Source organism: Pseudomonas sp. MT92, from assembly GCF_058792515.1.
The window spans coordinates 55,980-389,321 of sequence record NZ_JBXAFA010000003.1; the positions used below are offsets into that span (position 1 = coordinate 55,980).

294 protein-coding genes, 1 tRNA gene and 6 pseudogenes (1 of these 301 cut by a window edge) are annotated in these 333,342 nt (G+C 61.2%); 142 read left to right on the top strand and 159 right to left on the bottom strand.

Going from position 1 to position 333,342, the window contains the following annotated elements:
* The 7 genes from tssC to AC1Q6D_RS06150 form a co-directional block, all read left to right on the top strand.
* Nucleotides 1–482: the 3' end of a type VI secretion system contractile sheath large subunit gene (tssC, locus tag AC1Q6D_RS06120; protein WP_103404864.1), read on the top strand. 1,057 nt of this gene lie to the left of the window's left edge; only the last 482 of its 1,539 coding nucleotides appear in the window; the start codon falls outside the window, past its left edge; its stop codon occupies nt 480–482.
* A 40-nt stretch (nt 483–522) separates the two neighbouring features.
* The gene (tssK, locus tag AC1Q6D_RS06125; RefSeq protein WP_103404863.1) at nt 523–1,878 is read left to right on the top strand and encodes a type VI secretion system baseplate subunit TssK; all 1,356 of its coding nucleotides are present in this window, start codon (nt 523–525) and stop codon (nt 1,876–1,878) included.
* The gene (tssL, locus tag AC1Q6D_RS06130; protein ID WP_103404862.1) at nt 1,875–2,564 is read left to right on the top strand and encodes a type VI secretion system protein TssL, short form; all 690 of its coding nucleotides are present in this window, start codon (nt 1,875–1,877) and stop codon (nt 2,562–2,564) included. The genes tssK and tssL overlap by 4 nt, the downstream gene beginning before the upstream one ends.
* Before the next feature lie 10 nt (nt 2,565–2,574).
* The gene (locus AC1Q6D_RS06135) at nt 2,575–4,284 is read left to right on the top strand and encodes an OmpA family protein (RefSeq protein ID WP_103404861.1); all 1,710 of its coding nucleotides are present in this window, start codon (nt 2,575–2,577) and stop codon (nt 4,282–4,284) included.
* Nucleotides 4,285–4,317: 33 nt separating this feature from the next.
* Entirely contained in the window at nt 4,318–4,809 is a 492-nt protein-coding gene (locus AC1Q6D_RS06140) for an Hcp family type VI secretion system effector (protein WP_103404860.1), read from the top strand.
* 151 nt (nt 4,810–4,960) lie between these two features.
* Nucleotides 4,961–7,450 (top strand): type VI secretion system ATPase TssH, encoded by a 2,490-nt coding sequence (gene tssH, locus AC1Q6D_RS06145; protein WP_103404859.1) that lies wholly within the window; start codon nt 4,961–4,963, stop codon nt 7,448–7,450.
* A 17-nt stretch (nt 7,451–7,467) separates the two neighbouring features.
* Nucleotides 7,468–8,529 (top strand): OmpA family protein, encoded by a 1,062-nt coding sequence (locus tag AC1Q6D_RS06150; protein ID WP_310650595.1) that lies wholly within the window; start codon nt 7,468–7,470, stop codon nt 8,527–8,529.
* A 66-nt stretch (nt 8,530–8,595) separates the two neighbouring features.
* Here AC1Q6D_RS06150 and ppk2 read toward each other — a convergent pair whose 3' ends face one another.
* On the bottom strand, nt 8,596–9,513 hold the full coding sequence (gene ppk2 / locus AC1Q6D_RS06155) for a polyphosphate kinase 2 (RefSeq protein ID WP_103404857.1): 918 nt from the start codon (nt 9,511–9,513) through the stop codon (nt 8,596–8,598).
* Between the two features lie 185 nt (nt 9,514–9,698).
* On the opposite strand from ppk2, the gene AC1Q6D_RS06160 reads away from it, so the two are divergent.
* Entirely contained in the window at nt 9,699–10,634 is a 936-nt protein-coding gene (locus tag AC1Q6D_RS06160) for a Ppx/GppA family phosphatase (protein WP_103404856.1), read from the top strand.
* A 141-nt stretch (nt 10,635–10,775) separates the two neighbouring features.
* Here AC1Q6D_RS06160 and AC1Q6D_RS06165 read toward each other — a convergent pair whose 3' ends face one another.
* Together AC1Q6D_RS06165 and AC1Q6D_RS06170 are read right to left on the bottom strand one after the other, a co-directional pair.
* Nucleotides 10,776–11,834, bottom strand: coding sequence for an alpha/beta fold hydrolase (locus tag AC1Q6D_RS06165; RefSeq protein ID WP_103404855.1), 1,059 nt, complete (start codon nt 11,832–11,834; stop codon nt 10,776–10,778).
* A 157-nt stretch (nt 11,835–11,991) separates the two neighbouring features.
* The gene (locus AC1Q6D_RS06170; protein WP_103404854.1) at nt 11,992–12,402 is read right to left on the bottom strand and encodes a (R)-mandelonitrile lyase; all 411 of its coding nucleotides are present in this window, start codon (nt 12,400–12,402) and stop codon (nt 11,992–11,994) included.
* 325 nt (nt 12,403–12,727) lie between these two features.
* Here AC1Q6D_RS06170 and AC1Q6D_RS06175 point away from each other — a divergent pair.
* Nucleotides 12,728–12,802 (top strand) — tRNA-Gln (locus tag AC1Q6D_RS06175).
* 351 nt (nt 12,803–13,153) lie between these two features.
* Nucleotides 13,154–14,254 carry a polyamine ABC transporter substrate-binding protein gene (locus tag AC1Q6D_RS06180; protein WP_103404852.1) on the top strand — a complete coding sequence of 367 codons (1,101 nt, stop codon included), beginning with the start codon at nt 13,154–13,156 and terminating at the stop codon, nt 14,252–14,254.
* A gap of 86 nt (nt 14,255–14,340) precedes the next feature.
* On the opposite strand, the gene AC1Q6D_RS06185 is transcribed toward AC1Q6D_RS06180, so the two are convergent.
* Together AC1Q6D_RS06185 and AC1Q6D_RS06190 are read right to left on the bottom strand one after the other, a co-directional pair.
* Entirely contained in the window at nt 14,341–15,159 is an 819-nt protein-coding gene (locus tag AC1Q6D_RS06185; protein ID WP_103404851.1) for a hypothetical protein, read from the bottom strand.
* Nucleotides 15,160–15,243: 84 nt separating this feature from the next.
* Nucleotides 15,244–15,522, bottom strand: coding sequence for a Rho-binding antiterminator (locus AC1Q6D_RS06190; RefSeq protein ID WP_103404850.1), 279 nt, complete (start codon nt 15,520–15,522; stop codon nt 15,244–15,246).
* A 246-nt stretch (nt 15,523–15,768) separates the two neighbouring features.
* Here AC1Q6D_RS06190 and AC1Q6D_RS06195 point away from each other — a divergent pair, with 246 nt between their 5' ends.
* From AC1Q6D_RS06195 to AC1Q6D_RS06210, 4 genes are all read left to right on the top strand, one after another.
* On the top strand, nt 15,769–16,989 hold the full coding sequence (locus AC1Q6D_RS06195) for a helix-turn-helix domain-containing protein (protein WP_103404849.1): 1,221 nt from the start codon (nt 15,769–15,771) through the stop codon (nt 16,987–16,989).
* A gap of 35 nt (nt 16,990–17,024) precedes the next feature.
* Nucleotides 17,025–17,657 (top strand): Vgb family protein, encoded by a 633-nt coding sequence (locus AC1Q6D_RS06200; RefSeq protein ID WP_103404848.1) that lies wholly within the window; start codon nt 17,025–17,027, stop codon nt 17,655–17,657.
* Between the two features lie 178 nt (nt 17,658–17,835).
* On the top strand, nt 17,836–18,543 hold the full coding sequence (locus AC1Q6D_RS06205) for a TetR/AcrR family transcriptional regulator (protein WP_103404847.1): 708 nt from the start codon (nt 17,836–17,838) through the stop codon (nt 18,541–18,543).
* On the top strand, nt 18,533–19,309 hold the full coding sequence (locus tag AC1Q6D_RS06210) for a pyrroline-5-carboxylate reductase family protein (protein ID WP_103404846.1): 777 nt from the start codon (nt 18,533–18,535) through the stop codon (nt 19,307–19,309). Before AC1Q6D_RS06205 ends, AC1Q6D_RS06210 begins: the two co-directional genes overlap by 11 nt.
* A gap of 63 nt (nt 19,310–19,372) precedes the next feature.
* On the opposite strand, the gene AC1Q6D_RS06215 is transcribed toward AC1Q6D_RS06210, so the two are convergent.
* A complete protein-coding gene (locus AC1Q6D_RS06215; RefSeq protein ID WP_103404845.1) occupies nt 19,373–21,409 on the bottom strand; it encodes an NADH:flavin oxidoreductase in 2,037 nt (678 codons plus the stop codon).
* Between the two features lie 252 nt (nt 21,410–21,661).
* Between AC1Q6D_RS06215 and AC1Q6D_RS06220 the strand changes: the two genes are divergently transcribed.
* Nucleotides 21,662–22,570 (top strand): glycine betaine ABC transporter substrate-binding protein, encoded by a 909-nt coding sequence (locus tag AC1Q6D_RS06220; RefSeq protein WP_103404844.1) that lies wholly within the window; start codon nt 21,662–21,664, stop codon nt 22,568–22,570.
* 36 nt (nt 22,571–22,606) lie between these two features.
* On the opposite strand, the gene AC1Q6D_RS06225 is transcribed toward AC1Q6D_RS06220, so the two are convergent.
* The 4 genes from AC1Q6D_RS06225 to AC1Q6D_RS06240 all read right to left on the bottom strand — a co-directional run bounded on the left by AC1Q6D_RS06225 (nt 22,607) and on the right by AC1Q6D_RS06240 (nt 25,822).
* Entirely contained in the window at nt 22,607–23,467 is an 861-nt protein-coding gene (locus AC1Q6D_RS06225; RefSeq protein WP_103404843.1) for a CAP domain-containing protein, read from the bottom strand.
* A gap of 163 nt (nt 23,468–23,630) precedes the next feature.
* Nucleotides 23,631–24,275: a helix-turn-helix transcriptional regulator gene (locus AC1Q6D_RS06230; RefSeq protein ID WP_103404842.1), complete on the bottom strand. Its 645-nt coding sequence runs from the start codon at nt 24,273–24,275 to the stop codon at nt 23,631–23,633.
* 19 nt (nt 24,276–24,294) lie between these two features.
* Nucleotides 24,295–24,924 carry a hypothetical protein gene (locus AC1Q6D_RS06235; protein WP_103404841.1) on the bottom strand — a complete coding sequence of 210 codons (630 nt, stop codon included), beginning with the start codon at nt 24,922–24,924 and terminating at the stop codon, nt 24,295–24,297.
* A 109-nt stretch (nt 24,925–25,033) separates the two neighbouring features.
* Nucleotides 25,034–25,822: an alpha/beta hydrolase gene (locus tag AC1Q6D_RS06240; RefSeq protein ID WP_103404840.1), complete on the bottom strand. Its 789-nt coding sequence runs from the start codon at nt 25,820–25,822 to the stop codon at nt 25,034–25,036.
* 95 nt (nt 25,823–25,917) lie between these two features.
* Between AC1Q6D_RS06240 and AC1Q6D_RS06245 the strand changes: the two genes are divergently transcribed.
* The 3 genes from AC1Q6D_RS06245 to AC1Q6D_RS06255 all read left to right on the top strand — a co-directional run bounded on the left by AC1Q6D_RS06245 (nt 25,918) and on the right by AC1Q6D_RS06255 (nt 28,147).
* A complete protein-coding gene (locus AC1Q6D_RS06245; RefSeq protein ID WP_103404839.1) occupies nt 25,918–26,862 on the top strand; it encodes an aldo/keto reductase in 945 nt (314 codons plus the stop codon).
* Between the two features lie 122 nt (nt 26,863–26,984).
* Nucleotides 26,985–27,638, top strand: coding sequence for a peroxiredoxin (locus tag AC1Q6D_RS06250; protein ID WP_103404838.1), 654 nt, complete (start codon nt 26,985–26,987; stop codon nt 27,636–27,638).
* Nucleotides 27,639–27,781: 143 nt separating this feature from the next.
* Complete coding sequence (locus AC1Q6D_RS06255) at nt 27,782–28,147, top strand: hypothetical protein (protein ID WP_103404837.1); 366 nt, start codon at nt 27,782–27,784, stop codon at nt 28,145–28,147.
* Between the two features lie 48 nt (nt 28,148–28,195).
* Here the strand turns inward: AC1Q6D_RS06255 and AC1Q6D_RS06260 are convergent.
* From AC1Q6D_RS06260 to AC1Q6D_RS06285, 6 genes and pseudogenes are all read right to left on the bottom strand, one after another.
* Nucleotides 28,196–28,309: pseudogene (locus AC1Q6D_RS06260) on the bottom strand (YghX family hydrolase); the annotation flags it as partial.
* Between the two features lie 219 nt (nt 28,310–28,528).
* Nucleotides 28,529–28,930, bottom strand: a complete 402-nt coding sequence (locus AC1Q6D_RS06265; RefSeq protein WP_103404836.1) for a heme-binding protein — start codon at nt 28,928–28,930, stop codon at nt 28,529–28,531.
* Between the two features lie 18 nt (nt 28,931–28,948).
* Nucleotides 28,949–30,166, bottom strand: coding sequence for a glycolate oxidase subunit GlcF (gene glcF / locus AC1Q6D_RS06270; RefSeq protein WP_103404835.1), 1,218 nt, complete (start codon nt 30,164–30,166; stop codon nt 28,949–28,951).
* A 3-nt stretch (nt 30,167–30,169) separates the two neighbouring features.
* Nucleotides 30,170–31,234 carry a glycolate oxidase subunit GlcE gene (glcE, locus tag AC1Q6D_RS06275; RefSeq protein ID WP_103404834.1) on the bottom strand — a complete coding sequence of 355 codons (1,065 nt, stop codon included), beginning with the start codon at nt 31,232–31,234 and terminating at the stop codon, nt 30,170–30,172.
* On the bottom strand, nt 31,234–32,733 hold the full coding sequence (gene glcD, locus AC1Q6D_RS06280) for a glycolate oxidase subunit GlcD (protein ID WP_103404833.1): 1,500 nt from the start codon (nt 32,731–32,733) through the stop codon (nt 31,234–31,236). Before glcD ends, glcE begins: the two co-directional genes overlap by 1 nt.
* 78 nt (nt 32,734–32,811) lie before the next feature.
* The gene (locus AC1Q6D_RS06285) at nt 32,812–34,575 is read right to left on the bottom strand and encodes an L-lactate permease (protein ID WP_103404832.1); all 1,764 of its coding nucleotides are present in this window, start codon (nt 34,573–34,575) and stop codon (nt 32,812–32,814) included.
* 179 nt (nt 34,576–34,754) lie between these two features.
* Here AC1Q6D_RS06285 and AC1Q6D_RS06290 point away from each other — a divergent pair, with 179 nt between their 5' ends.
* Nucleotides 34,755–34,991: a hypothetical protein gene (locus tag AC1Q6D_RS06290; RefSeq protein ID WP_047527965.1), complete on the top strand. Its 237-nt coding sequence runs from the start codon at nt 34,755–34,757 to the stop codon at nt 34,989–34,991.
* Nucleotides 34,992–35,087: 96 nt separating this feature from the next.
* On the opposite strand, the gene AC1Q6D_RS06295 is transcribed toward AC1Q6D_RS06290, so the two are convergent.
* From AC1Q6D_RS06295 to AC1Q6D_RS06320, 6 genes are all read right to left on the bottom strand, one after another.
* Nucleotides 35,088–36,620 (bottom strand): APC family permease, encoded by a 1,533-nt coding sequence (locus AC1Q6D_RS06295; RefSeq protein WP_103404831.1) that lies wholly within the window; start codon nt 36,618–36,620, stop codon nt 35,088–35,090.
* A 107-nt stretch (nt 36,621–36,727) separates the two neighbouring features.
* Complete coding sequence (locus tag AC1Q6D_RS06300; protein ID WP_047527969.1) at nt 36,728–37,768, bottom strand: heme-dependent oxidative N-demethylase family protein; 1,041 nt, start codon at nt 37,766–37,768, stop codon at nt 36,728–36,730.
* A gap of 19 nt (nt 37,769–37,787) precedes the next feature.
* Nucleotides 37,788–38,756, bottom strand: coding sequence for a PDR/VanB family oxidoreductase (locus AC1Q6D_RS06305; RefSeq protein WP_103404830.1), 969 nt, complete (start codon nt 38,754–38,756; stop codon nt 37,788–37,790).
* On the bottom strand, nt 38,753–39,355 hold the full coding sequence (locus AC1Q6D_RS06310; RefSeq protein WP_047527973.1) for a dimethylamine monooxygenase subunit DmmA family protein: 603 nt from the start codon (nt 39,353–39,355) through the stop codon (nt 38,753–38,755). The genes AC1Q6D_RS06305 and AC1Q6D_RS06310 overlap by 4 nt, the downstream gene beginning before the upstream one ends.
* A 270-nt stretch (nt 39,356–39,625) precedes the next feature.
* Nucleotides 39,626–41,050, bottom strand: coding sequence for a sigma-54 interaction domain-containing protein (locus AC1Q6D_RS06315; RefSeq protein ID WP_103404829.1), 1,425 nt, complete (start codon nt 41,048–41,050; stop codon nt 39,626–39,628).
* A complete protein-coding gene (locus AC1Q6D_RS06320) occupies nt 41,047–42,174 on the bottom strand; it encodes a PAS domain-containing protein (RefSeq protein WP_047527975.1) in 1,128 nt (375 codons plus the stop codon). Before AC1Q6D_RS06320 ends, AC1Q6D_RS06315 begins: the two co-directional genes overlap by 4 nt.
* Before the next feature lie 661 nt (nt 42,175–42,835).
* Here AC1Q6D_RS06320 and AC1Q6D_RS06325 point away from each other — a divergent pair.
* The 5 genes from AC1Q6D_RS06325 (at nt 42,836) to AC1Q6D_RS06345 (ending at nt 52,086) form a co-directional block, all read left to right on the top strand.
* Nucleotides 42,836–43,708 carry a mechanosensitive ion channel family protein gene (locus AC1Q6D_RS06325; protein WP_103404828.1) on the top strand — a complete coding sequence of 291 codons (873 nt, stop codon included), beginning with the start codon at nt 42,836–42,838 and terminating at the stop codon, nt 43,706–43,708.
* 68 nt (nt 43,709–43,776) lie between these two features.
* Nucleotides 43,777–46,602: an amino acid adenylation domain-containing protein gene (locus AC1Q6D_RS06330; RefSeq protein ID WP_103404827.1), complete on the top strand. Its 2,826-nt coding sequence runs from the start codon at nt 43,777–43,779 to the stop codon at nt 46,600–46,602.
* A 190-nt stretch (nt 46,603–46,792) separates the two neighbouring features.
* Nucleotides 46,793–49,411, top strand: coding sequence for an EAL domain-containing protein (locus AC1Q6D_RS06335; protein WP_103404826.1), 2,619 nt, complete (start codon nt 46,793–46,795; stop codon nt 49,409–49,411).
* An 82-nt stretch (nt 49,412–49,493) separates the two neighbouring features.
* Nucleotides 49,494–49,874, top strand: coding sequence for a RidA family protein (locus tag AC1Q6D_RS06340; RefSeq protein WP_103404825.1), 381 nt, complete (start codon nt 49,494–49,496; stop codon nt 49,872–49,874).
* Between the two features lie 214 nt (nt 49,875–50,088).
* The gene (locus AC1Q6D_RS06345; protein WP_103404824.1) at nt 50,089–52,086 is read left to right on the top strand and encodes a peptidase U32 family protein; all 1,998 of its coding nucleotides are present in this window, start codon (nt 50,089–50,091) and stop codon (nt 52,084–52,086) included.
* 44 nt (nt 52,087–52,130) lie between these two features.
* Here AC1Q6D_RS06345 and AC1Q6D_RS06350 read toward each other — a convergent pair whose 3' ends face one another.
* Entirely contained in the window at nt 52,131–53,549 is a 1,419-nt protein-coding gene (locus tag AC1Q6D_RS06350) for an MFS transporter (RefSeq protein ID WP_103404823.1), read from the bottom strand.
* Between the two features lie 132 nt (nt 53,550–53,681).
* Here AC1Q6D_RS06350 and AC1Q6D_RS06355 point away from each other — a divergent pair, with 132 nt between their 5' ends.
* The 5 genes from AC1Q6D_RS06355 (at nt 53,682) to AC1Q6D_RS06375 (ending at nt 59,765) form a co-directional block, all read left to right on the top strand.
* Nucleotides 53,682–54,572, top strand: coding sequence for a LysR family transcriptional regulator (locus AC1Q6D_RS06355; protein WP_103404822.1), 891 nt, complete (start codon nt 53,682–53,684; stop codon nt 54,570–54,572).
* 516 nt (nt 54,573–55,088) lie between these two features.
* The gene (locus tag AC1Q6D_RS06360; RefSeq protein ID WP_103404821.1) at nt 55,089–56,477 is read left to right on the top strand and encodes a TackOD1 domain-containing metal-binding protein; all 1,389 of its coding nucleotides are present in this window, start codon (nt 55,089–55,091) and stop codon (nt 56,475–56,477) included.
* A 5-nt stretch (nt 56,478–56,482) separates the two neighbouring features.
* Complete coding sequence (locus AC1Q6D_RS06365; RefSeq protein WP_103404820.1) at nt 56,483–57,811, top strand: glycosyltransferase family 2 protein; 1,329 nt, start codon at nt 56,483–56,485, stop codon at nt 57,809–57,811.
* A 1-nt stretch (nt 57,812) separates the two neighbouring features.
* On the top strand, nt 57,813–58,643 hold the full coding sequence (locus AC1Q6D_RS06370) for a hypothetical protein (RefSeq protein ID WP_103404819.1): 831 nt from the start codon (nt 57,813–57,815) through the stop codon (nt 58,641–58,643).
* 6 nt (nt 58,644–58,649) lie between these two features.
* Entirely contained in the window at nt 58,650–59,765 is a 1,116-nt protein-coding gene (locus AC1Q6D_RS06375) for an HlyD family secretion protein (protein WP_103404818.1), read from the top strand.
* A 57-nt stretch (nt 59,766–59,822) separates the two neighbouring features.
* Here the strand turns inward: AC1Q6D_RS06375 and AC1Q6D_RS06380 are convergent, their stop codons facing one another.
* Nucleotides 59,823–60,083: a hypothetical protein gene (locus AC1Q6D_RS06380; protein ID WP_103404817.1), complete on the bottom strand. Its 261-nt coding sequence runs from the start codon at nt 60,081–60,083 to the stop codon at nt 59,823–59,825.
* Between the two features lie 332 nt (nt 60,084–60,415).
* On the opposite strand from AC1Q6D_RS06380, the gene AC1Q6D_RS06385 reads away from it, so the two are divergent.
* Both AC1Q6D_RS06385 and AC1Q6D_RS06390 read left to right on the top strand, forming a co-directional pair.
* The gene (locus AC1Q6D_RS06385) at nt 60,416–61,474 is read left to right on the top strand and encodes a hypothetical protein (RefSeq protein ID WP_492618452.1); all 1,059 of its coding nucleotides are present in this window, start codon (nt 60,416–60,418) and stop codon (nt 61,472–61,474) included.
* A gap of 17 nt (nt 61,475–61,491) precedes the next feature.
* Nucleotides 61,492–61,845, top strand: coding sequence for a DUF1428 domain-containing protein (locus AC1Q6D_RS06390; RefSeq protein ID WP_103404193.1), 354 nt, complete (start codon nt 61,492–61,494; stop codon nt 61,843–61,845).
* Between the two features lie 14 nt (nt 61,846–61,859).
* Here AC1Q6D_RS06390 and AC1Q6D_RS06395 read toward each other — a convergent pair whose 3' ends face one another.
* Nucleotides 61,860–62,054 (bottom strand): hypothetical protein, encoded by a 195-nt coding sequence (locus tag AC1Q6D_RS06395; RefSeq protein WP_047528004.1) that lies wholly within the window; start codon nt 62,052–62,054, stop codon nt 61,860–61,862.
* Between the two features lie 107 nt (nt 62,055–62,161).
* Between AC1Q6D_RS06395 and thpR the strand changes: the two genes are divergently transcribed.
* Nucleotides 62,162–62,701 carry an RNA 2',3'-cyclic phosphodiesterase gene (thpR, locus tag AC1Q6D_RS06400; RefSeq protein ID WP_103404194.1) on the top strand — a complete coding sequence of 180 codons (540 nt, stop codon included), beginning with the start codon at nt 62,162–62,164 and terminating at the stop codon, nt 62,699–62,701.
* A gap of 171 nt (nt 62,702–62,872) precedes the next feature.
* Here the strand turns inward: thpR and AC1Q6D_RS06405 are convergent, their stop codons facing one another.
* The 5 genes from AC1Q6D_RS06405 to AC1Q6D_RS06425 form a co-directional block, all read right to left on the bottom strand.
* A complete protein-coding gene (locus AC1Q6D_RS06405; RefSeq protein ID WP_103404195.1) occupies nt 62,873–63,970 on the bottom strand; it encodes a polyamine ABC transporter substrate-binding protein in 1,098 nt (365 codons plus the stop codon).
* Between the two features lie 178 nt (nt 63,971–64,148).
* The gene (locus AC1Q6D_RS06410) at nt 64,149–65,033 is read right to left on the bottom strand and encodes an ABC transporter permease subunit (RefSeq protein ID WP_103404196.1); all 885 of its coding nucleotides are present in this window, start codon (nt 65,031–65,033) and stop codon (nt 64,149–64,151) included.
* Nucleotides 65,030–65,911, bottom strand: coding sequence for an ABC transporter permease subunit (locus tag AC1Q6D_RS06415; RefSeq protein ID WP_167361848.1), 882 nt, complete (start codon nt 65,909–65,911; stop codon nt 65,030–65,032). The genes AC1Q6D_RS06410 and AC1Q6D_RS06415 overlap by 4 nt, the downstream gene beginning before the upstream one ends.
* A 29-nt stretch (nt 65,912–65,940) precedes the next feature.
* Nucleotides 65,941–67,083 carry a polyamine ABC transporter ATP-binding protein gene (gene potA, locus AC1Q6D_RS06420; RefSeq protein ID WP_103404197.1) on the bottom strand — a complete coding sequence of 381 codons (1,143 nt, stop codon included), beginning with the start codon at nt 67,081–67,083 and terminating at the stop codon, nt 65,941–65,943.
* 311 nt (nt 67,084–67,394) lie between these two features.
* Nucleotides 67,395–68,156, bottom strand: a complete 762-nt coding sequence (locus AC1Q6D_RS06425; protein WP_103404198.1) for a gamma-glutamyl-gamma-aminobutyrate hydrolase family protein — start codon at nt 68,154–68,156, stop codon at nt 67,395–67,397.
* A 283-nt stretch (nt 68,157–68,439) separates the two neighbouring features.
* On the opposite strand from AC1Q6D_RS06425, the gene AC1Q6D_RS06430 reads away from it, so the two are divergent.
* The 4 genes from AC1Q6D_RS06430 (at nt 68,440) to AC1Q6D_RS06445 (ending at nt 73,699) form a co-directional block, all read left to right on the top strand.
* Nucleotides 68,440–69,816, top strand: a complete 1,377-nt coding sequence (locus AC1Q6D_RS06430; RefSeq protein WP_103404199.1) for a glutamine synthetase family protein — start codon at nt 68,440–68,442, stop codon at nt 69,814–69,816.
* Nucleotides 69,817–70,005: 189 nt separating this feature from the next.
* Complete coding sequence (locus AC1Q6D_RS06435) at nt 70,006–71,496, top strand: aldehyde dehydrogenase (protein ID WP_103404200.1); 1,491 nt, start codon at nt 70,006–70,008, stop codon at nt 71,494–71,496.
* 53 nt (nt 71,497–71,549) lie between these two features.
* Nucleotides 71,550–72,833 (top strand): NAD(P)/FAD-dependent oxidoreductase, encoded by a 1,284-nt coding sequence (locus AC1Q6D_RS06440; RefSeq protein WP_103404201.1) that lies wholly within the window; start codon nt 71,550–71,552, stop codon nt 72,831–72,833.
* A 317-nt stretch (nt 72,834–73,150) separates the two neighbouring features.
* On the top strand, nt 73,151–73,699 hold the full coding sequence (locus AC1Q6D_RS06445; protein WP_103404202.1) for a cupin domain-containing protein: 549 nt from the start codon (nt 73,151–73,153) through the stop codon (nt 73,697–73,699).
* 307 nt (nt 73,700–74,006) lie between these two features.
* On the opposite strand, the gene AC1Q6D_RS06450 is transcribed toward AC1Q6D_RS06445, so the two are convergent.
* From AC1Q6D_RS06450 to AC1Q6D_RS06475, 6 genes are all read right to left on the bottom strand, one after another.
* Nucleotides 74,007–74,297 (bottom strand): fructose-bisphosphate aldolase, encoded by a 291-nt coding sequence (locus AC1Q6D_RS06450; RefSeq protein WP_103404203.1) that lies wholly within the window; start codon nt 74,295–74,297, stop codon nt 74,007–74,009.
* A 647-nt stretch (nt 74,298–74,944) separates the two neighbouring features.
* Nucleotides 74,945–75,334 carry a VOC family protein gene (locus AC1Q6D_RS06455; RefSeq protein WP_103404204.1) on the bottom strand — a complete coding sequence of 130 codons (390 nt, stop codon included), beginning with the start codon at nt 75,332–75,334 and terminating at the stop codon, nt 74,945–74,947.
* 158 nt (nt 75,335–75,492) lie between these two features.
* Nucleotides 75,493–76,641, bottom strand: coding sequence for an acetylornithine deacetylase (gene argE / locus AC1Q6D_RS06460; protein ID WP_103404205.1), 1,149 nt, complete (start codon nt 76,639–76,641; stop codon nt 75,493–75,495).
* On the bottom strand, nt 76,638–77,315 hold the full coding sequence (locus tag AC1Q6D_RS06465) for a DUF1028 domain-containing protein (protein ID WP_103404206.1): 678 nt from the start codon (nt 77,313–77,315) through the stop codon (nt 76,638–76,640). The genes argE and AC1Q6D_RS06465 overlap by 4 nt, the downstream gene beginning before the upstream one ends.
* Nucleotides 77,316–77,461: 146 nt before the next feature.
* Nucleotides 77,462–77,878 (bottom strand): RidA family protein, encoded by a 417-nt coding sequence (locus AC1Q6D_RS06470; RefSeq protein ID WP_047528033.1) that lies wholly within the window; start codon nt 77,876–77,878, stop codon nt 77,462–77,464.
* A gap of 24 nt (nt 77,879–77,902) precedes the next feature.
* Nucleotides 77,903–79,213, bottom strand: coding sequence for a flavin-containing monooxygenase (locus tag AC1Q6D_RS06475; RefSeq protein ID WP_047528034.1), 1,311 nt, complete (start codon nt 79,211–79,213; stop codon nt 77,903–77,905).
* A 297-nt stretch (nt 79,214–79,510) separates the two neighbouring features.
* Between AC1Q6D_RS06475 and AC1Q6D_RS06480 the strand changes: the two genes are divergently transcribed.
* Nucleotides 79,511–79,984 carry a hypothetical protein gene (locus tag AC1Q6D_RS06480; RefSeq protein ID WP_103404207.1) on the top strand — a complete coding sequence of 158 codons (474 nt, stop codon included), beginning with the start codon at nt 79,511–79,513 and terminating at the stop codon, nt 79,982–79,984.
* Nucleotides 79,985–80,115: 131 nt separating this feature from the next.
* Here AC1Q6D_RS06480 and AC1Q6D_RS06485 read toward each other — a convergent pair whose 3' ends face one another.
* The 5 genes and pseudogenes from AC1Q6D_RS06485 to AC1Q6D_RS06505 all read right to left on the bottom strand — a co-directional run bounded on the left by AC1Q6D_RS06485 (nt 80,116) and on the right by AC1Q6D_RS06505 (nt 83,559).
* Nucleotides 80,116–80,886 carry an EAL domain-containing protein gene (locus tag AC1Q6D_RS06485; protein WP_207291564.1) on the bottom strand — a complete coding sequence of 257 codons (771 nt, stop codon included), beginning with the start codon at nt 80,884–80,886 and terminating at the stop codon, nt 80,116–80,118.
* A gap of 69 nt (nt 80,887–80,955) precedes the next feature.
* Complete coding sequence (locus AC1Q6D_RS06490; RefSeq protein ID WP_256590236.1) at nt 80,956–81,465, bottom strand: methyl-accepting chemotaxis protein; 510 nt, start codon at nt 81,463–81,465, stop codon at nt 80,956–80,958.
* 33 nt (nt 81,466–81,498) lie between these two features.
* Nucleotides 81,499–82,272: pseudogene (locus AC1Q6D_RS06495) on the bottom strand (PAS domain-containing protein); the annotation flags it as partial.
* A 362-nt stretch (nt 82,273–82,634) separates the two neighbouring features.
* Nucleotides 82,635–83,045 (bottom strand): hydroxyisourate hydrolase, encoded by a 411-nt coding sequence (gene uraH / locus AC1Q6D_RS06500; protein WP_047528039.1) that lies wholly within the window; start codon nt 83,043–83,045, stop codon nt 82,635–82,637.
* 10 nt (nt 83,046–83,055) lie between these two features.
* On the bottom strand, nt 83,056–83,559 hold the full coding sequence (locus tag AC1Q6D_RS06505; RefSeq protein ID WP_103404210.1) for a GlcG/HbpS family heme-binding protein: 504 nt from the start codon (nt 83,557–83,559) through the stop codon (nt 83,056–83,058).
* Nucleotides 83,560–83,706: 147 nt separating this feature from the next.
* Here AC1Q6D_RS06505 and AC1Q6D_RS06510 point away from each other — a divergent pair, with 147 nt between their 5' ends.
* Genes AC1Q6D_RS06510 through AC1Q6D_RS06520 form a run of 3 tightly spaced genes read left to right on the top strand, consistent with a single transcriptional unit; the run spans nt 83,707 to nt 86,938 of the window.
* The gene (locus AC1Q6D_RS06510; RefSeq protein ID WP_090468709.1) at nt 83,707–84,378 is read left to right on the top strand and encodes a heavy metal response regulator transcription factor; all 672 of its coding nucleotides are present in this window, start codon (nt 83,707–83,709) and stop codon (nt 84,376–84,378) included.
* Complete coding sequence (locus tag AC1Q6D_RS06515) at nt 84,375–85,745, top strand: heavy metal sensor histidine kinase (protein ID WP_103404211.1); 1,371 nt, start codon at nt 84,375–84,377, stop codon at nt 85,743–85,745. The genes AC1Q6D_RS06510 and AC1Q6D_RS06515 overlap by 4 nt, the downstream gene beginning before the upstream one ends.
* A gap of 2 nt (nt 85,746–85,747) precedes the next feature.
* Nucleotides 85,748–86,938, top strand: a complete 1,191-nt coding sequence (locus AC1Q6D_RS06520; RefSeq protein ID WP_103404212.1) for an MFS transporter — start codon at nt 85,748–85,750, stop codon at nt 86,936–86,938.
* A gap of 44 nt (nt 86,939–86,982) precedes the next feature.
* Here AC1Q6D_RS06520 and AC1Q6D_RS06525 read toward each other — a convergent pair whose 3' ends face one another.
* Complete coding sequence (locus AC1Q6D_RS06525; RefSeq protein WP_256590223.1) at nt 86,983–89,046, bottom strand: bifunctional DedA family/phosphatase PAP2 family protein; 2,064 nt, start codon at nt 89,044–89,046, stop codon at nt 86,983–86,985.
* A 204-nt stretch (nt 89,047–89,250) separates the two neighbouring features.
* On the opposite strand from AC1Q6D_RS06525, the gene AC1Q6D_RS06530 reads away from it, so the two are divergent.
* From AC1Q6D_RS06530 to AC1Q6D_RS06545, 4 genes and pseudogenes are all read left to right on the top strand, one after another.
* Nucleotides 89,251–89,622 (top strand): hypothetical protein, encoded by a 372-nt coding sequence (locus AC1Q6D_RS06530; protein WP_103404312.1) that lies wholly within the window; start codon nt 89,251–89,253, stop codon nt 89,620–89,622.
* Between the two features lie 3 nt (nt 89,623–89,625).
* On the top strand, nt 89,626–89,808 hold the full coding sequence (locus tag AC1Q6D_RS06535) for a DUF1289 domain-containing protein (protein WP_047528048.1): 183 nt from the start codon (nt 89,626–89,628) through the stop codon (nt 89,806–89,808).
* A 341-nt stretch (nt 89,809–90,149) separates the two neighbouring features.
* Nucleotides 90,150–90,329, top strand: a pseudogene (locus AC1Q6D_RS06540) (helix-turn-helix domain-containing protein); the annotation flags it as partial.
* A 173-nt stretch (nt 90,330–90,502) separates the two neighbouring features.
* Entirely contained in the window at nt 90,503–91,174 is a 672-nt protein-coding gene (locus tag AC1Q6D_RS06545; protein WP_103404213.1) for an ATPase, read from the top strand.
* 29 nt (nt 91,175–91,203) lie between these two features.
* Here AC1Q6D_RS06545 and AC1Q6D_RS06550 read toward each other — a convergent pair whose 3' ends face one another.
* The 4 genes from AC1Q6D_RS06550 to AC1Q6D_RS06565 all read right to left on the bottom strand — a co-directional run bounded on the left by AC1Q6D_RS06550 (nt 91,204) and on the right by AC1Q6D_RS06565 (nt 94,530).
* Entirely contained in the window at nt 91,204–92,550 is a 1,347-nt protein-coding gene (locus tag AC1Q6D_RS06550; RefSeq protein ID WP_103404214.1) for an ATP-binding protein, read from the bottom strand.
* Entirely contained in the window at nt 92,526–93,191 is a 666-nt protein-coding gene (locus AC1Q6D_RS06555; RefSeq protein ID WP_103404215.1) for a response regulator, read from the bottom strand. The genes AC1Q6D_RS06550 and AC1Q6D_RS06555 overlap by 25 nt, the downstream gene beginning before the upstream one ends.
* Before the next feature lie 108 nt (nt 93,192–93,299).
* A complete protein-coding gene (locus tag AC1Q6D_RS06560; RefSeq protein WP_103404216.1) occupies nt 93,300–93,737 on the bottom strand; it encodes a hypothetical protein in 438 nt (145 codons plus the stop codon).
* A gap of 28 nt (nt 93,738–93,765) precedes the next feature.
* The gene (locus AC1Q6D_RS06565) at nt 93,766–94,530 is read right to left on the bottom strand and encodes a COG4705 family protein (RefSeq protein ID WP_103404217.1); all 765 of its coding nucleotides are present in this window, start codon (nt 94,528–94,530) and stop codon (nt 93,766–93,768) included.
* A 365-nt stretch (nt 94,531–94,895) separates the two neighbouring features.
* Between AC1Q6D_RS06565 and AC1Q6D_RS06570 the strand changes: the two genes are divergently transcribed.
* On the top strand, nt 94,896–95,684 hold the full coding sequence (locus AC1Q6D_RS06570) for a DeoR/GlpR family DNA-binding transcription regulator (protein WP_103404218.1): 789 nt from the start codon (nt 94,896–94,898) through the stop codon (nt 95,682–95,684).
* Between the two features lie 58 nt (nt 95,685–95,742).
* On the opposite strand, the gene AC1Q6D_RS06575 is transcribed toward AC1Q6D_RS06570, so the two are convergent.
* The 6 genes from AC1Q6D_RS06575 to AC1Q6D_RS06600 form a co-directional block, all read right to left on the bottom strand.
* Nucleotides 95,743–97,041 (bottom strand): NAD(P)/FAD-dependent oxidoreductase, encoded by a 1,299-nt coding sequence (locus AC1Q6D_RS06575; RefSeq protein WP_103404219.1) that lies wholly within the window; start codon nt 97,039–97,041, stop codon nt 95,743–95,745.
* A gap of 62 nt (nt 97,042–97,103) precedes the next feature.
* Nucleotides 97,104–98,468, bottom strand: a complete 1,365-nt coding sequence (locus AC1Q6D_RS06580; protein ID WP_047528069.1) for a glutamine synthetase family protein — start codon at nt 98,466–98,468, stop codon at nt 97,104–97,106.
* A gap of 399 nt (nt 98,469–98,867) precedes the next feature.
* Nucleotides 98,868–100,226, bottom strand: coding sequence for a chromate efflux transporter (chrA, locus tag AC1Q6D_RS06585; RefSeq protein ID WP_103404220.1), 1,359 nt, complete (start codon nt 100,224–100,226; stop codon nt 98,868–98,870).
* Between the two features lie 121 nt (nt 100,227–100,347).
* Nucleotides 100,348–101,247, bottom strand: coding sequence for a bestrophin family protein (locus AC1Q6D_RS06590; RefSeq protein WP_103404221.1), 900 nt, complete (start codon nt 101,245–101,247; stop codon nt 100,348–100,350).
* A 6-nt stretch (nt 101,248–101,253) separates the two neighbouring features.
* A complete protein-coding gene (gene moaA / locus AC1Q6D_RS06595; RefSeq protein ID WP_103404222.1) occupies nt 101,254–102,252 on the bottom strand; it encodes a GTP 3',8-cyclase MoaA in 999 nt (332 codons plus the stop codon).
* 438 nt (nt 102,253–102,690) lie between these two features.
* Entirely contained in the window at nt 102,691–103,542 is an 852-nt protein-coding gene (locus AC1Q6D_RS06600; RefSeq protein ID WP_047528075.1) for a CAP domain-containing protein, read from the bottom strand.
* 143 nt (nt 103,543–103,685) lie between these two features.
* Here AC1Q6D_RS06600 and AC1Q6D_RS06605 point away from each other — a divergent pair, with 143 nt between their 5' ends.
* Nucleotides 103,686–104,306, top strand: a complete 621-nt coding sequence (locus AC1Q6D_RS06605) for a cell wall hydrolase (protein ID WP_103404224.1) — start codon at nt 103,686–103,688, stop codon at nt 104,304–104,306.
* 150 nt (nt 104,307–104,456) lie between these two features.
* Here AC1Q6D_RS06605 and AC1Q6D_RS06610 read toward each other — a convergent pair whose 3' ends face one another.
* Nucleotides 104,457–107,948: a hypothetical protein gene (locus AC1Q6D_RS06610; protein ID WP_103404225.1), complete on the bottom strand. Its 3,492-nt coding sequence runs from the start codon at nt 107,946–107,948 to the stop codon at nt 104,457–104,459.
* Nucleotides 107,949–108,075: 127 nt separating this feature from the next.
* Nucleotides 108,076–108,591, bottom strand: coding sequence for an HvfX family Cu-binding RiPP maturation protein (locus AC1Q6D_RS06615; RefSeq protein WP_103404226.1), 516 nt, complete (start codon nt 108,589–108,591; stop codon nt 108,076–108,078).
* 531 nt (nt 108,592–109,122) lie between these two features.
* Between AC1Q6D_RS06615 and AC1Q6D_RS06620 the strand changes: the two are divergent.
* Together AC1Q6D_RS06620 and AC1Q6D_RS06625 are read left to right on the top strand one after the other, a co-directional pair.
* A pseudogene (locus tag AC1Q6D_RS06620) lies at nt 109,123–109,569 on the top strand (methyl-accepting chemotaxis protein); the annotation flags it as partial.
* Between the two features lie 39 nt (nt 109,570–109,608).
* Nucleotides 109,609–109,992, top strand: coding sequence for a CZB domain-containing protein (locus AC1Q6D_RS06625; RefSeq protein WP_244159994.1), 384 nt, complete (start codon nt 109,609–109,611; stop codon nt 109,990–109,992).
* Nucleotides 109,993–110,040: 48 nt separating this feature from the next.
* On the opposite strand, the gene AC1Q6D_RS06630 is transcribed toward AC1Q6D_RS06625, so the two are convergent.
* Nucleotides 110,041–110,832: an N-acetylmuramidase domain-containing protein gene (locus AC1Q6D_RS06630; protein ID WP_103404228.1), complete on the bottom strand. Its 792-nt coding sequence runs from the start codon at nt 110,830–110,832 to the stop codon at nt 110,041–110,043.
* Between the two features lie 165 nt (nt 110,833–110,997).
* On the opposite strand from AC1Q6D_RS06630, the gene AC1Q6D_RS06635 reads away from it, so the two are divergent.
* Nucleotides 110,998–112,500 (top strand): aldehyde dehydrogenase family protein, encoded by a 1,503-nt coding sequence (locus AC1Q6D_RS06635; protein WP_103404229.1) that lies wholly within the window; start codon nt 110,998–111,000, stop codon nt 112,498–112,500.
* A 109-nt stretch (nt 112,501–112,609) separates the two neighbouring features.
* Here AC1Q6D_RS06635 and AC1Q6D_RS06640 read toward each other — a convergent pair whose 3' ends face one another.
* The 8 genes from AC1Q6D_RS06640 to AC1Q6D_RS06675 form a co-directional block, all read right to left on the bottom strand.
* Nucleotides 112,610–112,939 carry a hypothetical protein gene (locus AC1Q6D_RS06640; RefSeq protein ID WP_047528094.1) on the bottom strand — a complete coding sequence of 110 codons (330 nt, stop codon included), beginning with the start codon at nt 112,937–112,939 and terminating at the stop codon, nt 112,610–112,612.
* A gap of 561 nt (nt 112,940–113,500) precedes the next feature.
* On the bottom strand, nt 113,501–114,022 hold the full coding sequence (locus tag AC1Q6D_RS06645; RefSeq protein ID WP_103404231.1) for a GNAT family N-acetyltransferase: 522 nt from the start codon (nt 114,020–114,022) through the stop codon (nt 113,501–113,503).
* Between the two features lie 144 nt (nt 114,023–114,166).
* The gene (locus tag AC1Q6D_RS06650; RefSeq protein ID WP_103404232.1) at nt 114,167–115,468 is read right to left on the bottom strand and encodes an OprD family porin; all 1,302 of its coding nucleotides are present in this window, start codon (nt 115,466–115,468) and stop codon (nt 114,167–114,169) included.
* Between the two features lie 118 nt (nt 115,469–115,586).
* Entirely contained in the window at nt 115,587–116,066 is a 480-nt protein-coding gene (locus tag AC1Q6D_RS06655) for a MarR family winged helix-turn-helix transcriptional regulator (protein WP_103404233.1), read from the bottom strand.
* 73 nt (nt 116,067–116,139) lie between these two features.
* Complete coding sequence (gene aliB / locus AC1Q6D_RS06660) at nt 116,140–117,279, bottom strand: cyclohexanecarboxyl-CoA dehydrogenase (protein ID WP_103404313.1); 1,140 nt, start codon at nt 117,277–117,279, stop codon at nt 116,140–116,142.
* 59 nt (nt 117,280–117,338) lie between these two features.
* Nucleotides 117,339–118,121 (bottom strand): 2-ketocyclohexanecarboxyl-CoA hydrolase, encoded by a 783-nt coding sequence (badI, locus tag AC1Q6D_RS06665; protein WP_103404234.1) that lies wholly within the window; start codon nt 118,119–118,121, stop codon nt 117,339–117,341.
* Nucleotides 118,122–118,152: 31 nt separating this feature from the next.
* Nucleotides 118,153–118,920 carry an SDR family NAD(P)-dependent oxidoreductase gene (locus tag AC1Q6D_RS06670; protein WP_047528102.1) on the bottom strand — a complete coding sequence of 256 codons (768 nt, stop codon included), beginning with the start codon at nt 118,918–118,920 and terminating at the stop codon, nt 118,153–118,155.
* 46 nt (nt 118,921–118,966) lie between these two features.
* Entirely contained in the window at nt 118,967–120,631 is a 1,665-nt protein-coding gene (locus AC1Q6D_RS06675; protein ID WP_103404235.1) for an AMP-binding protein, read from the bottom strand.
* Between the two features lie 169 nt (nt 120,632–120,800).
* Between AC1Q6D_RS06675 and AC1Q6D_RS06680 the strand changes: the two genes are divergently transcribed.
* Genes AC1Q6D_RS06680 through AC1Q6D_RS06720 form a run of 9 tightly spaced genes read left to right on the top strand, consistent with a single transcriptional unit; the run spans nt 120,801 to nt 130,558 of the window.
* The gene (locus AC1Q6D_RS06680; RefSeq protein WP_103404236.1) at nt 120,801–121,577 is read left to right on the top strand and encodes an enoyl-CoA hydratase; all 777 of its coding nucleotides are present in this window, start codon (nt 120,801–120,803) and stop codon (nt 121,575–121,577) included.
* A 51-nt stretch (nt 121,578–121,628) separates the two neighbouring features.
* Nucleotides 121,629–122,489 (top strand): enoyl-CoA hydratase/isomerase family protein, encoded by an 861-nt coding sequence (locus AC1Q6D_RS06685; protein WP_103404237.1) that lies wholly within the window; start codon nt 121,629–121,631, stop codon nt 122,487–122,489.
* Between the two features lie 48 nt (nt 122,490–122,537).
* The gene (locus tag AC1Q6D_RS06690; protein ID WP_047528111.1) at nt 122,538–123,734 is read left to right on the top strand and encodes an acyl-CoA dehydrogenase family protein; all 1,197 of its coding nucleotides are present in this window, start codon (nt 122,538–122,540) and stop codon (nt 123,732–123,734) included.
* Nucleotides 123,735–123,745: 11 nt separating this feature from the next.
* Nucleotides 123,746–124,888: an acyl-CoA dehydrogenase family protein gene (locus AC1Q6D_RS06695; protein ID WP_103404238.1), complete on the top strand. Its 1,143-nt coding sequence runs from the start codon at nt 123,746–123,748 to the stop codon at nt 124,886–124,888.
* A 30-nt stretch (nt 124,889–124,918) separates the two neighbouring features.
* The gene (locus AC1Q6D_RS06700; RefSeq protein WP_103404239.1) at nt 124,919–125,668 is read left to right on the top strand and encodes an electron transfer flavoprotein subunit beta/FixA family protein; all 750 of its coding nucleotides are present in this window, start codon (nt 124,919–124,921) and stop codon (nt 125,666–125,668) included.
* Nucleotides 125,668–126,612, top strand: a complete 945-nt coding sequence (locus tag AC1Q6D_RS06705; RefSeq protein ID WP_103404240.1) for an electron transfer flavoprotein subunit alpha/FixB family protein — start codon at nt 125,668–125,670, stop codon at nt 126,610–126,612. The genes AC1Q6D_RS06700 and AC1Q6D_RS06705 overlap by 1 nt, the downstream gene beginning before the upstream one ends.
* Before the next feature lie 10 nt (nt 126,613–126,622).
* On the top strand, nt 126,623–128,143 hold the full coding sequence (locus tag AC1Q6D_RS06710) for a 3-hydroxyacyl-CoA dehydrogenase (RefSeq protein WP_103404241.1): 1,521 nt from the start codon (nt 126,623–126,625) through the stop codon (nt 128,141–128,143).
* Nucleotides 128,140–129,342, top strand: a complete 1,203-nt coding sequence (locus AC1Q6D_RS06715; protein WP_103404242.1) for a 3-oxoadipyl-CoA thiolase — start codon at nt 128,140–128,142, stop codon at nt 129,340–129,342. The genes AC1Q6D_RS06710 and AC1Q6D_RS06715 overlap by 4 nt, the downstream gene beginning before the upstream one ends.
* 34 nt (nt 129,343–129,376) lie before the next feature.
* Nucleotides 129,377–130,558 carry an acyl-CoA dehydrogenase gene (locus AC1Q6D_RS06720; protein ID WP_103404243.1) on the top strand — a complete coding sequence of 394 codons (1,182 nt, stop codon included), beginning with the start codon at nt 129,377–129,379 and terminating at the stop codon, nt 130,556–130,558.
* Nucleotides 130,559–130,808: 250 nt separating this feature from the next.
* Here the strand turns inward: AC1Q6D_RS06720 and AC1Q6D_RS06725 are convergent, their stop codons facing one another.
* A complete protein-coding gene (locus tag AC1Q6D_RS06725; RefSeq protein WP_158249386.1) occupies nt 130,809–131,729 on the bottom strand; it encodes a LysR substrate-binding domain-containing protein in 921 nt (306 codons plus the stop codon).
* 179 nt (nt 131,730–131,908) lie between these two features.
* On the opposite strand from AC1Q6D_RS06725, the gene choX reads away from it, so the two are divergent.
* The 3 genes from choX to AC1Q6D_RS06740 all read left to right on the top strand — a co-directional run bounded on the left by choX (nt 131,909) and on the right by AC1Q6D_RS06740 (nt 134,672).
* Nucleotides 131,909–132,853 carry a choline ABC transporter substrate-binding protein gene (choX, locus tag AC1Q6D_RS06730; RefSeq protein ID WP_103404245.1) on the top strand — a complete coding sequence of 315 codons (945 nt, stop codon included), beginning with the start codon at nt 131,909–131,911 and terminating at the stop codon, nt 132,851–132,853.
* A 105-nt stretch (nt 132,854–132,958) separates the two neighbouring features.
* Nucleotides 132,959–134,086: a TauD/TfdA family dioxygenase gene (locus AC1Q6D_RS06735; RefSeq protein WP_158249387.1), complete on the top strand. Its 1,128-nt coding sequence runs from the start codon at nt 132,959–132,961 to the stop codon at nt 134,084–134,086.
* Nucleotide 134,087: 1 nt separating this feature from the next.
* Nucleotides 134,088–134,672 carry an HD domain-containing protein gene (locus tag AC1Q6D_RS06740; RefSeq protein ID WP_103404247.1) on the top strand — a complete coding sequence of 195 codons (585 nt, stop codon included), beginning with the start codon at nt 134,088–134,090 and terminating at the stop codon, nt 134,670–134,672.
* 204 nt (nt 134,673–134,876) lie between these two features.
* Here AC1Q6D_RS06740 and AC1Q6D_RS06745 read toward each other — a convergent pair whose 3' ends face one another.
* Genes AC1Q6D_RS06745 through AC1Q6D_RS06760 form a run of 4 tightly spaced genes read right to left on the bottom strand, consistent with a single transcriptional unit; the run spans nt 134,877 to nt 139,562 of the window.
* Nucleotides 134,877–136,583, bottom strand: a complete 1,707-nt coding sequence (locus AC1Q6D_RS06745; protein ID WP_103404248.1) for an FAD-dependent oxidoreductase — start codon at nt 136,581–136,583, stop codon at nt 134,877–134,879.
* Between the two features lie 59 nt (nt 136,584–136,642).
* Nucleotides 136,643–136,963 (bottom strand): NIPSNAP family protein, encoded by a 321-nt coding sequence (locus AC1Q6D_RS06750; RefSeq protein ID WP_103404249.1) that lies wholly within the window; start codon nt 136,961–136,963, stop codon nt 136,643–136,645.
* Nucleotides 136,932–138,710, bottom strand: a complete 1,779-nt coding sequence (locus tag AC1Q6D_RS06755) for an FAD-dependent oxidoreductase (protein ID WP_103404250.1) — start codon at nt 138,708–138,710, stop codon at nt 136,932–136,934. Before AC1Q6D_RS06755 ends, AC1Q6D_RS06750 begins: the two co-directional genes overlap by 32 nt.
* Nucleotides 138,711–138,743: 33 nt before the next feature.
* Nucleotides 138,744–139,562 carry a shikimate dehydrogenase family protein gene (locus AC1Q6D_RS06760; protein WP_103404251.1) on the bottom strand — a complete coding sequence of 273 codons (819 nt, stop codon included), beginning with the start codon at nt 139,560–139,562 and terminating at the stop codon, nt 138,744–138,746.
* Between the two features lie 146 nt (nt 139,563–139,708).
* Between AC1Q6D_RS06760 and AC1Q6D_RS06765 the strand changes: the two genes are divergently transcribed.
* Complete coding sequence (locus AC1Q6D_RS06765; protein ID WP_103404252.1) at nt 139,709–140,482, top strand: IclR family transcriptional regulator domain-containing protein; 774 nt, start codon at nt 139,709–139,711, stop codon at nt 140,480–140,482.
* An 80-nt stretch (nt 140,483–140,562) separates the two neighbouring features.
* On the opposite strand, the gene AC1Q6D_RS06770 is transcribed toward AC1Q6D_RS06765, so the two are convergent.
* On the bottom strand, nt 140,563–142,503 hold the full coding sequence (locus AC1Q6D_RS06770) for a DNA topoisomerase III (RefSeq protein WP_103404314.1): 1,941 nt from the start codon (nt 142,501–142,503) through the stop codon (nt 140,563–140,565).
* 258 nt (nt 142,504–142,761) lie between these two features.
* Between AC1Q6D_RS06770 and AC1Q6D_RS06775 the strand changes: the two genes are divergently transcribed.
* Entirely contained in the window at nt 142,762–143,130 is a 369-nt protein-coding gene (locus AC1Q6D_RS06775) for a DUF427 domain-containing protein (RefSeq protein WP_090468789.1), read from the top strand.
* A 59-nt stretch (nt 143,131–143,189) separates the two neighbouring features.
* On the opposite strand, the gene AC1Q6D_RS06780 is transcribed toward AC1Q6D_RS06775, so the two are convergent.
* Complete coding sequence (locus tag AC1Q6D_RS06780; RefSeq protein WP_103404253.1) at nt 143,190–144,812, bottom strand: MFS transporter; 1,623 nt, start codon at nt 144,810–144,812, stop codon at nt 143,190–143,192.
* Between the two features lie 106 nt (nt 144,813–144,918).
* On the bottom strand, nt 144,919–146,565 hold the full coding sequence (locus AC1Q6D_RS06785) for a GMC family oxidoreductase (protein ID WP_103404254.1): 1,647 nt from the start codon (nt 146,563–146,565) through the stop codon (nt 144,919–144,921).
* Nucleotides 146,566–146,683: 118 nt separating this feature from the next.
* On the opposite strand from AC1Q6D_RS06785, the gene AC1Q6D_RS06790 reads away from it, so the two are divergent.
* Nucleotides 146,684–147,580: a LysR family transcriptional regulator gene (locus AC1Q6D_RS06790; protein WP_103404255.1), complete on the top strand. Its 897-nt coding sequence runs from the start codon at nt 146,684–146,686 to the stop codon at nt 147,578–147,580.
* A gap of 20 nt (nt 147,581–147,600) precedes the next feature.
* Here AC1Q6D_RS06790 and AC1Q6D_RS06795 read toward each other — a convergent pair whose 3' ends face one another.
* The 7 genes from AC1Q6D_RS06795 to AC1Q6D_RS06825 are packed head-to-tail and all read right to left on the bottom strand — an operon-like array spanning nt 147,601 to nt 153,913.
* Nucleotides 147,601–148,986: an ATP-binding protein gene (locus AC1Q6D_RS06795; protein ID WP_103404256.1), complete on the bottom strand. Its 1,386-nt coding sequence runs from the start codon at nt 148,984–148,986 to the stop codon at nt 147,601–147,603.
* Entirely contained in the window at nt 148,983–149,645 is a 663-nt protein-coding gene (locus tag AC1Q6D_RS06800) for a response regulator (protein ID WP_103404257.1), read from the bottom strand. Before AC1Q6D_RS06800 ends, AC1Q6D_RS06795 begins: the two co-directional genes overlap by 4 nt.
* A gap of 11 nt (nt 149,646–149,656) precedes the next feature.
* Nucleotides 149,657–150,301: a tetratricopeptide repeat protein gene (locus tag AC1Q6D_RS06805; RefSeq protein ID WP_047528138.1), complete on the bottom strand. Its 645-nt coding sequence runs from the start codon at nt 150,299–150,301 to the stop codon at nt 149,657–149,659.
* Nucleotides 150,298–151,107 carry an SDR family oxidoreductase gene (locus AC1Q6D_RS06810; RefSeq protein WP_047528140.1) on the bottom strand — a complete coding sequence of 270 codons (810 nt, stop codon included), beginning with the start codon at nt 151,105–151,107 and terminating at the stop codon, nt 150,298–150,300. Before AC1Q6D_RS06810 ends, AC1Q6D_RS06805 begins: the two co-directional genes overlap by 4 nt.
* Nucleotides 151,094–151,768: an iron-containing redox enzyme family protein gene (locus tag AC1Q6D_RS06815; RefSeq protein ID WP_103404258.1), complete on the bottom strand. Its 675-nt coding sequence runs from the start codon at nt 151,766–151,768 to the stop codon at nt 151,094–151,096. Before AC1Q6D_RS06815 ends, AC1Q6D_RS06810 begins: the two co-directional genes overlap by 14 nt.
* On the bottom strand, nt 151,765–153,246 hold the full coding sequence (locus AC1Q6D_RS06820; RefSeq protein WP_103404259.1) for an AMP-binding protein: 1,482 nt from the start codon (nt 153,244–153,246) through the stop codon (nt 151,765–151,767). The genes AC1Q6D_RS06815 and AC1Q6D_RS06820 overlap by 4 nt, the downstream gene beginning before the upstream one ends.
* On the bottom strand, nt 153,236–153,913 hold the full coding sequence (locus AC1Q6D_RS06825; RefSeq protein WP_047528145.1) for a thermostable hemolysin: 678 nt from the start codon (nt 153,911–153,913) through the stop codon (nt 153,236–153,238). The genes AC1Q6D_RS06820 and AC1Q6D_RS06825 overlap by 11 nt, the downstream gene beginning before the upstream one ends.
* 184 nt (nt 153,914–154,097) lie before the next feature.
* On the opposite strand from AC1Q6D_RS06825, the gene AC1Q6D_RS06830 reads away from it, so the two are divergent.
* The gene (locus tag AC1Q6D_RS06830; RefSeq protein WP_103404260.1) at nt 154,098–154,670 is read left to right on the top strand and encodes a cytochrome b; all 573 of its coding nucleotides are present in this window, start codon (nt 154,098–154,100) and stop codon (nt 154,668–154,670) included.
* On the opposite strand, the gene AC1Q6D_RS06835 is transcribed toward AC1Q6D_RS06830, so the two are convergent.
* The 3 genes from AC1Q6D_RS06835 to AC1Q6D_RS06845 all read right to left on the bottom strand — a co-directional run bounded on the left by AC1Q6D_RS06835 (nt 154,651) and on the right by AC1Q6D_RS06845 (nt 158,888).
* On the bottom strand, nt 154,651–155,760 hold the full coding sequence (locus AC1Q6D_RS06835) for a DNA alkylation repair protein (protein WP_103404261.1): 1,110 nt from the start codon (nt 155,758–155,760) through the stop codon (nt 154,651–154,653). The genes AC1Q6D_RS06830 and AC1Q6D_RS06835 overlap by 20 nt on opposite strands.
* Before the next feature lie 83 nt (nt 155,761–155,843).
* Nucleotides 155,844–157,652: a monovalent cation:proton antiporter-2 (CPA2) family protein gene (locus AC1Q6D_RS06840; protein ID WP_103404262.1), complete on the bottom strand. Its 1,809-nt coding sequence runs from the start codon at nt 157,650–157,652 to the stop codon at nt 155,844–155,846.
* Nucleotides 157,653–157,814: 162 nt separating this feature from the next.
* Entirely contained in the window at nt 157,815–158,888 is a 1,074-nt protein-coding gene (locus AC1Q6D_RS06845; RefSeq protein WP_103404263.1) for a sensor domain-containing diguanylate cyclase, read from the bottom strand.
* Nucleotides 158,889–159,073: 185 nt separating this feature from the next.
* On the opposite strand from AC1Q6D_RS06845, the gene AC1Q6D_RS06850 reads away from it, so the two are divergent.
* From AC1Q6D_RS06850 to dmeF, 3 genes are all read left to right on the top strand, one after another.
* A complete protein-coding gene (locus AC1Q6D_RS06850) occupies nt 159,074–159,412 on the top strand; it encodes an FKBP-type peptidyl-prolyl cis-trans isomerase (RefSeq protein WP_103404264.1) in 339 nt (112 codons plus the stop codon).
* Nucleotides 159,413–159,543: 131 nt separating this feature from the next.
* Nucleotides 159,544–159,819, top strand: coding sequence for a metal/formaldehyde-sensitive transcriptional repressor (locus AC1Q6D_RS06855; RefSeq protein WP_047528162.1), 276 nt, complete (start codon nt 159,544–159,546; stop codon nt 159,817–159,819).
* Between the two features lie 12 nt (nt 159,820–159,831).
* Nucleotides 159,832–160,761, top strand: a complete 930-nt coding sequence (dmeF, locus tag AC1Q6D_RS06860) for a CDF family Co(II)/Ni(II) efflux transporter DmeF (protein WP_103404265.1) — start codon at nt 159,832–159,834, stop codon at nt 160,759–160,761.
* A gap of 143 nt (nt 160,762–160,904) precedes the next feature.
* On the opposite strand, the gene AC1Q6D_RS06865 is transcribed toward dmeF, so the two are convergent.
* The 5 genes from AC1Q6D_RS06865 to AC1Q6D_RS06885 all read right to left on the bottom strand — a co-directional run bounded on the left by AC1Q6D_RS06865 (nt 160,905) and on the right by AC1Q6D_RS06885 (nt 167,041).
* Nucleotides 160,905–161,924 carry a branched-chain amino acid aminotransferase gene (locus AC1Q6D_RS06865; RefSeq protein ID WP_047528166.1) on the bottom strand — a complete coding sequence of 340 codons (1,020 nt, stop codon included), beginning with the start codon at nt 161,922–161,924 and terminating at the stop codon, nt 160,905–160,907.
* A 146-nt stretch (nt 161,925–162,070) separates the two neighbouring features.
* Nucleotides 162,071–163,453, bottom strand: coding sequence for a dihydrolipoyl dehydrogenase (gene lpdA / locus AC1Q6D_RS06870; RefSeq protein WP_103404266.1), 1,383 nt, complete (start codon nt 163,451–163,453; stop codon nt 162,071–162,073).
* Between the two features lie 17 nt (nt 163,454–163,470).
* Nucleotides 163,471–164,745: a dihydrolipoamide acetyltransferase family protein gene (locus tag AC1Q6D_RS06875; protein ID WP_103404267.1), complete on the bottom strand. Its 1,275-nt coding sequence runs from the start codon at nt 164,743–164,745 to the stop codon at nt 163,471–163,473.
* Complete coding sequence (locus tag AC1Q6D_RS06880) at nt 164,746–165,804, bottom strand: alpha-ketoacid dehydrogenase subunit beta (protein WP_103404268.1); 1,059 nt, start codon at nt 165,802–165,804, stop codon at nt 164,746–164,748.
* Between the two features lies 1 nt (nt 165,805).
* Nucleotides 165,806–167,041, bottom strand: coding sequence for a 3-methyl-2-oxobutanoate dehydrogenase (2-methylpropanoyl-transferring) subunit alpha (locus tag AC1Q6D_RS06885; RefSeq protein ID WP_103404269.1), 1,236 nt, complete (start codon nt 167,039–167,041; stop codon nt 165,806–165,808).
* A 185-nt stretch (nt 167,042–167,226) separates the two neighbouring features.
* On the opposite strand from AC1Q6D_RS06885, the gene bkdR reads away from it, so the two are divergent.
* Together bkdR and AC1Q6D_RS06895 are read left to right on the top strand one after the other, a co-directional pair.
* Entirely contained in the window at nt 167,227–167,715 is a 489-nt protein-coding gene (gene bkdR / locus AC1Q6D_RS06890; protein WP_047528178.1) for a Bkd operon transcriptional regulator BkdR, read from the top strand.
* A 139-nt stretch (nt 167,716–167,854) separates the two neighbouring features.
* Nucleotides 167,855–169,558 carry a hypothetical protein gene (locus tag AC1Q6D_RS06895; RefSeq protein WP_103404270.1) on the top strand — a complete coding sequence of 568 codons (1,704 nt, stop codon included), beginning with the start codon at nt 167,855–167,857 and terminating at the stop codon, nt 169,556–169,558.
* Here the strand turns inward: AC1Q6D_RS06895 and AC1Q6D_RS06900 are convergent.
* A complete protein-coding gene (locus AC1Q6D_RS06900; protein ID WP_103404271.1) occupies nt 169,545–170,408 on the bottom strand; it encodes an MBL fold metallo-hydrolase in 864 nt (287 codons plus the stop codon). The genes AC1Q6D_RS06895 and AC1Q6D_RS06900 overlap by 14 nt on opposite strands.
* A gap of 300 nt (nt 170,409–170,708) precedes the next feature.
* Here AC1Q6D_RS06900 and AC1Q6D_RS06905 point away from each other — a divergent pair, with 300 nt between their 5' ends.
* From AC1Q6D_RS06905 to nahK, 3 genes are all read left to right on the top strand, one after another.
* Complete coding sequence (locus AC1Q6D_RS06905; RefSeq protein ID WP_103404272.1) at nt 170,709–171,893, top strand: porin; 1,185 nt, start codon at nt 170,709–170,711, stop codon at nt 171,891–171,893.
* Nucleotides 171,894–172,161: 268 nt separating this feature from the next.
* Complete coding sequence (gene nosP / locus AC1Q6D_RS06910) at nt 172,162–173,325, top strand: nitric oxide-sensing protein NosP (RefSeq protein WP_103404273.1); 1,164 nt, start codon at nt 172,162–172,164, stop codon at nt 173,323–173,325.
* Complete coding sequence (gene nahK / locus AC1Q6D_RS06915) at nt 173,294–175,888, top strand: hybrid sensor histidine kinase/response regulator NahK/ErcS' (RefSeq protein ID WP_103404274.1); 2,595 nt, start codon at nt 173,294–173,296, stop codon at nt 175,886–175,888. Before nosP ends, nahK begins: the two co-directional genes overlap by 32 nt.
* 241 nt (nt 175,889–176,129) lie before the next feature.
* Here the strand turns inward: nahK and AC1Q6D_RS06920 are convergent, their stop codons facing one another.
* From AC1Q6D_RS06920 to AC1Q6D_RS06945, 6 genes are all read right to left on the bottom strand, one after another.
* A complete protein-coding gene (locus AC1Q6D_RS06920) occupies nt 176,130–176,795 on the bottom strand; it encodes a response regulator transcription factor (RefSeq protein WP_047528184.1) in 666 nt (221 codons plus the stop codon).
* A 56-nt stretch (nt 176,796–176,851) separates the two neighbouring features.
* The gene (locus AC1Q6D_RS06925; RefSeq protein WP_103404275.1) at nt 176,852–177,409 is read right to left on the bottom strand and encodes a PQQ-dependent catabolism-associated CXXCW motif protein; all 558 of its coding nucleotides are present in this window, start codon (nt 177,407–177,409) and stop codon (nt 176,852–176,854) included.
* A 116-nt stretch (nt 177,410–177,525) separates the two neighbouring features.
* Nucleotides 177,526–178,317, bottom strand: coding sequence for an ABC transporter permease (locus tag AC1Q6D_RS06930; protein ID WP_047528186.1), 792 nt, complete (start codon nt 178,315–178,317; stop codon nt 177,526–177,528).
* Nucleotides 178,314–179,045 (bottom strand): ABC transporter ATP-binding protein, encoded by a 732-nt coding sequence (locus AC1Q6D_RS06935; RefSeq protein WP_103404276.1) that lies wholly within the window; start codon nt 179,043–179,045, stop codon nt 178,314–178,316. The genes AC1Q6D_RS06930 and AC1Q6D_RS06935 overlap by 4 nt, the downstream gene beginning before the upstream one ends.
* The gene (locus AC1Q6D_RS06940; protein WP_047528189.1) at nt 179,042–180,001 is read right to left on the bottom strand and encodes a YVTN family beta-propeller repeat protein; all 960 of its coding nucleotides are present in this window, start codon (nt 179,999–180,001) and stop codon (nt 179,042–179,044) included. Before AC1Q6D_RS06940 ends, AC1Q6D_RS06935 begins: the two co-directional genes overlap by 4 nt.
* 39 nt (nt 180,002–180,040) lie before the next feature.
* Nucleotides 180,041–181,225 carry an ABC transporter substrate-binding protein gene (locus AC1Q6D_RS06945; RefSeq protein ID WP_103404277.1) on the bottom strand — a complete coding sequence of 395 codons (1,185 nt, stop codon included), beginning with the start codon at nt 181,223–181,225 and terminating at the stop codon, nt 180,041–180,043.
* A 157-nt stretch (nt 181,226–181,382) separates the two neighbouring features.
* Here AC1Q6D_RS06945 and AC1Q6D_RS06950 point away from each other — a divergent pair, with 157 nt between their 5' ends.
* Genes AC1Q6D_RS06950 through AC1Q6D_RS06960 form a run of 3 tightly spaced genes read left to right on the top strand, consistent with a single transcriptional unit; the run spans nt 181,383 to nt 183,405 of the window.
* Nucleotides 181,383–181,505 carry a hypothetical protein gene (locus AC1Q6D_RS06950; RefSeq protein ID WP_256590233.1) on the top strand — a complete coding sequence of 41 codons (123 nt, stop codon included), beginning with the start codon at nt 181,383–181,385 and terminating at the stop codon, nt 181,503–181,505.
* A gap of 2 nt (nt 181,506–181,507) precedes the next feature.
* Complete coding sequence (locus AC1Q6D_RS06955; RefSeq protein ID WP_103404278.1) at nt 181,508–182,770, top strand: sensor histidine kinase; 1,263 nt, start codon at nt 181,508–181,510, stop codon at nt 182,768–182,770.
* The gene (locus AC1Q6D_RS06960) at nt 182,767–183,405 is read left to right on the top strand and encodes a response regulator (protein WP_047528192.1); all 639 of its coding nucleotides are present in this window, start codon (nt 182,767–182,769) and stop codon (nt 183,403–183,405) included. The genes AC1Q6D_RS06955 and AC1Q6D_RS06960 overlap by 4 nt, the downstream gene beginning before the upstream one ends.
* Nucleotides 183,406–183,535: 130 nt before the next feature.
* Here the strand turns inward: AC1Q6D_RS06960 and AC1Q6D_RS06965 are convergent, their stop codons facing one another.
* Both AC1Q6D_RS06965 and exaA read right to left on the bottom strand, forming a co-directional pair.
* Entirely contained in the window at nt 183,536–184,183 is a 648-nt protein-coding gene (locus AC1Q6D_RS06965; RefSeq protein ID WP_103404279.1) for a pentapeptide repeat-containing protein, read from the bottom strand.
* Nucleotides 184,184–184,357: 174 nt separating this feature from the next.
* Nucleotides 184,358–186,250 carry a quinoprotein ethanol dehydrogenase gene (exaA, locus tag AC1Q6D_RS06970; RefSeq protein ID WP_103404280.1) on the bottom strand — a complete coding sequence of 631 codons (1,893 nt, stop codon included), beginning with the start codon at nt 186,248–186,250 and terminating at the stop codon, nt 184,358–184,360.
* A 253-nt stretch (nt 186,251–186,503) separates the two neighbouring features.
* On the opposite strand from exaA, the gene pedF reads away from it, so the two are divergent.
* The 13 genes from pedF to AC1Q6D_RS07035 all read left to right on the top strand — a co-directional run bounded on the left by pedF (nt 186,504) and on the right by AC1Q6D_RS07035 (nt 199,991).
* On the top strand, nt 186,504–186,965 hold the full coding sequence (gene pedF, locus AC1Q6D_RS06975) for a cytochrome c-550 PedF (RefSeq protein ID WP_103404281.1): 462 nt from the start codon (nt 186,504–186,506) through the stop codon (nt 186,963–186,965).
* A gap of 3 nt (nt 186,966–186,968) precedes the next feature.
* Nucleotides 186,969–187,844 (top strand): substrate-binding periplasmic protein, encoded by an 876-nt coding sequence (locus tag AC1Q6D_RS06980; protein WP_047528197.1) that lies wholly within the window; start codon nt 186,969–186,971, stop codon nt 187,842–187,844.
* Nucleotides 187,845–187,853: 9 nt separating this feature from the next.
* On the top strand, nt 187,854–188,621 hold the full coding sequence (locus AC1Q6D_RS06985; RefSeq protein WP_090468833.1) for a quinoprotein dehydrogenase-associated SoxYZ-like carrier: 768 nt from the start codon (nt 187,854–187,856) through the stop codon (nt 188,619–188,621).
* 16 nt (nt 188,622–188,637) lie between these two features.
* On the top strand, nt 188,638–189,576 hold the full coding sequence (locus tag AC1Q6D_RS06990) for a quinoprotein relay system zinc metallohydrolase 1 (RefSeq protein ID WP_103404282.1): 939 nt from the start codon (nt 188,638–188,640) through the stop codon (nt 189,574–189,576).
* A gap of 264 nt (nt 189,577–189,840) precedes the next feature.
* On the top strand, nt 189,841–191,616 hold the full coding sequence (locus tag AC1Q6D_RS06995) for a PQQ-dependent methanol/ethanol family dehydrogenase (protein ID WP_103404284.1): 1,776 nt from the start codon (nt 189,841–189,843) through the stop codon (nt 191,614–191,616).
* A gap of 238 nt (nt 191,617–191,854) precedes the next feature.
* Nucleotides 191,855–193,375, top strand: a complete 1,521-nt coding sequence (exaC, locus tag AC1Q6D_RS07000; RefSeq protein ID WP_103404285.1) for an acetaldehyde dehydrogenase ExaC — start codon at nt 191,855–191,857, stop codon at nt 193,373–193,375.
* Nucleotides 193,376–193,633: 258 nt separating this feature from the next.
* Nucleotides 193,634–193,705 (top strand): pyrroloquinoline quinone precursor peptide PqqA, encoded by a 72-nt coding sequence (gene pqqA / locus AC1Q6D_RS07005; RefSeq protein WP_003253598.1) that lies wholly within the window; start codon nt 193,634–193,636, stop codon nt 193,703–193,705.
* Between the two features lie 56 nt (nt 193,706–193,761).
* A complete protein-coding gene (gene pqqB / locus AC1Q6D_RS07010; RefSeq protein WP_103404286.1) occupies nt 193,762–194,676 on the top strand; it encodes a pyrroloquinoline quinone biosynthesis protein PqqB in 915 nt (304 codons plus the stop codon).
* A 50-nt stretch (nt 194,677–194,726) separates the two neighbouring features.
* Nucleotides 194,727–195,479, top strand: coding sequence for a pyrroloquinoline-quinone synthase PqqC (gene pqqC / locus AC1Q6D_RS07015; protein ID WP_103404287.1), 753 nt, complete (start codon nt 194,727–194,729; stop codon nt 195,477–195,479).
* Nucleotides 195,476–195,748 carry a pyrroloquinoline quinone biosynthesis peptide chaperone PqqD gene (pqqD, locus tag AC1Q6D_RS07020; protein ID WP_047528205.1) on the top strand — a complete coding sequence of 91 codons (273 nt, stop codon included), beginning with the start codon at nt 195,476–195,478 and terminating at the stop codon, nt 195,746–195,748. The genes pqqC and pqqD overlap by 4 nt, the downstream gene beginning before the upstream one ends.
* On the top strand, nt 195,726–196,868 hold the full coding sequence (pqqE, locus tag AC1Q6D_RS07025) for a pyrroloquinoline quinone biosynthesis protein PqqE (RefSeq protein ID WP_047528206.1): 1,143 nt from the start codon (nt 195,726–195,728) through the stop codon (nt 196,866–196,868). Before pqqD ends, pqqE begins: the two co-directional genes overlap by 23 nt.
* Nucleotides 196,869–197,116: 248 nt before the next feature.
* Complete coding sequence (ercA, locus tag AC1Q6D_RS07030; protein ID WP_103404289.1) at nt 197,117–198,280, top strand: alcohol dehydrogenase-like regulatory protein ErcA; 1,164 nt, start codon at nt 197,117–197,119, stop codon at nt 198,278–198,280.
* Nucleotides 198,264–199,991: a PAS domain-containing hybrid sensor histidine kinase/response regulator gene (locus tag AC1Q6D_RS07035; RefSeq protein ID WP_103404290.1), complete on the top strand. Its 1,728-nt coding sequence runs from the start codon at nt 198,264–198,266 to the stop codon at nt 199,989–199,991. Before ercA ends, AC1Q6D_RS07035 begins: the two co-directional genes overlap by 17 nt.
* Here AC1Q6D_RS07035 and AC1Q6D_RS07040 read toward each other — a convergent pair.
* The 9 genes from AC1Q6D_RS07040 to copC form a co-directional block, all read right to left on the bottom strand.
* Complete coding sequence (locus AC1Q6D_RS07040) at nt 199,988–200,857, bottom strand: aldose 1-epimerase (protein WP_103404291.1); 870 nt, start codon at nt 200,855–200,857, stop codon at nt 199,988–199,990. The genes AC1Q6D_RS07035 and AC1Q6D_RS07040 overlap by 4 nt on opposite strands.
* Before the next feature lie 77 nt (nt 200,858–200,934).
* Nucleotides 200,935–202,215, bottom strand: a complete 1,281-nt coding sequence (locus tag AC1Q6D_RS07045; protein ID WP_103404292.1) for a TRAP transporter large permease — start codon at nt 202,213–202,215, stop codon at nt 200,935–200,937.
* Nucleotides 202,216–202,743, bottom strand: coding sequence for a TRAP transporter small permease (locus AC1Q6D_RS07050; RefSeq protein WP_103404293.1), 528 nt, complete (start codon nt 202,741–202,743; stop codon nt 202,216–202,218). It lies immediately after the preceding gene.
* Nucleotides 202,744–202,822: 79 nt separating this feature from the next.
* Nucleotides 202,823–203,806 (bottom strand): TRAP transporter substrate-binding protein, encoded by a 984-nt coding sequence (locus AC1Q6D_RS07055; protein ID WP_103404294.1) that lies wholly within the window; start codon nt 203,804–203,806, stop codon nt 202,823–202,825.
* A 66-nt stretch (nt 203,807–203,872) separates the two neighbouring features.
* Nucleotides 203,873–204,760: an SMP-30/gluconolactonase/LRE family protein gene (locus AC1Q6D_RS07060; protein ID WP_103404295.1), complete on the bottom strand. Its 888-nt coding sequence runs from the start codon at nt 204,758–204,760 to the stop codon at nt 203,873–203,875.
* Between the two features lie 55 nt (nt 204,761–204,815).
* Nucleotides 204,816–205,640, bottom strand: coding sequence for an NAD-dependent epimerase/dehydratase family protein (locus AC1Q6D_RS07065; RefSeq protein WP_103404296.1), 825 nt, complete (start codon nt 205,638–205,640; stop codon nt 204,816–204,818).
* Between the two features lie 205 nt (nt 205,641–205,845).
* Nucleotides 205,846–207,132: an OprD family porin gene (locus AC1Q6D_RS07070; protein ID WP_371919908.1), complete on the bottom strand. Its 1,287-nt coding sequence runs from the start codon at nt 207,130–207,132 to the stop codon at nt 205,846–205,848.
* A 255-nt stretch (nt 207,133–207,387) separates the two neighbouring features.
* Nucleotides 207,388–208,245, bottom strand: a complete 858-nt coding sequence (copD, locus tag AC1Q6D_RS07075; protein WP_103404297.1) for a copper homeostasis membrane protein CopD — start codon at nt 208,243–208,245, stop codon at nt 207,388–207,390.
* A 3-nt stretch (nt 208,246–208,248) separates the two neighbouring features.
* A complete protein-coding gene (copC, locus tag AC1Q6D_RS07080; protein ID WP_103404298.1) occupies nt 208,249–208,614 on the bottom strand; it encodes a copper homeostasis periplasmic binding protein CopC in 366 nt (121 codons plus the stop codon).
* 140 nt (nt 208,615–208,754) lie between these two features.
* Here copC and AC1Q6D_RS07085 point away from each other — a divergent pair, with 140 nt between their 5' ends.
* Nucleotides 208,755–209,375, top strand: coding sequence for a TetR/AcrR family transcriptional regulator (locus AC1Q6D_RS07085; RefSeq protein WP_047528232.1), 621 nt, complete (start codon nt 208,755–208,757; stop codon nt 209,373–209,375).
* Nucleotides 209,376–209,517: 142 nt separating this feature from the next.
* Here AC1Q6D_RS07085 and preA read toward each other — a convergent pair whose 3' ends face one another.
* The 3 genes from preA to hydA all read right to left on the bottom strand — a co-directional run bounded on the left by preA (nt 209,518) and on the right by hydA (nt 213,759).
* Entirely contained in the window at nt 209,518–210,792 is a 1,275-nt protein-coding gene (gene preA, locus AC1Q6D_RS07090) for an NAD-dependent dihydropyrimidine dehydrogenase subunit PreA (protein WP_103404299.1), read from the bottom strand.
* Nucleotides 210,793–212,160, bottom strand: coding sequence for an NAD(P)-dependent oxidoreductase (locus tag AC1Q6D_RS07095; RefSeq protein ID WP_103404300.1), 1,368 nt, complete (start codon nt 212,158–212,160; stop codon nt 210,793–210,795).
* Between the two features lie 159 nt (nt 212,161–212,319).
* Nucleotides 212,320–213,759, bottom strand: a complete 1,440-nt coding sequence (gene hydA / locus AC1Q6D_RS07100) for a dihydropyrimidinase (RefSeq protein ID WP_103404301.1) — start codon at nt 213,757–213,759, stop codon at nt 212,320–212,322.
* Nucleotides 213,760–214,304: 545 nt separating this feature from the next.
* On the opposite strand from hydA, the gene AC1Q6D_RS07105 reads away from it, so the two are divergent.
* From AC1Q6D_RS07105 to AC1Q6D_RS07120, 4 genes are all read left to right on the top strand, one after another.
* Nucleotides 214,305–215,789: an NCS1 family nucleobase:cation symporter-1 gene (locus AC1Q6D_RS07105; RefSeq protein ID WP_103404302.1), complete on the top strand. Its 1,485-nt coding sequence runs from the start codon at nt 214,305–214,307 to the stop codon at nt 215,787–215,789.
* A gap of 126 nt (nt 215,790–215,915) precedes the next feature.
* Nucleotides 215,916–217,199, top strand: coding sequence for a Zn-dependent hydrolase (locus AC1Q6D_RS07110; RefSeq protein ID WP_103404303.1), 1,284 nt, complete (start codon nt 215,916–215,918; stop codon nt 217,197–217,199).
* Between the two features lie 139 nt (nt 217,200–217,338).
* Nucleotides 217,339–218,835: a helix-turn-helix transcriptional regulator gene (locus AC1Q6D_RS07115; RefSeq protein WP_103404304.1), complete on the top strand. Its 1,497-nt coding sequence runs from the start codon at nt 217,339–217,341 to the stop codon at nt 218,833–218,835.
* Nucleotides 218,836–219,017: 182 nt separating this feature from the next.
* Nucleotides 219,018–219,269, top strand: a complete 252-nt coding sequence (locus AC1Q6D_RS07120; RefSeq protein ID WP_103404305.1) for a DUF1652 domain-containing protein — start codon at nt 219,018–219,020, stop codon at nt 219,267–219,269.
* Between the two features lie 423 nt (nt 219,270–219,692).
* Here AC1Q6D_RS07120 and AC1Q6D_RS07125 read toward each other — a convergent pair whose 3' ends face one another.
* From AC1Q6D_RS07125 to AC1Q6D_RS07145, 5 genes and pseudogenes are all read right to left on the bottom strand, one after another.
* Nucleotides 219,693–220,460 (bottom strand): SDR family oxidoreductase, encoded by a 768-nt coding sequence (locus tag AC1Q6D_RS07125; RefSeq protein ID WP_103404306.1) that lies wholly within the window; start codon nt 220,458–220,460, stop codon nt 219,693–219,695.
* 135 nt (nt 220,461–220,595) lie between these two features.
* A complete protein-coding gene (locus AC1Q6D_RS07130; protein ID WP_103404307.1) occupies nt 220,596–221,663 on the bottom strand; it encodes a phosphotransferase family protein in 1,068 nt (355 codons plus the stop codon).
* Nucleotides 221,664–221,806: 143 nt separating this feature from the next.
* Nucleotides 221,807–222,772 carry a 2-hydroxyacid dehydrogenase gene (locus tag AC1Q6D_RS07135; RefSeq protein WP_047528244.1) on the bottom strand — a complete coding sequence of 322 codons (966 nt, stop codon included), beginning with the start codon at nt 222,770–222,772 and terminating at the stop codon, nt 221,807–221,809.
* 154 nt (nt 222,773–222,926) lie between these two features.
* On the bottom strand, nt 222,927–223,532 hold the full coding sequence (locus tag AC1Q6D_RS07140; protein WP_103404308.1) for a TetR/AcrR family transcriptional regulator: 606 nt from the start codon (nt 223,530–223,532) through the stop codon (nt 222,927–222,929).
* 30 nt (nt 223,533–223,562) lie between these two features.
* A pseudogene (locus AC1Q6D_RS07145) lies at nt 223,563–223,667 on the bottom strand (tautomerase family protein); the annotation flags it as partial.
* A gap of 234 nt (nt 223,668–223,901) precedes the next feature.
* Here AC1Q6D_RS07145 and AC1Q6D_RS07150 point away from each other — a divergent pair.
* Complete coding sequence (locus tag AC1Q6D_RS07150; RefSeq protein ID WP_103404309.1) at nt 223,902–225,182, top strand: serine/threonine transporter; 1,281 nt, start codon at nt 223,902–223,904, stop codon at nt 225,180–225,182.
* Nucleotides 225,183–225,353: 171 nt separating this feature from the next.
* On the opposite strand, the gene AC1Q6D_RS07155 is transcribed toward AC1Q6D_RS07150, so the two are convergent.
* From AC1Q6D_RS07155 to AC1Q6D_RS07180, 6 genes are all read right to left on the bottom strand, one after another.
* The gene (locus AC1Q6D_RS07155; RefSeq protein WP_256590234.1) at nt 225,354–226,082 is read right to left on the bottom strand and encodes a hypothetical protein; all 729 of its coding nucleotides are present in this window, start codon (nt 226,080–226,082) and stop codon (nt 225,354–225,356) included.
* Between the two features lie 483 nt (nt 226,083–226,565).
* Nucleotides 226,566–227,216 carry a hypothetical protein gene (locus AC1Q6D_RS07160; RefSeq protein WP_259334680.1) on the bottom strand — a complete coding sequence of 217 codons (651 nt, stop codon included), beginning with the start codon at nt 227,214–227,216 and terminating at the stop codon, nt 226,566–226,568.
* A gap of 582 nt (nt 227,217–227,798) precedes the next feature.
* Nucleotides 227,799–228,929: a hypothetical protein gene (locus AC1Q6D_RS07165; protein ID WP_207291493.1), complete on the bottom strand. Its 1,131-nt coding sequence runs from the start codon at nt 228,927–228,929 to the stop codon at nt 227,799–227,801.
* A complete protein-coding gene (locus AC1Q6D_RS07170; protein WP_103405603.1) occupies nt 228,919–232,518 on the bottom strand; it encodes a toxin VasX in 3,600 nt (1,199 codons plus the stop codon). The genes AC1Q6D_RS07165 and AC1Q6D_RS07170 overlap by 11 nt, the downstream gene beginning before the upstream one ends.
* Nucleotides 232,515–233,381 (bottom strand): DUF4123 domain-containing protein, encoded by an 867-nt coding sequence (locus AC1Q6D_RS07175; protein ID WP_103405604.1) that lies wholly within the window; start codon nt 233,379–233,381, stop codon nt 232,515–232,517. Before AC1Q6D_RS07175 ends, AC1Q6D_RS07170 begins: the two co-directional genes overlap by 4 nt.
* Entirely contained in the window at nt 233,378–235,381 is a 2,004-nt protein-coding gene (locus AC1Q6D_RS07180; RefSeq protein WP_103405605.1) for a type VI secretion system Vgr family protein, read from the bottom strand. The genes AC1Q6D_RS07175 and AC1Q6D_RS07180 overlap by 4 nt, the downstream gene beginning before the upstream one ends.
* 254 nt (nt 235,382–235,635) lie before the next feature.
* Here AC1Q6D_RS07180 and AC1Q6D_RS07185 point away from each other — a divergent pair, with 254 nt between their 5' ends.
* A complete protein-coding gene (locus AC1Q6D_RS07185; protein WP_103405606.1) occupies nt 235,636–237,276 on the top strand; it encodes a SulP family inorganic anion transporter in 1,641 nt (546 codons plus the stop codon).
* 112 nt (nt 237,277–237,388) lie between these two features.
* On the opposite strand, the gene acnB is transcribed toward AC1Q6D_RS07185, so the two are convergent.
* Nucleotides 237,389–239,989 carry a bifunctional aconitate hydratase 2/2-methylisocitrate dehydratase gene (acnB, locus tag AC1Q6D_RS07190; protein ID WP_103405607.1) on the bottom strand — a complete coding sequence of 867 codons (2,601 nt, stop codon included), beginning with the start codon at nt 239,987–239,989 and terminating at the stop codon, nt 237,389–237,391.
* 456 nt (nt 239,990–240,445) lie between these two features.
* Here acnB and AC1Q6D_RS07195 point away from each other — a divergent pair, with 456 nt between their 5' ends.
* Nucleotides 240,446–240,916, top strand: a complete 471-nt coding sequence (locus AC1Q6D_RS07195; RefSeq protein WP_103405608.1) for a DUF1289 domain-containing protein — start codon at nt 240,446–240,448, stop codon at nt 240,914–240,916.
* A 93-nt stretch (nt 240,917–241,009) separates the two neighbouring features.
* On the opposite strand, the gene AC1Q6D_RS07200 is transcribed toward AC1Q6D_RS07195, so the two are convergent.
* Nucleotides 241,010–241,873, bottom strand: coding sequence for a universal stress protein (locus AC1Q6D_RS07200; RefSeq protein WP_103405609.1), 864 nt, complete (start codon nt 241,871–241,873; stop codon nt 241,010–241,012).
* Nucleotides 241,874–242,029: 156 nt separating this feature from the next.
* Here AC1Q6D_RS07200 and AC1Q6D_RS07205 point away from each other — a divergent pair, with 156 nt between their 5' ends.
* Entirely contained in the window at nt 242,030–242,638 is a 609-nt protein-coding gene (locus AC1Q6D_RS07205; protein ID WP_047528259.1) for a MiaE family protein, read from the top strand.
* Nucleotides 242,639–242,794: 156 nt separating this feature from the next.
* Here AC1Q6D_RS07205 and AC1Q6D_RS07210 read toward each other — a convergent pair whose 3' ends face one another.
* The gene (locus tag AC1Q6D_RS07210; RefSeq protein WP_103405610.1) at nt 242,795–243,319 is read right to left on the bottom strand and encodes a GFA family protein; all 525 of its coding nucleotides are present in this window, start codon (nt 243,317–243,319) and stop codon (nt 242,795–242,797) included.
* A gap of 165 nt (nt 243,320–243,484) precedes the next feature.
* Between AC1Q6D_RS07210 and AC1Q6D_RS07215 the strand changes: the two genes are divergently transcribed.
* From AC1Q6D_RS07215 to AC1Q6D_RS07225, 3 genes are all read left to right on the top strand, one after another.
* Nucleotides 243,485–244,369, top strand: coding sequence for a LysR substrate-binding domain-containing protein (locus tag AC1Q6D_RS07215; RefSeq protein WP_047528263.1), 885 nt, complete (start codon nt 243,485–243,487; stop codon nt 244,367–244,369).
* A gap of 101 nt (nt 244,370–244,470) precedes the next feature.
* Nucleotides 244,471–245,595 (top strand): agmatine deiminase, encoded by a 1,125-nt coding sequence (gene aguA, locus AC1Q6D_RS07220; protein ID WP_103405611.1) that lies wholly within the window; start codon nt 244,471–244,473, stop codon nt 245,593–245,595.
* Nucleotides 245,596–245,597: 2 nt separating this feature from the next.
* On the top strand, nt 245,598–246,695 hold the full coding sequence (locus AC1Q6D_RS07225) for an extracellular solute-binding protein (RefSeq protein WP_103405612.1): 1,098 nt from the start codon (nt 245,598–245,600) through the stop codon (nt 246,693–246,695).
* A gap of 84 nt (nt 246,696–246,779) precedes the next feature.
* On the opposite strand, the gene AC1Q6D_RS07230 is transcribed toward AC1Q6D_RS07225, so the two are convergent.
* The 5 genes from AC1Q6D_RS07230 to AC1Q6D_RS07250 all read right to left on the bottom strand — a co-directional run bounded on the left by AC1Q6D_RS07230 (nt 246,780) and on the right by AC1Q6D_RS07250 (nt 251,446).
* A complete protein-coding gene (locus tag AC1Q6D_RS07230) occupies nt 246,780–247,409 on the bottom strand; it encodes a DNA-3-methyladenine glycosylase family protein (RefSeq protein ID WP_219738991.1) in 630 nt (209 codons plus the stop codon).
* Nucleotides 247,410–247,515: 106 nt separating this feature from the next.
* Entirely contained in the window at nt 247,516–248,598 is a 1,083-nt protein-coding gene (locus AC1Q6D_RS07235) for a bifunctional transcriptional activator/DNA repair enzyme AdaA (RefSeq protein ID WP_103405613.1), read from the bottom strand.
* A 101-nt stretch (nt 248,599–248,699) separates the two neighbouring features.
* Nucleotides 248,700–249,740 carry a DMT family transporter gene (locus tag AC1Q6D_RS07240; RefSeq protein WP_103405614.1) on the bottom strand — a complete coding sequence of 347 codons (1,041 nt, stop codon included), beginning with the start codon at nt 249,738–249,740 and terminating at the stop codon, nt 248,700–248,702.
* Between the two features lie 98 nt (nt 249,741–249,838).
* A complete protein-coding gene (locus tag AC1Q6D_RS07245) occupies nt 249,839–250,459 on the bottom strand; it encodes a LysE family translocator (RefSeq protein ID WP_103405615.1) in 621 nt (206 codons plus the stop codon).
* Between the two features lie 90 nt (nt 250,460–250,549).
* Nucleotides 250,550–251,446 (bottom strand): DMT family transporter, encoded by an 897-nt coding sequence (locus AC1Q6D_RS07250; protein ID WP_103405616.1) that lies wholly within the window; start codon nt 251,444–251,446, stop codon nt 250,550–250,552.
* 89 nt (nt 251,447–251,535) lie between these two features.
* Between AC1Q6D_RS07250 and AC1Q6D_RS07255 the strand changes: the two genes are divergently transcribed.
* Entirely contained in the window at nt 251,536–252,867 is a 1,332-nt protein-coding gene (locus tag AC1Q6D_RS07255) for an aminotransferase-like domain-containing protein (protein WP_103405617.1), read from the top strand.
* 76 nt (nt 252,868–252,943) lie between these two features.
* Entirely contained in the window at nt 252,944–253,531 is a 588-nt protein-coding gene (locus AC1Q6D_RS07260) for a LysE family translocator (protein WP_103405618.1), read from the top strand.
* 41 nt (nt 253,532–253,572) lie between these two features.
* On the opposite strand, the gene AC1Q6D_RS07265 is transcribed toward AC1Q6D_RS07260, so the two are convergent.
* Both AC1Q6D_RS07265 and AC1Q6D_RS07270 read right to left on the bottom strand, forming a co-directional pair.
* Nucleotides 253,573–254,406, bottom strand: coding sequence for an AraC family transcriptional regulator (locus AC1Q6D_RS07265; RefSeq protein WP_103405619.1), 834 nt, complete (start codon nt 254,404–254,406; stop codon nt 253,573–253,575).
* A 33-nt stretch (nt 254,407–254,439) separates the two neighbouring features.
* Nucleotides 254,440–254,943 (bottom strand): VOC family protein, encoded by a 504-nt coding sequence (locus tag AC1Q6D_RS07270; RefSeq protein WP_103405620.1) that lies wholly within the window; start codon nt 254,941–254,943, stop codon nt 254,440–254,442.
* Between the two features lie 264 nt (nt 254,944–255,207).
* On the opposite strand from AC1Q6D_RS07270, the gene AC1Q6D_RS07275 reads away from it, so the two are divergent.
* From AC1Q6D_RS07275 to AC1Q6D_RS07300, 6 genes are all read left to right on the top strand, one after another.
* Nucleotides 255,208–255,456 (top strand): transmembrane sensor/regulator PpyR, encoded by a 249-nt coding sequence (locus AC1Q6D_RS07275; protein ID WP_103405621.1) that lies wholly within the window; start codon nt 255,208–255,210, stop codon nt 255,454–255,456.
* On the top strand, nt 255,456–256,610 hold the full coding sequence (locus AC1Q6D_RS07280) for an NnrS family protein (protein WP_103405622.1): 1,155 nt from the start codon (nt 255,456–255,458) through the stop codon (nt 256,608–256,610). Before AC1Q6D_RS07275 ends, AC1Q6D_RS07280 begins: the two co-directional genes overlap by 1 nt.
* A gap of 246 nt (nt 256,611–256,856) precedes the next feature.
* Nucleotides 256,857–257,312 carry a (2Fe-2S)-binding protein gene (locus tag AC1Q6D_RS07285; protein ID WP_103405623.1) on the top strand — a complete coding sequence of 152 codons (456 nt, stop codon included), beginning with the start codon at nt 256,857–256,859 and terminating at the stop codon, nt 257,310–257,312.
* A 7-nt stretch (nt 257,313–257,319) separates the two neighbouring features.
* Nucleotides 257,320–259,488 (top strand): xanthine dehydrogenase family protein molybdopterin-binding subunit, encoded by a 2,169-nt coding sequence (locus tag AC1Q6D_RS07290; RefSeq protein ID WP_103405624.1) that lies wholly within the window; start codon nt 257,320–257,322, stop codon nt 259,486–259,488.
* Between the two features lies 1 nt (nt 259,489).
* Nucleotides 259,490–260,068, top strand: coding sequence for a hypothetical protein (locus AC1Q6D_RS07295; protein WP_103405625.1), 579 nt, complete (start codon nt 259,490–259,492; stop codon nt 260,066–260,068).
* A gap of 74 nt (nt 260,069–260,142) precedes the next feature.
* Entirely contained in the window at nt 260,143–260,724 is a 582-nt protein-coding gene (locus AC1Q6D_RS07300; RefSeq protein WP_103405626.1) for a GGDEF domain-containing protein, read from the top strand.
* Between the two features lie 133 nt (nt 260,725–260,857).
* Here AC1Q6D_RS07300 and AC1Q6D_RS07305 read toward each other — a convergent pair whose 3' ends face one another.
* Nucleotides 260,858–261,283, bottom strand: a complete 426-nt coding sequence (locus tag AC1Q6D_RS07305; protein ID WP_103405627.1) for a VOC family protein — start codon at nt 261,281–261,283, stop codon at nt 260,858–260,860.
* Nucleotides 261,284–261,395: 112 nt separating this feature from the next.
* On the opposite strand from AC1Q6D_RS07305, the gene AC1Q6D_RS07310 reads away from it, so the two are divergent.
* Complete coding sequence (locus tag AC1Q6D_RS07310) at nt 261,396–262,328, top strand: LysR family transcriptional regulator (protein WP_103405628.1); 933 nt, start codon at nt 261,396–261,398, stop codon at nt 262,326–262,328.
* Between the two features lie 105 nt (nt 262,329–262,433).
* Here the strand turns inward: AC1Q6D_RS07310 and fabI are convergent, their stop codons facing one another.
* The 8 genes from fabI to gloB form a co-directional block, all read right to left on the bottom strand.
* Entirely contained in the window at nt 262,434–263,228 is a 795-nt protein-coding gene (gene fabI, locus AC1Q6D_RS07315; protein WP_020799278.1) for an enoyl-ACP reductase FabI, read from the bottom strand.
* 21 nt (nt 263,229–263,249) lie between these two features.
* The gene (locus AC1Q6D_RS07320; protein WP_103405629.1) at nt 263,250–264,860 is read right to left on the bottom strand and encodes an ABC transporter ATP-binding protein; all 1,611 of its coding nucleotides are present in this window, start codon (nt 264,858–264,860) and stop codon (nt 263,250–263,252) included.
* A 1-nt stretch (nt 264,861) separates the two neighbouring features.
* The gene (locus tag AC1Q6D_RS07325) at nt 264,862–265,881 is read right to left on the bottom strand and encodes an ABC transporter permease (protein WP_047528312.1); all 1,020 of its coding nucleotides are present in this window, start codon (nt 265,879–265,881) and stop codon (nt 264,862–264,864) included.
* A 1-nt stretch (nt 265,882) separates the two neighbouring features.
* Nucleotides 265,883–266,956, bottom strand: a complete 1,074-nt coding sequence (locus tag AC1Q6D_RS07330) for a microcin C ABC transporter permease YejB (RefSeq protein ID WP_047528314.1) — start codon at nt 266,954–266,956, stop codon at nt 265,883–265,885.
* Nucleotides 266,957–266,960: 4 nt separating this feature from the next.
* Entirely contained in the window at nt 266,961–268,802 is a 1,842-nt protein-coding gene (locus AC1Q6D_RS07335) for an extracellular solute-binding protein (RefSeq protein WP_103405630.1), read from the bottom strand.
* Nucleotides 268,799–270,631 (bottom strand): extracellular solute-binding protein, encoded by a 1,833-nt coding sequence (locus AC1Q6D_RS07340; protein WP_103405631.1) that lies wholly within the window; start codon nt 270,629–270,631, stop codon nt 268,799–268,801. The genes AC1Q6D_RS07335 and AC1Q6D_RS07340 overlap by 4 nt, the downstream gene beginning before the upstream one ends.
* Before the next feature lie 249 nt (nt 270,632–270,880).
* Entirely contained in the window at nt 270,881–272,329 is a 1,449-nt protein-coding gene (locus AC1Q6D_RS07345; protein WP_103405632.1) for a transglycosylase SLT domain-containing protein, read from the bottom strand.
* 99 nt (nt 272,330–272,428) lie between these two features.
* Entirely contained in the window at nt 272,429–273,196 is a 768-nt protein-coding gene (gloB, locus tag AC1Q6D_RS07350; protein ID WP_103405633.1) for a hydroxyacylglutathione hydrolase, read from the bottom strand.
* Between the two features lie 65 nt (nt 273,197–273,261).
* Here gloB and AC1Q6D_RS07355 point away from each other — a divergent pair, with 65 nt between their 5' ends.
* From AC1Q6D_RS07355 to AC1Q6D_RS07375, 5 genes are all read left to right on the top strand, one after another.
* Nucleotides 273,262–274,020, top strand: coding sequence for a class I SAM-dependent methyltransferase (locus tag AC1Q6D_RS07355; RefSeq protein WP_047528323.1), 759 nt, complete (start codon nt 273,262–273,264; stop codon nt 274,018–274,020).
* A 92-nt stretch (nt 274,021–274,112) separates the two neighbouring features.
* Nucleotides 274,113–274,565 (top strand): ribonuclease HI, encoded by a 453-nt coding sequence (gene rnhA, locus AC1Q6D_RS07360; RefSeq protein WP_047528325.1) that lies wholly within the window; start codon nt 274,113–274,115, stop codon nt 274,563–274,565.
* 126 nt (nt 274,566–274,691) lie between these two features.
* Nucleotides 274,692–275,450 (top strand): DNA polymerase III subunit epsilon, encoded by a 759-nt coding sequence (gene dnaQ / locus AC1Q6D_RS07365; RefSeq protein ID WP_103405634.1) that lies wholly within the window; start codon nt 274,692–274,694, stop codon nt 275,448–275,450.
* A gap of 117 nt (nt 275,451–275,567) precedes the next feature.
* On the top strand, nt 275,568–277,823 hold the full coding sequence (locus AC1Q6D_RS07370; protein ID WP_103405635.1) for an Orn/Lys/Arg family decarboxylase: 2,256 nt from the start codon (nt 275,568–275,570) through the stop codon (nt 277,821–277,823).
* A gap of 14 nt (nt 277,824–277,837) precedes the next feature.
* Nucleotides 277,838–278,452: a GNAT family N-acetyltransferase gene (locus tag AC1Q6D_RS07375; protein ID WP_103405636.1), complete on the top strand. Its 615-nt coding sequence runs from the start codon at nt 277,838–277,840 to the stop codon at nt 278,450–278,452.
* On the opposite strand, the gene AC1Q6D_RS07380 is transcribed toward AC1Q6D_RS07375, so the two are convergent.
* Together AC1Q6D_RS07380 and AC1Q6D_RS07385 are read right to left on the bottom strand one after the other, a co-directional pair.
* On the bottom strand, nt 278,418–279,311 hold the full coding sequence (locus AC1Q6D_RS07380; RefSeq protein WP_103405637.1) for a LysR substrate-binding domain-containing protein: 894 nt from the start codon (nt 279,309–279,311) through the stop codon (nt 278,418–278,420). The genes AC1Q6D_RS07375 and AC1Q6D_RS07380 overlap by 35 nt on opposite strands.
* Nucleotides 279,312–279,400: 89 nt before the next feature.
* Nucleotides 279,401–279,637 (bottom strand): hypothetical protein, encoded by a 237-nt coding sequence (locus tag AC1Q6D_RS07385; RefSeq protein ID WP_103405638.1) that lies wholly within the window; start codon nt 279,635–279,637, stop codon nt 279,401–279,403.
* A gap of 182 nt (nt 279,638–279,819) precedes the next feature.
* Between AC1Q6D_RS07385 and AC1Q6D_RS07390 the strand changes: the two genes are divergently transcribed.
* Nucleotides 279,820–280,380 carry an NADPH-dependent FMN reductase gene (locus tag AC1Q6D_RS07390; protein ID WP_047528337.1) on the top strand — a complete coding sequence of 187 codons (561 nt, stop codon included), beginning with the start codon at nt 279,820–279,822 and terminating at the stop codon, nt 280,378–280,380.
* Between the two features lie 175 nt (nt 280,381–280,555).
* Nucleotides 280,556–281,839, top strand: a complete 1,284-nt coding sequence (locus tag AC1Q6D_RS07395) for an arsenic transporter (RefSeq protein WP_047528339.1) — start codon at nt 280,556–280,558, stop codon at nt 281,837–281,839.
* A 108-nt stretch (nt 281,840–281,947) separates the two neighbouring features.
* On the opposite strand, the gene AC1Q6D_RS07400 is transcribed toward AC1Q6D_RS07395, so the two are convergent.
* Nucleotides 281,948–282,898 carry a DUF1853 family protein gene (locus AC1Q6D_RS07400; RefSeq protein ID WP_103405639.1) on the bottom strand — a complete coding sequence of 317 codons (951 nt, stop codon included), beginning with the start codon at nt 282,896–282,898 and terminating at the stop codon, nt 281,948–281,950.
* Nucleotides 282,899–283,013: 115 nt separating this feature from the next.
* Here AC1Q6D_RS07400 and AC1Q6D_RS07405 point away from each other — a divergent pair, with 115 nt between their 5' ends.
* From AC1Q6D_RS07405 to AC1Q6D_RS07440, 8 genes are all read left to right on the top strand, one after another.
* Entirely contained in the window at nt 283,014–283,904 is an 891-nt protein-coding gene (locus AC1Q6D_RS07405; protein WP_047528343.1) for an NAD(+) kinase, read from the top strand.
* Nucleotides 283,904–284,875 (top strand): metallophosphoesterase, encoded by a 972-nt coding sequence (locus AC1Q6D_RS07410; RefSeq protein ID WP_103405640.1) that lies wholly within the window; start codon nt 283,904–283,906, stop codon nt 284,873–284,875. Before AC1Q6D_RS07405 ends, AC1Q6D_RS07410 begins: the two co-directional genes overlap by 1 nt.
* Complete coding sequence (locus tag AC1Q6D_RS07415; RefSeq protein ID WP_103405641.1) at nt 284,872–285,741, top strand: rhomboid family intramembrane serine protease; 870 nt, start codon at nt 284,872–284,874, stop codon at nt 285,739–285,741. The genes AC1Q6D_RS07410 and AC1Q6D_RS07415 overlap by 4 nt, the downstream gene beginning before the upstream one ends.
* A 33-nt stretch (nt 285,742–285,774) precedes the next feature.
* Nucleotides 285,775–286,035, top strand: a complete 261-nt coding sequence (locus tag AC1Q6D_RS07420) for a YeaC family protein (protein WP_103405642.1) — start codon at nt 285,775–285,777, stop codon at nt 286,033–286,035.
* Nucleotides 286,032–286,862 (top strand): DUF2797 domain-containing protein, encoded by an 831-nt coding sequence (locus AC1Q6D_RS07425; protein ID WP_090469259.1) that lies wholly within the window; start codon nt 286,032–286,034, stop codon nt 286,860–286,862. Before AC1Q6D_RS07420 ends, AC1Q6D_RS07425 begins: the two co-directional genes overlap by 4 nt.
* A 10-nt stretch (nt 286,863–286,872) precedes the next feature.
* Nucleotides 286,873–289,530 (top strand): aminopeptidase N, encoded by a 2,658-nt coding sequence (gene pepN, locus AC1Q6D_RS07430; protein ID WP_103405643.1) that lies wholly within the window; start codon nt 286,873–286,875, stop codon nt 289,528–289,530.
* A gap of 446 nt (nt 289,531–289,976) precedes the next feature.
* Nucleotides 289,977–291,029, top strand: coding sequence for a WD40/YVTN/BNR-like repeat-containing protein (locus tag AC1Q6D_RS07435; protein ID WP_103405644.1), 1,053 nt, complete (start codon nt 289,977–289,979; stop codon nt 291,027–291,029).
* 28 nt (nt 291,030–291,057) lie between these two features.
* Nucleotides 291,058–293,442 carry an efflux RND transporter permease subunit gene (locus AC1Q6D_RS07440; protein ID WP_103405645.1) on the top strand — a complete coding sequence of 795 codons (2,385 nt, stop codon included), beginning with the start codon at nt 291,058–291,060 and terminating at the stop codon, nt 293,440–293,442.
* Nucleotides 293,443–293,533: 91 nt separating this feature from the next.
* Here the strand turns inward: AC1Q6D_RS07440 and AC1Q6D_RS07445 are convergent, their stop codons facing one another.
* Both AC1Q6D_RS07445 and AC1Q6D_RS07450 read right to left on the bottom strand, forming a co-directional pair.
* Nucleotides 293,534–294,253: a FadR/GntR family transcriptional regulator gene (locus tag AC1Q6D_RS07445; protein ID WP_047528355.1), complete on the bottom strand. Its 720-nt coding sequence runs from the start codon at nt 294,251–294,253 to the stop codon at nt 293,534–293,536.
* 209 nt (nt 294,254–294,462) lie between these two features.
* Nucleotides 294,463–296,199, bottom strand: a complete 1,737-nt coding sequence (locus AC1Q6D_RS07450; RefSeq protein ID WP_103405646.1) for an IlvD/Edd family dehydratase — start codon at nt 296,197–296,199, stop codon at nt 294,463–294,465.
* Between the two features lie 193 nt (nt 296,200–296,392).
* Here AC1Q6D_RS07450 and AC1Q6D_RS07455 point away from each other — a divergent pair, with 193 nt between their 5' ends.
* From AC1Q6D_RS07455 to AC1Q6D_RS07500, 10 genes and pseudogenes are all read left to right on the top strand, one after another.
* The gene (locus AC1Q6D_RS07455; protein ID WP_103405647.1) at nt 296,393–297,715 is read left to right on the top strand and encodes an MFS transporter; all 1,323 of its coding nucleotides are present in this window, start codon (nt 296,393–296,395) and stop codon (nt 297,713–297,715) included.
* Nucleotides 297,716–297,875: 160 nt separating this feature from the next.
* Entirely contained in the window at nt 297,876–298,868 is a 993-nt protein-coding gene (gene araD1, locus AC1Q6D_RS07460) for an AraD1 family protein (RefSeq protein ID WP_103405648.1), read from the top strand.
* Nucleotides 298,869–298,878: 10 nt separating this feature from the next.
* Complete coding sequence (locus AC1Q6D_RS07465; protein ID WP_103405649.1) at nt 298,879–300,459, top strand: aldehyde dehydrogenase (NADP(+)); 1,581 nt, start codon at nt 298,879–298,881, stop codon at nt 300,457–300,459.
* A gap of 112 nt (nt 300,460–300,571) precedes the next feature.
* A complete protein-coding gene (locus AC1Q6D_RS07470; RefSeq protein ID WP_103405650.1) occupies nt 300,572–300,880 on the top strand; it encodes a DUF5629 family protein in 309 nt (102 codons plus the stop codon).
* The gene (locus AC1Q6D_RS07475; protein ID WP_103405651.1) at nt 300,873–302,042 is read left to right on the top strand and encodes a lactonase family protein; all 1,170 of its coding nucleotides are present in this window, start codon (nt 300,873–300,875) and stop codon (nt 302,040–302,042) included. The genes AC1Q6D_RS07470 and AC1Q6D_RS07475 overlap by 8 nt, the downstream gene beginning before the upstream one ends.
* A 156-nt stretch (nt 302,043–302,198) precedes the next feature.
* Nucleotides 302,199–302,378, top strand: a complete 180-nt coding sequence (locus AC1Q6D_RS07480) for a hypothetical protein (protein ID WP_090320901.1) — start codon at nt 302,199–302,201, stop codon at nt 302,376–302,378.
* A gap of 208 nt (nt 302,379–302,586) precedes the next feature.
* Nucleotides 302,587–302,712 (top strand): hypothetical protein, encoded by a 126-nt coding sequence (locus tag AC1Q6D_RS07485; protein WP_256590348.1) that lies wholly within the window; start codon nt 302,587–302,589, stop codon nt 302,710–302,712.
* A gap of 115 nt (nt 302,713–302,827) precedes the next feature.
* Nucleotides 302,828–303,040, top strand: a complete 213-nt coding sequence (locus AC1Q6D_RS07490) for a hypothetical protein (RefSeq protein ID WP_103405652.1) — start codon at nt 302,828–302,830, stop codon at nt 303,038–303,040.
* Nucleotides 303,037–303,294: a hypothetical protein gene (locus AC1Q6D_RS07495; protein ID WP_103405653.1), complete on the top strand. Its 258-nt coding sequence runs from the start codon at nt 303,037–303,039 to the stop codon at nt 303,292–303,294. The genes AC1Q6D_RS07490 and AC1Q6D_RS07495 overlap by 4 nt, the downstream gene beginning before the upstream one ends.
* A gap of 44 nt (nt 303,295–303,338) precedes the next feature.
* Nucleotides 303,339–303,416 (top strand): annotated as a pseudogene (locus AC1Q6D_RS07500) (outer membrane lipoprotein carrier protein LolA); the annotation flags it as partial.
* A gap of 11 nt (nt 303,417–303,427) precedes the next feature.
* On the opposite strand, the gene AC1Q6D_RS07505 reads toward AC1Q6D_RS07500, so the two are convergent.
* The 10 genes from AC1Q6D_RS07505 to AC1Q6D_RS07550 all read right to left on the bottom strand — a co-directional run bounded on the left by AC1Q6D_RS07505 (nt 303,428) and on the right by AC1Q6D_RS07550 (nt 316,532).
* Nucleotides 303,428–304,024, bottom strand: a complete 597-nt coding sequence (locus AC1Q6D_RS07505; protein ID WP_103405654.1) for a glutathione S-transferase — start codon at nt 304,022–304,024, stop codon at nt 303,428–303,430.
* Nucleotides 304,021–307,662: an AAA family ATPase gene (locus tag AC1Q6D_RS07510; RefSeq protein WP_103405655.1), complete on the bottom strand. Its 3,642-nt coding sequence runs from the start codon at nt 307,660–307,662 to the stop codon at nt 304,021–304,023. Before AC1Q6D_RS07510 ends, AC1Q6D_RS07505 begins: the two co-directional genes overlap by 4 nt.
* Nucleotides 307,659–308,903, bottom strand: coding sequence for an exonuclease SbcCD subunit D C-terminal domain-containing protein (locus tag AC1Q6D_RS07515; protein WP_103405656.1), 1,245 nt, complete (start codon nt 308,901–308,903; stop codon nt 307,659–307,661). Before AC1Q6D_RS07515 ends, AC1Q6D_RS07510 begins: the two co-directional genes overlap by 4 nt.
* Nucleotides 308,904–309,030: 127 nt before the next feature.
* Complete coding sequence (locus AC1Q6D_RS07520) at nt 309,031–310,683, bottom strand: BatD family protein (protein ID WP_103405657.1); 1,653 nt, start codon at nt 310,681–310,683, stop codon at nt 309,031–309,033.
* Nucleotides 310,680–312,419, bottom strand: coding sequence for a tetratricopeptide repeat protein (locus tag AC1Q6D_RS07525; RefSeq protein WP_492618453.1), 1,740 nt, complete (start codon nt 312,417–312,419; stop codon nt 310,680–310,682). The genes AC1Q6D_RS07520 and AC1Q6D_RS07525 overlap by 4 nt, the downstream gene beginning before the upstream one ends.
* Nucleotides 312,416–313,495: a vWA domain-containing protein gene (locus AC1Q6D_RS07530; RefSeq protein WP_047528399.1), complete on the bottom strand. Its 1,080-nt coding sequence runs from the start codon at nt 313,493–313,495 to the stop codon at nt 312,416–312,418. The genes AC1Q6D_RS07525 and AC1Q6D_RS07530 overlap by 4 nt, the downstream gene beginning before the upstream one ends.
* Nucleotides 313,488–313,982 carry a DUF4381 domain-containing protein gene (locus AC1Q6D_RS07535; RefSeq protein WP_047528405.1) on the bottom strand — a complete coding sequence of 165 codons (495 nt, stop codon included), beginning with the start codon at nt 313,980–313,982 and terminating at the stop codon, nt 313,488–313,490. The genes AC1Q6D_RS07530 and AC1Q6D_RS07535 overlap by 8 nt, the downstream gene beginning before the upstream one ends.
* Nucleotides 313,979–314,923 carry a DUF58 domain-containing protein gene (locus tag AC1Q6D_RS07540; RefSeq protein WP_103406665.1) on the bottom strand — a complete coding sequence of 315 codons (945 nt, stop codon included), beginning with the start codon at nt 314,921–314,923 and terminating at the stop codon, nt 313,979–313,981. The genes AC1Q6D_RS07535 and AC1Q6D_RS07540 overlap by 4 nt, the downstream gene beginning before the upstream one ends.
* 5 nt (nt 314,924–314,928) lie before the next feature.
* Nucleotides 314,929–315,888 (bottom strand): AAA family ATPase, encoded by a 960-nt coding sequence (locus AC1Q6D_RS07545; RefSeq protein ID WP_003218556.1) that lies wholly within the window; start codon nt 315,886–315,888, stop codon nt 314,929–314,931.
* A 290-nt stretch (nt 315,889–316,178) separates the two neighbouring features.
* Entirely contained in the window at nt 316,179–316,532 is a 354-nt protein-coding gene (locus AC1Q6D_RS07550) for a hypothetical protein (RefSeq protein ID WP_103406664.1), read from the bottom strand.
* Between the two features lie 505 nt (nt 316,533–317,037).
* Between AC1Q6D_RS07550 and AC1Q6D_RS07555 the strand changes: the two genes are divergently transcribed.
* Nucleotides 317,038–321,933 (top strand): NAD-glutamate dehydrogenase, encoded by a 4,896-nt coding sequence (locus tag AC1Q6D_RS07555; protein WP_103406663.1) that lies wholly within the window; start codon nt 317,038–317,040, stop codon nt 321,931–321,933.
* Between the two features lie 89 nt (nt 321,934–322,022).
* On the opposite strand, the gene AC1Q6D_RS07560 is transcribed toward AC1Q6D_RS07555, so the two are convergent.
* From AC1Q6D_RS07560 to pdxR, 5 genes are all read right to left on the bottom strand, one after another.
* Nucleotides 322,023–322,598 carry a hypothetical protein gene (locus tag AC1Q6D_RS07560; RefSeq protein ID WP_146041541.1) on the bottom strand — a complete coding sequence of 192 codons (576 nt, stop codon included), beginning with the start codon at nt 322,596–322,598 and terminating at the stop codon, nt 322,023–322,025.
* A gap of 144 nt (nt 322,599–322,742) precedes the next feature.
* Nucleotides 322,743–323,453, bottom strand: a complete 711-nt coding sequence (locus AC1Q6D_RS07565; RefSeq protein WP_103406661.1) for an ATPase — start codon at nt 323,451–323,453, stop codon at nt 322,743–322,745.
* Between the two features lie 227 nt (nt 323,454–323,680).
* Nucleotides 323,681–324,100, bottom strand: a complete 420-nt coding sequence (locus AC1Q6D_RS07570; RefSeq protein WP_047528432.1) for a cupin domain-containing protein — start codon at nt 324,098–324,100, stop codon at nt 323,681–323,683.
* Between the two features lie 199 nt (nt 324,101–324,299).
* Nucleotides 324,300–324,593, bottom strand: a complete 294-nt coding sequence (locus tag AC1Q6D_RS07575) for an antibiotic biosynthesis monooxygenase family protein (protein WP_103406660.1) — start codon at nt 324,591–324,593, stop codon at nt 324,300–324,302.
* Nucleotides 324,594–324,716: 123 nt separating this feature from the next.
* Nucleotides 324,717–326,150 carry a MocR-like pyridoxine biosynthesis transcription factor PdxR gene (gene pdxR / locus AC1Q6D_RS07580; RefSeq protein WP_103406659.1) on the bottom strand — a complete coding sequence of 478 codons (1,434 nt, stop codon included), beginning with the start codon at nt 326,148–326,150 and terminating at the stop codon, nt 324,717–324,719.
* Between the two features lie 205 nt (nt 326,151–326,355).
* On the opposite strand from pdxR, the gene AC1Q6D_RS07585 reads away from it, so the two are divergent.
* From AC1Q6D_RS07585 to AC1Q6D_RS07600, 4 genes are all read left to right on the top strand, one after another.
* Nucleotides 326,356–326,796, top strand: a complete 441-nt coding sequence (locus AC1Q6D_RS07585; protein WP_103406658.1) for a carboxymuconolactone decarboxylase family protein — start codon at nt 326,356–326,358, stop codon at nt 326,794–326,796.
* Between the two features lie 72 nt (nt 326,797–326,868).
* A complete protein-coding gene (locus AC1Q6D_RS07590) occupies nt 326,869–327,849 on the top strand; it encodes a LysR family transcriptional regulator (RefSeq protein WP_103406657.1) in 981 nt (326 codons plus the stop codon).
* Between the two features lie 106 nt (nt 327,850–327,955).
* Entirely contained in the window at nt 327,956–328,477 is a 522-nt protein-coding gene (locus tag AC1Q6D_RS07595; protein ID WP_103406656.1) for a GNAT family N-acetyltransferase, read from the top strand.
* Nucleotides 328,478–328,590: 113 nt separating this feature from the next.
* The gene (locus tag AC1Q6D_RS07600) at nt 328,591–329,085 is read left to right on the top strand and encodes a hypothetical protein (protein ID WP_047528442.1); all 495 of its coding nucleotides are present in this window, start codon (nt 328,591–328,593) and stop codon (nt 329,083–329,085) included.
* Between the two features lie 69 nt (nt 329,086–329,154).
* Here AC1Q6D_RS07600 and AC1Q6D_RS07605 read toward each other — a convergent pair whose 3' ends face one another.
* Together AC1Q6D_RS07605 and ccoN are read right to left on the bottom strand one after the other, a co-directional pair.
* Entirely contained in the window at nt 329,155–329,376 is a 222-nt protein-coding gene (locus AC1Q6D_RS07605; RefSeq protein ID WP_047528444.1) for a hypothetical protein, read from the bottom strand.
* Nucleotides 329,376–330,803, bottom strand: coding sequence for a cytochrome-c oxidase, cbb3-type subunit I (gene ccoN / locus AC1Q6D_RS07610; protein WP_103406655.1), 1,428 nt, complete (start codon nt 330,801–330,803; stop codon nt 329,376–329,378). The genes AC1Q6D_RS07605 and ccoN overlap by 1 nt, the downstream gene beginning before the upstream one ends.
* A gap of 326 nt (nt 330,804–331,129) precedes the next feature.
* Between ccoN and AC1Q6D_RS07615 the strand changes: the two genes are divergently transcribed.
* Nucleotides 331,130–332,803: a nitrite/sulfite reductase gene (locus AC1Q6D_RS07615; RefSeq protein WP_103406654.1), complete on the top strand. Its 1,674-nt coding sequence runs from the start codon at nt 331,130–331,132 to the stop codon at nt 332,801–332,803.
* Complete coding sequence (locus AC1Q6D_RS07620) at nt 332,800–333,279, top strand: DUF934 domain-containing protein (protein ID WP_103406653.1); 480 nt, start codon at nt 332,800–332,802, stop codon at nt 333,277–333,279. The genes AC1Q6D_RS07615 and AC1Q6D_RS07620 overlap by 4 nt, the downstream gene beginning before the upstream one ends.
* The last annotated feature ends 63 nt before the right edge of the window (nt 333,280–333,342 follow it).

A 333,342-nucleotide genomic window follows, 5' to 3' on the forward strand; every position in this document is an offset into this window, starting at 1 on the left:
TCCCAGAGACTCGCGAATTCGAGTTCGCCAACCTCGGCTTCATCCCGCTCTCGTATTACAAGAATCGTGACTACGCGTGCTTCTTCTCGGCCAACTCCGCTCAGAAGCCGGCGTTGTATGACACGGCTGACGCCACCGCCAACAGCCGGATCAATGCGCGCCTGCCTTATATCTTCCTGCTGTCGCGCATTGCGCATTACCTGAAGCTGATTCAGCGCGAGAACATCGGTACGACCAAGGACCGTCGTGTGCTGGAGCTGGAGCTGAACAAGTGGATCAGTGGATTGGTCACCGAAATGACCGATCCAGGGGACGACCTGCAGGCTTCGCATCCACTGCGAGAGGCGAAGGTGACAGTCGAGGACATCGAGGACAACCCCGGCTTTTTCCGCGTCAAGTTGTACGCCGTGCCGCATTTCCAGGTGGAAGGCATGGACGTCAATTTGTCGCTCGTTTCGCAGATGCCCAAGGCGAAAGCCTGAGTCTGTTCAAAACCAAGCCATTTCGTAGGGAAACGTCCTCATGAAAATCGACCGCCCCTTGTGGGCCGCGGGGGCTCTCTTGTCTCCGCAGCAGTTCCAGCAGCAGGCGCGCTGGGAATCCTGGGCCAATGAGCGATTGGCTCATTTGTCTCTGGTGCACCCTTGGGGCATCCAGGCCGTGGGCTTTGATATGGAAGCCCTGCGCCTGGGCAAACTCAAGGTGACCTTGCTGCGTTTGCGTATGCCTGACGGCACCCTGATCGATTCCGATCATGTAGATCGGTTGCCTGACGGGCTGGAGCTGGGTCGATTACTGCCCGATGAGGTTCAGGTCGCAACGTTGGTCCTGGCCTTGCCGCTGGAGCAGGCCAACGGTAACAACTGCCTGTTCGACGCAGCCAGCGCTGATCGACCGACCCGCTATCGCCAGGATTGGCGACAGGTCCAGGACATCTACGCCGATGAGGTGCAATCGATCGGCGTGCTGGAACATGTCCTGAGCCTGCGTTTTGATCACGACGAGAACGGCGATTACCTGACTTGCCCGATCGCGCGCCTGGTGCGCGACGGGCAGGGCGCCTGGAGCGTTGATAGCAGCTACGTGCCGCCTCTGCTGCATTTCGCGGCGCATCCGGGTCTGCTGACGCAACTGGATAATCTGTTGACCCAGTTGTCTGCCAAACGCCAGCGATTGATGGGCATGCGGCGTGAGAGCAACCAGCGGATGGCCGATTTCGCCGTGGCCGACGTTTCGTTGTTCTGGCTACTCAATGCCTTGAACACCTACCAACCGGTGCTGGCTGACCTCAAGGCCTGGCCTGCACGGCATCCCGAGCAGGTCTATCAGGAACTGACAAAGCTGGCCGGCAGCCTGCTGACGTTCTCGCTCGAACACGATATCGAACAGATCCCGCCTTACAGCCACGAACAGCTGGAAAGCGTATTCCCACCGCTCTTACGATTGATTTCGACGTTGCTGGAAGCCAGCCTGCCATCGCGGGTCATTGCCTTGCAGCTGGAAGAAATGGGTGTGAACCGTTGGCAGGTCACCCTCAACGATGCGCGTCTGCGCGAGCGGGGTGGTGCCGATTTTTACCTGTCGGTGCGCAGTCGTTTGCCAGCCGTGCAGTTGCAGGATCAGTTCCCGCGCCTGTGCAAGATCGGTACGCCGGATGAGGTCAATCGTTTGGTCAATGCCGCGCTTAACGGCGTGCCTTTGCAGTCGCTCAGTCATGTGCCGGCTGCTATTCCCCTGCGCCTGGAAAACCAGTATTTCGCCCTTGATCTCAACGATGCCAAAGGGCAGGCCGTGCTGGCCGAAGGTGTCTGTGCTTTCTACGTTCCGAGCACGCTGACCGAAGTCAAACTTGAACTATTCGCGGTGTTACGCGCATGAACCTGAATACTTCCAAAAAACGCACGGCAGCGGCGGTGGATATCGACGCGCTGTTGCAGGACAGCTTCCTGCTGGTGGTCCAGTTGCGCCAAGGGGCGTCGGCGCACAACGGCGAGCAACTGAAAGCGCTTTGCGTGAAACAGGTCGAGTACGTCAGTCACTCGCTCAAGGAGGCTGGCCTGAATCAGCGCAGCATCGACCACATCAGTCACGCACAGTGCGCGTTGCTGGACGAAACCATGCTCAATTGTGTCAAGGACGATGCGGGTGCCCATGCCCAATGGGCCAGCGAGCCGTTGCAAGCGAAGTTTTTCAATCGTCACCAGGCCGGTGAGTTTCTGTACGAGGACATGCGTGAGGTACTACGAGAACCCGCGCCGGACCTGCAGGTGCTGACCGCATTCCAGCGAGTATTGATGCTGGGTTTCCAGGGCCGCTATCGCAACGCCAATGACCCTGAGCGGTTGCAGCTGTTGGCTGAGCTGAATACCCGGGTCACCCCTCTGAAACTGCGTCACACATTAACCGGGCAGGTCAGCGGCGGTCAGGCGGTGATGGGACTCGATTGGTTGCACTCACCGTTGTTCCAATTATTGGCGGTCAGCTTGCTGCTGGTCGGCGTGTGGTGGGGGCTGGATCATCTCTTGGGTGGTCTGGTCGCTACGTTGTTGCCCGCAGGCGACTGAGGTGGGGCCTATGACGCTCAATCTCAAACAAGGCCTCTGGCTATGGGCCGCCACTCTGGCGCTGGTATTGTTGGCCATTGTCCCGCTGGCAGGATGGCTGCGCGCTGTCATGGCGTTGATCGTGGCGTACGGCGTCGCGGTGGCCTGTATCCGGACAGCGCGCCGGGCTGCGTATCAGCGTGAGCAATTGAATCTGGCCGACCAGATGGCCTGGCCTCCAGTAGCCTACCGGCAACCGGTGGTACTGGTGTGCGGCGACGGCCTGGCAGGGCTGTTTGGTGAAATTCCTGCTGATCAGCCTGCGCTGCGGGTGACCGACCACGGCTGCTATCTGCGGGTATCGCGTGTGGATCAGTTGCCGGGTTTGATCGAACGCGTCATGTCCTTGCGTCCGCAGTGGTGCGGCCAGCTCAGCGTGATGTTCGTCGTCAACCCGGGTGAGCATGCCGATGCCGCGGTGCTCGCCGGACAGATTCGTTCCCTTGACTATCAGATCGCGTTGATTCGCAAGCGGGGCATGGCGCTGCCGTTGATCCTGGTGAGCTACCAGCAGGCGTCGCGGGGCGAAGGTCCCTGGTTCAGTTGGGAAACGGGCCAGGACCACTGCAACGTTCGCGAAAATGGCGCCTGCTTCAGCATCGATGATTGGCAACGGCTGAGCACCGACAATGCCATGCACGCCGGGCGGATGCAGGCCAGCGTCCAACTCAATAGTGCAGCGGCCTGGCTGGCCGAAAACATCGTGCCGCACTTCACAGCCCGTGGAACCCGTCATGCCATAGGCATGCCGGTGATCTGCGCCGTTACCTTCGTTCCGCAACTTCACGGGGTCGCGTCCAGCCTTTGGCAACGATGGTTGCGCGACAAGACCGGGTTACTGGAGGCCAACAGAGTCGAGCAAGCGGCGGATGCGCCCTTGCCATTCCCTGATCCGTTGCTGCACCTGCTGCCAATCCAGGTTCAGCGCTCCCCGATGCGGCGCGCGAGCGTGGTCGCCCTGTGGCTGTTCGCGGTCGCCGGCGTCGTCGCTCTGGGCAATTCGGCCTGGCAGAACAGGCTGCTGTTGCGCGAGGTCAGTGATGACCTGCGCCGTTATACGGCCATTGCCGCTCACAAGCGCATCGACCAGTCCCGGTTCGCTGAGCGGGAAGAGGCGTTGAGTGTGCTGCGTCAGGACGCCGAACGTCTGGACCGCTACTACCGAAAGGGTGAACCCCTGGCGCTGGGCCTGGGCCTGTATCGCGGCGAAGTATTGCGCGCGCAGTTGCTGTCGACGATCGCCGGCCACAGCCAACCGTCGACGGGGCCGAAGGTGGCCAGGACAGTGCGCTTGGACAGCCTGTCGTTGTTTGGCAGCGGAAGCGCCGAGCTCAAGCCAGAGTCAACCAAAGTGCTGATCGAGGCCCTTGTTGGCATCAAGGCCCAGCCCGGCTGGCTGATTGTGATTGCCGGGCATACCGATGCCGTTGGCAGTGACGAACACAACATCCAATTGTCCCGTGCCCGCGCTGCGGCAGTGCGCGAATGGATGCAACGCATGGGCGACATTCCCGACAGCTGTTTCGCGGTGCAGGGCTTTGGCAAAAGCCAGCCGATCGCCAGCAATGACACCGAGGCGGGGCGCAAAGCCAACCGTCGCGTCGATATCCGTCTGGTGCCGGAAGCGGGGGCGTGCGCGTTCCCGCTGGCCGGAGCAGACGTACAACCCCCTGTCGCGTAAGCGGCACATGTGTTTTGAGAAAAGGAGATTCAAATGGCAAATCCCATTCACCTTTGGCTGAAAGATGATGGCGGCGCGGACATCAAGGGTTCGGTGACCGTGGAAGGGCGTGAAGGCAGCATTGAGGTGATCGCCCAGGATCACAGCGTGCACATCCCCACAGACAATAACACCGGCAAGTTGACCGGTGCGCGGGTGCACGCTCCGTTTACGTTCGTCAAGGAAATCGATTCCGCCAGTCCGTACCTTTACAAGGCGGTGACCACCGGTCAGTCCTTCCAAAGCGCCGAGTTCAAGTATTACCGCATCGACGAGTCCGGTCATGAAGTCGTGTACTTCGTCACCACGCTTGAGGGCGTCAAGGTTGTGAAAGTCGCGCCAAAAATGCATGACATTAAAGACTCGTCCAAGGAGAAGTACTCCCATCTAGAGCAGATCGAGTTGCGCTACGAAAAGGTCAGCTGGTCCTACGTGGACGGCAACATCAAACATGACGACTCCTGGGATAAGCGCCCGACCGCATAACGCTGAATAACCAGCAGGCAGGCTTCTGCCTGCTGGTTCCGGTGCGCTGGGTTGAGCGTCTGTTCGCGGACTTTCAACCCAGCACATCGCCACGCTTCTCTAATGACCCACCCGACCACCCGCTGAACTTCCCGCTCAAGGACGTCACCGCATGACACACAATTCCACGCGTTTGCTGCGTCGCCTCAACCCTTATTGCGCCCAGGCGCTGAGTGCGGCGGCGTCGCTGTGTCAAAGCCGCGCCCATGCCCGGATCAGTATCGAGCACTGGTTACTCAAGTTGCTGGAGCAGGGTGAGGGCGACCTGACGCTCATCGCACGCCGCTACGAATGGGACATGGACGCACTCTGGCGAGGGCTGCTCGACCACCTCGACACGCTGCCGCGCACTGTGCAAGGCAAACCGCAGTTGTGCGGCAAGTTGCAGAAACTGATCGAGCACGCCTGGCTGCGTGCGTCGCTGGACGGTGATGAAAACCTGCGTTCGGCGCACCTGCTCGGTGCCTTGCTGGCAAGCCCGAACCTTCTGGCTTGCGAAGCGGCCTGGCCGCTGCTGAGCCTCGGCGAAAGCCAGTTGCAGGCATTGATGGCGATGCTCGATCAACATTCCGAAGAACGACCTCAGGTGCAGCAAGAAGCGGCCCTTGACTCAACCACTCCAGCCTCCGGCACCGGTCCCCGCGATGCCCTGCAAGCGGTGCTGGATAAGTTCACCCAGGACGTGACCGCCAAGGCGAGGGCAGGGCAGATCGACCCCGTGTTCGGCCGTGATGATGAAATCCGCCAGGTCATCGACATCCTCAGTCGCCGGCGCAAGAACAACCCGATTCTGGTTGGCGAACCCGGGGTGGGCAAGACCGCGCTGGTCGAAGGCCTGGCCTTGCGCATCGCTGAAGGCAATGTTCCGGACAGCCTCAAGTCGGTCAGCGTACGCAACCTCGACCTGGGCCTGTTGCAAGCGGGCGCCGGGGTCAAGGGTGAATTCGAGCAACGTCTGAAAAATGTCATCGACGCCGTGCAGCAATCCACCGATCCGGTGCTGCTGTTCATTGACGAAGCCCATACCCTGATCGGCGCCGGCAATCAGGCGGGCGGGGCGGACGCCGCCAATTTGCTCAAGCCGGCCCTGGCCCGTGGTGAGTTGCGCACCATCGCCGCGACCACCTGGAGCGAGTACAAGCAGTACTTTGAGCGCGATGCCGCGTTGGAGCGTCGCTTCCAGATGGTCAAGGTCGACGAGCCGGACGATGCCAGCGCCTGCCTCATGCTGCGAGGACTCAAGGCGCGCTATGCCAGCCATCATGGCGTGCACATTCAGGATGCGGCGGTGCAGGCCGCGGTCAGCCTGTCGCGACGCTACCTGACCGGTCGACAATTGCCGGACAAGGCCGTCGACCTGCTCGACACCGCCAGCGCACGCGTGCGCATGAGCCTCGATTGCGAGCCCCAGGCACTGGTCCGGCTCAAGGCCCGGCAAGCGGCGCTGGATATGGAGCGTCAGGCCTTGCAAACCGATCAGCAACTCATCGGCCGTCGTGCTGAAGAACGTCTGGCGACGATCGCCGCGCAACATGCCGAACTGGAACGCCAGCAAATTGAACTTGCGCGGCAATACCGCCTTGAGCTGGACCTGACCCGGCAACTGCTCGACGAACGTCAAGCCGAACCACCCAGGCTGGACAATTGCGCGCTGCTGCAACAACGCTTGTGCGAAGTCCAGAGCGACCAGCCATTGCTTTCCCTCGACGTCTGCGCGCGCAGTGTGGCCGAAGTGATCGCCGACTGGACCGGTGTGCCCCTCGGCAGTCTGCTCAAGGACGAACAAGCCAGCCTGCTGGCGCTCGAACAGCAATTGGCTGAACGGGTGATTGGCCAGGAGCATGCCCTGACTGCGCTGGCCCAGCGCCTGCGCGCGGCCAAGACCGGTCTGACTGAAGAGCAAGCACCGCTGGGTGTGTTCCTGTTGGTGGGCACCAGCGGCGTTGGCAAAACCGAAACGGCCTTGGCGTTGGCGGACTGTCTGTTCGGTGGCGAAAAGTCGCTGATCACGCTCAACCTGTCCGAGTATCAGGAAGCCCATACCGTCAGCCAACTCAAGGGTTCGCCGCCTGGCTATGTCGGTTACGGCCAGGGTGGCGTGCTTACTGAAGCGGTGCGTCAGCGACCTTATAGCGTGGTGCTGCTCGATGAGGTGGAGAAAGCCCATCGCGATGTGCTCAACCCGTTTTATCAGGTATTCGATCGTGGCTTCATGCGCGATGGTGAAGGGCGCGAAATCGATTTTCGCAACACCGTCATTCTGATGACCTCCAACCTCGGCAGCGATGAACTGCAAACCGGGCTGCAGCAGCAACCCGAAGCGGCCGACAGTGCCCTGCACGAATGGCTGCGACCGATCCTGCGCGAGCATTTCCAGCCTGCCTTGCTGGCCCGTTTTCAAACCCTGATCTATCGCCCGCTGCAAGCTGACGCCCTCAAGCGCATCGTTGTGCTCAAACTGGCCCGGGTCGCCCAGCGCCTGCAGCGTCACTACGGCCTGTCCTGCCAGATCGACGACGCGCTCAGCGATGCCGTGGTTGCAGCCTGCCTGCTATTCGAGTGGGCGGTGATCCGCGTGGGTTCGCCGAGTTTGTGGCGTTGAATGAGGAGCTGACCAAGTTGAGTCACCCGGCCTGTCCAGACGTGGACTGGGCCAGGGTCGAACAGTGGTGTCAGGGATTGTTCGAGCAGAACGGCGCGGATCTGCAAACGGCGGCCGCGTTTGCCCTGGCACGCAGCCAGCGCCGTGGCCTGGAGGGCATGGCCCAGGGGGTGGCGCTGATCGATGCGCTGGGCGGGCAATGGACAAGCCTGTGGCCCGCCTTGTCATCCGTTCGTTTGGACATCCTCGCCTGGTTGTTCATGCAGTGGCAGCCGTTACTGCGCGGCATGGCGCTGAATGTGCAGCACGTACCGGCCCTCGCCCAATTGGATGCCGCCCTGTTGCGCTTGCAACGGCGTCTGGACGATCAGGTGCAAATACCACTGGTCCCGTTACAGGTCCTGCGCCAGCAGCTGCAAAACCTGATACTGCGTCTGCAGCACACCACCACAATGGTCGAACCGCTGCAGCTGTCGCATAGGGAGCCGGCGTCACCGCTCGCGATGCCGATGATCATTTGGCCAGCGAGCACGCCGCTTGAAACGCAGCGAAGCAAGCCGCGTACCGTCAAATGGGCGTGCGCAGCGGCGGCCACGATCATGCTGGCCGGTGGGGTCTGGTGGGGTGTCGGGGAGAACATCGAGGGCATGCAGCGCGTTGCCAGCGTTTTCCAGCAGGCGCAGCCGGTGCCCGCGCCTGTGCGTCTGGACAGCCTGTTACTGTTCGGTCCGGGCAGTGCCGAGCTCAGGCCTGAATCGACCAAGGTGCTGATCAACGCCTTGATCGATATCAAAGCCCGGCCAGGCTGGCTGATCGTCATCAGCGCGCATACCGATAACTCCGGCGACGCCGAGCGAAACCTTCAGTTGTCCCACGCCCGTGCTTCCGCCGTGCGTGACTGGATGCAGCGCATGGGCGACATCCCCACCAGCTGCTTTGCCGTCCAGGGCTTTGGCGCCAACCAGCCGGTCGCGAACAATGACACCGAGACCGGGCGCATCGAGAATCGTCGGGTGGATATTCGCCTCGTTCCCGAGTCAAATGCCTGCCCGGTTTCGACGTTGGCTCCGGTCGCGTAACGCCCTCCATGGCTGATCGATTCCCTGCCTTTACGCGTGGGTATAGCGCTGCTGCAAACCTCGATCTCAATACACCTGAGGCACGATGATTTCCGAAGGCGTGGGATTGCGCGAGTAGTCTTCCTGGCGCACGCGTTCAGGCAGTTCGATGGCCGGCATTTCCACTTCTTCATAGGGCATTTGCCCGAGCAGGTGGTGGATGCAGTTGAGTCGGGCCTTTTTCTTGTCGTCGGCTTGCACCACCCACCAGGGCGCTTCGGCGATGTGGGTGCGTTCGAGCATGATTTCCTTGGCCTTGGTGTAGGCCTCCCAGCGCCGGCGGGACTCCAGGTCCATGGGACTGAGTTTCCATTGCTTGAGCGGGTCGTGAATGCGGCTGAGAAAGCGCAGGTGCTGTTCCTGATCGGAGATCGAGAACCAGTATTTGATCAGCTGGATCCCGGAGCGGGCGAGCATGCGTTCGAACTCCGGCACGGTGCGGAAGAACTCTTCGTACTGGTCGGCGTTGCAAAAGCCCATGACCTGTTCTACCCCGGCGCGGTTGTACCAGCTGCGGTCGAACAGGACGATTTCACCCGCGGCCGGCAGGTGTGAGACGTAACGCTGAAAGTACCACTGGGTGCGTTCGCGGTCGTTGGGGGCGGGCAGGGCGGCCACCCGGCACACGCGAGGGTTGAGCCGCTGGGTAATGCGCTTGATCACGCCCCCTTTGCCGGCGGCGTCGCGGCCTTCGAACAGGATCACCACCTTGTGGCCGGTTTTCACGACCCAGCTCTGCAACTTCACCAGTTCGCCCTGCAGGCGGAACAGCTCGCTGAAATAGCGTCGCCGCTCTTGCTTTTCGGGGGTGTCGCTGAGGTGATCGTCAAACAGCGCATTAAGGTCGTGTCCGTCCTCCATCAGTTCCAGTTCCAGTTCTTCGTCACTGTGATCGAGCAGCTCGCGATGAATGCGTTGCATCAAGGTGTCGTTGGTCAAAAGCATGATGGGAACTCCCGACGAAGGTGGAAGTGCCGATGCTAGCCCTGGGGATGTGACGGCCTGGTGACGATGGGATTCAGCAGAAAATGATCCCGGTGTCATCTGACTGTCACCGAGCCCATGGCAACATCTTCGCACTCCGCGTTGAGCGGCCCACGGGCTGTCGAATTTGCCAGGGAACCCCCACCATGAAAGGCGATGCCTCACTCTTTGCCGCTATTGATCTGGGCTCCAATGCGTTTCGCCTGATGATCGGCCAGTCGGTCAAGCGCAATCAGCAATTGATGATCCAGGAAGTGAAAACCCTGCGCGAGCCTGTTCGTTTGGCCGAGGGTTTCCAGGGCGGCGCGCTGGACGAACTGGCGCTGGACCGAGGCTGGCAGGCGCTCGCGCGCTTCGGCAAAAAACTGCGGGGTTTCGAGGCCGGGCGAGTGCGGGCGGTGGCGACCAGCGCGGTTCGCCAAGCCGATAACGCCCCCTTGTTTCTGGCCAGCGCAGAGCGGCACCTCGGGTTTCGCATTGATGTCATTTCCGGGCACGAAGAGGCCCAACTGGTGTACGCCGGCGTTGCCCATACCCTTCCTGATACCCAGCGCATGCGCCTGGTGGTGGATATCGGCGGCGGTTCGACCGAACTGATCCTGGGCCAGGGCGCACAGCCATTACTCACCGAGAGCGTTGCCGTTGGCAGCGGCACCGTGGGCGCGCGTTACTTTCCGGGAGGCGCGATCAGCGCACGGGCGTTGCTGGAAGCCGAGCGTGTCGCCACCCTGCAATTCGAAAGGGTGGCGCGCCGTTACCGTGCCAAGGGTTGGCAGCAGGTCATCGGCTCTTCAGGCACGGCACGGATGCTGGCCAAAGTGCTCAAGGCCAACGGGCTGAACGACGACGGTCAAAGCGGCGTGACCTATGGCGGTCTCTTGCGCCTGTCGTTGCGCCTGCTGGAAGTCGGACATGTCAAGCAGCTCAAGCTGGCAGGTTTACAGGCTCATCGCTTGAGCATTCTGCCGGGTGGTCTGGTGGTCATGCTGGCGGCGTTCAAGGTGTTTGGCGTCTCACACATGACGCCGTCCGAGCCAGGGTTGAGGTTGGGTGTGCTGCATGGGCTGATGTCGAAACACTGATCCCCTCGGTCCCCCTGTAGGGGCTGGCTTGTCGGGTCGCCGCATCGCAGCGATGGTCGTCAACGATGACGCGTATGGCCTGGATGAATGCGGCGTCCTGGAGTCCATCGCCAGCAGGCGGGCCCCTACAGGTCTCGATCATCAAAGATGATCGGCATCGATCACGGCCTTGGCGAACGCTTGCGGATCCTCCTGCGGCAGGTTGTGGCCGATGCCGCCGTTGATCAGGCGAAATTCGTACTTGCCGGTAAAGCGCTTGGCGTAATCCTCGGGGGCAGGGTGGGGCGCGCCGTTGGCATCGCCTTCCAGGGTGATGGTCGGCACTCCGATGGACGGCGCGGTGGCCAGTTTTTGCTCCAGGGCTTCGTAACGGGATTCACCCTTTAGCAGCCCCAGGCGCCAGCGGTAGTTGAACACGGTGATGTCGACATGGTCCGGGTTTTCCAGCGCCTTGGCGCTGCGGTCGAACGTGGCGTCATCGAACGCCCATTTCGGCGAAGCCGTTTGCCAGATCAACCTGGCGAAATCGTGGGTGTTTTTCTCATAACCGGCACGGCCGCGATCAGTGGCGAAGTAAAACTGGTACCACCACTGCAATTCAGCCTTGGGCGGTAGCGGGTTCTTGCCGGCCGCCTGGTTACCGATCAGATAACCACTGACCGACACCAATGCCTTGACCCGTTCCGGCCACAGCGCCGAGACGATGTCGGCCGAGCGCGCGCCCCAATCATAGCCACCGAGCACGGCTTGCTTGATCTTCAGCGCATCCATGAAGTCGATGACGTCGCTGGCCAGCGCGGCCGGTTGACCATTGCGCAGGGTTTTATCGGAGAGGAAATGCGTATCGCCATAACCCCGCGCATAGGGCATCAACACGCGATAGCCCTTGGCGGCCAGCAAAGGGGCGACCTCGTCATAGCTGTGAATGTCGTATGGCCAGCCGTGCAGGAGAATCACCACCGGTCCGTTGGCCGGGCCCGTTTCGGCATACGCGACATTCAGCAGCCCGGCGGTGACATGCTTGAGCGGGCCGAACGGAGAGGGCGTCGTATAAGTCGCACCGGCTTCGGTCTGAGCGGCGACGGTCGATTGCGCGTGGGCCGTACCGAGCGTGCCGAACAGGCTGAGGGCGAGGAGCGACGCGCCGACCAGGTGACGGCGGGTTTTCCCGTTTTCGTGGTTCCGCAGTGCCATCGTCATGTGGATGTCTCCGTTGCAAGCCATTGGTCAGGGGTTCTGGATGATCCCCTTCAAACCTTGCCTGCATTTGAGCGCGGCGATGTATCTGGCCTGTGTCGGTGGGCAGGCCAGATGCAAGCGGATGTATCGCGATGTCACCCGGATACACTGTGATACATCATTGCGCAGGCGGGCCGACGTTGTATTCCTCGTCCGTGACTTTTTCCATCCAGACCACACTCACACCGTCCAGCGCTTCCTGGACGCCGATGTGGGTCATTGCGGTGGTGGCGCTGGCACCGTGCCAGTGCTTGTGGTCAGGCGGGCACCAGATGACATCGCCGGCGCGGATTTCCACGATCGGTTCACCTTCACACTGGGTCCAGCCGCAACCGGCGGTGACAATCAGGGTCTGCCCCAGGGGATGGGTATGCCAGGCGCTGCGAGCGCCGGGTTCAAAGGTGACGCTGACGACGGAAACCCGGGCGGGTGCCGGTGGAGCGTTGAGCGGGTCCATGCGCACGCTGCCGGTGAAGCAGGCTTCAGGGGCTTTTATCGAGGGCTGCGAACCTACGCGCTTGAGGATCATGATCGGGTCCTATTGATAAATGAACAGGTGCGCCCGGGTTCAGTCATCCGCAGGGGTGATCGACGCTTTGATGACGACCCGAGGGGGCATTCAGCACAGCCGTATCAATCTGCGCCTGCCTGCGCGCGAGCGCAACGTGCGCACCCGGTCATTCTGTCTGGAATGGCAAAAAAAACCGTCGAGGGTGTTGCGTTTAACCTTGTTTAATAATAACTGGCTGTTTTCAAACAAATATTTTCTGTTTGGGCTTCACAGCTGCAAAGAAAGTTGATAAATTTCCGCCCACTCTCGCACAGGGCCTCACGGGCCTTTAAGTTGCAGATACAGGGGCGTCGCCAAGCGGTAAGGCAGCAGGTTTTGATCCTGCCATGCGTTGGTTCGAATCCAGCCGCCCCTGCCATATTCCTTGCTCATCCAGGTTCAACTCAGTCGGCAGCCAAGACGCGGGTTGAGGATGATCATGAAAAAACGCCAGTCCGAATCGGTCTGGCGTTTTTTTTGCCCGCGACAAAAGCCTCCTCTGACGATCCTTCGTTTCCCCGCGGCCACCGATAATGGCCATTACGATCCCCTTTTGGCCAATGCCACGCTATGAAGCGTCCAGCCTGTCAGCAAGAATCGGAGCCAGGCTACCGACCCGGCGCCCCTCGAATCCATAACCAGAATCTTTGATCTTCCTTGCCCTTGGCTATTTGCGGGCCACTGCCGTCTCAAAACACAAAAACCAGAGCTGACATTGGGGAACTGATCCATGGACACTATGAAACGCATTTTGGGCGCCACGGTTTGTGGGCTGACGTTGCTGGCCAGCGCCGTGCACGCCGAACAGCGCGAGTTGAGGGTGTACAACTGGGCGGACTACATCCTGCCTTCCGTGCCCAAGGACTTTGCCGCGCAAAGCGGCATCAAAGTCACCTGGGACACCTTCGACACCAACGAGTCCCTGGAAGCCAAGCTGCTGACCGGCAACTCCGGGTACGACCTGGTGGTGCCGTCGAACCAGTTCATCGAAACCCAGATCAAGGCCGGGGTGTTCCAGAAGCTGGACAAGTCCAAGCTGCCCAATTGGAGCCATCAGGACCCGGCATTGCTCAAGCTGTTGGACAAGAACGACCCCGGCAACCAGTACGGCGTGCCCTACATGTACGGCACCGTGCTGATTGGTTTCAACCCGGCCAAGGTCAAGGCCGCGTTGGGCGAGAACGCGCCGGTGGACAGCTGGGATCTGGTGTTCAAGCCCGAGAACATGAAAAAACTCAAATCCTGCGGCGTGGCGATGCTCGACTCGCCGTCGGAAATCCTGCCCCTGGCCCTGCATTACCTGGGGCTGGACCCGAACAGCCAGAACCCGGATGACTACGAAAAAGCCAAGGCCCTCATGTTGAAGATCCGGCCTTACGTCACCTACTTCAACTCCGCCAAGTACATGACCGACATCGCCAACGGCGACATTTGCGTGGCCATCGGATACTCCGGCAGCTTCTATCAGTTCGGTAATCGTGCCAAGGAGGCGGGCAACGGCGTGGTCGTCGATTGGCGCTTGCCGAAGGAGGGCGCGCCGATCTGGTTCGATACCTTCGCCATTCCTAAAAGCGCGAAGAACGTCGAGGAAGCCCACGAATTTCTAAACACCTTGCTGGACCCGAAAGTCATCGCCCCGATCAGCGACTTCCTCGGCTATCCAAATGCCAACAAAGATTCGATTGCCCTGATCAACAAGGACATCACCGGCAACCCCAACCTGACGCCCACCTCCGAAGCCCTGAAAACCTTGTATGTCGTGCAACCACTGCCGCAAAAGCTTGAGCGGGTGCGCACTCGGGTCTGGACCAGCATCAAGTCGGACAAGTAGCCGAGCCACGGTGGGAGCGAGCCGGCGCGCTCCCACATTTACCTGCCGGCGTGGGGCGTTCGAGTCAGGTGACGTGTGGTGTGTGTTCAGCGCGGAAACAGCAAGGTCACCGCCGCGCGAAAGCCCCAGCCTTGAGCCCCGTCTTCCGGACTGTCGAGCCAATAACGTGGCCCGGCCTGGATCGTCAGTGGCTGGCCGCCGATTCTCAGCAGTTGAGTGACGGTCAAGTTGATCGGTACCGACCACTGCCGGGTTTGCCAGTCGTAGGTCGATTCGGTGTTCACCCCGAACGTGGTGTAGGTGTGGGTGGTGTAAGAAAGGAAGGGCTGGAGGAAGGTCTGGTTGACCTTGTCCTTGTTATCCGGCGGACTGTCTTCCAGGCCCCAGATATGGTTGGCGAGAATGCCACGGGTCCAGCCATTCGACTGTTTGAGCGCGACGGCTGTCGGCCCGAGGCCCCATTGCTTGCTGCTCAGCAGCTTGTCGCTGCCGGTGGGAATCAGCAGTGCAGGCCCCACGCCCAGTATCCAGCCGCTGTCGGTGGGTTTCTTCGGCGAAAAGAAAAAACTCTGGGTCACATCACCGACACCCGACTGGTCTGCCGCGCCGTTGGGTGCCAGGCCATGCTGGTCGATGACGGGCAGGATCGTGCGCGAGATCAGGTTCCAGTCATCATTCAGACTGAAGGGCAGCACCGGCTGAATATTGGTGACACTGTGCATGCCATCGCCCGTCGGGCCCAGCTTCTGATCCCAGTTGTATTGCACGGGAAGGCTGTACATCGCCGCGACCGGGTTGAGTGCCTTTTTGGCCAGCTCTGCCGAATCGTCGGCCAGGCTCAAGCCGCTGTGCGTCGAGGCCACCAAGGTCCAGAACAGCGTGAGTTGTACTCGTGACATGTTCATTCCTTGTTGGCAATTTTCCGGGAGCCTGGCTCAAGCCTTTTTGGCCGCCTGAAGCCAGCGCTTGTCGCTTGCAGCGATTCAACTCTAGAACGTGCAGACGGCTTCGGAAAACACCACTCGTCCGAACTGCGCATTGGCATCGAGGGGGGTGACGGCCAGCAGTTGATCCAGGCGAATCTCCTGTTGACCGTCATCCGTCTCGAGGAGGATGAACTCTTCCTTCTCGCTCGAGGTGCGCGTGGTCAGCGCCCTGGCCACCAGGCGTGCGCCGTCCTTCAACTCGATATCCAGTCGATAACCGCGCATGCAGGCGATTTCCAGATAGTCATAGAGGTCGCAACTCATGGGCTGGTATTTGTTCATGTGGGTTCTCCTGAGAGCGCTGCGGTTCGATTGAGCATAGACAGGCTGCGTCCGTCTTGTCTCGGCCGGCGTCATCGTCGGTACAAGTACCAAAAAGCCTGCCTGTTAAAAAGTGCCCGGCAAGACAAACCGACACCGGCTCAAGGTTTTCCCGGTGCCTGATCGGGGGCGCTGTGGTGAGCGATCGTGAGATAGACTCAACGCGGGTCTTCTGAGCGCAGGAGTGACACGCGTGGCAGGATTGCAATGGATTCGCTGATCACCGCCGCGGCGCAGGCGCTGGCGGCAGGCGACCCGCTTGGCGCGCTGGACCGGGTGGCGTTGCGCGACGATGCACCGGCGCTTGCACTGCGGGGTATCGCCATGGCGCAACTGGGCGATCTGCTGCGGGCCAAGGCACTGGTACGCAGGGCGGCGCGGGCCTTCGGGCCGAAAGAGGCCGTAGCGCGGGCGCGTTGCGTGGTCGCTGAAGCCGAAATTGCACTGGCCTCGCGGGAGCTTGGCTGGCCGGTGAAGGCGCTCGACGCCGCGCGGGTCACGCTGATGTCCCACGGAGACGCCATCAACGCCGCCCATGCGCGCTATCTGCAGATCCGCCGCTTGCTGTTGATCGGGCAGCTCGATGAGGCGCAGGCGCTGCTCGCCGATCTCGATCCGGCGACCCTGCCTCCAGCGTTGCGGGCCACCCATGAACTGGTGGTGGCGGGGATTGCGATGCGGTGCCTGCAATCCCAAGTGGCACGGGCGGCGCTCGTCAGGGCCGAACTCGCCGCGCGCCAGTCCGGCATTGCGGCGCTGTGCGCTGAAGTCGACAGTGCGGCACGGATGCTCGACAGCCCGGCCGCACGCCTGATCTGCCAGGGCGAAGCACGACCCCTGTTGCTTGACGACGTGCAAGTGCTGCTCGCCTCCGCATCGCTGGTGGTCGACGGCTGCCGCTCTGTCGTGCGCGGTGCGGGCATGTCGGTGTCCCTGGCCACGCGCCCGATCCTCTTCACCCTGGTGCGAACCCTCGCGGAAGCCTGGCCGACAGACGTGTCGCGGGAAACGCTGATCGCCAAGGCCTTTCGCCTGAAGCTCAGCGATGAATCCCACCGCGCCCGTTTGCGCGTGGAAATCGGGCGCCTGCGCGCGGCACTCAAACCCCTGGCCAGCGTGAGCGCCAGCAAACGGGGATTTGCCCTGGTCACCCGGGTTTCTACCGATGTGGTGCTGCTGATGCCACCGGTCGAAGCGCGCCATGCCGCGGTGTTCGCCTTGCTCGCCGACGGTGAGTCCTGGTCGAGCTCGGCCCTGGCCCTGGCGCTGGGCAACAGTCAGCGCAGCGTGCAAAGGGCACTCGACACCCTGGCAACGGCGGGCAAGGTGCAGTCGTTTGGTCACGGCCGGGCACGGCGCTGGGTGACTGCGCCGGTGCCCGGTTTCGCGACGACCTTGTTACTCCCCGGTCCGCTGCCCGGTGGCTAGGATGAACGCCACAACCCCTAGCGAGGAACACCCTCATGAAACAGTCAGCCGCCGAAATTCTCCGTGAATATGGTCCTTTTGCCGATGTCGACAAGGTGCACGGCCTGACCTGGGACGGTCAGCGGGTATGGTTTGCCAGCGGAGAAAAAATCAACGCCCTGGACCCCGACACCGGCAAGACCCTGCGCTCGATCGACGTCGCCGCCCATGCCGGCACCGCCTTCGATGGTCAGCACCTGTTCCAGATTGCCGAGGACCGTATCCAGAAAATCGACCCGCGTACCGGTCGGATACTCGGCACCATCCCGGCCCCCGGTGGCGGCAACGATTCAGGCCTGACCTGGGCCGAAGGCACGTTGTGGGTGGGGCAGTATCAGGCGAGGAAAATCCATCAGATCGACCCTGAGACCGGGGCGATTCTGCGCACCATCGAATCCAACCGGTTTGTCACCGGCGTGACCTGGGTTGAAGGCGACCTGTGGCACGGCACCTGGGAAGCCGAAGAGAGTGAACTGCGCCGCGTCGATCCACACTCGGGCGAAGTCCTCGAAAGCCTGAAGATGCCGGCCGGTATCGGCGTGTCGGGGCTGGAGTCCGATGGTGGCGCGCGGTTTTTCTGCGGCGGTGGCACGAGCGGGAAGGTGAGGGTGGTGCGACGGCCTTCATGAGGGTCGAGTCTGCGATTCGGGCTTGATGATCCTGGGAAAAGATCATCAAGCCGAATCCGTCCACCCAGCACTCAACGCCCCACTGTCCTGAAAATGTACGCCTGTGTACGGACCGTGTACGCCATGGATCCCGAGGTGTACAGTTGAATGGAATTCTCAGGTAAAGGCGCCAGCCAAGATGTCGCAGACAGGAAAGGTGAAAACCAAGGCTCAGGACGCAGGATGGCGGGGCTCCGTCGATGGCTGGCTGGACGCTGCCTACGATGCGTTGAAGGAGTCCGGTGTCGACGCGGTGCGGGTGATGCCGCTGGCCAAGCGCCTGAATTTGTCGCGCACCAGCTTTTATTGGTTCTACGAAGATCGCGAGCAGTTGCTCGCGGCGCTGCTGGCCCGTTGGCGGGACAAGAACAGTGGCGGCCTGATCGCTCAGTGCGAGGGTTATGCCGAGAGCATTTGCGAGGCGATCCTCAACGTCTTCGAGTGCTGGTTGAACCCCGAACTGTTTGACTCGCAGTTCGAATTCGCCGTGCGCAGCTGGGCGCTGCAATCGGCTGAAGTCGCTGCGGAAATTGCCTTGGCCGATGAGGCGCGCATCAATGCCCTGGCCGCGATGTTCCGTCGTTTTGGCTACGAAACCGAGGCCGCCGACGCGAGGGCCCGGACGATCTACCTGACGCAGATCGGCTACATCTCGATGAAAACCAATGAGGACATCGTGGTGCGTTTTCGCCGCATCCCGCAGTACGTCACCGTGTTTACCGGCAAGGCACCGAAGCGGCGTGAACTGGATCGTTTCTTTGGCAAGTTCGGTTACGCGGAAAAAGAGCCCGGTGTGTTCGGTCCGCTGGTTGAAACTTTCGAGGAGCCGGCGGCCGATGAACAATAGAACCCTGGGCATCATTGGCGGCACTGGCTGGCTGGGCCGCGCAATTGCCGAGGCGCTGCTCGACAGCGGCTTCATCGAGCCTGCCAGGTTGCTTGTTTCCAACCGCTCGGGCCGCAGCACGTTGCGACCGGACGTGCGGGTGCTGGCCGACAACCAACCGTTGGTGGCGCTCAGCGATGTGCTGGTGCTGTCGATTCGTCCGGAGCAGTTTCGTGATCTGCGGATAGACGCCAGCGGCAAACAGGTGATTTCCCTGATGGCCGGGATCCCGGCCGCCGTCATCAGCGCCGCTACCGGTGCGCAGATGGTGGTGCGGGCCATGCCGAATGCGGCGGTGGAGATCAGGCAGTCGTATACCCCGTGGTACAGCAGCGGCAAGCTTGGCGACAGGGATCGTCAGTGGCTGCAGCAGTTGTTCGAATGCGTCGGCGCGGCGGATGAAGTGCCGAACGAAGACTGTATCGATTACCTCAGTGCGCTGTCCGGTACCGGGCCAGCGTTCCCCGCGATGCTGCACCAGGCGCTGGCGAGTCAGGCGGTGGCGGCGGGTATTCCCCATGACATTGCCCAACGTGCTGCCCAAGGGGTGGTGGTCGGAGGCGGACAGATGCTTGCCAGTCGTGATCCGGGGCAAATGATCGAGGCACTGATGGCTTACCGGGGTGTGACGGCGGCGGCTTTGCAGTCGATGACCGAGCAGGGCATCGATGCCATCGTCGGGCGCGCATTGCAGGCCGGTGCGGAGGTTGCGCGGCGGGGGATGTAGCGAATTCCGATATCGGTTCTGTGGCGAGAAAGCAAGCTCTCTCGCCACAAGTGAATCGCAGGGTCAGAGATCCTTCACCAGTCGCAACGCATCGTAGATCGCCGCGTGGGTGTTGCGCGCGGCGACGGCATCACCAATCCGGAACAGCTGGAATTGCCCCTGGGGGTGGGTGACGATGTTTTGCGCCTTGCCGGCGATGAGGTCGTGCTGTTCCACCGCGCCGCCGTTGCTCGAATGCGGGCGAAGTTCGAAGTACAGATCGTCCAGGGGTAGGGTGCCGTGGTTGATCACCACCTGATCGACGATCCGCTGCTTGTGCACCTGGCCGTAATCGCTGCCAAAGGTCGCGAGCAGGCGGCCGTCGCGTTTCTCAACCGTCTCGACGCGGTAAGTCACGGTGAAGGTGACGTCCAGGTCCTGCAGGCTGCGCATGTACGGCACCAGGTTCATGGCCATGACTTCCGGCGCGAACGAACGGTCAGGCGTCACGATCTCCACGGTCGCGCCGCTTTTGGCGATGACTTCGGCCGCCTGCAACGCGGCATGGTCACCGGCATCGTCGAAGATCAACACGTGGCGGCCGGGCTTGATGTCACCGGAAATGATGTCCCAGGTCGACACCACCAACTCGTTGCCCTGGGTCAGCACCTCGGTGTGGGGCAGGCCGCCGGTGGCGACAATCACCACGTCCGGCTCGTGGGCCAATACCGTGTCGGCTTCGGCCCAGGTGTTGAAGTGGAACTTGACCCCCAGACGCTCGCACTGGGTCATGCGCCAATCGATGATGCCGATCATTTCCCGGCGTCGCTCATTGAGAGCCGTCAGGCGGATTTGCCCACCGGGTTGGTCGGCGGCCTCCAGCACTGTCACTTCATGCCCGCGCTCGCCCGCGACCCGCGCCGCTTCCAGGCCCGCAGGGCCGCTGCCGATCACCAGGACTTTGCGCTTGACCGCCGCCTTGGGAATCTCGTGGGGCATGGTGGTTTCCCGGCCGGTCGCCGGGTTGTGGATGCAATAGGCCGCGCCGCCCTGATAGATGCGATCCAGGCAGTAGTTGGCGCCGACGCAGGGGCGAATGTCTTCCTCACGTTTTTCGATGATCTTGCGCACGATGTGCGGGTCGGTCATGTGCGCCCGGGTCATGCCCACCATGTCGACCTTGCCCGAGGCAATCGCATAGCGCGCAGTGGCCACGTCCGGAATCTTCGCCGCATGGAAGGTCGGAAACCCGGTGGCCGAGCGAATTTCCCCGGCGAAGTCCAGGTGCGGTGAATTGCGCATGCCCTGGATCGGGATGACATCGGTCAAACCGGCGTCGGTGTCGATATGGCCGCGCACCACATTGAGGAAGTCCACCAGTCCGCTGTCCTTGAGCAGGTGCGAAACCTGCAAGCCTTCGCTGGCATTGAAGCCTCCCGGCAGTTGCTCGTCGCCGGTGTAACGCACGCCGAGCAGGAAGTCTTCGCCCACCCGCTGGCGAATGCCCCGCAGGATGTCGAAGGTAAAACGCATGCGGTTTTCCAGCGAACCGCCGTAGGGGCCGTCGAGTTCGTTGGTCAGCGGTGACCAGAACTGGTCCATCAAATGCCCGTAGGCCTGCAGCTCCAGGCCATCCATACCGGCCGCTTTCATACGTTCGGCCGCGTCCACGTAGTCCTTGATGATTCGCTCGATGTCCCAGTCTTCCATTTTTTTCGGGAAGGAGCGGTGCGCCGCCTCGCGGTGGTGGGAAGGCGACACCACGGGCAGCCAGTCGGCCTTGTCCCAGCGGGTGCGCCGGCCCAGGTGGGTCAACTGGATCATCACCGCCGCGCCGTGTTCATGGCACTCGTCGGTCAGGTCCTTGAGCCATCCGACCACTTCGTCCTTGTAGGCCAGCACATTGTTGAACACCGGCGGGCTGTCGCGCGAGACCGCTGCGGAGCCGGCGGTCATGGTCAAGGCAACACCGGCCTTGGCACGTTCGACGTGATAGGCGCGATACAAGTCCTTGGGCATGCCGTCCACCGGATAGGCCGGTTCGTGGGAGGTGGTGATGATGCGGTTTCTGAGGGTCAGGTGCTTGATCGTGTACGGCTGCAGCAAGGGATCGCTGGACATGGTGGTGCGCTCCAAAGTGGGCTTCATCAGGCTCGGCGACTTGAAATTAGGATAACTGTACAGGTGTGTCAATGCTTCATGACACTGGTGTACATTTTACTTGCGCGGGGTAAAAGTCGTGGCTAAGATCGGCCCACAAGGAGAAGGGATCGATTGAACCGACCTGCCGCGCAAGGCTGCATTTTTCACGACCGTAAGGCCGTTCTGATTAAGACAAACCTGCCAATGACAACCAAAACAGGAAGACGCTTGATGAACGCTCATTCGCCGTATCGAAAAACACTCTGTGCCGGATTGATCAGTGTTGCGCTCGCCGCCGGCGCTGCGCTGGCGCAAGCCGCGGAACCTGCACCGGTGCGTATTGGCTGGGTCAACTGGTCGGACACCGAGATCACCGTGAAGCTGGCCACCACGGCCCTGGAGGACCATCTCAAGCAACCGGTGAAACTGGTCATGGCCGACATCGGCATCCAGTTCCAGGCGTTGGCCAACGGCAATATCGACATGATCCCGATGGTCTGGCTGCCGAGCACCCACAAGGCGTTCTACGACAAGTACAAGGACAGGCTCGAAGACCTCGGTGTGCTTTACGAAGGGCGAATCGGCATGGCCGTGCCCACCTCGATACCGGTCAGCGAGGTGGCAAGCGTCGAGGACTTGAACAAGCCCGAGGTCAGGGCGAAATTCGACGGCAAGATCCTCACTTCAGAGGTGGGCAATGGCCAATACAAGCTCACGGTCAAGGCCATCGACGAATACAAGCTCGACGGCTACAAGCTGGTGGCGTCCTCGGAAACCGGCATGCTTAACGAGCTGGACCGCAACCTCAAGCGAGACAAATGGTCGTTGGTCAATGCCTGGAGCCCGCACTGGATGTTCTCCAAGTGGTCGCTGCGTTACCTGGATGACCCCAAGCAGATCTTTGGTGGCGCCGAACAGATCCACGCCATGGCCCGCAAGGGTTTCAGCCAGGAATATCCCGAGGTGGCGTACTTCTTCGCCCACTACTCGATTCCCCGGGCCGACCTGGAAGCACTCATGATGCAGTCGCGGCAGAGTTCTCCCGACAAGGTCGTTGCCGACTACTACGCCGCCAACAAACCGCGCTTCGAAGCGATGTTCGAGAGCAGCGAGCAGCGGGTTAGCAGTCGGCAGCCTTGATGGCGCTTTCGTCGCCACGCCGGCTCCGGCACTCCTTTACGGCGCCCCGAACATCATCGTCCAGTAAACCCCTTCGTCACTGCGCGCGTCCGTGGCGTAGGCCGCGCCGACCTGGGTGAACATCGGGTTCATCAGGTTGGCGCAATGGCCGGGACTGGCCAGCCAGCCGGCCATGGCTTTGCCCGGTGAGCCCTGGCCGGCGGCGATGTTTTCGCCGATCTGCCGGCCACGGTAACCGGCGGCTCTTGCCCGGTCGGCGGGCATGTCGCCATCGGGGTCCTTGTGCGCGAAGTAGTTACCGTAGGCCATGGCCTTGCTGTGGCCTTGCGCCGCCGCGCCAAGGCTGGCATTCCACGACAGTGGCCGTACGGCGGCAAAGCGCTGGCGCCCGCAGAGGCGTGGTTTTGCGCGGGCGGCATTGACCTGCGCGAGCAAGGCTTTGCTGACCGATCGCGTATCGTTCAACTGACGGTCCAGCACGGGTTGCGCCATCACCACTTGCCATTCGCTGCGGCTGCGACTCACACCGATGTCGGCGTACTGGCTGTCCAGCAGCGCCGAGCAATGCTCGCTCTGAAACAGATCGAACGCCTCTTCGGCATCCTGCGCACCGACCACACGGATGGAGCGCACGGCCACCGCTTGATAGCCATTGGATTTCAACCGGTCGCGCAAGCCACCACCATAGCCCACGGGCAGGGCCAGGCTGGATTTCAGCGCCAGTGGCGACAGGCGTTGAGCGGGACGTCGCTCACAGCGCTGGGGGTGGGCTCGATAATCGTTGATCGCTTCCACCAATTCTCGCTCGGCACTGGCGTGGGCGGGACTGGCGATCAGGGGAAGCAAGGTAAACAGGCACAGCGAAGAAAAGCGCAAGACAAGGGCGGTTTGGCGCATGGTGCGGACAGCTCTGATGAGATGACAACGATGAGAGGAGGATTTGGCGCCGCTCTAAGACTGGCGCCCCGGGACTTGGTTCACGGGGCGGGCGGGCATTTTGGCGGATGGGGAGGAGCATCCGACGGACGTAGCGGATGATGTTTTTTTGCCTGTACGGGGTTCAGACGGCCTGGGGATCGGCGTTCTGCGCAGCCCCGGTCGGCCGAAGCTTGAAGCGGCAGACATGACCGCCCCGGACCATGCATTCGCTGTGTTCGACTTCACCACCGCCCAGTGCCCCGATCAAGGCCAGGTCCAGCTCGCAAACCACAGGATGTGCGGCGGCCAAACGGTGGAACACGCAGTTATGCGCGACGATTTCCGGTTCGCCGGATGAGCGAAAAAACACCTCGGCTTCATAACCCGCCTGGTTCATGTGCTGCACGATCGTTGATTCTTCAACCACGTGCTGTTCACGGTCCCGGGCCAGTTTGTGGCCCAGGCTGCGCATCAACGCAGCCAGAGCCTCGGGGCCGATGAGGTCGGCCACTTCATCGATCAGTACGCTGGCCAGCATCTGATACTGGCGGGGGAATTGCTCCCTGGCATAGTCGGTGAGTCGATACAGCTGCTCGGGGCGCCGTCCCGTCGGGCGGGTGGCGCCGCGCAGCACCAGGCCGTCACGTTCCAGCGCCGCCAGGTGTTGGCGAATCGCCGTGCGGGTGACCGCCAGATGCTCGGCCAACTCGTCAATGCTCATGCCGCCCCCATGGTGCAGCAGCGCATTGAGCAGGTCCTGCTGTGTTCGGCCCAGTCCTTCCAGCATGGTGTGTCCTCGCGCGGTGTCAGAACTTGTCGGGGAATTGCTTGACCAGTGCGGCGGTCAACGCGTCGGCCAACGCCAGGATATGGCTGCGCATCATCTGCCAGGTACGCGCTTCGCCGGCGTAATCGTGAGCGGCGAACTCATCGATCTGGGCGATGTGGTGCCCGCCATGGGCAGACAGCATATTCACCAGCGTGGCCTCGGGCAGATTGGGGTTGGCCGACGCCAGGAACGCTGCGATGGCCTTGGCATTGCTGGTCAACTCGGCAACGGCGGCCTGCTTGCCCTTGGTGTCTTTGCCCACCGTGGCGTCGCTGTAGTGTTTCACCGCGCCCCAATGACCGGCAAGCAGCTTGAGCAGTTGATCGGCTGCTGGCTGGCCATAGAGCGGGGCGATGCTGTTGGCGATTTTGCTCGCGTTATCGACGACCTGGTCAGCCGCGATTTTGGCTTGTGCGTGGTCGGCGGCCTGATTGGCGAGCGCGTAGTTCCTGATCCAGAAAACATGCTCGACCCAGAGGTCGCGCAGGGCCAGGCGCGTGGTCAGCGCGGGGCTGTCGGCAGTAGCGGCAGAGGCGACAGGCGTTTGGCTCCAGGCCGGTTGCGCGCAGAAAGCCAGCAGGATCAGAGCCAGGATTTTGATATTCATGACGGCACCCTCGTGTGGTGGGAACGTTCGACAATATCAATATAGGCATAAAAATATGTTTTTATTGGGCGGTGACGAAATCTCGGATCAACGGTCGCGCTGCCTGTCGCTACAAACCATCCCCCAACGCCTTCAGATACGCCGGGCTGTCGCTGATCGAGTTATGTCCCGTGCCTGCAATTACCTGCAGCGAAGCCACGCCCCGGGCGAAATGGCTGCATAGCAGCCGCGTGCTTGAGCCTGGTACCACTTCGTCATGCTCGGCCGCGATCAGCCGCGTCGGCACCGTGATGCGTGCGGCATAGCGCCAGGACTCGAATTTGTCCTTGAGCAGCCACTTCACCGGAAACCAGCGGAACTGCCGGGCGGCGAGGCCCTCAAGGCTGTTGTAAGGCGTGATCAACACCAAACGTGCCGCCGGGCGTTGGCTGGCCAGACGCACGGCCACCCCCGAACCGAGGCTGCGACCGACCACCGCGACATGCCCATGGCTGGCCTGCACTTTGTCGAACAAGGCCAGGGCGTCGCGGGCAATGGCCTCTTCCGAGGGCGAGCCAGTGCTGCCGCCGTAGCCTCGGTAGTGCAGCAAATACAGGGCATAGTCGGGGAAGGCCTGGCTGAACTCTGGCAGGTTGCGCGAGACGTCCTCGGCGTTTCCACCAAAATAGATCATTGCGTTAGGGCCGTCGTGGGCCCGGACGGAGACCTGCAACTGCGCGTCGCCCACGGGCAGGGTGAGCACTGAGGCGGCAGTCCCGACGGCACGGGGTTGCGGGTAGTAGATCAGCGCGCGTTGAAACACATACAGCGCCCCGCAGAGCATCAGGTACAACGCGGCCAGGGCGACGATAAGCAGCATCAGGTTGCGTGACATTCGGCTAACGTTAGTGGACGACATTGATGGCTCGGGGGTGAACACGGCTACGCTGGATCGCTGCCAGAGTGTAGTCAATCGCCAGCGGGGCACGCCGACCGTCTGCCGAGGTCATGCTCATGCAGCATCCAGAGGGGTTCACCCGCAGAACCATACTCACGCTGGCTGCCGGTGCCTCGGCGGTCTTCACGTTCGGTCCGGCCGCCGCGCCATCAACGCCGTCGACCGCAACAGGAGGCAAGACCATGCAGACCCGCGCCATTCCGTCCAGCGCCGAACCATTGCCTATCGTTGGGTTGGGCACTTATCGCGGCTTTGACGTGGCCCCCGCCGATGCCGCCTACAAGCAATTGCCCGCGGTGCTGCGCGCGCTGTTCGAGAAGGGCGGGACGCTGATCGACAGCTCGCCGATGTACGGTCGTGCGGAGCAGACGACCGGCGAGTTGCTGTCGATCCATGAGCCGCGCTCGCCGGCATTTCTGGCGACCAAGGTGTGGACCCGTGGCCGCGAAGAGGGCATTGCGCAGATGGAGCGGTCGTTTGCGTTATTGCAGACCGATTGCATCGACCTGATGCAGATTCACAACCTGCTGGATTGGCAAATCCACTTGCCGACCTTGCGGCACTGGAAGGAACAAGGGCGTATTCGTTACATCGGTATCACCCATTACACCCCGTCGGCGTATGACGAAGTGGAGGCCGTACTGAAAAACGAGCCACTGGATTTCTTGCAGATTAATTACACGCTGGGCGATCGCGGCGTCGAGAAGCGCATCCTGCCGTTGTGTCGCGAACGGGGCGTGGCGGTGATCTGCAATCGGCCGTTCGGTGGCGGGGGCCTGCTCGAGCGTCTCAAAGGCAGACCGTTGCCTGGCTGGGCCGCCCAAGTCGGGGCCAAGAGCTGGCCGCAACTGGCGCTGAAGTTTCTGTTGTCCCATTCGGCGGTGACCTGCGTCATCCCCGGTACCGGCAATCCGCGCTACATGGCGGAAAATGCCGGAGCCGGTTTTGGTCCGACGCTCACCGATGCGCAGCGTCATCAGTTGATAGCATTGGTGGAGTAGCGGCGGGCGGCACGCTCTGGAAGCTCTCCTATACTGTTCGCGTCAACCGTCTTCCCCGTGCCGTTGGAACCGCAGTTGGCCCTCTGACGGCTTCTCCATCCAACACTGCAAGGAGTTCGAAAATGTCCATCCGCATTGGCGACGAAGCACCGGATTTCACCGCCGAAACCACTGAAGGCACGATCAACTTCCACCAATGGATTGGCAATGGCTGGGCCATCCTGTTTTCCCATCCGAAGGATTTCACCCCGGTCTGCACCACCGAACTGGGCTACCTGGCCAAGCTCAAGCCGGAATTCGACAAGCGCAATACCAAAGTCCTCGGACTGAGCATCGACCCGGTCAGCGACCACAACAAGTGGGTCGGTGACATCGAGGAAACCCAGGGCACTGCCGTCAACTATCCGCTGATCGGTGACGAAAACCTGGTGGTGGCCAAGCTCTACGACATGATCCACCCGAACGCCAGCGGCGGTTCGCGCACGGCGGTGGACAACGCCACGGTGCGGTCAGTGTTCATTGTCGGCCCGGACAAGAAGGTCAAGGCCATGCTGATCTACCCGATGAGCGCCGGGCGCAATTTCGACGAAGTGCTGCGCCTGCTCGACTCGCTGCAACTCAATGCCAAACACACCGTGGCCACCCCGGTGAACTGGCGTCCGGGTGAAGACGTGATCATCCCGACATCGGTCTCCGACGAGGATGCGAAGAAGAAATACCCCGACGGCTTCAAGACCCTGAAGCCTTATTTGCGCACCGTGGCGCAACCGAAGTAACCACTTCGGCAGCACGGTCATCCCGAAGCGGGTCTTCGGGGTGACCGATGGTCGGTACGACCTTCCTCCCCACGTTCTTCAGAAATCCGCTATCCGGTCGATACAGCGTCAAGGACATGAGCTTTTTCGAAGGGAGCGTGAAGATGAGTCGTCTGCGTATTTCTATCGCAATGGGGCTGCTGGTCAGCCTGAGTGGAACCTGTTTCGCCTCGCCAGGCGTTATCGCTTTGCGTGGGGCCATTGTGGAATCGCCTTGCCCGGTTTCGACGTCGGCTGAAGGGTTCGCCCTGCATGGCTGTCCTGCCAAGACTGCCGGCCAGGACAGCAGTGCCCACAAAGTGCAGCCACTGCAATCAGTGCGCTCAATCGACGGTTCGACCGCCCAGGTCAAGCTGATCGGCGAAAACAGGGAAGAGGGGGGTGTGCTCCGTCAGCAGTACGCCTTGGTGGACGGCAATGGACGGGCGCTGACCTCGGGCAATTACGTGGTGACCCTGACTTACCCGTAATGCTGTTCATTCAAGAGATAGAGCGAGCAATCAGTAACCTGTGGCGAGGGTGAACAACGCGGCGCGGTCGAGAAACTCGCGGTGATTGATCAGGCCGTGGGCGTAGTCGTCATAGAGCTCCAGCAATGGCGGGGCAAAGTCTTTCGCGCTGAGGCGGGTCATCGATGCGCTTCCTTTTCGTCTAATTGAACACGATCCCGGTGGGGCCTGCTGGTGGGAACGAACTTAATGAGGCGGAAAACATGGCCATGGCAGGAGACGCGAACCCTGTGGGAGCGGGCTTGCCCGCGATAGCGGTATGTCTGATACGTGGATGTCGGATTTGCCGCCATCATCGCGGGCAAGCCCGCTCCCACAATGTGCGCGGCGAAGGTAGCGTGTTCATTTCAGGCACCGCGCCCCGACCTTCGCTACCTGCGCATCCTGCTCGGCCTTGACCCCGGACACCCCGACCGCGCCAATCACCTGGTCGTCGACGATGATCGGCACGCCGCCTTCCAGGGACGTCAGTAAGGGGGCCGACAGGAAGGCATGGCGCCCGCCGTTGACCATGTCTTCATAGCCCTTGGACTCGCGCCGGCCCAAGGCCGAGGTGCGGGCCTTTTCGGTGGCGATGTAGGCGCTGATGGGCGAGGCGCCATCAAGGCGTTCGAGGGCCAGTGGATGGCCGCCGTCATCGACCACGGCAATGGTCACTGGCCATTGGTTGTTTTGCGCCTCCTGCCGGGCGGCAGCGAGGATCTGGCCGACTTCGGCCTGACTCAGCATGGCTTTGCTTTTCATGGGGTTCTCCTGGGCTCGTTAAGGCAGGGCGGCTTCGACCAGTTCGATCCAGTGCCGGACCGGGGTTCGACCGGCGCCATCAAGGTGCGACTGACAGCCGATATTGGCAGTGACGATCACCTCGGGATAGCCGCTTTCCAATGCATTCATCTTGTTGTCGCGCAGTTGCCGCGCCAGCTCCGGTTGGGTCAGCGAGTACGTGCCCGCCGAGCCGCAGCACAAGTGGCCGTCGGGCACGGTCGTCAAATTGAAACCCAGGCGTGTCAGCAGCGCTTCCACCGCACCGCCGAGTTTTTGCGCGTGCTGCAACGTGCACGGGCAATGGAACGCCAGGCGTTGGACACTGTGTATGCCGAGTTGCTCAAGGGGTTCGTCACGCAACACTTCGATCAGGTCCTTGGCCAGCGCGCTGACGGTTCTGGCCTTCTCGGCATAGGCCGGGTCGCTGCGCAGCAGATGGCCATAGTCCTTGATGAAGGCACCGCAGCCGCTGGCGGTTTGCACGATGGCCTCGGCGCCTTTTTCGATGCTCGGCCACCAGGCGTCGATGTTGTGGCGGGCGCGATCCAAGCCAGCGGCCTGGGCGTCCAGGTGATAGTCCACGGCGCCGCAGCACCCGGCCTCGCGGCTCGGCGTGACGCTGATCCCCAATCGATCCAGAACCCGCGCGGCGGCCGCGTTGGTGTTGGGCGCAAGACCCGGCTGTACGCAGCCTTCGAGCATCAGCACCTGCCGGGCATGGCAGGTGGTGGGGCGCGCTTTGCCTGGCGGCGCGCTGCGCGGCAGCTTGCTTTGCAGTGTGCCGGGCAGCAGCGCGCGAAACACCTGGCCGCCGCTGACCAGTCCCTTGAACAGCTCCGCATGCGGCACCAGCGTGCGCAAACCTTCGCGCAGCAAGCGCTGGCCGACCGGGCGCGGCACCGCCGCGTCGACCACGGCGCGGCCGATGTCCAGCAGGTTGTGGTAGTCGACCCCGGACGGGCAGGTGGTTTCGCAGTTGCGGCATGACAGGCAACGGTCCAGGTGTTGCTGGGTCTTTTGCGTGACCTCGTTGCCCTCCAGCACCTGTTTGATCAGGTAGATGCGCCCCCGTGGACCATCCAGTTCATCGCCAAGCAGTTGATAGGTCGGGCAGGTGGCATTGCAGAAGCCGCAGTGCACGCAGGTGCGCAGGATACTGTCGGCTTCCTCGGCACGGGGCAGTTGGCGGGCGCTGTCGCTCAATGTGGTCTGCATGGCTCAAAGCTCCGCATACAGGCGACCGGGGTTGAAGATGCCCCGGGGATCGAGTTGCTGCTTGAGGCTCTGATGCAGGCGCATCAGCGCAGAGGGCAGCGGCTGGAACGGGCTGTCGGTGAGCCCGTGGCTGTAGCAGGTGACATGGCCGTCGACCTCATCGACGACCTGGCGAATGAACGCCGCCTCGGCGTCGGACTTGAGCCAGCGCTGTGCGCCGCCCCAGTCGATCAACTGGCGGCCGGGCAACGACAGTTTCGGCGTGTTGTTCGGCAGCGACAGGCGCCACAGGGGCTGGTCTTCGTCGAAGAAACTCAAGCGCTGCTCATTGAGTTCGGCCCAGTAAGAGGCGTCCAGCAACTCGCCGCCCAAGCGGTCGTGGGCCGCCGCCACCGATCCTTCACCGCCCTCGAGCCGCAGGTGCAGGCACTGGCCGTCATGGCACGCAGCACTGATCGGCAAGGGTTGCTGGCCCCATTCAGCCAGGCGCAACAGGGCGCGTTCGCTGTCCATTTCCAGGCTGATGCTCAAGGCCTTTCGGGGTTTGGGCAGGACCTTGAGCGAGACTTCGGTGATCACCCCCAGGGTGCCGTAGCTGCCGGCCATCAGGCGTGACAGGTCGTAGCCGGCGACGTTTTTCATGACTTCGCCGCCAAAGCGCAAATGCTTGCCGTGGCCGGTGATCACCCGGGTGCCGAGCACGAAATCCCTCACCGATCCCGACCAGGGGCGACGCGGTCCCGACAGGCCACAGGCAATCATGCCGCCTACGGTGGCGCCATCGCCAAAGGCGGGCGGTTCGCACGCCAGCATCTGCTGCGCGGCGTCCAGTGCTTGCGACAGCTCGGCCAACGGCGTGCCGCAACGAGCGGTGATCACCAGTTCGGTCGGGTCATAGCTGACGATGCCCCGGTGCGAACGGGTGTCGAGTATTTCACCCGCGGTCACCCGTCCCAGGAATCCCTTGCTGTTGGAGCCCTGGATGCGCAGGGGCGTGGCGTTTTGCAGCGCCTGATTGACCTGTTCGAGCAGCAGGCTGCTGTCGTCGCAATCGCCGATGCCGTGCATCAGAAACGCTCCAGGTCTGGGAAGGGCACCTGTCCGGCGTGCACGTGCATGGCGCCGAACTCGGCGCAGCGGTGCAGGGTCGGAATATTCTTGCCGGGGTTGAGTAGGCCGCTGGGGTCGAACGCCGCCTTGATTGCGTGAAACAGGGTCAGTTCATCACTGTTGAATTGCGCGCACATCTGATTGATTTTCTCGCGGCCGACACCGTGTTCCCCGGTGATGCTGCCGCCGACCTTCACGCACAGTTCCAGAATCCTGCCACCCAGTGCCTCGGCGCGGTCGAGTTCGCCCGGTTGATTGGCGTCGAACAGGATCAGCGGATGCATGTTGCCGTCGCCTGCATGAAACACGTTGGCCACCCGCAGGCCGTATTCCGCCGACAGTGCGGCGATGGCGTGCAATACGCCGGGCAACGCGCGGCGCGGAATCGTGCCGTCCATGCAGTAGTAATCCGGAGACAGACGGCCCACCGCCGGGAAGGCGTTCTTGCGCCCGGCCCAGAAACGCACGCGCTCGGCCTCGTCCCTGGCCTGGCGTACTTCGGTGGCGCCGGCTTGTTCCAGCACTTGGCGTACGCGCAGGCAGTCGTCATGGACATCGGCCTCAACGCCGTCGAGTTCGCACAGCAGAATGGCCTGGGCGTCGACCGGGTAGCCGGCGTGGATAAAATCCTCGGCGGCGCGGATGGCCAGGTTGTCCATCATTTCCAGGCCACCGGGAATGATGCCGGCGGCAATGATGTCGCCGACGGCGTGGCCGGCTTTCTCAACGGAATCGAAGGCCGCCAGCAGCACTTTCGCGGTTTGGGGTTTGGGCAGCAGTTTGACCGTGACTTCGGTGATCACCCCGAGCATGCCTTCGGAGCCGGTGAACAACGCCAGCAGATCAAGACCGGGGGAGTCCAGGGCGTTCGAGCCCAGGCTCAGGTATTCGCCGTCGACGGTAAGGATGTCGACCTTCAGCACGTTGTGCACGGTCAGGCCGTACTTCAGGCAATGCACGCCGCCTGCGTTTTCGGCAACGTTACCGCCAATGGAACAGGCGATTTGCGAGGAAGGGTCGGGCGCGTAGTACAGGCCGTAGGGGGCGGCGGCCTGGGAAATGGCCAGGTTGCGCACGCCGGGCTGGACCCGCGCGGTGCGCGCGGCGGGGTCGATGTGCAGGATCTGATTGAAGCGCGCCATCACCAGCAGCACCCCTTTTTCCAGCGGCAGCGCGCCACCGGACAAACCGGTGCCGGCACCGCGGGCGACCACCGGCACCTGACGCTCATGACACAGGCGCAGCACGCCCTGGACCTGCGCGATGTCACGGGGCAACACCACCAGCATCGGCGTCGTACGGTAGGCCGAGAGCCCGTCGCACTCGTACGGCTTGAGTTCTTCCTGCTGATGCAGCACTTCCAGGCCCGGCCACTGCGTGTGCAGCGCCTGCAACAACCCGGCCTTGTCCACGTCCGGCAGCACGCCATCGACGCGTTCATCGTAGAGAATGTTCATGGTCGCTTTACGATACTCCCTTCATGAAAAGCCCGGACGATGCCCGGGCATTTCGAGGCTGGCCAGGGCCTTGGGCGATCAATGGCCGCCCACCACCATATGGCTGAACGGCGCCACATAAGCCTGCAATGTCACCAGCCCGCCGACCAGGATCGCCAGGACGATCGAGTGGAAGAACACGTAGCGCAGGATTTCCCCTTCATGGCCGTACCAGCGGGTGGCGGTGGAGGCGACCACGATCGACTGGGCATCGACCATCTTGCCCATGACCCCGCCGGAGCTGTTGGCGGCGGCCATCAATACCGGGCTGAGCCCCAGTTGCTCGGACGTGACCCGTTGCAAGCCGCCGAACAGCACGTTGGAGGCGGTGTCCGAGCCGGTCAGGGCGACGCCGAGCCAGCCGAGCAGGGTGCCGAACATCGGGTAGAAAATCCCCGTCGCGGCGAACGCCAGGCCCATGGTGGCGTCCAGGCCCGAATAGCGCGTGAGAAAGCCCAGGGCGAGCATGGCGGTGATGGTGATCAGCGAATAGCGCACCACCCACAGCGTTCGCAGGTACTGGCTGATCAGCTGCGGGATGCTGTAACCCATCAGCAATCCGCCGAGAATCGCCGAGAGCAGGATGCCGCTGCCGGTGGCGGTGAACCAGGTGAACTTGTACACCGCGTCCTCGGTTTTCGGTGCCGGCACCACCGGCGGCACCTTCTCGATCTGCTGGTGGATGGTGGTAAAGGTCAGGACCGGCGCGAATATCGGATTGGCTTCAGACAACGGTTTGCCCTGTGGGTCGAGCTTGGCCGAATGGGTGGCCGGATCGATCGCCGGGCGCGTGTCGAACAGGTTCTTGAAGCCCTGGGTGCCCCAGGCGAAGACGAAGAGGGTCAGGATGATCCACGGCATCCACGCGCGCATCACCGCTGGCTTGGCATCGCTGGCAAAGGTCGCGGTCGGCTCGGGTTTGGTCTCGTGTTCGGTATCGATTTTCGAGTTGTCGACCCGTCCGGACAGGGCAGCAGAGGTGTGCACCGTGGCCGGTTTCCAGACCTTGAGGAAAGCGGTCAGGCAGGCCATGGAAATCAGCGCGGCGATCACATCCACCAGCATGGGCCCGTGATAGTTGGACACCAGGAACTGCGGCACGGCAAAGGTGACCCCGGCCACCAGGATCGCCGGCCAGATTTCCAGCATCTTGCGCCAACCGGCGAAGGCCCAGATCAGCCAGAACGGCACGATCACCGAGAAGAACGGCAGTTGCCGGCCGACCATCATCGACAGCTCCATTTCATCCAGCCCGGTGACCTTGGCCAGGGTGATGATCGGCGTGCCGAGGGCACCGAAGGCCACCGGCGCGGTGTTGGCGATCAACGCCAGGCCAGAGGCCGCCAGCGGTGAGAAGCCCAGGCCGATCAGAATCGCCCCGGTCACCGCCACCGGCGTGCCGAAACCGGCCGCCCCCTCGAAGAACGCGCCGAAGCAGAAGGCGATCAGCAACAGTTGCAGGCGGCGGTCGTCGGTGATTCTCGCCAGGGAATCCTGCAGCACTTTGAACGAGCCGTTTTCGGTGGTCAGCCGGTGCAGGAAGATGATGTTCAGCACGATCCAGCCAATCGGCAGCAGACCATTGGCGGCACCGTACAACGCGGCCGACCCGGCCATGTTGGCGGGCATGCCAAATGCGAAGATCGCGATCAGCAAGGCGGAGGTGAGGGCAAGCAGCGCCGCCAGGTGCGCCTTGACGTGAAAAAACGCCAGGGAGGCCAACATCACCACCACCGGCACGGCCGCCATGAGGGTTGAAAGCACCGGGTTATTGAACGGATCGTAGACTTGCTGCCAGACCATGTTCCACCTCTGCTTTTTATTGTTGGAAGAGCAGACCCCTGAGGGGAGGTGGCTTTCAGTATAGGAGGCATTACGCCGCTGTCAGGGGGAGCCTCCGGTCCTGTGGATCAGCGCTATTTGTCGTGGCTGAGCTAGCATGGCGGATAGGGTCCACATCCAGTACGGAGAGGAATGCCGCAATGACTGAGCGCCATCTGATTCACAAGGAAACGCTGTCGAATGGATGCAGCATCGAGGTCAAGGCCGAAATCCTCAGGGACGGCTCGCTGGGGATGTTCATCGGTGTTTACCGGCCGGACGGCACGGTCATTGAAGAGAACCCTGATCCCAAGCCGCACATGCTGGACATGGAAGCGGCGATGGATTGGGGCATCGATATTGCCAAGGGCATCGGCAACAGTCAGAGGACGTTGTAGAGGTGGGTGCCGCACCATTGCGCAGGGCACAAAACCCGTAGGAGCGGGCAAGCCAGCTCCTACGGGTCGGTTACAGGTCGTAGAGGGTCGGTGGCCTCAAGGCTGTTGCAGCGTTGCGCCGGTCACTCCCGTCGCTTTGGCCTTGGGTTTGGAGAACTTCCACGCGTCACCCGCCGGCGCCGTGCCCTTGTCATAAGGTTTGCCCAGCAGCATGTAGACCAGCCCGGCGCCCATCACCACCAGCGTGGTCAGGATCATCGAGTAGTTGATGTACCACGCGGCATCTGGCGAGCGCGGCCAGACCATGTTGACGATGGCGCACACGCCGTAGACCAGCGCAGCCAGGTTCACCCACAAGCCCCAGGCGCCGAGGGTGAATTGACCGTTCGGACGCCAGCCCTTGGCCCGGGCGATCAACGCAGCGACCACGATCAACTGGAAGGCCACGTAGATACCAATCGCGGCGAAGCCGACGATGGTGGCCACGGCATCGGCCATGAACATGCCCAGGCAGACAATCGCTGCCGGCACCAGGCCACTGACCAGCAGGGCGAACGACGGCACATGGTTGGCCGACAGGCGCTTGAACAGCGAACTGCCGACGATCATTTCGTCGCGGGCATAGGCGAACAGCAACCGGCTGGCCGCCGCTTGCAGGCTCAACACGCAGGAGATGAACGACACCATGACCACGGCCATGACCAGGCGGGAACCGACCGGGCCGAAGGCATTGGCCAGGATGGTGGCGACCGGGTCGGTGTCTTCACCGGCCAGGACCTTGGCCATGTCCGGCACCGAGAGAATCAGCGCCAGGCAGGCAAACATCGCCGCCGCACCACCGATATAGATGGTCATGCGCATGGCTTTGGGAATGCGCTTGCCCGGGTTCGGCGTTTCTTCGGCGACATCGCCGCAGGCCTCGAAACCGTAGTACTGGAACAGACCGGCCAGGGACGCCGCGAGGAATGCCGGCAGGTATGAACCATTCACCTCAAGGTTGAAGGTGTTGAACAGCACGCTGAGCGGCTGGTGACGTTCGAAGATCAGCAGGTAGCCGCCGACCAGAATCGCGCCGACCAACTCGCACAGAAAGCCGAACATCGCCACCCGCGCCAACAGTTTGGTGCCCACCAGATTCAGCGCCGTGGAGAGCAGGATGATCGCCAGGGCGATGAGGATGTTGGACTCGGGACCGGGCTTGAAGCCGAGCATGATCGCCAGATAAGGCCCGGCACCCACCGCGACCCCGGCGATGGTCGCGCACAAGGCCCAGGCATACACCCAGCCGACCATCCACGCCCAGCGCTTGCCCACCAGCCGGCGGGCCCAAGGGTACACGCCGCCGGAAATCGGGAATTGCGATACCACTTCACCGAAGATCAGGCACACCAGCATCTGCCCGGCGCCGATCAACAAGTAAGACCAGAACATCGGCGGGCCGCCGGCGGCCAGGCACAAACCGAACAGGGTATAGACGCCGACGACCGGCGACAGGTAGGTAAAGCCCAGGGAGAAGTTCTCCCACAGGCTCATGCTGCGATTGAAATCCGAACTGTAGCCGAGGGCGCGGAGCTGTTCCGCATCCTGGTCGTCGCTGACGCTTGCACGCGCGTTAGGTGAGCCACTCATGTTATTTCCTCATTATCAATGGCAGTGATTGGGTTCTGACCTTTGTTTCGCCACGGCTCCCTTGCAGGAGCGAGCTCGCTCCTGCAGGGATAAAGGCGTTATTTTTCTTAAGCCTGCTTTGTCACTTCGCTGTCGCGCCCGTCGTCGTATTGCGACAACCACTGCACCGCCGCATCGCGATAACGGCTGAAGCCCTTGTAGTCGACCAGTTGCTGATCCAGGTCGCGCAGCACCCGGTGCATGCGCCGGGCCCAGGCCGGGTTGGTGGCGATGTCTTCGAGGCTGAGCAGGTAGGTGCGGATCGGGAAGACGATGGCGTTGCTGCGCGGCAGGCGATGCAGCGGTTGCAACTCAATGCGCAGGTAAACCAGTTTGCCGGCATTTTCCGCGGTCACGATGGTCCGGTCCGGTGCCCATTCCGGCAGGCTTTCGGCCGAGACCTCGAGGCGCGGGTTGACCGTCAGCGACCAGTTCAGACGCCGCACCGGATGCCCGGTGCGCAGGCGCAGCAGGAACTTCAGCGCACGGTCGAGCATGCCGATTTCTTTCACCAGCGGCACCGGGCCGTGGAATTCTTCCCAGCTCATGCCGAGGTTGAATCGCAGCGAATAGTCGGCGCGCTGGGTGGCGATGCCCGCCCCCCAGTACAGTGTGCCGTCGCGCTCCTCTTGCAACACCCAGTCGCCCTGGGCCTGGCGGGTCACGTACTCCATCGGCTCGTAGGGCAGGGTGGCCGGGTCACCGAAGGTGAAGCGGTCGTCAATGTCCAGCAAGCGGTTGGTCCAGTGCCACTGGCGGCCTTCACGCTCCAGGCTGAAGTACTGCGGGTAGTCCCGGGCGTAGGATTCCATGATCAGCTCGAGCAAATCCCATTGCGCCTCCATCATGTGCGGCGCCGAGACATAGTGCATGCCCGGGTCTTTCTCCAGGGTGATCGCCCGGTCGCGGCATTCGCTGATGTAATGCTCGTCGATATCGAACGCGGCGCGGAAGGCACCGTCTCCCACCGAGACATGGGGCTCGAGGTTCATCGAGTACATGTAATTGTCATCGGGAAACGGGAAGGGCGCGCGGGCGATGCATTCCGGGCTGTTGGCGAAGGTGTAGTCGTCGCGGTAGGTTTCGTCGGGATTGAATGGGATGTTCATTGTTTTTTTTCTCCGTCGATCAGAGGTCGATGACCAGGCGATTGCATTTGGCGCGGGACACGCAGGGCATGATTTTCTTGCCGCTGGTTTTGTCCTCGTCGGACAGCCAGTCATCGGTGTGCAGCAGCTCGCCGTCGAGCTCCAGCACTTCGGTTTCGCAGTGGCCACAGGCGCCGCCACGGCACAGGTAAGGCATGCTGTAACCGGCGGCTTCCACGGCTTCGAGCATGGTCTGGTCGGGCGAGACCTCGATGGTCGCGCCACTGCGGCCGAGGGTGAAACTGAAGGCTTCGCCGCCGCTGCTTTGCTCCAGGAAACGTTCGAAGTGCACGTGGCTGTCGGTCCAGCCCAATTCGCGGGCGCAGGCCAGGGTGGCATCGATCATGCTGTCCGGGCCGCAGGCGTACACGTGACTGCCGAGCGGGCGATCGGCCAGGACCCGGCCGATGTCCATGCGCGCTTCGATGCCCTTGCGATACAGGTGAACCTTGTCGCCGTAGGTCGCCTGCAGCTCTTTGCCAAGTTGCGCATGTTCTTCGCCGCGCACCGCGTAGTGCAGCTCGAACGGCACCTTGCTCAGGCGCAACTCCTCCAGTTGGGAAATCACCGGGGTGATGCCGACGCCGCCAGCAATGAACAGATGCAGGCGTGCCTGTTTGATCAGCGGAAACAGATTGACCGGCGGCGTGACTTCGATCAGATCGCCTTCATTGACGCTGTCGTGCAGGGCCACCGAGCCGCCGCGACCGCTTTGCACGCGACGTACGGCAATCTGGTAGCTGCTGGTGTCGTAGGGCGAGCTCAGCAGCGAGTAAGGGTTGCGCAAGGTGTTGCGGTCGTTGGCGATCAGCACCACCACATGGCTGCCACCGGAGAACGCCGGCAAGTGCTCGCCGGTCGGTGAGACCAGGGTGAAGCGCTTGATTTCCGGGGTCACCGATTCGATTCGGGCCACGCGCAGATTTAAAGTCCCAGTGTTCTGGCTCATGTGTCGAGCTCCTCGGCGGGCGGCAGTTCGCCCGGTACTTCGGCATCGGCCTTGACCGCCTGAAACGCTGCCAGCCGCCGGGAATAGTGATCGCGCACCACCAGCGTCAGGCCGCAACCGGGGCAGTCGTAGACACGTTGGGTGACGTTTTCGGTATAGGTGTCGCAGTGCACGCACCAGACCCGGCGCACCAGCGTGCCGGAATGTTCGCGCAGCACTTCATCGCGATTGAGGTCGTAGCGGGTGGCCACTTGCATGGCGCTGCCCAGGAAGCTTTCCGACCCGGCGAGGTACAGACGGGTGCCCATGCGCGCATCGAAGAGCAGGTCGTTCAGGTCATCGATCAACGCCTGGTTGCTGGCGTACAGCTTCAATTGATGGCCTGGATGCTCCTGCAATTGAGCGACAAAGTCCTGCCCGGAAAAGGATTCGCGGGAATACAGCAAGGTGATGGGCCGGTCCAGGCCGGCCATTTCGTCGAGCAGGCGCAACATGGCGCGCCCGCCACTGCCTTGCCCCGCAATGATGTGCCGCGTACCGCCCGGCAGCGGTTGCAACTGGTCATAGACCGGTCGGCTTTTGATCCCGGTGATCAGCATTCTTGTTTTTTCTCCTGACTATCGGCTCGGCTGATGAAAGCCGGCTGTGATGCAACGCCCAACGACGGTGGGTTGCGATAGCAGGAGCACAGGGCGTGCCAGTTATTCAAGTTATTGAAATTAAAGGGTTTTATTGTTTGTCGAGGATGGCTTTGGGGTAAAAATAACGATGGGTGTAGGCATTTTTGCAGCATTCAGGCGGGAAGCCACATCACCCCCTGCAGGCGTGAGCGTGCACCCACAGGGTTGTGTGTTGCGGGAATCAAGGCATCAGTCACGCTGCAATTTGCGAATCAACGTACCGATATCGATGCCCAGATACTGCGCCGCCTTGCGTTTGCTGCCGCACAGTTCCACCGCCTCGAGGATGACCTGGCGTTCGAACTGCTGGACCTGAAGTTTGAGGTTCTGCTCGGCGCTCTGATCGGTGGCGCCCTGAACGACGGAGGGCTTCAGTCGTTGCGCTTGCAGCAGCTCCGCGGGCAAATGATGCTCTTGCGCCTCGTCGTCGGCGAGAACCGCCAGGCGTTCGAAGATGTTGACCAGTTCGCGAATATTGCCCGGGAAGTCATAGCTCATCAGACGCTTGCGGCAACCGGCCGACAGGCTCAGGGAAGGCTCGCGATCACCGTTGATGCGGCTGAGCAGGATGTCGATGAGAAACGGCAGGTCATCGCGATGCTGGCGCAGTGGCGGGATTTCCACCGGCAGCACGGCCAGGCGATAGTAAAGATCGGCACGAAATTCACCGGTGCTCACCAAGTGGCGCAGATCCTTGTTGGTGGCCGCAATCACTTGCACTTGCACGGTTTTGCTCAGGGGCGAGCCGACCGATTGAATGGTGCTGTCTTCGAGAAACTTCAGCAACTTGGCCTGTACATGCAAGGGGATCTCGCCGATCTCGTCGAGGAACAGCGTCCCCCCGGAGGCCGCCTCGATGTAGCCTTGCTTGCCGCCCTGCAGCGCACCGGTAAAAGCGCCGCGCTCGTAGCCGAACATCTCCGACTCGAACAGGCTCTCGGGAATGCTCCCGCAGTTGACATGAATGAACGGTCGATCACCCCAGCCGGCCGCACGGTGAATGTGTCGGGCAATGGCCGTCTTGCCGACGCCGGGCTCACCCAGGAGCAACAGTCGCGCGCGCCGGCGGAACGCGCGCACGCCGGTGTCGGCGATGCTCGACAGTTGAGGCGAGAGGTGCAGGGCGTTGTCCTGCGGGTCGCGCAGGCCTTGCGGTTCCGCCGGTCGATTGCCGAGTGATGCCCGCCGTTGCGGCTGGCTGCCGTCGAAGTCTTTCTGGGTCAGCATCCGGAACGGTTTTTCGTAGGCCCCGGTGGGGATGGCATGGGTGCTGCTGAGCAGCACGCGGCCTTCCCGGGAACGGGTCAGGGCGCTGTTGCCTCCGCGATTGAGCGCAGCCAGCAAGTCGTCGTAATTCAGGGCCGAGCGCTGGAAGAAATCGCGCTCGGACAACCCGATGGCTTGCTGTTTCGACAAGCGGTTGACCCGCTCGGCGGCGAGGTTGAGAAAGCGCACCCGACCTTCGCCGTCAGTGACGATCAGTGCTTCGCTGAAGCTGTCGAGCAAAGCGTGCAGTGCCGGGGTTTCCAGCAAGGCACCCAGCACTTCACTGCTGGCATTGACCGAAGAGCGCATGCCCATCTGCAACGAGGGCGGCAGGTTCGAGTCCTTCATGGATGCAAATCCTGGACGCGACGCCCCTGGCATTCGCGAAACACCGCCACCCGCCACGCCACGCCCTCACGGACCAGGATGCGCGAGCAGTGCACATTGAAATTCCGGTCGCGCCCATGCAAATCAGGTAGCGGCAGGCTGTGCCAGGTGCGTTCGGGCAAGGCCATGTCCAGCAGCAACTGTGCGATCCCGGCGCCATGGGTGATGCCGAACGTGTCTTCGAACGCCGCATTGCGCCACTGCGGCTGCAGGTGTTCATCGATCACCAACACGGCGTCGGGCACGGCATCGAACACCCGGCGCAACGCTTCGATGCGCTGCTCGGCGTCGTGCTGCATGCGCAATTCCTGGCTGACGTCGCGAATGCTGCCCCACATCCGCAGCAGTTGCCCGTTGATGATGGTTGCCCGCACATCGTTTTCAACGTAGGCCGGCGAGCCATCGTGGCGACGGTCCACCGAGAGGGCGCAGTCGACGCTGAACCCGGCCTCGATCAAGCGCCGCACGAATGCTTCGTTGGCCGGGCTGCGAGGCCAGTACAGGCGGACGGGCTGCTGATTGAAATCGACATCCGACGGCATCTCGTAGACATCGGCCATGGCGCGGTTGCACAGGCGCCAGTGGGAGTCGTTTTCAAAGACCTGGCGGACAATTTCGTCCGGGGTATTGTTGATGTTCACCGCTTCGGCGAATTCGATGCACCAGTACGCCACCTTTGCGCTCTGCAGCATCTGGCTCATCACTTCGTTGGCGTTGTGCATTTCCCGCAGCCGGTGGCCCAGCGATCCGAGGGGGATTTTCACCAGGTGCAGGCGCGCCGGTTGCACGGTCCGCCATTCCAGCAGGCCACTGGCGATCACGTGCAGCAGGCCGCCATTGTGGCGAATCAAGGTGAGCTCCAGGCTCGGGATGAGTTCGTCGGCAGGCGGGTTGGCGAACAGCGACTGCAAGGCACGCACCGACTCGACGCTGAAAATGCGTTCGATCGGTTGCGCCAGCAGTTCCTCCAGTGCATAGCCCAATTGATCGCTCAGGCTGGCGGACAGGTTGAGCAGTTGCCCGTCGGCGCTGACGGTGCTTGCGAGGGGCTGGGCTTTCTTGGCCAGCAAATTCAGGATATCCATGGATGGATCGGCTCGATATTGGCGTTTGAGTATTTGGATAGGGCACATTGCATGCCAATCGAAACGCTTATAAACATTGATGTTTACGAAGGCCTGTCTGGCTGAGTGCTGTGATAATGCAGCAGTTCATGTATATTTACAGCACTTTGCCGGGCCGGACACGCTACCCGATGAATGACCCTGTCGCGGCTGATCGCTGGAGCGGTGAGGGCGATAGCATTTTTCCATCCAGCCACGTGTTTCCCAGGATGAAATCGGTCTAAAAACGGCCACCCATTGCCTGAGTGCTTTGCTAATCTGAAGTTGTAGGTGAAAACGCAGACTGATGCGCAAGCGGTTAGCGAGGAGGCGTGGGGCGCGCTCCGAAGGGTACACGGTTAGAAAGATCTCCGCGCTGAGATCCAGCCCTTATGCCGTGTGAAGCAGGACAGTGTTTAGTTGCATCATGGTTACATGACTGTTCTGTGGGAGGCCTGATAAACCTTGTAAGCCAGAGACCAGCGCTGGCCACCTACTTAACCTTCGAAGCCCGCCTTGAGCGGGCTTTTTAATGCCGTTCGCGCATTCCTGCAGGAGCCAGGCATAGGTAACGCAATTCGACTGGCAGGGCTCGCCGGCTGTGCTAGCGTCTTGAGGTCAACCCTCATTTGCGAGCTCCCCCATGGACGAGACTATCGTTAATGTCACCACTGCCAAGTTCAACGCCCTCATCGCCATCGTTCAGGCCTACGGCGCTGCTTTCGCGGTCAAGATTCTCACCGCTATCGCGTTCTGGATCGTCGGGCGCTGGCTGATCGGCTTTGCCGTCCATATGGTGCAAAAGGCCCTGGGCAAGCAGAAGGTCGACCCGACTGTGTTGCGCTATGTGGGCTCGGCGATCACGGTGACGCTGAACATCATCCTGGTGATCGGCATCCTCGGTTACCTCGGCATGCAGACCACCACCTTCGCCGCGCTGCTCGCCGCGGTCGGCCTGGCGATCGGCATGGCCTGGTCGGGGTTGTTGGCCAACCTGGCGGCTGGTGCCTTCATCATTGTCCTGCGCCCGTTCAAGGTGGGCGATTTCATCTGCGCTGGTGGGGTAACAGGCACGGTCACCGAGATCGGCCTGTTCGCCACGGCGATCAATACCCCGGACAACGTGCTGACCCTGGTGGGCAACAACAAGATCTTCAGCGACAACATCCAGAATTTCACCCACAATCCGTTCCGCCGTGTTGAACTCAAGGCACAGCTGTCCGGCGCCGCCGACTGGAAGGCGGCGGCGGCCTTGCTCAAGGAGAAAATCGCGACCCTCCCCAACGTGCTCGCCGAGCCGGCGGTGGATGTGGAGATCCTGGAGTTCAATTTGGTAGGGCCCGTGTTGGCGGTGCGTCCTTATTGCCACAATGAGTACTATTGGCAGGTGTATTTCGACACCAATCGCACCATCAAGGATGCCCTCGGCGAGGCGGGCTTCCCGGCACCGATGCCGGCGCAAACGGTGATTTTCCAGCAGGGCGCTACCTTGCCCGGAGCACTGACCAAGGAATGACGGCGTCAGTTCGATTGCGGTCATGGGTACCGGGTCGCAATCGACTTCATGCGGAGCAGGATCAATAAATGCAGGATGTTCGCCCCAACCCAACGCTGACCCTGGAATATTGTGTCGAACGTCCGATATTCATGGATTTCTTGCAACACGCGAACCGTACACCCGATGCTACCGCTGTCATCTCCCACGATGCATCGTGCAGTTATCATCAACTTGAGCGCATAAGCCGGGGCATTGCCGGCTTTCTGATCGAAAAGGGCGCCCGCGAGTCAGACCGGGTGGTCATCGTTTCCAATCGCTGCGCGGGCCTGGTCTACGCCATGCTCGGCGCCTCGCGGGCCGGGTTGACGTTCAGTGTCGCCGACATGGCCTATCCCGCTGCGCGCATCGACCAGATCATTCGCATCCTGCAACCCTCGTTTGTGCTGCTTTGCGGCGGGGCGACCTTCGATCCAGGGCCTGAACAACCGGGGCAGGGGACTGCTCATCCGCAAGTGCTGCAGATTCCCGAATCGCCGGACGAATCCCTGCAAGCGTTTGCCATCGCTCCCGTGGATTTGCCTGAAGTCGACCCGGCTCATCCGGCCTACATCACCTTCACATCGGGCAGTACCGGTGAACCGAAGGGGATTGTCACCCACCATGCGCCGCTGGTTCATTTCATCGAGTGGCATACCCGGCATCATTCGCTATCCGAAAATGATTGCTTTTCCCTGTTGTCCGGACTGGGTCATGACCCCGTCTACAGGGACGTCTTCACGCCGCTGTCCATCGGCGCGAAAGTGGTCATTCCGGCACAGTCGCTGGTTATCGATCCATCGGCCCTGGCCACATGGCTGCATGAACATGCCATTTCGGTCATTCACCTGACGCCGCCCCTGGGCAAGCTCATTGAAGCAGGCGCAAAGATCAATGGAACCCGATTCAACGATTTGCGCTACCTGTTTTGGGGTGGCGACGCCCTGAGCGATACCTTGTACGAACAGATGCGCGTCATTGCGCCCGATGCAAAGAGCGTGAACTTCTACGGTACGACGGAAACGCCACAGGCCATGGCGTTTCACCCGCTCGATCCCGCCGCCGACAATTCGCGGATACCGCTGGGCAAAGGCATAGACGGGGCACAACTGCTGGTCGTGAATGACGCCAGTCAGTTGGCCGGCATTGGAGAAGTGGGGGAAATCCTGATTCGCAGCCCCTATCTGTCATTGGGTTACTGGGGCGACGCGGCGAAGACCCGGGATAGTTTTGTGGTCAATCCCTTTACCCGTCTCCCGGATGACATTTGCTACAAGACCGGCGACCTCGGCACCTACCTTCCGGATGGCAGTGTCATGTTTCTGGGGCGGGGTGACAGTCAGGTCAAGATTCGCGGGCACCGAATCGAACTGACTGAAATCGAGGGCGCCATTTCGCGCCATCCTCGAATCAAGCAGTGCGTTGTGCTGGCGGCGAATGACCGTTCCAGCGTGAGGCTGGTGGCCTATTGCGTTTCAACCCAGCCTGTTTCGTCGGTTCAATTGCGCGAGCATGTCAGCAAGGCACTTCCCGACTACATGGTGCCGGCGTTGTTCGTGTTTCTGGACGCCATTCCACTGACGCCCAATGGCAAGATCGATAAGCGGGCGCTGACTGCAGCGGGCGCTTCGACGCAAGCGGCGTCCCCGGGCTCGGACCAGAATCTGTCGCCGATCGGGCTCAAGCTGGCGGACGCCTGGTCTGCAATCCTCGACGTCCCGCATATCGACGCCAACCTGTCGTTCGTGGAGCTGGGCGGCGATTCGCTGTCGTTCGTCCAGGCGTCAATGGTCCTTGAGCGGTTGATCGGGCATCTGCCCGAGCGATGGGAAATGCTGCCGGTCCGTGATCTGGGTGAGTTGGCCAATACCGCCAGACCGTCGAGGCTGGCCGTTCGGGCAATGGAAGTTCCCGTGTTGCTGCGGGTCATGTCCATCGTGATGATCGTTGTCGGGCATTTTCAACTGTTTAAGGATTGGGCGTTCTTCGGCGAAACGGCGGTGTTGTTCGTCGTGTCCGGTCTCAGCCTGGCGAGGTTTCAATTTCAAGCCATCAATGAACGCGGTAACGCCAGTACGCTCGTCAAGTCCGTGGCCACTATCGCAGTGCCCACCGTCCTGTATACGTTGTTGACCCAGCTGCTTTTCGACAGGTTTCACTGGCAGTCCGTGTTGATGATTTCCAACTGGTTTGCCCCCAATGACATCGGCTACTTCACCTATTGGTACGTTGAAGTGCTGTTGCAGATGATTGTGATTATCGGGCTAGTGTTGTCGTTCGAGCGCGTCAGGCAAATCATCCTTTCCAATCCGTTCCGTTATTTGCTCATGGCGTCCTGCCTGTTGGCGGTGGCTGATCTGTTGATCAGTCTGTATGTGTTTGATGCTTCAGCGCTCGATAACCGGGTGCCGCAGCATTTCCTGGCGATCATGGTGCTCGGCATGGCCATTCACTATGCCGACTCCACCCGGCGCAAATGGATGGCCAGCGCGGTGGCGGTCATTGTGGTGGGCGGGCGAGATTTACTGGAGTTCTACGGGCATGGCTTGCCTGCGGTTGGCATGAGCGAATACATCGATGTGGCGGTGCCGGCGGTGCTCGCGGTGATCTGGATCCGCTCGGTGCCCGTGCCAGGACTCATCGCGCGTGGGCTCGCCGCCATCGCGGCGTCAACGCTGTACATCTATCTGACGCACTTCCAGTTCCAGTCCGTGGCCCGTCGCCTCAATGACAGCCCTGCACTGGCCGTGGTAATCGCCATCGTCGGCGGGATCGTGGTCGGTTACGCCTGGAACAAGTTCGTGCGAATCGTGTTGATGCGCTTCAACGGCGCCGAGAAGAAGCGCCGTGCGCAAAAGATTGAGCGGGTGGCCTGACGCCGATGTTTTCGTCAGGTCGCCACTTCACGGCTATCCTGATTTCCATGTTCTTGATGCCGTTGCGCTTCGTTAACCGGAGTCAACTGTTGCCTGGATGATGGGTACCTTCTGGCAGGGAAGGGTCTTTCGGCGTTCCACAGGCTTTTCTGGATGAAAAGCGGTGGTTGCACGGATAAATGTGGCAGCGATGAACACAAGGGTCGAACTGGCAAGAGACGAAGCGGCTCCAGGCGTCTTGGTGCAAACACTGGAGCAGGCTATCGACGCCGTGGTGGTCGTGGATGCGCAGGGCCTCGTGGTGTTTTTCAATGCCGCTGCCGAACGCTTTTGGGGCTGTTCGCGCATTGAGGCGCTGGGCGGTAACGTCAGTGCCCTGATTCCCCGGGGGCTTGACCCCAACCCTGACGATTCTGCCAGCGAGCACCCGGACGGCGGCGTCCATCACCTGGCAGGCGGCAGTCTGGATACGCGGATCGTGCGCCAGGATGGTCAGGAGCGCTGGGGCGTGATGTCCGTCTCGACAATCGTCATGCATGACCAGTCCCTGCGTGCGGTCTTTCTCAAGGATGTCACGCACCTGCGCGTGCAAGACCTCGAGCATCGGTTGCTATCGATGTCGATCAATGCCACGCATTCGGCGACGTGCATCGTCGACGCCCATCGACAGCTTATCTACGTGAATGACGGACTGATCCGCTTGCTGGGGTATTCCCGTGAGGAGGTGATCGGGCAATCACCCTTGCTGTTCTTCGTGCCCGACGCTCGGGCCGAGACGCAAGCGGAGCCGGAGCTGGAAGCCATTCTCTGTGGCCAGCCTCACGAGTTCAGCGCCCTGATCAGCAAACGCAGCGGACAGCGCCTGTGGGTGCATGTGTCCTCGACACCCGTCTTCGACGCTCAAGACCAGCTCGAACACGTCGTGATCGTGCTGACGGACATTACCCAGTCGAAGTTGCATGAAGTGCTGCAGAACAAAGTCATTGGCGCATTGCTCAAGGAGGAGTCTCTGGAGAGCGTGCTGACATTGTTGTGCCATGAAATTGAACGCATCGCCCCCGAAGTCATCGTGTCGATCCTCAGTGTTGATCCGCAAGGAATTCTGCATCCCCTGGCCAGCCCCGGCTTGCCGGTCGAATACTCCAGGGCCATCGAGGGCTTGGCCATCGGCCCGACGACGGGGTCCTGCGGTACGGCCGCCTACCGGGGCGAACCGGTGCTGGTGACCGACATCAACAACGACCCGCTGTGGGCGGACTACAAGCAGCTGGCACAACAGTCCGGTTTGCAGGCCTGTTGGTCGATGCCGGTGCGCAACGGTGCCGGGCGCATCGCCGCGACCTTTGCCCTGTATTTCCGGGAAAGCCGTGGGCCGGACCCCTTGCATGGCCACTTGGTCAAAGCGGGCACGCATCTGTGCATGTTGGCCCTCGAACGCGAGCAAGCCCGCCAATCCATTCGAAAAATGGCCTTTTACGATGGATTGACCGGCCTGCCCAATCGCAGTTACCTGCTCGCCCAGGCACAACGCACCCTGGGCGAAATGGCGCGAGAGCAGGCGGAGCTGGCCGTGCTGTTTGTCGATCTGGACCGTTTCAAGCAAATCAACGATGCGTTGGGCCATGCCTCGGGTGACGAGTTATTGCGCGTCACGGCGCACCGGCTGCGCAGCCTGTTGCGAGAGTCCGACCTGGTCGGGCGTTTGTCCGGCGACGAATTCGTCCTGGTGCTGCCACGCATGAACGCGACACAGGTCGCGACTTTTCTGGAGCGGATGATGATGCTCCTGAGTCGCCCGATGACGATCGCGGGCATGTCGGTGGTCGTTTCGGCCAGCATTGGCATCAGCCTGTTCCCCGGCGATGGGCGTGACATGGAGACCCTGCTGCACCGTGCCGACATTGCGATGTATCAGGCCAAGCGCATCGAACGCGGCAGCTTCAGCTTTTTTGTCGAAAAGATGAACCGGATCGCTCAAGACCGATTGGTGCTGGAAACGGCGCTGCGCAACGCCATGGCCACCGGCAACCTCGAGTTGTTCTACCAGCCGCAGATCGACCTCAACAGCGGCAGGCTGGTGGGTGTCGAGGCGTTGGCACGCTGGGCGCATCCAGCCCTGGGCGACATCTCGCCAAGGCAATTCATACCGCTGGCCGAGGAGTGCGGGCTGATCAATGAACTGAGTCAATGGGTGCTGCAAGCGGCTTGCGAACAACTGGCCGGCTGGCGTCGACAGGGATTGGCGATTGCGTCGCTTTCGATCAACCTGTCGCCGATCAACTTTCATAACCTCGATCTGGCCGAACTGATTGCCGGCCAATTGCAGCGATACGGTTTGCAACCCGCCGACTTGTGCGTGGAAGTGACCGAGGGCGTGGTGCTTTCCAACAGTCCTGGCACCTGTAAAACCATCCGCGATCTGCACGCGTTGGGGGTGCGGTTGGCCATCGATGATTTCGGCACGGGCTATTCCAGTCTGGGGTATTTGCGGCATCTGCCGATCAGCGAGCTGAAACTGGACAAGAGTTTTGTCGACGACCTGGAGCACGATACGTCTTGCCGGGCACTGAGCGAGTCGGTCATCGGCATCGGCAAGAGTCTGTCGTTGACCGTGGTGGCCGAAGGCATCGAGTCCGCCGTCCAGCGTGACATCCTCAAGGCCCAAGGGTATGAGGTCGGCCAGGGCAATTTCTTCTCGGAGCCACTGCCTGGCCAGGCGTTCGTGCAATTCATTGATTCGGTGAATGCGGGCGCGATGGCGTGGAACGGGGCAGGGTCACTCTGCATGGGGGCGGGGTTTTCGAGCTGATTCAGGGACGGCCTGACGATGGCACTGTAAACTGGCCGCCCGGTTTCGACCGACCCTTTACCCCCTCGAGCAAGAGTTTCCCATGGCCAATCAAGACATCACCTTCGTTCCTGACCCCGATGCCGATTCCATCTCCTCCGACGTTACCGGTTTTGGCGGCCTGCTGGTCTCCACCCAGATCCCGACCCGTGCCGACGGCAGCCTGGAGCTGGGCGACATCACCCTCCAGAGCGAATGCACCCTGCAGGCGCTGAAGGTTGCGCTGGAGCGTGCCGGCAGCTCCATGGACCGGGTTCTGCACCTGACCATCTACCTCACCGACATGGCCGACCGGGCTGCCTTCAACGAGGTTTACCAGCGCTTTTTCGCCAAGCCATGGCCGGTGCGCGCCGCCGTGGGCGTAGCCGCTTTGGCGGTCGAAGGCATGCGCGTGGAAGTCACCGCGATGGCGGCCAAGGGCTGAAAACACCCCATGTGGGAGCGAGCCTGCTCGCGATAGCGGTGTGACAGTCAACACCGTTGACGGCTGATAAGCAGCCATCGCGAGCAGGCTCGCTCCCACAAAGAACTCAGGCCAATCCGTTCAGGCATGCGCCATCGGGCAGCCTGTGGATGCCGCTCAAGGGTTTCGCCGCTACAATGCGTGCCTTGATCGTGACAAGCCAGACTAAAAACACATGTCCCTACCCAAGCATCACCTCGAATTGCTCAGTCCCGCCCGCGACGTCGCCATCGCCCGCGAGGCCATTTTGCATGGCGCCGACGCCGTGTACCTGGGGGGGCCAAGCTTCGGCGCCCGCCACAATGCCTGCAACGAGGTGAGCGATATCGCCCGGCTGGTGGAGTTTGCCCATCGCTACCACGCCCGGGTGTTCACCACCATCAACACCATCCTGCACGACAACGAGCTGGAGCCGGCGCGCAAGCTGATCCACGAACTCTACGATGCCGGTGTCGACGCGCTGATCGTCCAGGACCTGGGCGTGATGGAACTGGATATCCCGCCGATCGAACTGCACGCCAGTACCCAGACTGACATCCGCACCCTGGCGCGGGCGAAGTTCCTCGATCAGGCCGGTTTTTCGCAACTGGTGCTGGCCCGCGAGCTGAACCTGCAGGAAATCCGCGCCATCGCCGACGAGACCGACGCGGCGATCGAGTTCTTCATCCACGGCGCGCTGTGCGTGGCTTTCTCCGGCCAGTGCAACATTTCCCACGCGCAGACCGGCCGCAGCGCCAACCGGGGCGACTGCTCCCAGGCCTGCCGTCTGCCGTATACCCTCAAAGACGAAAAGGGCGGGGTGATCGCCTACGAGAAGCACCTGCTGTCGATGAAGGACAACAACCAGAGCGCCAACATCCGCGCCCTGGTCGAAGCCGGCGTGCGCTCGTTCAAGATCGAAGGGCGCTACAAGGACATGGGTTATGTGAAGAACATCACCGCCTACTACCGCCAGCGCCTGGACGACGTGCTTGAAGACCGCCCGGACCTGGCCCGCGCCTCCAGCGGCCGCACCGCGCACTTCTTCCTGCCCGATCCGGACAAGACCTTCCACCGCGGCAGCACCGACTACTTCGTCAGCGAACGCAAGATCGACATCGGCGCCTTCGATTCGCCGACCTTCACCGGCCTGCCGGTGGGCGTGGTGGAAAAAGTCGGCAAGCGCGATCTGCTGGTGGTCACCCACGAGCCGCTGTCCAACGGCGACGGCCTCAATGTGCTGGTCAAGCGTGAAGTGGTGGGTTGGCGCACCAACATCGCCGAGCCCAAGGGCGAGTTCGAAGAGGACGGCGAGAAGCGCTACCGCTACCGCGTCGAGCCAAACGAGATGCCCAAAGGCTTGCACCAGTTGCGCCCCAATCACCCGCTCAGCCGCAACCTGGATCACAACTGGGCCCAGGCGCTGCAAAAGACCTCCGCCGAGCGCCGCATCGGCCTCTCGTGGGTCGCGCGCTTGCGTGAAGATCGCCTGGAACTGACGGCTACCAGTGAGGAGGGTGTCAGCGCCAGTGTTGCCCTGGACGGACCGTTCGGGGTGGCCAACAAACCGGAGCAGGCCCTGGAGCAACTGCACGATCTGCTGGGCCAACTGGGCACCACCGAGTACCACGCCACGGACATCAAGCTGGACGCACCCCAGGCCTGGTTCATCCCCAACTCGCAGCTCAAGGCCTTGCGCCGCGAAGTGATCGAAGCGCTGACCGTGGCGCGCATTGCCGCACACCCACGGGGCGCTCGCAAAGCCGAGACCACTCCACCGCCGGTGTACCCGGAATCGCACCTGTCGTTCCTGGCCAACGTCTACAACCAGAAGGCTCGTGATTTCTATCACCGTCACGGCGTGAAGCTGATCGACGCGGCCTACGAGGCCCACGAAGAGACGGGCGAAGTGCCGGTGATGATCACCAAGCACTGCCTGCGTTTTTCCTTCAACCTCTGCCCGAAACAGGCCAAGGGCGTCACCGGCGTTCGCACCAAGGTCGCGCCGATGCAACTGGTGCACGGCGATGAAGTGCTGACGCTGAAGTTCGACTGCAAACCGTGCGAAATGCACGTGATCGGCAAGATGAAGGGCCACATCCTGGATCTGCCGCAACCGGGCAGTGTTCAGTCAGTGGTCGGCCACATCAGCCCTGAAGACCTGCTCAAAACCATCCCGCGCGCGCCTCACTGAGTGACGGGCGAGCACGACGCCGTGGCGTCCTGCTCGCCGCCGACTCAGGCCGGTTCGCCGCGTCGGCTGGCCAGGGCGATCAAACACGCAGTCCCGATCAGTCCCCATGCCACCATGAACGTCACGCGCATGCCGCTGGCAACCGCCTCGGGAGGCGCGGCATTGATGTCGATCGAATTCGATGCCAGCGCAAACACCGCGCCCAGCACCGAGGCGCCGGTGATCAGCCCGAGATTGCGCGACAGGTTGAGCAACGCGGAGACCAGACCCCGTCGGTCCGGCGCCACATTGCTCATGACAACGGTATTGTTGGCGGTCTGGAACACCGCGTAACCCAGGGTGATGATGACCATGGGTGCGAGGTAGCCGGCGATACCGAATGTCCTGGGCAGCGCCGACAGCGTGAAGCAACCCAGCCCCAGGGCGATGAGCCCGGCCAGGGTCATGCGCCGCGCGCCGAAGCGGTCGGCCATGCGCCCGGCGGGCACGCCGGCCAGTGCCGCCACCAGTGGCCCGACCGACAACACCAACCCGACCCCGACCGCATCCAGCCCGAGCGCCCGAGCCAGGTAGAACGGCCCGACCACCAGCGTTGCCATCATCACCGTCGTCACCAGCAGGCTCATGGCCAGGCTGGCGCTCAACTGCGGATCGCGGAACATCCCCAGGCGAATCAGCGGCGCAGCGACCCGGGCCTCCACCCGAATGAACAGGCCGACGCCCACGCACGTGACCAGCAACAGGGCGATGTTCAACGGACCAAAGTGGCCGCGGCCGAGGGTCATGGCCAATGCATAAGCGCCCAGTGTCAGGCCCAGCAACAGGCTACCCAGCGGATCGAAACCGCTGCCCACGGTGTCCGCCTTGCGCTGATCGGCTGGCAAGTAGCGATAAGCAAGCAGCAGCGTCACCAGGCCCAGCGGCAGCATCATCAGAAACATCGCCCGCCAGCCGAATCCGCCGATCAGCAGGCCGCCGAGTGAAGGGCCCATTGCGGTGCCAATCGCCGACATTGTCCCGAGCAAGCCCATGGCGCTGCCGGTCCTCTCCTTGGGCACGGTCTCGCTGACGAAGGCCATGGTCAGGGCCATCATGATCGCCGCGCCCAGGCCTTGCAGGACCCTCGCGCCGATCAGCAGGCCGAGGGTCGGTGCCAGGCCGCACAAGGCCGAAGCCAGGGTAAAAACGGCGATCCCGCCCAGGAGCAGGCGCCGCCGTCCGGTCAGATCGCCGAGCCGCCCGACACTGACGATCAGCGTGGTGATGGCCAGCAGATACGCGAGGACGATCCACTGCACCTGTTGAAAGGAGGCCTCGAACACCTGGGCCAGCGTCGGCAAACCCACGTTGGCGATGCTGGTGCCGAGGGCGGACAGCAGCATCGACAATGACAGGCTGGCCAGCGCCCACCTGACGGATCCTGTTCGTTGCGCGCCCTCTGTCATGGTCGTTGTGGAATTCATGGGGTCCCCTCTCGTGGCCACTCCCGATTGGAGCTATCGGAAATCTACGCCCGCGACTAACATGGCGGAAGACGCACCTTTTGCACTTAATACATGCGTTCAACGCCCTATAAGCTCGCCACGAGGCATTGCATGTCCAGCGCCGATTTCAACTTGCTGATTACCCTTGATGTGCTGCTGGCAGAAGGCAGCGTGGCCCGCGCCGCCAAGCGCTTGCGCCTCAGTCCGTCAGCGATGAGCCGGGCGCTGGCGCGATTGCGCGAAACCACTGGCGATCCGCTGCTGGTCAGGGCCGGACGCGGTCTGGTGCCCACGCCTCGGGCACTGGCCTTGCGAGAGCAGGTCAGCCAACTGGTGCAGGAGGTCGAAGCGGTGCTGCGTCCGGCCGAGCAACCGGACCTCACGCAATTGGTTCGCACGTTCACCCTGCGCACCAGTGAAGGCTTTGTCGAAAATTTCGGCGCCAGGCTGATTGCGCGCATCGCCGAACAAGCGCCCGGTGTGCGCCTGCGCTTCGTGCACAAACCGGACAAGGACAGCACGTCACTGCGCGACGGCACGGTGGATCTGGAAACCGGGGTGGTGGGGAAGGGGGCCGGTCCGGAATTGCGCACCCAGGGTCTGTTCCGTGACCGTTTCATCGGCGTGGTGCGTTCGGGGCATCCGTTGAGTCAGGGCCCGATCAGCGCTGCGCGTTTCGCTACGGGCCGTCACATTGGCGTGTCCCGGCGCGGTCTGGACAAGGGGCCAATCGATGACGCGCTGGAACGGCTCGGATTGGAGCGCGAGGTCGCCACCATCGTCGCCGGCTTTTCGACGGCACTCTCGCTCGCCCGGACCAGTGATTTGATCGTCAGCGTGCCGGAGCGCCACACGGCCGACCTGCGCGAAGGCATGCACAGTTTCGAACTTCCGGTGTCATTGCCTTCTTTCACCGTGGCCATGCTCTGGCACCCTCGACTGGATGCCGATCCGGTGCATCGCTGGTTACGTGAATGTCTTCGAGTGGTTTGTTCGGAATAGAAAGTAAGCGGAGAAACAATAAGTTTAAAGTGTTGGTCGAACGCACGTTGTATTGAGGGGCGGTGTTAAGCTGCTGTTACTGATTTTTGTAGTTATTAATTTTTTGTCATATCGACGGGTGGATTTGTTATAAATCCCGTTTGAACTTTTGGCTTGAAGTGCGGTATGCGCAAATATCATTTGTTGCAGGCGCTGATACGGAAATCTTCGCCAATACATTGAATGGCGCAACGCTATCAAGGTGGCGATTCACTAGTATCGTCGATGTATTCAATAATTTATTTTATGAACACAATTAAGTTGCTGATTTAAAAAATAAAATTATTGATTTTAATGCGGCTTCAGAGTGTCGCGTCGTTGGCTTAATGTAGCGGGACTGCAATGAAAGTTTGGCGACGAAGTGCTGTTGTCGCCTATCTGGAAAAAAATCAAAATAAATCGAGCGCTTTTCTTCAGCGGTGCTAGTGTTGGTCACTTCAATAAACCGCACTTGTCGTTCTGTAGAGGACGTGCGTCATGTCGATTCCAAATATTCGAATCGCGATACTCGGTAATAGAGTGCCAAGTCTGAACCTTCCGGAACTTGAACACTTTTCCGACTTGGGCAGCTTGTTGGCGGCCCGCGCGTTTGATGTGGTACTGCTGGACATGCCCGCCGCTTATGCGGGGAAAGTGCTGCGCAAGCTGCGCTCGATCCCGCCTTATCGCTACACCCTGATTTACTGTTGCCGCGACCAGGATGGCTGGTGTGAAGCCTTGGGCGATGGTGCGTGCCCTGTCGAATCCAGTGAAATCAGGCAGCTTTGGGTAGCCTGGAAGGAGCGCTTCAGGCTGTTCGAACAGGGGGCCACCCCCGAGCGATTCGAAAGCCGGGTATTGTCCTGGTTGTGGTTACGCGACAACGCCCATGTGTACGCGTTGCGCGACCCGGAGGTGCCCCAGCATTACCGTTACCCGCTACTCGAAGCCCTGGCTGACAACGAGCAGATCAACGCATTCGTCTGGCTTGGCTTGATGGTGCAGCAGGACTGGCTGGAAGAGGGGGTGCTGGTCGATCGTGTTCGCCTCTGTTCAGACTGTGGTTCAGGACGGCTCAATTACATCGACGTGTGCGCCGAATGCCAGGCCCTGGATATTTCGCGGCAACCCTCATTGCACTGCTTTACCTGCGGGCATGTGGGGCCGCAGGAATCCTTTCTCAAAGACGGGGTGCTGCTGTGCCCCAACTGCTTGAGCCGGCTGCGTCACATCGGCACGGACTACGACCGGCCGATGGAGAACTATCGCTGCCGGTCATGCCAGGCGTTCTTTGTCGATGCCGAAGTGCAGGCGCGCTGTCTGGACTGCGGCTTGTCCCATACGCCGGACAAACTGCGAGTCCGCGAGGTCAGGGATTTCCGCCTGAGCGAGGCCGGGCGGTTTCGCTGCCGCCAGGAGTTCAGTGATCGTTCGGTGCAGAACTTCGGTCGACTCAACCTGCTGGGCGGCAAGGATTTCTATGATCTGCTGAGCTGGCAGATCCAGGTCGTGCGCCGATACCCGTCGCCGACCTTTTCGGTGATCGGTCTGCGCTTCGTCAACCTGGCCGGCACGTTGTCGCACCTGGGGGAACAGCGCGGCCATGCCTTCATCGACAGCGTGGCCGATCGCTTGAAGGAAACCGTGCGGGAAACAGACCGCTGCTCGCGAAGTACCGAAGAGTTCTTCTGGATCATGCTGCCCCATACCGATGGCAAAGGCCTGGAGTGCGTCAAACAACGCCTGAGCCGGATCGCCGAGCTGTTTTCCGCGCCAGAGGTCAGCGACCTTTCCCTGCGTGTCGTCAGCATCACGGCGCCCGATGATCTGCTCGATCAGGAAAACGGTGAACTGCTGCTGGCCCGTTTGGCCGGTGAGTTGGTGTGACACCCATGAACCCCTTGATGGAACAACTCTACAACGCACTGGGTGGGCTAGCCGGGGCGGATGGTCTGAGCCGGTTGTTCTACATGCTCTTTCCATCGTTTCTGATTTTTGAATTGCCGATGATGATCCTGGTAATGCTGGGGGTGTTGCGCTGGTTCGCCCGTCGACGTTCCCGCGTGCCGAAGATCAGCCTTTATCAGCCCAGGGTCTCGTGCATCATCACCTGCTACAGCGAAGGAATGGACGTGCAGACCACGCTCTTGAGTCTGTGCGAGCAGACCTACGGTGGCCACATCGAGATGATTCCCGTGGTGGACGGCGCCACTGTGAACCAGCCGACGCTGGCCGCCGTGCGCAGTTTCAACGTCGACCCGCAGTTGTACCCTCGGCGCCATTTACGCCCGATCGCCAAATGGCAGCGGGGCGGGCGGGTGTCGTCATTGAACGCCGGCCTGTCGCTGGCCAGCGGCGAAATCGTGATGGCCCTCGATGGCGATACGTCCTTCGACAACAACATGGTCAGCGCCATCGTGCGGCATTTCGAAGACCCCGCGGTGCCTGCGGTGGCCGGCAGCCTGCGGGTACGCAACGTCTGGGGCTCCTGGGTCACGGCGATGCAGTCGCTGGAATACCTGCTGTCGATCCACATGTCGAAGATCGGCCTGGCCGAATGGAATCTGGTCAACAACGTGTCCGGGGCCTTTGGTGCTTTCCGCCGCAGCTTCCTGGTGAAAATCGGCGGCTGGAACACCCACACCGCCGAAGACCTGGACCTGACGCTGCGTATCAAGAGCTACTTCAAGCGCCATGACCTGAAAATCCCTTTCGAGCCTGAAGCGATTGGTCACACCGACGCGCCGGCGACACTCGGGCAATTCCTGATGCAGCGATTGCGCTGGGACGGTGACCTGTTCTTCCTGTACATCAGGAAGCACAACCGCAACATCAGCCCGAAGTTATTAGGCTGGAAAACCTTTCTGATGATCCTGTTGACGGGCTTCTTTTTCCAGTTGGTGTTGCCATTCATCATCTTCATCTACACCTTGCTGGCCATCTTCATCCTGCCGGGCATGACCCTGTTGTTTCTGTTTTCGCTGATCTATCTGTTGTACCTGACGATCACCCTGCTGATGTTCGGCGCCATGTTGTTGATGGTCTCCGACCGCCCTCGACAGGACATGACCCTTGGCCTGCTGGTGCCGTTCTTCCCGCTGTTCATGTTGCTCCTGCGCTGCTGGAGCGTGGTCGCCATGCTCAACGAAATGTTCCGCCGCGGGCATGAAGAAAGCTCGATGGCGCCCTGGTGGGTGCTGAAACGAGCCACGAGGTTTTGATATGCGTTCAATCCTTCCGGCCCTGTGTTTGCCCCTGCTGGTGGCCCTGTCGTTGACCGCGCAGGCGGCGCAAGCGGAGAAATGGTCCCAGGCCAGTTATGTCTGGGACAGCGAAGCGTTGCTCGAACCCGGTCAGCGGCCGGCTGAACTGGATGCGCTGCGCAACGCCGGGATGGACAAGATTTACCTGGGCCTCAAGGCCGCGCAGATCAAAGACCTGGGCACCACCCGCCATCGCCTGGAGCTGTTGCTGCGGGACGCGGCGGGCAAGGGGGTACAGGTCAGCCTGCTGCTGGGCGACCCGAGCTGGATCGAACCGCCGGAACGCCATCAGCTCACCGATCTGCTGGCGAAACTCAAGGGGCTGGCCTTCAGCAGCCTGCACCTGGACCTGGAAGTCGAGCAACTGGGCATGCCCGTTCCGGATCAGCGCCTCAAAGACTGGCTCGAAACCTTGCGCGTAGCTTCTTCGGTGAGCCCATGGCCGGTCGAGATTTCCAGTCACCATCGCTGGTTCGCTGACCCCAAACCCGGACAAACCTGCGTGCCCTGTGCGCTTCCCGATGCGGGAGTGCGGCAGGTCAGCCTGATGATTTACACCCGCAACCCCAACAACAGCGCACGAATGGCAGAGCAAATCGCCAGGCGCTGGCCCGACCTGCAATTTCGCCTGGCACAAAGCACGGAGCCGCAACTGGATGCCACGGAATCCTGGGCCGGCGCTTCGACCGAACAGTTGCAGCACCAGAGCAGCGCCTGGCGTGAACAACTGCAACCTCTCGGGATTGCCGGCATTGACTGGCAAGCCTGGCGAGACTTTCCAAAACGGTGAACCCTCATGAAGATTCGTTTTGATAGTCGTAAGGAGCTGAGCCCGACTCAGGAGCAGGGATTGAACGTGCTCTATGCACCGGGCAAGCGCACGGCGTTTCGCGTGCGCTGGTATTTGATCCTGTTTCTGGTCGCCAGCCCGTTGATCTGGCTGGGTGGCAAGCTGGCCTACGGCATGCTGATGATCGACGCGCCGGCTCAGCTGCGCTTGCCGATCATTGAAGTGCGCGCGCGGGACAGCGGTCGGGTCGAGCAACTGTTGGTCAAGGCCGGCGACCAGATTGGCGTCGATCAGCCACTGGTCAATCTCGACAACCCCGAATGGCGCGCCCGGTTATCGCAACTGGCGGCCCTGCCGACCAACACCACACCGGTACGCAATACCAAATTGGGCGGCAGCGAGCGTCAGTTGCTCAATACCCGTATTGGTCGGGCGCAGGCGCGCGTGAAGGTGCTGGAAGATCTGGTGTCGCGTGGCGCCGTTTCGCCGGGGGAAGTGTTGACGGCCAAATCCGAACTCGATGGTTTCAGGGCCGATCTGTTGGCGTTCGAGCGCCGCGAGCAACTGGCCAATCAGGCGCCGTTGAGCGTCGAGCGAGATGTCATTCAACAGAACGCCGAGCAGCAGTGGCTGAAGACGCGCCTGGCTGCGCTGCCGATCAAGGCCCCGCAGGGCGGACGCGTGGCGGAAGTCATGGTCAATCCCGGTGAAAACGTCGGTGCCGGGACCTTGCTGATGCGCATCGAACGACAGGAAGACCCGCTGCTGTGGATTTACCTGGAGCCGCAGAACATCAGCTACGCCGCGATTGGCCAGGCGTTGCGCGTTCGCATGCCCAATGGTGACTGGCTGCAGGCCCATGTTGTCCAGGCAGTGGACAGCGCCGGGCGCACGCCGACAGTGTTGCGCGGACCGTTTACGGCCAGCGAAATGGGTTTGCAGGTCGCCGCCCGGTTTGATCACCCGCTGCCGGCGAAGTGGCGAATCGATCAACTGCCGTTGAATGTAAGGTTTCCCACCGACTGGCAACAGATGTTCGCCGACAGCCGTGAACTCATCGAGCAAGTGGGGGACCTGATTGCCATGGGTCGGGCATCGGCCGTCGCCCAGGAAAGTCGGTGAAAGGCCACGGCGATCAGGCATCGCCGACCTGACGGGCACTTGGCCTGGGGCGGCCTCTCAGACGTACTGATGACGGCGTGCAGTGGCGGCGATTTCGGTCGCCTGCAGATGCTCGGCCAGCACATCGTTCAAGAACCGGAACTGATCGTTGAGCCCGACCACTTCGTTGTTGAAGTGATTGGCGGCGGCCGGAATCAGCAGCGCTTCGAATTTTTTGTCGAATACCAGGGTCAACACTTTACGAGACTCGAAAGGTTGCGAGTAATAGTTGTTGCCAAACACCGGGAAGCTCACGGACAGGGTGACTTCGTTGATCATGACGTGCGCTCCTCGGAGAGGACGAACCAGCCGAATGCACTCAACGTGAAGGCCGTCAGGGCCAGACAGGTCAGGAGATGGATCAGCATGGTACGGCCCTCCGCTACAGGGTTTCGTGTTGGGTTGGATTTGATCCTACGCTGACGGTGGTGGGGTGGAAGGCATTCGTGGCGATGATGAATATCGATGCAAGTGATGGTCGGAGCCGGCGGGCGAAGCCGGCCTTGGGAACAAGATCCGTGCCGAGCCGACCATGGCTGACACCTATACTCAATTAAGGGGCTCTTGAACACTGAACATCCCGTTGAGAGCCGACTTTGGGAACTGCGATCTTGAACCTGCGCTGGTTGATCGTCGTCATACTGATGCTACTGGCGGGGTGCGCCACGCCACCGCGTGCGCCGGTGGCACCGCCCATCATTATTTCTCCCAGCACCTGGCAACAAGTGGATCGGGAGATCGTCCAGGCGTCGCAATCGGCGACCGAGCAGACAAAAATCTACGCCCACGGTGCCATGGATTACTGGCGCACGCGGGTCTATGAGTTGACCGAGCAGAACTTCATTCCCTGGTTCAGCAGTTACTGGACCCAGGAATGGCTGTCGATGAAGGTCAGCTGGTACACCATCAACGCCAAGGGCGAGCAGGACGCCACGGAAAAGCGTCTGGCCGCTTATCTGCTGGAGCAGTATCAGGAAAAGGTCCTGGCGCCGGTGGCGGTGGAGATCGACCCTAATGCGATTCTCAGCCTGGCGGCGGCCTTTTACGTGGACATTCTCAAGGAAGAACTGCAGAAAATTTCCCAGCGCCATGGCGTGCCGATCGCGCAACTCAATGGCCGTATCCAGAAAATCCCGGCCATTGCCCTTGGGCCACCACCGGCCCGGGACGCCTCGCTTTATCAGGTCGTTTACACCGATTTGAACACGTTGCCGGCGTACTCCGCGCTGGTCGACAAGATCCACAAGGCGGGCGGTAATAAAGGCGTTGGCTCGACCGACACCGCCATGGCGCCGGTAGCCAGGCGCGCAAGCCAACGGATGGAAGCCGAAATGGCCCCGCGCGGGGCGGCCAGTGCAGTGGCGGCGGCCGCCGGCAAACTCGCCGGGGGATTGATTACCGTGGGGGTGGCGGGGGTTCGCGCATTGATTCAGGCCGCCGACCGGCCGGACAGCGAAGCATTGATCCGCAGCAGTCTGGGCAACACCTTCGACAAAGCCTGGATCAAGCTGGTGCAGGACCCGAACACCGGTGTCATGGCCGGGACCCTGTACATGGCGGCGCAAATCGAAGGCAGCCTGGCACAGAGCGCTCAACCGCCGGTCGGTTCAAGCGTGGGGTCTGTCGATTGGAGCCCGACTGAATCGACTACTCAGCAGCTCAACCCATGACCCAAGGAGAACAACCCATGTCTTATGTCGATGGTTTTATCGCGGCAGTGCCCACCGCCAATCGTGAGAAATTCAAGAAACACGCCGAAATCGCCGCCATGATTTTCAAGGAAAACGGCGCGTTGAGCCTGGCCGAGTGCTGGGGAGAGGACGTGCCGGAGGGCAAGGTCACCTCGTTCCCGATGGCGGTAAAACTCAAGGAAGACGAGACCGTGGTGTTTGGCTGGATCATCTGGCCGGACAAGGCCACCCGCAATGCCGGGATGGAAAAAATGATGAAAGACCCGCGCACGCAGGCGGACGTCAATCCGATTCCGTTCGATGGCCAGCGCATGGTGTTCGGCGGCTTCGAGCTGCTCGTCCAGGCCTGAGGCGGGCTCCGGGGTCACTCCGCCGTCGGGGTGATCCTGCAGCTCTTGCGATGGCGGATCTCGTCATCGGTCGGCCGTACCCTGATGAATTCGAAACGCGGTTCGCCTTCGCTGTAGTGCACCAGCCAGCCCCATTCCAGTTCGAACTCATCCTGGCCGGGCCTGGGCGGCTCGGCCCACCATGGTTCCTTGCTGATGATCTGTCGCATGACCCCTCCGGTTGAATCGCTCGCCTCAACTATAGACCCGTGGCGAGGGCGCTTGCCGACGCGTCACAGGTTGTACACTCATGCGGTCTCCCGCCGAGGTGTCCTGCATGAATGACGAATCCCGCGAACCGTTCAAACGACTGTTTTTTGCCCTGGATTGCGCCCCCGCGCAACGCAAGGCCATCGCCCAGTGGCGTGGCGCGCTGCAATTGCGCAGCGGGCGGCCGGTGCCGGTGGAGAACTTCCATCTGACCCTGAAGTTTCTGGGTGCGGTGGCGGTGGGGCAGATTGCGGACATTTGCACGGCGGTCGCGTCTGTACGCATACCCGACGCGCGTTTGACCGTGGCGCTGGATCGACTGGATGTCTGGCGCAGGGCAGGGGCGTTGGTATTGGCGCCGGAACAGGCACCGCCGGCGCTGTTGCGCCTGGTGTATGACCTGGAACAGGCCTTGTTGCCGTTTGGACTGGAGGATGCGCCACGGGAGTTTCGTCCGCACCTGACCCTGGCCCGCGACTATCGGGCGCCGGTGCCGGAGTCCCCCTCGTCACCTGAGTTTTTCCTGCGCGCCGACCGCTTCACCCTGTTCGAATCCCATAAGGGCCGCTACCGGGCGCTGGCGGATTGGCCGCTGGGGGCTGCGTAGGCACTGCTACAAAAAAAGGCGCCCGAGGGCGCCAACATTCACCTTAACCGAGGAGCCAGGTGAGTGATGCAGCGGTGGTAAGGCGCTGCATGAATGTCAATCGGAAAATCAGATTTCAACCTGCGCGCCCGACCTGTAGGCGCGAGCGATAGCGGCATCAGGTGCACTGAATCAGTTACCCAGCTTCACCTTGGTCCAGCCCCGGGTCATCACCCGCTGCACACCGATCGGCATGTCGGGAATGGCATACAGGGTCGCCATCACTTCCTGGGACGGATACGAACCCGGATCGTTGCGAATCGCTTCATCCACCAATGGCGTAGCAGCCGCGTTGGCGTTGCTGTAGCCGACGTTGTTGGTGATCTCGGCGATGATGTCCGGGCGCATCAGGAAATTCATGAACAGGTAGGCGTTCTCGACGTTGGCGGCATCACGCGGGATGGCGACCATGTCGTAGAAACTGCCGGCCCCTTCTTTGGGGATGCTGTAGTCGATCTTCACCTTGTCGCCGGCTTCCAGGGCGCGGGCCTTGGCTTGAAGCACGTCGCCGGAGTAGCCGACCGCCACGCAGATGTTGCCGTTGGCCAGGTCCGAGATGTATTTCGACGAATGGAAATACGCCACCGACGGACGAATCTTCATGAACAGCGCTTCGGCTTCGGCGATGTGTTGCTTGTCCTGATCGTTCACCGGGTAGCCCAGGTAGTGCAGGGCAGCCGGGAGCATCTCGGTCGGTGAATCGAGGAAACTGATGCCGCAGGCTTTGAGCTTTGCGGCGTTCTCCGGTTTGAACAGCAGGTCCCAGGAATTGGTCGGGGCATTGGCGCCGAGCACTTCCTTGACCTTGGCCGCATTGAAACCGATACCGATCGAGCCCCACATGTACGGGAACGCGTGGCTGTTGCCAGGGTCACTGGCGGAGGCGTTCTTCAGCAGGACCGGATTGAGGTTTTTCCAGTTCGACAGTTTGGATTTATCCAGTTCCTGATAGACCCCGGCCTTGATCTGCTTGGCCAGGAAACTGTTGGACGGCACGACGATGTCGTAACCGGATTTACCCGCCAGCAGACGTGCCTCAAGGGTTTCGTTACTGTCGAACACATCGTAGGTCACCTGGATGCCGGTCTCGTCTTCGAACTTCTTGACGGTGTCCGGGGCAATGTAATCCGACCAGTTGTAGACGCGCAGTACCTTGTCATTGGCCTGGGCGCCGGTGGTCATCGCGCCCAATAAGGACAGTGTCAGCAGAGTCCTGCCAAGCATTTTCATCGGTACAACTCCATTTCTTTTCTTATTCAAATACATAAAACAAAAATGCAGTGGTGCTTGTGTGCCCTGTAGGAGCGAGCGTGCTCGCGATGGACGTCAACGATGACGTGGGCTGCCTGAATTAACGCGGCGTCCTTGGGTCCATCGCGAGCAAGCTCGCTCCTACAGGTCGGCGGCACTAGGCCGTCGCTTCTACCATTTGCTTTTTAGGTTGTTGCCACGATTCGCTGGCAGTCTGGTCCATCGCTTCCTGGATTGCCCGCTTGCGGGTGGCTTCGGCACGGCGGCTGAAGTACCAGACCATGAAGGTCACGATCGAGACCGCCAACAGGATCAGGCTGGCCACGGCGTTGATCTCGGGCTTCACGCCCAGACGCACCGCCGAGAACACTTCCATCGGCAAGGTCGTGGAACCCGGGCCGGAGACGAAGCTTGCCAGTACCAGGTCATCCAGTGACAGGGCGAACGACATCATGCCGCCGGCCGCCAGGGATGGCGCGATCATCGGAATGGTGATCAGGAAGAACACCTTGAACGGCTTCGCACCCAGGTCCATGGCCGCTTCTTCGATGGACAGGTCCAGCTCGCGAAGGCGCGCGGAGACTACCACTGCCACGTAGGCGGCACAAAAGGTGGTGTGGGCGATCCAGATGGTCACGATGCCGCGTTCCATCGGCCAACCGATCAGTTGCGCCATGGCCACGAACAGCAGCAACAGCGACAGACCGGTGATCACTTCCGGCATCACCAGCGGTGCGGTGACCAGGCCGCCGAACAGCGTGCGACCCTTGAAGCGGGTGACGCGGGTCAGGACGAACGCCGCCAGTGTTCCCAAAGCCACGGCCGCCAGCGCGGTGTAGCAGGCGATCTCAAGCGAACGCACCACCGAACCCATCAACTGGGTGTTGTCGAGCAGGCCGGCGTACCACTTGAACGACCAGCCACCCCATACCGTCACCAGTTTCGAGGCGTTGAACGAGTAGATCACCAGAATCAGCATCGGCAGGTAGATAAACGACAGGCCGAGCACCAGCATCAATTTTGAGAAGCCGAAACGTTTCATCCCCGTGCCTCCATTTCTTTGGCCTGACTGCGGTTGAACAGCAGGATCGGCACAATCAGGATCAACAGCATCACCACCGCCAGGGCGGACGCCACCGGCCAGTCGCGGTTATTGAAGAACTCTTGCCACAGCACGCGGCCGATCATCAGGGTCTCGGGACCGCCAAGCAGTTCCGGGATCACGAACTCGCCCACCACAGGAATGAACACCAGCATGCAACCGGCGATGATGCCGTTCTTGGCCAGCGGCACGGTGATTTTCCAGAAGCTGTTGAAGGTGCTCGAACCCAGGTCCGACGCCGCTTCCAGCAAGCTCTGGTCGTGTTTGACCAGGTTGGCGTACAGCGGCAGGATCATGAACGGCAGATACGCATACACCACGCCGATATAGACGGCGGTATTGGTGTTGAGGATCTCGATCGGGTGCGACGTCAGCCCGGTCCACATCAGGAACGCGTTGAGCAGACCGTTGTTGCTGAGGATGCCCATCCAGGCGTAGACGCGGATCAGGATCGCGGTCCAGGTCGGCATCATGATCAGCAGCATCAGGACGTTTTGCGCTTCCTTGCTCGCCTTGGTAATGGCGTAGGCCATCGGGAAACCGATCACCAGGCACATCAGTGTGCTGAACAGCGCGACCTTCAACGAACCCAGGTAGGCGGAGAGGTACAGCTCATCTTCGCCCAGCAAGGTGTAGTTGCCGATGTTGAGCAACAGCTGGAATTTCTGCTCGGCGTAGGTGTAGATCTCCGAGTAGGGCGGAATGGCCAGGGCCGCTTCCGAGAAGCTGATCTTCATGACCAGGAAGAACGGCAACAGGAAGAACAGGCACAGCCACAGGAAAGGAATCCCGATGACGAGTTTTCGTCCACTGGGCACCAGGCGCAGGAATTGCTGATTGAAGGTTCTCATGCGCGCAGTACCACGCCGCTGTCGTCTTCCCACCACACGTAGACCTGATCGTCCCAGGTCGGACGTGCGCCACGGCGTTCGGCGTTGGCCATGAACGACTGCACAATCTTGCCGCCAGGCAGCTCCACGTAGAACACCGAGTGGCCGCCGAGGTAGGCGATGTCATGCACCTTGCCGCTGGACCAGTTGTAGCGGGCCTCTGGCTTGGTGGTGCTGACCAGCAGTTTTTCCGGGCGGATGGCGTAGGTGATCGACTTGTCCTGCACCGAAGTGCTGACACCGTGACCCACGTAGATCTTCTGTTCCAGGTCCGGGCTGTGAATGATCGCGTAACCTTCCAGGTCTTCGACGACGGTGCCTTCGAAGGCGTTCACGTTGCCGATGAACTCGCAGACCATGCGGCTGACCGGCGCTTCATAGATGTCCACCGGGCTGCCGATCTGGGCGATCCAGCCCAGGTGCATGATGGCGATGCGCTGGGCCATGGTCATGGCCTCTTCCTGGTCGTGGGTCACCATCACGCAGGTCACGCCCACGCGCTCGATGATTTCCACCAGCTCCAGCTGCATCTGCGAACGCAGCTTTTTATCCAGTGCGCCCATCGGTTCGTCGAGCAGCAGCAGCTTCGGACGTTTGGCCAGGGAACGGGCCAGGGCCACGCGCTGGCGCTGACCGCCGGACAACTGATGAGGTTTGCGCCTGGCGTATTGGGTCATGTGCACCAGGCGCAGCATTTCTTCCACGCGGGCGTCGATTTCCGCGGCTGGCAAACGGTCCTGCTTAAGGCCGAAGGCAATGTTCTGCGCCACGGTCATGTGCGGGAAGAGTGCGTAGGACTGGAACATCATGTTGATCGGCCGCTCGTAGGGCGGCATGTCGGTGATGTCGACACCGTCGAGCAGGATCCGGCCTTCGGTCGGGCGCTCGAAGCCGGCGAGCATGCGCAGCAGCGTCGATTTACCGGAGCCGGAGCCACCGAGCAGGGCAAAGATTTCGCCCTGATGGATTTCCAGGGACACATCGTCCACAGCGGTGGTTTCGTCGAATTTCTTGGTGACGCGGTCGACTTTTACCAACACCTTTTTCGGTGCCTGGTGACCTTCAAGAGCCTTCCTGTAGATGCTGGAGGCGTTTGCCATTTGAAACTCCCAACAGGTTTCAGTCGTCGGGCCAACGCGGCCTGACTTAATAGTTGATTGCAAACCCTTGCCGGACGGTGCCAGTCAGTCGAAACGCTGGTCCCCTGTGGGAGCGATCTTGCTCCCACAGGGTCTTGCGTTTGACTCACTGGCCCGCACCGCTCGGGTTTATTCGGCGCCGCCGTCCTGGCTGCCTGGTAGTACTTGTTGTTATTGCAGTGTGTTGTTGTCGTGAGGGACCGGCGCGCACAAGCGCGCCCGCCGGGCTCACGGGGGCAGTGAAATCGTTGAATCGTGTTTGAGTTCGTCAGTCAGCGCCCATGACGCAGCGCCGCCCGTTGCCGGCACGCTTCGCCAAACGCCTGGAAAATTCTCAAGTAGGGCGGATTCGACAGGACCTGCCATTCCGGGTGCCACTGCACGCCGAGGGCAAAGGCCTTGCTGTGCTCGACCGAGATCGCCTCGATCAAGCCGTCCGGCGCGAGCGCTTCGGCGCGCAGGCCGGGGGCGAGTCGGTCGATGCCCTGGCTATGAATCGAATTGACCTGGAATTGCGTGGGCAGGTCCAGTGCCTGGAACACGCCGCCCGGTTGCACGTCGACGGTGTGCGCCGGTGCGTATTGCACCGCCAGGTCAGGGTGGTTGGCTTCGCGATGATCGAGGAAGCCGGGCAACTCATGGACCTTCTGATGCAGGCTGCCACCGAACGCCACGTTCATCTCCTGAAAGCCACGGCAGATGCCGAGCACCGGGACGCCAGCCGCAATGGCCGCACGAATCAGGGGAAGGGTGGTGCGATCCCGCTGGGGATCGTGTTCCGTGCCGGGAGCGCTGTCCGGGCCTTGATAGTGGAAGGGTTCCACGTTCGAAGGCGAGCCGGTCAACAACAGACCGTCGAGCTGCGGCAGCAGATCATCGATTTCGGTCAGTTCAGCCAGGGAAGGAATGACGACGGGCAGCCCCAGTGCCGCAACGCTGACAGCACGCAAGTACTTGTCGCCGCTGACATGGTAGGGGTGCAGGCCAATCTGTTTGACGCATGCAGTAACGCCGATCAATGGCTTGAATGCCATTTTTATCACCTCGAAGTTTCACACTTGAACGAGCTTTTCCGGAGCTTAGCCTTGTTGATTTTAATTAACAACTCTCATGTAAAAAATTCTAAACGCCGTACGTCTGAAGATCAGGATTTACCTGCGTTTGAGCGATGATATGGCACTCTCGTGCCGCTGAGAGGCCCTAAAATAAACGCTGAAAGGCTGAGTGTTCGCTATTGACTTCACTTTGCCTTTCGGATTGACTGGGCTCGTGAAAGGGTGGTGAACATAATAATTAACAGTAAAAAATAGGTGCATCATGTCGGTCCCTCTGCGTACCGTTCAACTCAACGAAGCAAACGCATTCCTTAAGAAATATCCTGAGGTTTTGTACGTCGACCTTCTGATTGCGGATATGAACGGTGTGGTGCGCGGCAAGCGCATCGAACGCACCAGTCTTCATAAGGTTTACGAGAAAGGCATCAACCTGCCGGCGTCGCTGTTCGCGCTGGACATCAATGGCTCGACGGTGGAAAGCACCGGCCTGGGCCTGGACATCGGCGACTCTGACCGAATCTGCTACCCGATCCCCGGCACCCTGAGCATCGAGCCATGGCAGAAGCGCCCGACCGCGCAACTGTTGATGACCATGCACGAGCTGGAAGGCGAACCGTTCTTCGCTGACCCGCGTGAAGTGTTGGCCAATGTAGTGCGCAAGTTCGACGACCTCGGCCTGACCATTTGCGCCGCGTTCGAACTGGAGTTCTACCTGATCGACCAGGACAACGTGAACGGTCGTCCGCAGTCGCCACGTTCGCCGGTATCCGGCAAGCGTCCGATGTCGACCCAGGTGTACCTGATCGACGACCTCGACGAATACGTCGACTGCCTGCAGGACATCCTCGAAGGCGCGAAAGAGCAGGGCATCCCGGCCGACGCCATCGTCAAGGAAAGTGCCCCGGCGCAGTTCGAAGTGAACCTGCACCACGTGTCCGACCCGATCAAGGCGTGCGACTACGCGGTCCTGCTCAAGCGTCTGGTGAAGAACATCGCCTACGACCACGAGATGGACACCACCTTCATGGCCAAGCCTTATCCGGGCCAGGCAGGTAACGGTCTGCATGTCCACATCTCGATTCTCGACAAAGAAGGCAAGAACATCTTTGCCAGCGAGGATCCCGAGCAGAACGCCGCACTGCGTCACGCGATCGGCGGTGTGCTCGAGACCCTGCCGGCGCAGATGGCCTTCCTCTGCCCGAACGTCAACTCCTACCGTCGTTTCGGCGCACAGTTCTACGTGCCGAACTCGCCGAGCTGGGGCATCGACAACCGTACCGTGGCAGTGCGCGTACCGACCGGTTCGGCGGACGCCGTGCGCATCGAACACCGCGTGGCCGGTGCCGATGCCAACCCGTACCTGCTGATGGCCTCGGTCCTGGCGGGCGTGCACCACGGTCTGACCAATCAGATCGAGCCGGGCGCCCCGGTGGAAGGCAACAGCTACGAGCAGAACGAACAGAGCCTGCCGAACAACCTGCGCGACGCACTGCGCGAGCTGGACGACAGCGAAGTCATGGCCAGATACATCGACCCGATGTACATCGACGTGTTCGTGGCGTGCAAGGAAAGCGAGCTGGCCGAGTTCGAGAACTCCATCTCCGACCTTGAGTACAACTGGTACCTGCATACCGTCTGACGGGCAGAACCCAATGCAACACCTGTGGGAGCGAGCCTGCTCGCGATAGCGGAGTGTCAGACGATACTAATGCTGACTGATCCACCCCTATCGCGAGCAGGCTCGCTCCCACAGGGGACTGCATTTCAATGCCTTGATTGGCTGGCATTCAGCCCGAGACCACCTATTCCCCTGCGTCGAGTCACAACAATGACAATTACTCGCAGCGACTGGGAGCAACGCTTCCAGTCCCTAACCATCGAAAGCCGTGCCTTCATCGACGGTCAGTACTGCGCGGCCGCCACTGGTGCCACGTTCGAATGCATCAGCCCGGTTGACGGTCGTTTTCTGGCGAACGTCGCCAGCACCGACGAAGCCGATGCCAACGCAGCCGTCGCCGTTGCCCGGCGTACCTTCGAGTCCGGCGTCTGGTCCAGGCTGGCCCCGGTCGAGCGCAAGCGCATCCTGATCCGTTTCGCCGATCTGATCCTGGCCAACCAGGAAGAACTGGCGCTGCTCGAAACCCTCGACATGGGCAAGCCGATCAGCGACTCCATGAGCATCGACATTCCGGCGACCGCCAACGCGATCCGCTGGACCGCCGAAGCCATCGACAAGATCTACGACGAAGTCGCCGCCACGCCCCACGATCAACTCGGCCTGGTCACCCGTGAACCGGCGGGTGTGGTCGCGGCCATCGTGCCGTGGAACTTCCCGCTGATCATGGCCAGCTGGAAGTTCGCCCCGGCCCTGGCGGCGGGCAACTCGTTCATCCTCAAGCCTTCGGAAAAGTCGCCATTGACGGCGATCCGCATCGCGCAGCTGGCGCTGGATGCGGGCATCCCCAAAGGCGTGTTCAACGTTCTGCCGGGCTTCGGCCACACCGTCGGCAAGGCGCTGGCGCTGCACATGGACGTCGACGTGCTGGCCTTCACCGGTTCCACGGCGATCGCCAAGCAACTGATGATCTACGCCGGGCAGAGCAACATGAAGCGCGTCTGGCTGGAAGCCGGCGGCAAGAGCCCGAACGTGGTCTTTGCCGACGCACCGGACCTGCGCGCAGCCGCCCAGGCGGCAGCCAGCGGCATCGCCTTCAACCAGGGCGAAGTCTGCACCGCCGGCTCGCGCCTGTTGGTGGAGCGTTCGATCCGCGATCAGTTCATCCCGCTGCTGGTCGAAGCCCTGCAAGCCTGGAAACCGGGTCATGCGCTCGATCCTTCGACCACCGTCGGCGCCGTGGTCGATCAGCGTCAGTTGGAGAACGTGCTGCGTTACATCGGCATCGGCAAGGAGCAGGGCGCTCAACTGATCGCCGGCGGCAGCCGCACCCTCGAAGAGACCGGTGGCCTGTACGTGGAACCGGCGATTTTCGACGGCGTGACCAACGCCATGACCATCGCCCGTGAAGAAATCTTCGGCCCGGTGCTGTCGCTGATCACCTTCGACACCGCCGAGGAAGCCCTGGCGATTGCCAACGACAGCATCTTCGGCCTGGCGGCCGGGGTCTGGACCAGCAACCTGAGCAAGGCCCACACCTTCGCCCGTGGCCTGCGCGCCGGCAGCGTCTGGGTCAACCAGTACGACGGCGGCGACATGACCGCGCCGTTCGGCGGGTTCAAGCAGTCGGGTAACGGTCGGGACAAATCGCTGCATGCGTTCGACAAGTACACCGAGCTCAAAGCGACCTGGATCAAGCTCTAAGCCCTTTTAAGCGGCGGTCGCTTGCACGTTGCCGGCGACCCTCGGAGAAACCTATGAAACAAACACATGTAAACAGCTACTACGCCGCCACCCGCAACTTCACCGGCGATTTCCCGGTGCTCGAAGAACTGGTGGAATGCGACGTCTGCGTGATCGGCGCCGGCTACACTGGCCTGTCCTCGGCACTGTTCCTCGCCGAAGCGGGCTACAGCGTCACCGTGCTGGAAGCCGCCAAGGTCGGTTTCGGCGCCAGCGGGCGCAACGGCGGTCAACTGGTCAACTCCTACAGCCGCGACGTCGATGTCATCGAAGAGCGCTATGGCGACAAGACGGCCGAAGTCCTGGGCAGCATGATTTTCGAAGGCGCCGACATCATCCGTCAGCGAATACAGCACTACGACATCCAGTGCGACTACCGCCCGGGCGGCATCTTCGCCGCGATGAACAAGAAGCAACTCAAAGGCCTGGCCGAGCAGAAAAAAAGCTGGGAGCGCTACGGCAACAAGAACCTGAAAATGCTCGACGCGGCCGATATCAAGCGCGAAGTGGGTTCCGAGGCCTACGTCGGCGGCTTGCTGGACATGCAGGGCGGCCATATTCACCCGCTGAACCTGGCCCTCGGTGAAGCTTCGGCAATCATTGGCCTGGGCGGCAAGATCTTCGAGCAATCGGCGGCGGTGGAAATCACCTACGGCGAACCGATCACCGTGCGCACCGCCAAGGGCGTGGTCCGTGCCAAGTACCTGCTGATCGCCGGTAACGCGTACCTGCCGCAAGGCCTGGATAACCGCGTGACCAGCAAGAGCATGCCGTGCGGTTCGCAGATCGTCGTGACCGAGCCGTTGACGGAGCAACAGGCGCGCAGCCTGATCAAAAACAACTACTGCGTCGAAGACTGCAACTACCTGCTCGACTACTACCGCCTGACCGCCGACAACCGCTTGCTCTACGGCGGTGGCGTGGTTTACGGCGCGCGCGAGCCGGACGACATCGAACAACTGATCCGCCCGAAAATCCTCAAGACCTTCCCGCAATTGAAGGACGTGAAGATCGACTACCGCTGGACCGGCAACTTCCTGCTGACCATGTCGCGCATGCCGCAATTCGGCCGTATCGAGAAAAACGCCTACTACATGCAGGGCTACAGTGGCCACGGCGTCACCTGTTCGCACCTGGCCGGCAAACTGATCTCGGAAATGATCCGTGGCGACGCCGAGCGTTTCAACGCGTTCGCCTCGCTGCCGCACATGCCAATGCTCGGCGGGCGCACTTTTTCGGCGCCGCTCACCGCCATGGGCGCCGCGTATTACTCGCTGCGCGACCGGTTAGGGATTTAAGTTTTACCTCGCCGGCGGTCGCCCTAAAAGGTGTCGCCGGCTTTTTAACCTGTGGGAGCGAGCCTGCTCGCGATGGCGTCAGCTCAGCCAACATCGAAGTCGCCTGACACACCGCAATCGCGAGCAGGCTCGCTCCCACAGTTTGTACTGCATCAAGGCATAGGCCATTTTCGACCACCGTTTATCGAACCTGCTGAGCAACACCAACAAACGTGATTTAATAGCCGCCTTTCACGGTTCAGGGACAGGGAAAACGGCAGGATCCGCGCCTGTTTTCCACCCCCATTACCCTTAAGTCGTTCTTGCATAAGGCTGTCATGGATACGGGTTCTCGACTCAAATTAGTACGCGAAAGCTACAAACTGTCCCAGCGCGAGCTGGCCCGGCGTAGCGGCGTCACCAATGCCACCATCTCCCTGATCGAACAGAATCGCGTCAGTCCTTCCGTCAGCTCCCTGAAAAAGCTGCTCGAAGGCATTCCCATGTCCCTGGCGGACTTCTTCACCTTCGATCAACCCCCGCGCGAGCATCAATACGTGTTCCGCGCCAACGAACAGCCAGACCTGGGCCGCAACGGCCTGCGCCTGCTGCTGATCGGCGCTTCCGTACCGAGCCGGCAGATGCGCTTGCTGCGCGAGCAATACGCGCCGGGCGCCAGCTCCGGGGAAGAACCGATCGTGCACACCGAAGGCGAGGAGTGCGGGCTCGTCACGCGTGGCACGGTTGAATTGACGGTGGATGGGCAGATCAGCGTATTGAATGCCGGGGATGGCTATTACTTCCCGACGACCTTGCCCCATCGGTTCCGCAATATCGGGGCGGATGAGGCGGAGATCATCAGTGCGAACACGCCGGCGAACTTCTGACAGCGGCGGGATGGTTTAGCTACGTATTCCCTTCAGAGCCGGCTTGCTGGCGATGGCGGCCTCACGGCTGGCGTGGTTTTTTCGCGTCGGCACTGTCCCTGTGGGAGCTGGCTTGCCAGCGAACGCGGTCTGACAGCCGACCATTTTCTTTCTCGTGTACATATCCATTGCTGCTGTAACGGCCACCTAGGGTTCCGCCCTGACGGCGGGTCACTTGGAAAAAAGGAACGCCGCGCGAGGCGAGCTAACGCTCGACCTCGTTGTTGGGTATACGCATGCGTTGAATAACACACGTGTAGCTTGCTCACTATCCCTTCGGCACATCAAACCCTCGCTGCTCAATCACCCGAAACACATCACTCACATCCTGGACCATGATCCGGGCGATGTTGGTGATGGTGTTGATGTCGTTTTCGGCACAGTCGGGGAGGCTGGTGCAGGCCATGAGGTGCAGGTATTGGAGGACGGCGTTGAGGCGTTCGCTGACGCAGTTGTGCAGTTCGCGCAGCGGGGCGTCGCTGTCGATGAGTAGGACGGGGTAGTGGGTGGCGAATTGGGACATGGGGGTGAAGCGACGGGGCGGGTGTTGATTCGACATGGTGATAATCCTGATAAAAGAAGAATTGCCACCTTTCTGCTGCGAAACAAATGGGTGGCAGCTGTGCGCGGGTTCGCAGACCGGGGACCCACACCAAAAACCCGGCAGACCCGAAGGTCTCCCACGCACAACCGCCATAAAACTAATACAACCAAAAGCGGCCGAATCATGCCTGACGGTTCTTAGGTGTCAATCCAGAGGGCTGCGAAACCCATCGCTATTTGTGTCAGCGGCGAGGCGAATATAGGCGTCCATTTTCATGCTCGCAACCGGGCTGTAGGACGCTTTGGCGAGCGTTTTGGCAAGGCTGATAGCCAATGTTTACGGGCTTTTGCGGTATTTCGGACAGTGCGCAGGGTCTTGGGAATTCGGGGGCAGGGTTTGGGGCCGCTTCGCTGCCCAACGGGGGTAAGCCCCTTCGCCACAAGAGGTAATTTCCTACAGGGTTTTCGGAAGTCCAAAATCAAAGGTACGTCCGACTGGGGCCGTCGTCTTCGACGGCTTCCATGTGGATTCGGTTGTGGGAAAAGACAAAGCTCCGATTGATCGGCAAAGCTGTTTGGTTGTGTAAGAACACAGTATGTGTGTGCGAGCTTGCCCCTACAGGTATTGCATTAGCTTTGCATCCCGGGATCGCGTGAAGAACCTCATTTTATTGGGGTGCAAAGTTCCACCAGCGTTCCGTCCGGGCAGCGCACGTAGGAGACGGTCTGGCCCCAGGGTTTGGTCAGCGGGGCGGCCACCTCGCGGGCCCCTGCGTTCAGGGCTTTGGCGTGGGCGGCGGGGACATCGTCGGTGACGAGGCCGACTTCCATGCCCAGCGGTTTCACGCTGGTGTGGGCGCTGATGTGACCGCCGTTGAAGTTCATGGCGGCCAGTTCGTCGGCGGCGAAAGCCAGGGCGGTTTCACCGGTTTCGAGTTCGCCGTAGGTGTTGGATTCGTGGAGGAATCGCGTGGTGAGGCCGAACGCGGTTTCGAAGAATTGCAATGAGGCGGGGACGTTGGCGACGTAGACGATCAGGTAGCCGAATTTCATGGGTGAACATTCCTTGTTTTGATAGGGCGGGGCTAATGTAGCAGAGTCGCAGCGCTTGCTCGCAATGGGCTGGACAGTCGACATGGAGGTTGAATGTCAGGTCCTCATCGCGGGCAAGCCCGATCCCACAGGCTTCTTTGGAGGGGGATGCTTGTGATTCAACTGATCGACAGCAGCATCCTTTGCAGCATTTCATCGCAGCCGTTCAATTGCTCCAGGCTGACGAATTCGTCCGGTTTATGCCCCTGATCCATGCTGCCCGGCCCGCAGACCACGGTGGGTATTCCTGCGGCGTCAAATAGCCCGCCCTCGGTGCCGAAGGCTACGGTGCCGAACGCTCGGGAACCGGAAAACCCGGCGATCAGCTCCGCGGCTTCGCTGTGGGCTTCGGTTGCCAGGCCGGGATACGCCGATAACTCGCTGAAGCGAATCTCGCTCTGTTCGCTCACGGCGCGCATGCGCGGCAATACCTGCTGCTCGGCGTAGGTCTTCAGTGCCTGCGCCACCTCGCTCGGATCGTGTGAGGGCAGGGCGCGGATTTCAAAATCGAAGCGGCAATCGGCAGGGACGATGTTCAAGGCCTTGCCGCCGGCAATGACGCCGGTTTGAACGGTACTGAACGGTGGGTCGAAGTGCGCGTCGTGATGCTCGGGGGCTTTGAGCCGGTGGCCGATGCGTCCCAGTTCGCCGATCAGTTCGGCGGCGTATTCGATGGCATTGACCCCCTGCGGCGCATAGGCGGAATGGCAGGCCTGGCCGTGAATGTCGCAACGCATCGCCAGTTTGCCCTTGTGGCCAAGCACCGGTTTGAGCTCGGTGGGCTCGCCAATGATGCAGAGCATCGGTTTGATGGGGCGCCGTTCCAGGGCTTTGAGCAAGGACCGCACGCCGAGGCAGCCGACTTCTTCATCGTATGACAGCGCGATGTGAACCGGCCGCTGCAGGTTGGCCGTTACCAGCGCCGGAACCAGCGCCAGCACGCAGGCGATGTAGCCTTTCATGTCCGCCGTGCCGCGACCGTAGAGCTTGCCGTCGCGCTCGCTGAGTTCGAACGGCGCGACGGTCCACGGCTGGCCGTCCACGGGCACCACGTCGGTATGCCCCGACAGCACGATGCCCGGACGATCCGCCGGGCCGAGGGTCGCGAACAGATTGGCCTTGCTGCGCTGCTCGTTGTAGATCAGTTCGCAAGGCACATCGAAGCGCGCGAGGTAATCGCGGACAAACTCGATCAGCTGCAGGTTGGATTCGCGACTGGTGGTGTCGAAAGCCACCAGGGTTTTCAGCAAATCGCGGCTGCTGTTCATCGGTCGTCTCCGGCGACGCCGTAGCCAGGGGATTTGTCGGGAGCGAGGGCGCGGTCGATGTAGTCCTGAACCTGTGGGCGATAGGCGTCCCAGAGCTTTTCCAACTGACCGATCGGGTTTTCGTCGGCCCAATCGACTCGCAGGTTGATGATCGGCCAGGTCAGTTCACCCACCACCACCATCGCCGCCGAATGCACCGGCCCGGCTTCGCCACCTGCGGCAATGGCCGCTTTCATCGCGGCGAGCAGGCGGTCGGCGAGTTGACCTTCGCCGTGCTCGAACGCCTGGACCATGGCCTCGATCACCGAACGATCGGCCAGCATGTTGCCCGCCGCCACGCATTGTTCGCCCGATACGGCATTGTGGTTGCCCAGGGTTTGCGCGCCGCTGAAGTACGCGGTGCGGCCGAGGTGGTCGATGGCGGTGACCTGCCGATACTGGCTGTAACCGTTGCGGGTCAGCACCTTGTCCAGCGCCTCGGCCGGCGCGAGGCCCTGTTCCATGAGGGCGAGGACTTCCGGGCCGAGGGACGGCAGGGTGATGTTTTGCGTGGACACCGCGCCGACACCGGGCAACAGCCAGGGGCAGCGGGCGCCGACGGCGATGCTCGAGGAACTGATCGCGATGCCGAATTGACCGGTTTCGGGGCAGCGTGCGGCGATGGAAAAGGTCATAGGTGTGTTCCTTGGTGTGCCTTGTCGAATGGGGTGTCTGGGCGGACGCCATCGCTGGCAAGCCCGCTCCCACAGATGATTGTGTGGATGCGACGATCCCTGTGGGAGCTGGCTTGCCAGCGATGGCAGCCACTCGGTAAGCCTGCTTACTCGGGAATCACCGCAATCACATCAATCTCCATCAGCCACTGTGGCTGCCCCAGGGCCGACACCACCAGCCCGGTGGAAATCGGGAACACGCCTTTGAGCCACTTGCCCACTTCCTGGTAGACCGGTTCGCGGTAACGCGGGTCGATCAGGTAGGTGGTGGTTTTCACGATGTGGCTCAGGTCGCTGCCGGCCTCTTCCAGTAACTGTTTGACGTTGCGCATGGCTTGCTCGGCTTGCGCACGCGGGTCACCCAGGCCCACCAGGTTGCCTTCGAAGTCAGTACCGACCTGGCCGCGCACATAGACAGTGTTGCCGGCCCGGACCGCTTGGCACAGGTCGTTGTCCAGGCTCTGGTTCGGGTAGGTTTGTTTGGTGTTGAACATGCGAATGCGGGTATGGGTTGGCGTGGACATTTGACGCTCCTGACAGAAAAAGGCTTAGGCACTGACCGTGGTTTCAAGGGCAACCGGGGCCGCTTCGGCCTGCCGTTGCGCCGCATCGTGGTAGTCGAGGTATGAGCGCTGGATGGCGATCTGGTCAGCCACGTATTTGGCGTCGTGCCAGACGCCCCAGATAAACGACGAACCGCGTCGCGACTGCCACGGCAGACCGAGGAAATACACCCCGGGCTCGCTCGATACGCCGCGCTGGTGCTGCGGCTTGCCGTTGGCGTCGAAGGCGTTGACCTTCAGCCAGCTGTAATCAGTGGCAAAACCGGTGGCCCAGATGATCGAGGTCACGCCGGCCTTGGCCAGGTCCAGCTGCAGGATCGGATGGGTCACGCACTCGGGATCGGGGAAGGTTATCCGCGCTTCCGGTTCTTGCGGCAGGTCCAGGCCGTTGCGCTCGATGTAGGCATCGGCGGCATCGAGCAGCGCCAGATAGTTCTCATCGCCCCGGGCCAGGTTCTCGGCCAGGTTCGGCTGGAAAGTCGCCACGCTGCCGTCGAACGACTGGGTCAGGCCGACCAGGGTCATGCCGCGATGGGCAAGCCCGCGAAAGTCCACGGTCCGCCCGCCATGGGCGCCACTGACGGCAATGGTCACGTGTTCCCGACCGGGCTTCATCGCCGCTTGATCCCATTCGCCCAGCACCCCCAGCCACCAGCAGAAATCACGGTTGCGGTAGGCGCGGGGAGGGCGATCGTGGGCGCCTACCGAGAGGTAGACCTGCTTGCCCGCACGCTGCAACTCGTCGGCAATCTGCACCCCCGACGAGCCGGCGCCGACGACCAGAACGGCGCCTTCCGGCAGTTGCCCAGGGTTGCGGTAATCAGCCGAGTGGATCTGTAGCAATGGCTGGTCTTTCGGCGCGATCGGCGGGATGACCGGATTTTGGAAAGGACCGGTGGCGGCGACCACGCGGGCGGCTTCGATCACGCCTTCGGAGGTTTCGATGGTGAACCCGGGGCGACCGACATTGCGCTCGACCTTCAACACATCGACGCCGGTGCGGATCGGGGCGTTGAATTTTTTCGCGTAGGCTTCGAAGTAATCGGCCACCCGCTCTTTCGGGGCAAAGCTGTCAGGGCTCAGGTCGTCGAATGCCAGGCCGGGAAAGCGGTCGTGCCAGGCCGGGCCATTGGCCACCAGCGAATCCCAGCGGCCGGTGCGCCAGCGTTCGGCGATGCGGTTACGCTCCAGCACCAGATGCGGCACACCCAGTTTGCTCAGGTGCTCGCTCATGGCCACACCCGCCTGACCGGCGCCCACAATCAGCGTATCTGTTTTTATTTTTACAGTGGTCATCTCAATACCCTTTGAAGTTGGATTCAAACCGCATGTGGCCTGCCATCTCTTGGGGTCAAGACTAGGGATCACCCTGATATCGGTAAAATATTATTAAGCTGGCATTTGAGCATAAATAACTGATGCAGCGCCTTTGGCCCCGCAGCTTGGGGCGCGTGATTCCGCCCAGGGCAAACCGCTTCCACCCGGCGTCCCGAGTGGGCGATCAGGCAATGGGTCCGTCTGTCGCCAAGCTTGAACTGTCAGGGGGATATCGCGTCATAAAGGTCGCGATATCAACCCCCTACGGAAGCAATCATGCTTTTAAAAAACAAGAGTCTTGTAGCCGTCATGTCCTGCGCCTTGATGTTGGCGGCCGCCCCTTTACTCCCGAATGATCTGTCGGTCATCAACACCGCTTCCGCCAGGGAAGGGGGTGGACACGGCGGTGGCAATGGCGGTGGCAACGGTGGCGGTCATGGCGGTGGAGCGGGCGGTGGTGCAGGTGGCAGCCACGCCGGCTCAGACCACGCCGACAGCAATGGCCGTGCTAACGGGCTGGACAGCGACCACGCCGGCAAAGCCGTTCGCGACCATGGCATCAGCGGCAAGCACAATGGCAGTGAGCGAAATGATGATCGCGGTCATGGCAGCACGACCTCAGGCGTCGCTCATTCCAAAGACACCCGCGGCGTAACCAAGGCCACCGCGATCTCGGCTACCACGCCCGGTGATCACAACACCAAAGGGCTGAGTCATGCCGGGCCATCGGGAACAAAAAAATCCCATTGATCGGCAGTTGAAGCGATCAGCTTCAGCCCCAGAGAAAGCCCGCAGTCATGCGGGTTTTTTTTCGTCTCAACGTTGCTCGTTGCCCCAGGGCGCTTCAGTTTTAGGGCCAGGACTCAACGTGAGTAAACCTTTCAGCCAATGGTCGGGGTTGGCCAAGCCACGTTTGGCAGTGTTTCGTATTCGGGCTTTGCGAACAGATAGCCTTGATAGAAGTTAATGCCCAGGGCCAGTAACTGCTGTAGTTCGGCATTGGTCTCTACGCCCTCTGCGATCACTTCAATGTTGAGCGCTTTGCATACACCGAGGATGCCTTGGACGATTGCCTGTCGCACCGGGTCAGTGCAGATGCTACGTACCAGGGCCATGTCCAGTTTGATGATGTCGGGTTGAAACTCTGCCAGCAAATTGAGCCCTGAGTACCCGGCACCGAAATCATCTATCGCCGTCTTGAAGCCTTTAAGACGATATTCTCGAATGATGCTTTTCAGATGTTCCTTGTCCACCAGTTCTTCGTTTTCGGTGATCTCGAAGATCAGTCTTTCTGTGGGAAAACCAAATCTGCGTGCAGCTTCAAGCGTCGCACGAATGCATGTGGCTGCTTGATATACCGCGTTGGGCAAGAAGTTGATGCTGACAAAACAGGGGATTTTCAGGCGTGAAGCAAGCTCGACAGCCTTGACGCGGCATGCTTGGTCAAAGGCATAACGGTTCTGTTCGTTCACCTTTCCAAGAATGGTGGCGGCACCACTGCCATCGCAACCACGTACCAAAGCCTCGTAGGCAAAAATACTGTTGTCGCGCAGGTCTACGATTGGCTGGAACGCCATACTGAACTCAAAATCCAGTGCGTCGCCGTCTCTACAGGCACTACAAGGAGGGACTATGGGTGATTTCGTGTTCATTCGAGACCTGTTTTACTAACGATTAGTGGGTCGACCGAGCCAGGGTTTTGTACAAGCCGCAAGGCTGACTCAACGTGCCAATGTCGACGAGAAATTGCTGATTGCCTGTACGACTTGGCGAGCACTGTCCTGAATATCCAGTATCACTTGACCAGCCTCACCGGCTAATTTGACTCCTTGTTCCGCCTTGTCTTTACTCGCCTCCATCCTGGCCACTGCCCCTTGGGCCAATTCACGATTGTGCTGCACCACCTCGACAATCTTGAGGGTGGCCTGACTTGTGCGCGAAGCCAGATTGCGCACTTCGTCAGCGACCACCGCAAAACCCCGACCCTGTTCTCCGGCACGAGCCGCTTCGATGGCGGCGTTTAGCGCTAGAAGATTTGTTTGTTCGGCGATACCACGGATGGTCTGGACGATGCTGCTGATGACTTCCGACTGTTGACTGACATCGTTGATACCTTCGGCTGCGTGATTCAATTCGCCGGCCAGGCTTTGCATGACATCCACGGTCTCCTGCACCACTCGGGCACCTTCGAGTGCTGTATCGTCGGTTTTCAATGAGGTCTCATAGGCCATGCGGGCTGCTCGTGATTCAGCTTCCTGCTGGAGAACCTGAGTCGTGATATCGCTCGCAAACTTGACGACTTTGTAAAGGCTGCCGTTGGCGTCGAACACTGGGTTGTAAGTCGCACGTAACCAGACGGTGTGTCCCCGGTTGTTGAGGCGCTTGAAGTTACCGGAGAAAAACTCGCCTTGATTCAGGCGCTCCCAGAACTGGCGATACTCATTGGATTCACTTTCGCTTCGCTCACAGAACAAACGATGGTGCTTGCCAACAATCTCATCGAGGCGGTAACCCATCACGGCAAGGAAGTTTTCGTTGGCGCTGATGACCTCTCCCAGCCGGTTGAACTCAATGGTTGCCATGGAACGGTTAATCGCCTTGATCAGGCTCTCCTGCTCTTGTTCCTTCTGCACCCGGGCAGTGACATCAGCAGCAATCTTGACGACCTTGATCACCTGTCCAGAGGCGTCGCGAACAGGGTTGTAACTGGCCTCCAGCCAGATCTCACGTCCCTGTTTGTCCAGGCGCAGGAAGCGGTCGTTTATGAATTCACCCTTACTCAGGCGTGACCAGAAACCTTGATAAGCGACGCTGTTGGTGCATTGCGGTGTACAGAACAAGCGGTGATGCCTGGAGCGAATTTCCTCAAGGCGATAGCCCATTATTCTCAGGAAATTGTTGTTCGCGCCGAGGACCGTGCCATCAGGCTGGAACTCAATCAGCGCCATGGAGCCACCTAATGCGGCGAGGGTGGCTTCGCAGTCAGCCAAGCGCTGCTGGCTGAGGGCCAGCTTTTTTTTGATTTGCGAGTTGAACATACGTACCTCAGTGGATATGGACTGCTTGGCACTTTCATCAAGCTAACGCAAAAGTTATACACTGCTGTATTAATTGTACAAGAAAATTCGAGATTGAACACGAAGGATGGATGTTGATCGCGGGTCATGCATTAATCGGGCAGGGGGGATCGAGCGTCGGCAATTGATGGTGGGTCTGCGCAGCTGGGGCATAATCGACAGCGCATTCGATGCCTGAGCATTCTTGTGCGTAGGACGTTGTCTTGTATAGGTTTGTATCGAGCGGGCCCCGGAACAGACTGAGGATGGGCGCTGTTCTTTCTGTGACAGTGCCGCCCTTTCGAGTCGGGGCGGCTGTCTATCCATTGGGTATCGCCTGACGATCAATTTCCTCGGTAGGTGGAGAAGCCATAAGGGCTGAGAAGCAACGGGATGTGGTAGTGAGGAACGGTACCGTCCACTTCAAAAATGACGGGTACCTCCGGAAAGAAGCTGGACGTCTTGTGCGCTTTGAACCACTCACCGGTCTTGAAGGTGACACGGTAGGTACCTTTTTCCAGACCCCGACCTTCCGGATACAGCCCGGTGATACGACCTTGCTCGTTGGTTGCCGCGCTGTTGAGCATGTCCCAGTTTTTTCCATCCTGTTTTTCCAGCGTGACATTGACGCCAGGGGAGGGCAGGCCATCCTGCAAGTTGAGTACATGCACGCTCAATGGATTTGCCGCTGCTGATGCAAGGGCTGAAAGGGCACTCAATACAGCGCCAGCGAAGAAGCTTTTCAATACAGTCATGGGGATGTCCTTAGTTTTTAACGGCAGGTAAAACTTTGTTAATAGCAACCTCTGCACAACCTTCATCGTTTGCAGCCCCGCCCGCACCGGCCACGCCGATGGCGCCGATGACCTGACCCTCAAATTTCAATGGCACGCCTCCACCGAGCAGTAACAATTCATCAAGGGTGTTGAGGTTTTCAGCATCCGGATTCGCGCGAGCGCGTTCAGCCAGCAACCGCGTCGAAGTCTTGGTCGACAGGGCGGTAAAGGCTTTGCGTTGCGCGGCTAACGTATTGTGCGGGCCGACATTGTCATCGCGTTGCACGGCAACCAGATTGCCGCCACGGTCGACCACTGCGGCAACGGCTGTGCGGCCATCGGCGTGACAGGCCGTCAGCGCGGCATTTAGCAAATCGTTAGCCATTGCCAGTGATACGTCCTTGCGCTGCACAACTTGATCCGGGGCTGCAACGGCGAATGCAGAGCTCATGGCGAGTGTGATCAGCAATGAAGTCGATAGGCTTGTACGCATGCTGTTTCCTTGGGTTGAGGCTGTCTGAGTCATTGCCAGACATCATGACCTGCGCACCCCGTCAGAATGATTGCCTGCGGATTACCAAGATGTAATGTGAGAAATCAGCGAAGCGGGCTAGCCTGTGCTCCAGTACTGGAGGAAAAAATGCGTATCCTGGTGGTTGAAGATGAAACGAAAATGGCGGATTACCTGCGCAAAGCCCTGACTGAATCGGGCTATGCGGTAGAGATCGCCCTTGACGGGCTGGATGGCCAGCATTTGGCACAGGAGAGTGAGTTCGATCTGATCATTCTGGATGTCATGCTGCCGGGGTTGGATGGCTGGCAATTGCTGCAAATCATCCGGCGTAAGTGGCAGACCCCGGTACTGTTTCTCACCGCACGTGATTCGGTGGATGATCGGGTCAAAGGGCTGGAGTTGGGGGCCGATGATTATCTGGTCAAACCCTTTTCCTATGCCGAGCTGTTGGCCCGCGTACGCACCTTGCTACGCCGTGGCCCGCCTCGCGAGGTTGAGCATTTTGTGGCTGGCGACCTGAGCCTGGACTTGTTGCGACGCAAGGTCACGCGCAATGGAGAACGCCTCACCCTGACCAACAAAGAGTTCGCCCTGCTGCATCTGCTGCTCAGTCGTGAAGGGGAGGTGTTATCGCGTTCGCTGATTGCCTCACAGATCTGGCAGATGAACTTCGACAGTGACACCAATGTGGTTGATGTTGCCATCCGTCGACTGCGGGCCAAGGTTGACGATCCTTACGCGGTGAAGTTGATACACACGGTGCGAGGCATCGGTTACATGCTTGAGGTGCAATCCTGAAACTGTTTCCGCGCACCCTGAGCCTGCGCCTGGCGATCATGTTCGCCCTGGTCAGCACGCTGTTACTGGGCTCCATTGGTTTTTATCTTTATCAATCGTTGCAGCGAGAGATTGCCTGGCGCGATGATCAGGCCCTGCTGGGGCGCCTGGAGCGAATGCAAGCCTTGATCAGCGATAGCGACAGCATCGAGCAGTTGCGAGGTCGGCCCAAGCTCTACGAAAACATGTTGGGCAATCGCGACAGTCTGCTATGGATCGTCGATGACACTGGCAAGGTGTTAATCGAAATCAATCCAGTGCGAATGACGTTGCCGAAGTTACCCGCTGCACCCCACGCTCGCCTCGTTGACGATCACTCCTCCGAGCCCGTGCGACTTGCCTGGCAGGATGTCACCCAGGGTGGTCGCGGTTTGACCCTGATTGCTGGCAAGTTGCTGGGGGAGCGCGACCAGATGCTGGGGGCTTACAGGCTCAAGCTCTGGCTGGCCATGTCAGTCGGTGCGCTTCTGGCTTTTGCACTCGGCTGGTGGGTCAGTCAACGAGGCTTGCACCCCGTGCGCCTGCTGGCCAAGCGCGCAGCCGGAATCGATGTGCAGCATCTGCATCTGCGGCTGGATCAGTTCAATGAACTGAATGAGCTCAAGCAGCTCTGTAGCGCCCTCAATCAGATGCTTGCACGCCTTGAGGACGGATTCGCCCAGCTTTCACGCTTCTCGGAAGATCTCGCCCATGAGATGCGAACCCCGCTTGGCAACCTGATGGGACATACCCAGCAAGCCCTGAGGCGCAGTCGCTCTATCGAGGACTATCAGAACCTGCTGGTTTCCAATCAGGAAGAGTATGAAAGGCTGGCCCGAATGATCGACAGCATGTTGTTTCTCGCTCGCACCGAGCAGCCAAACGCTTGCGTAAAATTCGAGCAAATCAACCTGCACGATTTGATCGAGCAGCTATGTGAGTATTTCGAAGGCGTGGCGCAGGAGCGAGATGTACAACTGATAAACCGGACTCAGGATCAGTTGCCGGGTGATCCAGGCTTGATCCGTCGAGCATTGGCTAACTTGCTGGCCAATGCGCTGCGCTACGCCACTCCCGCCTCGGCAGTGACGGTCAGCAGCGAGGTTTCGCAGGACATGCTCAAAATCACGGTGCACAACCACGGCGAGCCGATTGCGGCAGAGCATCTGCCGCGATTGTTTGAGCGCTTTTACCGGTGTGACCCCTCACGCAATCAACCCGACGATTCCGGGGGGCTGGGATTGGCCATTGTTCGCTCAATCATGCAACTGCATGGCGGTCGCGTATCGGTTGATAGCACTGAAGCCGGTACGCGCTTTCACTTGGAGTTTCCCCTTGGAAACGCTTGAATATGAGTAGCGAAAGGCCAACCACCAAAGCCGAGCGTCTTCGCATTCCGGGGACGATCTGGGCGTTGGGCTTTGTCAGCCTGTTCATGGATCTGTCTTCTGAGCTGGTACATAGCTTGCTGCCTGTATTTTTGGTTACGACATTGGGTGCGAGTGCATTGACCGTCGGGGTCATCGAGGGGATTGCCGAGTCGACCGCAATGCTCGTCAAGATATTCTCGGGTGCTATCAGCGACTTTATGGGGCGGCGCAAAGGATTGCTGTTGCTGGGGTATGGTTTGGCTGCGCTAAGCAAACCCCTTTTTCCTCTGGCACACTCGGTTGAAGTCGTCTTTACCGCGCGCTTTCTGGATCGCATCGGAAAGGGCATTCGTGGAGCACCGCGAGATGCCTTGGTCGCAGATGTTTCACCGCCCGGGATCCGGGGGGCCTGTTTTGGCTTGCGCCAATCGATGGATACCCTGGGGGCTGTTCTTGGCCCCGCTCTGGCCATCTTGCTGATGCTATGGCTTGCCGATATCCAGATCGTGCTCTGGTTTGCAGTGATTCCCGCAACAATAGCGGTGGCTCTGATTGTCGCAGGCGTCAAAGAACCCACACTCGCCTCCAGCGAACACGAATTCCGCTCTCCCATTCATTGGCGATTTCTTCACGACTTCTGCGCCGGGTATTGGTGGGTCGTCGTGGTGGGAGGGGTATTGACGCTTGCCCGGTTCAGCGAGGCGTTTCTGGTATTGCGTGCGCAGCAGGCAGGCCTGTCGGTCACCTGGATTCCGCTGGTGATGGTGGTGATGGCACTTTTCTATGCATTGTCTGCTTATCCTGCCGGCTGGTTATCTGATCGTATGAGCCGTACGAAACTGCTCTGCATTGGCATGGGGTTACTCGTCCTGGCGGATCTGGTGCTTGCTCAGTCCGGTTCTGTCATCACTATGATGCTGGGCGTTGCATTGTGGGGACTTCATATGGGGTTCAGCCAAGGCATCCTTGCCTCACTGGTCGCTGATAACGCACCCGGGCAACTCAAGGGTACGGCTTTCGGCATTTTCAATCTGGTCAGTGGTGTATGCATGCTGATCGCCAGTGTTTTAGCGGGCTGGCTGTGGCACAGCTTTGGCTCAGGCAGCACATTCCTCGCGGGGGCAATGATTGCCGCAACAGCGCTGCTCTTGCTGTTACTCAAGAAACAATAATAGTTCCGGCAGGGTGCAGAAGAATGGCGATCGGGTTGAGCAACTCACCAATGGCACAGCGCTCTTTGGCCACGGGTGGGGGTGGTGTGGCGAGCTAACAGGACTTTGCCATCCCAACCCCCGTCTGCCGTACCTGGAGGGCGAGGCGCAAGTCGTGCATCGCCAAAAGCAACAGCCAGCGTGCTGCGTGGCGCATTCACATCAGGCTGTGTAGACGTCAAGGTAATGAGGGACATGAGGTGATAAATGCGCTCCTCGACCACCGAGCCCATCCACAGCGATGAAGTCCGTTCGTTTGTAAGCTCGAATTCGACGACCCATAGACGAAGTACGAGGCGCGAACGGCTCAACGTGTCATCACTATTCGCTCGAACGAGGGTGAGACAAGGGAGGCGACCGCTGGCGAAAAATGGAATGACCGGGAGAGCTGCCGGGCCAGTCTGGACGTTAAACCAATTCAGTGCGTTCATTGGTGTCCAGTCCGCCGAGTCGTTCCAACCTTGTTTTTGCAGGCTATCTCGCAAGTCGTTCAGATCACCGGCCCACTGGAACGACATGGGCTCATTGGTGTCGCCCGTGAGGTCAATACGTCGCACCGGCACTTGCTGCCAGCCCGACGCCCACCAATCGGTGGCGGTCATGTTTGGAGTCGTTGCTTTGACAGCATAGCGGTCGATATCGGTGGCATGGCTGCGATAGATATTGAGTCCCCCCACCAGTATCAGTGCTGAACATCCGGCGGCAAGCAGGCCCTTTGGTTCCACGCGTCCAACCTGGCGTCGCAGGTAGGACAGTCCGAGCAGCGCCAGCCAGGCCGACCCGAATGCCAATCCCCCGATAACGTCGGAAAACCAATGCGCACCGAGGTAGAGGCGCGAGGAGGCGATCAGAAATATCAGGATTGCTGCGCCGAGAGCGACGACGAGGCGCCAGGCCGGGTGCAAATCACGCGCGATGAGAAAGGCGAGGAAACCGTAGAGCACGACGTTGACCGTGCTATGACCGCTAGGGAAGGAAAATGCACTCCAGCCGGAGTAGAGAAGCTCGCCGGGGCGAACTCGATGCAGCGCCACTTTGATGACCGAGTTGAGTGCTGAGGCGCCGGCAATCGCAATCAGCCAATAGGCCGCCGTACGCCAGGCGCGTTTCCACATGAGCCATGACAAGACAACCAGTGTTACCGCAGCCACGACTGTAGTGTCGCCGAGCTCTGTAATGGCGATCATCACCGCATCGCCTGGCACTGTTCGAAGATCCTGGAGCACGTGGTATATCGCACTGTCGACGAGCAGCAACGGGTCGCCGGTGATGACATCTTCAAGGATGCCAAAGAAGAGCCAGGCTGCACCGACGAGAAGCACGGCTGACACTGCGAGAGTTCGTGCTTCGGGCCGCGAAGGATCGAGTAAATGGCTGAGACGGCGGCTCAACCAGGTGTCGTGAGCCCCGACCCGGCACTGCAGGCGGCCCAATGCGTCGATGGCACAGGGGATGCCGCGACGCAACATCCAGCGCACGATATACAGGAGTGCCCAGCCCACAGCGAGTAGCACGACCAGCAGGATCGCCAGCGGCCTGGCAGCCGCTCCAAGAATGCTGAATGTTGCGCCAACGAGTACACCGGACAGGATATGCGACGAAGCCCAAGCGAGCGCCGAGACAATATTGACGGCATAGAATCGACTGGCCTTCATCCCCAGCATGCCGGCGAGGAGGGGTATGACGGCGCGGACCCCCGGTACGAAGCGCGCGAAAAACACACTCTTGGCGCCGTGACGCTCAAAGAAGGCCTCGCTTCTCTGAATCAGTTCAGGGTGGCGGTTCAGGGGCCAGAAACCAAGAATCTCGCGGTTGTATCGATGCCCGAGCCAGAACGAAAGTCCATCACTGGCGATGGCACCTGACGTGGCGGCGACCAACAACGGCCAGAGCAGCAATACGCCGCTCGGGACCAAGGCACTGAGCGTGAGGATCACGGCAGTGCCGGGAACGACAGCGCCGATAATCGGGATTGACTCGCAAAGTGCCAGAAGAAACACCGCCAGGTAGGCAACATGTGGATTTGCCGTGAGGAACTCGATGATTGATGAGACCATGTACGTCATCATTCGCGGGCAACCTATGCAATGTCGGCCCTAAGGCGATCAAGGCGCGTGTCTTCCCGTCAGGGCGACTTCCGCGTGTTTGAACTCAACGCAGCCTTCGGCTGGTTTCTCGTGGTATTTGACGTTGCCAAACAGTTGATAATGGTCGGGAAACACTCCTCCCGGCAACATACGCATCACCGCCGAGATGAAAGTAAGGATCGATATATGCTTTTGAGCAAGCGCGAACAGGCACAACTTGAGCGTCGCCTGATTACCGCCCTTACCGAGGCCTGCGAAACGGCCAAGGCGGAGATAGTGGGATTCTCCTGGTTGACCCACGAGGTGGATTACGCGCTGTTCCCATCCAGTCTGATGGTTGTTTGGGTTTTCGACACCCACGCCAGCAGGAATCAAGCGCTCGCCTGCGGACAAGACAAACGCATGCTTGAGCTGACCACTCAGGCGCTACTCGCGGTGGGTATTCAAATCAGCCAAGTGATGGCTCACCTGCACTTCGACAGTGAAGAGCAATGTCGGCGGATGAACGCGGGTGACTGGCAGCAGCGCTTGGCGCGCAAACGCTTTATGAAGGGTTGAAGCATGGCCAAGGATATCGAGAACCCCTGTATTTCTGTTTGCCAACTGAACAGCGAGCTTTGCCTGAGCTGCGGTCGCACCAAGGAGGACATCAAAAAATGGAAGCGCATGAAGCGCCCGGAAAAGATGGCTGCCGTGCAGCGTGCGACGCTGCGTCTGAAAAGCCTGCAAAAAAAGAACGCTTGAATCTTTATACGCATCAATACCGAGCAACATCGATTGGGCTGGTTGTCGGAAAGTCAGCGTCCGGCGAAGACACCTGCCCTGGTGTCACATTCAGGGCATTGGCGTGCTCTGCGGCATTAGCTCAACACTATTCCTGACGCTGAAACCGGGCAGCGGGGAGCCCTGGCGGGTATCTTCAGGCTGCATCCGGGGCATTGTGGAGAGGCGCCCAACCACGGCTGGGCGCCATTTGACTCAGCCAGTGTGGTGGCTTCCACATGTTGCGCAGTTCGCCCTCGTACGGGCCAGGATCATTCGTGGTTCCAGAACCCAAGCCCCAGCAGCGGCCGACCTTGTCCATGGCAGCACCCGCGACAGCCGCGCTGGCCGAAAATCCGCTGGGAGTATCCGAACGGCAGACGTTGCTAACGTTGATTGAGGCGGAACACTGGCATATCGCCCGTGTCGCCGCCCGCCTGGGAATCAGCCGCAATACGCTCTATCGCAAACTGCGTCATCACGGTATTTCACGACCCGGTTGAATGCGGCGCGCAACTTCGCTGTAGCAGGGAGGGCGCGATTGTCAGCCTCAGTCGCTCACCGCCCACCACCATTCGTTCAGTCGATAGTTATCATCAAGGAATGCAAGTTTTGTTTTGCCGGAAAAAGAGGAGACTGGCGATACACCGAAGCGGTTTCTGAAGGAGCAAACGCGATGAGAACTTCCACCCTGCTGACGCTTGTCGCCTTTTTGAGCTGTGGTGTAGCAGCCATGACGCCTGCCTTCGGCGCGGGTCAGGAGTCTTGCCACTTTTTGCCGATGGCCGATAGCGCTGCCGGCCTGAAGCACGCGCAATCGGTGGCGGTGCTTTACAGCGAAAACACCGTCAACACCCAACAATACCTTGAGAGCTACCACGCCGTGGCGGTCAATGGCGCGAAGAACCCGCAGATGAATCCGCAAATCGCCAAGGCGTTCGTCGACAGTTCCGATCCGCAACGTGCGCTCAACGGGTTGATGGGGTCGCTGCAGAAACAGTTCGCCTCGGTGACGGTCTACGACAACCTTGACGCCGCCGTACAGGCGCATCCCGATGTGGTGGTGATGCTCGACACCTTCAGCCGCCTGGTGTCCAAGCGCAACGATCAGGTCGAAGCGCGGTTTGTCGCCAGGTTCTACGATGCGAACCTGCAATACATCGGTCAGGCTGAAGGTTCACGCGCCAAGCAAATGCCCTCGGTGTGGGTGCATGGCAAAGCCGCTCCGCAGATCGCCGCACAAATCAACGAGCAAACCGAGTTGCAGGTGAATGCGCTGAAACAGTTCGATGCGTCGCTCAAGGCGCTGGTGATGACGGGCAACGTGGATCACGTTGCCAGCAACTGACGGCCGGTTGATCGGCCGTCAAGGCGTGCTCAGTGGCTGACGCGCAACCACAACGACACACACAAGCCGCTTCTGGCCCGTTCATCCGTGAAACCCAATTTCACCCGCGCCCCGGTACGGTCCACGATCGCCTTGACGATCGACAGCCCCAGCCCCGAGCCGGATTCATCGGTGCCCAGGCAGCGATAGAACGGATCGAACACCCGTTCCTGTTCCTCCACGACAATACCTGGCCCCGAGTCCCTGATCTGCAACAGGGCCTGGCCGTTATCCATTTTTAGCGTCAGGTCTACGCGGCCGTGCGCCGGCGTGTAGCGGATAGCGTTGTCCACCAGGTTTTTCACCACGGCCGTCAGGTCGATTTCGTTGATGCACACCCGCGCGTCTTGTTCGATCTCGACTCCAATGTCGAGGTGCTTGCGTTCGGCCAGCGGCAATAGATCTTCCAGCACGCGGCGATAGACCTCATGCACGGAGGTCGTTGATGCCCCGCAGGTCGCAGTGGACTGCGCCTTGGCCAGTGTCAGCAACTGGTCAATCAATTGTCTGCCGCGCTCGATGCCCCGTCGCAAGGGCACCAGCCGCTCTCGCGCCGGCTCCGGCATGTCGACGGCGGCCAGTCGCTCGGCTTGCAGGGACAGGGCCGTCAGCGGCGAGCGCAGTTCGTGGGCGGCGTCGGCGACGAAGCGGCGCTGGCTTTCCATGGACTGCGCGACACGGTTGAGCAATCGATTGATCGCCACCACGAAGGGGCGGATTTCGAGGGGCAGGTGGTGTTCGTCGATCGGATGCAGTTCCTGCTCGTCGCGGCGGTCGATTTCGGACGAAAGCATGGCAATGGGGCGGAACAGTTTGCGCACCAGGTCGCTGACCACCAACAGCAGGATGGGCAGCAGAACCAGGAACGGCAGGACACTGCGCCAGGCACTGGCGCGGGCGTCCTTGTCGCGGGCGCCGGTTTCCTGGGCGACGGCGATGCGCTCGCCCTGGGCGGTGGTCTTGACCAGGACGCGAAAGGCTTCGCCGGCAATGGGCACGGTCGACAGACCGTCGGGCAAGGTCGTGGGGAAGGGCAGCGGGGTGCCGGCATCATCGTCTCCCGAGGCTTTGCTGCCGTCGGCCAGGTATTGAAGAACGATGCGCGCCTCGTCGTCGTCCGCCGCGCCATTTTCCGGGTACTGGAGTGTCATGTGCTGGCGGTCGAAGAGCTTGGCCATCTGGCGCAAGGTGTCGTCCTGCATGTCGTGGGCTTCATCGAAGGCCGAAACGTAGGCGAAGACCCCGGCCACGATGGCGACCGTCAGGATGGCCAGCGACAGGGCCACGCTCAACCTGAGCTGGACCGACTCGCCTAAACGTTTTTTGAAACCATCCATCCCATACCCCTGACATTTTTGATGACGTGGCTTCCCAGTTTGCGACGCAGCGCATGAATCAGGAATTCCACCGCATTGCTTTCCACTTCATTGCCCCAGCCGTAGAGACGGTCTTCGAGTTCGCTGCGCGACAGGATGGCCCCTGGCCGGATCAACAGCGCCTGGAGCAAGGCGAACTCGCGACTGGAGAGCAAAACCCCGGGATTTTCTTCCGTGCTGGCTTCCTTGGAAATCAGGTCCAGGGCCACGACGCCGTTGTCGAGTCGCGACAGGGCGCTGCCACCGTGACGGCGCAGCACCGCACGCATGCGCGCCAGCAGTTCGGCCATCTCGAAGGGTTTGAGCAGGTAATCGTCGGCGCCGCCATCGAGCCCGCGCAAGCGATCATCGAGGTTGTCCCGGGCGGTGATGATGAGCAGCGGCACGGGGTTGTTCTGGCCACGAATACTGTCGAGTACATCGAGCCCGTCCTTGCCGGGCAGGCCGAGGTCCAGCAACACCAGATCGTAGTGCTGGGTCTGCAACGCAGTCAGGGCCAACAGGCCGTTCTTGACCCAGTCGGCGGCGTAACTGGCATCCGTGAGGGCGCTCTGGATCACGTCGCCGATCATCGGGTCGTCTTCGACCAGCAGTATCCGCATGTTCGGCTCCGGTAAGAAAAGACGCGACGGTGATGGCCGTCGCGCCTGTATTGAAGCACCTGTGTCCGGGTTTGTCCGCTATCGCCTCACGGAGGTAGCGGCCATCGGTCAGGGGGTGGCTTTCATGGCGTCGAAGGCCTTGAGCAGGTCATCCATGGCGATTTTGCAGTCGCTCTGGACCGGGCTGCTCTTGCGCAGCGCAGACAGTGCGCGGTCGATGGCCTTGTCCACCACATGCCAGTCGCTGGCGGCACGGGGCTTGATGCCGGCTTCGGCTTCATCCCAAGAGGTTTCCAGGTCCTTGATCCGGGTTTTCGCCGCAGGCAGGTCATTTTTGTCGACCAGCCCGACGACGTCGGCGGCAATGCTGCGGAACGCTGACAAGTCGCCCAGTTTGGAGCCCGCGACGGCCTGGTTGCTGACCGCGCCCGAAGCGGCACCGGCATTGGGTTTGTCCGCCGGTTTCGAGCAGCCGGTCGCGACGCCGAGCAGGGCAATGGCGCCAACAATGGCAAGGTGGCGAATGGCGTTTTGAACGTAGCGCATGAAGTGTCCCTGAATGGCTGTTGAAGGATTACGCAGTGGTGTGTTTACGGCTGCCGACGCTCATTTGCGCGACGGCCACCAGAATGACGATGACGCACAGGAACAGCGCGCTGGTCCAGCTCGCGCCCATGCCCAGGCCACCGTAGGTTTTGGCTTGCGTCAGCAGGTCGCCGAGGGAGGCGCCGAAGGGGCGGGTCAGGATGTAGGCGATCCAGAAGGTCAGCACAACGTTGCCGCCCAGGCGCCAGGCGACGAGGGTGGCGCCAATCAATACGCCGAATATCACCGCGCCGAGGGTGAAGCCCAGGCCCAGTGCTTCAGTGGCCAGGTCGCCCGCCGCGGTGCCCAGGGCAAAGGTGCAGAGCACGGTCGCCCAATAGAACAGCTCGCGACGTGGGGTGACGATTTCGCGGATGGAGAGGTTGTGTTCGGTCCGGTACCAGACCAGGAAATTGACCGCCAGCAGAACGGAAAAGACCGCGGTACTGGTGTACAGGCTGACATCCAGCATGTCGGTGAGGATGTCGGTGATCTGCGTGCCGACGATGCTCACCAGCACCACGGTGAGCCAATAGATCCAGGGGGTGTAGGCTTTTGTGCGCAGTTGGCCGGTCAGCGCGATGGCCAGCAGGGCCGCCATGCCGATACTGGTCCAGCCCGCGCCGAGGCCTGCGTTGACGGCCAGAAAGTCGGCGCCGGTCTCACCGACCGTGGTGGACATGATCTTGATGACCCAAAATGACAGCGTCACTTCGGGCACCTTGTTGAGCCAGCCGGCGGGTGTCGGGTTCATGTCGATCGATTCTCCTGGGCAGCGCTGTTAGTGGCGCAGGAGAAAGGCTACCGACTGAAACTTAGCTGGGACTGAGCAAGGCAGGATCGAGCAATGCCGGGCACTTTGAATCAGGCGTGGCCCAGCGCGATGGCAAACGAGACCACGATCATGCAGGCGAAGGCGAAATTGAGATTCATGAGATGTCCATCCGGTGCTTTTTGTGATGGCGCTCATCTTGAACAGGTCACGCGCAAATAAAAAATTCGCCTTCGTGATTTGAAAGATCGAAACAATTGATATCTGGCCTCGTCCTGTTTGTGTTTATGGCACGGTTTGACTAATCTCGCAAAAACACGCAGCTAAACGCATAAGCAGGCAAAAACATGCATGATCAGCATTCCGCGGCCGAACTCCCTCATGTGCGCCGGCAGAAAATCCTCCTGATCCTCGAGCGCGACGGCAAGGTCATGGCCTCCGGGTTGAGCCAGCATTTCGCCGTGTCCGAAGACACCATCCGCCGCGATCTTGCCGAGCTGGACAGCGCCGGCCTGGTTCAGCGGGTGCACGGCGGGGCGCTGCCGCGACCCAAGGACACCGGCAAGGATTACTTCACCCGCATCAGCGAAACCGATGAGGTGAAAACCCGACTGGCGCAGCTCGCCGCCCAAAGGGTGGAGGACGGCCAGATCGTGATGTTCGATTCGGGCACGACCACGCTGCAGATCGCGCGTTCGCTGCCCTCGGACATTTCCATCACCGCCATCACGACTTCGCCGATGACTGCCATCACCCTGGCTGAATACAAAGGCATCAAGGTCATTCTCGCGGGCGGGCAACTCAACCTGGCGACCCTGTCCGTCAGTGGCCACGAGACCCTTCGCTTGCTACAGGGAATCAAGGCTGACCTGCTGTTCACCGGGGTTTGCGCGATTCATCCCGAGGTGGGCATCAGCTCGCTGCATTTCGAGGAGGTACCGGTGAAACAGGCACTGATCGACAGTGCCTCGCAAGTGATCGCCGTCACCACGGCGGACAAACTGGGCGCGGTCGAACCGTTCGTGGTGGCGCCCTGTTCGCGCCTGCATACGCTGATCACCGAGCGTCATGTGGCAACGGGCAACATCGAGGATTACCGCAAGCTGGGCATCGAGGTGGTGCAGGTGGAGGCTTGAGCAAACTATGGGAGCAAGCTGGCTCCCACAGCTGATTCAGGTGTATCCCGTGGATGCTTCAGCGCAGGCGTTCAAGCATTTGGTAGTACCACATGCCGGCGGCGAGCATCGGGTTGCCGAGCAGGTCGCCCATGGGCACGCGGATGTGCTGGCAGGCGGCGAAGGTGTCGAAGTGCTCCAGTTGTCCGGTGATCGCGCGGCCCATGATTTCGCCCATGATGTGCGTGGTGGCGATGCCGTGCCCGGAGTAGCCCTGGCAGTACCAGACGTTGTCCGAGAGCTTGCCCAGTTGCGGGATGCGGTTGATCACGATGCCCATCGCGCAGCTCCACTGGTAATCGATGGCCACGCCCTTGAGCGCCGGGAATGTTTGCTCGATGCAGGGGCGCAACTCGGCGGCGATGTCGCGGGAATCCTTGCCGCTGTAATTGGCGCCGCCACCGAACAGCAAACGACCGTCCGCCGTCAGGCGGTAGTAATCGAGCACGAAGCGGCAGTCGTAGACGGCCAGGTCTTCGGGGTTGATCTGTCTGGCCAGGTCGCCCAGCGGCACGGTGGTGACGATGCCGCCCATGGCCGGGAAGATCTTGCCCTTGAGTTGGCCCGGTTCCAGTTTGTGGTAGACGTCGCCGGCCAGCAGCACCTGGTTGGCGTCGATGCGACCGTGGGCGGTGCGTACGCCAGGGCTTTTGTGCGGGCCATCGCCGTGAATGATCTCCAGCACTTCGCTGTTTTCGAAGATCAGCGCGCCCAGGCTCTCGGCCGCGCGGGCTTCGCCGATGCACAGGTTCAGCGGGTGCAGGTGCATGTTGCGGGTGTTCTTGATTGCGCCGTGGTAAAGGTCGCTTTGCAGCAGGTCACGCACCTGGCTGCGGTCGAGCAGGCTGACCTCGTCGCCCATGCCACGGCGCACGGCTTCGTCGTAATCCTTGCGCAAGCCCTCCATGTGGCCTGGCTTGTAGGCCGCGTGCAGGTGGCCGTGCTTGAGGTCGCAGGCGATGCCGTATTTTTCCACCCGTTGCCGGATGATCTGGTGCCCACGCCAGCGCAGGTGCCAGATGAAGTCGTCGACGTCTTCGCCGAGGGTGCGGCGCATCTGCTTGCGCATGGCCTCGTCGCCCGAGAGGCTGCCGGTGACCTGGCCGCCGTTGCGTCCGGTCGCGCCCCAGCCGATTTTGTGGCTTTCGACGATGGCGACTTTCAGGCCTTTTTCAGCCAGTTCGACGGCGGTGGCGACGCCGGTGAAGCCGCCGCCGATGATCACCACGTCAACCCGGTGTTGGCCTTGCAGGGTCGGGTAATCGGTGTCCTGGTTGAGGGTGGCGGTGTAGTAGGAATTGCAGCGTTGGTTAGTCATGTCAGGGTCCAGGCAAAAATGAAGAGCAGTTAGCGCGCTCCCACAGGGGGGGCTGATTGGGCTCACGCCTCAGTCAGATACCAGCGCCAGTCCTGCTCACCCACTTCGCCCATGAACTGCCGATACTCGGCACGCTTGACCGCCAGATAAACCCCTAGGAACTCCTGACCCAGTGCATCCCTCGCCCACGCCGAATTTTCCAGTGCCGTCAGGGACGTCAGCCAGTCGGTGGGCAGCAACTGCGTGGCTTGGGCATAACCGTTGCCTTGCACCGGTTCGCCCGGATCGAGGTTTTCACGGATGCCGCGGTGGATGCCGGCCAGAATCGCCGCCGCCGCCAGATACGGGTTGGCGTCGGCGCCGCAGATGCGGTGTTCGATGTGGCGGCTGTTGGCCGGGCCACCCGGCACGCGCAGGCTCACCGTGCGGTTATCGACGCCCCAGGTCGGTGCCAGGGGCGCATAGCTGTTGGCCTGGAAACGCCGGTAGGAGTTGGCGTTGGGGCAAAACAGCAACAACGAATCGAGCAGCGAGGCGAGCATGCCGCCGATGGCGGTGCGCAGCAGCGGGGTGCCGGCCGGGTCCTCGGAGGCGAACAGGTTGCGACCTTCGGCGTCGGCGATGCTGACGTGCATGTGCATGCCGGTGCCGGCCAGATCGTCGAACGGCTTGGCCATGAACGTCGCCTGCATGCCGTGCTTGTGGGCGACGGCTTTCACCAGGCGCTTGTAACGCACGGCCTGGTCCATCGCCTGCAAGGCGTCGCCGTGTTCCAGGGTGATTTCCACCTGGCCCGGGGCGTATTCGGAAATCGCCGTGCGCGCCGGAATCTCGTGCAGTTTGCACGCGGCATAGAGGTCGGCGAGGAACGGTTCGATCTGTTCCAGCTCACGCAGGCCATAGACCTGAGTGTGCCGTGGACGACCACCGTCAGCGTCCAGCGCCGGTTGCGGGCGACCGTTGTGATCGCGCTTGCTGTCCAGCAGATAGAACTCCAGCTCGCAGGCCATCACCGGGTGGTAACCCTCGGCTTTGAGGCCGTCGATGACCTTGATCAGCAGGTGACGCGGGTCGGCGATGCTCGCCGGCATGCCTTCTTGCGGGTGCATGCTGACCTGCACCGCCGCCGTCGGAATCTGCCGCCACGGCAAACGCACCAGGCTGCCTTCGAGCGGGTAGGCGCGGCAGTCGATGTCGCCGACGTCCCACACCAGCCCGGAGTTCTCGACGTCTTCGCCCTGCAAGGTCAGGCCGAGGATGGTGCTGGGCAGCGGACGACCGCTTTCATACACCGCCAGCAGTTCTTCGCGGTGCAACAGTTTGCCGCGTGGCACGCCGTTGGCATCGAGAATGAACAGCTCGATCATGTCGATATCGGGGTTGTTTGCCAGAAAGCGTTGGGCATCTTCAAGGGCTGCGAATTTCATGGTTCGTCACTCACGTTGGCGTCCCGCGGACGCACGGATTCGGGCCGCGGCACGGGCACGGACAAAGATCCGTTGCGTGCTGGCAGCGATAGCAAAAAGGCTGGGGGCTCGATGCGTCGAAGACGCGATCAGGCGAGCAGGGAGCTATCCGGCGGGCGTGCGGAGTGACGCAGTTTTGAGCGGCGCAGGGCCATGGGGAGGTTGACGATGCGTTTCATCAGGCAATGCCGTCCGCGACCAGCAGCGAGGGGGTCAGGATCGAGACATCCAGCAAGTGGGGCTCTGACGGCGAAGTGCGCATGACTCATGTTTCCAGAAGGAAAACGTCGGTGGCCGGCAAACAGCCATCCGGGGATGGCTGGATACTAGGGGTGAACGGGGCACATGTAAATCTTTGATTCAGTGCAGCAGGTGCACGACCAGTCCGATCAGGCCACAACCGAACAACACTTCGATGACGCCGCGCTTGAACCGAAGCAAGGCAATGGCGGCGGCGATGGCGATCAGCAATGAAGGCCAGTCCAGTTGACCGGCGAAGCCCTTGGGCCACAGCACGTGATAACCAAAAAAGCACGCCAGGTTAAGAATCACGCCGACCACCGCGGCAGTGATCGCCGTCAGTGGCGCTGTGAATTTCAGTTCGTTGTGGGTGGACTCCACCAGTGGCCCGCCGGCGAGGATGAACAGGAACGAAGGCAGGAAAGTGAACCAGGTCACCAGCGTGGCCGCGAGGGCGCCGGCGACAAATGCCTGATCAGGGCCGAACACTTGATGGACATAGGCACCGATAAAACCGACAAAGGCCACGACCATGATCAGCGGCCCCGGCGTGGTTTCGCCCAGCGCCAGGCCGTCGATCATCTGCGTCGGCGTCAGCCAGCCGTAGTGGCCGACCGCGCCCTGATACACGTAGGGCAGCACCGCGTAGGCACCGCCGAAGGTGAGCAGGGCCGCTTTGGTGAAGAACCAGCTCATTTGCGTGAGCGTGCCTTCCCAGCCGAACAGGGCAGTGAGGGTCGCCATCGGCAGTGTCCACAACACCACGCCGATCAGCGCCAGGCGCAACAGGTACCAGCGACTGAAACGGGCATGTTCGGGGGGCGGCGTGTCGTCGTCGATCAGTGCCGGGCCGAAAGATTTTTTCGCCGCGCCGTGGCCGCCCGTCGTGAATTTATCCGGGGCCAGGCGCCCGCCGAAGTAACCGATGATGGCGGCGCCCAGCACGATCAGCGGAAACGGCACGTTGCCGAGGAAGATCGCGGCGAATGACGCTGCGGCGATCGCCCACATCCAGCCGTTCTTTAGCGCACGGGAGCCGATCCGGTGCGCGGCTTGCAGCACAATCGCGGTGACCGCCGGCTTGATCCCGTAAAACAGCCCGGCCACCACCGGCACTTCACCGAAGGCGATGTACACCCAGGACAGCGCAATCAGGATGAACAGCGACGGCAGCACAAACAGTGCGCCGGCGATCACGCCACCCCAGGTACGGTGCATCAGCCAGCCGAGGTAGGTCGCCAGTTGCTGGGCCTCGGGGCCGGGCAGCAACATGCAGTAGTTGAGGGCATGCAGGAAGCGTCGTTCGGAGATCCAGCGGCGGCGCTCGACCAGTTCCTGATGCATGATCGAAATCTGTCCGGCCGGCCCGCCGAAGCTGATGAAACCGAGCTTGAGCCAGAAACCGAACGCTTCTCGCAAGCTGATCGGCGCAGGCTTGGTCAGTTCGAGTGCGCTGTTTGGGGAGGGCGTGAGGCTCAAGCGAATGCTCCTTGTGCTGGGGCGCTTTGAGCCGGTGACTGTAGCCATGAAGCGGCGCTTTGAACAGTCGGTTTTGCCCGACCGCCATCGTGGGCAAGCCGCGCTCCTGCAAGCTTGCTTTTCAGTTCAGGACAAAGTCCACCGGCTCCAGTTGTGGCGGCAGTTCCGTCACGCCCAGTGCCTCCAGGACGTCGCGCTCGATGTTGCGCACGATGGCGTCGGTGGGCAGGTCGTTTTCGTCGCGGCCGAACGGGTCTTCCAATTCATCGGCAATCGCGTCCAGCCCGAAAAAGGTGTAGCTGACGATCGCGGTGAAAATCGGTGTCAGCCAGCCCAGGGGTTCGGCCATCGCAAACGGCAACAGGATGCAGAACAGGTAGATGGTCCGGTGCAGCAGCAAGGTGTAGGGGAACGGCAGCGGGGTGTTTTTGATCCGTTCACAGACCGCCTGGGCGCGGGTCAGGCTGGACAGGTGACCGGCGATGATGGTGTAGCGCCATTCATTGATGGCGCCCGACTCGCTGAGTGCCGAGCACTGTTGGCCAACCTGCATCAGTATTTGCCCGCTGATGTCCTGGGTGCCGCCCTTGGGAATCGGCTGCAGCCAGTCACCGCTGGCGGCCAGTTCGTTCTCCTTGCGCAACCGGGCGTTAAGCGCATGGGCGAAGCCGCAGAGGTTGCCGAGGATCGCGTGTCGTTCACGGGCGTCCTTGATGATCCGGGTTTCACGAATCATCGACCGGACTTCGACGATGATGTCGCCCCACGCCTTGCGCGCTTCATACCAGCGGTCATAACAGGCGTTGTTGCGAAAGCTCATGAAGATCGACAGCGACAAACCCAGCAGGGTGAAGGGTGTCGCACTGACCTTGGAAAAGTAGCTGGGGTGCAGCGTTTCGATCAGCACGATGGCCGAGGCCAGCAGCGTCACCATCAGGCTGCGCAGGGCAATGCGCTTGGCGATCGAGCCCTTGAGTGATGTCAGGACACCGATCAGGTTGGGTTTGGGTCTGACGATCATGGTCTTTCAGCCGCCTGTCATGTTCATGAAGCGAACCACCTGGACATCGTCGTTCACTTCGAAATGGTGCCGATAAGGTTTGAGTTTCATTGCCTCGATGATGGCGTGTTCCAGGCGTTCGGGCTGGCCGGGGTGGCTGCGCAAGACGGCCTTGAGGTCGACCGCGTGCTCGTTGCCCAGGCACAGCAGCAGGCGACCCTCCACGGTCAGCCGCACCCGGTTGCAGGTGCCGCAAAAGTTGTGGCTGTGGGGCGAAATGAACCCCAGGCGAATGTGCGGTGCTTCGGCCAGGCGCCAGTAGCGCGAAGGGCCCTGGGTCGACTCGGCGGAATCAATCAAAGTGTAGCGTTCGGCGATTTTTTCACGTACCTGGGCACTGGAGAAAAACGACTCGGCGCGGCTGTGTTCGAGGATGGTGCCCAAGGGCATTTCTTCAATGAAGGAGATGTCCAGGTGACGGTCGATGGCAAAGCTCACCAAGTCATTGATCTCGTGATCGTTGCGGCCCTTCATCACCACACAGTTGAGCTTGGTGTTGCGAAATCCGGCCTTGTTGGCGGCGTCGATGCCTTTGATGACCTGCGCCAGGTCACCGGTGCGGGTCAGTTCGCGAAAGCGTTGCGGGTCGAGGCAATCGAGGCTGATGTTGAGGCGCTTGACCCCGGCCTCGAACAGCGGATCAGCCAGCCTGGCCAACTGCGAGCCGTTGGTGGTCATGCACAGTTCGCGCAGGCCGGGCAGGGCGGCGATCTTCCGGCACAGTTGCACCACACCCGGGCGGATCAGCGGTTCGCCCCCGGTCAGGCGGATCTTGCGGGTGCCCAGGGCGACGAAGCTGTGGGCCACCTGATAGATCTCTTCCAGGGTCAGCACTCGCAGCCGGGGCAGGAACTGCATGTCCTCGGCCATGCAATACACGCAACGGAAATCGCAGCGATCGGTGACCGACATGCGCAGGTAATCCACCCGCCGGGAGAACCCATCGACCAAGATTCGCTCTGACATGATTTCCTCATACGCATTGAATGAGTAGCCGCCAAACCTGTAGGCGCGAGCTCGCTCCTACAGTGGCGAATGACGTGATGTGCGGATTTGTTGAGGGGAGGCTATGTGCAACTCGGGAGAACGTCCAATCACTATGAGTAACCGGTTGATCGACGGCATCTATGAAGCGCTGTTTTCCTTCGGTAATTGGCTTTTTAATTGTTTAACTTATTGATAGGTAACGATAAAAAATCATCGGGCTTATCGTCGGTAGCGGGCTCGCAATGAGCGATAGGGCGATATTGAACGCGCATTCCTGTTCTTTTCCTCGTTAAACGATTGATGACCTCAATCAGGTCGAAGTCAACGTCCGGCGCGAGAATCGCTGTGGGAGCGGGCTTGTCGGTCATAACAGTCCGACAAGTTCCTTCGCCACAGAAGTCGTTTCAGGTCAGGCCTTCACTGCGCCCCGAACATCACCGTCCAGTAAATCCCCGCATCGCTTTTCGGATCGGTCGCATAGGCCGCGCCCAGATCACGGAACAGCGGGTTCATCACGTTGGCGCAATGGCCGGGGCTGGCCATCCAGCCATCGACCACCTTGCGCACGGTGTCTTGCCCGGCGGCGATGGTCTCGCCGATCTGCTGGAAGTCGTAGCCCGCCAGTTCCGCCCGGTCGCCCGGTGTGCGGCCATCCGGGTCCTTGTGGTCGAAGAAGTTTTTATTGGCCATGTTGCGCGCGTGCGCTTCGGCGGCGGTCGCCAGCGTGGCGTTCCAGGTCAGCGGCGCGGTGGCGCCGAAGGGCTGCGTGCCACATTGGCGCGCTTTGCTGCGAGCGATGTTGAGTTCGGCCAGCAGTTTCTGGCCTTCGGTCTGCCAGTCGCCCAGGCGGGCGCTGAGCAACGGACGGGCGACAACGATTCGCCAGTCACGGTCCTGATGGCTGACACCGACATCGACGAATTGCGGGTCCAGCACGATCTGGCAAAAACTCTCCTGTATCGCTTTCATCGCCGAGGCCGCGTCACGGGGCCCGGACAGGCTGATCGCCTGCACGTTCTTCATGGGGTAACCGGCGGTCACCATGGCCTGCTGCAAATTGCCGATGCTGGTGGCGGACAGCGCCAGGCGCGGGTCGGCCGACAGCGGCGGCAGCTCCGACGACACTTGACCGGCGCACCGTTGCAGCTGGCTGCGGTAGGCATTGATCGATTCGATCAGCTGTGACTCTTCGCCCGCCATCGCGCTGGAGGCGAACAGCAGACCCAGTGACAACCCGGTAAAGCGCATTGCGGATGATAGTGAACGCATGGAAATCCCCCTTGAGCTGACTGCGCCCATGATGCGCGAAATTACCCCATCAAAGGCAGTGGATTTTCCAGAATGTTGTGGGGGGGCATGCAATCTGTTCACTACTACACTGAATCGATATTGCCCACTGAGTTCTTCCCATCATGCGCCTCCACTGGATTGCAACCTGCCTCGCAATAACGCTGCTGGTCGGCCCGGCCTTCGCCAGCGATCAGGATCAAAAACAACAAGTCGCCAAAGACAAGGCCCAGGTCCTGGAGCAAAAGGCTGCGGATAACAGCGGTCCGGCACCGGTACCCAAGTCTCAAGCCATTACCCAACCTGAAGCCCAGGCAGTCGATCCGGCGGGCAAAGCACCCATGGACGACGCGATCACCTGTCTGGCCCGTTCGATCTACTGGGAAGCCAAGGGCAAGGACTCCACCGACATGGAGGCCGTCGCCAATGTGGTGATGAACCGACTGGGTCACGAAGGCTTCCCGGATACGGTGTGCGCGGTGGTCAAACAGGGCTCGGAAACCAAGAGCTGCCAGTTCTCCTGGTGGTGTGACGGCAAGTCCGACTCGGCTCAGGAGGAGGCCCCCTACGCGATCGCCAAGGAAATCGCACGCAAGGCGCTGAACAAACAATTGCCGGACCACACGGGTGGCGCGTTGTATTTCCACGACCGCACCGTCAAGCCCGATTGGGCGGACAAGTACGTCAAGACCGCTGAAATCGGCTTGTTCCGGTTTTATAAGCCCCGTGACGGGGATGCGAAATAATCCGATTAAGTTTTTCTGGACCAACGAAACTGAAACATTTCTGTTTTATCAGCTTCACGACGGAGTCACGCATCAGAAACGTCAGGGGCATCAACCTTGCGATTGCTGCGCAACAGCGATCGCAAGGCTTCCGGTCCGAGGGGCTTACCCTCAGAACTTCGCAAAATTCAACGCATCGACAATCGCCGAACCGCCAATCCCGGTCAGCGACAACAGCAAGGCCTTGATCAGCGGGTCTTCGGCATAGCGCGAGAATGAGCCGGTGTTGAGCGTCGCTACACGCTCGCGGATCATCTTGAACTTGCCGTAGCAGGGCGTGGTTTCCTGGGTTTCCAGCAGGTAGGCGTCGAGTCGTTGCAAGGCCCGGGTGCGGGCCTTTTCGGCGGCACGTCGCAGCGACAGCGCGGAACCGAGCAGCAACAGCGCCGTGACCAGGTAGGAAATGACCAGGCCGGGCGGTGTCGGCCAGTTGTCGAACAAGCTGCTGCGTGAGGCCACCAGGATCAACATGACCACCGTCGGCGCGTAGATCAGCCGATTGACGGCCGAGGTACGCTTGGCGATCAGCTGCATATCCACCCACTCATCGATACAGGGGTGCTTGAGCGTTCCGAAGATTTTCTTGTGCTCAGCCTGCAACGAACCCGGCCAGATCGCGTGATGCTCGCTGAGATGGCGGATAAATCGGGTCAACAACAGATTGGCGTCCATGACCCAGAACACCAACACCTGGAAGGTCAGGGTGGGAATCAGCCAACTCACCATCCACCAGATCGATTGACCGCGAACGGGCATGCCTTCCATGGGCCAGACGACAAATAGCACGCTGGTCACGACCACGTAAAACCAGGTCGCGAGTCCCGCCCGCAGCATGCGCGCACCGAATGAACCACAGATGCAATGCTCACCCCAGAACCTTGCAATGGAGATCATCTTGCGCCCGTCGGTGCAATTGACCTGGGCCGACGCACAGGGTTTTGACCAGTCTTCGCTGGCGCTCATCAACGGGAAAAATATCAGCAGCAACCAGTGACCCAGTTCATTGCACCAGCGCCGCAAGCGCCAGCCTTTGCCCCGGCGCAGCAGACGTCGGACCTGACCCCACAAGGTCATCTCGTATTTGCGCATGTGCAGGCGCAAGTGAAAGGTGGTTTCGATCTCCGCGCGGTTGATGCGCAACTTGCGCCAGCCCCAGGTCAATGCCGAGATGGATATCAGCACCGCCAGCAAGCGCAACGCCACGGTCGGCCAGGCACTGATGCCTTCGAACAGAAACATCGGCTCGCCCAGGCCGTTGTCGGTCAGGGTGCTGCGCATCTGGTACGCCAGCATCAGCGCGAGGATGAACATCACCAGCGGAACCACGATGTACCACACCCAGGCGTCGTCGGAGGCAGGGGCTGGACTGGCCATCGGATCCTCGGCCAGCGCCAGTTTTCGGGTGGAACGCCGGGTCAGGTTCAATGACAGGATGCCCAGTAGGATCAACACGAAGGTGAACCAGAGAAACTCCGCGTGCCAGAAGCGCGTGGCGATGAAGGCGCACACCGCCGCGACCATGAACAGGCTGATCGGCACGCCGCGCACCCAGGCCAGCCGCGCGTCATGATCGTCCTGCGGACCTTCGATCCGCCACCAGAGGATGAAACTGGCGATCATCAGCAACGAGAACGTCAGCGGCCCGGCCCAGAAAAAGGACTGGGTTTGTTTGAAACGCTCGCGGATCGACGGGGACGGTTCGGGGTAGGGTGGTGGCGAGGGATCTTGCAGGCAGCGCAAGGCCATGAGGTCGTGGGGGCGGACGCCGCGATCGGATTGCGATTGCGTCGGCGCCTGGCAATTGACCGGGCCTGAGGCGCTAAGCCGGGTCGCCAGAGGAATGAAGCCACTGATGCCGACTTCATAAATGCCCGGCGAAAGCAGCTCCGATTTGGAATAGTCGAACTTCGCGCGCTTGGCATCGAACGACTGCGGCGCCAGCGCCGCCAGCACCGAGACAAATACCGCACTTTGCAGGCTGTCGCGGAACGGCGGCACGTCTTGTTGCAGGGCGCGCGTCAGGGTGAGCCCGTAAGGGGCCGCCAGGATCAGGTTGCGGGTGGTCTGCGCCTGGCCCCGTTGCAGCATGCGGGCATCGAGGTCGGTGGAAAAGTACAGTTTGTAGGGCATCCGGCTCTTGAGTGCCTGCAACACCAGCAGCTTGTCGTAGGCATCGACGCCCAGTATGCCGATGGCACCGATGCCGCTTTCGCCATTGCGTCGATAGGCCTCGTCTTCGCGGGCGATGTGGTCGGCCAGGCGCCGCAGGTAGTCAAGCTGAGAATTGCCGTCGGCCTTTTCCAGCGGGCTGAGGTCGATCGGGGGGCTGCCGGGTGTGTTTTTGCCGGCATCGGTGCTGGCGGTTTTGTCGGTGCTCGCCGACTCTTCCGGCAGGCGCCCATCCAGGCCGCGTAAGTAGCTGAAGCGCAAAATCCATTGGTCGACCGCTTCACGCGGGTTCTTTTCGCTGTCATTGAGGTGCGCGTCGCGGGCCACTTGCAGCTTGAAGCTCTCGATCAGCGCACGGCTGTAGAAACTGTCCCACTCGGAAATCAAGGCGATGCGGTTGTCGCTGCGCCGTAGCGTGCGCGTGCAGGGTGAATCGACCCGGCGCGGGGTACCGTCGCTACAACGCACGCCGGCGGCCGGGTCGACGCGGCGCAACTTCAGCTCGTCGAGCATCAATTGGGTCATGGTGCCGTCGTCGCTGACGGTGCGCAGTAACTTCATGGGTGGCCGATTGACCAGCGGCGGCGACAGCCGTTGGTAGCCGCGATCCAGGGTTTCGTTATCGGCGGTGGCCAACGGTGAGTAGATTTCGACATTCGGCGAGGCCTTGCCGATGTCCTGATCCTGGAACATGTCTCGCAGCACCGTCGAGGTCGACGGCCCGATGACCTTCAGCACGGCGCGCTCCGGCTGTTCGGAGCAGCCTGTTGGCGCGCACGCCGCAGTGACTTTGTGATTCAGGGTCTGGCGCAGGGTTTCCAGGTTTTGCAACGGCGTCGGACCGAGGGCGTCCTGTTTCAACCAGAACACGATCGTGCGGTCCGCAGGTGGTGAGGCGCCTTCCAGCGCGGTCGGCGGATCGAAGGGGTTGGAGACGAACACTTCGTAGGGCGCGTCGACGACGGCGTTTTTCTGTGGCGCATCGGGGGACAGGTTGTCGGCCAGTCTCAGGCAGTGAATGTACTGCTCCTGATCCGGCACTCGATGGGAATTCTTGAAGCCGGCGAGCAAGGCGTAGCGAATGCGCCGGCGTCGCTCGACCTCATCGGCGTAGGGACCGCCCTCGACCAGCGCGACCATGATATCGGGCGCCTGCTTTGCGCCGGACAGTGGCGAAAGGTCGGGGCTGCACACGTTCTCGGCATCGGGGTTTTTGCTGTCGCCGAGCTTTTTGCGATAGCGCTCGACCGCGTCGAAAGGGTCCTGCCAGAGCCGTGCTTCGATAGGCAGTTGCGCCTGGAATTGCGCTCCGATGGGGCGCGGTTCCAGGAAGGGTTCGCGGTTGAGGGCGAACATCGATACCACCAGACTCAGGATGACCGCACTGCCTGGCAACCAAAAGGCCAGATTCGTGCCCGAACCCTTGCTGTCCACGGCCTGTGCCTCTTGTTGTCGGCCCACTGCGTACAGTTATGTATAGACCCAAACAACCAAGGGGTTTGGCCTGAATGGACGATTATTTGCCCGATTTGCCGCTGACTGACCGCCAACAGATGTTGATTCAGACAGGGTTGCGGCGCCAGAAGCATCGGGCCAGCAGCGCATCGAGACTGAACTTGCCAGGGCCTGACAGCAACAGCGGTACCAGCGCAGCGAGGTAAATCAGCGGCAGTTTGAAGTTGCCATAGCCTTTGTTGGTGATCGAGTAACCCTGGGCCAGGTCACTCAAGGTCGACCAATCGGCCGGCCAGTGAACAGCGGCGGTGGCGACGATGGTGACCACCATCAGGCTGATGGCCGAAAAGCGTGTGGCCAGGCCCACCAGCAAGGCGAGGGCGCAGATCAATTCCACCCACATCGACAGTTCCCAGTTCAACGTGGCCGGCAGGTGGTTGAACGGAAACAGGAAGCGGTCCTGGATGTCGGCGAACCAGTTTTCGCCATTGAATTTTTCCAGTCCGGATTCGAAAAACTCCCAGGCCAGAAACATCCGCAGGGTCAAAGGCGCGATCCAGGTGCCGGCGCGGTCAAGGTTCAGGTGCAGGCCTTTGACGGTGGATGAAATGAAAGTGCTCATGGACAGGGGTCTCCTACAGATCAGGGATGTCGGGCGACTGTGCGCCCGTTCGGCGCAAGGATCGGCTTGGCCAATCGACAGGTGCATTTGATCAACCGGGTGTATCTGCGGTGTGTCTTTGGGGTGGGGTTTTAAGTGCGGGGTGTGTCTGGGGCAGGGCTGTACACACTTTGATACGCAGCCATCCCGAGTCATCACCTCCCACAGGACATTGGCGGTGTGGTGGCGTGCGGTTAATTCGTCAAATTGGATCTGTTACCCGGTGCCGTTCATTCGTATCGTCCGCGCTTTTGACGCGTTGCGTCATGGGCAGGGGGAGTGACGATGAATTTCACATGGCGCAGGAAAACCGCCGGGCACAACGTGGTGCCTGCCGTGGAGGCGCCGCAACCGACGGTCGCGGCACCCCCGGACGACGCGCTTCTGATCGCGCACCAGGCCGATCGACGTGATCGCGACTTCTTCCGTGGCCTGGCGCAACACCTGTTGACCTGTGGTAACTCGTTGTCGCCGGTCAGCGAATCCTTCTCGATGCTCAACCAGCGCCTCAAGCTCAATCACCAACGGGCGCAAACCGTGGCCCGCGCCGCCATCGACAATCGCGAGCAGGTCGGTCATCTGCAAGAACAATCGCGGGTCATGGCCGCCGGGCTGGATGCGCTGGAAGGCGTGATCACTCATTTGGTCGGCCGGGCCAGCGAGATTGATCGCATCGTCGATTTGATCAGCGACATTGCCCGCAAAACCAACCTGTTGGCGCTCAATGCAGCCATCGAAGCCGCGCGCGCCGGGGACACCGGGCGCGGCTTCGCGGTGGTGGCCGGGGAGGTGCGCCTGCTGGCGGAGAAAACCGCCGAAGCGACCCGGGAAATCGTTAAGGAAACTTCGGCCATCCAGCAGGAAATCAGCCAGGCCAAACAGGCGATTTCACAACAGAGTCAGATTTCCAGTGCCTTCGGCGCGGTGATCGATAAAACCGCCGAAGCCATGGCCGGCATGTTCAGCGAAGCGCAGCTGATGCAGCGGGAAATCGACCAGTCGCACCTGTTGTCCAACGTCGAGCTGGCCAACCTGCAGGAGCTGACGCTCAAGGTCACGGTGTATGACCGCCTGCTCAATCCCAAGCCCGGTTCGCCCTTGACCCTGCCAGATGAAACCGAGTGCCTGTTCGGCCAGTGGTATTACGGCGAAGGCAACGAGGCCGAGCGTAACGCGGATTTCCGGCGCATGGAGGTGCCCCATCGTCTGGTGCACAGCAGCGGCCAGGCGGCGATGCAAGCCCATGCCCGTGGCGAGCTGGAAGAAGCCTTGAAGCAGGTGGCTCAGATGGAGCAGGCGAATGCCGCCGTGATGCGCACGGTCAAGGGCTTGCTCCATTCGCGCCTGCAATCGGCGGTCTGAGGTCCCATGCCCCGCTGCACCTGCGGGGCCGTTTGCGTGGGCATCGAGTCAGTCCGATAACGCCAGGACCCGGCTGCGCAAATGTTCCAGGGTTTCGTCGTTGAGCACCGTGGTCGAGTCCAGTCCTTCCTTGGCCTGGAACAGGTTCATTGCGTCCCGGGTCTGCTTGCCGACGATGCCGTCGATGGCGCCAGGGTGCCAGCCCAGGTACGTGAGGTAGGTTTGCGCCATGCGGATGCGCAGGTCCGGCGTGCCGCCATAAGAGAACTTTTGATACGCGGCGCTGAGTCGCAAGTCGTAGTTGTTGATGGCGTAGTTGGGGCCGTTGTAACGACGGGCGAAGTTCGCCCAGTCCCTGGCCCGCAACGCCGCGACCGATCCCCCCTCGATCAGTTGGTTCACGGTGCACAGCAGTTGCTCGTTTTCGGATGCAACCATGCGCTTGATCATCGCCTCGACATCCGCCGACCCCGTTGAGGCGAAATTGAAGCCCATCGTCTGGCCCAGTCCCCAGGAAGCGCTTTGCAGGGCCGCGTTGCGGTTCAGGCTGATGGCCTGATTCAGCCGATCATATTGATGCGCGCCCGTTGCGCCGTAGTTGCCGGGGGATTTGCTGCTGATATCGGGGTGTTGTGCGTCAAACGTCTGATGGGTCAGGCGGCTGAAGACGTGACGTTCGTAAAGGATTTTCGGGCGCCGGTCGGAAAAGAATCCGTTGCCGGAGGTTTCTACTGCTAGCACAGCCCAGAGTTGCGCAGCGCTGACTTTGGCCAGGTCCAGGGCATTTTCCATTCCTTCGTCGTCAAGCGCTGCGCCATGGCTGGTGAATTCATCGCTCATGACGGCCTCCGTCGAAAACAGGAAACGCGGGTACGCGCTTTAAGCGTAGGCGGGCCGGGCCCGGGCAGAGGGTTTTACGATCATCGGTGCCGGCCAGCGGCGGATGACGCTCAGGGACTTTTGCTATACATTTTCCGCCCGCCCATTGCATGGTGATACTGCTTCATGTCTCTCGCGCTCGAACGTCTAGTCGCTGGCACGCCGATCCCTTTCGCTGGTAATCGTGTCACTGTGGTCAGCCCCGAACTGGCGGCACGCTTCCAGCCCGGTGACCACCTGTTGGTGGAACAGGTCAGCGGTGAACTGCTGCTGATTCCAGTGGCTGACCAGCAGGCGGCGTCCGTCGCGATAGCCCGTGCCGAAGCGGCGTTTACCGCAATGTCGTTGGTGTCGGATCAAGCCATCAGCACCTTCTTCGATCTGTTTGCCCAACGTCTGGAAAACCCGGAGTGCTGGGCCTTGATCGAGGCGGCCAACCTGGCTGACATCGAACGGGCCAAGGCTCGCGGTCGTTCGACCACCCGTTTGCTGGCCGATGAGCGCATGCGTCGCGACATGATCGCCGGCCTGCGCGCCTGGCGCGATGCCGCGGCCACCCGCGGCCAAGTGGTCAGCTGCGTCGAGCATGACGGCTGGAAAGTCGAGCAGGTGGTTTCGCCGCTGGGCATTGTCGCGTTCGTCTTCGAAGGCCGGCCGAACGTCTTTGCCGACGCCGCCGGTGTGCTGCGCACCGGTAACACTGCCGTACTGCGCATTGGCAGTGATGCCTTGGGCACCGCCCAGGCCATCGTCACTCACGCGTTGAATCCGGCCCTGGCCGACGCCGGCCTGCCGACTGGTGCGGTGTCGCTGGTGGAGAGCGTCAATCATGCCGCCGGTTGGGCGATGTTTGCCGACCGCCGTCTATCGCTGGCGGTGGCCCGGGGTTCGGGTCGCGCCGTCAGCCAGTTGGGCAGCATCGCGCAACAGGCCGGCACCGCCGTCAGCCTGCACGGCACCGGTGGCGCCTGGTTGATCGCCCATAGCGACGCCGACGCCACACGTTTTGCCGCAGTGGTGCGCAACTCCCTCGATCGCAAGGTCTGCAATACCCTCAATGTCTGCCTGATCCACCGCGACCGCGCTGCGGAACTGGTGCCACTGTTTCTGGAGGCACTGCAACAGGCCGGCAAGGCGCGGGGCCAAGGCTGCAAGTTGCACATCGTCGAAGGCAGCGAAGCCTATCTGCCAGCGGAGTGGCAAAACGCGACCGTCGAGGTCTACCGCGCCGAAGGCTATCGCACCGAAGCACTGGCCGAGCCGCTGCCGGAAGATCAGCTGGGCCGCGAGTGGGAATGGGAAGAAACCCCTGAAGTGAGCCTGAAGATCGTCGACGACCTGGACAGCGCCATCGCCTTGTTCAATCGCTACAGCCCTCAGTTCACCGTGTCGCTGCTCAGCGAAGACGCGGCGACCCAGGAGCGTTTCTACAATGCGGTCAACGCGCCCTTTGTCGGCAATGGCATTACCCGTTGGGTCGATGGCCAGTACGCGCTCAACAAGCCCGAGCTGGGCCTGTCGAACTGGGAAAGCGGACGCCTGTTCGCCCGTAGCGCGATTCTCTCGGGCGATGGCGTGTTCACGATCCGTAGCCGCATGACCCAGACGAATCTGTCGGTGAAACGTTAAAAACGCCTGACGCGGCGGCCATTGTGGTCTGCCAGGCATAAACAAAGGGCCTGCTCCTTATCGGGAGCAGGCCCTTTTTTATGGGTATGTCAGTGATGACGCTTGCTGATCAGTAGAACCGGTCAATCACCCGAACTTCGTTCTGGTTCTGCATCGATGCCCAGGTCTGTTTCAGCGTTTGCAGAACATTACCGATGAAGTCCTTGTCGGCCGCCGCTTTCTTGCCGACATAGCCCTGGCCGCGACGGTACATCTTCAGTCGGGCGAGCAGGTTCTGGTTGTTCTGGTCAAACTCGGTTTCATGGGCATGTGGCGACAGGCAGTCGATATGAACCTGGCCCGACTTGCTGATCCACAGAATATGGCTGTCGTGGCTGTCTTTTTGCGCAGCGAACATACGAGCCAGTTCTTCGATAGTTGGTTGATTGTTCAGATTCATTTTAAAACCCCTTGACCATTTGGTGATCTTTCAAAGTTGATTCGCTAATACAAGTAGCCCATCGGTTAGTTGATCCCTGGCACCGAAACCAGGACGTCAGCAGTCGTCCGCCATATTCGACGGGGTCCCGCATCTGTTGCATGTAGTCGTGTTGAATAACTGCTACGCGTTAGCGTCACAACGAAGAGAGGCAGCGAATACCTTCATGCCACTGCCGACGTTTTCAGGGTCGGGCACAAGCTTCATGAGGATGGATCGCTAGCGCTTCTCGTCCTTGTACTGGACGTTCGGGCCAGGTCAGCTTCTTCAATCTGCCTTGTGGGCAGGGTGTATCCGGAAAAAACAGCTCGGCGGTCAGACGAGCTTGCTCAAGCGTGTTGCGTGTACTCCCGATCGGGGAGACGTCTGCATCATGCAAGGGCAAATCGAAGGCGTCAACGGTTTTGTAGTGAATATTTTTCGTCACTACATATTGTCTGACAAAGCTGTTTGGAATTAGCACAAAGGGTCTAGGGGGGCTGTGAGGCGGATGGATCGCCAGGATCGGAGCCTTTGGCGGTTCTACGGGATTGGGCTTGGCACTGGCGAAGGTGGCGATTTTTCAAAGCGGTAAAGGGTGCATGGATAACCGCCAATCGACGGGTGATGCAGGCTGTACTCGCCACCCGTGAGATCGGGCATGACCGCAGCCCAGAACAGTCGCGCCGGTTGGTTCGCCTCGATGTGGAAAATCTGCCATTGACCGGGGAAACGGCTCAAGAGGGTGGAAACGACAAACTTCGCGACACCCTGGCCACGAAAGCGCCGGGTCACGAACAAGTAACCGATGTTGTGTTCGGCACCGGGCAGGTGAGTTTCGTCATCCAGGGTCACGAAACCGGCCAATTCCCCGTCCACCCTGATGAGAAACGGCCGGGTCGCGGGTTTTCGCCAGTAATCGGTCAGGGGCAGGATGTTGAAGAAACCGTGTTCAGCCAGTTTCAACGGCAACCACTCGCTGAAGTCATAGAGATAGAACTGCATCAGGCATTCAAGGGTTTCCAGGTCGTCGCGCTGTGCGGCGTGCAGCTCTATCGAAGGCATGACCTGTGGCTCCTGATATCCGTCCGTCAAGGATAGTTGGAACGGCGAATGAACCGTGGCGAGGGAGCGGGCACCCTCGCCACGGTTGTGACGATGCCACTTCTGGCTGAATTCAGTTCCGGGACAATGGGTGTAAACCTCGGCCTACCAGAACTTGAACGTGTAGGCGACGATCAGGCGATTTTCATCCACATCGGTCGTTTCGCTGCCGCGATAGGTGACATTGCGCCAGCGCAGGCTCAGGTTTCGTAAAGGCCCGCTCTGGATCACGTAGGCAATGTCGGTATTGCGCTCCCACTCTTTGGCGGCAACGCCTCGAATCTCGAAATCATTGCCTCGCATGTAGCGGGTCATCAATGTCAGTCCGGGCAGGCCCACGGGGGCAAAGTCATAGTCATAGCGCAATTGCCAGGAATCTTCCCTGGCCCGGACAAAGGGTTGGTAAGTGCCGTTGTTCAAGGCCCAGGGATCGGCAACCGACAAATAGGGAAGTCCGGTGTCGCCACGTTGGTTTTGATAACCAAGGCCCAGGGAATGGCCACGGCTGCTCACCGTGAACATGCCACCCAAATAGCGGTTGTCGACGTTGGTATGGCCTTCGTTATCGCTGCCGAAGTAGCGTAGGTCGGCCTTGAAGTTGACGCTTTCGGTCAACGCCGACTTGTATAAAAGGCTGGCGGCATTCTGGCTGTAATTGTCCTTCAGTTCGGCGCGGTAAAACGTGGCGCTGAGATTGGGCTGGAGGGCGTAGGTCGCGCCTGCGTAGTTGAAGCGGTCTGTGGGCACGCCGCCGGTAGAGCCATCGGCCGCCATGCGCATGTCTTCATAGTCTGACGAGTCGCGCTGATGGGCCTGGCGAAATTGTCCGGCGGTGAGGCTCAGGTTCTGGATGTCAGTGGAGACGACCTGACCACCCTGATAGGTTTGTGGCAACAGCCGTGTGTCATTGCGGAACAACACGGGCATGACCGGTTCGTGGTTGCCGAGGGTGACCAGGGTCTTGGCGACTTTGAGTTTGGCGGTCGGCGCCAGAAAACTGTACTCGTCGACGGGCTCGCCGGTCCGTTGATTGCGCTGCAGGACTCCCGTACCACTGCTGCCGCCGCCGGAGTCGAGCTTGACGCCGACCAGCCCCAGGACATCCAGGCCAACGCCGACCGTACCCTCGGTGAACCCGGAGTTACCGCGCAGAATGAAGCCTTGTGCCCAGTCTTCGGCCTTGCTCTGAGGCTTGCCATCATGGCGCGGTCCGTCGGACAGACCCGCATCCCGGTAATCGCGATTCATGTAGAAATTTCGTGTTTCCAGGCTCATGTGGCTGTCGGCGACCAGGTCTGCATGGGCCTGTGTCGCGAGCAATAACGCAAACACACAAGTGGCTTTCAAGGAATACCGGGCGCGAGTCGGCCCGGCCAGATGCCCAGTGACGGGATTGGCTGTACGCATGATGTGATGTTCCTGCCTGCCGTGAGTTGTTTTTGTTGTTCAGCCAGCCCCTGGAAAGGGCTGTTCAGGGTTTTATGAACAATGACGCTTGGGCGAGGGCAGGAAGGTTGGGATCAGCCTATTGCGCCTCGTCGTCTTGCTGCTCGCTACCGAGCGATATGGCGGCCATGTCGCCCTGTAGCTTGTTGAGGTAATGCAGCAGGCTGACGCTGTCGTCGAAACTGAAGCCTTTCAATGCCTGCTGGTAAAACGTCTGGATCCTTTCCTGCAGAGAGTCCCAGAATGCCCTGCCGGTATCGGTCAACTGCACCAGGCGGGCACGTCCGTCATCCGGGTGGGGCACGCGCAGCACATGGTTGTCGCGCTCCATACGCTTGAGTACACCGTCCAGGCTCTGGCGACTGACGAACAGGTATTCGGTCAGTTCAAAGAACGAAATACCCCCTTCATAACGTTCGCGTGACAGTGCGCCGAGCACGGCCCATTGCACCGTGCTGATGCCCATCTCTTTCTGGACTTGCCTTTGCAGCACGTTACCGGTCTGGAACAACCGGAAAAACAGCGTATTGGGTACGGATCGGGTATCGCTATTGTTCATCAATGTTCCTTGTCGGCTCCGTAAGGAAGAGCGCGGCTGTATGAGCGCCCGGCCTGGCGGAGCAGGCAGGGCATCAGTTGGGGACAAATTCGCGCGCGATGATATTTTTCATGATCTGCGCGGTGCCGTCACCGATTTGCAGGCCAAGTACATCGCGCAAGCGCTGGGCGAACGGCAAGTCCTCGCCGTAACCGGTGTGCCCATGGGCCAGCAGGCACTGCTTGACCACATCGAATGCCAGTTTCGGTCCCCACCATTTGTTCATGGCCGCCTCGGCATTGTGCGGCAGCTTATTATCCTTGAGCCACAAGGCGTAATAGCACTGCAGGCGCGCAGCATGCACGTAGGTCTGCAATTCTGCCAGTGGGTGGGTCAAACCCTGAAAGGAAGACAACGCCTGGCCGAAGGCCTTGCGTTCGGTCAGCCATTGCCAGGTTTCATCCAGCGACTGCTGGGCCAGGGCCAGGCACTGCAGACCGATCAGGGCGCGGCTGTAGTCGAAGCCCTGCATGACCTGTTTGAAGCCCTTGTTTTCATCCCCCAGGCGATGGCTGACCGGCACCTCGACGTTGTCGAAGAAAATCGACCCGCGGCCAATGGCACGCTCGCCGGCATCCTCGAAACGGGTAGTGCTGATGCCCGGCAGGTTCATGGGCACCAGAAAAGCGCTGATGCCGCTGGCGCGTTGCTCCACGGTGCCGGTGCGGGCGAAGACCACGGCGACATCCGCCTGATCGGCCATGGAGATAGACGTTTTTTCGCCGTTGAGCACATAGACGTCGCCTTTGAGTTCGGCCTTCAGGCGCAGGCTGGCAGCGTCGGACCCGCCGCCGGGTTCGGTCAGGGCGATGCAGGCGACCTTGCGCCCGGCCGTCATTTCGCTCAGCCATTCCCGGGCGAGCGAGGATTCGGCGTATTGGGCGATGATCTGGCCGTTCAACGACGTCAGCAGTGGGATGTACGCGACGTTGAAGTCGCCACGGGCCAGTTCTTCGATGATCAGGCCGGCGGTGACACAGTCCAGGCCGCTGCCGCCGAACTGCTCAGGCAGTTCGCCACCAAGCAGGCCCATTTCGCCCATTTGGGCAATGACTTCGCGCTCGATGCGGCCGTCGCGATCCCGTTGGCGGTAACCGGGGGCGAGGACGTCAGCGCTGAATCGTGCAACGCTGTCGCGGATGGCATTTTGTTGTTCTGTGAATGCGAAATTCATGATGCTCTCCAGGCCATTCGGGTGCTGAACCGGCAGCGCCATGGCTGCCGGCGCAGGGATCATTTGTAGAATTTACGGAACTCGGGCTTGCGCTTTTCCTTGAACGCGGCGACGCCTTCCCTGGACTCCTCAGTGTCGTAGTACAGGCTCAGGGCCTGCATGCCGAGGCCGCCGATGCCGCCGATGTTGGCGCTGTCGGCATTGAACGAGCGCTTGGCGATGGACAGCGCGGTAGGGCTCTTCTCGAGAATTTCCTCGCACCACTTCTGTACTTCTTCATCGAGCTGCTCGTGGGGCACCACAGCGTTGACCAGCCCCCAGTCCAGCGCTTGCTGGGCGCTGTACTTGCGACACAGGTACCAGATCTCGCGGGCGCGTTTTTCGCCAATCAGGCGCGACAGGTAGGCGGTGCCGTAGCCCGGGTCAACCGAGCCGACCTTGGGGCCGACCTGGCCGAACACCGCGTTTTCGGAGGCGATGCTCAGGTCGCAGACCACGTGCAGCACGTGCCCGCCACCGATGGCGAAGCCGTTGACCCGCGCGATCACTGGCTTGGGTACTTCGCGGATCAGATTCTGCAGCTCTTCGACCGGCAGGCCGATCAGGCCGCGGCCGTCGTACTGGCCTTCATGGGCGCCCTGGTCGCCGCCGGTGCAAAAGGCCTTGTCGCCTGCGCCGGTGAAGACGATGACGCCGATTTCCTTGTTCCAGCCGGCGCGGTTGAACGCGTCAATCAGCTCCATACAGGTCTGGCCGCGGAACGCGTTGTAGCGCTCGGGACGGTTGATGGTGATGGTCGCGACGCCGTTGAGTTCTTGGTACAGGATGTCTTCGTAGTTCATTGCATGCTCTCCCATATGAGTATCGTCTGGCTTAGCCAGCCATCGTCAGGCCGCCGGACACGCTGATGACTTGACCGGTGATGAAATTGGCATCGTCGCTGGCGAGCAGGGCGATGATTCCCGGATAGTCTTCCGGTTGGCCGAGTCGGCGCATCGGCACGGCATTCTTGAAGGCTTCCAGGAGCTTTTCCGGATTGCTGGAGGTTTCGGCCACGCTTTTGAGCAGTGCGGTGTCGGTCGGACCGGGGCAGACCACGTTGACGTTGATGTTCTTGGTCGCCAGCTCCCGCGCCAGGGTTTTGCTCAAGCCCACCAGGCCAGCCTTGCAGGCTGCATAGACGGCCTCGCCCGACGAGCCGACGCGGGCGGCATCCGAGGCAATGTTGATGACTTTGCCGCCACCGGCCTCGAGCATTTTCGGCAGCACCACGTGGTGCATGTTCAGGGCGCCGGTCAGGTTGATCGAAATCAGCTGCTCCCAGAGCTTTGGTTCGGTCTTGAGGAACGGCATGAAGCGGTCGAACCCGGCGTTGTTGACCAGTACGGTCGGCACACCCAAGTCTTTTTCGATGGCCGCCACGGTCTGGGTGATGGCGTCGTAGTCGGCGATGTCGGCGGCATAGGCGACTGCTTTTCCACCGGCTTCGCGGATCAGGTCGACGGTGACCTGCGCCGCAGCGCTGTCGCGATCCAGCACCGCCACCCGGCTGCCTTCGGCGGCGAAGCGCTGGCACACCGCGCGGCCGATGCCGCCGCCCCCGCCAGTGATGATCACGGTTTTTCCACTAAGGCCTTTCATGGGGCATTCTCCAAGTCAGTTGAGTTGCGTGTGTCGAGTGTGTTGATCAGCGGCGCTTGACCGGGTCGATGCGAATGTTCGCGGCCCGCTCGTGCAGCTTGAATTTCTGGATCTTCCCGGAGGGCGTGCGGGGCAGGGCAGGCAGCACCTCCAGGTACTCGGGCAAATAGTTGCGCGACAGGCTGTGTTCGAGCAGAAAGGTCACCGCGTCATCGAGGCTCAGCTCCGTATAGCCGTCATGCAACGTGACGTAAGCGCAGACACGTTCACCGAGTCGCTCGTCGGGGCAGCCCACCAGGGCTGCCGCCGAAATGGCCGGGTGCTTGTAGAGCAGGTTTTCCACCTCAACCACCGGAATGTTTTCGCCGCCGCGGATGACGACATCCTTTGTTCGTCCGGTGATGCGGATGTAGCCCTGGGCATCCATACGGGCCAGGTCTCCGGTGGAGAACCAGCCCTGGGCGTCAACGCCGTAGAGATCGGGGCGCTTGAGGTAGCCCACGAACAGGCTCGCGCCGCGGACCTGAAGATGGCCTTCGCTGCCGGCGGGCAGCGCAAGCCCGGCATCATCGACCACCCGCACATCCATGAGCGGTAGCACCACGCCGTCGCTGTAGATGGCCCGCTCGGGATCGTCCTGCGGACGCGTCATGGTGGAAGCGCCGGTTTCGGTCATGCCCCAGGCCGAGATGATTTTCGCGTTGATGCTGTGGCCAGCCTTTTCCACCAGGCTTTCCGGAATGGGCGCGCCGGCCGAGACAAAAAAACGCAGGCTCATGAGCGCGTCACCATTGTCCGGTGCGAGCTCGATCAAATCGGCGAGAAACGGTGTTGAGGCCATCGTGAAAGTAGGGCGCTCGGCGGCGGTGATCCTTATGGCGGTGCGCGCATCCCAGACGTCTTGCAGTACCGCTGCCGCGCCGAGGTAGATGGGCATCATCAGGCCGTAGAGAAAACCGGTCTGGTGAGCCATGGGCGAGGCCATGAAGATGATGTCTTCGTGGCCAAGCCCCAGGCGCTCGGCATAAGGAATGATATTGCTCAGCAGGGTCCTGGAGGTGTGCAGCACCCCTTTGGGTTCACCCGTGGTGCCGGAAGTGAAGAGCAGCTGGAGAATATCGTCGGCCTGGGGGCGTCGTTCTGCGAACAGCGCCTGGGTATCGCAGTCCTTTTCCCATTCCCGCTCGAGCAGTTGCTGTTCAAAGCTGTTGTGACCGTCACCCCCTATCACCAAAACATGGCGCAGTTCCGGCAGGTCGGTGCGCAGGCCTTCGGCCATGCTGGCGTAATCGAAACCCCGGAAGTGTTTGGGCACGACCAGAAGATGACTGCGGGCGTGGCCGAGCATGAAGCGCAGTTCGCGTTCCCGAAAGATCGGCATCAGCGGGTTGAACACCGCGCCGATACGGGCACAGGCCAGGAACAAGGCTGTCATCTGCCAGCCGTTGGGCAACTGGCAGGACACCACACTGCCTTTTTCCACACCCAGGGCGGCCAGGCCGGCACCCATGCGGGTGACCACGGCATCCAGTTCGCCGTAGGTAAACGAGACAGGATTGTTCTCGCCAGCCTGGTAGCTCGACAGGGCGCGGCGGCCTTGGCCTCGTGCAACCTGTGTACCCCAGTAATCTGTAATGATCATGTCACTGATAGCGCTTGTGGAGGACGCTTCCGGATGACGATCTGGTGGTGTGGCTGTCCAGGTGTTCATTTATAAGTATCGACTCTTAAGGGTTGGAATTGTTGTTTTCTTACGATCTGGTATTGCCCTTTCGATGAGCTGAAGATAAGGCTTTCAAAATTAATGTGTCAACATGTTGTCTTTAATTTTTTCTGTGGATATATTCGAAACCCATACCGAACAACAAGAGGTAGGTGACATGGCTTTCCTGAATATCCTTGTCGAGCAGCGTGCAGCCGTCGGCCTGATCCGTTTGAATCGCCCGGCTGTCCATAACGCCCTCAATGACACCTTGATGACCGAGCTGGGCCAGGCGCTGCTGGCCTTCGAGGCCGATGAGCGGATTCGGGCCATCGTCATTACCGGCAACGACAAAGCCTTCGCGGCCGGTGCCGATCTCAGCGAATTGCAGTTCAAGGGGTTTGCCGATGTGTACCTGGAGGATTTCGTCACGGCCAACTGGGAGACCGTCACCCGCTGCCGCAAGCCGGTGATCGCCGCGGTTGCCGGTCTGGCGCTGGGCGGGGGCTGCGAGTTGGCGATGATGTGCGACATGGTCATCGCCGCCGACAATGCTCGATTCGGCCAGCCCGAAGTCAAGGTCGGCACGTTGCCCGGTGCCGGCGGCACCCAGCGCCTGACCCGCGCCATCGGCAAGGCCAAGGCCATGGATGTGTGCCTGACCGGGCGCTTCATGGAAGTCGATGAGGCCGAGCGCTGCGGCTTGATCAGTCGCGTGGTGCCCCTGGCAGACCTGCTGGATGAAGCCCTGGCCGTGGCCGCGCAGATTGCCGCTCACCCGGCGATCGCGGTGAAACTCAACAAAGAAGCGGTCAACCGTGCCTTCGAAACCACCCTGGCCGAGGGTGTGCAGTTCGAGCGGCGATTGATGCACGCCAGTTTCGCCAGTCAGGACCAGAAGGAGGGCATGCAGGCCTTCACTCAGAAGCGCCAGCCGGTATGGACCCATCGCTGAGAAACGCGATCGATTGGCAAGCCGCATAACTATAAGAAGAGGAGCTGTCCGATGACTTCAGTCGTACAAATGACGCGCGAGGCGGGCGTGGCCTTGATCCGGGTCGACAACCCGCCGGTCAATGCCCTCGGTCACGCCGTGCGCGTCGGGCTGTTGCAAGCGTTCATGGCGGCCGAGCGGGACGGGCAGGTCGAGTTGATCATGCTCTATTGCGCAGGCAAGACCTTTATTGCCGGTGCCGATATTCGCGAGTTCGGCCAACCGGCCCAGGCGCCGATCCTGCAGGAACTGACCCTGGCCATCGAGAACGGCAGCAAGCCCTCGCTGGCGGTGTTGCACGGCTCAGTGCTGGGTGGCGGGCTGGAAGTCGCGCTGGGCTGTCACTACCGCATCGCTCACCGTGCCACCCGGTTCGGCCTGCCGGAAACCCGTCTGGGTTTGCTGCCCGGGGGCGGCGGCAGCCAACGCCTGCCGCGCTTGGTGGGTGTGCAAAGCGCGCTGGACATGATCATCGGCGGCGAGCCGATCGAGGCAACCCGGGCACTGGAGCTCGGACTTGTAGACGCATTGTTCGACGATGAGCCTCTGGTTGCAGGCCTTGCGCATGCGCGGCACCTGTTGGCCGAGCGGGTGGGCGTGCGGCGCGTCGGCCAGATGACGATACCAACGACGTCTGCCGAGGCCAGTGCATTGATTGCGGCCCGGCGCAGCGAAATCGGCCGCACCCAGGCTGATTCGTTCTCGGCACCGCGCTGCCTCGCTGCGATCGAAGCGGCGATCCATATGCCATTGATCGAAGGGTTGCAGCGCGAGCGCGCGCTGTTTCTCGAATGCATGGCATCGCCCCAACGTGCAGCGCTGATCGAAGATTTCTTTGCCCGGCGCCAGACAGCCAAGAACGGCCAACGCTGAACCTGCGGCCAGCCTGGTGTTGGCCTGACCATCGACCGAGGACTTTGCATGGACATCCACTACACACCCGCCGAGCTTGAGTTCCGCACCGAGGTGCGTGCTTTCCTTCGTGACGCGCTGCCGGCGGACATCGCCAATAGCGTTCGCCTGGGCAAGCGTCTGAGCAAGGACGACCACCAACGCTGGCAGCGCATCCTTGCCCGGCGTGGCTGGTACGCGGCCAATTGGCCGGTGACCTTTGGTGGCACCGGTTGGAGCGTGGTGCAAAAACACATTTTCGAGCAGGAGTGCGCCGCCTTCGGTGCGCCGCGCCTGATCTCCTTCGGCGTCAATATGGTTGCGCCGGTGATCATGAAATTCGGCAACCCGGCGCAGCAGGCGCATTACCTGCCACGCATCCTGAGCGGAGAAGACTGGTGGTGCCAGGGCTACTCGGAACCGGGTGCCGGTTCGGACCTGGCCAGCCTCAAGACCCGTGCCGTGCGCGAGGGCGACCACTATGTGGTCAATGGCCAGAAGACCTGGACCACGCTCGGCCAGCACGCCAACATGATTTTCTGCCTGGTGCGCACGGACAGCGAAGCCCGGCAGCAGCGGGGCATTTCCTTCCTGCTGATCGACATGACCACGCCGGGCATCAGCGTTCGCCCGATCATCACGCTCGAGGGCGAGCATGAGGTCAACGAAGTGTTCTTCGACAACGTCCGCGTGCCAGTGGAAAACCTGGTGGGCGAAGAGAACCAGGGCTGGACCTGCGCCAAATACCTGCTGACCCACGAGCGCACCGGGCAGGCTGGCATCGGCCAATCCAAGGCAGCCTTGGCGCACCTCAAAGCGGTCGCCCGGCAGGAGTTGCGCAACGGCCGGCCGTTGCTGCAGGACCCGCAGTTTCGCTTGCAGGTCGCCCAGGTGGAGATTGAGCTGCTGGCCATCGAGATGAGCACCTTGCGCATCCTCGCTGCTGCCCAGGCCGGTGGTGTGCCCGGTGCCGAAAGCTCGATCCTGAAAATCAAAGGCTCGGAAATTCGCCAGGCCATCAGTCACCTGTTGCGCAAGGCGCTGGGCGCCAAGGCGTTGCCTTTCGTCGAAGCGCAATTGACCGACGACTTTACCGGCACTGCGCTGCACAGCGACTACAGCGCCGCCCCCGCCAGCCAGTATTTCAACCTTCGCAAGCTGTCTATCTACGGCGGCTCCAATGAAATTCAAAAGAACATCATCGCCAAGATGATTCTTGAGCTTTAAGGAGGCACGCAATGGACTTCACACTCAGCTCCGAGCAGCAAATGCTGCAAGACACCGTGGCCCGACTGGCCCGCGACCACTACAGCTTCGAAGCCCGCGAAGGCTATTACCACAGCGAAGCCGGCATGAGCCCGGTGTTCTGGAACCAGATGGCAGAACTGGGCCTGTGTTCGGTGCCGATTGCCCAGGAACATGGCGGCTTCGGTGGCAGCGGCGTGGACAACCTGCTGATCATGACCGAGCTCGGTCGCCACCTGTGCCTGGAGCCCTTCCTGCAGTCGCAGATTCACGCGGCCGGCCTGCTGCAACAACTCGGTGATGCCAGCCAAAAGGCAGACCTGCTGCCGCGGGTGGCCGAAGGCTCACTGCAACTGGCGGTGGCTCTGGAAGAACTGCAAAGCCATTACCAGCTGCACGATGTGCAGACCCAGGCGCGCCCGGTCGAGGGTGGCTGGTGCCTGTCCGGGCGCAAGATCTGCGTGGTGGGCGCGGCCAGTGCGGGATTGATCCTGGTGTCGGCACGAACCAGCGGTGATACACGTTGCGAACAGGGCATCAGCCTGTTTCTGGTCGAGGCGCAAGCCCATGGGTTGCAGCGTCGCGATTACCCCTGCATCGATGGCCCGCGAGCCAGTGATCTGATTCTCGACGATGTCTTTGTGTCCCGGGGTGCTTTGCTCGGTGACATCGGTGAAGCCTTGCCGGCGTTGCGTTATCAGCAGGGTCGGGCCATTGCCGGGCAGTGCGCCGAGGCCGTCGGCGGCATGCAGGAAGCCTTTCGCCTGACCCTCGACTACCTGAAGACGCGCAAGCAGTTCGGCACGCCAATCGGCAAATTCCAGGTACTGCAGCATCGCATGGCCGACATGTGCGGCGAGCTGGAAATGGCCACCTCCATGGCCATCCTTGCCGCCTGTGTGGCTGATCAAGCCGACGGCGACGAACGCAGCCGGCAACTGGCCGCCGCGAAGTTCGTGGTGGTCCGCGCCGCACGCCTGATCGCCGAGCAAGCGATCCAGTTGCACGGTGGTATCGGCATGACCTGGGAGTACAGCCTGGCCCATCACGCCAAGCGCCTGGTGATGCTGGGTCATCAATTGGGCGATGACGATCACCATTTGCAGGCCTACGCCGAGCTGCTGTACAGCGCCTGACCGATCACTGCACTAACACGGGAGCACACTATGAAAGTACTGGTTGCGGTAAAACGTGTGGTTGATTTCAACGTCAAGGTTCGCGTGAAGGCGGACCACTCCGGCGTTGACCTTGCCAACGTCAAGATGGCGATGAACCCCTTCTGCGAAATCGCCGTGGAAGAAGCGGTGCGCCTCAAAGAACAAGGGATTGCCACCGAGGTGGTGGTCGTCAGCATCGGCAGCAGTGCGGTACAGGAGCAACTGCGCACCGCGCTGGCGCTGGGTGCCGACCGCGCCATCCTGGTCGAATCCGCCGAAGATCTGACGTCCCTGGCCGTTGCCAAGCTGTTGAAAGCGGTTGTCGACAAGGAACAGCCTCAGTTGGTGATCCTTGGCAAACAGGCCATCGACAGCGACAACAACCAGACCGGCCAGATGCTTGCGGCATTGAGCGGCTACGGTCAGGGCACCTTCGCTTCGAAAGTCGCCATCAGCGGCGACAGCGTGGCCGTGACCCGCGAAATCGACGGCGGCGCACAGACGGTTTCCCTGAAACTGCCGGCCATCGTCACCACCGACCTGCGCCTGAACGAGCCGCGCTACGCGTCGCTACCCAACATCATGAAGGCCAAGAAGAAGCCGCTGGAGGTGCTCACCCCGAGTGCCCTGGGCGTCAGTTGCGCGGGCACCCTGCAGACCCTGAAAGTCGAAGCACCGGCCGCGCGTAGCGCCGGGATCAAGGTCAAGTCGGTGGCCGAACTGGTCGAGAAACTGAAGAACGAGGCGAAGGTAATCTAATGGCTATCCTGGTTATCGCTGAACACACCCACGCAGCACTGGCGGCTGCCACCCTCAACACCGTGACGGCTGCGCAGCAGATCGGCGGCGATATTCATGTGCTGGTCGCCGGTCAGGGCGCGGGCGCCGCGGCAGAGGCCGCGGCGAAGGTGGCAGGCGTGACGAAAGTGCTGCTGGCCGACAACGCTGCCTACGCGCACGGGTTGCCGGAAAACGTCGCGCCGTTGATCGTCGCGCTTGTTCAAGAAGCCGCGGCTGACAGCTACAGCCACATCCTGGCTGCCGCCACGTCCAATGGCAAAAACATCCTGCCGCGCGTCGCCGCCGCACTGGACGTCGACCAGATCTCCGAGATCATCGCGGTCGAAAGCGCCGATACCTTCAAGCGCCCGATCTATGCGGGCAACGCCATCGCGACGGTGCAGTCCTCTGCCAGCGTGAAGGTGATCACCGTGCGCGGCACCGGATTCGATGCCGCTGCCGCCGAAGGGGGCAACGCCGTCATCGAAGCGCTCGCCCTGGTCACCGACAGCGGTCAGTCGGTCTTCGTCAGTGAAGCATTGGCCAAGTCCGATCGCCCGGAGCTGACCGCCGCGAAGATTGTTGTGTCGGGTGGCCGTGGCATGCAGAACGGCGACAACTTCAAACACCTCTATGCGCTGGCCGACAAGCTTGGCGCGGGCGTGGGTGCATCGCGTGCCGCCGTCGATGCCGGTTTTGTACCCAACGACATGCAAGTCGGTCAGACCGGCAAGATCGTCGCGCCGCAGTTGTACATCGCGGTGGGCATCTCGGGTGCCATCCAGCATCTGGCCGGCATGAAGGATTCCAGGGTCATCGTGGCGATCAACAAGGACGAAGAGGCGCCGATCTTCCAGGTCGCCGACTACGGCCTGGTGGCGGATCTGTTCGACGCCGTGCCGGAACTGGAACGGGCGATTTGAGGAGGTGCTTGTGAATACGTTCAAACAGATCGGTGTGATCGGCAGCGGCGCGATGGGCCGGGGGATCGCCCAGTTGTTCGCCACCGCTGGCGTTCCGGTGTTGTTGTATGACAGTCGCAGCGAAGCGACGCAGGAGGCGCTGCAAGCCAATCGGGCCGTGCTGGAGCGCTCCGCCGCCAAGGGCAAGTTGAGCAACGAAGCGCTGGCGAGCGCGCTGGCTTGCATGCGCCCGGCCATCAGCCTTGAAGCCTTGGCCGATTGCGATTTATTGATCGAGGCAATTGTTGAAAACCTTGAGGCCAAGCAGGGGTTGTTCCGTGCGCTGGAACAAGTGGTCAGGGCCGACGCGGTGCTGGCGACCAACACCTCATCCTTGTCGGTGAGCCTGATTGCCAGTGCCTGCAAACATCCAGAGCGGGTGGCCGGGTTTCACTTTTTCAACCCGGTACCACTGATGAAAATCGTCGAAGTGGTGCGTGGTGAACTGACCGACCCGCAGGTGATTCAACGCCTGGCGGCGTTGGCCGGGCACGCTGGGCATTTTGCCGCGACAACGCCTGATTCACCGGGCTTCCTGGTCAACCATGCCGGGCGGGCCTTCGGTCCGGAGGCCTTGCGTATCCTGGGCGAGGGGATCGCCACCCCGGCGCAGATCGATCGCATCCTCAAGGACAGCCTCGGCTTTCGCATGGGGCCGTTCGAACTGTTCGACCTGGTTGGCCTCGACATTTCCCATGCGGTGATGGAGTCGATACACGCGCAGTTTTACCACGACCCGCGCTACACCCCGTCGGCACTGGTGCCACCGCGTCTGGCCAGTGGTTTGCTGGGGCGCAAGACCGGGCAGGGCTTTTATCGCTACCAGGACGGTCGTGTGGTCGAGCAAGCGGAGCAGTCGCCGCCGCAGGTGGCGATCACCCAGCCGTTCTGGCTGGACTGCGACGACTCGGCCATGCGCGAGCGGATCGCCGCGGTGCTGTCCGCTGCTGGCGTGGTGCTGGAGCAGGGCGATCAACCGAGTGCGAACGCCATCTGCCTGGTCACGCCTTTGGGCGAGGATGCCAGCAGCGTGATCGCCCGCAAGCGACTGCCACCGCAACGCAGCCTGGCGCTGGAAACCTTCGTCGGTTTCGACACGCGTCGCGTGTTGATGCGCCCACCGGCGCTCGACGCGTTGGTTCTGGATCAGGCGTGCCAGGCCCTGGGCGTCGATGGCGTGCCGGTGGAAGTCATCAATGACTCGCCGGGCTTCATCGCCCAGCGCGTGCTAGCCGGGATCGTCAACCTGGGTTGCGAGATTGCCCAGCGTCGCATCGCCGAGCCGGCGACCCTGGACCGTGCGGTGCAGTTGGCCCTCGGTTACCCCCATGGTCCGCTGGGTTTTGGCGACCATTACGGTGCGTTGCAGATCCAGCAGATCCTGCACCAACTGCATGAGCTGTATCAGGATCCGCGCTATCGGGTCAGCCCCTGGCTGCGTCGCCGGGTCCAGCTCGGCCTGCCCCTGACCACCCCCGAGGACCCAGCATGACGGCTTATATCTACGATGGCCTGCGTTCACCCTTCGGTCGCCACGGTGGCGCGTTGGCCGGTGTGCGTCCCGATGACCTGCTGGCCTCTGTCGTGCGCGCGCTGGTGGCGCGTAACCCGTTTGAGGTGCGCGACTATGAAGACTTGATCGCCGGCTGCAGCAGCCAGGCCGGTGAGGACGGGCGCAACCTGGCGCGCCATGTTGCGCTGCTGTCCGGCTTGCCGACGGCCGTTGGCGGTTTGACCGTCAATCGTCTCTGCGGCTCTGGCCTGGCGGCTGTACTGGATGCTGCCCGCGCCGTTCGCTGCGGCGAAGGCGAGCTGTTTATTGCGGGCGGCGTGGAGAGCATGAGCCGTGCGCCGTTCGTGGTGGCCAAGGCGACAAGCGCCTGGTCCCGTGACTTCCATGTCTACGACAGCACCCTCGGAGCACGCTTTCCCAACCCGAAGGTAGAGTCCGGGTTCGGTGCCGATTCGATGCCGCAGACGGCGGACAACGTCGCTCATGAACTGGGCATCACTCGCGAAGAAGCCGATACCTACGCCGCTCGCAGTCAGATGCTGTTCGACGCGGCGGTGCGGGACGGTTTCCAGGCCGGTGAAATTCTGCCGATCGAAGTGCCGTCAGGGCGCAAGCAGCCGCCGAAGATCGTCGACCGTGACGAGCATCCGCGTCCACAAAGCAACTTCGAAGCGCTGTCAGGCCTACAACCACTGTTTGACGGCGGCGTTGTTACCGCCGGCAACGCCTCGGGCATCAACGATGGCGCGGCTGCGCTGCTGATTGGCTCGCGCGCCATGGGTGAGAAGGCCGGCCTCAAGCCGCGCGCACGCATCCTGGCCGGTGCCGTGGCCGGTGTCGAACCGCGCCTGATGGGCCTTGGCCCGGTGCCGGCCTGCACCAAGGCCTTGCAGCGTGCAGGTTTGAGCCTGGCCGACATGGACCTGATCGAAATCAACGAAGCGTTTGCCGCGCAAGTGCTCGGCTGTGCCAGACAACTCGGCGTGGCCTTCGATGATTCGCGCCTGAACCCCAACGGTGGTGCCATTGCCATCGGTCACCCGCTCGGTGCTTCCGGTGCCCGTCTGGCCTACAGCGCGGTGCGTCAACTGGAACGCAGCAACGGGCGCTTCGCCCTGGTCAGCTTGTGCATTGGCCTGGGCCAGGGCATTGCCTGCGTAATTGAACGCGTCGACTAACAAACATCACAAGAACGAACCCGGAGAATTACCGATGGCCAACAAGGCAAGCTTCAACTGGATCGACCCACTGCTGCTGGATCAGCAACTCACCGAAGAAGAGCGCATGGTCCGCGACAGTGCCCAACAGTTCGCCGCCGACAAGCTCGCGCCCCGGGTGCTGGAGGCTTTTCGTCATGAGCAGACGGACCCGGCTATCTTCCGAGAGATGGGCGAGACCGGCTTGCTCGGCGCCACCATTCCCGAGATATACGGCGGCAGCGGTCTGAACTATGTGTGCTATGGCCTGATTGCCCGGGAAGTCGAGCGCGTGGACTCTGGCTATCGCTCGATGATGAGCGTGCAGTCCTCCCTGGTGATGGTGCCCATCAACGAGTTCGGCAACGAAGCCACCAAACAGAAATACCTGCCGAAGCTGGCCAGCGGTCATTACATCGGTTGCTTCGGCCTGACCGAACCGAACCACGGCTCCGATCCGGGCTCGATGATTACCCGGGCAAGAAAAGTCGAAGGCGGCTACCGCCTCACCGGGAACAAGATGTGGATCACCAACAGCCCGATCGCCGATGTCTTCGTGGTCTGGGCCAAAGACGATGAAGGTCAGATTCGTGGCTTCGTCCTGGAGAAAGGCTGGCAGGGCCTGAGCGCGCCGGTGATCCATGGCAAGGTCGGGCTGCGTGCATCGATTACCGGCGAAATCGTCATGGATAACGTGTTCTGCCCTGAAGAGAACGCTTTCCCTGAAGTGCGCGGTTTGCGCGGGCCGTTCACCTGCCTGAACTCGGCACGCTACGGGATCGCCTGGGGCGCGCTCGGTGCGGCTGAAGATTGTTGGCACACTGCGCGCCAGTACGTGCTGGATCGCATCCAGTTTGGTCGCCCGTTGGCTGCCAACCAGTTGATCCAAAAGAAGCTGGCAGACATGCAGACCGAAATAACCCTGGCCTTGCAGGGTTGCCTGCGCCTGGGGCGGATGAAGGACGAAGGCACGGCCGCGGTTGAAATCACTTCGATCATGAAGCGCAACAGCTGCGGCAAGTCGCTGGAGATCGCGCGCCTGGCGCGGGATATGTTGGGCGGTAACGGCATCAGTGACGAATTTGGCGTGGCCCGTCATCTGGTCAATCTGGAAGTGGTCAATACCTACGAAGGCACCCACGATGTGCATGCGCTGATCCTCGGCCGTGCGCAGACCGGTATCCAGGCGTTTTTCTGATGGTTGCCTGAAAAAAGTGTAAGCGTGCGTCCGACTCGCCTTGCGTAAGTCAGGCTGGCATTCACTGATGTGGTAGTGGGTGCCCGATCTCAGTTGTCCGCTGTGTCGTCAGCAGCACCTGGCGGATCATGCCCATGCATGCGTGCTGTAAACGTCTGCTGAAGTCGTCTTGCGTAAGCTGGGCAGGGGGACTTCGGCGGATGCTTTCCAAAATGCGACGCATCGCAGTTGCTGTCCAAGCCTTGCGGCGTCACGTACTCGCCTGAATGATGGACGCCTTGAACCAGTCGATCACTGGAGTGATCAATGAATTGTTGCGATGCCTGGTACGCAGCAGATAACCGTGATCCTTACGCAACACTGTTGGCCCCAGCCGCACCAACAGCCCGTCCTGCACGGCCTGCTCCACGAGCGCCCCCCACGCTAGCGTGAGGCCATGCCCCTGAATAGCGGCATTCAACAGCAACGGATAATTGTTGAAGGTGAAGCTCGTTTTCTCATCAATTGGACCGAATCCAGCCAGGGCTGACCACCTTGCCCAGTCTAGCCATCGTGGGTTGCGCTCATCCATATGCAGTAGCGCAACCGACCGCAAATCCCGCTCTGTCACCTCAGCGCCCAAGCCATGTGCCTGGGCAAAGCCTGGGCTACACACGGGGAAGACTCTTTCAGGGGCGAGCATGATTTCGGTTTCCTGTCTTGGGTCTCGCTGATCGAAACTGATGGCAAGGTCGACGTCATGGAGGTTGGAGGTGTCGTGTATATCTACCGGAAGGATTTGGAACCGCAGATCAGGGAATTCACGCTGCAAGAGGTGCAGCCGAGGCAACAACCAGAGATGGGAGAAGCCGAAATTGGCAGAAATAGTGATTAAAGGAACATGGTTGGAGAAACTTGCCTGAACGCGCCCCAGCGCTGAATGCAAATTTGATAATAGCGGCGATAGGTCTTCATAGAAGCGTTTGCCGTTCAAGGTCGGTCGAAGCTGGTTGCCAGACCGATCAAGCAACGGCCCCCCGACAGATTCCTCAAGGCTTCTAATCTGCTGGGATATGGCAGGCTGGGTTGTCCCGATTTCCTTGGCCGCTGCGGTCATGGACCCCAATCTGACTACGGCCTCGAAGGCCAGGAGCGCCTTCATCGCAGGAACAGCTCTCTTCTCGTCAGTCATAAGATTTCTGCATGCCACGTATAAGGTTTGAGCGGGTATCCCAACTGCCATCAACTACTTAGTCTTGGGCTGGAGCCGACATCCAGAACAACAATCGCTCGGTCATCCTCACACACAAATTCGTTCGCTGCCAAGTCCCATAAAACACCGTCGATTAACCTGGTATGCGGAGAGTTTTCATGCGCAAGCCTTTGCTGTATCTAGCTTTTTCTGGACTGGCCGTTACATCGCTGGGCGCCTTTGCGGCGACTGATGCCGCGCCGTGCAAATCCATCCGATTAGCCGATTTGGGTTGGGCGGACAACGCCGCCAATAATGGCGTGACCATGGCGGTTGCGGAGTCCCTGGGCTATTCCCCTGGCAAGACCATGGTCGCCGTGCCAATCGCTCTCGCCTCGATCCAGGCAGGGAAATTGGATGCGTTTCTTGATTACTGGTCCCCATCGTTAGACCCCACGGTCATGCCGCTGGTCAATGAAGGGAAGCTTCTCAAGCAACAGCCGCCAAACATGACCGGGGCCAAGTACACCTTGGCGGTTCCTGCCTACTTGGCGGAACAGGGGCTGCATTCCTTTCAGGATCTCGCGAAGTTCAAGGATCGGCTGGGCGGCAAGATCTACGGCATCGAGCCCGGAAGCGGAGGCAATTCTTCATTGAAAAAAATGATTGAGAAGAACCTCTATGGCCTGGGCGGCTTCACATTGGTTGAGTCCAGTGAGGCTGCGATGCGGATGGAGGTCTCGCGTGCCATCGCCCGTAAAAAGCCGATTGTGTTCCTGGGCTGGGCTCCGCACCCAATGAACCTTGAATTCAAGATGACCTATCTATCCGATGGGGATGAGGTGTTTGGTCCCAACTATGGTGCAGCCTCGGTCTACACCGTCACCGCACCTGATTATGCAGCACGTTGTCCGAACGCCGCGAAGCTCATCAGCAATATGCGTTTCGACACCGACATGGAAAGCGAAATCATGGTGGGGGTTTTGAACAAACAAGATCCCGTGTTGCTCGCGAAAGCGTGGATTAAGAAGAATCCGGCCTGGCTGGAAAAATGGCTGGACGGCATCACGACCTTTGATGGCAAAGATGCCATGAGTGCATCTCGCGCTTACTTTGGCATCTGACGCTTTGTATTAGAAAAATGCATGGCATGGATTCGAGTTTCTGGCGTTTCCACTGGCCATGTTTTTTCCAAGAATGGCTTCACCTCCACTCTCAGGATCTGCGAAATGCAAGCCACCGAACTGAAAATTCAAAGAACGCCACCGGCAGTTAAATTCTCGACTGGGCAGGGCGAGTATGACGTCCCTGCCTTATGGCTCCGGGAAAAGACCCAAGACCCGAGCGCTACGGACACGATCACTCAGCAGCGTCTGTTTGATTCTCACCTCATCGATCCGGACATCCAACTGACCGCAGTGGAGGTGCTGACACAGGATCGAGTACAGATTTCCTTCAGCGATGGCCACAGCGCTGTCTATTTAACGGATTTACTTCTGGCAGAGATACGCGATGTCGATCACACCCCTTCTGTCGTGGCGTGGGACAGCGGTCTGGATCAACGCCTCGTGCGGCATGACTGGCGTACGTTGAGCAGTGACCAGGCATTTGAAGCTGCACTGACGGCGTATCTGAAATATGGCTATATCGTGCTGACACACGTTCCCAATACACAGGAGCAGGTATTAGACGTCGGCAGTAAGTTTGGGTATGTGAAAGAAACCAATTTCGGCAAATATTTCGAGGTCTACTCAAAGCCCCAGGCGAACGATCTGGCTTATCGCAGTGTGCGTCTGGGGCCGCACACCGATAATCCCTACCGCGACCCGGTCCCAGGCATCCAGCTACTTCACTGCCTGGTCAATGAAACCACGGGTGGGTTGTCAACGTTGGTAGACAGCGTCAAGGTTGTTGACGCGCTAATGCGCGAGGACCTCAGGGGCTACATGCTGCTCAGAAACACTCCGGTGCGGTTTCGATTTGTAGATAAGGGGGTCGAATTGACCACTCGGCGTCCAATGATCAATACCGATGAGGCTGGCCAAACTCTCGGCGTTCACTACAGCCCCCGGTTGGACAGCTTGCCGCTGTTGAGCACTGCCGATGCAAGAGCGTTCCACCAGGCCCGCAAGCGCCTCGCTGAGTTGTTCAACCACCCGGATTATGAAGTCCAGTTTCGACTGCAAGCCGGGGAGTTGATGCTTTTCGACAACAGTCGAGTTCTCCATGGCCGCACCAGCTACGATCCAACGGAAGGGCATCGGCACTTACAAGGCTGCTATATCGACCTGGACGGTCCGCTTGAGCGCTTGAGCGAAATTCGTAAGCGAAACCAATCAACTGAAGAGGCCGCTTGAGATGGATCAGGTCGATTTCATCCGCATGAAGGATGGTACTGCCGAGGAATATCATTTCCTTGAGCATCTGGAGAGCGAGTTCAACAAGGGCCTGGCCGACCGGATTCTGAATGCTCTGCAAGGGTTGGCCGCGACGTTGAGCGGTTACAAGGTGAACCGTCTCGAACACTCGCTTCAAACCGCTGCACGTGCCGAGGCAGACGGTGCCGATGAGGACATGATTGTGGGAGCGCTGATCCATGACATAGGTGATGATCTGGCCCCTTACAACCACTCCCAATACGCGGCTTCCATCATTCGGCCATATGTACGCGGCGAGGTGGCCTGGGTTCTTCATCATCATGGTTTGTTTCAGAAATTCTATTACGCCCATCATTTCGGTGGCGACCGGAGCGAGAGAGACCGCTACAAGGATCATCCATGCTTTCAACTGTGTGCCGATTTTTGCGAGCGGTGGGACCAGGCTTCATTCGATCCCGACTATCCGACCCCTGATCTGGCGCACTTCACGCCAATGGTAAGGCGGATATTCGCCCGCAAACCATTTGATCCAGCTGTGCTGGGCACGGAATATTCGCTTGCTTAAGGACGCACAAGGGCTTGGTGACCCTGCGTCGGGGCGCTGATGAAGCGCCCCGACCTGCGGCAGAGCTGATCGAACGACCGTGGGGCGTGTTCGAACCCCTCCCTCCAACTGGCGCACTAGCGCTACCCAGCCTTTAAGGCTGTCATCCAGAGCCTTGGCCGTTGCTGGTCCCTCGGATATCCGCCTCGACAAGCCGGAGGTGCCTTACGCCTGCGCTGGCTGACCGGCCAGTGTTTTTCCTGCGATGTACCCAAACGTCATGCCCGGCCCCAGGGTGATGCCGCCGCTTGGGTAGTACCCGTTCATGATGCTGTTCATGTCATTGCCCACGGCAAACAGCCCCGGGATCGGCGTGCCGTGTTCATCGAGGGCGCGGGCGCAGGCGTCGGTGTTCAGGCCGGCGAAGGTGCCGAGGCTGCCGGGGACCAGTTTCACGGCATAGAAAGGCCCTTCGCGCAGGCTGCCCAGGGACGGGTTCGGCTCGTGCAGTGCTTCCCCCTGCGCTTTGTTGTACAGCGACGCTCCACGCTGAAACAGCAGGTCTCGACCTTGCTCTGCACCCTGGTTGAAGGCATTGACGGTGGCTTCGAGTTGTTGCGCGTCGATACCGCATTGGCGTGCCAGTTCACTCAAGGTCGCGGCTCTGAACAGGTAGCCGCGGCGCACATAGGGCGCTGTCGGAAACGGAAAGGGTTTCGACCAGCCCAGACCATAGCGGCGCTGGGCGCGGTGATCGCAGATCAGCCAGGACACTGGGGGTTCTTGCGCACCTGAGGCGTTGAACAGCGCGCCCATATAGTCGTGGTAGGAGTCGGCCTCGTTGACGAAGCGCCGACCATCCTGACGCACGGCGATGAAACCGGGTTTGGCCCGTTCCATCAGATGGGGAAAACCACTGAAACCACCGTCCTCCCGTGGCACTCGGGATACCGGTGCCCACGCAGCGGCATGGGGCAATCCGGTTGCAACGCATCCACCCACGCTTTCGCCCAGGCGCAGTCCGTCACCGGTATTACCCTTGGGCGCCGCGCTCAAATGTTCGGTGCCATTGGGCGCGTGCTTGAACAACTGCGCGATGCGCCGCTGATCGTGGGGGAAGCCACCACAAGCCAGCACGACACCTCGCCGGGCGCGAACATCGATCCGTTGCCCTGCGGATTCAACACGCGCCCCCACCACCCGGTCGCCCTCGCGTAGCAGCGTGCGCACGGGGGTTTCAGTGAACAGGCGCACCTGGCGGTCCACTGCGCTTTTGAGCAGGCGGGCGACCAGGGCATTGCCATTGACCAGGTGCATGCCTCGACCATGCCGCAGCAGGTCGCGGGTATGACGCAACACCCGCCTGGCGCTGTAAAGCAGCGAAGACGGCGAGCGCCGGGCATTGAGGAAATGATTGAGGTCGGTGCCGCCGGCGATGCCCATTCCATACAGGCTGATGAGGTCGAGCGGGCGTCGCAGCTTGTTGATCCAGGGCCCGAGTCGACGACCGTCGAAGGGTTGTGCGCAGACCGAGCGCCCGCCTTTGGCGTGGCCTTCGCTGGCGTGAAAGTCCGGCATCTTGCTGCCGGAGAAAAACTGCACCTCGGTATGGCGCTGGAAAAATTCGACCATCTTCGGCCCTTGTTCGAGGAACATCTCTACACGCGCGTCGAGCGCTTCGTTGTGCAGTTCCCGACGCAGATAAATACGCGCTTGTTCAGGGTCTTCGACGATGCCGTCGGCGATGGCCAGCGGATTGCGCGGGATCCACAGCCAGCCGCCGGACCAGGCGCTGGTGCCGCCCAGTTGCGGCTCTTTTTCCACCACGATGACGTCCAGACCGAGTTCAGCGGCGGTCACCGCCGTCGCCAGGCCGGAGGCGCCGGAGCCAATGACCAGAACGTCACAAAGCAGGGGATTGCTGATGTGCATGGGGATTACCGCGAGAAAGGATGAGGGCCGCTTCGAACATCGAAGCGGCGCGACCGGGTTTACTGGAGGGGGGAGAAGTCTGTCGGGCGCAGCAGTCGTGATTCCAGGGTCACCACGGCGTCCAGCTCCTTGTTCTGTCGTGCGAACTCTTGCCAGCGCGGATCGGCCGCCATGGCGTTGCGGCGGGCCATGCGATCGTCAAGGCTGGTGTAGCCCCAGATGTGCACCACTTGATTGGCTTCGCCGATTTCAGTGGTGAAGAAACCGATCAGGTTGCCCAGGTGCTCTTGCTGGACGGCCAGTGCGGCGCTTTTGTACAGGGACAGCCAGTCGCCGAGCCTGGTCGGTTTAATCGTGTAGGTGCGCAGTTCGTAATACATGCTGTTCTCCAGTGCGGGATGGTTGTGTGGGGTGTTGATCGAGCCGGCCGGCGATGTCGCTGGCGGCGAGGTAACCGAAGGTGATGCCGGGGCCCAGGGTGATGCCGGGACCGGGGTAGGTGCCGTCCATGATCGAATTCATTTCGTTGCCGGCGGCGTACAAGCCGGGAATCGGTGCGCCGCTGCGATCCAGCACCCTGGCCTTGCCGTTGGTGACCAGCCCGCGGGCCGAGCCAAGGTCGCCGGTAAACAAACGGACGGCGTAGAACGGCGCCTTGCGCAACGGCTTGAGGCACGGATTGGGCTGGTGCAGCGGATCACCCATGTACCGGTTGTAGGCCGTGCTGCCCTTGCCGAACTGGCGGTCGACACCGTGTTCGGCATCGGCGTTGTATTGCGCCAGGGTCTGCGCCAGGGCGGACGCATCGATGCCGGCGATCCGGGCCAGTTCGGCAAGGCTGTCGGCGCGCAGCAGGTAACCGGCGTCAATCAGTGCGCTGTTGTCGACCGGCCGTGGACGGGCCAGTCCCATGCCGTAGTTGTTCATGGCGTCGCTGTCGCAGATCAGCCAGCAGGGCGCATTGGCGCCGCCGTTGGCGAACATGCCTTCGACGAAACAGTGGTAGGAGTCGGACTCATTGACGAAACGGCGCCCGGCGCGGTTGACCGCGATCACGCCCGGCTTGGCGCGGTCGGTGACCAGGTGCGGAAAGCGTTCGACGCTGCCGTCGGCCTTGTGCAGCACCGAGACCGGCGCCCAGAAGAAGTTCGCCGAGAGGTGGTCGCCGATGGCCGCGTTGACCGACGCGGCCAGGCGATGTCCGTCACCGACGTTGGCCGGCGGTGACATGGTCCAGTGCTCCGAGTCGGTGGCCGGCCGCTGCCCGGCGGCCTGGTCGCCAGCGGCAAAACCACCCGTGGCCAACACGACGCCGCCGCGCGCCCACACCACACGGGTCGCGTCGCGCCAGGCAATTCGCACGCCCTTGACCGTTCCCTGTTCAACGATCAACGACTCCGCCGACGCTTGCAGCCAGAGGTCGACGCCATTGGCGAAGGCGGTGCTGGCCAGGCGCGCGATCAAGGCATTGCCCACGGTCAGGCGGGTGCCGCGTGGATGGCTGAGCCGGTCGACGGCGTAGCGCCCCATCAGTTTGAGACAGTGCCAGAGGGATTTTGCCGAGCGCTTGAAACTGAGGAAGTGTTGGATATCGACACGATTGACCATCATGCCGCCGAACAGCAGCATGCCGTCCGGTGGCCGTTTCAGGTGCTTGAAATGCTCGCCCAGCCGACGCCCGTCGTATTCGTCGATTTCCAGCGCTCGGCCGGTTTGTGTGCCACCGGGCAGGTCGGGGTAATAGTCGGGCGACAGCGGCCGCAGGCTGTAACTCAGTTCGCTGTGGGTTTCCAGGTAGTGCAGGGCTTCGCGACCCTGTTCGATAAAGGCGTCGATCAGTTCCGGGTTGTAGCCGGCGCCGATGACCTCCTTGAGGTAACGGCGCATCTGCTCGGCGGGCAGGTGATGCCCGGCGGCCCGGGCCTGATCGGTATCGTGCAGCCAGACCGCGCCACCGGAAATCGCCGACGTACCGCCAAATGCCTCGGTCTTTTCCACCAGCAAGACCTTGAGGCCCCGGCAACTGGCCGTCACGGCGGCGGCGAAACCGGCCGCGCCGCTGCCCAGGACAATCACGTCATAGGTCAGGTCGGCGTTGGCAGCGGGCAGGGAAGTCGTAGTGTTCATTGTCTATTGCCTGTTGAGGACGTGGCTGGATGTTCAGATTTCCAGCGGCGTCACGCCCATGAAATGACCGAGGTTGCCCAGTTGCGCCAGGGCCATTTCCGGCCCGGTCTGAATCGTGCAGCCCATGCGTCGGGCGCAGGCGAGAAAGGGCGTGACCTGCGGCGAAGTCACGACATCAGCCACCAGAGCGGTGGCGCTCAAGGTTTCCATCAGCGCACTCGGCAATGGCATCGGGCCGTCATCGGTGGCAGCGCCCATGCCAACCGGTGAAGCGTTCACCACCAGATCAAAGTGCTTCAGTGTCAGCGGATTGGCGCTGATCACAATCTCCGGGAAGGCGCTGCGCAACAGCTCGCCCAGCACTTCGACGCGCTCCTGGCTCAGGTCGCTGATGACCAGGTGGCTGACGCCGGCCTGGCACAACGAATAGGCGATCGCGCTGCCGACGCCGCCCGTGCCGATCACCAGCGCCTGCTTGTCCTTGGGATTGAACGCGTGTTTGCGCGCGGCATTGAGAAAGCCTTCGCCGTCGACGATATCGCCCACCAGCCGCCCGTCGGCCTCGCGGCGGATCACATTGACCGAACGCAGGGCTGCCGAGCGTTCGCTGAGGCTGTCCAGGCGGCTGGCCAACAGTTGTTTGTAAGGGACGGTCACCACGCAACCGCGCATGTTTTGCCAGCCGCGCAGGGTCTGGATGAAGTTCTGCAAGGCGGTCGGTGCGAGGTCGATGGCCAGCATCGCAACGTTTTGCTGGTGGTCGGCGAACCAGCGATTGAAGTTTTCCGGCGATTTCACCTGGGCGATCGGTGAGCCGACGATGGCGACCAATTCAGTCGAACCCTGAATCATGAGATGTACCCGCTTATTGGCTGTGTTGTGGGGCCGATACTGCAAGCGGGCCACAAGACGAACAATCAAAGCCTGGGGCGAATACGTTGATAATCGCAATGACAGTGCGATAACCGCAGTCTTTGCGTGATAAAGAGTCCGAGTCGATGAAACAGCCCACCATCCATTCGCGGGATTTGATCGTCGGCCTGCAAAAAGGCCTGGCGCTGTTGCAGCTGTTTTCCCAGGAGCATCCGCGCTTGAGCGTGCCGGAAGTGGCGCGCATGGCCGACATGACCCAGAGCGCCGCCCGGCGTTTTCTGCTGACGCTGGTGCATGACGACTTTGCGCAAACCGACGGCCGCTATTACTGGCTGACCGCCAAGACCTTGCGTATCGGCCAGGCCTATGTCGATTCAGCGGTATTGCCGCGCATGCTGCGGCCCATCGTCGAGCAGGTGGCGCGAACCACTCAGGAACATGTGTCGGTAGGCGTGCGTGACGGCGATGACATTGTGCATGTGGTGCGCAGCCGCTACAGCCACATCACTTCGATGTCGATTCGCCCGGGTTCGAGGGTACCGATGTATTGCACCGGCAGCGGTCGGCTGTGGCTGGCGAGCCTTGCCGAAGAGGCGCTTGCCGCCTATTTCGCGCGCAATCGGCCACGGGCCGTCACGCCTTACACCCTGACCGACGAAGCGCAGATCCGCAGCGAAATAGCCTTGGCCGCAGAGCGGGGTTACGTCCTGGTGGATCAGGAATATGAAGTGGGCATGCGGGTTTTGAGCGTGCCGTTGATCGATCGGGAAGGGCGGTTGCAGGCGACGCTCACACTCACCACGCACGCGTCGCGCATGACCATCGAGGACATGCGCGAGCGTTATCTGTCGGCGCTCTACGAAGGGCAGGCACTGCTGCGGCCGATCATGACACTCTGAGCGTGCGCCGCTTGCTCAAGTGAACACCCTTACAACGGCGGGATCCCGGTGATCGTCAAATCCCATGAACAACGGCGCTGTCACGCCGGTTTTGCTGTCCGCTTGCTGCCCGCCGTTGCTTTACGCTTGGCCGGCTTGCGCTTGTTTTTCCACGGTGTTGCGCCACGTCCGGCGGGGCTGGCCGGACCGCTGATGGTCAGGCTCAGGCCGGCACAACGGCTGACCTGCTTGCTCATCCAGGCGGCTTGTTTGGTGACGAATTCTTCAAGGCTCATTTCGCCGCTTTGCACCATGTCCAGCGCCTGTTCCCAGATGGCCGTGGTGCCCGGATCGGCAATCGCCCGCGGGACTGCGTCGATCAGGCTGAAAGCGGCGGGGGTGGCAGCCAGCGCCTTGCCGTTCTTGACCAGGTACCCACGGTCGAGCAGGCCCTGGATGATCGAGGCGCGGGTCGCTTCGGTGCCGATGCCGGTGGTGTCCTTGAGTTTTTGCTTGAGCAGCGGATCTTCCACCAGTTTGGCCACGTTCTTCATCGCCTTGATCAGATCGCCTTCGGTGAACGGCTTGGGCGGTTGCGTCCACAGGTCCTTGAGCTGCACGTTGGCCACTGCGCAATCAATGCCTTCCTTGAGGTTGGGCAGTGTTTGCGGGGCCGGTGCTTCACGGCCCCTGGCCGGGGCAAGGGCTTCGGGCAACGCACGTTTCCAGCCGGGTTCGACGATCTGCTTGCCAACGGCACGCAAGGCTTCACCGGCGCAGTCGAAGTCGGCCTGGGTCCGGTCGTATTCGTGATTGGGCAGGAATTGGGCGAGGTAGCGTGCGCGGATCAGGGTGTAGACCGCGCGTTGTTTGCCCGCCAGTTTTTCGAGGTTCTTCGCGGCGGCGGTGGGGATGATGCCGTGGTGCGCGCTGACCTTGGCATCGTTCCAGGCCCGTGAGCGCCGCTGGGGCTCAAGGTGGTCGTGCAAGGCGTTCAGCGCGGGGTCGGCCTGACGCAGCGCCGCCAGGATACCCGGCGCTTCGCTGTGCTGACTGAGGGGCAAATAGCCGCAGTCACTGCGCGGGTAGGTGATGACTTTATGGGTTTCATAGAGCGCCTGGGCGATGTCGAGGGTTTCCTGGGCGCCAAGCCCGAGCTTCTTCGAACAGACTTCCTGCAAGGTGCCCAGGTCGAACGGCAGCGGCGCCACCTCGCGCATGCGTTCGGTGCGCAGCTTGATCACCCGGGCGCTCGCTGCACCGGTCATCGCAGCGGCCGCTCGTTGGGCCAGCGCCTGGTTCAGGCAGCGATCCTGATCGTCGCAAACCTCGCTGGCCGCCCGCCATTGCGCGGTGAACGCGGTGCCGTCATGCAGCAGCTGGACATCGATGGCCCAGTAGGCGACCGGTACGAAGTTGGCGATGCTGCGGTCGCGATCCACCACCAGACGCAGCGTCGGTGTTTGCACGCGCCCGACCGGCAACACGCCCTGATAGCCGGACTGGCGGCCGAGCAGGGTGAACAGCCGGCTCATGTTCATGCCGATCAGCCAGTCGGCCCGGGAACGCCCCAGCGCCGAATGGTAAAGGCTGAAGGTTTCGGCGCCCGGCTTGAGGGCGGCGAGGGCCTTGCGGATCGAGGCGTCGTCCAGCGCCGACAGCCATAAGCGGCGGATCGGCCCGCGATAACGGCAATGCTCCACCAGTTCCCGGGCGATCATCTCGCCTTCGCGGTCGGCGTCGGTGGCGATGATCAGTTCGTCGGCTTCGCCGAGCAGGCGTTTGACGGCCTTGTACTGACTGGCCGTGCGCGGTTTGACGGTCATTTTCCATTTGTCCGGAATGATCGGCAGGTCCGCCAGCACCCAGCGCTTGTAGCGTGCGTCGTAGGCATCCGGCGGCGCGGTTTCCAGCAGATGGCCGATGCACCAGGTCACCGTGACGTCCGTTCCCAGCCAGCAGCCATCGCCACGGCGCCTGGCACCGAGCACAGCCGCAATGTCTTTGGCCTGGGAAGGTTTTTCACAGAGGTACAGCCGCATAACCACCATCTTCGATCAGTGCCCGGAGAGGTGCACAGAATGGCGGGAGATGGACGCGGGGGCAATCTTTATCTGTATGGATGTACAGTTTTGCGTTGCAATGGTTTGCCTGATCCGTTCGGCTGCAAGGCGGCCGTGAGTGCGGAATTTGGGTTATACCTGATAGATCGTGGTCTCAGGTCATGGGGCTGCCGGGCAGCCCGTCGCGGGCAAGCCACGCCCCCCCAGGGTCAATCATCGTCATGAGGAACGAACTCCATGAAAAGCACCGGTCCCAGTCCTGTCATCACCATCGCCGAGCAACCCGGCTGTCTGCTGGTGAAGTTCCACGGTATCCAGGTGGCCGCGTCTTCGCGCGCCCTGGTGCTGCTGGAGGCCAATTATCCGCCGGTGTATTACGTGCCGCGAGAGGACATCGACGAGCAGTATTACGCCCGCACCGATCACACCAGCTATTGCCCTTACAAGGGCGATGCCAGCTATTTCAGTTTGCAGGTGCCGGGGCACGAAGGGGCTAATGCGGTATGGAGTTACGAAAACCCCAAGGTGTCGGTGGAGCAGATTCGCGGGTATGTGGCGTTCTATCCGGACCAGGTGACATTTGAGGTGGTCGAACTCGACGAGTGATGTTCGCAATACCGGTAGGAGCGAGCCTGCTCGCTCCTACCGTTAGTTACGGTCTTCCCTTAATTTTTGTGCAGGTCGACGTTGCGGGTCTCGCGCAAACAGATCAACCCCACCACCAGGCTGACGCCGGTGATCACCACCGGGTACCAGAGCCCGTAGAAAATGTCCCCGGTGTACACCACCAACGCGAACGACACCGTCGGCAGGAAGCCGCCGAACCAGCCGTTGCCGATGTGGTAGGGCAGGGACATCGAGGTGTAGCGGATGCGCGTCGGGAACAGCTCCACCATCAGCGCCGCCAGCGGCCCGTAGCACATCGCGGAAATGATGATCAGAGCGACAATCAGCGCGACGATCATCGGTTTGTTGATTTGTTGCATGTCGGCTTGCTGCGGATACCCGGCGAGGGTGACGGCGCCGCGCAATGCCGCTTCGTCAAACCCGTCGATCTTCACGTCGCCAACGCTGACCTGCACAGTGCTGCCGGCCGGCGCCACGGCGCTGGTATAGGGCAAGCCCTGTTTGACCAGGAAGGTTTTGACCTTGTCGCACGGGCTGTCGAATTTGGCCTTGCCCACTGGGTCGAACTGAAAGGTGCAGGTGGCCGGGTCGGCCAGCACGGTGATCGGTGCCTGACGGCTGGCCTGGTCGATGGCCGGATTGGCGTAATGGGCCAGGGTCTTGAAGATCGGGAAGTACAGCGCGGTGGCCAGCAGCAGGCCGATCATCAGCACCGGTTTGCGCCCGACCTTGTCCGACAGCCAGCCGAAGAAGATGAAGAACGGCGCACCAAGGGTCACGCTGACAATCAGCAGGCCGTTGGCGACGGCAGGGTCCATTTTCAAGAACTGGGTGAGGAAGAACAGCACATAGAACTGCGCGGCGTAGAAGGTCACGGCTTGCCCGGCGTTGATGCTGAACAGGGCGATGAGCACGACCTTGAGGTTTTCCCATTTGCCGAAGGAGTCGCGGATCGGCGACTTGCAGAGCTTGCCTTCCTCTTTCATTTTCACGAAGGCCGGCGACTCGTGCAGGCTCAGGCGAATCCAGGTCGAGATGCCCAGCAGGATGATCGAGAACAGGAACGGGATGCGCCAGCCCCAGACTTCGAACTGATCGCCCGTGAAGTAACGGCAACCGAGCACCACCAGCAGCGACAACAGCAGGCCAAGGGTCGCGGTGGACTGAATCCAGCTGGTGTGGAAGCCGCGTTTGCCGATGGGCGCGTGCTCTGCGACGTAGGTCGCGGCGCCGCCGTACTCGCCGCCCAGGGCCAGGCCCTGAAGCATGCGCAGCGCCACGAGGATGATCGGCGCGGCGATGCCGATGCTCGCGTAGTTCGGTAGCAGCCCGACGCAGAAGGTCGCCAGGCCCATGAGGACGATGGTGGCGAGGAAGGTGTACTTGCGTCCGATCATGTCCCCCAACCGACCGAACACCAGGGCGCCGAACGGCCTCACGATGAAGCCGGCGGCGAAGGCCATCAGGGCAAAGATGAACGCCGTGGTGTCGTTGACCCCGGCGAAGAACTGCTTGCTGATCACCGCCGCGAGGGCGCCGTAGAGGAAAAAGTCATACCACTCGAAGACTGTCCCGAGCGAAGAGGCGAAGATGACTTTCTGGGTGTCCTGGCTGGTACGCACGCTGCGTAGGCTCTCCAGGGGCTGAACGTGTTCTGACATATCGGTATCCCTCACAGTGATTGTTTTTGTTGTTCCACTGTCGACGCCGGCTTTGTGGGCGGGCGCCGCTACTTCGATGTATCGGATGTACGCGTTTGTGCAGGGTTCACGGGTGTGTGACCCGTTCCTTTGTCTCGGTGATGCTCCTTGTGTGGGGGTTGAGGATCAGTTGTGCCGCTTTCTCGGCGATCATCAGCGTGGGCGAACAGGTATTGCCCGAGGTGATGCGCGGCATGATCGAGGCGTCGGCGATGCGCAGGCCGGGGATGCCGTGCACGCGCAGTTCGGCATCGACCACTGCGTGCGTGTCATTGCCCATGCGGCAAGTGCCGACCGGGTGGAAAATCGTGGTGCCGATCCGGGCGGCGGCTTCGTGCAGCTCTTCTTCGCTTTGCAGGCGGTCGCCGGGCAGGTATTCCACCGGTTTGAAGGCCTTCAAGGCCGGTGCGGCAACGATGCGCCGGGTCAGGCGAATGGCGTCGGCCGCGACGCGCAAATCCTCCGGATGGCTCAGGTAGTTGGGTTGAATCAGTGGCGCGTCCTGCGGGTTGGCGGAGCGGATTTCCACCCGGCCGCGACTCTGCGGGCGCAGGTCGCAGACCGATGCGGTGAAGGCGGGGAAGGCGTGCAGCGGTTCACCGAAGCGCTCCAGCGACAGCGGTTGCACGTGATATTCCAGGTTCGCCGAGGTCTGTTCCGGCCCCGAACGAGCGAACGCGCCGAGCTGACTGGGCGCCATGGACAGCGGGCCGCTGCGGTCATACAGATAGCGCAGGCCCATGCCCATCTTGCCCCACAGGCTGCCGGCGATCTGGTTCAGGGTGCGGGCATTTTCCAGTTTGTAGATCAGGCGCAATTGCAGGTGATCCTGCAGGTTGCCGCCGACGCCGGCCAGTTCATGCGCGACGCCGATGCCCAGCCGTTGTAGGAGTGGGCGAGGGCCGATCCCGGAACGCTGCAGGATGCTCGGCGAGCCGACCGAACCGGCGCTCAGGACGATTTCCTTGCGAGCCTTGAAGGTCCTGGCCTGATCCTGCCAGCGAGCGACGACCGCTGCAGCGCGGCCATTGTCCAACAGCACGCGGTCGACTTCGACGCCGGTCAGCACGGTCAGGTTGGGGCGATGGCGGATGGGCTTGAGAAACGCCTTGGCCGCGTTCCAGCGGACCCCGGCCTTTTGATTGACCTGAAAGTAGCCGCAGCCTTCGTTGTCGCCCTGGTTGAAGTCATCGATGCTGGCGATGCCGCTTTGCTCGGCGGCACTGCGGAAGGCATCGAGAATCGGCCACGACAGGCGCTGGCGTTCGACCCGCCACTCACCGGCACCACTGTGAAACGCCGAGTCGCCGGCAAAGTGGCTTTCGCTTTTCTTGAACAGCGGCAGGACGTCTTGCCAGCGCCAGCCCGGATTGCCCTCGGCAGCCCAGCTGTCGTAGTCGCCCGCCTGGCCGCGCATGTAGATCATGCCGTTGATCGAGGAGCAGCCACCGAGCACTTTGCCGCGTGGATAGCTCAGGGCTCGGCCTTGCAGGCCGGGTTGGGCTTCGGTCTTGAAGCACCAGTCGGTGCGCGGGTTGCCGATGCAGAACAGGTAACCCACCGGGATGTGAATCCACGCATAGTTATCGCGACCGCCGGCTTCGAGCAGCAGTACGCGGTGTTGCGGGTTGGCCGACAGCCGATTGGCCAGCAAACAACCGGCCGGGCCGGCCCCGACCACGATGTAGTCGTACTCATCAAGGGAAGTCTGCATCCCTGACCTCATGTTGTTGTTCTTGTTGATCCATCCTAGTTGTTAGCTTTCGTCAAAAGAATGTTAGTTTTTACGCAGCTGCTGTGCGTTTTTAAACACCTGTAAACAAGGACGATTCATGTTCGACTGGAATGACTTGCGGTTTTTTCTCGAATTACAGCGCAGCGGACGTTTGTTGACCGCAGCCCGACGCTTGAACACGACCCACGCCACCGTCGCGCGGCACATCGAGGCCATCGAAAAAAGCCTCGGCACCGCGCTGTTCGTTCAGCATGCCCAGGGTTACGAGCTGACACCGGCCGGCGAGGCGCTGCTCAAGCACGCCGAAGCCATGGAGAACGTCGCGCTGCTGGCCCAGGAGGAAATCACCCAATCCACGGCGCCCTTGGGCAAGATCCGGGTCGGGGTCACGGAAGGACTGGGCATCATGTTCCTGGCCAGCCGCATGAATGGCCTGTTCGAACGCTATCCGGGGCTGGAGGTGGAACTGGTGGCGGTGCCCCGTTTCGTCAGCATCCTCAACCGCGAGGCGGAAATCAGCATCCACCTCGAACGACCGGCCGCCGACATGCTGGTCACCCGCAAACTCACCGACTATCGCCTGGCGCTTTACGCCAGCCAGGAGTACCTCGACCGTTCGCCGGCGCTGCGTAGCCGCGAAGACCTGGGCCGGCATGCGTGGATCGGTTACGTCGACGATTTGCTGTTCAGCCAGGAACTGATGTTCCTCAACAGCTTCTGCCGCAACCCGCGGGTGGTGTTCCACAGCACCAGCGTCATCGCCCAGCAACAGGCCGCGCGCGCGGGCCTGGGGATCGCGGTGCTGCCGTGTTACATGGCCAGCGCCGATCCCGGACTGGTGCCGTTACTGCCGGAGGAGAGCATCCAGCGCAGCTACTGGATCAGCACCCGCCGCGAGCTGCACAAATCCGTGCGGTTGCGCGTGTTGTGGGACTACGTGGTGCAATTGTGTGAACGGGAACAGGGCTTGTTGCTCGGCCCCAGCCCCCTCTAGGGACGGCTCCCAAGGGGACGCTAGGCAGTACTGATTGGCCGGGCATCCGGAATCGTCAGGGTTGCCTGCAACCCGCCTTCAGGTCGGTTGACCAGGGTGATGCGTCCACCCAGTCGATGGGCAATGGTGTTGACGATTGTCAGCCCCAGTCCCGCGCCTTGGGCGTTACCACGACTGTAGAAGCGTTCGAACACACGTGCGCGATCCGCTTCGTCGATACCCGGTCCCTGATCCAGGACACTCAGCGCGTAGAAACCATCGGCCTGACTCAACTGCACGGTAATAACGCCGTGCTCGGGGGAGAAGTTCGCGGCATTGGTGATCAGGTTGTTCAGCGCGATGTCGAGGGTGGCGGCGTCGGCGAAGACCTTGCAGGGGCGGTCACTGGCGTCGAAGGCCAGTTCCAGATGTTTGCTCAGAAGCCAGGGTGTGAGCTGGACCAGGCTGTCACGGACGGTTTCGGTCAGGTCGATAGCGTGCAGTGCCGGCGTCTGGTTCTTGGGTTCGAGGCGGGCCATGGTCAACAGCTGGTTGACCAGGCGGCTGGTGCGATCGACGCCGGCGATCAGGAACGCCAGGGACTCGTGGCGCTCCTCTTCGGTGCCGGCCTCCATCAGGTTCTGCGCGTGCACCCGCAAGACTGCGAGGGGCGTGCGCATTTCATGGGCGGCATCGGCAATGAAGCGCCGCTCTCGGCCGAGCACTTCCTGAATCTGTGCCAGCATGCGGTTGAGTGCCGCCTGCATCGGTTCGAGTTCGCTCGGCAGGGGCGTCAGGTGCAAAGGCTCGAGCGAGCCACTGTGGCGTGCCCGCAGGGTCTCTGCCATGTCGGCCAGGGGCTTGAGGCCCCAGCCAATGGCCATCCAGACCATCGCCGCGAGCACCAGGCTACCCAATATGTTCGGCCACAGGGTGTGACGCACGATGCGATCCACCAGATCCGCGCGTACGTCGTCGCGCTCACCGACCCAGATCCGCAGCTCATTCTGTTTGTCTTCGAGCAGGAAGGCGCGCCAGTGGCGGTTGTTCAGGTCCACCACGTCGCTGAAGCCCGGCGTGGCGGGCGGCGCGGTGAATGAGGGGGCGCTGACGGTGTGCACCAACACCTCGCCCTTGCGGTTCCAGACCTGGAAGGCGATTTTGGTTTCATAGGGATGGCCATCGACCTTTGGCTCCGCTTCGCTCAGGGCCTGGTTGAACGCCTGATACAGCTCGGCGTGTTGCTTGCTGGCCAGCGGCATGCGCATCACGCCCTGCAGCATCCGGGCGTTCTGGGCCAGTTGAGCGTCATAGACCTCGGCAATTTCATGGTTGCTGTCATGCAGGTTGAGCACGCTGATCACGGCGAGACCGGTGAGCATCAGGCCAATGATCAGCGTCAGGGTGCGACGCCGGATCGAAGTCATCGACGCTCCTCCACCAAGTAACCGACCCCACGTATGGTGCGGATCAGATCGGTGGAGAACTTCTTGCGCAGGTGATGGATGTGCACTTCCAGGGTGTTGCTTTCGGCTTCTTCGTTCCAGCCGTACAGCAATTGCATCAGATGATCGCGGGTGATCACCCGGCCGGGTGGCGAGAGCAGTTCGTGCAGCAGTTGATATTCCTTGGGCGTCAGGGCGACCGGCTCGCCGTTATAGCTGACTTGCTGGGTGCCGGGGTTCAGGCTGATGCCGGCGTGTTCGATCAGCATCTGCGCGCGGCCGGCGCTGCGCCGCAACAAGGCCCGCAGGCGGGCCTTGAACTCGGCCAGGTCGAAGGGTTTGATCAGGTAATCGTCGGCCCCGGCATCCAGCCCGGCGATGCGGTCCTCGGTGGCATCGCGGGCCGTGAGGATCAGCACCGGCAGGTTGGAGCCGCTGTCGCGCAGCCGTCGCAGCACGTCGAGGCCGTCCATGCGCGGCAGGCCAAGGTCGAGGACCGCCAGATCGAAGGATTCACTGAGCAACGCATGCAAGGCGCTGTTGCCGTCCTGCAACCAATCGACCGTGTAGCCCTCACGGCTCAGGGCCTGATGGATGCCTTCGCCCAGAGCCACGTCATCTTCAACCAGTAGTAAGCGCACACGGACTCCTGTCAGCCGAGTTTTTTATTCACGTCCACCAGCAATGCCTCGATTTCCTTGCGACGACCGGCATCAGCGGTTTCGCGGCCCGGTCTGGGCGCCGCTTGCAGGGCTTTTTGCAAGGCTGCCTTGGCTTCGGTGTAACGCTTTTGACGGTAAAGGTGATCGCCCCAGAAGTACAGGCTGTCGATGCCATTGGGGTTCAGTTGCAACGCTGTTTTGAGCAACTGCTCGGCCTTGTCCGCGTCGCCGAAGCCGATCGGCCAGCCGGGTACGCGATCATACAGCGCGGCAAGGCTGGTGTAGGCCGAGCCTTGCAGCGCCTTGGGGTCCAGGGCCAGGGCTTTTTCCAGGTCGACTTTGGCTTCCTTGACCTTGCTCAGTGCGCCAAGCCCGCCCTGGGCGCCGGCCCAACTGCTGGTAACGATCCCGGACCAGATCCAGGCTTCCGCGACGCTCTGGCGCTCCTGGGTGAAGGTCGAGGCCTGGGCGGCAAGCTTTTCGAAAGCCGCGGTTCGCTGGCCCTCGGGCAGTTCGTACTGAATGTGTGCCCAGTTTTGCTGAATGCCCAGCAGGCGTTGCTCGTCGGCGGCATCCAGTGCCCAGGCACTTTGGCTCAAGGCGCCCAGCAGCAGGTAAGCGGCGATTTTGTTCATGGTTTGAGATTCTCCTTGTCGGACTTCTGACTCAAGCTACGGATCAGTGGTAATTGCTTGCGCAGGCCTCGGTCCACCAGATTGGGCAGCAAGCTGTTGAGGCGCACGAAAAAACGTTCCGGCCAGCCCAGGTACAAATCGCGACGGTCACCGGCAATGGCGTGAATCACGGCGGCGGCCACGGTTTGCGGGTCGTCGACGTTGGACTTCAGGGCATCGTTGAGCGCCTGCGCCGCCGGGCTGTTCATGCTGGTGCGGGTGGCACGCGGGGCGACGTAGAGCACACTGACCCGGGTGTCCGCCAGCTCCCGGCGCAGGGCTTCGGAAAAACCGCGCAACGCGAACTTGGTGGCGCAATAGCTGGCGTAGCCGGGATAGCCGATGGAACCGTAGGTTGACCCGACGTTGACCACCATGGCGCTGGTTGCCTGCTTGAGCAGTGGCAAGAGGGTTTTCGTCAGGCAGATCGGTGCACCGACATTCAGCGCGAGCATCGCGTTGATCTCGCTGTCATCGAGTTGTTCGAGCATGGCGAAATGATTGACCCCGGCGGCATTGATCAACAGGTTGATGCCACCGATGCTTTCGGCCTCGGCCAGAACTTCGTTGCGGTCCGCGAGCGACGTCAGGTCAGCCGCGATCCAGCACAGGTTATTGGGGTAACGCTCGAGCAACGGCTCCAACGGTTGTCGATGCCGGGCCACGGCCAAAACCCGGGCGCCGCTGTCGCACAAGGCCGTGGCGATGGCCAGGCCTATGCCGCCGCTGGCACCGGTCAATACCACACGAGCTTCAGACAGGCGCATGGGCGTTCTCCTCGTCACGTGGCAAACCGCGGAACATGTCGGCGTAGAGCTTGTACACCACCTTGGAGGCGTGAATGACCGCGGCCTGATCGTCCGGGTCGTCCAGCGTGTTCATCAAGCGACGGTAGGTCTGCATGTGCTCGATATCCAGTGAACCGTGGGAACTGAGGTAGCTGAAGGCGCTTTCCGGCAAGTCCAGGCGCTCGCGAATACTGCCGGCGGCGTGGGTGGCCAGGGCGATGCTGGTGCCTTCGAGCACGTTGACCATGCCGAACAGACCCACCGGGTTGTCCCGGGCAATCAGGTCGTAGAGAAAGCTCACCATCAATTCGATGGGGAGCGAAGGGCGGCCGTCACGCACGGCGGATTTGTCGCCGCCGCAGGCTTCGATGTCGTTGAGGATCCACTGTTCGTGGCCGTATTCGTCCTCGATGTACTCGCACACCGCTTGCCGCAGCCATTCCAGGCGTGAGGGCAGGCGCGCGCCACAGGCCATCATCAGAGGCACCGTGTGGCGAACGTGGTAGTAGGCTTGCGTCAGGAACGCCCGGTAGCTTTCCAGGCTGACCTTGCCCTCCAGGGCATCGCGAATGACCGGTAGGTTGAACAGTTCATGGCGTTCCTGGTGGGTGGCTTCTTGCAGTGCGTCAAAAAAACTCATGATGCGGTGTCCTCTGAAAACGCAGATTCGGTCAGTTGTGCCCGGTATCGCTCGACAATGGCGTCGCGGCGGGGGCGGCCATTGGCGGTCAGCAGGCCATTGGCCGGGGTGAAGGGTTGATCCAGGCGGGTCCAGTGATGGACCCGGGCGTAGTCGGGCAAGTCCGCGTTGGCCTCGGCCACGGCGGCGGCCAGTTGCTCGTCCGGGCAGTCGGGGCGATGGGGCCAGAGCAATGCATGGTTGTGGGGCATGGCTTCGCCGTAGACGAACGCCTGGGCGATATGACGACGTTGGGTCAATTCGGCCTCGACCCACTCGGGGTTCACGTTACGACCGAAGCTGGTGACGAACTGATGCTTCTTGCGCCCCTTGAGGTAAAGGAAGCCCTCGGCGTCGAATTCGCCGAGATCGCCGCTGGACCACCATTGATCGGTGTGCGGCGCGTCCCCCAGGTAGCCGAGCAGCGTCGACCCCTTGATCAGCACTTCACCGTCGTCGGCCAGGCGAATCTGCACATGGGGCAGGGGCCGGCCGACGCTGCCGGGGCGACATGCCTGCGGCCGATTGAGGCAGACCACTGACGCGCACTCCGACAGACCGTAGCCTTCGTAGACCGGTATGCCCACGCGTTGCGCCCGCTGCAGCAACTCCGTGGCAACCCGCGCACCGCCCACCGCGGCAAAACGCAGGTGTTGTGGGTCGAAGCCTTTCTGCTCGGCGGCGCTGACCAGCATCAACAGCAATTGCGGCACCAGAATCAGACTCTGCGGTGCACGGGCGGCCAGACACCCCAGCAAGCGCGGTACATCCACGCCGCTGGCGCCCTGAATGCCCAGGGTTTTCTGGCTGGGCAGGCTCAAGGTCGCCCCCGCGTACAGCGCCGCATAACAACCGATGTTTTCCAGCAGGATGGCCAGCGGCAGCAGGGCCAGGTGGTGCTGCGGCTGGCTGGGCCGGCTGGCCAGTTCCAGTTCGCGGGCCACTTGCAGAATGCTCTCGGCACTCAGGCAGACGCCTTTCGGTGTGCCGGTGGTGCCGGACGTGAAGGTCAGCTTGGCGGTGCCTTCGGGCATCCGCTCGGGTCCCTTGAAGGTGCGGCGCCAGAACTCGCCGGTGCGTTCATAACCGCTCGCTCGCAGGTCGCTGTCCAGCTCCGGCCCGGCGATCACAAGTTCGGCCTGGCTCTGCTCCAGACAATGGTTGCGTTGGGCGGGGCTGAAGAACGGTGGCAACGTCAGGCACGTCAGGCCTTCAAACAGTGCGGCCAGGTCCCAGAGCATCGCTTCGACGCCATTGTCCAGCGCCAAGGCGACCACCTTGACGTTCTCATCGCGCAGGCGCTGTCGGTGGCTCGTCACCTCGGTGTAGAGGGTGGCGTAGTCCAGCTTCGACTGATCGCCCCACAAGGCGATGCCAAGGGGTTTTTCTTCGGCGTGACGGCGCAGGATCCCGTCGAATCGTTGCATTTCAGGCGACATGGTTGAACCCCTCCATGGACGTCGGCAAACCCAGGCGACCGAACAGTCCGATATTGCGCAAATGAATGAATCCGGCGCGGATATTGCCGACGTGCACCCAAGGCTTGCTCTCGTAATAGCTGCCCCAACTGTGTCGGTCCTCGCCCAGTCGCGCCGGGTCGGCGGCGCACAGGGTCACTGGCTTCAAACCGAGCCGGTGGAAGCTGTTGACCAGGCCAATGTTGCCGGTAAACGCCACCCATTCCAGGCCACCCATGGCCAGCAGGTAGGTGATGGCGATGATGCTCATTCGTGCGCTGCCGGTGTCACTGGCCGCCAGATTGCCCACTTCGACGATACCGGCCCGTTCCACCGGGCGATCAGCCGCGGCGCTGATCAGCGGGTCGATCGGTTCGTCCAGGTAACGCTCCAGAAACAGCTCTCCTTCATTGGCCAGGCGCACACCGGCCACTGCGCAGAGCTCACCCGCGTCATTGCTCATGCCGAACAGCTCCGGCATGAAATGGCGGATGTCGGCGCCGTGGGCCTTGCGGAAACGTTGCTGGATATAGGTTTCGAACGATTTGCGCTGGGGGTCATCCGGCAACGCTCTGGCCAGGCTCATCTGCGGTGTTTCCGCTTGGCCGAACTGCAGAGGCAAAGGGATGTTCCAGTAGGAATGGGGCATTGAAAGACGCCTCCCGGGGAAGATTGGGAGGAGTATCGGAAGCATTTCTTAACGGAGTCTGAAGGTGAGAAAAAAGTTAAATCACGTCGTCTTCAGGTTCGCTTAAGATTGGGCTGGCAGGGTAGCGCTCGATCAGGTTGTGCGAATGAGTCGCCAGCCTGGACTGACACTCACGAGGCCCACCATGACCCGCGATTCAACGGCACAACGTTACGGAAAACTGTCTATCACGCTGCACTGGCTGATGCTGGCGCTGTTTGTCGGCGTATACGCCTGCATCGAAATCAAGGGGTTGCTGCCCCGTGGCAGTACGGGGAGGAGTTTTTTTCTCGGGCTGCACGGTGTGTTCGGCTTGAGTATTTTTGCCCTGGTCTGGATCCGTCTGCTCGGACGGCTGACCCCGCGCCCACCCATCACGCCGGCGCCGCCCACCTGGCAGACCGGTGTTTCGCACCTGATGCATCTGGCGCTGTATGTGCTGATGATTGCCACGCCGTTACTGGCCTGGCTGATGCTGTCGGCAGGCGACAAACCGATGCCTTATTTTGAATTTGCCCTGCCGGCACTGGTGTCTGTCGATCCCGACCTGGCCAAACAGTTCAAGCACTGGCACGAGCTGCTCGGAAATGCGGGCTACTGGCTGATCGGCCTGCATGCGGCGGCAGGCTTGTTCCATCACTATTGGGTCCAGGACAACACCCTGACGCGCATGCTGCCCGGTCGCTCACGGGATGCGCTCAACCAGCGTCAACCCTGATCTCGAAGGCTGAACTCGCCACCCGTTCGCCATTGATCAACACATGCACCGCATGCCGGCCCGCATAGTGGCGACGGGTGGTCAGTTCCTTGATGTGCTGGCGGCGGGCGATGGATTCGGTGGCATTGCCAGGCAATGTCAGGGCCTTGAGCTTGAACACCTTCGCCGACGTGCTGCCGTTGGCCTTGACGTAGTCGACGGCGTAGTCGATCACCAGGCGCTGGCTGACCTCTGCCGTGGATTTGACGGCAAAGGACAGGGTGATTTTTTCCCCCAGGTCAATCACCGGCGGATTGACCTGCAGGTCGATGATCTCGACTTCAGGCTTGCTGCTGGCGCCGATGATGGCCAGTGCCCTTTGATTACCCTGTTTGATCAGGCTGCGCAGCGCGTGCCTGGCGATCCACGCCGTGTGTTTGTTATCCAGTGACCAGCTTTCGATCAGGTCCAGTACCCACTCGGGATGGTCCTTGGTGATGTCGTTGAGGTGATTGGCCACGGACTTGCGGACATACAGGCTGGGGTCGGCCTTGAGGTTGTCGAGAATGGCGGCGGCCAGGCGTGGCTCGGCCTGGATCGATTCCAGGCGAAACGACCACGGCAACCGTGGCCGGCAGCCTTCACTGGCCAGGCGCCGGACGTGTTCGTTGGCGTCCAGCGACCATTCATGCATCCGCTTGAGGGAACGCTCCAGATCGCGACGCAGGAAGTGACGGATGGCGAATTCCGAAGAGCCGAAGGCGGTGAAGTACTTGAGCGCGTCCATCGACAGTTCGAATCGCTCGGCGCCATAAGTCGCGACGTAGTGCGGCAGGCACATGCTGACGAAGCCGCTGTTCAGGCGCGGTGCGAGGGCGCGCAACACCGGCAGAGAGGCCTCGAAGTCCAGCGCCAGCACCGCGTGCAGGCATTCGCTGACACGGGCCATGCGTTGCATCACCGACAGTTCCGCCAGACCGGTTCTGGCCAGTTTCAGAAATGCCTTGGCGTCGAACCCGGGATGGACCGCGGTCATCTCGGTGGCAATGTGCTGGAGGCGTTCGGTGTTGAAGATTTCCTTGAGGGCGGGGGAGGATGAATCAGCAGCCATTGTGGATTCCTTTGCAGTCGTTATGCGTCCGATACCGCGCGTGATCGCTCAGCGCGGGCCTGTCCGCGCCGAGGTCCATCGTTTCATTCCCTGGCGGCTTGCTCTTCCAGCTGATCCGACTCAAACAGCCGCGCCAGTTCCGCCCGTGCTTCCTGCGCTGTCTGCATGACTTTCACCGCATCGTCGTACACCGCATGCTGGGCTTCAAGCACCTGCTCATCGTGATGTTTGAAGCGCTTGATCCGCGCATCCGCCTGGGCATGGGTCAATCCCAGCCCGATCAAGGTCTGCCGGCTCATTTCCAGGCTGGAATAGAAGGTCTCGCGCACCGGCAGGGCGTCCACGTCCATCAGCCGATGCACATGCTGGCGGTTGCGTGCGCGGGCGATGATTTTCATCTCCGGGTAGAGCTTGCGCACCAGCTCGGCGGTCTTGATGTTGGTGTCCGGGTCGTCGGTGGCAATCACGAAAAACTCCGCTTCGCCGACTTTCGCCGCCTTGAGGATTTCCGGACGCATCGGGTCGCCGTAGAACACGGGCACGCCGCCGAAGCTGCGGGACAGTTCGATGGTTTCCACCGACGTGTCGAGGGCGACGAACTTGATGTTCTGCGCCCGCAGGATACGCGCGACGATCTGCCCCATCCGGCCCATGCCGGCGATCACCACACGGGGAGCTTCGGTGTCGAAGTCGCGGAATTTCTCAGGCACCTCCACCGGTTGCACCTTGGGGCTGAACAGACGGTCGCACACCAGCAGCAACAACGGCGTCAGCGCCATGGACAGGGTGATGGTCAACACCAGCAAGTCGTACAGATGCGGTTCGAACAGCCCCTGATCGCGACCGATCTTGAACACCACAAAGGCAAACTCACCGCCGGCCGCCAGGACGATGCCGAGGCGAACGGCGTTGACCTTGCCCAGGCCTCCGGCCAGTCGACCGACGACAAACAGCAATGGCAGCTTGCAGGCGATGAGCAACAGGGTCAGGCCCAGCACCAGGGCAGGTGCACTCAGCAGCAGGCTCAGGTTCGCGCCCATGCCGACACTGATGAAAAACAGCCCCAGCAGCAGGCCCTTGAACGGTTCTATCTGCGCTTCCAGTTCATGGCGGTACTCGGAGTCCGCCAGCAGCAGGCCGGCAAGGAAGGCGCCAAGGGCCATCGACACACCGACCAGATCCATCAACCATGCCGTACCGATGACCACCAGCAGCGCCGTGGCCGTGGACACCTCGGGCAAGCGGGTTTTGGCCACCACCCGGAACACCGGACGCAACAGGTAGCGTCCGCCGATCACGACGACGGCTATGCTGCCCAGCACCCGCAAGCCGTGATTCACATCGTCGGCAGTACTGGTGTTGTGATCGACGCCGGCCAGCAACGGCACCATGGCGATCAGCGGGATCGCGGCGATGTCCTGGAACAGCAGAATGGCAAACGCCAGGCGTCCGTGGGGGCTGGTCAGTTCCTTGCGTTCGGCCAGGCTCTGCAAGCCAAACGCCGTTGAGGACAGCGCCAGGCCCAGGCCCAGTACGATCGCGCTGTTGAGCGGCTGACCGAACACCAGCAGCGCCACCACACCGATCACCGAGCCGGTCAACAGGACCTGCGCCAGCCCGACGCCGAACACCGACTTGCGCATCACCCACAAGCGTCGTGGCGACAATTCCAGTCCGATGATGAACAGCAGCAACACCACACCGAGTTCCGAGATATGACTGACACTCTGCGGATTGCCGATCAGGCCCAGCACCGAAGGCCCGATGATCACCCCGGCAAACAGATAACCCAGCACCGCCCCCAATTGCAGCCGCTTGGCCAGCGGCACGGTGAGCACCGCCGCGAGCAGAAACACGACAGCGGCTTGCAGCAGATTGCCTTCATGGGGCATGAGAAAAACTCCATTCACTCGGTACGGTGGGGGGCAAGGATAAAGGCTGGGGTTGCCTCATATCTACCGTGGATCGATGGCGGATGTGCAAGTGACATCGTGGACTTGCCCGTGAGGGACCCTGTCAGCCAGGCGTGATAGTGGCTGACACGCTGGGCGGCTCTATTCAATTCTGCCGTGGCTCAACGCCTGATCACCCAATCGGTACTGATTATTCCCGCTGCGCTTGGCCGCATACATCGCCAGGTCGGCAATGTGGATCAGCCGGTCCATGCTCGGCGCATGGTCGGGGAACACGGCCACGCCCAGGCTGGTGCCGATGTGGCGCTGGTCGTTGCCGATGGTGACGGGCGGGGAGAGCTCGACGAAGATTTTCTGACAAATGCTGCGGGCTTCGTCTTGCAGGCTGCGACCCTGAGGCAATCCCTGGAGAATGATCACGAATTCATCGCCGCCGATGCGGGCAACGGTGTCGGTCGCACGCAGGATCTTCTGGAGGCGGGTCGCGGTGGTCATCAGTACGCGGTCGCCGGCGGCGTGTCCATAGTGGTCGTTGATGGCCTTGAAGCCATTGAGGTCGACGAACACCAGCGCCACCCGCGTGTCGTTGACCCGCGCCTGTTCCAGCGCTTCGGCCAGACGTTCTTCGAGCACCAGCCGGTTGGGCAATCCCGTCAGTGGGTCAAAGTGCGCCAGGTGGCGCAGGTAACTGGCGGAAGCCTTTTCTTCGGTGATATCGCGCACCACGCCCATCATCTTGATCGTTTTGTCGTGCTCGTTCTTCACCACGTTGCCGGTCTCGCGCAACCAGCGGATGGTGCCGTCGGGCCAGACCACACGATATTCCTCGTCGTGATTCTCACCGGTTTCCAGGCAACGCAACTCGCCGGCCCGGACCCTGGCCCGGTCATCCGGGTGCACGCAGGCGCAGAACAATGCGTACGACGGGGTCACTTCGCCGATCTTGAACCCGAACATGCCGTAGATCGCGTCCGACCAGTAGAGCCTGTCGGTATCGACTTCCCAGTCCCAGGTGCCGATGCGGGCAAAGTACTGGCTGCGTTTGAAACGCTCCGCGTCGCCTTTCTGGTGGATATTCTGTCCTTTGCAGAGGTTGTCGATCAGTGTGCGGCATTCGCTCAGTTGCTTGCGCAACGTGCGCTCGCGCCAGAGCAGCGCGATGATCAGCGCGAGTATTCCCAAGCCAAGGGCAGTGTGGGTCGAGAGCAAAATCATTCTGGGGTGGCCATCATGGCGATGCGAACCGTCCGGGGAGGTTCGGTTATTTTAGTTCAGGATACTTCGGCAAACAGCTTTCAACGCCGCGCCTGACGGCAGCAAGGGTTGCCAATCGAGTGCAGATCTGGGAAAACGGCGCCGGTCAGGCCCTTGTCGGGCGAGAAAGCATACGAGTGAATTCAATGAATGACGAGCTTCAGGTGATTGACCTCCAACCGGGCGACGGCAAAGCAGCCGTCAAAGGCGCACTGATCACCACCCAGTACCGCGGCTGGCTGGAAGACGGTACGGAGTTCGACTCCTCCTACAGCCGGGGCAAGCCTTTCCAGTGCGTGATCGGCACCGGTCGCGTGATCAAGGGTTGGGATCAGGGCCTGATGGGCATGCAGGTCGGCGGCAAACGCAAACTATCGGTGCCGGCTCACTTGGGCTATGGCGAACGCACCATGGGCAAGATCCCGCCGAACTCGAACCTGGTTTTCGAGATTGAATTGCTGGAGGTGCTGACGCGTGATGATTGATCGATGTAGCCGGTGGCACCCGCCGGCTCGTCACAGCACCAATACCCCCTCTGAATAAATCCAGTCAACGCCTTGCCAACCCCCGGGCTATCGGCGACTATGCGCGCCGTATAGGGGTAGGGGGTATAGGTATGTCACACATTCACGAACACAAAGACGACTTGCTCAAACGGGTCCGGCGTATTGCCGGTCAGGTTCAGGCAGTGGAGCGCGCGCTGGAATCGGATGCCGATTGCGCCAAGACCTTACATTTGGTCGCGGCCATCCGCGGGGCGGTCAATGGTTTGCTGGAACAGTTCATCGATGCTCATGCCCGTGAGCATGTCGCGCATCCGGGGCTCAGCGACGAAGCTCGCGCCGAAGGCCTGGAAGACTTGTTGCAAGCCATCCGCCGTTACTCGAAATAGAGGTCTGGAACCATGACATTGACACCGCAGGCCTCACGTTTTTCCCATGACCATGTGTTTTTGGGCGCCTCCCACGACGAAAACGCCCGCCGCACCTTATGGGTCGTGGCACTGACGTTTGTGATGATGATCGGCGAAATTGCCGCTGGGTACATGACCGGTTCGATGGCGTTGCTGGCCGATGGCTTTCACATGGCAACCCATGCCGGAGCCTTGGGCATCGCCGCGGCGGCTTACGGTTTCGCCCGCCGCAACGCCAACAATGCGCGTTACAGCTTCGGCACCGGCAAGGTGGGGGATCTGGCCGGGTTTGCCTCGGCCATGGTGCTGGGGCTGGTATCGATCGGCATCGCTGGCGAATCCATCCTGCGCCTGTTCCAGCCGACGACCGTGGCCTTCACCGAGGCAACAGTGATTGCCGTGATAGGGCTGGCGGTGAACATTCTCAGTGCCTTCCTGCTGGCGGGCGACCACAGCCATCACGGTCACCACGATCACGGGCACGGCCATGACCACGGCCATCATCACGACAACAACCTGCGTTCGGCTTACCTGCATGTACTGGCCGACGCCCTGACCTCGATCCTGGCGATTGCCGCATTGCTGTCCGGGCGCTATCTGGGATGGGTCTGGCTGGACCCGGCGATGGGGATCGTCGGCGCCATCGTAATTGCAAAATGGGCCGTTGGATTGATGCGCGATAGCGCCGCTGTGCTGCTGGACACCACGGACGAACACGTGGCAGAGGAAATTCGCGAGCTGCTCGAATCGTCCGACGATGTGCGGATCAGCGATTTGCATGTGTGGCAGGTCGGCCCGCAGGCACGGGCGGCCATCGTCAGTGTGGTGGCGGCGGCGAACATCAGCGCCGATACCATCCGCGAACGCCTGGCGCCGGTCCATGAACTGTCACACCTGACGGTCGAACTGCGCAACGTTTAACCAGGTTTCACGCGTTATCGTTGACAGCCATCGCCAGCAGGCTGGCCCCCACAGAAGTCACCCTGCGAAAGACGCATAACGCACTTAAAACAAAGCCCCCCATCGGCAGGCCGATGGGGGGCTTTTGTGCATCAGGCGTCAGGTCAAACCTTGACGATCCAGCCTGCTGGGGCTTCGACGTCGCCGGTTTGCACGCCGGTCAGCTCTTTGTAGAGCTTCTGGGTGATCGGGCCGACTTCGGTTTCACTGTGGAACACGTGCAGATGGTCGTTGTAGCTGATGCCGCCGATCGGCGTGATTACGGCGGCAGTACCGCAAGCACCGGCTTCCTTGAAGTCCGACAGCTTGTCGATGAACACGTCGCCTTCGACCACTTCCAGGCCCAGGCGGGTTTTCGCCAGTTCGATCAGCGACAGACGGGTGATGCCCGGCAGCACGGATGGCGAGTTCGGGGTCACGAACTTGTTGTCGTGGGTGATCCCGAAGAAGTTGGCCGAACCGACTTCCTCGATCTTCTTGTGGGTCATCGGGTCCAGGTAGATTGCGTCGGCAAAGTGCGCTTTCTTGGCCTGGGAGCCTGGCATCAGGCTGGCCGCGTAGTTGCCACCGACTTTGGCCGCACCGGTGCCTTGCGGGGCGGCGCGGTCGTAGCTGGAGATCAGGAAGTTATGCGGGGTCAGGCCACCCTTGAAGTAGGCGCCTACCGGAATGCAGAAGATCGAGAAGATGAACTCGGGTGCGGTACGCACGCCGATGTTGTCGCCGACGCCGATCACGAACGGACGCAGGTACAGCGCGCCGCCGGTGCCGTAAGGCGGAATGAAACGCTCGTTGGCGCGGACCACTTCCTTGCACGCTTCGATGAACTGCTCGGTGGACACGTGCGGCATCAGCAGGCGGGCGCAGCTGCGTTGCATGCGCGCGGCGTTCTGGTCCGGACGGAACAGGTTGATCGAGCCGTCCTTGCAACGATAGGCCTTCAGGCCTTCGAAGCATTGCTGGCCATAGTGAAGGGCAGTGGAGCCTTCGCTGATGTGCAGCACGTTGTCTTCGGTCAGGGTGCCTTTGTCCCACTCGCCATTACGCCAGTGCGACAGATAGCGCTTGTCGGTCTTGATGTAGTCAAAACCCAGCTTGTCCCAATTGATGCTTTCGTTACCCATGACACCCTCTATCACTTAACAACCGCCGAAACGGTACAAGGCTTCTGACGTTTTTCCGGATGGGCACAACAATACTTCATTCCGGGCCGGTTTCGCAGCCCGGATTGCATTCCTTGCAGGAGCGAGCTTGCTCCAACAGGTTCGGGCTAGAGGTGCAACGCATGCCCCAGCGCGCGCAACGCCGCTTCCTGCACCGCCTCGCCGAGCGTCGGATGGGCATGGATGGTGCCACCAATGTCTTCCAGCTGCGCGCCCATTTCCAGGCTTTGCGCGAACGCCGTGGACAATTCGGATACCCCGACGCCTACCGCTTGCCAGCCCACGATCACATGATTGTCGCGACGGGCGACCACGCGCACGAAGCCGCTTTTCGATTCCAGGGTCATCGCCCGGCCATTGGCGGCGAACGGGAAGCTGGAAACGATGCAATCCAGCCCGGCAGCCCTGGCCTCGTCCGGTGTCTGGCCGACCACCACCAGTTCCGGGTCGGTGAAGCACACGGCGGCGATGGCGGTCGGGTTGAACTCGCGGGTCTTGCCGCTGATCAGCTCGGCGACCATCTCGCCCTGGGCCATGGCCCGGTGCGCGAGCATCGGTTCGCCGCTGAGGTCGCCGATGGCGTAGACGTTGTGCATGCTGGTCTGGCAGCGGTTGTCGATCTTGATCGACGCGCCGTTCATCGCCAGGCCCAGCGCTTCAAGGTTCCAGTCCTGGGTGTTCGGCTTGCGACCGACGGCCACCAGCACCTGATCGGTTTCCAGGTTCAGGGTGTCGCCGTTGGGGGCAAGCACTTGCAGGGTATTTGATTTGGAATCAAAGCCTTGAACGCTGTGCTTCAAGTAAAGAGTCACGCCGAGCTTTTTCAGTTCGTCGTGCACAGGCTGGGTCAGCTCGGCGTCGTAGGCCGGCAGAATGCGGTCCTGAGCCTCGACCACACTGACCTCGGCACCGAGCTTGCGATAGGCAATCCCCAGTTCCAGGCCGATGTAACCGCCGCCCACCACGATCAGCCGTTTCGGGACTGATTTCGGCGCCAGGGCTTCGGTGGACGAAATGATCGGCCCGCCAATCGGCAGCATGGGCAGGTTCACGCTCTTCGAGCCCGTGGCCAGCACCAGGTGCTCACATTGAATGCGCGTGTCGCCCACTTCAACGGTCTTGCCGTCGATGACCCTGGCCCAGCCTTGAATGACCTGGACCTTGTTCTTTTTCAGCAGCGCGGCGACGCCGGTGGTCAGGCGATCGACGATGCCGTCTTTCCACTCGACGCTCTTGCCGATGTCCAGGGTCGGCGCCGACACGCTGATGCCCAGGGCCGAATGCTGGTTGTGCTGTTGTGTCTGGTGAAACTGCTCGGCGACGTGGATCAGCGCCTTGGACGGAATGCAGCCGATGTTCAGGCAGGTGCCGCCCAGGGACTGGCCTTCTACCAGAATGGTCGAAATGCCCAACTGGCCGGCACGGATCGCCGTCACATAACCGCCGGGGCCGCCGCCGATGATCAGCAGCGTGGTGTGCAGAGTTTGCATGCATGCCTCTCTAATAATCAGTCCACGAACAGGGTGGCGGGTTGTTCGAGCAAGCCGCGCACGGCCTGGATGAATTGCGCCGCGTCCATGCCGTCGACCACGCGGTGATCGAAGGAGCTGGAGAGGTTCATCATCTTGCGGATCACGATCTGGCCTTTGATCACCATCGGCCGTTCGACGATCTTGTTGACGCCGACGATGGCCACTTCAGGCAGGTTCAGCACCGGGGTGCTGACGATGCCGCCAAGGGCGCCGAGGCTGGTCAGGGTGATGCTCGAGCCGGACAGTTCATCGCGGCTGGCCTTGCCATTGCGTGCGGCCGTGGCCAGTCGGGCGATTTCCGCCGCGCTGTCCCACAGGCTGCGGGCTTCGGCGTGGCGCACCACCGGCACCATCAAGCCGATGTCGGCCTGGGTGGCGATACCCACGTGCACCGCGCCGAGGCGTGTGATGACCTGGGCTTCGTCGTCGTAACGGGCGTTGATCTGCGGGAAGTCGCGCAGGGCAACGACCAGGGCGCGGACCAGGAAGGGTAGCAAGGTCAGCTTGCCACGGGTCGCACCGTGTTTTTCGTTGAGGTGCGCGCGCAGCTCTTCAACAGCAGTGACGTCGATTTCTTCGACGTAGCTGAAATGCGCGGCGCGTTGCGTGGCGTCTTGCATGCGCTGGGCGATCTTGCGGCGCATGCCGATCACCGGGATCTGCGCTTCATCGTTGCGCTGGGCGTAAGCGCTGCTGACGCTCGACGCATTCGACTGGCCCTGGGCCAGGTAGGCCTCGAGGTCATCGTGCAGCACCCGACCGGCCGGGCCGGTGCCGCGTACCAGACGCAACGCAATACCCAGGTCCAGCGCATGCTTGCGCACGGCCGGGGACGCCAACGGACGCTCATTCGCCTCACGGGCCACCAGCGGGCCCTGGCACACGGCCGGGCGCGGCGTGGCGGCAGCGACCGGTTTGCTTTCGACCACGGCTTCCACTTTCGGGGCTGCAATCGGTGCTTCTTTTACAGCGGTCGCTGGCTGAGCCGACTCTTTAACGTTGCCCGCGCCCTCGACTTCAATGCTGATCAGCACACTGCCGACCGCCATGACTTCGCCTGGCTGGCCGCCAAGGGCGATGACTTTGCCATGCACCGGCGACGGGATATCGACCATCGCCTTGTCGGTCATGACATCGGCCAACACTTGATCCTCGACGACCATGTCGCCGACCTTGACGTGCCACACCGACAGTTCAACTTCTGCAATGCCTTCGCCAATGTCCGGCATTTTAATAACGTGCGTGCCCATTCAGACCTCCATGACCCGTTTCAACGCCGCGCCCACTCGGGACGGACCAGGGAAATACGCCCACTCCTGCGCGTGCGGGTAGGGGGTGTCCCAACCGGTGACGCGTTCGATCGGCGCTTCCAGGTGGTGGAAGCAGTGCTCTTGCACCAGCGCCGTCAGTTCGGCACCGAAACCGCAAGTGCGGGTGGCTTCGTGAACGATCACGCAGCGCCCGGTTTTCTTCACCGACTTGACGATGGTTTCCAGGTCCAGCGGCCACAGGCTGCGCAGGTCGATGACTTCGGCATCCACGCCGCTTTCTTCGGCGGCAACTTGCGACACGTACACCGTGGTGCCGTAGGTCAGTACGGTGACATCCTTGCCAGGACGGGCAATGGCGGCAACGTCCAGCGGCACGGTGTAGTAGCCGTCCGGAACCTGAGCGGCGGGGTGTTTCGACCAAGGGGTCACCGGACGGTCGTGGTGGCCGTCGAACGGGCCGTTGTACAGGCGCTTGGGCTCCAGGAAGATCACCGGGTCATCGTTTTCGATGGAGGCGATCAACAGTCCCTTGGCATCGTAGGGGTTGGACGGCATGACGGTGCGCAGGCCGCACACTTGAGTGAACAGCGCCTCGATGCTCTGGCTGTGGGTTTGGCCACCGTAGATGCCGCCGCCACAGGGCATGCGCAGGGTCAGTGGCGCGGTGAATTCGCCGGCCGAGCGATAACGCAGGCGGGCGGCTTCGGAAATGATCTGGTCGTAGGCCGGGTAGACGTAGTCGGCGAACTGGATCTCCACCACCGGCCGCAGGCCGTAGGCGCCCATGCCCACGGCAGTGCCGACGATGCCGCTTTCGGAGATCGGCGCATCGAACACCCGCGAGGTGCCGTACTTGGTCTGCAAGCCTTCGGTGCAACGGAACACGCCACCGAAGTAGCCGACGTCCTGGCCGAACACCACGACATTGTCGTCACGCTCAAGCATCACATCCATGGCCGAGCGCAGGGCCTGGATCATGGTCATGGTGGTCGTGGTCATGGCGGTGTCCAACTGAATATTGTTGTTGTGATCGTTCATGTCAGATCCCCAGTTCCTGACGCTGGCGCTTCAAGTGCTCCGGCATCTCTTTGTAGACGTCTTCGAACATGGTCGCGGCGCTTGGAATCTGGCCGCCGGCGAGGGTGCCGTACTGTTCGGCTTCTTTCTGCGCGGCGATCACTTCGGCTTCCAGCTCGGCGCTGACGGCGGCGTGTTCCTCTTCGGACCAGTGGCCAACCTTGATCAGGTGCTGCTTGAGGCGCGCGATCGGGTCGCCCAACGGGAAGTGGCTCCAGTCGTCGGCAGGACGGTATTTGGACGGATCGTCGGAGGTCGAGTGCGGACCGGCACGGTAGGTGACCCATTCGATCATGGTCGGGCCGAGGTTGCGGCGGGCGCGTTCGGCGGCCCAGGCAGAAGCGGCATAGACCGCATAGAAATCGTTGCCGTCGACCCGCAGCGAAGCGATGCCGCAACCCACGCCACGACCGGCGAAGGTGGTCGCTTCACCACCGGCGATGGCCTGGAAGGTGGAGATCGCCCACTGGTTGTTGACCACGTTGAGGATCACCGGCGCGCGGTACACGTGGGCGAAAGTCAGGGCGGTATGGAAGTCCGATTCGGCAGTGGCGCCGTCGCCGATCCAGGCCGAGGCGATTTTGGTGTCGCCCTTGATCGCCGAGGCCATGCCCCAGCCCACCGCTTGCACGAACTGGGTGGCGAGGTTGCCGGAGATGGTGAAGAAACCGGAGTCCTTGACCGAGTACATGATCGGCAGCTGACGGCCCTTGAGCGGATCGCGCTCGTTGGACAGCAGTTGGCAGATCAGGTCCACCAGCGGCACTTCGCGGGCCATGAGGATGCTTTGCTGACGGTAGGTCGGGAAGCACATGTCGTCGATGTTCAACGCCAGGGCCTGGCCGCTGCCAATGGCTTCTTCGCCGAGGCTCTGCATATAGAACGACATTTTCTTCTGGCGCTGGGCGACCACCATGCGGTTGTCATAGATCCGCGTCTTGAGCATGGCGCGCATGCCTTTGCGCAGGACCTCGACTGGCACGCCTTCAGCCCATGGACCGAGGGCATTGCCCTGGTCGTCGAGCACGCGAATCAGGCCCTTGGCCAGATCGGCGGTATCGGCCGGTTCAACGTCGATGGAGGGTTTGCGCACCGTGCCGGCGTCGGTCAGACGCAGGTAGGAGAAGTCGGTTTTACAGCCGGGACGGCCCGAGGGTTCGGGAACGTGCAGGCGCAGCGGTTCGTACGCTTGGTTCATGGCTTCTACGCTCGATCTTGTGAATTTCTTGTAGTGAGCTGACAGATTTCGTTCTGTGGAAGAAATCTTGTCCTACAAACATCATAGGCCCGGCCAAGAAGAATATTTCTCTCTGTTTCGTTGCGCTAAAGATCATTTGCAGATAAAAAATCTGCATAAACATAAAAAACAGGTGGTTTTATCTCGTGCGCAAACTGGACCGTACCGATATCGGCATTCTCAACAGCCTTCAGGAGAACGCGCGGATCACCAACGCCGACCTCGCCCGCTCGGTGAACCTCTCGCCGACACCGTGCTTCAACCGGGTCAAGGCGATGGAGGAGCTGGGCCTGATTCGCGAGCAAGTGACCCTGCTCGATGCCGACCTGCTGGGGTTGCACGTGAACGTGTTCATCCATGTCAGCCTGGAAAAACAGGTGGAGGAGGCGTTGCAGCATTTCGAAGAGGCGATTTCCGATCGCCCGGAAGTCATGGAGTGTTATCTGATGGCGGGTGACCCGGACTACCTGATCCGCGTACTGGTGCCGACCATTCAGTCGCTGGAGCGGTTCATGATGGACTTTCTGACCAAGGTGCCGGGGGTGGCGAACATCCGCTCGAGCTTTGCCCTCAAGCAGGTGCGATACAAGACGGCGCTGCCGTTGCCGGCCAATGGAATGACGCTGGATAAATAACATTCGATGGCGTTGTTATTGTTGTTGAATCAATAAGTCACACCTGTACAACGCCAATCTACAGTTTGGGTCCATGTTTATCGGATAGGGCTCCGTTTATGTTGTTTCCTCCATTGTTAATTAATAGTTGAGGTACAAGATGAATTCCCTATTGGATAAAGTTGCATTGGCCAGTTCGCTGGATGTGAGTGCTGATGATCTGGATGCGCTCGGTCATATAAAAGAATACCGGCCTCCGGTTTTCGGGCCTTACTTTGAAAGTGCGGCAGTCATACAGTCGGTAGATCCACAATCGCTTCTGAATCACGGGCCGGCATCCGCCAGCGATGAGAACGACGTCGGACTAGCCGCCGGCTGGTGTCCGGGAGGAAGCTGGAGCGGTGGCGTATGCAAGCCTTTCAATAATAATCGTACGCACTGGATGAGCACTTATACGGGTGTGCGGAATTTGCCTATACATTCGGCCATTTTGCCGGGTACTCATAATTCGGGATTTGACCTGAAGGCCGAGTTCGCTCCTTCTATGGAAGTTTGCCAGGATGTTTCGCCTCATGAACAACTGAACGCGGGCATTCGAGTGCTGGATATCAGGGTTCACCACTATTCCGGATATCTGGCGGGTGATCCCCGGCGATTCATGATTTATCACAGTACAACCAATGGTCGAACCATTCAGGGCGACATCATTAACGGAATCAAGTCCTTTCACTTCGGTTCGGGATGGGACCGTCGAAGAGAAATCGTGATTGTGAATTTCCATCAGTTCCGGAAATTTACCCAGGCTGCGCATGCAGAACTTATCGGTATTTTGAAGTCTTCTTTCGGCGACTCGATTATTTCCCCAACGTATAAAAATTTGAGTGTGTCGCAGATCTGGGGCTTGCCGGGATTCAAAAATGTTGTCGTGTCTTATAACGCTGGCGAGCGAGACCTTAGTTTCTGGCCGGGCGTCAATCAACGCTGGATCGGTTCCAACACCCCGTCGGACTCCGCTCTCAAGGCCTTCATCGACGTGGTGGGTAAAGAGGCCAAGCCTGCGGGTGAGCTCAGGTCGATTCAGGCCGCCCGTATGGCGTTTCCTCTTTTTGAACCGAAAGACATATCGAGTTCACTGATGTCATGGTTCGCGGCCGGTAATGCCCATTCTCCTATCATGAAGTACTACATCATCAATACAGATTGGTCGCTCAGGCATCGACTGGTCGATAACATCATCTATTCGAATCAGTTTCGTGCACGTACGTTGGGGCTTGAGGATGTCGAACAGGCCCACCCGACTGTCGCACGTGCCAAAAGCCTGCCCTCGGCCCGCCACATGCTGTTCAGAATCAGTGACGAGCACTGGTCGCCGACGGTCTCACTGCCTCCCATCCTGAGTGAGGAATCACACAGGCTGCTGGTCCGCTCGGACGCCAGCGCTGAATGCGTACTGGATATGCGCAACAGTGATGTCCCGATGGCTCGGGTGACGCTGTCAGCAGGTGATGCCGTGGCCTTCGTCTGTCTCGACGGTAGCGAGCAATGGCAGTTACAGGTCCGCGACTGTTCGCCTGATGATCATTCGCAATCGATTCCTGCACCCTGCGATGGAGAAAAGTTTGTTCGATACACGTTGTCCTACGGCAACTATTTGCCCTTGGTGTATCTACCGGCCGTGGCGGCAGCGAATGGCGTCGTTTTGGTCGTCAGCGAGGCACCCTACGAAACCAGGATATGTCATGCCCGGGGGGCGGATGAAATCGAGCATGTCATTTCGGCGGGGCAGACGCTTGCATTCACCTACGACGAGCCTGCCGGCGGCTGGAGTATGGAACCGGTTTTGACCAACGCTACATCTGATTGATCGGAATTTTCAGATAGCTCACGCCATTACCTTCCGCGGGCGGCATGTTCCCCGCCCGCACATTGACCTGGATCGCCGGCAGCAACAACGTCGGCATCCCCAGCCCCCTGTCGCGCCGGGTGCGCATGGCGACGAAGGTGTTTTCGTCGATGCCGTCATGTATATGAATGTTGCTTTTTCGTTGCTCGCCAACGGTACTCTGGCATTGCGCTTGCCGACCTTCAGGCGGGTAGTCGTGGCAGACGTAGAGTTTCACACCGGCCGGGAAGGCCAGCAGCTTCTGGATCGAAGCGTACAGATGATGCGCATTACCGCCGGGGAAGTCGCAACGCGCGGTGCCCACGTCCGGCATGAACAGTGTGTCGCCCACCAGGATCTGCTCGCCGTCGATCACGTAGGCCATATCCGCCGGGGTGTGGCCGGGGACGTGCAGGGCGGTGGCTTTCAGATTGCCGATCCTGAACGATTCGTCCGGGGCGAACAGATGGTCGAACTGCGAACCGTCCACGCAGAACTCCGGTTCAAGATTGAACAGCGCCTTGAACACCTCCTGGACCTTGCTGATCGACGCACCTATGGCAATCCGGCCGCCCAGTTCCCGACGCAAACAGGGCGCGGCCGACAGGTGGTCGGCATGGGCGTGGGTTTCCAGCAGCCATTGCACCCGCAACCGGTGTTCGCGAACGAACGCGATGATGCGGTCGGCCTGGGTGCTGGCGGTGCGCCCCGAGGCCGGGTCGTAGTCGAGCACGGGGTCGACGATTGCGCACTGACTGCCATCGGCTTCATAGACCACGTAACTGTAGGTCGAGGAGGCCGGGTCGAGGAAGGCTTCAATCAAGGCGGGCATGGTGGCTGTTTCTGTCTGGACGAGTATTGAGGGTAGTTTCATTTTCCCCGTGGTGGCGGCCTGCATGCTATTGAAGGCGGCTGTCCAGTCAGTAGCGGTTCCTGTGGCCCCCACCTCGGGGTCCACAGGCCCTACACCTTAAGTTGCTGACCCTGCCGACGAGCGGTCTTACGCCGAACTTGTTGCGCACCGCCGGCCGCTCCAAAGCAGCTGCAAACCGCCCCCAAGGCAGCGTATGGCGCCGCCGGTCCGCTTTCGATAATCGCCTCCGACACCTCGTCACCAGTCGCGGAGCGCGCCATGCACAACAATAAGAACTTCAAGCATCGTCTTTTACCGGTCTTCATCGCCAGCCTGCCGGCCCTTGGCCTGAGCTCGATGGCCGAGGCCGAGATCATGCTGTACGACAAGGACCAGACCACGTTCTCCACTGACGGCTATATCAACGCCTTTTACGTGAACAGTGACGTAAACCGTGAAGGGGACCAGTACGACCGTCGGCAGGCGCGGGTGAAGATGGGGTTCCTGCCGAACTACCTGGGCTTCAACATGGGCAAACAGGTCGATGATCTCAAGCTCGGCGCCCGGGCTTCGTTCTGGGTGACCATCAACGACAGCCAAACCAACGGCACCGACACCGCCATCGATGTCCGCCAGTTCTACGGCACCGTGGCCAACCCGCAATGGGGCGAAGTGCTGATCGGCAAGGACTTCGGCCTGTTTGCCCGTTCCAACATCCTGCTCGATGAACTGCTGACCGGGTACGGCCAGGTCAGCGACACCCTGGGGCTGGTGGACGGTGGCGGGGTCTCGTTCGGCAACATCGGCACCGGTTATCCCTATCCTTTCCCGACGTCGCAGATCACTTACCGCACACCGGTGATGGACGGTCTGCGCGTGGCGGTGGGCATCATGGACCCGGTGGACACCAACGACAGCAGCCCGACCGGCAAGGCCTATCAGGAGAACCCGCGCACCGAAAGCGAAATTACCTACCAGTTCGACCTGGCCGGCGCGCAGATCTATAGCTGGGTCAACGGCAGCTACCAGACGTCCGACAATACTGACTCCACCGTCAACAGCGTCACCTCAAAAGGCGTCGGTTACGGGGTGCAGGCGAAAATGGGCGGGCTGACCCTGGTCGGTTCCGGTTTCCAGGCCAAGGGCATCAACCCCTTCTTCACCAACAATGCCGGGGAACCGACCCTGCGCAACGTCGACAGCGACGGTTATCTGCTTCAGGGCTCCTACAAACTGGGGAAAAACCGCCTGGCGCTGTCCTATGGCAAGACCAATGACGATGGCAACGGAGTGGTCGGCAGTGGTGCCGACTATGAAACCCGCGGCGTCGCGCTGTTCCATGACGTGAACGACAACCTCAAGCTGGTGGCCGAGTACAACCAGTTCAAAATCAACGGTCACGATACCAGCGCCCAGAACGAAGACACCGATACGTTCGCGGTAGGGGCTGTAGTCACCTGGTAAGGGGTTGATCGTCCAACCCTTCCCAGTGGCGAGGGCGCTTGCTCCCGCTTTGGGTCGCGAAGCGGCCCCTGCTTTTGGTCGCGCATCGGCCAGGCAGGGGCTGCTTCGTCGCCCGGCGGGGGCAAGCGCCCTCGCCACAACAGCCCTCGCCATCCACTCCCGGCTCTCATCCCATCGAAGCGCCTGACCCCTACCCAAGTAGCATAGGTCGCACCAAACAGGCTTCGTACACTCGTACCTCATACATGCGCACCTGCGGGAGGCGACGATGCAGCAGGTCCAGAACGAAGGTATCGTCAGCGCGATGTCCCAGGCCACCGATGCCCAACAGGTGGCGCAGGAGCTGGCGCGACAGTTATTGCATCCGCACCTGGGGTTCGTGCTGTTCTTCTGTTCCGCCGAGTACGATTTGCAGGCGCTGGGGCAGGCCTTGCAACAGAGCTTCGGCGGCATTCGCCTGGCGGGCTGCACCAGCGCCGGGGAAATCACGCCGCTGGGGTATGGACGCAATTGCGTGACGGCGGTCGGATTCGATCACCGGCACTTCTCCATCGCCCTCGAACTGATCGACGAAATGGAGCGCTTCAGCCTGATCGACGCCCAGCAAATGGTCGAGCGCCTGGTCGGCGGCTGTCGCAGCAATACCCTGGCACCGATCAAGGGCAACAGCTTTGCCCTGACCTTGCTCGATGGCCTGTCCAGCCGCGAAGAAATGGTCCTGGCGGCCTTGAGCGCCGCGCTGGGCGACATTCCGCATTTCGGCGGTTCGGCCGGCGACGACAACTACCTGACCCACACCCATGTCTACTTCGACGGCGAGTTTCACAGCGGCGCGGCAGTCGTGGTGCTGGTCAATACGTGGCTGGACTTCGAAGTGTTCACCACCCATCACATCCTGCCCCGGGCGGAAAAACTGGTGGTCACCGGAGCCGACAGCGCGTCGCGGCGGGTCTTCGAACTCAATGCCGAGCCGGCCGCCGCCGAGTACGCCCGACACATCGGCGTGCCAGTGGCCGAGCTCGACCACCGGATCTTCGCCGCGCACCCCTTGGCGGTGCGGATCAACGAACAGTATTACGTGCGTGCCATTCAGCAGGTTCATGCCGATTTGAGCCTGAGTTTCTATTGCGCCGTGGAGAACGGCATCGTCCTCACCGCCATGACCCCCGGTCCCATGCTGCCGAACCTGCAGAGCCTGTTCGACGGCTTGCAGGAGCGTCTCGGTGATTTGCTGCTGACCATTGGCTGCGATTGTTTTCTGCGGCGCCTGGAGCTGGAGGACGACGGCAGCCTCGAGCAGATCGGCGCCTTTTTGCGCGAGCAGCGGGTGATGGGGTTCAACACCTACGGAGAACAGTTCAATGGCATGCACATCAACCAGACATTCACCGGCGTCGCCATTGCCCGAGGGCGGTCCCTCGGACTGCGCTGAACTGCGGGCGCAGATCGCCGGCCTGCAACACGACAACCAGAAACTGCAACGCATCAACGCCGCGTTGATCGAACGCATCGAGTCCGGGATCACCCGGGGCAATGATCCCTACGCCGCGTTCCAGCATTCGGTGGTGCTGGCCGAGCAGGTGCGAGAGCGCACCGACGCCTTGAACCAGGCCATGGCCGAACTCAAGGCCGGCAACCACTTGCTCAGCGAAGCGCGCTTGCGCGCAGAAACGGCTCATCAACACCTGATCGACGCCATCGAGAGCATCTCCGACGCCTTCGTGCTGTTCGATGCCCAGCAATGCATCGTCCTGTTCAACAGCCGCTTCAAGGCCTTCTGGAGCAACAGCCGGGTGCGGATCAGCGCCGGCATGCGCCTGACCGAGGTCAAGCGTCTGATGATGAACAACGGTCTGTTCACCGAAGAGCCGCGCGGGCAAGCCGACGAAAACCTGCTGTATCGCTTGCAGGACGGTCGCTGGTTGCAAGTCAGCGAGCGGCCCACCCAGGAAGGCGGGCGGGTGATTCTGTTCACCGACATTACCGACGTCAAACTCAGCGAAACCGTGCGCCGCGAGCAAGCGGTGGCGCAGAAGTCGCACCTGTTGCAACGGGCGGTCGACAACCTCTCCCAAGGGGTGGCGATGGTCAACGCCGACGGCATCCTGGAGCTGTGGAACCGCCGGTTCCTCGAACTCAGTGGGCTGGCACCGGTCGCGGCCCATCGTCCGTTTGCCGAAGTGATCGCCGACAGCGAATTGACCCTGCTGACCCCGGCCAGCCGCGACGCCAACGGGCGGCCCACGCAGGAATGCGAACAACGCCTCTACGATGGCCGGGTCCTGGAGATTCGCACCCATCCACTGCCCACGGGCGGATTCGTCAACACCTTCACCGACATCACCGAACGCTACCAGCACGCCGAAGCCCTGAGCGAAAGCGAGCGCTGGATTCGCCTGATCACCGACCATGTGCCGGCGTTGATTGCCTATCTGAACGCCGACCTGGTCTACGAATTCACCAACAAGGTCTACGAAGAATGGTACTGCTGGCCACGGGGCGTGATGCTCGGCCAAAGCTTGCGTGAAGTGCACAGCGAACAGCATTACCAGCGCCTGGAGTCCTACGTGGCCAGGGCGTTGGCCGGTGAGAGCGTGACGTTCGAGGTCGCCGAAACCAACGTCAATAATCAGGAACGCTACATGTTGCGTTCCTACGTGCCCAATCGGCTGGCCAGCGGCGAGGTGGTGGGGATTTTCGTGTTGATCCGCGACATCACCGAGCGCCGCCGCACCGCCGAGGCGTTGCATCAGGCCTATCAGAATCTGGAGCTGCGGGTGCGCGAACGCACCGCGGAACTGACCACCCTCAACGACCAGTTGTTGCGTGAGATCGAGGAGCGTCGCCGGGTCGAATCACGCTTGCGCGAGGCCAAGCAGGAGGCCGAGCAAGCCAACCTGTCGAAGACCAAGTTTCTCGCCGCCGTCAGCCATGACTTGCTGCAACCCTTGAACGCGGCACGGTTGTTCACCAGTGCCTTGCTGGAGCGCCGGGAGGCGGTCAGCAACGAGGTGCTGGTGCGCAACGTCAGCAATTCCCTGGAAGACGTGGAAAACCTGTTGGGCACCCTGGTGGATATTTCCAAACTCGATGCCGGGGTGATCAAGGCGGACATCGCGCCGTTCGCCCTGAGCGAGCTGTTGGACACCCTGGCGGCGGAATACACCCAGGTCGCTCGCAGCGAAGGCCTGGAGCTGCATTTCATTGCCTGTTCGGCGCTGGTGCGCAGCGATATCCAGTTATTGGCGCGCATCCTGCGCAACCTGTTGAGCAATGCCATTCGCTACACCTACAGCGGTCGCGTGGTGCTCGGTTGCAGGCGCCATCACCAGCGCCTGTCGATTCAGGTCTGGGACAGCGGCATGGGCATTGACGAAAATCGCCTGGAGGAGATTTTCCAGGAGTTCAAGCGTGGCGATGTGCAACGTCCGGATCAGGACCGCGGCCTCGGGCTGGGCCTGGCGATCGTCGAAAAGATCGCCGGCATTCTCGGGCATCGGGTTCAGGTTCGCTCGTGGCCAGGCAAGGGCTCGATGTTCTGCGTCGAAGTGCCGTTAAGCGCCACCGCACCGCAGGCAGCCCCTGGTTTGCTGATGAGCGAGCCGATGCTCGAACGGCTGCGCGGGGCGCGGATCTGGGTGCTGGACAACGATGCGACCATTTGCGCCGGCATGCGCACGCTGCTGGAAGGTTGGGGCTGCCGGGTGGTCACGGCGCTGTCGGAAGAGGACCTGGCACGGCAAGTGGACAACTACCACGCCGACGCGGACCTGCTGATCGCCGACTATCACCTGGACAACGATCAGAACGGTGTGGACGCCGTGGCCCGGATCAATGCCCGGCGCGGCTCACCGATCCCGGCGATGATGATCACCGCCAACTACAGCAACGAGCTCAAGCAGCAGATCCGCGAACTCGGGCACACCCTGATGCACAAGCCGGTACGGCCGATGAAGCTCAAGACAGCCATGAGTCATTTGCTCGCTCGGCCGTGATTTCCCGGGTGTGGGCGCCCCCCTGTAGGAGCGAGCCTGCTCGCGATGGTCGTCAACGATGACACGGGCTGTCTGAATGCCCGCGTTGCCCTGACGTTTATCGCGAGCAGGCTCGCTCCTACAGTGGTTGGGGTGCACCTGCGGGTGATTGGTGGGCTGTGACGCTCACCAATTCCTGTAGGAGCGAGCTTGCTCCGGGCGGCGTTCCGACGATGGTCGTTATGCGCTCTTCAGGCAAGCCTCACCGCCGCAAATACGACCCGAAATCAATGTCCCCGGCACTCAGGATCGCCTGCACCCGGTTGTGCACGTTGAGCTTGCGCAGGATCGCCGAGACGTGGGCCTTGACCGTGGTTTCGGCGATTTCCAGGGTGTAGGCGATCTGTTTGTTGGACTCGCCCTTGGTCATGCGTTCCAGCACTTGCAATTGCTTGCGGGTCAGGGCCTGGAGCAGCTCCGGCGGGAAACTCGGGGTGTCGTTCATCCGCCGGTGCGTACCGGTTCTGGCCGAGCGGATAATGTCCGGAGGCAAGTAGACGTTGCCGTTGAGAATCTGCTGGATCGCATCGGTCATCTGGCTGCGGGGCGAGGATTTGGTGATGAAGCCCACCGCGCCGTAAGTGATGGCTTGCAGGACGATTTGCTTGTCTTGCTCGGCGGACACGATCACCACCGGAATGGTCGGTGCTTCGTTGCGCAGGTTGATCAAGCCATTGAGCCCGTGCATGCCGGGCATGTTCAGGTCGAGCAGGATCAGGTCCAGGTCATCGTGTTCCTGGGTCAGGGCCAGGGCGCTGTCCAGGTCGGCGGTTTCCATCACTTCGCTGCCGGCAAAGCCGTCGCTGATGACGTTATGGATGGCTTCGCGAAACAGCGGGTGATCATCGGCAATCAGAATTTTGTACATAGCCTTTCACCTCATTATTTTGATTATGGTGTGGCAACAACACGCACGCGTAAAGCTCAGGGAAAGGGCTCGGGCCGGGCCGGCGTCACCGGCAGGTTGGCCGCCTGCCAGGCGTCCACACCGTCACGGTACCAGTACAGTGTCTTATAGCCCAGGCTGGCCGCGCGTTTGACCGCGTTCCAGCTCAACCAGCAGTCGGAGCGGCAGTAAAAGACCAGTGGTTGCGTCGGGTCACCGGCGGTCAGTTTTTTCAGGTTGTGCGCGAAATAGTCTTGCCACTGTGGCGTCAGCTCACCATCACCGGTATTGGCCAGCCAATGGCTGCCGGGCAGGTTTTCGTGGGGCTGGTCTTCGATGAACTGGCCTTGCAGCCATGGGCGGCGGTAAACGTCGATCAGCAGCGGGCGTGGGGTTTGTTCCAGCAGGGTTTGCAGGGCCGGTGTGTCGACGAGGATCGCGCCCGGCAACTCATGGGGCGTCGGGCTGCGGTACAGGTCGATGCGATAGCCCTCTGCGGAAAACAGCGGGGCTTGAGCGTGGGCGTTGCCCAGCCACAGGCTCAGCGACAACGCAGCAAGAGAGAGACGCAGCAGGCGACGTCGGGCATGCGGCATGGGTTCAGTCCTTATCGTTATGGACCCATTACATGCCAGTCGCGCTGCGTTTGGAATGCGACGATAGACAGGAAAACCAGTACTAAAGTAGTAATTCTGGTCCTTGGGGAGGTCTGTCAGCCGGATTTGCGCAGGGCGGCGTGTTGCGGGTTGAACGTCAACACGGCCAGCAGCGAAAACAGCAGGGTCAACCCCACGCACACCGCCAGCGCCAGGGCATTGAAGCGTTCATACAAGGCAAACCGCACCAGTTCCACGGCATGGGTGAACGGGTTCAGGGCGCACAGCCAGTACAACCATTCACTGGACTCGCGCATCTTCCACAGCGGATACAGGGCCGAAGACAGAAAAAACAGCGGGAAAATCACGAAATTCATGACCCCGGCAAAGTTTTCCAGCTGGCGGATCGCGTTCGACAGCAAAAGGCCCAGGGCACTGAGCATCAGCGCCACCAGCAACAACGCCGGCAAGGCCCACAACAGGCCCATGGCCGGCGGTCGCACACCGTAGACCCAGGCGATCGCCAGAAACGCATACACCTGCAACAACGAAATCAGCGCCGTGGCCAACAACTTGCTGCACAGCAGAAAGGTCCGGGGCAGGGGGCTGGTCAGCAGCACGCGCATGCTGCCCATCTCGCGGTCGTAGACCATCGACAGCGAACCCTGCATGCCGTTGAACAGCAGGATCATGCAGGCCAGGCCCGGAATGATGTACACCTCGTACGGAATATAGGTGTCGTAGGGCTCGATGATCGCGATGCCGAGGGCCGCACGAAAACCCGCGGCGAACACCAGCAGCCATAACAAGGGCCGCACCAGCGCGCTGAGAAACCGCGTGCGCTGCAGAACGAAGCGCAGCCATTCGCGCAGCACGATGCCGCTGAAACATTGCCAGTACGCATTCATCGGGCGGCTCCGGAGGTGGTGAGACGGGTGAAGGCCGAATCCAGATCGCCGCCGTGTTCCAGGCTCAGGGCATCGGCCTGGCCGCTGGCGACCAGTCGTCCTTGATGGAGAATCAGCAAGTCGTCGCTGGGCTGCACTTCGTCGAGCAAATGGGTGGTCCAGAGCACGCTGATGCCCTGCTCGCGGCACAGGCTGCGAATGTGCTGGTTGAGCGCCAGACGACTGGCGGGGTCGAGTCCGACACTGGCTTCGTCGAGCAGCAGGAGGCGTGGCTCGTGGAGCAGGGCACGGGCGATTTCCACCCGACGGCGATGCCCGCCATTGAGTTCGCGTACCCGTTCGCGCCGGCGTTCGGTCAGGGCCTGGCGGGCCAGCTCCGCCTCGACCCGCAGGGCGCTCTGGCGCCGGGACAGGCCATGCAGCGCCGCGTGATAACGCAGGTTCTGCTCGACGCTGAGGTCCAGGTCGAGGGTGCTTTGTTGAAACACTACGCCCAACTGCCTGAGCGCCGGGCGTGGCGTTCTGGACAACGAGCAGCCACCGACGCGGATGTCTCCGTGCTGCACGTCATAGAGCCGGGTCAGCAGGGCGATCAGGGTCGATTTGCCGGCACCGTTGGGCCCCAGCAACGCCGCGAAGCGCCCCGGTGCCAGGCTGAAACTGACTTGGCGCAAGGCCTCTCGGGCTCCGTAGGCGAAGCTCAGGTCGCTGACCTCCAGGGCGTTCATGGGGTCACCACCACGCCCCAGGGATAGCGTCCGACCTTCACGGATTTGATGACCTTGAGGCTTTCGACATCGATCACCGAGACGTCACCGCTGACGCCGTTGGTGGCCAGCAACTGTTTTTGATCCGGGGTAAACGCCATCTGCCAGACCCGTCGCCCGACCAGCAGGTAGTCGAGAATTTCGAAGGTCTTGGCATCGATCACCGCCACATGGTTGGCCGGGCCCAGCGCGACGAAGCCGTACTTGCCATCGGCGCTGAGTTTGACGCCCACCGGTTGGACCTTGTCCGGGTGCACGCCCTTGATCTGGAAGTTCAGGGTCTTGAGGATCTTGCGGCTGGCCACGTCGAGAATGGTCACGGTGCCGCCGATTTCCGCCGAGGCCCACAGCTGCGAACCGTCCGCTGAAAACTCGACGAAACGCGGGCGCTGATCCACCAGGGTGCTGTCAGCCAGGGTCTGGGTGCTGGTGTCGATCCAGTGCAGCATGTTGGTGGTTTCGCTGGTGTTCACCGCCCACTTGCCATCGGGACTGACGGCCATGCCTTCGGGTTCGACGCCGACGTTGATCTGGCTGAGGACCTTGGAGGTTTCGGTATCGATCACCGTGACCAGCGCATCGTCTTCGTTGGACACATACAACCAGCGATTGTTGGGGTGCAGGGCGAATTGCTCGGGATCCTTGCCCGACGGCAGTTCCTTGATGATCTTGCGCGTGGCCACGTCCATCACCTGCACCCGGTCCGAGTCGCTGGCGCAGATGTACAGCAGCTTGTTGTCATGGGACAGCAGCAGGCCACGCGGACGCTGGCCGACGGGCAAGGTCTCGGTGACTTGCAGGGTCTGCATGTCGATCAGGCTCAGGCTGTTGTCCTTTTCGTTGGAGACCCAGGCGGTGCTGGCCGCGGCGTGTCCCGCAGCGAGCAGCAGGGCGCATGAAAGCAGGGTGCGGCGCATGGCAGATTCCTTATTGTTGTCGTTGTAGTGAAAAAAGGATCAGGGAAAGCGGCAGCTGACCTCGGGCTTGTCGTAGCCCAGGCTGTCCATTTCGTTGAAGGGGTGCAGAAAGCCATCCTGGGGCGAGGTGCTGACCAGCGCCCGGGGTTGCACGATGGGGATCGGCTGGCGCAACTGGCCGTTCCACGGCCGATAACTGAGCTTGCGCCCCTTGAAGCCGTCCAGCGGCAGTTGATCGCTGATTTCCAGCTGACGGATCGCCATGGGCTCGGTCTGGCGCAGTTTGCTCACGGCGCTGGCAATGCTGCGCACGGCCATCCATGCGGCGAAATCACGGTCGTTCATCCAGCGCCCGGTCAGGGCTTCGAAACGTTTCTGTAACTGCGCGGCACCGTAGGTTTCCACGGTTTTGTGCCAGCCCACCGGGGTCAGGCCCTGGGTGCCCGCCACCGGGCGCGGATACCAGGTCTGGTACGGCACGTATTCACCAAAGTCGCCGCGTTCGTCGGCCACCAACACCACGTCGTATTCAGCGGTCTGGGTGAACAGCGGCATGTCGGCCTGGGCGCTGCGTCGTTGATCGTTGTCGAAACTCCAGGCTTTTTCCGCCACCAGTTGCACCCCAAAGCGTTTGGCCGCGCGGCGCAGGGCGGTGGCGTAGGCTTGATCGTCTGCGGTCGGGCCGACGATGAGCAGTGCTCGCTGCCATTTGCGCACCACCAGGAATTGCCCCAGGGCATCGGCGAGCATCGCCCGGCTGGGCAGGCTGTGCAGCACATTCGGCAAGCAATCGGTGGTGCGCAGGCTGTCGTCCGGGCTGCCGGCGTTGAACAACAGGCTGTCGGGAAGTACCGCGCTGAGCCGGCGCAGGGTCTCTGCCGGCGCATTCACCACAAACAGGCGCAGGCCCTGTTCGTGCTGGGCCTGGGCGGCATGGATCAACGCATCCGGTCTGTCGACGCTGGCACTCACCAGGCTGTAGCTGTGGTTGAGAAAACGCCCGGTGCTGTTGCTGTCGGTGATCGCCAGTTCAGCACCGCGCAACCCGGCATCGGTCGGTTCGGGAATGACGTTCGACAGCAGCGGTCCCGGGTCGGGGCGATAGCCCAGGTAGCCGATACGCACCTGCAACGGCGCATCGGCGGCCTGGCTTTGAGTCGCCAGCCCCGCCGCGCAGGCAATCGCCAGCACGTAGAACAAGGCGTAGGGGGCAAGCTGGCGCATAGGGCACTCCATCACAGGTAGCGCCAGCATAGGAAGGCTGAAGGCCGGATGAAATATGCAGAAAGTACCAGCGAGGCAGTACCAAGGTAGTAGCTCGCACCGCGCGGTGCGGTTTTAGCATGGGCTGAAACGGCCATGACCCTGGAGGCAATCGATCATGCGAATTCTCAAAGCGCTGCTCCTGCCGTTTTTACTGGTCCTGAGCCTGATCGGTATCGACAAGCTGCACGGCCCACGCCCCGTGCCGTTGCTCGTCATGCCCGCGACACCGGGACGCTAGGCATGTCGGCCCTGTGGCGGATCAACCTCTGGGTGTGCGGTTTTTTCGCCCTGGTCACTTTGGCGTGCATGGGGTTGCTGGTGCATCAGGCACTGGCGGATGTGGAGCGTGAACTGCAATCCGCCGAAGCGGTGGTCGAGTACCTGAGTGAAACCGCCGAGCGCGATCCTGCCAGCCTGCAACCCCGGCTGACGCGCAGTTTGCGTCATGTGCGGGTGCGTTGGCTCGAGCCGGGCGAAGCGGAACGGCTGCCGGTGCAGGACGGGCTCGATGCCTGGCTCGGACGGCTGTTGTTTGCCGAGGCCCGACACAGTGAACGGGTTCTCCCATTGCAGGACGGCCGCCGCGTGCAGATCGTGGTCGATCCACGGGATGAGATCGACGAAGTCTGGGATTCCCTCCAACAATTGCTGAGCCTGTGTGGCCTGGCATTAGGGTTGAGTCTGCTGACCATTCGCTGGGCCGTACGTCGGGGCCTGGGCCTGCTCGACGACTTGCTGCGCGCCCTGCAACAGGTCTCCGGCGGCCAGCTCAATGTGCGTTTGCGTGCGCAAGGCCTGCCGGAGGCGCGGCAACTGGCGACGCATTTCAACCGCATGACCGACGCACTGGAACAGGCGCGCGCCGACAACACCGAACTGACCCGGACATTGCTGGCGGTGCAGGAACAGGAACGCACACAACTGGCGCAGACCCTGCACGACGACCTCGGACAATACCTGGCGGGGATTCGCGCCCAGGCCTGCCTGCTGCGGCTGGTGGCGGATCAGCCAGACACCGTGGAACGCACCGTGCGTGAGCTCGAACACAACTGCGAACACCTGCAACAGGGCTTTCGGGCGCTGGTGCATGGCCTCTATCCGGTGGTGTTGCAGCATTTGTCGTTGTCCGAAGCCTTTGGCTTGCTGGTCGAGCAATGGCAAGGTCGGCAGGGGATCGATTGCCAGTTGAGGGTCAGCGCACAGTTGCCGCCGTTGTCCGCACCGGACAAGACTCATCTCTACCGCCTGTTGCAGGAAGCCCTGACCAACATCAGCCGTCACGCCGGCGCCAGTGAGGTGCGGGTTCGCCTGCAACATCACGGCGGCCATCTGCGCTTGCTGATTCGCGATAACGGTCGCGGCGCCCGACAGCCACCCCGGTCGGGTGTCGGTTTGCATTCGATGTTCGAGCGCGCCCGCAGCCTGGGCGGCGAGCTGCGGGTGATCAGCCGGCCCGGCGCCGGTTGGGCGCTGGCCTTGAGCATGCCTTTGGAGGTGTCATGAATATTCTGTTGGTCGATGACCATGCGGTGGTCCGCCAGGGCTACGCGAGTCTGTTGCGCGCGGTGCTGCCGGCAATGGACGTGCGAGAAGCGGCGACCGGCGAGGAGGCGCTGGCCAGGGTGCAGGAAGCTGTGCCGAATCTGGTGATCATGGATTTCGGTTTGCCGGGGATCAGCGGCCTGGAAACCACACGACGCCTGCGTCAGCGCCTGCCACAGTTGCGGGTGCTGTTTTTCAGCATGCACGACGAGCTGCCCCTGGTGCGTCAGGCACTGGACGCCGGTGCCTCGGGCTACCTCACCAAAAGCTCGGCGCCGCAAGTGCTGATCGAAGCGGTGCGGCGGATTCTCGCGGGCCATGCCTACATCGAACAGCCCCTGGCCACCCAACTGGCCTGCCACCCGCCACAGGACGCCAGCGATCCGCGTTTGCAGAGCATGACCCAGCGCGAGCTGGAAATTTTCGTGATGATCGCCAAAGGCACCCCGGCCCGGATGATTGCCGAACAGCTGAGCATCAGCAGCAAAACAGTCTCCAATCACCTGACGTTGCTCAAGAGCAAGTTGCAGGTTTCGTCGCATGCCGAACTGGTGCACCTGGGCATCGACATGGGCGTGGTACGGGTGGCCGGCTGATTCACCGCCTTGTGCCTGTGTAGGAGCGAGCCTGCTCGCGAAGAACGTCAACGAAAACACGGGGAGTCTGATGCCCCGTGGCGCTCTCGGTTTTTTCGCGAGCAGGCTCGCTCCTGCAGAAGAGGGGGGGTTAGCGATTCCAGGTGGTCGGGCAGCCGCTGCAGCCCTCCATGTTTGCATCCTGAAAATTCGCGTAGTGCTGGCGCGAGCCGCTGAGGTTGGCGCCTTCCAGGTTGCTTTCGCCCAGCTTGGCTTCTTGCAGGTTGGCATCACTGAGATTCGCGCCTTTGAGATCGGCCTTGCTCAGCCAGGTCATTTCCAGATCGGCGGCCCGCAGGTTGGCGTTGTGCAGATTGGCCCCGGAGAGGCGGGCGAATTGCAGGTACGCGCCGCTGAGGTTGGCGTTCTGGAGCTGCGCGCCCTGGGCGAACAGGCCCCAGCCCTGGATCGCGATCAAGGTTGCACCGCTGAAATCAGCTAACCGCAGATTGCTTTGCTGCAGGCTGGCGCGAGTCAGGTTGGCGCCCTGCAGCCGGGCTTTTTCCAGATTGGCCAGGTCGAGGTTGGCGTGGCGCAGGTCGGCATCGCGCAGGTCGGCGCCGGCCAGGTTCATGTTACGCAAGTCCTGATTGCTCAGGTTGGCGCCCCTGAGATTGGCACCGGGGCACTGGCTGTGTTCGGCGAGGGTGCAGCCGTTGATGACCAGCGGGGCGTCGTCGCCCTCGTCGGCCTGGGCCAGGGAAAAACTCAAGAGCAGTAGGAAGGGCAGGTATTTCATCGCGAGACCTCGGATGTTCCTATGGCGAGGGAACTTGTCGAATCGTCCCCCTCGGCGGCGCAGCAGTCACAAGACCTGAGCGCAGGGTGTGGCTGAAGGAATGCCGGGGCCGCTTCGCAGCCCGAGGGGAGCAAGCTCCCTCGCCACAAAGGCGGCCCCGCATTCTCGGAAGGCTTACTTCTGGGCGGTCTTGTTATCCCAGCTCGGAATCTTGAACACCCAGAACGACCCGCCCTGTGCCACGGGTTTGGTCAGTTCGGCCATGTCGCCGCCCCACAACGGTACGGCGCCGCCATAACCGACGGTCACGCCGATGTACTGCTCGCCATCCTGTTCCCAGGTGATCGGTGGCGAGACGATGCCGCTGCCGGTCTGGAACTTCCACAGCTCCTTGCCGGTTTTGGCGTCGAAGGCCTTGAAGAAGCCGTCGCCGGTACCGGTGAACACCAGGTTGCCCTTGGTCGCCAGTACGCCGGCCCACAATGGCAGATGCTCCTTGTGCTCCCACACCACTTTGCCCGTGGTCGGGTTCATCGCCCGCAGGGTGCCGACGTGATCGTCGTACATGCGCTTGATGCGGAACCCCATGCCCAGATACGCCGAGCCCTTCTTGTAGCTGACCTCTTCGGTCCAGTATTCCTCTTTCCACTGGTTGCCCGGAATGTAGAACAGCCCCGTGTCCTGGCTGTAGGCCATCGGGTTCCAGTTTTTGCCGCCGAGGAACGGCGGCGAGACTTCCACCGGTTTGCCTTTGGTCTCGCCCGGCAGTGGCTTGGCCGGACGCTGGCCCTCGTTCTCGACAGGCCTGCCGGTCTTGAGGTCGATGTGGCTGGCCCAGGTGATGTTGTCGACGAAGGGGAACGCGTTCTGCAATTTGCCGTTGTTGCGATCGACCACGTAGAAGAAGCCGTTTCGGTCCGCGTGGCCGGTGGCCTTGACCGTTTTACCGTCCTTGTCCTTGTAGTCGAACAGCACCAGCTCATTGTTGCCGGAGAAATCCCAGGCATCGTTCGGGGTGTGCTGGTAGAACCATTTCACCTCGCCGGTGCTCGGGTCGACGCCGACCTGGCCCGAGGTGTAGAGGCTGTCGTAGTCGTGGGGATTGCCGTCCTTGGCGGTGCGCGCCCAGGTGTTCCACGGCCCGGGGTTGCCAGCGCCAACGATGATGGTGTTGGTCTCCGGGTCGAAACTGGCGCTCTGCCAAGGGGCGCCACCGCCATGGCTCCAGGCCTCGACCTTGCCGGTTTCGGTGGTCGGGTCATTCGGCCAGGACGGTGCCTTGACGTCGCCGGTCGGGGTGCTGTCCTTGCCGTTCAAACGGCCCATGTGGCCTTCGACAAAGGGGCGCATCCAGACTTCTTCGCCTGTGTCCGGGTCGCGGGCAAACAATTGCCCGACGACGCCGAACTCGTCACCGGAGCTGCCGTGAATCAGCAGCACCTTGCCACTGGCCTTGTCTTTGATCAGCACCGGGGCGCCGGTCATGGTGTAGCCGGCGGCGTGGTCGCCGAACTTCTTGTTCCAGACCACCTTGCCGGTGTTCTTGTCCAGGGCGATCAGCCGCGCATCGAGGGTGCCGAAGTAGATCTTGTCGCCATAAATGGCGGCACCGCGATTGACCACGTCGCAGCACGGGCGAATGTTGTCCGGCAAGCGATGGTTATAGGTCCACAGGCGCTTGCCGGTCTTGGCGTCCAGGGCAAATACCCGTGAGTAGGAACCGGTGACGTACACCACGCCGTCGCTGACGATGGCCTGGGATTCCTGGCCGCGCTGCTTCTCATCGCCGAACGAGTAGGACCAGGCCGGCGTCAGCTTGAACACGTTCTTGTCGTTGACCTGGGCCAGCGGGCTCCAGCGCTGGGCGTTGGTGCCCATGCCGTATTGCAGCACATCCTTGGTGGTCAGGTGATCGTTGGCAATGTCTTCCCAACTCACATTGCCGGTGGGGGCAGCGGGGGCTGTCGCGGCGTAGCTGGCCGCGCTCAGGGACACACTGCCCACCAGCAGAAAAGCCTGCACGGCGAGTGTCAGCGGGGAAAGGGCGGGTAGCGATCTTATTGTCATGGTTGCAGTTCCCAGTGGAGGTTTTGGCCTGCACAGGTTGGTGCGCGCAGCGTTTGCCGGATACGGAAAAAGTCCCGCTGTGGCCGGGAAGACTTCCCGTACCGCACCTGATTTGGGTGTGCGCCACAAGCCCTACTACCAAGGTACTGGGCCGCGACCACCAAAGCAGCATGGGGCCGGCGCGGCGGGGTTCCTAAGATGGTTGCCATAGCCTCTGCCAAGAGGTTTTGCGTGCAATCCTGAGGGCATAACAATGACAACAAAACGCAACGCCTTGCTCGTTGCCGGACTGCTGGCCGGCTTTATCAGTGCAGGTTCCGTATGGGCCCACGGCAACGTGGTGCCACAAGCCGTCGAAACCAAAGGCCTGACGCCCATCAAGGATGCCGGGGTGACGGTGGATGGCGATGGCTGGGCCGCCGTGAACCCGTACCGCAATTCTCCTGAACACGACAAGGCCCTGGAAATCGGCTCATCGGCCTATAACCAGAACTGCGCGGCCTGTCACGGCCTGGAAGCCAAGTCGGGCGGTATCGCACCGGACTTGCGCATGCTCGATGTCGGCGACGCCGGTGATGAATGGTTCGTCGAACGGGTACGTCACGGGGCCGTGCGTGACGGTCGGGTCTACATGCCGAAAATGGCCGACTACCTGAGCCAGGAAGCCCTGTGGGCGGTCCGCACTTATCTGGACAGCGTCCACGTCGAGGAATAACCCATGCGCCTGCTCGCGGTGTTGATCAGCGTTGTGTGGCTGTGCTGCCAGCCGGTGCAGGCGCAGGTGCGCAACTATGATGAAATGATCGCCGCCGGGGAACTGAAGGTAGCGGTCTACAAGGACTTCGCGCCCTACAGTTTTGAAGACGCCGGCCAGCCACGGGGTGTTGATGTCGAACTCGCCCAGGCGCTGGCCAAGGCACTGGGTGTGCGCCTGACACTGATCTGGGCGCCGGCTGGGGAAAAACTCGACGACGACCTGCGCGACTACATCTGGCGTGCCAGCCAACTGCACAAGCAGCAACTGGCCGATCTGATGATGCGCGTGCCCTACGACCGCGATTACGCGCAGAAGCGCAACGAATTCGGCGAGATGGAAAACGGTCATGTGGTGATGTTCGGCCCTTACCAGAATGAGCAATGGCAAGTGGCCTACGACCGTCGGCGACTGGACAAGGTCGGCAGTGTCGCGGTGTTCGAGCAGCACCCGATCGGCGTCGAAGTCGACAGCGTGCCGTCGTTCTACCTGACCTCGGTGTTCAACGGCATGCTCGCTGGCAAGACCCACCACTACCCGGGCGTACCCCAGGCGTTTGCGGCGATGAAGGCCGGTGAGGTCGACGCGGTGATGGCCATGCGCGGCGAGATCGACTGGCAGGTGCACGAGGCTGCCGACCCGCAGGTGGCGCTGGCGGAAAACGCTTATCCGAACATGGGCAAGCAGCTTTGGGAAATCGGCATGGCCGTGCACGAAAGCAACCGGCAATTGGCCTATGCCGTGGAAGAGGCGCTGGAAGGCCTTATCCGCGAGGGTTCGGTGAAAACCATCTATGGCCATTACGGCCTGCGTTATGACGTACCCGAGATGTATCAATAGGAGCGGGCGATGACCTGGCGAGCGAGTTGTCTGTTGGCCTGCTGTTTGAGCCTGGGCCAGGCCGCACAGGCTGCCGGGATTGAATCGGGCAAGGACCCGGTGCCGTCGGTCATGTGGTCGTTCTATCACAAGCAGATGCTGGGCGACGCGCCGTTCGTGTTCGATGAGCGGGTCAAGCTGCTGGCGCCGCCCTTTGCCGAGGACGCCCGACAAGTGCCCGTGGAAATCGACGCCCGGGCGTTCAAGGGCGAGGTGGTGCGAATACTCGCCTGGGCCGAACTCAACCCTTTGCCGAAAATCGTCGACTTCGAGCCCGTGTCCGGTGTGTTGCCGTGGCTGTCGGTGCGTATTCGCGTTGAACAGGCGACCCCGTTGCGCGCTGCGGTGCTGACCCGCGACGGGCTGTGGCATGTCGGTTCGACCCTGATCGATGCAGCGGGCGGAGGCTGTACCGCGCCCAGTGTGGTGCGTACCCAGCCAGGCTGGGAGGAACACATAGGCGAAGTACTGGGCGGTCGCTATCCACGCGGTGATTTCAGCCGCTTGCGATTGCAGGTGGCCCACCCGATGGACAACGGCATGGTCAGCGGTATTCCGGAGTTTTTCATCAACCATGCCGAACTACGGGACTCGAACAATCAAGTAATGGCCCGCCTGGAACTGTTTCCCGCGGTCAGTGAAAACCCCAACCTGGCCTTTGACATTGAAGGGGCAGGGCAGACGCGCCTGGTGTTGCGCGACAACAGCGGCAATGAATTCGATGCGTCGATACCCTGACCCCAAGGAGCGCGTCATGCGCTGGATGCTGTTGTTGTTCATGAGCCTGAGCCTGCCGGCCATGGCCGATCTCGACTATGCGCTCAAGCCCCGGCAGATCGCCGAAGACACCTGGCTGCTGGAAGGCAGCACGGACAATTTCGCCACGGCCAACGGCGGCAACATCGTCAATACCGCGTTCATCGTCACCGAACGTGGCGTGGTAGTGATCGATACCGGGCCATCGAAGCGCTACGGCGAAGCCATGCGCCGGGCGATTGCCGCCGTCACGGATCAACCGGTGATCGAGGTGCTGCTGACGCACCATCACCCGGATCACGTGCTGGGCAACCAGGCGTTCACCGATGTGCCGATTGGTGCGCTGGCCGGCACCACCGAACTGTTGCATCAACAGGGTGATGCCATGGCGCAAAACATGTATCGGCTGGTGGGTGACTGGATGCGCGGCACCGAGGTGGTGCTGCCGACCCGGACGCTGACCGCCGGCGTGCAACGTTTTGGGAACCACGATCTGCAGCTGCTGAGCCTGGGTGGGCATACGGGTGCGGATCTGGCTATTCTCGACCAGAAAACCGGTGTGCTATTTGCCGGGGATCTGGTGTTTTATCAACGGGCGCTGACCACGCCCAACAGTCCGGGGTTATCGGTGTGGCTGGCGGACATCGCCACCCTGCAAGCGTTGCCCTGGACGCTGATCGTGCCCGGCCACGGGCCGCTGGCCACGGACGCAAAACCGTTCGAGCAGATGCGCGACTACCTGGGCTGGCTCGACCAGTTGATGCGCGACGGCGCCGCCCAGGGCAGCGACATGGCCGAGATGATCCGCAGCCCCATTCCCGAACGTTTCGCCGGGATCAGCCTGAGCCGCTATGAACTCATCCGCAGCGTCAGCCACCTGTACCCGCGCTATGAGCGCACGCAAATGAAGCGCGTCGATTCCGCCACGCAGCAATGATCAACTCCCCTTTGCAGGAGCGAGCCTGCTCGCGATGGTGGCCAACGATTACGCCGGAAACCTGACACCCCGAGGCGTTCTCAGGTTCTTCGCGAGCAGGCTCGCTCCTGCACGGGAAGTGCGCCATCTCCACACCCAACCCCCTACCAAGGAACTAGAAATCTCCACACAGCGGGTCATTGTTGTAAGGGCGGCGGCGCCCAAGAATCTGCATCACACCGGGAAAATTTCCCGGGCATAACAAAAACCGCAGAGGTAGCCGTCATGACTCAACCCGCACGTCGCCAGCCCTTCGTCTTGAGCCTGTTGCTCAGTGCCATGCTGTTATCCGGCCAGGCATTGGCCGGCGTCACCGATCAAGACATTCTCCAGGACCCCAAGAACCCTGAGCAGATCGTCACCAACGGCCTGGGCGTTCAGGGTCAGCGCTATAGCCCGCTGGATATCCTCAACGTCGGCAACGTGAAGGAGTTGCGCCCAGTCTGGGCCTTCTCCTTCGGCGGTGAGAAGCAGCGCGGTCAGCAAGCACAGCCGATGATCAAGGACGGCGTGATGTACATGACCGGCTCCTACTCGCGGGTCTTCGCCGTGGATGCGCGCACCGGCAAGAAACTCTGGCAATACGATGCGCGCCTGCCGGATGACATCCGTCCCTGCTGCGACGTGATCAACCGTGGGGTGGCGTTGTATGGCGACCTGGTGATCTTCGGCACACTCGACGCCAAGCTCGTGGCCCTGAACAAGGACACCGGCAAGGTGGTCTGGAGCAAGCAGGTGGCCGATCACAAGGAAGGCTATTCGATCAGCGCCGCGCCGTTGGTCATCAACGGCAAACTGATTACCGGCGTGGCCGGTGGCGAGTTCGGGGTGGTCGGCAAGATCTCGGCCTATGACCCGAAAAACGGCGATCTGCTGTGGGTCCGCCCGACCGTCGAAGGCCACATGGGTTATGTCTACAAAGATGGCAAGGCGATAGAGAACGGCATCTCCGGCGGCGAAGCCGGCAAGACCTGGCCCGGCGATCTCTGGAAAACCGGCGGCGCCGCGCCTTGGCTCGGCGGTTACTACGACCCGGAAACCAATCTGCTGCTGTTCGGCACCGGCAACCCGGCGCCGTGGAACTCGCACCTGCGCCCTGGCGACAACCTGTACTCCTCGTCGCGCCTGGCGCTCAACCCGGACGACGGCACCATCAAATGGCACTTCCAGAGCACGCCCCACGACGGCTGGGACTACGACGGCGTGAACGAACTGGTGTCGTTCAACTACACCGAGGGTGGCAAGGAAATCAAAGCGGCGGCGACCGCCGACCGTAACGGCTTCTTCTACGTGCTGGATCGTACCAACGGCAAATTCATCCGCGGCTTCCCGTTCGTGGACAAAATCACCTGGGCCACCGGGCTCGATAAGGACGGCCGGCCGATCTACAACGAAGCCAGTCGCCCTGGTGCCCCGGGCACTGAAGCCAAGGGCAGTTCAGTCTTTGTAGCGCCTGCGTTTCTCGGCGCGAAAAACTGGATGCCGATGGCCTACAACAAGGACACCAAGCTGTTCTACGTGCCGTCCAACGAGTGGGGCATGGACATCTGGAACGAAGGCATCGCCTACAAGAAAGGCGCGGCGTTCCTCGGTGCCGGTTTCACCATCAAGCCGTTGAACGAAGACTACATCGGCGTGCTGCGCGCCATCGATCCGGTCACCGGCAAGGAAGTCTGGCGCCACAAGAACTATGCGCCGCTGTGGGGCGGGGTGCTGACCACCAAGGGCAACCTGGTGTTCACCGGTACGCCGGAAGGGTTCCTGCAAGCGTTCAACGCCAAGACCGGCGAGAAAGTCTGGGAGTTCCAGACCGGTTCCGGCGTGCTGGGCTCGCCCGTGACCTGGGAGATGGACGGCGAACAGTACGTCTCGGTCCTCTCGGGTTGGGGCGGCGCCGTACCGCTGTGGGGTGGCGAGGTGGCCAAGCGCGTCAAGGACTTCAACCAGGGCGGCATGCTCTGGACCTTCAAGCTGCCGAAGGATCTGGTGGCCAAGCACTGACGCCAGGATCACCGCATAACCCCTGTAGGAGCGAGCTTGCTCGCGATGGTCGTCAACGATAACGCTGGATTCCTGATATCCCGCGGTGCTCTCAGGTTTTTCGCGAGCAGGCTCGCTCCTACGACCAAATAACGAGAGCCCCCCCTGCCAACGGCGCATTCGTCTGGCGCGCGGGGCTCTCTAGTATCGGTTCATCGCCTGTTGGTTCGACAGGCATCGACCCAGACAGAGGCCCACCATGATCTACGCACAACCCGGAACACCAGGCTCAGTCGTTTCCTTCAAACCACGCTACGGCAACTTCATCGGCGGCGAGTTCGTCGCGCCGGTCAATGGCGAGTACTTCACCAACACCTCGCCGGTCAACGGTGAAGTGATTGCCGAGTTTCCGCGCTCCAGCGCCGCCGACATCGACAAGGCCCTCGACGCGGCCCATGCCGCCGCCGACGCCTGGGGCAAGACCTCGGCCCAGGACCGCTCCCTGGTGCTGTTGAAAATCGCCGATCGCATCGAGCAAAACCTGGAAATCCTCGCCGTCACCGAAACCTGGGACAACGGCAAGGCCGTGCGTGAAACCCTGAATGCCGACGTGCCGCTGGCCGCCGACCATTTCCGTTATTTCGCCGGCTGCATCCGCGCTCAGGAAGGCGGTGCCGCCGAGATCAACGAGCTGACCACCGCCTATCACTTCCACGAGCCTTTGGGCGTGGTCGGGCAGATCATTCCGTGGAACTTCCCGCTGCTGATGGCGGCCTGGAAACTCGCCCCGGCCCTGGCGGCCGGCAACTGCATCGTGCTCAAGCCGGCCGAACAGACGCCGCTGTCGATCATGGTGTTTGCCGAACTGATCGCCGACCTGCTGCCGGCGGGCGTGCTGAACATCGTCCAGGGCTTCGGCCGTGAAGCCGGCGAGGCCCTGGCCACCAGCAAGCGCATCGCCAAGATCGCCTTCACCGGGTCGACTCCGATCGGCGCGCACATCATGCATTGCGCCGCCGAAAACATCATTCCAAGCACCGTGGAACTGGGCGGCAAATCGCCGAACATCTTCTTCGAAGACATCATGAACGCCGAGCCTGCGTTCATCGAAAAAGCCGCCGAAGGCCTGGTACTGGCGTTCTTCAACCAGGGCGAAGTGTGCACCTGTCCTTCCCGGGCACTGGTGCAGGAGTCGATCTACGAACCGTTCATGGCCGAAGTCATGAAGAAAATCGTCAAGATCAAGCGCGGCAATCCGCTGGACACCGAGACCATGGTCGGCGCCCAGGCGTCGGAGCAGCAATACGACAAGATCCTCTCGTACCTGACCATCGCCCAGGAAGAGGGTGCCGAACTGCTCACCGGTGGCGCGGCCGAACGTCTTGAGGGTGACTTGTCCAGCGGCTATTACATCCAGCCGACGCTGCTCAAGGGCACCAACAACATGCGCGTGTTCCAGGAAGAAATCTTCGGTCCGGTGGTGGGCATCACCACCTTCAAGGACGAAGCCGAAGCCCTGGCCATCGCCAACGACACCGAGTTCGGCCTCGGTGCCGGGCTCTGGACCCGTGACATCAACCGCGCTTACCGCATGGGCCGGGCGATCAAGGCCGGGCGTGTATGGACCAACTGCTACCACCTGTACCCGGCGCACGCCGCGTTCGGTGGCTACAAGAAGTCCGGCGTCGGCCGGGAGAACCACAAGATGATGCTCGACCATTATCAGCAGACCAAAAACCTGCTGGTGAGCTACGACATCAACCCGCTGGGGTTCTTCTAATCTCGTAATAACACCACCGAAACCTGTGGGAGCGGGCTTGCCCGCGATGGGGCCGGTACATTCAACATCAATGTTGACTGTCCGACCGCTATCGCGGGCAAGCCCGCTCCCACAGGTCCGATGGTATTGCTGAAAATCTCGTCACCCCCCCCTACCAAATCCCCCCCAAACCTCCTTCGAAAGTAGCATTCGGGCGGCCGATGACCCGTGCATTAATGGTTCTACCGGAATCGCCCGGCACAACAAGAGGATTGACCCATGTGGACTAAACCCGCGTTTACCGACCTGCGCATTGGCTTCGAAGTGACGATGTACTTCGCCAACCGTTGATGGTTCACCCGGCCAGCCAGGGTGTTGGCCGGGCCTGCCTTTAGGGAGCATTGCCCATGCACATCCGCGTTCTCGGTTCCGCCGCCGGTGGTGGCTTTCCGCAATGGAACTGCAACTGCCGGCAGTGCGCCGGTATGCGCAATGGCAGCCTGCGCGCACAACGGCGCACCCAGTCATCGATTGCCCTGAGCGACGACGGCGTGGCGTGGGTGCTGTGCAATGCTTCACCGGACATCTGTGCGCAACTCGAGAGTTTCGCGCCGTTGCAACCGGCCCGTCGCCTGCGCGACACCGCCATTGCCGGCGTGGTGCTGATGGACAGCCAGATCGACCATTGCACCGGCCTGCTGAGCCTGCGTGAAGGCTGCCCGCATGACGTCTGGTGCACCGAACGGGTTCATCAGGACCTGAGCACGGGTTTCCCGTTGTTCAACATGCTTGCCCATTGGAACGGCGGGTTGCAGTGGCAACCCCTTGGCCTGGATCGCCAGCCATTCAGCATCCCGGCCTGCGCGCATTTGCAGTTCCGGGCGATTCCTCTGGTGAGCAACGCGCCACCGTATTCACCCAATCGCGGCAACCCGCAGCCAGGCGACACCATCGGCCTGTTCATTGAAGACCTGCGCAGCGGTGCGTCGCTGTTCTACGCGCCAGGCCTGGGGCAAATCGACGAAGAGGTGCTGGGCTGGATGCAGCGCGCCGATTGCCTGATGGTGGACGGCACCCTGTGGCGCGACGATGAAATGCGCGTGTGCGAAGTCGGCCAGAGCCTGGGCAGCGACATGGGGCATCTGTCGCAAAGCGGGCCCGGCGGCATGCTCGAAGTGCTGGAAGGCTTCCCCCGTCAGCGCAAGGTGCTGATTCACATCAACAACACCAATCCGATCCTCGATGAAGACTCGGCCGAACGGGCGCTGCTGGAGCGGCGGGGCGTCGAAGTGGCGTATGACGGCATGAGCATTGAGCTGTAGCCGACGATGAGGCCAGACCAGACACCGCAGGGCTTCCAGGAGTAACCGCAATGACCGATGCAGCAATGACCCCCACCGAATTCGAACAAGCCCTGCGTGCCAAAGGCGCCTACTACCACATCCATCACCCGTTCCACCAAGCCATGTACGCCGGGCGCGCCACGCGTGAGCAGATCCAGGGCTGGGTCGCCAATCGCTTTTACTACCAGGTGAACATCCCGTTGAAGGATGCCGCAATCCTGGCCAACTGCCCGGACCGCGACGTGCGCCGGGAATGGCTGCAACGCATCATCGATCATGACGGCGCACCCGGCAGCGAGGGTGGCATCGAGGCCTGGCTGCGTCTGGGCGAGGCGGTGGGGCTTGAGCGTGAACGGATTCTGTCCCAGGAACTGGTGTTGCCCGGTGTGCGGTTTGCCGTGGACGCCTACGTCAATTTTGCCCGTCGTGCCTGCTGGCAGGAAGCGGCCAGCAGCTCGTTGACCGAGCTGTTCGCGCCACAGATCCATCAATCGCGGCTCGATGCCTGGCCAACCCATTACCCGTGGATCGATGTCGCCGGCTATGACTATTTCCGCACCCGGTTGAGCCAGGCCCGACGCGATGTCGAGCACGGTTTGCGCATCACCCTGGCGTATTACACCACCGCCGAGGCGCAGCGGCGCATGCTGGACATCCTCCAGTTCAAGCTCGACGTGCTGTGGAGCATGCTCGATGCCATGAGCATGGCCTATGAACTGGAGCGCCCGCCGTACCACACCGTGACCCGCGACAACGTCTGGCACCGGGGGATCGCCCTGTGAGCCCGATCCGTCGCGACCAGGCCCTGTCGTTGCGCCGGGGGTTTCGCCTGCAATGGGAACCCCGCCAGGACTGCCACGTGCTGCTGTACCCCGAAGGCATGATCAAGCTCAACGCCAGCGCCGGGCAGATCCTTGAACGGCTGGACGGCCAGCGCAGCGTGGCCGCGATCATCGATCAATTGACCGCGAGTTTCCCCGGTGTGCCGGGGATCGACGAGGATGTGTTGGCGTTTCTGGAGGTGGCCCATGCGCAGTTCTGGATCGAGTGACGCGCTACCGGGGCCGCCGCTGTGGCTGCTGGCGGAGCTGACGTATCGCTGTCCCTTGCAATGCCCTTATTGCTCCAATCCTCTGGACTTCGCCGGGCAGGGCGAGGAGTTGAGCACCGAAGAATGGATTCGGGTGTTCCGCGAGGCGCGGGAAATGGGCGCCGCGCAATTGGGTTTTTCCGGTGGCGAGCCGCTGGTTCGCCAGGACCTGGCCGAGCTGATCAAGGCCGCCCGGGACATGGGGTACTACACCAACCTGATCACCTCGGGCATCGGCCTGACCGAACAGAAAGTGCGTGACTTCAAGGTTGCCGGGCTCGATCACATCCAGATCAGCTTCCAGGCCGCCGACGAAGCGGTGAACAACCTGCTCGCCGGTTCGCGCAAGGCCTTCGCGCAGAAACTGGCGATGGCCCGGGCGGTAAAAGCCCAGGGCTATCCGATGGTGCTGAACTTTGTCACCCATCGGCACAACATCGACCGCATCGAACAGATCATTGACCTGTGCCTGGAGCTGGAAGCGGATTTCGTCGAATTGGCCACGTGTCAGTTCTATGGCTGGGCCGAGCTCAACCGCGTCGGGCTGTTGCCGACGCGCGAGCAACTGCAGCGAGCCGAGCGCATCACCAACGAGTATCGCGAACGTCTCGAGGCCCAGGGGCACCCGTGCAAGTTGATCTTCGTCACCCCGGACTATTACGAAGAGCGGCCCAAGACCTGCATGAACGGCTGGGCCAACCTGTTTCTCGACATCACCCCGGACGGCACGGCCTTGCCTTGTCACAGTGCCCGGCAGTTGCCGGTGCCGTTTCCCAACGTGCGCGAACACAGCATCGAGCACATCTGGAACCACTCGTTCGGCTTCAATCGTTTTCGCGGCGATGACTGGATGAAAGAGCCGTGCCGCTCCTGCGACGAGAAGCACAAGGACCTGGGCGGTTGTCGTTGTCAGGCCTTCATGCTCACCGGCGACGCCGCCAATGCCGACCCGGTGTGCAGCAAGTCGCCCCATCACGGGGTCATCCTCAAGGCGCGGGAGGAGGCCGAAGCGCCGGGGCTGGGCATGGAGCACCTGACGTTGCGCAACGAAAAAGCGTCGCGGCTGATCTACCGCGGCTGATTGAACTCACACATCCCCTGTAGGAGCGAGCCTGCTCGCGATGGTGTATCAGTAAAAGGCACGGCGACTGACACTCCATCGCGAGCAGGCTCGCTCCTACAGGGGGCATTGGTTGACGCGACAATCCAGGTACACACCCAACCCGCTTCAGCATCTGCAGTGATTCCGGCCTTTGGTCTGATTGCATTCGCAGCTGGATGCTTTAGTGTGAGCGCTACCTTTCAAAACAATAAAAAACAGGCTTTCCAATGAGCCAGAGTCTCAGCCAGCTGCGTAAATTCGTTTCGCCTGAAATCATCTTTGGTGCCGGTTGCCGGCACAACGTCGGCAACTATGCCAAGACCTTTGGCGCCCGCAAGGTCCTGGTGGTCAGCGATCCCGGGGTGATTGCCGCCGGTTGGGTGGCCGATGTCGAGGCCAGCCTGCAAGCCCTGGGCATCGAATACTGCCTGTACAGCGCGGTGTCGCCCAACCCGCGTGTCGAAGAAGTGATGCTCGGAGCCGAGATGTACCGGGAAAATCACTGCGATGTGATCGTCGCCGTCGGCGGTGGCAGCCCGATGGACTGCGGCAAAGGCATCGGCATTGTCGTCGCCCACGGTCGCAGCATTCTCGAGTTCGAGGGCGTGGACACCATCCGCGTGCCCAGCCCGCCGTTGATCCTGATCCCGACCACTGCCGGCACCTCGGCGGATGTTTCGCAATTCGTGATCATTTCCAACCAGCAGGAGCGCATGAAGTTCTCCATCGTCAGCAAGGCCGTGGTGCCCGACGTTTCGCTGATCGACCCGGAAACCACCCTGAGCATGGACCCGTTCCTGTCGGCCTGTACCGGCATCGACGCGCTGGTGCATGCCATCGAAGCCTTCGTGTCCACCGGGAACGGGCCGTTGACCGATCCCCATGCGCTGGAAGCCATGCGCCTGATCAATGGCAACCTGGTGCAAATGATCGCCAACCCGACGGACATCGCGCTGCGCGAGAAAATCATGCTGGGCAGCATGCAGGCCGGGCTGGCCTTCTCCAATGCGATCCTGGGCGCGGTGCATGCCATGTCCCACAGCCTGGGCGGCTTTCTCGACCTGCCCCACGGCTTGTGCAACGCGGTGCTGGTGGAGCACGTCGTCGCCTTCAACTACAGCTCGGCGCCGGAACGCTTCAAGGTGATTGCCGAGACCTTCGGCATCGATTGCCGCGGCCTCAATCACCGGCAGATCTGCGGGCGACTGGTGGAACACCTGATCGCGCTCAAACACGCCATCGGTTTCCACGAAACCCTCGGGTTGCACGGGGTCAGTACTGCGGACATTCCGTTCCTGTCGCAACACGCGATGGACGATCCGTGCATCCTGACCAACCCGCGCGAATCCAGTCAGCGTGATGTCGAGGTCGTGTATGGCGAAGCCCTCTGACGAGCAACAACGGGCGCTGGCCGGGCTGCTGGGGTTAGGCAGCCATTCGGCGCGCAAGAGCCATTACCCCGAGCTGGCCGCGCGCCTGGACGAGCTGGAAGCCGAGCGCAACCGCTACAAATGGCTGTTCGAAAACGCGGTCCACGGGATTTTCCAGGCCAGCCTGCAAGACGGCATGCGCGCGGCCAACCCGGCGCTGGCGCGCATGCTCGGTTATCAGGACCCGCAGGAAGTGCTGTTTTCCCTGACCGATCTGGCCAGCCACCTGTTTTCCGGTGGCGTGGCGGAGCTGCAAAGCATCGGTGAAACCCTCAGGCAGCAACGCAGCCTGCACGGTTACGAAACCCGTTTACGGCGCAAGGACGGCAGCCACCTCGATGTGCTCATGAACTTGCTGCTCAAACCCGATCAGGAAGGGCTGGTGGAAGGTTTTGTCGCCGACATCACCGAACGCAAACTGGCCCAGCAGCGCCTGCAACAACTCAACGACGAACTGGAACAACGGGTCACTGCGCGCACCGATGAACTGCTGGAAGCCAACCGCAACCTGCAGCAGCAGATCACCCAGCGTCAGCAGATCGCCCAGGCCTTGCGCGATGCCCGTGATGCCGCCGAGGCGGCCAATCGCAGCAAGGACAAGTACCTCGCCGCCGCCAGTCATGATTTGCTGCAACCCTTGAACGCCGCACGCTTGCTGATCTCGACCCTGCGCGAGCGCAAGCTGCCGGAGGTCGAGCAGGTGCTGGTCGAACGCACCCACCAGGCACTGGAAGGCGCCGAAGACCTGCTGACCGACTTGCTCGACATTTCCAGGCTCGATCAGTCGGCGGTCAAGCCCGACGTCGCCGTCTACCGCCTCGACGAACTGCTCGGGCCGCTGGTGTCGGAATTTCAGTCGGTTGCCGAGGCGGCGGGGTTGAATCTGCGTGTGCACATGGGCCATTACGCCATCAGTACCGACTTGCGCCTGATGACACGGATCCTGCGCAATTTCCTCAGCAATGCCTGCCGCTATACCGACGAAGGCTGCATCCTGCTGGGGGCCAGGCGCCGGGGTGAGATGCTGCGCCTGGAAGTCTGGGACACCGGGCGCGGCATCGCTGCGGATCGGCTCGATTCGATTTTCCTCGAGTTCAACCAGTTGGACGTCGGCCGCGCCGCCGACCGCAAGGGGGTGGGCCTGGGGCTGGCCATCGTCGAGCGCATCGCCAAGATCCTCGGCTACAAAATCGGCGTGCATTCGCTGCCGGGGCGCGGCTCGATGTTCAGCATCGATGTGCCGATTTGCGCCGAGATGCCGTTGCCCGTCAGCCTGGCCGCGCCGCAGGCCGGGACCGGCAATCCGCTGCCGGGCCGGCGTTTGCTGGTGCTGGACAATGAAGTGAGCATTCTGCAAAGCATGAGCGCGTTGCTCGGGCAGTGGGGCTGCGAAGTGGTCACCGCCACCGACGAAGCCTCGGCGATCGATGCCTTGCGCGGGCAGGCTCCGGAATTGATCCTGGCGGACTATCACCTCGATCACGCGGTGGTCGGTTGTGATGTGGTCCGGCATCTGCGCGAACATTTTCATCAGACCATCCCCGCCGTGATCATCACTGCCGACCGCACCGATCAGTGTCGGCGTGCGTTGCAACGCCTCGACGCGCCGTTGCTCAACAAACCGGTCAAGCCCGGCAAGCTGCGTGCGGTGTTGAGTCAACTGCTGGGTTAGAGCGCTCGATAGTGCAGGGTGAAACCGAGTGAGGTGGACTGCCCCTGTTCGAGTAAACGCAACCCCGGCCGACCGGGCAGGTGATGGGCGTTGACCGGGTGGCTGACCGGTTCGATGCAGAAAAAATCCAGGCCTGGCGGGCAATAGAGCAGGTAGTAATCGCTGCCGCTGGCCTGGCACTCCAGTTCATAGCCCAGGTCCGGTTGCTGAATCAGGCAATGGCCGTCCCATTCGCAGAAGCCATTGTCGACCAGCGTTTCCGGCAACGGCCCGGGGTGCTGGAAATCCCATTCGGCAGGCAGTTCGCCAAGCTGTGTCGGCAATTTTGACGCGTCGCAAAACCACACCTGGCGCGCTGTCGCCTGCAATCGGGTGTTCGCGGTTCGCGGCAAGTACGGGTGCAATCCCAGGCCATGCCAGATCGCGCGTTCGGCCAAGTGGGTGACGCTCAATTCGATGCTCAGCTTGCCTTCGCTCAAATGAAAACGCTGACGCGCGCGATAGGCGAAGGGCGTGCTGCTGTCGAGTTGCAGGACCGCTTCATCCGCCGTCCGGGACACCACTTGCCACGCCTGCTGCCACGCACTGCCATGAATCGGCAGGGGATCGGTGAGGCTGTTGGGTGTCAGCGACTGCCAGCCATCGGGGCAATCGAAGCCGCCCTCGGCGATGCGGTTTGACCAGGGCGCCAACGGAAAACAGGCGAGTTTGCCGGGCAGGCCGATGTTCAGCGCGTGGGCGTCGGTATGGCGCAACAAGGGCTGGCCGCTATCGCGTACGGTCCAGTTGACGATGCTCCCGCCCAGTTCAGGGGCGAGGGTGAGGCGGGTGAATCCGTCTTCGAGTTCGAGGGTGGCTGACGTCATGGCCTTCTCTGCTGGTTGATGAGCTGTTGTGGCGAGGGAGCAGGCTCCCTCGCCACAAAGCGTTTTGCGAGTCTTGGTTACAACACCAGATGCGGCAACCACAGTGACAGCGCGGGAATGTAAGTCACGGCGATCAGCACCAGGAACAGCACGCCGTAGAACGGCAACAGGGCTTTGACGGTTGATTCGATACTGACCTTGCCCACGGCAGACCCCACAAAGAGTACCGCGCCCACGGGCGGTGTGATCAAGCCGATGCCCAGGTTGACCAGCATGATCATGCCGAACTGCACCGGGTCCACGCCAATGCCGAGGATCACCGGCATCAGGATCGGCGTGAGGATCAGGATCAGCGGCGCCATGTCCATCACCGTGCCGAGCAACAGCAGCATGACGTTGATGCACATCAGGATCACGTAACGGTTGTCCGAGAGCGTGAGGAACATCGTGGTGATCTTCGCCGGGATCTGCATCAGCGTCATGATGTAGCCGAAGCTGGCGGCGAAGCCGATCAGGATCATCACGATCGAAATCGTCCGCACCGTGCGGTGCATCAGTTTCGGCAGTTCACTCCATTTGTAGTCGCGGTAGATGAACATGGTCACGAAGAACGACCACAGCACCGCAATCGCCGCCGACTCGGTGGCGGTGAAAATCCCCGACAGAATGCCGCCCAGGATGATCACCATGGCCATCAGGCCCCACAGCGCTTCACCGCATATCTTCAGCGCTTCGCGCATCGGGATGACTGCGCCCTTGGGGTAATCACGCTTCCTGGCGAAGATCAGGCACAGCACCATCAGGCACGCGCTCATCAGCAGGCCGGGCACCACGCCGGCCATGAACAGCGAGGCAATCGACACGGTGCCGCCAGCGGCCAGCGAATAGAGCACCGAGTTGTGGCTTGGCGGGGTCAGCAGGGCTTGCACCGAGCCGCTGACGGTGACCGCCGTGGCGAACTCCCGTGGATAGCCACGCCGCTCCATCTCGGGGATCAGCACCGAGCCGACCGAGGCGGTGTCGGCTACCGATGAACCGGAGATCGCGCCGAAGAAGGTCGAGGCCATGATGTTGACCAGCGACAGACCGCCACGGACAAATCCCACCAACACCCCGGCAAAGGCCACCAGCCGCCGGGACATGCCGCCCTCGGCCATGATCGCGCCCGCCAGGACGAAGAACGGAATCGCCAGCAGGGAGAATTTGTTCACGCCGCCGGCGACCTGAATCATCAAGGCCTGGAACGGAATATCAATCCACCATGCGCCGATCAGGGCCGAAAGCCCCAGGGCATAGGCGACCGGCATGCCGATCAGGATCAAGGCGATAAAGCTGCCCAGCAGAATCAATGCGTCCATTCAGGCAGCCCCTTCGTTTTCTTCAACCAGGTCGAAGCGCACGACCCGCCGGTTGCTCTGGTCACCGAGCAGGAGTTTTTCCAGCACAAAGACCAACGTCAGCACACCGCCAATCGGGATCGGCATGTAAGTGATGCCGACACGCAGGGTCGGCAGGGCGCTCATGAACTGGTTCCAGGTCGACAGGCACAGCTTGGTCCCCCAGATCGCCATGAACAGGCTGATGGACGCCATCAGCAATTGCGCAAACACGCTCATGGCTTTGCGCAGGTTTGGTGGCAGGCGATCAGTGAGCATCGCCACGGCCATGTGCGAACCGGAACGATAGCTGGCGGCGGCGCCAATGAAGGTGAAGACCATCATCAACAGAATTGCGCTGGGCTCCGGCCAACTGGAACCGGTGCCAAGGACGTAGCGGGCGAAGACGCCCCAGGGAATGATCAGGGCGATGGCCAGCACGGACAGGCCCGCGACCCAGATACAGGTCATGTAAATCCTGTCGTTGATGCGCAGCAGTAGATTCTTCATCGGGTTTCACCGTAACCGGGCGCGCACTGACAGACACCCCTGTCAGTGACGCCGGGCCTTTCTTGAATGCAGGGAGGGATTACTGAACGGCTTCGATGCGCTTGATCAGGTCGGCATAGGGCGCGCCGTATTTCTCGCGGATCGAGGCGGTGGCCTCATAGAAAGGTTTCTTGTCGACGGTGATGAACTCGACGCCCGCCGCCTTGAGCTTCTCTTCGCTGCTGGCCGACTTGGCGTCCCACAGGACGCGTTCCTGTGCCTGCGCGGCCTTGGCGGTTTTCTTCACCAGTGCCTGTTGCTCGGGCGTCAGTTTTTCCCAGGTGATTTTCGACATCACAATCGGTTCTGGCAGGATCAGGTGCCCGGTCAGGCTGTAGAACCTGGCGTTCTGGTAGTGGTTGTGTTCGAGCAGGGTCGGCGGGTTGTTTTCCGCGCCGTCGATCACCCCGGTCTGCAACGCACTGAAGATTTCACCGGTGTCCATGGCAATGCCGTTACCGCCCATGGCATTGATGGTTTCGATGAACATCGGGTTGCCTTGCACGCGGATCTTCATGCCCTTGAGGTCTTCCAGGCTGCGCACCGGTTTCTTGGTGTAGAGGTTGCGCGTGCCGCCGTCCATCCAGGCCAGGGCGACCAGGCCGAACTCGGAGTCGGTGATTTTGGCGAGGATCGCGTCGCCGACTTCGCCATCGATGACCTTGCGCATGTGCGCCTGGTCGCGGAACACGAACGGCATGTTGAACACGTTCACGTCCGGCACCACCGGCCCGACGATGCCGAGGCTGACCCGGGCCATCTGGATGGCGCCGACCTGGGCTTGTTCGATCACTTCTTTTTCCGAGCCGAGCACACCACCGGCAAACATCTTGAAGGTCAGTTTGCCGTCGCTGTCGGCCACCAGGGTTTTACCCAGTTGTTCCTCGGCCACTACGGTCGGGTAGCCGGCGGGGTGAACGTCGGCAAATTTGATTTCCAGCGCATGGGCGGCGCTGCTGAGGGAGAAGGTGAGGGCTGCGGTGAAGGGGAGTGCAGCGGCGAGCAAGGTGCGTTTGAAGTCCATTGGGGGTGTCTCCTGTTTTATTGTTTTTGTGTTCAAGGCACAGCGTTGCAGCACGAGCGGTTGCGGTCAGACGTTGAAAAGTGGCTCCGGCAAACCCTTTACGCCGGGGTTGAGGGCGAACACGCCGCCGGCCAGTGACTGATCGTCGTGGTCGTCTGCGGGGCGGATCGAAGTGACGAACAAGGTGTCCAGGCGGCTGCCACCGAAGGCACACATGCTCGGTTTTTTCACCGGTACGGCCAGGGAACGGTCTAGGCGCCCATCCGGGGTAAAGCGGTGAATCAAGCCGGCGTCGTTGGCACAGATCCAGTAGCCACCCTCGGCATCGACCGCAGCACCATCGGGGCGCCCGGCGTAGTGATTCATGTCGACAAACAGCCGGCGATTGCTCGGCGTGCCGCTGTCGATGTCGTAGTCGAAGGCCCAGATCTGCTGGACGGCGGGATGGGAGTCGGACAGGTACATCGTGCGACCGTCCGGACTGAAGCCCAGGCCGTTGGGCACGATGAAGCCGTTCAACTGGGCATCGAGTGGGCTGCGTTGTCCGGCGCTGTAGCGGTAGAGTCGGCCCTCGGCGGCGTTGGCGCCCATGTCGAGCACCATGCTGCCGGCCCAGAAACGCCCCTGGCGGTCACAGCGACCATCGTTGAGGCGCATGTCGGGGCGGTTGTGGTCGATGCCGGCCAGGGGCTCGCTGTCGAGGCTGCCGTCGTTGTGCGGGCGCAGCTGGAAGAAGCCGCTCTCCATCCCGGCGACCCAGCTGCCGTCAGCGCGACGGGCAATGCACGCGAGCATTTCCGGGGTTTTCCACGCCGACACCTGGCCGGTGCCGGCACTCCAGCGCTGCAGGCCGCCGGCCGGGATATCGACCCAGTACAGGGCGTTTTCTTCACCGACCCACACCGGGCATTCACCCACGGCGTTGCGGGCATCGACAATCAATTCAGCTGGCATGGCCACTCATTCCCTTGGTTTTTGTTGTGGGGATCACGCGGTAAACACTGGCGGTTCAGTCGCCGAACGGGCCGGCCACGCAGAAGGCGCCGCCCTGGTAGATCCGCGTCGGATCATCAGCCGCTGGCATCGGTTGGGCTTCGACCTTTTCGCGGAACACTTCGGAGCTGTCGTTCGGCGCATAGCCCAGGACCGTGGCGTAACGGTTGTCCCACCAGACGTCCTTGTTGTCGGACGCGCCATAGACCACGGTGTGACCGACATTCGGCGTGTACAACGCCCGTTCAAGCAGTTGGGTCAGGTCGCCGAAGCTCAGCCAGGTGCTCATCATCCGGCGGTTTTGCGGTTCCGGGAACGAAGAGCCAATGCGCACGCTGACGGTCTCGATGCCATAGCGATCGAAGTAGAAAGTGGCCATGTCTTCGCCGTAGGACTTGGACAAGCCGTAGTAACTGTCCGGGCGACGAGGGGAGTGGGCGTCGATGACTTCGTCTTGCTGGTAGAAGCCGATCACGTGGTTGGAGCTGGCGAAGATCACGCGCTTGACGCCATGACGGCGCGCGGCTTCGTAGATGTGGAAGACGCCGCAGATGTTGGCGCCGAGGATCTCTTCGAATGAGCGCTCGGTGGACACGCCGCCAAAGTGCAGGATCGCGTCCACGCCTTCGACCAGTTGATGCACGGCTTGCTTGTCGGCCAGATCGCACGGCACGACTTCTTCACGGTCGTCGATGGCTGGCGCGATGTCGGCGATGTCCGACAGGCGAATCACATTGGCGTAGGGGCGCAGGCTTTCGCGAAGGACCTTGCCCAGGCCACCGGCGGCACCGGTCAGCAGCAGGCGATTGAAAGGGGCGCGGGCAGTGGCAGTGGTGGTCATGGAGAGTCCTGGACAAGCAATGGTGGTTATTGAATTTGTTGTAGGTTGTCGTACGACTATTGGCAGTATCGTAAGGCTTCCCGTTTCTTGTCAACGCGTCTTGTAGTGAATTTGACGAAGGGTTGGCTCATCTTTCGATGGCAAGTTACACCTGTGGCGAGGGAGCTTGCTCCCTCGCCACAAGACCGGTATCAGCCGATCCGTTTTACAACAACGAAATCGGATAGCTGATGAAGAGGCGGTTTTCGTCGAACTCGTTGGTGCTGAAGTTTTTGCGGATGCTCGCGTTACGCCATTTGACGTTGAGGTTTTTCAGCGGTCCGCTCTGCACCGTGTAGGCCAGTTCCGATTCACGGCCCCATTCCTTGCCGTCGGTGATGCTCCCGGTGTGCACGTTATCGCCACTGATGTAGCGGTTCATCAGGGTCAGGCCCGGCACGCCCAGGGCCACGAAGTTGTAGTCGTGACGCACTTGCCAGGATTTTTCCTTGGCATTGTCATAGCTGGAGTTGTAACTGTCGTTGGCCAGGGTGCCGCCGCTGGTGCCGTTGACGCGCATCCACACATCGTCGCCCGTGAGTTTCTGCAGGCCGACATAGAAAGTGTTGCCGCCGTACTTGGCCGAGAGCAGGGCGAACGCGGTTTTGTTATCGAGGTCGCCGGCCAGGGCGCTGCCGTCTTCCTTGCCGATGAAGTAGCCGAGGTTGGCGCCGAGGGTCCAGTCGCCAATGGGTTGGCTGTGGCTCAGGTTGAAGTATTGCTGTTGATAGATATCGCTCAGTTGCGCGTACCACACGCCGACCTGGGTGCGTTTGTCGTTGAAGGCATATTCACCGCCGCCGAAGTTGAAACGGTCCGACTTGAACGCTGCTTTACCGTTCATGAACATGTCTTCCATGCTCGCATCGTTACGCGGGCTGTTCTGGCGGAATTGCCCGCCGTAGAGCGTCAAGCCGCTGATTTCGTTGGAGGTGACCTGACCACCACGGAAGGTTTGCGGCAGGGAGCGGCCGTCGTCCGAGCGCAGGATCGGCAGCACCGGCATCCATTCACCGACCTTGACTTCGGTCTTCGAGATCTTGCCCTTGAGCGCTACGCCCAGACGGCCGAAGTTGTCGGCCGGGCGCCCGTCGTGGTCCAGTGGCAGCAACTGTGTACCACCGGTGCCCTTGCCGCCATCGAGCTTCTGCGAAAACGTGCCCAGCACGTCCACACCAAAGCCGACCGTGCCCTGGGTGAACCCGGATTTGGCGTCGAGGATGAAGTTCTGGGTCCACTCCTCAGCCTTGCCCTGGGGGTAGGCCGGGTTGGTGTAGTTGCGGTTGAAGTAGGCGTTGCGCAGGTTCAGCGTGGCTTTGGCGTCATCGGTGAAACCTTCGGCATGACTGGCCATGGGCAGGGCGATGGCCAGGCTGCTGCAACCGATCAGGCTCATGGCATGACGGCGGGCGAAGTGTGGACGTGGGGACGGATTGCGGGCGGGCTTGCTCACTGTAACGCTCCATTTCTTTTTTGTTTTTATGGTTGTTATACGTCGTCGTACAACATTGGGGCGATTATTTACGTGGCGTTTCAGTGTTGTCAATCAGAAGTTGTACGATGACCTTGGCTGCAAATTCTCATGGGAGAGCTTGCTCGCGAAAAACGCGCGGGCAATGAGGGGTGTTCAGATAGTCCGCGCTATCGTTGACGTCCATCGCGACGGTGCGACGATTCGACAGGCTCGCTCCCACAGACGATTGGGTTGTCAGCCAGCAATCATTGGCGGCATGGTGCCCAGCAACGACACCGCCGCCACCGCGCCAATGCCCAGCAACCATTCGGCGATCACGCTTTTACGCAATGCCGACAGGCGCTGTTCGCAGTCCTTGATCCGCAGCCGGTTGAACAACGCCAGGCCGAGCATCGCGGCGATGAGCGTGATCTTGATCAACAGGATCAGGGCAAACCCGGACAGCAAGGGCGTCGGCCAGAAGGCGCCGGTCAGGACCCGTACGTTGATCAGGCCGGTGATCAGCAATCCCGCCACCACGATGTAACCGACGCCACTGAATCGCTGCAACAGCGTCCGGATGTCATGCCCGGCAGGGCGGCGCAGGATCATCACCAGCAGCATCAGGCCGCCGAGCCAGATGCCGACGCAGGCCAGGTGCACCAGTTGATTGAGCATCAGCCACCGGCCTTCGACGCCATCGAGCATGGCGCCGTGGCCGACCGGTGCCAGGGTTGCCAGCAGCGAGGCGCCGAGGGCGAGGCGCAAGGGCAGGTGGGTGCGCAGCGGCGTCAGCAGCAAGGCCAACAGCAGTCCGTTGAACAGCAGATGCCAGCTCCAGACCTGGCCAAAGAAGGTGCTGCCCAGCACCAGGCGCAAGGTCGAGGGTTCGAGCGCCGCGTCCCAGGCACCGGCCATGCTGGCGGTGATCAGCAGCAGCCAACAGACGCCGCTGACCAGCGCCAGTGCCCCCAGCCAACGGCTGATGCGTGTCAACGTCCGGTCCAGGGTGGTGTCACGGCCCAGCAACCGAGGCTTGTAAACCCAGGCACCGAACAGCATCAGTACCACGGTGAAATGCAGGAAGCGGCACAGTACCAACGCGCTCGCCATGTATTATTGGCCCACCTTGAAGCTGTAGGCGCCTTCGCTTTTATGGGTGTCGACCGACACGGCGTGCCATTCGACTTTATAGGCACCCGGTGTCAAGGGCGCAGCCGGTGTGACCACCAGGGTCTTCTTGTCGCTGCCCTCGGTGGCCAGGTTTTTCACCGCAACGGTGGCCCCGTCCTTGCTGATCGTGACTTTGGTGAAGGCCGCTTCAACGCCTTCGGAAAACACCAGGCGCAGTTCCGTCGGCGCGCTCGCGGTGCTGTCGGCGGCGGGTGTCTCACTTTTCAGATGGGCGTGGGCGAACACTGCAGAGGCGGCCAGCAGCGAGCCGAGCAGGGCGGCGGTGGAGAGGGCTTTTTTGAGCAGCATGGTCGGGTTCCTGTCAGGCCGTTGCGAAGTGGGCGTCAGTTTAGCCGCCCGGGGCCTGTTGTACGAAGTTTGGTTTTCCCCTGTCGCCGCGAGGTAGAGCGGATGCTAGTCTTGTTTAACGCTGTTGTCAGGGAGCCCTCATGGGCAATCACAAGATCGAGATTCGTCGCAGTAACGTCGAGAAAATTCTGCTGGGGGCCGAGAAGGTCTTCGCCGAGAAAGGCTTCGGCAGCACCGCAATGGCCGACATCGCCGCCGAAGTGCAACTGCCGCGCTCCAACCTGCATTACTACTTCAGCACCAAGACCGAGTTGTACAGCGCCGTGCTGTTCGACTTGCTGGAGGTCTGGAAGCAGGACGCGCTGTGCTTCGAGATGTTCGACGACCCGCGCGTGGTGCTCAGCAGTTACATCCGCGCCAAGATGAACCACTCCCGCAGCCGTCCGTATGGTTCGAAAGTCTGGGCCAACGAAATCATCCACGGCGCCCCGACCCTGGGGGAGGCACTGGATGCGAGCCTGTACGACTGGGCCAAGATGAAAGAAGCGAAAATCCGCCAGTGGGTGGACGACAAACGCATCCTGCCGGTGGAGCCTTCGAGCCTGCTGTACATGATCTGGGCCTCGACCCAGCACTACGCCGACTTCGACCACCAGGTGAACATCCTCAACGACCATCAGCCGCTGTCGGACATGCAGTTCGAACGGGCGATACAGACCGTGACCAGTGTGATTTTGCGCGGGATCGGGTTGGAGCCCTGAGGTCGGGTGTTCTGGCTGCTGGCCTCTTCGCGGGCAAGCCCGCTCCCACAGGGTTTCAGGTCGTACACAAAGCCTGTGTACACCAGAGAAACCTGTGGGAGCGGGCTTGCCCGCGAAGGCGTCATCTCAGACGCTGAAAACCTCAAGGACTGACGTGATAGGGATTCCTCGGGTCATGGTTCCAGTCCAGAAACGGCTTGCCGTTTTCCACCGGCACCATCTCGATGCAGTCCTGCACCGGGCAGGTGATCTGGCACAGATTGCAGCCCACGCATTCATCGTCGATCACTTGATACTTGTGTGTGCCGTCCGCCTGCTTGAGGCTGGCCACCGCCTGGTGCGAGGTGTCTTCGCAGGCGATGTGGCAGCGGCCGCAACCGATGCAGGCGTCCTGGTCGATTTTGGCGATGACCTGATAGTTGATGTCCAGGTACTTCCAGTCGGTGGTGTTGCCCACGGCACGCCCGGAAAACGCTGAAATGCTGGCGTAACCCTGACTGTCCATCCAGCGTGACAGGCCGTCCTTCATCTCCTCGACAATCCGGAAGCCATGCAGCATGGCCGCCGTGCACACCTGCACCGAGCCGCAACCCAGGGCCATGAATTCCGCCGCATCGCGCCAGTTGCCGATGCCGCCGATGCCGCTGATGGGCAGGCCACGGGTCTGAGGATCTCGGGCGATTTCGGCGACCATGTTCAAGGCGATCGGCTTGACCGCCGAGCCGCAGTAGCCGCCGTGGGTGCTCTGGCTGCCGACCATGGGGTTGGCGACCATGCGTTCCAGGTTGACGCTGGTGATCGAGTTGATGGTGTTGATCAGCGACACCGCATCCGCGCCGCCACGGTGCGCCGCGCGGGCCGCCACGCGGATGTCGGTGATGTTCGGCGTCAGCTTGACGATCACCGGCAGCGAGCAATAGGTCTTGCACCAGCGGGTGACCTGTTCGACGTATTCCGGCACCTGACCGACCGCCGCGCCCATCCCGCGTTCCGGCATGCCATGGGGGCAACCGAAGTTCAGTTCGATGCCGTCGGCACCGGTGGCTTCCACCAGCGGCAGGATGTGTTTCCACGATTCTTCGACGCAGGGCACCATCAACGACACGATGAGCGCGCGGTCCGGCCAGTCCTTTTTGACCTGGGTGATTTCCCGCAGGTTGATCTCCAGCGAGCGGTCGGTGATCAGTTCGATGTTGTTGAAGCCCATCACTTCACGGTTAGGACCGAAGTGCGCCGAGTAGCGCGACGATACGTTGACCGCCGCCGGGTCTTCACCCAGGGTTTTCCAGACCACGCCACCCCATCCGGCCTCAAAGGCGCGGACCACGTTGTAGGCCTTGTCGGTGGGCGGCGCCGAGGCCAGCCAGAACGGGTTGGGGCTTTTGATGCCGGCGAAGACAATCGAGAGATCGGCCATTTACGCAGCCTCCACGTTGAGCATCAGATGAGCGTTGATGGCCTCGGCGGCCAATTTGCCGTGCTGCACCGCCTGCACGGTGAGGTCCTGGTCGAGGCTGGTGCAATCGCCGCCGGCATACACCCCGGGGACGCTGGTGCGCAGGTGCTCATCGACTTCGATGCGATCCCCCTGGCGCTTGAGTTCACGGGCCAGCGGGTCGGCGAGGGCGCTGCTGTCGAAGGCCTGGCCGATGGCCTTGAAGATGGCGTCGGCGGCCAGTTCAAAGGTTTCGCCGGTGGTTTGCAGGCGGCCTTCGACCAGATGCGTGCGCGCGAAACGCATGCCGCGCACGCGACCGTTGGCGTCGAGCAGGACTTCTTCGGGTTGTGCCCAGGTCATCAGGCGCACCTGATTGGCCTTGGCGATGTCCTGTTCGTGGTGGGTGGCACCCATGTCCTCGGCGCCACGGCGGTACACCAGATTGACGTCACGGGCCCCGAGGCGGGCCATCTGCACGGCCATGTCGATGGCGGTATTGCCGGCACCGAGTACGATGCAACGATCAGCCAATGGCAGTTGAGTCAGGTCATCGGCCTGGCGCAGTTCGTGGATGTAGTCGGTCGCGGCCAGCAGTCCCGGCGCGTTTTCATGGGCCAGCCCCAATTGCTTGCTCGCCGCCAGACCCAGGCCGAGGAACACCGCATCGAATTGCTGATGCAGTTCAGTCAGGCTCAGGTTCTCGCCGAGTTTTTGCCCGTGACGGATCTCGATCCCGCCGATCTGCAGCAGGAACTCCAACTCCTTCTGCGCGTAGTCATCCACCAGTTTGTACTTGGCGATCCCGTATTCATTGAGGCCGCCGGCTTTTTCACGGGCTTCGAAAATCACCACGTCATGGCCGTGCATGGCGCTGCGATGGGCGCAGGACAAACCCGCTGGCCCGGCACCGACCACGGCGATGCGTTTGCCGGTGGCGGCGGCACGGGGGAAGGGGTGTTCGCTGAAGTGCGCGTTGTCCACCGCGTAACGCTGCAGCAGGCCGATCAGCACCGGTGCGCACTCCTGAGCGTTGTTGCGCACGCAGGCTTGCTGGCAAAGAATTTCGGTGGGGCAGACCCGGGCGCAACTGCCGCCGAGGATATTGGCCGAGAGGATTTTCTGCGCCGCGCCCTGCACGTTGTCCTGATGGATGTTGCGGATGAACGATGGAATATCGATCTCGCTCGGGCAGGCATTCACGCACGGTGCGTCGTAGCAATACAGGCAGCGCGAGGCTTCAAGGTGAGCCTGTCGATCGTTGAGCGGCGGTGCCAGGTCGGTGAAATGACTGGCGAGGACGGCCGCCTGCTCTACGGGATGGGGGAGGTGGTTCAGGGTCTTGATCACGGTATTGGCCTCACGGTGATGGCGGTGCTGCCTCTGTCGGGCATTGTTTTTGTGTGGTTCGGGCTGACGCCATCGCCAGCAGGCTGGCTCCCACAGGGATTTCAGGTGTTCACAAAACCTGTGGGAGCGGGCTTGCCCGCGATAGGTCGAAGGCCGATTTCAGCGTTTCACGGCAACCGGCTGATTCAACTCGGCGCGCTTGCTCAGCAAATCAAACACCGCCGGATACGCCGGCCGCTCGATGTAGCGCCCGGCTCCGCGTTCGGCGCGCAGATCGCCGTCGGCCCAGACCACCCGGCCCTGGCTGATGGTATGGCTGGGCACGCCGCGCACGGTCTTGCCTTCGAAGATGTTGAAGTCGACTTGCTGGTGGTGGGTCTTGGCGGAAATCGTGCGCGTGCCCTGAGGGTCCCACAGCACCAGGTCGGCATCGGCGCCGACGCGGATCGCGCCTTTGCGCGGGTAGAGATTGAAGATTTTCGCGGTGTTGGTGGAGGTCAGCGCCACGAAGTGCTGCATCGACAAACGCCCGGTGTTCACCCCTTCGTCCCAAAGCACGGCCATACGGTCTTCGATGCCGGCAGTGCCATTGGGGATCTTGCTGAAATCGTCCTTGCCGGCGGCCTTCTGTTCGGCGCAGAAGCAGCAGTGGTCGGTGGCGGTGGTGTGCAGGTTGCCGGCTTGCAGGCCATGCCAGAGCGCTTCCTGATGCCCGACAGGGCGGAACGGCGGGCTCATCACGTAACCGGCGGCGGTCTGCCAGTCCGGGTGTTGATAGACGCTGTCGTCCAGCAACAGGTGCCCGGCCAGTACTTCGCCGTAAACCGGTTGGCCCTTGGCGCGGGCATAGGTGATTTCGTCGAGGGCTTCCCTGGTCGAGACGTGCACCAGGTACAACGGTGTGCCCAGGGTTTCTGCGATGCGGATCGCCCGGCTCGCCGCTTCGCCTTCCACTTGCGACGGACGCGACAGGGGATGCGCCTCCGGCCCGGTCATGCCCTGGGCCATCAACTTGCGTTGCAGGTGATAGACCAGCTCGCCGTTTTCCGCGTGCACGGTGGGCACCGCGCCGAGCTCCAGGCATCGTTCAAAACTCGCCACCAGCGTGTCGTCGGCGGCCATGATCGCATTCTTGTAGGCCATGAAATGCTTGAAGCTGTTGACCCCGTGGTGTTTCACCAACTCGGCCATTTCTTCGCGGACTTGCTCGCTCCACCAGGTGATGGCGACGTGGAAGCCGTAATCGGAAGCCGACTTCTCGGCCCAGCCACGCCACTGATGGAACGCTTCCATCAGTGATTGTTGGGGGTTGGGAATCACGAAATCGATGATCGACGTGGTGCCGCCGGCCAGACCGGCCGCCGTGCCGCTGTAAAAGTCTTCGCTGGCCACGGTGCCCATGAAGGGCAGTTGCATGTGGGTGTGCGGGTCGATGCCGCCGGGCATCAGGTATTGGCCGCTGCCGTCGAGTATTTCGGCGCCTGTGGGAGCCTCGAGGTCTTCGCCGATGGCCTTGATCACGCCGTCTGCGCAATACACATCGGCGCGATAACTTTCATCATGGGTAATAACGGTGGCGCCACGGATCAACAGAGACATTCCGAGTTCCTCGCAGGCAATGACCGGCTGATGCCGGCTCTCAATGTTTTATATGAAGCGAGTTGCACAGGTGTATTCCTGTCATCGCTGTCAAGATTGAAAGCTAGCTGGTGTTATTGAAATCAGCAAGAATAATTTTTATAAGCTTATATGCGTTTTAAATTATTGATTTTTAACAGTAAAAATTAAAAATCACCAAAATGGTGAGGCCTCTCACCATTTTGACGCACTTGACAGGATTCAAATATGGTCAAGATTTCTTATGTGAAATCAGCTGTTTGAGAATGGTCTATGGTTGATGCGCACCGTTTAAAAAAAGATTCACGCACCAGATTGAGACCTGACTGTTCGGACAACTTGCCTGACATTCGGCCTGAGTGGCATGGCAAGTGACCGAAGACTGAATGGATGAATAAATAAAACTGTTAATAATCAAATATTTATAAAACGTTTATGGAACTGCCCGATGCGTAAGCGGGGTATCCGGCACGTTTATTGATGCCGCCAGCCCTCGATGAGCAATACAAAACAACAATGGAGCGGCCATGCAACAGATCAGATCGCAAGTGACCGAGCGCGACGGCTTGTTTGAGTTGGAGGCCGGCAGCGACGTCCTCGACAGTCCCCGATACAACCACGACATGGCACCGACCAAGGTGCGCGAACGAACCTGGAACAAATGGCACATCACGGCCTTGTGGATCGGAATGGCGGTTTGCGTGCCGACCTACACCCTGGGCGGCGTGCTGACGGCCTATTTCGGGCTGAGCGTCGGCGAAGCGCTGCTGGCGATCCTGTTTGCCAACATCATCGTATTGATCCCGCTGACCCTGAACGCCTTTCCCGGCACCAAGTACGGCATCCCGTTTCCGGTGTTGCTGCGCTCGTCCTTCGGCGTCCTCGGTTCCAACATTCCGTGCCTGATCCGTGCCTTGGTGGCGTGCGGCTGGTTCGGCATCCAGACCATGTTCGGCGGCCTGGCGATTCACCTGTTCCTGGGGTCGGTGTTCGACGGCTGGAAATCCCTGGGCGGCACCGGTGAAGTCATCGGCTTCATGATCTTCTGGGCGCTGAACCTGTGGGTGGTGATTCGTGGCGCCGAGTCGATCAAATGGCTGGAAACCCTGTCTGCGCCATTGCTGGTGGCGGTAGGCGCAGGCTTGCTGGTGTGGGCCATGCCCAATGTGTCGATGACTGAACTGCTGGCGATTCCGGCCAAGCGTCCCGAAGGGGCCGGCGTGGCCAGTTATTTCGCCGCCGGATTGACCGCGATGGTCGGCTTCTGGGCCACTCTGTCGCTGAACATCCCGGACTTCAGCCGCTATGCGAAAAGCCAGAAGGACCAGATTGTCGGGCAGATCATCGGTTTGCCGCTGACCATGTTCCTGTTCGCCTCGCTGGGCGTGGTGATGACCGCCGCGTCGGTGAAACTGGTGGGCGTGACCGTCTCCGACCCGGTGACGCTGATCGGCCATATCCAGAGTCCGGTCTGGGTCGCGGTGGCCATGGCGCTGATCATCATCGCTACGTTGTCCACCAACACCGCGGCCAACATCGTTTCGCCGACCAACGACTTCCAGAACATTGCGCCCAAGGTGATCAACCGCACCAAAGCCGTACTGCTGACCGGGTTTGTCGGCCTGGCGCTGATGGCCCATGAGCTGCTGAAAAAACTGGGCCTGATCGTTTCTGACGTGAGCCTGGAAACCGTCTATTCCAACTGGTTGCTGGGCTATTCCAGTCTATTGGGGCCGATTGCCGGGATCATGGTGGTGGACTATTTCCTGATCAAGAAACAGCAACTGGACCTCGCCGGGCTGTACCGCGATGACGTGTACCCGGCATGGAACTGGAACGGGTTCCTGGCCTTCGGTGTGCCGGTGGTGCTGACGCTGCTGTCGTTGGGCAGCGATGCCTTCAGCTGGTTCTACAGCTACGGCTGGTTCACCGGCTCGGCCCTGGGCGGGTTGATTTATTACGGGTTGTGCTCGATGCGGGCGCAGCCGTCTGCCGTGAAATCGGCGGTGTAGCGGCTGGCCCTGTCGCGAGCTGGGTACGCGTCACCCCTGTGGGAGCGAGCCTGCTCGCGATGACGGCCTCAAACACACCGACGAAATGCCTGATAGAAACCATAAGAATTGCTTGAGGAGATCATCATGAACGCTGCTGTAGAGGTTCTGCAGTCCACCCATCAGCACATCAACCGCGACCGTCTGTGGCAGTCGCTCATGGAATTGGCCAAACTCGGCGCCACGGTCAAGGGCGGCGTTTGTCGCCTGGCCCTGACCGACCTCGATCGCCAGGCCCGGGATATTTTCGTCAAATGGTGTGAAGAGGCGGGCTGCACCGTCAGCATCGATGCCGTGGGCAACATCTTCGCCCGGCGCCCCGGACGCAATCCGGACCTGCCGCCGGTGATGACCGGCAGCCACATTGACACCCAGCCCACCGGCGGCAAGTTCGACGGCTGCTTCGGCGTACTGGCCGGGGTCGAAGTGCTGCGCACCCTCAATGATCTGGGCGTGGAAACCGAAGCGCCGCTGGAAGTGGTGGTCTGGACCAACGAAGAAGGCTCGCGTTTCGCCCCGTGCATGATGGGCTCCGGCGTGTTCGCGGAAAAATTCACCCTCGAGGAAACCCTGGCCAAGGTCGACGCCGAGGGCGTTACCGTGGGCGAGGCGTTGAACGCGATTGGTTACGCGGGGTCGCGCGCGGTCAGCGGCCACGCGGTGGGCGCCTATTTCGAAGCGCATATCGAGCAAGGCCCGATTCTCGAGGACGAGCGCAAGACCATTGGCGTGGTCATGGGCGCCCTCGGGCAGAAATGGTTCGACCTGAAACTGCGCGGCGTCGAAGCCCATGCCGGGCCGACGCCGATGCATCTGCGCAAGGACGCGCTGGTCGGTGCCGCGGTGATCGTCGGCGCGGTCAATCGCGCCGCCCTCGGCCATCAACCCCACGCCTGCGGCACAGTCGGTTGCCTGCAAGCCTATCCCGGTTCACGCAACGTCATTCCCGGCGAAGTGCGCATGACCCTGGACTTCCGCCATCTCGATCCGGCACGGCTGGACTCGATGATCGCCGAAGTCCGCGAAGTCATCGAAACCACCTGCGAGGAACACGGCCTGACCTACGAACTCACCCCGACCGCCGACTTCCCGCCGCTGTATTTCGACAAGGGGTGCGTTGAAGCCGTGCGCGGTGCGGCACAAGGCTTGGGCCTGTCGCACATGGACATCGTCAGCGGAGCAGGGCACGACGCGATCTTCCTCGCTGAACTCGGCCCCGCCGGGATGATCTTCGTCCCCTGCGAAGGCGGCATCAGCCACAACGAAATCGAAAACGCCGCGCCGGATGACCTGGCGGCCGGTTGTGCGGTGTTGTTGCGGGCCATGCTGGCGGCTTCGGCGGCGATTGCCAGTGGGCAATTGGCCGCTTGAAGCGCAACAGACCGTAACCCTCGGCATCCCGTGAAGGCAGTGCTGGTCGAACGCGTGCAGGAACTTCGCACGATTGCAGGCTCTGGCGGTCGTACTTGTCACCGGAGTGCAATTGCTCCGCCGCAGGTATGGAGATGCAATGAGCCAAGACGTCCTGACCACAGAAACCAGCCGCCGCCAATTGCAGCAGATCATCACGGGCCTGTCCGACGGGGTGATTCTGCTCGATCTCGACCAGACCATCGTCTGGGCCAATGATGCCGCGCTGGCCATGCACGGCATCGAGCGGATCGGGGAACTCGGGGCGAACGCCGGGGAATACGCACGCCGCTTTGCCCTGCGTTATCGCAACCATCACCCGGTGCCGGTGGCCAGTTACCCGATCAGCCGTGTCGCCCGAGGCGAGACCTTCAGTGATGTGCTGGTCGAGCTGACCCCGGTTGATGACGAAGAACGTACCTGGGTGCATAAGGTGCGCAGCCTGGTGGTCACCGACAGCCACGGTGAGCCGGAGTCGTTGGTGCTGATCATGGACGATGTCTCCGAGTGGGCCAGCGCCGAGCAGCGCTTCGAGAAAACCTTCGCCGCCAACCCGGCCCCGGCGGTGATCTGCCGGCTCAGCGATTTGCGCTACATCAAGGTCAATCCCGGCTTCCTCGAAATGACCGGTTATGCCCGTGATCAGGTGATCGGTAGCTCCACTTATGAACTGGATATATTGGACCAGGCGCAAGACAAGGACCTGGCCAAGCAACGTTTGCGCGAAGGCGCGACCATTCCGCAAATGCAGGCCGAACTGCGCGTGGCCGGCGGGGGAAGCAAACAGGTCATCGTCGCCGGCCAGCCGCTTGAGCTCAACGATGAGCCCTGCATGCTGTTTTCCTTCGTCGACGTGGAGCCGCGGCGCAAGGCTGAAGTCGCCCTGCGCCAGAGCGAGGAGCGCTTTGCCAAGGCATTTGGCCTGACGCCCGTGCCGATCCTGGTGTGCAGTGCCAGCGATCAGGTGGTGATGGATGTCAACGAGGCGTTTCTCGAATCCCTCGCGTATCCCCGCGAGGAAGTGCAGGGCAAGACCATCGCCGACATCGACTTCATCCACGATAAGGGCGCGAGGACAAAACTGTTCAGCGCCCTGGAGAAAACCGGACGTCTGGATCGGGTTGATGTTCGCGTTCGAAAGAAAGATACCGAACTGATGGATTGCGCGGTTTCCGCTGACACCGTGAACATTCAGGACAGTGCCTGCTACCTGCTGGTGTTGATGGACATCACCGAGCGCAAACGCACCGAGCTGGAGTTGGTGTCGGCCATTGAAGAGGTGATGAAAGACGCTTCCTGGTTCAGTCGCACGCTGATCGAAAAGCTCGCCAACGTGAAGCACGTCAACTCGCCGCAGTTGCCCAGCGTGTCCTTCACTGACCTGACGGCCAGGGAGCGCGATGTGCTGGAGTTGATCTGCGAAGGCCTGGCCGACAAGGAAATCGCAGCGCGCCTGAAGCTGGCACCGAACACGGTGCGCAATCATGTGGCGACGGTGTACTCCAAGCTTGATGTGCACAGTCGTAGCGAGGCGATTGTCTGGGCACGCGAACGCGGGTTGTTTTCCGGCACATGGAGACAGAAGGGTCAACGGTAGGTGCAAATGCACTAGGTGATACGGTGCAAATTCACGTTCTGGCCAGCAGGTGGCAAGCCTTAGGCTGAGCGCGTGCGAATGACAGTTTCGGATCATTCGCACGCTCCGAAATCGCTAAAAGGACCAGCCATGCACCTACAACGTTATTTCTGCGCAGCTGTTTGCCGCCGAGGGCCACCGCAATGATGAGCCTGGCGCAACTGCGGACGCAGCTTGAGCGAACCTTTTCACCATTGGCCTGTGAATGTGCGGTCACGGGCGAACACTCGTTGACCATCAAGCTCTATCACCCGGTGACCGGACAAGTTGATCTGGTGGTCAGCGGTTTGAACATGACGAGGCTGCAGACGCCCGAATCGATCGCGACGCTCATTGAAGAGCTGCGTTATGAACTGGAGAGCAACAGCCTGCAACGCCCCGACCCGGTGGTGTAGGAATCGTCAGGTTTTTCCGGTCTGGACGGCTGGTTACGCGACAAGAATGTATAAAAGTGATCTTTCTGCACCTGCCCCGTGAACTTTTGGGCGGTGTTTTGTTGTCACACCCCTGTGTACATCCTTTTCTCGCGGGTCATCCTATGAACAGTCTTGGGAAACGCGTTTTTGCTCCAACGTCGCTTGTACTCTGCGCCTTGATTCTCGGCGGCTGTGCCAGTCCGCCTCCGCCACCTCCCGCCGCACCGCCTCCACCCCCTGAACGCACCTGCCAGACCCTGGATAAAACCGATGTCATGGGCGATGTGAGGGCCGAAGGCGAGGTGACCCGGGTCACGACGACCACCCGCTGCGTGACGCAGTAAAGCGGGCACAAAAAAGGCAGTCCCGAGGACTGCCTTTTGCGCATCTGCTGAACCGGGATCAGGACAGGAAGCCACCGTCCACATTCAGCGATACACCGGTGGTATAGCTCGACGCATCGCTCGCCAGGTAAAGTACGGCGCCCGCCATTTCGCTCGGGTCGGCCACGCGCTTGAGCGGAATCTGTGCCAGCGCGGTATTGAGGATGGCCTCGTTCTTGACCAGCGCCGAAGCGAACTTGGTGTCGGTCAGGCCCGGCAACAGGGCGTTGCAGCGGATGCCGAACTGCGCACATTCCTTGGCGAACACCTTGGTCATGTTAATCACGGCAGCCTTGGTCACCGAATAGATGCCCTGGAACACGCCCGGCGAGACGCCGTTGATCGAAGCGACGTTGATGATGCTGCCGCCGCCGTTTTCACGCATCAGCTTGCCGGCTTCCACCGACATGAAGAAGTAGCCGCGAATGTTCACGTCGACGGTTTTCTGGAAGGCGCTGAGGTCGGTGTCCAGCACGTTGCAGAACTGCGGGTTGGTCGCCGCGTTGTTGACCAGGATGTCCAGACGCCCGAATTGTTCCTTGATGGCGGCGAAGACCTGGCTGATCTGCTCCATTTCACCGATATGGCAGGCGATGGCGGTGGCCTTGCCGCCCGCCGCGATGATCGCGTCGGCCACGTGCTGGCAGCCCTCGATTTTGCGACTCGACACGATGACATGGGCGCCTTGCTGCGCCAGCAGCCTGGCGATGGCTTCACCGATGCCACGGCTGGCGCCGGAGACGAATGCGATCTTGCCGTCGAGGTCGAACAACTGGGTCTTGGACATGGGATTCCCTTAAAAAAGTCTTGTTATCGAGTCAAATACCGGGTGCTGCCAATGCTGTTCAGTTGAGGCCAGTCAGTGCGCGTTATCGTTCACGATTTTCGCGAGCGGGATCGCGCCCGCAGGGATCGCGTACCGTCACAGGCTGGATTTCTGGATGACCTGCAGGCTCATCTGCTCCAGCAGTTTGTTCATGTGAATGAACTGCGCGAAGCGTTTGTCCTGGGTCTGGCCATGGTAGAAGCGGTAGTAGATCTGCTGCACGATGCCGGCCAGGCGGAACAGGCCGTAGGTGTAGTAGAAGTCGAAGTTGTCGATCCGGATGCCGGAGCGCTCGGCGTAGTAATCGACGAACTCGCGGCGGGTCAGCATGCCCGGCGCGTGGCTTGGCTGGCGACGCATCAGTTGCACCGGCGCCGGGTCACCGGCTTCGATCCAGTAGGCGAGGGTGTTGCCCAGGTCCATCAAGGGGTCGCCGAGGGTGGTCAGTTCCCAGTCGAGCACCCCGATGATCTGCATCGGGTTGTTCGGATCGAGGATAACGTTGTCGAAGCGGTAGTCGTTGTGGACGATGCTGGAGGTCGGGTGATCGGCCGGCATCTTGTCGTTGAGCCAGGCTTTGACCACTTCCCATTGTGGCGCGTCGGGCGTCAGGGCCTTCTCGTAGCGGTCGCTCCAGCCTTTGATCTGGCGCGCCACGTAACCTTGGGGCTTGCCGAGATCGCCCAGGCCGTAGGCGTTGTAGTCGACCCGGTGCAGCTCGACGAACTTGTCGATGAAGCTCTTGCACAAGGCTTCGGTTTTCGCGGCATCCAGGCCGAGCTCCGACGGCAGTTCAGAACGCAGGATGATCCCCTTGACCCGTTCCATCACGTAGAACTCGGCGCCGATCACCGATTCATCGGTGCAGTGCACGTAAGCCTTGGGGCAGTAGGGAAAACCCTCGCGGAGCTGGTTGAGGATGCGAAACTCACGGCCCATGTCGTGGGCGGACTTGGCTTTGTGGCCGAAGGGCGGGCGACGCAGGACGAATTCCTGTTCGGGGTATTCCAGCAAGTAGGTGAGGTTCGATGCGCCCCCAGGGAACTGGCTGATCTGCGGCAAGCCGCTGAGGCCTGGGATGTGCGCCTTGAGGTAAGGATCGATCAGGCTGGCATCGACTTCTTCGCCGGTGCGGATACGGGTGGACTGGTCAGTAAGCGCCATGCTTATCCCTTCTGCTTATTCTGGAGGCCTGAAACTATTGACTAATCTAATGCGCCCACCCGGCACCCACAACCATGAACGGCCCTTATAGGTGAGCGTGTTGCCGGGCAATCATTATTTTTGATACGCCTGTTTGAATTGTCCTACAGGACCGCGTTACTGATACGGGTCGGCAATTCAACCGGGGTGAGCACCGGTTGCCCGGAAAAGAACGCCACGAGGTTGCGGCCCACCAGTTCAACCGTGCCTTCGATCGCTTCCGGGGACAATCCGGCGACGTGCGGGGTGAGCACCACATTGGTCAGTGACTTGAGTGCATCCGGCACATGAGGTTCGGCATCGAAGACATCCAGTGCGGCCCCGGCGATGCGGCGTTGTTCCAGGGCGCTGATCAGGTCGGCGGTGACCACCACGCTGGCCCGGGCAATGTTGACCAGAAAGCCCTTGGGCCCGAGGGCGTCGAGCACCTGGCGATTGATCAGGTGTTTGGTGGTCAGGCCTCCCGGAGTGGCGATAACCAGAAAGTCCGAGGCGCGCGCCAGTTCAGTGGGCGTGGAACAGAAGGCGTAGGACACGTCGCTGCGATGTTGCCGGTTGTGGTAGCTCACGCTCATGTCGAAGCCGTTGGCGGCGCGTTTGGCGATGGCCATGCCAACGGCGCCGAGGCCGAGGATGCCCAGGCGTTTGCCGGACAGGGAAGGGCGCATGATCTTCGGCCACTCGCCCCGGCGCACGGCAGCGTCGCAGCGCGGAACATCGCGTACCAGTGACAGCAGCAGGGCCATGGCATGGTCCGCCACTGAAGAGGCGTTGACCCCGGCGCCATTGGTGACGGTGATGCCGCGGTCGGCCGCCGCTTGCAGGTCGACATGCTCATAACCGGCGCCGATCACGCATATGATCTTCAGATTGGGCAGGGCAGCGATTTCATCGGCATACAGGCCCAATGGGCCGCGGGTCAGGACCGCGTTGATCTGGCCGCTGTGCCGGGTGATGGCCTCGGCGCGTTCGGCAGGCGTAGGCGCCAGTATCAGGTGAAAGCCCTGATGTTCGAGGATGGGCAGATAATCATTGATGGTTTCGACCAGTACCAGAACGGTTGCAGGCATGCTTGGCTCCCTGTGGGCATCGGTATTTTGGACTCGAACATCGGTGGAGATTGCTGGCTGCCGGACGTCCTGGCAATCAGCAACATCGGTGCCGCGTCACTCAGTGTAGGAGCTGGCGCGGCAGGCGAGGGTTTTCTGTGGGGTGGCCAGGCATTCAGCGTGGGGCAGGGGATGCAGGCTCCGCGCCGAGAAAGCCCTTGGCCGCCTCCAGAATTTCATCCGACAGGGCGTCGCCACGCGTGGCGCGGGCCAGCGTCAACGCTCCGACCATCAGCGAATACTGCGCCAGCGCTTGCTGGCGGTTACGGGCGGCGTCGTCCGAGTCCATCAGTTGACTCAGGGTATCGAGCAGCCTGTTCAAGCCGGTCATGAACGTCTCGCGCAAGGCGCTGTCGGCAGGCTCGTGGCACATGTCACCGGCAAACGCCACCACCGGGCAGCTGTTACCCGGGTTGTCGCGGCTGGCGGTCGACAGGTAGGGCTCGATCAAGGCGCGGCGTGCGGTGGCGTGGTCCTCGGCCGCCACAATCCACTCCCGCCAGCGCCCTGCCGCCTGTTCGAACGCCCGGCCACTGGCCTCAACGGCCAGCGCCTCCTTCGATTCAAAGTGACCATAGAACCCGCCGTGGGTCAGCCCCGCCGCGCCCATCACATCGACGACGCTGATCCCGTGCAGGCCGCGCTCGCGAAACAGCCGCGTGGCCGCCTCGACGATGATTTCGCGGTTGAGGTCGGCTTGCTTGCGGGAGACTCGGGGCATGGGTGGGCTCACAAAAATTCAAATGGGACATCAGATCGCGTATTGAGCAATGCCATTACCGCACGACCCGTTCTCTTGCTTCACTTCCGCCAGATTAATGAAAACGTCTTCAAGGCGCACCGCCAGTTGCGCGTCAGGCGCTCGACGATGGTTTTACAGCGCTGTGTCATCGCGAGCAAGCTCGCTCCTACAGGGCCAGTAGCTTGTTAGATTTCAGCCACCTGGCACCACCGTTCCTCACCTAAGTCTTTGCTTCTGTTCACTAATCCCGGACAATCGCGCCCCTGTTTCGGCCAGGGCGCTACCTGTCGGGTACTCCGACGCGTTCTGACCGGGTGGCAAGTGACCGGAATGTGGAGATCCCACCGGATGAATGATCAGGCCAATAGCGTTAACGAACGCTATTTAGACGCGACACCAGCGACCCTTTCGAGCTGGAATCGCCAAGACACCACCTGGATGCTTGGCCTGTTTGGCACGGCGATTGGCGCCGGCACCCTGTTTTTACCGATCAACGCGGGCGTGGGCGGCTTTTGGCCCTTGCTGGTGCTGGCGCTGCTGGCTTTCCCGATGACCTACTATGCGCACCGCGGCCTGACCCGCTTCGTATTGTCGGGCCGTGAAGGCGCGGACATCACCGAAGTGGTCGAAGAGCATTTCGGCATCCAGGCCGGCGCGCTGATCACCCTGCTGTATTTTTTCGCGATCTTCCCGATCCTGTTGATCTACAGCGTGGCCCTGACCAACACCGTGGGCAGTTTCCTGGAGCATCAACTGCACATCATGCCGCCGCCCCGCGCGCTGCTGTCGCTGGTGCTGATCCTCGGCCTGCTGGCCGTGGTGCGTTGTGGCGAGCAGGTGATCGTCAAGGCCATGAGCCTGATGGTGTACCCGTTCATTGTCGCCTTGCTGTTCCTGGCGGTGTTCCTGATTCCTCACTGGAACGGCGGCATCCTGACCACGGCCAGCACCTTGCCTGAGCCCTCGGCGCTGCTGCACACCCTGTGGCTGGCGATTCCGGTGATGGTGTTTTCGTTCAACCACTCGCCGATCATCTCGGCGTTCGCGGTCGATCAGAAGCGTCGTTACGGCGACCACGCCGAAGAGCGCAGCTCGCAAATCCTGTCCCGTGCCCACGCCTTGATGGTGGTGATGGTGCTGTTCTTTGTCTTCAGTTGCGTGCTGACCCTGTCCCCGGCACAACTGGCCGAGGCGAAGGCGCAGAACCTGTCGATCCTGTCGTACCTGGCCAACCACTTCAGCAACCCGACCATCGCCTTCGCGGCGCCGTTGATTGCCTTCGTGGCCATTTCCAAGTCGTTCCTGGGCCACTACATCGGCGCCAGCGAAGGCTTGAAAGGCCTGATCGTCAAGAGCGGCAAACGCCCGGGCGCCAAGGCGCTGGACCGCATCGTCGCGGCGTTCATGCTGGTGGTGTGCTGGATCGTCGCCACCCTCAACCCGAGCATCCTCGGCATGATCGAAACCCTCGGTGGCCCGGTCATCGCGGCAATCCTGTTCCTGATGCCGATGTACGCAATCCGCAAGGTACCGGCCATGGCGCGCTATCGCGGCCAGGCGTCCAACGTATTCGTGGTGGCGGTGGGGCTGGTGGCGATTACGGCTCTCGTCTACTCGCTGACGGCTTGATTTAAAGATCAAGAGATCGCAGCCTTCGGCAGCTTCCGTAGAAAACGGTGTTTTCTCCCAGGTGCTGCCAGAGGCTGCGATTTTTTTTGCTTCGGATTAAAGGGCGGCAGCGAAAACCCGCAGTCACCTGACCCACCGAAACCCCTCGCCATAACGTCCTCCTTCCTCTATTCACAGTCCGCGTTGCACCTCGGCAAATATCTCGGTGATAGGCCGTCGCGGCTGGCGCTTTTGCAGCTGTCGGACCTGCTCACTCAGCCGCAGCAATTCCTCACTTGGCTTGGCCCATTGCTCTTGCGGCAGCGGTTCCGACCATTCGCGCATGGCGTCGGGCAGGGCTTGTTTGCCGATTTCTTCGAGGCGGCGCACTTCCCACTCGGCGAGGCGGTTGGGGACCGTCCACAAGGTCATGACGTGGTACAGGTACCAGAAAAAGCCTGACGTTCGGCTGCGCGAACCGTCGCGGATCTGCTGGTGCATGCGTGCGCGGGCGTTACGGAAGGTGTGCAGGCCTTCGTGGGGAGGGTCGTCGGGGCCTTGCAGGTCTTGCAGGTCCTGAATGGATTTGAGGTCGTTGACTTCGTATTCCATGTAACCGCGAATGGCTTCCCAATGGCTGATGGCCAGCGGCAGGCCAGCACACTGGAATTCGAGGCTGGTGAGGGTTTCGCCGTGGTGGTAACCGATGCCCATGCCGTACTGGCGGTGGATGCCGTACTGGGTGGCGCCCTGGGCTTCGATGACCCAGGCGGAGAGTGACTCCCAGGGGACGAAGAGTGGCTCGGTCGCGCCTGAGGGCATGAAGCAGACTTCGCGGCGTTGACGGTTGAAGCGGGTGGGGATGAGGGTGGCGCGTTTTTTGTGGTTGTGGTGCCAGACTCCCAAGCCGATGAGGAGCATCAAACATCCCACCAAAAATGAAATTCCTTTAGCTTCATTGAAAACCCCTTCTATGGCGTGAGAAATGTCATCCCAACCCATCCCGAACAAAAAGAACATGAAACCGCCGATTAGAGGGAACAGGAATGCGGTGGAGAATGAAACGCTTAATGGCCCGCCCAAAATGACTTGCCATGAAAAGACTTGCGGTGATCCCAACCCAAAGTCTATGTAGACGTCATTAAGCTCGCCAATATGTGGGCCGTAGGGTGGCATTGGCGTTGGTAATGGAAGCGGCGCGAGATACGTAATTTTCCCGCTTGGAAACGGTTCAATGTCTCCAGCTTTTCTGGGCTGTTGAAGCTGCGGCGCGCCGACGGGCGTGTTGTGATTATTCGCCATGGTCGGCCTTCTCCAAAAACTCGGTTTCGACCAGCACAACCGACGGTCTCTCCTGTTCTTTCTGGTGGGCACCAGCCCAACTGTGCACCTCTGGAAAACCACTCATGCGCGACGTTTTCCGTTGGAGGGCGAGCGCTGTACCTCGGCAAAAATCTCGGTGATAGGCCGTCGCGGCTGGCGCTTTTGCAGATGTCGCACCTGTTCGCTCAGCCGCAGCAATTCCTCACTCGGCTTGGCCCATTGCTCTTGCGGCAGCGGCTCCGACCATTCGCGCATGGCGTCGGGCAGGGCTTGTTTGCCGATTTCTTCGAGGCGGCGCACTTCCCATTCGACGAGGCGGTTGGGGACCGTCCACAAGGTCATGACGTGGTACAGGTACCAGAAGAAGCCTGATGTTCGACTGCGCGAACCGTCGCGGATCTGCTGGTGCATGCGTGCCCGGGCGTTGCGGAAGGTGTGCAGGCCTTCGTGGGGCGGGTCGTCGGGGCCTTGCAGGTCTTGCAGGTCCTGGATGGATTTAAGGTCGTTGACTTCGTATTCCATGTAGCCGCGAATGGCTTCCCAATGGCTGATGGCCAGAGGCAGGCCGGCGCACTGGAATTCGAGGCTGGTGAGGGTTTCGCCGTGGTGGTAACCGATGCCCATGCCGTACTGGCGGTGGATGCCGTACTGGGTGGCGCCCTGGGCTTCGATGACCCAGGCGGAGAGTGATTCCCAGGGGACGAAGAGTGGCTCGGTCGCGCCTGAGGGCATGAAGCAGACTTCTCGGCGTTGGCGGTTGAAGCGGGTGGGGATGAGGGTTGAGCGTTTTTTGTGGTTGTGGTGCCAGACGGCTAGGCCGATGGATAAGCTAACTACACCTCCGAAAATGGCGTATTGATAGATGACAAAGAAAAAATCAACGACGACCTCCCATGAGTATGCAAAGTCGTAACCGAACATTAGTCCCATGGAACCTATAACAGGTGGAAATACAAACGCGATCATAAAAGCGATACTGAAGGGGCCGCCCAAAATGACTTGCCATGAAAAGATCTGTGGCGATCCCAACCCAAAATCCATGTAAACGTCATTCAGCTCGCCAATATGCGGGCCGTAGGGTGGCATTGGTGTCGGTAAGGGGAGCGGTGCCAGATACGTAATTTTTCCTCTTGGAAACGGTTCAATGTCTCCAGCTTTTCTTGGCTGTTGAAGTTGCGGTGTGCCGCCTGGCTTGTCGTGATTATTCGGCATGATCGGCTTGCTCCAGAAACTCGGTTTCGACCAGCACAACCGACGGTCTCTCTTGTTCTTTCTGGTGGACAGCTACGCCACTGAGCACCTCTGGAAAACCACTCATGCGCGACGTTTTCCGTTGGAGGGCGAGCGCTGTACCTCGGCAAAAATCTCGGTGATAGGCCGTCGCGGCTGGCGTTTTTGCAGCTGCCGGACCTGTTCACTCAGGCGCAGTAACTCTTCACTTGGCTTGGCCCATTGATTTTTCGGCAGCGGCTCCGACCATTCGCGCATGGCGTCGGGCAGGGCTTGTTTGCCGATTTCTTCGAGGCGGCGCACTTCCCATTCGACGAGGCGGTTGGGAATCGTCCACAAGGTCATGACGTGGTACAGGTACCAGAAGAAACCCGATGTTCGACTGCGCGAACCGTCGCGGATCTGCTGGTGCATGCGTGCGCGGGCGTTGCGGAAGGTGTGCAGGCCTTCGTGGGGCGGGTCGTCGGGGCCTTGCAGGTCTTGCAGGTCCTGGATGGATTTAAGGTCGTTGACTTCGTATTCCATGTAGCCGCGAATGGCTTCCCAATGGCTGATGGCGAGCGGCAGGCCAGCGCACTGGAATTCGAGGCTGGTGAGGGTTTCGCCGTGGTGGTAACCGATGCCCATGCCGTACTGGCGATGGATGCCGTACTGGGTGGCGCCCTGGGCTTCGATGACCCAGGCGGAGAGTGATTCCCAGGGGACGAAGAGTGGCTCGGTCGCGCCTGAGGGCATGAAGCAGACTTCTCGGCGTTGGCGGTTGAAGCGGGTGGGGATGAGGGTGGAGCGTTTTTTGTGGTTGTGGTGCCAGACTCCCAGGCCGATGAGCAAGATGAACGGGCCTGTGAGTATTACGTGCTCATAGCCTACTTCAAACATCACAACCATTGAGTCCCATATGGCTTCCTGCTCATACCCAAAAATAATTCCCAGTAGTCCGGTGATTAGTGGGAACAAAAATATTATTGAGGAAGAAACGCTGAAGGGTCCACCCAAAGTCATTTGCCACATAAAGACCTGCGGAGATCCCAACCCAAAGTCCATGTACACATCATTCAGCTCGCCAATATGCGGGCCGTAGGGTGGCATTGGTGTTGGTAGTGGAAGCGGCGCGAGATACGTAATTTTCCCGCTTGGAAACGGTTCAATGTCTCCAGCTTTTTTGGGCTGCTGAAGCTGCGGCGCGCCGATTGGCTTGTCGTGATTATTCGCCATGGTCGGCCTTCTCCAAAAACTCGGTTTCGACGTGCAAGACCGGAGGCTTCTCCTTGACCAAGTGGGAGGCAACCACCGAAAAATGGCCTTCACCACGAGGATCTATATGTATGACGGAGGTACGCGACGCCCACTCGCCTTTGGCATTCAACGTCTGAATGCAGACCGCCAGCTCCAGTGTTTCTTTCGCTGGTGTGTACTCGGTGCCAGGATTCAGCGGATATCGAAGACAGAGCACCAAGCCTTCGGGGGTTGATCTGACGATGCGCAGGCTGCTCACGACCTCGTCGCTGATCACGTCCTTGCGTTCCCGTGGTGCGCCCTGGCTATGCAAGGGAAGGGAAATACGGTGGGCACCGATACCCAGTCGATGGGTCGGCTTGCCGCCAAAGGGAGGTAGAAGGTTTTCCAGCGTCAGGCTTGGCAGCACCAGATGGATATCGCTGGGTCTGGCCTTGAAGAGCAGGTCTTTCAACCAGGAGTCGTAAAGGTTCGGACCCAGTTGCGCGTAGGGTGCGTGTATCACATAGGCTAGATAACGTTGATACTCATCCAGCGAGTGATCGCCGCGCATCTCGGCATCCCGGCTCCAGGGTGTGGTTTTCAGCCACTTGTCATGGGCGCTGAGGTTGTAGCGGCTGAACAGCCAGGTGCCACTCAGTTCCAGCACAGTGAACAGTGCGCCTGCCAGACTGACGCGGAAGAACACGGTGGAAAGACGAGTGGCGGCGGCTGTCCAAGCCGTAATGCGTGCTGCACTGTTTTCCGCAGCGATGACGATGTAACCAGCATGTAAGGTCGATCCAAGACCATATGCATTGAAGGCAGTCAATCCGCCGGCACCCATTGTTGCCAGTGCAGCAGCAGCTTGTGCCGGATGATTTCCGCTACGGATCGCCTGCTGCCAATTTTTGATGTGTTTTTGAAGACTGATCGCTGAAGACACAAATCCGAAACCATAGGTGAAGATGCCCAGCCCAATATGCAATTTCCCCATCTGTACATGTACATGTTGCAAAGCATGGTGCTGAAGCCCTACAACGAGTGTTGCGCTCCTAGCTCTCAAAGCTGTATTTCCAAGACTCTGTGCAGCGGTAAACCCAGCAGCTCCCGTAGCTGTAAGCGCCGAAAGGAAAGCTATCTGTTTTTTCCTGTCTCTGGTCTGACTTATAAGTTCCCTGTAAGCCCCCACCAAATTCACCACCTGCACCAAAACCACCACCAACCCCATCCCTTCAGTCTTCACCAGGCTGCCCGTCGACACTCCGCCCAGCCCTGACCGAATATTCCCCAACAAACTCCGCAACTCCTGCTGCTGGGCCGGCGGGAACATCACCGTCACGCCGGCCCGAGCCGGGGTTGCGCCGTACAGCCGTGCCGACTCGTCCGGCAGTTCCGCAATCGGGCTTAACGCCTTGGCCAGCCGTCCTTCGATCAGCGCCAGTCGTGCCCGCACCCGCACGATTTCGTGCTGCAACTCCACGGCCCGCGGGGTTTTGTGGCCCTGGCGGTTTTTGTTGCGGGTCAGTTGGTTGCGTTCGCGGTTCAGGGTTTTCAGGTAGTCGCGTTCACTGAGCAGGTCCTTGATTTCCCGTTGCAAGGCGGCCTGTTCGGCCGGGCTGGCGACGGTGAAGGTCACACCGCTGGTTTTTGCGGCATCGAAGAGCCGCAGCTTCAGGCCCTTGGGCAGGCGCTGGAACAGTTCGTCCAGGTCGGGGATTTTCTCCGCCGCGAGGTCGAAGCCTTCCAGTACGCGGGCCAGGCCCAGGTTCAGCGCCGGGCTGTAGGTGTGCTGCACGGCCTCGGCGACGGCGCGGGTGTGGTCGGGCAGGTCGTCGAGGGCCGGCAGCTGCGGTTGCTCGATTTTCCGCAGTTTGGCCAGCCACTCCGCCAGGTTGTTGAACATCGCCATGCCGGCGTTGAACAGCGTTGAATACTGCCCGACCTGCTCGGATTGCAAACGCAGCGGCAAGGTGTAGAACAGCGCTCGGGTCAGCTCCGGGTGTTCTTCCAGATAGCCCAGCAATTGCTCGGCGGCCGCGTCGCTGCGGCAGAGGTCCTTGAGGCAGGCGTATTCGGCGGTGAACGCCTGGCCGAGTTGCGCCGGCACTTGTGCGTCGTAGTACCAGGCCGAGCGATGGTAATGGCCGGCACACAGCAGTTGCGTGCGGTCGGCGGTGATGCGGTCGAGCAGGCGGTTCCAGCGGCCGAGGTCGTCGCGATGACGGTTCAATGCCTCGTCCATCGCCGGGCGGTCGATCAGGTCGTTGACCCCGCGCTTGCCGCTGAGCACCGGGCCGTCGAGCACGTTGCGCATGCGCAGGTCCTGATCCTTGCCCAGATCGACCAGCGCCGACAGGTGCCGCTCGACGAAGTCTTCGGGAGCGACCGCTTCGAAGTACTGACGGGTGTAGTAGCGTCGATCCGCGTCGGCCATGGCCCGACCGTGGGCGGTGAAGTCCGGTGCGACACCGTCAAAGCGGTTCAGCTCAAGCGCGCGGTCGAGGGTTTTGTCCCGTAATTGCTCCAGCTCCGGGGAAGCGGCGGTGTCGCTCGGCTCGATCTTGCCGCCCTTGTTCAGGTAGTCGAGCAAGGCCTTGCGGGTGTTCTCGCGATCCGGCTCGGGCAACTGCTCCAGTTCGGCAAACACGGCTTTGGCCTGCGGCTGGTCGTTGGCCTTGGCCAGACTGTCGATGTCCTGGTCGCTGAGCTGACTCAGGGACTCGATGTAACAGGCCAGCAGGTAATCGCGCTGGTTGTTGTCGGCGTTGCTCCAGTCATCGACCCAGCCGACCACGGTGTCCTGATAGTCGGCCAGATCGCGCATCACGCCGAGGTCATCGTTGACCAGCAGAAACAGTGTGTCGTCCTGATAAGGCGCGCGCACCCGTCCCAGGAATTCGCCGATGTGTGCCGCGCGGAAACGCCGCGGTTGCTCCCACAGATAAGGCTCGCGTTCGTGTTCGGGGGCGTCGCTGACCTGCACGGCGGGCAGCTCGACCTCGCCCGTTTGCGGGTCGTTGGCCGATTCTGCGCCGGTCGCTACTTCCGCCAGCCATTGTCGGGCCTGGGCGACGGTGAGCAAGTGCTCGCCACCCAGTTGGCAATGTACCGGCCCGAGGTCGACCGCCTGCATGAAATGCTTGCGCTCCTCGGCGCTGTCCAGCACCTGACGGCATTTGGCGGCACTCCACTGCACCTCGGCGAAGGTCACGTACAGGGTGCTCTTGCGGGAAAAGATCAGCGCCGGGCGTTCTTCGATGGCCGCTCGCTGATCCTCGTGAACCGTTTTGCCTTTGTGCAGCAGCGCGCTGACGACACCGTCGAGCACCCGGTACTCGTACAGCTCGCCGCTGAGGCTGTCGATCAGGTACAGCCAGCCATCGCGCAGCAGGCGGACGCCCAGGGGGCGGGCGGTGAGGGCGTAGGGCATCTCCAGTTCGGCGCCGGGGTCGAGGGTCTTTTCCACCAGGCCGTAACGCAACGGCAGCAGTTGCACATGGGTTTGCCGCAGCGGGCAGGCAGCGGGTGCGCCGATGGGTGATTTCGAAGCGGCGGCGGCCGCGAGGTTGGCGGGGTGTTGGTTCATGATGGGCCTCGTTCAGACGCCCATTGATGGGCCAGGGCCGCAGCCAGCGCGACGCGCTCGCCGGGTGATTGCAGGGAAGGCGTGTGGAGCAAGTGGCGGATGTGCGGGTGCCGGTCGAGGTCGTCGCCCTCCAGCCAGGCCACGACATTGGCGTAGTAAAACAACTCGGATTGACCCTGCAGCCCGAGGGCAGAGGCCTGGACCTCCAGCTGTTCAAGCCTGGCCCAGCGCTGGGCCAGACTGTCGCCGGGGTGGCGTTGGGGAAAATGGCTGAGCAGATGTGCGTCGAGTTCAAGCAGCGTGCGCCGGTGATCAACCTGATCCAGCGCCGCGATCTGTTCCGGGCTGAGTCGATAGGGGGCGGGCAGCGCGGGGCATTCGGGGTGTCCAGGGCGATGACTGTGCCAGACCGTGTTGACGCAGTCGGCGGTCACCACCCAGGACATCGGGCCGAACAGACTTTGATCGGCGCTGGCCAACAAGGCCCGCATCACGGCGGCATCGGCCAGTCGCAACAGTGCCGACAGGCCTTCGGACAGCTCTACGGTCAGCAGCTTTCTCAAATGTTCGGCGACGACATGGGGTTGAGCCGGGCTGAACAGCAGCACACCGCACTCCATGGGGGCGTGTTGCATGAAAAACCGCATCACGGCGTCGTCCGGTTGCTCGACGGCCACCAGCAATGGCGAGACATCGCGCAAGGCGCTAAAAGGTGGCTGGTCGTACAGGGGCAGGGTGAGTGCAGCGCGGTTGAGCCGTTTTATCCGCGATGGCAAGTCGCTCAGCGTCGCGCCATCGAGCAGCACAAAGGCCTGCTGCTCGCCCCATGGCAGATTCTCAGGCAAGGAAGTCGAAAGGCTCATGCCTGGGCGGCCTCGCAGATCAGGCAGCGCGAGGCGCGGGTCGACACCAATGCGTGGCGCTGCTGAACCGCATCGAACGCCACCTTCAGCAATGGCAATGCGCCCGGTACCAAGGGTTCCGCCAACAGGCCCACCGCCGGAGCGCCACCTTCGACAATCGCCACGCTGCTGAAGATGCCTTCAGGCCCCAGCGTCAACCAATGCCCGCCGGCCTTGATCGTCACATGGGCGCCACCATCGATGACCACTTGCTGGCCGGCACCGAGGTGCACATGCTGGCTGGCGCTCAGTCGCTGACTGGCGACACGAATATGACGGTCGCCTTGCACCGACAGATGATCATCCTGTTTGAGTTCGGTCAGGCGATTGCCGTGGGTCAGGTGATGTTCATCACTGCGCAGCTCATGGCTGGCAATGCCGCCGACCACCACCGACAGCTGGTTGTCGACCTGGATGCGTTGGTCGTTGAGCACATGCTGGACATAGTCGCGCTGGGCGCGAATGGCGATTTCTTCGGCGCCTTTCCTGTCCTCGATCCGCAGCTCGTTGTAACCGCCACCGCCGGGGCTGCTTTGGCTGCGCAGGATGCTGCGCGTCTGTTCCGCCGGAAGGTCCAGCGGCACCGGGGTGACGGCATTGGGCAGGCAACCGAGGACAAACGGTTTGTCGGGATCACCTTCGGCGAATCCCACCAGCACTTCCATGCCGACCCGTGGAATCTGCACGCTGCCGTAGCGATCATGGGCCCAGCCCGTGGCCACCCGCAGCCAGCAACTGGTCCGCTCATTGAGCTGACCGTCCCGGTCCCACATCATCTGGACCTTTACCCGGCCGTAGGCATCGCAGTAAATCTCTTCGCCGGGCGGGCCGGTCACCACTGCGTGCTGGTTGCCGGGGATGCGCGGTTTGGCGTGTTTCAGTGCGGGGCGGAATATCACATCCCAGGGCGTCGCGACAAAGTGGTTGCGGTAGCCCTGAATGAAGCCATCACCGTTGTCGGAGGCCGCCGCTGCCTCCTCCAGCACTTGTGGCTGTCGACCAACGTGCACGACGCGGGTCAGTAGCCATAAACCGTTGCAGTCGGGTCGCGGGTGCTTGCTCATCTCGACGAAGCTGCCACTGCGCATCAGGCTCTGGTCGCTGCGGCCGTTGCCCTGACGGTAATCGGCGCGATGCCGCTCCAGGGTGCGCTGGCTCAGGTGCTCACCGCGATCGCGAAGGGTGAACTGCCCGGGAAAGCCGTAATCCTCCAGCACGGGAACACGCGCCTCGGCGGCCTCGGCTTCCAGTTGCACATTGGGTTTTTCGAAGTGGTAATCGCGGCGGCTGACCTGGGTGGTGCGGGTTTCCAGGCGGACATTGAAGCGGTCGATCACCGTTGCGTCGGCGACCATGCCGCTATCTTGTGCGTAGGCTGTCGGTGCGTCAGGCAGGGGGAAGACGGTCTGGTCGTCACCGAAGACCAGGACGTGTCCATCGGTGTTGTGCTGGAAATGAAAGTGCAGACCTTCTTCCTCGCATAACCGATGGATGAAATCCAGGTCTGACTCGTTGTATTGCACGCAGTACGGGCGGGGTGGGTAGTCGGCACTCACCTGGAAGCGCCAGACGTCGGGCTGCATTCCGTGATCGCTCAGCACGCTTTGGATGATTTGCGGCACGCTCTGTTGCTGAAAAATTCGCTGGTTGTGACGATGCGCCAGATAGGCGAGATGCGGCACCAGCGTCATCTGATAGCGGGTCAGCCGGGCGCCGGAATCGCCTTGGGCGACGCGATAAACCTGCCCATGAACACCGCTGCCGTCGGGACCGAAAGAGAGATGGGCCGGCAGGTGCAAAAGTGATTCGAGATCGAGGTCTCGGTGTTCACTGACCAGTTCCAGTTTGACCTCATACGTCTCGTTGAGCGCCTCGGTGAACTTGAACTCAAACACTTGAAAGTCGTGGGGGACGCCCTGGATATCGAGCTTGTAAACGACGGGTTTGCCGGCAATGAGCATTCACATTTCCCTGTGTTTTTTTTAAGGCACGGGACTTTGCGCGGGTCCACGGCTTGGCGCAGTCAGGCGAATCGCTTTGATGTGTAGGACGATTCCGAGATTGAGTGGCGCCGCAGGGGCAGTCCATCGGGCGTCTGCGACGGGGCCAGCGGGAACAAATCCTTTAGCCACAGACGGCGATCGTTTGCTTTTGCGCTACAGTGGCGGCTGCACGTATCACGCGTGCAGCGGTTTTCTTGTCTGGAGACAGTGGCTTGTCGAGTGCCCCCAACCCTGTTGAATCCACCCATCGCTGGCAGGATGTTCTGGCCGGGCTGTCGATTGCCGGTCTGTTGCTGCCCGAGGCGGTCGCCTATTCGAGCATTGCTGCGTTGGCGCCGCAGGCCGGGGTGATCGCGCTGTTTGCCGGGTTGCTCTGTTATGGGCTGTTCGGCACCAGCCGGTTTGCCATTGTCTCGGCCACTTCGTCGGCGGCGGCGGTGCTGGCGGCGGCGACGGCGACCCTGGCCAACGGCGATCCGCAGTTGCGTTCGACCCTGGCTGCCGGGCTGGTGCTGGTCACCGGCGGGCTGTTTCTGCTGGCCGGGATTTTTCGCTTTGGCAGTGTCACGTCCTTTATTGCCAAACCGGTGTTGCGCGGGTTTGCCTTTGGCCTGGCGCTGACCATCATTCTCAAGCAGGTCGCCAGTGTGGTCGGTGTGCATCTGATCGACGCCAACCTGGTGCGCTTCGCCCCGCAATTACTCGCACAACTGCCGCAATGGAACTGGCCGGCAGCCGGTGTGGCGGCGGTGGCGCTGGTGTTATTGCTGTTGTTTTCGCGGTTTCCACGGGTGCCCGGTGGTTTGCTGGTGGTGGTGATCGGCATCGCGGCTGGCCAGTGGCTGAACCTGTCGGCGTATGGGGTGAAGATGATCGGACTCATCGACCTGAGCCTGGAAGTGCCGAACCTGCCAGCCTTACCATTTGCCGATTGGCTGCGTTTGGGCGAAGTGGCGTTTGCCATGGTGATGATCCTGTACGCGGAGTCCTACGGCTCGATCAGTGCCTACGCGCTCAAGCATGGTGACCGGGTCAATTCGAACCGCGACATGCTGGCACTCGGGGCCTCGAACCTGCTGTCCGGCCTGTTCCATGGCCTGCCGGCGGGGGCAGGGTATTCGGCGACATCGGCCAACGAGGCGGCGGGTGCCACGTCACGGCTGGCCGGTGGCGTGGCGGCGCTGGTGGTGTTGCTCATCGTCATGACGGTACTGCCGTATATCGCCTTGACCCCGGAGCCGATCCTCGCCGCCATCGTCATTCATGCATTGGCGCGCGGGTTGAGCCTGCAGCCGTTGGGGCGATATTTCATCTGGCGGCGTGACCGTGTGCTGGTGATGTGCGCCGTGGGCGCGGTATTGGTGCTGGGGGTGCTGGACGGCTTGCTGGTGTCCGTGGCGATCAGCGTGCTGCTGATGCTCAAGCAAATGTCGGCGGCCAATATCCAGATTCTCGGCCGGATCGACGGCGGGCACGACTTTGTCGACGTGCAACGTCATCCCGCGGCGGAAACCGTGCCGGGCGTCCTGGTCGTGCGACCGGATGAAGCGTTGTTTTTTGCCAATGTCGAGCGGATTCTCGGTGCTGCCTTGCACTTGATCCGGCACCCACCGGCACCGATTCATACCGTGATCCTCAGTCTGGAAGAGTCCCCCGATCTGGATGGCACCAGCATCGAGGCGATGCAGGAGTTTTTCGTCCGGGTGCATAACGAAGGCAAACGACTGATTCTGGCGCGTCTCAAGGACAGTGCGGAAACGGTATTGTCGGCGTTGCCCGAAGTTCGGGCCAACGGGGTGATGCTCAGCGGGCTGAGCGTGGATGGCGCTGTGCAACGAGCCTACAAGGATTAAGGCATGACCTGTGGGAGCAAGCGCGCTCCCACAAGGGGCATGCCACTAAAGCCTGGGCATAAAAAACGCCGCTCATCTCACGATGGGCGGCGTTTTTCATTGCCTTGCAGCGTTAGGCTTGAACGACCGGGATGTTGGCGTTCGCAGCCGCTTCGCGGAACTCGGCGATCTGGTCGAAGGACAGGTAGCGGTAGACATCAGCCGCCATGCTGTCGATCTTGCCAGCGTATTCCATGTACTCCTCGACGGTCGGCAGGCGACCCAGGATGGAAGCCACCGACGCCAGCTCGGCCGAAGCCAGGTAGACGTTTGCGCCGTCACCCAGACGGTTCGGGAAGTTACGGGTCGAAGTCGACACGACAGTCGAGTTCGGCTCTACACGTGCCTGGTTACCCATGCACAGCGAGCAGCCCGGCATTTCCATGCGCGCGCCAGCCTTGCCGTAGATGCCGTAGTAGCCTTCTTCGGTCAGTTGGTGAGCGTCCATCTTGGTCGGCGGCGACAGCCACAGACGGGTAGGCAGCTGACCTTTGACCTGTTCCAGCAACTTGCCGGCAGCGCGGAAGTGACCGATGTTGGTCATGCACGAACCGATGAACACTTCGTCGATTTTCTCGCCAGCAACGCTGGAGAGCAGGCGAGCGTCGTCCGGGTCGTTCGGCGCGCAGAGCACAGGCTCCTTGACGTCGGCCAGGTCGATCTCGATGACTTCGGCGTATTCAGCGTCTTTGTCCGCTTCCAGCAGCTCAGGGTTGGCCAGCCAGGCTTCCATCGCTTGAGCACGACGCTCCAGGGTACGCGCATCGCCGTAGCCTTCGCCGATCATCCAGCGCAGCAGGGTGATGTTCGACTGCAGGTATTCGGCGATCGACTCTTTGGACAGCTTGATGGTGCAACCGGCAGCCGAACGTTCGGCCGAGGCGTCGGACAGTTCGAACGCTTGCTCGACGGTCAGTTTTTCCAGACCTTCGATCTCCAGGATGCGACCGGAGAAGGCGTTCTTCTTGCCTTTCTTCTCTACGGTCAGCAGGCCAGCCTGGATCGCGTAGTAAGGAATGGCGTGAACCAGGTCACGCAGGGTGACGCCTGGTTGCAGTTCGCCCTTGAAGCGAACCAGGATCGACTCAGGCATGTCCAGCGGCATGACGCCGGTGGCTGCGGCGAACGCAACCAGACCGGAACCGGCCGGGAACGAGATACCGATCGGGAAACGGGTGTGCGAGTCGCCACCGGTACCGACGGTGTCTGGCAGCAGCATGCGGTTCAGCCACGAGTGGATGATGCCGTCGCCCGGACGCAGGGAAACGCCGCCACGGGTCATGATGAAGTCAGGCAGGGTGTGGTGGGTGGTCACGTCGATCGGCTTGGGGTAAGCCGCGGTGTGGCAGAAGGACTGCATCACCAGATCGGTCGAGAAGCCCAGGCACGCCAGGTCTTTCAGTTCGTCACGGGTCATTGGACCGGTGGTGTCCTGGGAGCCCACGGTGGTCATTTTCGGTTCGCAGTAGGTGCCTGGACGAATGCCAGTCACGCCGCAAGCCTTGCCGACCATTTTCTGCGCCAGGGTGAAACCCTTGGTGCTTTCAGCCGGTGCTTCAGGCTTCTTGAACAGCGTCGAAGGTGGCAGACCCAGCTCGGCGCGAGCCTTCTCGGTCAGGCCACGGCCGATGATCAGCGGAATACGGCCGCCGGCGCGAACTTCGTCCAACAGGACCGGAGTCTTCATTTCGAAGGTGGTCAGGACTTCGTCGGTACCGTGCTTGCAGACTTTGCCAGCATGCGGGTACAGGTCGATCACGTCGCCCATGTTCATGTTGGAGACGTCGAACTCGATTGGCAGTGCGCCGGCATCTTCCATGGTGTTGTAGAAGATCGGAGCGATCTTGCTGCCGAAGCAGAAACCGCCTGCGCGCTTGTTCGGCACGTAAGGAACGTCGTCGCCGAAGAACCACAGTACCGAGTTGGTAGCCGATTTACGCGAAGAACCGGTACCGACCACGTCGCCGACGTAGGCGATCGGGAAGCCGGCGTTGCGCATTTCTTCGATCTGCTTCATCGGACCGGTGACGCCTTGTGCGTCAGGCACGATGCCGTCGCGAGCCATTTTCAGCATGGCCAGGGCGTGCAGCGGGATGTCTGGACGGGACCAGGCATCCGGAGCAGGGGACAGGTCGTCGGTGTTGGTCTCGCCGGTAACCTTGAACACGCGCAGGCTGATCTTGTCGGCCAGCACCGGGCGCTTCACGAACCACTCGCCGTCAGCCCAGGATTGCAGTACGCCCTTGGCGTGAACATTACCTTTCTTGGCTTTTTCAGCGACGTCGTGGAAGGCGTCGAACATCAACAGGGTGTGCTTGAGTTCTTCGGCCGCTACTGGTGCCAGTTCGGCGTCGTCCAGCAGGTTCACCAGGGTCACGATGTTGTAGCCGCCCTGCATGGTGCCGAGCAGTTCAACAGCGCGTTTTTTGTCGATCAGAGGGGATTTGGCTTCGCCTTTGGCGATGGCGGACAGGAAGCCGGCCTTGACATAGGCTGCTTCGTCCACTCCCGGTGGAACGCGATTGGTGATCAGGTCAACGAGGAAAGCTTCTTCGCCAGCCGGGGGATTTTTCAGCAGCTCGACCAGGCCTGCAGTTTGTTCGGCGTTTAGCGGCTGGGGAACGATACCCAGTGCTGCACGCTCTTCGATATGTTTGCGGTAGGCTTCAAGCACAGTATTACCCTCATCAGTGGTCCCAAATGGGTGTCCGGGACGCTCATCCAGAAATTGCCGTACTCATGCGCTTCATGGCGTTGTGAGCCACTTAGCCAGAATTACCGGCAATTTCTTACAGAAGCTGCTTTCAAAGTTTTACGCCTGCAGAACGGGAGCTGATGAGGGTTGGCGTCGGGTTTTTCCCCGCTGGAAAAAACCTTTCGCCAACACCGTTCTGAAGGAACGACTGTGCTCGTGACGCTTTGAAAACAGCTTCCAACGGACATTGGCGCCTAAAAAGGCTGGCTGATTCTACGGTAAAAAAAATTTAAAGGTAAGTCGGGCTCTATTGGACTTTGGTGGAGAGCCGACCCCGGAATGTTGACGCGCCGGATGCGCAGAGCGTTGAGGGGTGATCAATGGCGGACAAAGGGCTAACATGCCGCTCTGTTTTGCTTTTTCGCGTTCTCCCCTATGCCCAATCAGACCATCAAGACCCCTTGCGTCGGCCTCTGCTCCACTGTTTACGGTGATCTGGTGTGCCGTGGCTGCAAGCGTTTCCATCATGAAGTGATTCACTGGAACGGCTACAACGAAGACGAAAAGCGCGCGGTATGGCTGCGTCTTGAGCAGTTGTTGTCCCAGGTGATGGCGGCCAAGGTGGAAATTTTTGATCCGGCGCTGCTCCGAATGCAGCTGGAGCAGCGCAAGATCCGCTTCGTGCCCCATCAGTCGGAATACTGCTGGGCGTATCAGTTGATTGCACGGGGCGCGCGGGTGATCAACAACCTGGAAGCCTACGGCATGGTGCTGCTGCCGGAGTTTCGCGACTGGAACCTGCCGGAGCTGCGGGACGCCATTGATCGGGAATTCTTTTTGCTTTCAGAAGCGCATTACCAGCGCTATATCGCGCCGGGGTTTCTGAACGATGCGTTTGGCGGCTAAGAGCATCGCGGGCAAGCCCGCTCCCACAGGTTTTTCATCGATTTTGTGGGGGCGGGCTTGCCCGCGATGGCAATCTGCCAGGCGCTGCTGGGCTTAATGCTTGCTCGCGATTTCATCCAGGTGATCCTCGACTTCCTGCGGCTTGAGCACCAGCACATCGCTCTCCACCGCATCGAGCACCACTTCCGCCGTATTGCCGATCAGCGTCCCTGAAATCCCCCTGCGCGCCACGGTGCCAATCACCGTCACAGCCGCCTGCAGCTTGTGCACCATGAACGGGATCAGCACGTCCGCAGGGCCTTCGGCGATGTGCAGGTGTTCATCGTCGACGTCGAACTCCGCCTGGAACGCCTTGCACTGTTCGCGATAGCGCGCTTCGATGGTTTCGCTGAGCTGGAAGGTCGGGTCGGCCGACGACAGCATGGGCGACGGATGGGCGCTGATGACATGCAGGTGCGCTTTGGCCATGCTGGCAATGTCATAGCCGTAATCGATGATGGTGTTGTGCAGATGGCGATGCTCACTGTCGATGTTGCCGACATCGACGGCCGCCAGAATCACTTTGTCCTTCCAGGAACCTGCGGTTTTCACCAGCAGGACCGGAGTCGGGCAGGTGCGCAACACTTTCCAGTCTTCCGGGGTCAGCAGGGCCTTTTTCAGCGGGCTGTCGGGGTAATGCTGCTTGATGACCAGACCGCAGCCTTCGGCTTGCTGCACCGTGACGATGGTTTCATGCAGGCTGCTTTCCCAGGCCTGTTCGGTGGTGACGCTATAGCCATCCGCCACCAGCGCCGCCTTGAGCACGCCGAGCATGGCGCTGTGGTCGTGCTTGCGGTCGCAGACCAGCAGGTGCAAATGAGCCTGGGTCACACCGGCAATCAATTTGGCGCGCTTGAGCGCGAGGCTTTCCGAGTGCTCGGGTTCAAGAACCACCAGAATGCTGCGAATGGCTTGCATGATCGGGATCTCCGGAAAGTAAGGACTGCGTGAAACTACTATAGATGCTGGTCGCCTGCACGGGACTTGATGCATATCAACGGTAGCGTCTGGTGGTCTTCGGGCAGGCCGGTATAATCGGCGCCCTTCGTTTTGAACCTTTTGTCCGTGGGCCCCATGATCCTTCCCGAAATACACGAATTCCTTGGCTGCCGTACCCCCGATGGTTGGGTTCAAGCCGCACTGGCCGATCAGGAAACCCTGCTGATCGACCATAAGAACTGCGAATTCAAGGCTGCCAGCACGGCGCTCAGCCTGATTGCCAAGTATCACTCCCACGTTGATCTGATCAACATGATGTCGCGCCTGGCCCGGGAAGAGCTGGTGCACCACGAGCAGGTCATGCGCCTGATGAAAAAACGCAAGATCGGACTGCGTCAGCTGTCCGCCGGGCGTTACGCCTCGGGGTTGCGCAAAGTGGTGCGCAGTCACGAACCGGTGAAACTGGTGGATACCCTGGTCGTCGGCGCGTTCATCGAGGCCCGCAGTTGCGAGCGTTTCGAAGCGTTGGTGCCGCATCTGGACGAAGAGCTGGGCAAGTTCTATTTCGGCCTGCTCAAAAGTGAAGCCCGGCATTTCCAGGGTTACCTGAAACTGGCCTATCAATACGGAGATGCCAAGGATATCGCCCAGGTCATCGACAAGGTCCGCGCCGCCGAGCAGGAGCTGATCGAGTCGCCGGATGTGGAGTTCCGCTTCCACAGTGGTGTGCCGACTGCGGCCTGAACCGCATGACCCTCCGGGGTGATTCTTTATGCCTGGAATTTGCCCTTCAAAATACCGCCCCTGTAGGAGCGAGCCTGCTCGCGATGGTCGCCAACGATTACGCGGACGTTCAGGTTTAATGCGGCGTCTTTGGGTGCTTCGCGAGCAGGCTCGCTCCTACAGGGGGATCGCGCTGGTGCCTGGATCGCGAGCCTGGCAGCCAAGACCCAATCGCTCATGCCACTGCGCAATGGACTCCTCGGAATAGACATCGAACTGCCGGTCCTTCCCATGCGCTTCGACCTCCACCCACGAGGCTTTCGAGCCGAGCATCAGGTGCGTGTGTTCCGGCGGGATCGGTAGCGGGGTGTCGATGGCCGAGGCGAACGGGTGAATCAGCTCGGGCCATTCAGGACTGAACAACCACAAGCCCGAACCGCACAACGAGCAGAAATGCCGCTCGGCGGTGCTGCTGTGGGCGCGTTTGTCACCTTCATTCTTGAGCCGCGCATGGTAGATCGCGATGTGCTTGCGCCCGCGTACTTTCAGGCTGGCGGCATCGCCGCCGAGGTTGATCGCATAGCCGCCACCGCCCTGGGTCTTGCGGCAGATCGAGCAATAGCAGCGTTGATAAGGGTAGGGGTGGGCGCTGGTCAGGCTGAATGACACCGCGCCGCAATGGCAGGAACCGTCGAGTCGCATGGTGCTCTCCCCAGAGGACTGAAATCGTTCGTTCAGCCTAGAAGGTCTGTGGTGAGCTTGCTGACGTCTTCGCTGGCCAGCCAGCGATGAACGATAACGCGGTGCCACTGGACGGTTACCGACAGCCAAGTCAGCATGGGCACCTCCCACTCCGGACCAGGCCCGATGCGACGACTACCCTCCCTGGCAGCACTGCGAACCTTCGAATGCGCTGCGCGCCATGCCCATTTCGGTCGGGCAGCCGCTGAGTTGTGTGTGACCGACAGCGCCGTCAGTCATCAGATTCGTCAGCTGGAAGAACAACTGGGCGTGTCGTTGTTTATTCGCGAAGGCCGGCAAATTCGTCCGACCATGGCGGCCGGGCGTTTGATGCAAAGCTTGCAGCAGGCCTTCGAATTGATCGGTGATGCCTGCGACGAATTACGCGACCCCTCGTCCCTCGCGGTGTTGCGCCTGGCGGTGACCGCCGAACTGGCGCAAAAGTGGCTGATGAGCCGCCTCACCGATTTCTATGCGCGCTATCCACACATCACCTTGCACCTTTACGAACAACCGATTGATGCCACGGCGCCGGGGGAAGACATCGACCTCGCCATCACCTACGGCACCGGCCCGGTGGACAGCAGTGCGTATTTCGTCCGGCCGTTGCCGGCGCTGCAGTTTTTTCCGGTGTGCAGTCCCGGCCTGTTCAACCAGGGCACGTTGAAAGCCCCCAGGGATCTGGCCCGTCACTGCCTGCTCCACGACGATCAGGACGGCAAGACCTGGACCGCCTGGCTCACCAGCCACGCCGGCGATCAGCGCCCCGAACGGCAGCTGTATTTCGCCCATGCCGGATTGGCGCTTGAGGCTGCGGCCCAGGGGCAGGGCGTGGCCATGGGCGATAACCTGACTGCACAGGAAGACTTGCTCAGCGGCCGTCTGGTCCGGCCTTTTACCTCCAGCATGACCGCGTTGGGCCAATACGCGCTGGTGTGTGAACGGGTGCGCCTGGAGCGGCCGGCGGTCGCGCAGATGCTGGAATGGTTCAACGATCAGCTGGTCGATTGATGAGTTGAATTCAAGTATTCCGAAATAATCATCGTTGGCGAGGAGGCCGCCAACGACCTTAGCCTGTGGTCATTCCAATCCCCCGCTGATGAGGTAGGCCCATGGCACGTTTGCTCGATTCCACTCCCAAACTCGACGGTTTCCGTTTGCCCGGCGAATTCGAAACCAAGTCCGGCTGCTGGCTTGGCTGGCCGGAGCGCACCGACGTCTGGCGCAATGGCGCCAAGCCTGCGCAGAAAGTCTGGGTGCAGATTGTAACCGCAATCGCCCAGAGCGAACCGGTTACCGTGTGTGCCTCCGCTGCCCAGTTCGCCACCGCACGCCGCCAGTTGCCGCCGCAAGTGCGGGTGGTCGAAATGACCTGCAACGACACCTGGTTTCGCGACAGCGGCCCGTGCTTCGTGGTCAACGACCAGAGCGGCGAAGTGCGCGGCGTCGACTTTGAATTCAACGCCTACGGCGGACTCGACGGCGGTTTGTACTATCCATGGGACAAGGACGACCAGATCGCGAGCAAGATCCTCGAAATCGAACGCTTCGACCGCTATCGCGCACCGTTGATTGCCGAAATGGGCGGTATCCAGAGCGATGGCCAGGGCAGCATCCTCACCACCGAACAATGCCTGCTCAACCGCAATCGCAATCAGCACCTGGGCAAGGACGAAGTCACCCGGCGCCTGACCGATTACCTGGGCGCCGAGCAAATCATCTGGCTGCCGCGGGGCTGCAAGTTCGACGAAACCGATGGCCATGTCGATGACCTTGCGTGCTTCGTGCGCCCCGGAGAAGTGGTGCTGCAATGGACCGATAACCGCGATGACCCGCAGTGGGAAATCTACCAGGAGGCCTACGACATCCTGCGCAGCACCCGCGACAGCCGTGGCCGCGAGCTGATCGTGCACAAACTGCCGCAACCGGATGTGCTGGAATGGACCGCTGAAGAGGCCGAAGGCCTGGACCAGCAGGACAGCACCCACACCCGCCAGGCCGGCACCAAAATCTGTGCGTCCTACATCAACTACTACGCCGGTAATACGTCGATCGTGGTGCCGCTGTTTGGTGATCGCAACGACCAGGTGGCGCAGGCGACTCTGGCGGAAGTGTTCCCTCGGCACAAAATCGTCGGTATCGAAAACTCCCGGGAAATTCTCCTCGGTGGCGGCAACGTCGCGTGCATCACCATGCCTCAGTACGCCGGCGCCGTCAGCCACAAAAAGGGAGCGTGACCATGGGCCTGCACAAACTGACTCAAGCAATACTGCTGGTGCTTGCACCCCTGTGTGTGCAGGCCGCCGACACCCCAAAACCAGTGGTGAATCTCTATATCTGGGGCGAGTACCTGGCCCCGGACACCCTGACCCATTTCGAGAAACAAACCGGTATCCATGTGGTCGCCGATCACTTTGACTCTCTGGAAACCGTCGAGACCAAACTGCTCACCGGCCGCAGCGGCTACGACCTGGTGCTGACCGCCGGACAGCATCTGTCCCGAGCCATCCAGAGCGGCGCGATCCAGCCCGTGGACAAGCAGCGACTGCCGCACTTTGCTGGCGTCGGCGAGGAGTTTCGTCAGCATATGGCGGTGTTCGATCCGGGCAATCGCTATGCCGGGATCTACGCCTGGGGCACCACGGGCGTGGGCTTTCAGGATGAGGCGGTCAAACAGCGCCTGCCCGACGCGCCGACGGACAGTTGGGCAATGCTGTTCGACCCGGCGGTGGTGGCGAAATTCGCCGATTGCGGGGTCAGCCTGCTCAATGATCCCAACGAGGTGTTCGCGGCGGTCATGAAGTACATGGGCCTGGACATCAACCGCCAGAACCTCGATGACCTGAAACGCGCCGAGGCGCAACTGGCGAAGATCCGCCCCTACATTCGCTACTTCGACAACGACCTGAACATCAGCGACCTGGCCAATGGCAACACCTGTGTGGCGATGTCGTGGAACGGCAACGTGGCCATCGCTGCCGGCCAGGCCGAAGCGGCGGGCAAACCTTACAAGCTCGGTTACCGGATACCGAAGGAGGGCACGTTGATCTGGTTCGATGCCATGGTCATTCCCAAGGATGCGCCCCATCCGCAGGCCGGCCTGGCTCTAATGGACTATTTGATGACGCCTGAAGTGATGGCGCCGATCACCGATACCATTCACTACGCCAACGCGATCACTGCGGCGGACAGCTTGATCGACCCGGCGATTCGCAATGATCCGGGGACTTACCCGCCGACCGAGGTTCGCGCTTCGTTGTACAGCAAGAATGACAACGGCAAGGACTTCAACCGGGCGCTGATCCGGGCGTTCAGCCGGTTGAAATCGGGGTTGTGACTGGCGTTGGGTGATGTGTTGAATCGGCGGGCGCCATCGTCGGAACGCCGCCCGGAGCCTGCTCGCGAAGAACGATAACGCGGTCTATCGGTTGGACACCCGCCACAAATACCAGGAAGCCACCGTCCGATAAGGGCTCCACGCCAAGCCGATTTCAACCATCTGCTTGCGCGTCGGCTGTGCTTCCAGGCCCTTGAGCCGCCGATAACCTTCACGCACTCCGAAGTCGTCGGCCGGCAGAATGTCCGGCCGTTCCAGGCTATAGATCAGTAGCATTTCCACGGTCCAGCGGCCCACCCCGCGCAGGGTGATCAAACGCTCGATCAACGCTTCATCGTCCATGGCCAGCGCGGTGGCGTAATCCGGCACGACGCCCTCGAGGGTCGCCTGGGCGATGCCTTGAATAGTGGCGATCTTGCTGGCGGAGAACCCGCAACCGCGCAGTTGATCGAAGTCGCTGGCCACGACCTGCTCGGGCCTGGGGAACAGGCCGGACGGGAACAGGGCGAGCAACCGACCGATGATCGCATCGCCGGCCCGGGCATGCAGTTGCTGATAGGCAATCGCCCGTACCAGCGACTCATAGGGATCGCGGGCGGCGTGGGGTTGGTGCAGGCACGGGCCGACCGCCGCGATGTGCCGCCGCCAGTCCTCATCGACTGACGACAAGAACACCGTGGCGGGTCGGTAGCGGTCGGGTATGGGCTCAGGCATTTGCGCAGGGCTTTAATGGCGCGTGGATTTCGCCGTGGGTCTGTGGGTGCCATTGATTGTCGCGCCAGTCCATCGGGTTTCCTTTCTTGTGAAAAACAGTGGGCGATCAGAAGGCGAGTTGTTGGGTGATCTGCACGGCGGCTTTTTCCAGCCTGAGCAGAAACGCCTTGCGCGGCTGCCCTCCACCATAGCCCGTCAGCGAGCCATCGGCACCGATCACCCGGTGGCACGGCAGGACGATCGAAAGGCGGTTGTGCCCATTGGCCAGGCCGACCGCGCGGCTGGCGCCGGGTTTGCCCAGCCTGGCGGCGATGGCCCCGTAGGTGGTGGTCTGGCCGTAAGGGATGGTCGCCAGGATGGCCCAGACCTGGCGGGAAAATTCGCTGCCGGGCAGGTGCAGCGCCACGTTGAACTCGGTCAAGTCGCCGGCGAAATACCGCGCCAGTTCCTGCTCGATTTGCTGCAGGTGGTGGTTGTGTCCTGGCGCCACGGCATAGCCGAAACGGTTCTGCAGGGCTTCAATCTCCCGGGTCAACGCCGGCCGGTCGAGGAACTCCAGCAACACCAGCCCACGGCGCTCGGCCATGGCGATCATCGGTCCCAGCGGCGTGGTCAGGCGCGTGAACAGCAGCGGCTCACTGTTGGCTGCGCGACCGGGGGTGATGTGGAAGGATTTCTGGAAGGCATCGCGAAAGCCGCTCAGGGACTCGTAGCCGCAGTCGAACGCCGCGCTGTCGATGGAGTCGCCCTGTTTGATGCCGCCCAGCGCCATGCCCAGGCGGCGCGTGCGCAACCAGGCATGAAAGGTCATGCCGAAATGCTGCTTGAACCAGCGCCGCAGTTTCAGCGGCTCGATGCCGGCGGCCAGCAACCGGGCATCGGTCCAGCGCTGCTCGGGATCGGCTTCCACCGACTTGAGCAGCGCCTGTACCCAATCCGGGGCGATGGCCGCGGCGTCCAGGGGTTTACAGCGCAGGCAGGCACGATAGCCCGCCGACAGGCATTCGTCGGCATGGGCGAAGAACTCGACATTCTCCGGCTTTGGCTTGCGTGCCGTGCAGCTGGGACGGCAGAAAATCCCGGTGGTTTTGACCGCGGTAAAAAACACCCCCTCGTAGGCGGTGTCGCGTTCGAGCATGGCGCGAACCATCTCGGCGTGGGGCGGAAGTAGCGTGCTGTGTACGTTCATGGGGCCAGCATAGAGGGCGAATCAGACGGTCTCCACCGGAAAATCGACAGAGAATTGCGGAGCGTTCCAGACCCGCTCCATCAGGAGTTGCCGGTGCTCGACTAGTGCTTGTGACGATGATGAATGTCTGGAAAGTGCGCATGGCTGTGGCGCAGGGGCGTGTGTTGGTGTTCATGGCTGTGGGGTTCGGTGCCGTCCCACTCGAATGTATGTTCGTGTTGGTGGTGTTCATCGTGGACGTGTCGATGACGGTGAAGAAGGGCTTGGTGCTCATGTTCATGGGCATGGCTTTCCTTGAGGTGAATCCAGACCCCCAGCCCCATCAACAAAGAAGCCACCCAAAAACTCGCCGTCACCGATTCGCCCAGCAGCAGGATGGCAATGGCGGCGCCGAGGAACGGCGCGGTGGAAAAATAGGCACCCGTGCGTGCGGAGCCCAGCCCGCGCAAGGCCAGTACAAACAACACCAGGCTGATACCGTAACCGAGGAAGCCGACGATCAGGGTTGGGCCAAGTACCGTCATCGGTGGCAACGATGCCCCGAGCGACAGCGCCAGGGAACAGTTCACCAACCCGGCGCACAAACCCTTTACACCCGCAATGAACAGCGCGTCCGAGGCTGACACTTTGCGCGTCAGATTGTTATCGATAGCCCAACAGGCGCAGGCCAGGGCGACACACAGCGGCCCGGTCCAGCCCTGGGAGTGAACCGCTCCCTGTGGCCAGGCCAGCAGCACGCCCCCTGCGACGATCGCCAGCATGCCGATGACGATGCGTCGGTCGGCGTTCTCTTTAAACACCACCCACGCCAGCACGGCGGTCAGTACTGATTCGAGGTTCAGCATCAAGGAGGCTGTGGCGCCAGAGGTTGAGGTCAAGCCAGACATCAATGCCACGGGGCCGAGAATCCCGCCAAATGCAATCGCGCCGATCAGCCAGGGCCATTCGGCAGAGGTCAGCCCGCTGGGGCGCCAGCCGCGGTCGCGGATCAATCGGGCAAGGGTCAATCCCAGGCCGCTGCCCATGTACAGCAGTCCGGCCAGCAGGATGGGCGAAAGGTTCAGTCCCAACAGCTTGGCCAATGGCGTACTTGCACCAAACAGCGCAGCGGCGGCAAGGGCGTAAAGAATGCTTGTGTTCATTGGGGCCTGGCTTTCACATCAATGGCGGGATGATCTATTTAGTCACAAGCGCAGTGCCCGATCCATGCTGATGGAGAGGGCCATGAATAAAAAACGCCTCAGGCCCGACGCGCCATCAGCAACACCGAAGCCGCCGCCGACAGCAGCCCCGCGCAGCAGCGGTTGAAGAGGCGCTTGCCCGACGGCTTGGCAAACCAGCGGCGCATGTGCAGGCCCATGTAGGCGTAGGCCGCGATGGCGATCCATTCCAGTATCAGGAACAGTGCACCCAGCACCGCGAATTGCGGGGTGATGGCGCGGGTCGAGTCAACGAACTGCGGCAGGAACGCGGTGAAGACCAGGATGGCTTTCGGATTGCCCGCCGCCACCAGAAACTCTTGCCGGGCCAGCCCAAGCAGGCCCACGGGCGCGCTGGCCACCACGTTCGCAACGCCAGGATCGGCGCGCCACAACTGCCAGGCCAGGTAGAACAGGTACGCGGCACCGAGAATCTTGATCCCGTAGAACAACAATTCCGAGGTTTGCAGCACCACCGCCAGACCGGCCGAGGCCAGAGCGATCATCCCGGCGAATGCCAGCAGGCGCCCTAGGCCGGCCAGGCACGCGGTGCGATAGCCGTAGCGGGTCGAATTGCTCACCGACAGCAGGTTGTTCGGGCCGGGCGCCATGTTCAGGGCGAAGCAGGCCGGGAGAAAGAGGGAGAGGGTGGCGAGGTCCATGATGGGCTCCAGTAGCGAGAGCGTATTTTTATCACAGCCCTTGAAGGGGCCGCCCCGTACAGTCATGGACCTAAAGTGCCGTATCAGTGGCTAGCGGGAGAACTTTTTCGCCCCGGCCACGCAGAGGATCACCGCGACTGTCACTCCAAGCATCCCAAGGCTGACCTGTTCGTGCAGCAAGGTCGCCGCCAGTGCCAGGCCAAAAAACGGCTGCAGCAATTGCAGTTGGCCGACGGCGGCGATTCCGCCCTGGGCGAGGCCGCGATACCAGAACACAAAGCCGATCAGCATGCTGAACAGTGACACGTACCCCAGGCTGAGCCAGGCCGGTGCGCTGATGTTGGCGAGGGTCACGGGCACTCGCCACCAGGTCACGGCGGCCATGATCGGCAGTGCCAACACCAGCGCCCAGCAAATCACCTGCCAGCCACCGAGCGTCCTGGACAGCTTCGCGCCTTCGGCATAGCCAAGGCCGCAGGCCAGGATTGCCAGCAGCATCAGGAGATCGCCTTGCGGTGCCGCGGTCAGTCCCTGGGACGCGGCGAAACCGACGACCAGCAGGCTGCCCAGTACCGAGAACACCCAGAACACTGGCCGGGGCCGCTCGCCACCGCGCAAGACCCCGAACACCGCAGTCGCCAGCGGCAACAGGCCGACGAACACGATGGAGTGTGCGGACGTCACGTATTGCAGCGCCAGTGCCGTCAACAGCGGAAAGCCGACCACCACACCCAAGGCCACGATGGCCAAAGGCAGCAGTTGCTGGCGCGCGGGGCGCTTTTCCTTGAACAGCAGCAACAGGCACAGTGCCAGGATCGCCGCGAGCGTGGCGCGGGCGACTGTCAGGAATACCGGATCGAACTCCAGCACCGCCACCCGCGTCGCAGGCAGCGAGCCGCTGAAGATCACCACGCCGATCAGGCCGTTGATCCAGCCGCTGGCGTTGCTTTGCAGTGACGGGTGTTGCAGGTTCGAAGTCCGTTCCATTTCGCTCTCGCTCAAAGTCTGATTGCATGAAAGCCATCCTATGGCCGACTATCGGTACAATCAAAAAATTGTCATGGATACATCTCGACATGCCTCGCTCCCGCTACAAATCCCTGGTAGACGCCTTTGCCGCCGACATCCGCGCCGGTCGCCTGTCGCCCGGTACACGCTTGCCGACTCACCGGCAACTCGCCTCCGAGCAAGGCTTGGCGCTGGTCACGGCCAGCCGGGTGTACGCCGAGCTTGAAAGCATGGGCCTGGTCAGTGGCGAAACCGGGCGCGGCACCTTTGTCCGGGAGACGTCGCTGCCGCCCGGTCAAGGCATTGCCCAGTCCGTGGTGGCGGCGGGGATGATTGACCTCAACTTCAACTATCCGTCGTTGCCCGGTCAGGCCGACTTGTTGCGCAACGCCCTGCGGCAGTTGGCGGTGTCCGGGGACCTCGAAGCGCTGCTGCGTTACCAGCCCCACGCGGGGCGTTTGCATGAACGGGCCTCGGTGGCGCGGCACCTGAGTGAGCGCGGGCTCAACGTGCCGGCCGAACAGGTCATGATCGTCAGCGGCGCCCAGCACGGCCTGGCGGTGACCCTGATGACCTTGCTCAAGCCCGGCGATGTGATCGCTGCGGATGCGTTGACGTACCCCGGTTTCAAGACGCTGGCCGAAACCCTGCATCTGGAGCTCTTGCCCATTCCCGTCACGGACCAGGGGCCTGACCTGCCCGCCCTCGAAAAGCTGTGCCGGACTCGATCGGTACGGGCCGTCTACGCGATGCCGACGCTGCACAATCCCTTGGGCTGGGTGATGGCGACCGAACAGCGGGAGCAGTTGGTGTCGATAGCCCGCCGGCATGATCTGACGATCATCGAGGACGCGGCCTACGCCTTTCTGGCCGACGACGTTCCGCCACCCCTGGCGACCTTGGCGCCGGAAAGGACGGTTTACGTTTCAGGCTTGTCGAAGAATATCGCCACCGGGTTGCGCGTCGGATTTATAGTCGCGCCCGTCCCCTGGGTCGCGGCCTTCGAGCGCACGATCATGGCAACCACCTGGAACACGCCCGGCGTGATGACCGCCATCGCCTGCGGCTGGCTCGATGACGGCACCGTCCTCAAGCTCGAAGCTCAGAAACGTGCGGACGCCCAGGCCAGGCAGGCCCTGGCGCGCAAGGAACTGGCGGGGCTCAGGATCATCAGCCATCCGTCTTCGTATTTCATCTGGCTGCCACTGACCGACGATGCCCGCGCTGACCAGATCGCCATGGCGCTGATGCGCGAGCAGGTCTCGGTCTCGCCCGCCGACCCCTTTGCGATCTCGACCCATGTGCCCCATGCGATCCGCCTGGCGCTGGGCTCGGTGGACATGGACTCGTTGCGTCAGGCGCTGGTGAAGGTCAAGAGGGTGGTCGACTTTTACGCCTAGGGCAGTTTTCTTCAATACGCACGCCTGCAGGCTCTTTACCTTGGGGCCTGGTTCAACTGACAGGAACAGGTGTGCGATGAGTTTGATGATGTCCATGGCGGCGTTTGCGTTGGCCGCTTCGATTACGCCGGGGCCGGTGAATATCGTGGCGTTGAGTTCCGGGGCGCGCTTCGGCTTTCGTGCCAGTCAACGGCATGTGGCCGGGGCGACCCTGGGCTTCGTGTTGCTCCTGGTGTTGATGGGGCTGGGGTTGCATGAGGTGTTGCGTCTGTGGCCGGCGATGACCCGGGTGGTGCAGTGGGCGGGCGTGGCGTTCCTGTTGTACATGGCGTTCAAACTCGCGGCCGACAATGGCCAGCTTGAAGCGAAGGATTCTGCCCGTGCGCCATCGATGCTGTACGGCGCCGTAATGCAATGGCTCAATCCGAAAGCCTGGCTGGCCTGCGTGGCCGGCATGGGCGCGTTTGTCGCCGATGGCGAGGCGCGGCTGGTCTGGCAGTTTGCGGCCGTTTACCTGGTGATTTGCTACCTGTCCGTCGGCTGCTGGGCCTATGCCGGGACGTTCTTGCGCGGCTACCTCAACAACCCGGCGGGCATGCGCTGGTTTAACCGGGTGATGGCGTTGATGCTGGCGGCGAGTGCGGTTTATCTGATTGCTGAATGAGTGACAGGTCTGTTGTGTTGATGAGTATCTGTGGCGAGGGTTCACCCCCGATACTGCCCCGGCGTCGCCGCCAGATGCTGTTTAAACGCCCGTTGAAAGTGCGCCTGGTCGGCAAATCCCGCTTCCAGTGCGACGTCGGCGATCAGCTTGCCGTGGCGCAGTTGGTCCCGGGCGAACTGGATGCGTCGGTTGACCAGGAAGGCGTGGGGTGTCATGCCGTAATGCTGCTTGAACGCGCGGATCAGGTAGGACGGTGACAGCTGTGCCGCTTCGCAGATGTCTTCGAGCTTGAGCATCTGCGTGCAGTGATCGCGGATGAATTCGGCGGCGCGTTCGAGTTTGAAGTTCGGCTCGCGCAGCGGTTGATCGGTCGGGTTGAGGCGCAGTTGCACGTCGCTGAAAAACTCCACGGCCGTGCTCTGCTTGCGCAGCACGTCCTGCTGCGGATCGACCAACACTTCATACAAGGTCTTCAGCCCATCGAACAGGCTGGCGTCGGACGTGTGGGTGACTGCAAACCGGCGGAACGCCAGGTCGTCGCTGAACCCGAGCTGGTGCTGCAGGTCGGTGAGCCACGCGGTATCGACGTACAGCATCAGGTACGACCAGGGCTGGTCGTCGATCGGGTTGCAGGCGTGGACATCGTCGGGGTTCATCAACACCACGGTGCCGGTGCTGACCTCGAACTGCGATTGTTCGTGGACGTAAGTACTGCGCCCGGCGGTGATTGCGCCGATGGAGAAGTGTTCGTGGGCATGCCGGGTGTAACAGACCTCGCGCCCGTCGGCGATGGCGCGGGCTTCGATGAAGGGCAGGGTGTCATCGCGCCAGAAGCGCGGGGCCTTGTCGGTGGCCTTGGGCGTGGAGAGCTTCATGGTCAATCCTTGGCAGTTCAGCGTCGGAGTGTATTAGCTCTCGCCGTCAAAGGCTCGTTGCAGCTCGGCAATATCGAGTTTTTTCATGTGCATCATCGCCTGCATGGCGCGCTGGGATTTGGCCGTGTCGGGGTCTTTGATCATCTCCATCATCGCCACCGGCACGATTTGCCAGGACACGCCGAACTTGTCCTTGAGCCAGCCGCATTGCTGCGCCTCGACCGGCCCGCCCGCGGACAGGCGTCCCCAGAAGTGGTCGACTTCTTCCTGGGTCTGGCAATTGACCTGAAACGAGATCGCTTCGTTGAACGTGAAGTTCGGACCACCGTTAAGGCCGGTAAACGTCTGGCCGTCGAGCTCGAAGCTGACGGTCATGACCGACCCGACTTCCCGGCCGTGGAATTCCTGGCCGGCCTTGCCGTAATGGGTGATGGCGGTGATTTTTGCGTGATCGAAGATCGCACAGTAGAACCTGGCGGCCTCTTCGGCCCGGCCGTCGAACCACAGGCAGGGGGTGATTTTTTGTACGTGTAGCATGGCGGGTCTCCCTGGCAGGTTTTTGCAGACTGGACTATCAGCGTAGCCAGCCTGATGTCGGCCGGGCGTGCCGTAGATCGACAAGTGCTTGCTGCTGTTTTGTCGGGTGTAGTCTGTTTGACTCCTGATCGAGTCATACGGACTATTCCTTGTGGTAGTCGAAAAGACTCAAGGCATCGCAGGTGGCTGATTTATAGGGGTTAAATATCTGGCACGGGACTTGATACGACACACGTACCACTGAACGCCTTCAGGAGTACGGAAATGTTCGACTTCTTCAGCCATCCTCAGAATGTTCTGCATCTTTCCAGCCGCGTGCTCGGCACCGGCCTGGCCCTGCTGCTTGCCGGGATCTATGGCGCTTATCTCTATGCCGGTCATTTGCCGATCGTCGCGCTGGTAGCGATGCATGCCATGACCATCGTCGGACCCACCCTGTTGAAAGTCGGCTACGTCATGCGCTTGCTGGCTCAGCATCAGTTGAGCATACCCATGGCCGGGGTGCTGGCCTGATGCGCACCTTCGGCGCTGCACCCGTCTTCAGTCTCGGTTTTCGCCCGTTCTTTCTCGCCGGCGCTGCATTTGCCGCGCTGGCGGTGGCCATCTGGGCGCTGTGGCTTTACGGCCGATGGCCCGGCGTTGAACCGGTGGGCGGCATGCTTGCCTGGCATCGACACGAGATGCCGTTCGGGTTTGCCGTGGCGATCATTGCCGGCTTTTTGCTGACAGCGGTGCCGAACTGGACAGGTCGGCGGGGACTCAATGGCTGGCCGCTGATCGGGCTGGTGCTGGTCTGGCTGCTGGCCCGGCTGGCGTGGCTGATGCCGATTCCTCCTGCGTTGTTGCTGGTGCTTCAACTGCCTTTTCTGCCGCTGCTGGCGTGGGTGCTGGGGCGGGATCTGCTGGCGGCAGGCAAACGCGACAATTACCCGATTTTGCTGATGATCACCTTGTTGGCCGGGTGCCAGGTGATGACGCTGTGGGGGCTCGCGACCCATGACGATGGCCTGCAACGGCGCGGTGTGTTGGCGGCCCTTTGGCTGGTGGCGGCCTTGATGAGTGTGATCGGTGGGAGAGTGATCCCGTTTTTCATTCAGCGCGGATTGAGTCGTCCGCCAGCGCCTGCGGCCAGTCCGTTGCCGACCAGGGTGCTGCTGGTCAGTGGGATGCTGGTCGCCGTGAGCTTTGCCTTCGGCTTGAACGACGCGCCAAGGCCCTGGTTGTCGTTGTTGTTTGTGCTGATCGGGGCGTTGCATCTGCTGCGGCTGTGGCGCTGGCATGACCGTGGAATGTGGCGGGTGCCTCTGCTGTGGTCGCTGTACCTGTCCTATGGGTGGCTGCTTGTGGCGGTCGTGGCGATGGCGTTGTGGCACGCCGGCTTGATGCCGCAACAGAGCCTGGCCACCCATGCGCTGGCGGTTGGCGCCATCGGCGGGCTGATTCTGGCGATGATTGCCCGGGTCGGCCTCGGCCATACCGGGCGGCCGTTGTTGCCTTCCAACGCGATAGTGGCGGGTTTTTTCCTGATGCTGCTGGCCGGTTTGTCGCGGGTGCTGCTGGTGCCGTTTTCCGGGTTGGGACTGGGACTGGCGGCGTTGCTGTGGTGTTCGGCATTCGGATTGTTCCTGCTGCGTTATACCGGGGTGTTGCTCAAGCCTCGGGTCTAGCGCCGATGTCGCTAAAACTGTGGGGGCGAGCCGGCTCGCTCCCGCAACAGTCCTTGAACTCACTGGGATCAGTCGATTGAGACGGTTTAATTGACCGACTGTCGATAGGGTTCGGCCTGCGGGCCAAATTGCGCTTAGCTGTAAGGGATAACCCAAGGCGCGCGAAAATTCGCTTTACTCCTGCAACCCATCACCTTTCCCAAGACGCGCGCTCTTCAGAACACTTTGAGTCTGAGGACCTTCGCAATGCTGACCCTGAACATCAATGGCAAGGACCAGGAACTGGATGTCCCCGCGGACATGCCGCTGCTCTGGGTCCTGCGCGACGTTGCGCACCTGACCGGGACCAAATTCGGTTGTGGCATGGCCCAGTGCGGCGCCTGCACGGTGCACATCGACGGCGCGCCGCTGCGCTCGTGCATCACGCCCGCCACGGCCGTGGCCAATGGGCAGAAAATTCTCACCATCGAAGGCCTGTCCACCGACGGTTCGCACCCGGTGCAACAAGCCTGGGCCGAACTCGATGTGGTGCAGTGCGGTTACTGTCAGTCCGGGCAGATCATGTCGGCGGCGGCGCTGCTGGCGAAGATCCCCAAGCCGACTGACAGCGACATCGATCAGGCGCTGTCCGGCAACATCTGTCGCTGCGGCACCTATCCACGCATTCGCGCTGCGGTGAAACGCGCCGCCGAGCTGGGTTGAGGTGGCCATGGACAGCCTGATTGCGTTATCGCGTCGTGGTTTTCTCAAGGGGGCCGCAGCGGTAGGTGGTGGACTGGTGGTGGCGTTTGTCATCCCTGGCGCCCATCGGTTTGCCCAAGGCGCGGACAACCAGGGCAAGGTGTTCGCGCCGAATGCGTTCCTGCGCATTGGCAATGACAACAGCGTCACCGTGTTGCTTGGCCATTCGGAAATGGGCCAGGGCATCTGGACCGGCCTGACCATGCTGATCGCCGAAGAGCTGGATGCCGACTGGTCGAAAATCCGCGTCGAACATTCCCCGGCCTCGGCCAAGGATTATGGGCTGGCCGGGTTTGGTGGCATGCAGATCACCGGCGGCTCGACTTCGACCTGGATGGAGTTCGACCGCTACCGCCAGGCCGGTGCGGCGGCACGCTTGATGTTGATCGAGGCCGCGGCCAAGCGTTTCAACGTGGCGCCGTCGCAGATCCGTACGGAATCGGGGGTGGTCATTGCCGGTGACCAGCGCGCCAGCTACGGCGAACTGGCCGACGATGCGGGCAAGCTGCCGGTGCCGGAACCGGCGTCGATCAAGCTCAAGGACGCCAAGGACTGGACATTCATCGGCAAGCCCACCAAACGCCTGGACACCCCGGAAAAAATCACCGGGCGCGCGAAGTTCGGCATCGACGTGCAATTCGACGGCTTGATGACCGCGATGGTCGCCCGGTCGCCGGTGTTTGGCGGCAGCGTCAAATCCTTCGAAGGTGCCGGCGCGTTGGCGATTCCGGGGGTGCACAAAGTGCTGCAGGTGCCGACCGGTGTGGCGGTGATTGCCGAGCATTATTGGGCGGCCAAGTTGGGGCGTGACGCGCTGACGGTGGAGTGGGACTTGGGGCCGAATACAGGCCTCGACAGTCAAAAACTGTTGGAGAGCTTCCGCAAACTCGCCGCCACGCCCGGCATACCGGCCAGTCAGGCGGGCGACACTCAGGCGGCGCTGGCCAAGGCGAGCAAGACCCTTGATGTCGAGTACAGCGTGCCGTACCTGGCCCATGCGCCCATGGAACCACTGAACTGCACGGTGAAGATCACCCAGGACAAGTGCGAGATCTGGACCGGCACCCAGTTCCAGACCCTCGATCAGATGATCGCCGGGAAAATCACCGGGCTCAAACCAGAGCAAGTGGAAATCCATACCGAATTCCTGGGCGGCGGTTTTGGTCGGCGCGCCAACCCGACCTCGGACTTCGTCGCTGAAGCGGTGCAGGTGGCCAAGGCAGCGGGCGCGCCAGTGAAAACTGTGTGGGCACGGGAAGATGACATTCGTGGCGGCTATTACCGCTCGGCGTTCCTGCATCAGGCGCGGATTGGCCTGGGTGCCGACGGGCTGCCGCTGGCGTGGAAGCATGTGATGGTCGGGCAGTCGATCATGGCCGGCACCTCCCTCGAAGCGGCGATGGTCAAGAACGGCATCGACAAGACCTCGGTCGAAGGCGTGGTGGACAGTCCCTACCTCGAAGGGCTGGCCAACCATCAAGTTGAGCTGCATTCACCGCAAACCGGCATCAAGGTGCTGTGGTTGCGTTCGGTGGGGCACAGTCACACGGCGTTTGTCATGGAATCGTTGATCGACGAGCTGGCGACGGCGGCGGGCAAGGACCCGGTGGAGTACCGCCGAACCTTGCTCAAGGATCATCCGCGACACCTCGGTGTGTTGAACCTGGCGGTGGAGAAAGCCAACTGGAAGGCGCCGTTGCCCCAGGGCCATGCCCTGGGCGTGGCGGTGCACGAGTCGTTTGGCAGTTACGTGGCGCAGGTTGCCGAAGTGTCCCAGGACAACCTGGCGATCCGCGTGCATCGGGTGGTGTGCGCGGTGGACTGCGGGATTGCGGTCAACCCGCAGAGCATTGCGGCGCAGATGGAGTCGTGCATCACCTTCGGTCTCGGCTTTACCTTGCACAGCAAACTGACCTTCAAGGACGGGCAAGTGGTGCAGTCCAATTACCACGACTATCAGGTGCTGCGGCTCAACGAGATGCCGGTGGTGGAGGTGCATATCGTGCCCAGCAGCGATAAGCCCGGTGGTATCGGCGAGGCGGGGGTGCCGCCCACGGCACCGGCCGTGGCCAACGCGGTGTTTGCCTTGACTGGCCAGCGCCTGCGCGAATTGCCGCTGCAGTTGTCGGGGGTGTGAGATGAAACGCCATCACTGGTTGCTGGGCTCGTTATTGCTGATTTGCCTTTTTATCTATGCCACCGAGCTGTTCGCCGATGACCGTGAAGCCTTGAAGGCCTTCGAAACCGTGCAGAAGGTTTTCCAGAGCCCGCGTTGCCAGAACTGCCACATTCCCGGCGATTCACCGTTGCAGTTCGAGTCGGGAAAGCCCCATGGAATGAATGTGGTGCGTGGCCTGGATGGCAAGGGTGCCGCGGGACTGCCCTGCGCGACCTGCCACGCCGAGGCCAATCCACCGCCCGGTTACGACCCCAAGGCACCGCCGGGGGCGCCCCATTGGAGCCTGCCACCGGCCGCGCACAAAATGGCCTGGATTGGCCTGCCGCCCGACAAGTTGTGCGCCATGATCAAGGACCGTTCCAGCAACGGCGATCGTGATTTCGCGGCGCTGATCAAGCATATCAGCGAGGACAAACTGGTGCTGTGGGGCTGGAATCCCGGAGGCAATCGCGAGCCGGTGCCGGTTCCCCACGCTATTTTCGTCGATCAATTCAAGATTTGGGCGGACGCGGGAGGGCCCTGTCCGCTGGGGAGCTGACCAACGGTGCGTCAACCGGGAGTCAAACCGGTTCTGGGCGACTCTAAAGTGTATCGTCGCCACTGGAGCAACTTATGCTGATCCCAGGCAAGTCTCATCAAACGAGCGTCTGCGCAGACCCTTTGCGCACGCCACTGCAGGAGCGCGAACTGCTTCGCGACCTGGCGCGCCAGGCCGAGCAGGAACTGATCGGCGTGCAAATGGCGAGCATGGATGAGTTGACGCTGCTGTCCAATCGGCACGGGTTCATCGCATTGGCCCAACTGGGGCTGAACGTTTGCCAGCAATTGGGCCGGCCGGCGACCCTGCTGTTTTTTAACCTCGACGACTTCAAGCGCATCAACTACCTGTTCGGTCGCGCCGAGGGCGACGATGCCCTGAAAACCTTTGCCGATGTGCTGCGCATAGGCTTCAGGGAAAGCGACGTGATCGGTCGACTGGACGGTGCCACCTTCGTTGCTTTGCTGACGGGGTCCAGCGCGGTGGACATCAAGGCGATCACGGCGCGACTCGAAGAAATGCTCGATGAGCGCAATGCCACGGTGCATCGCGGTTATGACATTCGCTTCAGCATTGGGCAGATCGAGTACGACACGGTGCTGCATGGCTCGATTGAAGAGCTTTTGGTTGAGGTGGAAGCGGTGTTGGGCCGCTAAAAGTGCATTGGCTGGACTGGCCCCTTCGCGGGCAAGCCCGCTCCCACAGGGTGTTGGTGTACACCGTTCGTGTGAACGACAGAAATCACTGTGGGAGCGGGCTTGCCCGCGAAGGCGTCCTCGCTGTCACCGCTTATTTGGCAAACAACTGCCCGATATCCTTGAATGCCTTGAATTCCAGCGCATTGCCGCAGGGATCAAACAGAAACATCGTCGCCTGCTCACCCACCAGCCCCTGGAAACGAATCCCCGGTTCGATCACGAAGCGCGTCTCCAGCGTCTTCAGCCGTTCGGCCAGCGCCTCCCACTCCGTCATTCCCAGGACCACGCCAAAATGCGGCACCGGCACGTCATGGCCGTCCACGGCGTTGGTGTGGGCGGCTTCCTGGGTCGCGTTTTTCGGTGCCAGGTGAATCACCAGTTGGTGACCGAAAAAGTTGAAATCGACCCAATGCTCGCTGGACCGACCTTCTTCCAGACCGAACACGCTGCCATAGAAGTGTCGCGCGGCCGGCAGGTCATAGACGGGAATGGCGAGGTGAAAAGGGGAGAGCTGCATCGGGGTGGGCCTCAATCTTCTGAATTCAGGCTGAGTGTAGTCCTGTGCTTTTCGATTAAAAGACGATAGTTTTTGCGCCGAGCTCAAATTATTTCGATCAATCGGGGGCCCTATGCTGCGGGAACTGAAAACCTTTATCGCGGTGACGCGTTACGGCACGTTTGCGGCGGCGGGCATGCACATTGGCCTGACGCAGTCGGCCGTCAGTGCGCAGATGCGCAACCTGGAACAGGCCCTCGGGATTCGCTTGTTCGATCGCACTGGACGTCAGGCATTGCTCAATGCGGCGGGGCAGCGTGCGTTGCCCATGGCCCGCGAGATCCTGGACACCTTCAGCCGCATGGCAGTCAGCGACGATGTCAGCGAATACCGTGGCGAGCTGAAAATCGGTGCGGTGGCCACGGCCCAGACCGGATTGCTGCCCCAGGCCTTGCTGCGTTTGCGTCAGCAGGCGCCATTGCTGGAGCCAAAACTGGTGCCGGGGGTATCGCTCAATCTGTTGAGCCAGGTGGACACCGGCGAAGTCGATCTGGCGATCCTGATCAAGCCACCGTTCGACCTGCCCAAGGAACTGTCGGCGCAAGTGATTCGCCGCGAGCCGTTTGTATTGATCGTCCCGGCGGAGCTCGAAGGCGACGAGCCACTGCAACTGCTCGCCGATCATCCCCATGTACGTTACGACCGCAACTCGTTTGGTGGGCGCCTGGTGACCCGGTTTCTGCGTGAACAGCAAATTGATGTGCAAGTGGCGCTGGAGCTGGATGAACTGGAAGCCATCGTCAAGATGGTCGAATGCGGGTTGGGGGTTTCGTTGCTGCCCGAAGCCGGTTTGTGGCTTGAGCATGGGGCGAAGGTCAGGGTGATTCGTCTGGGCGAGTTGACGTTTTCTCGGGAGATTGTGCTGTTGCAGCGCTATAGCCAGCGGACCCAGCCAATTCAGCGGTTGTTTGCAGACTGCCTCATGCACAACCCCTGTAGGAGCGAGCCTGCTCGCGATGGACTTCAGACCACCCCGTTTCATCCTGACAAAAGGCATCATCGTTAACGACCATCGCGAGCAGGCTCGCTCCTACAAAGGGCGTGCCGTCCCGACATCGCAGGTAAAAAAAACCCGCCTGAAGCGGCGGGTTTTTTATCGGCTAACCGAAGATCACTCTTCGAGGTTGCCCATGGCGGTGGTGTTGAAGCCACCGTCCACGTACATGATTTCACCGCTGATGCCGGACGCCAGGTCCGAGCACAGGAAGGCGCCGGCGTTGCCGACTTCTTCGATGGTGACGTTGCGACGCAGCGGGGTTTGCGCTTCGTTGGCGGCCAGCATCTTGCGGAAGTTCTTGATGCCGGAAGCGGCGAGGGTACGGATCGGGCCAGCCGATACGCAGTTGACGCGGGTGCCGTCCGGGCCCAGGGAACCGGCCAGGTAACGTACGCCGGCTTCCAGGGAAGCCTTGGCCATGCCCATGACGTTGTAGTTAGGCATGGTGCGCTCGGCGCCCAGGTATGACAGGGTCAGCAGGCTGCCGTTGCGGCCTTTCATCATTTCACGACCAGCCTTGGCCAGGGCCACGAAGCTGTAGGCGCTGATGTCGTGAGCGATGCGGAAACCTTCACGGGTGGTGGCTTCGGTGAAGTCGCCGTCCAGTTGGTCGCCCGGGGCGAAGCCGACGGAGTGCACGATGCAGTCCAGGCCGTCCCACTTCTTGCTCAGTTCTTCGAAGACCTTGGCGATTTCCGCATCGCTGGCCACGTCGCACGGGAAGCACAGCTCAGGGCTCGAACCCCAGCCTTGTGCGAACTCTTCGACACGACCTTTCAGTTTGTCGTTCTGATAAGTGAAGGCAAGCTCAGCGCCCTCGCGATGCATGGCGGCAGCGATGCCGGATGCGATGGACAGCTTGCTGGCGACACCGACGATCAGTACGCGCTTACCGGCGAGAAAACCCATGTGTTGCTCCTCTCTTTCAGGTTATTGCGCAGTGGCTGGAGCCAGGAAAGCGGCTTCGAGCAACTGCTGTGTATACGGATGTTGGGGGGCGGCAAAAATGCTTTGCGCGTCTCCCTGTTCGACCACTTGGCCATGCTTGACCACCATCAGCTGGTGGCTCAGCGCTTTGACGACAGCCAGGTCATGGCTGATAAACAGATACGTCAGGTTGTACTTGCTTTGCAGTGAACGCAAAAGCTCCACCACTTGGCGTTGCACGGTGCGGTCGAGGGCCGAAGTCGGCTCGTCCAGCAGAATCAACGCCGGTTTTAGCACTAATGCCCGGGCAATGGCGATTCTCTGCCGTTGCCCACCGGAAAATTCGTGGGGGTAGCGGTGCCGGGTTTCCGGGTCCAGTCCTACCTCCTTGAGTGCCGCAATGATCGCTTGTTCCTGTTCCGCCTCGGTGCCCATCTTGTGGATGCGCAGGCCTTCGCCGACGATCTGGCTCACGCACATCCGCGGGCTCAGGCTGCCGAAAGGGTCCTGGAACACCACCTGCATTTCCCTGCGCAACGGCCGCACCTGTTGTTGCGTCAGGCAGTCTAGCTGCTTGCCTTCAAAACGGATGGTGCCTTTGCTGCCGATCAACCGCAGGATCGCCAGACCCAACGTCGACTTGCCGGAACCGCTCTCTCCCACGATCCCCAGGGTCTGACCCTGAGGCAGGCTGAAATTGATGCCGTCCACTGCCTTGACGTAATCCACCGTCTTTTTCAGCAAACCTTTCTTGATCGGGAACCAGACTTTCAAGTCCTTGACCGTCAGCAATGGCGGGCCAACCACATTGGTCGCCGGCGTACCGCTGGGCTCCGCTGCCAGCAGGATCCGGGTGTACGGATGCTGCGGCGCGCGGAACAATTCTTCGCACGATGCCTGTTCGACGATGCAACCGCGCTGCATGACACATACGCGATGCGCAATTCTTTTGACCAGGTTCAAATCGTGGCTGATCAGCAGCAATGCCATGCCCAGGCGGGTCTGTAGTTCCTTGAGCAATTCGAGGATTTTCAGCTGAACGGTCACGTCCAGCGCGGTGGTCGGCTCGTCGGCAATCAGCAGTTCCGGCTCGTTGGCCAGGGCCATGGCGATCATCACTCGCTGGCGCTGACCGCCGGACAACTCATGGGGCAGGGCCTTGAGGCGCTTGTGCGGCTCGGGGATGCCGACCATTTCCAGCAACTCCAGGGTGCGCCTGGTCGCGACTTTTCCCACCAGCCCCTTGTGGATGCCCAATACCTCGTTGATCTGCTTCTCGATCGAGTGCAGCGGGTTGAGCGAGGTCATCGGCTCCTGAAAGATCATCGCGATCCGGTTGCCGCGGATGTGGCGGATGGTTTTCTCTTTCAGGCTCAGCAGATCTTGCCCGGAATAGGCAATGGTGCCCGACGGATGCCGGGCGAGCGGGTAGGGCAGAAGGCGCAGGATCGAGTGGGCGGTCACCGATTTGCCGGAGCCGCTTTCGCCCACCAGGGCCAGGGTTTCACCGCGCTTGATGTCGAAACTGACCCCTTCGACCACACGCTGGCAGTGGTCGCCGACGACAAACTCGACGGCGAGGTCGCGCACTTCGATCAGATTGTCCTGATTCATTTCACTTCCTCGGGTCGAAGGCGTCGCGAGCGGACTCGCCGATAAACACCAGCAAACTCAACATCAACGCCAACACCGCAAACGCGCTCATGCCGAGCCACGGTGCTTGCAGGTTGGATTTGCCCTGGGCCACCAGTTCACCCAGGGAAGGACTGCCCGCCGGCAGGCCGAAGCCGAGGAAATCCAGGGCGGTGAGGGTGCCGATGGCACCGGTCAGGATGAACGGCATGAAGGTCATGGTCGAGACCATGGCGTTGGGCAGGATGTGGCGGAACATGATCGCCCCATTCTGCATGCCCAGCGCCCGGGCCGCGCGTACGTATTCCAGGTTGCGCCCCCGCAGGAACTCGGCGCGCACCACGTCGACCAGGCTCATCCAGGAAAACAACAGCATGATGCCCAGCAGCCACCAGAAATTGGGCTGGACGAAACTGGCCAGGATGATCAGCAGATAGAGCACCGGCAACCCGGACCAGATTTCGAGGAATCGCTGCCCGGCCAGATCGATCCAGCCACCGTAGAAACCCTGCAGGGCACCGGCGATGACGCCAATGATCGAGCTGAACAGGGTCAGTGTCAGGGCGAACAACACCGAAATGCGGAAGCCGTAGATCACCCGGGCCAATACGTCACGGCCCTGGTCATCGGTGCCGAGGAGGTTATCGCTCGAGGGCGGCGCCGGTGCCGGGACTTTCAGGTCGTAGTTGATGCTCTGGTAGCTGTAGGGAATCGGCGCCCACAGCACCCAGGCGTCCTTGGCCTTGAGCAGTTCGCGGATGTACGGGCTCTTGTAGTTGGCTTCCAGCGGGAATTCGCCGCCGAAGGTGGTTTCCGGGTAGCGCTTGAGTGCCGGGAAGTACCAGTTGTTGTCGTAATGCACCACCAGGGGTTTGTCGTTGGCAATCAGCTCGGCGCCGAGGCTGGCGCCGAACAGGATCAGAAACAGCCACAGCGACCACCAGCCACGCTTGTTGGCCTTGAACAGTTCGAAGCGACGGCGATTGAGAGGGGACAGGTTCATCTCAATGCTCCCGGCTTTCGAAGTCGATGCGCGGATCGACAAAGGTGTAGGTGAGGTCGCCGATCAGTTTCACCACCAGCCCCAGCAGGGTGAAGATGAACAGGGTGCCGAAAACCACCGGGTAATCGCGGTTGATTGCCGCTTCGAAACTCATCAGGCCGAGGCCGTCGAGGGAGAAGATCACTTCGACCAGCAGCGAACCGGTGAAGAAGATACCGATGAACGCCGACGGGAACCCGGCGATCACCAGCAGCATGGCGTTGCGGAACACATGGCCGTAGAGCACGCGATGGTTGGTCAGGCCCTTGGCCTTGGCGGTGACCACGTATTGCTTGTTGATTTCGTCGAGGAAACTGTTTTTGGTCAGCAGGGTCATGGTCGCGAAGTTGCCGATCACCAGCGCGGTCACTGGCAGCGCCAGGTGCCAGAAGTAATCGAGCACCTTGCCGCCCATGCTCAGTTCATCGAAGTTGTTCGACGTCAGCCCGCGTAACGGGAACCAGTCCAGATAACTGCCACCGGCAAACACCACGATCAGCAGGATGGCGAACAGGAACGCCGGGATGGCGTAGCCGACGATGATCGCCGAACTGGTCCAGACATCGAAGTGACTGCCGTGCCGCGTGGCCTTGGCGATCCCCAGCGGGATCGACACCAGGTACATGATCAGCGTGCTCCACAGCCCGAGTGAAATCGACACGGGCATCTTTTCCTTGATCAGGTCGATGACCTTGGCGTCGCGGAAGAAACTGTCACCGAAATCCAGGGATGCATAGTTCTTGACCATGATCCACAAGCGTTCAGGCGCCGACTTGTCGAAGCCGTACATGTGCTCGATTTCCTTGACCAACGCCGGGTCCAGGCCTTGGGCGCCGCGATAGGCCGAGCCGGCTACCGAGACTTCGGCACCGCCACCGGCGATGCGGCTGGTGGCGCCTTCGAAACCTTCGAGTTTGGCAATCATCTGTTCCACCGGCCCGCCGGGGGCGGCCTGGATGATCACGAAGTTGATCAGCAAAATGCCGAACAAGGTCGGAATGATCAGCAGCAGTCGCCGAAAAATATACGCCAGCATCTGATTACTCCGTGCCCGCAGGGTCGGCTTGCAATTTGGTTTCGATCTCTATGGCCGGTTTGGCATCGGGCTTGACCCACCAAGTGGCGGTGCCGATGTCATATTTGGGCGAGATCTTGGGATGGCCGATGTGGTTCCAGTAGGCCACGCGCCAGGTTTTGATGTGCCAGTTGGGAACCACGTAATAGCCCCATTGCAGCACCCGGTCCAGTGCGCGGGCATGGGCCACCAGGTTTTTGCGCGAATCGGCGTTGATCAATTGTTCCACCAGTTGGTCCACCACCGGGTCCTTGAGGCCCATGGAGTTGCGGCTGCCCGGTTTGTCGGCGGCAGCGCTCATCCAGAACTCGCGCTGTTCGTTGCCCGGCGAGTTGGACTGCGGGAAGCTGCCGACGATCATGTCGAAGTCCCGCGAGCGCACGCGGTTGACGTACTGCGAGACGTCGACCCGGCGGATCACCAGGTCGATGCCCAGGTCGCTCAGGTTGCGCTTGAACGGCAGCAGCACCCGCTCGAATTCGGTCTGGGCCAACAGGAACTCGATCGTCACCGGTTTACCGGTGGCGTCGACCATTTTGTCGTCGACGATGCGCCAGCCGGCCTCTTGCAGCAGTTGATAGGCCTTGCGCTGCTGGGCACGGATCATGCCGCTGCCATCGGTGACCGGGTTCTGGAAGGCTTCGCTGAACACCTGTTCGGGAATCTTGCCGCGGAACGGTTCGAGGATTGCCAGTTGATCGGCGTCCGGCAGGCCGGTGGCGGCCATTTCCGAGTTTTCGAAGTAACTGCGGGTTCGCGCGTAGGCGCCGTTGAACAATTGCTTGTTGGTCCATTCGAAATCCAGCAACAGTGTCAGGGCCTGACGCACGCGCACATCCTGGAACATCGGGCGACGCAAGTTGAACACGAAGCCTTGCATGCCGGTGGGGTTGCCGTTGGGGATTTGCTCCTTGATCAATCGGCCCTCGGTGACCGCCGGGATGTTGTAGGCGTTGGCCCAGTTCTTGGCGGTCATCTCCAGCCAGTAATCGAACTGCCCGGCCTTGAGCGCCTCCAGCGCGACGGTGTTGTCGCGATAGTAATCGGTGGTCATCACGTCGAAATTGTAGAAACCACGGTTGGCCGGAAGGTCCTTGCCCCAGTAGTCCTTGACCCGCTCATAGCGCACCGAACGCCCGGCCTTCACTTCGCTGACCCGATAGGGGCCGCTGCCCAGGGGAATTTCCAGGTTGCCCTTGTTGAAGTCGCGGGTCGCCCACCAATGCTTGGGCAGTACCGGCAACTGGCCGAGGATCAGCGGCAGTTCTCGGTTGTTGCCGTGCTTGAACTTGAACAGCACCGTGAGCGGGTCCTCGGCGACCACTTCGTCAACGTCGCTGTAATAGCCACGGTACATCGGGGCGCCATCCTTGATCAGGGTCTGGAAGCTGAACACCACATCTTCGGCGCGTATCGGATGACCATCGTGGAATCGCGCTTGCGGGCGCAGGTAGAAACGCACCCAGGTGTTGTCCGGGGCTTTTTCGATTTTGCCGGCGACCAGGCCGTATTCGGTGAACGGTTCATCCAGGCCCTGTTTGGCCAGCGTGTCGTAGATCAGCGTGATGTCTTCGGCGGCCACCCCTTTGCTGATGAACGGGTTGAGGCTGTCGAAGCCGCCAAACCCGGCCTGGCGGAATTTTCCGCCCTTGGGGGCATCCGGGTTGACGTAATCGAAGTGTTTGAAATCGGCCGGGTATTTCGGCGGCTCGTTGTACAGGGTCAGGGCATGCTGCGGGGCGGCACAGGCCAGCCCGGCGAACAACAGGGCGCTGGCCTGCAGGAGCAGGGCGCTTACAGGTTTCATTGATCTTTCTCCGAAGATTTCAGCCACCACGCGCTCAGGCCCAGGGTGTAGGGCGGCGTGGTGACGAAAGCCAACCGGTTGCGGTAGGCCAGACGGTGATAATTGAGGTACCAGTTGGGAATGCTGTAGTGCTGCCAGAGCAGTACCCGATCCAGGGCCCTGCCGGCGGCCACTTGTTCATCGCGACTCTTTGCTGCGAGCAGTTGTTCGAGCAGGTGGTCGACCACCGGGTTGGCGATGCCGGCGTAATTCTTGCTGCCCTTGACCCCGACCTGGCTGGAATGAAAGTACTGCCATTGCTCCAGGCCCGGGCTTAGGGTCTGGTTGAGCGTCATCAGGATCATGTCGAAATCGAACTGGTCGAGGCGCTGTTTGTACTGCGCACGATCGACCGTGCGCAGCCGGGCGTCGACGCCGATGCTGGCGAGGTTCTCGACGTAAGGCTGGAGGATGCGCTCCAGGTTCGGATTGACCAGCAGGATCTCCAGGCGCAAGGGTTGTCCGGCGGCGTTTTGCAGGCGCTGGCCGTTGAGCTTCCAGCCGGCTTCGGCGAGCAGCCCCAGGGCTTTGCGCAGGGTTTCCCGGGGGATGCCGGCGCCTTGGGTCTGCGGCAGGCTGAAGGGCTCGGTGAAGAGCTTCGCGGGCAACTGTTCGCGCCAGGGTTTGAGCATCAGCCATTCATGTCCGACCGGCAGGCCGGTGGCGGAGAACTCGCTGTTGGGGTAGTAACTCATGGCGCGCCTGTAGGCACCGCTGAACAGCGTGCGGTTGGTCCACTCGAAGTCGAACATCAGCCCCAGCGCTTCACGGACCTTCACGTCGGAGAACGTCGGCCGGCGGCTGTTCATGAACAGACCCTGGCTCTGGGTCGGGATCTGGTGCGGGATCTGCGCCTTGATCACGTCACCGCGGCGTATCGCCGGGAAGTTGTAGCCGGTGTCCCAGTTCTTCGCCTGGTGCTCGATGTAAATGTCGAACTCGCCGGCCTTGAACGCTTCGAACGCGACATCGCTGTCCCGGTAGAACTCGACCTCCATGCGGTCGAAATTGTATTTGCCGCGATTGACTGCCAGATCCTTGCCCCAGTAGTCCTTGACCCGCTCGAAAACAATCTGTCGTCCCGGCGTCACCGAGGTGATGCGGTACGGTCCGCTGCCCAGTGGTGGTTCGAAGGTGGTGGCCTTGAAGTCCCGACCCTTCCAGTAGTGTTGCGGCAGTACCGGCAACTCGCCCAGGCGCAGGATCAGCAGCGGATTGCCGGCGCGTTTGAAGACGAACCGTATGCGCCGTGGATTGAGAATGTCGACCCTCAACACTTCCTGGAGGCTGGTGCGGTACAGCGGATGGCCTTCCTTGAGCAGCAAGCGGTAGGAAAACGCGACGTCATGGGCGGTGATGGGGGTGCCATCGTGGAAACGCGCCTCGGGGCGCAGGTTAAACACCACCCAGCTGCGGTCCTCGTTGTACTCCACCGACTGGGCAATCAGGCCATAACTGGAGGCAGGTTCGTCGCCGGACGGTGCGTACTGACCTGTGCCGACCATCAGCGGCTCATTGAGTTCGTTGATGCCGTATTGCAGGAAATTCGGCGTGGTCACCGGGCTGGTGCCCTTGAAGGTGTAAGGGTTGAGCGTATCGAAGGTGCCAAACGCCATCACCCGCAACGTACCGCCCTTGGGCGCTTGCGGGTTGACCCAGTCGAAGTGGGTAAATCTGGCCGGGTACTTGAGCGTGCCGAACTGCGCATAACCATGGCTTTCGCTGATCGTCGCGCTTGCGGTGGAGCTCAAGGCCAGGCAGATCAGGAGCGAGAGGAGGGGATGCTTCAAATAGGGAATCCGATCCGGGCGGCTTGGGCTTTGTGGACCGTACAGTAACAGCTTGTATGAACAGGAAAAAGACAGGGGTTTAAAGCAGATCTGATCCGTTGCAGGGGCCGGGCTTGCTGGCGATGGTTGGGGAGATTACGCGTAAAACGGGAAGCGCGGCGGCGCTCTCTGGTTTTTCGCGAGCAGGCTCGCTCCTGCGGGGTGAAAAAATCGCGGGCAAAAAAAGCCCCTGAATTCAGGGGCTCGTTTTTAATGCGGATTGGCAACGGTCAGCATCTGACCCGGTTTCAACGCCTGGCCGACGCGCGGGTTCCAGCGCTTGAGGTGCTGCATTTCAACATTGAAGCGCTTGGCCACGATGTACAGCGAGTCGCCTTGCTGAACCTTGTATTGGGATTGTGGCTTCCTGGTTTCGCCCTTGGTCTTGGCATTGGCCGCGACCACGGTGTTGATGCGTCCGGAACCGCGTTTACTGGTGTCCTGAAGAACCAGGGTCTGGCCCGGTTTGAGGTTCTTGCCACTCAGCTTGTTCCAGCGCTGCAGGTCCTTGGTGTCGACGTTGTTGGCCTTGGCGATGGAGCCCAGGTTGTCGCCACGCTTGACCCGGTAGTTGCGTTTGGCACTCGCCACCTGGATGTCATCAGCGCCCTCGAAAACCGGTTTGCGCGATTTCTTGCTGATCAACTCTTCAGGACGCATGGTCTGCAGGCTGGTGGTCAGCAGCTGCGCCTTGGAGGTCGGCACCAACAGATGCTGGGGGCCGTCGAGGGTGGTGCGCTGCTTGAACGCCGGATTGAGCTGGAACAGTTCGTCTTCGTCGATGTTGGCGACTTCGGCGACCTTGGACAGGTCCATGCGCTGGTTGATTTCGACGACTTTGAAATAGGGTTCGTTGGCGATCGGGTTTAGGTTCACGCCGTAGGCCTCTGGCGCCAGCACCACTTGCGAGAGGGCCAGCAGTTTCGGCACATACGCCTGGGTCTCGGCAGGCAGCGGCAGGTTCCAGTAGTCGGTAGGCAGGCCGAGTCTTTCATTGCGCTCGATGGCCCGGCTGACCGTGCCTTCGCCTGCGTTATACGCGGCAAGGGCCAGCAGCCAGTCCCCGTTGAACATGTCGTGCAGGCGAGTCAGGTAATCCATCGCGGCGGTGGTCGAGGCGGTGATGTCGCGACGGCCATCATAAAAGCGGGTTTGACGCAGGTTGTAGTAACGCCCGGTGGACGGGATGAATTGCCAAAGGCCCACCGCGTCGGACCGGGAGTAGGCCATCGGGTTGTAGGCGCTTTCGATCACCGGCAACAGCGCCAGCTCCAGCGGCATGTTGCGCTCTTCAAGACGTTCGATGATGTAGTGAATGTAGAGGCTGCCGCGTTCGCCGGCATTTTCGAGAAAAGACGGGTTGCTGGCAAACCACAGGCGTTGCTGCTCGATGCGCGGGTTGACGCCCAGGCCATCCTGCAACTGGAAGCCCTGGCGCATGCGTTCCCAGACGTCCTGCGGAATCTGCGGGCTCGGCTTTTCGCTGAGCCAGACGGGCTTCTGCTTGGCGCGCGCGGCAATATTCGGAGTGTGTGCCGCATCGGTTTGCGGCACATGGCTGGAACAGCCGGCCAAGGTCGCTGACACAGCCACCGCGATGGCTTGAGCCAGGCGGGTCAATGCGTCCGAATTGATGGCTTTGCGAATAGATGACGACATTGGCTGGAAGTAAGTTCCGGGCAAAAATGTCGGGGGATTCTAGAAAGCGCACCTCCAACGGTCAACCACTCATGGTTTTTGCACCATCGTACAGGTGGCTCAGAACGTGTCTTTCCAACTTCTTAGCGCAGCAAAAACCATATCGGGCGCAGAGTTATCGGTGCCGGTCCGTTCGTCCACTTTTTCTTTAACGGATGTTACGGCGGTACGCAAAAACGGGTTTGTACGTTTTTCCAGGGCCACCGTGGAAGGCAGTGTGATGACGCCCGCTTCCCGTTGGCGGGTAACGGTGGCGAGGCGTTCCAGCGTATCGGGATTGCCGGGCTCGACCGCCGCGGCGAAACGCAGGTTGCTCAGCGTATATTCGTGAGTGCAGTACACCAGCGTGTTTTCGGGAAGGGCCGCGAGGCGCGACAGCGAGGTGTACATTTGCAGGGGCGTCCCCTCGAACAGGCGTCCGCAACCGGCCGCAAACAGGGTATCTCCGCAAAACAGCAGGCCGCGATGATAATAGGCAATGTGGCCCAGGGTATGGCCGGGCACGGCGATGACGTCGAAGTCATGGCCCAGTACATTGATGCGGTCGTTGTCCTTGAGGGCCATGTCCCGCGCCGGAATGTTTTCACTGGCCGGGCCGTAGACGGTGGCATCCGTCGCTTTTTTCAGCTGTTCAACGCCGCCGACATGGTCATGATGGTGATGAGTGATCAGAATATCGCTCAACACCCAGTGCGGATTGGCTGCAAGCCAGGCCTGCACGGGGGCGGCATCGCCGGGGTCGACCACCGCGCAGCGCCGGGTGTCGGGATCTTGTAACAACCAGATGTAGTTGTCGGTAAAGGCGGGCAGGGCAGTGATCTGTATCATCGTCGGATTCGCCAATTGGAAAGCAATGGCGCATCTTAGAGCTTCCTGGCGCGTTGGAGAATGCAATGACGGATAAAGCGTTCGCTCAGGCTGATCCTGACTGGCTGGCATTGATCAGCGCGGCCCGTGACTGGCTGTCCGGCCCCATCGGGCAGTTTTTGCTGGATGAAGAACGGCGCATGCTCGAAGAAGAGCTGGGTCGCTTTTTCGGCGGTTATCTGGTGCATTACGGCCCATCCGCCCAGACACCACCGTCGGCACCGCAGGTGCAGCGCAATGTCCGTCTGGGCGCGCCGTTGCCAGGGGTTGAGATTGTCTGCGAAGAGCAAGCGTGGCCGTTGAGCGAACATGCCGCTGACGTGGTGGTCATGCAGCATGGCCTGGACTTCTGCCTGTCGCCCCACGGACTGCTGCGCGAAGCGGCGAGCAGCGTGCGGCCTGGCGGGCACCTGTTGATCATCGGGATCAATCCCTGGAGCAGTTGGGGCCTGCGTCATGTGTTCGCTCATGATGCGTTGCGCAAGGCCCGCTGCATTTCCCCGTCGCGGGTCGCCGACTGGCTGAATCTGCTGGGCTTCGCGCTGGAGAAACGCCGCTTCGGGTGCTATCGTCCGCCGCTCGCGTCACCCGCCTGGCAGACCCGTCTGGCCGGCTGGGAGCGCATGGCCGGTCGCTGGCAGTTGTCTGGCGGTGGCTTCTATTTATTGGTGGCGCGCAAGATAGTGGTCGGCCTGCGACCCTTGCGTCAGGAGCGCCGCGAACCGATGGGCAAGTTGATTCCATTGCCTATGGCCAAGGTCAACCGTCGTCATATCGAACCGTAATTCACCTTGTATTTCCTGGCCGGGGTTGCCCCCGGTCTCGGGCGTTGTCGATCAACGATCGGCGAGCCACCGCATTTTCTGGATAGATTGGCATGAGCGATAGCGTAGAACTCTTCACTGACGGCGCCTGTAAAGGCAACCCTGGCCCTGGCGGCTGGGGCGCATTACTGGTGTGCAAGGGTGTTGAAAAGGAACTCTGGGGCGGCGAAACCAACACCACCAACAACCGCATGGAGCTGATGGGCGCGATTCGTGGCCTCGAAGAACTCAAGCGTCCCTGTGATGTGCTGCTGGTGACCGACTCGCAGTACGTGATGAAGGGCATCAACGAGTGGATGGCCAACTGGAAAAAGCGCGGCTGGAAAACCGCTGCGAAAGAACCGGTCAAGAACGCTGACCTATGGAAGATGCTCGACGAGCAGGTCAACCGTCACAACGTCACCTGGAAATGGGTGCGCGGGCACATCGGCCACCATGGCAACGAGCGGGCCGACCAACTGGCCAACCGTGGCGTGGATGAAGTGCGCGGGTTCAAGCAGGCCTGATTTCCGGGGCGTCGCTATCGCGAGATAGCTCGCGATGGGGGGCAACACGGCGTACCTGAAAGACCTTGGCGAGCGTGTTAACATCGCCGTTTTTGCACGATTGACCGATTGAGAGCTGAGCATCAGATGGCCACCAGATCCGTTGTACTCGATACCGAAACCACCGGCATGCCGGTGACCGACGGCCACCGGATTATCGAAATCGGTTGTGTCGAGTTGATCGGTCGTCGTCTGACCGGTCGGCATTTCCATGTCTACCTGCAACCGGATCGCGAAAGTGATGAAGGCGCCATCGGCGTCCACGGCATCACCAACGAGTTTCTGGTGGGCAAGCCGCGTTTCGCCGAAGTGGCCGAAGAATTCTTCGAATTCATCAAGGGCGCGCAGCTGATCATCCATAACGCCGCGTTCGACGTTGGCTTCATCAACAACGAATTCGCCCTGATGGGCCAGCACGACCGTGCGGACATCACGCAGCACTGCTCGATCCTCGACACCCTGCTCATGGCTCGGGAGCGTCACCCGGGGCAGCGCAACAGCCTCGATGCCTTGTGCAAACGCTACGGCGTCGACAACTCCGGCCGTGAACTGCACGGCGCCTTGCTCGACTCCGAGATTCTCGCTGACGTTTACCTGACCATGACCGGCGGCCAGACCAGCCTGTCGCTGGCCGGCAATGCGTCCGATGGCAATGGCTCCGGCGAAGGCGCGGACAACTCCGCCACGGAAATCCGCCGTCTGCCCGCCGACCGCCAGCCGACACGTATCATTCGCGCCAGCGAAGACGATATGGCCCGGCACGTGGCACGCATGGAAGCCATTGCCAAGTCGGCAGGTGCGCCGGCGCTGTGGGTGCAGTTGGCCGAGGCTGAAGTTCAGGCCTAGGTCGTTTCTTTATGTCGGTGACCCGTTTTGGGGCGTCGCACTCGCTACATCCGCTGCAACCCTCTACCCTGAGGTTATTGGCAGGCTCTGTTCTGCCGCCTCAGGACACTGAGTCCCATGTATAAAGATTTGAAATTCCCGGTGTTGATTGTCCATCGCGACATCAAGGCCGACACCGTTGCCGGTGACCGTGTGCGGGGCATTGCCCGGGAGCTTGAGCAAGAAGGCTTCAGCATTGTCTCGGCCGTGGACTACACCGAAGGGCGTTTGGTGGCTTCGACTCATCACGGTCTCTCGTGCATGTTGATCGCTGCCGAAGACGCCAGCGCTCGCTCGCATTTGTTACAGAATATGGCCGAGTTGATCGGGCTGGCGCGAGTGCGCGCGCCGGACCTGCCGATCTTCGCCCTGGGCGAGCAAGTCACCCTGGAAAACGCCCCCGCGGACGCCATGGCCGAGCTCAATCAATTGCGCGGGATTCTTTATCTGTTCGAAGACACCGTGCCTTTTCTCGCCCGTCAGGTGGCGCGGGCTGCGCGCAAATACCTCGATGGCTTGCTGCCGCCCTTTTTCAAGGCGCTGGTGCAGCACACGGCAGACTCCAACTATTCCTGGCACACGCCTGGGCATGGTGGTGGCGTGGCCTACCACAAGAGCCCCGTGGGTCAGGCGTTTCACCAGTTTTTCGGGGAAAACACCCTGCGTTCGGATTTGTCGGTGTCGGTGCCGGAGCTGGGGTCGCTGCTGGATCACACCGGGCCGCTGGCAGAAGCAGAAGCCCGGGCGGCGCGCAACTTCGGCGCCGATCACACTTTTTTCGTCATCAACGGGACGTCGACCGCGAACAAGATCGTCTGGCACTCCATGGTCGCGCGCGATGACCTGGTGCTGGTCGATCGCAACTGTCACAAGTCGGTCCTGCATTCGATCATCATGACGGGCGCGATCCCGCTGTACCTGTGCCCGGAGCGCAATGAGCTGGGGATCATCGGTCCGATTCCGTTGAGTGAGTTCAGTCGCGAATCGATCCAGGCGAAGATCGACGCCAGTCCCTTGACCAAGGGGCGGGCGCCCAGGGTCAAACTCGCGGTGGTCACCAATTCGACCTATGACGGCCTGTGCTACAACGCCGAGCTGATCAAGCAGCAATTGGGTTCCAGCGTCGAGGTGCTGCATTTCGATGAGGCCTGGTACGCCTATGCGGCGTTCCACGAGTTTTTCGCCGGGCGTTACGGCATGGGCACTTCACGCAGTGAAAACGGCCCGCTGGTGTTCACCACCCATTCCACCCACAAGTTGCTGGCAGCGTTCAGCCAGGCATCGATGATTCATGTGCAGGACGGTGGCGCGCGGCAGCTCGATCGCGATCGCTTCAACGAAGCGTTCATGATGCACATCTCGACGTCGCCGCAGTACGGCATCATCGCTTCGCTGGACGTCGCGTCGGCGATGATGGAAGGGCCTGCCGGACGTTCGCTGTTGCAGGAAATGTTCGACGAGGCCCTGAGTTTTCGCCGGGCGCTGGCCAACCTGCGACAGCACATCGCCGCCGATGACTGGTGGTTTTCCATCTGGCAACCGCCTTCGGTGGAAGGTATCGACCGGGTTGTCACACAAGACTGGCTGCTGCAACCGGAGGACGACTGGCACGGCTTTGGCGGCGTGACCGACGATTACGTATTGCTCGATCCGATCAAGGTCACCCTGGTGATGCCGGGTTTGACCGCCGGCGGCGCCCTCAGCGAGCGCGGGATTCCGGCGGCGGTGGTCAGCAAGTTCTTGTGGGAGCGCGGGCTGGTGGTGGAGAAGACCGGGCTGTATTCGTTCCTGGTGCTGTTCTCCATGGGCATCACCAAGGGCAAGTGGAGCACGCTGCTCACCGAGCTACTGGAATTCAAGCGCAGCTACGACGCCAACGTCAGTCTGGCCAACTGCCTGCCGTGCGTGGCGCAGGAGAATGTTGCGCGTTATCAGGGCATGGGCCTGCGTGACCTGTGCGATCAATTGCACGCCTGTTATCGCAGCAATGCCACGGCCAGGCATCTCAAGCGCATGTACACCGTTCTGCCGGAAATCGCCATGAAGCCGGCTGACGCCTATGATCAATTGGTGCGTGGCGAAGTTGAAGCGGTGTCGATCGATGCTCTGGACGGGCGTATCGCTGCCGTGATGTTGGTGCCGTACCCACCCGGGATTCCGTTGATCATGCCCGGCGAGCGTTTTACCGAGTCGACCCGCTCGATCATCGACTACCTGAAGTTTGCTCGCACGTTCGACAGCAGCTTTCCCGGGTTTGTCGCCGATGTGCACGGCTTGCAACACGAAGATGAGGGCAATGGACGGCACTACACCGTCGATTGCATCAAGGAATGAGGACCTTTCCCAGTATGCAACCGGTCATAAACCCGATTTACCCAGGGCTGTCGGTGCGAGTCGCCGACGAAGCTTTTGCCGCCTATATCTGGGGCAGTGATTTCAGTTTTGAAGTCACCGCCTATGGCACCCCCGAAATAGGCCAGCCAGTGGAGCAGTGGGCGATCACGCCGATCACGCCCTATCGCAAGTGCTATGGCATTGACCCCGAGGAGTTCAGCAGTTATCGCGACGCCGTCGACAGTGCGATTTTCATGGCGTATCTGGATGACGAGCCGGTCGGACATATAGTGGTCAGCACTAACTGGAATGGCTTTGCCCATATCGACGAACTGGCGGTGCATGCGCCCGCCCGGCGCCATGGTGTGGCCAAGGCACTGCTGGATGTGGCGCAGTTCTGGAGTCGCAAGAAGAAGCTGCCAGGCATCATGCTGGAAACCCAGAACAACAATCTGGGAGCCTGTCGTCTCTATGAGCGCTGCGGTTACGTGATTGGCGGCATCGATCACCTGCGCTATCGGGGCATCGATCCCAACACCGCCGAGGTGGCGCTGTTCTGGTATCGATTGTTCGATAATCCGCTCGAAAATCCGCTCAGTTCGCGAGCATCGCCGCGGCTTGTTCCGTGATGATCGCCAACAGGGTCTGAATGGCGGGCGAGGGCGCGCCGTTTTTAAGGCTCAGGGCGTAGAGACTGACCGGCACCGCGGGCGCCAGGGGGCAGGCATCGAGTCCGGCCGATTTGGCGCCGAGCGCGGTGAAGGGGTCGACGATGGCCAGGCCTTCACCGGCCTCGACCATGCTGCGCATCATCTGGTGAGTCTGTACCCGTGTGTGGATCACAGGTGCCGGGCGCAGTGCATGCAGTTTGTTTTCCAGCGCCGGGCTGAGCGGGTCATGCCCTTCGAGGCCGACCATTGCCTGGCCCGCCAGATCCTGCAGGGAAATGTACTTTTGCCTGGGTTGCAGCCAGCCGTGGGGGGCGAGCAGTTGCAGCTTGCCCTGGGCAATCACCTGGCATTCAATCTCGGCGCGATCGGGATCATGCAGGCTCAAGCCCAGATCGCTTTCGTGCAACAGCAGGCTTCGGACGATGTCGCGGGTCGGTTGGCTGAGCAGGGTGCAGGGCGCGTCAGGCAGGCGTCGGCGCAAAGCCGCAATGCTTTGGGGCAGCAGTTGCTGGGCCAGGGGAGGCGTACAAATGATACGTAAGGGCGGAGCCTGGTATTGCCTGAGGCTGTTGGCCAGGCGTTGGACCGGTTCAAGCGCATCGTAGACGCGGGCCATTTCGACTTGAAGCTCCCGCGCCTCCCGCGTGGCTTGCAGGCGCCCTCTTACGCTGGAGAACAGCATGAAGCCCAGTTGATCTTCGGCGTCGCGCAATATGCGCTCGACTTCGGTCACCGGCAACTGCAGCCATTCGGCGGCGGTGCCCAGATGACCGGTTTGCAGGAGCGCCTGGATCACTTCGATATGGCGTAAGCGCATGCGTGAAGTCCATGTTCAGCAGGGTGAGGAAGCCAGTGACTGAATCCTAACCCAAGTCTGCGCCTATGACTCCTGCTCATAACGTCGAGTTATGAAGCGGTGCTGGTTACCGGTTCGCGGGTAATGGTGACGCCCGACTGCACCAATAGAAATTCATTTTCATCCAGCTTGTTCACGCGATCGCCAATAGCCAGTTTGTACGTGGTGACAGGCGCCGCGCTTGCCAGGCCGTCTGCCGGCGGGGTGGATTCCTGGAACTCATGTACGGAATAAATGCGGCCTTCCGCGTCTCTTGCATGGAACTGACCGACGAGTACTGCTGCCATCTGCTTAGAACCTCTGGAGATAAATCACTCAATGTGCGGTGGAGTAGACCGTCACTGAGCACGGTAAGTTTTCCTGCGTATAAAAAATAATCAGAACGCAGATATACCTGTGTTCACTGGTTGAATCGTCATCTGATCAACTATAACTTCAGGTTCCTCCCACGGATAAGCGAGAGTCTTCCATGAGCAATGTCTATACCGTCGCCGTAGTGGTCGGCAGCCTGCGAAAAGAATCGATCAACCGCAAGGTCGCCCTCGCACTGGCGGACCTGGCGCCGGCCAATCTCAAGCTGAACATTGTCGAAATCGGTGACCTGCCGCTCTACAACGAAGACATCGATGGTGCTACACCGCCGGCAGCCTACAGTAGTTTTCGACAACAAGTGAGTTCATCCGACGCAGTGCTGTTCGTCACGCCGGAATACAACCGTTCGGTGCCGGCACCGATGAAGAATGCAATCGATGTCGGTTCGCGTCCCTATGGCAAGAGTGCCTGGAGCGGCAAACCGGGGGCGGTGATCAGTGTTTCGCCCGGCGCGATCGGCGGATTCGGCGCCAACCATCACTTGCGTCAGTCCATGGTGTTTCTCAACGTGCCGCTGATGCAGCAGCCGGAAGCCTACCTGGGCGGCGCCGGTTCGGCGTTCGACGAGGCGGGCAAACTGTCGGAGTCGGTCAAGCCGTTCCTGCAGAGCTTCATCAATGCCTATGGTCAGTGGGTGGAGCAGCACAAGAAAGTCTGAGGTCGTTCGCGTCCCGAGGGAGTTTGCCTGTGACAGAGGGGGCAGGCTTCCCTTGACAGGCATGTTCCCTGTCACGCAAGCACAACAGTATTGAGTCTATCGTCGCCGTTGCCACGCACGGCGGCTCTACTTCAGAATCCCTGCCGGTCCGCTCCCTCGCTCAAGGCTGTTTCGCATGCTCGCCGCTTCATTGATTTTTCTCCTGACCATTACCCTCGTGATCTGGCAGCCCAAAGGCCTTGGTGTCGGCTGGAGCGCGGTGCTGGGTGCCGTGCTGGCGCTGATTTTCGGCGTGGTGCATCTGAGTGACATTCCGCTGGTGTGGCAGATCATCTGGAACGCCACTGGTACCTTTGTCGCGCTGATCATCATCAGCCTGTTACTGGACGAAGCCGGGCTGTTTGCCTGGGCGGCGTTGCATGTGGCCCGCTGGGGACGGGGCAATGGGCGAAAGTTGTTTGCCTATATGGTGCTGCTCGGGGCACTGGTGTCGGCGCTGTTCGCCAATGACGGCGCGGCGCTGATACTGACGCCCATCGTGATTTCAATGCTCCTGGCCTTGCGTTTCTCGCCCACGGCAACCCTGGCGTTTGTCATGGGGGCCGGTTTCATTGCCGATACCGCGAGCCTGCCATTGGTGGTGTCGAACCTGGTGAACATCGTTTCCGCGGACTTCTTCAAGATTGGTTTCAACCGCTATGCGGCGGTGATGATTCCGGTCAACCTGGTCAGCGTTGCCGCGACCCTGGCGGTGCTGATGTGGTTTTTCCGGCGCGACATTCCCCGGGATTACGACCCCGAACAACTGGAGCACCCGGCGTCCGCCATCCACGACAAGGCAACGTTCTATGCTGGCTGGGCGGTGCTGGTGATTCTGTTGCTCGGTTGTTTTGCACTGGAACCGCTGGGCATTCCGATCAGTGCGATTTCGGCGGTGTGCGCGGCCTTGCTGCTGGCCATCGCTGCGCGCGGGCACAAGATTTCCACGCGCAAGGTCATGAAGGAAGCCCCATGGCACATCGTGATTTTTTCGCTGGGCATGTATTTGGTGGTCTATGGCCTGCGTAACGCCGGGCTTACCGGGTATCTGGCGGGCTGGCTGGACATTTTCGCCGGATACGGCGTCTGGGGCGCGGCGCTGGGCACGGGGGTGCTGACGGCGTTGTTGTCATCGATCATGAATAACCTGCCGACGGTGTTGATTGGCCTGCTGTCCATTGATGCGAGTCAGGCGACGGGGGTGGTGAAAGAAGCGATGATCTACGCCAACGTCATTGGCAGCGATCTGGGCCCGAAAATCACCCCGATTGGCAGTCTGGCGACACTTTTGTGGTTGCATGTGCTGGAGCGCAAGAATATCCGGATTGGCTGGGGGTATTACTTCAAGGTCGGGATCGTGTTGACCGTGCCGGTGTTGCTGGTGACCTTGGCGGCGCTGGCGGTGCGGTTGTCCGTTTAAATCGGCTCGCCGCAATCGCGAGCAGGCTCGCTCCCACAGGGGAATGCATTTCAAGGTGGGAACGAGCTTGCTCGCGATAGGGCCAGTACAGTTGTCATAAAATCCGGATCAACCCTGTCCCGGCACATCCGGCCAAAGATCCGCCACCAGAAACAATCGTTCGGCTTCCTCCCAGTCGCCCTGGGCATTTTTCACCAGTCGCACCAGCAACTGCGCCGGGGCCTGCGGCTCCAGATCGCTCAGCCACGCGTCCAACTGCTCGGCGCTCCATGTCTGCTCGGCCGGGTAGTGCGCAGGCGCCAGCCATGCATGGCGGGGCAGGGGTTGCCAGCGGCCAGGCGGACTCTGGGCCGCGAATTCGGCCCAGTCCTTTTGGTGCAGCCAGCGACCACGCAAATGCTGCGGATGCGCACCCCTGGGGGGTGTGGCTTTCCCCGGCCAGGGATAAAGCAAATAACCGCCCAGCCACAAATGAGCGCTGAACTCGCGGATATCCAGCGCCTCCAGCACTTCGCGGCTTTCCGGACGCGCGGAAATCGGCAACTGATGCTGGCAAAGGTGCGCCAGTTTGCGGTCCAGTCGATCATGGCAGCCGGGGCCGAGCCATTGCGCGGCATCGTGGCCGTCGCCGTTTTGCGGCCCCAGGTACAGCTTGATCGCCAGCTCCAGGTGATGCACGCCGTCGCGATCACGCAGCAGCATGTCCAGCTCGCCAAGGGTGTGGCCTTCGCGACGGATTGGCATGTTGGCGGCAATCAACTCGATGCCGGGCGCGTGCTGTATGGCAAATTGCCAGAGACGCTCGTAGTAAAGGCCCAGGCGCCGGGTGCGGGCCTGGGCCAGCCAATGCAGCAAGCCATAACTGTCCCGGTCCAGTTGTCGCAGCCAGTGTTGCAGGCGTTCCGGCGCCTGCACCCAGTCACTGCCGGCCAGCGGATGGCGCTGCGGCCACGGGGTGTCGCTGAGCATCGGCGGCGCCAGGATGACCCACGCCAGGTCGCGCACTTCGGGGTGGCGCAACTGATGGGGTAACTGCAATAAATCTGGAAATAGGATCATCTTGCGAGCATAGCCCGAAACCGGAAGCTACCTTGAGGCTGAAAGGATTTTGTCTATCCGCGGCTTTCGCCCATAATCGTGCTTTTCGCCGTCGCTGCCCTTCCTTAGGAGCCCCATGGAGCAATTTCGCAATATCGGCATCATCGGTCGCCTGGGCAGTTCTCAGGTGCTGGATACCGTCCGCCGACTGAAACGCTTTCTGCTCGATCGTCACCTGCACGTGATTCTCGAAGACACCATCGCCGAAGTCCTGCCGGGCCATGGCCTGCAGACCTCGTCGCGCAAGATGCTCGGCGAAGTCTGTGACATGGTGATTGTGGTGGGTGGGGATGGCAGCCTGCTGGGCGCGGCTCGTGCGCTGGCCAGGCACAATATTCCGGTACTGGGCATCAACCGGGGCAGCCTGGGTTTCCTGACTGACATTCGCCCCGATGAGCTGGAAATCAAGGTCGCCGAAGTGCTCGATGGCCACTATCTGGTGGAAAACCGCTTTCTGTTACAAGCCGAAGTCCGGCGCCACGCCGAGGCCATCGGTCAGGGCGACGCGCTCAATGACGTGGTGCTGCACCCCGGCAAATCCACACGGATGATCGAATTCGAGCTGTACATCGATGGCCAGTTCGTCTGCAGCCAGAAGGCCGACGGCCTGATCGTCGCCACGCCGACGGGGTCGACGGCCTATGCGCTTTCCGCGGGTGGCCCGATCATGCACCCCAAGCTCGACGCTATTGTGATTGTGCCGATGTACCCCCATACCCTGTCAGGCAGGCCAATCGTGGTCGATGGCAACAGTGAGCTGAAAATCGTCGTGTCCAAGGATATGCAGATTTACCCGCAAGTCTCGTGCGACGGGCAGAACCACTTTACCTGTGCGCCCGGCGACACCATCACCGTCAGCAAGAAAGCCCAGAAGCTGCGGCTGATTCACCCGCTCGACCACAACTATTATGAAGTCTGCCGAACCAAACTCGGCTGGGGCAGCAAGTTGGGGGGTGGAGGCGACTGATGCTCGATCCCGCGCGTAGCTACGACCTGATCGGTGACGTGCATGGTTGCACTCTGACCCTGGAGCACTTGCTCGACCGACTGGGTTACCACAAACAAGCCGGCGTCTGGCGCCACGCTTCGCGCATGGCGGTGTTCGTCGGTGACATCATCGACCGCGGCCCGCGGATTCGCGAGGCGCTGCACATCGTCCACGACATGGTCGAGGCCGGGCAGGCGCTGTGCATCATGGGCAACCATGAGTTCAACGCGTTGGGCTGGTGCACGCCGGCACTCCCTGGCAGCGGCAAGCAGTTCGTGCGCGAACACACCCCGCGCCATGCCCGGTTGCTCCAGGAAACCCTGACCCAGTTCGAGCATCATCCGGCGGACTGGCATGACTTTCAGCAATGGTTCTATGAGCTGCCGTTGTTCGTCGATGCCGGGCGTTTCCGGGTGGTGCATGCCTGTTGGGACGCGAGTTTGATCGAACCGTTGCGGGCGCTGTTCCCCAATGGTTGCGTCGATGAGCACTTCCTTCAGGCGTCGGCCATGCCGGGCAGCTTCGCCTGCACCGTGTTCGACCGATTGCTGCGCGGCACCGACATGCGTTTGCCCCATGGTCTGACCATGACCAGCGGCGATGGCCTGACACGCTCGTTCTTCCGTACCAAGTTCTGGGAAGACGATCCGCAAACCTACGGAGACATCGTGTTCCAGCCTGACGCCTTGCCCGACCCGGTGGCCCGCACGCCACTGACGTCAACCGAGAAAAACAACTTGCTGCGCTATGGCATCGATGAACCGTTGCTGTTCGTCGGTCATTACTGGCGCAGCGGCAAACCGGCACCGATTCGTCCGAACCTCGCGTGCCTGGATTACAGCGCCGTGCTCTACGGCAAACTCGTCGCCTATCGCCTGGACCAGGAACCTCGTCTCGATCCGCATAAGTTCGTCTGGGTCGACGTCGAGCGCCCGGAGGTACTGCAATGACGAATGTCGCTGTATTGCGACTGCCGCTGGCGGTGGATTTGAGCGGGTTCGTCAAGTTGCTGCAACGCATGCAGGTACCGCATCGGGTCAGTGAGGAGTCGGGCGAGCAGGTGTTGTGGGTGCCGGCGAACATCAGTGAAGACGTCCGGGTGTTGTACGAACGCTATCCGGCGGGTGACCCCGATGAGCAACTGGCCATCCCGGTGGCCCGAACGGTTCGCCGGCCGAGCTTCGCCTCGCAGCTTCGGCATGCAAAAGGCACGGCGCTGGTACTGCTGCTCAGCCTGCTCGTCGGTGTCGTGACCTTGCTGGGCGATAACCTTGCCACCATGCGCTGGCTGACCTTCCTCGATTATCACGTCGTCGGTGAGTACATCCACTTCGTGCCATTGGCCGACAGCCTGGCGGCGGGGCAGTGGTGGCGCCTGGTGACGCCGATGCTGATCCATTTCGGCATCCTGCACCTGGCCATGAATGGCATGTGGTACTGGGAGCTGGGGCGGCGCATCGAATCGCGTCAGGGCACTGTCAATTTGATCGGGCTGACCTTGCTGTTCAGCCTCGTGTCCAATTTTTCCCAGTTCGTATTCGGTGGCCCGACCCTGTTTGGCGGGTTGTCCGGGGTGCTGTACGGCCTGCTCGGGCATTGCTGGATTTTCCAGATATTGTCGCCAAACGCCGCCTATCGCCTGCCCCGCGGGGTGCTGGTGATGATGCTGGTGTGGCTGCTGCTGTGCCTGTCCGGGCTGGTCTCGATGATCGGCTTTGGTGAAATCGCCAACGCGGCCCACGTCGGCGGGTTGCTCGTCGGATGCCTGACCGGTTTGTTGGGTGGTTTGTACAACCGCCGTAAACTGGCCGCCTGAAACAGTTATGTAAATAGAGAGCGCGGAGACCCAATGTCCTCTTTTAACGAAATGATCAAAAACATCACCCCGGAGATCTACCAGAGCCTGAAACTGGCGGTGGAAATCGGTAAATGGTCCGACGGTGGCAAGCTCACCGCCGAGCAGCGCGAGCTGTCGCTGCAAGCGATGATCGCCTGGGAAATCAAGAACCTGCCTGAAGAAGAGCGTACCGGCTACATGGGGCCGCAGGAGTGCAGCTCCAAATCGATTCAAGTGCCCAATATTCTGTTCAAGTCGGATGCCATCCATTGATCGAGATTGGCCGCGGTGCAATCAGTAAAATGTCGGCGCGCCTGGACGGGCCGAACGTGCAATACGCATTTCGTCTGGGCGACGTCGAGGTACCGGTCAACCCCTTGATCGGCACCACGGTTCGCCTGGAATACCTGGGGGCGATCCACTGCACCCATTGCGGACGCAAGACCAAAACCAGTTTCAGCCAGGGCTACTGCTACCCCTGCATGACCAAACTGGCCCAGTGTGACGTGTGCATCATGAGCCCGGAGCGCTGCCATTACGACGCCGGCACTTGCCGTGAGCCGCAGTGGGGCGAGCAGTTCTGCATGACCGATCACATCGTGTACCTGTCGAACTCTTCCGGAGTGAAAGTCGGGATCACCCGTGCCACCCAACTGCCGACCCGCTGGATCGACCAGGGCGCCAGCCAGGCCTTGCCGATCATGCGCGTGTCGACCCGCCAGCAATCGGGCTTTGTCGAGGACCTGTTCCGCAGTCAGGTGGCGGACAAGACCAACTGGCGCGCGCTGCTCAAGGGTGATGCGGTGCCGGTGAACCTGGCAGAAGTTCGCGACCAGTTGTTCGACAGCTGCGCCGAGGGGCTGCAAGGCTTGCAGCAGCGGTTCGGCCTGCAGGCGATTCAGACCGTTGCCGATGTCGAACCGCTCGAAATCCGCTACCCGGTCGAGCAGTATCCGGCCAAGATCGTCAGCTTCAACCTGGACAAGCAGCCCATTGCCGAAGGCACGCTGATGGGGATCAAGGGCCAGTACCTGATCTTCGACACCGGCGTGATCAACATTCGTAAATACACGGCTTATCAGCTCGCCGTGCATCAGTAAGGACTCCAGCATGCGCACCGAACAACCGAAGATGATCTACCTCAAGGACTATCAGGCTCCCGAGTACCTGATCGACGAAACGCACCTGACCTTCGAGTTGTTCGAGGACCACAGCGTGGTCCATGCGCAACTGGTGATGCGCCGTAACCCCGATCGTGGTCCGGGCCTGCCGCCGTTGGTGCTGGACGGTCAACAACTGGAACTGCTGTCGGTGACGCTGGCCGATCGCGAGCTGGGCATCGCCGATTACCAGTTGACCGAGAATCATCTGACCCTGCACCCGACCGGTACCACCTTCACGGTCGATACCAGCGTCAGGATCCACCCGGAAACCAACACCGCGCTGGAAGGCCTGTACAAGTCCGGCACGATGTTCTGCACCCAGTGCGAGGCCGAAGGCTTCCGCAAGATCACCTATTACCTCGACCGTCCGGACGTCATGAGCACGTTCACCACCACCGTGGTCGCCGAGCAGCACAGCTATCCGGTGCTGCTGTCCAACGGCAACCCGATTGCCTCGGGGCCCGGCGAAGATGGCCGGCACTGGGCGACCTGGGAGGACCCGTTCAAGAAACCGGCGTACCTGTTCGCGCTGGTGGCCGGTGATCTGTGGTGTGTCGAAGACACCTTCACCACCATGACCGAGCGCAACGTGGCGCTGCGCATTTACGTCGAGCCGGAAAACATCGACAAATGCCAGCACGCCATGAACAGCCTGAAGAAATCCATGCGTTGGGATGAAGAGGTCTACGGTCGCGAATACGATCTGGACATCTTCATGATCGTCGCCGTGAACGACTTCAACATGGGCGCCATGGAGAACAAGGGCCTCAACATCTTCAACTCCAGCGCCGTGCTGGCCCGGGCCGAAACCGCCACCGACGCCGCGCACCAGCGGGTCGAGGCGATCGTTGCCCACGAATACTTCCACAACTGGTCGGGTAACCGCGTGACCTGCCGCGACTGGTTCCAGTTGTCGCTCAAGGAAGGTTTCACGGTTTTCCGCGATTCGCATTTCTCCGCCGACATGAACTCGGCCACGGTCAAGCGCATCCAGGACGTGGCGTACCTGCGCACGCACCAGTTCGCCGAAGACGCCGGCCCCATGGCCCACGCGGTGCGCCCGGACAGCTTCATCGAGATTTCCAACTTCTACACCCTGACCGTGTACGAAAAGGGTTCGGAAGTGGTCGGGATGATCCATACCTTGCTCGGTGCCGAAGGTTTCCGTAAAGGCAGCGACCTGTACTTCGAACGCCACGACGGTCAGGCCGTGACCTGCGACGACTTCATCAAGGCCATGGAAGATGCCAACGGCGTCGACCTGACCCAGTTCAAGCGCTGGTACAGCCAGGCAGGCACCCCACGTCTGGCGGTGAGCGAGTCCTACGACGTAGCGGCCAAGACCTACAGCCTGACCTTCCGCCAGAGCTGCCCGCAAACCCCGGACAAGGTCGAGAAGCTGCCGTTTGTGATCCCGGTCGAACTGGGCCTGCTGGACAGCCAAGGCAACGAAATAGCCTTGCGCCTTCAGGGCGAAGCCAGCGCCCAGGGCGCTACCCGTGTCCTTTCCGTGACCGAAGCCGAGCAGACCTTCACCTTCGTCGACATCGCAGAACAGCCGCTGCCTTCGCTGCTGCGTGGCTTCTCGGCACCGGTGAAACTGAGCTTCCCGTACAACCGCGACCAGTTGATGTTCCTGATGCAGCACGACAGCGACGGGTTCAATCGTTGGGATGCCGGCCAGCAATTGTCGGTGCAAGTGCTGCAGGAACTGATTGCCCAGCAGCAAAAGGGCGAAGCGCTGGTGCTGGATCAGCGTCTGGTTTCGGCCTTGCGCACCGTGCTGTCCGACGAGTCGCTGGATCAAGCGATGGTCGCGGAAATGCTCTCGCTGCCAAGCGAAGCCTACCTGACCGAAATCAGCGAAGTGGCCGACGTCGAGGCCATTCACATCGCCCGCGAGTTTGCCCGCAAGCAACTGGCCGAAGCGTTGTTCGAAGGCCTGTGGCTGCGCTATCAGGCTAACCGCGAGTTGTCGAAGCAAACCCCGTATGTGGCCGAGGCCGAGCATTTCGCCCGCCGTGCGCTGCAGAACATTGCGCTGTCGTACCTGATGCTCAGCGGCAAGCCTGAAGTCCTGGCGGCGACCCTGGAGCAGTTCGACACCTGCGACAACATGACCGAGCGCCTGACCGCACTCGCAGTGTTGGTCAACTCTCCGTTCGAAGAGCAGAAGGCCAAGGCACTGGCCAGTTTCGCCGAGCACTTCAAGGACAACCCGCTGGTCATGGATCAGTGGTTCAGTGTCCAGGCCGGCAGTGTGTTGCCGGGCGGCCTGGCGCGGGTCAAGGCGTTGATGCAGCATCCGGCGTTCAACATCAAGAACCCGAACAAGGTGCGGGCACTGGTGGGCGCATTCGCCGGGCAGAACCTGATCAACTTCCATGCGGCCGACGGTTCCGGGTATCGCTTCCTGGCAGACCTGGTGATCGAGTTGAACGGCTTCAATCCGCAGATCGCGTCTCGCCAACTGGCACCGTTGACCCGCTGGCGCAAATACGACAGCGCCCGCCAGGCGTTGATGAAAGGCGAACTGGAGCGCATCCGTGCTTCGGGTCAACTGTCCAGCGATGTGTTTGAAGTGGTCAGCAAAAGCCTGGCGTGATGCCTTTTGCGCGGAGTGCCATGTACTCCGCGATGCCTTGATTGCCAGCAAGCTTGCATCCACAGGGTTCAGCCTGATCCTTGTGGGAGCCAGCCTGCTGGCGATGGTCGTCAACGATCACGCGTATTACCTGGAAAAACGCGGCGCACTTGAGTCCGTCGTCGCAATGCCGCCCGGAGCCGGTTCGCGATGATGTCGGCCCAGACCTCATCATCATCCTTCCTGATACCCCCTCATTCACCCGCACCCGTTAGCCCGGCAGTTAACAAAACATAACGTGCCGTCGATTGTCAGCCCTTCAAAAACACCGATAGGATAAGCCAGCTTCCGAAGGGGCTCTGGATTGCGGGTTTCGGGACTATGCTCCGAAATAGCCAATCACAACGAGCACCCTGTCGGCGCCCTGAAAGGTTGAATGACCTAACAATAATAATGGGGGATGGTCTATGAGTGAGCCTGTCATGGGTGTGGGTATTTGCCGCCCGCCGGCATTACGCAAATTCGCGTTGCTGGCCACAGCGCTCTCGCTGTTTGGCTGTGCCGTGGCGTCGGTATCCGTGCTGGCCGCAGACGCGCCGGCATCCGACGTTGCTTATTCCGTTGAATCGGCCAAGGCCAGCAAAAGCCTGATACTCGATGTCGTGCACGCCGGCCCGCGCCTGGTGGCGGTCGGGGATCGCGGGCACATCCTGTATTCCGACGACAAAGGTACGACCTGGGTTCAGGCCAAGGTGCCCACCCGGCAACTGCTGACGTCGGTGTTTTTTGTCGATGACAAGCACGGTTGGGCCGTTGGTCATGACGCGCAGATCCTCGCCAGCGAGGACGGTGGCGTCACCTGGACCAAGCAATTCGAAGATCTCAAACGCGAGTCGCCGCTGCTCGATGTCTGGTTCAAGGACGTCAACAGTGGCTTTGCCGTGGGCGCCTACGGGGCGTTGATGGAAACCACCGACGGCGGCAAGCACTGGGAAGACGCCAGCGATCGCCTGGACAACGAAGACCAGTACCACCTCAACGCCATCACGGCGGTCAAGGATGCCGGGCTGTTCATCGTTGGCGAGCAGGGCAGCATGTTCCGCTCCGCCGATGGGGGCCAGACCTGGGAAAAACTCGAAGGCCCTTACCAGGGCTCGCTGTTTGGAGTGCTCGGCACCGCACAGGCCAATACGCTGCTGGCTTACGGGCTGCGCGGCAATCTCTATCGCTCCACCGATTTCGGCAGCACCTGGCAGCAAATCGAACTCAAGGCTGAACGCGGAGACCTGGAATTCGGTCTGTCCGGCGGCACGTTGCTCGATGACGGATCGATCGTGATCGTCGGCAACGGTGGTTCGGTGATCAGCAGCAGCGACAACGGCGAGACTTTCAGCGTATTCAATCGTCGGGATCGCATTTCCCTCTCGTCGGTCACTGCCGCCGGGAATGGCAATCTGATTCTGACCGGACAGGGCGGCGTTCACGCCACTTCGCCAAACGGCGCCGAGCTGGGCAAATGAGCCGGGTTAATAATAAGAAGGCGGGGCTATGACTTCCTTGAGCACTCATCATCAGGACAAGGCGACGTTTCTTGAGCGCCTGATCTTCAACAACCGCCCGGCAGTGATCACGATCTGCCTGCTGGTCAGCATCTTCCTGTTCTGGCAGGCGACGCTGATCCGCCCATCCACCAGCTTCGAGAAAATGATCCCGCTCGAGCATCCGTTCATTCAAAAGATGATGGAGCACCGCAACGATCTGGCGAACCTGGGCAACACCGTGCGCATTTCCGTGGAAGCCACCGACGGTGACATCTTCTCCAAGGAATACATGGAGACCCTGCGTCAGATCAACGACGAGGTGTTCTACATCTCCGGCGTCGACCGTTCCGGCCTCAAGTCGCTGTGGAGCCCGAGCGTGCGCTGGACCGAAGTGACCGAGGAGGGCTTCGCCGGTGGTGAGGTGATTCCGCAGAGTTACAACGGCTCCCAGGCCAGCCTCGACCTGCTGCGCAACAACGTGCTCAAGTCCGGACAGGTCGGGCGCCTGGTGTCCAACGACTTCAAGTCGAGCATCGTCGACATCCCGCTGCTGGAGGCCTACCCGGACCCGCAGGACCAGGGCAAGTTGCTGGCGCTGGACTACCGCAAGTTTTCCCACGAACTCGAAGACAAGATCCGTAACAAGTTCGAGGCGCAGAACCCCCACATCAAAATCCACATCGTCGGCTTCGCCAAGAAAGTGGGCGACCTGATCGATGGCCTGGTGATGGTGGTGATGTTCTTCGGCATCGCCTTCGTGATCACGCTGATCCTGCTGTACTGGTTCACCAACTGCATGCGCAGTACGGTGGCCGTGTTGAGTACGACGCTGGTGGCGGTGGTCTGGCAGCTCGGGTTGATGCACTTCTTCGGCTTCGGGCTTGATCCCTACTCGATGCTGGTGCCGTTCCTGATCTTCGCCATTGGTATTTCCCATGGCGTACAGAAGATCAACGGCATTGCCCTGCAATCCAGCGATGCGGACAACGCCCTGACCGCCGCGCGCCGCACCTTCCGCCAACTGTTCTTGCCGGGGATGATCGCGATCCTCGCGGATGCGGTGGGGTTCATCACGTTGCTGATCATCGACATCGGCGTGATCCGCGAGCTGGCCATTGGCGCGTCGATCGGCGTGGCGGTGATCGTGTTCACCAACCTGATCCTGCTGCCGGTGGCGATCTCCTACGTCGGCATCAGCAAGCGCGCTGTGGAACGCAGCAAGAAGGATGCTCACCGCGAACACCCGTTCTGGCGTCTGCTGGCCAATTTTGCCAGTGCCAAAGTCGCGCCGGTGTCCGTCCTTCTGGCACTGATCGCCTTCGGTGGCGGCCTCTGGTACAGCCAGAACCTGAAAATCGGTGACCTCGACCAAGGGGCGCCGGAGCTGCGTCCGGACTCGCGTTACAACAAGGACAACAACTTCATCATCAGCAACTACTCCACCAGCTCCGATGTGTTGGTGGTGATGGTCAAGACCAAGGCCGAAGGCTGCTCGCGCTACGAAGCCATGGCACCGATCGATGAACTGATGTGGAAGATGCAGAACACCGAGGGCGTGCAGTCGGCGATTTCCCTGGTGACTGTGTCCAAGCAGATGATCAAGGGCATGAACGAGGGCAACCTTAAGTGGGAAACCCTGTCGCGTAACCCGGACGTGCTGAACAACTCCATTGCCCGGGCCGATGGTCTGTACAACAACAGTTGCTCCCTGGCGCCGGTGCTGGTGTTCCTCAACGATCACAAGGCCGAGACCCTGAATCGCGCCGTGCATGCAGTGCAGGAATTTGCCAAGGCAAACAACAAGGAGGGTCTGGAATTCATCCTCGCCGCCGGTAACGCCGGTATCGAGGCGGCCACCAACGAGGTGATCAAGGAATCCGAGTTGACCATCCTGATCCTGGTCTACATCTGCGTGGCGACCATGTGCATGATCACCTTCCGTTCCTGGGCGGCGACCTTGTGTATCGTGCTGCCGCTGGTGCTGACATCGGTGCTTGGTAACGCCCTGATGGCCTTCATGGGCATCGGCGTGAAAGTCGCGACCCTGCCGGTCGTGGCGCTCGGGGTCGGGATTGGTGTGGACTACGGCATCTACATCTACAGTCGCCTGGAAAGCTTCCTGCGTGCCGGCCTGCCGCTGCAAGAGGCCTACTACCAGACGCTGAAGTCCACCGGTAAGGCCGTACTGTTCACCGGTCTGTGCCTGGCCATCGGCGTGTGCACCTGGATCTTCTCGGCCATCAAGTTCCAGGCCGACATGGGCCTGATGCTGACCTTCATGCTGCTCTGGAACATGTTCGGTGCACTCTGGCTGCTGCCAGCGCTGGCACGCTTCCTGATCAAGCCGGAGAAACTGGCGGGGCAGAAGGGCAATTCGTTGTTCGCTCACTGACCCACGTTGAAATGAAAAAGCCGCAACCCTGGTTGCGGCTTTTTTATTTCTCACATTCACACCAGCCCGCTCCCACAGGGTTCTTCGGTGATCAGGCAGGATCGCTGCCCAGCACCACATTCAACGCGTTACGCGCATCGTCGAGTTGTACCAGGGTCGCATGCCGTGCTCCCAGCGCATCGCGATTCTCGATAGCGGTCAAAATCGCCTTGTGCCGTGGCAGCGCCAGTTCATGCAGGTTCGGTCGCTGGTTCGAGTGCTTCAGCGCTTCGGCAATGGCCACCGAGAGCATGTTGCACAGGTTGGCCAGCAAGTCGTTGTGGGTTGCGTCGGCGATGCGGCTGTGGAAGTCCAGGTCCGGTTGCAACAGCGCTTCCGGCGTCGGCGCGGCTTCCATGCGTTGGTAGGCCTCACCGATGGACGCGATGTCGGCCTCCGTGGCGAATTGCGCGGCCAGTGCGGCGGCGGCCGGTTCGATGATGCTGCGCACACTGGTCAGCAGATCGAAGAACTGGTTCTGCGGACTGCTTTGCATCAGCCAATGCAGCACGTCCGGATCGAGCATGTGCCAGTCTTTGCGCGGTTTGACCACGGTGCCGACCCGTGGACGGGAATACACCAGGCCTTTGGCAACCAACACCCGCGTGGCTTCTCGCAACACCGGCCGGCTGACGGCATATTCCTCGCACAACAGGGCTTCGGCGGGCAGTTTGTCATCGGGCTTGAAGCGTCCGGAGACGATCTGCATGCCCAGTTCCTGGACGATGCGCGAATGCATGCTTTTGCGGTCGGAGGGTTTGCGGTAGTCCATGGGGAACGGCGCGGTCCTGTGCGATGGAGATGCCGGGCATGATAGCAGGCACGGCGGGTGACGGTCGTTAGCGCCGGTATTTGACCGACGCAGAACGAATGTAGGAGCGAGCCTGCTCGCGATCGACGTGAACGTTGACGCGTGCTGTCTGAAAGCACGCGTCGCCTGCCAGTTCATCGCGAGCAGGCTCGCTCCTGCAGGGGGCGGGGTTAGTGGGAGTGACGCGGCACTTCAGCCCCACGGCAACCGACCAGGAAATCGAAGTCGCAACCCTGATCCGCCTGCAAGACATGGTCGATGTACAGCTGGCGATAACCACCCACCAACAATTGCTGCGGCGGTTGCAGATCCGCCATGCGCGCCGCCAGTTCGGCGTCCGGAATGTCCAGGTGCAGGCGGCCGCTGGCGCAATCGAGTTCGATCCAGTCACCTTCCTTCACCGCCGCCAGGGGGCCGCCCGCAGCCGCTTCCGGCGCTACGTGCAGGACAACGGTGCCATACGCGGTGCCGCTCATGCGTGCATCGGAAATACGCACCATATCGGTCACGCCCTGGGCCAGCAGTTTGGCCGGCAGGCCCATGTTGCCGACTTCGGCCATGCCTGGATAACCCTTGGGGCCGCAGTTTTTCATGACCAGGATCGAGTTGGCGTCGACGTCCAGCTCCGGGTCGTTGATCCGCGCCTTGTACATGTCGAAGTTCTCGAACACCACCGCGCGTCCGCGATGTTGCATCAATTCCGGTGTGGCCGCAGAAGGCTTGAGGACCGCGCCGAGGGGCGCCAGGTTGCCGCGCAACACGCAGATGCCGCCGTCGGCCCGAATCGGGTTGTCGAGGGTGCGGATCACCTCATCTTCACCGTAGATCGGCGCGTCCCTGGTGTTCTCGCCGATGGACTTGCCGTTGACGGTCAAGGCGTTTGGGTTCGGGATCAGATTGGCCTCGCCAAGACGGCGCAGCACCGCCGGCAAACCACCGGCGTAGTAGAACTCTTCCATCAGGAAGCGCCCGGAGGGCTGCAGGTCGACGATGGTCGGCATGCCGCGCCCGATGCGGGTCCAGTCGTCGAGATCCAGTTCCACGCCGATGCGGCCGGCAATGGCTTTGAGGTGAATCACGGCGTTGGTCGAACCGCCAATGGCGGCGTTGACGCGAATGGCGTTTTCGAAGGCTTCCTTGGTCAGGATTTTCGACAGTTTCAGGTCTTCGCGGACCATTTCCACGGCGCGCATGCCGGACATGTGTGCCAGGACATAACGACGCGCATCCACCGCTGGAATCGCCGCGTTGTGGGGCAGGGAAGTGCCGAGTGCTTCCGCCATGCAGGCCATGGTCGAGGCGGTGCCCATGGTGTTGCAGGTGCCGGCCGAGCGGGACATGCCGCCCTCGGCCGCGAGGAAATCGTCGATGGTGATGGTGCCGGCCTTGACCTGTTCGCTGAGCTGCCAGACCACGGTGCCCGAGCCAATGTCCTTGCCCTTGTGCTTGCCGTTGAGCATCGGCCCGCCCGTGACGACGATGGCCGGCACGTCGCAGCTGGCCGCGCCCATCAGCAGCGCCGGGGTGGTTTTGTCGCAGCCGGTCAGCAGCACCACGCCGTCAATCGGGTTGCCGCGAATGGCTTCTTCCACGTCCATGCTCGCCAGGTTGCGGGTGAGCATGGCGGTTGGGCGCAGGTTCGATTCGCCGTTGGAGAACACCGGGAATTCCACGGGGAAGCCACCGGCCTCGATCACGCCGCGTTTGACGTGTTCGGCAATCTGGCGGAAATGCGCGTTACACGGAGTCAGTTCCGACCAGGTGTTGCAGATGCCGATGATCGGCTTGCCATGGAACTGGTGGTCGGCGATGCCCTGATTCTTCATCCAGCTGCGGTACATGAAGCCGTTCTTGTCGGCCGTGCCAAACCATTGGGCGGAGCGCAGGGTGGGTTTCTTATCAGACATGATCGATTCTCTTATTGTATGACTATATTGTTCAAGCTTGTGCCTAACATAAGCTCAAATTGCCGTGTTTGGAAGTGTTGTTGGGTAAATAGTATTACTATATAGTCGATCTCAACGGAGGGATGGCCCTGACGGTTTTCCGTGAGAGGCGTCTCCCGAGTTTCTATAAAAACAACAATCGGAGACCGATCTCATGAGCCAGGAACTGCGGCTTATTCGCCGCATCACGCTGAAACTGATTCCCTTCCTGATCCTGCTGTACCTGATCGCCTATGTGGATCGCTCTGCCGTGGGCTTCGCCAAATTGCACATGGGCGCCGACATCGGCCTTGGCGATGCGGCTTACGGAATGGGCGCCGGGCTGTTCTTCATTGGTTACTTCCTGCTGGAAATCCCCAGCAACCTGATGCTCGACCGCTTCGGTGCTCGGCGCTGGTTTGCGCGGATCATGATCACCTGGGGCGCCATCACCATCGGCATGGCCTTCGTCCAGGGGCCGAACAGCTTCTATGTGATGCGTTTCCTGCTCGGTGCAGCCGAAGCCGGGTTCTTTCCGGGCGTTCTCTACTACATCACCCAGTGGTTCCCGGTTCGCCATCGCGGCAAGATCCTCGGGCTGTTTATCCTGTCCCAACCCATCGCGATGATGATCACCGGCCCGGTGTCCGGCGGTTTGCTCGGCATGGACGGCGTGTTCGGGCTGCATGGCTGGCAATGGCTGTTCATCGTCATTGGCACTCCGGCGATCCTGCTGACCTGGCCGGTGCTGCGTTATCTGCCGGACGGCCCGCAACAGGTGAAATGGATGGACCAGGCCGAGAAGGACTGGCTGACCGGCGAGCTGAAAAAAGACCTGGAACAGTACGGCCAGACCCGCCACGGCAACCCGTTGCATGCCCTCAAGGACAAACGCGTGCTGCTGCTGGCGCTGTTCTACCTGCCAGTGACACTGAGCATTTATGGCCTGGGCCTGTGGCTGCCGACGCTGATCAAGCAGTTTGGCGGCAGTGACCTGGTGACCGGTTTCGTGTCCTCGGTGCCCTACATTTTCGGGATCATCGGCTTGCTGATCATCCCGCGCAGTTCCGACCGTCTGAACGATCGCTACGGTCACCTCGCGGTGCTTTACGTATTGGGTGCCATCGGCTTGTTCTTCAGCGCCTGGCTGTCGGTGCCGGTGTTGCAACTGGCGGCGCTTTGCCTGGTGGCATTTGCGCTGTTTTCCTGCACGGCGATTTTCTGGACCTTGCCGGGCCGTTTCTTTGCCGGTGCCAGCGCGGCGGCGGGGATTGCCTTGATCAACTCGGTGGGCAACCTCGGCGGCTACATCGGCCCGTTCGTGATCGGGGCGCTCAAGGAATACACCGGCAACCTGGCCTCGGGTTTGTATTTCCTGTCCGGCGTCATGCTGTTCGGCCTGGTGCTGACCGGCGTGGTCTATCGCCTGCTGGAACGCAAGCATGTACTGCCGGCCGACGAATTTGCCGCCAGTGCGCGTGGGGCAACCCGCACCTGACCCATAACTGCAAATCACCACTATCCCTGTGGGAGCGGGCTTGCCCGCGATAGCAATCTATCTGGCACGTGAATGTTGAATGTGCTGCCGTCATCGCGGGCAAGCCCGCTCCCACAGGGAGTCAGGTGTGCCCGAGTTCTGTGTTTACAGGAGAAAGTTCATGCGTTTGGTTCAATTCGAATTGAGAAACGGCGAGCGCCGGGTTGGCGTGGTCGAACAAGGGCTGGTACACGAGGTGCAGGATGCGCACACGGTTCGTGACCTGGCACTGGCGGCGATCGAAGCCGGGGTCAACCTTGAGCAGCAAGTGAAAAGTCTCGGGCTGGGGATCAGCCATGACTACGTCGAACTGCTGGCACAATTGCGTATCCTGCCGCCGCTGGATCATCCGGACCCGGCGCACATGCTGGTCAGCGGCACCGGTCTGACGCACCTGGGCAGCGCTTCGGCCCGGGACAAAATGCACCAGCAAGCCGGTGACGAAGCGTCGATGACCGACACCATGCGCATCTTCAAATGGGGCGTGGAGGGCGGTCAGCCCGCGGCGGGTCAGGCCGGCGTACAGCCTGAATGGTTCTACAAGGGCGACGGCAGCATCGTCGTGCGTCCGGGCCAGCCGTTCCCGTTGCCGCCGTTCGCCGAAGACGCCGGGGAAGAGCCTGAAATCAGCGGCCTGTACGTCATCGGTCACGATGGCAAACCCTATCGCCTTGGTTTTGCCGTGGGCAACGAGTTCTCCGACCACGTGATGGAGCGCAAGAACTACCTGTACCTGGCCCATTCGAAATTGCGCAGTTGCAGCTACGGGCCGGAACTGCGAGTCGGCGAACTGCCGCAGCATCTGGCTGGCACCAGCCGCATCCTGCGCGACGGTGAAGTGCTGTGGCAGAACGAGTTCCTCAGTGGCGAGGCGAACATGTGCCACAGCCTGGCCAACCTGGAGTTTCACCATTTCAAGTACAGCCAGTTCCTGCGCCCGGGGGACGTGCACATTCACTTCTTCGGCACCGCGACCCTGTCGTTCGCCGATGGCGTGCGCACCCGTCCCGGTGATGTGTTCGAAATCAGTCAGGCCGAATTCGGCGCGCCATTGATCAATGGCATCACGCCGGTCGAAGCGGTATTCGAACCCGGCTCCGTCGGCACATTGTGAGGAGTTACCCATGACCCGGATTCTTGGCCACAACTACATCGGCGGCCAGCGCAGCGCGTTGGGCACCGTCAAGCTGCAGAGTGTCGATGCCGAAACGGGCGAGGCATTGCCCCACGATTTCTTCCAGGCCACACCGGCAGAAGTCGAGGCTGCCGCCAAGGCGGCGGCAGCAGCATACCCGGCTTATCGCCGCTTGAGCGCCGAGCGACGCGCACAATTTCTTGAGGCCATCGCTGATGAACTCGATGCCCTGGGTGACACGTTCGTGACGGTGGTTTGCCGTGAAACCGCGCTGCCAGCAGCACGGATTATCGGCGAGCGTGGCCGCACCAGCGGCCAGATGCGATTGTTCGCCCAGGTGCTGCGGCGCGGCGACTTCTACGGTGCGCGCATCGACCAGCCGCTGCCTGAACGCCAGCCGTTGCCGCGCCCTGATCTGCGCCAGTACCGTATCGGTCTGGGGCCGGTGGCGGTGTTCGGTGCCAGCAATTTTCCCCTGGCGTTTTCCACGGCGGGCGGCGATACCGCCTCGGCACTGGCCGCCGGTTGTCCGGTGGTGTTCAAGGCCCACAGCGGACACATGGCCACGGCCGAGCAGGTGGCCGATGCAATCATCCGCGCGGCGGAAAAAACCGCGATGCCGGCCGGCGTGTTCAACATGATCTATGGCGGTGGCGTCGGCGAGGCACTGGTCAAGCATCCGGCGATTCAGGCGGTGGGCTTCACCGGTTCGCTCAAGGGCGGCAGGGCGCTGTGCGACATGGCGGCGGCGCGTCCACAACCGATACCGGTGTTCGCCGAGATGTCGAGCATCAACCCGGTGATCGTGCTGCCCCAGGCGTTGCACGTGCGCACAGAAGCCATCGCCCGTGGCCTGACGTCTTCGGTGGTGCAGGGTTGCGGCCAGTTCTGCACCAACCCGGGCCTGGTGATTGGCATTCGTTCGCCGCAGTTCACGGCGTTCCTGCAATTGCTGACGGACTTGATGGCTGATCAACCGGCGCAAACCATGCTCAACGCGGGAACCCTGGGCAGTTATGGCAAGGGCCTGCAAAAGCTTTTAGATCATCCGGGCATCGAGCACCTGGCGGGCAATCCGCAACAAGGTCATCAGGCGCAGCCGCAATTGTTCAAGGCCGATGTCAGCTTGCTGATCGATGGCGACGAGGTGCTGCAAGAGGAAGTGTTTGGCCCGACCACTGTGGTGGTGGAAGTGGCTGATCAGGCACAACTGCACGCGGCCTTGAATGGGCTGCACGGTCAGTTGACCGCGACCATCATGGGCGAACAGGCGGACTTTGAGCAGTTCGGCGAGCTCACGGACTTGCTGGAGCAGAAGGTCGGACGAATCCTGCTCAACGGCTATCCGACCGGTGTCGAGGTGTGTGAATCGATGGTGCATGGCGGGCCGTATCCGGCGACTTCGGACGCTCGCGGCACGTCGGTCGGGACCCTGGCCATCGACCGCTTCTTGCGTCCGGTGTGCTTCCAGAATTACCCGGACAGCCTGCTGCCGGACGCGTTGAAAAACGCCAATCCGCTGGGCATTCAGCGCCTGGTGGATGGCAAGCCGTCACGCGACGCGATCTAACGGCTGGTTACAGTCCCCATGGGAGCGGGCAAACCCGCTCCCATGGTTTGTGTGGAACAGTCAGCAAACGCATGAGCTATCATTGCGTCTTTCCCCTTCAAGATTGATTGCCATGACTGCCGTAACCGACACCCTGCTCAATACCCTCTTACACTGCGGTATGGTGGAAATCGACGGGCTGCATGCCTTCGAATTCTCCCTTGATGAAGAGGACAACCTGCATATCGAATGCATGGACGGCCGAGCGGCCAAGCACTGGGCGTTCACCCCGGCGCAAATCCAGGCCGCGACCTTCGACAGCACACTGCAAAGCTGGTTGATCACTGGTGATTCTGGCGAGCATCGCTTGGTATGCCTCGGTGACGTCTTCGGCGGTGACAACGACGACGATGACGAAGACGATGAAAATGAGGATGCGTAACTTCTGGCCCTTGTTAATGGCCGGCAGCATCGGCGCGATGGGCGTTCAGGCGGCCATTGCCGACGACTATCAACTGCTCGTGGGTTCGTACACCGCTGGCCAGAGCCAGGGCATCTATCGGCTGAATTTCAACAGCGCCACCGGACAGATCGACGCCAAACCCCTGCAAGTGATCAAGAGCGACAATCCCTCCTGGCTGACCCTGTCAAAGGATCAGCGTCGCCTGTTCGTGGTCAACGAAAACGGTCCCGGTCAGAGCGATCCGGTGGGGCGTGTCAGCAGCTACGCGATCGACCCCAAGACCCATGAGCTGAGCCTGATCAATCAGGTGCAGAGCCTGGGCAACGAGCCGACGCATTCGAGTCTCAGCGCTGACGCCAGCCATCTGTTTGTCAGCAATTACTCGGTGGCCGAAGATCCGGGTGGCACCCTGGCGGTGTTGCCAGTCAGTGCTGACGGTGAGCTTAAGCCGGTGGTGCAGATGAGCAGTCATCCGGCCAGTCGGGTCAATCCCGAGCGGCAAATGTCGTCGCATGTGCATTCGACAGTTTCGTCGCCGGACGGCCGTTACGTGTTCTCCAATGACCTGGGCGCGGACAGGGTCTTTGCCTATCGCTTCGATCCCAAGGCCAACCCCGACCTGCCCTTGACCCCGGCCAACCCTGCATTCGTCCAGTTGCCTGCCGGCAGCGGGCCACGGCATCTGCTGTTCAGCGCCGATGGCAAACATGCGTGGCTGACCATGGAGATGAGTGCGCAGGTGGCGGTGTTCGATTACCGGGACGGCTCGCTTGAGCAGACGCAGATGGTCGATCTGGCGGCCGGCCAACCGGTGTCGGACAAGGCTGCCGCCGCACTGCATGCCTCGGCGGACGGCAAATTCCTTTACGTCAGCAACCGTGGCACCGCCAATCAGTTGCTTGTATTCGCCATCGACCCTGCAACCGGCCACCTCAAGGAATTGCAGCGTCGCTCCGTAGAGGGTGACCACCCGCGTGAGTTCAGCCTCGATCCGAGCGGCAAGTTCGTGTTGATCGCCAACCAGAAAAGCAACGGGATTGTCGTCGTCGAGCGCGATGCCAAGACCGGTTTGCTGGGCAAAACCGTGCAGAAATTGCCGATGGACGCCCCGAGCGATCTCAAGTTTCTGCTGCGACAATAGGCCGCAGGCCCCGGTCCAGGGGGCCTGCGTCGTTCTATCAATGAGGCTGATATCTGGTACTGCTGCAAAGCATTTCAAGGCATCGACCCTTGAAGGTTAAGTTTGCTTCACGGCCCCACCGGGCAAGCAAGCCAACTGACTTCGAGGAATACCGCCATGAACTTCAATCTCTTCTCCGTAATCGCCGCTTCCGCCATCTCTGCTTCCGTTGCCCTGCCAGCCAGTGCCAACGTTGAAATCAGCGAGAAAAAATCCCACACCCAGAGCTACACCCAGAAATACCTGCAACAGAGCGCCAACTTCTACGCCGCGCTGGACCACAAAGCCCAACACTGAAAGCGCCTCCCTGCACCCTTTATGCAGGAGCGAAGTCACTTGCCAATCGACCGTTCACCGATCGGAAGGCGCTGAAGTGATGTCGCTCCTGCATAACGCATTTACGACAGCATCAAATAGCCACTAATCCTCTGCTTGATATCATTCAGCCATGCGTTTAAATTTGACGCTGATTTTTTGACTCCTTCTCAAGAAAAGGATCGACAAGATGGCGATGCGTCTGGCTGTGGTGCTGCTAATCCTTTATTCCACTCCGATTTTATCCGCCGTAGAGCCCGTTTCTGGCGAGCCTGACGCTGCCCGCGAACGCTTGATGAGTTTTATTGAAGACTGAAATAGTCTGCTTCAATGATCAACGAAGCTGATAGTTGCTATAGACCGGACTCGTTGGTTATCCGCGCTTTTTTGATCGATCCTGTGGACATTGAAACATGCCCACGGAGAACATCATGGCCCGCGCAATCATCACTTCTGCCAAACATGGCGCCTATGTGGCTATCGGTCTTTACCTGGTCATGGTGCTGGTTGTCAGCCTTTCGCCGCAGTCGCAACGATCCTTCGAAACGCCGATTCAAGTCGCACATCCTGGCATCCAGTTTGAGCACCGCGCGCACAACGCGATGGTCGACCAGGCGGATCTCGCGGGAGTCGGCGGCGCATGAAAGGTCACAGACTTTGGGTCATTGCCTTCCTGGCGTTCATGACCAACGGCGCGTCGCTGTTGGGGATCGGCCACGGCTCGGCGGGCTCGGTGGCCCGGTCCATAGAGGCCAACCACAACATCGCCCGTAACATCGAAACCGCCAAGGCGCTGGGCTTGCTGGCCGGCAACCCGCCGATCAAGCCTGAAAGCGGTTTTTTCGGGCCGTTCCAGGTTGATTGCTCAGCCATCGGGATGTGCGAAGTACTGGCCTGAATCACTGAATCAACACGCTCCCTGTGGGAGCGAGCCTGCTCGCGATGGTCGTGAACGATGACGCTGAGAACCTGACACCGCGCGGCGCTCTCAGGTTTTTCGCGAGCAGGCTCGCTCCTACAGGGGATCGCGTTTACTTCGCCATGATCGATGTAAACAAATCTGACTCGATAAACCGCTGCAACCAGGCCTGTAACCGCCGATAAGGCGTCTGCGCGAACCACTCGCGATCGACATGGGCGAATTGCCGTACGAACGGCATCAGCGCCACGTCGGCGAGGCTGGGGTGGTCGGCCAGCAGATAGTCGCGACTGGCGAGCATCTCCTCGAGCTTGCGCAAGAACACCTCACCCTCGGCGCGGTAAAACTCCATCGCGTGCTCGGGGTAACGTTCGGCGTATTTGTAGCGATTGAGCTGCACCTTGAACGACTGGTCGTTTGCCTCGATCAGCGCGGCAATCGTCAGCTGTCCCTGCGGATCATCCTTGAGCAACCAATCCTGCGGATCGTTCTGCGCCAACGCCCAGCGCATGATCTCGAGGCTTTCATCGATGACCCGGCCGTCCACGTCCAGCACCGGCACCGTGCCTTTGCTCGACAGCGCGAGCATTTCGGCGGGTTTGGCCTTCAGACTGACTTCGACAATGCTGAATTCAACCCTTGAGTAGCGCAGGGCCATGCGCGCTCGCATGGCGTAGGGGCAGCGGCGAAAGGAATAGAGCGTGGTCATTTCACCTCCAGGGTGCTGAGGCCGTTGCCTTGGCGGCGGACCTGAATCTGCACCGGGATCCGTTCATGCATTTCCTGCACATGGGAAATGACCGCGACCTTGCGGCCCTGGGCCTGCAGGCCGTCGAGGGCGTCCATGGCCAGTTGCAGGGACTCCGGATCGAGGCTGCCGAAGCCTTCGTCGATGAACAGCGATTCGATTTTCAGCGTGCTCGACGCCATCGATGCCAGGCCCAATGCCAGCGCCAGCGACACCAGGAAGGTCTCGCCACCCGACAACGAATGCACCGAACGCAGTTCGTCGCCCATTTCGGTATCCATCACCAGCAACCCCAGCATGCTGCCGCCGCGCTTGAGGCGATAGCGGCGCACCAGTTGGCGCAGTTGCACGTTGGCGTGATGGACCAGCAAGTCGAGGTTGTAGGCCTGGGCGATCTTGCGGAAGGTGTCGCCGGTGGCCGAGCCGATCAACGCATTCAAACGCGCCCAGCGCTGGAATTCGGCATAAGCATCGGCAATCTGTTGCGCCAGGGCCTGATTGGCGTTTTGCCGGCGCTGATCTTCTGCCTGCTCGGCACGCAATTCGGCGCAGCGCTGTTCGCTGACGCTGAACTGGTTTTGCAGTTCTGCCAGCGCTGTGGCGAGTTGCTCGGCGTCGAGGTTACCGTTGTGCTGCGCCTGATGAGCGAGCAGGCGCTGGTCGCGCTCTTGCAGCAGCACTTTGGCCTGTTCGATGGCCTTTTCGCTGTTCTGCAAACGCTGGCGAAGCTCGCTGACGTGCGTGTCATCGACCCGCAGCAGGTCTTCGAGACCGCCGTCATCCAGCTCGGGATGACGGCCGCGCCAGTCGGCGATTTTGTCGGTGAGATCGCGATCTTCGATGTCCAGCGCCAGCAGACGCTCTTGCTGCGCCTTGAGTTCGGCGGCGATCTGCACGCGGTGCGTACGGACGTTTTGCAGTTCCTGCGCCGTTGTTGTTTCGGCACTGCGTGCTTGCTCTATGGCGTTTTCCAGCCCTTGCTGAAACTGCTCGGCGCTGCTGTGCTCGCCCAGCAAGTGTGCAAGCTGGAGCTGGCAAGCCTGTTGCTGCTCGGCCAGCGCACTAAACTGCTGCTCGGCGGTTTGCAGTTGTTGCACACGGGTTTGCTGGCGATCCTGTTCTTTCTCAAGCGTCTGTTGACGCTGTTGCTGCTCGGCCAGCTCTTCTTTCTGCTGATCGAGTTGTGCGAGTCGTTCGGTGATCTGCCGATCCAGCTGCATGAACGTCGCAGCAGGTTCCATCCGTAGCGCTTCGAGGGTTTCGGCCGGCAACAGACTGCTGAACGCGGTGAGTTCCTCGTCGAGTCGTTGACGGTCACTGCTCAATTCGCGCTGCTGGTTGCTCAGGTGCTGGGCCGCTTGTTGATGCGCTGTTTCGGCTTGGCGCAATTGCTGGGTCATACGCGCGGCGTCTTGCTGCAAGGTGAGCAGGGCGCGCTGACGCTGTTCGTCCTGAGCGATGCTCTGGTTCAACTGATCGTTGTGGCGGGTCAGCCAGGCGTCTCGCTGTGGGGCGTCCTGATCCAGCAGTTGTGCGGCCAGAGGGTGGGCGCTGAGGCTCGGGGCCAAGGCTTGTTGCTGGGCGTTCAGTTGCTCCTGTTGTTGCAGCAATTCCTTTTGCTGGGCGATGACGCCCACCACCTCGGCGCGCAATTCGGTGAGCTTTTCCTTGAGCTGGTCGACGGCTTGTTGCGCGCTGGCCTGTTCGTTTTCGTCGTGGCGACCGAGGCTTTGCAACAGTGCTTCGGGCTGATGGTAAGGATGCTCTTGACTGCCGCAGACCGGGCACGGCTGGTCGTCCTGCAACTGCGCGCGCAACTCTTCGACACTGGCGCTGCGGGCCAGACGCTGGCGCTCCAGCAGTTCTCGGGTGACGTTGAAGGTTTGTTCGGCCACCGTCAGTTCGGCCTTGGTTTTTACCCCGTCCTGAGTCAGCCGGTCACGTTCCTGTTGCGCGGCGTGCTGGCGTTGTTGCAGTTCGGTGCCGCGCTTGTCCAGTTCCTGCTGGCTGGCCCACAGTCGCATCAGGTCTTCGACGGTGCGCAGCTGTTTACGGTTGTCCTGCAACAGGTTGCCGAGGATGCCGATCTGCTCGGCCACCGCGTCCGGCTCGGCACCGGCCTCTTTAAACAGCACTTCAAGTTGCTGCTTTTGTGATGCGAACGCCTCGGCGCTGCGGGTGGCGTTGAGTTCGAGGGTCGCGAGTTCGGCCTGGCCTTTGTTTAGACGGTTGCCGATCAGCATCAACTGTTGCAGGCGGTCTCTATAGGCATTCCAGGCATCGCCAAGCGATGCCAGATGGCTGCTGCGTTCCAGCTCGGTGGCGATGCGCTGCAAACGCTCGGCAACCTGGGTCTGCTTTTCCAGCAGGCTTTGAATGGCGCTTTGGCCCTGGAGGCAGGCCTGTTCTGCCGTGTGCTTCGCGTCGGCGCTGAGGGCGGCTTCCTTGGCCAGGCGGGCGAGGGTGCTTTGCTCTTCGAAGGCCTGACGCAGTCGTGGAGCACTTTCGGATTGCCGTTGTTGGGCTTCGCTCAGGGCGGTTTGCGTGGCCGTGAGATGGTGCTCCAGCACCGTCTGACGCTCAGTCAGCTCGTGTTGTTGCCGGGTATGGGCAGCGATCTGCGCGGCCAGTGGCGTTAACAGCGCATCGAGTTCGGTTTTGCGGGCGAACTGGTGCCGCTGCGGAGCGAGATGTTCCAGCCGGGTCAGCTTCAGGCGCTCGTCGGCCAGACCTTCCCACTGCTGTTGGGCGCTGTGCAGTTGCTCGGTCGCTGCGTGCTGCGCGTCCTGCAACTGACGAAGATCCTTGAGCCAGGTGTGTTGCTGCTCAAGCTGCTTGAGTTGCGCCTGCTGCAACTTCAGCTGTTGCTGCGCTTCGTTGAAGCGTTCATCCAGCTCCGCACGGGCTTCGGGCGACAACGGGGTGACACCGCTGGCCTGGTCCTGCAGCAGTTTGTGCGCTTCGCGGGCCTCCTTGGTCTTGTCGAAGGCCCGACGGCCGAGGCGGGTGTAGAGCGCGGTGTCGGTGAGTTTTTCCAGCAGTTCGCTGCGGTCGTTGTCATCGGCCTTGAGAAAGGCGCTGAACTCGCTTTGGGCCAGCAGCACGGCGCGGGTGAACTGTTCGAAATTCAGGCCCAGGGCGGCTTCGAGTTGGGTCTTGTATTCGCCTTTCTGGCTGGCCAGCAATTGATCCTGATCGATGTCACGCAGGCTCTGGCGACTGGCTTGCAACTTGCCACTGGCCTTTTCCCGGGCGCGGTTGGCTTCCCAGCGTGCGCGATAGCGGCGGCCGTCGACGCCGACGAAATCCACTTCGGCATAGCCCTCACCGGTGCCGCGACGCAGCAGGGTACGCGGGTCACCGGTGCCGATTTCGCCATCGGCGTCCGGCACCTTGGCGTCGCGGCCGGTGTTGTTCAGGCGTGGAACCGCGCCGAACAGCGCCAGGCACAGGGCATCGAGCAACGTGCTTTTACCGGCGCCGGTCGGGCCGGTGATGGCGAACAGGCCGGCACTGGCCAAGGGTTCGGCGGTGAAGTCGATTTCAAACGGCCCCGCCAGGGAGGCGAGGTTTTTCAGGCGGATCGCGAGGATCTTCATGGCTGTTCGCTCTCCATTTGCACGTCTTGCAGCAGCTCGGCAAAGTCCTTGAGGGTTTGTTCGTCGACTTCGCTGCCGTAGTTGTCCTGCCAGGCACGGCTGAACAGTTCCTGAGGCGTGAGCTGGTCCAGTTCGATCAACGCCGCACCGTCCTCGGCGCCTTCACGATTGCCATTGCCGGCGTATTCGGCGGCGATGCGCACCAGGCGCACAGCCTTGCCTTGCAGGGCGCTTTCCACCTGATGGCGCAAGTCCGGTTGCGGTTCGTCAAGGCGCACGCGGACTTCCAGCCAGGGTTGACGCTGCACGTCGGCGAGCAGGTCGATGTTCGGCAGGTCGGCCAATTGCAACAGGATCTCTGCCAGCGGCGCCGGGCCGAGGCGCTGCAGGTTCACCGCGCGGGGGATGAGCTTGGGTTCGACGCTGACCAGGGTTTCGCCGTCGAGGGTGATGTCGAGAATCTGGTGCTGGTAGCCGATTTCGGAGAACGACAACGGAATCGGCGAGCCGCTGTAGCGAATGCGCTCCTCGCCGTTGACCTTCTGCGGCTTGTGCAAGTGACCGAGGGCCACGTAGCTGATGCTCGGCCCGAACAGGCTGGCGGGCAGGGCTTCGGCGTTTCCGATGATCAGGCTGCGCTCGGAGTCTTCCGACACCGAACCTCCGGCCATGTGCGCGTGGCTGATGGCGACCAGCGCCTGACCCGGCTGGCGTTTGGCGTTGGCCGCTTCGATCAGCCATTCATGGACCTGGCCAATGCCGCGCAGGTAGTTGTCGCCCAAATGCGCGCCAGTCACTTCCGCCGGGCGCAGGAACGGTAGCGCCAGGCACCAGCCGGCGATTTCACCGCTGGCGTCCGGCAATGGCAACAGCAGGCGTTCGGCGTCCAGTTGCCCGTCATCCAGCCACAGCACGCGGCCCAAGGCATGGGTGCGCAAGCGACGCATCAACGGCGCCGGCAGTTCGATGCGTGAGCCGGAGTCGTGGTTGCCGGCAATCATCACGATGGTCAGCAACGGCTGCTGCTCGTGGGCGCTGACGATGAAGTCGTAGAGGCGTTCCTGGGCTTTGACCGGCGGATTGACCGTGTCGAAGATATCACCGGCGATCAGCAGCACATCGGGCTGATCCAGCTTGAGCTGACGCAGCAGCCAGTCGAGAAAACAACCGTGCTCGAAATCGCGATCCTGGCCGTGCAGGTTCTGCCCGAGGTGCCAGTCGGAGGTGTGGAACAGACGCAAGGGCAACTCCGCTAGATAAAAGGTGATGGCCGCAGGGACAAAGGACAGCGGCGAAAGGGGGAGAGTTTACTGGCAAAAAAGCACGAGCTCCCTCGCCACAAAAGCCTCCTGCCATAAAGACAGGTGTTTATTTGGGATAAAGCGGCGGCAAACCACTGTCACCCACCGGATCCTGGACCCTTTCGGCCATCGGGATGGTGCGGATCGCCCGCCACAGTTCCTCGCCTTGCCAGTGTTGGCCGGTTTCGCTGTAGAGCGCGCCGTTGAGGCCGTCGAGGGCGTCGGACAGGGGGACGAAGCGGGCGGCCATGTCGGCCAGGGTTTCCGGTTGTTGCCGGGCCCAGGCGTCGAGGGCCTGGCGCGTGGCGTGGGGGTCGTTGGCCTGGCAGGCGCGCTTGAGGTCGTCCAGTACGGTGCGCGGGCTCGGGCCGGTTTGTGCGGCTCGCGCGATCGCCGGTTGCCAGCGTGCGCGCCACCACAGGCCGAAGCCCAGCAAAGTGGTGCAAGCGAGGATCAGGGTGCTGAGTTTCCAGCGCCACAGGGTCTCGCTGTCGACCGTGGCGTTGGCCGGAGAATTGCCGGCCGGCGTGTCGACCATCAGGCTCGGATTGACCGAGACCTGCAGGGTTCTGGCAGGCAGGCTGCTGTGTTCCAGATGGTCTTCAAACGTGTTCCACCAGACCACTTCGACCGATGGCAACTCGATCGAGCCGCTACGGGATGGCACCAGCGCCTCACGGTCTTCGCGACTGCCGACCAGGCCGCGGTCACTGTTCTGGTTGCCGAGCACCGGTTGATCCGGATAACGACGCAGACCACTGGCTTCGGTGCCGGGCAATGGCGGCAGCTGTGCGCTGCCAAGGCCTTCGGCCTTGACGATCAGGCTGCGGGTCAGCGAGTCACCGACCTGTACATGATCGGGCTCCGGATTCCAGTTCTCGCTCAAGGTCAGGCTGCGTGCCGGCAGCCAAGGCAGGTCGGCGGGGTAGGTGATGGGCTTGGCTTTGACCGTGAGCAGCAGTTCACTGGAGCTGACGCGCATCAGTTTGCCGGATTTCGGCGACTGCGGCGTGGCGTCCGGGGCGGGTTGTGCATCCACCAGGGCGGCATTGAAGATCTGCGCCGGGATGATCAATTCGCCACTGTGCTGCGGGTAGATCGCATAGCGCATTTCGATCACGCCGTGGCGCACGCCGTTGATGTCTTTCTCGTAGGTGCGCGACTCGCCGAGCTGCTCGATGCGTGCATCGGGAATCTGCAACGGTGGCAGGCTGCTGTCGTCGTACAGCGACACCGAGTGGTAGATGCGCAACGTCAGGATCGCCTGAGCCTGCACGTACACGCTGCTCTGATCGAGGCTGGCGTCGATGAAGACCGGGGCCTGTTTGTTCGGGTTGTCCTGGGTTTCGCTTTCCACCACTTGTACGGTGATCGGCTGGCTCTCGACCTCACCCAGTTTCAGCGGCGGAATCACCACGCTGCCCGTTTGTTTCGGCAGCAGCGTGACGATCCAGCGGGTCGTGGCGCGGTTGTCGCCACTGAGGGTGTTCAACTGGTTGACCTGGCGTGTGCCGCGCACGTCGAACAGCGGCTCCAGCGGCGCCAGGTCCGGCTTGCCGAACTGCGTGACGTCGGAGGACTCCAGGGTCAGTTCGATCGTCTCTCCGGAGCTCAGGCGCGTGCGATCGACGCTGGCGACCAGTTCGGCTGCCTGGGCCTGAACGGTGCAGATCAGCAAGGCCGGCATCGAGGCGAGCATGTAGGCGGTGAAGCGGGTCATCGAGTTTTTCCCTGATCCTGATGTTGTTGCTGTTCGTACCAGAATTTGCGTCTGAGCAGTTCGCCGGGGTCATCCGGGATCTGCCGCAGCCATTGCTCCAGCGCCTGCTGTTGTTCGCCTTCGATGCTGTCGTTGGCCGGACGCATGGGTGGCGTGGTGTGCTGTTCATCCCCCAGTTCGCTGCCCGGTACTTCATTGCTGCCGGGGCGGGCCGGGCGGGCGGGCTGTTGTTCGGTGGTGGATTGGGCGTCCTCGCCCTCGGTTTTCGGTTCGCCCGTGCTCGACGGTTGTGCCGCAGCGCTGGACGGAGATTCCTGGGGCGGCGTCTGTGGCTCTTCACTGGAGGCCTTGTCCGGCTCGGCGGCAGGCGGGGTCTGCTTCTGCTTGAGCAGGTTTTCCACCAGCGCCTTGTTGGTCAGGGCCGGGCGCAAGTCCGGTTGGCGTTCCAGTGCCTGGTCGTAAGCATCCAGCGCCGCTTCCAGTTCACCACTCTTGGCCAGGGCATTGCCACGATTGTAGTGGGCATGGGCGTCATTGCCCTCGGCGAACCGCTGGGCGGCGCCGGTGTAGTCGCCAGCCTCGTAAAGGGCCACGCCTTGCCATTGGTGATCTTCGAAATGCTGTGCCGCTTCTGCCGGGCGTTTCTGCATGAGCAAGTGTTGACCCTGTTGGTCGGGGCGCAGCCACAGGTCCTGGAAGTCGAAGGCATAGCTCGGTTGTGGCAGCGCCAGCAACAGCGGCAGGCAGAACAGCCAGCCACGCCGGCCGGCGCAGGCCGCCAGCAGCAACAAGGGCAGCAGCAACCAGTAACCCTGATCGGCCCAGGTGTCCAGGCGCAGGGTCTGGCCGTCGTTGCGCAGGTTTCGCGGGCCGTCGAGCAGGCCGAGCTCACGCAGATCGGCATCGTCCAGGCGCGCGTGGCGATAATGTCCATCCAGGTCACTGGCGAAGGCTTTGAGGCCGGCGTCGTCCAGACGCGGCACCAGAATCGCGCCCTGTTCGTCCTTGAGAAAACTGCCATCGTCCTGAGTGATCGGCGCCCCTTCGGCGGTGCCGATGCCGAGCATCAGAAACTGCGTTGACTTGCCGCTCAGCGCACGGCGAATCTCCAGGCGTTCCTGTTCCGTGAGGGACGAGCCGATCAACAGGATCCGCCCATCGCCGAGCGCGGCCTGTTGCAGCAACGTCAGCGCCTTGACCACCGCGAGGTCGGCGCGATGGCCGGCTTCGGGCATCAGCGACGGCTTGAGTGCATCGAGCAGATTGCGGCTGGTGGCCAAATCGTCCGACAGGGGCACCAGGGTATGGGCACTGCCGGCGTATACGACGATGGCCGTCTGCGCATCACAGCGATTTTGCAGCAGGTCGAAGAGCTTGCGCCGGGCCTGTTCCAGCCGGTTGGGCTGAACGTCGGTGGCGAGCATCTCGGGGGTCAACTCCAGCAGCACCACCAACGGGTCGGCGGGTTTCTGGCTCAGTTGCTCGACACGTTCCCAGCTCGGTCCCAACAGTGCGAATACGGTCAGTAGCCAGGCCACGCCGAGGGCGATCCATGGCAGTTTGCTGTCGCGTCCGTTACCGCCACTGAGCAATGCCGCATGGAAGGCCGGGGGCAGAATCATCTGCCAGCGCCCGGCACGTTTCTGCCGATGCCAGAGTTGCCAGAGCAGCCAGCCAAGCAGTGGCAGCAATAACAGCCACCAGGGGCGGAACCAGTAGGGCCAGAGTGCGCTCATCGACGCCTCCGCAGGCGCAGGCGCTTGAGCCGCTCTCGCCAGTCGGGCAGTTGCGTTTGCAAAAACAGATCCTTGGTAAACAGGCGGTGCAGCGGGTTATCCGGCCAGAGTTCGCGGGCCACCAACAGCATGCTCAACAACAGTGCCAGCGCCAAAGGCCACTGATACAGGGTCTCGGCCGGGCGGGCCTGGGTCGGTTGCTGTGCCACCGGCTCCAGTTGGTCAAGGGTGTCCTTGATCGCTTGCAGTTCCTTGCCGTCACGGGCCCGGAAGTACTGGCCGCCCGTGGTTTCGGCGATGGCTTTGAGGGAGGGTTCGTCCAGGTCCAGGCTCGGGTTGATCCCGAGGAATCCCAGGGTGCCACTTTGCTCCGGGTCGGCGCCGATGCCGATCGGGTAGATTTTCACCCCTTCCTTGGCCGCCAGACGCGCAGCGGTCAGCGGGTCGATCTGGCCGCCGTTGTTGGCGCCGTCTGTCACCAGTATCAATACGCGGCTTTGCGCCGGACGCTGGCGCAAGCGCTTGATGGCCAGACCAATGGCGTCGCCGATGGCGGTGTTCTTGCCGGCGATGCCGATGCGCGCTTCGTCGAGCCAGACACGCACGGTATGGCGGTCGAACGTCAGTGGCGCTTGCAGGTACGCCTGGCTGCCAAACAGGATCAAGCCGACCCGATCACCTTCGCGGCTTTCGAGGAAGTCGCCGAGCAGATGCTGGACCAGCGCAAGGCGGCTGACGTCATCGTCTTCCCATTGCATGTCGGGGAAGTCCATGGAGCCGGACACGTCCACCGCCACCAGCAGATCACGGCCGCTGGCGGCAATCGGCAGCGGCTCGCCCAGCCATTGCGGACGCGCGGCGGCGATCAGCAGCATCAACCACAGCAGCATGAACGGTGCCTGTTGGCGCCAGGCCGGCAGGTTCGCGCGAGCACGGCGGCGGGCCAGCCCTTCGAGGTCACTGAGGAAGCTGACCTTGAGCGCCGGCTCGCCGCTGTCGGCCACCGGCAACAGGATGCGCATCAGCCACGGCAGCGGCAGCAGGACGAAGATCCATGGCCAGGCGAACTCAAACATGTTTGCGAATCCAGATTTCGACGGCTTGGGTCAGGCCGGCGATGGCCTTGTCGTCGAGTTTGCATTCGGGCTTGTAGGCCCCTTCGACCAGCACCATCCAGCGGGTCAGGCCGGCCGCCGGGCAGCGGTTGTCCAGAAATGCCAGCCATTTGCGCCCGTTGAGGGTGTGGCTCTGGCTGTAGGGATAGTGGTTGCGGCACAGGCGCTTGAGCAGGCCGTTAAGCTGTTGCAGCCAGGCGCCTGCCGGTGCGCCGTCGTAGGGCTTGGGCATCAGCGCCAGTTCCGCCAGTGCGGCGAGACGCACCGGGTCCAGCGGCTGTTCGGCGCGCACGATCGGGCGTTTGTCGGGAATCAAGCGTCGCAGCTTCCACAGGCCGAAACCGATCAAAGGCAGCAGCAACAGCAGTGACCACCAGCCCGGCGCCGGTGGCCAGAACCCGATGGCCGGCGGGGTAATCAACGGTTGCAGTTGATCGAGACCGTTCATCGACCTTTCCCCGGTTTCTGTGGGTTCAGGTATTCGCGCAATTGTTCGACCATCTCGCTTTGGGTGCTCAACGGCATCAACAACACGCGCAGCTTTTGCGCGAGCAACTCCCAGCGGGCAATGCGCACTTCGGCCTGGGCACGGTAGGTCTGGCGCAGATCGAAGTTCAGCGTGTCGAGTTCGAGTTGTGCGCCACGTTCGGCAAAGCGCAACAGCCCGGCGGCGGGCAGGGCATGATCCAGCGGGTCGGACAGTGGCAGCAACAACAGGTCGCAATGGCGCGACAACAAACTCAACTGCTGTTCGGCGCTTTCGGACAGGGCCCGCTCGTCGCAGATCACGATCACCAGGCTGCCCGGGCGCAACACTTCCCGGGCACGGCGCAAGGCAATGCCGAAGGCATCGCGGGACGGCTCGCTTTCGGTGTTCAGGGACTGGTTGACGCGCACCAGTCGGTTGAGCAATTGCAGCAGGCTCTGCTTGCTGCGCCGGGGTTTGATTTCGTAATGCTCGTTGTCGCCGAACACCAGCCCGCCGACCCGATCGTTATGACCCAGCGCCGCCCAACCGATCAGGCTTGCAGCCTGGGCGGCGAGCACCGACTTGAACATCAGCCCGGAGCCGAAAAACAGGCGGCGGCTTTGCTCGACCATGATGAAGATCGGCCGCTCGCGCTCTTCATGGAACAGCTTGGTGTGCGGCTCTTGAGTTCGCGCGGTGACGCGCCAGTCGATGGTGCGCACGTCGTCACCGGCCTGGTAGACCCGCACCTGATCGAAATCCACGCCACGTCCGCGCAGTTTGGAGTGGTGCAGGCCGATCAGCGGGCTGCGCTGGCTGGGCGTGGAGAACAATTGCACTTCACGTACGCGATGGCGCATCTCGATCAGCTCGGCGAGCGTGATGCGGATACCCGGTTGGGACGGCAGGGGGACGTTCATCGGGGTCAAGCGACGGCTACGACGTCGAGAATCCGCTGGACCACCCGATCCTGGTCGATCCCTGCGGCTTCGGCTTCAAAGGACAGAATGATGCGGTGGCGCAGCACATCGAACAGCACGGCCTGGATGTCTTCCGGGCTGACGAAGTCGCGCCCGGCCAGCCAGGCGTGGGCGCGGGCGCAACGGTCGAGGGCAATCGAACCGCGAGGACTGGCGCCGTACGCAATCCATTCGGCCATCTCCGGGTCGAATTTGGCCGGTGTCCGCGTGGCCATGACCAGTTGCACCAGGTATTCCTCCACGGCATCGGCCATGTATAAGCCGAGGATTTCCTTGCGCGCGGCAAAGATGGCCTGCTGGCTGACCCTGCGTTCGGGCTTGGTCTCGCCGTTCAGCGCTTCGCCGCGAGCCTGCTGCAGGATCCGCCGCTCGACGGCGGCATCGGGGAAGCCGATTTTCACGTGCATCAGGAAACGGTCGAGCTGGGCTTCGGGCAGCGGGTAGGTGCCTTCCTGCTCGATGGGGTTTTGCGTGGCCATCACCAGAAACAGCGGCGACAGCTCATAAGTGCTGCGCCCGACACTGACCTGACGCTCGGCCATGGCTTCGAGCAAGGCCGACTGAACCTTGGCCGGGGCCCGGTTGATTTCGTCCGCCAGCACCAGGTTGTGGAAGATCGGACCTTGCTGGAAGACGAAGCTGCCGGTTTCGGGGCGATAGATCTCTGTGCCGGTGATGTCGGCGGGCAACAGGTCGGGAGTGAACTGAATGCGATGAAACTGTGCTTCGATGCCTTCAGCCAGTTCTTTGATGGCCTTGGTCTTGGCCAGGCCAGGGGCGCCCTCGACCAGCATGTGGCCGTCGGCAAGCAGGGCGATGAGCAAGCGCTCGATGAGTTTTTCCTGGCCGAGAATCTGCGTTGAAAGAAAGGTTCGCAGCGCGAGCAGCGCTTCACGATGTTCCATCGATGACTGTTCCTGGAAAGGGTGACCGAAGACGTTCGAATAACGCCAGGGCTGGGGGCGTTACTTTAATCCATCGCGGGGGGCGGCGACTAACGGCATTTTGCGCAAAGTGGGGGAAATGATTGGCGAGGCGCCGTAACCTTGACAGGCAGGGAGGCAGGTTGGGGCTTCACGACGCTATCGCGGGCAAGCCCGTTCCCACAGTTATCTGCGGTGTGCTCACTATCTGTGCTGCACATCCAGACCTTGTGGGAGCGGGCTTGCCCGCGATGAAGCCTGCTCAGGCACCGTCAAATGTTGCGGATGTAAGTCCCGGTCCCCTTGAGAATGTTCTGCAAGGTTTCCTCGACTTCCGCCAGATCACTCGCATCGGTGCTGTGAGTGATCTCCAGCACATCATCCCCATTCAACGCATCGGCATCCGTTGCAGCAATTTCGATCTTCAGCAGGGTAGGGCTCAGGGTGACTTTCACCCCATCGAGGGTCGACGGCTCGCCATCGAGCGTGATTTCCAGCTCGTCCTCGTCCGGGTAGCGACTCATCAGGAACATTTCGCCCTTCTCGCTGTGGCAGCAGAGCATGGCCATGTTGTCTTCTTCTTCATCGCACGGGTTGACGATCAAGAGGGGGGTGGTCATTTGCATGGGGGATTCCTGGCTCGGCGAGCGTTGTGAAGGCGAACAAAGGGCGATTCTGCCAGTCCTCGCCTGTTTATGCTCGTTCAGTGTCCGCGAGTGAGTCGTGAACGACCAAAGTGTTGCTGGTCATTTCTGGTACGGATGTGCCGTCAATCCGGGCATAAAACGCCCAAAACTCCATATGGCTGCTAGTGTTGTTCGATGGCGTCGCCACCAAGCAGCGTACCGTTGACCGAATATGTCGCAGCACCGCAAGCACGGGCCTTGCCGCACTCGTTAAGCTGCGCAACGGATGAGCACCTGTAAAGGCATTGAGCTGCACGCAGCCCAGTCGTTTTTGCAGATGCCCATCCATGGAAGGTGAATGTGACCTGAGTGTCTCGTCCAGCTTCACCCACCTGTCGTCCTGTTTCCTCTGCCCGAGAATCAGGAACAGGGTGACGGGTTGCCCCGAACAGGGGTTTTGCACGCGACGCTTCCATCAATAACAAGCCCAAGCGGAGTACCACAGATGGCGTTCTTCACCGCAGCCAGCAAAGCCGACTTCCAGCACCAACTGCAAGCGGCACTGGCGCAGCACATCAGTGAACAGGCACTGCCACAAGTGGCGCTGTTTGCTGAACAATTCTTCGGCATCATTTCCCTGGATGAACTGACCCAGCGTCGGTTGTCCGACCTCGCTGGCTGTACCCTTTCTGCGTGGCGCCTGCTTGAGCGCTTCGATCACGCGCAACCGCAAGTGCGCGTCTACAACCCCGATTACGAGCGTCATGGCTGGCAGTCGACCCACACCGCGGTCGAAGTGCTGCACCATGACCTGCCGTTCCTGGTGGACTCGGTGCGTACCGAGCTGAACCGTCGCGGCTACAGCATCCATACCCTGCAAACCACCGTGCTGAGCGTGCGTCGCGGCAGCAAGGGCGAGTTGCTGGAAATCCTGCCGAAAGGCACCCAGGGCGACGGCATCCTGCAAGAGTCGTTGATGTACCTGGAAATCGACCGTTGCGCCAACACCGCCGAATTGAACGTACTGGCCAAAGAGCTGGAGCAAGTGCTCGGTGAAGTACGCGTCGCGGTGGCCGACTTCGAACCGATGAAAGCCAAGGTCCAGGAAATCCTTACCGGCCTGGACAACAGCCAGTTCGCGGTCGATGCCGGCGAAAAGGCCGAGATCAAGAGCTTTCTGGAATGGCTGGTGGGCAATCACTTCACGTTCCTGGGCTATGAAGAGTTCGTGGTGCGCGATGAGGCCGATGGCGGTCACATCGTCTACGACCAGAATTCCTTCCTCGGCCTGACCAAATTGCTGCGTACCGGCCTGACCTACGATGACCTGCGCATCGAGGACTACGCGGTGAACTACCTGCGCGAACCGACCCTGTTGTCGTTCGCCAAGGCTGCGCACCCGAGCCGTGTACACCGCCCGGCTTACCCGGATTACGTGTCGATCCGTGAAATCGACGCCAACGGCAACGTCATCAAGGAATGCCGCTTCATGGGCCTGTACACCTCGTCGGTGTATGGCGAGAGCGTGCGGGTCATCCCTTACATCCGTCGCAAGGTCGAGGAAATCGAACGCCGCTCCGGCTTCCAGGCCAAGGCTCACCTGGGCAAGGAACTGGCGCAGGTGGTTGAAGTGCTGCCGCGCGACGATCTGTTCCAGACCCCGGTGGACGAGCTGTTCAGCACCGTGATGTCGATCGTGCAGATCCAGGAACGCAACAAGATTCGCGTGTTCCTGCGCAAAGACCCGTACGGCCGCTTCTGCTACTGCCTGGCCTACGTGCCGCGTGATATCTACTCCACCGAAGTGCGCCAGAAGATCCAGCAAGTGCTGATGGATCGCCTGAAAGCCTCCGATTGCGAGTTCTGGACCTTCTTCTCCGAATCCGTGCTGGCCCGCGTGCAACTGATCTTGCGCGTCGACCCGAAAAACCGCATCGACATCGACCCGCTGCTGCTGGAAAAAGAAGTGGTGCAGGCCTGCCGCAGCTGGCAGGACGACTACGCCAGCCTGGTGGTCGAAAGCTTCGGCGAAGCCCATGGCACCAACGTGCTGGCTGATTTCCCGAAAGGTTTCCCGGCCGGTTACCGCGAGCGTTTCGCCGCCCATTCGGCTGTGGTCGACATGCAACACCTGCTGAGCCTGAGCGAAAAAAATCCGCTGGTGATGAGCTTCTATCAGCCGCTGGGCCAAGTCTCCGGCCAGCGTGAGCTGCATTGCAAGCTGTACCACGCCGATACCCCGCTGGCGCTGTCCGACGTGCTGCCGATCCTGGAAAACCTCGGTCTGCGCGTGCTGGGTGAGTTCCCGTATCGCCTGCGTCACACCAATGGCCGCGAGTTCTGGATTCACGACTTCGCGTTCACCGCCGCTGAAGGCCTGGAACTGGACATCCAGCAACTCAATGACACCTTGCAGGACGCGTTTGTCCACATCGTGCGCGGCGATGCCGAGAACGATGCGTTCAACCGTCTGGTGCTGACCGCCGGTCTGCCATGGCGTGACGTGGCGCTGCTGCGTGCCTACGCCCGTTACCTGAAGCAGATCCGCCTGGGCTTCGATCTGGGTTACATCGCCAGCACCCTGAACAACCACACTGACATCGCTCGCGAGCTGACCCGGTTGTTCAAGACCCGTTTCTACCTGGCGCGCAAGCTCACCAGCGATGACCTGGAAGACAAGCAGCAACGTCTGGAACAAGCGATCCTGAGCGCACTGGACGACGTCCAGGTGTTGAACGAAGACCGCATCCTGCGTCGCTACCTGGACCTGATCAAGGCGACCCTGCGCACCAACTTCTACCAGACCGACGCCAACGGTCATAACAAGTCCTACTTCAGCTTCAAGTTCAACCCGCACCTGATTCCAGAGCTGCCAAAGCCAGTACCGAAGTTCGAAATCTTCGTTTACTCGCCGCGCGTCGAAGGCGTGCACCTGCGCTTCGGCAACGTCGCTCGCGGTGGCCTGCGCTGGTCCGACCGTGAAGAAGACTTCCGTACCGAAGTCCTGGGCCTGGTAAAAGCCCAGCAAGTGAAGAACTCGGTCATCGTGCCCGTCGGCGCGAAGGGTGGCTTCCTGCCGCGTCGCCTGCCACTGGGCGGCAGCCGTGACGAGATCGCGGCCGAGGGTATCGCCTGCTACCGCATCTTCATTTCGGGCCTGTTGGACATCACCGACAACCTGAAAGACGGCGCTCTGGTGCCGCCGGCCAACGTCGTGCGTCATGACGACGATGACCCGTACCTGGTCGTGGCGGCGGACAAGGGCACTGCAACCTTCTCCGATATCGCCAACGGCATCGCCATCGACTACGGCTTCTGGCTGGGCGACGCGTTTGCGTCCGGTGGTTCGGCCGGTTACGACCACAAGAAAATGGGCATCACCGCCAAGGGCGCGTGGGTCGGCGTACAACGCCACTTCCGCGAGCGCGGCATCAACGTCCAGAAAGACAGCATCACCGTGGTCGGTGTCGGCGACATGGCCGGTGACGTGTTCGGTAACGGCTTGTTGATGTCCGACAAGCTGCAACTGGTCGCTGCGTTCAACCACCTGCACATCTTCATCGACCCGAATCCGAATCCGGCCACCAGCTTCGCCGAGCGTCAGCGCCTGTTCGACCTGCCGCGTTCGGCCTGGTCGGATTACGACACCAGCCTCATGTCCGAAGGCGGCGGGATCTTCTCGCGCAGCGCGAAAAGCATTGCGATTTCCCCGCAGATGCAGGAACGCTTCGACATCAAGGCTGACAAGCTGACCCCGACCGAACTGCTCAATGCCTTGCTCAAGGCGCCGGTGGACCTGTTGTGGAACGGCGGTATCGGTACGTACGTCAAAGCCAGCAGCGAAAGCCACGCCGATGTCGGCGACAAGGCCAACGATGCGCTGCGCGTGAACGGCAACGAACTGCGCTGCAAAGTGGTGGGCGAGGGCGGTAACCTGGGCATGACCCAACTGGGTCGTGTGGAGTTCGGCCTCAATGGCGGCGGCTCCAACACCGACTTCATCGACAACGCCGGTGGCGTGGACTGCTCCGACCACGAAGTGAACATCAAGATCCTGCTGAACGAAGTGGTTCAGGCCGGCGACATGACCGACAAGCAACGTAATCAGTTGCTGGCGAGCATGACCGACGAAGTCGGTGGTCTGGTGCTGGGCAACAACTACAAGCAGACCCAGGCCCTGTCCCTGGCGGCCCGTCGCGCCTTGCCGCGGATTGCCGAGTACAAGCGTCTGATGAACGATCTGGAAGGTCGCGGCAAACTCGATCGCGCCATCGAGTTCCTGCCGTCGGAAGACCAGCTAAACGAACGCATCGCGGCAGGCCATGGCTTGACCCGGGCCGAGCTGTCGGTACTGATTTCCTACAGCAAGATCGACCTCAAGGAGCAGCTGCTGGGCTCGCTGGTGCCGGACGATGACTACCTGACACGCGACATGGAAACCGCTTTCCCGCCGACCCTGGTGAGCAAGTTCTCCGACGCCATGCGCCGTCACCGCCTCAAGCGCGAAATCGTCAGCACCCAGATCGCCAACGATCTGGTCAACCACATGGGCATTACCTTCGTTCAACGACTCAAAGAGTCGACCGGCATGAGCCCGGCGAACGTGGCGGGCGCTTATGTGATCGTGCGCGATATTTTCCACCTCCCGCACTGGTTCCGTCAGATCGAAGCCCTGGACTACCAGGTCTCCGCCGACGTGCAACTGGAGCTGATGGACGAGCTGATGCGCCTGGGCCGTCGCGCCACGCGCTGGTTCCTGCGCGCCCGACGCAACGAGCAGAACGCTGCCCGTGACGTCGCACACTTCGGTCCGCACCTGAAGGAGTTGGGTCTCAAGCTGGACGAGTTGCTCAGTGGCGAGATCCGCGAAACCTGGCAAACCCGTTATCAGGCGTATGTCGAAGCCGGTGTGCCGGAGTTGCTGGCGCGTATGGTGGCGGGTACTTCGCACCTGTACACCCTGCTGCCGATCATCGAGGCTTCCGACGTGACTGGCCAGGATCCGGCCGAGGTGGCCAAGGCCTACTTCGCCGTGGGCAGTGCGCTGGACATCACCTGGTACCTGCAACAGATCAGCGCTCTGCCGGTTGAAAACAACTGGCAGGCGCTGGCCCGCGAAGCGTTCCGCGATGACGTCGACTGGCAGCAACGTGCGATCACCATCTCGGTCCTGCAGCAGGGTGACGGCACCCTGGACGTGGAAACACGTCTGGAGCTGTGGATGCAGCAGAACGAGGGCATGATCGAGCGCTGGCGCGCCATGCTGGTGGAAATCCGTGCCGCCAGCGGCACTGACTACGCCATGTACGCGGTGGCCAACCGCGAACTGCTGGACCTGGCATTGAGCGGTCAAGCGGCAGTTCCTGCCGCTGCGGTCGCCGAGCTGGAACCGGCGGCCTGATCAGGCGTTGAATGAAAAAGCCCCGCATCGAAAGATGCGGGGCTTTTTTATTTGAGGGCGGACAACACGTCGGCCCAGGGATCGATCACTCAGGTGTAGGGGGTAGAGCGTTCGGGTGTAGCGACGTGCCTTTCCAGAATATCCAGCTCGAACGTGGCGATGTCTCCGGATTTATCGGTGAAACAAGTGCTGTACGCCGGGTCGCGCCAGATTTCCTTTTTGATGATGCCGGCGTTACGCGCTTTCAAGTGAAGGGCCGCTTGGGAGCTGTTCAAATCATCCAGAGTGATGATTTGATGATTGCCGCTCAGTAAATTGAAGGAGGTGGTATCACCGCCGGCGGCCGGATAGGCACCCAGTACGCCTTGCCCGTCCTTGCTGAAATATTTCTGATAGTAGGCTTCGCTCACAATCTGGATGTTGTAGTAGTCGTCATAGCACTTGAAGTGGACGACCATGGTCTTCATTTTTCTTCGGCCTACAGGGAGCATTGTTTGGGTGGCTGGATCGTAGGCTTCAAATGTCGACACTATATTTGGAGGTAGTGGAGAACTGCGTCCGTTGAATTGGAAATGCCCCGGGCTCAACAACTCGTCAAAAAATGTCATGTTGATTCCAGCGCAAGTGATGCGGGCGATGAAGGATCTTTCCTGGTCTTTAGTCATGTAGACGTCCTTGTCCGAAAAAATGGTTATTGGCGCTGTTGCGCGGAACTGAAGGTATCGCTATTTAAAAGTCGTGGCATTGATTAATTGTGAGCAAACCCTTCCTGTCCAAATCGGGGCTTGCTCACATTGATTGTCGCAGTCTCAATACAGTTGTTGCTCTTTGGTTTTGTCGATCATCGAAACGTTACTTGTCGGCTTGGTCAATAAATTTCTGAGTGACTGGTCAAACTTCTGCAGTGCTCTTACTTGCACGTTTTGCTGTTCGTTAATATCCGCGACGATTTCTTCACTGCGCTTGTAGTCCGCCCACACTGGACTCATCGCCTTGGCGTCATGCCCTTGCGCCGTACCGATGTAACCCAGGTTTTTGTCGTAGAAGTCCACGCTGACCTTCGCCTCGATGTCCGAGCTGCGCGATGTCATCAACTGGCTGCGGCTGTCGACGATGCCGACCACGTCCGGTTTGGCCGCCTTCAGGCTTTGCATGTCCGGGTACACCGTGACCGAGCCGAACTGGCGTTGCAACGAGGCCTTGATCCAATCCACGGCCAGGTCGGGTTGGGAGGTGGCTACGTAGGCATCGTGAATCGGCTGCACCAGCAGGCTCTGGCCGAAACCGGTACCGGCGTTGGCCTGGTAATCCTGCAGGTAGGCGCGGTTGGCCTGGGTGTTGCGGCTGTAGACGATGCCCAGCGAAACATTGTGGGCGTTGGGAATGCTCGTGGCATTGCTGCGTCCGACCGGCTGGGTGAACATGCCGTCCAGAGAAGAAACCGCCGAAGGAGCGGTGGGTATGGAGCAGCCGGCTATTAGGACGGTCATTGTCAAGGTACTGACAAGCGCGAGTTTCATGGTGTTTCTCCAGTGAAACAACATCAGTCGGAAAGTTAAATAGCCGGTTTTAAGCGGCCGTCATTCCAGACTAAACCGCTTGACTCCCATGCAGTAGTCAATATCCGTAGTTATCCGCCGGGCAATAGTTTTGTTTGATTTAAAACTTTTCGGTTAATTGCCGGCAGATATAAAAAAGCCCAAATCAATGATTCGGGCTTTTTTGTTTATGGCTGTACGTTCAGCCATCAGTTTTCCAACGGGATCAGCACTTTCTCGTCCGGTGAGAGCACCATGAACACCAATAGCTTTGCAGGCTTCGTTTTGCTGGCGTTTTTCGACACCAGGTGCTCGGAACCGGCTGGTTCGTACCAATACTCACCGGCCTTATAGGTCCGTTCTTTTTCGCCCTTCACCTGAGAAGTGACGGCCCCGGATAACACGTAGGCCATGGCAGTGCCCTCATGTTTGTGTGCAATGGAGGATTGCCCTGGCTTGTAGTCGACTTCGATCATCATGGCTTTTTTGCCAGGCGCGTTTTGCAGCATTTGATCTTGCAACACCGTGACCTTTTCCGAAGGACCACCGGCTTCATGGGCGAACGCCGAGGCGGAAACGACCAGCGCCAGGGCAACAAAAGGGGCAGTACAGAAGCGCAAAACGTTCATGGTTCATTACCTGCAATGGGTGAGTTGTCCGGGACCAATCTAGTCCGCCACCCATAACAAAAAAACAGCCAATATTCGGGAAGTCCAGGGGACCAATGTCAGGTTTACAGGCAAAAAAAGATCGCAGCCTCCGGCACCTTCTACAGAGGTACCCATGCCCTGTAGAAACTGCCGAAGGCTGCGATCTTTAATCGCGTTCTTAACGAATCGGAAAGCTGTTGAAGTCGACGGCGTTGGCCAGTTGGCAATCGATCAGGTCGATGAATCCCTGCACTTGAGGGCTGTTGAAATGCGATTGCATGGCCGCTTCGGATTGCCAATGGGAGCTGACGGTCCAGCGATTACTGTCGTCGGGGCAACGGTCCACCATATAGGACTCACAGCCCGGTAGATCGCGCAGCGTCTCGACAATCTTTTGCAGTTGCTTACCCAGCTCGTCCGAGCGGCCGGAGACGGCTTTCACCTTGACGGTATTGATCATTTGGTTGGGCATTGCTCACACTCCTGAATCAGGCCGGACGAATCCTGCTCATTGAGAGATAACGCCTATGCAGGATAGGCCTGCACCCCCGGACCACCAATAGCCAATCGCCGGATAAAGTCGCAGACCAATCCGTCAGGCGACTTGCTGCAAGATGTCGCGCAGGCGATCCAGAGCGGTGTCGATGTCCAGCGTATCAATGGCGCCAAAACCGAGGAAAAGCCCGGCCAGCGGCGCTTGCTGGTAGAAAAAACTGTTGATGGGGTAGAGCCCGACTTCGACTTTTTTCGCCAGTTCGATCACCAGCGGTACATCGATCGGCACCTTGCACAACACCACCATGTGGAAACCGGCCGTGGTCGGCACCGCTTCCAGCCATGGCGAGAGGTCAGTGGCGATGCGCGCCAGTATCCGTTCCCGTCGACTGGCGTAGATGCTGTGACAACGGCGTATGTGCTTGAGCAGGCAGCCTTCGGCGATGAACTTGGCCAGCGCCCATTGCGGCAGGGTAGAGGTGTGAAGGTCAGTCAGTTGCTTGGCGCGTACCACCGCATCGAGAATCGCCGGCGGCAGAATCGCATAACCCAGCCGCAACTCCGGCAGCAGCGTTTTCGAGAAGGTCCCGACGTAGGCGACGATTCCGCGCTCATCCATGCTTTGCAGCGAGTCCGTGGGTCGGCCCTCGTAGCGGAATTCGCTGTCGTAGTCGTCCTCGATGATGATTGCGCCCAGCTCGTGGGCCTTTGCCAGCAACGCCACGCGCCGTTCCTGGCTCATGGGCATGCCCAGCGGGAACTGGTGCGACGGGGTCACATATATCAGCCGGGTGCCAAGGGGGATCTTGTCCACCTGAATGCCTTCCCCATCCACCGGTACGCCGATCACCGTGGCGCCGTGGGTGCCGAACAGCAGGCGCGCGGGCGGGTATCCGGGGTCCTCCATGGCGACGATGCTGCCCGGGCGGGTCAGCACCCGGGAAATCAGGTCCAGGGCCTGTTGGGCGCCGTTGCACACCACCACGTCTTCATCCTGGCAATTGACCCCGCGAGAAAACGCGATGTGCCGGGCGATGGCATTGCGCAGTGCTGGCAGGCCTTCCGGAAGGCTGTAGAAGCCTTTGGACGCGGAGATCTGCCGCAAGGCGTGGGAGGTGCAGCGCCGCCAGTCGTCTTGGGGAAACTGGCCCTTGCTGGTGGCGCCACCAATGAAGTCGTAGCGCAACGAGCCTTCGAGTGTCGGGTGGCGCAGAAACACCGGCAGGTTGCGCCAGGATTCGATGACCTCGAATCCGGCCAGTTCCGAGTGGCTCTGTTTACGCTCGACTTTCGACGCCCGGGCGTTGACGTAGGTGCCTTTGCCGATCACTCCGGTAAGGAAGTTTTCGTAGGTCAGTTGAGCGTAGGTGTCGGAAATGGTCTTGCGTGAAATGCCCAGTTGCTCGGCCAGCAGGCGACTGGGTGGCAGCTGCGTCCCCGCCGCCAGGCGCCCGGACTCGATGGCGCTGCGCAGTTGGTTGTACAGCTGACCTGCCAGGTCCTTGCGGCCATTGATGACAACATGCAGTTCCATACCGGCGAAGCTCCGGGGCAATTGAGGCGCGTGTGCGTCGCGCAAGATTACCCCCATCCGCCGGTGATGCAGAAGTTGCGTGGCGTAAAAACCGTCAATTGGTCTGGAGGCGGGTGGTCCACGGTTTTTTCGCCAAATTGGACCTGTAACGCAGGGGTAACAACGGATACCGTGAATTACACATTCTCGCTGCACGAGGCCTGTCATGAACCCCCGCCTGGATTACTACAGCGCGTCACCCAAGGCGATGAAAGCCATGATCGCGATGGAGGCCTTGACCAGCAGCTTGAGCATCGAACCGGCGCTGCTGCACCTGGTCAAGATCCGCGCTTCACAGCTCAATGGCTGTGCGTTCTGCACCGACATGCATTCGGTGGATGCCCGGCGTCTGGGCGAGACCGACCGGCGCCTTTACTCGATTGTGGTCTGGCGCGACAGCAACTTCTTCAACCCGCGCGAGCGTGCAGCCCTGGCCTGGACCGAGGCCGTGACCCTGCTTGCCGAAAGCCACGTGCCGGACGACGTCTACGAGCAGGCGCGGACGCAATTCAGTGAAGCTGAACTGGTCGACCTGACCATCGCCGTCACGACCATCAATAGCTGGAATCGCCTGGCGGTGAGTTTCCGGCAAAGCCCCAGTGCCTGATCGGGTTGTCATACGGCGTTCATGAAAGGTGCGCAGGATGAATCGCACGGATAGAAGGACAGGGAGTCATCAATGCCAATCATGGGAACCGGCAGCCGTCGGCGCATTGCCGAGTATGACGCGCCCCTCGATAAAAGCGTGCCCTGGCGGACACTGGCGGCAGATGTCGATCCGGTGCTGGCCCAGTGTTTCAGCGTCACCGCGCGCTCTGGCTGTTTCATGCAGGCGGCGCGCAGCCTCAATATCAAGGCGACCCGGTTACGCAAGCAATTGGCGGAACTGGAAACACAGCTGCAGTGCTCATTGTTCAGCCCCTCGGACAATGGCGTCGCCCTCAGTCGTGACGGGCTGCAACTGCATTCGCAATTGATCGCACTGGCCCACGAGCGCGACTGGCCGGTGATCGAACAGCCGCTGGTGCGCCTGGCCGTCGCCGAATCGATCCTGCATGACATTCTCGGGCGCGACCTGGTGGCCTTGCTGCGGCGCAATGCCAGCGTGCGCCTGGACATCATCAGCCTCGACAGCGAGCTGTCCCTGCGAGCGGTCAGTGCCGATGTGGTGCTGTGGTTGTCTGGCGCCGATTCAGCGCTGCCCGGGCCGAGTTTTGCCATCAGCGAACCCCGGTGCCTGGCGCGTCTCGACTACCTGCCGCATATCGCCAAACGTTACTCCAGGGTCGCTTCGCGCCCGGACAGCCTTGATGACCTGGCCGATTTCCTGCTCGTGCAATGGCAGCATGATTGGCAGGTCGACAGTTTTCGCCCGTGGAACAATCTGGTGGACCAGCGCCTGGCCGGGGTGGTGCAGTTGCATTCCTATGAACTGATGCTGGAAATGATTCGTTGCAGCGCCTGCATTGGCCTGTTGCCCGGCTACATGAGCCATTTCGACCGTGGCCTGATCGGTTTGCCGGAGCTGTTCGACCTGCCGATGCAGCGTCAGGTCTGGTTGGCGGTGAATCGCCACTCCGAGGCGGATGCACAGGTGCGGATGATCGTCGAGTTGATCAACGGCACCTTCAACGAGCGCCGGGAGTGGTTCGAAGGTTGAGCCCAATCAAAATGTGGGAGCGAGCCAGCTCTCACAGGGTGCTCGCCAGCCAGCAAGTTTGCGATATAGAGTGAGCAGCCATGTCTGTATCAAGGATGAGTCACCCATGCCCGCCATCGACCCTGTCATCACCCTCGAACGCCTCAACGAATCCCACATCGAGGGCATCACCGCGCTTTACCACGACCCCATGGTCGCCCGGCAGACGCTGCAAATGCCGTTTCCGTCCAGCGAGACCTGGCGCAAGCGCCTGGCGTCGGACAACGAACGAATCGTTCAATTGGTAGCGCTGCACCAGGGAGCCGTTGTCGGCAGTATCACCCTTGAGCAGTATTCACGTGTCCGTCGCGGCCATGCGGGGACTTTCGGCATGGGGGTCGCGCAGGCGTGGCAGGGCAAGGGCGTTGGTTCGACACTGTTGGCGGCGGCGCTGGATATCGCCGATGACTGGATGAATCTGCGGCGGGTCGAACTGTCCGTCTATACCGATAACGAGGCTGCCATCGGCCTGTATCGCAAATTTGGCTTTGAAACCGAAGGGATCTTTCGCGATTACGCGGTGCGTGACGGGGTATTCGTCGATACCTTGAGCATGGCGCGCCTGCGTCGCCCACGTAACGCCGGTTGAATCACCGGTTCAGGGCAAACGCCAGCGCCGCTCGTGCTTTTAGTCGCACGCCAGCGGCGCGCTTCTGCCATGCTCAGGGTCCGCAGCACCGCTTCAACCAAAGGAACACCGCGATGGACGACGTACAGCAACTGGGCGAGATGCTTCGTCATTACGCAGACAGCGAAGCGCACAAGAAGCAATTGTTCGAGACGCAATCGGCCGAGTGGGCCAAGCGCATTGGCGAGCTGTTCGATCAGATCCAGCAGTGGCTGGAACCGGTCAAGGCGCCGAATCTGCTGGAGGTGAGTCGTGAAGCCTATGTCGCCTCGGGGCCGAGTGTCCCGGTGGAGACGTCTACCTTCAATACCGAAAAGCTGAGCATTCTGATTGCCGGTAAGCCGGTGGAGTTCGTGCCGGATGTGATGGGTGTCGGTGGGCAGATTTCAGTGGCGGTGATGGGCTTTACCGCCGCACGCTACGGCAGTGTTTCCCTGGTTTGCCTGCCGCCGTCACAGGGCTGGCAGTGGCGCAAGACCAATGGCCTGAAGGACCCGGATACCTTCGCCTTCGATGCGAACTTTCTGGCGCAACAGTTGCAAAGCCTGATCCCCCGCGAGCGCAACTGAACGTATTGATCAATGCACAGACCCCTGTGGGAGCGAGCCAGTTCGCTCCCACAGGGGTTGGCTGTTGTCTCAGAGTTCGAGGTGGCCCCATCCCGGCTTCGGCGCTGGCGGGGCGACGGCCTTCACCGTCTTCCCCGTCGCCTGTTCCACCCGCCGCGCCACTTCCGGGTCATCGGCGAACGGCATCAGGCTGGCGTCATCGAGGCTTTGCGCCGAGTGACTTCTCAGGCAGTACTCGACGCCCAGCCACAGGCTCGCCGCTGCCAGAATATTCAGTGCGATTTCAATCATCAGGCGATCTGAGCCTCCCGTTCGGCCATGGCTACGTCGCCCACCCGTCCCGTGCGCCATACGTTGTACGCCATCAGCAACATACCGCTAAGGAAGAACACGCCACCGGCAAAGCGCACCACAAATCCGGGATGACTGGCCTGCAAGGCTTCGACGAAGGAGTAGGTGAGGGTGCCGTCGTCGTTGATCGCCCGCCACATCAGGCCCTGGGTGATGCCGTTGACCCACATCGAGGCGATGTACAGCACCGTGCCAATGGTCGCCAGCCAGAAATGCAGGTTGATCAGCGGCGTGCTGTGCATCTGCTCGCGACCGAATACCTTCGGCACCATGTGATAAGTCGCGCCGAAGGTGATCATCGCCACCCAGCCGAGGGCACCGGCGTGCACGTGGCCGATGGTCCAGTCGGTGTAGTGGGACAGGGCATTGACGGTCTTGATCGCCATCATCGGCCCCTCGAAGGTCGACATGCCGTAGAACGCCAGGGACAGCACCAGAAAGCGCAGGATCGGATCGGTGCGCAACTTATGCCAGGCGCCCGACAGCGTCATCATGCCGTTGATCATGCCGCCCCAACTCGGCGCCAGAAGAATCAGCGACATTGCCATGCCCAGCGACTGCGCCCAGTCCGGTAGCGCGGTGTAGTGCAAGTGGTGCGGGCCGGCCCAGATGTACAGGGTGATCAGCGCCCAGAAATGCACGATGGACAGGCGATAGGAGTACACCGGACGCCCCACCTGTTTGGGCACGAAGTAATACATCATCCCGAGGAAACCGGTGGTCAGGAAGAAACCCACTGCGTTGTGCCCGTACCACCACTGCACCATGGCATCGGTGGCCCCGGAATACACCGGATAGGACTTGAACCAGCCCACCGGGATCGACAGGTGATTGACCACGTGCAGCATCGCAATCACCACGATGAACGCACCGAAGAACCAGTTGCCGACGTAGATGTGTCTGGTCTTGCGCTGCACCACCGTGGTGAAGAACACGATGGCGTAAGCGACCCAGACCACGGTCATCCACACCGCGCCGGAGAACTCGATTTCGGCGTATTCCTTGGTGGTGGTGTAACCCAGCGGCAGGCTGATCAACATGATCACAATCACCGATTGCCAGCCCCAGAAGGTGAACGCGGCGAGTGTGTCCGAGAACAGCCGTACCTGGCAGGTCCGCTGTACGGCGTAGTAACTGGCCGCGAATTGCGCGCTGCCGGCAAAGCCGAATATCACCAGGCTGGTGTGCAGCGGGCGTAAACGGCCGAAGGTGGTCCACGGCAGATCCAGGTTCATCTGCGGCCACACCAGTTGCGAGGCGATCCATACGCCCATCGCCATCCCCACGACGCCCCAGATCACCGTCGCCACGACGAATTGGCGCACGACCTTGTAGTTATAGGCTTGCCCGACAGTTGTTGTGCTCATGTTCAATGCTTCCACGGTTGCAATGCCGTGCACTGTAGAAACCGTGGCGTAAACAAAACAGGCTCAGGAAAAGTTCATTAATGCGGATCAGATTGGAAATGACCTTGTCCCGGTTGAGTCACAACTGATACGGCTTTTTAACAAAGATCTGAATCTGTAATGAAAATCAGCGCCGGCCCATAGTGCTACCTCCTGTAGGAGCGAGCCTGCTCGCGATGGGCGTCAACGATGGCGCGGGCTGTCTGGATGCCCCCGTTGTCTGTGCGTTTTTCGCGAGCAGGCTCGCTCCTGCAGGGTTTTGTGCCAAATCCTGATGAGGTAGCCACATGTATCAGTACGACGACTATGACCGGGCGTTGGTGTTCGAACGGGTTGCGCAGTTTCGCGATCAGGTCGAACGCTTCATCGCGGGGGAACTGAGCGAGGAAGAGTTCCTGCCCCTGCGCCTGCAGAACGGCCTGTACATGCAGAAACACGCTTACATGCTGCGCGTGGCGATCCCCTACGGCACGCTGAGCGCCCGGCAGATGCGCACGCTTTCGAGCATCGCCCGCGACTACGATCGTGGTTACGGCCACTTCACCACCCGGCAGAACATGCAGTTCAACTGGATCGAACTGGCCGAAGTGCCGGACATCCTGGAACGCCTGGCACAGGTGGAAATGCACGCGATCCAGACGTCCGGCAACTGCGTGCGCAACATCACCACCGAAGCCTTTGCCGGGGTCGCGGCCGACGAAATGATCGACCCGCGCCCGCTGGCGGAAATCCTGCGGCAGTGGTCGACCATCAACCCGGAATTCCTGTTCCTGCCACGCAAGTTCAAGATCGCCATCTGCTCGGCCGAGCAGGATCGGGCGGCGATCATGATGCATGACATCGGCCTCTATCTTTACCCTGGCAGCGATGGGCAAATGCTCCTGCGGGTCATCGTCGGCGGGGGCTTGGGACGTACGCCGATCCTCGGCTTGCAGATCCGCGAAGGCTTGCCGTGGCAGCATTTGCTGTCCTACGTCGAGGCGGTGTTGCGGGTGTATAACCGCCATGGCCGGCGCGACAACAAGTACAAGGCGCGGATCAAGATCCTGGTCAAAGCCCTGGGCATTGAGGCGTTCGCCCGGGAAGTCGAGGAAGAATGGCAGTACCTCAGGGACGGTCCGGCACAGCTGACCGAAGATGAATACGAGCGCGTGGCCAGTGCCTTCGTTGCGCCGCCATACCGCGAACTGGCGGACACCAGCCTGGATTTCGGCACTCAGTTGAGCGAGCACCCGGCATTCGCCCGTTGGGTGCAGCGCAATGTGCAGGCGCACAAAGTGCCGGGGTATGCCAGCGTGGTGCTGTCGACCAAACCCGGCAATGCCGCGCCGCCGGGCGATGTCACCAGCGAACAGATGGAGGCGGTGGCCGAATGGGCCGAGCGCTTCGGGTTCGCCGAGATCCGCATTGCCCACGAACAGAACATCGTCCTGCCGGACGTGCCCAAGGCCGATCTGTTCGCGCTCTGGCGCCTGGCGTGCGAACACAACCTGGGCAGTGCCAACGTCGGCTTGTTGACCGACATCATCGCCTGTCCCGGCGGCGATTTCTGCGCACTGGCCAACGCCAAGTCGATCCCTATCGCCCAGGCCATCCAGGCGCGTTTCGACGACCTCGACTACCTGCACGATCTGGGTGATATCAGCCTCAATATCTCGGGCTGCATGAACGCTTGCGGGCACCATCACATCGGTAATATCGGCATCCTGGGGGTCGATAAGAACGGCAGCGAGTGGTACCAGATCACCCTCGGCGGCGCCCAGGGCAAGAACAGTGCGCTGGGCAAGGTCATCGGCCCGTCCTTCAGTGCCACCGAAGTGCCCGGGGTGATCGAGCAGATCATCGACACCTTCGTGCGTTATCGCGAGAGCGAGGAAGTGTTCGTCGATACCTTTCAGCGCATCGGCCTGGAACCGTTCAAAGAGGCGGTTTATCCAAAAGTGCTGGAGGTGTCGGCATGAACAATCTGTTGCGTCTGCAAGAGGGCGTGGCACAGCTGATCGAGGACGATCCATGGACGCTGGTCCGGGACCTGCAGGTGCCATTGCCGGCGGGGAAGCTGATCCTGCCACTGGCCCGTTGGCTGGAAAACCCGAGGCAACACGCGCTGTGGCTGGGGCCGGACGATGACGTGGAGGGCCTCAAGCCGTGGTTGCCCGAGTTACCGCTGATCGCCGTGGACTTTCCGAGTTTTCGCGATGGTCGCGGCTATAGTCAGGCGTATTTGCTGCGCACTCGATTGGGTTGGACGGGCGAGTTGCGAGCCATTGGTGATGTGCTGCGCGACCAGCTCAGCCACATGCGCCAATGCGGTTTTGACAGCTTTGCGGTGCGGGCGGATAAATCTGCCGAGGATGCATTGAAAGGATTGGCCGGCATGAGCGTGCTGTACGGACGCTCGGTGATAGAGCCTCGGCCGTTGTTTCGGCGGCGTTGACTCAGAAGGGCTGCTTTGGGGGGGGAACCCGTCCCCCCGTCACAATAGACCCGCCCAGCACCT

What these genes read in the sequence shown, in the direction of transcription:
- tssK (WP_103404863.1), top strand. Translation starts at nt 523, where the DNA reads ATGAAAATCGACCGCCCCTTGTGGGCCGCGGGGGCTCTCTTGTCTCCG.
- tssL (WP_103404862.1), top strand. Translation starts at nt 1,875, where the DNA reads ATGAACCTGAATACTTCCAAAAAACGCACGGCAGCGGCGGTGGATATC.
- AC1Q6D_RS06135 (WP_103404861.1), top strand. Translation starts at nt 2,575, where the DNA reads ATGACGCTCAATCTCAAACAAGGCCTCTGGCTATGGGCCGCCACTCTG.
- AC1Q6D_RS06140 (WP_103404860.1), top strand. Translation starts at nt 4,318, where the DNA reads ATGGCAAATCCCATTCACCTTTGGCTGAAAGATGATGGCGGCGCGGAC.
- tssH (WP_103404859.1), top strand. Translation starts at nt 4,961, where the DNA reads ATGACACACAATTCCACGCGTTTGCTGCGTCGCCTCAACCCTTATTGC.
- ppk2 (WP_103404857.1), bottom strand. Translation starts at nt 9,513, where the DNA reads ATGCTTTTGACCAACGACACCTTGATGCAACGCATTCATCGCGAGCTG.
- AC1Q6D_RS06160 (WP_103404856.1), top strand. Translation starts at nt 9,699, where the DNA reads ATGAAAGGCGATGCCTCACTCTTTGCCGCTATTGATCTGGGCTCCAAT.
- AC1Q6D_RS06165 (WP_103404855.1), bottom strand. Translation starts at nt 11,834, where the DNA reads ATGACGATGGCACTGCGGAACCACGAAAACGGGAAAACCCGCCGTCAC.
- AC1Q6D_RS06170 (WP_103404854.1), bottom strand. Translation starts at nt 12,402, where the DNA reads ATGATCCTCAAGCGCGTAGGTTCGCAGCCCTCGATAAAAGCCCCTGAA.
- AC1Q6D_RS06180 (WP_103404852.1), top strand. Translation starts at nt 13,154, where the DNA reads ATGGACACTATGAAACGCATTTTGGGCGCCACGGTTTGTGGGCTGACG.
- AC1Q6D_RS06185 (WP_103404851.1), bottom strand. Translation starts at nt 15,159, where the DNA reads ATGAACATGTCACGAGTACAACTCACGCTGTTCTGGACCTTGGTGGCC.
- AC1Q6D_RS06190 (WP_103404850.1), bottom strand. Translation starts at nt 15,522, where the DNA reads ATGAACAAATACCAGCCCATGAGTTGCGACCTCTATGACTATCTGGAA.
- AC1Q6D_RS06195 (WP_103404849.1), top strand. Translation starts at nt 15,769, where the DNA reads ATGGATTCGCTGATCACCGCCGCGGCGCAGGCGCTGGCGGCAGGCGAC.
- AC1Q6D_RS06200 (WP_103404848.1), top strand. Translation starts at nt 17,025, where the DNA reads ATGAAACAGTCAGCCGCCGAAATTCTCCGTGAATATGGTCCTTTTGCC.
- AC1Q6D_RS06205 (WP_103404847.1), top strand. Translation starts at nt 17,836, where the DNA reads ATGTCGCAGACAGGAAAGGTGAAAACCAAGGCTCAGGACGCAGGATGG.
- AC1Q6D_RS06210 (WP_103404846.1), top strand. Translation starts at nt 18,533, where the DNA reads ATGAACAATAGAACCCTGGGCATCATTGGCGGCACTGGCTGGCTGGGC.
- AC1Q6D_RS06215 (WP_103404845.1), bottom strand. Translation starts at nt 21,409, where the DNA reads ATGTCCAGCGATCCCTTGCTGCAGCCGTACACGATCAAGCACCTGACC.
- AC1Q6D_RS06220 (WP_103404844.1), top strand. Translation starts at nt 21,662, where the DNA reads ATGAACGCTCATTCGCCGTATCGAAAAACACTCTGTGCCGGATTGATC.
- AC1Q6D_RS06225 (WP_103404843.1), bottom strand. Translation starts at nt 23,467, where the DNA reads ATGCGCCAAACCGCCCTTGTCTTGCGCTTTTCTTCGCTGTGCCTGTTT.
- AC1Q6D_RS06230 (WP_103404842.1), bottom strand. Translation starts at nt 24,275, where the DNA reads ATGCTGGAAGGACTGGGCCGAACACAGCAGGACCTGCTCAATGCGCTG.
- AC1Q6D_RS06235 (WP_103404841.1), bottom strand. Translation starts at nt 24,924, where the DNA reads ATGAATATCAAAATCCTGGCTCTGATCCTGCTGGCTTTCTGCGCGCAA.
- AC1Q6D_RS06240 (WP_103404840.1), bottom strand. Translation starts at nt 25,822, where the DNA reads ATGTCGTCCACTAACGTTAGCCGAATGTCACGCAACCTGATGCTGCTT.
- AC1Q6D_RS06245 (WP_103404839.1), top strand. Translation starts at nt 25,918, where the DNA reads ATGCAGCATCCAGAGGGGTTCACCCGCAGAACCATACTCACGCTGGCT.
- AC1Q6D_RS06250 (WP_103404838.1), top strand. Translation starts at nt 26,985, where the DNA reads ATGTCCATCCGCATTGGCGACGAAGCACCGGATTTCACCGCCGAAACC.
- AC1Q6D_RS06255 (WP_103404837.1), top strand. Translation starts at nt 27,782, where the DNA reads ATGAGTCGTCTGCGTATTTCTATCGCAATGGGGCTGCTGGTCAGCCTG.
- AC1Q6D_RS06265 (WP_103404836.1), bottom strand. Translation starts at nt 28,930, where the DNA reads ATGAAAAGCAAAGCCATGCTGAGTCAGGCCGAAGTCGGCCAGATCCTC.
- glcF (WP_103404835.1), bottom strand. Translation starts at nt 30,166, where the DNA reads ATGCAGACCACATTGAGCGACAGCGCCCGCCAACTGCCCCGTGCCGAG.
- glcE (WP_103404834.1), bottom strand. Translation starts at nt 31,234, where the DNA reads ATGCACGGCATCGGCGATTGCGACGACAGCAGCCTGCTGCTCGAACAG.
- glcD (WP_103404833.1), bottom strand. Translation starts at nt 32,733, where the DNA reads ATGAACATTCTCTACGATGAACGCGTCGATGGCGTGCTGCCGGACGTG.
- AC1Q6D_RS06285 (WP_103404832.1), bottom strand. Translation starts at nt 34,575, where the DNA reads ATGGTCTGGCAGCAAGTCTACGATCCGTTCAATAACCCGGTGCTTTCA.
- AC1Q6D_RS06290 (WP_047527965.1), top strand. Translation starts at nt 34,755, where the DNA reads ATGACTGAGCGCCATCTGATTCACAAGGAAACGCTGTCGAATGGATGC.
- AC1Q6D_RS06295 (WP_103404831.1), bottom strand. Translation starts at nt 36,620, where the DNA reads ATGAGTGGCTCACCTAACGCGCGTGCAAGCGTCAGCGACGACCAGGAT.
- AC1Q6D_RS06300 (WP_047527969.1), bottom strand. Translation starts at nt 37,768, where the DNA reads ATGAACATCCCATTCAATCCCGACGAAACCTACCGCGACGACTACACC.
- AC1Q6D_RS06305 (WP_103404830.1), bottom strand. Translation starts at nt 38,756, where the DNA reads ATGAGCCAGAACACTGGGACTTTAAATCTGCGCGTGGCCCGAATCGAA.
- AC1Q6D_RS06310 (WP_047527973.1), bottom strand. Translation starts at nt 39,355, where the DNA reads ATGCTGATCACCGGGATCAAAAGCCGACCGGTCTATGACCAGTTGCAA.
- AC1Q6D_RS06315 (WP_103404829.1), bottom strand. Translation starts at nt 41,050, where the DNA reads ATGAAGGACTCGAACCTGCCGCCCTCGTTGCAGATGGGCATGCGCTCT.
- AC1Q6D_RS06320 (WP_047527975.1), bottom strand. Translation starts at nt 42,174, where the DNA reads ATGGATATCCTGAATTTGCTGGCCAAGAAAGCCCAGCCCCTCGCAAGC.
- AC1Q6D_RS06325 (WP_103404828.1), top strand. Translation starts at nt 42,836, where the DNA reads ATGGACGAGACTATCGTTAATGTCACCACTGCCAAGTTCAACGCCCTC.
- AC1Q6D_RS06330 (WP_103404827.1), top strand. Translation starts at nt 43,777, where the DNA reads ATGCAGGATGTTCGCCCCAACCCAACGCTGACCCTGGAATATTGTGTC.
- AC1Q6D_RS06335 (WP_103404826.1), top strand. Translation starts at nt 46,793, where the DNA reads ATGAACACAAGGGTCGAACTGGCAAGAGACGAAGCGGCTCCAGGCGTC.
- AC1Q6D_RS06340 (WP_103404825.1), top strand. Translation starts at nt 49,494, where the DNA reads ATGGCCAATCAAGACATCACCTTCGTTCCTGACCCCGATGCCGATTCC.
- AC1Q6D_RS06345 (WP_103404824.1), top strand. Translation starts at nt 50,089, where the DNA reads ATGTCCCTACCCAAGCATCACCTCGAATTGCTCAGTCCCGCCCGCGAC.
- AC1Q6D_RS06350 (WP_103404823.1), bottom strand. Translation starts at nt 53,549, where the DNA reads ATGAATTCCACAACGACCATGACAGAGGGCGCGCAACGAACAGGATCC.
- AC1Q6D_RS06355 (WP_103404822.1), top strand. Translation starts at nt 53,682, where the DNA reads ATGTCCAGCGCCGATTTCAACTTGCTGATTACCCTTGATGTGCTGCTG.
- AC1Q6D_RS06360 (WP_103404821.1), top strand. Translation starts at nt 55,089, where the DNA reads ATGTCGATTCCAAATATTCGAATCGCGATACTCGGTAATAGAGTGCCA.
- AC1Q6D_RS06365 (WP_103404820.1), top strand. Translation starts at nt 56,483, where the DNA reads ATGAACCCCTTGATGGAACAACTCTACAACGCACTGGGTGGGCTAGCC.
- AC1Q6D_RS06370 (WP_103404819.1), top strand. Translation starts at nt 57,813, where the DNA reads ATGCGTTCAATCCTTCCGGCCCTGTGTTTGCCCCTGCTGGTGGCCCTG.
- AC1Q6D_RS06375 (WP_103404818.1), top strand. Translation starts at nt 58,650, where the DNA reads ATGAAGATTCGTTTTGATAGTCGTAAGGAGCTGAGCCCGACTCAGGAG.
- AC1Q6D_RS06380 (WP_103404817.1), bottom strand. Translation starts at nt 60,083, where the DNA reads ATGATCAACGAAGTCACCCTGTCCGTGAGCTTCCCGGTGTTTGGCAAC.
- AC1Q6D_RS06390 (WP_103404193.1), top strand. Translation starts at nt 61,492, where the DNA reads ATGTCTTATGTCGATGGTTTTATCGCGGCAGTGCCCACCGCCAATCGT.
- AC1Q6D_RS06395 (WP_047528004.1), bottom strand. Translation starts at nt 62,054, where the DNA reads ATGCGACAGATCATCAGCAAGGAACCATGGTGGGCCGAGCCGCCCAGG.
- thpR (WP_103404194.1), top strand. Translation starts at nt 62,162, where the DNA reads ATGAATGACGAATCCCGCGAACCGTTCAAACGACTGTTTTTTGCCCTG.
- AC1Q6D_RS06405 (WP_103404195.1), bottom strand. Translation starts at nt 63,970, where the DNA reads ATGAAAATGCTTGGCAGGACTCTGCTGACACTGTCCTTATTGGGCGCG.
- AC1Q6D_RS06410 (WP_103404196.1), bottom strand. Translation starts at nt 65,033, where the DNA reads ATGAAACGTTTCGGCTTCTCAAAATTGATGCTGGTGCTCGGCCTGTCG.
- potA (WP_103404197.1), bottom strand. Translation starts at nt 67,083, where the DNA reads ATGGCAAACGCCTCCAGCATCTACAGGAAGGCTCTTGAAGGTCACCAG.
- AC1Q6D_RS06425 (WP_103404198.1), bottom strand. Translation starts at nt 68,156, where the DNA reads ATGGCATTCAAGCCATTGATCGGCGTTACTGCATGCGTCAAACAGATT.
- AC1Q6D_RS06430 (WP_103404199.1), top strand. Translation starts at nt 68,440, where the DNA reads ATGTCGGTCCCTCTGCGTACCGTTCAACTCAACGAAGCAAACGCATTC.
- AC1Q6D_RS06435 (WP_103404200.1), top strand. Translation starts at nt 70,006, where the DNA reads ATGACAATTACTCGCAGCGACTGGGAGCAACGCTTCCAGTCCCTAACC.
- AC1Q6D_RS06440 (WP_103404201.1), top strand. Translation starts at nt 71,550, where the DNA reads ATGAAACAAACACATGTAAACAGCTACTACGCCGCCACCCGCAACTTC.
- AC1Q6D_RS06445 (WP_103404202.1), top strand. Translation starts at nt 73,151, where the DNA reads ATGGATACGGGTTCTCGACTCAAATTAGTACGCGAAAGCTACAAACTG.
- AC1Q6D_RS06450 (WP_103404203.1), bottom strand. Translation starts at nt 74,297, where the DNA reads ATGTCGAATCAACACCCGCCCCGTCGCTTCACCCCCATGTCCCAATTC.
- AC1Q6D_RS06455 (WP_103404204.1), bottom strand. Translation starts at nt 75,334, where the DNA reads ATGAAATTCGGCTACCTGATCGTCTACGTCGCCAACGTCCCCGCCTCA.
- argE (WP_103404205.1), bottom strand. Translation starts at nt 76,641, where the DNA reads ATGAACAGCAGCCGCGATTTGCTGAAAACCCTGGTGGCTTTCGACACC.
- AC1Q6D_RS06465 (WP_103404206.1), bottom strand. Translation starts at nt 77,315, where the DNA reads ATGACCTTTTCCATCGCCGCACGCTGCCCCGAAACCGGTCAATTCGGC.
- AC1Q6D_RS06470 (WP_047528033.1), bottom strand. Translation starts at nt 77,878, where the DNA reads ATGTCCACGCCAACCCATACCCGCATTCGCATGTTCAACACCAAACAA.
- AC1Q6D_RS06475 (WP_047528034.1), bottom strand. Translation starts at nt 79,213, where the DNA reads ATGACCACTGTAAAAATAAAAACAGATACGCTGATTGTGGGCGCCGGT.
- AC1Q6D_RS06480 (WP_103404207.1), top strand. Translation starts at nt 79,511, where the DNA reads ATGCTTTTAAAAAACAAGAGTCTTGTAGCCGTCATGTCCTGCGCCTTG.
- AC1Q6D_RS06485 (WP_207291564.1), bottom strand. Translation starts at nt 80,886, where the DNA reads ATGAACACGAAATCACCCATAGTCCCTCCTTGTAGTGCCTGTAGAGAC.
- AC1Q6D_RS06490 (WP_256590236.1), bottom strand. Translation starts at nt 81,465, where the DNA reads ATGGCCTATGAGACCTCATTGAAAACCGACGATACAGCACTCGAAGGT.
- uraH (WP_047528039.1), bottom strand. Translation starts at nt 83,045, where the DNA reads ATGACTGTATTGAAAAGCTTCTTCGCTGGCGCTGTATTGAGTGCCCTT.
- AC1Q6D_RS06505 (WP_103404210.1), bottom strand. Translation starts at nt 83,559, where the DNA reads ATGCGTACAAGCCTATCGACTTCATTGCTGATCACACTCGCCATGAGC.
- AC1Q6D_RS06510 (WP_090468709.1), top strand. Translation starts at nt 83,707, where the DNA reads ATGCGTATCCTGGTGGTTGAAGATGAAACGAAAATGGCGGATTACCTG.
- AC1Q6D_RS06520 (WP_103404212.1), top strand. Translation starts at nt 85,748, where the DNA reads ATGAGTAGCGAAAGGCCAACCACCAAAGCCGAGCGTCTTCGCATTCCG.
- AC1Q6D_RS06525 (WP_256590223.1), bottom strand. Translation starts at nt 89,046, where the DNA reads ATGATGACGTACATGGTCTCATCAATCATCGAGTTCCTCACGGCAAAT.
- AC1Q6D_RS06530 (WP_103404312.1), top strand. Translation starts at nt 89,251, where the DNA reads ATGCTTTTGAGCAAGCGCGAACAGGCACAACTTGAGCGTCGCCTGATT.
- AC1Q6D_RS06535 (WP_047528048.1), top strand. Translation starts at nt 89,626, where the DNA reads ATGGCCAAGGATATCGAGAACCCCTGTATTTCTGTTTGCCAACTGAAC.
- AC1Q6D_RS06545 (WP_103404213.1), top strand. Translation starts at nt 90,503, where the DNA reads ATGAGAACTTCCACCCTGCTGACGCTTGTCGCCTTTTTGAGCTGTGGT.
- AC1Q6D_RS06550 (WP_103404214.1), bottom strand. Translation starts at nt 92,550, where the DNA reads ATGGATGGTTTCAAAAAACGTTTAGGCGAGTCGGTCCAGCTCAGGTTG.
- AC1Q6D_RS06555 (WP_103404215.1), bottom strand. Translation starts at nt 93,191, where the DNA reads ATGCGGATACTGCTGGTCGAAGACGACCCGATGATCGGCGACGTGATC.
- AC1Q6D_RS06560 (WP_103404216.1), bottom strand. Translation starts at nt 93,737, where the DNA reads ATGCGCTACGTTCAAAACGCCATTCGCCACCTTGCCATTGTTGGCGCC.
- AC1Q6D_RS06565 (WP_103404217.1), bottom strand. Translation starts at nt 94,530, where the DNA reads ATGAACCCGACACCCGCCGGCTGGCTCAACAAGGTGCCCGAAGTGACG.
- AC1Q6D_RS06570 (WP_103404218.1), top strand. Translation starts at nt 94,896, where the DNA reads ATGCATGATCAGCATTCCGCGGCCGAACTCCCTCATGTGCGCCGGCAG.
- AC1Q6D_RS06575 (WP_103404219.1), bottom strand. Translation starts at nt 97,041, where the DNA reads ATGACTAACCAACGCTGCAATTCCTACTACACCGCCACCCTCAACCAG.
- AC1Q6D_RS06580 (WP_047528069.1), bottom strand. Translation starts at nt 98,468, where the DNA reads ATGAAATTCGCAGCCCTTGAAGATGCCCAACGCTTTCTGGCAAACAAC.
- AC1Q6D_RS06590 (WP_103404221.1), bottom strand. Translation starts at nt 101,247, where the DNA reads ATGATCGTCAGACCCAAACCCAACCTGATCGGTGTCCTGACATCACTC.
- moaA (WP_103404222.1), bottom strand. Translation starts at nt 102,252, where the DNA reads ATGTCAGAGCGAATCTTGGTCGATGGGTTCTCCCGGCGGGTGGATTAC.
- AC1Q6D_RS06600 (WP_047528075.1), bottom strand. Translation starts at nt 103,542, where the DNA reads ATGCGTTCACTATCATCCGCAATGCGCTTTACCGGGTTGTCACTGGGT.
- AC1Q6D_RS06605 (WP_103404224.1), top strand. Translation starts at nt 103,686, where the DNA reads ATGCGCCTCCACTGGATTGCAACCTGCCTCGCAATAACGCTGCTGGTC.
- AC1Q6D_RS06615 (WP_103404226.1), bottom strand. Translation starts at nt 108,591, where the DNA reads ATGAGCACTTTCATTTCATCCACCGTCAAAGGCCTGCACCTGAACCTT.
- AC1Q6D_RS06625 (WP_244159994.1), top strand. Translation starts at nt 109,609, where the DNA reads ATGCAGCGGGAAATCGACCAGTCGCACCTGTTGTCCAACGTCGAGCTG.
- AC1Q6D_RS06630 (WP_103404228.1), bottom strand. Translation starts at nt 110,832, where the DNA reads ATGAGCGATGAATTCACCAGCCATGGCGCAGCGCTTGACGACGAAGGA.
- AC1Q6D_RS06635 (WP_103404229.1), top strand. Translation starts at nt 110,998, where the DNA reads ATGTCTCTCGCGCTCGAACGTCTAGTCGCTGGCACGCCGATCCCTTTC.
- AC1Q6D_RS06640 (WP_047528094.1), bottom strand. Translation starts at nt 112,939, where the DNA reads ATGAATCTGAACAATCAACCAACTATCGAAGAACTGGCTCGTATGTTC.
- AC1Q6D_RS06645 (WP_103404231.1), bottom strand. Translation starts at nt 114,022, where the DNA reads ATGCCTTCGATAGAGCTGCACGCCGCACAGCGCGACGACCTGGAAACC.
- AC1Q6D_RS06650 (WP_103404232.1), bottom strand. Translation starts at nt 115,468, where the DNA reads ATGCGTACAGCCAATCCCGTCACTGGGCATCTGGCCGGGCCGACTCGC.
- AC1Q6D_RS06655 (WP_103404233.1), bottom strand. Translation starts at nt 116,066, where the DNA reads ATGAACAATAGCGATACCCGATCCGTACCCAATACGCTGTTTTTCCGG.
- aliB (WP_103404313.1), bottom strand. Translation starts at nt 117,279, where the DNA reads ATGAATTTCGCATTCACAGAACAACAAAATGCCATCCGCGACAGCGTT.
- badI (WP_103404234.1), bottom strand. Translation starts at nt 118,121, where the DNA reads ATGAACTACGAAGACATCCTGTACCAAGAACTCAACGGCGTCGCGACC.
- AC1Q6D_RS06670 (WP_047528102.1), bottom strand. Translation starts at nt 118,920, where the DNA reads ATGAAAGGCCTTAGTGGAAAAACCGTGATCATCACTGGCGGGGGCGGC.
- AC1Q6D_RS06675 (WP_103404235.1), bottom strand. Translation starts at nt 120,631, where the DNA reads ATGAACACCTGGACAGCCACACCACCAGATCGTCATCCGGAAGCGTCC.
- AC1Q6D_RS06680 (WP_103404236.1), top strand. Translation starts at nt 120,801, where the DNA reads ATGGCTTTCCTGAATATCCTTGTCGAGCAGCGTGCAGCCGTCGGCCTG.
- AC1Q6D_RS06685 (WP_103404237.1), top strand. Translation starts at nt 121,629, where the DNA reads ATGACTTCAGTCGTACAAATGACGCGCGAGGCGGGCGTGGCCTTGATC.
- AC1Q6D_RS06690 (WP_047528111.1), top strand. Translation starts at nt 122,538, where the DNA reads ATGGACATCCACTACACACCCGCCGAGCTTGAGTTCCGCACCGAGGTG.
- AC1Q6D_RS06695 (WP_103404238.1), top strand. Translation starts at nt 123,746, where the DNA reads ATGGACTTCACACTCAGCTCCGAGCAGCAAATGCTGCAAGACACCGTG.
- AC1Q6D_RS06700 (WP_103404239.1), top strand. Translation starts at nt 124,919, where the DNA reads ATGAAAGTACTGGTTGCGGTAAAACGTGTGGTTGATTTCAACGTCAAG.
- AC1Q6D_RS06705 (WP_103404240.1), top strand. Translation starts at nt 125,668, where the DNA reads ATGGCTATCCTGGTTATCGCTGAACACACCCACGCAGCACTGGCGGCT.
- AC1Q6D_RS06715 (WP_103404242.1), top strand. Translation starts at nt 128,140, where the DNA reads ATGACGGCTTATATCTACGATGGCCTGCGTTCACCCTTCGGTCGCCAC.
- AC1Q6D_RS06720 (WP_103404243.1), top strand. Translation starts at nt 129,377, where the DNA reads ATGGCCAACAAGGCAAGCTTCAACTGGATCGACCCACTGCTGCTGGAT.
- AC1Q6D_RS06725 (WP_158249386.1), bottom strand. Translation starts at nt 131,729, where the DNA reads ATGACTGACGAGAAGAGAGCTGTTCCTGCGATGAAGGCGCTCCTGGCC.
- choX (WP_103404245.1), top strand. Translation starts at nt 131,909, where the DNA reads ATGCGCAAGCCTTTGCTGTATCTAGCTTTTTCTGGACTGGCCGTTACA.
- AC1Q6D_RS06735 (WP_158249387.1), top strand. Translation starts at nt 132,959, where the DNA reads ATGCAAGCCACCGAACTGAAAATTCAAAGAACGCCACCGGCAGTTAAA.
- AC1Q6D_RS06740 (WP_103404247.1), top strand. Translation starts at nt 134,088, where the DNA reads ATGGATCAGGTCGATTTCATCCGCATGAAGGATGGTACTGCCGAGGAA.
- AC1Q6D_RS06745 (WP_103404248.1), bottom strand. Translation starts at nt 136,583, where the DNA reads ATGCACATCAGCAATCCCCTGCTTTGTGACGTTCTGGTCATTGGCTCC.
- AC1Q6D_RS06750 (WP_103404249.1), bottom strand. Translation starts at nt 136,963, where the DNA reads ATGTATTACGAACTGCGCACCTACACGATTAAACCGACCAGGCTCGGC.
- AC1Q6D_RS06755 (WP_103404250.1), bottom strand. Translation starts at nt 138,710, where the DNA reads ATGAACACTACGACTTCCCTGCCCGCTGCCAACGCCGACCTGACCTAT.
- AC1Q6D_RS06760 (WP_103404251.1), bottom strand. Translation starts at nt 139,562, where the DNA reads ATGATTCAGGGTTCGACTGAATTGGTCGCCATCGTCGGCTCACCGATC.
- AC1Q6D_RS06765 (WP_103404252.1), top strand. Translation starts at nt 139,709, where the DNA reads ATGAAACAGCCCACCATCCATTCGCGGGATTTGATCGTCGGCCTGCAA.
- AC1Q6D_RS06770 (WP_103404314.1), bottom strand. Translation starts at nt 142,503, where the DNA reads ATGCGGCTGTACCTCTGTGAAAAACCTTCCCAGGCCAAAGACATTGCG.
- AC1Q6D_RS06775 (WP_090468789.1), top strand. Translation starts at nt 142,762, where the DNA reads ATGAAAAGCACCGGTCCCAGTCCTGTCATCACCATCGCCGAGCAACCC.
- AC1Q6D_RS06780 (WP_103404253.1), bottom strand. Translation starts at nt 144,812, where the DNA reads ATGTCAGAACACGTTCAGCCCCTGGAGAGCCTACGCAGCGTGCGTACC.
- AC1Q6D_RS06785 (WP_103404254.1), bottom strand. Translation starts at nt 146,565, where the DNA reads ATGCAGACTTCCCTTGATGAGTACGACTACATCGTGGTCGGGGCCGGC.
- AC1Q6D_RS06790 (WP_103404255.1), top strand. Translation starts at nt 146,684, where the DNA reads ATGTTCGACTGGAATGACTTGCGGTTTTTTCTCGAATTACAGCGCAGC.
- AC1Q6D_RS06795 (WP_103404256.1), bottom strand. Translation starts at nt 148,986, where the DNA reads ATGACTTCGATCCGGCGTCGCACCCTGACGCTGATCATTGGCCTGATG.
- AC1Q6D_RS06805 (WP_047528138.1), bottom strand. Translation starts at nt 150,301, where the DNA reads ATGAACAAAATCGCCGCTTACCTGCTGCTGGGCGCCTTGAGCCAAAGT.
- AC1Q6D_RS06810 (WP_047528140.1), bottom strand. Translation starts at nt 151,107, where the DNA reads ATGCGCCTGTCTGAAGCTCGTGTGGTATTGACCGGTGCCAGCGGCGGC.
- AC1Q6D_RS06815 (WP_103404258.1), bottom strand. Translation starts at nt 151,768, where the DNA reads ATGAGTTTTTTTGACGCACTGCAAGAAGCCACCCACCAGGAACGCCAT.
- AC1Q6D_RS06820 (WP_103404259.1), bottom strand. Translation starts at nt 153,246, where the DNA reads ATGTCGCCTGAAATGCAACGATTCGACGGGATCCTGCGCCGTCACGCC.
- AC1Q6D_RS06825 (WP_047528145.1), bottom strand. Translation starts at nt 153,913, where the DNA reads ATGCCCCATTCCTACTGGAACATCCCTTTGCCTCTGCAGTTCGGCCAA.
- AC1Q6D_RS06830 (WP_103404260.1), top strand. Translation starts at nt 154,098, where the DNA reads ATGACCCGCGATTCAACGGCACAACGTTACGGAAAACTGTCTATCACG.
- AC1Q6D_RS06835 (WP_103404261.1), bottom strand. Translation starts at nt 155,760, where the DNA reads ATGGCTGCTGATTCATCCTCCCCCGCCCTCAAGGAAATCTTCAACACC.
- AC1Q6D_RS06840 (WP_103404262.1), bottom strand. Translation starts at nt 157,652, where the DNA reads ATGCCCCATGAAGGCAATCTGCTGCAAGCCGCTGTCGTGTTTCTGCTC.
- AC1Q6D_RS06845 (WP_103404263.1), bottom strand. Translation starts at nt 158,888, where the DNA reads ATGATTTTGCTCTCGACCCACACTGCCCTTGGCTTGGGAATACTCGCG.
- AC1Q6D_RS06850 (WP_103404264.1), top strand. Translation starts at nt 159,074, where the DNA reads ATGAATGACGAGCTTCAGGTGATTGACCTCCAACCGGGCGACGGCAAA.
- AC1Q6D_RS06855 (WP_047528162.1), top strand. Translation starts at nt 159,544, where the DNA reads ATGTCACACATTCACGAACACAAAGACGACTTGCTCAAACGGGTCCGG.
- dmeF (WP_103404265.1), top strand. Translation starts at nt 159,832, where the DNA reads ATGACATTGACACCGCAGGCCTCACGTTTTTCCCATGACCATGTGTTT.
- AC1Q6D_RS06865 (WP_047528166.1), bottom strand. Translation starts at nt 161,924, where the DNA reads ATGGGTAACGAAAGCATCAATTGGGACAAGCTGGGTTTTGACTACATC.
- lpdA (WP_103404266.1), bottom strand. Translation starts at nt 163,453, where the DNA reads ATGCAAACTCTGCACACCACGCTGCTGATCATCGGCGGCGGCCCCGGC.
- AC1Q6D_RS06875 (WP_103404267.1), bottom strand. Translation starts at nt 164,745, where the DNA reads ATGGGCACGCACGTTATTAAAATGCCGGACATTGGCGAAGGCATTGCA.
- AC1Q6D_RS06880 (WP_103404268.1), bottom strand. Translation starts at nt 165,804, where the DNA reads ATGAACGATCACAACAACAATATTCAGTTGGACACCGCCATGACCACG.
- AC1Q6D_RS06885 (WP_103404269.1), bottom strand. Translation starts at nt 167,041, where the DNA reads ATGAACCAAGCGTACGAACCGCTGCGCCTGCACGTTCCCGAACCCTCG.
- AC1Q6D_RS06895 (WP_103404270.1), top strand. Translation starts at nt 167,855, where the DNA reads ATGAATTCCCTATTGGATAAAGTTGCATTGGCCAGTTCGCTGGATGTG.
- AC1Q6D_RS06900 (WP_103404271.1), bottom strand. Translation starts at nt 170,408, where the DNA reads ATGCCCGCCTTGATTGAAGCCTTCCTCGACCCGGCCTCCTCGACCTAC.
- AC1Q6D_RS06905 (WP_103404272.1), top strand. Translation starts at nt 170,709, where the DNA reads ATGCACAACAATAAGAACTTCAAGCATCGTCTTTTACCGGTCTTCATC.
- nosP (WP_103404273.1), top strand. Translation starts at nt 172,162, where the DNA reads ATGCAGCAGGTCCAGAACGAAGGTATCGTCAGCGCGATGTCCCAGGCC.
- AC1Q6D_RS06920 (WP_047528184.1), bottom strand. Translation starts at nt 176,795, where the DNA reads ATGTACAAAATTCTGATTGCCGATGATCACCCGCTGTTTCGCGAAGCC.
- AC1Q6D_RS06925 (WP_103404275.1), bottom strand. Translation starts at nt 177,409, where the DNA reads ATGCCGCATGCCCGACGTCGCCTGCTGCGTCTCTCTCTTGCTGCGTTG.
- AC1Q6D_RS06930 (WP_047528186.1), bottom strand. Translation starts at nt 178,317, where the DNA reads ATGAATGCGTACTGGCAATGTTTCAGCGGCATCGTGCTGCGCGAATGG.
- AC1Q6D_RS06935 (WP_103404276.1), bottom strand. Translation starts at nt 179,045, where the DNA reads ATGAACGCCCTGGAGGTCAGCGACCTGAGCTTCGCCTACGGAGCCCGA.
- AC1Q6D_RS06940 (WP_047528189.1), bottom strand. Translation starts at nt 180,001, where the DNA reads ATGCGCCGCACCCTGCTTTCATGCGCCCTGCTGCTCGCTGCGGGACAC.
- AC1Q6D_RS06945 (WP_103404277.1), bottom strand. Translation starts at nt 181,225, where the DNA reads ATGCGCCAGCTTGCCCCCTACGCCTTGTTCTACGTGCTGGCGATTGCC.
- AC1Q6D_RS06950 (WP_256590233.1), top strand. Translation starts at nt 181,383, where the DNA reads ATGCGAATTCTCAAAGCGCTGCTCCTGCCGTTTTTACTGGTCCTGAGC.
- AC1Q6D_RS06955 (WP_103404278.1), top strand. Translation starts at nt 181,508, where the DNA reads ATGTCGGCCCTGTGGCGGATCAACCTCTGGGTGTGCGGTTTTTTCGCC.
- AC1Q6D_RS06960 (WP_047528192.1), top strand. Translation starts at nt 182,767, where the DNA reads ATGAATATTCTGTTGGTCGATGACCATGCGGTGGTCCGCCAGGGCTAC.
- AC1Q6D_RS06965 (WP_103404279.1), bottom strand. Translation starts at nt 184,183, where the DNA reads ATGAAATACCTGCCCTTCCTACTGCTCTTGAGTTTTTCCCTGGCCCAG.
- exaA (WP_103404280.1), bottom strand. Translation starts at nt 186,250, where the DNA reads ATGACAATAAGATCGCTACCCGCCCTTTCCCCGCTGACACTCGCCGTG.
- pedF (WP_103404281.1), top strand. Translation starts at nt 186,504, where the DNA reads ATGACAACAAAACGCAACGCCTTGCTCGTTGCCGGACTGCTGGCCGGC.
- AC1Q6D_RS06980 (WP_047528197.1), top strand. Translation starts at nt 186,969, where the DNA reads ATGCGCCTGCTCGCGGTGTTGATCAGCGTTGTGTGGCTGTGCTGCCAG.
- AC1Q6D_RS06985 (WP_090468833.1), top strand. Translation starts at nt 187,854, where the DNA reads ATGACCTGGCGAGCGAGTTGTCTGTTGGCCTGCTGTTTGAGCCTGGGC.
- AC1Q6D_RS06990 (WP_103404282.1), top strand. Translation starts at nt 188,638, where the DNA reads ATGCGCTGGATGCTGTTGTTGTTCATGAGCCTGAGCCTGCCGGCCATG.
- AC1Q6D_RS06995 (WP_103404284.1), top strand. Translation starts at nt 189,841, where the DNA reads ATGACTCAACCCGCACGTCGCCAGCCCTTCGTCTTGAGCCTGTTGCTC.
- exaC (WP_103404285.1), top strand. Translation starts at nt 191,855, where the DNA reads ATGATCTACGCACAACCCGGAACACCAGGCTCAGTCGTTTCCTTCAAA.
- pqqB (WP_103404286.1), top strand. Translation starts at nt 193,762, where the DNA reads ATGCACATCCGCGTTCTCGGTTCCGCCGCCGGTGGTGGCTTTCCGCAA.
- pqqC (WP_103404287.1), top strand. Translation starts at nt 194,727, where the DNA reads ATGACCGATGCAGCAATGACCCCCACCGAATTCGAACAAGCCCTGCGT.
- pqqE (WP_047528206.1), top strand. Translation starts at nt 195,726, where the DNA reads ATGCGCAGTTCTGGATCGAGTGACGCGCTACCGGGGCCGCCGCTGTGG.
- ercA (WP_103404289.1), top strand. Translation starts at nt 197,117, where the DNA reads ATGAGCCAGAGTCTCAGCCAGCTGCGTAAATTCGTTTCGCCTGAAATC.
- AC1Q6D_RS07035 (WP_103404290.1), top strand. Translation starts at nt 198,264, where the DNA reads ATGGCGAAGCCCTCTGACGAGCAACAACGGGCGCTGGCCGGGCTGCTG.
- AC1Q6D_RS07040 (WP_103404291.1), bottom strand. Translation starts at nt 200,857, where the DNA reads ATGACGTCAGCCACCCTCGAACTCGAAGACGGATTCACCCGCCTCACC.
- AC1Q6D_RS07045 (WP_103404292.1), bottom strand. Translation starts at nt 202,215, where the DNA reads ATGGACGCATTGATTCTGCTGGGCAGCTTTATCGCCTTGATCCTGATC.
- AC1Q6D_RS07050 (WP_103404293.1), bottom strand. Translation starts at nt 202,743, where the DNA reads ATGAAGAATCTACTGCTGCGCATCAACGACAGGATTTACATGACCTGT.
- AC1Q6D_RS07055 (WP_103404294.1), bottom strand. Translation starts at nt 203,806, where the DNA reads ATGGACTTCAAACGCACCTTGCTCGCCGCTGCACTCCCCTTCACCGCA.
- AC1Q6D_RS07060 (WP_103404295.1), bottom strand. Translation starts at nt 204,760, where the DNA reads ATGCCAGCTGAATTGATTGTCGATGCCCGCAACGCCGTGGGTGAATGC.
- AC1Q6D_RS07065 (WP_103404296.1), bottom strand. Translation starts at nt 205,640, where the DNA reads ATGACCACCACTGCCACTGCCCGCGCCCCTTTCAATCGCCTGCTGCTG.
- copD (WP_103404297.1), bottom strand. Translation starts at nt 208,245, where the DNA reads ATGGCGAGCGCGTTGGTACTGTGCCGCTTCCTGCATTTCACCGTGGTA.
- copC (WP_103404298.1), bottom strand. Translation starts at nt 208,614, where the DNA reads ATGCTGCTCAAAAAAGCCCTCTCCACCGCCGCCCTGCTCGGCTCGCTG.
- AC1Q6D_RS07085 (WP_047528232.1), top strand. Translation starts at nt 208,755, where the DNA reads ATGGGCAATCACAAGATCGAGATTCGTCGCAGTAACGTCGAGAAAATT.
- preA (WP_103404299.1), bottom strand. Translation starts at nt 210,792, where the DNA reads ATGGCCGATCTCTCGATTGTCTTCGCCGGCATCAAAAGCCCCAACCCG.
- hydA (WP_103404301.1), bottom strand. Translation starts at nt 213,759, where the DNA reads ATGTCTCTGTTGATCCGTGGCGCCACCGTTATTACCCATGATGAAAGT.
- AC1Q6D_RS07105 (WP_103404302.1), top strand. Translation starts at nt 214,305, where the DNA reads ATGCAACAGATCAGATCGCAAGTGACCGAGCGCGACGGCTTGTTTGAG.
- AC1Q6D_RS07110 (WP_103404303.1), top strand. Translation starts at nt 215,916, where the DNA reads ATGAACGCTGCTGTAGAGGTTCTGCAGTCCACCCATCAGCACATCAAC.
- AC1Q6D_RS07115 (WP_103404304.1), top strand. Translation starts at nt 217,339, where the DNA reads ATGAGCCAAGACGTCCTGACCACAGAAACCAGCCGCCGCCAATTGCAG.
- AC1Q6D_RS07120 (WP_103404305.1), top strand. Translation starts at nt 219,018, where the DNA reads ATGATGAGCCTGGCGCAACTGCGGACGCAGCTTGAGCGAACCTTTTCA.
- AC1Q6D_RS07125 (WP_103404306.1), bottom strand. Translation starts at nt 220,460, where the DNA reads ATGTCCAAGACCCAGTTGTTCGACCTCGACGGCAAGATCGCATTCGTC.
- AC1Q6D_RS07130 (WP_103404307.1), bottom strand. Translation starts at nt 221,663, where the DNA reads ATGGCGCTTACTGACCAGTCCACCCGTATCCGCACCGGCGAAGAAGTC.
- AC1Q6D_RS07135 (WP_047528244.1), bottom strand. Translation starts at nt 222,772, where the DNA reads ATGCCTGCAACCGTTCTGGTACTGGTCGAAACCATCAATGATTATCTG.
- AC1Q6D_RS07140 (WP_103404308.1), bottom strand. Translation starts at nt 223,532, where the DNA reads ATGCCCCGAGTCTCCCGCAAGCAAGCCGACCTCAACCGCGAAATCATC.
- AC1Q6D_RS07150 (WP_103404309.1), top strand. Translation starts at nt 223,902, where the DNA reads ATGAATGATCAGGCCAATAGCGTTAACGAACGCTATTTAGACGCGACA.
- AC1Q6D_RS07155 (WP_256590234.1), bottom strand. Translation starts at nt 226,082, where the DNA reads ATGCTCCTCATCGGCTTGGGAGTCTGGCACCACAACCACAAAAAACGC.
- AC1Q6D_RS07160 (WP_259334680.1), bottom strand. Translation starts at nt 227,216, where the DNA reads ATGCCCTCAGGCGCGACCGAGCCACTCTTCGTCCCCTGGGAATCACTC.
- AC1Q6D_RS07165 (WP_207291493.1), bottom strand. Translation starts at nt 228,929, where the DNA reads ATGGCGAATAATCACGACAAGCCAATCGGCGCGCCGCAGCTTCAGCAG.
- AC1Q6D_RS07170 (WP_103405603.1), bottom strand. Translation starts at nt 232,518, where the DNA reads ATGAACCAACACCCCGCCAACCTCGCGGCCGCCGCCGCTTCGAAATCA.
- AC1Q6D_RS07175 (WP_103405604.1), bottom strand. Translation starts at nt 233,381, where the DNA reads ATGAGCCTTTCGACTTCCTTGCCTGAGAATCTGCCATGGGGCGAGCAG.
- AC1Q6D_RS07180 (WP_103405605.1), bottom strand. Translation starts at nt 235,381, where the DNA reads ATGCTCATTGCCGGCAAACCCGTCGTTTACAAGCTCGATATCCAGGGC.
- AC1Q6D_RS07195 (WP_103405608.1), top strand. Translation starts at nt 240,446, where the DNA reads ATGCCCAATCAGACCATCAAGACCCCTTGCGTCGGCCTCTGCTCCACT.
- AC1Q6D_RS07200 (WP_103405609.1), bottom strand. Translation starts at nt 241,873, where the DNA reads ATGCAAGCCATTCGCAGCATTCTGGTGGTTCTTGAACCCGAGCACTCG.
- AC1Q6D_RS07205 (WP_047528259.1), top strand. Translation starts at nt 242,030, where the DNA reads ATGATCCTTCCCGAAATACACGAATTCCTTGGCTGCCGTACCCCCGAT.
- AC1Q6D_RS07210 (WP_103405610.1), bottom strand. Translation starts at nt 243,319, where the DNA reads ATGCGACTCGACGGTTCCTGCCATTGCGGCGCGGTGTCATTCAGCCTG.
- AC1Q6D_RS07215 (WP_047528263.1), top strand. Translation starts at nt 243,485, where the DNA reads ATGCGACGACTACCCTCCCTGGCAGCACTGCGAACCTTCGAATGCGCT.
- aguA (WP_103405611.1), top strand. Translation starts at nt 244,471, where the DNA reads ATGGCACGTTTGCTCGATTCCACTCCCAAACTCGACGGTTTCCGTTTG.
- AC1Q6D_RS07225 (WP_103405612.1), top strand. Translation starts at nt 245,598, where the DNA reads ATGGGCCTGCACAAACTGACTCAAGCAATACTGCTGGTGCTTGCACCC.
- AC1Q6D_RS07230 (WP_219738991.1), bottom strand. Translation starts at nt 247,409, where the DNA reads ATGCCTGAGCCCATACCCGACCGCTACCGACCCGCCACGGTGTTCTTG.
- AC1Q6D_RS07235 (WP_103405613.1), bottom strand. Translation starts at nt 248,598, where the DNA reads ATGAACGTACACAGCACGCTACTTCCGCCCCACGCCGAGATGGTTCGC.
- AC1Q6D_RS07240 (WP_103405614.1), bottom strand. Translation starts at nt 249,740, where the DNA reads ATGAACACAAGCATTCTTTACGCCCTTGCCGCCGCTGCGCTGTTTGGT.
- AC1Q6D_RS07245 (WP_103405615.1), bottom strand. Translation starts at nt 250,459, where the DNA reads ATGGACCTCGCCACCCTCTCCCTCTTTCTCCCGGCCTGCTTCGCCCTG.
- AC1Q6D_RS07250 (WP_103405616.1), bottom strand. Translation starts at nt 251,446, where the DNA reads ATGGAACGGACTTCGAACCTGCAACACCCGTCACTGCAAAGCAACGCC.
- AC1Q6D_RS07255 (WP_103405617.1), top strand. Translation starts at nt 251,536, where the DNA reads ATGCCTCGCTCCCGCTACAAATCCCTGGTAGACGCCTTTGCCGCCGAC.
- AC1Q6D_RS07260 (WP_103405618.1), top strand. Translation starts at nt 252,944, where the DNA reads ATGAGTTTGATGATGTCCATGGCGGCGTTTGCGTTGGCCGCTTCGATT.
- AC1Q6D_RS07265 (WP_103405619.1), bottom strand. Translation starts at nt 254,406, where the DNA reads ATGAAGCTCTCCACGCCCAAGGCCACCGACAAGGCCCCGCGCTTCTGG.
- AC1Q6D_RS07270 (WP_103405620.1), bottom strand. Translation starts at nt 254,943, where the DNA reads ATGCTACACGTACAAAAAATCACCCCCTGCCTGTGGTTCGACGGCCGG.
- AC1Q6D_RS07275 (WP_103405621.1), top strand. Translation starts at nt 255,208, where the DNA reads ATGTTCGACTTCTTCAGCCATCCTCAGAATGTTCTGCATCTTTCCAGC.
- AC1Q6D_RS07280 (WP_103405622.1), top strand. Translation starts at nt 255,456, where the DNA reads ATGCGCACCTTCGGCGCTGCACCCGTCTTCAGTCTCGGTTTTCGCCCG.
- AC1Q6D_RS07285 (WP_103405623.1), top strand. Translation starts at nt 256,857, where the DNA reads ATGCTGACCCTGAACATCAATGGCAAGGACCAGGAACTGGATGTCCCC.
- AC1Q6D_RS07290 (WP_103405624.1), top strand. Translation starts at nt 257,320, where the DNA reads ATGGACAGCCTGATTGCGTTATCGCGTCGTGGTTTTCTCAAGGGGGCC.
- AC1Q6D_RS07295 (WP_103405625.1), top strand. Translation starts at nt 259,490, where the DNA reads ATGAAACGCCATCACTGGTTGCTGGGCTCGTTATTGCTGATTTGCCTT.
- AC1Q6D_RS07300 (WP_103405626.1), top strand. Translation starts at nt 260,143, where the DNA reads ATGCTGATCCCAGGCAAGTCTCATCAAACGAGCGTCTGCGCAGACCCT.
- AC1Q6D_RS07305 (WP_103405627.1), bottom strand. Translation starts at nt 261,283, where the DNA reads ATGCAGCTCTCCCCTTTTCACCTCGCCATTCCCGTCTATGACCTGCCG.
- AC1Q6D_RS07310 (WP_103405628.1), top strand. Translation starts at nt 261,396, where the DNA reads ATGCTGCGGGAACTGAAAACCTTTATCGCGGTGACGCGTTACGGCACG.
- fabI (WP_020799278.1), bottom strand. Translation starts at nt 263,228, where the DNA reads ATGGGTTTTCTCGCCGGTAAGCGCGTACTGATCGTCGGTGTCGCCAGC.
- AC1Q6D_RS07320 (WP_103405629.1), bottom strand. Translation starts at nt 264,860, where the DNA reads ATGAATCAGGACAATCTGATCGAAGTGCGCGACCTCGCCGTCGAGTTT.
- AC1Q6D_RS07325 (WP_047528312.1), bottom strand. Translation starts at nt 265,881, where the DNA reads ATGAACCTGTCCCCTCTCAATCGCCGTCGCTTCGAACTGTTCAAGGCC.
- AC1Q6D_RS07330 (WP_047528314.1), bottom strand. Translation starts at nt 266,956, where the DNA reads ATGCTGGCGTATATTTTTCGGCGACTGCTGCTGATCATTCCGACCTTG.
- AC1Q6D_RS07335 (WP_103405630.1), bottom strand. Translation starts at nt 268,802, where the DNA reads ATGAAACCTGTAAGCGCCCTGCTCCTGCAGGCCAGCGCCCTGTTGTTC.
- AC1Q6D_RS07345 (WP_103405632.1), bottom strand. Translation starts at nt 272,329, where the DNA reads ATGTCGTCATCTATTCGCAAAGCCATCAATTCGGACGCATTGACCCGC.
- gloB (WP_103405633.1), bottom strand. Translation starts at nt 273,196, where the DNA reads ATGATACAGATCACTGCCCTGCCCGCCTTTACCGACAACTACATCTGG.
- AC1Q6D_RS07355 (WP_047528323.1), top strand. Translation starts at nt 273,262, where the DNA reads ATGACGGATAAAGCGTTCGCTCAGGCTGATCCTGACTGGCTGGCATTG.
- rnhA (WP_047528325.1), top strand. Translation starts at nt 274,113, where the DNA reads ATGAGCGATAGCGTAGAACTCTTCACTGACGGCGCCTGTAAAGGCAAC.
- dnaQ (WP_103405634.1), top strand. Translation starts at nt 274,692, where the DNA reads ATGGCCACCAGATCCGTTGTACTCGATACCGAAACCACCGGCATGCCG.
- AC1Q6D_RS07370 (WP_103405635.1), top strand. Translation starts at nt 275,568, where the DNA reads ATGTATAAAGATTTGAAATTCCCGGTGTTGATTGTCCATCGCGACATC.
- AC1Q6D_RS07375 (WP_103405636.1), top strand. Translation starts at nt 277,838, where the DNA reads ATGCAACCGGTCATAAACCCGATTTACCCAGGGCTGTCGGTGCGAGTC.
- AC1Q6D_RS07380 (WP_103405637.1), bottom strand. Translation starts at nt 279,311, where the DNA reads ATGCGCTTACGCCATATCGAAGTGATCCAGGCGCTCCTGCAAACCGGT.
- AC1Q6D_RS07385 (WP_103405638.1), bottom strand. Translation starts at nt 279,637, where the DNA reads ATGGCAGCAGTACTCGTCGGTCAGTTCCATGCAAGAGACGCGGAAGGC.
- AC1Q6D_RS07390 (WP_047528337.1), top strand. Translation starts at nt 279,820, where the DNA reads ATGAGCAATGTCTATACCGTCGCCGTAGTGGTCGGCAGCCTGCGAAAA.
- AC1Q6D_RS07395 (WP_047528339.1), top strand. Translation starts at nt 280,556, where the DNA reads ATGCTCGCCGCTTCATTGATTTTTCTCCTGACCATTACCCTCGTGATC.
- AC1Q6D_RS07400 (WP_103405639.1), bottom strand. Translation starts at nt 282,898, where the DNA reads ATGATCCTATTTCCAGATTTATTGCAGTTACCCCATCAGTTGCGCCAC.
- AC1Q6D_RS07405 (WP_047528343.1), top strand. Translation starts at nt 283,014, where the DNA reads ATGGAGCAATTTCGCAATATCGGCATCATCGGTCGCCTGGGCAGTTCT.
- AC1Q6D_RS07410 (WP_103405640.1), top strand. Translation starts at nt 283,904, where the DNA reads ATGCTCGATCCCGCGCGTAGCTACGACCTGATCGGTGACGTGCATGGT.
- AC1Q6D_RS07415 (WP_103405641.1), top strand. Translation starts at nt 284,872, where the DNA reads ATGACGAATGTCGCTGTATTGCGACTGCCGCTGGCGGTGGATTTGAGC.
- AC1Q6D_RS07420 (WP_103405642.1), top strand. Translation starts at nt 285,775, where the DNA reads ATGTCCTCTTTTAACGAAATGATCAAAAACATCACCCCGGAGATCTAC.
- pepN (WP_103405643.1), top strand. Translation starts at nt 286,873, where the DNA reads ATGCGCACCGAACAACCGAAGATGATCTACCTCAAGGACTATCAGGCT.
- AC1Q6D_RS07435 (WP_103405644.1), top strand. Translation starts at nt 289,977, where the DNA reads ATGAGTGAGCCTGTCATGGGTGTGGGTATTTGCCGCCCGCCGGCATTA.
- AC1Q6D_RS07440 (WP_103405645.1), top strand. Translation starts at nt 291,058, where the DNA reads ATGACTTCCTTGAGCACTCATCATCAGGACAAGGCGACGTTTCTTGAG.
- AC1Q6D_RS07445 (WP_047528355.1), bottom strand. Translation starts at nt 294,253, where the DNA reads ATGGACTACCGCAAACCCTCCGACCGCAAAAGCATGCATTCGCGCATC.
- AC1Q6D_RS07450 (WP_103405646.1), bottom strand. Translation starts at nt 296,199, where the DNA reads ATGTCTGATAAGAAACCCACCCTGCGCTCCGCCCAATGGTTTGGCACG.
- AC1Q6D_RS07455 (WP_103405647.1), top strand. Translation starts at nt 296,393, where the DNA reads ATGAGCCAGGAACTGCGGCTTATTCGCCGCATCACGCTGAAACTGATT.
- araD1 (WP_103405648.1), top strand. Translation starts at nt 297,876, where the DNA reads ATGCGTTTGGTTCAATTCGAATTGAGAAACGGCGAGCGCCGGGTTGGC.
- AC1Q6D_RS07465 (WP_103405649.1), top strand. Translation starts at nt 298,879, where the DNA reads ATGACCCGGATTCTTGGCCACAACTACATCGGCGGCCAGCGCAGCGCG.
- AC1Q6D_RS07470 (WP_103405650.1), top strand. Translation starts at nt 300,572, where the DNA reads ATGACTGCCGTAACCGACACCCTGCTCAATACCCTCTTACACTGCGGT.
- AC1Q6D_RS07475 (WP_103405651.1), top strand. Translation starts at nt 300,873, where the DNA reads ATGCGTAACTTCTGGCCCTTGTTAATGGCCGGCAGCATCGGCGCGATG.
- AC1Q6D_RS07480 (WP_090320901.1), top strand. Translation starts at nt 302,199, where the DNA reads ATGAACTTCAATCTCTTCTCCGTAATCGCCGCTTCCGCCATCTCTGCT.
- AC1Q6D_RS07485 (WP_256590348.1), top strand. Translation starts at nt 302,587, where the DNA reads ATGGCGATGCGTCTGGCTGTGGTGCTGCTAATCCTTTATTCCACTCCG.
- AC1Q6D_RS07490 (WP_103405652.1), top strand. Translation starts at nt 302,828, where the DNA reads ATGGCCCGCGCAATCATCACTTCTGCCAAACATGGCGCCTATGTGGCT.
- AC1Q6D_RS07495 (WP_103405653.1), top strand. Translation starts at nt 303,037, where the DNA reads ATGAAAGGTCACAGACTTTGGGTCATTGCCTTCCTGGCGTTCATGACC.
- AC1Q6D_RS07505 (WP_103405654.1), bottom strand. Translation starts at nt 304,024, where the DNA reads ATGACCACGCTCTATTCCTTTCGCCGCTGCCCCTACGCCATGCGAGCG.
- AC1Q6D_RS07510 (WP_103405655.1), bottom strand. Translation starts at nt 307,662, where the DNA reads ATGAAGATCCTCGCGATCCGCCTGAAAAACCTCGCCTCCCTGGCGGGG.
- AC1Q6D_RS07520 (WP_103405657.1), bottom strand. Translation starts at nt 310,683, where the DNA reads ATGACCCGCTTCACCGCCTACATGCTCGCCTCGATGCCGGCCTTGCTG.
- AC1Q6D_RS07525 (WP_492618453.1), bottom strand. Translation starts at nt 312,419, where the DNA reads ATGAGCGCACTCTGGCCCTACTGGTTCCGCCCCTGGTGGCTGTTATTG.
- AC1Q6D_RS07530 (WP_047528399.1), bottom strand. Translation starts at nt 313,495, where the DNA reads ATGTTTGAGTTCGCCTGGCCATGGATCTTCGTCCTGCTGCCGCTGCCG.
- AC1Q6D_RS07535 (WP_047528405.1), bottom strand. Translation starts at nt 313,982, where the DNA reads ATGAACGGTCTCGATCAACTGCAACCGTTGATTACCCCGCCGGCCATC.
- AC1Q6D_RS07540 (WP_103406665.1), bottom strand. Translation starts at nt 314,923, where the DNA reads ATGAACGTCCCCCTGCCGTCCCAACCGGGTATCCGCATCACGCTCGCC.
- AC1Q6D_RS07545 (WP_003218556.1), bottom strand. Translation starts at nt 315,888, where the DNA reads ATGGAACATCGTGAAGCGCTGCTCGCGCTGCGAACCTTTCTTTCAACG.
- AC1Q6D_RS07550 (WP_103406664.1), bottom strand. Translation starts at nt 316,532, where the DNA reads ATGCAAATGACCACCCCCCTCTTGATCGTCAACCCGTGCGATGAAGAA.
- AC1Q6D_RS07555 (WP_103406663.1), top strand. Translation starts at nt 317,038, where the DNA reads ATGGCGTTCTTCACCGCAGCCAGCAAAGCCGACTTCCAGCACCAACTG.
- AC1Q6D_RS07560 (WP_146041541.1), bottom strand. Translation starts at nt 322,598, where the DNA reads ATGACTAAAGACCAGGAAAGATCCTTCATCGCCCGCATCACTTGCGCT.
- AC1Q6D_RS07565 (WP_103406661.1), bottom strand. Translation starts at nt 323,453, where the DNA reads ATGAAACTCGCGCTTGTCAGTACCTTGACAATGACCGTCCTAATAGCC.
- AC1Q6D_RS07570 (WP_047528432.1), bottom strand. Translation starts at nt 324,100, where the DNA reads ATGAACGTTTTGCGCTTCTGTACTGCCCCTTTTGTTGCCCTGGCGCTG.
- AC1Q6D_RS07575 (WP_103406660.1), bottom strand. Translation starts at nt 324,593, where the DNA reads ATGCCCAACCAAATGATCAATACCGTCAAGGTGAAAGCCGTCTCCGGC.
- pdxR (WP_103406659.1), bottom strand. Translation starts at nt 326,150, where the DNA reads ATGGAACTGCATGTTGTCATCAATGGCCGCAAGGACCTGGCAGGTCAG.
- AC1Q6D_RS07585 (WP_103406658.1), top strand. Translation starts at nt 326,356, where the DNA reads ATGAACCCCCGCCTGGATTACTACAGCGCGTCACCCAAGGCGATGAAA.
- AC1Q6D_RS07590 (WP_103406657.1), top strand. Translation starts at nt 326,869, where the DNA reads ATGCCAATCATGGGAACCGGCAGCCGTCGGCGCATTGCCGAGTATGAC.
- AC1Q6D_RS07595 (WP_103406656.1), top strand. Translation starts at nt 327,956, where the DNA reads ATGCCCGCCATCGACCCTGTCATCACCCTCGAACGCCTCAACGAATCC.
- AC1Q6D_RS07600 (WP_047528442.1), top strand. Translation starts at nt 328,591, where the DNA reads ATGGACGACGTACAGCAACTGGGCGAGATGCTTCGTCATTACGCAGAC.
- AC1Q6D_RS07605 (WP_047528444.1), bottom strand. Translation starts at nt 329,376, where the DNA reads ATGATTGAAATCGCACTGAATATTCTGGCAGCGGCGAGCCTGTGGCTG.
- ccoN (WP_103406655.1), bottom strand. Translation starts at nt 330,803, where the DNA reads ATGAGCACAACAACTGTCGGGCAAGCCTATAACTACAAGGTCGTGCGC.
- AC1Q6D_RS07615 (WP_103406654.1), top strand. Translation starts at nt 331,130, where the DNA reads ATGTATCAGTACGACGACTATGACCGGGCGTTGGTGTTCGAACGGGTT.
- AC1Q6D_RS07620 (WP_103406653.1), top strand. Translation starts at nt 332,800, where the DNA reads ATGAACAATCTGTTGCGTCTGCAAGAGGGCGTGGCACAGCTGATCGAG.